This is a genomic window from Candidatus Poriferisocius sp., assembly GCF_965208475.1.
GTDB lineage: Bacteria > Actinomycetota > Acidimicrobiia > Acidimicrobiales > Bin134 > Poriferisocius.
This window is the reverse complement of record NZ_OZ242338.1, coordinates 3,486,851-3,884,384: the sequence shown is the minus strand read 5'-3', so window position 1 is coordinate 3,884,384 and position 397,534 is coordinate 3,486,851. Positions and strand designations below refer to the sequence as shown.

The 397,534-nt window shown below is 65.3% G+C and carries 391 protein-coding genes, 4 tRNA genes, 8 pseudogenes, 1 CRISPR repeat array and 2 other annotated features (1 of these 406 only partly in view); of the genes and pseudogenes, 152 read left to right on the top strand and 251 right to left on the bottom strand.

Features of this window, described 5'->3' with window-relative positions; all coding sequences use genetic code 11:
* Positions 1–17: 17 nt before the first annotated feature.
* The 3 genes and pseudogenes from ACOGXA_RS18260 to ACOGXA_RS18250 form a co-directional block, all read right to left on the bottom strand.
* A pseudogene (locus ACOGXA_RS18260) lies at positions 18–302 on the bottom strand (SDR family NAD(P)-dependent oxidoreductase); the annotation flags it as partial.
* 43 nt (positions 303–345) lie between these two features.
* Positions 346–750, bottom strand: a complete 405-nt coding sequence (locus ACOGXA_RS18255) for a cupin domain-containing protein (protein WP_419925258.1) — start codon at positions 748–750, stop codon at positions 346–348.
* A gap of 30 nt (positions 751–780) precedes the next feature.
* Entirely contained in the window at positions 781–1,758 is a 978-nt protein-coding gene (locus ACOGXA_RS18250) for a carbon-nitrogen hydrolase family protein (RefSeq protein ID WP_419925257.1), read from the bottom strand.
* Positions 1,759–1,846: 88 nt separating this feature from the next.
* On the opposite strand from ACOGXA_RS18250, the gene ACOGXA_RS18245 reads away from it, so the two are divergent.
* Positions 1,847–2,911 (top strand): alpha/beta fold hydrolase, encoded by a 1,065-nt coding sequence (locus ACOGXA_RS18245; RefSeq protein ID WP_419925256.1) that lies wholly within the window; start codon positions 1,847–1,849, stop codon positions 2,909–2,911.
* A 146-nt stretch (positions 2,912–3,057) separates the two neighbouring features.
* Here ACOGXA_RS18245 and ACOGXA_RS18240 read toward each other — a convergent pair whose 3' ends face one another.
* From ACOGXA_RS18240 to ACOGXA_RS18225, 4 genes are read right to left on the bottom strand one after another with little or no spacing between them, the layout of a single operon-like run.
* Complete coding sequence (locus tag ACOGXA_RS18240; protein WP_419927014.1) at positions 3,058–5,181, bottom strand: heavy metal translocating P-type ATPase; 2,124 nt, start codon at positions 5,179–5,181, stop codon at positions 3,058–3,060.
* A gap of 35 nt (positions 5,182–5,216) precedes the next feature.
* Entirely contained in the window at positions 5,217–5,618 is a 402-nt protein-coding gene (mce, locus tag ACOGXA_RS18235; RefSeq protein WP_419925255.1) for a methylmalonyl-CoA epimerase, read from the bottom strand.
* A gap of 54 nt (positions 5,619–5,672) precedes the next feature.
* A complete protein-coding gene (locus tag ACOGXA_RS18230; protein WP_419925254.1) occupies positions 5,673–6,071 on the bottom strand; it encodes a hypothetical protein in 399 nt (132 codons plus the stop codon).
* Positions 6,072–6,102: 31 nt separating this feature from the next.
* Positions 6,103–7,335, bottom strand: coding sequence for an MFS transporter (locus ACOGXA_RS18225; protein ID WP_419925253.1), 1,233 nt, complete (start codon positions 7,333–7,335; stop codon positions 6,103–6,105).
* A 37-nt stretch (positions 7,336–7,372) separates the two neighbouring features.
* Between ACOGXA_RS18225 and ACOGXA_RS18220 the strand changes: the two genes are divergently transcribed.
* Complete coding sequence (locus ACOGXA_RS18220) at positions 7,373–8,131, top strand: enoyl-CoA hydratase-related protein (protein ID WP_419925252.1); 759 nt, start codon at positions 7,373–7,375, stop codon at positions 8,129–8,131.
* Here ACOGXA_RS18220 and ACOGXA_RS18215 read toward each other — a convergent pair whose 3' ends face one another.
* The 12 genes from ACOGXA_RS18215 to ACOGXA_RS18160 form a co-directional block, all read right to left on the bottom strand.
* The gene (locus ACOGXA_RS18215) at positions 8,132–8,758 is read right to left on the bottom strand and encodes a GNAT family N-acetyltransferase (RefSeq protein ID WP_419925251.1); all 627 of its coding nucleotides are present in this window, start codon (positions 8,756–8,758) and stop codon (positions 8,132–8,134) included.
* A 53-nt stretch (positions 8,759–8,811) separates the two neighbouring features.
* Positions 8,812–9,726, bottom strand: a complete 915-nt coding sequence (locus ACOGXA_RS18210) for an exopolyphosphatase (protein ID WP_419925250.1) — start codon at positions 9,724–9,726, stop codon at positions 8,812–8,814.
* On the bottom strand, positions 9,723–10,169 hold the full coding sequence (locus tag ACOGXA_RS18205) for a DUF501 domain-containing protein (protein WP_419925249.1): 447 nt from the start codon (positions 10,167–10,169) through the stop codon (positions 9,723–9,725). Before ACOGXA_RS18205 ends, ACOGXA_RS18210 begins: the two co-directional genes overlap by 4 nt.
* A gap of 7 nt (positions 10,170–10,176) precedes the next feature.
* Positions 10,177–10,836: an SRPBCC family protein gene (locus ACOGXA_RS18200; protein WP_419925248.1), complete on the bottom strand. Its 660-nt coding sequence runs from the start codon at positions 10,834–10,836 to the stop codon at positions 10,177–10,179.
* Positions 10,837–10,883: 47 nt separating this feature from the next.
* On the bottom strand, positions 10,884–11,441 hold the full coding sequence (locus ACOGXA_RS18195) for a nucleotidyltransferase family protein (protein ID WP_419925247.1): 558 nt from the start codon (positions 11,439–11,441) through the stop codon (positions 10,884–10,886).
* Positions 11,438–12,757, bottom strand: coding sequence for a DUF3179 domain-containing protein (locus ACOGXA_RS18190; RefSeq protein ID WP_419925246.1), 1,320 nt, complete (start codon positions 12,755–12,757; stop codon positions 11,438–11,440). The genes ACOGXA_RS18195 and ACOGXA_RS18190 overlap by 4 nt, the downstream gene beginning before the upstream one ends.
* Entirely contained in the window at positions 12,754–13,554 is an 801-nt protein-coding gene (locus ACOGXA_RS18185) for an XdhC family protein (RefSeq protein WP_419925245.1), read from the bottom strand. The genes ACOGXA_RS18190 and ACOGXA_RS18185 overlap by 4 nt, the downstream gene beginning before the upstream one ends.
* Positions 13,555–13,615: 61 nt before the next feature.
* Positions 13,616–13,930 carry an XdhC family protein gene (locus ACOGXA_RS18180; protein ID WP_419925244.1) on the bottom strand — a complete coding sequence of 105 codons (315 nt, stop codon included), beginning with the start codon at positions 13,928–13,930 and terminating at the stop codon, positions 13,616–13,618.
* Positions 13,927–15,081, bottom strand: a complete 1,155-nt coding sequence (locus ACOGXA_RS18175; RefSeq protein WP_419925243.1) for a vWA domain-containing protein — start codon at positions 15,079–15,081, stop codon at positions 13,927–13,929. Before ACOGXA_RS18175 ends, ACOGXA_RS18180 begins: the two co-directional genes overlap by 4 nt.
* 54 nt (positions 15,082–15,135) lie before the next feature.
* Positions 15,136–16,050, bottom strand: coding sequence for an AAA family ATPase (locus ACOGXA_RS18170; protein WP_419925242.1), 915 nt, complete (start codon positions 16,048–16,050; stop codon positions 15,136–15,138).
* A gap of 84 nt (positions 16,051–16,134) precedes the next feature.
* Positions 16,135–16,959, bottom strand: a complete 825-nt coding sequence (locus tag ACOGXA_RS18165) for an FAD binding domain-containing protein (RefSeq protein WP_419925241.1) — start codon at positions 16,957–16,959, stop codon at positions 16,135–16,137.
* Entirely contained in the window at positions 16,956–17,417 is a 462-nt protein-coding gene (locus ACOGXA_RS18160; protein ID WP_419925240.1) for a (2Fe-2S)-binding protein, read from the bottom strand. The genes ACOGXA_RS18165 and ACOGXA_RS18160 overlap by 4 nt, the downstream gene beginning before the upstream one ends.
* A gap of 145 nt (positions 17,418–17,562) precedes the next feature.
* On the opposite strand from ACOGXA_RS18160, the gene ACOGXA_RS18155 reads away from it, so the two are divergent.
* The 4 genes from ACOGXA_RS18155 (at position 17,563) to ACOGXA_RS18140 (ending at position 19,977) form a co-directional block, all read left to right on the top strand.
* The gene (locus tag ACOGXA_RS18155; RefSeq protein ID WP_419925239.1) at positions 17,563–17,865 is read left to right on the top strand and encodes a hypothetical protein; all 303 of its coding nucleotides are present in this window, start codon (positions 17,563–17,565) and stop codon (positions 17,863–17,865) included.
* Positions 17,866–17,976: 111 nt separating this feature from the next.
* On the top strand, positions 17,977–18,255 hold the full coding sequence (locus ACOGXA_RS18150) for a helix-turn-helix transcriptional regulator (protein ID WP_419925238.1): 279 nt from the start codon (positions 17,977–17,979) through the stop codon (positions 18,253–18,255).
* Positions 18,252–19,661 (top strand): HipA domain-containing protein, encoded by a 1,410-nt coding sequence (locus tag ACOGXA_RS18145; protein WP_419925237.1) that lies wholly within the window; start codon positions 18,252–18,254, stop codon positions 19,659–19,661. The genes ACOGXA_RS18150 and ACOGXA_RS18145 overlap by 4 nt, the downstream gene beginning before the upstream one ends.
* Positions 19,662–19,722: 61 nt before the next feature.
* Positions 19,723–19,977: a hypothetical protein gene (locus ACOGXA_RS18140; RefSeq protein ID WP_419925236.1), complete on the top strand. Its 255-nt coding sequence runs from the start codon at positions 19,723–19,725 to the stop codon at positions 19,975–19,977.
* 20 nt (positions 19,978–19,997) lie between these two features.
* Here the strand turns inward: ACOGXA_RS18140 and ACOGXA_RS18135 are convergent, their stop codons facing one another.
* A complete protein-coding gene (locus ACOGXA_RS18135; RefSeq protein ID WP_419925235.1) occupies positions 19,998–21,518 on the bottom strand; it encodes an AAA family ATPase in 1,521 nt (506 codons plus the stop codon).
* A 72-nt stretch (positions 21,519–21,590) separates the two neighbouring features.
* Entirely contained in the window at positions 21,591–22,022 is a 432-nt protein-coding gene (locus ACOGXA_RS18130) for a Zn-ribbon domain-containing OB-fold protein (protein ID WP_419925234.1), read from the bottom strand.
* A 115-nt stretch (positions 22,023–22,137) separates the two neighbouring features.
* Here ACOGXA_RS18130 and ACOGXA_RS18125 point away from each other — a divergent pair, with 115 nt between their 5' ends.
* On the top strand, positions 22,138–23,403 hold the full coding sequence (locus tag ACOGXA_RS18125; protein ID WP_419925233.1) for an MFS transporter: 1,266 nt from the start codon (positions 22,138–22,140) through the stop codon (positions 23,401–23,403).
* Here ACOGXA_RS18125 and ACOGXA_RS18120 read toward each other — a convergent pair.
* Complete coding sequence (locus tag ACOGXA_RS18120) at positions 23,381–24,550, bottom strand: thiolase C-terminal domain-containing protein (RefSeq protein WP_419925232.1); 1,170 nt, start codon at positions 24,548–24,550, stop codon at positions 23,381–23,383. The two genes, ACOGXA_RS18125 and ACOGXA_RS18120, sit on opposite strands and share 23 nt — an antisense overlap.
* Positions 24,551–24,588: 38 nt before the next feature.
* Here ACOGXA_RS18120 and ACOGXA_RS18115 point away from each other — a divergent pair, with 38 nt between their 5' ends.
* Positions 24,589–25,383 (top strand): hypothetical protein, encoded by a 795-nt coding sequence (locus ACOGXA_RS18115; RefSeq protein WP_419925231.1) that lies wholly within the window; start codon positions 24,589–24,591, stop codon positions 25,381–25,383.
* 17 nt (positions 25,384–25,400) lie between these two features.
* Here ACOGXA_RS18115 and ACOGXA_RS18110 read toward each other — a convergent pair whose 3' ends face one another.
* From ACOGXA_RS18110 to rpmB, 4 genes are all read right to left on the bottom strand, one after another.
* The gene (locus ACOGXA_RS18110; protein ID WP_419925230.1) at positions 25,401–27,023 is read right to left on the bottom strand and encodes a hypothetical protein; all 1,623 of its coding nucleotides are present in this window, start codon (positions 27,021–27,023) and stop codon (positions 25,401–25,403) included.
* A 68-nt stretch (positions 27,024–27,091) separates the two neighbouring features.
* Positions 27,092–27,826, bottom strand: coding sequence for an HDIG domain-containing metalloprotein (locus tag ACOGXA_RS18105; RefSeq protein ID WP_419925229.1), 735 nt, complete (start codon positions 27,824–27,826; stop codon positions 27,092–27,094).
* A gap of 41 nt (positions 27,827–27,867) precedes the next feature.
* The gene (rpmG, locus tag ACOGXA_RS18100; protein ID WP_419847506.1) at positions 27,868–28,029 is read right to left on the bottom strand and encodes a 50S ribosomal protein L33; all 162 of its coding nucleotides are present in this window, start codon (positions 28,027–28,029) and stop codon (positions 27,868–27,870) included.
* A 64-nt stretch (positions 28,030–28,093) separates the two neighbouring features.
* Positions 28,094–28,330, bottom strand: coding sequence for a 50S ribosomal protein L28 (gene rpmB, locus ACOGXA_RS18095; protein WP_419925228.1), 237 nt, complete (start codon positions 28,328–28,330; stop codon positions 28,094–28,096).
* 125 nt (positions 28,331–28,455) lie between these two features.
* Here rpmB and ACOGXA_RS18090 point away from each other — a divergent pair, with 125 nt between their 5' ends.
* The 7 genes and pseudogenes from ACOGXA_RS18090 (at position 28,456) to ACOGXA_RS18060 (ending at position 34,304) form a co-directional block, all read left to right on the top strand.
* Positions 28,456–29,478 carry an LLM class F420-dependent oxidoreductase gene (locus ACOGXA_RS18090; RefSeq protein ID WP_419925227.1) on the top strand — a complete coding sequence of 341 codons (1,023 nt, stop codon included), beginning with the start codon at positions 28,456–28,458 and terminating at the stop codon, positions 29,476–29,478.
* Between the two features lie 64 nt (positions 29,479–29,542).
* A pseudogene (locus tag ACOGXA_RS18085) lies at positions 29,543–30,133 on the top strand (hypothetical protein); the annotation flags it as partial.
* Positions 30,134–30,209: 76 nt separating this feature from the next.
* Positions 30,210–30,611 carry a hypothetical protein gene (locus ACOGXA_RS18080; protein WP_419925226.1) on the top strand — a complete coding sequence of 134 codons (402 nt, stop codon included), beginning with the start codon at positions 30,210–30,212 and terminating at the stop codon, positions 30,609–30,611.
* On the top strand, positions 30,608–31,687 hold the full coding sequence (locus ACOGXA_RS18075; protein WP_419925225.1) for an HTTM domain-containing protein: 1,080 nt from the start codon (positions 30,608–30,610) through the stop codon (positions 31,685–31,687). Before ACOGXA_RS18080 ends, ACOGXA_RS18075 begins: the two co-directional genes overlap by 4 nt.
* Positions 31,684–32,868 (top strand): hypothetical protein, encoded by a 1,185-nt coding sequence (locus ACOGXA_RS18070; RefSeq protein WP_419925224.1) that lies wholly within the window; start codon positions 31,684–31,686, stop codon positions 32,866–32,868. Before ACOGXA_RS18075 ends, ACOGXA_RS18070 begins: the two co-directional genes overlap by 4 nt.
* A gap of 13 nt (positions 32,869–32,881) precedes the next feature.
* The gene (locus ACOGXA_RS18065) at positions 32,882–33,433 is read left to right on the top strand and encodes a hypothetical protein (RefSeq protein WP_419925223.1); all 552 of its coding nucleotides are present in this window, start codon (positions 32,882–32,884) and stop codon (positions 33,431–33,433) included.
* A gap of 64 nt (positions 33,434–33,497) precedes the next feature.
* A complete protein-coding gene (locus tag ACOGXA_RS18060; protein WP_419925222.1) occupies positions 33,498–34,304 on the top strand; it encodes a hypothetical protein in 807 nt (268 codons plus the stop codon).
* A 59-nt stretch (positions 34,305–34,363) separates the two neighbouring features.
* Here ACOGXA_RS18060 and ACOGXA_RS18055 read toward each other — a convergent pair whose 3' ends face one another.
* The 5 genes from ACOGXA_RS18055 to ACOGXA_RS18035 all read right to left on the bottom strand — a co-directional run bounded on the left by ACOGXA_RS18055 (position 34,364) and on the right by ACOGXA_RS18035 (position 38,948).
* Entirely contained in the window at positions 34,364–35,911 is a 1,548-nt protein-coding gene (locus ACOGXA_RS18055; protein WP_419927013.1) for an RNA-binding domain-containing protein, read from the bottom strand.
* 224 nt (positions 35,912–36,135) lie between these two features.
* A complete protein-coding gene (locus ACOGXA_RS18050; protein WP_419925221.1) occupies positions 36,136–37,842 on the bottom strand; it encodes a DEAD/DEAH box helicase family protein in 1,707 nt (568 codons plus the stop codon).
* Between the two features lie 75 nt (positions 37,843–37,917).
* Positions 37,918–38,220, bottom strand: a complete 303-nt coding sequence (locus ACOGXA_RS18045) for a hypothetical protein (RefSeq protein WP_419925220.1) — start codon at positions 38,218–38,220, stop codon at positions 37,918–37,920.
* Between the two features lie 15 nt (positions 38,221–38,235).
* Complete coding sequence (locus tag ACOGXA_RS18040) at positions 38,236–38,388, bottom strand: hypothetical protein (RefSeq protein WP_419925219.1); 153 nt, start codon at positions 38,386–38,388, stop codon at positions 38,236–38,238.
* Between the two features lie 419 nt (positions 38,389–38,807).
* A complete protein-coding gene (locus ACOGXA_RS18035; protein ID WP_419925218.1) occupies positions 38,808–38,948 on the bottom strand; it encodes a hypothetical protein in 141 nt (46 codons plus the stop codon).
* Positions 38,949–39,234: 286 nt separating this feature from the next.
* Here ACOGXA_RS18035 and ACOGXA_RS18030 point away from each other — a divergent pair, with 286 nt between their 5' ends.
* Positions 39,235–40,005: a hypothetical protein gene (locus ACOGXA_RS18030; protein ID WP_419925217.1), complete on the top strand. Its 771-nt coding sequence runs from the start codon at positions 39,235–39,237 to the stop codon at positions 40,003–40,005.
* Here the strand turns inward: ACOGXA_RS18030 and ACOGXA_RS18025 are convergent.
* The 4 genes and pseudogenes from ACOGXA_RS18025 to ACOGXA_RS18010 all read right to left on the bottom strand — a co-directional run.
* Positions 39,978–41,000: a hypothetical protein gene (locus ACOGXA_RS18025; RefSeq protein ID WP_419925216.1), complete on the bottom strand. Its 1,023-nt coding sequence runs from the start codon at positions 40,998–41,000 to the stop codon at positions 39,978–39,980. The genes ACOGXA_RS18030 and ACOGXA_RS18025 overlap by 28 nt on opposite strands.
* A complete protein-coding gene (locus tag ACOGXA_RS18020) occupies positions 40,997–42,088 on the bottom strand; it encodes a HigA family addiction module antitoxin (protein WP_419925215.1) in 1,092 nt (363 codons plus the stop codon). The genes ACOGXA_RS18025 and ACOGXA_RS18020 overlap by 4 nt, the downstream gene beginning before the upstream one ends.
* Before the next feature lie 17 nt (positions 42,089–42,105).
* Positions 42,106–42,405 (bottom strand): type II toxin-antitoxin system RelE/ParE family toxin, encoded by a 300-nt coding sequence (locus ACOGXA_RS18015; protein ID WP_419925214.1) that lies wholly within the window; start codon positions 42,403–42,405, stop codon positions 42,106–42,108.
* Between the two features lie 483 nt (positions 42,406–42,888).
* A pseudogene (locus ACOGXA_RS18010) lies at positions 42,889–43,098 on the bottom strand (IS30 family transposase); the annotation flags it as partial.
* A 163-nt stretch (positions 43,099–43,261) separates the two neighbouring features.
* Between ACOGXA_RS18010 and ACOGXA_RS18005 the strand changes: the two are divergent.
* The 3 genes from ACOGXA_RS18005 to ACOGXA_RS17995 all read left to right on the top strand — a co-directional run bounded on the left by ACOGXA_RS18005 (position 43,262) and on the right by ACOGXA_RS17995 (position 47,983).
* Positions 43,262–45,223 (top strand): AAA family ATPase, encoded by a 1,962-nt coding sequence (locus ACOGXA_RS18005; protein WP_419925213.1) that lies wholly within the window; start codon positions 43,262–43,264, stop codon positions 45,221–45,223.
* A 183-nt stretch (positions 45,224–45,406) separates the two neighbouring features.
* Positions 45,407–46,516, top strand: coding sequence for an IS630 family transposase (locus ACOGXA_RS18000; RefSeq protein ID WP_419924512.1), 1,110 nt, complete (start codon positions 45,407–45,409; stop codon positions 46,514–46,516).
* A gap of 120 nt (positions 46,517–46,636) precedes the next feature.
* Positions 46,637–47,983, top strand: coding sequence for an IS1380 family transposase (locus tag ACOGXA_RS17995; protein ID WP_419925212.1), 1,347 nt, complete (start codon positions 46,637–46,639; stop codon positions 47,981–47,983).
* A 1-nt stretch (position 47,984) separates the two neighbouring features.
* Here ACOGXA_RS17995 and ACOGXA_RS17990 read toward each other — a convergent pair.
* Together ACOGXA_RS17990 and ACOGXA_RS17985 are read right to left on the bottom strand one after the other, a co-directional pair.
* Positions 47,985–49,258, bottom strand: a protein-coding gene (locus ACOGXA_RS17990) for an IS3 family transposase (RefSeq protein WP_419924226.1) whose coding sequence is annotated in 2 segments (ribosomal slippage) — positions 47,985–48,979 and positions 48,979–49,258 — 1,275 coding nt in all. Because the reading frame shifts where the segments join, the coding sequence is not laid out codon by codon here.
* Positions 48,852–48,980: a sequence feature (AL1L pseudoknot), on the bottom strand. It overlaps the preceding gene by 129 nt.
* A gap of 50 nt (positions 49,259–49,308) precedes the next feature.
* Positions 49,309–50,469: pseudogene (locus tag ACOGXA_RS17985) on the bottom strand (type I restriction-modification system subunit M); the annotation flags it as partial.
* Between the two features lie 153 nt (positions 50,470–50,622).
* On the opposite strand from ACOGXA_RS17985, the pseudogene ACOGXA_RS17980 reads away from it, so the two are divergent.
* Positions 50,623–51,732: pseudogene (locus tag ACOGXA_RS17980) on the top strand (IS256 family transposase); the annotation flags it as partial.
* On the opposite strand, the gene ACOGXA_RS17975 reads toward ACOGXA_RS17980, so the two are convergent.
* The gene (locus ACOGXA_RS17975; RefSeq protein WP_419926946.1) at positions 51,686–52,879 is read right to left on the bottom strand and encodes an IS110 family transposase; all 1,194 of its coding nucleotides are present in this window, start codon (positions 52,877–52,879) and stop codon (positions 51,686–51,688) included. The pseudogene ACOGXA_RS17980 and the gene ACOGXA_RS17975 sit on opposite strands and share 47 nt — an antisense overlap.
* 254 nt (positions 52,880–53,133) lie before the next feature.
* Here ACOGXA_RS17975 and ACOGXA_RS17970 point away from each other — a divergent pair.
* Positions 53,134–53,352 (top strand): annotated as a pseudogene (locus ACOGXA_RS17970) (transposase); the annotation flags it as partial.
* A 114-nt stretch (positions 53,353–53,466) separates the two neighbouring features.
* Here the strand turns inward: ACOGXA_RS17970 and ACOGXA_RS17965 are convergent.
* Positions 53,467–53,958: a pyridoxamine 5'-phosphate oxidase family protein gene (locus tag ACOGXA_RS17965; protein WP_419925211.1), complete on the bottom strand. Its 492-nt coding sequence runs from the start codon at positions 53,956–53,958 to the stop codon at positions 53,467–53,469.
* Positions 53,959–54,079: 121 nt separating this feature from the next.
* Here ACOGXA_RS17965 and ACOGXA_RS17960 point away from each other — a divergent pair, with 121 nt between their 5' ends.
* Positions 54,080–54,592: a hypothetical protein gene (locus tag ACOGXA_RS17960; protein WP_419925210.1), complete on the top strand. Its 513-nt coding sequence runs from the start codon at positions 54,080–54,082 to the stop codon at positions 54,590–54,592.
* Between the two features lie 38 nt (positions 54,593–54,630).
* Here the strand turns inward: ACOGXA_RS17960 and ACOGXA_RS17955 are convergent, their stop codons facing one another.
* The 3 genes from ACOGXA_RS17955 to ACOGXA_RS17945 all read right to left on the bottom strand — a co-directional run bounded on the left by ACOGXA_RS17955 (position 54,631) and on the right by ACOGXA_RS17945 (position 55,533).
* A complete protein-coding gene (locus ACOGXA_RS17955; RefSeq protein ID WP_419925209.1) occupies positions 54,631–54,792 on the bottom strand; it encodes a hypothetical protein in 162 nt (53 codons plus the stop codon).
* Between the two features lie 181 nt (positions 54,793–54,973).
* Complete coding sequence (locus ACOGXA_RS17950) at positions 54,974–55,315, bottom strand: DUF5615 family PIN-like protein (RefSeq protein ID WP_419925208.1); 342 nt, start codon at positions 55,313–55,315, stop codon at positions 54,974–54,976.
* A complete protein-coding gene (locus ACOGXA_RS17945) occupies positions 55,312–55,533 on the bottom strand; it encodes a DUF433 domain-containing protein (protein ID WP_419925207.1) in 222 nt (73 codons plus the stop codon). The genes ACOGXA_RS17950 and ACOGXA_RS17945 overlap by 4 nt, the downstream gene beginning before the upstream one ends.
* A 178-nt stretch (positions 55,534–55,711) precedes the next feature.
* On the opposite strand from ACOGXA_RS17945, the gene ACOGXA_RS17940 reads away from it, so the two are divergent.
* The 4 genes from ACOGXA_RS17940 to ACOGXA_RS17925 all read left to right on the top strand — a co-directional run bounded on the left by ACOGXA_RS17940 (position 55,712) and on the right by ACOGXA_RS17925 (position 61,554).
* Complete coding sequence (locus tag ACOGXA_RS17940; RefSeq protein WP_419925206.1) at positions 55,712–57,148, top strand: DNA polymerase Y family protein; 1,437 nt, start codon at positions 55,712–55,714, stop codon at positions 57,146–57,148.
* A 52-nt stretch (positions 57,149–57,200) separates the two neighbouring features.
* Positions 57,201–60,344, top strand: a complete 3,144-nt coding sequence (locus ACOGXA_RS17935; RefSeq protein ID WP_419925205.1) for a DNA polymerase III subunit alpha — start codon at positions 57,201–57,203, stop codon at positions 60,342–60,344.
* 189 nt (positions 60,345–60,533) lie between these two features.
* Positions 60,534–61,391: a PAC2 family protein gene (locus tag ACOGXA_RS17930; protein ID WP_419925204.1), complete on the top strand. Its 858-nt coding sequence runs from the start codon at positions 60,534–60,536 to the stop codon at positions 61,389–61,391.
* A gap of 95 nt (positions 61,392–61,486) precedes the next feature.
* Positions 61,487–61,554, top strand: a tRNA-OTHER gene (locus tag ACOGXA_RS17925).
* Positions 61,555–61,577: 23 nt separating this feature from the next.
* On the opposite strand, the gene ACOGXA_RS17920 is transcribed toward ACOGXA_RS17925, so the two are convergent.
* Both ACOGXA_RS17920 and ACOGXA_RS17915 read right to left on the bottom strand, forming a co-directional pair.
* Complete coding sequence (locus ACOGXA_RS17920; RefSeq protein ID WP_419925203.1) at positions 61,578–62,111, bottom strand: UGSC family (seleno)protein; 534 nt, start codon at positions 62,109–62,111, stop codon at positions 61,578–61,580.
* Between the two features lie 13 nt (positions 62,112–62,124).
* On the bottom strand, positions 62,125–63,186 hold the full coding sequence (locus tag ACOGXA_RS17915; RefSeq protein ID WP_419925202.1) for a hypothetical protein: 1,062 nt from the start codon (positions 63,184–63,186) through the stop codon (positions 62,125–62,127).
* A gap of 27 nt (positions 63,187–63,213) precedes the next feature.
* Here ACOGXA_RS17915 and ACOGXA_RS17910 point away from each other — a divergent pair, with 27 nt between their 5' ends.
* On the top strand, positions 63,214–64,008 hold the full coding sequence (locus tag ACOGXA_RS17910) for an SDR family NAD(P)-dependent oxidoreductase (protein WP_419925201.1): 795 nt from the start codon (positions 63,214–63,216) through the stop codon (positions 64,006–64,008).
* Positions 64,009–64,020: 12 nt separating this feature from the next.
* On the opposite strand, the gene ACOGXA_RS17905 is transcribed toward ACOGXA_RS17910, so the two are convergent.
* Entirely contained in the window at positions 64,021–64,584 is a 564-nt protein-coding gene (locus ACOGXA_RS17905) for a nuclear transport factor 2 family protein (protein WP_419925200.1), read from the bottom strand.
* A gap of 131 nt (positions 64,585–64,715) precedes the next feature.
* Here ACOGXA_RS17905 and ACOGXA_RS17900 point away from each other — a divergent pair, with 131 nt between their 5' ends.
* The 6 genes from ACOGXA_RS17900 (at position 64,716) to ACOGXA_RS17875 (ending at position 71,450) form a co-directional block, all read left to right on the top strand.
* Complete coding sequence (locus ACOGXA_RS17900; RefSeq protein ID WP_419925199.1) at positions 64,716–65,624, top strand: branched-chain amino acid ABC transporter permease; 909 nt, start codon at positions 64,716–64,718, stop codon at positions 65,622–65,624.
* A 37-nt stretch (positions 65,625–65,661) separates the two neighbouring features.
* Positions 65,662–67,002 carry a branched-chain amino acid ABC transporter permease gene (locus ACOGXA_RS17895; RefSeq protein WP_419925198.1) on the top strand — a complete coding sequence of 447 codons (1,341 nt, stop codon included), beginning with the start codon at positions 65,662–65,664 and terminating at the stop codon, positions 67,000–67,002.
* On the top strand, positions 66,999–67,832 hold the full coding sequence (locus tag ACOGXA_RS17890; RefSeq protein WP_419925197.1) for an ABC transporter ATP-binding protein: 834 nt from the start codon (positions 66,999–67,001) through the stop codon (positions 67,830–67,832). Before ACOGXA_RS17895 ends, ACOGXA_RS17890 begins: the two co-directional genes overlap by 4 nt.
* A gap of 37 nt (positions 67,833–67,869) precedes the next feature.
* Positions 67,870–68,664 (top strand): ABC transporter ATP-binding protein, encoded by a 795-nt coding sequence (locus ACOGXA_RS17885; protein WP_419925196.1) that lies wholly within the window; start codon positions 67,870–67,872, stop codon positions 68,662–68,664.
* 185 nt (positions 68,665–68,849) lie between these two features.
* A complete protein-coding gene (locus ACOGXA_RS17880) occupies positions 68,850–70,187 on the top strand; it encodes an ABC transporter substrate-binding protein (protein WP_419925195.1) in 1,338 nt (445 codons plus the stop codon).
* A 30-nt stretch (positions 70,188–70,217) separates the two neighbouring features.
* Complete coding sequence (locus tag ACOGXA_RS17875; RefSeq protein ID WP_419925194.1) at positions 70,218–71,450, top strand: cytochrome P450; 1,233 nt, start codon at positions 70,218–70,220, stop codon at positions 71,448–71,450.
* 18 nt (positions 71,451–71,468) lie between these two features.
* Here ACOGXA_RS17875 and ACOGXA_RS17870 read toward each other — a convergent pair whose 3' ends face one another.
* The 7 genes from ACOGXA_RS17870 to ACOGXA_RS17840 form a co-directional block, all read right to left on the bottom strand.
* Positions 71,469–72,467, bottom strand: a complete 999-nt coding sequence (locus tag ACOGXA_RS17870; protein ID WP_419925193.1) for an XdhC family protein — start codon at positions 72,465–72,467, stop codon at positions 71,469–71,471.
* Positions 72,468–72,481: 14 nt separating this feature from the next.
* A complete protein-coding gene (locus ACOGXA_RS17865; protein ID WP_419925192.1) occupies positions 72,482–74,833 on the bottom strand; it encodes an aerobic carbon-monoxide dehydrogenase large subunit in 2,352 nt (783 codons plus the stop codon).
* A gap of 9 nt (positions 74,834–74,842) precedes the next feature.
* Positions 74,843–75,322, bottom strand: a complete 480-nt coding sequence (locus tag ACOGXA_RS17860; protein ID WP_419925191.1) for a (2Fe-2S)-binding protein — start codon at positions 75,320–75,322, stop codon at positions 74,843–74,845.
* Positions 75,323–75,324: 2 nt separating this feature from the next.
* Positions 75,325–76,188 carry an FAD binding domain-containing protein gene (locus ACOGXA_RS17855; protein ID WP_419925190.1) on the bottom strand — a complete coding sequence of 288 codons (864 nt, stop codon included), beginning with the start codon at positions 76,186–76,188 and terminating at the stop codon, positions 75,325–75,327.
* A gap of 171 nt (positions 76,189–76,359) precedes the next feature.
* Positions 76,360–76,755: a type II toxin-antitoxin system VapC family toxin gene (locus ACOGXA_RS17850; RefSeq protein ID WP_419925189.1), complete on the bottom strand. Its 396-nt coding sequence runs from the start codon at positions 76,753–76,755 to the stop codon at positions 76,360–76,362.
* Between the two features lie 289 nt (positions 76,756–77,044).
* Positions 77,045–77,419, bottom strand: coding sequence for an NYN domain-containing protein (locus tag ACOGXA_RS17845; protein ID WP_419925188.1), 375 nt, complete (start codon positions 77,417–77,419; stop codon positions 77,045–77,047).
* A gap of 15 nt (positions 77,420–77,434) precedes the next feature.
* Complete coding sequence (locus ACOGXA_RS17840; RefSeq protein ID WP_419925187.1) at positions 77,435–78,355, bottom strand: Dyp-type peroxidase; 921 nt, start codon at positions 78,353–78,355, stop codon at positions 77,435–77,437.
* Positions 78,356–78,468: 113 nt separating this feature from the next.
* On the opposite strand from ACOGXA_RS17840, the gene ACOGXA_RS17835 reads away from it, so the two are divergent.
* The 4 genes from ACOGXA_RS17835 (at position 78,469) to ACOGXA_RS17820 (ending at position 83,211) form a co-directional block, all read left to right on the top strand.
* The gene (locus ACOGXA_RS17835; protein ID WP_419925186.1) at positions 78,469–79,263 is read left to right on the top strand and encodes an enoyl-CoA hydratase/isomerase family protein; all 795 of its coding nucleotides are present in this window, start codon (positions 78,469–78,471) and stop codon (positions 79,261–79,263) included.
* Positions 79,264–79,271: 8 nt separating this feature from the next.
* The gene (locus tag ACOGXA_RS17830) at positions 79,272–80,438 is read left to right on the top strand and encodes an acyl-CoA dehydrogenase family protein (protein ID WP_419925185.1); all 1,167 of its coding nucleotides are present in this window, start codon (positions 79,272–79,274) and stop codon (positions 80,436–80,438) included.
* A gap of 91 nt (positions 80,439–80,529) precedes the next feature.
* Complete coding sequence (locus ACOGXA_RS17825) at positions 80,530–81,798, top strand: ATP-binding protein (protein ID WP_419925184.1); 1,269 nt, start codon at positions 80,530–80,532, stop codon at positions 81,796–81,798.
* A gap of 48 nt (positions 81,799–81,846) precedes the next feature.
* Positions 81,847–83,211: a phosphotransferase family protein gene (locus tag ACOGXA_RS17820; protein WP_419925183.1), complete on the top strand. Its 1,365-nt coding sequence runs from the start codon at positions 81,847–81,849 to the stop codon at positions 83,209–83,211.
* A gap of 26 nt (positions 83,212–83,237) precedes the next feature.
* Here ACOGXA_RS17820 and ACOGXA_RS17815 read toward each other — a convergent pair whose 3' ends face one another.
* Genes ACOGXA_RS17815 through ACOGXA_RS17800 form a run of 4 tightly spaced genes read right to left on the bottom strand, consistent with a single transcriptional unit; the run spans position 83,238 to position 85,533 of the window.
* Positions 83,238–83,672 (bottom strand): PIN domain-containing protein, encoded by a 435-nt coding sequence (locus ACOGXA_RS17815; RefSeq protein WP_419925182.1) that lies wholly within the window; start codon positions 83,670–83,672, stop codon positions 83,238–83,240.
* Positions 83,673–83,682: 10 nt separating this feature from the next.
* Positions 83,683–83,913 (bottom strand): CopG family transcriptional regulator, encoded by a 231-nt coding sequence (locus ACOGXA_RS17810; protein ID WP_419925181.1) that lies wholly within the window; start codon positions 83,911–83,913, stop codon positions 83,683–83,685.
* Between the two features lie 55 nt (positions 83,914–83,968).
* Positions 83,969–84,844, bottom strand: coding sequence for an ROK family protein (locus ACOGXA_RS17805; RefSeq protein ID WP_419925180.1), 876 nt, complete (start codon positions 84,842–84,844; stop codon positions 83,969–83,971).
* Positions 84,835–85,533, bottom strand: coding sequence for an aquaporin (locus ACOGXA_RS17800; protein ID WP_419925179.1), 699 nt, complete (start codon positions 85,531–85,533; stop codon positions 84,835–84,837). Before ACOGXA_RS17800 ends, ACOGXA_RS17805 begins: the two co-directional genes overlap by 10 nt.
* 27 nt (positions 85,534–85,560) lie before the next feature.
* Here ACOGXA_RS17800 and ACOGXA_RS17795 point away from each other — a divergent pair, with 27 nt between their 5' ends.
* From ACOGXA_RS17795 to ACOGXA_RS17780, 4 genes are all read left to right on the top strand, one after another.
* Positions 85,561–87,915 (top strand): xanthine dehydrogenase family protein molybdopterin-binding subunit, encoded by a 2,355-nt coding sequence (locus ACOGXA_RS17795; RefSeq protein WP_419925178.1) that lies wholly within the window; start codon positions 85,561–85,563, stop codon positions 87,913–87,915.
* A gap of 10 nt (positions 87,916–87,925) precedes the next feature.
* Positions 87,926–88,399, top strand: coding sequence for a cupin domain-containing protein (locus ACOGXA_RS17790; protein WP_419925177.1), 474 nt, complete (start codon positions 87,926–87,928; stop codon positions 88,397–88,399).
* Positions 88,396–89,253, top strand: a complete 858-nt coding sequence (locus ACOGXA_RS17785; protein ID WP_419925176.1) for a TauD/TfdA dioxygenase family protein — start codon at positions 88,396–88,398, stop codon at positions 89,251–89,253. The genes ACOGXA_RS17790 and ACOGXA_RS17785 overlap by 4 nt, the downstream gene beginning before the upstream one ends.
* A 117-nt stretch (positions 89,254–89,370) precedes the next feature.
* Positions 89,371–91,296 carry an ABC-F family ATP-binding cassette domain-containing protein gene (locus tag ACOGXA_RS17780; protein WP_419925175.1) on the top strand — a complete coding sequence of 642 codons (1,926 nt, stop codon included), beginning with the start codon at positions 89,371–89,373 and terminating at the stop codon, positions 91,294–91,296.
* 489 nt (positions 91,297–91,785) lie between these two features.
* Here ACOGXA_RS17780 and ACOGXA_RS17775 read toward each other — a convergent pair whose 3' ends face one another.
* Positions 91,786–92,385 (bottom strand): hypothetical protein, encoded by a 600-nt coding sequence (locus ACOGXA_RS17775; RefSeq protein WP_419925174.1) that lies wholly within the window; start codon positions 92,383–92,385, stop codon positions 91,786–91,788.
* Here ACOGXA_RS17775 and ACOGXA_RS17770 point away from each other — a divergent pair.
* The gene (locus ACOGXA_RS17770; protein ID WP_419925173.1) at positions 92,384–93,343 is read left to right on the top strand and encodes a transglycosylase family protein; all 960 of its coding nucleotides are present in this window, start codon (positions 92,384–92,386) and stop codon (positions 93,341–93,343) included. The genes ACOGXA_RS17775 and ACOGXA_RS17770 overlap by 2 nt on opposite strands.
* 758 nt (positions 93,344–94,101) lie before the next feature.
* Here the strand turns inward: ACOGXA_RS17770 and ACOGXA_RS17765 are convergent.
* From ACOGXA_RS17765 to ACOGXA_RS17730, 8 genes are all read right to left on the bottom strand, one after another.
* The gene (locus tag ACOGXA_RS17765; protein WP_419925172.1) at positions 94,102–94,368 is read right to left on the bottom strand and encodes a hypothetical protein; all 267 of its coding nucleotides are present in this window, start codon (positions 94,366–94,368) and stop codon (positions 94,102–94,104) included.
* A 105-nt stretch (positions 94,369–94,473) separates the two neighbouring features.
* A complete protein-coding gene (locus ACOGXA_RS17760) occupies positions 94,474–94,788 on the bottom strand; it encodes a hypothetical protein (RefSeq protein WP_419925171.1) in 315 nt (104 codons plus the stop codon).
* A gap of 20 nt (positions 94,789–94,808) precedes the next feature.
* A complete protein-coding gene (locus ACOGXA_RS17755; RefSeq protein ID WP_419925170.1) occupies positions 94,809–96,038 on the bottom strand; it encodes an amidohydrolase family protein in 1,230 nt (409 codons plus the stop codon).
* Positions 96,038–97,273 (bottom strand): cytochrome P450, encoded by a 1,236-nt coding sequence (locus tag ACOGXA_RS17750; protein WP_419925169.1) that lies wholly within the window; start codon positions 97,271–97,273, stop codon positions 96,038–96,040. The genes ACOGXA_RS17755 and ACOGXA_RS17750 overlap by 1 nt, the downstream gene beginning before the upstream one ends.
* 39 nt (positions 97,274–97,312) lie before the next feature.
* Complete coding sequence (locus ACOGXA_RS17745; protein WP_419925168.1) at positions 97,313–97,897, bottom strand: superoxide dismutase; 585 nt, start codon at positions 97,895–97,897, stop codon at positions 97,313–97,315.
* Complete coding sequence (locus tag ACOGXA_RS17740; protein WP_419925167.1) at positions 97,887–99,296, bottom strand: amidohydrolase family protein; 1,410 nt, start codon at positions 99,294–99,296, stop codon at positions 97,887–97,889. The genes ACOGXA_RS17745 and ACOGXA_RS17740 overlap by 11 nt, the downstream gene beginning before the upstream one ends.
* 47 nt (positions 99,297–99,343) lie before the next feature.
* Complete coding sequence (locus ACOGXA_RS17735; RefSeq protein WP_419925166.1) at positions 99,344–100,564, bottom strand: amidohydrolase family protein; 1,221 nt, start codon at positions 100,562–100,564, stop codon at positions 99,344–99,346.
* Positions 100,565–100,643: 79 nt separating this feature from the next.
* Positions 100,644–101,030, bottom strand: a complete 387-nt coding sequence (locus ACOGXA_RS17730; protein ID WP_419925165.1) for a hypothetical protein — start codon at positions 101,028–101,030, stop codon at positions 100,644–100,646.
* Between the two features lie 86 nt (positions 101,031–101,116).
* Between ACOGXA_RS17730 and ACOGXA_RS17725 the strand changes: the two genes are divergently transcribed.
* A complete protein-coding gene (locus ACOGXA_RS17725; RefSeq protein WP_419925164.1) occupies positions 101,117–102,121 on the top strand; it encodes a hypothetical protein in 1,005 nt (334 codons plus the stop codon).
* Between the two features lie 11 nt (positions 102,122–102,132).
* Positions 102,133–103,065: an aldo/keto reductase gene (locus ACOGXA_RS17720; RefSeq protein WP_419925163.1), complete on the top strand. Its 933-nt coding sequence runs from the start codon at positions 102,133–102,135 to the stop codon at positions 103,063–103,065.
* Here the strand turns inward: ACOGXA_RS17720 and ACOGXA_RS17715 are convergent.
* The 5 genes from ACOGXA_RS17715 to ACOGXA_RS17695 are packed head-to-tail and all read right to left on the bottom strand — an operon-like array spanning position 103,060 to position 108,510.
* On the bottom strand, positions 103,060–104,703 hold the full coding sequence (locus tag ACOGXA_RS17715; protein WP_419925162.1) for a phospho-sugar mutase: 1,644 nt from the start codon (positions 104,701–104,703) through the stop codon (positions 103,060–103,062). The two genes, ACOGXA_RS17720 and ACOGXA_RS17715, sit on opposite strands and share 6 nt — an antisense overlap.
* Positions 104,700–105,509 (bottom strand): purine-nucleoside phosphorylase, encoded by an 810-nt coding sequence (locus ACOGXA_RS17710; RefSeq protein WP_419925161.1) that lies wholly within the window; start codon positions 105,507–105,509, stop codon positions 104,700–104,702. The genes ACOGXA_RS17715 and ACOGXA_RS17710 overlap by 4 nt, the downstream gene beginning before the upstream one ends.
* 40 nt (positions 105,510–105,549) lie before the next feature.
* Positions 105,550–106,527 carry an adenosine kinase gene (locus ACOGXA_RS17705; protein WP_419925160.1) on the bottom strand — a complete coding sequence of 326 codons (978 nt, stop codon included), beginning with the start codon at positions 106,525–106,527 and terminating at the stop codon, positions 105,550–105,552.
* A gap of 16 nt (positions 106,528–106,543) precedes the next feature.
* On the bottom strand, positions 106,544–107,512 hold the full coding sequence (locus tag ACOGXA_RS17700) for an aldo/keto reductase (RefSeq protein ID WP_419925159.1): 969 nt from the start codon (positions 107,510–107,512) through the stop codon (positions 106,544–106,546).
* Entirely contained in the window at positions 107,512–108,510 is a 999-nt protein-coding gene (locus ACOGXA_RS17695) for a Gfo/Idh/MocA family protein (protein WP_419925158.1), read from the bottom strand. Before ACOGXA_RS17695 ends, ACOGXA_RS17700 begins: the two co-directional genes overlap by 1 nt.
* A 122-nt stretch (positions 108,511–108,632) precedes the next feature.
* Here ACOGXA_RS17695 and ACOGXA_RS17690 point away from each other — a divergent pair, with 122 nt between their 5' ends.
* A complete protein-coding gene (locus tag ACOGXA_RS17690) occupies positions 108,633–109,451 on the top strand; it encodes a phytanoyl-CoA dioxygenase family protein (RefSeq protein WP_419925157.1) in 819 nt (272 codons plus the stop codon).
* A gap of 34 nt (positions 109,452–109,485) precedes the next feature.
* On the opposite strand, the gene ACOGXA_RS17685 is transcribed toward ACOGXA_RS17690, so the two are convergent.
* Together ACOGXA_RS17685 and ACOGXA_RS17680 are read right to left on the bottom strand one after the other, a co-directional pair.
* Positions 109,486–111,957, bottom strand: a complete 2,472-nt coding sequence (locus ACOGXA_RS17685) for a glycoside hydrolase family 3 N-terminal domain-containing protein (protein ID WP_419925156.1) — start codon at positions 111,955–111,957, stop codon at positions 109,486–109,488.
* A 3-nt stretch (positions 111,958–111,960) separates the two neighbouring features.
* On the bottom strand, positions 111,961–113,409 hold the full coding sequence (locus ACOGXA_RS17680) for a hypothetical protein (RefSeq protein ID WP_419925155.1): 1,449 nt from the start codon (positions 113,407–113,409) through the stop codon (positions 111,961–111,963).
* Between the two features lie 56 nt (positions 113,410–113,465).
* Here ACOGXA_RS17680 and ACOGXA_RS17675 point away from each other — a divergent pair, with 56 nt between their 5' ends.
* The 3 genes from ACOGXA_RS17675 to ACOGXA_RS17665 are packed head-to-tail and all read left to right on the top strand — an operon-like array spanning position 113,466 to position 119,537.
* Positions 113,466–114,500, top strand: coding sequence for a hypothetical protein (locus ACOGXA_RS17675; protein ID WP_419925154.1), 1,035 nt, complete (start codon positions 113,466–113,468; stop codon positions 114,498–114,500).
* Between the two features lie 25 nt (positions 114,501–114,525).
* Entirely contained in the window at positions 114,526–116,703 is a 2,178-nt protein-coding gene (locus ACOGXA_RS17670) for an MFS transporter (protein WP_419925153.1), read from the top strand.
* Positions 116,703–119,537 carry an ABC transporter permease subunit gene (locus tag ACOGXA_RS17665; RefSeq protein ID WP_419925152.1) on the top strand — a complete coding sequence of 945 codons (2,835 nt, stop codon included), beginning with the start codon at positions 116,703–116,705 and terminating at the stop codon, positions 119,535–119,537. Before ACOGXA_RS17670 ends, ACOGXA_RS17665 begins: the two co-directional genes overlap by 1 nt.
* 28 nt (positions 119,538–119,565) lie before the next feature.
* Here ACOGXA_RS17665 and ACOGXA_RS17660 read toward each other — a convergent pair whose 3' ends face one another.
* Positions 119,566–119,949 carry a type II toxin-antitoxin system VapC family toxin gene (locus ACOGXA_RS17660; protein ID WP_419925151.1) on the bottom strand — a complete coding sequence of 128 codons (384 nt, stop codon included), beginning with the start codon at positions 119,947–119,949 and terminating at the stop codon, positions 119,566–119,568.
* Positions 119,946–120,167 (bottom strand): antitoxin, encoded by a 222-nt coding sequence (locus ACOGXA_RS17655; protein ID WP_419925150.1) that lies wholly within the window; start codon positions 120,165–120,167, stop codon positions 119,946–119,948. The genes ACOGXA_RS17660 and ACOGXA_RS17655 overlap by 4 nt, the downstream gene beginning before the upstream one ends.
* 139 nt (positions 120,168–120,306) lie before the next feature.
* Between ACOGXA_RS17655 and ACOGXA_RS17650 the strand changes: the two genes are divergently transcribed.
* Both ACOGXA_RS17650 and ACOGXA_RS17645 read left to right on the top strand, forming a co-directional pair.
* Positions 120,307–120,735, top strand: coding sequence for a hypothetical protein (locus ACOGXA_RS17650; protein WP_419925149.1), 429 nt, complete (start codon positions 120,307–120,309; stop codon positions 120,733–120,735).
* On the top strand, positions 120,704–121,105 hold the full coding sequence (locus ACOGXA_RS17645; RefSeq protein ID WP_419925148.1) for a hypothetical protein: 402 nt from the start codon (positions 120,704–120,706) through the stop codon (positions 121,103–121,105). The genes ACOGXA_RS17650 and ACOGXA_RS17645 overlap by 32 nt, the downstream gene beginning before the upstream one ends.
* A gap of 69 nt (positions 121,106–121,174) precedes the next feature.
* Here the strand turns inward: ACOGXA_RS17645 and ACOGXA_RS17640 are convergent, their stop codons facing one another.
* Positions 121,175–121,642, bottom strand: coding sequence for a hypothetical protein (locus ACOGXA_RS17640; protein ID WP_419925147.1), 468 nt, complete (start codon positions 121,640–121,642; stop codon positions 121,175–121,177).
* Entirely contained in the window at positions 121,602–121,859 is a 258-nt protein-coding gene (locus ACOGXA_RS17635) for a hypothetical protein (protein WP_419925146.1), read from the bottom strand. The genes ACOGXA_RS17640 and ACOGXA_RS17635 overlap by 41 nt, the downstream gene beginning before the upstream one ends.
* 260 nt (positions 121,860–122,119) lie before the next feature.
* Between ACOGXA_RS17635 and ACOGXA_RS17630 the strand changes: the two are divergent.
* The 4 genes and pseudogenes from ACOGXA_RS17630 to ACOGXA_RS17615 all read left to right on the top strand — a co-directional run.
* Positions 122,120–122,272: pseudogene (locus ACOGXA_RS17630) on the top strand (DUF1156 domain-containing protein); the annotation flags it as partial.
* A 6-nt stretch (positions 122,273–122,278) separates the two neighbouring features.
* On the top strand, positions 122,279–124,093 hold the full coding sequence (locus ACOGXA_RS17625) for a DUF499 domain-containing protein (protein ID WP_419927012.1): 1,815 nt from the start codon (positions 122,279–122,281) through the stop codon (positions 124,091–124,093).
* 100 nt (positions 124,094–124,193) lie between these two features.
* On the top strand, positions 124,194–124,379 hold the full coding sequence (locus ACOGXA_RS17620) for a hypothetical protein (RefSeq protein WP_419925145.1): 186 nt from the start codon (positions 124,194–124,196) through the stop codon (positions 124,377–124,379).
* A gap of 269 nt (positions 124,380–124,648) precedes the next feature.
* Positions 124,649–127,159: a M1 family metallopeptidase gene (locus ACOGXA_RS17615; RefSeq protein WP_419925144.1), complete on the top strand. Its 2,511-nt coding sequence runs from the start codon at positions 124,649–124,651 to the stop codon at positions 127,157–127,159.
* On the opposite strand, the gene hpnH is transcribed toward ACOGXA_RS17615, so the two are convergent.
* From hpnH to ACOGXA_RS17565, 10 genes are all read right to left on the bottom strand, one after another.
* Positions 127,156–128,163, bottom strand: a complete 1,008-nt coding sequence (gene hpnH, locus ACOGXA_RS17610) for an adenosyl-hopene transferase HpnH (RefSeq protein ID WP_419925143.1) — start codon at positions 128,161–128,163, stop codon at positions 127,156–127,158. The genes ACOGXA_RS17615 and hpnH overlap by 4 nt on opposite strands.
* Before the next feature lies 1 nt (position 128,164).
* Positions 128,165–128,722: a hypothetical protein gene (locus ACOGXA_RS17605; protein WP_419925142.1), complete on the bottom strand. Its 558-nt coding sequence runs from the start codon at positions 128,720–128,722 to the stop codon at positions 128,165–128,167.
* Entirely contained in the window at positions 128,719–130,605 is a 1,887-nt protein-coding gene (shc, locus tag ACOGXA_RS17600; RefSeq protein ID WP_419925141.1) for a squalene--hopene cyclase, read from the bottom strand. The genes ACOGXA_RS17605 and shc overlap by 4 nt, the downstream gene beginning before the upstream one ends.
* Positions 130,605–131,603, bottom strand: coding sequence for a polyprenyl synthetase family protein (locus tag ACOGXA_RS17595; protein WP_419925140.1), 999 nt, complete (start codon positions 131,601–131,603; stop codon positions 130,605–130,607). The genes shc and ACOGXA_RS17595 overlap by 1 nt, the downstream gene beginning before the upstream one ends.
* On the bottom strand, positions 131,600–133,090 hold the full coding sequence (gene hpnE / locus ACOGXA_RS17590; protein WP_419925139.1) for a hydroxysqualene dehydroxylase HpnE: 1,491 nt from the start codon (positions 133,088–133,090) through the stop codon (positions 131,600–131,602). Before hpnE ends, ACOGXA_RS17595 begins: the two co-directional genes overlap by 4 nt.
* A 58-nt stretch (positions 133,091–133,148) precedes the next feature.
* Positions 133,149–134,003 (bottom strand): phytoene/squalene synthase family protein, encoded by an 855-nt coding sequence (locus ACOGXA_RS17585; protein ID WP_419925138.1) that lies wholly within the window; start codon positions 134,001–134,003, stop codon positions 133,149–133,151.
* Positions 134,000–134,902, bottom strand: coding sequence for a squalene synthase HpnC (gene hpnC, locus ACOGXA_RS17580; protein WP_419925137.1), 903 nt, complete (start codon positions 134,900–134,902; stop codon positions 134,000–134,002). The genes ACOGXA_RS17585 and hpnC overlap by 4 nt, the downstream gene beginning before the upstream one ends.
* Positions 134,903–135,041: 139 nt before the next feature.
* Positions 135,042–135,836: a TetR family transcriptional regulator gene (locus ACOGXA_RS17575; RefSeq protein ID WP_419925136.1), complete on the bottom strand. Its 795-nt coding sequence runs from the start codon at positions 135,834–135,836 to the stop codon at positions 135,042–135,044.
* 67 nt (positions 135,837–135,903) lie between these two features.
* Positions 135,904–137,088, bottom strand: coding sequence for an NAD(P)/FAD-dependent oxidoreductase (locus tag ACOGXA_RS17570; RefSeq protein WP_419927011.1), 1,185 nt, complete (start codon positions 137,086–137,088; stop codon positions 135,904–135,906).
* 22 nt (positions 137,089–137,110) lie between these two features.
* Positions 137,111–137,311: a ferredoxin gene (locus ACOGXA_RS17565; RefSeq protein ID WP_419927010.1), complete on the bottom strand. Its 201-nt coding sequence runs from the start codon at positions 137,309–137,311 to the stop codon at positions 137,111–137,113.
* 415 nt (positions 137,312–137,726) lie between these two features.
* Between ACOGXA_RS17565 and ACOGXA_RS17560 the strand changes: the two genes are divergently transcribed.
* The 3 genes from ACOGXA_RS17560 to ACOGXA_RS17550 are packed head-to-tail and all read left to right on the top strand — an operon-like array spanning position 137,727 to position 138,532.
* Positions 137,727–138,020 (top strand): type II toxin-antitoxin system RelE/ParE family toxin, encoded by a 294-nt coding sequence (locus tag ACOGXA_RS17560; protein WP_419925135.1) that lies wholly within the window; start codon positions 137,727–137,729, stop codon positions 138,018–138,020.
* A 13-nt stretch (positions 138,021–138,033) separates the two neighbouring features.
* On the top strand, positions 138,034–138,342 hold the full coding sequence (locus ACOGXA_RS17555; RefSeq protein ID WP_419925134.1) for a HigA family addiction module antitoxin: 309 nt from the start codon (positions 138,034–138,036) through the stop codon (positions 138,340–138,342).
* Between the two features lie 52 nt (positions 138,343–138,394).
* On the top strand, positions 138,395–138,532 hold the full coding sequence (locus ACOGXA_RS17550; RefSeq protein WP_419925133.1) for a hypothetical protein: 138 nt from the start codon (positions 138,395–138,397) through the stop codon (positions 138,530–138,532).
* Between the two features lie 60 nt (positions 138,533–138,592).
* Here the strand turns inward: ACOGXA_RS17550 and ACOGXA_RS17545 are convergent, their stop codons facing one another.
* Complete coding sequence (locus ACOGXA_RS17545) at positions 138,593–139,186, bottom strand: CAP domain-containing protein (RefSeq protein WP_419925132.1); 594 nt, start codon at positions 139,184–139,186, stop codon at positions 138,593–138,595.
* Positions 139,187–139,280: 94 nt separating this feature from the next.
* On the opposite strand from ACOGXA_RS17545, the gene ACOGXA_RS17540 reads away from it, so the two are divergent.
* Positions 139,281–140,557, top strand: a protein-coding gene (locus tag ACOGXA_RS17540) for an IS3 family transposase (RefSeq protein ID WP_419925131.1) whose coding sequence is annotated in 2 segments (ribosomal slippage) — positions 139,281–139,560 and positions 139,560–140,557 — 1,278 coding nt in all. Because the reading frame shifts where the segments join, the coding sequence is not laid out codon by codon here.
* Positions 139,559–139,687, top strand: a sequence feature (AL1L pseudoknot). It overlaps the preceding gene by 129 nt.
* A 24-nt stretch (positions 140,558–140,581) precedes the next feature.
* Here the strand turns inward: ACOGXA_RS17540 and ACOGXA_RS17535 are convergent.
* The 12 genes from ACOGXA_RS17535 to ACOGXA_RS17480 form a co-directional block, all read right to left on the bottom strand.
* Entirely contained in the window at positions 140,582–140,893 is a 312-nt protein-coding gene (locus tag ACOGXA_RS17535; RefSeq protein ID WP_419925130.1) for a hypothetical protein, read from the bottom strand.
* Between the two features lie 38 nt (positions 140,894–140,931).
* Entirely contained in the window at positions 140,932–141,072 is a 141-nt protein-coding gene (locus ACOGXA_RS17530) for a hypothetical protein (protein WP_419925129.1), read from the bottom strand.
* Between the two features lie 26 nt (positions 141,073–141,098).
* Positions 141,099–141,380, bottom strand: a complete 282-nt coding sequence (locus ACOGXA_RS17525) for a type II toxin-antitoxin system Phd/YefM family antitoxin (RefSeq protein ID WP_419925128.1) — start codon at positions 141,378–141,380, stop codon at positions 141,099–141,101.
* 32 nt (positions 141,381–141,412) lie between these two features.
* Positions 141,413–141,895, bottom strand: a complete 483-nt coding sequence (locus ACOGXA_RS17520) for a hypothetical protein (protein WP_419925127.1) — start codon at positions 141,893–141,895, stop codon at positions 141,413–141,415.
* Positions 141,896–141,900: 5 nt separating this feature from the next.
* Positions 141,901–142,941, bottom strand: a complete 1,041-nt coding sequence (locus ACOGXA_RS17515) for a hypothetical protein (RefSeq protein ID WP_419925126.1) — start codon at positions 142,939–142,941, stop codon at positions 141,901–141,903.
* A 71-nt stretch (positions 142,942–143,012) separates the two neighbouring features.
* Entirely contained in the window at positions 143,013–143,357 is a 345-nt protein-coding gene (locus ACOGXA_RS17510) for a hypothetical protein (protein ID WP_419925125.1), read from the bottom strand.
* Between the two features lie 38 nt (positions 143,358–143,395).
* Positions 143,396–144,559: a thiolase domain-containing protein gene (locus tag ACOGXA_RS17505; RefSeq protein ID WP_419925124.1), complete on the bottom strand. Its 1,164-nt coding sequence runs from the start codon at positions 144,557–144,559 to the stop codon at positions 143,396–143,398.
* Positions 144,559–145,614, bottom strand: a complete 1,056-nt coding sequence (locus tag ACOGXA_RS17500) for a lipid-transfer protein (protein WP_419925123.1) — start codon at positions 145,612–145,614, stop codon at positions 144,559–144,561. The genes ACOGXA_RS17505 and ACOGXA_RS17500 overlap by 1 nt, the downstream gene beginning before the upstream one ends.
* A complete protein-coding gene (locus ACOGXA_RS17495) occupies positions 145,614–146,207 on the bottom strand; it encodes a Zn-ribbon domain-containing OB-fold protein (protein ID WP_419925122.1) in 594 nt (197 codons plus the stop codon). Before ACOGXA_RS17495 ends, ACOGXA_RS17500 begins: the two co-directional genes overlap by 1 nt.
* A complete protein-coding gene (locus ACOGXA_RS17490; protein ID WP_419925121.1) occupies positions 146,204–146,659 on the bottom strand; it encodes a Zn-ribbon domain-containing OB-fold protein in 456 nt (151 codons plus the stop codon). The genes ACOGXA_RS17495 and ACOGXA_RS17490 overlap by 4 nt, the downstream gene beginning before the upstream one ends.
* A gap of 4 nt (positions 146,660–146,663) precedes the next feature.
* Complete coding sequence (locus ACOGXA_RS17485; RefSeq protein ID WP_419925120.1) at positions 146,664–147,026, bottom strand: PEP-utilizing enzyme; 363 nt, start codon at positions 147,024–147,026, stop codon at positions 146,664–146,666.
* A 38-nt stretch (positions 147,027–147,064) separates the two neighbouring features.
* Positions 147,065–148,147 (bottom strand): Zn-dependent alcohol dehydrogenase, encoded by a 1,083-nt coding sequence (locus tag ACOGXA_RS17480; RefSeq protein WP_419925119.1) that lies wholly within the window; start codon positions 148,145–148,147, stop codon positions 147,065–147,067.
* A 72-nt stretch (positions 148,148–148,219) separates the two neighbouring features.
* Here ACOGXA_RS17480 and ACOGXA_RS17475 point away from each other — a divergent pair, with 72 nt between their 5' ends.
* The 3 genes from ACOGXA_RS17475 (at position 148,220) to ACOGXA_RS17465 (ending at position 151,138) form a co-directional block, all read left to right on the top strand.
* Positions 148,220–149,377 carry a hypothetical protein gene (locus ACOGXA_RS17475; RefSeq protein ID WP_419925118.1) on the top strand — a complete coding sequence of 386 codons (1,158 nt, stop codon included), beginning with the start codon at positions 148,220–148,222 and terminating at the stop codon, positions 149,375–149,377.
* Positions 149,378–149,420: 43 nt separating this feature from the next.
* Positions 149,421–150,431 carry a TIGR03617 family F420-dependent LLM class oxidoreductase gene (locus ACOGXA_RS17470; RefSeq protein ID WP_419925117.1) on the top strand — a complete coding sequence of 337 codons (1,011 nt, stop codon included), beginning with the start codon at positions 149,421–149,423 and terminating at the stop codon, positions 150,429–150,431.
* A gap of 65 nt (positions 150,432–150,496) precedes the next feature.
* On the top strand, positions 150,497–151,138 hold the full coding sequence (locus tag ACOGXA_RS17465) for a hypothetical protein (RefSeq protein ID WP_419925116.1): 642 nt from the start codon (positions 150,497–150,499) through the stop codon (positions 151,136–151,138).
* On the opposite strand, the gene ACOGXA_RS17460 is transcribed toward ACOGXA_RS17465, so the two are convergent.
* From ACOGXA_RS17460 to ACOGXA_RS17450, 3 genes are all read right to left on the bottom strand, one after another.
* Entirely contained in the window at positions 151,087–151,965 is an 879-nt protein-coding gene (locus ACOGXA_RS17460; RefSeq protein ID WP_419925115.1) for a DNA-methyltransferase, read from the bottom strand. The genes ACOGXA_RS17465 and ACOGXA_RS17460 overlap by 52 nt on opposite strands.
* 400 nt (positions 151,966–152,365) lie before the next feature.
* A complete protein-coding gene (locus ACOGXA_RS17455) occupies positions 152,366–152,665 on the bottom strand; it encodes a hypothetical protein (RefSeq protein ID WP_419925114.1) in 300 nt (99 codons plus the stop codon).
* A 4-nt stretch (positions 152,666–152,669) separates the two neighbouring features.
* Positions 152,670–154,061, bottom strand: coding sequence for an MFS transporter (locus ACOGXA_RS17450; protein ID WP_419925113.1), 1,392 nt, complete (start codon positions 154,059–154,061; stop codon positions 152,670–152,672).
* Between the two features lie 75 nt (positions 154,062–154,136).
* Between ACOGXA_RS17450 and ACOGXA_RS17445 the strand changes: the two genes are divergently transcribed.
* Positions 154,137–154,985, top strand: a complete 849-nt coding sequence (locus tag ACOGXA_RS17445) for an enoyl-CoA hydratase/isomerase family protein (RefSeq protein ID WP_419925112.1) — start codon at positions 154,137–154,139, stop codon at positions 154,983–154,985.
* Here the strand turns inward: ACOGXA_RS17445 and ACOGXA_RS17440 are convergent, their stop codons facing one another.
* From ACOGXA_RS17440 to ACOGXA_RS17430, 3 genes are all read right to left on the bottom strand, one after another.
* A complete protein-coding gene (locus tag ACOGXA_RS17440; RefSeq protein ID WP_419925111.1) occupies positions 154,986–156,122 on the bottom strand; it encodes an acyl-CoA dehydrogenase family protein in 1,137 nt (378 codons plus the stop codon).
* On the bottom strand, positions 156,119–157,306 hold the full coding sequence (locus ACOGXA_RS17435) for an acyl-CoA dehydrogenase family protein (protein ID WP_419925110.1): 1,188 nt from the start codon (positions 157,304–157,306) through the stop codon (positions 156,119–156,121). The genes ACOGXA_RS17440 and ACOGXA_RS17435 overlap by 4 nt, the downstream gene beginning before the upstream one ends.
* Before the next feature lie 67 nt (positions 157,307–157,373).
* Positions 157,374–157,712 carry a P-II family nitrogen regulator gene (locus tag ACOGXA_RS17430; protein ID WP_419925109.1) on the bottom strand — a complete coding sequence of 113 codons (339 nt, stop codon included), beginning with the start codon at positions 157,710–157,712 and terminating at the stop codon, positions 157,374–157,376.
* Between the two features lie 129 nt (positions 157,713–157,841).
* Between ACOGXA_RS17430 and ACOGXA_RS17425 the strand changes: the two genes are divergently transcribed.
* Positions 157,842–158,237: a GntR family transcriptional regulator gene (locus ACOGXA_RS17425; RefSeq protein WP_419925108.1), complete on the top strand. Its 396-nt coding sequence runs from the start codon at positions 157,842–157,844 to the stop codon at positions 158,235–158,237.
* Between the two features lie 16 nt (positions 158,238–158,253).
* Here the strand turns inward: ACOGXA_RS17425 and ACOGXA_RS17420 are convergent, their stop codons facing one another.
* Complete coding sequence (locus ACOGXA_RS17420; protein ID WP_419925107.1) at positions 158,254–159,036, bottom strand: class II aldolase/adducin family protein; 783 nt, start codon at positions 159,034–159,036, stop codon at positions 158,254–158,256.
* Positions 159,037–159,286: 250 nt separating this feature from the next.
* On the opposite strand from ACOGXA_RS17420, the gene ACOGXA_RS17415 reads away from it, so the two are divergent.
* From ACOGXA_RS17415 to ACOGXA_RS17395, 5 genes are all read left to right on the top strand, one after another.
* Positions 159,287–160,627, top strand: a complete 1,341-nt coding sequence (locus ACOGXA_RS17415) for a M1 family metallopeptidase (RefSeq protein ID WP_419925106.1) — start codon at positions 159,287–159,289, stop codon at positions 160,625–160,627.
* Positions 160,628–160,644: 17 nt separating this feature from the next.
* Entirely contained in the window at positions 160,645–161,301 is a 657-nt protein-coding gene (locus ACOGXA_RS17410; protein WP_419925105.1) for a nitroreductase family protein, read from the top strand.
* 22 nt (positions 161,302–161,323) lie between these two features.
* Positions 161,324–161,731, top strand: a complete 408-nt coding sequence (locus ACOGXA_RS17405; RefSeq protein ID WP_419925104.1) for a PPOX class F420-dependent oxidoreductase — start codon at positions 161,324–161,326, stop codon at positions 161,729–161,731.
* A gap of 44 nt (positions 161,732–161,775) precedes the next feature.
* Positions 161,776–162,471, top strand: a complete 696-nt coding sequence (locus ACOGXA_RS17400; RefSeq protein WP_419925103.1) for an NYN domain-containing protein — start codon at positions 161,776–161,778, stop codon at positions 162,469–162,471.
* A 220-nt stretch (positions 162,472–162,691) separates the two neighbouring features.
* Complete coding sequence (locus tag ACOGXA_RS17395; protein WP_419925102.1) at positions 162,692–163,399, top strand: SOS response-associated peptidase; 708 nt, start codon at positions 162,692–162,694, stop codon at positions 163,397–163,399.
* Positions 163,400–163,484: 85 nt separating this feature from the next.
* On the opposite strand, the gene ACOGXA_RS17390 is transcribed toward ACOGXA_RS17395, so the two are convergent.
* The 5 genes from ACOGXA_RS17390 to cas4 form a co-directional block, all read right to left on the bottom strand.
* Positions 163,485–163,874, bottom strand: a complete 390-nt coding sequence (locus ACOGXA_RS17390; RefSeq protein WP_419925101.1) for an HNH endonuclease — start codon at positions 163,872–163,874, stop codon at positions 163,485–163,487.
* Positions 163,855–164,523 (bottom strand): DUF222 domain-containing protein, encoded by a 669-nt coding sequence (locus tag ACOGXA_RS17385; RefSeq protein ID WP_419925100.1) that lies wholly within the window; start codon positions 164,521–164,523, stop codon positions 163,855–163,857. The genes ACOGXA_RS17390 and ACOGXA_RS17385 overlap by 20 nt, the downstream gene beginning before the upstream one ends.
* Positions 164,524–165,047: 524 nt before the next feature.
* Positions 165,048–168,874: direct repeats of the CRISPR family, unit length 37 nt; unit sequence CGTTCAATGAGGGCCGGGGGGTTAGCCCCGGCGACGC.
* A 180-nt stretch (positions 168,875–169,054) separates the two neighbouring features.
* Complete coding sequence (cas2, locus tag ACOGXA_RS17380; protein WP_419925099.1) at positions 169,055–169,348, bottom strand: CRISPR-associated endonuclease Cas2; 294 nt, start codon at positions 169,346–169,348, stop codon at positions 169,055–169,057.
* A 3-nt stretch (positions 169,349–169,351) separates the two neighbouring features.
* A complete protein-coding gene (cas1, locus tag ACOGXA_RS17375; protein WP_419925098.1) occupies positions 169,352–170,410 on the bottom strand; it encodes a CRISPR-associated endonuclease Cas1 in 1,059 nt (352 codons plus the stop codon).
* On the bottom strand, positions 170,407–171,027 hold the full coding sequence (cas4, locus tag ACOGXA_RS17370; protein WP_419925097.1) for a CRISPR-associated protein Cas4: 621 nt from the start codon (positions 171,025–171,027) through the stop codon (positions 170,407–170,409). The genes cas1 and cas4 overlap by 4 nt, the downstream gene beginning before the upstream one ends.
* Before the next feature lie 164 nt (positions 171,028–171,191).
* Here cas4 and ACOGXA_RS17365 point away from each other — a divergent pair, with 164 nt between their 5' ends.
* Entirely contained in the window at positions 171,192–171,563 is a 372-nt protein-coding gene (locus tag ACOGXA_RS17365; protein WP_419925096.1) for a hypothetical protein, read from the top strand.
* Positions 171,564–172,018: 455 nt separating this feature from the next.
* Here the strand turns inward: ACOGXA_RS17365 and cas3u are convergent, their stop codons facing one another.
* Positions 172,019–174,880 (bottom strand): type I-U CRISPR-associated helicase/endonuclease Cas3, encoded by a 2,862-nt coding sequence (cas3u, locus tag ACOGXA_RS17360; protein WP_419925095.1) that lies wholly within the window; start codon positions 174,878–174,880, stop codon positions 172,019–172,021.
* On the bottom strand, positions 174,877–175,461 hold the full coding sequence (csb2, locus tag ACOGXA_RS17355; RefSeq protein WP_419925094.1) for a type I-U CRISPR-associated protein Csb2: 585 nt from the start codon (positions 175,459–175,461) through the stop codon (positions 174,877–174,879). Before csb2 (ACOGXA_RS17355) ends, cas3u begins: the two co-directional genes overlap by 4 nt.
* Before the next feature lie 129 nt (positions 175,462–175,590).
* On the opposite strand from csb2 (ACOGXA_RS17355), the gene ACOGXA_RS17350 reads away from it, so the two are divergent.
* Positions 175,591–176,949 (top strand): IS1380 family transposase, encoded by a 1,359-nt coding sequence (locus tag ACOGXA_RS17350; RefSeq protein WP_419924091.1) that lies wholly within the window; start codon positions 175,591–175,593, stop codon positions 176,947–176,949.
* A gap of 192 nt (positions 176,950–177,141) precedes the next feature.
* Here ACOGXA_RS17350 and csb2 (ACOGXA_RS17345) read toward each other — a convergent pair whose 3' ends face one another.
* The 7 genes and pseudogenes from csb2 (ACOGXA_RS17345) to ACOGXA_RS17315 all read right to left on the bottom strand — a co-directional run.
* Positions 177,142–177,981 (bottom strand): type I-U CRISPR-associated protein Csb2, encoded by an 840-nt coding sequence (gene csb2, locus ACOGXA_RS17345; RefSeq protein ID WP_419925093.1) that lies wholly within the window; start codon positions 177,979–177,981, stop codon positions 177,142–177,144.
* Positions 177,982–177,983: 2 nt separating this feature from the next.
* On the bottom strand, positions 177,984–179,162 hold the full coding sequence (cas7u, locus tag ACOGXA_RS17340; RefSeq protein ID WP_419925092.1) for a type I-U CRISPR-associated RAMP protein Csb1/Cas7u: 1,179 nt from the start codon (positions 179,160–179,162) through the stop codon (positions 177,984–177,986).
* Positions 179,163–179,302: 140 nt separating this feature from the next.
* Positions 179,303–180,208: an IS3 family transposase gene (locus ACOGXA_RS17335; protein ID WP_419925089.1), complete on the bottom strand. Its 906-nt coding sequence runs from the start codon at positions 180,206–180,208 to the stop codon at positions 179,303–179,305.
* A 155-nt stretch (positions 180,209–180,363) separates the two neighbouring features.
* Positions 180,364–181,416, bottom strand: coding sequence for an integrase core domain-containing protein (locus ACOGXA_RS17330; protein WP_419923760.1), 1,053 nt, complete (start codon positions 181,414–181,416; stop codon positions 180,364–180,366).
* On the bottom strand, positions 181,413–181,742 hold the full coding sequence (locus tag ACOGXA_RS17325; protein ID WP_419923761.1) for a helix-turn-helix domain-containing protein: 330 nt from the start codon (positions 181,740–181,742) through the stop codon (positions 181,413–181,415). The genes ACOGXA_RS17330 and ACOGXA_RS17325 overlap by 4 nt, the downstream gene beginning before the upstream one ends.
* Before the next feature lie 18 nt (positions 181,743–181,760).
* Positions 181,761–182,051 (bottom strand): transposase, encoded by a 291-nt coding sequence (locus ACOGXA_RS17320; RefSeq protein WP_419925091.1) that lies wholly within the window; start codon positions 182,049–182,051, stop codon positions 181,761–181,763.
* A gap of 49 nt (positions 182,052–182,100) precedes the next feature.
* Positions 182,101–182,718: pseudogene (locus ACOGXA_RS17315) on the bottom strand (helix-turn-helix domain-containing protein); the annotation flags it as partial.
* Positions 182,719–182,939: 221 nt separating this feature from the next.
* On the opposite strand from ACOGXA_RS17315, the gene ACOGXA_RS17310 reads away from it, so the two are divergent.
* The 6 genes from ACOGXA_RS17310 to ACOGXA_RS17285 all read left to right on the top strand — a co-directional run bounded on the left by ACOGXA_RS17310 (position 182,940) and on the right by ACOGXA_RS17285 (position 187,681).
* Entirely contained in the window at positions 182,940–184,298 is a 1,359-nt protein-coding gene (locus ACOGXA_RS17310; RefSeq protein WP_419924091.1) for an IS1380 family transposase, read from the top strand.
* Positions 184,299–184,597: 299 nt separating this feature from the next.
* On the top strand, positions 184,598–184,927 hold the full coding sequence (locus tag ACOGXA_RS17305; RefSeq protein ID WP_419923761.1) for a helix-turn-helix domain-containing protein: 330 nt from the start codon (positions 184,598–184,600) through the stop codon (positions 184,925–184,927).
* Entirely contained in the window at positions 184,924–185,976 is a 1,053-nt protein-coding gene (locus tag ACOGXA_RS17300) for an integrase core domain-containing protein (protein WP_419923760.1), read from the top strand. Before ACOGXA_RS17305 ends, ACOGXA_RS17300 begins: the two co-directional genes overlap by 4 nt.
* Before the next feature lie 164 nt (positions 185,977–186,140).
* Positions 186,141–186,416: a transposase gene (locus ACOGXA_RS17295; RefSeq protein WP_419925090.1), complete on the top strand. Its 276-nt coding sequence runs from the start codon at positions 186,141–186,143 to the stop codon at positions 186,414–186,416.
* Entirely contained in the window at positions 186,413–187,318 is a 906-nt protein-coding gene (locus ACOGXA_RS17290) for an IS3 family transposase (protein WP_419925089.1), read from the top strand. Before ACOGXA_RS17295 ends, ACOGXA_RS17290 begins: the two co-directional genes overlap by 4 nt.
* Before the next feature lie 51 nt (positions 187,319–187,369).
* Positions 187,370–187,681, top strand: a complete 312-nt coding sequence (locus ACOGXA_RS17285) for an integrase core domain-containing protein (RefSeq protein WP_419925088.1) — start codon at positions 187,370–187,372, stop codon at positions 187,679–187,681.
* A 367-nt stretch (positions 187,682–188,048) separates the two neighbouring features.
* On the opposite strand, the gene ACOGXA_RS17280 is transcribed toward ACOGXA_RS17285, so the two are convergent.
* Both ACOGXA_RS17280 and ACOGXA_RS17275 read right to left on the bottom strand, forming a co-directional pair.
* Entirely contained in the window at positions 188,049–188,381 is a 333-nt protein-coding gene (locus ACOGXA_RS17280) for a DUF86 domain-containing protein (RefSeq protein WP_419925087.1), read from the bottom strand.
* Positions 188,378–188,671, bottom strand: coding sequence for a nucleotidyltransferase family protein (locus ACOGXA_RS17275; protein ID WP_419925086.1), 294 nt, complete (start codon positions 188,669–188,671; stop codon positions 188,378–188,380). The genes ACOGXA_RS17280 and ACOGXA_RS17275 overlap by 4 nt, the downstream gene beginning before the upstream one ends.
* Before the next feature lie 288 nt (positions 188,672–188,959).
* Here ACOGXA_RS17275 and ACOGXA_RS17270 point away from each other — a divergent pair, with 288 nt between their 5' ends.
* Complete coding sequence (locus tag ACOGXA_RS17270) at positions 188,960–189,235, top strand: helix-turn-helix domain-containing protein (protein ID WP_419927009.1); 276 nt, start codon at positions 188,960–188,962, stop codon at positions 189,233–189,235.
* Positions 189,236–189,356: 121 nt separating this feature from the next.
* On the opposite strand, the gene ACOGXA_RS17265 is transcribed toward ACOGXA_RS17270, so the two are convergent.
* The 3 genes from ACOGXA_RS17265 to ACOGXA_RS17255 form a co-directional block, all read right to left on the bottom strand.
* A complete protein-coding gene (locus ACOGXA_RS17265) occupies positions 189,357–189,776 on the bottom strand; it encodes a PIN domain nuclease (protein ID WP_419925085.1) in 420 nt (139 codons plus the stop codon).
* Positions 189,776–189,982, bottom strand: a complete 207-nt coding sequence (locus ACOGXA_RS17260; protein WP_419925084.1) for a type II toxin-antitoxin system VapB family antitoxin — start codon at positions 189,980–189,982, stop codon at positions 189,776–189,778. Before ACOGXA_RS17260 ends, ACOGXA_RS17265 begins: the two co-directional genes overlap by 1 nt.
* 94 nt (positions 189,983–190,076) lie before the next feature.
* A complete protein-coding gene (locus tag ACOGXA_RS17255; RefSeq protein ID WP_419925083.1) occupies positions 190,077–190,304 on the bottom strand; it encodes a hypothetical protein in 228 nt (75 codons plus the stop codon).
* A 113-nt stretch (positions 190,305–190,417) separates the two neighbouring features.
* Here ACOGXA_RS17255 and ACOGXA_RS17250 point away from each other — a divergent pair, with 113 nt between their 5' ends.
* Entirely contained in the window at positions 190,418–190,897 is a 480-nt protein-coding gene (locus tag ACOGXA_RS17250) for a Panacea domain-containing protein (RefSeq protein WP_419925082.1), read from the top strand.
* Positions 190,898–190,903: 6 nt separating this feature from the next.
* Positions 190,904–191,194 (top strand): hypothetical protein, encoded by a 291-nt coding sequence (locus ACOGXA_RS17245; RefSeq protein ID WP_419925081.1) that lies wholly within the window; start codon positions 190,904–190,906, stop codon positions 191,192–191,194.
* Positions 191,195–191,205: 11 nt separating this feature from the next.
* On the opposite strand, the gene ACOGXA_RS17240 is transcribed toward ACOGXA_RS17245, so the two are convergent.
* The gene (locus ACOGXA_RS17240; protein ID WP_419927008.1) at positions 191,206–192,342 is read right to left on the bottom strand and encodes an LLM class flavin-dependent oxidoreductase; all 1,137 of its coding nucleotides are present in this window, start codon (positions 192,340–192,342) and stop codon (positions 191,206–191,208) included.
* Positions 192,343–192,456: 114 nt separating this feature from the next.
* On the opposite strand from ACOGXA_RS17240, the gene ACOGXA_RS17235 reads away from it, so the two are divergent.
* Positions 192,457–193,680 (top strand): acyl-CoA dehydrogenase family protein, encoded by a 1,224-nt coding sequence (locus ACOGXA_RS17235; protein WP_419925080.1) that lies wholly within the window; start codon positions 192,457–192,459, stop codon positions 193,678–193,680.
* Positions 193,681–193,683: 3 nt separating this feature from the next.
* Here the strand turns inward: ACOGXA_RS17235 and ACOGXA_RS17230 are convergent, their stop codons facing one another.
* From ACOGXA_RS17230 to ACOGXA_RS17215, 4 genes are read right to left on the bottom strand one after another with little or no spacing between them, the layout of a single operon-like run.
* On the bottom strand, positions 193,684–194,583 hold the full coding sequence (locus ACOGXA_RS17230; RefSeq protein ID WP_419925079.1) for an SDR family oxidoreductase: 900 nt from the start codon (positions 194,581–194,583) through the stop codon (positions 193,684–193,686).
* 2 nt (positions 194,584–194,585) lie between these two features.
* Positions 194,586–195,743 carry a thiolase domain-containing protein gene (locus ACOGXA_RS17225; RefSeq protein WP_419925078.1) on the bottom strand — a complete coding sequence of 386 codons (1,158 nt, stop codon included), beginning with the start codon at positions 195,741–195,743 and terminating at the stop codon, positions 194,586–194,588.
* A gap of 46 nt (positions 195,744–195,789) precedes the next feature.
* Positions 195,790–196,854: a lipid-transfer protein gene (locus ACOGXA_RS17220; RefSeq protein WP_419925077.1), complete on the bottom strand. Its 1,065-nt coding sequence runs from the start codon at positions 196,852–196,854 to the stop codon at positions 195,790–195,792.
* A 55-nt stretch (positions 196,855–196,909) separates the two neighbouring features.
* Positions 196,910–197,905, bottom strand: a complete 996-nt coding sequence (locus tag ACOGXA_RS17215) for a Zn-ribbon domain-containing OB-fold protein (RefSeq protein ID WP_419925076.1) — start codon at positions 197,903–197,905, stop codon at positions 196,910–196,912.
* Between the two features lie 127 nt (positions 197,906–198,032).
* Between ACOGXA_RS17215 and ACOGXA_RS17210 the strand changes: the two genes are divergently transcribed.
* Positions 198,033–198,299, top strand: coding sequence for a type II toxin-antitoxin system Phd/YefM family antitoxin (locus ACOGXA_RS17210; RefSeq protein ID WP_419925075.1), 267 nt, complete (start codon positions 198,033–198,035; stop codon positions 198,297–198,299).
* Positions 198,296–198,676, top strand: a complete 381-nt coding sequence (locus ACOGXA_RS17205; RefSeq protein ID WP_419925074.1) for a type II toxin-antitoxin system VapC family toxin — start codon at positions 198,296–198,298, stop codon at positions 198,674–198,676. The genes ACOGXA_RS17210 and ACOGXA_RS17205 overlap by 4 nt, the downstream gene beginning before the upstream one ends.
* Positions 198,677–198,691: 15 nt before the next feature.
* Here ACOGXA_RS17205 and ACOGXA_RS17200 read toward each other — a convergent pair whose 3' ends face one another.
* The 18 genes from ACOGXA_RS17200 to ACOGXA_RS17115 form a co-directional block, all read right to left on the bottom strand.
* Positions 198,692–199,819 (bottom strand): epoxide hydrolase family protein, encoded by a 1,128-nt coding sequence (locus tag ACOGXA_RS17200; RefSeq protein WP_419925073.1) that lies wholly within the window; start codon positions 199,817–199,819, stop codon positions 198,692–198,694.
* 6 nt (positions 199,820–199,825) lie between these two features.
* A complete protein-coding gene (locus ACOGXA_RS17195; protein ID WP_419925072.1) occupies positions 199,826–200,680 on the bottom strand; it encodes an SDR family NAD(P)-dependent oxidoreductase in 855 nt (284 codons plus the stop codon).
* The gene (locus ACOGXA_RS17190; RefSeq protein ID WP_419925071.1) at positions 200,677–201,717 is read right to left on the bottom strand and encodes a cyclase family protein; all 1,041 of its coding nucleotides are present in this window, start codon (positions 201,715–201,717) and stop codon (positions 200,677–200,679) included. Before ACOGXA_RS17190 ends, ACOGXA_RS17195 begins: the two co-directional genes overlap by 4 nt.
* A gap of 43 nt (positions 201,718–201,760) precedes the next feature.
* Entirely contained in the window at positions 201,761–202,582 is an 822-nt protein-coding gene (locus ACOGXA_RS17185) for a TauD/TfdA dioxygenase family protein (protein WP_419925070.1), read from the bottom strand.
* A gap of 10 nt (positions 202,583–202,592) precedes the next feature.
* A complete protein-coding gene (locus ACOGXA_RS17180; RefSeq protein ID WP_419925069.1) occupies positions 202,593–203,249 on the bottom strand; it encodes a GOLPH3/VPS74 family protein in 657 nt (218 codons plus the stop codon).
* Positions 203,250–203,315: 66 nt separating this feature from the next.
* Positions 203,316–204,230, bottom strand: a complete 915-nt coding sequence (locus ACOGXA_RS17175) for an LLM class F420-dependent oxidoreductase (RefSeq protein WP_419925068.1) — start codon at positions 204,228–204,230, stop codon at positions 203,316–203,318.
* Between the two features lie 113 nt (positions 204,231–204,343).
* Positions 204,344–205,345 carry a TIGR03842 family LLM class F420-dependent oxidoreductase gene (locus tag ACOGXA_RS17170; RefSeq protein ID WP_419925067.1) on the bottom strand — a complete coding sequence of 334 codons (1,002 nt, stop codon included), beginning with the start codon at positions 205,343–205,345 and terminating at the stop codon, positions 204,344–204,346.
* 45 nt (positions 205,346–205,390) lie between these two features.
* Positions 205,391–206,878, bottom strand: a complete 1,488-nt coding sequence (locus ACOGXA_RS17165) for a CoA-acylating methylmalonate-semialdehyde dehydrogenase (RefSeq protein WP_419925066.1) — start codon at positions 206,876–206,878, stop codon at positions 205,391–205,393.
* Positions 206,879–206,900: 22 nt separating this feature from the next.
* Complete coding sequence (hydA, locus tag ACOGXA_RS17160) at positions 206,901–208,310, bottom strand: dihydropyrimidinase (protein WP_419925065.1); 1,410 nt, start codon at positions 208,308–208,310, stop codon at positions 206,901–206,903.
* Positions 208,311–208,355: 45 nt separating this feature from the next.
* Positions 208,356–209,654, bottom strand: coding sequence for an aspartate aminotransferase family protein (locus ACOGXA_RS17155; RefSeq protein ID WP_419925064.1), 1,299 nt, complete (start codon positions 209,652–209,654; stop codon positions 208,356–208,358).
* 12 nt (positions 209,655–209,666) lie between these two features.
* Positions 209,667–210,509 carry a nitrilase-related carbon-nitrogen hydrolase gene (locus tag ACOGXA_RS17150; protein WP_419925063.1) on the bottom strand — a complete coding sequence of 281 codons (843 nt, stop codon included), beginning with the start codon at positions 210,507–210,509 and terminating at the stop codon, positions 209,667–209,669.
* Between the two features lie 147 nt (positions 210,510–210,656).
* Positions 210,657–211,946: an aromatic ring-hydroxylating oxygenase subunit alpha gene (locus ACOGXA_RS17145; protein ID WP_419925062.1), complete on the bottom strand. Its 1,290-nt coding sequence runs from the start codon at positions 211,944–211,946 to the stop codon at positions 210,657–210,659.
* Between the two features lie 13 nt (positions 211,947–211,959).
* Positions 211,960–213,705: an N-acyl-D-amino-acid deacylase family protein gene (locus tag ACOGXA_RS17140; RefSeq protein WP_419925061.1), complete on the bottom strand. Its 1,746-nt coding sequence runs from the start codon at positions 213,703–213,705 to the stop codon at positions 211,960–211,962.
* A 43-nt stretch (positions 213,706–213,748) separates the two neighbouring features.
* Positions 213,749–215,476 (bottom strand): N-acyl-D-amino-acid deacylase family protein, encoded by a 1,728-nt coding sequence (locus ACOGXA_RS17135; RefSeq protein ID WP_419925060.1) that lies wholly within the window; start codon positions 215,474–215,476, stop codon positions 213,749–213,751.
* A gap of 167 nt (positions 215,477–215,643) precedes the next feature.
* Positions 215,644–216,954, bottom strand: a complete 1,311-nt coding sequence (locus ACOGXA_RS17130) for an ATP-binding protein (protein WP_419925059.1) — start codon at positions 216,952–216,954, stop codon at positions 215,644–215,646.
* 150 nt (positions 216,955–217,104) lie between these two features.
* The gene (locus ACOGXA_RS17125) at positions 217,105–217,410 is read right to left on the bottom strand and encodes a PIN domain-containing protein (RefSeq protein ID WP_419925058.1); all 306 of its coding nucleotides are present in this window, start codon (positions 217,408–217,410) and stop codon (positions 217,105–217,107) included.
* 46 nt (positions 217,411–217,456) lie between these two features.
* A complete protein-coding gene (locus ACOGXA_RS17120; RefSeq protein WP_419925057.1) occupies positions 217,457–217,744 on the bottom strand; it encodes a helix-turn-helix domain-containing protein in 288 nt (95 codons plus the stop codon).
* Between the two features lie 34 nt (positions 217,745–217,778).
* A complete protein-coding gene (locus ACOGXA_RS17115; protein ID WP_419925056.1) occupies positions 217,779–218,108 on the bottom strand; it encodes a type II toxin-antitoxin system RelE/ParE family toxin in 330 nt (109 codons plus the stop codon).
* Between the two features lie 256 nt (positions 218,109–218,364).
* Here ACOGXA_RS17115 and ACOGXA_RS17110 point away from each other — a divergent pair, with 256 nt between their 5' ends.
* The 4 genes from ACOGXA_RS17110 (at position 218,365) to ACOGXA_RS17095 (ending at position 221,634) form a co-directional block, all read left to right on the top strand.
* Entirely contained in the window at positions 218,365–218,622 is a 258-nt protein-coding gene (locus ACOGXA_RS17110; protein ID WP_419925055.1) for an ArsC/Spx/MgsR family protein, read from the top strand.
* A gap of 67 nt (positions 218,623–218,689) precedes the next feature.
* On the top strand, positions 218,690–219,454 hold the full coding sequence (locus tag ACOGXA_RS17105) for an RDD family protein (protein ID WP_419925054.1): 765 nt from the start codon (positions 218,690–218,692) through the stop codon (positions 219,452–219,454).
* 58 nt (positions 219,455–219,512) lie between these two features.
* Positions 219,513–220,583 (top strand): ABC transporter ATP-binding protein, encoded by a 1,071-nt coding sequence (locus ACOGXA_RS17100; RefSeq protein ID WP_419925053.1) that lies wholly within the window; start codon positions 219,513–219,515, stop codon positions 220,581–220,583.
* 34 nt (positions 220,584–220,617) lie between these two features.
* Positions 220,618–221,634, top strand: a complete 1,017-nt coding sequence (locus ACOGXA_RS17095; RefSeq protein WP_419925052.1) for an ABC transporter ATP-binding protein — start codon at positions 220,618–220,620, stop codon at positions 221,632–221,634.
* Positions 221,635–221,653: 19 nt separating this feature from the next.
* On the opposite strand, the gene ACOGXA_RS17090 is transcribed toward ACOGXA_RS17095, so the two are convergent.
* Positions 221,654–222,097 (bottom strand): GNAT family N-acetyltransferase, encoded by a 444-nt coding sequence (locus ACOGXA_RS17090; protein WP_419925051.1) that lies wholly within the window; start codon positions 222,095–222,097, stop codon positions 221,654–221,656.
* 129 nt (positions 222,098–222,226) lie between these two features.
* Here ACOGXA_RS17090 and ACOGXA_RS17085 point away from each other — a divergent pair, with 129 nt between their 5' ends.
* Positions 222,227–223,111, top strand: coding sequence for a PAC2 family protein (locus ACOGXA_RS17085; RefSeq protein WP_419927007.1), 885 nt, complete (start codon positions 222,227–222,229; stop codon positions 223,109–223,111).
* Positions 223,112–223,125: 14 nt separating this feature from the next.
* Positions 223,126–223,992 carry a BglII/BstYI family type II restriction endonuclease gene (locus ACOGXA_RS17080; protein WP_419925050.1) on the top strand — a complete coding sequence of 289 codons (867 nt, stop codon included), beginning with the start codon at positions 223,126–223,128 and terminating at the stop codon, positions 223,990–223,992.
* Between the two features lie 14 nt (positions 223,993–224,006).
* Here the strand turns inward: ACOGXA_RS17080 and ACOGXA_RS17075 are convergent, their stop codons facing one another.
* From ACOGXA_RS17075 to larE, 6 genes are all read right to left on the bottom strand, one after another.
* Positions 224,007–224,858, bottom strand: a complete 852-nt coding sequence (locus ACOGXA_RS17075; RefSeq protein WP_419925049.1) for an MT-A70 family methyltransferase — start codon at positions 224,856–224,858, stop codon at positions 224,007–224,009.
* A 123-nt stretch (positions 224,859–224,981) separates the two neighbouring features.
* A complete protein-coding gene (locus ACOGXA_RS17070; protein WP_419925048.1) occupies positions 224,982–225,668 on the bottom strand; it encodes an NUDIX hydrolase N-terminal domain-containing protein in 687 nt (228 codons plus the stop codon).
* A 25-nt stretch (positions 225,669–225,693) separates the two neighbouring features.
* Positions 225,694–228,036 carry a [protein-PII] uridylyltransferase gene (locus ACOGXA_RS17065; protein ID WP_419925047.1) on the bottom strand — a complete coding sequence of 781 codons (2,343 nt, stop codon included), beginning with the start codon at positions 228,034–228,036 and terminating at the stop codon, positions 225,694–225,696.
* Positions 228,037–228,073: 37 nt separating this feature from the next.
* Positions 228,074–229,270, bottom strand: a complete 1,197-nt coding sequence (locus ACOGXA_RS17060; protein ID WP_419925046.1) for an ammonium transporter — start codon at positions 229,268–229,270, stop codon at positions 228,074–228,076.
* A 157-nt stretch (positions 229,271–229,427) separates the two neighbouring features.
* Positions 229,428–229,889 carry a hypothetical protein gene (locus ACOGXA_RS17055; protein WP_419925045.1) on the bottom strand — a complete coding sequence of 154 codons (462 nt, stop codon included), beginning with the start codon at positions 229,887–229,889 and terminating at the stop codon, positions 229,428–229,430.
* Between the two features lie 11 nt (positions 229,890–229,900).
* Positions 229,901–230,704 carry an ATP-dependent sacrificial sulfur transferase LarE gene (gene larE / locus ACOGXA_RS17050; RefSeq protein ID WP_419927006.1) on the bottom strand — a complete coding sequence of 268 codons (804 nt, stop codon included), beginning with the start codon at positions 230,702–230,704 and terminating at the stop codon, positions 229,901–229,903.
* 76 nt (positions 230,705–230,780) lie between these two features.
* Between larE and ACOGXA_RS17045 the strand changes: the two genes are divergently transcribed.
* The 4 genes from ACOGXA_RS17045 (at position 230,781) to ACOGXA_RS17030 (ending at position 234,880) form a co-directional block, all read left to right on the top strand.
* Positions 230,781–232,127: an ABC transporter permease subunit gene (locus ACOGXA_RS17045; protein WP_419925044.1), complete on the top strand. Its 1,347-nt coding sequence runs from the start codon at positions 230,781–230,783 to the stop codon at positions 232,125–232,127.
* Between the two features lie 72 nt (positions 232,128–232,199).
* Positions 232,200–233,207, top strand: a complete 1,008-nt coding sequence (locus ACOGXA_RS17040) for a branched-chain amino acid ABC transporter permease (RefSeq protein WP_419925043.1) — start codon at positions 232,200–232,202, stop codon at positions 233,205–233,207.
* Entirely contained in the window at positions 233,197–234,105 is a 909-nt protein-coding gene (locus ACOGXA_RS17035; protein WP_419925042.1) for an ABC transporter ATP-binding protein, read from the top strand. Before ACOGXA_RS17040 ends, ACOGXA_RS17035 begins: the two co-directional genes overlap by 11 nt.
* A gap of 43 nt (positions 234,106–234,148) precedes the next feature.
* Positions 234,149–234,880: an ABC transporter ATP-binding protein gene (locus ACOGXA_RS17030; protein ID WP_419925041.1), complete on the top strand. Its 732-nt coding sequence runs from the start codon at positions 234,149–234,151 to the stop codon at positions 234,878–234,880.
* Positions 234,881–234,989: 109 nt separating this feature from the next.
* On the opposite strand, the gene ACOGXA_RS17025 is transcribed toward ACOGXA_RS17030, so the two are convergent.
* The 9 genes from ACOGXA_RS17025 to ACOGXA_RS16985 form a co-directional block, all read right to left on the bottom strand.
* The gene (locus tag ACOGXA_RS17025; RefSeq protein WP_419925040.1) at positions 234,990–237,434 is read right to left on the bottom strand and encodes an ABC transporter substrate-binding protein; all 2,445 of its coding nucleotides are present in this window, start codon (positions 237,432–237,434) and stop codon (positions 234,990–234,992) included.
* A 162-nt stretch (positions 237,435–237,596) separates the two neighbouring features.
* Complete coding sequence (locus ACOGXA_RS17020) at positions 237,597–238,289, bottom strand: chlorite dismutase family protein (protein ID WP_419925039.1); 693 nt, start codon at positions 238,287–238,289, stop codon at positions 237,597–237,599.
* Positions 238,290–238,304: 15 nt separating this feature from the next.
* Complete coding sequence (locus ACOGXA_RS17015) at positions 238,305–239,567, bottom strand: ABC transporter substrate-binding protein (protein ID WP_419925038.1); 1,263 nt, start codon at positions 239,565–239,567, stop codon at positions 238,305–238,307.
* 19 nt (positions 239,568–239,586) lie between these two features.
* Positions 239,587–239,886, bottom strand: a complete 300-nt coding sequence (locus ACOGXA_RS17010) for a DUF1330 domain-containing protein (RefSeq protein ID WP_419925037.1) — start codon at positions 239,884–239,886, stop codon at positions 239,587–239,589.
* An 81-nt stretch (positions 239,887–239,967) separates the two neighbouring features.
* A complete protein-coding gene (locus ACOGXA_RS17005; RefSeq protein ID WP_419925036.1) occupies positions 239,968–241,605 on the bottom strand; it encodes a thiolase C-terminal domain-containing protein in 1,638 nt (545 codons plus the stop codon).
* 20 nt (positions 241,606–241,625) lie between these two features.
* Positions 241,626–242,411: a formate dehydrogenase accessory sulfurtransferase FdhD gene (locus ACOGXA_RS17000; RefSeq protein ID WP_419925035.1), complete on the bottom strand. Its 786-nt coding sequence runs from the start codon at positions 242,409–242,411 to the stop codon at positions 241,626–241,628.
* A complete protein-coding gene (locus tag ACOGXA_RS16995) occupies positions 242,408–242,878 on the bottom strand; it encodes an FABP family protein (protein WP_419925034.1) in 471 nt (156 codons plus the stop codon). Before ACOGXA_RS16995 ends, ACOGXA_RS17000 begins: the two co-directional genes overlap by 4 nt.
* Positions 242,879–242,921: 43 nt before the next feature.
* Positions 242,922–244,547 carry a chaperonin GroEL gene (gene groL, locus ACOGXA_RS16990; RefSeq protein WP_419925033.1) on the bottom strand — a complete coding sequence of 542 codons (1,626 nt, stop codon included), beginning with the start codon at positions 244,545–244,547 and terminating at the stop codon, positions 242,922–242,924.
* An 89-nt stretch (positions 244,548–244,636) separates the two neighbouring features.
* Positions 244,637–244,912, bottom strand: coding sequence for a MoaD/ThiS family protein (locus ACOGXA_RS16985; RefSeq protein ID WP_419925032.1), 276 nt, complete (start codon positions 244,910–244,912; stop codon positions 244,637–244,639).
* A 57-nt stretch (positions 244,913–244,969) separates the two neighbouring features.
* Here ACOGXA_RS16985 and ACOGXA_RS16980 point away from each other — a divergent pair, with 57 nt between their 5' ends.
* A complete protein-coding gene (locus tag ACOGXA_RS16980; RefSeq protein WP_419925031.1) occupies positions 244,970–245,866 on the top strand; it encodes a glucosyl-3-phosphoglycerate synthase in 897 nt (298 codons plus the stop codon).
* Positions 245,867–245,951: 85 nt separating this feature from the next.
* Here the strand turns inward: ACOGXA_RS16980 and ACOGXA_RS16975 are convergent, their stop codons facing one another.
* The 3 genes from ACOGXA_RS16975 to ACOGXA_RS16965 all read right to left on the bottom strand — a co-directional run bounded on the left by ACOGXA_RS16975 (position 245,952) and on the right by ACOGXA_RS16965 (position 247,932).
* On the bottom strand, positions 245,952–246,938 hold the full coding sequence (locus ACOGXA_RS16975; protein ID WP_419925030.1) for a glycerate kinase: 987 nt from the start codon (positions 246,936–246,938) through the stop codon (positions 245,952–245,954).
* A 70-nt stretch (positions 246,939–247,008) separates the two neighbouring features.
* Positions 247,009–247,650 carry a LytR C-terminal domain-containing protein gene (locus ACOGXA_RS16970; protein WP_419925029.1) on the bottom strand — a complete coding sequence of 214 codons (642 nt, stop codon included), beginning with the start codon at positions 247,648–247,650 and terminating at the stop codon, positions 247,009–247,011.
* A gap of 21 nt (positions 247,651–247,671) precedes the next feature.
* Positions 247,672–247,932 (bottom strand): DUF3263 domain-containing protein, encoded by a 261-nt coding sequence (locus ACOGXA_RS16965; protein ID WP_419925028.1) that lies wholly within the window; start codon positions 247,930–247,932, stop codon positions 247,672–247,674.
* A 101-nt stretch (positions 247,933–248,033) separates the two neighbouring features.
* Here ACOGXA_RS16965 and ACOGXA_RS16960 point away from each other — a divergent pair.
* Positions 248,034–248,106, top strand: a tRNA-Thr gene (locus ACOGXA_RS16960).
* A gap of 43 nt (positions 248,107–248,149) precedes the next feature.
* Positions 248,150–249,289, top strand: a complete 1,140-nt coding sequence (locus ACOGXA_RS16955) for a carboxylate-amine ligase (RefSeq protein WP_419925027.1) — start codon at positions 248,150–248,152, stop codon at positions 249,287–249,289.
* A 189-nt stretch (positions 249,290–249,478) separates the two neighbouring features.
* Here ACOGXA_RS16955 and ACOGXA_RS16950 read toward each other — a convergent pair whose 3' ends face one another.
* From ACOGXA_RS16950 to ACOGXA_RS16930, 5 genes are all read right to left on the bottom strand, one after another.
* Positions 249,479–249,745 carry a hypothetical protein gene (locus ACOGXA_RS16950; RefSeq protein ID WP_419927005.1) on the bottom strand — a complete coding sequence of 89 codons (267 nt, stop codon included), beginning with the start codon at positions 249,743–249,745 and terminating at the stop codon, positions 249,479–249,481.
* 155 nt (positions 249,746–249,900) lie between these two features.
* On the bottom strand, positions 249,901–250,806 hold the full coding sequence (gene rlmB, locus ACOGXA_RS16945; protein ID WP_419925026.1) for a 23S rRNA (guanosine(2251)-2'-O)-methyltransferase RlmB: 906 nt from the start codon (positions 250,804–250,806) through the stop codon (positions 249,901–249,903).
* Positions 250,803–251,285 (bottom strand): 2-C-methyl-D-erythritol 2,4-cyclodiphosphate synthase, encoded by a 483-nt coding sequence (gene ispF, locus ACOGXA_RS16940; protein WP_419925025.1) that lies wholly within the window; start codon positions 251,283–251,285, stop codon positions 250,803–250,805. The genes rlmB and ispF overlap by 4 nt, the downstream gene beginning before the upstream one ends.
* A complete protein-coding gene (ispD, locus tag ACOGXA_RS16935) occupies positions 251,282–251,920 on the bottom strand; it encodes a 2-C-methyl-D-erythritol 4-phosphate cytidylyltransferase (RefSeq protein ID WP_419925024.1) in 639 nt (212 codons plus the stop codon). The genes ispF and ispD overlap by 4 nt, the downstream gene beginning before the upstream one ends.
* Positions 251,921–251,995: 75 nt before the next feature.
* Positions 251,996–252,646 carry a dienelactone hydrolase family protein gene (locus tag ACOGXA_RS16930; RefSeq protein ID WP_419925023.1) on the bottom strand — a complete coding sequence of 217 codons (651 nt, stop codon included), beginning with the start codon at positions 252,644–252,646 and terminating at the stop codon, positions 251,996–251,998.
* A gap of 58 nt (positions 252,647–252,704) precedes the next feature.
* Between ACOGXA_RS16930 and hemB the strand changes: the two genes are divergently transcribed.
* Positions 252,705–253,691: a porphobilinogen synthase gene (gene hemB / locus ACOGXA_RS16925; protein ID WP_419925022.1), complete on the top strand. Its 987-nt coding sequence runs from the start codon at positions 252,705–252,707 to the stop codon at positions 253,689–253,691.
* Between the two features lie 21 nt (positions 253,692–253,712).
* Here hemB and ACOGXA_RS16920 read toward each other — a convergent pair whose 3' ends face one another.
* Together ACOGXA_RS16920 and ACOGXA_RS16915 are read right to left on the bottom strand one after the other, a co-directional pair.
* Positions 253,713–255,104: an HAD family hydrolase gene (locus ACOGXA_RS16920; RefSeq protein ID WP_419925021.1), complete on the bottom strand. Its 1,392-nt coding sequence runs from the start codon at positions 255,102–255,104 to the stop codon at positions 253,713–253,715.
* Positions 255,105–255,189: 85 nt separating this feature from the next.
* Positions 255,190–257,706, bottom strand: a complete 2,517-nt coding sequence (locus ACOGXA_RS16915) for an ATP-dependent Clp protease ATP-binding subunit (RefSeq protein WP_419925020.1) — start codon at positions 257,704–257,706, stop codon at positions 255,190–255,192.
* A 156-nt stretch (positions 257,707–257,862) separates the two neighbouring features.
* Here ACOGXA_RS16915 and ACOGXA_RS16910 point away from each other — a divergent pair, with 156 nt between their 5' ends.
* Entirely contained in the window at positions 257,863–258,858 is a 996-nt protein-coding gene (locus ACOGXA_RS16910) for a polyprenyl synthetase family protein (protein ID WP_419925019.1), read from the top strand.
* A 6-nt stretch (positions 258,859–258,864) separates the two neighbouring features.
* Here the strand turns inward: ACOGXA_RS16910 and lysS are convergent, their stop codons facing one another.
* From lysS to folE, 12 genes are all read right to left on the bottom strand, one after another.
* Positions 258,865–260,274: a lysine--tRNA ligase gene (gene lysS, locus ACOGXA_RS16905; protein ID WP_419925018.1), complete on the bottom strand. Its 1,410-nt coding sequence runs from the start codon at positions 260,272–260,274 to the stop codon at positions 258,865–258,867.
* Between the two features lie 9 nt (positions 260,275–260,283).
* The gene (locus tag ACOGXA_RS16900) at positions 260,284–261,078 is read right to left on the bottom strand and encodes a type III pantothenate kinase (protein WP_419925017.1); all 795 of its coding nucleotides are present in this window, start codon (positions 261,076–261,078) and stop codon (positions 260,284–260,286) included.
* 173 nt (positions 261,079–261,251) lie between these two features.
* Positions 261,252–262,478, bottom strand: coding sequence for a DUF222 domain-containing protein (locus tag ACOGXA_RS16895; RefSeq protein WP_419925016.1), 1,227 nt, complete (start codon positions 262,476–262,478; stop codon positions 261,252–261,254).
* Between the two features lie 170 nt (positions 262,479–262,648).
* Positions 262,649–262,963, bottom strand: coding sequence for a hypothetical protein (locus tag ACOGXA_RS16890; protein WP_419925015.1), 315 nt, complete (start codon positions 262,961–262,963; stop codon positions 262,649–262,651).
* A 306-nt stretch (positions 262,964–263,269) separates the two neighbouring features.
* On the bottom strand, positions 263,270–266,062 hold the full coding sequence (locus ACOGXA_RS16885; RefSeq protein ID WP_419925014.1) for a DUF1156 domain-containing protein: 2,793 nt from the start codon (positions 266,060–266,062) through the stop codon (positions 263,270–263,272).
* Between the two features lie 40 nt (positions 266,063–266,102).
* Complete coding sequence (nadC, locus tag ACOGXA_RS16880) at positions 266,103–266,951, bottom strand: carboxylating nicotinate-nucleotide diphosphorylase (RefSeq protein WP_419925013.1); 849 nt, start codon at positions 266,949–266,951, stop codon at positions 266,103–266,105.
* Entirely contained in the window at positions 266,938–267,810 is an 873-nt protein-coding gene (panC, locus tag ACOGXA_RS16875; protein ID WP_419925012.1) for a pantoate--beta-alanine ligase, read from the bottom strand. Before panC ends, nadC begins: the two co-directional genes overlap by 14 nt.
* Positions 267,810–268,280 (bottom strand): 2-amino-4-hydroxy-6-hydroxymethyldihydropteridine diphosphokinase, encoded by a 471-nt coding sequence (gene folK / locus ACOGXA_RS16870; protein WP_419925011.1) that lies wholly within the window; start codon positions 268,278–268,280, stop codon positions 267,810–267,812. Before folK ends, panC begins: the two co-directional genes overlap by 1 nt.
* The gene (gene folB, locus ACOGXA_RS16865) at positions 268,277–268,645 is read right to left on the bottom strand and encodes a dihydroneopterin aldolase (RefSeq protein ID WP_419925010.1); all 369 of its coding nucleotides are present in this window, start codon (positions 268,643–268,645) and stop codon (positions 268,277–268,279) included. The genes folK and folB overlap by 4 nt, the downstream gene beginning before the upstream one ends.
* Complete coding sequence (locus ACOGXA_RS16860) at positions 268,638–269,195, bottom strand: hypothetical protein (protein ID WP_419925009.1); 558 nt, start codon at positions 269,193–269,195, stop codon at positions 268,638–268,640. Before ACOGXA_RS16860 ends, folB begins: the two co-directional genes overlap by 8 nt.
* Positions 269,192–270,034: a dihydropteroate synthase gene (gene folP / locus ACOGXA_RS16855; protein WP_419925008.1), complete on the bottom strand. Its 843-nt coding sequence runs from the start codon at positions 270,032–270,034 to the stop codon at positions 269,192–269,194. The genes ACOGXA_RS16860 and folP overlap by 4 nt, the downstream gene beginning before the upstream one ends.
* A gap of 59 nt (positions 270,035–270,093) precedes the next feature.
* Complete coding sequence (folE, locus tag ACOGXA_RS16850) at positions 270,094–270,678, bottom strand: GTP cyclohydrolase I FolE (protein ID WP_419925007.1); 585 nt, start codon at positions 270,676–270,678, stop codon at positions 270,094–270,096.
* A 43-nt stretch (positions 270,679–270,721) separates the two neighbouring features.
* Between folE and ACOGXA_RS16845 the strand changes: the two genes are divergently transcribed.
* The 4 genes from ACOGXA_RS16845 to ACOGXA_RS16830 all read left to right on the top strand — a co-directional run bounded on the left by ACOGXA_RS16845 (position 270,722) and on the right by ACOGXA_RS16830 (position 277,517).
* Entirely contained in the window at positions 270,722–273,157 is a 2,436-nt protein-coding gene (locus ACOGXA_RS16845) for a CaiB/BaiF CoA transferase family protein (protein WP_419925006.1), read from the top strand.
* Between the two features lie 65 nt (positions 273,158–273,222).
* Positions 273,223–276,741: an indolepyruvate ferredoxin oxidoreductase family protein gene (locus ACOGXA_RS16840; RefSeq protein WP_419925005.1), complete on the top strand. Its 3,519-nt coding sequence runs from the start codon at positions 273,223–273,225 to the stop codon at positions 276,739–276,741.
* A 51-nt stretch (positions 276,742–276,792) separates the two neighbouring features.
* Complete coding sequence (locus ACOGXA_RS16835) at positions 276,793–277,089, top strand: transcriptional regulator (protein ID WP_419925004.1); 297 nt, start codon at positions 276,793–276,795, stop codon at positions 277,087–277,089.
* Positions 277,086–277,517, top strand: a complete 432-nt coding sequence (locus ACOGXA_RS16830; protein WP_419925003.1) for a type II toxin-antitoxin system VapC family toxin — start codon at positions 277,086–277,088, stop codon at positions 277,515–277,517. Before ACOGXA_RS16835 ends, ACOGXA_RS16830 begins: the two co-directional genes overlap by 4 nt.
* A 7-nt stretch (positions 277,518–277,524) precedes the next feature.
* Here the strand turns inward: ACOGXA_RS16830 and ACOGXA_RS16825 are convergent, their stop codons facing one another.
* The 8 genes from ACOGXA_RS16825 to ACOGXA_RS16790 all read right to left on the bottom strand — a co-directional run bounded on the left by ACOGXA_RS16825 (position 277,525) and on the right by ACOGXA_RS16790 (position 287,262).
* Positions 277,525–278,592, bottom strand: coding sequence for an ABC transporter permease (locus ACOGXA_RS16825; RefSeq protein ID WP_419925002.1), 1,068 nt, complete (start codon positions 278,590–278,592; stop codon positions 277,525–277,527).
* Positions 278,585–279,712 (bottom strand): ABC transporter permease, encoded by a 1,128-nt coding sequence (locus ACOGXA_RS16820; RefSeq protein WP_419925001.1) that lies wholly within the window; start codon positions 279,710–279,712, stop codon positions 278,585–278,587. Before ACOGXA_RS16820 ends, ACOGXA_RS16825 begins: the two co-directional genes overlap by 8 nt.
* A gap of 53 nt (positions 279,713–279,765) precedes the next feature.
* Positions 279,766–281,625: an ABC transporter substrate-binding protein gene (locus ACOGXA_RS16815; RefSeq protein WP_419925000.1), complete on the bottom strand. Its 1,860-nt coding sequence runs from the start codon at positions 281,623–281,625 to the stop codon at positions 279,766–279,768.
* 229 nt (positions 281,626–281,854) lie between these two features.
* On the bottom strand, positions 281,855–282,565 hold the full coding sequence (locus ACOGXA_RS16810; RefSeq protein ID WP_419924999.1) for a 4'-phosphopantetheinyl transferase family protein: 711 nt from the start codon (positions 282,563–282,565) through the stop codon (positions 281,855–281,857).
* An 89-nt stretch (positions 282,566–282,654) separates the two neighbouring features.
* On the bottom strand, positions 282,655–283,722 hold the full coding sequence (locus tag ACOGXA_RS16805) for an ABC transporter permease (RefSeq protein WP_419924998.1): 1,068 nt from the start codon (positions 283,720–283,722) through the stop codon (positions 282,655–282,657).
* Positions 283,715–284,668, bottom strand: a complete 954-nt coding sequence (locus ACOGXA_RS16800) for an ABC transporter permease (protein WP_419924997.1) — start codon at positions 284,666–284,668, stop codon at positions 283,715–283,717. The genes ACOGXA_RS16805 and ACOGXA_RS16800 overlap by 8 nt, the downstream gene beginning before the upstream one ends.
* A gap of 113 nt (positions 284,669–284,781) precedes the next feature.
* Positions 284,782–286,638 carry an ABC transporter substrate-binding protein gene (locus ACOGXA_RS16795; RefSeq protein WP_419924996.1) on the bottom strand — a complete coding sequence of 619 codons (1,857 nt, stop codon included), beginning with the start codon at positions 286,636–286,638 and terminating at the stop codon, positions 284,782–284,784.
* A 99-nt stretch (positions 286,639–286,737) separates the two neighbouring features.
* Positions 286,738–287,262: a hypothetical protein gene (locus ACOGXA_RS16790; RefSeq protein ID WP_419927004.1), complete on the bottom strand. Its 525-nt coding sequence runs from the start codon at positions 287,260–287,262 to the stop codon at positions 286,738–286,740.
* A 144-nt stretch (positions 287,263–287,406) separates the two neighbouring features.
* Between ACOGXA_RS16790 and ACOGXA_RS16785 the strand changes: the two genes are divergently transcribed.
* The 6 genes from ACOGXA_RS16785 to ACOGXA_RS16760 all read left to right on the top strand — a co-directional run bounded on the left by ACOGXA_RS16785 (position 287,407) and on the right by ACOGXA_RS16760 (position 294,081).
* Entirely contained in the window at positions 287,407–287,751 is a 345-nt protein-coding gene (locus ACOGXA_RS16785) for a hypothetical protein (RefSeq protein ID WP_419924995.1), read from the top strand.
* An 82-nt stretch (positions 287,752–287,833) separates the two neighbouring features.
* The gene (locus ACOGXA_RS16780; RefSeq protein ID WP_419924994.1) at positions 287,834–289,036 is read left to right on the top strand and encodes a CaiB/BaiF CoA transferase family protein; all 1,203 of its coding nucleotides are present in this window, start codon (positions 287,834–287,836) and stop codon (positions 289,034–289,036) included.
* Between the two features lie 33 nt (positions 289,037–289,069).
* On the top strand, positions 289,070–290,215 hold the full coding sequence (locus tag ACOGXA_RS16775) for a hypothetical protein (RefSeq protein WP_419924993.1): 1,146 nt from the start codon (positions 289,070–289,072) through the stop codon (positions 290,213–290,215).
* A complete protein-coding gene (locus tag ACOGXA_RS16770; protein ID WP_419924992.1) occupies positions 290,212–291,048 on the top strand; it encodes an SDR family NAD(P)-dependent oxidoreductase in 837 nt (278 codons plus the stop codon). Before ACOGXA_RS16775 ends, ACOGXA_RS16770 begins: the two co-directional genes overlap by 4 nt.
* 14 nt (positions 291,049–291,062) lie before the next feature.
* Complete coding sequence (locus ACOGXA_RS16765) at positions 291,063–293,054, top strand: molybdopterin-containing oxidoreductase family protein (protein ID WP_419924991.1); 1,992 nt, start codon at positions 291,063–291,065, stop codon at positions 293,052–293,054.
* A gap of 7 nt (positions 293,055–293,061) precedes the next feature.
* Positions 293,062–294,081, top strand: a complete 1,020-nt coding sequence (locus tag ACOGXA_RS16760; RefSeq protein ID WP_419924990.1) for an acyl-CoA dehydrogenase family protein — start codon at positions 293,062–293,064, stop codon at positions 294,079–294,081.
* On the opposite strand, the gene ACOGXA_RS16755 is transcribed toward ACOGXA_RS16760, so the two are convergent.
* The 5 genes from ACOGXA_RS16755 to ACOGXA_RS16735 are packed head-to-tail and all read right to left on the bottom strand — an operon-like array spanning position 294,078 to position 300,114.
* The gene (locus ACOGXA_RS16755) at positions 294,078–295,277 is read right to left on the bottom strand and encodes an MFS transporter (RefSeq protein WP_419924989.1); all 1,200 of its coding nucleotides are present in this window, start codon (positions 295,275–295,277) and stop codon (positions 294,078–294,080) included. The two genes, ACOGXA_RS16760 and ACOGXA_RS16755, sit on opposite strands and share 4 nt — an antisense overlap.
* Before the next feature lie 34 nt (positions 295,278–295,311).
* Positions 295,312–296,268 (bottom strand): ABC transporter permease, encoded by a 957-nt coding sequence (locus ACOGXA_RS16750; RefSeq protein WP_419924988.1) that lies wholly within the window; start codon positions 296,266–296,268, stop codon positions 295,312–295,314.
* Positions 296,268–297,380, bottom strand: a complete 1,113-nt coding sequence (locus ACOGXA_RS16745) for an ABC transporter permease (RefSeq protein WP_419924987.1) — start codon at positions 297,378–297,380, stop codon at positions 296,268–296,270. The genes ACOGXA_RS16750 and ACOGXA_RS16745 overlap by 1 nt, the downstream gene beginning before the upstream one ends.
* Positions 297,377–298,894, bottom strand: a complete 1,518-nt coding sequence (locus tag ACOGXA_RS16740) for an ABC transporter ATP-binding protein (RefSeq protein ID WP_419924986.1) — start codon at positions 298,892–298,894, stop codon at positions 297,377–297,379. Before ACOGXA_RS16740 ends, ACOGXA_RS16745 begins: the two co-directional genes overlap by 4 nt.
* A 29-nt stretch (positions 298,895–298,923) precedes the next feature.
* Positions 298,924–300,114 (bottom strand): BMP family ABC transporter substrate-binding protein, encoded by a 1,191-nt coding sequence (locus ACOGXA_RS16735; RefSeq protein ID WP_419924985.1) that lies wholly within the window; start codon positions 300,112–300,114, stop codon positions 298,924–298,926.
* Between the two features lie 117 nt (positions 300,115–300,231).
* Here ACOGXA_RS16735 and ACOGXA_RS16730 point away from each other — a divergent pair, with 117 nt between their 5' ends.
* Genes ACOGXA_RS16730 through ACOGXA_RS16720 form a run of 3 tightly spaced genes read left to right on the top strand, consistent with a single transcriptional unit; the run spans position 300,232 to position 304,222 of the window.
* Positions 300,232–301,725, top strand: a complete 1,494-nt coding sequence (locus ACOGXA_RS16730) for a pyridoxal-phosphate dependent enzyme (RefSeq protein WP_419924984.1) — start codon at positions 300,232–300,234, stop codon at positions 301,723–301,725.
* Positions 301,722–302,927 carry a PLP-dependent lyase/thiolase gene (locus tag ACOGXA_RS16725; RefSeq protein ID WP_419924983.1) on the top strand — a complete coding sequence of 402 codons (1,206 nt, stop codon included), beginning with the start codon at positions 301,722–301,724 and terminating at the stop codon, positions 302,925–302,927. The genes ACOGXA_RS16730 and ACOGXA_RS16725 overlap by 4 nt, the downstream gene beginning before the upstream one ends.
* Positions 302,924–304,222 (top strand): 8-oxoguanine deaminase, encoded by a 1,299-nt coding sequence (locus ACOGXA_RS16720; protein WP_419924982.1) that lies wholly within the window; start codon positions 302,924–302,926, stop codon positions 304,220–304,222. The genes ACOGXA_RS16725 and ACOGXA_RS16720 overlap by 4 nt, the downstream gene beginning before the upstream one ends.
* Positions 304,223–304,261: 39 nt before the next feature.
* On the opposite strand, the gene ACOGXA_RS16715 is transcribed toward ACOGXA_RS16720, so the two are convergent.
* The 15 genes from ACOGXA_RS16715 to ACOGXA_RS16645 all read right to left on the bottom strand — a co-directional run bounded on the left by ACOGXA_RS16715 (position 304,262) and on the right by ACOGXA_RS16645 (position 320,652).
* Positions 304,262–304,807 carry a DoxX family protein gene (locus ACOGXA_RS16715; RefSeq protein WP_419924981.1) on the bottom strand — a complete coding sequence of 182 codons (546 nt, stop codon included), beginning with the start codon at positions 304,805–304,807 and terminating at the stop codon, positions 304,262–304,264.
* A gap of 119 nt (positions 304,808–304,926) precedes the next feature.
* Complete coding sequence (locus tag ACOGXA_RS16710; protein ID WP_419924980.1) at positions 304,927–305,826, bottom strand: alpha/beta fold hydrolase; 900 nt, start codon at positions 305,824–305,826, stop codon at positions 304,927–304,929.
* A 146-nt stretch (positions 305,827–305,972) separates the two neighbouring features.
* Positions 305,973–306,719 carry an SDR family NAD(P)-dependent oxidoreductase gene (locus tag ACOGXA_RS16705; RefSeq protein WP_419924979.1) on the bottom strand — a complete coding sequence of 249 codons (747 nt, stop codon included), beginning with the start codon at positions 306,717–306,719 and terminating at the stop codon, positions 305,973–305,975.
* Between the two features lie 33 nt (positions 306,720–306,752).
* Positions 306,753–307,427 carry a hypothetical protein gene (locus ACOGXA_RS16700; RefSeq protein ID WP_419924978.1) on the bottom strand — a complete coding sequence of 225 codons (675 nt, stop codon included), beginning with the start codon at positions 307,425–307,427 and terminating at the stop codon, positions 306,753–306,755.
* Positions 307,424–308,632, bottom strand: a complete 1,209-nt coding sequence (locus ACOGXA_RS16695) for a beta-ketoacyl-[acyl-carrier-protein] synthase family protein (RefSeq protein ID WP_419924977.1) — start codon at positions 308,630–308,632, stop codon at positions 307,424–307,426. Before ACOGXA_RS16695 ends, ACOGXA_RS16700 begins: the two co-directional genes overlap by 4 nt.
* Positions 308,625–309,011, bottom strand: a complete 387-nt coding sequence (locus ACOGXA_RS16690) for a phosphopantetheine-binding protein (RefSeq protein WP_419924976.1) — start codon at positions 309,009–309,011, stop codon at positions 308,625–308,627. Before ACOGXA_RS16690 ends, ACOGXA_RS16695 begins: the two co-directional genes overlap by 8 nt.
* A 19-nt stretch (positions 309,012–309,030) precedes the next feature.
* Positions 309,031–310,938, bottom strand: coding sequence for a DUF6851 domain-containing protein (locus tag ACOGXA_RS16685; protein ID WP_419924975.1), 1,908 nt, complete (start codon positions 310,936–310,938; stop codon positions 309,031–309,033).
* Between the two features lie 192 nt (positions 310,939–311,130).
* The gene (locus ACOGXA_RS16680) at positions 311,131–312,045 is read right to left on the bottom strand and encodes a TIGR03564 family F420-dependent LLM class oxidoreductase (protein ID WP_419924974.1); all 915 of its coding nucleotides are present in this window, start codon (positions 312,043–312,045) and stop codon (positions 311,131–311,133) included.
* A gap of 103 nt (positions 312,046–312,148) precedes the next feature.
* A complete protein-coding gene (locus tag ACOGXA_RS16675) occupies positions 312,149–313,609 on the bottom strand; it encodes an acyl-CoA carboxylase subunit beta (RefSeq protein ID WP_419924973.1) in 1,461 nt (486 codons plus the stop codon).
* Between the two features lie 60 nt (positions 313,610–313,669).
* Positions 313,670–314,668 (bottom strand): LLM class flavin-dependent oxidoreductase, encoded by a 999-nt coding sequence (locus ACOGXA_RS16670; RefSeq protein WP_419924972.1) that lies wholly within the window; start codon positions 314,666–314,668, stop codon positions 313,670–313,672.
* Complete coding sequence (locus tag ACOGXA_RS16665) at positions 314,665–315,717, bottom strand: amidohydrolase family protein (RefSeq protein WP_419924971.1); 1,053 nt, start codon at positions 315,715–315,717, stop codon at positions 314,665–314,667. The genes ACOGXA_RS16670 and ACOGXA_RS16665 overlap by 4 nt, the downstream gene beginning before the upstream one ends.
* Before the next feature lie 42 nt (positions 315,718–315,759).
* Positions 315,760–318,315: a molybdopterin cofactor-binding domain-containing protein gene (locus ACOGXA_RS16660; protein ID WP_419924970.1), complete on the bottom strand. Its 2,556-nt coding sequence runs from the start codon at positions 318,313–318,315 to the stop codon at positions 315,760–315,762.
* A complete protein-coding gene (locus ACOGXA_RS16655) occupies positions 318,312–319,379 on the bottom strand; it encodes an N-carbamoyl-D-amino-acid hydrolase (protein ID WP_419924969.1) in 1,068 nt (355 codons plus the stop codon). Before ACOGXA_RS16655 ends, ACOGXA_RS16660 begins: the two co-directional genes overlap by 4 nt.
* A complete protein-coding gene (locus tag ACOGXA_RS16650) occupies positions 319,376–319,852 on the bottom strand; it encodes a M20/M25/M40 family metallo-hydrolase (RefSeq protein ID WP_419924968.1) in 477 nt (158 codons plus the stop codon). Before ACOGXA_RS16650 ends, ACOGXA_RS16655 begins: the two co-directional genes overlap by 4 nt.
* Entirely contained in the window at positions 319,828–320,652 is an 825-nt protein-coding gene (locus ACOGXA_RS16645; RefSeq protein ID WP_419924967.1) for a hydantoinase/carbamoylase family amidase, read from the bottom strand. Before ACOGXA_RS16645 ends, ACOGXA_RS16650 begins: the two co-directional genes overlap by 25 nt.
* Before the next feature lie 167 nt (positions 320,653–320,819).
* On the opposite strand from ACOGXA_RS16645, the gene ACOGXA_RS16640 reads away from it, so the two are divergent.
* The 5 genes from ACOGXA_RS16640 (at position 320,820) to ACOGXA_RS16620 (ending at position 325,693) form a co-directional block, all read left to right on the top strand.
* A complete protein-coding gene (locus tag ACOGXA_RS16640; protein ID WP_419924966.1) occupies positions 320,820–321,686 on the top strand; it encodes an FAD binding domain-containing protein in 867 nt (288 codons plus the stop codon).
* Positions 321,679–322,161 carry a (2Fe-2S)-binding protein gene (locus ACOGXA_RS16635; protein ID WP_419924965.1) on the top strand — a complete coding sequence of 161 codons (483 nt, stop codon included), beginning with the start codon at positions 321,679–321,681 and terminating at the stop codon, positions 322,159–322,161. The genes ACOGXA_RS16640 and ACOGXA_RS16635 overlap by 8 nt, the downstream gene beginning before the upstream one ends.
* The gene (gene pucD, locus ACOGXA_RS16630; protein ID WP_419924964.1) at positions 322,158–324,476 is read left to right on the top strand and encodes a xanthine dehydrogenase subunit D; all 2,319 of its coding nucleotides are present in this window, start codon (positions 322,158–322,160) and stop codon (positions 324,474–324,476) included. Before ACOGXA_RS16635 ends, pucD begins: the two co-directional genes overlap by 4 nt.
* A gap of 61 nt (positions 324,477–324,537) precedes the next feature.
* Entirely contained in the window at positions 324,538–325,287 is a 750-nt protein-coding gene (locus tag ACOGXA_RS16625) for a hypothetical protein (protein ID WP_419924963.1), read from the top strand.
* The gene (locus tag ACOGXA_RS16620; RefSeq protein ID WP_419924962.1) at positions 325,256–325,693 is read left to right on the top strand and encodes a hypothetical protein; all 438 of its coding nucleotides are present in this window, start codon (positions 325,256–325,258) and stop codon (positions 325,691–325,693) included. Before ACOGXA_RS16625 ends, ACOGXA_RS16620 begins: the two co-directional genes overlap by 32 nt.
* 366 nt (positions 325,694–326,059) lie before the next feature.
* Here ACOGXA_RS16620 and ACOGXA_RS16615 read toward each other — a convergent pair whose 3' ends face one another.
* Positions 326,060–326,608, bottom strand: a complete 549-nt coding sequence (locus ACOGXA_RS16615; protein WP_419924961.1) for a 3'-5' exonuclease — start codon at positions 326,606–326,608, stop codon at positions 326,060–326,062.
* 122 nt (positions 326,609–326,730) lie between these two features.
* Between ACOGXA_RS16615 and ACOGXA_RS16610 the strand changes: the two genes are divergently transcribed.
* Positions 326,731–328,056: an ISL3 family transposase gene (locus tag ACOGXA_RS16610; protein WP_419924960.1), complete on the top strand. Its 1,326-nt coding sequence runs from the start codon at positions 326,731–326,733 to the stop codon at positions 328,054–328,056.
* Positions 328,057–328,411: 355 nt separating this feature from the next.
* On the opposite strand, the gene ACOGXA_RS16605 is transcribed toward ACOGXA_RS16610, so the two are convergent.
* A complete protein-coding gene (locus ACOGXA_RS16605; RefSeq protein WP_419924959.1) occupies positions 328,412–330,691 on the bottom strand; it encodes a Rab family GTPase in 2,280 nt (759 codons plus the stop codon).
* Between the two features lie 580 nt (positions 330,692–331,271).
* Here ACOGXA_RS16605 and ACOGXA_RS16600 point away from each other — a divergent pair.
* Positions 331,272–331,508, top strand: coding sequence for a type II toxin-antitoxin system Phd/YefM family antitoxin (locus tag ACOGXA_RS16600; RefSeq protein ID WP_419924958.1), 237 nt, complete (start codon positions 331,272–331,274; stop codon positions 331,506–331,508).
* Positions 331,509–331,515: 7 nt separating this feature from the next.
* The gene (locus ACOGXA_RS16595) at positions 331,516–331,758 is read left to right on the top strand and encodes a type II toxin-antitoxin system RelE family toxin (RefSeq protein WP_419924957.1); all 243 of its coding nucleotides are present in this window, start codon (positions 331,516–331,518) and stop codon (positions 331,756–331,758) included.
* Between the two features lie 50 nt (positions 331,759–331,808).
* Here the strand turns inward: ACOGXA_RS16595 and ACOGXA_RS16590 are convergent, their stop codons facing one another.
* The 4 genes from ACOGXA_RS16590 to ACOGXA_RS16575 all read right to left on the bottom strand — a co-directional run bounded on the left by ACOGXA_RS16590 (position 331,809) and on the right by ACOGXA_RS16575 (position 334,940).
* Entirely contained in the window at positions 331,809–332,249 is a 441-nt protein-coding gene (locus ACOGXA_RS16590; RefSeq protein ID WP_419924956.1) for a type II toxin-antitoxin system VapC family toxin, read from the bottom strand.
* Positions 332,246–332,560, bottom strand: a complete 315-nt coding sequence (locus ACOGXA_RS16585; protein ID WP_419924955.1) for a type II toxin-antitoxin system prevent-host-death family antitoxin — start codon at positions 332,558–332,560, stop codon at positions 332,246–332,248. The genes ACOGXA_RS16590 and ACOGXA_RS16585 overlap by 4 nt, the downstream gene beginning before the upstream one ends.
* Before the next feature lie 61 nt (positions 332,561–332,621).
* Positions 332,622–333,941, bottom strand: coding sequence for an MFS transporter (locus tag ACOGXA_RS16580; RefSeq protein ID WP_419924954.1), 1,320 nt, complete (start codon positions 333,939–333,941; stop codon positions 332,622–332,624).
* 63 nt (positions 333,942–334,004) lie between these two features.
* A complete protein-coding gene (locus ACOGXA_RS16575) occupies positions 334,005–334,940 on the bottom strand; it encodes an alpha/beta hydrolase (protein ID WP_419924953.1) in 936 nt (311 codons plus the stop codon).
* A 94-nt stretch (positions 334,941–335,034) separates the two neighbouring features.
* On the opposite strand from ACOGXA_RS16575, the gene ACOGXA_RS16570 reads away from it, so the two are divergent.
* Both ACOGXA_RS16570 and ACOGXA_RS16565 read left to right on the top strand, forming a co-directional pair.
* Entirely contained in the window at positions 335,035–336,144 is a 1,110-nt protein-coding gene (locus tag ACOGXA_RS16570) for an LLM class flavin-dependent oxidoreductase (RefSeq protein ID WP_419924952.1), read from the top strand.
* Between the two features lie 61 nt (positions 336,145–336,205).
* Positions 336,206–337,180 (top strand): LLM class flavin-dependent oxidoreductase, encoded by a 975-nt coding sequence (locus tag ACOGXA_RS16565; protein WP_419924951.1) that lies wholly within the window; start codon positions 336,206–336,208, stop codon positions 337,178–337,180.
* A gap of 320 nt (positions 337,181–337,500) precedes the next feature.
* Here the strand turns inward: ACOGXA_RS16565 and ACOGXA_RS16560 are convergent, their stop codons facing one another.
* The 3 genes from ACOGXA_RS16560 to ACOGXA_RS16550 form a co-directional block, all read right to left on the bottom strand.
* Complete coding sequence (locus ACOGXA_RS16560) at positions 337,501–337,725, bottom strand: type II toxin-antitoxin system HicA family toxin (protein WP_419924950.1); 225 nt, start codon at positions 337,723–337,725, stop codon at positions 337,501–337,503.
* Positions 337,722–338,003, bottom strand: coding sequence for a type II toxin-antitoxin system HicB family antitoxin (locus ACOGXA_RS16555; RefSeq protein ID WP_419924949.1), 282 nt, complete (start codon positions 338,001–338,003; stop codon positions 337,722–337,724). The genes ACOGXA_RS16560 and ACOGXA_RS16555 overlap by 4 nt, the downstream gene beginning before the upstream one ends.
* Positions 338,004–338,081: 78 nt before the next feature.
* Positions 338,082–339,350 (bottom strand): sulfotransferase family protein, encoded by a 1,269-nt coding sequence (locus ACOGXA_RS16550; protein WP_419924948.1) that lies wholly within the window; start codon positions 339,348–339,350, stop codon positions 338,082–338,084.
* A 143-nt stretch (positions 339,351–339,493) separates the two neighbouring features.
* Between ACOGXA_RS16550 and ACOGXA_RS16545 the strand changes: the two genes are divergently transcribed.
* A complete protein-coding gene (locus tag ACOGXA_RS16545; protein ID WP_419924947.1) occupies positions 339,494–339,916 on the top strand; it encodes a hypothetical protein in 423 nt (140 codons plus the stop codon).
* Positions 339,913–340,260 (top strand): DUF5615 family PIN-like protein, encoded by a 348-nt coding sequence (locus ACOGXA_RS16540; protein WP_419924946.1) that lies wholly within the window; start codon positions 339,913–339,915, stop codon positions 340,258–340,260. The genes ACOGXA_RS16545 and ACOGXA_RS16540 overlap by 4 nt, the downstream gene beginning before the upstream one ends.
* A gap of 124 nt (positions 340,261–340,384) precedes the next feature.
* On the opposite strand, the gene ACOGXA_RS16535 is transcribed toward ACOGXA_RS16540, so the two are convergent.
* Positions 340,385–341,470: an acyl-CoA dehydrogenase family protein gene (locus ACOGXA_RS16535; protein ID WP_419924945.1), complete on the bottom strand. Its 1,086-nt coding sequence runs from the start codon at positions 341,468–341,470 to the stop codon at positions 340,385–340,387.
* 47 nt (positions 341,471–341,517) lie between these two features.
* Between ACOGXA_RS16535 and ACOGXA_RS16530 the strand changes: the two genes are divergently transcribed.
* Entirely contained in the window at positions 341,518–342,699 is a 1,182-nt protein-coding gene (locus ACOGXA_RS16530; RefSeq protein WP_419924944.1) for a glutaminyl-peptide cyclotransferase, read from the top strand.
* Positions 342,692–343,405 carry a DUF429 domain-containing protein gene (locus ACOGXA_RS16525; RefSeq protein ID WP_419924943.1) on the top strand — a complete coding sequence of 238 codons (714 nt, stop codon included), beginning with the start codon at positions 342,692–342,694 and terminating at the stop codon, positions 343,403–343,405. The genes ACOGXA_RS16530 and ACOGXA_RS16525 overlap by 8 nt, the downstream gene beginning before the upstream one ends.
* 31 nt (positions 343,406–343,436) lie before the next feature.
* On the opposite strand, the gene ACOGXA_RS16520 is transcribed toward ACOGXA_RS16525, so the two are convergent.
* Both ACOGXA_RS16520 and ACOGXA_RS16515 read right to left on the bottom strand, forming a co-directional pair.
* On the bottom strand, positions 343,437–349,553 hold the full coding sequence (locus ACOGXA_RS16520; protein ID WP_419924942.1) for an alpha-2-macroglobulin family protein: 6,117 nt from the start codon (positions 349,551–349,553) through the stop codon (positions 343,437–343,439).
* Positions 349,554–349,578: 25 nt separating this feature from the next.
* Complete coding sequence (locus tag ACOGXA_RS16515) at positions 349,579–350,601, bottom strand: hypothetical protein (RefSeq protein WP_419924941.1); 1,023 nt, start codon at positions 350,599–350,601, stop codon at positions 349,579–349,581.
* A gap of 147 nt (positions 350,602–350,748) precedes the next feature.
* Between ACOGXA_RS16515 and ACOGXA_RS16510 the strand changes: the two genes are divergently transcribed.
* The 7 genes from ACOGXA_RS16510 to ACOGXA_RS16480 all read left to right on the top strand — a co-directional run bounded on the left by ACOGXA_RS16510 (position 350,749) and on the right by ACOGXA_RS16480 (position 358,251).
* Positions 350,749–351,228: a CarD family transcriptional regulator gene (locus tag ACOGXA_RS16510; RefSeq protein ID WP_419924940.1), complete on the top strand. Its 480-nt coding sequence runs from the start codon at positions 350,749–350,751 to the stop codon at positions 351,226–351,228.
* Positions 351,229–351,304: 76 nt separating this feature from the next.
* Positions 351,305–351,379: transfer RNA gene (locus ACOGXA_RS16505), tRNA-Pro, on the top strand.
* A gap of 51 nt (positions 351,380–351,430) precedes the next feature.
* A complete protein-coding gene (locus tag ACOGXA_RS16500; RefSeq protein ID WP_419924939.1) occupies positions 351,431–351,718 on the top strand; it encodes a type II toxin-antitoxin system Phd/YefM family antitoxin in 288 nt (95 codons plus the stop codon).
* 180 nt (positions 351,719–351,898) lie between these two features.
* Entirely contained in the window at positions 351,899–353,464 is a 1,566-nt protein-coding gene (locus ACOGXA_RS16495) for a DEAD/DEAH box helicase family protein (RefSeq protein WP_419924938.1), read from the top strand.
* 1,443 nt (positions 353,465–354,907) lie between these two features.
* The gene (locus ACOGXA_RS16490) at positions 354,908–357,586 is read left to right on the top strand and encodes a site-specific DNA-methyltransferase (RefSeq protein WP_419924937.1); all 2,679 of its coding nucleotides are present in this window, start codon (positions 354,908–354,910) and stop codon (positions 357,584–357,586) included.
* Positions 357,587–357,631: 45 nt separating this feature from the next.
* Positions 357,632–357,880, top strand: coding sequence for an AbrB/MazE/SpoVT family DNA-binding domain-containing protein (locus tag ACOGXA_RS16485; protein WP_419924936.1), 249 nt, complete (start codon positions 357,632–357,634; stop codon positions 357,878–357,880).
* A complete protein-coding gene (locus ACOGXA_RS16480) occupies positions 357,877–358,251 on the top strand; it encodes a PIN domain-containing protein (RefSeq protein ID WP_419924935.1) in 375 nt (124 codons plus the stop codon). The genes ACOGXA_RS16485 and ACOGXA_RS16480 overlap by 4 nt, the downstream gene beginning before the upstream one ends.
* Before the next feature lie 44 nt (positions 358,252–358,295).
* Here ACOGXA_RS16480 and ACOGXA_RS16475 read toward each other — a convergent pair whose 3' ends face one another.
* On the bottom strand, positions 358,296–358,448 hold the full coding sequence (locus ACOGXA_RS16475) for a hypothetical protein (protein WP_419924934.1): 153 nt from the start codon (positions 358,446–358,448) through the stop codon (positions 358,296–358,298).
* 63 nt (positions 358,449–358,511) lie between these two features.
* Between ACOGXA_RS16475 and ACOGXA_RS16470 the strand changes: the two genes are divergently transcribed.
* Genes ACOGXA_RS16470 through ACOGXA_RS16460 form a run of 3 tightly spaced genes read left to right on the top strand, consistent with a single transcriptional unit; the run spans position 358,512 to position 361,988 of the window.
* Positions 358,512–359,966: a circularly permuted type 2 ATP-grasp protein gene (locus tag ACOGXA_RS16470; RefSeq protein WP_419924933.1), complete on the top strand. Its 1,455-nt coding sequence runs from the start codon at positions 358,512–358,514 to the stop codon at positions 359,964–359,966.
* On the top strand, positions 359,966–360,985 hold the full coding sequence (locus ACOGXA_RS16465) for an alpha-E domain-containing protein (RefSeq protein WP_419924932.1): 1,020 nt from the start codon (positions 359,966–359,968) through the stop codon (positions 360,983–360,985). The genes ACOGXA_RS16470 and ACOGXA_RS16465 overlap by 1 nt, the downstream gene beginning before the upstream one ends.
* 55 nt (positions 360,986–361,040) lie before the next feature.
* Positions 361,041–361,988 carry a transglutaminase family protein gene (locus ACOGXA_RS16460; protein WP_419924931.1) on the top strand — a complete coding sequence of 316 codons (948 nt, stop codon included), beginning with the start codon at positions 361,041–361,043 and terminating at the stop codon, positions 361,986–361,988.
* 70 nt (positions 361,989–362,058) lie between these two features.
* On the opposite strand, the gene ACOGXA_RS16455 is transcribed toward ACOGXA_RS16460, so the two are convergent.
* From ACOGXA_RS16455 to ACOGXA_RS16440, 4 genes are all read right to left on the bottom strand, one after another.
* A complete protein-coding gene (locus tag ACOGXA_RS16455) occupies positions 362,059–362,925 on the bottom strand; it encodes an ABC transporter permease (RefSeq protein ID WP_419924930.1) in 867 nt (288 codons plus the stop codon).
* A gap of 5 nt (positions 362,926–362,930) precedes the next feature.
* Complete coding sequence (locus ACOGXA_RS16450) at positions 362,931–363,875, bottom strand: ABC transporter permease (RefSeq protein ID WP_419924929.1); 945 nt, start codon at positions 363,873–363,875, stop codon at positions 362,931–362,933.
* 52 nt (positions 363,876–363,927) lie between these two features.
* The gene (locus ACOGXA_RS16445; RefSeq protein WP_419924928.1) at positions 363,928–365,739 is read right to left on the bottom strand and encodes an ABC transporter substrate-binding protein; all 1,812 of its coding nucleotides are present in this window, start codon (positions 365,737–365,739) and stop codon (positions 363,928–363,930) included.
* Positions 365,740–365,830: 91 nt separating this feature from the next.
* Positions 365,831–366,823 carry a hypothetical protein gene (locus tag ACOGXA_RS16440; protein ID WP_419924927.1) on the bottom strand — a complete coding sequence of 331 codons (993 nt, stop codon included), beginning with the start codon at positions 366,821–366,823 and terminating at the stop codon, positions 365,831–365,833.
* Between the two features lie 34 nt (positions 366,824–366,857).
* Between ACOGXA_RS16440 and ACOGXA_RS16435 the strand changes: the two genes are divergently transcribed.
* Positions 366,858–367,406, top strand: a complete 549-nt coding sequence (locus tag ACOGXA_RS16435) for a UGSC family (seleno)protein (protein WP_419924926.1) — start codon at positions 366,858–366,860, stop codon at positions 367,404–367,406.
* A gap of 19 nt (positions 367,407–367,425) precedes the next feature.
* Positions 367,426–368,502 carry a hypothetical protein gene (locus tag ACOGXA_RS16430; RefSeq protein ID WP_419924925.1) on the top strand — a complete coding sequence of 359 codons (1,077 nt, stop codon included), beginning with the start codon at positions 367,426–367,428 and terminating at the stop codon, positions 368,500–368,502.
* Positions 368,503–368,525: 23 nt separating this feature from the next.
* Here the strand turns inward: ACOGXA_RS16430 and ACOGXA_RS16425 are convergent, their stop codons facing one another.
* The 3 genes from ACOGXA_RS16425 to ACOGXA_RS16415 form a co-directional block, all read right to left on the bottom strand.
* Positions 368,526–368,798: a hypothetical protein gene (locus ACOGXA_RS16425; protein ID WP_419924924.1), complete on the bottom strand. Its 273-nt coding sequence runs from the start codon at positions 368,796–368,798 to the stop codon at positions 368,526–368,528.
* A gap of 94 nt (positions 368,799–368,892) precedes the next feature.
* The gene (locus ACOGXA_RS16420; RefSeq protein WP_419924923.1) at positions 368,893–369,708 is read right to left on the bottom strand and encodes a TIGR03619 family F420-dependent LLM class oxidoreductase; all 816 of its coding nucleotides are present in this window, start codon (positions 369,706–369,708) and stop codon (positions 368,893–368,895) included.
* Between the two features lie 10 nt (positions 369,709–369,718).
* Positions 369,719–370,489, bottom strand: coding sequence for an SDR family NAD(P)-dependent oxidoreductase (locus tag ACOGXA_RS16415; protein ID WP_419924922.1), 771 nt, complete (start codon positions 370,487–370,489; stop codon positions 369,719–369,721).
* A gap of 75 nt (positions 370,490–370,564) precedes the next feature.
* Here ACOGXA_RS16415 and ACOGXA_RS16410 point away from each other — a divergent pair, with 75 nt between their 5' ends.
* The 3 genes from ACOGXA_RS16410 to ACOGXA_RS16400 are packed head-to-tail and all read left to right on the top strand — an operon-like array spanning position 370,565 to position 372,909.
* Complete coding sequence (locus ACOGXA_RS16410) at positions 370,565–371,773, top strand: MFS transporter (protein WP_419924921.1); 1,209 nt, start codon at positions 370,565–370,567, stop codon at positions 371,771–371,773.
* A gap of 18 nt (positions 371,774–371,791) precedes the next feature.
* Positions 371,792–372,478, top strand: coding sequence for a hypothetical protein (locus ACOGXA_RS16405; RefSeq protein ID WP_419924920.1), 687 nt, complete (start codon positions 371,792–371,794; stop codon positions 372,476–372,478).
* Complete coding sequence (locus tag ACOGXA_RS16400) at positions 372,430–372,909, top strand: hypothetical protein (RefSeq protein WP_419924919.1); 480 nt, start codon at positions 372,430–372,432, stop codon at positions 372,907–372,909. The genes ACOGXA_RS16405 and ACOGXA_RS16400 overlap by 49 nt, the downstream gene beginning before the upstream one ends.
* A 15-nt stretch (positions 372,910–372,924) precedes the next feature.
* Here the strand turns inward: ACOGXA_RS16400 and ACOGXA_RS16395 are convergent, their stop codons facing one another.
* Positions 372,925–373,248, bottom strand: coding sequence for a type II toxin-antitoxin system PemK/MazF family toxin (locus tag ACOGXA_RS16395; protein WP_419924918.1), 324 nt, complete (start codon positions 373,246–373,248; stop codon positions 372,925–372,927).
* Positions 373,226–373,447, bottom strand: a complete 222-nt coding sequence (locus ACOGXA_RS16390; RefSeq protein ID WP_419924917.1) for a hypothetical protein — start codon at positions 373,445–373,447, stop codon at positions 373,226–373,228. Before ACOGXA_RS16390 ends, ACOGXA_RS16395 begins: the two co-directional genes overlap by 23 nt.
* Before the next feature lie 280 nt (positions 373,448–373,727).
* Here ACOGXA_RS16390 and ACOGXA_RS16385 point away from each other — a divergent pair, with 280 nt between their 5' ends.
* Complete coding sequence (locus tag ACOGXA_RS16385) at positions 373,728–373,886, top strand: hypothetical protein (protein ID WP_419924916.1); 159 nt, start codon at positions 373,728–373,730, stop codon at positions 373,884–373,886.
* A gap of 142 nt (positions 373,887–374,028) precedes the next feature.
* Here the strand turns inward: ACOGXA_RS16385 and ACOGXA_RS16380 are convergent, their stop codons facing one another.
* Together ACOGXA_RS16380 and ACOGXA_RS16375 are read right to left on the bottom strand one after the other, a co-directional pair.
* Positions 374,029–374,277: a site-specific integrase gene (locus ACOGXA_RS16380; protein ID WP_419924915.1), complete on the bottom strand. Its 249-nt coding sequence runs from the start codon at positions 374,275–374,277 to the stop codon at positions 374,029–374,031.
* A 665-nt stretch (positions 374,278–374,942) separates the two neighbouring features.
* Entirely contained in the window at positions 374,943–375,071 is a 129-nt protein-coding gene (locus ACOGXA_RS16375; RefSeq protein ID WP_419924914.1) for a hypothetical protein, read from the bottom strand.
* Between the two features lie 31 nt (positions 375,072–375,102).
* On the opposite strand from ACOGXA_RS16375, the gene ACOGXA_RS16370 reads away from it, so the two are divergent.
* The 5 genes from ACOGXA_RS16370 (at position 375,103) to ACOGXA_RS16350 (ending at position 378,904) form a co-directional block, all read left to right on the top strand.
* Positions 375,103–376,134: an AAA family ATPase gene (locus ACOGXA_RS16370; protein WP_419924913.1), complete on the top strand. Its 1,032-nt coding sequence runs from the start codon at positions 375,103–375,105 to the stop codon at positions 376,132–376,134.
* A complete protein-coding gene (locus tag ACOGXA_RS16365) occupies positions 376,131–376,490 on the top strand; it encodes a hypothetical protein (RefSeq protein WP_419924912.1) in 360 nt (119 codons plus the stop codon). The genes ACOGXA_RS16370 and ACOGXA_RS16365 overlap by 4 nt, the downstream gene beginning before the upstream one ends.
* Positions 376,491–376,824: 334 nt before the next feature.
* Positions 376,825–377,043: a hypothetical protein gene (locus ACOGXA_RS16360; protein ID WP_419924911.1), complete on the top strand. Its 219-nt coding sequence runs from the start codon at positions 376,825–376,827 to the stop codon at positions 377,041–377,043.
* Positions 377,044–377,154: 111 nt separating this feature from the next.
* The gene (locus tag ACOGXA_RS16355) at positions 377,155–377,532 is read left to right on the top strand and encodes a hypothetical protein (protein WP_419924910.1); all 378 of its coding nucleotides are present in this window, start codon (positions 377,155–377,157) and stop codon (positions 377,530–377,532) included.
* A 718-nt stretch (positions 377,533–378,250) separates the two neighbouring features.
* On the top strand, positions 378,251–378,904 hold the full coding sequence (locus ACOGXA_RS16350; protein WP_419924909.1) for an NYN domain-containing protein: 654 nt from the start codon (positions 378,251–378,253) through the stop codon (positions 378,902–378,904).
* Positions 378,905–379,491: 587 nt separating this feature from the next.
* Here the strand turns inward: ACOGXA_RS16350 and ACOGXA_RS16345 are convergent.
* The 7 genes from ACOGXA_RS16345 to ACOGXA_RS16315 form a co-directional block, all read right to left on the bottom strand.
* A tRNA-Glu gene (locus ACOGXA_RS16345) sits at positions 379,492–379,564 on the bottom strand.
* Between the two features lie 73 nt (positions 379,565–379,637).
* Entirely contained in the window at positions 379,638–380,021 is a 384-nt protein-coding gene (locus ACOGXA_RS16340; protein ID WP_419924908.1) for a PIN domain-containing protein, read from the bottom strand.
* Positions 380,018–380,248, bottom strand: coding sequence for an AbrB/MazE/SpoVT family DNA-binding domain-containing protein (locus ACOGXA_RS16335; RefSeq protein WP_419924907.1), 231 nt, complete (start codon positions 380,246–380,248; stop codon positions 380,018–380,020). Before ACOGXA_RS16335 ends, ACOGXA_RS16340 begins: the two co-directional genes overlap by 4 nt.
* A gap of 50 nt (positions 380,249–380,298) precedes the next feature.
* Positions 380,299–381,360, bottom strand: a complete 1,062-nt coding sequence (locus ACOGXA_RS16330; RefSeq protein WP_419927003.1) for a methyltransferase domain-containing protein — start codon at positions 381,358–381,360, stop codon at positions 380,299–380,301.
* A 53-nt stretch (positions 381,361–381,413) separates the two neighbouring features.
* The gene (locus ACOGXA_RS16325; RefSeq protein WP_419924906.1) at positions 381,414–382,283 is read right to left on the bottom strand and encodes an SDR family NAD(P)-dependent oxidoreductase; all 870 of its coding nucleotides are present in this window, start codon (positions 382,281–382,283) and stop codon (positions 381,414–381,416) included.
* Positions 382,280–383,005, bottom strand: a complete 726-nt coding sequence (locus tag ACOGXA_RS16320; protein ID WP_419924905.1) for a VIT1/CCC1 transporter family protein — start codon at positions 383,003–383,005, stop codon at positions 382,280–382,282. The genes ACOGXA_RS16325 and ACOGXA_RS16320 overlap by 4 nt, the downstream gene beginning before the upstream one ends.
* Before the next feature lie 47 nt (positions 383,006–383,052).
* On the bottom strand, positions 383,053–384,237 hold the full coding sequence (locus ACOGXA_RS16315) for a CoA transferase (protein ID WP_419924904.1): 1,185 nt from the start codon (positions 384,235–384,237) through the stop codon (positions 383,053–383,055).
* A 65-nt stretch (positions 384,238–384,302) separates the two neighbouring features.
* On the opposite strand from ACOGXA_RS16315, the gene ACOGXA_RS16310 reads away from it, so the two are divergent.
* Genes ACOGXA_RS16310 through ACOGXA_RS16300 form a run of 3 tightly spaced genes read left to right on the top strand, consistent with a single transcriptional unit; the run spans position 384,303 to position 387,245 of the window.
* On the top strand, positions 384,303–384,608 hold the full coding sequence (locus ACOGXA_RS16310; RefSeq protein WP_419924903.1) for a hypothetical protein: 306 nt from the start codon (positions 384,303–384,305) through the stop codon (positions 384,606–384,608).
* 45 nt (positions 384,609–384,653) lie between these two features.
* Positions 384,654–386,153, top strand: a complete 1,500-nt coding sequence (locus ACOGXA_RS16305; protein WP_419924902.1) for a class I adenylate-forming enzyme family protein — start codon at positions 384,654–384,656, stop codon at positions 386,151–386,153.
* A 33-nt stretch (positions 386,154–386,186) separates the two neighbouring features.
* Positions 386,187–387,245, top strand: coding sequence for an enoyl-CoA hydratase/isomerase family protein (locus ACOGXA_RS16300; RefSeq protein ID WP_419924901.1), 1,059 nt, complete (start codon positions 386,187–386,189; stop codon positions 387,243–387,245).
* On the opposite strand, the gene ACOGXA_RS16295 is transcribed toward ACOGXA_RS16300, so the two are convergent.
* The 3 genes from ACOGXA_RS16295 to ACOGXA_RS16285 form a co-directional block, all read right to left on the bottom strand.
* Positions 387,242–387,979 carry an SDR family NAD(P)-dependent oxidoreductase gene (locus ACOGXA_RS16295; RefSeq protein WP_419924900.1) on the bottom strand — a complete coding sequence of 246 codons (738 nt, stop codon included), beginning with the start codon at positions 387,977–387,979 and terminating at the stop codon, positions 387,242–387,244. The genes ACOGXA_RS16300 and ACOGXA_RS16295 overlap by 4 nt on opposite strands.
* Positions 387,980–387,986: 7 nt before the next feature.
* Positions 387,987–389,144: an acetyl-CoA C-acetyltransferase gene (locus ACOGXA_RS16290; protein WP_419924899.1), complete on the bottom strand. Its 1,158-nt coding sequence runs from the start codon at positions 389,142–389,144 to the stop codon at positions 387,987–387,989.
* Positions 389,145–389,214: 70 nt separating this feature from the next.
* Positions 389,215–390,405, bottom strand: a complete 1,191-nt coding sequence (locus ACOGXA_RS16285; protein WP_419924898.1) for an acyl-CoA dehydrogenase family protein — start codon at positions 390,403–390,405, stop codon at positions 389,215–389,217.
* Positions 390,406–390,500: 95 nt separating this feature from the next.
* Between ACOGXA_RS16285 and ACOGXA_RS16280 the strand changes: the two genes are divergently transcribed.
* Together ACOGXA_RS16280 and ACOGXA_RS16275 are read left to right on the top strand one after the other, a co-directional pair.
* Positions 390,501–391,604: a nuclease-related domain-containing protein gene (locus ACOGXA_RS16280; RefSeq protein WP_419924897.1), complete on the top strand. Its 1,104-nt coding sequence runs from the start codon at positions 390,501–390,503 to the stop codon at positions 391,602–391,604.
* A gap of 184 nt (positions 391,605–391,788) precedes the next feature.
* Entirely contained in the window at positions 391,789–391,944 is a 156-nt protein-coding gene (locus ACOGXA_RS16275; RefSeq protein ID WP_419924896.1) for a type II toxin-antitoxin system HicB family antitoxin, read from the top strand.
* Positions 391,945–391,982: 38 nt separating this feature from the next.
* Here the strand turns inward: ACOGXA_RS16275 and ACOGXA_RS16270 are convergent, their stop codons facing one another.
* On the bottom strand, positions 391,983–393,752 hold the full coding sequence (locus ACOGXA_RS16270; protein WP_419924895.1) for a molybdopterin-dependent oxidoreductase: 1,770 nt from the start codon (positions 393,750–393,752) through the stop codon (positions 391,983–391,985).
* Positions 393,753–394,038: 286 nt separating this feature from the next.
* Here ACOGXA_RS16270 and rsgA point away from each other — a divergent pair, with 286 nt between their 5' ends.
* Complete coding sequence (gene rsgA / locus ACOGXA_RS16265) at positions 394,039–395,007, top strand: ribosome small subunit-dependent GTPase A (RefSeq protein ID WP_419924894.1); 969 nt, start codon at positions 394,039–394,041, stop codon at positions 395,005–395,007.
* A gap of 11 nt (positions 395,008–395,018) precedes the next feature.
* Here rsgA and ACOGXA_RS16260 read toward each other — a convergent pair whose 3' ends face one another.
* Positions 395,019–395,861 carry a TauD/TfdA dioxygenase family protein gene (locus ACOGXA_RS16260; RefSeq protein ID WP_419924893.1) on the bottom strand — a complete coding sequence of 281 codons (843 nt, stop codon included), beginning with the start codon at positions 395,859–395,861 and terminating at the stop codon, positions 395,019–395,021.
* A 111-nt stretch (positions 395,862–395,972) separates the two neighbouring features.
* Between ACOGXA_RS16260 and ACOGXA_RS16255 the strand changes: the two genes are divergently transcribed.
* Positions 395,973–396,803, top strand: coding sequence for an SDR family NAD(P)-dependent oxidoreductase (locus ACOGXA_RS16255; RefSeq protein WP_419924892.1), 831 nt, complete (start codon positions 395,973–395,975; stop codon positions 396,801–396,803).
* A 66-nt stretch (positions 396,804–396,869) separates the two neighbouring features.
* On the opposite strand, the gene ACOGXA_RS16250 is transcribed toward ACOGXA_RS16255, so the two are convergent.
* Positions 396,870–397,534, bottom strand: partial view of a hypothetical protein gene (locus tag ACOGXA_RS16250; RefSeq protein WP_419924891.1) — the 3' portion only. Its footprint extends 445 nt past the window's final position; the window shows 665 of its 1,110 coding nt (coding positions 446–1,110); its start codon lies beyond the right edge, outside the window; the stop codon is at positions 396,870–396,872.

Below are 397,534 nucleotides of genomic sequence, written 5' to 3'. Positions count from 1 at the left end.
GCGGTGGCGTTGTTGACCAGGATGTCGAGGCGCCCGAAGGAGTCCACTGCCTGCTGCGCGATCTCGGCGGCGCCGTCCCAGGTGGCCGAGGTGCTGCTGGCTACCGCCTCGCCCCCGGCGGCGGAGATCTCGCTGGCCACCCGCTCGGCGTTGGCCGCCACCCCTTCTGGTGTCTTGCGGATGCCGAGGTCGTTTACCAGCACTTTGGCGCCCTCGGAGGCTAGCAGACGGGCGTGCTCTCGCCCGATGCCACCCCCCGCGCCGGTCACTATTGCCACTTTGCCTTCCAGTCGGTTTCCCATGGCGGCACCCTAGCGGCCGACCATGAGCGGGCTCCTCTGGAGGTTAGGACTGGTTGAACGAGGCGGCGGCGTCGCCGGGACGCAGTACGAAGAACTCCATGCCGTCGGGACCGCAGGTGAACGAGTATTTGTGGTTGGCCGCCAGGATCACCGAGTCCTTCGGACCAAGCTGTGCCGAGAGGCCATCGGCGCCGTCGGGCCACACCTCACAGCCACCCGACACCACGATCAACAACTCGTTCTGGTCGTGGCTGTGGGGCGGGACGTGATAGCCGGCAGGCATGGTGGTGTACTGGCACCAAAAGCCCCCCTCTCCCCGAGCCACGTGCTTGCGCCCGGCACCCATCTCCTTGGCCTTGGCAATCAGCTCCGCGGGGGCATCGGGGTTCTTGGACTCGTCCACCCAGTCGATGTCCTCGAAGGGCAGGATTCTTGGTTCGGTGCTCATGTGGCTTCCTCCATTATTGAGCCGGTGGCATTATTGGCCCGGTGGACCGTGGACAAGTTTCGCGAACTCGGTGGCGAACAACTCAGAGGTGCCCGACTGGTGGGTGGCCCGCCATTGCCGCCACGGGCACACATCGTCCCAGCGATGCAGCACCTCGAAGTCCAAGTCGGCGATCACCAGGCCCTCGGTGTCGGAGCCCTCGGCATAGATGTGGCTGAAATCGGGGAAGTGGGGACCGCAGATGAGGCTGTGCCCGGCATAGTTGGCGGGCAGTGCCCCGTCGAAGCTGTCCTCCAGGCTGTCGCCGGCATCGATGCCGCTCACCTGGTTGGCCGAGATGGTGAACACGAAGTTCTCCTGTCCCCGGCTGGCGGCCACTCGGCGCATGGACTCCACCTTGTCGGGCCCCCCGGCAAACGCTGCGGTGGGGTTGACGATGATCCGGGCGCCCTGGAGGGCCAGCAGGCGGCTGCCCTCGGGGTTGAGCCAGAAGTCGTAGCAGATCTGCACGCCGATGGGGCCGTAGCGGGTTTCGAACACGTCCAGGCTGGTGCCGGGCCGAAACGACACCCCCTCGGTCACGAACGGAAGCGAGCCCAAGTGCAGCTTGCGGTAGGTGCCGATGATGCCTTCGGGCCCGATCACCGCCGCCGCGTTATAGAGGGCGTCAAGGTCGTCGGGATCCTGCTCGATCATGCCCACCACCAAGTACACGTCGTGCTCCGCGGCCAGGCCCGCTAGCGCCTCGGTCGATGACCCGGGCACGGTCTCGGCCAATGACCTGTGCAGCCCGCACGGCCCGCCCAGGTGCTCGCAGTCGTCACAGTGGATCGCCCCGGTAAGCGCCTCCTCGGGGAACACCAGCAATCCCACTCCCACCTCGGCAGCCTCGGCTATCCAGCGGGTCATCTTGTTCAGATTGGCCGCCACATCCCCCGGCACCGGTGTGAAATCCACCGCCCCCGCCCGTAGCCGAGTCTGGTAGCCGGAGTATCGCTCAGGAATCACGGTCGTATTATCGCTTGTCTGCGCCAAGTCAGCCTCCGTCAGGTGAGGTTAGTGTCGCGACCGCCTCGAACCGATCTCAGGAGCCCTCATGACCGAGTCCCATTACATCGACACCGCCGGCCTTCGCTTCCACTATCTGGCTGCCGGCGACGAGAATGCGCCCCCGGTGGTGCTGCTGCACGGCTTCCCTCAGACCTCCCACATGTGGCGCCATCAGATCCCGGTTCTGGCCGAGCACTACCGGGTATACGCCCCCGACACCCGGGGATACGGCGGCACCGACAAGCCCCGAGTGCGGGTCACCCGCGACCTTTTGGCCCGCGACATCGTGGACTTCATCGATGCCCTGGGCATCGAGCAGTGCCCGCTAGTGGGCCACGACTGGGGCGGGATCGTGGCCTTCAAGGCGGCCCTGGAGTATCCCGACCGGTTCACCCGGCTGGGGTTGGCGGACACCCTGTGCTCAGTGTGGATCCCGTGGGGCATCCACGGATACTGGTTCAAGTGCGAGCCGGAGGCCGAGCAGTTCTGGGAGCAATACTCCGGCGAGTTCATCAACTCGATCTTCGGAGGAATCGAGGGCAGCTACGGTCCGCCGCCCCACTCGCCGTGGAAGGCCCCGGTCACCGACAACGAGGTCCAAGACCCGGGCCGGGCAATGGCCGACTGGGACCCATCCAAGCACTGGAACGCCGACGATGTGGAGCACTATCGGGCCGCGTTCGAACAGCCCGGATCGCACTTCCACGCCGTCTCGTACTATCGGGACGCCCTGCCGTTCCATCTCCCCGATGCCGACGGCAACCTGGTGTACCGAACCTCGGCGCAAGTGGCCGAGATGTGGAACCACCCCGGCTTGCTCTTCAGCCATCCCGACTTCGGGGTGTTCCCGGTGTTCGGCCCTGAGGACCTCGGCCGCACTTACCCCCATCCCGCGCTGTACCTATACTCGGCGTTCCTCATGCCCCAAGCGTTCGAGGACGGGTTCCCGGCCGACGACCACATCCCCCACGGCAACCCCTATGCCGACTCCTTCGCGAACCACTTCCCAGACTACCGGGCCCGTCCCGCCGGCTGTGGCCACTTCATTCCCGAAGAAGCCCCCGAGCGGACCAACGAGGTGCTTCTAGCCTTTCTGGCCGGCGAGATCTGACGAAGGCCAGCCCAAGGATCATTTCCCCCTAGCCGCGTTGGAAACGGCGAAGGTATTGCCGGTGTGGCGGTTTTGTGCCAGTAGCCCCTAGCCGCGTTGGAAACGGCGAAGGCGTTGCGGGTATGGCGGTTTCGTGCCAGTAGCCCCTAGCCGCGTTGGAAACGGCGAAGGCGCAGGCTGTTGGTGACAACGAACAGCGATGACGCCACCATGGCGACGGCCGCGAATATCGGCTCCAGAATCCCAGCAGCGGCCAGGGGGATGGCGGCCGTGTTGTAGAAGAACGCCCAGAATAAGTTGCCGCGGATGGTGTTCATGGTTCGCCGGCTCAAGGCGATGGCGCTGGCCACCGATCTCAGGTCGGACGACATGATGGTGAGGTCGGCTGCCTCGGCGGCCACGTCGGTGCCGGTGCCCATCGCGATGCCAATGTCGGCTTGGCTGAGGGCCGGGGCATCGTTGACGCCATCGCCCACCATGGCCACCCGGCGGCCCTCGGCTTGCAGGCGGGCGATCTCGGCGGCCTTGCCGTCGGGTCCGACACCGGGCACCACCCGGTCGATGCCCAGCACATCGCCGACGGCCCGGGCCCGGCGGGGATGGTCTCCGGTCAACAGCACGGTGTCGAGCCCCAAAGACTTGAGCTCGGCCACCGCGGCGGGGGCGGAGTCACGCAACCGGTCATCCACGGTGACCACAGCTTCGGCCACCGACCCCCGGCCGACCAGCACCGCTACCCGGCCCATGGCCTCTACCTGGGCCGCAGCCAGTTCCACTGCCTCGGGCACATCGTCGAATAGATCCCGCTTGCCCACCTGGACCTGAATGCCGTTCACCGTGCCGACTGCCCCTATGCCCGGTCGATTCTCGAAGCCGGTCACCGATTGCCAGCCGTCGCCCGCCTCAGAGATAGCCCGGCCAATGGGGTGCTCGGACCGAGCCTCAACCGAAGCGGCCAAGGCTAGCAACTCATCGGGATCGCCCCCCGGAGTGACAACCTCGACCACCTCCATGCGGGCCTCGGTCACGGTGCCGGTCTTGTCGAACACCACGGTGTCGAGCTGTCGGGTGTCCTCCAGCATCTCCCCACCCTTGACAATGATCCCGAGCTGCGATCCCCGCCCAGTGCCGACCATCACCGCCAATGGGGTGGCCAAGCCCAACGCACACGGGCAGGCCACGATCAGCACCGCCACCGTGGCGGTGAACGCTTCGGACGCGGGCTGTCCGGCAGCCAGCCAGCCGATCAACGTGGCCACCGCGATCACCACCGCGGCGGGCACGAACACCGATGAGATCCGGTCAGCCAGTCGCTGGATGCGAGTCCGGTTGGTTTGGGCTTGCTCCACCAAATGCATGATCCGAGCCAGCACGGTGTCGGCTCCTACCCCGGTGGCCTCCACCACCAGCGATCCGTTGGCGTTGACCGAAGCTCCCAGCACGGCATCGCCGGGACCGACCTCCACCGGAACCGGCTCCCCGGTGACCATGGATATGTCCACCGCGGATGCGCCTCCGACCACCACACCGTCGGTGGCGATCCTCTCACCCGGCCGCACTATGAACCTGCTGCCCACTTGCAGGCTGGCCACCGGCACGTCGGTTCCATCCTCCAGTCGGGCTTCCGGTGCGACCAGCACGGCCAGAGCCCGCAGGGCGTCACCCGACCGCCTGCGGGCCCGGCTTTCCAAATAGCGGCCCAGCAACACCAACACCACAATCACTGCACCGGTCTCGAAATAGAGGTGCCCGTTGCCGACCTGAGCAGCCAGCACCACCGCGGACCAAATCCACGATGACGCCGTGCCCACCGCAACCAAGGTGTCCATGGTGGCGGTCCGGTGGTTGAGCTGGGCCCAAGCCCGACGGTGGAACCCCCAGCCCGACCCGAACACCACCGCGGCAGCCAGCACCGCGGCCAGCCAGTCCGACGCCCGAAAGCCCCAGTCGAAGGCCAGCCCATCGACCATCGTCAACAGCACCACCAGCACGCCCATCGCCGCCGAAAAAATCAGTCGGCTCAGTTCGTCGGGCTGGACAGGGCGCTCATCCATCGGTCCACCGGAGAGGCGGACGGCGTATCCTGCGGCAACCACGGCGGCCTGCAATTCGGTATCATCGATACCTTCATTGCAAGCCACTGAAGCTCGGCCAGAGGCATAGTTGACTTGGGCCTCGGCCACGCCGGCCACGGCAGTCAGGCTCCGCTCGATCCGCGAGACGCAGGCCGAGCAGGTCATGCCCTCAACAATGAGCGTTGCCCGACGCATTGCCACCGCTCCAGCTTACGGTCTTGCGGGTAGAACTATTCTTGAACCAACTCGATGAGGGTGCCGCAGGCGCCTTTGGGGTGGATGAAGGCAACGGTGGTTCCCCGAGAACCAGGTCGAGGCTCGGCATCAATGGGGGTGGCCCCGGCCGCAACCATGGAGGAGATGGCCGCGGCGCAGTCATCCACCCGGTAGCCGACGTGGTGCAGTCCTTCGCCTCGCTTGGCCAGGAACTTGGCAACCGGCGAGTCCTCGCGAGTGGCCGCGGTGAGCTGAATATAAGATTCGGCCACCTTGATCAAGGCCTCTTCTACGCCGTCGTTTTCTACAACCTCGCGATGGACCACGGAGGCGCCGAAAGCTGTCTCGTAGAAGGAAATAGCCTGATCTAGGTCGTGGACGGCAATGGCGATGTGGTCAATCTCAGTGAGAAGCATGGCCTGGACATCATAGGCCAAACCTCAGCCGGAGATTTCGGTCTAACCCCATGCTCAGGCCGCTTCCCGCTGAGCTGATTCGGCTTCGAGCGCGGCCCAGAGTTCGTCACGCATTGCTTCGGCGTCGATGCCATCCAATTGATTGGCCACCACCACACCCTCGATCATGTCGGCCAGCACCGAGACCCAGAGACGGTTCTGCACCATCACCGCGACCGTTGCCGAGCCATCGCCATGACGAATCAGCGTGCGGCGGCGGCCTACTTGCCGAGGCGGGCTGCGGAAGCTGGGCATGTCCAGCCCCTGACTCCGCACGGCCGGGCCCAACTGCCTTGCGGCGTCGGCAAATGCCAGGCACCGCCCGGTGCTGTCCTCCTGGTCCCGGCGGTCGCCGCGCACAACCCTCATCTCCCGTGTCGTGGTGTTCTGGCTTTCCCCTTTGATTTCTTTCATAAACCCAGTATCCCGACAGGAGTGACAACTTCTAATTCAGGTCGAGCACTTTGGTCCGGCCGCTGATCACCCACCACAGGGCGGTGGCCGCCAAGAGCACCCCAGCGGTGCCCACCGCATAGCGGGGGCCGATCAGATCGGCCAGTGCCCCCTGAAGCTGGGCGCCTAGGGGCAGTCCAGCCAACATGGTCATCAAATACAGGGCCAGCACCTTGCCCCTGAGCGCTTCTTCCACCTGAAGCTGGACAACGGTGTTGAGGGAAGACGAAGTGGCGATGTGCGCCGCACCTAGAACCGCCAAAGCGGCCACGGCCAGCCAGTAGTAGGGAGACAAGGCGAACCCCAGCAGAGCCAAGCCGTACACCGGCCAGCTCAAGCCCACTAGGCGGCTGCGGGGGATTTGGCCGCCCTTTATGGCGACAAACGGGGTATTCAGAACTGCCCCGATCCCGCTGGCTGCGGCCAGAATGCCGTACTTGAACTCACCCACATGGAAGACGTCGTCGGCGAAGATCACCACCAGGTGGATGATGGGCTGCCCGAAAAAGGCCACCACCCCGATAATCAATATGGCCCGCCGGATTCCTGCATGGGTCCTCGCGTAGCGCACTGCGGCTGCACCGTCTTTGAAGATGTTCGGACGACCTTCCCCGGTAGGGGCCAGGCGGGGCACCCGGATCAGTGCTATGACCAGCACCGCGGGCACATACGACAACGAATTGACCAGAAACGACCATCCCGGTCCGCCAAACGCCAGCACTACCCCACCGATTGCAGGGCCGACCGCCCGTGAGGCGTTGAACTGGGCCGAATTCAAGGTGACCGCGTTCAACAAGGCCCTGCGAGGCACAAGCTCGCTGACAAACGCCTGCCAGGCCGGAAGCTGGATGCCGTTGACGCACCCGTTCACCACTCCTAGGGCGATGTAGGCCAGGGGCCGGTCCACTCCGCTGGCCCACATGGCCGCGAACCCCAGTGCGATCAGCGATTGGGCGGAGTTGGTGAACATCAGCATGACGCGTCGGGGGAACCTGTCGGCCAGCGCCCCTCCCACCATGCCCAATCCCACCGCGGGCAACGTCTGCATCATGGCGCCGAGACCAACCCACGTGCCGCTATCGGTCAGTTCCTTGATCACGAAAGCAAGCGCGATCATCTGAACCCATACCCCGGAGTTGGACACGATGGCACCGGAGAGGAACAGCCGGTAATTGCGGTAGGACAGGGCTCGGCCGGCGCGTCGAGGATGCCGAGATTCGGTCACTGGGCCAACCTAACCGCTTTACCCCTATTCTCAGGACATGGCTCTTGTGCTCATCGACATAGACGACGGCGTCGCCACCGTGACCCTCAACCACCCGGAGGTGCGCAACGCGGTCAGCCTGGACATGAACCGTGAGCTCGACTCCGCCTTCGACGCCTTGGAAGCCGACACATCGGTGGGGGCGGTGGTCCTCACCGGCACCCCCCCGGCGTTCTCCGCGGGGGCCAACCTGAATGAGCTGCTGTCCGCCGCCGACCCCGAGGGCCTGAACTCCATTTACGCCGGATTCCTGCGAGTGGCCCACACCCCGCTGCCCACCGTGGCCGCGGTGAACGGCGCGGCGGTGGGGGCGGGGATGAATTTTGCCCTGGCCTGCGACGTGATTGTGGCGGGGCGCAAGGCGATGTTCGAGAGCCGGTTCCTCCAGATCGCCATCCATCCCGGCGGGGGCCACACCTGGCGGCTGCGCAACATCTGCGACCGCCAGACGGCCATGGCCATGGTGCTGTTCGGCGAGCGGCTCGATGGGCCGCGAGCCGCCGAGATCGGGCTGGCCTGGAAGTGCGTGGACGACGACGCTCTGTTGGAGGAGGCCCGCCGCATGGCCGGCCGCCCGGCCCGAGCCCCGCGGGAACTCACCATGGCCATGAAGCAGACCATTTTCGACATGGGGTCGGTGGCCGACAGCGAGGCTGCGGTCGCCCGGGAGGTCGAGCCGCAGGCCTGGTCGATGACCCAGCCAGAGTTCAAGCAGAAGGTGGCCGCCCTCAAGGAGGCCATCAGCAAATCGAGCTAGCTAGCTCATCCAGCCGGCTACCAGCTCAGGCCCCCGCTCCTGCCATTCCTCGGAGGTGATGGCGTAGCGGACGTGGTCTTCCCGGCGACCGTTGATTTCCAGATAGCGAAGGGCGATCCCCTCGTCGCGGATGCCCAGCTTCTCCACCACCCGGCGGCTGGCCTGGTTGCGGGGGATGATGCTGATCTGCACCCGGTGCAGCCCCAGAGTCTCGAAGGCGTAGTCCAGCACCACTACCAAGGCCTCGGGGGTGTACTCCTGACCGGCATACCGGTAGTCGATCCAATACCCCACATGGCCACTCTGGAACGGGCCCCGCTGCACGCCCGACAGGTTCATCTCCCCCACTAGCCGGCCCTCGGCAAACACCCCGAACCCGTATCCAGCATCCATTTGGCGCTCCCGGTCACGGGCACCGCACCGGGCGGCAAAGGCCACTCGGTCTTCTACCACATCGGGCTGGGAGCTGGACGGGCTCGGCTCCCATGGGGTCAGCCAGTCGCGGTTGGCCCGGCGCACCGCCTGCCACTCGGCGAAGTCGCCTTCCACCAGGGGACGCAGTTCCACCCGGGAGCCGCGAAGCACCTGTCCGTCCCGAGTACCCCGAAATCGAGACCACGTCCGCACCACCCGCAAACCTACTCCCTCCCCTCCTACTAAATCAGAAGAGCGTGCGGCAGTCAGTCCAGCAAGCTCAGCACCATCCCGTCGAGGATGTCCGACTCCGAGACCAGACAAGACTCGAACCCGAAGTGCCGCATGATCTTCACCAGTATCGCCATCCCGCCCACGATCACATCAACCCGCCCTGGCTCCAGCCCCGGATTGAAGGCCCGGTCGGCCCGAGATTCGGTGGCCAGGGTGCGGAATACATCCTCGGCCGCGGCTTTGGCCAGCTCGAAGTGGTGGATCTTGTCCCGGTCGTAGGCGGGCAGCCCCTGTTCAACCGCCGCCGCAGTAGAAATCGTGCCGGCCAGCCCCACAAGGGTCTGGGCCTGGCGGGCGGCGGGCATCTCCCGGTCTACATCGTCGAGATGGGCGCCGGTCACCGAAATGCAGGCGTGCAGTTCCTCGGGCTTCGGCGGGTTGCTGTGCAGGTATTTCTCGGTGAGGCGAACGCAACCCACATCCAGCGACATGGCTGCCTCGCAAGCGGTGGTGCCCACGCACAACTCGGTGGAGCCCCCTCCCAAGTCGACCACCAGAAACGGTCCCAGATCTGGATTGAGGTCGGTGGTGGCCCCTCTGAACGAAAGCTGCCCCTCGTCTTGGCCGCTCAAGAGCTCGGGCCTCGTTCCGACCACCGCCTTGGCGATGTCGAACAGCTCATCGCGGTTGGCCGCGTCCCGGGCCGCGGAGGTGGCGGTGATCCGCACGGCCTCCACCCCGTGGCGGTCCATCACCTCCCGATAGCGCCGCAGGCAGTCCAGCGTGCGCTCGATGGCCCCTGAAGCCAGTCGGCCGGTCTGATCCACCCCCTCCCCCAGTCGGGTAATGGTCATCAGCCGGTCAAGCGTTTCAGTACCGCCCCTGCTGACCAACAAGCGGGTGGAATTGGTGCCGCAGTCGATGGCCGCCACCACCGGAGGGCTCATGGCACCGCCTCGGGATCCAACTGCTCGGCCACCCAGCGGCCCACCGGATCGTCGCCCCCGGCCAGGAACCAGGCGTAATGGGCGTGCAGGCACTTGACCCCCCGGCGGGTGCCGCCCACGCCGGCCGAAGGACGGTGGCCTCCATAGCCTTCGGGAATGGCGGCGTCCCGCTCGGCGGCGTAACGGCGGTGGGCGTCGGCCAGTTCTTCTGGATCGACGGCAGCTTCGGCCCGGCGCACCCCCCCGGCAGCCTCCAGTCGGCTCACCCGCAACACGTCGTCGGGGCCGACCAGCCAGTATCGGGTGGGCATGGGGGTGCCGTCGTCCAGAAATGGAGCGTTCCGCAATACCCGAGGAGTGCCGACGTCGGCTCTGAGCACCACCTCGTAGGCACCCTGGGGCACTCGGCCTAACAGGGCCTCGACTTGCTCGTCGTCACCCAAGCTCGGGTCAGCCCTTCTTTCTCTTCTTCCTCTTGAAGATCCTGCGGACGATCCACAGCGCAGCGACTAGCCCGGCGATGGGACCGAACTTCTTGGCCGCCGGGGGGGCGGCCACATCCAGCAGATCGACCGCCTCGGCCTCGGGACCGGACACGGCTCGGACCCCGGATTGCTCTTCACCGCTTTCGCCCGAATCCTCTTCGGCAGCAGCTTCTCCGTCGGGTGCGGGGGCCGACAGCAAGGTCTCGAGGTTCTCGGCGAATTGCCCCATGATCTTGGCGCTCACATCGGGGATGAGATTGCGGCCGATCTGGGCCACCTTTCCGGTGATCTTCAACTCGGTGGTGACCCCCACTTTGGTCCGGTCGTCGCCCAGCGCCTCCAGCGTGGCGGTGATATTTGCGCTGGCGTTGCCCTGTCCCCGGGTTTCGCGGCCCTCGGCCAGGATTACCACCTTGAGGGCATCCTGATCGCGCTCCACGAACGTGGCCTTGCCCTTGTACTGGGCGTTGACCGGCCCGACCTTGACCTTGACCACTCCCCGGTACTCTTCTCCCTCGATCTCGGTGAGCTGTGCTCCTGGCAGACAGGGGGCGATGCGCTCCACATCATTGAAGGCGTCCCAAACATCGCTGGCCGACGCGTTCACCTCGATCTCGTTATTCATTTCCATGGTTGCAGATCCTCCAAATCGGCATCTCGACTACGCACTTCTCACGACCATGCTTCCAAGTCCTGAACAGTGTCGAAATCGACCGGCTCTCCGGTACAGGATACTTCGGTAACCTGCCCGGGCCTCATTTGCATGAGTAATCTGGCCCCCGCATCCCCGCTCGTGGGCAACAGCGGCCAGAGGGCGCTCCCCAGCTTCACCGGAGGGCTGCGGCGCCCCCGATACACCGCGGTCACCAGGTCGCCCTCGGCATCGGCCACCGCCCGCCACGACTCCGGTCCCACCAGGGGCTGATCACCCAACCCCACCACCACCGCGTCGTGGCCGTCGTTCTCGGCCGTGAACACTCCCGCCCGCAATGAGGTGGCCTGGCCCAGTTCCCAGGAATGGTTCTCCACCAGCACCACCCCGTCGGGGATCTGGTCGCGCAATTCCACCGCTCCAGTCACGATGTATACCTCGTCGAGGCCGGCCTCCAGCGCGGCGCCGAGGGCGTGCTGCACCACGGTCGACCCCCGGAACGGCGCCCGCAGCTTGTGGGTTTCGCCCCCGAACCGGGTGCCGGCCCCGGCAGCCAAAACGACGGCGGCAACCGTCATGGGGCGAAAACCTCGCCATCGGGGTGGAATGCGGCCCAAGCGAACCAGAACTCGTTGGTGTGGACCACAGGCTCAAGCCGGGTGCCGGCCAACTGGCCCTCGAGGGCTTGGCCGAGCACATTCCAGACCGAGCCGGTTAGGTCGTCGGTGAACCGGCCCCCGTCCGCAGGGGTGAACTCCAAGGTATCGCCGCCTACCCGGCGGTCGAAGGCGAGAGCAGCCCCCACGTCCATCCCCGCCGCGGTTACGGAGGAATCCAGCGCATCAGCGGTGCCCGGCGACCACAGCACCACCACCGGAACCCCGGCCACGGCATCGTTCAACGCTCCATTGGCCTGCACCACGCTGAACGGGTAGGCCTTGTTGCGACCCTCTACCGTCACCCCGACGGTGCGCTCCAGCGCGGGGTAGCGGTCGTCCAAAATGGCGGAGTCGAAGAAGTTGGGGATCGGCGCCGACCGGGAGGTGTACTGCACGTAGGGATTGCGGCCATAGCTGCTCGCCGGGCGGCCGGGCGGGGCCAGCACCACGCCGTCGGGATAGCCCTCCTTGAAATCGCCCCACGACACGATGGCCGACGGGATCGCGTCCAAGCGGCGGCCAGCATACGCCCCCACCAGGCCCTCGCCGCCGATCTGCTGCCATAGCGACTCGGTGGCGTCGTCCCACATCACCAGGTCGCTGTTGCGGAGCAGGCCCGAGGTGCCGAACCGCAGACTCTGGCCCTCTACCACCGGGTCGAACACCAAGGCGCTGTTGCACAGCGGGCAGTAGGTGACCAGCACTGGGCGGCCCTCGATCTCGTCGTTGACGATCTCATGGACGATGAGCATGGCCAGCGGGTAGAAGCGGGCCGACTCCCCCACAACCAGCAAGAGGCCGGGTTCTGGATCCGACCAACCAGCCTCTGATGCCGGGGCGAACTCGGGATTGTCGATGGGCGTGATGCGGTCGCGAATGGGAATCACCCCGATTCCGATCCGCAGCTCGTCGAGATCGATGGTTCGGGTGGAGAAGTCGGTGGCCCAACCGGTGGAGACTCGGGCCAGGCTTCCGGTGGGGCCTGCGCCGCCGGTGATTACCTGGGGCGTGGGCAGTGCAGGGGCGGTGGAGGTGGCACTGGTAGTGGAGGTGGCACTGGCAGTAGCAGCGGCATCCACGGTGGACGAGGCAGCGGAGTCCGGCACCCCGGTTTCTTCTGCTGCGGCAGTGGCCACCGGTGTCGCCGGAGCAGCGGTTGAGTCGACAGCCGGATCGGAGCTGCCGCAGGCTGAGAGTGCCAGCGCCGCCGCAACCAGCGCGGCGAGGCGCTTCATCCGTCGGCCGGTGGGCGGTGAATGGGGCCTTCGCTGTCGCGCAGTGACGGAGCGTTGTGGCCGGTGCGGTTGGCGATGATCTCAGCGCACACCGAGATGGCGGCCTCCTCCGGGGTGCGGGAGCCGATGTCCAGCCCGATGGGGGCCATGAGCCGGTCGATCCCCTTCTCATCCACGCCCACTTCGCGCAGCCGCTCCAGCCGGGTGGCGTGGGTGCGACGGCTGCCCATGACTCCGATGTAGCCCACGTCGGTGGCCACTGCCCGCTGCACCGCGGGCACGTCGAACTTGGGGTCGTGGGTGAGGATGCACACCGCGTCGTGGGGACCGAGGCGGTCGCCGTAGTTTTCGAACACCTCGTCGGGCCAGGCCACCATCACGCGGTCGGCCATGGGGAACCGCTTGACGGTGGCGAACACCGAGCGGGCGTCGGCCACGATCACGTTGAACCCCAGCAGCTTGCCGGCACGGGCCAGCGCGGCGGTGAAGTCCACCGCCCCGAAGACGAGCATGATCGGCGGCGGCGAGAACGACTCGATGAACACCGACACGTCGGTTTCCCTAGCCTGCCCCTCGGCGCCGTAGTGGCGCACTCCTGTGCGGCCAGCGGCCAACTCCCCCACCGCGTCCCGGCTTGCGATCCGGTCGAGCTCGGGATGGCCCAAGGTGCCGGAGATGTCGCCGTCGGGCTCCACCACCAGCTTGGCGCCGACATTGCGGCCCTCGATTACGGTGGCCAGCGCCACCGGGCGCTCATCGACGATGGCATCGCGCAGCCGTTTGTAGAGATCGGCCACCGCTACCAGCCTCCGCGTTCGCAGCAGGCGGCGATGTCGATCGAATGGAGGCAGGCCACCGCTACCAGTCCATCGGCTCGATAAACAGGTGGATGGTGCCTCCGCAGGTGAGCCCCACCGCGAAGGCCTCGTCGTCGCTGTAGCCGAAGCTGACCACGCACCGCTGCCCGCTCTCGAGGATGTCGAGGGCTTCTACTACCACCGCGCCTTCCACGCAGCCTCCCGACACCGATCCGACGACATCGCCGTTGTCGCTGACTGCCATGGCCGCGCCGGGGTCTCGGGGCCCCGAGCCCTCCACGTTGACCACTCGGGCCAGCGCCACCCGCCGACCCTCGGCTCGCCAGGCGTCGAGGTCGTCCAAGATCTCTTTCATACCGTTACCCCTGCGTTCATCGGGATGGGCCCGGCTGGGGATCGGTCGTCGGCCAGCACATCGGCCAAGCGCTCCAGGGAGTGCAGCGAGTGGCCCTCGATGAAGTCGTCGACGTGGGGCAGGGCGGCGGCCATGCCCTGGGCCAGGGGCTGGTAGCCGGGGGTGGCCTTCAGAGGATTCACCCACACGAGTCTATGGGTCACCCGGCGCAACCGGGCCATCTGCTCGGCCATCACCTCGGGGCTGCCCCGGTCCCATCCGTCGCTCAAAATGACCACCGTGGCCCCCCGGGCCATGCCCCGGATGCCCCACATCTCGTTGAACTCGGCCAGGGTGTCGCCCAGCCGCGTGCCGCCCGACCAGTCGCTCACCGCGTCGGCTGCCGCGCCCAGCGCCCGGTCGGGGTCGTGCGACGACAGCTCCCGGGTGATCCGGGTCAGCCGGGTGCCGATGGTGAACACCTCCACCCGGCGGCGGCCCACCACCGCGGCGTGGACGAAGCGGATGAGGGCCCGGGCGTAGGACTCCATTGAACCGGAGATGTCCAAGAGCAATACCACCCGGCGGATCCGCTGTCCCGGCTCGGTGTACCAGCGGCGCACCGGCTCCCCGCCTGTGCGAATGGCGGCCCGCACCGTGCGGCGCAGTTCGGGGTGCCCGGCGGTGCGATGGGTGCGGCGTCGGCGGCGGGACCGGCGGGTGCCGCCGATCCGGGCCATGGCGGCCATGAGGCGGTGGGCCTCGTCGAGCTCGTCGTCGCTGTAGTGGGCGAAGTCTTTGTCGCGCAGCACCTCTTGGCGGCTCCACCGCAACATGAGCGATGGGTCGCCGGGCTCATCGTCGCCCCCGTCGTCTTCGGCGTCGTCGTCGCCGTCGTCTACCACCAGGGTGATGGGCTGGATCACCTCCACCACCGGGGTGGCCACCAGATGCTGTCCGCCGTAGTAGGCGTCGAATATCTTGTCGTAGACCTCGATGTCTTCGGGCTCGGTTACCAGGGTGGCCCGGCCGGCCCAGTACACCGAACTGCGCTGCGCCATGCCCACCGCGCCGAGCGCCTGGTAGTAGCTCACCGACGACCCCACGGCCACATCGATGCCTGCGCCCCGCAACGCGTTGACGAATCCGACGGCCAGTTGGTCAGCCTGCACGGGCGAAGGAAGGGTCTGGGGAGATCAGCAGCATGGCCCGCTGGGGGTCAGGGCTCATCCCGCACGGGCGATGGCCTGGGAGATCAGGCCGCCGATTCCCTGGTCGGCCACCCGCTGCTGGTCTTCCCGGTATTTGAGCACCGACCCCAGGCTGGCTTGGGTGATCTCAGGAGTCAGCTCGGCCGCACCCAGGCGGCCCAAGGCCAGGCTCCAGTCGATGCTCTCGGCCACGCCGGGCGGTTTGTACAGGCCCAATTCCCGAAAAGCGCCCACCGCGGCGGCCACCTGCCGGGCCAGCGGCTCGCTCACCCCGGGCGCTCGCCGGCCGATTATGGCCACCTCCCGCTCGAATTCGGGGTGTTCCACCCAGTGGTACAGACAGCGACGCTTGAGTGCGTCGTGAACATCGCGGGTGCGGTTGGAGGTGATTATCACCCGGGGCGGGGCTGTCGCCTCGAATCGGCCGATCTCGGGAACGGTAACCGCGAAGTCGGACAGTATCTCCAGCAGGAACGCCTCGAACTCGTCGTCGGCCCGGTCGACCTCGTCGATCAGCAGCACCGGGGGCGGGCCCTCGACCGCGGCAATGGCCCGCAGCAGGGGGCGCCTGATGAGGAATCGCTCGGAGTACAGCTCGTCTTCCAGGGCATCAGCGGCCTCCCGGGTGGCGCCGCCTGTGGCCTCTGCTGTGCGCAAGTGCAGTAGCTGGCGGGAGTAGTCCCACTCGTACACCGCTTGGGCCACGTCGATTCCCTCGTAGCACTGGAGGCGGATCAGCTCGGCGTCGGTCCAGGCGGCCAGGGCCTTGGCCGTCTCGGTCTTGCCCACGCCAGGCTCGCCTTCAAGCAGAAGGGGGCGGTTCAGGGTCATGGCCAAGAACACGGCCGTGGCCAACCCCTCGTCGGCCAGGTAGTCACAGCCCTTTAGCCCTTCGGCCACCTCGGCAGCCGAAGCGGGCTCAAACCCCATCGTCAACCCCGACAGCCGTTGTTGGCTCAAGCCGCATAGTCAGCCTCGACAGCCGAAGCGGGCTGGGCGCCCAGGTTCTGGGCTCTAGCGTCCAGCGGCTTCGAGCGCCCGGCGGGTGAGCACCCGGGCGAGGTGCTCGCGGTACTCGGGTCCGGCGTTCAGGTCGGAAGGCGGGTTGGTCCCCTCGGCGGCGGCCTCAGCGGCATCGGAGGCAGAAGCGCCCCCGGCCAGGGCGGCCTCCACACCGGCGGCCCGCACGGGGATGCTGTCCATGTTCACCAGGCCCACGCCGGAGGTGCCGTTGGCCACGACGGCCGACACGCCCACAATGGCCCAGTCTTGGGCCCGGCGGTTGAACTTCTGAAAGCCCCACGTGGCGTCGGGCATCTTCGGCACCCGGATCTCGGTGAGCAGCTCGTCGTCGCCCAGTGCGGTCTCCAGGAACCCGGTGAAGAAGTCGTCCACCGCTATCTCCCGCTCGCCGGCTGGTCCCCGGGCCACCAATGTGGCCCGCATGGCCAGCATCACCGACGGCAGGTCGGATGCCGGATCGCCGTGGGCGATGGAGCCGCCAATGGTGCCCCGGTGGCGCACCTGGGGATCGCCCACATGGCTGGTGGCCTCGGCCAAGAGCCCGGCCTGCGACTGCACCAGCTCGCTGGTCTCCACGTCGCGGTGGCGGGTGAGGGCGCCGATGGCCAAGTGGTCGCCGGCGTCGCTGATGTAGCTGAGGTCGTCGAGGCGACCGATGTCCACCAGTACCGCGGGGGTGGCCAGCCGCAGCTTCATCAGCGGCAGAAGCGAGTGGCCCCCGGCCAGCAGCTTGGCCTCGTCGCCGTGCTCGGCCAGCGCGGCCAGCGCTTCTTCAGCCGATCCGGCCCGGACGTAGTCGAATGCCGCAGGGATCATGACGAGGCCTCCGCGCAGTGCAATACAGCTTTGACGATGTTGTGGTAGCCGGTGCAGCGGCACAGGTTGCCTTCGAGGCCGATGCGCACTTCCCGCTCGGTGGGATCGGGATTCTCATCCAGCAGCGAGACGGCGGCCATCACCATGCCCGGAGTGCAATAGCCGCACTGAAGGGCGTGGCACTGGCGGAACGACTCCTGCATGGGGTGCAGCACGTCGCCGTCGGCCAGACCCTCGATGGTGAGGAGGTCTTGACCGTCGGCCTGCACAGCCAGCATGGTGCAAGACTTCACCGACTCGCCGTTCACATGGATGGTGCAGGCACCGCACGAGGAGGTGTCGCACCCGATGTTGGTGCCGGTGAGGCCGACCACGTCGCGGATGTAGTGAACCAGCAGCGTGCGCGGCTCCACGTCGTGCGAGTGGCTGTCCCCGTTGATGGTGACCGAAACTTCCACGGCATCTCCCTAGTCGTTTTCCGGGTCAGCGAGAAATCTAGTACACCCACCCCCTCTCAGGTCACGCCGTAGACCACAACCATCCCCCAAACCCCGTCAGCGGCGTGGTCATCCACGCCATGCCCGCAAGGCGTAATCTCATGAAATGAAGGAGAAAAAGTTGGACAAAGAACGTGAAGAGTATCTGGCCGAAAAGCTGGCCGCTTTCGAGAAGTGGGCAGATGAGGTTGACCCAGCAGACCTCAAGCCAGCCCCATTGGAGTCGTTTGCGGTGACCGCACAATGGATCAACCAATTCGAAGAGGTCAATGAGGCCCTGGCCCAAGCAGTTGCCGATGCCCGCTCGCGAGGCCTCACCTGGTCGCAGATCGGTGACATTCTGGGAGTCTCCAAGCAGGAAGCGCGCCAGAAGTACGGCACCAGAGTCGCGGCTCAGGCAGCCTCGTAGAAGCAGGCAAGGCCCGTCAGATCCGCAAGTGAAAAACTCTTGCTGTTTCGACGAAGCTGACACTACATCTCGTAAGTACAATATTTTGGGCAGCAGAGTTATACTGCCAGTGTGGACCACGAAGGGCGCATAAAAGAGATCACCTCGGAGGATGACCTCGGCAGGGCGATCAGGGAGCTGCGCCGTGCTCGGCGCATGACGCAGCAAGAACTGGCAGAGCGCGCGGGTGTGTCCCGGGGGTGCATCAGCGGATTGGAGCGGGCGGCCTATGGGACCTCCACTACAGGCTTGCTGGCGGTGCTTGGCGCGCTCGGCTACGAACTCGACCTGCATCCTCGGGTTGTGCAGTCCGACCTCGACGAGTACGTGGCGTCGTTTGCAAGGCCATGAACGGCGAACTGGCCGTTCTGCTAGCCGGCGAACTGGCCGGATTCGTCCGCGCCGGCAGGGAGCAGGCCTGTTGGTTTTCCTACAGCGCCGACTACACCGGCGGGCGGGAACGTGTCCCGCTTTCTTTGACCGTGCCGGTGGCCGCCGGCCGGTATGACATCTTCGACTGGATGGATGGGCTGCTGCCCGCCCTGCTGGAGGTCCGCGGACAGTGGGCTGAGCGTTATGGGGCCGCCTCCCTCAACCCGATGGACATGCTCTCAACCCCTATCGGATGGGACTGTGCAGGGGCTGTGCAGTTCTGTGGGCCAGACCGGCTCAGCGAGCTGAGGTCCAGGCCGCAGGACAGACTCGAGATGAGCGAGGCTGAACTGGCCCGGCACCTTGAATCCGTCCGCCTCGGCGCGTCCGGCGCTGTTCCAGCCCAGTGGTGGGTCCCCTTCAGCCTGGCCGGTGCGCAGGCGAAGACCGTCTTGTGCCGGACTGCCGACAAGTGGGCGAGGCCGGCCGGCGGGGAGCCCTCGACGCACATCCTCAAGGTGGCATTGTCCCGATTCCCCGACAGCGACCTTGTTGAGCATGTCTGCATGAGCGCCCTGCGCCGGGCGGGCATCGCAGCAGCACGCACCGAGATCGTCTACGCCGGCGACGAGAGGGCGATCGCCATTGAGCGCTTCGACAGGAGAGAGGCCGGCGGGAAGCTGGTGCGGGTCCACCAAGAGGATGTCTGCCAGGCCCTCGGCTTCCCCCCGCATCTCAAGTACCAGCGCAACAACGGGCCGAGTCCCGCTGATGTGGCTCTGGTTCTCGGAGAACCCCAGACCGACTCTTCCAGTGCTTCTCGATTCTTCGACGCCCTGGTCTGCAACTGGCTGCTGGCCGCCCCCGATGCCCACGCCAAGAACTACAGCCTGCTGTTCGACGGGCCCGACACCGTGCTTGCCCCTCTCTACGATGTGTGCTCGATGGCCCCCTATCTGAGCAGAGGGCAAGAGATCGGCGACATTGCACTCGCCATGAAGATCGGGCCGGCGTGGACAATCGGAGAAGCCGCCAGCCCGCAGGCCTGGCTGGAATGCGCCGAAGAAGTCGGGCTGGACCCCCGCCAAGCAATAGATAGGGCAGAGGAGTTGGCAGAAACAATCCCCGCGGCGCTGTCTGACACGCTCAACGAGATGCCCGAACAGGTCACAACCAGCCCGAGCGTGGCCATCCTGGGCGATCTCGCATCGCCTCCGGCCCGCATCTGGCGCCGATTCGAGCCAGGCGATTCAGTTGGCCTGCCGGGTCTGTCTGCGGCAACCCCGGCAAGGAAGAAAAAGACAAGATGCCCGCACTTCGGGCGGCGCACGGGCAGGAGGTGCATCCGCCCATATCGGCATACGGGCCAGCATCGATACCGGTAAGTCGAGGCTTCCCCCCTGCGGCGGGGTCACTCCCAACCAGGACGGGGAAGCCAAGGAATGGGTGGAGGCTCAGCGCAGCAAGAGCAAGGGCTTTACCGGTACCAGCACCCCGCTCCAGCTCACCGAGTGCCCGTGGTGCGGCTACGCGCTCAGCGGTGGCCAAGACTGCCGCTACGACGAGCCCCACCAGCGCTTTCTGGTGTTCTGTGGTGATCCGGAGTGCTCATTCACCGCCAAGCAAGCACCAGGCGAAGGCATCCCGGTAGTGACCGTGGACACCCAGGTATACCGACTGCTACCGGCATTCGTGCGCTAGGCGCTCGCGGGATTAGGTCTTCAAGCACCCTCATATAGACGTTGAAGGTCGACGAGTTCCACGTCAGGGCGGATGGCAGCAGCGGCGGTAAGTTCGGGAGTGAAGCCTTCGGCGGAGAACAGCAGCCGCTTTGCGGTGGGAGACAGGGTTACCCCGGAGCGGCCGGCTAGCAGATCCGCAAGTTGGTCCAGGCGGGTCAGGGCACCGACGTCAAGCCGGTAGGCCTTCGCCTCGCCGACCACTTGGATTACCTTGGTCTTCCCCACTTGCTCGCCCTGGCTGAGCGCGACCACGTCCAACTCGAATGCCTGGCGTCGACGGCGGTCATTCACCTGCACCGAAGCCGAAGTGTCGGCGGGGCCGCCTAAGGTCTCCTCTGCTGCATAGCGGTCTACCCACAGGCGGCAGATCGACTCAAAGTGGGGGCCGACGATCTGAGAGCGGTAGGTGGCGTCTGCGTCGGACCACACTTCGAGCGCATGGCGGTCTTCCAGCCGGGCCCGGTGCCGTCGGTTGATCAAGTGATGGAAGCGCGCAATCGGATCGGCTATCCGGTAAACCGGTCGCCGTTCGGCCAACAGATCCTCGTGGCGGACCACGAAACCAGCGGTGGTCAACACCCCTAGGTGGTGGCTGATGTCATTGGACGCCCTGCCCAGCGCTTCGGCAATCTTGGCCGGTGATGTCCGCCCGTCGGCCACTGCCTGAAGCAAGGAATAGTAGGTGGCCTCGTCGGTGACCCGGGGGTCTTCACGCAGCAGATAGTCGTCCTCTCGGAACAAGACATGCGACGGATTCAATACCGTGGCAGCCAGCCATTCAGGCAGGCCCTCACGACGAGTCGGAATCCCGGCACCGGCAGTCAGATCTTTGTAGCCGGCAGCCCCGCCAACCACGGTGTCCACCGAGAACGCGGCGGCAAAGTCGTCGATCTCCCAATAGCCGCGAGCCTGCCGATAGTCGAACGAAGCCAGTGGAATGTCCAGCGTCGCTCGGCCGCGCAGGGGCGATGTCCCGCTCAATACTTGGGTCATCACCGACATTGCCGACCCGCACAAGACAATGCTCACCGGCGCTGTCCACCCCTCAGCCAGGCCCCCGGCCGCGGTCTCGTCCATCACGGCCTGGAGCGCTGAATCCAGCTCGGGGCTGTTCTGCTGGAGGTAGGGGTACTCGTCAATCACCAACACCTGCGGCTGCGTCCCGCGGGCACCCATCACACTTGCTGCCTGCTCCATGGCGTCGCTCCAGTCCCGAAACGGCTGAAGCGGCGCCCACTGAAGCTGCCGGCTGAGGCTGTTGGCGAACCGGTCCAGAGCGGGCCTGCGCTCCTCGCGAAGGGCCAAGTAGTACACCCCGCCCACTGCCTCCACCAGGCGGCGCAGCAGATAGCTCTTGCCATAGCGGCGTCGTCCATACACGATCCCCAGCCGAAGGCCCGGCCGCGGCGACAAGACGAAACGCGACAGGTCTTCCCACTCAGCCTCGCGGTCGTAGAGACTCCTGGGTCTCGCCGGCGTGTCCACACGCTGTCCTTCCATATATATAAGTTCACTTAATATAACTGTACTTATTATAAATGCAGTTAACTAAATTGGCAACAGTTGGCCGGCTCAGGCGGGACGCCAAGCGAGGAGGGTGAAGGGGCCTTCGTCGTCGGTGTGGGTCTCGAAGACGATCTGGATGGGTTGGCCGGGGACGGGGACGGCGTCGCTTTGCCAGGTGGCGGGCAGGCAGAGGTCGTCTTGTTCGTCGAGGCGGCCTAGCACCACGGTGTAGGGGGAGGCGAACCCGGGCAGGAAGGCGTGGTGGTTCACCACCCAGCTCTCCACGGTGGCTTGGCCCGACAGCGGCGTCCAGGCGAATTCGAAGGAGGCGCAGCGTCCGCACATGGCCCGGGGCGGCCACCGCCACGCCCCGCAGCCGTCGCAGCGCTGCAACTCGAAGCGGTGCTGGTTGATGCGCTCCCACCACGGCGCCGAGTCCCGTTCCGGATAGGGCCGGGGCTTGGGGGCTTGATCGGACGGCCAGTCAACTGCGGTCATCGACTCCTCCTCACTACCTAAAAAGACTGTCACAACCCTGACCTAGAGTGGGTCAGGAAGATGAGCTGTCTCTGTAGAGGAACAATCCAGTAGAGCCCACCAGTAGAGATCAAACATGCTGATAGAGCGGGCGGCAGCCCATCAGCGGACGACGCGGACACTGATGGCCTCGGTGATCCCCACCTCAGCGGCAATGGCCGCGGGATTCGCGGCAGCCGCTGTCTTGGCCAAGGAAATGACCGACAGCGAACTGCTAGCCGGGCTAGCCGCGGCCATGATGCAGGTCGGAAGCGTGGTAACAACAGTTCCCCTGGCCCGCCGAATGGCTCGCCTCGGCCGCCGCCGGGGCCTGGTGGCGGGGTGGTCGATCGGCATGGTCGGCGCCGGGCTGGCCTTTGTGGCCGCGGTGGCCGACTTCTATCCGCTGCTGGTGGTGGGAATTGTGGGCATAGGAGCAGGCAACGCCACCAACCTGGCCGCCCGATTCGCCTCTGCCGACTTGGCCCCCGACCACCGCCGGGCCCGGGCCATCGGGATGCTGGTGTGGGCCACCACCTTCGGGGCGGCCCTGGGGCCCACCGTCGCGCTGGGCCCGGCTTCGGCGGTGGCCCGGTTCATGGGGCTTCCCGAGTTGTCTGGCCCCTACCTGTTAGGCACGATCCTGTTCGTCATCGGCCTAGTGACCACCTACCTGTGGCTGCGCCCCGACCCGCTGGAAGTGCTGGGCACGGTGGGCAAAGAAATCGCTCGACCGGCATCGCCCCTCGTGGTGGGCCGACTCATTGCCACCGTGCCCGCGGCCCGCTTAGCGGTGATCGCCATGCTCATGGGCCAGGCGGTCATGGTGGGGGTTATGACCATGACCCCGCTGCACATGGAGAACGGAGATCACCAACTCCGGGTGATCGGCTGGGTTATCTCGGTACACGTTCTGGGGATGTACGCCTTCTCACCCATCGTGGGCTGGCTCGTAGACCGGATCGGGCCCCACCTGATGATCGGGGCCGGCGGGGTGATCCTGTGCATCGGCGCGGAAACCGCAGCGCACAACAGCGCCGAAGACAGCGCCGGCATGTTCGCTGGCCTCCTGCTCATCGGCTTGGGCTGGAGTTTCGGTTTGATCGCCGGGAGCGTGTTGCTCACCGGCGCCTTCCCGGTGGCTCAGAGAGTCGAGGTGCAAGGAGGCGCCGACTTCTTCATGACGACGGGAGGAGCGGTGGCCGGATTGTCGGCCGGGGCGGCCATGGAGGCCGTGGGATATCACTCGTTCAGCCACTGGGCCGGCCTGGCCGCCCTATTGCTGGTGGCCGCCGCGTTGGCCGCCTGGTACACCGCCCGCCAAGAACAAGCCAGAGGGGTCAGCTATCGCGGCGCAGGATGAGCGCTGAGGAGTTGCCGGCCACATAGCCGGGCTGGCCGGTGGACAGAGCCACCTCCGCATCGGGCACTTGGAAGCGCCCGGCGGTGCCTCGGATCTGGCGAACGGCCTCGTGCAGGTTATTGAGGCCGTGGACGTAGCCCTCCGACAAGAACCCGCCGTGGGTGTTCACCGGCACTCGGCCACCGGGGGCGGTACCGCCGTCGGCGATGAACGCGGCGGCCTCTCCTTTGGGGGCAAATCCGTAGTCCTCCGCCTGGACCAGCACCAGGTGGGTGAAGGCGTCGTATAAGGAGGCGTACTGGATGTCTTCGGGGCCGACCCCAGCCATCTCATATAACCGGCGGGCCATCTTGGCGGCAATCGAGGTGGTCCAGTCGGCCTGCACCCGATTGCTGTGCATCATGTGGCCTCCGCCCCAGGCCATGCCCGAGATCAGCACCGGGGGCTGGTGCAGGTCGCGGGCCCGCTCGGCGGTGGTGATCACCACCGCGGCGGCCGCGTCGGTTTCCAGGCAGCAGTCGAACAGCCGGAACGGCTCCACGATCCACCGGGAGGCCAGGTAGTCGTCCAGGGTCATGGGGGCCCGCATCATGGCCCGCTCGTTGTGCACCGCATTGGCCCGCTGCTGCACGGCGATACGGCCGAGATCCTCTGATGTGGTCCCCCAGCGGCTCATGTGGGAGCGGGCGAACATGGCGTACCACTGGGGCGGGGTCACCCAGCCGATGGGGTGCTGGTACTGGGTTTCCACGATGGCCGGGGGCGGTCGGCCGGTGCCGCCCATGCGGTGCTCAGACCGGGCGTTTATCGCCCGCCACACCACGATGTGGCGGGCGTGGCCGAGGGCGGCCGCACTGGCCGCATGGCCCACCACCGAGTGCGAGGTCGAGCCGCCGCCGAACTGGTCGCAGTACCACGACAGGTCGTCCACCCCCAGGCACTGGGCCACGATGGACGCGGTGACCGAATCTTGCACCTGATGGCAGGCCACCCCGTCGATGTCCTCCCGGCGCAGGCCGGCATCCTCCACTGCGGCCATAATCGCCCGCAACGCCAGCGTGAGCGTGCTCACCTCCGAATTCTTGGACAGCTCGGTGATGCCGATTCCGGCAATGGCTGCCTTGTCGCGAAATGGGTGCCCGCTCACCTTCGCGACACTAGGGCGCTACCGCTAAGTTCAGCGGCGTGAACGACTATCCCATCCACGTTGGCAGCATGCTCTTCACCCTGGTGGACCCGAATCCGGGCCACGAGAAGGAGTACAACCGCTGGTACGAGCGAGACCACTTCTATGCCGGGTGCATGATCGGCCCCTGGATGTTCGCCGGCTCCCGCTGGGTGGCCCCCCGGGCGCTCAAGAACATGCGAATCACCGACGGCAGCGGAGAGGTGTCGCAGGCCGGTGACGGCTCATTCCTCGCCGTGTACTGGGTGCTCGACGGCCACGACGAGGAGCACTGGCAATGGGCCAGCGATCAGGTTCACTGGCTGTACACCAATGAACGGGGGTTCGCCGAGCGCACCCACCGCCACACCATCTTGGCCGACGTCGCCTGGGCCGCCTATCGAGACGACGACCCGGTGCCGCTGGAGTTGGCCCTCGACCACGGCTACGCCGGCATCGGCGTGGTGGCCATGGATCGGGCCGATGGGGTGAGCGAAGATGAATTGCACGCCTTCTTGCGGGACAAGGCCATGCCCGAGATGATGGCCGGCTCGCCGGTGGCCATCGGCTCGACTTGGAAGCCCCGCCAGCGAGATGAGATCACCTCCAACTCCCCCATGAACCTGGGCTCGGACACCGGCAGCGAAGCCCGAACCCTTCAGATCTTCTTCAGCGACGAGAAGCCCGACGGCTGCTGGGACTCGTTCCAGTCGTATGTGGACGCCGTCAACGGCTCAGGTCTGGCCAACGTCTGCTGGGCCGGCCCCTTCTACAAAACCGTGGTGGGCACCGACACCTACATCGACCAGCTCTAGGGCTTGTCGCAAAGGCCTTACTGGAACGACACGAACAGCGGCACAGGAGTTACCTTCAGCACTTGCTCTGGGGTGGCGGTGGGGATGTCCTCGTCGTAGAAGTTCTTCCAACCCCAATAGAACTGATCGGCGTCCCGCCGGCTGGTCAAGAGATTCCAAGTGTCGTACTTGGCTTGCAGGGGGCCTTGGCCGTCCATGTGGATCAATACCGCCAGCTCCGGAGGAGTCTCGACCAGATGGCGATTTGTGATCATCTGCAATTGGAACTGGTGGAGGATCAGCAGTTTCTGGGGGAGGGCCTCCTCACGGACAATGCCGGCCAGCCACCTGACAACATGGTTGATCTCCGCCGCGTCCACCGTGCCGATCTGGCGCATGTGGACTTCGCCGGGCTTGAGCCTCCACTCGGGATCCAGCGCCAGACCCACATGGGGGAGGCGAAGGAACTCCTCGTAGATCCTGGCCTGTGAGAGGTAGTCGGATCGCCCCGGCTGTAGATCCAGTACCACGTACATATCGTTGGCGGCTGCTAGCTCGACCCACGGCCTGATCACATCCCGGGCGGTCTCAGCCGAATAGTCCCCGTCTTCGCCGGCACCGGCCGAGGCAACAGTGGCGATGATCTCAAGGGTGGGCAGCACCACCGAGCCGTCGGCGTCGTAGCCCTCGGCGATGGATCGGAGGCGCTCGACGCCCTCCTCGGGGCCCTGTTCTCCCAGCACCCCGAGGCCGGGTCCCGACGGATGGCCGTACATGGCCACCAAGCGGCGATCGAAGCCGGCATCAAACATGAGCAAACCGCCCCCGGGTATCTGATCGCCCCGGCGGACTACCTCTAGCTGCCAGGCGGCGGCGTCGCTGAGTCCAAAGAGCAATTCCACTTCAGAGGCGTTGGAGATCGCATTCCGAGTCTCCGGGGACAGGGCCCGGAGGTCACCGGACAGGACGAACACCCCAACACCGATTTGATGGCCGAGGGCGGCCAAAGGCACGCCTAGTTCGGCATTGTCGGCCAGCCACACCCGGCTGCCCGATAGCCCATCAGGCGAAAATGCTGCCTGCTGATTGACGGCGATCGGCTCGAAGGCGAAATCGGCCAGGGCATATCGAAGGACCTGCGCGTCGAAACCGGCCGTCACGATGCGCTCCGGAGCAAGCCTCCCCAACTCGCCCATCATTGGGATGTCGAACCATGGACCGACCAGCAGCAGCGGACCCTGAATCCCGCGCGACATCAGCGTGGAGATCGCCGCGGGATCGTCAGCGAATGCCAGGCCGACCTCGTGGGCGCAGTCGTATATGGCCTGCGATATCTCGATGCTGGTTACCGCAAGAGAAGCGTGGGATACCTGAAGATCGTCGGGGATCGAAGGAGAGCAATCGCGCTCAGGCTCGGGCGCCGCAGTGGGCGTGGCCTCGGGCACCGCGGTGGCCGCGGGCACCGCAGTGGGCGTGGCCTCGGACGTCGCAGTGGGCTCGGGAACCAGCGTGGCGGTCGCGGCGGGGGTTGGGCTCGATTCGAGGGGTGCCGGCGTCTCAACCGCGCCGGTCGGCTGGGAATCCGGCGGATCCGCCGAGCTTTCCGCACACGACGACACCAGCAGCAAGACCGCCAAGAGAACAACGAATCGACCGGGCAATTGACAACTCCCAGTCGGAGGCTAGCCGGATCGACAGCCGAATTTGGGTCACTCTCTGACCTGGGGATTTACCCCCTTTCGGCCCACCAGACATCGAGTCGGGCCTCGGTTGCGGCCCGGTCCAGGTCGGGCTCGGACCGCTTCAGTTCCAAGAGGAACCTCAGCGCTGCGCCCACCTCGGGGCCAGGGCCGATGCCGTAGCGCTCCATCACCTCGTTGCCGTCGATCAGCGGTCGCTCAGCGGCCTGGCGCTCCTCTTCGGCCAGTCGGGCGATCCGGGCCTCCAGGTCGTCCACATGGTGTTGGAGATCGGCGGCCTTCTGGCGGTTGCGGGTGGTGCAGTCGGCCCTGACCAGCTCGTTGAGGTAGCCCAGAAGCGGCCCTGCCTCTCGGGCATAGCGGCGCACGGCGGCGTCGCTCCAGCCGTCGGCGTACCCCTTGAACCGGCCCGACAGCCGCACCAGCTCGCTCACGTCGTCCACCACCTGCTCGGGGTAGCCCAGCGCGGTGAGCCGCTTGCGGGTCATGCGGGCCCCTACCGCCTCGTGGTGGTAGAAGGTGACGGCGCCCCGCTCATAGGAGCGGGTGCGGGGCTTGCCCACGTCGTGGAACAGCGTGGCCAGCCTCAAGATCAAATCAGCGCGGGTCTTGGCCACCACCGCAATGGTGTGGGCCAACACATCCTTGTGGCGATGGATGGGGTCTTGCTCCAAGCGGAGCGCGGGCAGCTCGGGAACGATCTCGTCGGCGAGGCCGGAGTCAACCAGATGCCATAGCGGCGGAGCGGGGTCGTCGGCCAGCAATGCAGCCGACAGCAGCCCCCTCCGCTCGTCGACGTCCGTGGCTACCGCTCCTCCTTGAACACCACATGCTTGCGGGCCACCGGGTCGTACTTCTTCAGCTCGATCCGCTCCCGGTCGTTGATCCGGTTCTTGGTGGTCACATAGGTGTAGCCGGTACCCGCGGTGGACTTCAGCTTGATGATGGGACGCTTGTCGCTGGCCATTGGGATTACGCCTTCTTCGACTTGGATTTGAGGCTCATGCCGTTCCTGTTGCCAGCCATCGCGATCAGACCTTCTCCCCGCGCCGGCGCATCTGGGCAACCACCTTTTCGATGCCGTGCTTGTTGATGGTTTTGAGGCCCTTGGCCGAAACGGTGAGGGTGACCCACCGCTTCTCCGCCGGCAGCCAGAAGCGATGCTTGTGGACGTTCGGGTTCCACCGGCGCCGCGTCTTGCGGTGCGAGTGAGACACATTGTTGCCGAACGATGGGCGACGACCGGTCACCTGGCAGACCTTGGACATAGAGAACCATGCTACCGGCCCCGTCACTGTCGCCGACAAACGGGATAGGCCGGCAAAAGAGAAATCGACAGACACGCCCAACTTCAACCGCAACGGCCATCGGTGAGCGGGATAGGGTCGCCGCCATGAAACTCGGACTGGTCTGGGGATATTGGAGCCGCGGAATGCCCGAGGGATTCGTTCCGCTCACCCAGGAGGCAGAGCGGCTGGGCTACGACTCGGTGTGGACCGCCGAGTCTTGGGGCTCAGATGCGTTCTCGCCGCTGGTGTGGCTGGCGGCCCACACCGAGAAAATCCGCCTGGGCACCGGCATCGTGCAACTGGCCGCCCGCACCCCCACCGCCACCGCCATGCACGCCGTGACCGCCGACCACCTCTCCAACCAGCGCCTTGTCTTGGGCCTGGGGGTCTCGGGCCCCCAGGTGGTGGAGGGATGGTACGGCCAGCCCGGCAACCGACCGCTGGCCCGCACTCGGGAGTATGTGGAGATCTTGCGGCGAGTGTTCGCCCGCGACGGCTACATGACTTTTGAGGGCGACTACTACAACCACCCCTACAAGGGGGAGGGCGACACCGGCTTGGGCAAGCCGCTCAAGATCATGACCCATCCGCTCCGGGCCGACATACCCATCTTCATCGGCGCGGAGGGCCCCAAGAACATCGCCCAGACGGTGGAGATCGCCGACGGCTGGCTGCCGTTGTACTACTCCCCGTTCCGCCCCGAGGTGTACGCCGAATCGATCGCCGGGCGCTCGGAGGAGTTCGAGATCACCGTCCACACCACCATCAAGGTGACCGGCGACTCTCCTGAGGAGCGGGCCGAGGCGCTGCTGCCCACCAAAGCCTCGCTGGGCTTCTACATCGGCGGGATGGGGGCCAAGGGCCAGAACTACCACACCAAGCTCATGGCCCGGATGGGGTTCGAGCAGGAGGCCCTACACATCCAAGACCTGTTCTTTGAGGGACGGCGGGAGGAGGCCATTGCCGCGGTGCCCGACCAATTCGCCGACGAGATCTCGCTGGTTGGCTCGCCCGAGCGGATCCGCGACCGGCTGGCGGGTTGGGAGGAGAGCCCGGTAACCGGCATCAACGTGGGGGCTCGCAGCGCAGAGGAACTGCGCGAAATCGCCGAGGTAATCCTCGGTTAGGGATAATGACCCCATGAGCGAGCCCATCACCTTCTATTTCGATCCACTTTGACCATGGTGCTGGCAGACGGCCCGTTGGGTTCGTCAGATTGAAGGCGCCGGTGAGGTGAGCGTCACCTGGGGTCTGTTCTCGTTGGCCATCGTCAACTGGGACAAGCCCATGGAGCAGTTCGATCCCGACCGGGGCGTGGGCGTGCGCTCTCTGCGCACCGCGGTCAAAGCCCGCGAGGTGGGCGGCAACGGCGGCATCGGCGCCTATTACCAGGCCATCGGCCGCCGGGCGTTCGATTTGGTGGAGTCGGTGGACGAGCTCGACACCATCCGGGCCGCCGCGGTGGACGCCGGGTTCGACGCCGGCATGGTGGATGATGCCTTGGCCGACGACAGCACATGGGAGACGCTGAAGGCTGAGCACACCGTCCTTTGCGACGAGACCCGCAGCTTCGGCGTGCCCACCATCCGCCTGGACGGCGGGCGGGGCCCGGCTCTGTTCGGCCCGGTGATCAGCAACCCCGCCGAGTCGACCGAAGAGGCGGTGGAGCTGTGGCGCCACGTGCGCTGGCTCACGGCCTACGACAACTTCGCCGAGCTGAAGCGCGACCGCCTGCCTCCCGATCTGGAGGCCTATAGGCGGAGGTACGCCGACGACGGCTGACGCGGCGTCGGCAGCGGCTGCGCCACCCCGCCCGCTTTGGCGTCGGCGGGGAGCGCGGTGGTTCGCCGCCGCCATTGTGGTCGTCCAACTCGGGCTGGTGGCCAACGGCTACCGGGATCCCCACAACTACTTCGCCTTCCAGCCATTCAACGAGTCGAGCACCTATGCGGTGGAACTGGCGCGGGTGCTGCCCGACGGCGAGCGGGTGGGGGTGCCCAATGGGCGGTGGGAGGGCTATGACTGGGATGAGCTGATCGGCTGGCGGGCCTTGCAGGGGCCCTGGCGCCAGCGCCACGCCTTCTCCGGGGTGGATGCGGTGGTGGACTTCTTGGACCACGCCCTGGACTGGATGGCCGACAACACCCCCAACGACACTGAGACCCTCTACTTGGAGGCCACCGTCACCTACTACCGCAACGCCCGGGGACCCCATGTCACGGTGATTCGCAGCCACAACCGGGAACTGGCCGAACCATGACGGCCCCAACCTCTCCCCCGACGACCGCCGATTGGGGGGCCCGGTGCCAGCGGTGGCTCGCCGAGGTGTTCGACGAGCCAGCCAGTATGCGGGCCGTGGCAGTGGTGCGCATCGTGCTGGGCCCGTCAGTCATCTGGCATTTGCGCCCGTTTCTAGCCGCTGCTCTCGACGGCGTCACCTACATCGACGTGTTCCAGCAGCAGTGGTGGCCCTGGGTGCCCAACGCTCCGGCGGGGCTGTATGTGGCGCTGCTGTGGATCGGCGTGGCCGCCGCGGTGCTGATGACCGTGGGCCTGTGGTCGCGAGCCGCCACCTGGGTGACCTTGGCAGTGGTGGCCTACAACTTCTTCTTGTCGGAGACCCACTTCCGCCACAACCGGGCCTTCTTGATCATCCTTCTGGCCGGAGTGGCCCTGTGCGACAACGGCCGAGCGCTGTCGCTTGATGCCCGCCGCCGCCAACCTCCTGATGACCGGGCCCTGGTGTGGCCGGTGTGGCTGCTTCGCTTCGAGGCCGCCGCCATCTACTTCGCCTCGGGGTTCTCCAAGTTGATCGATCCCGACTGGGTGGGAGGCCGGGTGATGCACGACCGCACTCTGCGCTACCAAGACGATGCCCGCGACGTGCTGGGCAATACTCTGGGCGATCCTATATTGGAGGTGTTGACGGCCCGGGCCTTCCAGTGGGTGCTGTCGCCGGTGGCGGTGGCCACCGAGCTGTTCATCGCCTTCGGGATTTGGTTCCGCCGAACCCGATTGGCCGCGGTGTGGGTGGCGGTGGCCTTCCATGTGGGCATCGAGGTGAGCGCCCAGGTGGAGGTGTTCAGCGTGATCGCCATCGGCGCCCTGGCCATTTGGGCCATTCCGTCTACCCGCGATCGCACCCTGGTTACCCCCAGACGTTGGGTGAAGTGGTTCGACTGGATGGCCCGGTTCGACATCACCGTGGTGCCGGGGGCATCGTGGCGCATGGTCGATCGCGACGGCACCGTGCTTGAGGGCCAACAAGCCCGCCAGTTCGTGAGGACCCGCCTACCGGCCACGTTCCTTGTCTCCCGGTTCTGGCGGCACCCATGAGCGCCCTGTCGTCGCTGCGGCCGCTGCCATCCAGTAGAGCCACCCGCCGGCTCATCGCCTGGGTGGTGGTGTGGGTGGTCACTGCCGGCCTGCTGCGGGTGACGCTGGCCGCGCCCGAGGTGTGCCCGCAATACTCCCCCGGCGATGGCCAAGCAGCCATCGACTCCGGAGCCGACTGGATCGTTCGCACCCAGGAGCCCTCCGGGCGCTACCTGTACGAATACGACCGGCGCACCGAGTCGGCCGTGCCGGGCTACAACTTGGTCCGCCATGCCGGGGGCACCATGTCGCTCTACCAACTCGCCATCGCGCAGCAGGGCAGCAATCACCAAGTGGTTGAGGCCGCTGATCGAGGCATGAACTACCTGCTGGAGCGGGCAGTGGTCACCAGCGACGGGGGCATGGGACCCGCGCTGTCGCCCCGGGGCCCGGTGAAGACGGGAACCGCTTCGCTGACTCTGGTGTCGCTGGCCCATCGGCGCATCCTCACCGGCGACCCTGGCTTCGACAACGAGATGCGGGCGCTGGGCCGGTTCTTGGTGGGCCAGCAGCTCCCCGACGGGGGGATGCTCAACTTCTGGGATCCCAAGTCTGGCGCGCCGGTGCCCGGGCAGCGGTCCCGATTCGCCACCGGGGAGGCCGCCTGGGGCTTGGCGCTGATGCACGAGGCCTTCCCCGGCGAGGGGTGGGACACCCCGGTATGGGCCATCATGGACTACCTGGCCACCGAGCGAGATGAGCTGGAGGAGCTGTGGCCCCCGCCATGGCCCGACCAGTGGGCGGCCTACACACTGGGAGAGATGGCCGAGTGGGGCCTGGAAGACCACCATCTCGATTACGCCCGGCGCCTGGCCGGTCGGTTCAGCCAGATGATCCGCTGGGACGCCCAGCGCGAGGGCGTGGCCGAGATCTCACATCTGCCCATGCCCCGAGGCGGCGGCTACGGGACCATCCTTGAGGGGCTGGGGGCCCTGGAGTGGCTGTGGCTCAACGAGCCCCGCCTCGCCGACGCTCCGCTGCGGTACCGGCTGGAGTGCGGGGCGGCCCGCTTGGCCGAGGCCCAGGACGCCGACGGCGCTTGGTACTACGACGACCTAACCAGGGTGGACGACCAGCAGCACGCCGTCTCCGGCCTGCTGATGGCCGATGCCAGTTTCAACCTCGGAGGAAACAAGCCATGAAAGCAACAAGACCATGAGCGGACTCGGACCGGTGATATTGATGGTGTTGGCCGCCGCCAACCCCGCCGCAGGGGCGCTGAGCATGGCCTGGCGCCCCTCCAACCGGGACCAGTGGCGCCCCCGTGTGGCACTTGCCGTGGCCGCGGCGGTGGGCGCACTGTGGGTGATCGCCGCCCTGGCCGAACCAATCCTCGACGCCTTGTCGGTGACAACAGGCACCTGGCGCCTGGCCACCTCCGTGCCCTTCGCAATAGCCGGAGTGCGGTGGATGGTGTTCCCCGCCCGACCGGTAACCGATGAGCCCCGAGCCGGTACCCAGGTGGCCCTCATCGCCCTCACCGTCCTGTTCACCCCCCAGCTCGTCGCCCTCGTCCTAGCCACCGCCGCCCACGACGGCACCGTCCGAACCATGGCCGGCGTGATCCTCGCCGCCGCGCTCACCGCCGCCCTCCTCTGGCTCCGCGCCACCCCCACCCCCCTGCTGTCAGTAACCGCCCGCCTCCTCGGCGGCATCGCCATCATCCTCGCCATAGCCCTAGGAGTCGACGGCACCCAAACCATCTGAGGACCGAAACTGACAAAGCCAGATGCCATCCAAGAGACAGCACACCAGAGTGAGGAACCCAAGAATGCACAGACCGCCACTCTCCAAGCGCAACAACTCCGACCAAGTTGAGGAGTATTTCACGCTCCAGGAAGAACTCTCTGAACCCCTGAAATACTCTCTGCTCGGTTTTGTCGACAAAGGCTTCCGTGACAAGCAGACCGTAAATCAATTCGAGAGACGCCACGACCAGGTGTTGCCTCACGTTCGGACAGAGATGCTGCAAGCCCTTTTGAAAGGCGACAGTTTCCTGCTAGACGCAGTGGACTACCTACTAGGAGAGTGGCATGACTGGAGAGAAGTCAAAAGCTATCTCGACGACTCTCGCAGCATCTACGACGTGGGCCGCGACGACCAGGGTAGATATCAGCTTCAGCGCCGCCAACCCCCAGAACTTTCAAACCTAGTTGATGATGCTCTCAGCTCGCGGGGCCGAGTATACGACCACATACGTCGGGCAGTAGCTTATGCATTTGGTCGTAATCCCCAACCCAATGATGCCTGCTTTGAGTCAACTAAGGCTCTGGAAGTCATTGCCAAGCCCATTTTCATACCAAATGACCAAAAGGCGACACTTGGAAAGATCATTGGAGCTGCTGAAGCGAAACCCTCCAAATGGATTACCGATTTTGACGCAGAGGGTGACGATGACATTAGTGCTGTTGTAGACATGTTGAAACTGGTATGGGAGACCCAACTCCGCCATGGTGATGCTGACGATCTACTAGAAGTTCCGCCAAAGAGAGCGGAGATGATCGTTCATCTCGCAGTACTTCTTGTTCATTGGTTCTCATCAGGCCGAATCCGCGTTTCAACATCACGATCTGCCTGACGGCAGTGTAACCATAGATGCCACTATCTGGAACTGACTTCCGAAATTGGTTCCTGCAATCAACCATCAATCGAACTCTGTTTACTTTCTGAATTTGCCCAACGGCGGGCGACAACTCGGTCCCTTTCTTGGGGATCGCTTACTGAAACTGTGGAAGTCGGGGTTCTGAGCCAGAAGATCTCTTCTTCGCCTATGCGCTCAAGGACTGGGAAACCTGATGCGTCGATGCTGATACGGGCGAGATGATCGCCGTTGATGGTATGAAATTGCCAGGCGATAAGGTCGATGACAGCATCCCCCAGCCGACTGCGGATGAGGTTCTGTAGGTGCTGGCCCCATAGGTCTTGGTCGCCTTGCTCCCCGCGTTTGGAGAAGGTGGCGTAGTCGTCTTCCAGTCCGTGGACCGAGCCGTCGTCGGCCACGCCGACGAGTAGGGTGCCGCCGTACTCGGAGTTGGCGAAGCCAGCGATGGTCTTGATCACGGCGTCCTCGGGGATGCCTCTCTTTCGCTGCTCTCGGATGTCCCAGCGGAGAGTGGACTTGTACTCCAAGAACAGCGACTCTCGATCTGGCCCGAGCAGATCGCCGATGGGGCAGGTCCGCTGCCTGGCCACCGCGGCGCGCCTCTGGACATTTACAGCGAAAATGTCCATTACCTCGGCCTGGAGCTCGTTGCTGTCGAGATAGGCGTATATGAGGTCGCTGTTTCGGTCGATCCGCGACAACAGGGCCTTCTCGTAGCGGGCGGGGAATACGTAGGTACGGAAGGTGGCCTCGTCGTTGTTTACAGCTTGGTTCTGGATTTCGACGTCTGAGATGAGATCGCCGGCGGCGGCCTCGAACACCAAGCGGTCTTCTTCGGTCCAATCGGTTCCGAAGCGCTCGTTGAGGCGGGCGATGATCTGGGACAGGCGTTCTTCCTCAGGGTCGCTGAGCGGACCGGTCCCGGAGTAGATGGTGGCAACTTCCCCCTCGCCATCGGGCAGCGAGATTGAGCCCTCAAACCCAATTTCATGCCGTAGGTGGGTGAGTTCCACCTCTGTGCCCAAGTTGATGCTCTCACCGGGGTCCCGATCCCGGATGAGCATGGCCAATGCACGGCAGAACAAATAGTCGCGCTCCAACTCGGGGTTGCGGAACGGCACGACCAGCGACAAGAACCCGTACACCCGCACAAATCTGGCCAGCGAATCACGGAATGATTCCTGGTCGTCGTCGTACAACGCCCTGAACCGGTCCACAGCGTGCTGGAGGGGGGCGTCGATCTGTGCGTGGTTTCCCTCCCCCATTAAAAGCACCGCCGCTCGCTGTATCTCGCCAGTGTCGAGAATGCCGAAGGCATCGAGCTCGCGCCGGGTGTCGAACAACAGGTTCGGATCGGTCGGCGGGGCCACGGTCTTGCCGTGGTACACCGCGAACTCCTCGCCGATCTGATGATCATCATTTACGAAGTCGATCACGAAGGTGCCCGACTTGTCGGGGTGGATGCGGTTGAGCCTCGACAGGGTCTGAACCGCAGCCAAACCGGTGAGGGTCTTGTCTACGTACATGGCTGTGAGCTTCGGCTGGTCGAAGCCGGTCTGAAACTTCTCGGCCACCACCATTATCTGCCACTCATCGGTGTCGAACCGCTCCGCGGTCTGGGATTATGGGAATCCGTTGGCCTTTGACTCGGTGAGTCCCTCAACCTCGCCCTAGAAAGCCACCAGCACACCGAGGTCATAGCCCAGGTTGATGGCGTAGCCCCGAAGCGCCTCCCACATCCGCACCGCATGGGCCGCGATGACCACACCACCATCGCTTTAGCCTCGCCGCCAACCTGCCTCGCGATCTAGGTGCGGTAGTGCTCGACGATGATCTCCGCCTTCTGCGCCAGATTGTCGGGATACAGGGTCACGAACCTGGCCAGCGCAGTTCGGGCCTTGCCGGTGTCGTACTCGGGGTCGTCGAGGATTGCCTTCTCCAAGTGGAAGTACTGGTTGTAGGTCAGGTAGCCGCCCAGCACGTCCTCGATGAAGCCCTCTTCGATGGCTTGGCGCATCGGATACAAGTGGAAGGGCTCGTACCGTCCGTTTTCGCCCACCTCGCCGAACAGCTCCAACGTCCGGCCCTTGGGCGTGGCGGTGAAGGCGAAGAACCACAGGTTGGGCTGGCGGCCGCGAGCGGCCACCGCTGCGGAAAGCAGCGCCTCTACTTCGCCCGCTTCCATATCCGTGTCGATCTCGGGGTGTGCCGAGCCCAGTGCCCGACGCAACTCATTAGCTGCTTCGCCAGTCTGCGATGAGTGGGCCTCGTCGACGATCACCGCGTAGTTCCGCTCGGGCAACGACTCGATCTTGTCGAAGATGAGCGGGAACTTCTGCAATGTCGTGACGATTATGCGGGCCTGCTCGCCAGCTAGCGCCGCGGCGAGCTGCGCCGAATTCTCGTCGATGCGCTCCACGACACCGAGGGCGTGTTCGAACTGGCTGATCGTGTCCTGAAGCTGGCGGTCGAGGACAATGCGGTCGGTGATCACCACCACCTTGTTGAACACCTGGGCGCTGTCGTCAGTGTGCAACGACGACAGCCGGTGCGCCAGCCAGGCGATCGAGTTCGACTTGCCCGACCCCGCCGAGTGCTGCACAAGGTAGTTGTGGCCCGCACCGCGCTCTTTGGCATCGGCTTCTAATCGTCGCACCGCATCCCACTGGTGGAACCTCGGGAAGATCACCTCTGGACGAGCCCTTGAGCCACGGGAGGGCTTCTCCACATGGATGAAGCGGCCCAGAATGTCCATCCAGGCATCGCGCGACCACACCCGCTCCCACAGGTACGCGGTGCGGTGCCCGTCAGGATTGGGCGGGTTGCCAGCACCCAGATTGTGACCCCGATTGAACGGCAGAAACCGGGTGCGGGTGCCAGCCAGCCGAGTGGTCATCGCCGCCGATGCGGGGTCGACCGCAAAATGAACCATGCCCAGCCGGCCCATAGTTCTGTTGTTGTGGGGCCGGTCGGTTCGGTACTGGGCAATGGCGTTCTCGACGGTCTGGCCGGTGAGCGGATTCTTCAGCTCAGCCGTGGCCACCGGAATCCCATTGACGAACAGTCCCAAGTCAACGGTCCGGGACGTATCCGGCTCGAACGGAAGCTGCCGGACAACCGACAACACATTGGCCTCATACCGCTGGGCCAGCTCCGGTGTCAGCCCTTGGGCCGGCTTGAAGTACGCCAGCCGGATCTTGATGTTCCGGTCCACCACCCCGTGGCGCAAAACGTCCACCGTTCCCCGCTTGTCCAGTTCCGACGCCAACCGCTGCACGAACCCCGACTGCGCCTGGTTCGGATCGCCCCCGTAAGCCGAATCCACCAGACGCTCCCAATCAGCCGCCTGCGTCGCCCCGAGGAACTCGAACAGATCAGCCGTGTCCACCCCCGCCTGAACGTCAAATTCAGGCGGTTCACCTCCGGCACTTCCGACTTTGACCCGTCGATAGCCCCCATGCTCCACCAGCCACGATGCGATGTGCTCCTCAAAAGCTGCCTCAACAGCAAGCATCAGCCGTCACCCCTCATGCGGTCGAGACATCCCCGACACCTTATGCCGCGCCAGGGCCCGCTTCCCCGTACTCCGCTAGGGCAGGATGCTGTGATCCCCGACACGATGCCAGACAATGTGGCGCTTGCCCTGGACCACTGGCCTGCCCATCGAGAAGATCGCCCGCCCGTCTGAAGCCCATGTCATCTCGAACAACCCTGATGCTCCCTGCACCTTCTTGACTCGGAGAGCCGCTCGAAACCTCTTGCGCGGATCCCTCTCCATCACCAGCAGATCCTCAATGAACTCTTGGCGCTTGTCATCGAATCTGTCTCGCTGCTGCTGCGTCAAGCCCTCGTAGTCGCGTATGAACGCGCTGGTCTCATCATGAGTAGGCACTGCCTCAAAAGGTGGCTAGTCGGCGGAGCTGCCGTTGCGGCGCAACCGGATGGCTGACAGAAGCGCCTCATCGCTGTAGTACCGCACAGCGACCTCATCCTCAGGCACCTCTGGGCCGCTACCGACGCTGTCATCAAGCTCCGCAAGCGCCACAGGCCGCTCAGTCATTGCTGAGTCGGTACTGGATTCAGACAAGGTGGGCATGGGATGGGTCCCTCTAGGTGGTGCGTGTACACACCTAGGCTAACCCCAGAGGGGGTGATCTTGCACGCGCGCAGCAGGCGACTCCTCGTTGAGCACAGTCCCGACTCGGAACTCAGAACGGGTGGACACCTCCCCCACCCTTCCGAAGTACCCCCTGGTCAGCCACCATCTCAAGGCTGTCGCCTGTCCCCTTCAGCGGCAGCCGCTAGAGGCACCTCATGGGATCAGGGTCAAAGACGCAGACGCCATGTCCTTGCCCCAGGGAGGCAGTATGCCCACTTTGCAAAACTTGCAAAAGAGGGTCAGGTTGCGGTGCGACAGCGGGCTGGGCGTTCATCGGATCAGTCCCTCGGGATAGTACGGAATACCACCTAGCAGCAAGGTCAGGAGCGGGGAACCGGATTCGGCTCCAGTCCCAGACTCACGAGCAGGTTGCCCAAGGCGGCGGCGGTGTCGTCGAAGTAGTTGGAGTGGGTGACCTTGATGGCGTCTACGGATTCCGCACCAAGCAGAACGACCTCCACACGAGGATTGTCCCGATATTGCTCCTCGCGCTCGCTGTATGCCTTGAGGGCTTGAGCGGTATTGCGAAACTCATCGAGGCTGATCTGCTTCCTCGCGTCATGGTCGAAGGTGATCCAGAAAGTCAGTGGTCTTGCGCTTCCCCATCAGTCCTCCCCATCTCCTTCATGAAGGCCAGGCTGAGCCCGGCACCGCCCACTAAGGGAGGTAGCCAGCGGTGCAATCGCTGTGGCACAGCCGGCTCGTCGCCAGGAGTGCCTTGTCGCTACTGCTCGATGACCGGCCACCATGACCGATCTCACCCAACCATCCACGCAGTTCGCAAGCCACCCTGAAGCCAAGTCCCGGAATTGCTATGCGAAGAAGTGGATTGGCACCGACACCAAGTGCCAGACAACACTTCAGGGACTCGATAGGACGCGGAAGGGGGGTGTGATGCTTACAGCGGCACCTGACCATGCGGTCGAAGCGATTGAACTGACAACCGGCTCCCCAGTCGTGTCCATCTCCATCGAGGGGTCCAAGATGTTGGCAGCATTTGAACTCGACCCCAGTGAGCACAAGAGAAGGCAAGGGATCGGGGTCGGTGCCATCACTTCGAAGGCTCTCCTGCACGGCCTCTGGTCGCTACCCTCTGGAGGCTTCGTGCCCAGCAATGCACTGCCTGATGTGAAGGTTCAGCGACTTCGTATGGCCCCTCACTCTGCTATAGAAACCGGCTGCGGCTTCTGGCGAGTCTATGCCCCACCTGGAACTCTACGATCAGTTGCGTTTGACGGCCCTAGCGTTGACCGGTCTGTTCACCGAGCGATTAAGTTCACACCGATTGTCCAGCGGTTCGTCCTGACCCATGAATCGAACGGGACAGTTCCTTGGCCAATTGAGTGCCTAGCCCGCGAATGGGGCGTCGGTATCATAGATGTAGAGGAGAAAGCTGGCCCACGGGTCATCGTTCCAGCGAGTCCCGCTGAGGTCGGAGTGCCGAGCGTCTACCGGTGGTGGATGGCGGAATTGGCCTACAAGCACTACCTCTATGAAAGAGCCCAGCTCGTAAGTTGAGACTTGGGGCTCTCAGGCCCTTGAAAGCCGGCAAGACCATACTGGGAAGCGGCACCCCGACAAGCCTCAACAAACACAGTAGGTTGATCAGAAGGTGCCGCATTGAGTACATAGCTTGCAAAGTCAGCCAGAGCATTCATGTTGTGCCATCTGGCATCAAGATCGGGATCAAGAAATCGGCTCAGCGAGTTTCCACCACAGCATGGTAGAGAGCAGTCCACGTTGCCTCCGGCTGCTGTCCATCCCGCTGCATCACTGGCTAGAAACCAGTCAAGCAACGGACGAACAAAGAGCCGCGCAGATGACCCGGGGCGACGGCGAGGGCGCATTGCTGCAGTTGCGTAGTGACGAGTTGAGGTCATGAGACCGATGGAAGCGTGCTCCGCTCCAAACGCAGCAGAACCGATCGCTCCATGGTCACCTCGAAGTTGAAATAGACCGTCTATTTTTGAGGCAACACGTCGTAGACCAGGAACCGCACCAGCTACTGAAAGCGGATCAGCTCTATGCGCAAGGACTAGAGCAACATTTTGACTTGTCGAACGCAGAGCATCTACTACCAATTGTGTCCGCTTGGCGACCCATCGAATATCGGTTGCAATTAGCATCATCGCATCCAGATCCGCAGCAATGTGGCCTTGTTCTCTGACTATGTCAGTCAAGACAGCGTCAGAGTCCCTATCCCAGGGAATAAATTCTCCAGGCAGCAAAATATGAGCTGCCCCAGCTTCCACCTGCTGTCGTGCCCAGACCTCTGGCCGGAGCTCTACCTCTTCTTTGTACCCCATCCCATCAAATAGAATTGGGGCTTCAAGGCCAGCATCGCGTAGCCGCTTAGCAACTTCAGGCCCTTTGGCATCCGCAATCGTGATCGCGTCAGCCATCTCTGCCGCAAGAATGGCTGCCGCAGGGTTCTTCTTGCAGGCATGAGCGGTGAGATAAAACGAGAAGGTCGCAGGACGATCTCCAAGTCTCCACTCAGCGGTCGTAGTCATGAGAGGAGTCCTGCATCTTGGAGGTCGAGACGGACCTTTGGGATTCGGTCGCGGTAAAGGCTCCACTTCTGGGATTCGTGTTGGATACGCCCAATGACAACGCTTGGATGCACGTTGTACCGCGATGCTGCTTGCACGACTGCCGGCACCGAGATCGATGTGATGTCAAAACCGTCGGGGAAGAGCCACGCAATGGCCTGCTCGTTGGCCGCCACTTCATCGGGATCGCTCTGGGGGCCCATGAGGTCGTCGTCGAGGATCGCACCAGACTGCGGGGTGATGTGACCCAGCACCAGATGAGCGCACTCATGCAGCAGAGCGAAGAGCAAACTATCGAATCTGTTGTTTCGCGTTGTCAGCCCAATCACGGGACGACCATCTGGGAGGAAGGTCACAGCGCCATCGAGCTTGCCCCCCCGAAGCCCTTCTGCAAAGACCAAGCAGACACCGCACTCCCCGAACAGTGTCGGAAGCCTCACCAGTTCCCCGGGACCGTCTTTGACGGTCCCGGGGAGGCGCCCCGCAAGTTGCCTCAGCCCTTCGATATCGAATGCAGCAACATCCTGGCCTTCAGCCATTCGCCGCACATACCCAAGCCAAGCAGCCTGCTCAATGCTGATTGGATCAGCAGAATTGGAGCGCTTTGCTGCCAAGGCAAACTGCGGGCGCTCATCCAGATTCCCGATTTCCAGTAGGTCGCACACAGCCGACTCGGTCGCGTCGAGGTCAGCTGCCTCAGGGATCCATCCCCGAGACCTCACCTGGGCTAGGGGGATTGCCCGCCGGAGCCGAGCTCGTCGAGCAACCGGGGTGAGATCGTTTTGGCTCGCGGTTGATCGCCGCATGTGCAGGCGGTACGCGGTCTGGAGGTTCAGCCAAAGCTCAGGAGTGGTGCCGAGTGCCTCAGAAAAGACAATCGCTGTCTCGGTGGTGATCTCCTTCTTCCCGTTCAGAATCTCCGATATAGCCTGAATCGGGCGACCGAGTATCTCCGCGAACTCAGTGACCGTCCACTCACGCTCACTCAGCTCGTCGCGGAGATACTCGCCAGCGGGGAAAACCTCAGCCGGAATATAGGTTCTAGCCATCTTGATGAATCTCCTCCCTAGTGATAGTCAACAATCTCGACGATGACCAGCAAGCGGCCTTCGGCATCGGTCTCAATCCGCAGGATGAGCCTCCATTGGCGATTGAGCCGGATCGAATGCTGGCCAGCACGCCCCCCTCGGAGCTTCTCGAGGCGCAGCGCTTTGTAGTTCCGAAGATCAGACTCAGACTCAGCCGCCGCAAGAAACCCCACCTTCTTCCGGAAGGCCTTCACAACATCCGAGCCGAACCTGGACAGCACGAAGTCCGGCTCCTCGTACAGCCGCCGCAGGTCGTCGTTCTCGAAAATCAATCTCATACTTCACATCTTCACCCTATAGGTGAACATTCTATCATTCAAGCATCTTTTTCAAAGCTTCTCCGCGACGAAGCCCAACCCTCATGGGAATGAACCTATTCCCTGCACTCACCAACTTGTTGAGGAGGACATTTCCCACGGTCATCGACCCCGACCCCTGAGTACAGCCCCACGCCGTAAGAGTTTTCTACACGCTCTCGTGCGACAGCCTCCTTCGTCACCCACACCGCATGCCAGCGCGCAAGTCGCGGCCAAGCAGTCGGTGGCGTCTTTGGTTCGGCGTCGGCTGGAGCGCGGCATGGACACAGGGCACCGCTGTCCCCAAGCAGGTCGCCGAGGACCTCCACCGGGTCGGCCCGGTGGCAGGCTTCGCAGCTTGTGGTCTCCACCTACCACTGTTGAGTACTGTCAGCGGAGGCCGTAAAATTACAACTGTGACATTCCCCTTCAAGCAGTCGATGCCAGCGGAGCGACCGGTGGACATTCCGGCAGTGCTGGTGACCGGACCCCGTGGCGGAACCAACGGAACGCAACCAGCGACGACACCCCAGCCACCGCCGCCGCCTCGGTCTTCGCCTCGCCGGCTATCGCCTCCCAAAACCGGACCCGGTCCTCACGCCACGCCACCGTCGGCCGGCCCGGCGACGGCACCTGGCCCCGATACAACCGAACCTCCCGCTGCCGCTTCGGCAAAGAGACCGATCCACCAGCGCAGTGTCGTCCTTTTCGTGACAGCCGTGCGCCGGGTGCAAATATCGGTAGCTGGGCAACTTCGTAAGGCTGGTCTTTGGGAAGCGGCCAGGTTTCTAGAAGGCACAAGTAACATGGAACAGTTAGCCCGCCAGGTGGAGGAGACATGAAGCTGGTCGAAGTACAGGTTCAGAACTTTCAAAGCGTCCGAGACTCTGAAGCATTCAACATCGGCGACGTGACATGCCTCGTGGGCAAGAACGAAGCGGGAAAGACCGCGCTGCTCAAGGCCCTCTATCGGCTGAACCCGATTAATCCCGCTGACGCTGAGTACAGCGTGATGGACGACTATCCAAGACGCGATGTGTCCACCTACGAGGCCGAGGTCACCACAGGCAGACGCCAGCACGTCCAGGTTGTACGGGCGACTTTCCTACTTGATGACGAGGACGTGGCGGGGGTCGAATATACGTTCGGGAAGTCGTGGCTGGTGGATGATTCCCCGACACTGGTCCTGAGCAAGGGGTTCGACAACAAACTCGTTGTGGAGTCCCTTGCCATTGACACAGAAAAAGCCATCGAACACCTCGTGGGGTCGGCTGACCTGCCGTCCACGCTCGCCGAAGCTCTGAGCAAGTCCAAGAACTTGGATGAGATGCTCACTCACTTCGAGGAAGGAACGTCGAGGGATCCGGAGACGGCTCTGCGGGCAGCCTTGCAAGGAATCCAAGAACAGGGCCTGGCCCGCTACGTGTATGACCGGTTCCTGGAAGAGCGGCTGCCGAAGTTCCTCTACTTCGACGAGTACTACCAGATGACGGGCCAGGACAACCTCGAAGCAATCCGAGGCCGGAGAGACGAAGGCTCCCTCTTGGATTCCGACTACCCACTTCTCGGTCTGATAGAGCTGGCCAGGCTGGACCTCAACCAGATGCTTGACCCCGGGAACACCCAGACGCTCGTAGCACGGCTGGAGGGGGCAGGAAACAATCTGACTCGACAAGTCATGGACCATTGGTCTCAGAACCGCCATCTGCGGATGAAATTCGACGTTCGGGCGGCCCAGCCCAACGACCCGCCCGGAATGATTTCTGGCACGAATATCTGGGGCAGGGTGGAAGACATCCGGCACATGGTGACCACGTCAGTGGGGTCCCGGTCGCGTGGCTTCGTGTGGTTCTTCTCCTTCCTCGCCTGGTATTCGCAACTGCGCAGCAAGGGCGAGAATCTCATACTCCTCCTAGACGAACCAGGCCTGTCCCTCCACGCGAAAGCCCAAGAGGACTTGCTTAGGTACTTCGACGAGGAGCTGGTTCCCCATCATCAGGTGGTGTACACGACCCACTCTCCGTTCATGGTGGACCCTTCCCGGTTCGACCGAGTCCGCATCGTCCAAGACCTCAGCATTGAAGATGGATCAGAACGACTCAGCACCGAGCAAGAAGGCACAAAGGTGCTGACAGAGGTGCTCAACGCCACACCCGATAGCCTGTTCCCATTGCAGGGGGCCCTTGGGTATGAAATTCACCAGACCCTTTTCATCGGACCAAATTCGCTCGTCGTAGAGGGAGTGTCCGACCTGCTGTACATCCAGACGGTCTCCGGAGCCTTACACGCTGCCGGAAGAGAAGGCCTCAGCCCAGAATGGACCATCACTCCGGTCGGGGGGTCTGGCAAGATACCGACGTTCGTGACCCTCATCGGAGCGCAGTCCGGTATGAACACGGCAGTGCTCATTGATTTCCAGGAAAAAGATAGACAGATAATCGAGAACCTGTACAAGGAGAAGCTGCTTAAAAAGAACCAGGTATTTACCTTCGCAGACTTCACGGAAGCAGATGAGGCAGACATCGAGGACCTGTTCGAGTTCGACTTCTATCTTAATTTGGTCAACGCTGAGTTCAGAACGAACATCAGAGACGACGATCTGCCTAAGATCGGCCAGCGGATCATTTCACGCCTAGAAAAGCATTTTGAGAACACTCCTCTTCCCAATAGCTCAAAGTTCAATCACTACCGGCCTGCCCGCTATTTCTCGGAGAACACGAGAACACTCCAAGTATCTAACCGCACGCTCGACCGGTTTGAAATGATCTTTCAGGCACTCAACAGGCTCTTGCCAATGTAACTGTCAATACATTCTTTGAGGCAACATATTCCTTTACCTCTCTCAGTCATAGGACTCAACCATTCATCATGGGCACTGGCATCTCACCAGTTATCAACTCCGTGATTAGAGCTTGTCGTCGCTCCGCGAGCGCATCTAGTGGTGTGTCGTTGGTTGTGTTGCGGGGTGGTGTAGTGTGGGGGGATGGTTTCGGCTGCGGTTGCGTTGGGGGTCTCGGATGCGGATCGGGAGGTGTTGGAGCGCTGGGCGCGCTCGGGGTGTGTGTCGCATCGGGTGGCCCGCCAGGCGCGGGTGTTGCTGGCGGCTTGCGATGGTTTGGCCAATGAGGAGATCGCGCGGCGTTGCGGGGTGGCTCCGAACACGGTGCGGGCGTGGCGGCGCGGGTTCGAGGCCGGGGGGCTGGGGTGGCTGGGCACTGTTGCGGGCGGCCGGGGGCCTGCCCGGTCGCTGGGCGCGGCCCGGGAGTCGGAGATCGTGTCCGACACGCTGTTCGAGGAGCCCCCGGACGGGTCGGCGTGCTGGTCGACGCGCTCTATGGGCGAGCGCCACGGCGTCGGCAAGGACATCGTGGCGCGCGTGTGGCGCGAGAACGGTCTGCGCCCGTGGCGCTCAGACGTGTTCAAGCTGTCGCGAGACCCCTGCTTCGAGGCCAAGCTCGTCGACGTCGTCGGCCTGTATCTGGACCCGCCCGAGGCCGCCGCGGTGTTCGCGTTCGACGAGAAGACCCAGGTCCAGGCCATAGACCGCACCCAGCCGTCTTTGCCGATGGTACCCGGCCGGGCCCGCACCCTCACCCACGACTACAAAAGACGCGGCACCCTCGACCTGTTCGCCGCCCTCAACGTCTCAACCGGCGAGGTGCTCCACCAGACCCGAAAGCGCCACACCGGCAAAGACGTGCTCGCGTTCTTCAAATGGATCGACCTGCACACACCGCGCCACCTCGACATCCACATCGTGTTGGACAACCTCTCAGCCCACAAGTCCAAACCCGTCAAAGACTGGCTCGCCCACCCCAAACGAGCCCGCTGGCACCTGCACTTCACCCCCACATCCGCGTCATGGCTCAACCTCGTCGAAACATGGTTCTCCATACTCACCCGCAAAGCCCTCAAACACCGGACCCACACCTCGGTCAAAGACCTCGAGGACACCATCGACACCTGGACATCACACTGGAACCAGAACCCCAAACCCCTGCGCTGGACCAAAACCGCCGAACCCATCATCGCCAAAACCCGCCGAGCACAAACAGCCCTCAACCGCGCAAACAAACCCGCGACACACCACTAGCCCTGATTGTTCATGGGGTGTGGTGTTTGGGGGGTGCGCGTCCGCGGAAAAGCCCCTCTGGTGTGGGACGATGTGTGTTGATGGGCACGTATCGGCTCCACAGGGAGGGGCATCTCCGAGATGCAGGCTAGCAGCACTTGCGATGTGAGGGTGGAAGGCGGCGGCGGTCAGGTGGCGGCGCATTCTGGTTTGTTCGCTTTGGGGCGTTTCGCCGACGGTTTGGGGCTGGGGGAGGCGTTGTCGGCGGCGGTGCCGCCGGGCGGCGAGCGGGCGCCGTCGCACGACCGGGGCAAGGTGCTGGCGCATTTGCTGTTGATGTTGGCCGGTGGCGGGGAGGCGTGCAGCGACATCGAGCATCTGAGGGCGCAGCCGGTGCTGTTCGGCGAGGTGGCGTCTGACTCGACCCTGTACCGCACGCTGCGCGGTTTGGGCCCTGATGTGGTGGAGGGCCTGTTGGGGGCGGTGGCCGGTGTGCGGGCCGGGGTGTGGGAGCGCCGCGGCGAGGGGTCCGGTCCGGTGGTTTTGGACATCGACTCGACTTTGGTGGAGGTGCACTCTGAGAACAAGCAGGGCGCGGCTGCGCACTTCAAGGGCGGGTTCGGGTTCCACCCGATGCTGTGCGCCACCTCAGAGGGCGAGCCGTTGTCGATCAAGCTGCGGGCGGGAAACGCCGCGGCCAACGACATCTGCGACCACATAGAGGTCCTGGACGCCGCCATCGCGCAGCTCCCCGCCGCCGTCGCCGGGGGCCACCGCGAAGGCGACGGGCAGGCGCCCTTGCGCGAGGTGCACCTGCGGGTCGACGCGGCGGGCTGCTCTGTCGGCATCGCCGAGGCCTGCCGGGCCCGCAACATCGGGTTCTTCATGACAGCCCGCTCGAACCACCAGGTCGAAGCGGCCATAGACCATAACCGCTTCGACGCCGGCGCATGGCAGCCGGCGCTCGGCGCCGGAGGCGAGCCCTCGAGGCGGGCCCAGGTGGCCGACCTCACCGACAGCGTCGACCTCTCCGGCTGGCCCGCCGGCACCCGCTTCATCGCCCGCCGCGAGCCGCTGCACCCCGGCGCGCAGCGCACCCTGTTCGACTCCGGCAACCGGCGCTACCGCGGGTTCTACACCGACGCCGAAGGCGGCCCCGCCGAACTCGACGCCCACATGAGAGCCCACGCCCGCATCGAGAACACCATCGCAGACCTCAAAGACTCCGGCCTAAAACGCATGCCCTTCACCGACTACGAAGCCAACGCCGCATGGGCGCAGCTCGTCGCGCTCAGCCTGGCGCTCGTTAGATGGTTCCAACAACTCCGCCTCACCGGACCCCTCGCCCAAGCCGCCCCCAAACGCCTCAGATGGCAGCTATGGCACGCACCCGCCCGCCTCGTCCGCTCCTCCCGCAAACAGACCCTGCGCCTCCTCGACTGGTGGCCCACAACCCCGCAACTCCTCCACGCCTGCCAGCCCCACTGAATCACGCCGGGTTTGGTAGAGACTGTTTTTGTTGGGTCACGGCCGGGGTGGCTGTGGTGTTGTTGTGGTAGGCGGTTTCGTGGTCGGCGGGGGTGGTGTAGGTGTATCGGCCTTTGAGGAGTTGGCTGTGGCTGCGTCGGTTGTTGTACCAGTCGATGTATTCGAGGGTGGCGAACTCGACGTCGCTTTGTCCCTGCCAGGGGCCGTGCGGGTAGATGAGTTCCCATTTGAACAGGCCGTTGAAGCTCTCGATCATGGCGTTGTCGTAGCTGTCGCCTTTGCTGCCGACCGAGGCGACGATGTCGTTGTCGTCGAGGCGCTGGCTGTAGCGGATCGACACATATTGCGATCCGCGGTCGCTGTGGTGGACGGCTTTGTCGATGCTGTGGCCGCAGCGCCGGCGGGCGGCGATGGCCATGTCCAAAGCGTCGAGCGCCAACTCGGTGCGCAAAGAGCGCGACGCCTGCCAGCCCAGGACCCGGCGGGAGTAGGCGTCGACGACGAACGCCATGTAGACCCAGCCGGAGCGGGTCCGCACCCAGGTGAGGTCAGCGAGCCACAGCCGATCCGGGGCGTCGGCGCCGAAGTCCCTGTTCACGATGTCCTCGGGCATCTCGCCGGCGGCGGGCGTGGTGGTGCGGGGCTTTTTGCCCCGGCGGGCGCCCGCCAGGCCCATCTGGCCCATCAGCCGCTCGACGGTGCAGCGGGCCACCCGCACGCCCTCGACGCGGTTTAGGTGGTCCCACACCTTGGCCGCGCCGTAGGCGCCGTAGTTCGCCTTGTGCGCCCTAGCGATCACCGGGCGCAGCCGGGCGTCGCGCAAAGCACGCTCCGACGGGGCCCGCTTTTTGGCCGCCCAGTAGGTGGACGGGGCGATCCCGACGCCGTGCTCTGTGAGCACCGCGCAGATCGGCTCGACCCCGAACCGGTGCCGGTAGGCGTCGATGAACGCCACTACAGCCTGGACTGGCGGTCGAGCTCCGCCCCGAAGAAAGCCGACGCCGCTTTCAATATCTCGTTAGCCCGGCGCAGCTCGCGGTTCTCGCGCTCGAGCTTTTGGAGCCGCCCGCGCTCCGCGGTCGTCACCCCCGGGCGCATCCCGCCGTCGACCTCCGCTCGGCGCACCTGATTGCGCACCGTCTCCGCCGACGGGCCCAGCTTGTCAGCGACCGAGCAGACCGCCTCCCACTGCGACCCGTGATGCCGCTCGTTGTCCAGCACCATCCGCACCGCCCGCTCACGCAACTCGGCGGGATATCTCCCATGATTTGGCATTGCTCCATCCTCTCAAGGAACAGAGCCTCCACAAAACACGGGGTGATTCATAGCTGGTCGGGGAGCGCGACGACCGCCTCGAGCATGTCGCTTTCGATAATCCAGCGGCGGATCTCCGACTCTCCCGAACCGGCGCCACCGGTGAACAGTGGCGAACCGTTGAACACGATGGCGAGCCGGGCACCGCCCTCTTCGACACGCTTCATCTTCGAGATCATGTGCTGCAAGAACAGGAAGCTGCCATCGTTGATGCGAGGCAGCCCGGCGCCGAAGCGGCCGGCGAAGCCCTGGGTGGCGTGCTCATCCTTCACCTTGTCGGCCACCATCTTCCACTCGACTCCGAACGGGGGGTTGGCCAGCAGGTAGTCGAACCGCTCGTTTTGGTGCTGGTCGTCGTCGAAGCTGTTGCCGAACTTGATGTTGGAGGCCTCCTGGCCCTTGATCAACATGTCGGCGCGGCAGGTGGCGTAGGTCTCGGCGTTCACCTCCTGGCCGAACACCATCAGTCGAGCCTGCGGGTTGAGGTTGCGCAGGTGATCCTCGGCCACCGACAACATTCCGCCGGTGCCGCAGGCGGGGTCAAGCAGCGTCTTCACCACCCCCGGCTTGGTGAGCAGCTCGTCGTCTTCTCGGAACAAGAGGTTCACCATCAGACGGATCACCTCTCGGGGGGTGAAGTGTTCGCCAGCGGTCTCGTTGGAGAGCTCGGAGAACTTCCTGATCAGCTCCTCGTAGAGGTAGCCCATGTCGAGTTCGGACACTGACTCGGGACTCAGGTCGAGATCGGCGAACTTCGACACCACCAGGTACAACAGGTTGCGGTCGTCGAGTCGGTCGATCTGCACGTCGAAATTGAATTTGTCAACGATGTCGCGGGCCGACTCGGAGAACCCCGCTATGTAGTTGCGCAGGTTGGCGGCCACGTTGTCGGGATCGCCGAGCAGCGTCGCGAAGGAGTGCTTGGAGGTGTTGAAGAACGGATAGCCCGCGAACTTGGCCAAGAGCGGATCGCGGTTTTGGAGCGTGTCGGGCAGGCGCCCCACCGCGGCCAGCACTTCCTCTTTGGTGGGCTCCAGCACGCAGTCCAACCGACGCAGCACCGTCAGCGGAAGGATGACCCGGCTGTACTCCGACGGCTTGTACACGCCGCGCAGCAAGTCGGCCACCGACCAGATGAACGCTGCGTGGTTGTTGATTGTCTCGCTTTGCATCTGACTCCAGCTAGCCCTGATTGTTCATGAGAATTCCTGATTTGCTTTGGGCGGGTGGGGGACTGTCAGGAATTTTGTGTATCGGGCGTGATCTGAGGGTCCGCGGTTTGGTGCTGCGGGCCGGGAAGGATCATGTCTGTGACTGATCAGGATATGCCGGCTGTGCCGGCGAACGAGGCCGCCGGTGAGGCGGCGATGCAGGACTGGGCCGAGCTGTTGGTCGAGCGTGCCCGCGCCGAGGGCGTGGAGCTGACCGGCGACGGCGGGCTGTTGACGGGGCTGGTACGCCAGGTCCTCCAGACCGGGTTGGAGGTCGAGATGGCCGGCCATTTGGGCTATGAGCGCCACGCTCCGGAGGGCCGCGGGTCGGGGAACTCGCGCAACGGCTCTTCGCCCAAGCGGGTCACCACCGAGATCGGCGAGATCGACCTTCGGGTGCCCCGTGACCGGGCGGGGACTTTCGAGCCCGTCGCGGTGCCCAAGCACAAGCGCCGCTTGGACGGCCTGTCGGGCAACGTGATCAGCCTCTACGCGAAGGGGCTCACCACCGGCGAGATCCAGGCGCACCTCGAAGAGATCTACGACACGTCGGTGAGCCGGGAGACGATCTCCAAGATCACCGACGAGATCGTCTCCGACATGGCCGTTTGGCAGAACCGGCCCCTCGACGCGGTGTACCCGGTTCTGCTGATCGACGCGATAGTGGTCAAGGTCCGCGACTCGCAGGTCGCGAACCGGCCCGTCTATGTCGCCATCGGCGTGGATCTGGCTGGCGAGCGAGACGTTTTGGGCCTGTGGCTGGGCCCATCGGGAGGCGAGGGCGCCAAACAGTGGGCGGCGATGCTGGGCGAGCTCCGCAACCGGGGCCTGGCCGACGCGTTGATCGTGTGCTGCGACGGGCTGAGGGGCCTGCCGGAGTCGATCCGCATGACCTGGCCCGAGGCGACGGTGCAGACCTGCGTGGTGCACATGGTCCGCAACAGCCTGCGCTACGCGGCCAAGACGCACTGGGGGCCGATCACCCGATCAATGCGGGAGATCTACACCGCCCCCACCGTCGGGGCCGCCGAGGCCCGCTTCGAGGCGTTCGCCCAAGACTGGGAGGACACCTACCCGGCCATGATCCGAGCCTGGCGCAACAGCTGGGACGAGTTCACACCGTTCCTGGAGTTCCCCGCCGAGCTGCGCCGGGTGGTCTACACCACGGATGCAATTGTCAAGCAGGGGGTGCGGGTTTTTGGGGCTGCCAGTGGGAGACGAGGACCTCGTAGGCCCGCTCTTGTTGCTCGACGAGGGCTTTCTCGGCGTCTCGCAGCTCTTTGATGTGGTAGTCCCGCGACGGCCCGGCGGTCGGCCCGCGGCGGGATTCGGATCCGGCGGCGAGCTCGAGGCCGCGGCGCTTGTGCGCGACCAGGCTGGGGCGGGCGAACGCGTAGTCCTCGCCTTTGGTGACCAGGTGCCAGCACAGCACCGCCATTTTTCGGGCGGTGGCGACGGTGGCGATTTGGAAGCCGCGGCGCTGATGGATGCGCCGGTGGAACGCCCGCAGCGGCCCGGGGGCTCGCGCCGCGGAGAACGCTGCCTCGACCAGCATGCCTCGGGCCTGGCCGCGTCCGGCTTTGGTGATCCGCCCGTGGGCGGCCGGGCTGTTTCCCGACTGGGACACCCTCGGGTTCAACCCGAGGTAGGACACCAGGCGGTCCGGCGACTCGAACCGTGAGAAGTCGCCGACCGCGGCAACAATCGACATCGCCGCGGTCACGTTGATCCCCGGCACCGTCATCAGCCGGGCGATCACCGGATCATCCAGGGCGTCGGCGGCGATGTCCTGCTCAACCTCGGTGAGCTCTGCGCCATGGAAGTCGATCTGGCGCAAGAGCGCCTCGACGCTGCGCCGCTCGTCGCCCGGCAGGTCCTGGCCGGCGAGCCAGCGGCGGCCGGCGCTTCCGAACAGATCAGAGTGCGGGCACGTCGCCACCAGGTTCCGCGACAGGATCGCATGCACCCTGTTCTTCAGCCTGGTCCGCTGCTTCACCAGATTTGTCCGCTGGGCGACCAGACGCCGGCGGCGGCGGGTCCGGTCGTCGGCCACCCACGTCTCCGGCAAGAAATCCGCCGCCAACAGCTGCGCAAGGATGCGGGCATCCACCTTGTCGGTCTTGACTTTCGCCTCCGCTATCGCCCGAGTCTTGCGCGGGTTCGACACCACCACCCGGGCCACGACCCCGCGCAGCATCACCGCGATCGCGTCCGAGTTCGTCGTCGCCTCCAAAGCCACCTCGTCGCCAGGCTCCAAGAACTCCTCCGCCCAAGCCCGCAGGTCCTCCGGACGCACACCGATCCTCCCCTCGTCGCGGCACACCCCCGCTTCGACGACGGCGATCTGCGCAAACGAACGATGCACGTCCATCCCAATCCACCGCATATGACAGCTCCTCTCAGACATCAATGAGGAACCGCCGGGCGGACACGACAAAAACGGATTCGCGCTCACAGCGCAGCCGGGCCAGTCGCAGGGGCGGCCAAGTACTAACACGAGCTCGCAGCTCACTGTGTAAGGACGGCCTGCCCTAGCTGTTCCTCCTCAGCACCCCGAACCCGGCAACCCAGACCCTACCGGCCAAAGCAGCAAGCGCCCGAGACGCCGCAGATTTCATACCCGATACCAACGCCGTAGAGAGCCTCAACGCCAGGTTCCGACGAGCGGTACGCCACCGAGGGCACTTCCCCAACGAGCAGGCCGCCATGAAAATCCTCTACCTTGTCGCCACCACCAAACGAAAGAACCGCAGCAACCTCACCGGCAAGACCAACGGCTGGAAAGCCATACTGAACACACTGACCATCCACTACGGCGACCGGATCGCCGACCACATCAAATGAAAACCATCACGACCTGTTACACAAAAAAACTGACAGACCCAACAATCAGGGCTAGACCCTCAAAGGGGCCGGGAAGCTCAACCGGTTTTGACAGCGAGTGGAGTGTAGGCCATCTCAGCTCTGACGAATCCCTCGGAGGCCGTCTGACGGGGTCCAGGTCTCGATCAGTAGTTCTTGGCCCTCAACGCGGATCAGCGTGGCGCGGGAAATGTGGGCGGTGAACAGGGCCATCGTGTCGTGAGGATTGTCGATGGGCATTCGGTGGCTGGCTACGAACAGGTCAACTTCCTCAGGGGTGGCGACCACCGCTCGGCCGTCGATGCGGGCGTCGCCAAGGGGCAATTCCTCGGTGTCCAGTGAACTGTGGAGCGAGAACCTCGGGTCGTGTAGCAAATCCGTCGCCTTGCGCGAACCCGATATCATCCCCAGCCACAGATGCCCATCGCGAATCGGTGCCTCCATCCCCGACAGCCGAGGCGACCCATCTCGATGCAGCGTGCCCAGCACAGCATGGATATGGCTCTCGAACCGCAACCGAATCCCCCCGGCTAGCTCAGGAACCTGCACCTCAAGCTGCCCCCAGTGCACCCCAGTCGAATCACTCACCGGCACCACGTTAGATCGTGTTGTCCGCTTTCTTGCCCCCCCTGCCAAGCAACTGGAACATGCCCACTGACGATCTTCGCTTTCCTCAGCCAGAGAGCCCGAAGCGTTGTAAGCTCTGAGCATGAAACAAGAACATCAAAAATACAAACAGCTTCATAATAATCAAAATAGAATAAAATATAGCCAGATACCCAGATCACTTCTCTTGACCGACATCGAGAATCTGGCGCTTGGAACAACAGACGGAAGTCTTGCAACAAGGCAGTTCGACCGGTTCTTGGAAGCTGCCAAATTCAAGCCGGGGGACTTGGGTTACATCGCCTCGAACAAGGCTTTGTGGAAGTGTCTGGCGTGGCATGTGCGCCGCAAGTCGTATTGCCAGTATGTCGTCTCAGGACGGGAACAGGATGGTGCTGATCGGGCATTGCTCGACCGAGCTAGAAGCCTCGACCTGTCGACTCTTGACAGGTTGGTCATTGGCTCGGGCGATGGCATATTCGCGGAGATTGCATATGACGCGGGTCAAGCGGGGCTGAGCACCATTGTTGTTGCCAACAGCGGCAGCGTCGCTGGCCACTTGCGCTATTTCGCCGACGAAGTAGTGGAGCTAGTGCCACCACTTTCCCGCTCCTAGTAAACAAGTCCAGTCTTGTCGCTTGAGGCGGCGCTGGATCAAGGATTGAGAGCTATCAGACCGACGACGGCGATGCCGTCGTCGGTCTGATAGCCGTGTCCGAATGCGGTGAGTACGATGAGACGGGCTGGTTCTCCGCGTCGGGTGGTGTCGATCTGTGAACCGACGGCGCGCAGCGATTCCATGGCCTTGCCGGTCATAGGCGTGTCGCACAAACTCCACTTTGCAGCGATTCCACACTCCGTTTTGCAGGGCCCCAGCGCTGCGCAACTACCTAGTCCCTCTCTTCGGGGTAGTTCACAGAGACGGTAGAGGTCGGGGTACTGAGCCAAAAGTTCTCGTCTTCGCCTTTGCCCTCAACGTCCCCCGTCAGGTTTGGAACTATTGCACAGAAGGTAGGACTAGCAGGGCTTCCTGGTCGTTCGCGCCAAATTCGGTGATCACATCCCGATGCTGCTGGAGGACCTCAAGGACTTCGAGCGTCGTAGCGTTGCCGACCCTCAACCAGATGGCTTTGGGAGGCGGCCCAAGTAGGAATGCGAGCTGGCGGAAGTCGGAGTCTTTCGAAACGATGACAAAGTCGTGATCATGCGCGTACTCCCAGATGGTGTTGTCGGTTGCGGCATCGAGTCCGATCTCGGCAACGTGACAACTCCCGGGATACTCAGCCTCCAGCATTTCCACAAGGCGGCGTGACAGGTTCTGGTCGAGAAGCAGCCTCACGCGGGAGTTGCAAGACGCCGCTCGCGCAGCGCGGCAAACTCGATGGCGGCTAGGACATGCTGCTCGCTCAACTCAGGGAAGTCGCCAGCTATCTCTGACGGCGTCATTCCCGCAGCCAGGTAGTCCAGCACATCGTAAACCGCTATCCGCGTGCCAATGAAGCAAGGCTTGCCGCTGCGAACACCGGCCCGCGTCTCAATCACCGTGGTGAGCTCCACAAGAAGAAGCATATCCAGCAAGCCGGATGCAACGAAACGACATCCTCTGAGATCGGGCAGGCTGATGGCGCGAGATGAAGGGCGCGCCGTCTCGGGTCGAATGTGTCACTGGCGTCAATAAGGTTGTCCTGTGTAGTTGCCGCGAGCTTTGCACGGGTGCCCTGTGAGGGTTGCTTGTGTGCTGGCCACGCATTTGAGGGCGAGGGTGGAGATGGGCCGGCATCGCCATCTGGCCGACCGCCCCGTGTTGATCGTCGACGGTGATCCGTCGGCGGCGAGGAGTTTGGTTGTCGATCGCTTCCCTGCCGCGGTTGGGGTGAGGGAGGGCATGACCTTGGAGGAGGCGATGTCGCACCACGCCGGGGCCGTGGTGCTGGACGCCGACGAGCCCTGCTATCGCCAAGTTTTCAGCCGCATGGTCGCGGCGTTGCAACAAGTGAGCGGCCGGGTGGAGGCGGCTGACCTCGGCACGGCCTATGTCCGGTTGGACGGGCTGGAAGGGCTGTACGGCAGCGAAGCGGGCGCGGTCTCGGCGTTGATGAGCGCGGTTCCCGCCGGGCTGAGCCCTCGGGCGGGGACAGCAGACGCCAAGTTCCCCGCCTTCGTCGCGGCCCGCACCCGCCGGGGCCCGGGCGCCTGCGGGGTGGGCGACGATGTGGGCGCTTTCCTCGCCCCCCACAGCATCGACCTGCTTCCCGTCTCGGCCGCCATGAGGGGCGACCTGCACCGGTTCGGCCTGCACACCATGGGCGCGGTTGCCTCGGTGAGCGGGCATTTGCTCTCCGACCGGTTCGGCCGCGAGGGCTTGAGGGCGTGGTCGCTGTGCAACGGCATCGACGACACCCCCGTGGTGCCGGCAACGCGTGAGGAGCCGGTAGTGGAGCGCATCTCGCTGCCCCTGCACTCCATATCCCTGGAGGCTCTGTTGATGGCGGTCGAGACCCTGTTGCTGCGGGCATTCGCCCGGCCGGAAGTAAACGGACGCCGCGCCGGGTCGGCGCACTTGTTGTGCGAGGCGCCGGGCTGGCCGGTGTGGGAGCACAGTGCCCGGTTCAAACAGCCCGTCGGCGGGTGGGAGCGGGCCTCCGAATTGGTCCGGCACCGGTTGGAGGCCGACCCGCCCCGCCGTCCCGTCGAAGATGTGACGCTCACCTTGTCGGACTTCACCGGCCACTCGGTCGCCCAGCTGACGCTGCTGAAGGACGCGCGCCGCGACCGGCTGGGGCGGCTGGTGGAGGCCGACCGCCGGCTGCGACCGCTGATGGGCGGCGGCCACGCCCTGTACCGGATCGCAGGGGTGGCGCCGTGGCATCCGGTGCCGGAGATGCGGTTCCTCCAAATGCCCATCGACCCGTCGGCCCAGGACATCATCAGGCCGTTGCTGACGCCGAGGCCGGTGGACGTGCGCGAGAGCGCCGACGGCGAGCCGCTGTCGTTGCGGGCGGGCCGGCGCTGGAGGGAAGTGGCCCGCATCGACGACCGGTGGGCATTCGACCTGTGGTGGCTCCCCAAGCCGGTGGCCCGCTCCTACTACCGGGTCGACCCCGGCGACGGGCAGCTGATCACCCTGTTCCGAGACTGCGTCGAGAGCCGCTGGTATCGACAAAGCGTCTGATTGCGAGTTGCTGGATTGAGGACTGGGCGGCAGATTGGATGAGCGATTTCTGATGGCGAACTGGGTGGAGCTTCGGGCCAAGAGCTTCTTCTCCTTCGGGGAGGGGGCGTCGCATGCCCACGAGCTGCTGGCGCAGGCCAAGCAGTTCGGCTATCCGGCCCTGGCTCTGACCGACACCAACCTGTGCGGGGCGCTGGAGTTCGCCCGCCTGGCCAAGAGCCTGTGCACCCAGCCCATCACCGGTGGGGAGCTGACGCTGACCGACGGCTCGAAGCTCGCCCTTTTGGCCGAGACCCGGGCCGGGTACTCCAACATCTCGCGCCTGTTCACCTTGGCCAACGCCGCCGACCGCCGGGACCCGAAGCTCGACCCCGCATACCTGCCCGACCACTGCGAGGGCGTGGTTCTTTTGACCGGCGGGCGCGACGGCCCGCTGTCCCGGCTGGCGGAAAACGACCGCTGCGGTGAGGCCCACAGCCTTTTGCGGCAATACCTCGACTGGTACGGGCCGAATTCGGTGTACGTCGAACTCCAGCAGAACTTTTTGGCCGGCGACACCGACCGCAACCGCAAGCTGGTCAGACTCGCCGCCGAGGCCGGCGCCCAAGTCGTGGCCACCAACGACGTCTGCTACCACGCCCCAGACCGGGCCCGGCTGCAACACGCGCTGGTCGCCGCCAAGCTCAACACCACCATCGATCAGGCCCTGCGATACCTGCGGCCCAACCATCATCTGCACCTGAAGCCCCCGGCCGAGATGGAGCGGCTCTTCGCCGAGTGCCCGCACGCGGTGGCCAACACCCTTCGCGTCGCCGAGCAGTGCTGCTTCGACCTCAGCACCGACCTGGGCTACGCCCTGCCCGACGCCGCAGTGCCCCCCGGCGACACGCCTCTGAGCTATCTGGAGCAGCTCTGCCGAGAGGGGGCCGTCCGGCGGTACGGCAGCGTCACCTGGGAGGTGGAGCACCGCCTGGCCGAGGAGTTCGGTTTGATCGAGCGGCTCAACCTGGCCGGGTTTCTGCTGCTCTACCGCCAGATCGCCCTTTTGGCCCAACAGATCCTGGTGGAGCGGGGCGAAGTCGGCCCCGAGGTGCCGATCGAGGAGAGGCCGCCGGGACGGGGGCGGGGCTCGTCGGTGGCTCTGCTCGTCGGATACCTAATCGGCATCAGCCATGTCGACCCCCTGAAGTGGGACCTAACCCTGGAGCGCTTCATCTCCGAGGACATGACCACGCTGCCCGACATCGACCTCGACTTCCCCCGAGGGCTGCGCGACGAGCTGATCGAGCGGGTCCACGCCCATTTCGGACCCGAGCACGCCGTGTTGGCCGGCGCCGTCGCCACCTACAAGGTCAAGGGCATCATCCAAGACCTGGGCAAGGCCCTGGGACTGCCTCCAGAGCGCCTGTCGCTGCTGTCGAAGCGGCTGGGTTCCCACCACGCCGCCGACCTGCGCCACGAGATGACCGAACTGGCCGAGTTCAAAGACAAAGTGGGCGCCCCCGGATGGCGGGACCTGCTCGATCTCGCCCCCCAGCTGATGGGCGCGCCCCGGGGGCTGAGCCAGCACGTGGGCGGCATGGTGCTGAGCAGCTCGCCCATCCCGGAGATGGTCCCCATCCGGGCCGGGGCTACCGACGGCCGCTACATCATGGACTGGGACAAAGACAGCGTGGCCGACGCCAACTTCGCCAAGATCGACATCTTGTCGCTGCCGGTGCTCGACCAGATCGACGAAGCCCTCGACCTCATCGAGGACCGGGAGGGCCGCCGGCCCGACCTGGGCCGGATCAGCCCGGAGGACCCCCGCGTCTACGACATGATCAACGCCGGCCTGTGCAAGGGGGTCTTCTTGCTCCAGTCCCCAGCGCAGCTGAAGATGGCCCAGCGGCTGAAGTCGCGCAACCTCCTCGACCTGGCCTATCAAGTGGCCCTCATCCGCCCCGGCGTGGGCACCGAGCGCAGCGCGGTGTCCCAGTTCGTAGAGCGCTACCGCCACGGGGCGGAGTGGGGCTACGACCACCCGCTGGAAAAGCGCGCCCTGGAGCGGGGGTACGGCATCATCGTCTGGCAGGAGCAGGTGGTGCAGCTCATCGAGGACGTGGCCGGGATGACCGCGGCAGAGGCCGACGAGGTGCGCCGCGCCTTCGCCCGGCCCAACAACGAGCGCCTTATCGACATGCACTGGGAGCGCTTCGCCGAGGGCGCCCGCCAAAACGGCGTCCCCGAAGCCGCCGCCGAAAGGATCTTCTCCAAGATCAACGGCCACTACATGTTCCCGGAGTCCCACTCCCACGCCTTCGCCGTGACCGCCTACCAGGCAGCCTGGCTCAAGCTCTACCACCCGGTGGAGTTCTTCACCGCGCTGATGAACAACCAGCCGATGGGCTTCTACCCGATGGAGACGCTGAAGCAAGACGCCCGGCACTTCGGCGTGGCGTTTATGAACCCGTGCGTCAACCGGAGCCGAGCGGTGTGCTCGCCCGAGGGCGGCTCGATACGGCTGGGGCTTCAGTTCATCAAAGACGTGGGGGCGGAGTCGGCCCGGCTCATCGCGGAGGAGCAACAACGCCAGGGCCCATACACCAGCGCCGGCGACCTGGTGCGCCGGACGGGGCTGAAGCCCCAAGCCGTGCTCTCGCTGGTGGAGGCCGGGGCCTTCGACGCCATCGCGGCAAACCGAAGGGAGGCGCTGTGGGAGTCGGGGCTGCAAAACCGACCCTCGGGAAACGGCCAAACCGCCCTTTCGCTATCCACCGAACACCGAGTGCCCCAACTCGACGACTTCACCGAGCGAGAGAAGATGATGGGCGAGTACCGCTCCATGGGCATCTACCCCCGAGGCCACCTCATGGAGTTCCTCCGACCGACCCTCAGCCCCGACGTGCTCCCCGCCGCCGCCGTGGAGAAGTGCCGCGAGGACGACCTGGTCACCGTCGCCGGCTGGCCAGTGGCCAGACAGCACCCCCGTGGGCGCGACGGCACGGTCTTCGTGACCATCGAGGACGAGACCGGCGACACCCAGGCGATCGTCTATTCCGACCTGTTCGCCCGCCGCCGCCGAGAGCTCAGCAGCCAAGTCGTCGCGATCACCGGAAGGGTTTCAATGTGGGACGGGACCGTGAACCTGGTGGCCACCGACCTGCGAGCTGTTCCCTCCGACGTCATCATGCCGCCGTCGCACGACTGGCGGTAGCGCCAGGTTTGGGGGTTGGTTGACGGTGGCCGAGAAGCCCTCCTTTCGAAACTCGCTGAGGCAGGGGCGAACTGCCCCCAGGGGACCGGCGTCGAATCGCTCACCGGGGCCAGGCTAGTGGTGTGCCGCCAAATTGGTCAGGGGGAAATACGGCTTGCCCTGTCCCCGTCCAGGTGTGAGTCTTGGGCCATGGCGGTGGAACTGGAATGGCTGGTGGACCAGCCCACACAACGCAACCCGGTAATGGTGGTGGCGCTGGAAGGGCTGTTCGACGCGGCCGACGCGGCCACTACCGCGGTGCGGCTGATGAAGGAAAGCGCCAACGGCGTCGAACCGCTGGCTCGCATCGACCCCGAGGGGTTCTTCAACTTCCAGGATCGACGCCCCGAAGTCCGCTTGGACGACGACGGCAAACGGGTCATCGACTGGCCGAGAACCGTGGTGGACGGGGTGGAGCGCTACGGTGCCAAGCACCCCCTGGTCGTGGTGGACGGGGTGGAACCCCACCTGCGGTGGCGGACCTTTGCCGACCACCTGGTGGAGGTGGCCACCGAGAGCCGGGCTGGGCTGGTGGTCACGCTCGGGGCCATGGTCGGCCTCGCCCCCCACACCCGACCTCTGGGGGTGGTGGGCAGCTCCACCAACGCGGAGTTGGCCCGCATGTTCGGCCTGGGCCGCCCAACCTATGAGGGCCCCACCGGCCTTGTGGGGGCCCTCCATGACGCCTTGGACCAGGCCGGCATACCAGTCATCTCCCTGCGGGTGTCGGTGCCCCACTACGTGCCTGGTCCGCCCAATCCCGAAGCCACCCGGTCGCTGCTCAAGCGGTTCGAGCTGATCACCGGCATCATCACCGACCACGCTGAACTCGACGAGGCCGCGGCCGCCTGGCGCGAGCGGGTTGACACTGCCGTAGCGGGCGATGACGACCTGAAAAACTACGTCGCCCAACTCGAGCGCCAGATCGACGAAGCCGACGACCTCCTCCCCACCGGCGACGATCTAGCCACCCAGTTCGAAGCCTTCCTCCGCGACCCCTGGAAGTAGATACCTTCCGTACATTTCAGTGCTTTACAAGTAGAACAGCGCCGAATCATGTGATCCGACGCTGTTCCAGAGAGATCGATAGGATCTCCATAGGTGGGGCTGGCATGGTGCACGGACGGCCTCCAAAGCTAGCTCCGTGGGGGTTCGAGTCCCCCCAGCTCCACCGCCCACTATAGCGCGGCGACGCTATCCAGCGGTCAAGCGGCTAAGGGCTTCGTCGATGATGATGGTGGCTAGTTTTTGGAGGGACTCGTCGTCGAGGGTGGAGACGGGGTGGGGGACGGTTACTGCGGGGTAGGAGGCCATGCCCACGGTGGGGGCGAACGACTCGACCACCGGCTCAAACGGCTCGGTGATCAGAAGCATCGAGGGGATGCCTCGGGACTCCATGTGAACGGCATCGTGCAGACTGCACGCGGTGCAGGCCCCTCAATCGCCCAGGCCGGAGATGATGAGGTGGGAGCGGGCGGCCAGCATCTCGGCAGCGTCGGCGTCGATGGGCTTGCCGGCGGCCGATTTGGAGTGGACCACGATGTCGGCCACCGGGAGGCGATCCCGCAGGCCCTCGGCCACATAGGTGAGCAGCTCTTTGGCGTTGTTCTTGGCGTTTTCGATTACACCGATCACTACCGGTTCACTGGGGGTGCGCCGGGGGGCCATCGCCACCTCACCCACCTGGGCTTCCTCGTACACCGGTGACAGAACGGTTGCAGACGACATGCGATCTCCTCCCTTACGCTAAGGGTAGTCCATCACCCGGAGCGGCCACCTTTCGGGTGGTGGCCTCAGAGTGCACTGTCGGGGCCCAGTTCGGGATGTAGGCCGACCAACCCGCCCCCGCGCTGCCCGCGGTGACCAGGAAGATGTCGTGGGGCCCCCGCACAGTGTTGAGCTTGCCGTCGGCGTCGGGGGTCATGTCGTTTTGGGCGGTGTACTCCAGCAATACCCCGCTATCCATCAAGTGCTCGGGGGTCACCCTGCTGTGCTCGGCCAAGAACTCTCGCACCATCGGCTTGGTCCAACCAGCCTCGGCCAGGATCTGGCGGTGCTCGTGGCCGATCACCAGCAGCACCTGGTGCTTTTTGGCCACTGCGTAGGTGGACGGATTGGTCATGGCCGCGGCGAGCGTCAGCAGGATCCCCTCGGGGTCGCCGTTGAGATGGTTGGCCACCTGGTGCGGCCCCTCCGACGGGAACATCGTCACGGTGGTGTCGTCCTCGCCATAACCCAACTCCACCCGCAGCGGCGGCCACCCCTCGGGTGGGGGCTCCTCGGCCACCAGCATGGTGAACTTGCCGGGATGGCCCAGCGACGAGCCGTCGAGGCTGTCGGACCGGGCCCCCAGCACGTTCATGGCCACCAGACGCAGGGTTCGGCCCACCGTGGCGTTGGCCCGGCAGCCCGGCCCCAGCGCGTTGCGGAAGGAGTTGAAGCCCAGTTCGGCCACCAGCGGCCCGCTCACCACCGCACACAGCGCAGCGCCGCCGGTGGAGGTCACCACAGTATGGCACCCGAACCTAGGATCGAACATGGCCGCGAGCCCGGCTAGCACCACCGGGAAGTACTCGGGGCGACATCCGGCCATCACCGCGTTGACCGCCGCCTTCTCGGCGGTCACCTCCCGGGACCGCTCCGGCACGTTGCCCACAATGTCGCCCGCCCCCACGCCGGCGTAGTCGAGCATGGCTTGGACCCGCTCCGGGGTGGGCGGCACCACCGGGAGGCCGTCGGTCCACCCTCGCTCGAAGAACTCCTCTTGGACGTCTGCCTCTGTGAGCACCAACTCCTGAGCCATGCCGAGACGCTAGTAGGGTCACCGGCCGTGAACGGAAGACTGGCAGGTAAAAGAACCATCGTGACCGGGGCGGGCTCTGGTATCGGCAAGGCCGCGGCCCAGCTGTACGCCGCCGAGGGCGCACAGGTGATGTGCGCCGACATCAACGGCGACGCCGCCGGAGCCACCGCAGCCCAGATCGGCGATCAAGCCATAAGCCTGCGGGTGGACGTGACCCAGCCCGGCGACTGCCAGGCCATGACCGAGCAGGCCGTGTCCGTCTTCGGAGGCCTCGACGCGGTCTACGCCAACGCCGGAGTGGACGGGCCGGGCCGGGCAGGCGACCTCAGCCTCGAAGAATGGAACCGGGTCATCGGCGTGAACCTCACCGGAAAGTGGCTGGCGGTCAAGTTCGCCATACCCCACCTCATCGAAGCCGGCGGCGGATCGCTGGTACTCCAGGCCAGCGTCGGCGGGGTGATCGGGGTGCCGGGCATAGCCGCTTACGCCGCGGCCAAGGCCGGGGTGATCGGCCTCGCCCGGCAGATGGCAGTGGACTACGGCCCCGACAACATCCGGGTCAACGCCATCTGCCCCGGCACAGTGCCCACCCCTCTGGTGCGGGCCACCTACGAAAAGCGGGGCGGGTTCTCGGCCACGGCCAACGTCGCCGCCGATGCCACCGTCGACGAGATGATCGAAGCCGCCGTGATCCGCCATCCCATCGGCCGACTAGGCACCACCACCGACATCGCGCAGTTGGCCCTGCACCTGGCCTCCGACGAGTCGTCGTGGACCACCGGCACCGCCATCGTCATCGACGGCGGTATGTCGGTCGCCTAGAAAGCCAACCGCTCAGCCGACTTCGGCGAAGAACTTCTTCCAGGTATCCAGGCTCTCGGGAAGCTCCGACGGGCCGACCGTGCCGAAATAGCGCTTGCGGTCATCGTCGCAAAGCCCGCCCTCGGCCAGATCGGCCATGTCCATGTAATAGATCATGGCCACCTTCCGCTCCACGAAGCGCCACCGGCCGTCCTCCACCCGGTACTCATCGAAGTAGCGCAGCGCGGTCACCAGCGTCCGCCCGTCTAGGGCCAACTCGGCGTGGGCGTTTACCGTTCCGGTGGCGTGGCCCGGACGGTCGGAATCCAGTTCGATGACGTGACTGTGGGGGTAGTGGTAGGTGGCGCCGAAGGCGGCCATGCGCTCGGTGTAGAAGTCGATGACCGCCTGTCGACCCTGGTTGGCCACCATGCCATCAGCCAGGCCGAACTTGGCATCGGAGGTGAACATGTCGGCCAAGCCCTCGATATCCCGGTCGTCCACCACCATCCCATAGCGGGCCACCAGATCACGGATCTCCTCTAGGGCCTCCAACCGAGCGATCCGCTCAGACAGGCCTTCAATTGCACCAGACATACCATTTGCCTCCCAGTCATCGAGCCTCCGATGCCCCATACCAGGCACCTTCGGGATTTGTCGGCTCCAGCCAGCGAAAACTACCGTCGCCATCTGTTGACCGGCAACGCCCGGTCAACCTTAGGGGGGCCATGCTTCTAGCTTTCGGCAACTTCACTGCTGATCCAAGCGTCAACTTGCAACTGTTAATCGGCGGATTGGCCCTTGGGGCCATTTATGCCGTTGTCGCCCTCGGCTTCGTTCTGGTCTACAAGAGCACCGACGTCTTGAACCTGGCCCACGGGGAGTTCCTGATGCTCGGGGCCTACTTCGCGCTGACGTTCTTGATCTCCGAGAACCTCAACTTCTTCTTGGGCGTCTTCGTGTTGCTGCTGGTGATGCTGGTGTTCGGGTTATTGGTCCATTACGGGATCATGCGGCGGATGGTGGGGCAGGGGTTCTTCGCCATTGTGCTCATCACCCTGGGCATCGCCACGATCATCCGCGCCCTTTTGCTGATCTTCTACGGTCCGACCGAGCGAGCCCGCCTCGACTTGCTGCCCCAAGGCAGCTTCGAAGTCGGCGGCGCCACGGTGAGGCACGTAGACATCATCATCTTCGGCGTGGTGGCACTTTGCGTGCTGTTGTTCTTCTTGTTCTTCAAGTACACCCGGCTGGGACTGCACATGCGGGCGGTGGCCGACGACATCGAGGCTGCGGCGGCAATGGGCATCGACCCCGACAAGGTCTACGCCATGACCTGGGCCGCGGCCATGGTCATGGCCGGAGTCGGCGGGCTGTTGTTCGGCCACGTAACCGGCGCCATCGATCGCAGCATCGAGGCCATCGGGCTGCGGGCCTTCCCCGCCGCGGTGGTCGGCGGACTCACCTCGCTGGGCGGCTCCATCGTCGGCGGCCTCGTAGTGGGGGTCATCGAGCAGTTCGCCAACGGCCATTTGGGAACCAAGTGGCGTGAGCCGGTGGCCTTCTCGGTGATGTTCGTGGTGCTACTGGTGCGACCGACCGGCCTGTGGGGCCGAAAGGACCTGGAGCGGGTATGAGCTGGGAAGCAAAACTCTCATTCTTGGGAACCGACCGATGACCGCCACGGAAAACCCCGCCGCCCAGCAAGCATCGAACACCTACCGCCCCTCGACCCTCCAGCGATTCCTGCCCTTCGTGGTCGCCGCGGTAGTCCCATTCATACTGGGGGCAACCACCGATGATCTGAACTTCTGGTGGAAAGCGGCGATCACAATTGTCATCTTGGCGGTGGTGGCCCGACTGGCCTGGAAATGGACGCCGCGGGGTGAACTCACCCACCGCGAGGACATGCGGCTGTGGCGCACCCCCAGCGACCGGTCGTGGGCCGCGGTGACCACCTTCGGGCTACTGGTGCTGCCCTTCATCCTGGCCTCCGACTTCACCCCCCCCATGGACTTCCCCTGGGCCACATGGTTCGCGGTGGTCAACCTGGTGCTCATCTTCGCCATGGGGGCGGCGGCCTTCAACCTGCTGGTGGGCTACTCCGGCCAGATCAGCCTGGCCCACGTGGCGTTCTTGGCCTTGGGCAGCATCATGGGCGGGATCGTGGGAGTGCAGTGGAGCGGCGGAAACATGTGGCTGGCCCTGCCCGCTGCGGCCCTCGCCGGTGCGGTGGTGGGGGCGATCTCCGGCCTGCCCGCCCTGCGGCTCAAGCACCTCTACCTGCTGTTGGCCACTTTCGGCTTCCACTTCGTGATGATGCTGGTGTGGCGGGAGTACCTCCAGGAGTACTTCGGCTTCGTCGGAATCCGCTTCAAGGGCGAGAACTCGCCACGGATCGCATCCTGGCTGCACTGGCTGCCCGGCATCGACCCCGACGACAACGGCGAGTTCATCATCACCGGGCAATTCCGGTGGTACTGGGTGCTCATGCCCATCACGGTGCTGTCGATCCTGTTCATGGTGAACGTGGTTCGAACCCGGGAGGGGAGGGCCTTCGCCGCGGTACGCGACCGGGACGTTTCCGCCTCGCTCTTGGGCATCAACGTGGCCCGTTCCAAGCTCTTGGCCTTCGCGTTGTCCTCCGCGGTGGTGTCCATGTCGGGGGTGTTGGCCTCGTTCTACATCGGCTCTCGGGGCGAGGACAGCTTCAACGTCCAAACGGTGTTGAACTACGCCATCATCATCGTTGTCGGCGGGTTCTCCAGCATCCAGGGGGCCATTTTCGGATCGGCCTTTTTCTGGTTCTTGCCCGAGTGGTTCAAGTGGGCCCGAGAAGAACTGTGGATCGTGCGGGACATCGACTTCCTCAGCGACTACCCCAGTGAGATCGACTTGGCCATCAAGGGCTTCTTGGTGGTGATCATCTTGATGTTCAAGCCCGATGGCCTGGCTGGCCTCTGGAGAGACTTCAAGAATTGGCTGGGCCGCGCGCTGACGAGGAGCAACCCATGAGCAGCGGCGGACTCGACTTGAGGATTCAAGGCCTCACTGTGGTCTACGGGGGCGTCACCGCGCTGGACAACGTGAACATCGCGGTGCCCTCCGGCGGGTTTGTCTCGGTGCTGGGCGCCAACGGCGCGGGCAAGACCACCCTCGTCCGGTCGATCACCAGCCTGCTTTACCTTCACAAAGGCCGAGTGCGCCGGGGCAGCATCGAGTTGGGCGGCGAGTCGATTCTGGGCAAGAAAAGCCCTGACATCGTTGCCGCGGGCGTGGCCCAGGTACCCGAAGGCCGCAAGCTCTTTCCCAACCTGACGGTGAAGGAGAACTTGTTATGCGGTGCGGCCAGCCGAAGCGACGTCTCCGGCATAGACGAGTCGCTGGAACAGAACCTGGAACTGTTCTCCCAGCTTCGTCCCCTTCTCAACCAGACCGCCGGTCTGCTGTCGGGAGGCGAACAGCAGATGGTTGCGGTGGGCCGAGCCCTTATGTCACAGCCATCCCTGCTTATCTGCGATGAGCTGTCGTTGGGGTTGGCCCCCAAGATCGTCCACCGATTGTTCGAATTGCTCACCGAGATAAACGAGACCCGGGGCACCTCGATACTGGTCATCGAGCAGAACGCCAGCCTGGCGTTGCAGCACGCCAACGACGCTTACGTACTTGAACTGGGCAGGGTGCTGATGGAGGGCAGCGCGTCCGAGCTTCGAGGCAATCCGATGGTGCAGGAGCTCTATTTGGGCGGCGGGGGTGAGGCCCACACGTCTTACGCTGCCATCGAGCGGCCTGGTCGCAGCAGGCCCACCGAACACGGGCAAAGGCCACCGGTGGCGGAATCATGATTTTCTATGCCACGGGAATCACACTGGAAACAGTGTCATGAGCGATCCGATCCTCAGCTTCGATGACCTGACCGTGCAGTTCGGCGGGGTTCGGGCGTGCGACTCGATCAGCGGGCGCGTGGAGCGGGGTTCGCTGTTCGCGCTCATCGGCCCCAACGGCGCCGGCAAGACCACCTTGGTCAACGCGGTATCCGGCGTCTACAAGCCGCTGCCCGGCGCCCAAGTGCGATTCCACCCCGAAGGCAAGCCCAGCGAGGAGCTGCTTTCCTACCGCCCCTATCAGATAGCCCGCCTCGGCGTGGCCCGGACGTTTCAAAACCTGGGGCTGTTCATGGGCGAGAACGTGCTCACCAATCTGCTGCTGGGCCGCTACATCCATGAGCACACCCGCCTCATTGAGGGCGGGCTGTTCACCCGGCGGGCAGTCAAGCGGGAGTTGGCTGCCCGAGCGGCCATCGAGCGGGTGGTGGACCTGCTGGATTTGGGCGCTTTTCGCCGGGAGCCGGTGGGCGACCTCCCCTACGGCGTGCAAAAGCGGGTGGAGTTCGGCCGGGTGCTGGCCATGGAGCCTGAACTGCTGATGCTGGATGAGCCCATGGCCGGCATGAGCGTGGACGAGAAGCAGGACATGATCCGCTACATCTATTCGGCCCAGGATGAGCTCGACATGACGGTGTTCCTCATCGAGCACGACATGGGCGTGGTGATGTCGATTGCCGATCACGTGATGGTGCTCGACTTCGGCCAGAAGATTGCCGAGGGGACCCCCGCGGCGATGCAGCAGGACGAGCGGGTGATCGCCGCCTATCTGGGCACCGAAGTCGAGGTTTGAGCCCCCATCGGCTCCCAGACTTCGAGATGCTTTTTGTCTAGCCTCCTACATTTGGAATTGCACGTATCCGCACCGCGGTAGCTAGGGTGACGGCTGGTTCGTGTCTTTCCTAGAGCGCGAACTGTTAAACAACAAATGATGGAGGGGGACCCCACATGTTGAATCGCTGGCTCAAACTAGCAGTCGTGCTCTTTGCGTTCGCGTTGATCGCAGCGGCTTGCGGTAACGATGACGACGATGCTGCCCCAGCAGCACCAGATCCGACTGCTGCTCCGACTGAGGCACCGGCACCTGAGGCCACCGAGGCCCCAGCTCCTGCTGAGGAAGAGGCGCCTTCTGAGATGACGGTGCCCGACAACCCGGACAACGGGGTTACCTCCGATTCCATCAAGGTGGGCTGGATGGGCGACCTGACCGGCCCGACCGCCTCATCGCAGTCATTCAACAGCCACGGCAGCGAGGCCTACTTCGAGTGCGCCAACCGGGACGGCGGCACATTGGGGCGGATGTTCGAGTATCTCCCCGAGGACGACCAGTTCAACGCCGACAACGCGGCCATCAACTTCACCAAGCTCACCGAGGACGACAAGGTCCTCGCCCTAGTCGGCTTGGGCGGGTCGCATATCAGCACCCAGCTCCAGCCTGACATCGAGACCCTGAACCTGCCGGTGATCGGCCCACCCCAAACCATCGACATCCAGCTCGAAGGCGACCAGTACTTCAACAACCTGGCCCACTACGGCGACCAGGCCGACCTGGCCGCCGGGCACATTGGCGCCACCGTCGGCGGCATCGAGAACGCCGTGGTCATGGGCATCAGCCTCGAGGTGCCCTCCGGCACCGAGTTCGCGGCCTACGTGGAGCAGTCGGTAGAGCGCCAGGGCGGCACTTATGTCAACACCCTCTACGTTGCGCCAGGCGCCACCGAGGTCACCGCCCAGATGGTGGAGTTGCAATCAGCGATCGACGATCAGGGTGTGAACTATGTGACCCTCCACGGCTCGCCGGGCGCTGGCCTGGTGGTCATGCAGGGCATGGCCGACGTGGGCATCACCGACGTTCCCATCATCGGCATCCACGGCATCGCGGCCAACTCGATCTGGACCGAGGGTCCGCCCGAGGTGAGCGACGAGACCTTCGGCATCCACTCATTCCTGACCGCGAACAACAACATCGCAGCTTCGGCCCTGATGGAAGAGTGCGCATCGCTGGCTGGCTACGGCGGCGAGCACCTCAACTTGAACTTCGCTCACGGCTTCCTCAACGGCTACGTGTTCCACCAGGCCGTGGAGCGGGCCGCCGAAACCGGTGAGCTGAGCCGCGAGGGCCTGACCGAGGCCCTCAAGGGCAGCTTCGACACCATGGGCATCACCTGCCCGATCGACTGGTCGGCCTTCCCGCACCACAGCCAGTGCGGCGCCGCCTTCTCGCTCGACGCCACCAGCGGCGGCATGGTTGCGGCCAACCCGTTCGCGTTCTACGCCGACAACTTCGACGGCGAGTATGGGATCGAGATCGGCTAGCAGAGTCGCCTAACCGAAAGGGCCCCCACGTTGTCGGACTCCAGTACGGTCGCTGAAGAATTCGCGGCCTATCTGGCCGACAACGTGGGGGCCGACCCCTTTCCGATCTTCCGCCGGATGCGGGAAGAGGCCCCTGCTTTGTGGGTCGAGCCGCTCCAGGCGTGGGTGCTCACCCGGTGGGATGACATCACCTCGATGCTGGAGGACGGCGACAAATACGGCCCGCTGATGAACCAGCCGGGCACGTCCAGCATCTTCGGCCGGGCCATCTTGCAGATGTCGGGCGACGAGCACCGCCGCAAAGACGCCATCATCGCCAAGCGCCTGCGTGGCCCCCGTTACCTTGGTTCCACCATCGAGGACATCGTCTCCGGGCTGGTCCACGAGTACGGCGAACAGTTGCCGGTGGCCCCAGAAACCGCCGACCTGCGCACCGGGCTCACCGAGCCGGTGCCGCTGGGGGCCATCGCCGAGCTGATGGACATGGGCGAGGCCAGCAACTTCCGGAACTGGTACAACGACATCGTCGCCGCCGGGACCTCAAACGTGACTCGCGACCCCGTGGTCCACGCTCAGGGAGAGGCCGCTCGCGACGAGCTTTACGACTTCGTCACCCCGAGCATCGAAGAGCGCCGCACCTGTCCCGGCGACGAGCTGCTGTCGGATCTGTGCTCGATGGAGTACGAGGGCGAACGGCTGTCCGACGACGAGGTCCGCAGCTTCACCGCGTTCTTGCTGTCGGCCGGGATCGAGACCACCGATCGGGCGCTGGCCAATCTGGTCAAGCACCTCATTTTGCAGCCCGAGCAGTGGCAGCGCCTCAAGGATGACACCGAACTGGTCAGCTCCGCGGTCACCGAGATCCTCAGGTACCGACCTCCGGTCCACGTCACCATCCGAATGGCCAAGCACGATTTGGACGTGGACGGCACCACCATCCCCGAGGGAAGCAAGGTGATGTCGTTCGTATCCAGCGCCAACCACGACACTGCCCGATTCGACGACCCGGATGTTTTCGATGTGGGCCGCTTCCAGGGCGAGGAGCGCCCCAACTACACGCTTATTGGGCCGGTGCGGGCGTTTGGCGGCGGCCCCCACACCTGCACTGGCTCGCTTTTAGCCAAATTGGAGATGGAGCGCACCCTGGAGTACCTGCTCGACCGGTTCGACCGCTTCGAGTTCGCCGGCGATGTTCCTCCCGACACCGGCATCGTGCTCCGCTCCCCCACCAGCCTCGACGTAGTCCTCCACTCCGCGGCCTGACCGCCCAGCCCGGGCGGTCTAGGAGGCGAACACCTCCGGTTCAGATTCAAAGCGCTGCTGGCATCCGGGAGCGCAGAAGTAGTAGCCGATGCCGTCGTGGACGGTGTGATAGCGGGCGTCGGCCACCAGCACGGTCATGCCGCATACGGGGTCGATGGCATCTTCAAGACGGTCTTCGCGGCCAGAAGCCGTCTCCGCAGCGAGCTGCCCCTCAGCGCGGCGGGCCACCATGTCGGCCATTACCGCGGCAGCGATCTCCCGGTTGGGGATGCGGCCCAGGTCCATTCCGGCCGGGGCGTGGATGCGGGCCAGGTCGTTGTCGGCAAACCCCTGGCTGCGCAAGTAGTCGCGCATCGCCTCGGCCCGCTTGGCCGACGCCACCAGGCCGATGTAGCCGGCATCGGTGCCCAGGGCAGCCGCCAGCGCCACATCGTCGTAGTGCCCTTGCGTGGCCACCACCACCGCAGTGGCCTGGTCGACCGTCAGCTTGGCGAGGTCTAGATCGGTTCGCACCAGCTCAGGGCACTCGTGATCGTCGGTCTGGCCACCGTCGTCGATGACCACCGCGTCCCAGCCGATGGCAGCGGCCACCGAGGCGATGGCGTCCACCGCCGGGGTGCGGCCGATCACCACCACTTGAGGGGCGGGCAGGCTCGGCTCCAGGTAGATCTCCATTGCTCCCTCCGAATCGCACGCCATGGCAATCGACCGCAGCCCGTCGTTTTGATTACCGGCTTGACCCTGACCAGGGTCCCGGTGGTGGTCCCGGCCTTCCGAAGGCCCCAAACACAGCAGCCGGGGTTCGCCGTGCTCGAGGCAGGCCAGCGCCTCCACGATCACCGTGGGCTCCGCGCAGGCCCCGCCCAGCCAGCCTCGCACCGCCCCATCGGGCAGGATCACCGCCTGCGATCCCTGCTGGCCCGACGACGGGGCCCGACGCCAGATCACCGAGGCCAGCACGAAAGGCTGGCGCTGCTGGCGCAGCTCAACCGCCCGGGCCATGACATCGACGTTCACGGCAAGGGCGCCGGCTAACTGGCTTCTTCGATGGCGGCCCACACCCGGTCGGGCAGTACCGGCATGTCGATGTTGCGGACCCCGAGATGGGCCAGCGCGTCGATCACCGCGTTCACGAAGGCGGCGGGCGACCCCACGGTGGCCGACTCCCCCACACCCTTGGCCCCGATGGGATGGTGGGGCGAGGGCACCTCGGTGGCCAGCAGCTCGAACCGGGGCGTCTCCCAGGCGGTGGGCACCAGATAGTCCATGAAATTGGACCCGATGCAGTTGCCGTCGTCGTCGAAGGTGATCCACTGCATAGACGACATGGCAAAACCCTCGGTGAGGCCGCCGCACACCTGCCCCTCCACGATCATCGGGTTGATCCGCACGCCGCAGTCGTCCAGCGCCACCATGCGCTGCACCTGCCACACCCCGGTGTCGGGATCCACCTCCACCACCACGATGTAGCTGCCGTAGGGGTAGGTGAGGTTGGGCGGGTCGTAGTAGGTCACGTCCTCCAGGCCGTACTCCATGCCCTCGGGCAGGTTGGTGTAGGCAGCCAGGGCCACGTCTTGGATTGTGACCGACCGGTCGGGGCTACCGGCCACCGAGAACACCCCCGAGGCCAGCTCGATGTCCTCGTCGGCCGCTTCCAGCAGGTGGGCAGCGATCTTGCGGGACTTGTCGGCCAGTTTTCGGGCCACCACCGCGGTAGCCGCCCCGCCTACCGGGGTGGAGCGGGACGCGTAGGTGCCCAGCCCGTAGGGAGTGTGGTCGGTGTCGCCGTGCTCCACCTTGATGTCATTGGCCGGGATGCCCAGCACCTCGGCCACGATCTGAGCGAAGGTGGTCTCGTGGCCCTGGCCCTGGGTCTTCACGCCCAGCTTCAAGATGGCCTTGCCGGTGGGATGCACCCTCAGCTCGGCCGAGTCGATCATTTTCAACCCGGCGATGTCGTAGGTGTGCGAGGGCCCCGCCCCCACCGCCTCAGTGAAGTGAGCGATGCCGATGCCCATGAGCCGTCCTTCGGCTCGGGCCTCGGCCTGCTCTCGGCGCAGGTCTTCGTAGCCCACCTCGTCCATGGCGGTGCGCAGGGCGGTGGGATAGTCGCCGGAGTCATAGACGAAGCCGGTGGCCGTCTCATAGGGGAACTGCTCGGGTTGGATGAAGTTGCGCAGCCGCATCTCGGCCGGGTCGATGCCCACCTCATAGGCCGCGTTCTGCACCAGGCGCTCGATCAGGTACGAAGCCTCGGTGATGCGGAACGAGCACCGATAGGCCACCCCACCGGGGGCCTTGTTGGTGAACGCGCCCTTGCAGTCGATGTGGGCGGCACCGAAGTCGTAGCTGCCGGTGACCACGTGGAACAGCCCGGCCCGGAACTGGCTGGGCTGGGCGTCGGAGTAGAACGCCCCCTGGTCCGACAGCATGTTCACCCGCAGGCCCAGGATGCGGCCCTCGTCGGTGACGGCCAGCTCGCCCTTCATGTAGTAGTCGCGGGCGAAGCCGGTGGAGATGAGGTTCTCGGTGCGGCTCTCCACCCACTTCACCGGCTGGCCGATGAGCAGCGACGCCGCGGTGGCCACCACATAGCCGGGGTAGATGGGCACCTTGTTGCCGAAGCCGCCGCCGATGTCGGGGCTGACGATGCGGATGTTCTGCTCGGGCAGCCCGGCCACCATGGCGAACAGCGTCCGGTGGGCGTGGGGGGCCTGAGAGGTCATGTAGATGGTGGCCTGCCCGGTCACCGAGTTGACGTCGGCCAAGATGCCGCAGGTCTCCAGTGGGGCGGGATGCGACCGGGGGTAGTGGGTCTCCAAGGTGACCACCCGGTCGGCCTTGGCGAACGCCTCTTCAGTGGCCCCCTGGTCGCCGGTCTCCCAGGTGTAGGCCAGATTATCGGTCTGGCCCTCCTTCTCGTCGCGGATCAGCGCCGCCCCATCCTCGAGCGACTGCTGAGGGGTGGTGATGGGGGGCAGTTCCTCGTAGTCCACCTCGATCAACTCGAGGGCGTCGGTGGCGATGTAGGGATCGGTGGCGATCACCGCGGCCACCTCTTGGCCCTGATAGCGCACCTTGTCGGTGGCCAGCACAGCCTGGGTGTCGCCCGACAGGGTGGGCATCCACGCCAGCCCGTGCTGGTCCATCAGATCGCCGGTGACCACGGCCACCACCCCGTCGAGGGCGGTGGCCGCCGAGGAGTCGATGCCGTTGATGCGGGCGTGGGCCAGCGGGGAGCGCAGGATGGCCATGTGCAAGGTGTTGGGCAGATCGATGTCGTCGAGAAAGTTCCCCTGGCCCTCGATCAGCCGGGCGTCCTCTTTGCGCTGGACGCTGTGGCCGATGCCGCCGATCTCAGCCGGTGTTGTTGGTGCAACCATGATTGCTCCTCAGCTTCCGTTGGACGACTCGGCCACCCGGGCGGCCGCCGTCTGGATGGCTTTGACGATGTTGATGTAGCCGGTACACCGGCACAGATTTCCCGAGATAGCCCAGCGCACCTCGTCATCGGATGGGTCGGTGTTCTCGGCGATGAGCGAAGCGCCCACCAGCATCATTCCCGGGGTGCAGAACCCGCACTGGAGGCCGTGGTCATCGGTGAACGCCGATTGGATGGGGTGCAGCCCCTCGGCGGTTTTGAGTCCCTCCACGGTGGTGACCTCGGAGCCGTCGGCCTGCGCGGCCAACACGGTGCAGGCCTTGACCGGCTTGCCGTCCATCAGCACGGTGCAAGCGCCGCAGCTGGTGGTGTCGCATCCCACATGGGTGCCGGTCAAACCGACCGTGCGGCGGATGTGGTCCACCAGCAGGGTGCGGGGCGCCACATCGCTGGCGTGGTCAGATCCGTTGATGGTGACGGTGATCTCCATTGTCAGCTCCCTTCGGCCTGTTGGGCGGCGGCAGCCAGCCCCCGCTTGGTGTAGGTGCGGACCACCTGGCGCTTCCAGGCGGCGGTGCCCCGAACGTCGTCTCGGGGCTCAGCGGCCGCCGCGGCCAACTCGGCGGCCTCGGCGAACAGCTCGGCTGAGGGCTGTTGGCCCACCATCAGTGCCTCGGCATCGGTTGCCTTGGTGTTGATCGGGTTGACCGAGGTGAGGGCCAGACCGGCTGCGGCAATGGCCCCGGCGTCATCCAACTCCAAGTGCGAGGCCACCGCCACGGTGGCGTAGTCGCCGATCTTGCGCTCCAGCTTCAGGTAGGCCCCGCCCGAGCGGCCCGATGGAACGGGAATGCGGAGCCCGACCACCAGTTCGTCTTCGCCCAGCGTGGAGGTGAACGCCCCGTCGATGAAGTCGGCAATGGAAATAGACCGCTCGCCGCTGGGCCCCTGGGCCACCACGTCGGCCCCGGTGGCCAACAGCACCGAGTTCCAATCGCCCTCCGGATCGCAGTGGGCCACCGACCCGCACATGGTCCCCCGGTTGCGCACCAGAGGATCGGCCACCCATGGGGCAGCGGCGGAAATGGCCCCGAACGTGGCGTCAGAGGCCACCACATCGGCGTGGCGTACCAGCGCCCCCACCCGGAGATGCCCGTTGGCCCGCTCAATGGCGTCCAGCCCAGCGATGCGGTTGATGTCAATCAGCGTGTCGGGAAACGCCACCCGCATCTTCATCATGGGGATCAGGCTCTGGCCCCCGGCCAAGAACCGGCCCCCCTCCCCCGCATTGGCCTTGGCCTCCACTGCCTCGCCGACAGACTGGGCCACGACAAGGTCAAACCGTGACGGATACACCAGCCCTCCTCCCCTGGACTTCAGATGTTCCCGCCACCCTACCCCTCAGCCGAAACCCCCCGCACGGGATGTCAATGAGTTGGTTCACCCCAAACGGCGATCCAACCGGGCACCGACGAATGCGGCGACGTTGCGGCGGGCTTGGTGGGTCAGGTCGTATTCGTTGCGGGATTAGGCGATTTGGGAGCCGAGGACTTCGAAGCCGCGGTCGACTGTTCGGGCGGCTAGGCGCTCGTCGAATGTGGCTATTGCCCTTGCCCGATGGCGAAGAGCGGTGTCGAGCACTATGGCGTCAGGCAGCCTTAGACCGGTCTCTGCCCGCAACAAGGCCCAGCGGATCGGCGCGTCGAGGTCGACATCAACCACGTCAAACGCGGCGCGAAGCCTTGAGGCTGCCTCGTCGAGCACGCCGAGTTTGGCCGAGGCAACCAGGCTTTCGGCCAAGGTGATTGGGTGGAGGAGCGCCACCTCTCCAGCGATTTCACCGTTAATGGCCACTGCTTCGCGGTGATGGTCGTCTTTGGGATCACGTAGGGCAACAATCCAGCTGGCATCAGCCACAATCACGCGGGCCAATCCTCGTCACGGTCATAGTGGTCTGAGGAAGCGGGCAAAGAGCCGACGAGACCCTCACGAGCACGAGCGCGTGCCGATGGTGATTGTCCTCCCTGCGCCCAGTCCATCATGACCAGGCGAATGAGCATTGACCGGGGAACGTCACTCCACCTTCGCGATGCTTCATCGAGGATCTCGGCAATCTCATCGGTTTCCGTTACCGGATGACGGGGACGGGTTGTCGGCACCGGCCAAAGTGTAACACTTGGTGCGACACTTTGGCCAGATAACGGTGAAATACCTACCCCAGCCGGCGATCCAGGCGGTCGCGAAAGGCTCGGGCGCCCACTACCACTGCGCCGTGGCGGCGGACCCGGCGGGCCAGGTCGCGGTCGGAGGTGACCACGGTGGCCGACGATGGGTCGGCCATGTCCGCCACTTCTTGGGCGATGCGGTCGTCGGCGGCGTTGGGGCCCCGGCGGGAGGCATAGGCCAGTTCGACCGGACCGTGGTGCCCGGCGGGCAGGCTGGGTACCGGACGACCGTCAGCGACAACCAGAGCCGGCACCCCAGCATCGCCGATGTCTTCGACCAGCCGGATCAGCGCACCGTCCCGGTCAGCCCACCAGCCGTCGGGACGACACCCAATCACGTTCATGGCATCAACCACAATCATTGTGGTTGACCCCTGCTAGGCCAGGCTGGCGTCGAGGCACTCCACGGAGGGAGCGAAGTAGTAGCTGCCCGAGGCCGGGTTCGAGAAGTCGGTGAGCATGTCGCGCACCTGGCCGTTGCGGCCATACATCGCATCCATGCGCTCCCGGAACGGGGCCTGGGTCTTGCAGAAGGCCATGAAGTACAGGCCCACGGTGCCATCGTGGAAGGCGTACGGGGTGGACCGGCGGGCGATCTCATCTCGCTTGGGCTTCGACGCATCGGCGGTCTCGCCCTCGCGCAACTCCACGTGGGAGAGGTGCGAGTGGGGCGCCTGCTCGTCCAGGCGGGTGGAATCGGCCTTGGTCCGACCGAAGTTCACCTCTTGGGTGGGCACATCCTGCTTCTCCCAGGCCACCAGGTCGTGCACCCAGCGCTGGGCGATGATGAAGCTGCCGCCCGCTCCGGCCTCGCCGTCGGGCCTGATGGCCACGGCGGGCTGATCCTCGTCTTCGGGGTTGCCGGTGCCGTCGATGAAACCGGTCATGTCCAGGCTCTCGCCGTAGATGAAAGTGGGGGTCTCCCGGGCCACGCTCATACCCCCGGCGATCAGGGCCATGCGGGCGTCCCATTGGGCCTTCCACACCAGGTCTTTCTCGTCGTGGGTCATCCACAACAGCAGTTCTTCCTGGGTGCCCTTGGCCTCGCGGCCGCTGCCGTCGATGGACTCCACCGTGTGGTACGGCTGGAAGTCGTCGGGAACGTCATCGGTCAGGTCGGCCAACAGGGTGGGGCCGAGCCCGATTACCAGGTTGATCCCCAGAGCATCGCAGTTGCTGCGGCAATCGGAGATCGCCGACTTGATAGCACCCAAGTCAGCGCCGTCGCCACGGCTGAGGTGGACGTACCACTGGTACTTGCCCATATCGTTGAAAATTGCCGGCTGGCAGGTCGCCATTCGCCTCTCCTCCTTGAAAACGTCGACTTCTAGCGAAGTCTGGCACTATTGCTGCGCTGATGCATCTTGGAGCGGAAAAATTCGGGATCACCAATGGCCACTGGAGGTAACCCATGAACCCCGACGACTACGGCGCACTGGAAGTATCCACCGTCGATCGCATAACCACGGTGGCGCTCAACCGGCCCGAGGCCCGAAACGCCATCAATTCGGTCCTCCACGACGACCTCACCAGGGTATTCACCGACCTGGACCAAGACCCCGACACCGACGTTGCCATCCTCACCGGCGCGGGCGGGTCGTTCTGCGCCGGCGGCGACATTCCCTGGCTGCGCAGCATGGCCGGAAATGTGGCCGAGGTTGAGCGGGTCATCCGGGCCGACCGGCGCATCACCGAAACGGCGCTCACCCTGGAAAAGCCCATCTTGGCCAAAGTGGACGGCCCGGCGGTGGGACTGGGCTGCTCGCTGGCGCTGTACTGCGACTTCGTGTACGCCTCGGAGCGGTCCGTTTTCGGCGACCCGCATGTGTCAGTGGGACTTGTGGCTGGCGACGGGGGTGCTCTGCTGTGGCCACAGTTGGTGGGCTATGCCCGGGCCCGGCGCTACTTGCTGACCGGCGATCTGATCAAGGCCCCAAAGGCGGCTGAGATCGGCCTCATCACCGAGTGCGTTCCCGGCGACGACATCGACGACACCGTGCAGGCCATGGCCGAGCGGATGCGCGACGGCGCCCGCATGGCCATCAAGTTCACCAAGGCGTCCATCAACGCCGGGCTGCGCCAAGTGGCCAATGCAGTGGTAGACCGGGCTGCGTCCACCGAGGGCCTCACCATGATGACCGAAGACTTCGTGATCGCCTTAGAAGCCTTTATGGCCAAAGAACCCCCCGAATTCATCGGCCGCTAAGGACAGCCGTGGACTACCCCACCGAGGCCGAGCACCACGCCCTGTTGCGGAAGACCATTCGGCGCTTCGTCGAGGCCGAGATGCCCCGGGAGCTGGTCCGCCAATGGGACCGCGAGAACGAGTTCGACCGGGGTGTGCTGTACAAGCTGGCCGATCTTGGGCTGTTCGGCATCACCATCCCCGAGCAGTACGGCGGGTCGGGACGGGACATCACCGCCACCATGATCGTGATCGAGGAACTGTGCCGCCGCAGCACCGCGGTGGGCAGCGGCTACATCTACGGCGCCTGCTACGCGGGGATGAACCTGGTGGAGACGGCCAGCGAGGCACAACGCCAAGAGTGGCTGCCTCAGGTGGCCCGGGGCGAGATGCTGTTCTCCTACGGGCTGACCGAGCCCGATGTGGGCTCCGATCTGGCCAGCGTCACCACCACCGCGGTCCGCGACGGCGATGTGGTGCGGATCAACGGGGCCAAGCGGTTCTGCTCCGGCACCACCTACACCGACTACATCTACGCCCTAGTCAACAGCAACCCCGGCGGGGAGCGCTACCACAACCTGTCGTTTGTGCTGATTCCGCCCTCATCGCCGGGAGTGACCATCGAGCCCCAGCACGCCATGGGCCTCAAAGGATCGATGACCACCGATGTCACCTTCAGCGATGTGGAGGTGCCCGCCGACAACATCGTGGGCGGCGACGAGGGATGGAACCAGGGATGGGCCAAGCTGGCCGGCCCCGGCCTAGACGTGGAGAAGATCGAGGTGGCCGCCATGGCTCTGGGCATCGCCACCGGGGCAGTCGAAGACGCCTGGAACTACGCCCAAGAGCGGGTCCAGTTCAACAAGCCGATCAGCAGCCACCAGTCGATACGCCACATGCTCTCCGAGGCCCGCACTCGCCTGCTGGCCGCCCGTCTGATGACCTACCACTCCGCCAGCCTGCTGGACGAAGGAACGGCGGCGTCGGTAGAAACCTCGATGGCCAAGCTGTTCGTGTGCGACACCGCCAAAGACATCGTTTTGTCGATGCAGCAGGTGATGGGGGCCTACGGCTACGTGGAAGACTTCGACATGGAGCGCTACGTGCGCGACGTGCTGGTCATGCCCATCATCGGCGGCTCTTCCGCTATCCAGCGAAATAACATCTCCAACCGACTCAAGTTGGCAAGGGAATAGCCGTTCTCTGCTGCGAGTTTGTCGATTAGTAAGCTGCGAATTTGCTAAATAGAGACCTGCGGAATTGATGATTTGAGCTAGGATTCGGGGCATGGAACTCATCGCCCGGCATGTTCGACCTGAGATCGAAGCGGCGTTGGAGTGGTCGCGGGTGGTGATGATCCACGGGGCACGGCAGACCGGCAAGACAACGCTGGCTCGGGAAATTGCCGAGACCCGCGGCGGCACATATGTGTCGCTCGACGACGATGAGCAGCGCGAGGGCGTGCTGCTCGACCCGGTGGCCTTCTTGTCCAGCCAGAGCTATCCGCTGGCCATAGACGAGGTCCAACTCGGCGGAAATCGGGTCATCGTCGCAGTGAAACGGCTAGTGGACGAGGACCGGACTCCAGGCCGGTTCATCCTCACCGGGTCCACCAACTTCCTCACCGTGCCCGGCATCAGCGAGTCGCTCGCGGGACGAGTCCGGATATTCAGGCTATGGCCGCTATCCCAAGCCGAACTGGCCGGGATTGCCCCCACCGAGATCGACAACTGGTTCGAGGGCGACCCCAGGCCGGCCCCGGCATCCGACCTCAGCCGGGAGGACTACTTCGCCCGCGCCTGTCGAGGGGGTTACCCCGAGGTTGTGGGCTTGGACCCGAATCAAAGGCAGGGCTGGTTTGACGACTACGTCGAAACGGTCGTCCAACGCGACATCATCGCACTCGCCGATGTCCGCAGAGCCGCCTCGCTGCCCCGCTTGTTGCGCTGGGCAGCTGCCTTCACCAGCAGCGAGATCAACCAGACCGGCGCCGCCAAAGAACTGGGAGTAGACCGATCAGTGATCGCCTCATACCTCGAATGGCTCCAAACCGTCTTCTTGCTTCACGAACTGCCGGCTTGGTCCCGAAATCTCTCGTCTCGCACGACCTCGCGACCCAAGGTCCACCTTACCGACGCCGGGCTGGCTGCCAGCCTGCTAGAAGTCGATGCCGGGGCGCTGGCTTCGCCCACCGCCCCGGCATCGGGGGCACTGTTGGAGACGTTCGCCGTCAACGAGATCGCCCGCCAGCTTGCGGCCTCGTCCCGCAAGCGCGTCCTATACCACTGGCGCAACCACCAAGACCGCAACTACCGGGGCCGCGAGATAGACCTGGTCATCGAAGCCCGCAACGGCGATGTGGTTGCCGTGGAGATCAAGGCCACCTCCTCCCCATCCCGCCAGCACACCGACCACCTCCGCTGGTTGCGGGACAAGCTAGACGCAACCACTCCTGGGGCTTTCCGAGCGGGCATCCTTTTGCACACCGGCCCCTACACCCTCTCAGCAGGCGACCGCCTCCATCTCCGCCCCATCAACTGCCTGTGGGCGGGCTGACCGCTGGGTCAGAGTTCTATAAGGTCACTGACGACACAAAGGCAGGCCATGACCGAGATTGAGACAGCAACCATCCAAGACAGTGCCACCGAGAAGGTGGTGGCCTGGCTTGAGGACAATCTGGGGGGCACGGTCACCGACATCGCCCGACAGGCCCGCTGGCGGCCGGTGTGGTTCGCCGATGTGGAGCGCGGCGGGGAACGGCTCGAGCTGTGCGTCCGGGGCGACCGCACCGACATGCCCCTGGTTTTCCCGCTCGACCATGAGATGCGGCTGCAAAGGGTGCTCGGCGAACACGGTATTCCCGTGGCTCAGGTACACGGCTGGATCGACGACCCCACCGCGTACGTCATGGACCGGGTGCCGGGCGAGAACCACTTCGAGAACTGCACCGATGCCGAGCGGGACGCGGTGGTGGACGACTACCTGCACATCCTGGCCCGGATGCACGCCCTGGACATCGGACCGTTCGTCGAAGCGGGAATCATGCGAGCAGAACGACCCGAGGAGTCGGGTCTGCTGGGTCTACGGCGGTACAAGGCCTTGTACCGCAGTGTGAAGACGCTGCCCGACCCGTTCCTGGAGTTCTGCTTGGGCTGGCTGCGGCGCAATCCCCCGTTCTCCCGAGGCCGGGAGTCGGCCATCGTGTGGGACACCGGGCAGTTCCACCACCAAGACGGCCGGGTGGTGGCCGTCTTGGACGTGGAGATCGGCCACATCGGCGACCCGATGATGGACCTGGCCGCGTGGCGCCAGCGCGACACGGTGCTGGGATTCGGCAACTTCGCCAAGCTGTACGACCGCTACGGCGAGCTGGTCGGCGAGCCGGTGGATTTGGACGCCATCCAGCGCCATCACTTCATGTTCACCCTCTCCAACCAGCTCCCCTTCAGCGCGGCGCTGCGGGAACCGGCCCCCGACTCCGACCTGATGACCAACCTCCAGTGGTGCTGCGAGACCAACCTGTTCGCCACCGAGGCCCTAGCCGAGATCCTCGATGTGGAGCTGCCCACCGTGGAGATACCCGAACCCCGGGAGTCCCGAGCCGAGGTGGTGCTCAACCACCTGGTGCGCAACCTGCGCACATTGCAGATCGAAGACGAGTACCTGCGCTACAAGCTGCGCACCATGTTCCGCATGGCCCGCCATGCCTCCCGTATCGACGAGATTGGCGACGCCGTATCCAACACCGACTTGGACGACCTCCACGAGCTGCTGGGCCATCGCCCGGCGTCATGGCTGGAAGGCGAGGCCGAACTCGAGCGGTTCGTGCTGGCCAATGACGACACCTCCCGCTACGACGAGGACTTGGTGGAGATATTCCACAAGCGGAATCTGCGGGCTCAGATGCTCCTCGGCCCCGCAGGCTCAGCCATGGCCCGCCACCTCCGCATCCAGACCTTCAGCGACTAGCCGATCGGGCTTGACAGGGGGCGACTTCAGATCAGGTCGCCGAAGTGGTGCTCAAACGGGTTCACCACTGTCACGCCGTCGAGTCGCAAACCATCCTGGAGGTCTTCGGTGAGCAGATGCCGGCAGCCTTCAACCTGGGCAGCCGCAACTATCAGCGAATCCCAATAGGACAATCCGTATCGGTCCTCAATCGCCCATGCCCTACCCAGCAATGCATCGGTGAGGACAACCGGGTCCCATTCCCCAAGATCCAAGACATCCGCCCGCGCCTCGGCGACGGGCATGGCCGGACTCAGCTTGCGGGTCACCGTCACATAGAACTCGTTGAGGACCTGCACGCTCGTGCGGCCAGTCCTCGCTTCCCAAAGCTCGGCCATCCATGCCTGGGCTCTCTGCTGCTTGTCGGGTTCAGAAGCGTCACGGGCGTAGACCAGCACGTTGGTGTCGACGAAAACCGACATCAGGGCACCATCACCTCTGATGCACCTCATCACGGGTGGGATACTGCTGGCCGGGCACCCTCAATGTCACAGGACCACGGCTGAGATACGACTGCTGGGCCCGCTCGTAAGCCTCAGGCTCGGTCATCTGCTCGCGCAAGAGGTCGCCCACGTACCGCGACAGGCTTGTGTCACGTCGAGCTGCTTCGATGCGCGCCCACCGGGCGGTCTCATCATCAAGGCTGACTGTCACATTTCTCACGAATTCACGATATCACGGATTTAGTGATATCTAGACTTGATTCGTTGCAGCTGCCTCAGCTCAGACCGCGGGCCGCAACCGCGGCCGCGCCGATGAGGCCCCCGTCGGCGCCCAAGGGGCTGGGGATGATGCGGGCTCCCTGGGAGTGGACCAGGCGGCAAATGCGGTCGATCTCGGCTTGGGCCGCATCGAAGAAGTCGTCGCCGTAGCCCAGTGCCACCGATCCGCCAACCACGGCCAAGCGCAGGTCGAGCAGGTTGGCCACCGAGCCCACTCCTCGGCCCACCAAGGTGCCGACCCGGCGGCGCATCTCATCCGGCGCACCTGCTGGGGCCCCGCCGTCCAACAGATCAGCGATGGCGGTGCCCGAGGCCTGGCCCTCAAGCAGGCCCACTGCCCCGGCGGCATCGGCCCGTCCGCCTTCAGCCACGAAGATATGGCCGATGTGCCCGGCATTGCCGTCGGCCCCGTCCAACAGCCGTCCGTTCAGCACGATGCCGCCCCCGATCCCGGTGGACACCACCATGGCCAGGTAGTTGTCCTCCCCGACAGCCCCTCCTACCCACCCTTCGGCCAGGGCCAGGGCTTTGGCGTCGTTGTCCACCGCAACCGGCATCCCGAGCGCCTCTGCCAACCGGTCTCGCAGGGGGAAATCCCGCCACACGGCAATATTGAGGGGAGAAAGCAGCCGATGGTTGCCTCGCGACGGCCCTCCGCTGCCCACGCCGCAGACGCTCACCGGCTGGCCGTGTTCTTCGAGAACCTCCCGGGCCAACTCCACGATCAGGGAGAACAGCGCTTCTTCATCCTGGGCCTGAGACGGTCCTCGCCGCTCGTGGAGCACTCGCCCTCCAGGGGCGACCACACCGACGGCTACCTTGGTACCACCGATGTCCACGGCCAGCACCGGGTCGCCTAGCACTATCTCCACGAGCTGAGATTAGGAGACGGGCTGTCCTGCTGGTTTGTTCGGGGGTACACGAAGCGGATCAATACCACCGCAACCACCAGACCGACGATCTGCATCACGATGAACATGGGCGCCGACGACGGCTCGATGCCCGCGAACGTGTCGGAGAACATGCGCCCGGCGGTCACCGCCGGGTTGGCGAAGCTGGTGGACGAGGTGAAGTAGTAGGCCCCACCGATGTAGGCGGCCACCGCGCCAGCCACAAACCGGATGCGGTCGGTGCGCACCAGTGCGAAGATCAAAGCAACCAGTCCGGCGGTGGCAATCACCTCGCCCAGCCATAGGTGACCAGCCGAGCGGTCCTTAGTCGACCAGTCCACTGCATCCAGGTCGAACATCAGGTTGGCCAGCACCGTACCGGCCACCGCGCCGGCAACCTGGGCGGCGATGTAGGGCGCGATGTGGCGGCGGGGAAAGCCCCCCAGCGCCCAGTCGGCCAGCGTCACCGCCGGATTGAAATGGGCCCCTGACACCGGGCCGAACATCAAGATGATGGCGAACAGGACCGCGGCAGTGGCCGCCGCGTTCTGGAACAGCTGCAATCCCTCATCGGTGGGCGACAGCATCTCGGCCATAATCCCCGACCCCACCACGCCAACCAGCAGCAGCGACGTGCCGACGGCTTCAGCGACGAGCTTGCGACTCAGCACGAGGGAAAGCTAATACGCTCAGCGACCATGAGGTTCACCGGCGCCAGCGTTCCCCGGCGGGAGGATCCGCGCCTTTTGGCCGGTGCGGGGCGATTTGTGGACGACATCGATAGGCCCGGCCCACTGGAGGCTGCGTTCGTGCGCAGCCCGGTGGCCCACGGGCGGCTGATAGAGGTCGAGGCCGGCAATGCCAGGGCTACCGATGGCGTAGTGGCGGTGCTGACCGCCGAGGAGCTCGCCCAATGCTGCTCTCCCATGGGCTGGGGGGCGGTTGGTCCGCTGATCGTGCCCGCCCATCTCCCCCTGGCCGACGACCGGGTTCGCTTCGCCGGCGATCCGATTGCCGTGGTGATTGCCACCAACCGGGCCGCCGCCGAGGACGGCGCCGATGCGGTGGAGGTCGACATCGAGCCGCTGCCCCCGGTGACTAGTGCCGCCGCGATGGGCGATGACGCCGCCGCCGTGTGGGATGAGGCCCCCGACAACGTGCTGTGGTCGGGAGAGGAGGTGTGGGGCAACCCCGACGAGGCCTTCGCTTCCGCCGCCCATGTCATCTCCGAGACGCTGACCCAGCACCGACACACCTGTGCTCCTTTGGAGACCCGGGGCGGGGTGGCCGAATACGACACGTCCACCGGCAGCCTTCACTACGAGGTGTCCCACCAGAACCCCCACGCGCTGCGGGTGCATTTGGCCGCCATTCTGGGACTGCCCGCCGCCCGAATTCGGGTGACCTGCGACAGCATCGGGGGGTCGTTCGGGCTGAAGTCCAACCCCACACGGGAGGACGTGGCGGTGTGCGCCGCGGCCCGGCTGCTGGGCCGGCCGGTGCGCTGGGTGGAGGACCGGGCCGAGAACCTGGTGGCCGGGGGCCACGCCCGCGAGGAGCAAGTGAGCGTGAAGGCCGCGCTCGACGAGAACGGGGTGGTTATCGGTCTGCGGGCCGATCTGGTGATGGACCACGGGGCCTACCCGTTCTTGAATCTCCCGCTGTCGCTGTTCGCCAACATCATCAAGGTTCTTCTGCCCGGCACGCTGCGGGTGCGCCACTACCAGTTCCGGGGATCGGTGGTGGCCACCACCAAGGCCTCCTTCGTGGCCTATCGGGGGCCGTGGGAGATCGAGTGCTGGGTGCGGGAGCGGCTCATGGACCTGATCGCCCGCCGACTCGGCCTCGACCCGCTGGACGTGCGCCGCCGCAACTACATGGGCAACGACCATTTCCCCGGCGCCATGCTCACCGGCCCCACCCTGGATTTCATGACCATCAACCAGACCCTCGACCGGGCGGTGGAACTGGCCGATTACCAGGGCTTTCGAACCGCCCAGGCTGAGGCCCGAGCCGAGGGGCGGCATCTGGGCATCGGCCTTTGCACCTACTTGGAGCCTGGCCCCGGCCCCACCGACTACGGGCAGGCTCTGGGATTCACCTACGAACAGCGCTCGATGCAAAGGGCGCGGGTGAAGCTGGAGCCCGACGGCTCGGTAACGGTGTTCACCAGCCAGCAGCCCCACGGCCAGAGCCACGAGACCACATTGGCCCAAGTGGTGGCCGACGAGTTGGGGGTGGGCTTCGACGATGTGCGGGTGGTTTCCGGCGACACCGACCAGGTGCCGTTCAACATGGTGGGCACCGGCGGGAGCCGGGCGGCCACGCTGGGAGCCGGTGCGGCCCAAGGGGCGGCCCGCATCGTGCGCCACAAGCTTCTGGCGGTAGTGGCCACCTTGTTGGAGGCCAATCCCGACGATTTGGACATCATCGACGGGGTGGTAGCCGTGCGGGGTTCGCCCGACCAGTGCAAGACGGTGGCCGAAGTGGCCCGGCTGTCCTACATGGCCCCGTTCACCCTCGATCAGGCCCTGGGGGACGGTTTCGACGCCTCGTTCGACTTCGAGACCCCAGCAGGCGGGTGGACCCAGTCGACCCATGTGTGCTGGGTGGAACTCGACCCCGGCACAGGGCTGGTGACCGTGCCCCGCTATCTGGTGGTGGAGGACTGCGGAGAGATGATCAACCCCGCGGTGGTGGAGGGCCAGATCCGGGGCGGGGTGGCCCAGGGGATCGGCAGCGTGCTGTTGGAGAAGATCGTCTACGACGACAGCGGGCAGTGCACCACGTCCACGTTCATGGACTACCTGCTGCCCACTGCGGCCGAGATACCCCGCATCGACATTGAGCACCTCGAGGGGCCCTCTCAAGGGGACGTTCCTTGGCGGGGCGTGGGCGAGGGCGGCGCCATCGGTTCCCCCGCCGCGGTGTGCAACGCCATCGAAGACGCCCTCGCCCCTTGGGGCGCCAAAATCACCGAGCAGTACCTCCCTCCCAGCCGGGTCCTCCAGTTCATTTCCTCCGCCACAGAGCCGAATGAAGCCGAACACTAACGTTGGGTATGTGAGCGACAATCCCATCGGCGAGCGGCGGCCGATCCGCATTGCCGACCTCGAATGGGAAGATTTCACCGACCCCGACGAGCCCGACCGGGCGCCGGGACCGTTCGTACGCTGGCTGGTTGATCCGGCCTCGGGCAATCGGGTCATGCACGTGAAGTCGTGGGCGGGCCGTAACGCCACAGCCCACTGGCACCTATCCGACACGGTGTACCTGGTGACCAAGGGCGAGTTCATCGTGGAGGGCGAGGAACCGTACCAGGAGGGCGACCTGCGCTGGGTACGGGGCGGATTCGCCTACGGGCCAGAGCGATCAGGACCCGACGGTTGCGAGTACCTGTTCTTCAGCCTCGGCCCCTACGACAAGCTCGACCCCGATGAGCACCCGCCCCCGCTGGGCCGCTGGGACGACCCGTCCACCTGGGTGGAGGGCTACCCTCAAGTTGAGCGGACCAAACTGATAGACAGTCCCCGATGAGCCTTCAGATCACCCCGCTGGGTGCCCCGCTGGGCGCCGAAGTGGGCGGATTCGATTTCACTGCTCCCCCCAACCCGGAGACCACTGCCCAACTGCGGGCCGCGGTGGACGAGTACCTGCTGCTGGTGTTCCGCAACTCCGAACCACCCACCCCCGCCCAGGTCACCAACTTCTGCGAGTCGTTCGGCCCGCTGCGCCCCACGCTGGCCGACAAGTCCCGCCTGCCCGGCTTCCCCGGCATCAACCGAGTGTCCAACGTGGATGTCGACGGGGTGGTCGGGACCGGGGGCACCGATGTGGTCACCTACCACTCCGACCTCAGCTTCAACCCGCCGCTCATAGAGTTCCTGTACTTGGACGCGGTAGCCCTGCCGTCGTCAGGCGGGGCCACCAAGTGGCTGAACCTGGTAGCCGCCTACCAAGACCTCGGCGACGACATCAAAGCCCGCATCGACGATGTGGGTGTGGTCTACCGGCTGCGCGATGGGCTGGACTTCGGCGCGTACTTCAAGGCAACCGACGGCGAAGCGCTGCTGGCCGACCGGACCTGCATATCGCTGGTGCAGACCAATCCCCGCTCCGGCCGCCGCAGCGTATGGCCCAACACCGGCCCCGACTTCGCCGCCGACGTGGAGGGTCACAGCCCCGATGAGGGCGCTGAGCTATTGGCCGAGCTGTTCGCCCACTGCACCCAAGACCGCTACATCTACGAGCATCACTGGAAAGTCGGCGAGTCCGTTTTCTGGCTCAACACCCAGACCATGCACCAGCGCGAAGCCTTCCCTCCCGACCAGGTGCGCGAACTCCGCCACGTCAACATCTTGGGCCACACCGACCCCCGCCAAGCTGCCTAGTGGTCCGTCTGCACCCCCTAGACAGATTCACCCTCCCCCCATGCCTGCACACCCGACACCCGGACACGACCCGATGCGCCCGGCCTTGGCGGTTCTGAGCCGCCTAGGAAGCCTGAATTGACCGCACTCACCGCATCGGGTCTGGCCAAGTCCTACGGCCAGCGGCGGTTGTTCGCCGATGCCTCCGTGCAGCTCTCCCCCGGGCTCCGGGTGGCGCTGGTGGGCGGCAACGGAACGGGCAAGACCACCCTGCTGGAGTTGCTGATCGGCATGGACGACCCCGATCAGGGCGTGGTCGTGCGGCCGAAGGGCGCGGAGATCGGCTATCTGCCCCAAGAGCTGGGCGACTCGCCCGACGGCACCGTCATCGAGCAGGTCATATCCGGGGCCGGGGCTCTGGCCCGATTGGGCGAGCAACTGGCCGACCTTGAGAAGCGGCTGGGCGGCCTCGACGAAGACCACGATGCCGTGCTGGCCGAGTTCGGGGAGACGCAAGCCAACTTCGAGCAGCTCGGCGGCTACGCCTTGGAGGCTGAGGCCGCCAAGGTGCTGGCCGGTCTGGGCTTCTCGCCAGCCGACTCCCACCGGCCCGTGCGAGAGATGTCGGGGGGCTGGAGGATGCGGGTGGCTCTGGCTCGACTGATGGTGTCCCAACCCGATGTGCTGATCCTCGACGAGCCCACCAACCACCTCGATGTGGACTCGACCGCCTGGCTGGAGCAGCGGCTGGCCACCTGGCCTGGCGCGCTGCTGTTCGTGAGCCACGACCGGGACTTCATCGACGCGGTGGCCAATCGGGTGGTGGAGCTGGCCGAGGGAACCACCCTCACCTATGCGGGCGGGTTCGCCGAGTTCGTGGTGGCTCGCGAGGAGCGCCTGGCCCGCATCGAGGCCGCCGCGGCCCGCCAAGCTCGGGAGGTGGCCCGGGTGGAGCGGTTCGTCGAGCGGTTCCGCTACAAGGCCACCAAGGCCCGGCAGGTGCAGAGCAGGGTGAAGACCCTGGAAAAGCTGAACCGCATCGCCGCTCCCAGCCGGGCCGACCTGGCCGCCCGCTTCGCCTTCCCAGAGCCACCCCGGTCGAGCCGGGTGGTGGCCGAGTTGACCGACGCGACCGTCGGCTACAGCCTTGACGCCCAACCGGTGGTCTCGGGGGCGACCTTGGCGGTGGAGCGGGGCCAGACCGTCGCCCTGGTCGGGCCGAACGGCGCGGGCAAGACCACGCTGTTACGGCTGATACTCGGCGATCTGGAACCCGACCAAGGTCTGTCCCGGCTCGGCGCCAACGTCAAAGTGGCCGCGTTCCACCAGCATCAGGCCGACGAACTGGACGGGTCGAAGCGGGCCATCGAGGTGTTCGCAGCCGGGATCGACCCCGGACGGCGGAACCTGCGGACCGTGCTCGGGGCATTTGGCTTCCCGGGCGACGCCGCCGACCGGCGGGTATCGGAACTATCGGGGGGTGAGCGCACTCGCCTGGCACTGGCCCGCACCATGATCGAGCCGGTCAACCTCATCGTGCTCGACGAGCCCACCAACCACCTCGACTTGCCAAGCTGCGACGTGCTCGAAGACGCCCTGTCCGCCTATCCCGGAACCGTGCTGCTGGTAACCCACGACCGCCACCTCATCCGGTCGGTGGCCGACGCCCTGATCGAGGTCCGCAATGGCCGGGCGGTTTGGCACCACGGCGTGGACGAGGCGGTGCTCACCCCGTCACCGCCGGAGCTGCCTGCACTCGCCGCGGCGAGCCCCGCCGACAATGGCCCTGAGCCCCGGCCCGGCAACGCTCGCAGCCAGCGCCGCCGGGCCAACGCCCAGCAACGGCAGTCCACCAGCAAGCAGCAAAAACAATTGGCCCGGCTGGAACGGGACTACGAGGCCGCCCGAGCCGAGGCGGACGACCTGCTACGCCGGCTAAGCGACCCCGAGATCTACGACCGCCCCGAGGAAGTCCACGCCCTGGCCACCGCCCACGAAGCCGCCGCCCAACGCGCCGCTGCCCTCCTCACCCGCTGGGAAACCGCCGTCGATGCCCTCGAATAAACAAAAGGGCAAGCCGCCTGACTCGTGATCAGCGCCAACGGCAAATCGAATGGCATGCACTGCCTGTTGGTTGGGAGCAGCTCGACTATTCCGATTTCTTGGAGAAACGCCGGGCACTGATGGCCAGAGTGGCTCGAAATGGCTTCGAGCGGCTTTGGAATGACGACAGCATCGATCACTCAACCTCCACACTGGGTGACTTACTGGAGGCAGGCGAATCTCAGACTGTCGAGTTCAAATCCACAGCCCGCTGGAACCTTCACTCTGGTCAGCAGGACAAAAGAATGGAGCATGTGCGAAGCCGGTCTTCGCCAAGGCTGTCGAGGGAGGAGGACAACCTTCCGAGTTTTGGGTTCGCATCGGCAACGCTACGAAACAACTTCACGGCGACGACATGATGGGGTATCAGGACGACCACTGGGGCTAGCGCCAGTCTGTGCCAGTCACACGAGGGGTCGCCTTGGTCCGGCTGGGGAGGCGCTGGCGGGGTTAGGGGCAGGAGATGGTGATGGTCATGTCGGGTGGGGCGGCTTCCACGTACAGGGTGCCGTCGGCTTGGCTCTCCACATAGGTCATCGGGGCCTCGATGTCTTCGGACAGCTCATCGGCTATCAAGATCCGGGACGCGGTTCCGTCCAAGACGAACAGGAACTCGGCGCCGGTTTCACCAGTGGCCTCCACCCGGCCGTAGTCGTCGTCGCCGAACTCGCAGGTCACGTCTTGGTGGAACACCATCTCCGCGGTGCCAACCGTGGCCACAACCGCCACATCGGGCCGGCTAGGAGGCTCTGGCGGTTCGGTTGAGACCTCAGCGGGCAACGGCGTCGCGGGCGGCATCGTCGGCGAAGCGGCCGGACTTGGCACCTCAGCCGCAACCGTGGGCAAAGCGGCCGGCACCGGTGTGGAGACTTCCAGAGTCGACTGGCTTCCCCCGCCGCAGGAAACCAGTCCTGCCCACAGCAGAGCCGCCGCCGCGGGCACACTGAGACGACGCCATGCGCCCGCTCGGCATTGTCGGAAGCTAACGTCATCTTGGCCAGCAACGGGCATCAACAGATACTTGCACGACCACAGGAGGACCAGGATCATGACCAGAAATGGACGCTGGCACCGACCCGCTCTGCTAGCCGCCGCGGCCTTGCTTGCCCTTGGCGCGGTTGGCTCTTCGGCAGGTGGTCAAAATCCCGACGCGCGCGATGCGCTGATCGCCCGCCAGCATGCCCTCATCGCCGAACAACAGACCCTGATAACAGCCCAGGAAGCTCTGCTGAACGACTATCGGTGCCGGTTCGAGATCGACACCCAACTGGTTCCCAACGGCTGCCCCAAACCAGCAGGACCCACCCCAAGCCCGACTGCCACGCCCGCCCCCACCCCAACGCCTGCACCAACGCCCACCCCGACACCAACGCCCACCCCCACTCCTACTCCAACTCCCGACAAACAAGCCGATAAGGCAGCAATCCCCGCGGGCACCACCGAGCAGCAGTGGGAGCAACTCCGGCAGTGCAATGCGAACGGCAACTACCAATACTCCAACCCCAACGGAGTCAATTTAGGTGTCTACGAATTCAGGCAAACCAGCTGGGACGACCTGGCCCGCCGCCACTATCCCCATCTGGAGGGGGTGAACCCCAGCGACGCCGCCCCCGCCGACCAAGACCGCATGGCCTACGCCCTCCACGGAGAGCGGGGGTGGGCACCGTGGCCATCCTGCGACCCGTCGCTGCCGCCTGACGACGACACATCTGGGGATTCAACCGACTTACCCGCGATCCCCGCGGGCACCACCCAGGCCCAGTGGGACCAGCTTCGCCAGTGCGAGTCAAACGGCAACTACCGCGCCTACAACTCTGCCGGGCCGTATTTGGGCGCATTCCAGTTCCACCAAGACACCTGGAACGGGGTAGCCCAGCGCAACTATCCACGCCTCAACGGGGTGGACCCCCGTGATGCCACACCCGCCGACCAGCACCGCATGGCCTACGCCCTCTACGAAGAATCGGGATGGCGGCCATGGCCCGCCTGCACCGCGGCTTTCCGGTAGCAGCCTCAGGCTCAGGGCCAATCGGGCGCACCCAACTCGACCAAAGACAAATTCTGATACTCGCGAGATGCATATGAGTTTCCTCGTTAACAGCACTTAAGCGTCTTCGCAAAGCACATACAAGCTGTCAGACTCAGCGGTGAGAGCGAGCGCACGGGCCGGTGCTGCTTTGCGGCTCGCCGGTGCCCGGATGCCCCACCACTGGGTGCCCCTGGCCCGCCTACTTCTGCGCAACGAGGGGGGTGGCCTCCTCCGGCATCGAGGGGCCGGTGGACATGGCGCATCATGTTCCACGCTTGGACGACACCTAGCTTCGTGGCAGGTACAAGTCGAATCGATGTGTCGTGCCATCAAGTGTGAATCTGCCCTGACGCAAGACATCTAGGCCGATCAGGACATCAGCTCCAACGATATCGGCTGTGTATGCAGTGACCGGAATTGGGTCTGGTGGCCTATCCTGTCGCCAGCCGACTGTCAACGTGAGCGGATACACCGAGCTAAGGCGTTCTCCCGAAGCGGTTTGCAGCATCGCCTCTCGCACTGGCTCAAGCAACAGCCGTTCAGCAGTGCTCAGCCTGAGACACGTCGTGACGGAGCCTGTGTCGATGATTCCCTTGGTTCTCTCGGGTGGGAGCACCATCCGCCCATCAAATCGGCGCCGCTCTATCTCGCCCGGAAGCAGCCCAATCTCTACGTCGACAACTGGGCCTCTTGATCCAATGATTCCTGATATACGGGCAAAGCCGGTCTCGTCACCGCTAATCAGCCGGGACCGCCCAGGGAATGCAGACCACAGGATCTTCCTGTGAAATTAATTTGACCAAGAAATGCCGTCCCACCCGACTCTTGTAGCCAAATGCGCAGGCTTCGTGCTCGGTCTCAAAACAGCCCACAAGCTCTGGGCGACGTCGGCCGTCCTCCGGCTGAACCAGGAGCGCCCAACGACCAGCATCGGTCACGAGCATGGCATCGCGCCTCTTCTCGAATTCCACTTCCAAGCGGCGCAAGACACCGATAACTGCCACAGCCGAATTGTGGCACACCGAGTTGTACAACCGACGACAGCTTGTTGCGAACGCGATAAACAATCCCAGCAGGGGGCTGGGAGAGCTGAGCGGGCAGGACTCCGCTCAGGTCGCCGCCAGCAGGCCGATATAGGGCTCGGGGTTGCCGATCCAGCGCAGGGCCCGCAGGTCATCAGCGGTGCGGCTCCCCCGCAAAACGACGTGCAGTTCGTCGAATGGCGCTTCGAGCGTGGCCGCCGGGGGCATCCGGTCGGCCACCCCGACTATTCGGGTCTCGTCGCCGAATCGCAACACCAGCCCCCGCAGCCCTGCGTCGATGATGCGCCGGCCCAGATCGGCGGCCAGCTCCTCGAACTTCGGGCTCACCGCGGGCGGCAAATCGCCACCTTGTTCGCTGAACTCCGGGCTCACAGCGGCCACCGGTGTGACGCCAACCTCGCTCAGCCCCGCAGCTCAGCGGCGGTGGGGAGATCTAGGCCCAGCATCCGGATGGCGTTGTCCCGGCAGATGGCATCCACCTCGGGCTGGGTCAGATGAGCCATCTGCGAGGCCAGCAGCTCTTTGGAGTGCGGCCAGGTGGAGTCGGAATGGGGGTAGTCGGTCTCGGTGGTGATGGTCTCCAGGCCGATGGCGTCGATGTTGGCCAGCCCCACCTTGTCGTCGAAGAAGCACACGAACACGTGGTCCCGGAAGTAGGTGGACGGCGGCTCGGGCACCGTGTCGGCCACCCCGCCCCAGGCGGCGTTCTCCTTCCACACCACGTCCACCCGGTCCAAGATGTAGGGCAGCCAGCCCATCTGCCCCTCCGAGTAGGCCACCTTGAGGCCGCCGAAACGCACGAACACCCCCGACATCAGAAAGTCCACCAGCGAGTAGGTGGCGTTGGAGTGGACCAGCGCGGAGCCCACCGCGCCGGGGGCGTCGGCCGAGGTGGACACCATCTTGGAGGACGACCCGATGTGCATGCACACCACAGTGCCCGTCTCCTCGCATGCGGCGAAGAATGGATCCCAGTAGCCGGAGTGGATCGACGGCAGGCCCAGATTGGGCGGGATCTCCGAGAAGCAAACCGCCCGCACGCCCCGCTCGGCGTTGCGTCGGACCTCGGCCGCGGCCAGATGCACATCCCACAGCGGGATGAGGCATAGCGGGATCAGCCGCCCCCCGGAGGTACCGCACCACTCCTCCACCATCCAGTCGTTGTAGGCCTGAACGCACAGAAGGGCCAGGTCCATATCGGAGGCCTCGGCGAAAGCCTGCCCGCAGAACCGGGGAAACGACGGGAAGCACAGCGATGCATCCACGTGGCCGATGTCCATGTCGGATATCCGGGGCTCCACCTGCCAGGCGCCGGGCTGCATCTCCTCGAAGGTGATGCCCACCATCTGGAGCTCGTCGCGGGGGAAGGCCACCGCAGAGTGGGTGCGGACCATCGGATAGTGGAGATCCTCGTAGTACCAAAACGAGGTGGGCCGACCTTCGCCCTCGGTCCACGCGAACACGCCCCCGGTGTATGAGATCTCGCACGGGGCGGTCACCACACGGGGGCCGATGTCGGTGAAGCGGGATGGCAGCCGCGACTGCCACACGTGGGGCGGCTCGATGACGTGGTCGTCCACCGAGATGATGGGCGGGATCTCGATGGCCGACACCGACGCCGACGCAGCCATCACTGCACCGTGATCGGGAACATGCCCAATGCGCCGTCGCCCTCGGGCTCGCTAGCGGTGAACTCCACATTCAGGCCCTCAAGACCTCGGGTGAAAGCGCCGGGGCGGAAGCTGGGCTCGTAGAAGGGCTCCAGCCTCATGTCGGGCAGCCGCCGTGTGATCTCTTCGAACATGACCTTCAGCTCCAGTCGGGCCAAAGACGCTCCCAGGCAGAAGTGGGTGCCGAAGCCGAAAGACACGTGGTGGCGGGCGTCGCGGCGCACATTCAGTGCGTCGGGATTCTCAAAGGCGTCGGGGTCGCGATTGGCCGAGGCGTACATCAACAGCACCTGATCGCCCTCGTTGAGGGTCTTGCCCTTCAGCTCGTGGGTGGTTGTCACCGTGCGGCGCATGTTCAAGATGGGAGACACATAGCGGATGAACTCCTCCACCGCCGTCTCGCCGACCACCTCGGGCTCGTCGATGAGGATCTGGCGCTGGTCGGGATTCTCCATGAGCGCCAGACTCGTGGTGCCGATCACCGTGCGGGTGGTCTCAGCCCCGCCGTCGAGCACCAAGAGCACTTCGTGCATGATGTCCTCGTCGCTCAGCGGCTTGCCGTCCAGCTCCTTGTGGGCCCACATGGAGATGAGGTCGTCTTGGGGGTCGGCCTTGCGCTTCTGGATCAGCTCGTAGGTGATCATCCCCCACTCCTCAATGGCCCGTTCTCCCTGAACGGTGTGGTAGGCCGGTCCGCCGCCTCCCTGCATGGTGGCCTCCGACCAGTGCATCACCCTGGACCACAGCTCTGAGGGGTAGCCCAGCCGCTCGCCGATCATGTACGCCGGCAGCGGCGCAGCCAGGTCGTACACCACATCGCACCAGCCGCGGGTCGCAACTCGATCAATGAGCTCGGTCACCACGGCCCGAATCTTGTCCTCCTGCCTGCGCACCGCCCGGGGGGTGAACTCCCGGGCCACCAGCATCCGCTGGCGCTGGTGGTCTGGGTCGTCCATGTTGATCATGGAGTCCGACATCTCGATCTTGGGGCGGCTGCCGGAGGCCGAGCTGTAGAGGTCGGTGTTCTTCTCCACCTCCAATAGGTCGGCGTGGCGGGATATCCCCCAGATTTCGTTCTTGGCGTCCCAATAAACCGGGTCGTTCTCCCGCAGCCAGGCATAGGCCGGATAAGGATCGTGGGCGTACATGTACCCGTCCAATAAGTCAACGGGTTGGGTCACCTCAGCAGTCGCCATAAGCGGCGATGCTAGTGGGACGTGCTCGGCTTAGTCCCCTCAACCAGCAGCGAGGTTCTCAGCCGCGAACTCCCAGTTGATCAGGTGGTCCAAGAACGCCTCCACGTAGGCGGCCCGGGCATTCTGATAGTCGAGGTAGTAGGCGTGCTCCCACACATCCACCACCAGCAGTGCATTGCGTTCGTGAAGCAGGGGCAGATCGGCGTTGGCCGTCTGCATGATGTCGAGCCCGCGGTCATCGGCCACCAACCAAGTCCAGCCCGAGCCGAACAGCCCCACGGCCGCGTCGGCGAACTGGCGTCGGAACTCGTCGAACGATCCGAATGACTGGTCTATGGCTGCGCGCACGGGGCCCGATGGGGTGCCGCCCCCATCGGGACTCATCGACTGCCAGTAGAAGGTGTGGTTCCAGATCTGGGCTGCATTGTTGAAGATCGAACCCTCGGCGCCCAGGATCACCTTTTCCAGCTCGGCACCCTCCCATTGGGCACCCGAGGTCAGGCGGTTCAGGTTGGCCACATACCCGGCGTGGTGGCGCCCATAGTGGTAGCTCATGGTCTCGGCGCTCACGTAGGGTTCGAGCGCGCTCTGGCTGTATGGAAGGGGAGGAAGCTCAAACGCCATAACTGGCTATCACGGTACCGGCAAAGAATTCGGGATTGATAGCCGTATACATCCGAAACGGATTTTCGAACACAAAGGCCCGGAAGTCATCCGCAGTGATCAGGCCCTCTTCCACCAGGCCGTGGGCTTCGTCCATGATCGATCCGATTTCGGTCACGTCCCAGTGCCCGATATCGGAGGAGAACACGGCATTTAGCCTCACCCCGCAGGGGTTGGCCGGACCGAAGGCCACATTCACGCCTCGGTCGTCGGCCTCACAGCCGAAGTACAGCGACGACGCGAACGACTCGGCGACCTCCTCGTCTGATTCCACTTCCAGCCTTGTCCACTCGTCGGGCTCTTCTGGCGTGCCCCCGTGGATGGGCATTCCGTGGGCGTAGGAGGCCAGATCGTCGCCCAAAATGGCCCGGAAGTCCTCGCCGTAGCGCTCGAAATACTCGCCCAGCTCGTCTAGATCAAGCAATGCGGGGTCGAAGTTGCGCTGGATGGCGTCCCAGCTTCGCTTCTCCCAATGCTCGATGATGTCGCACAGCAACTGCGTGCCCCACGACACGCCGCACTCCAAGAACACGAACGGCAGCCCGGGGTTTCGCCGGGTGACCCCGCCCAAGAACAGGGCCTTGCACAGCTCGTACATGAGGGCCTGGAACTGGCCGATGTGGTTGGCGGTGTAGCTCGACACGTAATTGTGGATGCCGGGGCGAAAGGCCAGCCCGCCGTGGAACGTTGCCGCGAAGCCGAGCTCCGTGCAGCGGCGCCACACCGGGTCGTAGTCATAGGCCGAGTCCAAGCCGTAGCAGTCGAACCAGTGGCGCTGGTCGGGCCACAGCCAGCCCGACCGGGTCTCGTGGTCGGGGTCGTCGATGGGGCGCATGACCCCTTCGGCGAACACCACCACCTTCAAGCCCAGGGCAGCACAGTGCTCGAGTTCGGCGATGGCCTCATCGGGGGTGTGGGCGGGAATGATCCCGGCCATGGCCATTCGGTCGGCATAGGGGTTGTAGACATCGGCCGAGAATTCGTTGAACGCCCGGCACAGGCCGGTTCGATAGTCGGCGTCGTCCACCGCGCAGCTAGTGAGGGTGTTGGTGGGGTACAGCACCGTGTAGTCGATGCCCACTTCGGGCAACCGCTCATAGAGCAGGGCGGGGAGCATGGCGGTAGCCCGGTCCAACACGTTGGCGGTGTGGGTCCCCCACCAAGCCCCCTGCGGCGAGCGGGTCCGGCGGCGCTCGTCGAGGCTTCTGGCCTTCTGCGCGTTGCGCATGGGCAGGCCCTCCGACAGATACCGCCCATAGAGGTCGGCGCCCAGCACCCGCTCCAGGTGGGGCTGTTGGGCCGCGGTGATCTCCAGAACATGGCCATCGGCATCGATGACCGGGTGCCCGAAACGGCTCACCTCAGTTCCCCCGTCGCGTCGAGCAGCGAGCCGCTGGCGAGTCTGGGTTAGGGGAGTCGGACGTCGGGCAGCGGGTGGCGAAAGAGGCGAGCCGCGTTCTCGTGGGTGAGCTTGCGGATCACGTCGTCGCTCAGGTGGCCCAGCTTCGACTCCAGGGTGTCCTGGCAGCCGGGCCAGGTGGAGTCGGCGTGGGGATAGTCGGTCTCCACCATGGTGTGGTCCAAGTTGAGCGAGATCACCGCGTCGATGGACGACGGGTCGTTGATGGTGCAGTAGTAGAAGTTCCGCATCAGCACCTCGTGGGGGCCGATGTCGGTGCCGCCCGGCCACAGTGACCGCCCGTGGCCGGAGATCTCGATCTGGTGCTTGAGCCGGTCGTACATGATGGGCACCCAGCCGCAGCCCCCCTCCGACATGGCCACCTTGATGTCGGGATAGCGCACTGGAATGCCCGACCACACCCAGTCGGCCGCCGCGGCGTAGGCATGCATCTGGAACATGGTGGCCCCCACGCCTATGGGCGGCCCGCCGGGGTCGGTGGGCATGACGTGGCCCGACGATGCCACATGCAAACAGATCACGGTGTCGGTCTCCTCGCACGCCCGCCACACCGGGTCCCACCATTCGCTGTGGATGGACGGCAGGCCGATGTTGTGGGGTATCTCGGGCAAGGTGACGGCCACGAAACCCCGTTCGGCGTTGCGGCGGATCTCCGCGGCGGCCAGGTCGGCGTCCTTGAGCCAGGTGATGCCCATGGGGATGATCCGCTCGGGGTATGAGCCCCACCACTCCTCATGAATCCAGTCGTTGAACGCTCGGGTGACGGCCAAGCCCAAGTCGGGATCGGAGCAGTCGGAATAAACCCGGCCGCAGAACCCGGTTATCTGGCTGGGAAAGCAGATCGACGCCCAGATGCCCCCCAAGTCCATGTCACCGATGCGGGCCTTGATGTCCCAGGAACCCCGGCGCATGTCGGAAAAGCGGGCCGGCTCCATGGTGAAGTCATTGCGGTCGGCCCGCCCGACCAGGGCGTTCAGGCCGAGTTGGGCGTACACCTCTCCATCAAACTCCCAATGCTGGCCGCCATCGCCGCGCTCGACCACCTTGGGTGCCCGATCGGCAAAGCGGGCCGGCACCCGCCCCTCGAACAGCCACGGGGGTTCCACCAGGTGGTCGTCAACCGAAATCAGCGTGTAGCGGATGCGCTGGGGATCTGGGTCGGGAAGCAGCAGATCACTGGGCTTCTCGTGGATATCGACAATGGTCATGGCCAAAGCCTAGTGACCGGTGCAATTTCCCGGCCTCTTCAGTCTCCGTTTTCTGCGCTCGTGGCGTCGACAGGCTGAATCAGTCCAGCCCGGCCGCCCGAAATGCCCGGCTGAGCAGCGGGGGGATCTCGCCCACCGCAGCCTCGTCCATGTCGTCCTCATCGGCCTCTTCCATTTCGGGAAGCCGGTGAGCACCGGTTTGTCCCGGCGGTTCGGAGGGGTCTTCGTCGATCAGAATCAGTTCGGGCTCGAAATCGGCCTCCTCAACCGGGGACCGTGAATCCGTCTGAGTCCATCCCACGGGCACGATGACCGCATCGGAATGGCCCCGGCACAAGGGCACGCCGACAACACCGGTCTCCTCCCCGAGGTCCACCAGATGGGCCGCCAACTCTCGGGCGTTGATCAACAGAAGCGCCGAAGCAGGTTCGCCGCACGAAACGCGCGCACAGAACTTTGCCGACATGGAAGAGAAATTACTTCCACCAACGACAGAATTAACGGATACCCCGGTTGCACCGCTGTGCTCGCCCACTGTAGATAGGTGCAGGAATGAATTCAGAAGCAATAGATCGACGGGCAGTAGAAGTGCTGGCCCGCCAACTGGAGTTGTGCCGGGCCACCCCGGGGCGCCCTGCGACGGTGTTGGCCGACGATGCCACCGACCACGCTCTCGTGAACACATCGGTCCATGCGCTCGAGCAGATCGGCGCCATTCCGAGGACAATCTCTATCGACGATCTGCATCGGAGCGGAGCGGACCCCGATCTGACAACGCCTGAAATCGTCGTCAACCTCCTCAACGGCTACTCGGGCACGGCGGAGTCCCTTGTCTTCTCCAATGCCCGGATGCTGTCGGTGGTCGCCCCCACCACCGGCGACTTGCGGGGCGTGGTACCTCATGTGGGCCTGAGCCGGCGGGTGAAACGGGGCTTGGACCTGCTGGCAGCCGGACAGGAACTGCATGTGAGCGACAGCCGAGGCACCGATCTGCGAATCGGCCTGAAGGGCGCTCGCCGGTGGAAGCACGACGGGCTGGCCTCCGCCCCCGGCATGGTGGCCGAGTGGCCCCGGGGAATGATCGGAACGGCCCCGGCGGCTGGAACCGCCAACGGCACGATGGTGATGTCCCCTGGCGACATCTGGCTGCCGATGGGCTGGTACGCCCGCTCGCCGGTGACTTTTACCATCGAGGGCGGACGCCTGGCGGGAATCGAAGGGCCGAGGAGCGAGACCGACGCCATCCGAGCCCATCTGGCCTCTGTCGGCTCTCCATCGGCCTATCGCCTCGACGCGGTGGAGATAGGGCTGTTATGGATCGATCGTCCCCGGCCTCCGGCCTTGTTCGAGCCGAGCTTCGCCGATTCATTTGGGATCGCCGACCGTTATGGCCATGTGGTGATCGCCACCGGCGACTATCCCACAGTCGGAATCGCCTGCTGTTTGAGGAGCGCCACCGTGGCCGTGGACGAGGTGGCCGCGGTCCGCTCCGGACGCCCCCAGGGCGAACTCGCCCCCGACGTGTACGAGCAGGCCGCTCATCGCCATCCCTTGTAGTGTCCAAGCGCATGGAGATGCGCAGCATTGGAAACTTGTCGGTTTCGGCTATCGGACTGGGGTGCAACAACTTCGGCATGACCATCGACGCCGACGCCACCCAGACGGTGGTGGACGCCGCCATCGACGCCGGGATCAACTACTTCGACACCGCCGACCTGTATGGCCGTGGGAAATCCGAGGAATTCCTCGGCGCGGCGCTCGGCGGACGGCGAGACAAAGTGGTCATCGGCACCAAGTTCGGCCACCCCGGCGCGTTGCCCGAAGGACAGCGGGGCGGCGACCCCGCCTGGATTCGCCAAGCCGCAGAGGCCAGCCTGTCCCGGCTGAACACCGACCGCATCGACCATTACCAACTACACATGCCCGACCCAGCCACGCCTCAGGCTGAGACCTTGGGCGCGCTTCAGGAGTTGGTGGACGAGGGCAAGGTGTTGGAGATCGGCTGCTCCAACTTCAGCGCGGAGCAGATCGACGAAGCGGCTGACGCCGCCTCGGAAACCGGGGCGGGCAACTACTCCAGCGTGCAAAACCACTATTCGGTGCTGACCCGGAGCGTGGAAGACGAGGGCGTGATCGACGCCTGTTCGCGCACCGATATGACGGTTGTTCCCTACTTCCCCCTGGAGTCCGGACTGCTCACCGGCAAGTACTCCGGGCTGACGCCTCCCGAAGGGACGCGCCTTTCCATGTGGAAGGGCGAGATGCGGGACATGTTCTTGAGCGAGGACAACCTGGCCGCGGTAGACCGCCTCACCGACTACGCCAGCAGCCAGGGCCGCAACATCTTGGAACTGGCCATCGGTTGGCTGGTGTCCAACCCGGCGGTGGCCACCGTTATATGCGGTGCCACCAAGCCATCTCAGGTGGCCTCCAACGTGGCAGCGGCCTCTTGGTCTATGACCTCCGACCAGCGGTCCGAGGTCGCCGCGTTGGCTTCATAAGTTCAGTATCAGCTCTCGGGTCGCTTCGCTCAACGCAAGGAGCGGGTCGGGGAATGCGATGTCGCCGACAACCTCGATGTAGCCCTTGATAAGGGGCTCCGTGCCGCTGGGGCGCAGGGAAACTCGGCTGCCGCCGGCCAGGTCGAAACGGAGCACATCGGCCGGGTGCAGCCCGCCGACCCCGTCTCGATAGTCGGTTGTCTCCATGATTTCGACGCTGCCAAACCGGTGGGGCAGCCTCTCCCGGATCGCGCTCATCACCTCTGAGCCGGTGCGACCGTCTAGTTTCATGCTGACCTGATCGGTGCGATGGAGGCCGAACTCGTCCATCAACTCGGCTAACCGCTCGATTGGAGTGCGTCCGTACTCGTAGGCCAGCCATCTGCACATCATCGTGAAATGGACCGCTGCGCTGATGCCGTCTTTGTCCCTCACCCTGTTGTTGCAGGCGAAGCCCAACGCCTCTTCGTAACCGAACACGAACCTCCAGGGCAGGTGACCGGGCCGGGGCTGGAGGCTGTCGGCTGCCCGGGCGATCCATTTGAAGCCGGTCAGTGTCTCCACATGGGTAGCGCCCCGGGCCTCGGCGATGCGGCCGACCAGCCGGCCCGAGACGATGCTGCTGGCCACCACCCGCTCGTCGCCGCCTGACTCGACCCTCAACCCCAGAATCCAGTCGCAAAGCAGCGCTCCGATCTCGTCGCCGGTCAATACGCGCCACTCGTTCTCGTAGGCCCACACCGCGGCAGCCAGCCGGTCGGCGTCGGGGTCGTTGGCCAGCGCCAGCGGGGTGTCGATCTGTTCTGCCCGCCGGATGACCTTGGCCAGGGTGTCGTGGTCCTCGGGGTTTGGCGAGACAACGTTGCGGAAGAAGGGATCGGGCTCGGCCTCGTCTTCCACTACGAACGGCTCGCCATTTTCGAGCTCTGCAAGCGCGAAGTTCACATATCGCAGCCCCACGCCTTGGAGAGGGGTGTATGCCAGCGGGTGGAAGGAGTTGAGCCGGGGCACATTGGCCAAGATGGCTGCCATGTATTCCACTTCAACGGAGACCTTCTGCGGCCACTCTGGGTCGGGTCCCCGATCGGGCAGGTCGCAGGGGGGCAGCGGCTGGGCGGCCATGGCTGCTTCGATGGCCTGATCGTGGGGTGGGATCACTTGGGCGCCATCAGCTAGGTACAGCTTGAGACCGTTGTCACCAACAGGATTGTGACTGGCGGTGACCATTACACCCGCCGCGCACGTGAGCTGGGCGACCGCGAAGGCCAGGACGGGGGTGGGTGAGTTGGGGTGCAGCGTCACGGGCCAGCAGCCAGCCCCGGCCAGAACCTCGGCGATGTCGGCGGCGAAAATGTCGGAGTTCTGGCGGGCGTCGTGGGCGATCACTACCCCGCCGCGAAAATTGAGCCATTCGGCCAGCGCAGCGGCGAACTGGCGGACTACAACCCGGTTCATGCGGTTGGGGCCCGCCCCCATGGGGCCCCGGATGCCCGCGGTGCCGAACCGCAGGCGGTCGCCGAAGCGCTCGTCTATACCCTCTTGGTCGCCCGAGTTGATGAGCGACTCCAGCTCAGCCCGGGTGACTGGGTCGGGGTCGGCAGCCAGCCACTCCTGCGGCGAGGGTGCCTGGATGCTCACAGCACTTGGATGACGGTGCTCAGCACATCGGCCACCCGGCCCTGGGCGGCTTGGCCGGCGTCCAGCACCTCTTGATGGTCGAGCGCGCCGCCCATGCCGGCGGCCGCGTTGGTTACCAGCGACACCCCGGCCACCTCGGCCCCCAGATGGCGGAGGGCAATGGCCTCCAACACGGTGGACATGCCCACCAAGTCGGCGCCCATGCGGGCCAGCATGGTGATCTCCGCCGGGGTCTCAAAGTGCGGCCCCACCAGCCCGGCGTACACCCCTTCGCCCACCGATGGGTCGATTCGGCGCACCGCCTCTCGGATGCGTGACGAATACAGATCGGTCAGGTCGGTGAACCGTATGGCGTAGCCCTCGGGCGGGGCCGGGCCGAACAGAGGGGATTGCCCGGTGAGGTTGATGTGGTCGCTGATCAGCACCGGCTGGCCCACTCCAAAAGCGGGGTTCATGCAGCCGGCTGCGTTGGTGAGCACCACAGTGGTGCAACCCGCGGCCACCGCGGCCCGCACGCCGTGGACCACGTCGGCCGGAGGATGGCCCTCATAGAGGTGGACCCGGCCAGCCATCACCAGCACCCGCCGTCCCGCCACCGTGACAGCCCGGAGCGTCCCGCCATGGCCGGGAACCGAAGGCGGATGGAATCCGGTGATGGTCTCGGCAGCCACCTCGCCGGTTACCGAGCCCAGCCCTTCGGCCACCTCAGCCCAGCCCGAGCCCAGCACCACCGCGGCGTCGAAGCGACCGCCCAATTGCTCGACAAGCTCGACTCCGGCCTTCTCGGCCCGTTCGAATGGATTCATGTCCCGATGGTAGGTGGCCTTGGCGACACTTCCTACCCTGCTAGTTCGTCAGACGGGCCAGCGACCCCGAGGGGCGGGCGCCAAACTGGCTGATGGTCTCGGTGGCGGCCAATGAACCCAGCCGTCCGCACTGGGCCAAATCCATCCCCCTGGTCCAGCCGTTGAGGAACCCCGAGGCGTACAAGTCCCCCGCCCCGGTGGTATCCATCACCTCGGCCGTGGGCGCAGCCGGAACCTCGATGATCTCGGTGGGGGTGACCACAACCGATCCGGCCTCCCCCCGGGTCAGGGCGGCCACCTTGCACCGGCCCTGCACGGCGGCCACTGCGGCTTCGAAGTCGTCGCCGGTCTCGTAGAGGGTGCATATCTCATGCTCGTTGCCGAAGAGCAGGTCGATGGGGCCGTCCACCAGATCGAGCCACTCCTGGTGGTGGCGCTCCACGCAGAAGCTGTCCGACAGGGTGAACGAGATCGTCCCCCCGGCGGTCGAGCAGATCGAGATGGCCTTGCGGATGGCCTCTTTGGTGATGCCCACATCCCAGATGTAGCCCTCGCAGTAGAGCACTCGAGCCGCGCCCACCAGATCAGGGTCGATGTCGTCGGGGTGCAGCTCGGTGCTGGCCCCCAAGAACGTGTTCATGGTGCGAGCCGCATCGGGGGTCACGACGATGAGGCACCGGGCGGTGGGCGGCCCGTCGGTGGCCGGGGCCACCTCGAAGCGAACCCCCAAGGCTCGAATATCGTGGGCGAACACCTCTCCGAGCTGGTCGTCGCGCACCTTGCCGATGTACCCCACCTGCCCGCCGAACGAAGCCACCCCGGCCACCGTGTTGGCCGCCGAGCCCCCCGACGTCTCTATGGCCGGCGCCATGGCGGCGTACAGCTCCTCGGCTCGATCGGCGTCGATCAGCGTCATGGCCCCTTTGGCCAGGCTGTGGGCCTCAATGAAGTCGTGCTCTTCGGTGCTGATCACATCGACGATGGCGTTGCCGATGCCCACCACGTCCAACTCGCCCACGCAACCTCCTCAACCGCTAGCCGGAGAAAATGTAATCGCGATCAGCGTCAGACAAAGCTGCGCGCTCAGCGGCAACGTTCTCGGCCACTTCGTCGTTGGTGGCGTTGGCCACGATGACCGAGGGGCTGAAGTCGGCGTGCAGCGCCCAGGCCAGCGCCACCTGGCTGAGGCTCAGGCCGAGTCGCCGGCCCACCTCGGCGGCCCGCTCCCGCCGAGCCCAGTTGGCCTCGTTGAGGTAGCACCGGGCGGTGTCGGCCAAATGGCCCTCGGTGGCGGCCTCAAGCTCCTGCCGGGTAGTCCGCTCGCTCAGAAAACCCCCGGCCAGCGGCGACCACGCCACTACCGCCACCTCTTGCTCTCGATGCCACGCCCGGTCGTAGGCCCGGTTGGGGCCGGTGAGGGTGACCACATCGTCCCACGGCTCATCAAGCTGGTCGACGAGGCTCCAGTGGGCGCTGTTGGCCACCGGTCTCCTCAAGTCGTGGGCGTCGGCGTACTCCACAGCCGCCTCAACGCGGCTAGTCGACCAGTTGGACACCCCCCACGCCCCGATGTGGCCCCGGTCGATGGCGGCGTTGACCGCCTCAGCGAGACTGCCGATCTCAGCAGAGGGGTCGTCGCGGTGGAACAGCCACAGGTCGAGATGATCGACGCCGATCTGCTGTCGCGACCTGCCGATGTCCTCGACGATGGCGTCGGGATTCACCCGAGGTACCCAATCGGGGAGTTCTGGATGGCAGCCCTTGGCCGAGATGACGATGCCCTCCCGCCCGCCCCGATGACGGATCCACCGGCCCAGAATGGCGTCCACGCTGTCGTCGGGGGTGGCGTAGTTGACCGCGGTGTCGAACGCATTGATCCCCGCGCCCAACGCGGCATCGAGCAGAGCAAAGCGGGACGGGTCGTCAAGGGCGAACAGGCTGATCGCCCCCTGCACTACCCGGCTCATGGGAGTTTGCACCCCAGGAAGTTCGACGTACTGCATCAGTCGCTGCCCTCTTCAAAGGGATACGCCACACCGAGACGTGCCCGGATCTCATCGCAAAGCCCAGCCATCTCCAGCGACAGGCTAAGCGGCATACTCTCGCTCTCGGTGCGCCCTGCGCGCACGCAGCCCACCACCTCTTCTATCTCATATTCGAACCCGTTGGCCCGATGCGGCATCGTCTCGATCTCCTCATGCTCGCCTGCTCGCAGGATGGCCCGATCCGCGGCCCAAAACACGGGGACCTCGATCGACCCCTCAGTACCGGCAATCACTGCGCTGGATTCGAGGGTGGCCACCGTGGCGCAGCCCAACTGGGCCAGCCCGCCGCCCGGATATGCAGCAGCAATGGACACGATCTCGTCCACGCTGGTCTCCCCCACTAGGGCAAAAGCCCCGTATTCGACGGGATGGGAACCGTAGAGCCAATGGGCGATGGTCAACGGGTACACCCCCACGTCGAGCAGGCTTCCCCCCGCTTGTTCGGGGTCGAACAACCGGTGCTCCGGCATCACCGGAGCGGCAAAACCGAACGATGCCGTCACCAGCCTCACATCGCCGACGCGGCCCTCGTCAACCCAGCGGCGCACCACCCCATAAATGGGTAGAAACCGGGTCCACATCGCCTCCATGGCAAAAACCCCGGCATACCTCGCCGCCTCCACAATTCGGGTCGCCCCCGCCAGATTGGGGGCGATGGGCTTTTCCACCAGCACCGCCACTCCGGCATCGATGCAGGCCGCGGCCGCCTCCTCATGAGACGGGTGTGGGGTGCAGACATACACCGCGTCGAGCTGTTCGGCTTGGAGCATCTCGCCCACCGACCCATATCCCGTAGCAATGCCCTGTGCTTGGGCGAACGCCTTGGCCCGCTCGGCGTTCCTCCCCGCCACCGCACCCACATGGGCACCCTCCACAACCTCCATGGCGGCCAAGAACTGCCCGGAGATGTGGCCGTGTCCAACCATGCCGAATCGAATTTCGTCTGCGTCTCCCACACTCGCATCCTGCGACTTGGCGCGGCCCGAGGCTACTTGGCCCTTCCCATTGTGGGCATTACGGAGCCAGGCCGCCTTCCACTACTGTGCCCATGTCGAATCCGCATCAAGGAACCAGTCCTATGAGCAATCGAATCGACGGTGACGAGTACCGGGTATCCCCGGAGGAGAAGGCTCACTTCGCGGAGTGCGGCTACGTGCATCTGCAAGGGCTGCTGGCTGCCGAGGAAATCAGTGAGCTAGAAGGCACCTACAACCGGTTCCTGCGCCGAGAGATCGAGGTGCCAGGCAAGGACTACTGCGACATGGCCGGCGACTACGGCCGAGCCCCCGACGACTTCTCGATCATCAACATCATGCTCCCCCGGCGCTACTTCCCAGCCTGGCAGGGCAACATCTTCGAGCGGCGGGCGGCTTCGGCGGCCCGGCAACTGTGCGGCGACGGGATGGCCATCGACTACGACCAACTTCTAGCCAAGCAGCCGTACAAGGAAGACGCCGTGTTCGCCTGGCACCAGGACATGGCCTACTGGCCCGACACACCCGACACCCGCACGGCCACGTTCTGGATGGCCATCGACAACTCCACCATCGCCAACGGATGCATGCGCTTCGTGCCCGCCACCAACCGGGAGCCGGAGCTGCGGCCCCACACCCCCCAGTACGGCGACCGGGGCGACTCCCACGCCTTGGGCACCGACCTCCTCGAAGGCGACGAGCCGGTCCCCGTGCCGATTGCCCGAGGCGACGTGACCGTACACAACGAGCGGGTCATGCACGGCTCGGGCGGCAACTCCACCGCCGGTTTCCGCCGGGCCTATGTCATCGCCTTCCGCTCAGAGGACACCGTGGCCATCGAGCGCCAACTCGGCTTCACCCACAGCCACAACGACAGCGGCACAGTCCTCGATCAAGTAGGGGTCGAAGGCCAAACCCGCTGATCGGGGCCGACCTGCCCCTAGCTGGCTATTTTCGCTAGACCGCCCGTGATGGGGTGGTGAACGAAGTCCGGTGGTCGAGCCGGAGGCTGCCGGTCAGCTTGAGGCCGGCCCTCAAGGGGAGATCTTCGGAGGACCGCCCCACCATCACCTCGACGTCGCCCTCCTCGACCACCAATTCGAAGCTGCGGTCGAGAAAAGCGAGCTGGCTGGTGTCGAAGTCGAACTCCACTCGACTGCTCTCTCCGGGTTCTAGCGACACCCGGTGGAAGCCGGCCAACTGGCGGACGGGACGTGTAACCGACCCCACCACATCTCTCACGTAGAGCTGCACCACCTCGTCTCCGGCACGGTCGCCGGTGTTCTTCACGCCACAGCCGACCACAACCACCTCTCCGGCGGGGACGCTCGGCTGAGACAGGGTGAGATCGCTGATCTCGAAGGTGGTGTAGGAACGGCCGTGGCCGAATGCCCAGACCGGAGTGCTTGGCCCGTCCACGTAGGCCCGGTCGGATGAGGAGCCGCTGCCGTGCTTGTGACCGTGATACGTCGGCGATGCGCCCACACCAGCGGGAAAAGAAACGGGAAGCTTGCCCCCGGGGTTCCGCTCGCCGAACAGGGCGGCGCCAATTGCCTCGGGCCCCTCAGAGCCGGGGTGCCAAACCTGGAGGATGGCCTTGGCACCGGCGAGGTCTCCAGCGATGTCGAGGGGCCGGCCGCTTACCACCACCGCAACTGTGGGCACCCCGGTATCGATCACCCGTCGCACCAGTTGGGGCTGCGCACCGGGAAGCTCAAGCGTCTTGCGATCGCGGCCCTCTCCTCCAGTGGCGTCGCCCACCCAGCCGGTCTTCTCCCCCACAGCCAGCACCACAACGTCGGCGGCTCGGGCTGCTGCTACCGCCTCGTCGATTCCGTCCTCATCGAGACTGGTCCAGCCACAGCCCTTCACGCTCGTGACCGGGGCGTATTGGGCAATGGCGTCGGCAATGGTTCCCATCTCGGGGTACATACCCCCGATCGCCCGATCCAGCTCGACCGAATCGATGATGGAGCCGGTGCTGTGGAAGACCTTGGCGACCGCGTCCAGAGTTGGATCGGGAGACGACTCGTCCGCGGGGTCTTCGGCATCATCGCCACCCCCGAAGACACCGGCCATCGACCCCCCGAGGCCTTGAGAAAGAGCCAGGCCGAGCTCGGCGCCTGCGGACGGGGTGTACGCGGCGAACAGGCCCCGCAGGGTGTCGGCCATCGGCCCGATCACTGCCACCGATCCGACATCGGAACCCAGTGGAAGGGTGCCGTCATTCTCTAGCAGGACAATCGACGCGTCGGTGATGCCTCGGGCCAACTCCAGCGCCTCCGGCTGGGTGAACGCCGCCGAAGCCCGGTCGGGATCCACGGTCGGGGAGTCCATGAGTCCAACCTGGAAGCGCTGGGTGAGGGCTCGCTCAACCGCCAGGTCTAGGACTGATTCGTCGAGTTCGCCGTTTCGGATCGAATCGGGCAGCGAGGAGTAGCAGATTCCCGTGGGCAGCTCGATGTCGAGCCCGGCAGACAGGGCCAATACTCCGGCTTCAGCAACAGTGCCAGCCACGGCGTGGGGCTGGCAGAGCCGGGCCACTGCCGAGTAGTCGGCCACCACGCTGCCTTGGAACCCGAGCTTTTCGCGAAGCAGGTCGGTGAGGATCTCCGGAGATGCGGCCACCGGCACCCCGTCGATCTCGGAGTACGAGTTCATCACCGACGCCAGCCCGGCTTCGCGGATGGCCCCCTCGAAGGGCAGGGCGTACACCTCGTACACCGCACGCGGCCCGATAGGGCTGGCTGTCTGGTTGAGAGCCCCCTCGGTGTAGGAATAACCGAGGAAGTGCTTGCCGGTGGCGATGGTTCCCGAGCCAAGATCGTCGGTCTGCATGCCGCGGACGAAGGCGATGCCCATTGCGGTACACAAGAAGGGGTCTTCGCCGTAGGTCTCGTGTACTCGACCCCAGCGGGCGTCCCGGTTAACGTCCAGCACCGGCGAAAGCACGTGATTGATGCCAACCGATCGAGCCTCTCGGCCGGCCACCACGGCCATCTGCTCGATGAGCTGCGGCTGAAAGGTGGCCGCCAGGCCGATAGCGGTGGGGAAGGCGGTGGCGGATTCTTGGGCCAGGCCGCACAGGGCCTCGTTGTGGACCATGGCCGGAATCCCGAGCCGGGTATTGTCCCGCAACCACTCTTGGATCGCATTTAGGGCCACGGCCAGGTCATGGGGCTGTCGGGCGAGACCCCCGCCCATGCAGATGTGGCCCACCCCATGGGGAATCATCTGGCTCAACTTGTCGAGGTCGGGCCCATTTGGCCCCATGAACACTGCGGGAAACACGCCTACCACTTGAGCGGCCTTCTCCTCAAGCGTCATCCGCGCCATCAGATCGGCCACCCGCTCGGCAATGGGCAGGCCAGCGTCGCGGTGGTGGGCGCTAGGGTCGTGGCCGTCCATGCCGTGCCGCGGGTCGGGCATTGATCAGCCCATGGAGACGAAGTCGTCGGCTGCGGGATCGAAGGCAAGAAGAATCGGGGACCCGTCGCTGATATCGAACTTGCCGGCTGAAATAGACGCCGAAGAATTGGCCGTCACTTTGAGGCTGAGACCTCCCTCGGCGGCCGCCCGGAACGAGTCATTGGTGAGATCAGGTCCGGCTGCGATGGCGATCTGGGAGAAGATCTCGACCCCCTGGCACGCCCAGATTGTGGTGTTCAGATTGACGGGCTCGTCACCTTCGGGGCTGATGTTGACGATCTCTCCTGACGCCGCCTCGAAGCGCTCGATGCAAGCCACAACGCTCGGCTCACCAGCCTGGGCGAGATCCTCGAATCCCAGGGAGCCAATGGCCACTGCGCCTTCAAGGGCGTCGGTCGTGTAACCCAGATCGCGATAGAGCTGAGGATCGAGATCGCTCGAATTAGTGAGCACGACTGCGGGGCGGAAGGGGCTCCGGTCAAGGCCGGCAATCACATTGAGGCCTGATCCAATTCCCACCGCGAGGATGATCTCAGCCCCATCTGCCCGCCAGCGCTGGGCGAACGCCTGCATCTCCGCCTCCGAGGCGGCGACGTCTCCTCCTCCAACGGTCGAGGCAGTCTCGGAGACCACATCGACTCCGGCGGCCATCAGCGCGTCGACATAGTGGTCGCGCTCGCTACCTGTGTCGGCGGCGGCGTGTACGCCAACCGGGCCGTCAAGGGCCCCGGCGGCAATAAGCGCCTCGACGCTGATGGCGGCGCTTCGAGCGGGAAGTGCCCCCGGTCCGACGGCAACAGCCTTCGATCGGTCGAACTCCTCCTGGCTGACTCCGAAGGTGTTGATGAAGATCGTGTCGTTCACGTCGGTGAAGCACGTCAAGTTGGTCAGCAGAGGCCCCGTGGCGGCAAATACCTGCTCGTCTTGGGTCAGCTCCACGCAAGCGGCCTCGGTCTCGGCGTCACCGAGGGGCGAGTACCGCACGATTACCGGGTCGAGGCGACGGCCGAGGACGCCTCCGTTGGCATTGACATCGTCGATAACTGCCTGCCACTTGGCCTCCACATCCCCGTTGTCACGGCCGAATATTTCTACGTCGATGATCACAACCCCGATCTTGATCGCCTCGGCGGTGACCCCCCGAAATGAGTCGGTCAGCACGATGGGCTCAGGCTCTTCGGGGTCCTCCGTGGGCTCTGGGGCCTCCTGGGGTTCTTCTGCGGGTTCAGGGACCTCAGTCGCCGACGGAGCATCTTCAGTGGCCGGCTCTTCCGACTCATCCGCGGGCTCAGGAGCTTCTGTTGGTGGGGGCGCGGTCTCAGGCGCAGCCTCTTCCGGCTGAGTCTCAGGTTCCTGAGCACCGCCGTCTGAGGCAGGTTCAGAGTCTCCGCCGCTGCACGCCGCGGCCAACAAGAGCAGGACGGTGAGGATCCCCATGAATCGCAAGCGCATTGTTCTGATCCTTCGTGAAGGTCTGGCCCTTCACGCTTTCACATTAGGTTGGGGCAATGCGACGGGACTCCGGCACGATGCAGATAACCGTCCAACCCCCAGACCGCTCCGGCGAGCCGGTTTACTTCGGCGCTCCCTATGAGCCGCCCGCCGGTCGAGTGCTTCATTGTTGGGGACAGCTCGGTGTCGAGGATCGGCCCCACCTCGTCGAAGACGGCGAACTTGCCGAATACGAGGCCACCATCGAAGCGAAACCGGGGGTGGTGAGCACCTATGCCCACGTCCATGACACCAGCGACGGCATTCTCGACGCCTTCTGCCAGGGGATCGGTAACCTCATGGGGAAACGCCCAGGATTTGGGTTGATCGTCGGCCTCCATGTCCGCCCGGTCGAGCATGTGGTGGCCAAGGGGGCCTGCGATGAGTCGCTTCGCCGCATGGCTCGGTGCCTGCGCAAGCTAGGGGTGCCGGTGTGGTTGCGGATCGGCTATGAGTTCAACCTCAGCTTCGATCCCCACGACACCGATGCCTACAAAGACCTATTCCCCCATATAGTCGAGCTGTTCAAACAAGAGGAAGCTCACAACGTCGCCTCCACGTGGTGCTCTGCGGCCGGCTCGTTCCAGTTCCGAGATCCGTTCGACTGGTGGCCCGGCAACGAATTCGTAGATTGGGCCGCGGTGGATGTATTCGCGCCGATCGGATTTGAGCGCCAAGAGACAGCCGCCTTCCTCGACCGTTGCCGGGAAGAGGAAAAGCCGGTGATGATCCCCGAGTCATGCCCGTTCTTCTTCGATTGGAACCTGGTTGACCCCGACCGGCCCGAGTCGTTTCGCGACGGGCTGCTCGAGATCGGCGGCATCGACGAGCAATGGGCTTGGTACGAGGCCATGTTCGAACTGGTCCGGCGTCGGCCTGAGATCAAAGCCCTGACAGTGATCGCCACCGATTGGCGGGACGGCATGTTCCCGTTCTACGGAGACACCAGAATCGGATCTTGGGATGGACTCCCCCACCGCTATGCCGCGGCCCTGTCCGACCCACGCTTCATGCACCGACAAGAGGCCCTAGAGCTCTTCCGAGACCGTTAATCAGACCGCCGGAAAGGGGGGGCAGATGACCGACGCCGCCAGCGATGACGCCGGTGCCCTGTCCCGCCGTGTGCTCAATAGCCAAGCAGACCAGACCGGTGCCGAAGATGAGGTTCTGTTCCCCGATGACGTGCTTCCCGGCGTGGGCACCGACGAGATGTCGCTGCGAGAGGGGCTGGCCAAAGGCGGAGTGGCGATATTCCTGGTCCTTTTGATCCTCAACAGCCTCGACGAGCTCGAATCGGCCGCACTGTCGGTTCTCGCTCCCGAGATCCGCGACAGCTTCGGCGTCGGCGACGGGGTCATCGTCTTTCTGGGCGCGGCCTCGGTGTCGTTCGTGTTCCTCGGCGCACTGCCCATGGGCTGGATGGCCGACCGGTTTCGCCGGGGGCCGGTCATCGGGGCGGCCAGCCTCGCCTTCGGCTTGTTCTCGCTGCTGTCCGGCCTTGCCCGCCACGTGGCGGTGTTCTTCCTCGCTCGGCTTGGAACCGGGATCTCCAAGTCCAACACCCTGCCGGTCCACAGCTCCCTGATCGCCGACCAATACCCCATCGGGGTTCGGGGCCGCATCGCCTCGCTCACCATCATGGTGGGACGGTCGGTGGGCATCATCAGCCCGGTGCTGGTCGGGGCCATCGCCGCCTTCGTGAGCTGGCGCTGGACGTACTACACCCTGTGGATCCCGGTGGCCGTGGTGGCTGTGGCTGCTTTCCGACTTCCCGAGCCGGTGCGAGGCCAGTGGGAGAAGACCGATGTCTTGGGCCAGGCCGGCGACGCCAGCGATTCTGCCCCTGTCTCGCTTGAAGCCGCTTTCGCCCGGCTCAACAAGGTCGCCACCCTGCGCACGGTGCTCCTCGGGTTCGCCGCCCTGGGCTTCGGGCTGTTCAGCCGACCAGTGCTCACATCCTTGTTCCTAGAAGACGAGTACGGACTGGGCCCCTTGGGCCGCGGCACCCTCACCACCGCATCGGGTGTCGGGGTCATCGCCATCATGCCGTTCGTCGGGCGGCAATTCGACCGCCTATACCGCCAAAACCCCACCCGGGCCATGGGACTGATCGGCGCGCTCATCTTGCCCTCCGCGCTGTTGCTGCCCCTCCAGTTCAACATGCCCAACGCATGGCTCTTTGCCGTACTCGACGTTCCCGGCTCGCTGATGATGTTCGCCGCGTTCGCCATGGTCGGGCCCCTCATGCAGGCCGTCGTCCCCTATCGGCTTCGGGGCATCGGCTCGGCGCTGTCCACCCTGTACATCTTCTTCATCGGCGCGGCCGGCGGAGGCCTGCTGTCGGCCATGGTGGTCGATGCCAGCGGCCCGAAAACCACGATCCTGGTGCTGGGCCTGCCCTCCACCATCGTTGGCGGGGCCTTCATGTTGAACGGCGCCCGCCACATAAGGCGCGACCTGTCGCGCAACGTGGCCGAGATACTCGAGGAGCAGGCTGAACACGAACGCCAAAGAGAAGACCCCGAGCACATCCCCGCCCTGCAATTGGCCGACGTCGACTTCAGCTACGGCAACGTCCAGGTTCTCTTCGACATTGGCTTCGAAGTCCGCAAGGGCGAGACCTTGGCCCTGCTGGGCACCAACGGCGCCGGAAAGTCGACGATTCTGCGGGTCATCGCTGGCCTCGGCACCCCGGAACGGGGAGTGGTGCGCCTGAACGGCCAAACGATCACCTTCTCCACCCCCGAGCAGCGAACAGAGATGGGAATCCAGACCTTGCTGGGGGGAAGCGGCGTGTGGGCGCCGCTCAGCGTGCGCCACAACCTGGAAATGGGGGCCTATCAGCTCCGAGGCGACAAGGCCGAGCGGCAGCGCCGAATCGAGCACGCCCTTGAGCTGTTCCCCGAACTCCGCTCCCGCCTCGACGACCGAGCCGACGCCCTGTCGGGCGGCCAACAACAGATGCTCGCCTTGGCCCGGACGCTGTTGTGCCGGCCCGAAGTCCTCCTGATCGACGAGCTCTCCCTCGGGTTGGCGCCCACCGCGGTGGCCGAGCTCATGGGCCACATCGAGCGCCTCCAATCGACCGGGCAGACCATCGTCATCGTGGAGCAGTCGCTCAACATCGCCCTGGAGTTGGCCGATCGGGCCGTGTTCATCGAGAAGGGCCGCATCCGGTTCGAGGGGCCGGCCTCCGAACTGGCTGAGCGCGACGACCTGGTCCGGGCCGTGTTCTTGGGGGATGAGGGGGGCTGATGGCGCTGGGTTTTCTCGAAGCCAACCGCCAGCTCATCTTCGACGGGGCGGTGAACGGCCTGGTGTACGGGATGCTGGCCATGGGCATCGTCCTGGTGTTCCGCTCGTCCCGGGTCATCAATTTCGCTGCCGGGAACATGGGCCTGCCCGGCGCCGGTCTGCTGGCCTTGCTGGCCCTGCGCTGGGACGTTCCCTTCTGGGTGGCGGCACTCGCTGCCATCACGGTGGGCGCTCTCTTTGCCGCCGTGGTGGAAATCGGGGTGGTGCGCCGGCTGTTCACCGCGCCGAGGGTGATCCTGTTGGTGGCCACCATCGGGATCGCCCAGCTTGCTCAGGGCATCCTGTTGGCCTACCCCGACGTCGGCGGCGGCATCGGCACCCGCTATCCCGTCATCGTCGACACAACCTTGACCGATGTGGCCGGGCTCTTTGTCACCGGCCCGCAGCTCAGCGCGCTGATCGTCGCCCCACTGGTGGCGATCGGGCTCGGCCTGCTGCTAGACCGCACCCCCTACGGCCGAACGGTGCAGGCCACCGCGGCCAACCCCGATTTGTCGCGAGTCTCGGGCATCAAGCCGAAACGGGTTTCGCTCACCATCTGGGTGATCGCCGGAGTGGTGTCCACCATCGCGGTGATCCTGCTCTCTGCCGACCGCAGCGTGAGCGGGCTTGAGACGGTGGGGCTCACCACCATGGCCAACTCCCTGGCCGCCGCGGCGATCGCCCGGATGCGATCGTTCCCGCTCGCCCTGGCCGGAGGAGTGGTGGTCGGCGTGACGTTCTCACTGGTCAAGTTCAACTATCCGGTAGAGGGCGGCCTATTTGAGTTCGTCCGGCTGATCGGCGTGCTGGTGGCGGTGGCGGTCCAGGGCCGCCGGGACGACGACGCTCCAGGGCGGTACTCGTTCGCTCCCAAGGTCCGCCCCATTCCCCAGCACCTGATGTCAATCTGGTGGGTTCGGCACCTGGGCAAGTTGGCCCTGGGTATGGCTGGTGTGGCCGCGGTGATGCTGCCCATTGTCGTTTCCACCCCGTCGCGGCAGATCACCTACGCCACCATCCTCGCTTTCGGGATCTGCGCGGTGTCGGTGGCCATCATCACCGGATGGGCGGGACAGCTATCGCTGGGCCAGATGGCCTTTGCTGGAATCGGCGCTGTGGCCGCGGCTTCGTTCCAGCGGGGCATCCAAATGGACATCGGCTGGGGCGACAACCGGCTGATCGATTTCAAGGCCGGTGGCATCCCCTTCGCGGCCGCGGTTGCCCTAGGAGCGGTTATTGCTACCGGGTTTGCCGGGCTGGTGGGCGTGGGCGCACTGCGGGTGCGCGGCCTGCTGCTGGCCGTGGCCACGTTTGTTCTCGCCCTGGCCACCGAGGAGTACCTCTTCCGCCGGCCCATCTTCAGCGATGGAAACACAAACTCAGTCTCCTTTCGCCGGGGCCAGGTTTTCGGTCTCGACCTCGACAGCCAGCGCACCTACTACTGGCTGCTGCTCGGGGTCTTGGTGGTGGTGCTAGTGGCGGTGGCCCGCATTCACCGCAACCGCTTTGGCCGGGCCATCCGAGCTCTGCGGGACAATGCCGACGCCGCCGCGGCCTATGGGGTTCGCCCGGCCCGGACCAAGCTGGGTGCCTTCACCCTGGCCGGCGCGGTTGCCGGGCTTGGCGGCGGCCTTTTGGCTGGAGTGATCCATGAGGTTCCCCTGACCGGTCGCTTCTTCGGAACCGGGGAGTCGCTGCGACTCATCTCCATGGCCATCATCGGCGGCATCGGCGCCACCATCGGACCGGTGCTCGGCGCACTGTGGGTGATCGGCCTTCCCGCCTTCGCTCCCACCAACCGCCTGATCCCCCTGTTCACATCGGGGGTCGGCCTGCTGATCCTCCTCCTGTACTTCCCCAGCGGCCTCGCTCAGATCGCCTACTCCGCCCGCGACCGAATCGTGGCCCGGCTGGAGGCTCGCCGACCACCACCCCCGGCCAAACAAACCCACTCCGTACCGGCCGCGCTCGCAGTTCTGGCCGCGGTGCCCTACACCTCCGAACCGGCGCTGCGGGCAACCGGGATTGCCGTGCGCTTCGGCGGCCGGTTGGCGGTTGACAACGCCCATATCGAAGTGGCCCCCGGTGAGGTTGTGGGACTCATCGGCACCAACGGCGCTGGCAAGTCGACCCTGATCAACGCCATCGGCGGCTTCGTCCCCTCCAAGGGCCGCGTGGAGCTCTACGGTCGGCCGATCCACCGCCTCAAACCCGCCGAACGATCCCGACATGGACTGGGCCGGACATTCCAGGCCGCAACCCTGTTTCCCGAGCTCACCGTGCGAGAGACCGTCCTGGTGGCAGCCTCCTCTGCGCCGACTCATGGCTCCAAGCAGTTGGTGACCGCCAACCAGACAAGGCGAGGCAGGCGCTCCGCTCAGACCCAGGCCGACGATCTGATCGACTTTCTCGGCCTGGGCCGCTACGCCGACCGCCAAATCGCCGACCTTTCCACCGGCACCCGGAGAATCGTCGAACTCGCCGGACTCCTAGCCCTCAACGCCCAGATGCTGTGCCTCGATGAGCCCGCTGCGGGAGTGGCGCAGCGCGAGGCCGAGGCCTTCGGCCCGCTCATCGTTGAAATCCGCCGCCATCTCAACGCCGCCATGCTCATCGTCGAGCACGACATGCCCCTCATCATGTCGATCAGCGACCGCGTCTACTGCCTCGAAGCCGGATCGGTCATCGCCCAAGGAACACCCGGCGAAGTCCGAACCAACCCCGCCGTCATCACCAGCTACCTAGGCCTAGACCCCCGCGCCATCCACCGCAGCGACGCAACCCTCAACTGAGACGGCTTCAGCAGTTTTGGGTTCTACGTCAGCTCGGCACAACGGTGACAGGACAGATGGGGCCGGGGGCGGCGGCTAGTCGGGCATCGGCAGTCAGCAGGGGGCAGTCAAGGGCTTCAGCAAGAGCAACATAGGCCGCGTCATAGGCCGACACATTGTCCCGCAGGGCCCAAATCCTGGCCACCAGCCCCACCAGCGGGAAGCGCTCAACCCCCAGCCTGCTCCACCGCTGCACCGCTCGCTCTGCTTCTCGGGTAGTCAATGACCCGCGAATCAGCAGCTTGCGGAGGGTCTGAACCACCTCGGCATCCACCAAGTGCGGTGCGGCCAAGCGGCTTTCACTCAGCATCCGCCGAGCATCGCCATCCCTCAGCAGCGCCGAGGCGGCGGCCGACGCATCAACCACGATCACCGGTCGGCGCGGCCCTCGTCGAGCGCCTCCAAGATCTCAGCAGTGGAGATGCCCAGACTGGGCAAGTCGCCAAGCAGCAGCGGATTGTCAGCCCGACGGGTAGAACCAGCCAACTCCCGCACCGCCATCGCCGACACCGACAACCCCTCACGACCCGCCAGAGTCTCGAGGCGATGCACCACCTCATCAGGCACGTTGCGTAAATAAAGAGTTCTCATGTTGCAGTATGCTAGCGACTAGCTATCGAAATGACAACAGCCTGACATCGACCCCTGCACCTGCGAGCACGCAGTAGGCCGTCAATCTAGCCAAGGTCGCTAGCTGTTCGAGGAAACACGGGGCTACGCTCGCCGGGCGATGGGCCGACTGGAAGAACTCACCAAGGGCGCCCGGGTCAGAGGCGTTGCCCCCATAGGGGTGGTCACGGTGATCGACGCCGAATGGATCGGCTCGGATGCCGTCAACCTCACCTACGAGGACGACAGCGGGAACGTTGAGCAAGAGATCGTCTACCGCTCCAAGGAGTCGGAGCTTTCCCTCGACGGCGAAGGCCGGCCGTGGTCATTCGACGCCGACCCGGAGCTGTTCACCCTGGTAGCCGAGGCCAAGCGGATCAGCCTGGCCCAGTTGTTCGACCCCTACCTGGCCACCTATACCAGCGACGTCGATCCGCTCCCCCACCAGATCGAGGCGGTCTACAAGGAGATGCTTCCTCGGCGCGTTGGACGCCACCGTGGGAGACAGGACGAGGGAGTTGATCCAAGAGCAGTCGCTCCTCTCCGATGAGCTGAGCGATGCGGTGATCGCCGACGTTCGAGAACGGATGGAACGGGCCCAGGCCATGCGCCTGCAACCCAGCTTCATCCGCCGGTTCTTCTTCGGGGCATTCGACTTGACGAGTTGGCCGGCAAGCCCAACGCCCGCATCAATTCAGCCAGGGCAAGACAACGAGCCGAAAAAGCTCTGCCGCCACATCCTCGCCCTCGTCGAAGTCGCCGACGACGACTCCACGAAAGTCCGCTACCTCTACGACCCCTTCACCAACCGAGAACCCGAACCCAGCACCGCCGAGCACAAACGCACCCTCGACTGGCAGACCTACTGGGAGCTAGCTGAACCACCGATGTGGCCTGGGATCGACGAGTCAGCTGGGTAGGACGGTGCTGAGACAGTCGGGGCCGGGGGCTAGTCAGGCATCGATCGGGGATGCCCTCTGACCCAGGTGCTAGTTCCTCTCCCGTCTGCGCCACCACCGGAAGAACACCGTCATCAGCGTCGCCACCACCGGCGTCAAACCAGTCACCGCTGCTGTCACGTCGTAACCCAAATGCGCGAGATAACCGGCGAGCGCGAAAGCAGCTAACAGTATTACGAAAAAGCCGGTCACCACTCTGCCCGCAAGTCGGTCGCGGCGTACCCCTTGCTGAACGTGGTGGCTGGACCCCTCCTCGGCCAGTCTCATTATCCGCTCCGGCGAACTCTCCAACACTTCCTTGTATGCAGCGAAGTCGCTGGGCGGCGGAAGCGGACCGCTCCACTGATACTCGTAGAAGAATCCCTGCAAGGCCCGCTGCACTGCAACGACTATTTCCTCAGGGGGCTGGGGCTTGGTCGAGTCGACTTCGCCGGGATTGTCCTCGGAACCCCCGTTTTCAGACGGGCAGTCGGAGCTGTTCGTCGGATTTTCCAACATGGTCCTGGTGTTCCCGGCTGGCCCAGCCGAAAACGGCCAGGAAATGCTCCAATGAGGCTCGTTGGTGCAGGCTGACTGCCCTGTGGTGGTCCTGGACGGCCCTTCTAGGGGAATCGAATCGGGGAGCAGAGAAATGCCCAACGAACCCGCTAAGGGCGTCATCGAGCACAGAGAACGACTCTTCGATGGAGTCGAGGCTCTCTCCGAATCTCGTCATGGGGTCGCTCCTTGCCCGTAGTCGCATTACGAAAACTACCGGTGGGATGGGCCATTGACAAGCACTAGGACCTCAAAGCTCCCCTAACCGCCCCTGAGAATCCACAGGAAGCAACCATCGACTGAGAGGCAAGCATGCTGAAGCAGAGTTGAGCCCCCACGCTGCGTGGGCAAGGATGCGGGGCTGTGGAGTACCGGCGGAAGCTGATTGAGGTGGCGCTGCCGCTGGACGCCATCAATGCGGCATAGGCTCGGGAGAAGTCGATTCGCCATGGGCACCCGTCGACACTCCATCTGTGGTGGGCCCGGCGACCGCTGACAGCATGCCGGGCGGTGTTGTTTGCGTCGCTGGTTGATGACCCTTCGGCTCGGCCATACCTGTTCCTTACGGAAGAGGCTCAGAATACTGAGCGTCAGCGGCTGTTCGACCGGCTGTTCGAAGAATGGTCCGACCTCGAGCGATTCCAGCGCACCCGCGGCGTGTTGCGGTTGATGGCCGAGGTTGTCCACAGCCTCTGGATCAATGACGACCCCAACTTGTTGATCCTGCCGTCCACCATCCCCATTGACGACAGCAAGGTCTCTGAGGAGTTGCTTCGCCATTTGGAAAGCGAATGGCGAACGGTGGTGGAAGCTGACGTGGACGGAGACAATGCCCTGCCTCTGAAGCTCGACAAGGAGAACCCCAATCTGGGTCGCTTCCTGGCCGCCCGCAAGGTGGCCCGCACGGTCTACTTCGGATCGGCCCCGTCACAGCACGCCGCCAACAAGGGGCTCGACGACCGGTCGATCAAGCTCGGCTGCATCCAACCGGGCGAGGAACGGCCCGCCATATTCGGAGACGCCCTCCGCAAGCTGTCCGACCAGGCCTCCTACCTCTATCGAGATGGTGCCCGCTATTGGTATGCCCTCCAGGCCAACGTCAACCGCATCGCCCGAGACCGGGCAGAGGGCCACTTCAACGATGCCGACGTGGACGATGAAATCCGTAGGCGGCTCGACGTAGCCCTCCAAGGCAGCCCAGGCCAGTTCGCCAGAGTGCATCCATGCCCCCGTTCCGTTGCCGACGTGCCTGATACCGATGAGACCCGCCTCGTCGTCTTGGACCCGACCTCGCCCCACGACAGCAAGACTGAACAGAGCGAAGCCCTCAAGGTGGCCCAGCAAACTCTGGTCGAGCGCGCCGGAGGGGCGAGACAACATCGCAACATGCTGGTGTTCCTGGCCGCCGACGTATCTCGCTTGGATGACCTGCGCCAGGCGGTTCGCAGCCACTTGGCCTGGCAGTCCATTCGAGACGACGCCGAGTCTTTGAGTCTCGATCCGCCCAACGCCCGCCAAGCTGAGTCGAAAGCCGCAGATGCCGACGAGACGGTGGCGTCGCGGATTCCCGAGACCTACATCTGGGTGCTGAACCCGTCGCTTCCCCCCGACAACCCGACTGGAGAAGTCCAATGGGAGAAGGCCCGGGTAACCGCGTCGGGGCCGTTGGCTGAGCGGGTGTCCCACAAGCTGGTCCACGACGAGTCGCTTATCCCGGCTTACGGCGGCACACGGCTGCGGTGGGAGCTCGACCGGATCCCCCTCTGGAGGGATAACCCAGGTCAGACCGGCGACAAGAAAGTGGCCATATCGGTCAACCAGCTCTGGAGCGACATCACCCAGTATCTCTACCTGCCCCGTCTTGTTCGACGCACGGTATTGGAAGACGCCATCCGCGACGGGGTGCAGTCCACCGTTTGGGCCACCGATGGGATCGCCTACGCCGAAGGACACGATGGGGAGCGCTATGTCGGTCTTCGAGCCGGCGAAATGCTGGCCGCCATCGCCCCCAGCGGCCTGGTTGTCCATCCCGATGCTGCCAACTCCCAAATCGAGGCAGAAAAGGCCGCACGGGCGAGAGCATTGGATGACGACGCTGGCGACACCGTTACTGCCCCCGTCGGAACCGAATCAGAAGAGGACGGGGATGGGGAGCCTTCCACGCCCGCCGGGCCGGGGATGCCCACCCGCTACTACGGCCGGGTCACCGTCGGCTCTGACCGCTGGACTCGAACCGCAGCCGATATCGCCGAGGCCATCGTGAACCAACTCGCCCAAGCCGAAGACGCCAAGATCTCCGTCACCATCGAGGTAGAGGCCACCGCCGAAGAAGGGTTCGACGACGACGTCCAGCGCACCATCACCGAAAACGCCGCCACCCTGAAGTTCAACGACAGCGACTTCGAAATCTAAGGCTCCAAGCCCGTAACGATCCCTGAGGCAACCGCAGGGCACGCACAACGGTGGGAATTGCGTCTGTGATGTGGTCAGGACCCTGTGTAGGCTGCAACTGATGCCCGACATCGCCCAATCACCCACCAGCAAGAGGAACAGCTCGCCCATAAGTGCGAAGGACCGCGAGATCGCCAGGAAGATCCTCACGAGTGGAGCTCTAGATGAGGCGCTGAGAGAGGTCGATGAAATGGAACTGGAAGCCCAGCTCCATGAAGCCCAAGCTCGACAGCGGAAACAGGAGTGATTGTCTGCGACAATGACGTCGCCAAGATCTCTGTGGAATACGGACTCTCTTGGATGGCTGCGGAAATGGCATCAGCTGCCATCCATCATCGTGCGCTTTTGTGCTACGGAAGACCCGACAATGTCCCGCCCAGAATGCGCTCCCTGCTAAACAAAGAATCGCTTGTCGGAATCTGGATCACGGATGTATGGGCCATGATCTGAATGAGCGACGTTGCCTTGAAGATTCTCCGCGACGAAACACGCCATCAGGTCATCTAATCTCAGCCGATGGCCGACGCCTCTTCGAACCCGTACCGGCTGCCTCGGACGGCGGTGCCGCTGCGGTATGGGCTGCGGTTGGAGCCGGATCTGGAGGCGTTTGCGTTTGTGGGGACGGTTTCGGTGGATCTCGACGTGTTGGAGCCGGTGGGTGAGATCGTGCTCAATGCGGCTGAGTTGGAGATAGCCGGCGGCGATGTCAACGGGGCGGCGCTGGCCGGAATCGACTATGACGACGAGCACGAGCGGGCGGTGCTGCGGCTGGGCGAGCCTGTGTCGCCGGGGCCGGCCCGGCTGAACCTGACGTTTACCGGCACGCTCAACGACCAGCTTCGGGGGTTCTACCGCTCCACGTTCACCGACGAAGAGGGCGATGAGCGGGTGATCGCCACCACGCAGTTTGAGTCCACCAACGCTCGGCGGGCGTTCCCGTGCTGGGACGAGCCCGACCTGAAGGCGACCTTCGAGGTGACCCTGGTGGTGCCCGACGACCTGATGGCGGTGTCCTCGGGGGCCGAGGTCGACTCCCAGCCCATTGGCGACGGTCGCCGGGAGGTGTCGTTCGCTCCCACCATGGAGATGTCTACCTATCTGCTGGCCTTCATCGTCGGCCCCCTCGAGGCCACCGACCCCGTGGACGTGAACGGCACACCGCTGCGTGTTGTACACCCCATCGGCAAGGGTCATCTCACTGAGTTCGCCCTGGACGCTGGGGCGTTTTGCCTCGGCTTCTTCGAGGACTACTTCGCCATCGACTACCCCGGCGACAAGCTCGATCTGGTGGCCATCCCCGACTTTGCCTTCGGGGCCATGGAGAACATGGGATGCGTCACCTTCCGGGAGATCCTGCTGCTCATCGACCCCGACAGCTCCACCCAACAAGAGCGGCAGACCGCAGTGGACGTGATCGCCCACGAACTGGCCCACATGTGGTTCGGGAACCTGGTGACCATGAAGTGGTGGAACGGCATCTGGCTCAAGGAGGCCTTCGCCACGTTCTGCGAGATGCTGGCAGTGGACGCCTACCGCCCCGACTGGAAGCGGTGGCTGGCGTTCGGACTTTCGCGGGCGGCAGCCTTCGACGTGGACGCCCTGGCCGCCACCCGGCCCGTCGAATACCCGGTGGTATCCCCCGCCGACGCCGAGGGCATGTACGACCTGCTCACCTACGAGAAGGGCGCGGCGGCAGTGCGGATGCTGGAGCAATATCTGGGCGCGGAGGAGTTCCGCGACGGGGTGCGCCACTATCTCCAGCGCCATTCCTACGCCAACACCGAGACCCACGACTTGTGGGATGCCCTGGCCGAATCCACCGGCGAACCCGCCCGCGACGTGATGGACTCGTGGATCTTCCAAGGCGGCCACCCGGTGGTGTCTGCCGCATACGACGACAGCGGCACGATCAGGCTCAGCCAAAGCAGGTTCCGCTACGACGGGGAGAGCGATGACACCCGCTGGCAGGTCCCGGTGGTGGCCGCCGTGGGCACCGACACGGGAGAACACACCGAGCGGTTGGTTCTGGAAGACCCGGTGGCCCTAGATGCCGACAACCCTGCTTGGGTGATGGTCAACCCAACCGCGGATGGCTTCTACCGAGTGGCCTACGAGGGAGGACTGCTCAACCGACTGCTGGACGGCGGCCCCAATCTCAACCCGCTCCAGCGATACGTGCTGGTGGACGACCAGTGGGCCCTGACGGTGGCCGACCGGCTGAGCGTGGCCGACTACCTGGCGTTCGCCGAGCGCATAGCGACCACCGAAGACGACTTGGCCGTGTGGCGCCGACTGGCTGGCACACTCGGCACTCTCGACCACATGGTTCTCGACAACGAGCGGTCAGGACTTCAGGCCCGAGTTAGAGCCATGGCCGGTCCGGCTTGGGCCCGCGTGGGCTGGGAGCCGGTCGCCGGCGAGGACGACCGCATCGGCGAACTGCGAGGCGTGCTCGCCCGCACCCGAGCAGTGGTGGGCAACGACGCTGAGGCCATCACCCGGTGCCGGGAGCTTATGGCCGCCGAGGGCGTCAACCCCGCGTTAGCCGCCGCTGCCATCGCAGTGGTGGCTGCCGCCGGCGACGGGGCCGACTACGAAGAGATACGCCAGCGCTACGAGAAGGCCCCCACCCCGCAACTCGAATTGCGCTATCTGATGGCGCTCACCAGCTTCGACTCCCCCGGGCTCATGGACCGCACCCTGACCGCCACCCTGGACGGCACGGTACGCAGCCAGGATGCCGGATTCGTGCTCCGAGGCTGCCTGGAAAACCGCGACCTCGGCCCCCAGGCCTGGGCGTTCATCGCCGAGCACTGGAACGACATCAACCAACGCCTCCCCTCCGCCATCGTCCCCCGAATGCTGGGCGGCATCAGCGCCCTGTCCACCCCCGAACTAGCCGCCGAAGTGGAGGCTTTCCTCGAAGCCCACCCCGTCGCCCAAGGCCCCCTCATCGTCGCCCAACACCTCGAACGACAACAGATAAACGTACGACTGCGAAGACGAGTCCTGGAAGATCTGGGCTAGTTGGTCCCCACCGCGGCCCGTATGGACTCGCGCAGCGACTTCATCGTGGCGAACACCGCGGTGGGCTCGTAGCCGCAGTGGGCCATGCAGTTCTCGCAGCGGGGATCCCTGCCCCGGCCGTAGCTGTCCCAGTCGGTGGTGTCGATCAGCTCCTGGTAGGTCTCGGTATAGCCGTCGGACATCAAATAGCAGGGCCGCTGCCAGCCGAACACCGAATAGCTGGGAATCCCCCAAGCGGTACACTCGTAGTCCACCTTGCCCTCCAGGAAGTCCAGGAACAGCGGCGTGTGATTCAGCCGCCATTTCTTGCGCTTGCCCTCAGAGAAGGCGTCCCGGAACAGATTCTTGGTCTGCTCCACCGGCAGGAAGTGCTCCTGGTCGGGGGCCTTCTCATAGGCGTACCCCGGCGAGATCATCATGGAGTCGACTTCCAGGTCGTCGTTCAAGAAGTCGAGCACGCTGCGCACGTCTTCGGGGCTGTCGGTGCTGAAGAACGTGCTGTTGGTGGTGACCCTGAACCCCTTGTCCTTGGCCTCGCCCACAGCCTCCACCACCTCGTCGAACACCCCGTCTCGGGCCACGGCCAGGTCGTGGCGCTCCTGGAGCCCGTCCACATGGACCACGAACGAGAAGTAGGGCGACGGCTTGAACTTGTCGATCTTGCGCCGCAGCAGCACTGCGTTGGTACACAGGTACACGAACTTCTTGCGTTTGATGAGCTCGTCCACCATCTCGTCGATCTGGGGGTGCAGAAGCGGCTCGCCCCCGGCGATGGACACCATCGGGGCGCCGCACTCCTCCATGGCGCCCACGGCCTCATCAACGCTGACCCGCTTGCGCAGCACCTCGGTGGGGTACTGAATCTTGCCGCAACCGGGACACTCCAGATTGCAGGCAAACAGCGGCTCCAGCTCCACGATGAGCGGGAACTTCTCCCGTCGGCGCAGCTTGTTCTTGAACACGTAGGTGCCAACCCTTACGGCTTGGCGAACTGGGATGGGCATATCAGCAAACCTCCTTGGCCAGCACCGGCGTCAGCCGTCGAATGGTGCGCAGCGCTCTATAGATCCTTGACGGGGCAGCGACGGTTCGCAGCTCGTGGGAGGGGGTGTCGGTCACCACCCGCACCACCGCCGCCGAACCGCGATGGTGCTCCAACAACCAGGCCGACTCCATGTCCACCGCCACCGCGCCGCGGTCGGCCAGCTCCTGTCGGCGCGGGCCGATGGCTAGTTCAGACACACTGGCCACCGGGCCGGCGTACACGGTGAAACCGGCCGCTTCCAGGCTCTTGGCCACCGCGTGGGCCCGGGGCAGGCCGATCGGCGCCACATCGGCGGCCGACACTTCGGTGGCCACCACCACATCACCCGGCTTGATCCCGTCGACTACCGCCCCGCCCATGCCGACCACCGCCACGGGCCCGTCGTGCGGCTCGACCCGGCGGCTCGGCTTGGGACCCATGCCGGTACACACCACCGTCGCCCCAGCGCCTTGCCGGCGGGTGCCTCTTCGTGCGGCTCGGGCCTCCATAGCCAACGGGCAGAGCACCACCAGGGTCACTTCCCGCCGCTCGTCGCCCGCACCCAGCGGCCCAGGGCCATCACCGGGAAAATCAGGCGGTACAGGTGGTATCGGATGTAGAAGTCCCCAGAGAAGCCGGTCCCGGTGTACCAGGGCTCGTCCCAGTCGCCGTCAACCCGCTGGTTGCCCACCAACCAGGCCACCCCGCGCCGGGCTGCGTCCCCTCCGGCTCGGTCTGCGGCTATCAACGCCAGCAGCGCCCATGCGGTCTGCGACGGAGTGGACTCTCCGCGACCCCGCCACTCGTGATCTACATACGAGCGCATGTCCTCGCCCCAGCCGCCGTCGGGGTTCTGCACCGCCTCCAGCCACCGGCAGGCCCGCACCACCCGGTCGTCGTCGGTCGGCACCCCAGAGCTGATGAGCGCCGGAACCGCCGCGCCGGTTCCGTAGATGTGGTTGGCCCCCCATCGCCCGTACCACGATCCGTCGGCCTCCTGTTCCGCGCTCAGCCACTCAACCCCGCGGTCCACTGCCCGACGGTCCACCGGCAGGCCCTGCTTGTCGGCATCCAACTCGCACAGCATCTCCACCACGTGAGCGGTCACATCCGACGATGGGGGATCGATGACCTCCCCGAAGTCGCAGAAGGGCAGCTCGGCCACCAGCGGGGAGCAGTTGTCGGCGTCGAAGGCCGCCCAGCCGCCGTTCGAGCACTGCATTCCCTGGGTCCAGACCACCGCCCGGTCCAGAGCCTTCTGCACCTGCTTGGCGTCGGGATGGCGGATGCGGCGCAACGCCAGCGCCACCTCGGCGGTGTCGTCAAGATCAGGGTAAAAGCTGTTCTCGAACTCGAACGCCCACCCGCCGGGGGCCAGGTGGGGGCGCTGTTCGGCCCAGTCGCCGACAACGCGGACTTCTTGGTCCAAAAGCCAACGGGCCCCGGCCTCCATGTGCGAGTCGTCTGGCGCCATGCCGGCGTCGGCCAGCGCGACCAGAGCCAGGCAACTGTCCCACACCGGCGACTGGCAGCACTCCAGCCGGCGCATATCGTCCTCGACGATGGTCCAGGCGTCGAACCCCTCCAGCCCTTGGGCCAAGATGGGATGTTTCAGGGAATAGCCCCGCAGGTACAGGGCCAAAAGCGAGTACACCCACGGCGGCTGGATGCCGCCCCAACAGCCGTCGGCCTCTTGTCGGGCGATGATCCACTGCTCGGCCCGGCTGAGCGCCCACTCCCGCAGCCGTCGATTCGGGCGGTTCTCGTACCGGTGCAGCACCTTGTCGAGCCGCTGGAACCGCCGAGCCGCACTGCCGGGAGGAGCGAGCTCTCTCTCCGGAGGGATGGCCCCGGTGCGAATCTCATCCAAGCTGATCCCCATCGACCGCACCGGGCGGTGGGCCCCCACCACGGTCAGCGCCACCACAGTCTGGCGGGCCCAGCAGGCGAAGTCGTATATGTTCAACGGCACCCTCTTGGGCAACAGGGTCACCTCAGGCGGCAGTGCGGGCAGGTCCTCCCATGACCACAGGCCGAACAGCGCCATCCAGATTCGGGTGAACACCCGGCTCCGCTCCAAGCCGCCTTCGCTGCGGATGTAGGCGGCCGCTTTGACCATGTGGTCGGCTATGGCAGGATCGCCGGCATAGCGCAGCGCCCAGTAGGCCTCCACGGTGACCGACAGATCGGCCGGACCCTGGTAGTAGGTCGACCACGTTCCGTCGGACCGCTGGCTGTGGCGGATCCAGTTGGCGGTCTGCCGGGTGACCTCCGGGTCGGCAATGCCCAAGAACTCCCGCAGAAAGAGATCCTCGGCCTCGATGGAAACGTTGGTCTCCAGTTCATCCTTCCACCACCCCTCGGCATCTTGGAGGCTCAGGAGCCGATCACGCCCTCGGGCCAGGGATTGCTCTACCCTCACTAGAAGTCCCTCCCTGCGATGAACTGGGCTAGACAACGCATTTCCTCCACCGCCCCAGTCGCAACCGACTGGTGTTGTGAGACTGAGTCGAGGGCCGACATCGCCAAACCGAGGTGGGTCCGGGCCAGCGCCTGGGTGCCTTCCCGACCACCCCCCACATCAACCAGGGCCCGGGCCGTGTCCACATCTTCTTCGCCCAAGTGGGGGCGGGCATAGAGTTCGGCCAGATCATCGGCTATCGACGTGCCGCTGTTGAGCGCGATCACCACCGGCACCGACTTCTTCCGCTCCCTCAGATCAGCACCTGCGGGCTTCCCGGTGCGCTCGGGATCACCCCAAATGCCCAGCAGATCGTCCACCGCCTGAAACGCGATCCCCATATGCATGCCATAGTCGGCCAACCCCTCGACGACCTCTTCATCGGCCCCGGCCAAGATGGCTCCCGCTGAAGAGGCGAAAGACAAGAGCGCTCCGGTCTTTCCCTTCTCCATGGCCAGGCATTGCTCCAGAGTGATATTGGGCATCTCTTCAAAGGCCATGTCCATGCTCTGGCCCGCGATCATGGCCGAAACCGCCTCAGCGAGATGCTTGGCTGCTCTGACTCTGGGCGGGGTGGGGTCGGACATCAAGGTTTCGAAGGCCAAGGCGTGGAGGGCGTCTCCCACCACCACACCGACACCGATGCCGAACTTGGCCCACACCGTGGCCCGGTGTCGGCGCTCGGCATCGTTGTCGATGATGTCATCGTGGATGAGCGAGAAGTCGTGAGCCAACTCGATGGCCACTGCTGCGGGCACCCCGGTCTCTGAGGGAGCACCGGCGGTCTCGGCCGACAAGATGGCCAGTGCTGGGCGGGTTCCTTTGCCCCGACCCTGGAAATGGTATTCGGCGGGCACCCTCAGCTCGTCGCCCAGACCGCCCAAGGCGGCGGCGATGGCCGGGTCGACCAGCTTTCTGGCCCGGTCAAGAATGGCCGGTCCCGAAGATGCACCGCTCATGCAATCGTCCTTTCCCATTGGTCTTGGCGCCCGGGGGCGAACCCGTCGGCACCGCGGCAGTGATCCAGCGCGAGACGAGCCGCCCGGTTGCCGGAGCGGACTGCTCCCTCCATGGTGGCCGGCCAGCCGGTATCGGTCCACGCCCCGGCCAGGAACAGGCCATCGATGGCTGTGGCCGGACCGGGACGAAGCCGCCGGGTGCCGGGATGGCCGGCGAAGGTGGCCCGATGCTCCCGGGTCACCACCGCATCCAATACTTCGGCTTCGGCTGAGAGGGGTAAGAGGTCGGCGAGCGCCGAGCGATAGCGCTCGATCATTTCAGCGGGCCGATCGCCGATCTCATCGAATGCCGCTGACTGCGACACGGCCACAACCTGCTCACCGTGGGACACCGCCGCCTGCCCTTTTGGACCAGGCACAACCTGGTTGCCGCCGCCGTTGGCGCCAGCGGGAACCCCGGGGTCAACCGCAGCCCAATGGGCGGCCTCGGTGCGGTCGAACACGAACTGCACCGGAGAGTCAAGAGCCGCGGTGAACGGCACGTCCATGACTCGGCGGTCAAACACGAAATGCACGTTGACTATGGGAGAAATCCCCAGGGCGGCCAACTCGGCCTGGCTGTCCACGGTGTCGGGTGGCAACAAATCGCACACAGCATCGTGGGGCACGGCGAGGATCACCGCGTCGGCATCGATCCGCTGCCCGGCCGCGGTCACCGAAGGGCCGTCTTCCACGGATTCCACTGGCGCTTGGAGCTGGATGCTCCCGCCTCGAGCGGTTATCTCCCGGACGGCGGCATCGCCGTGGAGGGCCGACAACGGCACCCGAGTCCAGCCGAGGTCGGCGGAGTCGGCGTCGTCCAGGAGCCCGGTGCGAAACACCTTGACCGCCAGGCTCAGCGCGGCGTCGTCGGCCCTCAGGTTCACGGTGGGCAGGCAGATCAGGTCCCACAGGCCGGCGATGGACCGGTCGGACTCCCCCCGAAACCGCAGCCATCCCCCGAAGCTCATCTCGTCGGTTCCCGGGTCGTCGGGATCAAGGCGGCGCAGGGCCAGTGCGGTGCGAACCGCCCGGAGCCGGTCGGCCACAGAAAGCGGGCCGTAGCACAGGAGCGACCGGGCCAAATGCAGGGGGGCCGGGGCGCCGGTGCGCGAGATGCGCGCCGGGCGGCGGCCGGGGCGGGCCACGGGAACCGACAGCCGTGACTGCTCAGTCACCTGGGCGGCCACTCCCAAGCGGTCCAGAAAAGCCCGGTACTCGGTGCAGCACCGCATGAACACGTGCTGGCCGTTGTCGAACCACCGGCCGTTGCGCTGGAACGACCAGGTGGCCCCGCCCAAGCGGGGCGCCCGCTCATACAGCGTTACGCGGGCCCCGCCGTCGGCGGCGGCTACTGCCGCGGCCAGGCCGGCCAGTCCTCCTCCGACCACCGTGATCTTTGGCGCCGCACCCCTATCGGCCGTCGGTTTGACAGCGGCAGCGCTCATGGGGCGACTCCCCGCAGGGGCGACATGACGGCCGACGCCTTCTCGGAGGGCCCCAGCCTCATGGGGTGACTCCGGCCAGGCTGCGGAGGGCCACCCAGGCCTTTTCCCTGGTGGGCAGCGACAACCGTCCCTCCAGCACGGCCGCGGGGGCAGCCGCAATTCGGGCCAGCAGCCGGTGGTAGATCCCAGCCATGGCCCCGGTACAGGCCCGACTGCGGTGGTCCAGCATCTTGAGCAGCTTCAGCCCCTCGGCAAACCTCCGCTCCGCCCGCTCCGCCTCGAACGACACCAGAGCCCCCACCGCTTCGGTGGGCCCGGTCAGGTCGGGGGCGCAGCCGAATCGCTCGATATCGGCGGCGGGCAGGTAGACCCGGCCCATGCCCCGGTCCTCCACGATGTCGCGCAGAATGTTGGTGAGCTGAAGGGCTATTCCCAGCACATCGGCCAGCTCCGCGGCCTCATCGGGGTCGCCGCTGGCGCCGAACACCCCCAGCGACAGGCGGCCCACCGATCCCGCCACCAGCCGGCAATACTGCTCTGTGTCCTCGATGGTGGTGTACGCCTTCCCCACGGCGTCCTGCTCGCACCCGTCGACGATCTCGTTCAGGGCGGCCACCGGGATGGGGAATTGGCCGATGGCGTGGTGCAGTCCAACCAGCACCGGATCTTCAGCGTCGCTCAGTTTGCCGCTGGCCAGGGTGTCGATGTCGGCCCGCAGCCCAGCCAGTCGGGCGAGCTTTTCGTCTTGGGGAAGCGGGCCGTCGCCCACATCATCGATGCGCCGGGCCATGGCGTACAACGCCGACATGGCCAGGCGCTTCGGCTTGGGCAGCAGCCGGATGCCATAGGAGAAATTGCGGGCCTCGGTCCGAGTGATCTCCTCGCACCGCTGATAGGCGTCGGCTGTCCTCACCTTCGCCTCCAGCGGGCCGCGGCGCCGCGCGCCGCTCGGATCGGTTTGGCGTCGGTCACCTTGCGGGGAACAACCAGCCGAGCCATGTGGGCCGCGGTGCGGACCTTGGTCGGGGTCCGCAGCTTTCCCAGCACGTCGTGGTCGGCGCCGGCGATGGCATCCAACGCGGCAAACCCGCCGGCCACATAGCCGGCCACCGTGACCTTGGCCCACCCGCTTAGGGAGGCCACCAACGGAACGCCCCGACTGAGCAGCCCGCGTGCGGTGTCGCACTGGTGGGCCACCAGGCGGCGAAGCTGGTCGGTTGCCCGGTCCGCCCCAAGATCGTCTTCATCGACGCCGAAGCGGGCCATCTCGTCGGCCGGGAAGTAGACTCGGCCCTTCTCGGTGTAGTCCTCGCCGATGTCCTGGAGGTGTTCCACCAACTGGAGTCCGGTACACACCGCATCGCTGAGGGCGATGCGGTCGGCGGTGGCCGCGCCGAACACCGCCAGAACCAGCCGCCCCACCGGATTGGCCGACAGCGTGCAGTACTCGGCCAGCTCGGCCTGGGTCTGATAGCGGTGCTTGCGCTGATCGAGCCGATTCGCCTCGATGAGCGCCAAGAACGGTTCATCGCCGATGTCCAGTTCGGCGAGGAGGGGGGTGATCTGGGCCATCACCGGGTGGGTGGCGCCGCCGGTGCGGGCTAAGTGGAGCTCAGCTTCAATCCAGTCCAGTGCGGCTAGGCGGTCGCCGTCGTGCTCATCGCCGATGTCGTCCACCAGCCGGGCGAACCCGTAAACGGCCAGCAGATGGGCCCGGGGGCGCACCGGGACAGCTCTCAGCACAACCGGGAAGTTCTCGCTTCGGCTCTGGGCCATGATCGAGTTCAAATCGAACCCGACTTCTGTCTGCACAACGCCCCTCGCTTTGGTCAAGTGCCCGGTTCAACCCGCTGGTCAGCGGACTGGGCCAGGCCGTCTATGACAGATTTCTGACAATCGTTACCCAATTGCAAACAAAAAAGTGACCATTAGGTCACCTTTTTGTACGCGCTCAATCGGGGGCTGTCAAGGCAATGGCGGATTCAGACTGGTCGAAGGCCGGGCGATCGGCAAAACGGCCCATCAGACCTTCGGCGAAAATGTGGGCGATGGCGTCCATTATGAGGGCGCCGGCGAGCCGGTGGCCCCGGGGATCATCCGACAGAGCCTCCCCGAGCCTCTCGGCCAGTCGCCAGAAAACCCGCTGGGCGGCCGCGGCGTGCTCCACCTGGCCCTGCACCGAGCGCTTGGCCACCTCCAGCATGATGGGCAGACCCGGCAAGAGGGTCTCAGCCAGTCGGCGGGTGAGCTCTTCTCGGCTCAGGCCGATCTGCCCGTCTACCGCGGCGGCGAACTCCTCAGCGGTGTTGTCCACCACTGCTTCCACCGCTCGGAAGAACAGATCCTGCTTGGAGCGGTAATAGCGGTAGAAGGTTCCCTTGGCCACCCCGGCCTGAGCGCAGATCTCGGCCACGCTCACCTCGGTGTAGCCCCTCAAGGCGAACTCCTGTATGGCCACGCCGCGCAGCTGCTCGCCGCTGTCGGCCAAGTTGGGCACATCGGCGTGATCGGTGTTCTCGGCATCCATGATCTGGGCGATGTGGCGCAGCGGGAGGCGGTGTCGCTCTCGCAGATCCCTGATCCGCTCCACTGCCTCCGCGTGGCGCTGGTTGTACAGAAAGCGGTTGGCCGCGGCGCGACGGGGCGCGGGCAACAGGCCCAGCCGCCGATAGTGGTGTATCGAAGCAGCAGGAACCCCGGTGCGGGCTACCAGCTCGCTGATGGGGAACTCCCCGAGAGCGCCCATGCCCCCACTCTTATTCGCCAGGCAGTCCCACCGCCAGCGCGTCTTGGCGACTTGGGGCCGCGAAGGTCTATTCCTGCTCGGCGATTTTGACCGCCTCATCGAAGCTTGTGCCCTGCTCGATGAGGTTGCGGTACTTCATCACATGGCGGGGCCGGTTGAATCCAAGCACGCCAACCAGGCGGCCAGCTCGTCCGTAGAGAGCGGCAAATCGCCGTTCCTCGGTAGACCCGGTGATGACGCGCACCTCGTCGTCGGGCCGGGCCCGGCCGGCCAGCTGGATCTTGCGGTCGTACTGGTCGCTCCAGAACCACGGCACCGGGGTGTAGGGCTTGGCCTCGCTGTCGGTAGCCAATAGGCGGCGGGCTGCGTGCTGGCCCTGTTCGATGGCGTTGTCCCAGTGCTCGACCCGCATTGTCTCGCCGAACAGGCGGTTGGGCCACCGGGCCACGTCCCCGGCGGCGGCGATGCCGGGCGCGGCCAGGCAGGTCTCGTCGCACACCACGCCGTTGTCCAACTCCAGCCCCGAGCCTTCCAGCCACTCGGTGTTGGGAACAACCCCGATGCCCACCACCACCACATCGGCGTCCACCGTCGTTCCGTCGCTCAACCTCACCCGCTCCACCCGGCCGTGGCCGTCGAAACCGTCCACGCCCACTCCGAGCCGCAGGTCCACTCCGTTGTCCCGGTGGACTTCAGCGCACACGTTGCCGATCTCGGTTCCCAGGATGCGGCCCAGGGGTACCGGCAGGGCCTCGATGACCGTCACATCGAGGCCCCAGCCCCGGGCGGTGGCCGCCACCTCGGCGCCGATGAACCCGGCCCCCACCACCGCCACCCGCTGGGGGGAAGCCTCCAGCTCGGAGCGTATGGCCAGGCAGTCGTCCAGGCCCCGCAGGGTGTGGATGCCGTCGAGCCCGCCGGAGGGAAGCTCCCGGCAACGGGCCCCGGTGGCGATGAGGATGCCGTCGGCCGCGACTGCTGAGCCGTCGTCGAGGGCCACGGTTCGGCTGTCCACGTCGAGGCTCACGGCCCGACAGCCCAGCCGCCAGTCGGCGTCCAAGTCTTGGAGCGCATCGTCGTCGGATAGCGCAATGCGGTCGGCTTCCCACTCCCCGGCGAGGAGCTGTTTGGACAGGGGAGGCCGGTCGTAGGGCTGGTGGGGCTCATCGCCGATGATGGTGATGTCCCCGTCATATCCGTCTCGCCGAAGCGTCTCGGCCGCCCGGGTTCCGGCCAGCGAGGCGCCGACGATGGCTAGAGAGCGCAGCGGGCGATTACTCCTCGGCGACGGCGATGGCCTGTTTGGGGCAGCGCTGGACTGCCTCGTTCACCCGCTCGCGGGCGTCGTCGCCCGGGGTCTCGTCCAGCAGGTACAAGAAGTCGTCGTCGCGCACCTCGAAAACATCAGGAGCGACCTGCATGCAAATGGCGTTGCTCTCGCACAGGTCGTAGTCCACGACCACCCGGTATCCCATCGTTTCCTCCCGTCCAATTATCTGCTCCCCCGACCCTACCCAACCAACCCCCGCCCTGTCGCCATCGGGGAGGCTCATCGGTGGAGTTCACCGTGGCCAACCAACAGGGCACACATCAGAGTGGACCAAACACCAGGGGTCGCGCCGCCACCGCCCGAACCAGCCAACGGCCCGAAAAACCCGCTTAGCCGCATCGTCGCGTCGCGACTCGTCTGAGAATTGACGGTTGCTCAATAGAAGAACACGACTTTGTCTCACTGGGCGATCTGCGCCGGCGATCATCGTTGCCGACGCTGGTGGAGTGGGTGGCGGCCAGCACCGGCAGATCCAAGGTTCTACTTTAGAATCCGCCGGTCAAGCAGGGCGGCAAAGGTCTGTTTATGGAATAGCATGATTACCGTGCTATCATGTATTTGTGATTGTCTCGTTCCGGGGAGACGGCACAGAAGACCTGTTCAACGGGCGCAACACGCCCCATGCCCGTCGGGCCTGCCCGCGCCAGCTATGGGGAGTTGCCCGCAGAAAGCTGGACTTGCTTGACTCTGCCGCAACCTTGGGCGACCTCGCGGTGCCGCCGGGCAACAGATTGGAGCGGCTGGGCGGCGACCGCAGCGGACAATTCAGCATTCGAGTAAACGACCAGTTTCGCATCTGCTTCATCTGGACCGCAGCAGGCCCAGACCAAGTCGAGGTGACTGACTACCACTAGAAAGGCAGCCAAAATGGTACGCATTCCGAGCAATCGCGAGCCGACCCACCCGGGCGCAATGCTCCTGCACGAGTTCTTGCAACCGCTGGAGATCACCCAGCGCGAACTAGCCGTCGCAATACACGTGCCTTTTCAGCGCGTGAACGAAGTGGTGCGAGGCCGACGAGGCATAAGCCCCAGCACCGCACTGCGGTTCTCCCGGTTCTTCGGCACAACCGCAGACTTCTGGATGAACCTGCAACAGCGCTGGGACCTCTACGGCGCCCAAAACGAAGAGGCCGAGCAACTCGACAGAATCACGCCGCTAACGGCATCCCCCTAGACAGGCAGCCAAGAGGCAAGGAGCGCCATTTCTATGCATCCCCGACGACGGCATGCCCGAAGACTGCGCCGCCAGCTTCGACAACCTCAGAGCGGTGCCCAAAGCCCTGCTCGTCGAGCGCATCTGCACCCTCGGGCCAGACCGCCTCGCCCAAGCCTGCACCGCCCTGCGGACCGCCCTGGCCTGCTAGCCCGGTCTATCCCGCCGCTCACGGGTGCTGCCACAGCGGGTCCCATAGTTGGGAGATGGCTCACGGGTAGGTGGCGAAGTTCTGGGTGATGTAGACCTGTCTGCCGTCCAGGGCGATGCCCACGCCGATGTGCGTGATGTTGGGGTTAGCCATGTTGGCGTAGTGGCCCGGACTGTCCGACAAGCCCTCGAAGGCGTCGACCACCGTGGCGCTCAGAGACTCCCAGCGGTTCTCGCCGCCTTGCAGATAGTACGAGGCGATGTTCTCGGCTGCTGTCCACCAGCCCGGCGGGTACTGGTCGGAAAAGCTCGGGTTGTGGCGGAAATCACCGGTGGCGGCCATCTCCTGCGACCACTCCCGGGCCACCCGGACCAGCCTCAGGTCATAGGTCAGATCCCCTAGGCCCTGCCCTACCCGCAGCAGGTTCACCAGAACCGACATCGCCACCTCGGCGGCCACGATCTCCTCGTCAACCTGATCGCCCTCTGGTCCGAGGCCGCCACGGGCGATAACCTCCTCAACCCACCCGGTGATGTCCAACCCGTCAAGAGACCGCTCACCGGGACCCGGCGCCGGGTCGCTGCCAGCCCCATCACCAGGCCCAGGGTCATCACCAGATGCCGGGGCCCCGCAGCCTCCGGGCACCAGCTCCATGTCGATGTCGAACTCGCAGCGGTAGACATTGAGCAGCGCCTCCTTGAATCACCCCGTGTTTTGTGGAGGCTCTGTTCCTTGAGAGGATGGAGCAATGCCAAATCATGGGAGATATCCCGCCGAGTTGCGTGAGCGGGCGGTGCGGATGGTGCTGGACAACGAGCGGCATCACGGGTCGCAGTGGGAGGCGGTCTGCTCGGTCGCTGACAAGCTGGGCCCGTCGGCGGAGACGGTGCGCAATCAGGTGCGCCGAGCGGAGGTCGACGGCGGGATGCGCCCGGGGGTGACGACCGCGGAGCGCGGGCGGCTCCAAAAGCTCGAGCGCGAGAACCGCGAGCTGCGCCGGGCTAACGAGATATTGAAAGCGGCGTCGGCTTTCTTCGGGGCGGAGCTCGACCGCCAGTCCAGGCTGTAGTGGCGTTCATCGACGCCTACCGGCACCGGTTCGGGGTCGAGCCGATCTGCGCGGTGCTCACAGAGCACGGCGTCGGGATCGCCCCGTCCACCTACTGGGCGGCCAAAAAGCGGGCCCCGTCGGAGCGTGCTTTGCGCGACGCCCGGCTGCGCCCGGTGATCGCTAGGGCGCACAAGGCGAACTACGGCGCCTACGGCGCGGCCAAGGTGTGGGACCACCTAAACCGCGTCGAGGGCGTGCGGGTGGCCCGCTGCACCGTCGAGCGGCTGATGGGCCAGATGGGCCTGGCGGGCGCCCGCCGGGGCAAAAAGCCCCGCACCACCACGCCCGCCGCCGGCGGCGAGATGCCCGAGGACATCGTGAACAGGGACTTCGGCGCCGACGCCCCGGATCGGCTGTGGCTCGCTGACCTCACCTGGGTGCGGACCCGCTCCGGCTGGGTCTACATGGCGTTCGTCGTCGACGCCTACTCCCGCCGGGTCCTGGGCTGGCAGGCGTCGCGCTCTTTGCGCACCGAGTTGGCGCTCGACGCTTTGGACATGGCCATCGCCGCCCGCCGGCGCTGCGGCCACAGCATCGACAAAGCCGTCCACCACAGCGACCGCGGATCGCAATATGTGTCGATCCGCTACAGCCAGCGCCTCGACGACAACGACATCGTCGCCTCGGTCGGCAGCAAAGGCGACAGCTACGACAACGCCATGATCGAGAGCTTCAACGGCCTGTTCAAATGGGAACTCATCTACCCGCACGGCCCCTGGCAGGGACAAAGCGACGTCGAGTTCGCCACCCTCGAATACATCGACTGGTACAACAACCGACGCAGCCACAGCCAACTCCTCAAAGGCCGATACACCTACACCACCCCCGCCGACCACGAAACCGCCTACCATAACAACACCACAGCCACCCCGGCCGTGACCCAACAAAAACAGTCTCTACCAAACCCGGCGTGATTCACCTGGGCCGCGATCAACTCATCACGCACCACGAGGTCTTGGGCCGACGGCACACCGGCAAACACCCCCGGCCCCGCAAGCAGGCGCAGCCGGCGCGCCGCCAGCACACCCCCCGCCCACCTCCCCCACGTCCACCGCGAACCGGCAGCGGTACACATCCAACAGCGCCTCCTGCTCGGTGATCAGCCGATCCCGAACCCCAACGTCGGCCAACGTCTGCGCCCCAACCGGCCCCACCGCCACCAGCGCCGAAGCCAAAACCGCCACCGCCACAGCGACAACGGCGTACTTCCCAAACCGCAGCGCCGGCCGCATCGGCTCAGACCTCGTCATCTCAACGGCGCCAGACGGGGACTGCCCTGCGCCTCGGCTCAAGCCCTGATCAACCTGTCCTGCGTCGCCAACACGCAGTCCTCGGCAATGGCGGTGGCGGTGATGAACTGGTCCATCGGATCCTTGTGGAAGCCATCATCAAGCAGGCGGACGGCTTGCACGGCCAACTCGGGAGACAACGAAATGGTCCTGACCCCCTCCGACCTCAACATCCAAAAGGAGCTTCGGTTGCCCCCACAAACTCGTCCCACTGCTCGTCTGAGAAATACGGTTTCGTAGGGTCGGGATAACCAATGGCGCCCTCAGAACAAAGCTCGTAAATGCTCTCGGAGTTCTCAGCGGGAACCGGAGAGACCACCGCCAGCGACCTGCCGCGCCGGGTGACGATGACCTCACCACCGGTCTCGGCCACCTCCGGCAACAGCGACAAGCACTTCTGGCGGAACTCGCTGATCGCGATGCTCCTGGCATTCGGTGGCAACTCCATTTACCAAGTATACAATTACTGACTACTGTTAATCAAGGTACTTCGTACACAGGACTTGTACCGGTTTCACAAGCATCAAGATACGCCAACAGTCTGTCTCGCGCCCCTGCGATGATCATATGCTTCTGTAGTTTATCTCCTACTACATCGGGAATAACCCACGTCATTACCTCATCTTCGTATGCAATCATAGATTCCAACACATCTGATATTTGTTTCCCACTATCCAACGCAATGTTCACGCTGTAATGATCTGGTTTTTCACTGTCACCATACCATAAGACAATCAATGCCATTATGCCTAGAATCAAAGTGGCCAAACCAAACTGGATTGTAAAACCAGAGACAGTGCCTGCTCTACCTGCTCCAAACCATGGTAAAGGAGCACATATGATAGTCAACAAGCATGCCAACCCGCATGCCCATTGCAGCGCTGTTGGTTTTTCTACTTGAAGTGTTAGAGGTGAATCTCCAACTCCGACCATTTTTTTCTCATCATTTTGCTCGGATGACACTTTTCCTAATTCCTTCGCTCGAACGTGAACGTATCACTTGGGTCATCAGTGAGTGGCGTAGTGAAACCATCAGCGGTCCATTCCGCAATGTCATCAGCAAACACATGATATCCGGCGACTACACCTAAGCCTTTGATGCGATTGTACTCGAAATTCCTACAGTTGTAAGCCAGGTCTCTAGCTGCTTGGTTTGTAATCCCGGGGGACAATCCTTCAAACAGTGCCCAACCGCCGTACCAGCCTGCTCCTAATGCGGCGGCGGCTAGTGCCAATTTACTACCCAGCGACAAAGCTGCCGCCCCCTTTGTAGCTAAAGTACTTGCTGCTTCCGCCAGACCAACCCCGTCAAGAGCCAATACCAGGAGGTCTGGTTTACTTAGCCCATAGAAATTACCGACCCGCACTCTACACATTACAATCGCGGCATTCTTGTGTTCTGGTAACAAATCGACATGGTTCAACCTTACCTTTTGAACCGCGATACGTTTCCCGCTGTCTCGACCTGTTGCCCGTATTCTGACTTCCCCGTCCAACTCGATGCGCGTGTTGTTGTAAGTCCACCAGCCAGACCTCTCGCTTTGAGAGATTGGACGAAAGGTTTCCACCAACCGGAAATCGTTGTCACCAGATCGCTTCTCATAGATTCTCCACAACACTCTTCCGTCTGGAAAATAGCGAGGATCGTCATGCACATTTTCGAGGAGCTTGCGCGAGAAGGTGAACACGCCTTGCACGTCGCCCATGTACCAGTACACTGATCTTCCAGAGCTGGTCGTCGTGGCGGCAAGTTCGGACCAGCGTGTGCAACCGAAAAATGATGAACACTCGCCTCCCACCTCTGTCCAGTAGTCAGACGAATATGAAGACCAGCGGTAATTCGGGAACTCGACTTCTACGGTTTCTGTTCTAAGAGGCGTCGTGTGGCCATCGGCGTTTGCTGTTGGCACGGCAACGGCAAGCCCCGCTGCCAACACGCAAATGGCCACAAGTACGACAGCGAACGGCAATCTACCCTTCACACCATTGTCTATTGCGAATGGATTCATAGGCCAGGAAGGTACCCCCCCCCCCCCCCCCCGTCAAGTACAAAGGCCGATGCAGCGATGACCAGAACCGCTTACAGGCAGTGGTGCTGGGTGTAGGTGCGGATTTGCTGGCGGGCGGTGGCGACGGCCTCTTCGAGGTCGAAGGCTCGGCGGAACAGCTCGTGGAGGTCTTCGATCTCGTCGATCTCCCGTGAGGCGTTGGCCACGGTGGTTACCGCCTCGCGGATGTCGGGAGGGGCGGCTGCCTCGAGGGCGTCTAGCTGGGCCAAGTCCTCCTCGCCTTCTGCCGGTTGCATCCCCACCCCGTTTTCAGCCAGCTCGCAGAACGCCACAATGTCGCCTTTGTCCTCGCTGCCACACGCCCCAAACACAACCGATAGCGATACCAGCACCAACAACAGCGACAAGCCCCGCATACACCATTGACAGTAACCACCTAGGGCGGCGGGTGGGTTCATTCAGGCTTGTCGGAACCCACGATCCACATGGCGTAATACTGGGCGCCGCCGCCGTAAGCGTGGCCGAGGGCTTTGCGGGCGCCGTCCACCTGGTGGTCGCCGGCCATGCCCCTAACCTGGAGAGCGGCCTCGGCGAAGCGGATCATCCCCGACGCCCCGATCGGGTTGGACGACAGCACCCCGCCCGAGCAGTTCACCGGCAGGTCGCCGCCGTCGAGACGGGTGGCGCCGGACTCCACCAGCTTCCAGCCGTCGCCGATCTCACAGAATCCCAGGCTCTCCAGCCACATGGGCTCATACCACGAGAACGGCACGTAGATCTCCACCGCGTCGATCTCGGCCCGCCGGTCGGTGATGCCCGCCTGGGCGAACACGTCGTCGGCGCAGTCCCGGCTGGCCTGGGGGTTGACCTCGTCGCGCCCGGGGAAGTTGTTGGCCTCGCTACGCAGTGCCGTGCCGTGGATCCAGGCCACCGGCTTGGCCGAGTCGTCCCCGGCGGCCTCGTCGCCCAGCACCAGCGCACAGGCCCCGTCGGACGACGGGCAGGTCTCGGAAAACCGGATCGGCGCCCAAAGCATGGGCGACTCCACCACCTGGTCGAAGGTCAGCTCCTTCTGTTGCAGGTGGGCATAGGGGTTACGCAACGCGTGTTGGCGGTCTTTGAACGCCACCATGCAGCCGATCAGCTCGGGGGCGTCGGTGCGGGCCATGTACTGGCGGATGATGGGCGAGAAGTAGCCGCCGGCACCGGCGTTGATCGACACCGAGAACGGCTGGGGCAAAGACAGCGCCCAGGTGGCGTTGGACTCCGACTGCTTCTCGAACCCCAAGGTGAGTACCCGGCGGTGGATGCCGGCCTGCACTAGCGAGGCGGCCACCACCGCGGTAGACCCGCCTACCGATCCCGCGGTGTGAACCCGCAACAGCGGCTTGCCCACCGCCCCCAGCGCCTCGGCCAGGAACAGCTCGGGCTGCATGACCCCCTCAAAGAAGTCGGGGGCCTTGCCCACCACCACCGCGTCGATGTCGTCCCAGCCCGCCTCGGCGTCCTCCAGCGCCCGGTAGGCGGCCTCCCGCACCAGTCCGGGCAGCGACACGTCGCCTCGGGTGGTCTGGTACTTGGTCTGACCGACCCCCAGTACCGCGGTGCGCTCGGCCATCACTCCCCCTCCATGACGCACACCAGGTTCTGCTGGAGGTAAAGGCCGGACGCGGCGTGGCCCAGCACCCGGTCGGCTCGACCCCCGTGGATCTGAGCCGCGGCATCGGCGATGCGCATCAGGCCAGCAGCCATCATGGTGTGGCCGGCCAATGCCCCGCCGCCGGCGTTGACGGCGGTGTCGGCGCTCAGCCCCAGCTCTACCTCCAAGATGTGCTCTTGGGTGGTGAAGGGAGTGGCCAGCTCCGCGGCATCCAACCGGTCGGAACCCGCTCCGGCTTTGGCCGCGGCTTTGTGCGCACTGGGCGACCGGGTCAGGTCGCGCACCCCCGGCTGGTGGGGGTCGATCCGGTGGTCGATGCCTTTGATCCACGCGGGCCGATCGCACAGCTCACGGGCTCGGTCGCCGGTGGCCAGCACCACGGCCACGCCTCCGTCGGCGGAGGCGGCGCAGTCGCTGGGCCGCAGCGGATCGGCGATGGGCGCCTCGGCCAAAACGCTGTCGATGGTGGCCTCGGCGGAAGACCGCACCGCACACGGGTTATCGGCCGCGCCGTTGAGGCTGCGGACCGCGATCTCGGCCAGGCGCTGCTCGCTGACCACCCCCGACTCCAGCATGATCCGGGCCTGGAGGCCAGCCAGAGCAAAGGCGTCGGGCCACAGCGGCCCCAGGTAGTAGGGGTCGAGTTGGGTGGACAGCACGTCGCGCAGAGAGCCGGGCGATGACTTGCCGTAGCTGTACACCAGCGCGGTGTCCACCTCGCCGATCTGGAGCTTCACCCACGCCTCGTACAGAGCCCAGGCCCCGTCCATCTCCACGTGGCTCTCGCTGATGGGGGGCACCGCGCCCACCGCGTCGAGGGTGTGTACGAACGAGAACGCCTGCCCGGCCAGAAAGTCGCTGCTTCCCGAGCAGGTGAAGCCGATGCCGTCTTGGGTGAGACCCACCCCGCCGCGGGCCTCGTTGATGAGCGGCACCATCAGCTCCACCTCGGTGGTGTGGGTGAGCGCCTTCTGTTGGTGCTGGGCCACCGACACTACGGCGATGTCGCGCATCAGCCCTGCTCCCCTGCGGCCTGCTTGGCGTGCCAGGCGTTGGTGCCTGCCGCGGTCACCGGGATGTCGGGTTCGCCGGTGGGTTCCCAGTGCAAGATGTTCTCCGCGGTGCGGCCCAGTTCGTCGTCGGGCTTCCACACCGCCCGCACCCGCATTCCCATCCGCACCTCAGAGGTGTCGATCCCGGCCACCAGGCCCAAAAAGCCGATGTCGGCGCCGTCGAGGTGGATCCAGGCGCTCACGTAGGGGATCTCGAGGTCATCTCGGCCCGGAATGGGCAACCGGGTCACACAGAAGCCCCCCACATGGCCGGTGTCGGGCAACTCCACATAGTCGGGGGTGGCCGCGCCGTGGCGGGGGTCCACCCCCCGAGGGGGCACGAACACCGCCCCGTCGACCGGGGAGCGCTGGCCGAGGATCTTGCGGTCGGCGAAGGCGTTCAGGTACCCCGATGAGGCATCGCCGGGAATGAAATCGTATTCGAGGCGGATGGGCGTGCGCACCGACCGCACCGGCTCCACGTCGGCCAGCTTCTCGGGCAGGCGAACCTGGCCCGACAATGCCGCGGGGGGAATGCTCGGATCGGTGCTCACCGGCCTTCCCCTGGAGACTCCTCGGGCACGAACCCCACCAGATCGGCGATGTGGCCCTCGCGCTCAGGCCGCCACCGGGCGACGACCCGCATCCCGCTGGCCAGCTCGCTGGGGTGTTCCACCAACAGCCCGTGGACCATGGGAGTGTCGGCGCCGTCCAGCCGGATCAGGCCCAAGCCGTGGGGCTTCTCCCACGGGGACTGGGAGCGGGGCGGGTCCACCCATGTCCAGCTCACCAGAACGCCGCCCGGGCCCACCTCCACCATCTCGGTAAGCGGCTCAGAGCTCTCCGGGTCGTACTCGGTGGGCGGGCACAGCACCGTCCCATCGGGGCGGCGGATGCCGAGGATTGCCCCCTCCCGGAGTCCGGTCAAGAACGCCCCGATCACCGGTCCTGTGGTCCGGGTGAACGGGTACTCCAGCACCAGGTCGGCCCGCAGACGCTCCGGCATCGGCTTATCCTGCGCTGTCGACGGCGATCGTCCCGGCATCGGTGTCGATGACCACCGTGGTCCCGTCGGCTGGCTCGTCGCCGTCGAACTCCACCCCCATGAGGCACGGGATCTGGAAGTCCCGGCTGATGATGGCCAGATGGCTCTCGATGTCGCCCGACCGGCACAGAATCCCGGCCAGGTCGGCCTCGATGGGGGCCAGAAACGTGGCCCCGGCGTCTTTCACCAGCGCCACCGTCTCGGAGGCCACGTCGTCGCCGGCGTCGAGCACCGCTATCACGTCGTCGGGGGTGTCGAAGCGCCTCAACCGGCCCTGCCCGGAGGTGCCGGAGAACACCGGGCTGCCCCGGCCTACCGTTGCTCCCATCAGATATCGATCACTTGGCGATCAGCCGACATCATTCGTCAGAACTCGATGACCTGCCGCACGACCTCGCCGTTTCGCACCGCCTCGAGCGCCGGGTTGATCTCGTCAATGGTGATGCGCCGGGTGATCATCCGCTCCAAATCGAGCTTGCCGTGCTTCCAAAGCCGCAGCAGCCGGTGGAAGTCGGTGCGCACATCGGTGCCGCCGTAGTAGGAGCCCACCAGGGTCTTCTCGTTGTAGAACAGCTCGAAGGCGTTCAGCGAAAGCGACTCTTCCATCCGGCCCACGCCCACGATGCAGCAGGTGCCGCCTCGACGGGTCATGTCGTAGGCGGTGCGCATGAGACCGGGAACGCCGACGCACTCCAGCGCGTAGTCGAACCCGTCGCCTGCGGTGATCTCGTTCTTGGCCCCCTCCAGGTCTTCGGGAAGCACCGCATGGGTAGCCCCAAAGGAGACGGCCTCGTCCAGCTTGGCCGGGTTCTTGTCCACCGCCACGATCTCTGCTGCGCCGGCAATCCTGGCCCCCTGGATGGCGGCCACCCCTACGCCTCCGGCGCCGATTACCAGCACCGACGAGCCCGGGCTGACCTGGGCGGTGTTCATGGCCGCCCCGGCCCCGGTCATCACGCCACAGCCGATGAGGGAGGCCACGTCCAAGGGGATGTCGGGGTCGATCTTCACCACGCCCTGACGAGGCATGAGCATCTTCTCCGCGAAGGTTCCCGCTCCGGCCATTCCCATGAGCTCTTGGCCGCCCTGGCTGAACTTGGTGCGGGCCATAGAGCCGAAGGTGATGTTGGAGCACAGGTTGGGCTGGTGGCGGCCTGTGCAATAGGCGCAAGTCCCGCACGGCGGAGACCACACCACGATCACATGGTCGCCGGGCGCCAGGTCGTCCACGTTGGCGCCCACCTCATCGATGATCCCCGCGCCCTCGTGGCCGAGCACCGCCGGCGGGGCCTGGGGGATGGTCCCGTTCATGGCCGACACATCGGAGTGGCACACCCCGGTGTGGGTGATCTTTATGGATACGTCATCTGGGCCCAGGTCCAACATCTCGACGTCGTCGCACACGTCCAGGTTGGCCTCGCCCACTTCTCGCATAATCGCCGCAAGCATTGGAAGATCGTAGGCCGCGCCAGTGCTCCACGACACACCTAGCGGCCATACCGATGGCTAGCCTCGTCAGCCATGCCGCAGACCATTCCGCTGGACGCCGAGGAGCTGAACCGCCAAGTCGAGTTCTGGGACATCCTGGTCTCGGAGAACTCCAAGAAGCGCACCGGCCTCACCTCGGGACTGATTCCGGTGCGGGAGTACACCGGCTACTCGGGCATGGAGGCCTGGCTGCGCTGGCCCGACATCTTGGCCCGCTGCGACGAGGTGGCCGAGGCGTCCGAACTGGGGGCCAAGATGCGGGGGCCAGGCACGCAGACCACCAACGCCCACCCCTTCGCCCTGGTGTGCATCCCGTTCGGCGGCTGGAGAGCGCTGGAGGAGCTGTCGGCCATGGGGCTCACCACCCAGGTAAACGACGTGGAAGATCGGGTGCGCTTCCTCATGGACTACTGGATCCGATGGGTGGAGCCGTGGCGGGGCGACGGCTTCCGCTCGTGCTGGGATGCGGCCGACACGCTGCGGACCTGCGACCCCGAGATCATCGACACTCTTTATGAGGCGGCCTGGCCGGTGGAAAGCGACGGCGATAACCGCACGGCCCGCCGATTTGTGGCCGGGCTCCAGCAGTATCTGTTCTTGCTGTACCTGGACACCCGGCTGGGCACCGGCGACACCGGCCCGTACCCGCTGCCCAACGGCCGCCACATGATCGTGCGGGAGTTCTCGTCGCTGGCCCAGAGCTGGATCCCATGGAGCCATGTGGCCGCCGATATGCCCTATCAAAATCTGGTGGTGGGGCTGGTGTTCCGGCCCGGGGTCCACAACCGGGTGAGCGACCTGTCCACCACGTTCTCGGTTCCGGCCGACAACCTGGCCTGGCTGGAGGCCATGTCGGTGTTCAACCCCCAGCCCGGCGGCAAGCTCGTGCCGGTGGACCGGGAGGAGCTCCCCGACATCCTGGCCGCGGTCAAAAAAGCCCAGGCCGATGCCTACCGGCTGATGAACACCTGGACCTTCGAGGAGAAGGTCCGCAACGGCACCTATGTGTACTTCCGGGGCTTGATGTGGCCGTTCACCACCATGTGCGGCATAGACGACGAATTCGACTGGTCGATCCCCCACCCCCACACCGCCGAGACGGTGTGGCCCATCTTCGCCGGCGGCCTGCCCGAGCAGGAAGGCGCCGAGGAAGTGGCCTTCCCGATGTTCCCCCGATTGAAAGGCTCCTGACCGTGAAGTTCGACCTGGCATTGATTCAACGGAGGAGCACCCCGTGAAGTTCGACATGCCGCTATCGGCCGATCTTGCCGGGGTTAGGGACCAGGCCCGGGCCTACCAGGACATGGGGGTCGACGGGGTGTTCACCTTCGAGGGGCAGCGAGACGTGTTCTTCCCCCTGCTGGCCGCGGCCCAAGACACCGGCCTCGACCTCTACACCAACGTGGCCATCGCCCTGCCTCGCAGCCCGATGCATCTGGCCTACCAGTCGTTCGACCTGCACCGGCTGTCGGACGGGAAGTTCGCTTTGGGCCTGGGGTCGCAGATCAAGCCCCACATAACCAAGCGCTACAGCGCGGTGTGGGACCGCCCGGTGGCCCAGATGCGGGAGCTGATGGCGGCCACCAAGGCCATTTTCGCCCGGTGGCAGGACGGCGATCCCCTCGACTTCCGGGGCGACTACTACACCTTCACGCTCTCCACCCCGATCTTCGAGCCCGAACCACTGGAGTGGGGGACGCCGCCCATTTGGGCCGGGGCACTGGGGCCGAAGATGACCCAGATGGTGGCCGAGACCGCCGACGGCATCCTGATCCACCCGTTCTGCTCCGAGCGCTTCCTGCGAACCAGAACGCTCCCCGCGGTGGAGACAGGCCTGGCTGCCGCCGGGCGCAGCCGGGACGATTTCACCTTCGGAGTGGGGGTGATCGTTGGGCTGTACGAAGACGGCGCCGACGAGTCAAAGGCCTGGGAAGTGGAGCAGCTCTGCCGTTCCAACCTGGGCTTCTACGGCTCAACCCCGGCTTACCGGGTGGTGCTCGACGCCCACGGCTGGGGCGGGCTCCAAGACGAGCTCAACCGCCTCACCAAACAGGGCCGCTGGGGTGATATCGGCGACGTGTGGGACGACGAGATGGTTCACACCCTCAGCATCCAGGGCACCCCTGCCGAGGCCGCCGCCGAGATCCACAACCGCTTCGGCGGCCTGGCCGACCGCATCCACCTCTCCCTCCACGGCGCCCCCCAACCCCTGGTGGCCGAACTGTTCGCCAACCTGAAGGGCTGAGGGTCCCAACCGACTCTCTTTCTCATGTGTGGGGCAGCGAAAGGCCGCTGCTACGGTCATCCTTCGTGCCAGTCACAAGACAGCATGTGGATGAGCAGTGCTTCAACCCCGACACCGCTCTGCCCTATGAACTGCGGCTTCATGACTTCACATCCGCAATGCAAGACGTATACGACTTCTTCTACGACGTGAACGCACACCTCACGAACAAAGGCCTTGACCGGCTTGAAGACATGCTACGAAAGGCCAACTTGTCCGGGACTCTTTCGGACATGATCACGGCAAGCTTGGCCAAACGCTCCAGGGTCCTCACTCAGAATCGCTACCACAATGGGCATCCCGATCTGATTGTCAAGGGAAAGTTCGCCAACGACTCAGTGAAAGCAGGAGACGAAGGCGTTGAGATCAAGACAACGGTTAGGAAAGGTGGGGCGGTTGACACCCATGGCGCGCGTGAGCAGTGGCTTTGTGTTTTCGTCTACCAAGTTGATAACGAGACAGAGCCAGTCATTGATCGTCGGGCGTTGAAGTTCACTGAGGTGTACCTATCGCGTGTGGGAGTGGATGATTTCAGAAAGAACGATCGAGGCGAACTCGGCACTCGTACAGCAACCCCCCACAAAGAAGGGCTTCAGAAACTGCGGAGTAACTGGGTCTACCTCGATGTCGAATCAGAAGACAAGGGCGGCTCACAAGAGGGTTTGTAGTCCGCGAGCAGGGGGATAGCCGACTGAGCCAACTGAAAATACTCAGGATCGGACTCCACGCCGATGCTCTCATAGCCAATGTGCTCGGCAGCTGCGATGGTCGAACCTGATCCTGCAAACGGGTCAAGCACGATCCCCTCTCCCAGCGGCAGGATCGCCCTGACTGCTTGGCGCAGAAATGCCTGCGGTTTGAGGCTTGGGTGCGGAGCGAGACGACGTTCGTCGGGCCGTGTGGGTGAAGAGGCAATCACATCGGCAAACGGGCGCTCTGAAGAGACACGCCTCAACCCCCCTGTCCCCCACTTCCGAAGGTTGTCCTGTACCCGTCCGTCTAGAGGTTTGCGAAACAAGAGCCACGGCTCCCATTTGGACCTTGGCATGACCGTGACGTCCGAAAACTCCTCATGAGCGTTTTTTGGCCGGTCGCCACCTCGCATTGTCATCACCAGCCTGACGACCTCTCCCCGCCGCTCGAGGCCTGAACGACACACCGAAAGAGCCACACGGTGTGAGAGCAGGGGATTTGAGGCAACCAGCACGTGCGCTCCAGGTATCAACACGGGAAAGAGAGCATCAGCCCACGCCGCAAAGAAGCGGTCCAAAGCATCAAGATCCGCTTCCGTGAGCGTGGTGAATCTCGGCACCGGAGATCGTCGATGTCCGTCGTATGCCGGTGGAATGCGCCACACGCCACCCCGTCCTTGACGGAGTTTTCGCTGTTGATCCGGCCGATACTCCAACAGACCGTAGGGAGGGTCGGTGACAACGCCGTGAATCGAATTGGCGGGCTGATCAGCCAGCCAGTCCAAGCAGTCGCCATAGAACACAGACGCCCGCCCCACCTGGAAGGCAGGGGCCCATACCGGGCTGAAGGCAGCTTCAGCCGAGTTGGTAGACGCCACGTTGGACTCTCCTGAACTGCTTGGCTGGCCCAGTATTGAGGTTGAGGTAGCTGCGAACGGATGACTCTGCGACCGTCGTTCCAAGTCGAGCTTCAACTGCGGCATGGATTTCCTTCACGCTCATGGGACCGCTAGCGCCGGCCAAGGCATCACTCACGGCGTCACGCACTTGTCCAGGCCTAAGACGGTTCCGGCTTGAGGGGGAAGCAACGACCACAGACCAACCGTAGACGTCTAGACGTCAAAAGTGGTGGACCTCCGGGCCTGACAACAGCCTACGGATAGGAGCGACACTTCAAACTGAGACTCAAGTAGAAGGAAAAGATCAACCCGGGGGTTGGATGTGGGCTTCTACTCGGTTGGCGGGCTCGTCGATCCAGCCTTTGGAGTTGGCGTAGGCCAGCATTCCTTCGAATTGGGCCTGCCACTCGGCGTCGGCGGCGTCGCCGGCCAGATCCCGCACGAAGGCGATGTCGATCCACAGGTGGTTGGCTCGTTCTGAGGCTGCGGACCGGTCTCGGAAAGCGGCCACCGCGGCGGCTACGTCGCCGTCGATTGCCACGTGGAACTCCCGGAAATTATTGGCATCTTCGAGGGTGATCGTGTCGGCAACGGCGATGAACATGGGCTCAGCTTTGCGCCTGTCGAGGGCGGGTGTCGATCCGCAGGGAGAAGGGCAGAGACAGGGCGGCCGTTATGACCACCATGCCCATAAGCAGGTCGATGGCCTCCGATGCCGAGGCGGCGGTGGTGGCGAAGGTGAGCCCGAGGGCCACACCGATGGTGGTCGCCACCCGCTGAGCGGTGAAGTTGATGCCAGTGGCCAAAGAATGCTTGTCGGCAGGCACATCGGTGACCGATGCGGCCATCAAGGACGGGAAGACCATGCCGGTGGCCACCCCGATAATGGTCATGCCGGTCACGAACACCGCGGCGTTGGGTTCATCGCCCAACACCACCCACAGCATGATGGTGCCGCCGACATAGATGGCGGTACCAGGGAGGATGAACATGCGATGGCCGGTGCGGTGGGCGATCCGGCCGATGAGCACTCCGACCACCCCGGCGAACAGAGCCAGCGGCGCCACCGCGAACCCGCCCTCTATGGGAGTCCACCCCCAAGACCGGATGATGATCACGGTGAATCCGAAGAACATGGCGAACCACGACGACGCGAAGATCAGCATGGACAGGTTGCTCCGGCGCACATTGGGAAAGCGAAACAGCCGCAGCTCCACCAGCGGGTTCGGATGATGCCACGACCGCTGCACGAACAGCCCGAAAACAGCCAGACCCCCTGCGATGCTGCCCCCCACCTTCAAGTCAGCCCAGCCCCACGGATCGCTCTGCACGATCCCCAAGGTGACCAGCGCGGTAGCCGCGGCCACCATCAGCCCGCCAAGGGGGTCGGGCAGCGCCCGAATGTCGGCGCTGCGGGACTCCCTGTAAACCAACGGAACCACGACTAGGACGATGAGGCAGAACGGGACGTTCAGCCAGAACATCCACTCCCACCCCAGCCACTCGATAGCCAATCCGCCCACCGGCGGGCCGATGGCCGACGACGTCCCGCCGGCCACCGCCCAGATCCCGATGGCCAGCGGCAGCCGATTGGCGGGCATCGTGGCCAGCAACAGGGCCACTGCGGCCGTGTTCACAGCGGAGGCGCCCAGTGCCAGCACCGCCCGGGCTCCTATCAGCACACCCACCGAGGGGGCCAGCCCGCCCATCACCGAGCCGGCCAAGAAAAGTAGCGTGCCGACGATCAGCATCCGCCGCCGCCCCAGCTTGTCGGCCAGCACACCGGCGGGTACCAGGGTGGCCGCCCCGACAATCGTAAATATGTTGGTGACCCACGACAGGGTCGGGTCGGAGACGCCGGGGAATGCCTCCCCGAGTGCCGGGTAGCCCACCGTCATGATCGACAGGCCGATGCCGGTTAGCGATGCCGCGATGACCAGTACTGTCAACCCGATGGCCGGATGTCCGGTGACTGGTTGGGGGGCGTCCGCTGCGGTCACCTAGCGTTTGCCCACAGGAAGTAAGGCGATGATTTCCTGGGCATGATCGGCCACGCTAGACGAGGTATCAGCAACATGAGCAGCGAGAGCACAGAAGGCACCGTCACCGAGGTCCTCGGCGGCGACATCCTGGTGGCCCAAGACGGCGGGGTGCTCACCCTCACCTTGAACCGGCCCGAAGCCCACAACGCCATCACCCCCGATCAGCGGAACTTCTTGGCCGACGAGTTCGCCCGGGCCAGCGATGACCTCGCCGTTCGAGCGGTGATCTTCACTGCGGTGGGCAAGGGATTCTGCACCGGCGCCGATTTGCGCATGTCCAGGCCCGACCCGGTGCGGCCTGAGGGGGCCCCAGCCCGAGCCATCTTGGATAGCGCTCGGGGCATCAAGACCGGGGCTCAGAAGCTGGTCGCAGCCATCTTGGACTGCGAGAAGCCGGTGATCGCCGCGGTCAACGGCACCGCCGCGGGCATGGGAGTACACATGGCGGTGGCCTGCGATCTGGTGATCGCCGCCGAAGGAGTGCGGTTCATCGAGGTGTTCGTGCGCCGGGGCCTGGTGCCCGACGCCGGCGGCGTGTACCTGCTGCCCCGGCTGATCGGCCCCCAAAAGGCCAAGGAGCTGATGTTCTTCGGCGACGACGTGAGCGCGTCCGATGCCGCCGCCATGGGATTGGTGAACCGGGTGGTGCCTTCCGACGAGCTGATCCCCACTGCCCGAGCTTGGGCCGAACGGCTGGCCGCCCAGCCCACCAAGAGCCTGACCATGAGCAAGCTGCTGGTCAACCGCAGCTTCGAGACCAGCCGCCAGACCATGTTCGAGATGGAGTCGTGGGCCCAGGAGATCCTGATGGCCGGCGAAGATGCTATGGAGGGGGTCGACGCCTTCAAAGAGCGGCGCGACCCCAACTGGAAGGGCTGGTAACTACCGGGCCTCGGCCAGCGTGCGGCCGATGGCGGCCAACTGTCGGCTACCGCCGCCGAAGGTGTTCTCCAACTGCTTGACCCACAGGAAGTAGCGGTGCACGGGGTAGTCGATGTCGGCCCCCATCCCCCCGTGCAGGTGTTGGGTGGCGTGTACCACCCGCTGCCCGGCATCCGCCGACCACCATTTGGCCACCGCAGCGGCGTCGGCTATCTCGGCCCGGGAGCGCCCCTGGTCGATGAGCCAGGCGGCCTGGAGCAAGGTGGCCCTCATGCATTCGGTGTCGATGTAGCAATCGGCCGCTCGCATGGCCACCCCCTGGTTGGTGGACAAGGGGCGCCCGAACTGCTCGCGCTCCGACGTGTAGGACGCAGCCATGGCCGTGGCCTCCTCACAGCAGCCCAGCGCCACCGCGGCCACTGCCACCTGGGCCCGAACCAGGGTCCACTCAACGATCGACCGCCCGTCGGCGCCGTCCAACCTCGCGTCGTCGCCGACCACAACCGACTGAAGCGCGAGCTCGCCGTGGAGCTCCTGGTTGGTGGTCTCGCTCAGCACCACCTCCACCCCGTCGGAATCGAGGTCCACCACGAACACCGCCAGGCTGCCACCATCGCCGGCAACTCGGGCGGGCACAACTGCGGCGTCGGCCACCCCCGCAGCGGGAACTGAGGGCTTGGACCCGTCCAACAGCCAAGTTCCGTCATCGCAGCGGAGTGCGGTTACCGATGGGGAGAATGGGTCATCGGCCCCCCACTCGGAGAACGCCCCGGTCAGCACGGCCTGCCCGGAGGCAACCGGGCCGAGCCATCGGTCTCGCAGCGTCGGAGAGCCGAACTCGGCGATGGGCATGGCCCCCAGCACCAAAGTGGGCCACAGCGGCACCGGCGCTACCCAGCGTCCCTGCTCCCGCAGCACCAAAGCGGTCTCGATCATGCCGAGGCCAAGCCCGCCATGGTCGGCGCCGATGTTGACTCCCAGAAGATCGGTGCCGGCCAGCGCGGCCCACAGCTCTTGGTCGAATCGATCGGCGGTGCGCTCCACCTCGGCCACCCGATCACCCCCCGATGAACCGGAGAACACCTGCGCGGCCAGTGCGGCCACCGCCTCCTGCGACTCGCTGAAATCGAAGTTCATCGCCGCCCGCCCCTGGTCATTTGGAGCCCGGTCCAGGCCACGATCTCCCGCTGAACCTCGTTGACGCCGCCCCCGAACGTGTTGATCTGGGCAGTGCGGGCCGCGGCCTCCACCCGTCCCGCCAACAGCGCACTCGGGCTCCCCTCCCGGAAGTGGGCCCCTGCCCCCAGCACCCCCAGCAGGAGGTGATAGATGTCGCTCACCGCCTCGGTGCCGTACACCTTCACCGCCGACGCCCGGGCCGGTGCCAGCGAGTCGGCGGCCACTGCTGCGGCCATCTGCCAGTTCAGCAGCTTCATGGCCTCCAGCTTGGCGTGGCACCGGGCCAAGTCCATCTGCACCCACGCCTGGCCAAGCACTGCGGCCTCGCCTCCGCAGGCCGCCGGAGTCTCGGCCGCCCAGGCCATCACCTCCTCGTAGAGCTGGAACGACAGCGCCCCCACCGCAGCCAGCCCCACCCGCTCGTGGTTGAGCTGGCTGGTGATGAGCTTCCACCCCTCGTTCTCCGCTCCCACCAAGTTGGCAGCCGGCACCCGAACCTCGTCGTAGTAGGTGGCGGTGGTGGTGGCGTTGCCCACCGTCACGATGGGGGTGAAGGAGAAGCCGGCGGTGTCGGTGGGCACGATGATGATGGAGATGCCCTTGTGGTTGGGGGCATCGGGATTCGTGCGGCAGGCCAGCCAGATGAAGTCGGCCTCATTGGCGCCGGAGGTCCACATCTTCTGGCCGTTGATCACCCATTCATCGCCGTCGCGCACCGCCCGGGTGGCAAGCGAGGCCAGATCAGTGCCCGCGCCCGCCTCGCTGTAGCCGATGGCGAACAGGATGTCTCCGGTCAAAATGCCGGGCAGGTATGCGGCCTTGTGCTCTTCAGAGCCGTGGGCCATCAGCGTTGGCCCCACGGTGTTGAGGGTGACGAACGGCATGGGGCAGCCCGATCGCTGGGCCTCGTCGAAGAAGATGAACTGGTCGATGGCTGATCGTCCTTGGCCGCCATAGGCCTTGGGCCAGCCGATGCCCAGCATGCCGTCGCGCCCCAGTTGGCGGAAGATCTCCCGGCGAACCGGGCTGGTCTCATGGGCGCCTTGAAGTGCTTCGCGTGCCTCGTCGGTCATCAGGCGGGCGAAGTACGCCCTCAGCTCAGTGCTGAGCACCCGCTGTTCGTCTGTGTAGTCGAGATACACCGAGCCGCGACGCTAGCAACGCAGGCGGTGCCGTGCCGCCGTGCGCAGCGTGGAATCTGGGTGGAGGCTAAAGGGCGTCGGCGCCCTGCTCGCCGGTTCGGATGCGGGTAAGTCCCTCCACCGAGGACGTCCAGATCTTGCCGTCGCCGATCTTGCCCGTGCGGGCGGCGCCGGCGATGGCCTCGGTGGCCGCGGCCATCGAGGAATCATCCACCACGACCTCGATGCGGGACTTGGGCGTGAACGACACCTTGTACTCGGTACCCCGGTAGGTCTCGGTGTGGCCGCCCTGGCGACCGAAGCCCTGAGCCTCGCTCACGGTCATGCCTTGCACACCAACCTCGGCCAACGCCTCTTTGATGTCTTCAACCTGATGGGGCTTTACCACCGCAGTGATGAGTTTCATGGGAGCCGTCCTTTCTGGTCGCCGGTGGGGACGTTATCAGGTCAATACAAAAGAGGCAACGACTCGCTTTCGGCCCGGTTTCTCCCCGATTCTGTGCCTTATGCATCAGCACATTAGTACAATATCAGCGTGCGTATCTGGATAGACGGCAGTGCCAGGGTCCCGCCTTATGAGCAACTTCGGGCCCAGCTCCAGCTGATGGTGTCATCGGGCCGGCTCGAACCCCGGGAGCGGCTGCCGCCCATCCGTGCGCTGGCCTCAGAGTTGGGGCTGGCGCCGGGAACGGTGGCTCGGGCCTATCGGGAGCTGGAATGGGCCGGCATCGTGGAAGGCCGAGGGCGGGCGGGCACATTCGTGGTGGACGAGCCCCCGGTGGCGTTCTCGGTAGTGGAGCGCCAGTTGGCCGACGCGGCCGAGGCATTCGCCGACCAGGCCAAGCGACTCGGGGTCGACCAGCCGTCGGCGATGCTGGCCCTGGAAACCGCCTTCGCCTCCCGCTCCGACCCCGATCCAGACACCGGCTGACCCTTGCCGGGATGTTTCACCCCAGCACCACCGAGGGGTCGGGTACCAGGTCGCGGGCCAGCCACTGGAACATCCGCCAGCCATTATCGGACGAGAACAGCGAGGCCTCGACTTCTTTGGCGGCCTCCTCGCTGATCGGCTTGGCATCGGGGGCTTTCACATGCACCTCGGCCACCCGCTCGGCGGCCACGAACCAGCCCACCGCCTCTCCGGGCGAGCGCCCTCCGGTGAGCAGGCCGTGGTTGCGCAGGATGCACACCCGGCTGCTGCCCATGGCCTGGGCGATGGCCTCGCCGCCGGCCACGTCGTTCACTTCGAGGTTCTCACCGTCGTACAGAGATTGGTCGAACACGAAAGCGCACGATTCCTGGCTGATGGCCTGAAACGGCGCCACATTGGCCGACCACGATGTGCCGTAGGGGGTATGGGTGTGGGCAGCCGACGCCAGATCGGGACGGGCGTTCAGGATCGGCCAGTGGATGTGGTAGGCCGCAAAGTTCACCCCATTCTCCAGGGGGCCGGCTGAGCCCTGGCCGTCGGGGCCCACCAGGGCGAGGTTGTCGATGGTGGCGTCGCCGAACCGGATGCCGTAGCCCAACACCCAGAAGTGGTCAGTGAGGATCGGGTCGCGGGCGGTGATGTGGCCGTCGCCGATCTGCCCCCAACCCATGGCGGCGAAGATCCGGTAGCCGATGGCCGCCTCCCATTTGCGGAGCAGGCGCAGCTCTTCAAGGTCGGAGATCTCAGCGGGAACGGCGTCGTAGGCGACGCCGGGATAGCGGTCTAGCTGCAATCCCATTCGCCGATGATACCCGTAGGCTTACCTAGTGATCGCCGGAAGGCTGTTTGCCTGTCTCGCTTTGCTGGCGGCGCCGGCGGCCGGATGCAGCGATAGTCCCGCGCCGCTCTTCAGTCCGACACCCGCAGCCTCCCCTGCTGCTCCAACGCCCTCAAGCTCCCCCACTCCTGCCCCCGCCCCCAGGCCTGATGCCACCCCCGCACCTCCGCCGACACCGGCAATTCCTGTTCCCATCCCCACTGCCTCCCCGGTGCCGACGGCCCCACCCGAACCGGTTGAACCCTCGGCCGGGGTGGGCGACAGCTTCTATCCCCTGATGGGCAACGGCGGCTACGACGTCCTCCACTACGACATCGATCTCGACATAACTCCTTCGGCCAACGCCTTGGACGCAGTAACCACCTTGACCGCGGTGGCCACCGGCGATCTGGACACGTTCAACCTTGATTTCCACGGGCTGGAAGTGGAGACGGTGGCCGTCGACGGGGTTGAGGCTGAGTTCTCCCGCGATGGAAGCGAGATGACTGTCCATCTGGCCGCGGCGATCTCATCGGGCGCGCAGTTCACCGTCGCCGTCGCCTACTCGGGAATCCCCCAGCCCGTTGCTGATCCCGGTGTGCCGTTCTTCCCGGTGGGGTGGCACAGAACCGACGGGATGGTCTACACCGTCAGCCAGCCCTCTGGCGCTATGACGTGGTATCCCAACAACAACCACCCCACCGACAAGGCCACCTTCACGTTCCAGATCACCGTCCCCGACAGCGTGACGGCCGCCGCCACCGGCCTGCTCGCTGATGAGACTTCGGCCGATGGCCAAACCACGACCACTTGGCATATGGACGACCCGATGGCCACGTATCTGGCCGCGGTTTACGTCGGCGACTTCGAACGCCACGAGCAGCAGACCGACAGCGGCCTGTTGATCCGCGACTACATTCCCCGCGACTCCGATCCCTCGATTCTCCGCGATCTGGCAGTCGCCCCCAACGCCATAGCATTCTTCGAGGAGATCCTGGGGCCGTATCCGTTCGACGTCTACGGCACCATCGTGACGCCGTTCCCCCTTGGGTTCGCCTTGGAAAACCAGACGCTGTCCATACACGACCGATACGGCATCGACCCGTACATCATCGCCCACGAAGCGGCTCATCAATGGATGGGCAACTCGGCAACCGTCGACGATTGGAGCCAGATCTGGCTGCACGAGGGCTTCGCCCACTATCTGGGGCTTCTGTTTGTGGCCGACTTCCACGGCCAGAACATCGAGTCGGTCATGTCCGGGGAGTACCGCGATCTCGTGGTGACAGGGGCCTCACCGCCGGGCGGCATAACGGTCCAACAGCTCTTCGACCCCAACGCCGTGTACCGCCGGGGCGCGCTGACCTTGCACGCTCTGCGCACCCACACCGGCGACGATGTGTTCTTCGACATCCTGCGCACCCACTACGACCAGGCCGCCGGAGGCACCACCAACACTGAGTTGTTCCTCGGGATTGTCTACGACCTCGCCGACGCTGAAGCCGTGTCGCTCGTCGAGTCGTGGCTGTACGACCCAGAGATGCCCGGCATTGTGAGTGGTCCAACCTTGTGACCCACTAGAACAGGGGCATGACCCATCTGAACTTGAGCGCCGATGAGGTGCTGACCACCACCCGAGCGGTGCGTCGGCGGCTGGATACCTCCCGACCGGTGGCACCGGAGTTGATCGCCGAATGCCTGGAGATCGCCGTGCAGGCCCCCACTGGGTCGAACCGGCAGAACTGGCGGTTCATGGTGGTCACCGAACCCGACCTCATTGCCGCCTTGGCCGACCTGTACCGCCGGGCCGGCGAGGTGGCCGCCGACTACCTGGGCGAGCTCCCCCGGCTTCAGCCGCCCGACCCCGCCCAGCTAGAGGCCACCAACGAGAAGATGCACGCCTCAGCCGGCCACCTGTTCGAGCACATCCACGAAGTGCCGGGCATGCTGATCCCGTGTTTGGTGGGACGGGTTTGGGACCATCCCCCGGTGACGGTGGCCTCCCATGTGGGTTCGGTGATCCAAGCGGCGTGGTCGTTCATGCTGGCCGCCCGGGAGCGGGGTATCGGCACGGTGTGGACCACCATCCACCTGTGTTACGAGCAGGAGGCAGCCGATCTGCTGGGAATCCCCTACGACGAGGTGATGCAGCTAGCCCTCATCCCCTTCGCCCACACCATCGGCACCGACTTCCGCCCCGCCCGCCGGGAGCCCCTCGAGCTGGTCACCCGCTGGAACCGCTGGTAGAGCGGCCCCGTAGGATGCCCCCATGGATCCTATGAAGGCTTTGGACTACGTCCGGGAGAACGCCAACGCGGTGCTGGCCACCATGCGTAAGGATGGCACCCCCCAGATGTCGCCCGTCACCCTGGCGGTGGTGGGCGACACCGTGGCGATGAGCACCCGCGAGACCGCCTACAAGACCAAGAACTTGCGGCGCGAACCCCGCAGCTGGCTGTGCGTGTTCCCCCGGAATTTCTTCGGCGAATGGGTGCAGATCGAGTGCCAGGCTGAGATCATCTCCGGCCCGGCCGCGCTGGAGCCGCTTGTTGAGTACTACCGCACCCTGCGAGGCGAGCACCCCGACTGGGACGAGTACCGCCAGGCAATGGTCGCCGACCAGCGCTGCCTGGTGAAGTTCCACATCCTCCGCGCCGGCCCCGACCGCTCGGGGTAGCGCCAGACCCTCCGCCGATAATGGGCCCTTCCCCAACCTGGACCGTGTACCTCGACGGACTCAACTTCTATGCGGCGGTTCGAGGCAATCCTGCTACCAAGTGGGTTGACTTTGCTGCGCTCGCCACACGTTTGGTTCCCCGCCTCGAAGCAGTGGATAAGGTCAAGTACTTCACATCTCAAATCTCGGAGAAAGCCGCGGAGAATGCCGACTCGCCACGGCGCCAACGAGTCTTCATCCGTGCGATTCGTGCCTCTGGAGTCGAGGTGTTCGAAGGCAAATTCAAAGTGCCCGACGACTGGAGGGCTGTTTCGTCGCGCGGCAAGTGGGAGGATCGACTCCGCCCGAGACCGCCCAAAGAGATGTTGCGGGATTTTCACGAACACTTTGCAGGGCACCAGACCCGGCCATGGAAAGCAATGGTCGAACTGCCACATGAGAAGTTCACCGATGTTGCAATCGCGTCCCATCTCTTGCGCGATTTCTACCGCGGCGACTGCAAACAGGCAATCGTTGTCACAAACGACTCGGACCTGAGGCCAGCGATTGAACTCGTAGTCGGCGACGGTCATCACGTGGGCGTCTTCAGCCCCATGAAAACCATTTCCCGAGATCTGGAGCGAGTGGCCTCTTGGGCCAAGTCGATTCGGCCTGAGCTTGTCGCCCAATGCCAGATGCCTGATGAAGTCCAAGAGCCTGGATCCAGCCGCATCTTCAACAGGCCGGCAGCGTGGAAATAACAGAGGCCCCTCACACGGAGGGGCCTCGGGTCCTGACCGACGAAGCGATCAGGGGGTTATGTGCCCAGTATAGGCAAAAACCGGCCAGAAGCCAGCGGAGTTCGGGCTATCCCTCGCCATCCAGCGCGGCCTCGTCCGTTTCCACATTCAGCGCGCCGGCCCCGACCGCTCGGGGTAGCCGACACACCTGTGCATCCATCGGGTTCATAATGTGGATGAGATGTGCGGAAGATACAGCCTGACTGCTAGCCCGGCAGAGCTGGCCACAAGGTTCGAGTTCGAGGGCTACGGAGAAGCCGCCCAGCAGAGATTCAACATCGCCCCCACCCAGCAGGTTCTGACCGTCGTGGGCGGCGAAATCCGCCAAACAGGTTTGATGCGCTGGGGCCTGATCCCACCATGGGCCAAGGACACGTCCATCGGCAGCGCCATGATCAACGCACGAGCGGAGACGGTGGCCGAGAAGCCATCGTTCCGCGATGCTCTGAAGCATCGCCGCTGCCTGGTCCCCGCCGACGGCTTCTACGAGTGGCAGAAGACGGGCGGCGCCAAGCGCCCCATGCGGGTCGTCTTGCGAACCGGCGAACCCTTTGCCTTTGCCGGAATCTGGTCGGCATGGCGAGACCCCGCAGGCAGCCGTATTGAATCGTGCGCCATAATCACCACCGAGGCCAACAACCTGCTCAAACCGATCCACCACCGGATGCCGGTCATCCTGCCCGAAGAGTTGGAAGCCCTATGGCTGGACGCTCCCTACGATGATTGCTTCCCTCTAGCCGAACTCCTTGCTCCTTACCCCTCCGACGCCATGAAAGCCTACGAAGTCTCGACCTCCGTCAACTCCGCATCCAACGACATTCCCGAGGTTGCTGAGCCAGTGGGCAATGAGGCCGACAGCGTGTCAGAACCGCGATTGCCGTTGGGGTGAAACGCAAGCTGAGCAAACGCCAAGTTTGCGTCTTGGCCTGGCCTTCTGGATTCCGAGGGTCAGGGCAAAGCCTGAGATGCGCAGGTCAGTTTCTGAGGACGGGACTGTGCTGGACGAGTCGGTAGGTGGTTGTCCCATGTTCGGGGAAGGGGTCGGGGGGCGCCTTGATCCGATGCAGGCTCAATGGTTCGCGGCAAACCTGCCAATTGCAGTCGTGGACAAGGTGATGACAGCCCGGACAAAGCAGGGCAAGGTTGTCGACATCGGTGGGGCCGCCATCAGTCCAATGCTGGATGTGGTGAGCCTCGCACCGCTCTGGCGGGGAGTTGCAGCCGATACATCCGCCATCTCGGGCCGCAAGCATGATGCGTTGGGCCAAAGATGCCGACCGCTTGGACCGGCCCAGCCACAGCGGCTGGCCGTCGGCATCAGCAAAAGCGGTGTAGACATCGGCATCAGCGACTAATCGGGCCAACTCCTCGGGGGGGCACAGGCTGCCCGTCGTCAAGATGGGGCTGGCCGAGTTGGCCAGAGGCCGCGTCGTACTCGGAGATGATCAACAGCGATGCCGGCGCAGTCCGCTGCGGACCGTCCCGAGTGATCAACTGCACCAACGCGTCGGCATTCCGCTGCAAGTACGTGATGTCGCTGCCGGGCTTCTCCTCACGGCGGAACGCCTCAGCCATCCTGGCCCAGGCCATGCTGACCCGCTTGCCCGCCATGTAGTCGAGGTGGGCGAACAGCTTCCACGACCCGTCAGGCTCCTGGGTGATGGATCCTCTGCGATCCAGGCGCTGCTGCTGGTACTTGGTGTGGTCACGCACATCGGCCCTCTCTCGACGCAACGCGTAGCGGGAAAGCAGATCGGCTGGCACCGCCTTGGCATCCCTCAAGATGACCTCTTCGGTGCGGTAGTCGGGCTTCCCTGCCAGGCGGTCGATCACCCGAGCATGACCAGAGTTGATCTCCCCATCAGCCAGCGCCTCCAACGTCGCCGGAAAGTTCTCCGAAAGCGAGACCGCCAACTTCACATCCCCGCTGGCCCGCCCCGCCGATTCCAACACCCGCTCCCGCAACACCCCCGCCGTTTCCCGGCAAGTGGTGCGACGGGCCCTCTCAGCCAACGCCTTGGCTAACTCCCCTTCAAGCTGAGAACGAGCCCGGCCAAGCCCTTCAATTCGATCATCCAACCCTTCGATCGACAGCTCACCAACTTTTTCCCGCACTACACACAACACAACCTCTGGCTCCACACCAGAGTTATCGCATACGACTGCGGTTTCAACCCCCGCTGAACCTGCAAACTCCATGCCCAAAACAATACCACCCACCTGCGACAGTTACTCCAACACCGGGCTAGAATGCAACAAATTACTTGAGGCTACTTCCTACTACTCAAAACGACTTACGCTGACGACATAGAAATTATGTGCCCGCCGAAGTAGAGCCAATTGTTCAAATCAAGTGGGCATTCATGAGCGAGAATTTACGCGCTGCGCTCCTCTTATAAAGTTTGCTGGCATCTCAACGTTGAGACAAGAAACTCCAAATAAACTACCTGATGATGTGCAACACGCAACGCGAGGGCCGGACAATTGAATCCGGCAACTTTGCTCGGTGGATTTATGAATACGCCATTCATAGAAGCCGTTCAATGAGGGCCGGGGGGTTAGCCCCGGCGACGCTGGTCACCTATTGCAGCAAAGGCTTTCGCTGAAGACGTTCAATGAGGGCCGGGGGGTTAGCCCCGGCGACGCATGATCTCCAGGATTTGTACCCCTAGGCTACATGAGCGTTCAATGAGGGCCGGGGGGTTAGCCCCGGCGACGCACGACGTAGCCGCCGTGCGCTTTGACGTCGACGCCGTCCGTTCAATGAGGGCCGGGGGGTTAGCCCCGGCGACGCTTGTCGTGAGTCAGTCTGACTCTGTAATTCGTCATAATCGTTCAATGAGGGCCGGGGGGTTAGCCCCGGCGACGCCTCGCCCACCCCCATCTCCGGCGACGTGTCCACATCCCGTTCAATGAGGGCCGGGGGGTTAGCCCCGGCGACGCGCGGGTTGTGCGATCTCGTCTGCGGTCATGCGCTCGTCCGTTCAATGAGGGCCGGGGGGTTAGCCCCGGCGACGCGGGCCTCCCACGAATCGGGAACCGGGAACATCAGAACCGTTCAATGAGGGCCGGGGGGTTAGCCCCGGCGACGCGCGGGTTGTGCGATCTCGTCTGCGGTCATGCGCTCGTCCGTTCAATGAGGGCCGGGGGGTTAGCCCCGGCGACGCGCGGGTTGTGCGATCTCGTCTGCGGTCATGCGCTCGTCCGTTCAATGAGGGCCGGGGGGTTAGCCCCGGCGACGCAGCTCGGCCCCCGCTGGCCTGACGCCCGCCACGTCCGTTCAATGAGGGCCGGGGGGTTAGCCCCGGCGACGCATTACAAGCTGCCGGTCATGTCCGCGATCCAGGACATCGTTCAATGAGGGCCGGGGGGTTAGCCCCGGCGACGCCGCGCCCGCGTCAGAGCCCTATACACAGACAGTTCCGTTCAATGAGGGCCGGGGGGTTAGCCCCGGCGACGCCCCCGTCCGCATCGGCCAGAGCGCCGACGCCGACGACCGTTCAATGAGGGCCGGGGGGTTAGCCCCGGCGACGCCTCACCATCGGCGAGTCGGCCACAGACAGCAGCCACGTTCAATGAGGGCCGGGGGGTTAGCCCCGGCGACGCTTCTTCGCCCAGACGAAACTGGCGAACCACCCGGTCACCGTTCAATGAGGGCCGGGGGGTTAGCCCCGGCGACGCCGTCGCGCGCATACTCCCTCTCGTTCCCGTCAAGCTGCGTTCAATGAGGGCCGGGGGGTTAGCCCCGGCGACGCGGCCGCCGGTCCGCGGGCCGACGTTGGGCTCGGTGTCCGTTCAATGAGGGCCGGGGGGTTAGCCCCGGCGACGCAGCTTGCCCAAATCGGCCCGGACGCCAGGGTGGAACAACGTTCAATGAGGGCCGGGGGGTTAGCCCCGGCGACGCCAGCTCGCCCCTTTTTTTTCCGGCTCCTGGGTGTCCGTTCAATGAGGGCCGGGGGGTTAGCCCCGGCGACGCGTCTGAGCCGACGATCGGGGAGGTCAGCTTCAGCAGCGTTCAATGAGGGCCGGGGGGTTAGCCCCGGCGACGCGACTGGCCGTCGTCGTTGTATCCGCGGGCGTCGGCGTTCGTTCAATGAGGGCCGGGGGGTTAGCCCCGGCGACGCCCGGCGACGCGCCCGCAGACCGCCGCTCTCAGGAGGTGCGTTCAATGAGGGCCGGGGGGTTAGCCCCGGCGACGCGCCGGGCGACGGCGGGGAAGCCTTCGTGGCGGCGGTGAACGTTCAATGAGGGCCGGGGGGTTAGCCCCGGCGACGCAGCCACGACTTGCCTTCCGACGCCCCCGCGATCATCGTTCAATGAGGGCCGGGGGGTTAGCCCCGGCGACGCGCGGAGCGTTGCTGATCCACAGGATCTTCATACCGGGCAACGTTCAATGAGGGCCGGGGGGTTAGCCCCGGCGACGCGGGCTTCACGCCCTACTGGAGCCCCGCGAAAGAACACGTTCAATGAGGGCCGGGGGGTTAGCCCCGGCGACGCCGTGGGGCGAGCCGCAGGCGAACGGCGACGCCATCGACTCCGTTCAATGAGGGCCGGGGGGTTAGCCCCGGCGACGCTTCTGGTTGGTTTGTGTTTTTCATCATGTAGATAGTCGTTCAATGAGGGCCGGGGGGTTAGCCCCGGCGACGCCACGCCGCGCATCTTGACCGAGGACGGCTCCCCCCCCGTTCAATGAGGGCCGGGGGGTTAGCCCCGGCGACGCCGTTCCGCTCCCGCCGGACGGTGCCTCCGCGCACGCCCGTTCAATGAGGGCCGGGGGGTTAGCCCCGGCGACGCGTCTGGACGATTGTCTGGAGGATGGACATGCGGCCATCCGTTCAATGAGGGCCGGGGGGTTAGCCCCGGCGACGCCCCGGGACGTGTTCGCGCACATCTTCCGGTACAACGCCCGTTCAATGAGGGCCGGGGGGTTAGCCCCGGCGACGCCCGGGCCGTCGAAGTCGAGGTACTTTGCCGACCCCCCGTTCAATGAGGGCCGGGGGGTTAGCCCCGGCGACGCATTTGGGCGGGGGTGAACCACGGGGTGCCGTCGGGCTGCGTTCAATGAGGGCCGGGGGGTTAGCCCCGGCGACGCCACAGGTCGAACCGGCGACCCGATCCCAGGGTGAACCACGTTCAATGAGGGCCGGGGGGTTAGCCCCGGCGACGCCTCGGTGAAACCGCCGCGGTCTGGGCCGCCGAAGACGTCCGTTCAATGAGGGCCGGGGGGTTAGCCCCGGCGACGCTGTGGGCTGTGGGTCGCAGCGGGTTGGCGACGGTGGGCGTTCAATGAGGGCCGGGGGGTTAGCCCCGGCGACGCTTCAATTTGTGCGTTCATGATGACAATCTACCATGCCGTTCAATGAGGGCCGGGGGGTTAGCCCCGGCGACGCCGCCCACGCTCAGACTCGCGGTCCGACCGCTCTGACACGTTCAATGAGGGCCGGGGGGTTAGCCCCGGCGACGCCTGGAATTTGGCGTCGACGGCGTGGTCAGAGTTCTCGATCGTTCAATGAGGGCCGGGGGGTTAGCCCCGGCGACGCCCCGGGCGACGGCGGGGAAGCCTTCGTGGCAGCGGTCAACGTTCAATGAGGGCCGGGGGGTTAGCCCCGGCGACGCCGAGCGAGTTCATTCATAATGGTTTCCTTTCAGGAATGGCGTTCAATGAGGGCCGGGGGGTTAGCCCCGGCGACGCCACGACTCGGTCGCGGACTCCGACTGGGCGTCGTCGGACGTTCAATGAGGGCCGGGGGGTTAGCCCCGGCGACGCCTGGGTGTGCTGTCGGAGTCCGACGACGCCAGCTGCCACTCCGTTCAATGAGGGCCGGGGGGTTAGCCCCGGCGACGCCCCGACACGGGGTCCGCCCTGTTGGACAGGGGCGGCGACCGTTCAATGAGGGCCGGGGGGTTAGCCCCGGCGACGCCCGGTCCACGGGTTGGAGCCGGTGCGGATCTGCGCCTCCGTTCAATGAGGGCCGGGGGGTTAGCCCCGGCGACGCCCGGACACCCCGCAATACCGCATCGTGCTCGCCGACGTCGTTCAATGAGGGCCGGGGGGTTAGCCCCGGCGACGCCTCGTGACTATGTTTAGGAGGCGTTATGCGCAGGCCGTTCAATGAGGGCCGGGGGGTTAGCCCCGGCGACGCCGACGGGGTTTTTTTGGACGCCGGACAATGAGCCGGCGTTCAATGAGGGCCGGGGGGTTAGCCCCGGCGACGCCGGCATCGGACCACTGGGACGTACCCCGACGGTGCTAGCGTTCAATGAGGGCCGGGGGGTTAGCCCCGGCGACGCCGAACCCGGCGAAAGCGGTCACCGCCGGCTCCAGCGCGTTCAATGAGGGCCGGGGGGTTAGCCCCGGCGACGCCCCCCCAATCTTGATTTCCGGTGCTTGTGACTGGACTTCGTGATGGAGGGAATGGTGTGACATGGGCCTTAATGCTGTTTTGCTCTATTCGGTTGTCAAGAATCACTGGAGGTTCTCACTTGCCAGCGAAGGACCACCAAAGAGAATACCGCCAACAGATGACAAGTTGCGTCCCCTCAGTCACATGATCCAGGTGTCACCGAGTTGATGAGGCCTGTCGATTCCGATGACTGTGCGACTGTCGCGCAGATTGCCATTCACCCGGTAGATGATGACGCTATCGAGATTCAGGTCAATGACATCGTACAGTTCACCAACCATCCGAGCGTGTGATTCTGGAGTCAAGCGGCATTCAAAAACTGACTGCTGAGCCCGCTCTCCGTAGGAGGAGCAGACATCAGCAACCTTTCGCAGCCGAGCGGCTCCAGCTGAGGTATCAGTGTTGGCGATGTCATAGGCAACGACCACGTCCACTGTTCAGTCCTCAAGCAAGAAAGGCGGATAACCCGGCAAGTCGCCTCGGAGCCATCTGGCCATGAGAGTTGTTTGAGCAGTTGGAATCGCCCACCGCTGAACGGGGCGCCCAAGAACGCCGTGATTCAGCGCAATGTTCTTGTGATCTTCCCACAGGCCAAGTAGGCATCGACGTCCTTCGTCGGTCAGGTAGAACGCGCCACCAGGCGTCTCAGTGAAGTGCTCAGGGGTGATCTGGCCGCGCCGAATTGAAGAGACCACGAAGCGGTCGGTCAATGCTCTGAGCTCTTCCGTCAGATCGAGAGCAAGCGACGGACGCCCAGCACGCAGGGCTTGGTGCAGGAAACCGACTTGAGGGTCCAATCCAACGGCATCGCATGCCCCAGCAGTCTCTGAAGTAACCAGGCCGTAGCAAAAGGACATCGCCGCATTGGCCGGGTCTCGGGGTGGCCGCCGGGACCTTCCACTGAACCCCATGCCGTTGAATCCGGCGAGAGCCTCAGCGAGACCGTTGAAATAGATGCGGGCAGTGTCACCTTCGATACCACGGAGCACGTCGCGATCATCTGCTGAGGCGACCCTGTCTACACGCCGCAGAACCTGGTCGCTGCGGTCTCGAAGCTGAGCCGAAGTTCCGGAGTCAGGATGGTCATATGCCCATCGACGAAGAACTGTGGCGCTGTTGCGGACCTTCGCAGCAACAATGAGTCGGGCTGCACCGATGGCAGCGATTTCGTCGCTGGCGGCCGCGTGATGCGCTGCCCGCAAATGGACATTCCCAGCAATAGGCCCGCCAACGATAAACCTGATCTTCCCACCTCTGGTCAAGACCGACACTCGGACCTTCCTGCGGACACACTCAGCAATGGCATCTGTGGTGATGTGCCCAGCGAACATCACCACGGCATCGACTGCCTCAAGGGGTATCCGACGATCTTGCTCAAGCGTAGATACAACTAGTGAGCCCTTCTTGTACTTGATCCTCGTCTGATACTCGGTTGAGTAGACCGTGTTTCGCGTCCTGCCCCCGTCTGTGCCGGCTACGTCCAAGGGTTCCGTCATACGGAAAGCACTTGCTGGAGGTATACAGCAACTTCAGCGGCATTGGCAGACGTCTCAGGCAGACAGTGGTGCCGGAGCTGGCATTGAGGGCATCGACTGTCGTTCGGCGCATGGGGCAGGACACCCTTGACTAGGTGCTGTCGGATTTCCTTGATGGCATGGAAGGTTCTTCTACGGAGGTCCGGTGTTAGGTCTACTCGGAATCTGCGCCGCGGCCCGCCATACCAGATGGCAGCCTCAGAAATGGAGGTGTCGAGCATCTCCTCCAGACAGATCGCCTGGGCACACACTTGGAGGTCCGCGGTGATGCCATGCCGAACACCAGACTTGTGCTCAACCGGCCGAACAGTGCCGTCTTCACTGACCTCAATGACATCGGCTCTACCTGATAATCCATACCGCTCCGACCAAAGTGGCACCGCTCGCAACATCCGCTTGCCGCGTTCTTTGCGGGACTTTGTGGGATCGTCCGTACGGCGATGTGCCCTGGAGCCTCGCACGGTGTGTGGATTATCGGCCCAGATGCCGTCAACATGGATGAGGGCGCACTGACGCGGGCAGTATTCGAAGTGCTCAATTGCGGAAATGGGAACTACTGCAATCTCCGAATTACCCATACCTAGTTCGGTGATCTCCTGAATTGGCGGCGCGTACGCGAACGGCCTGGCTGAATGAGTTCGCTGCTGAATCCTTGGGTTCTGTCGGCTCTCGCAGTGGGTATGTAGGGCTTGGTCACCCAGCCTGCATGAATCCCTAGCTTGTCCCAGTCGGAGTTACGCGTGTGCCATTCCAGGCCATCATCCGCATTTTGGGGTCGCCATGTCTGGTGCCAAGAATCGAGCAGCGCGTCAATCCCCCATCGATCGAGGGGTTGACTCCATGCGGGCCATACGAACGTATTCTCTCGACGACCTCCGATGCCATGCCCTCTCTGCCTGACACGCCCTTGGCGTTGTCGAAGGCCATCACCCCGGACAGGAAACAGCGCCAAGCCGAAGAAAGCAAGAACTTCGACAACCGGCTCTACCATGATGCGAACACCCTCTCGTGCCCGGTCAGGAAGTCGAGATATGTCAAATCCAAGACCGTTGTCGCTGACCGGAACCGAGACACCGTCAACGGCGTTCTGGATGGCTTCGGTGAGTTCATCTGAGTCGTCTTGGGCAATGTGGTCGTAGATCTTCAAGAGTCGATGATGAAGCCATTTGATGGTCCCTGGACCACCAGGATCGAATGGAGCATGAGCCGCTTTACCGGAGTCGATGGCTAGATCGGTAAGCGATGAGGTCAAGGTCCAAGCATCTGGATGGCCTCGGCTGAGCATTACACGTTCGACGAAAATGTCAACTGGAACCTGTCGCTCCAATGGGGCACATCCTTTGAACTCCCTGGCCAAAGGCATCTCTTCGAGGCGCTGCCTATCCGGCCATGCATCGCAGACAGCAACTCCTGGGTCCTTGGAAGGGTGATGAAGCACTGCAATGGGGGAAGGGCCTGAAGTCCAGCTGAGCCCGATCTCTGGATCAAGGACAGTCGTCCCAACAGCAGCGAGCCAGGCATTGACCCAATCGGCTGGTAGTCCAGGGCATTCACGAACGAATGGATCATTCATCGGATCTCCAATGCTGCCTGGGACGCTCCCGATACCAGGTGGTCGGCTTGTCGAACGATGGCTTCGAGCAAAGCGAGTCCCCAACAGCCATAGTGTTTGTTCAACGTGGCGAACCTGTTGGGCTGCTCCCAGTCCACATCTGAGAGGTCGGCATCGGCAGTTACATAGTGCCCGTCAATCTGATGGGTTACCTTGGTCCCAGTCAGGTCTTCGACTGGCCTGACCAGCGGCCGACCATGACCGTGGTGGGCTACAACCAAATGCAGCAGGAGGCTCTGCTCGGCCTCGCTGAAATTGTGACTGCCCTGGGCCAGCCAGGCAGAGGCAAGCCGACGTGACAGCTCCTCATGGCGACCTCCGCTAGGCCATCCAGACGCTACGCGGCTGTGCTCCCATCGCGATTTCGGGATCTCCGACTTCGCCAAAGCGCTGGAGTGGTCTTGGTCGGGGTCGAGCCAACTTTGAAACCGAGTATCAGCCTTGCCGATGTCGTGGGTCCGAGCTGCCATCTCAATTAGCTCGGCAGTGCTGGGGGTGACACCAATTGCATCGGCGATACGTCTCGCCGTCCTCGCGACATCGTTGCCATGAGCTTCCAGGCCCACGGGATCGGCGATCGAGAGTTCGTCAAACTCATCGAAGCTCACTTCCTGCTTACCGTCCAGTTGTTCTTCGACGCGTAGAGCCGGTAATCGCGGAACTTCGCGAGCGGGTTCAACAACTGCATTTCGAATCCCCCTATGGGCAATGCCGTTCCTGAGCCCCTGGAGGAACTCCTCCCACTCCTCACCAGAAATTGACGGAGGTGCACCGCCTTCTTCCAGCTCGTCGCAAAGACTGTCTGCCGCAAAGGAGATTTCCTCTGGCTCTGGTTCTTCATTTCTTTGGTCGACTAAACCTACTAGCTTTGCCATCGCTGCCTTTAGCCCGTCGGACACGGTCTCATACAGACCCGCCAGGGTTTTTTCCGACACCACAAGCCCATTGGGAAGAACGGAAGCGTCTACTGCAAGCCCTCTCCATGCAGGGTTCCAGTGGCCGCTGTGGTCAAGCTTGCCAGCTTCGCAGCCCACAACGACTGCGTCTCCGGGACGTAGGACCAGGTCACCGTCATCCCCTAGAGCAATATCCTCAGCGGTGGCTTGATCTGAGCCAACCCGGACGCAGTTCGCGCCTGCAAGCTCCTTCCTGGCTTCTCCAACGGGGACTGCGACAACCTCATCGGGGGAGATACGGGGCCAGATCTTGTGTCCCGACTTGGGAACATGGACTCGCCAGACGACGCCGACGTCCCGGTCGCTGTCGAGCACCCCAGAGAAATATGGCTCTACAGGTGCTTCGCCAGGAGGTGGGGTGCTCGTCTTGACCCACTCCCATAACAGTGCCTCAGCAAGAACCGGGGCATCCAAAGCCTCTGAAGGCAGGTCTCCAAGAGCTACACCAACATTCCCCGGAGACATATCGACTTCCTCGTTGAAGCCACGTGCTGCGTCAAGCAATTCAAGTACCCTGACAGGTTCTTCACCATAAACGGGCCACTGCCCGTCTTTAGACTCGACATGCACATAGACCCCTCGGGCGTGGGGGCGGCTGCCGAGGCGGTTCAAGCGCCCGAGGCGCTGGGTCAGCGCGCGGATCCCACATGCCTCTGTGACCATGTAGTCGGCGTCGAGATCAGCCCCAACCTCGAGGGTCTGCGTAGCGACGACAACTAGATGCCCACCGCCTGAGCGACCAAGCTTCTTTGGCGTTAGTCCAGCCGACATTCGGGAAGTGATCGCTTCAACCGCTTCCTTGGCCTCAAAACCGCGGGTCCTCCCGGTGGCAACTACCACTTCGCAGTCGCATCGTGATCTCAATGCCTTCGCCACCGACAATGCTGTCTTTGGCGTGTTGACGAAAACCAGAATCCCATGTGAACTGCCGGCGTCAAGAGTGTCCAGCAGTCCCTTAACCTCAGATGCAACGGCCTTAGCCGGGTCGCTTTGGGCAATCTTTGCAACGCTCAGGGGCTTTGACGCCCCAAGGCGCGTCGCAATTTCAGCGTTAACCCTGTCGGCTTCATCAAGGTCGAACCGATCCACCGTTGCGTCTCCGGTAGCGGTAAGTGCAGCAACTACAGGGGTCATCCTCTGGATCGGCAAAGCCTGTTCCGCACCTGCTCCCAACCCGTTGCTGCCACCAATGGCATCAAGGAGCACCCGGAGCGGCTGAGCCAGATGGGCCTCGTCGAGCAGAACGAGGGTGTCGGTGCCTGCGAGAGCTGCGTCAATCGGGCGCATCGACTTCGATGATCCATAGCCCCGGAACAGCACCCGTGAGCCATACATGGGGATGGTGGAACAAATGATCGCCAGCTGCCCAGGATGGCCAGGCCGATTGTGCGAGTCGCCACCACGAAGACGTAGTGCTTGCAATGGCAGGCCGATGCCTGAAATCTCTCGGAGACGTGCAGCCATCGCCTTTACCGTCGATGCCGCTTCACCGGCAAGGCCAGTGATGGGTACGCTCCTCCCGTCGATCTCAATGTTTCCAGGGTTCTCTGGATCAGCAAGCAACCTTTCGAGTTTCAACGAATGCCGATAGGTGTCATCGACCAGGATGCGGCGGTTCACAACCCACCAGATCCTGGTGGGAACTGTGCGGTCCCATGGATCCCTGTCTGCTTGGCTGGCCAGCGCCCAAACAGCAATGTCAAGGCAAGCTGTTTTGCCTAAACCTGTTGGGATGCCGATCAGCTCCGGCCACTCACCAGTCTCGGCAACCTGCTTGGCCAACCGCGCTTGCCATGGGAATGGCTCGCGCTCATGGATTGACCGGTACCAATCGCTGAACTCGGGACAATCTGGAATGCTCACTCCTGGTCCTCCCTAGGATCACAGGGAGCACAAAGACCAAGGCCGTAACTGCGGGCAGAACCAATGACAACAGGACCGGTCACCGGCGATTCAAAAACAAGACCCACATGGGCATACGGACGAGTCTGAGTATGCCCGGGCCGCCGAGTCTCAGCGGGATGCAGATCTACGCTTCCGGGCAGCAGAGGTTTTCGGCTGATCCGAAATTGAACAGGCTTGGGAAGTCCTGCTTGCTCGCACCAACGGATAACCGCTGCTGAGTCAATTCGTTGGTGGCGATCGCTGACGGCGGGGAGGGCGGTCACCCACCGACGGGCGGGACCTTGCCATCGCCGAGGGTCTGTAGTCCAGTTTCCTCGGGAACGGTCAACTGTGATCCTGCTGCCACCGGCCAACGACAACGACCCAATCGAAGACAGCGTGCTGGCCAAGTTGCGCACTTCACTCTCATCTACCCCTCTCGGAACCCAGACTGTGGCACCATGGATCTTTCCGTCGGAATAGCGGTGTCCGACATTCGGCAGCGCGAGAAACCGGGCAAGCTGATAATCGGACTCACCATCATTGACATGACCGTGCAACCAGCTAGCCCTGATTGTTCATGGGGGGTGTGGTGTTGGGGGGTGCGCGTCCGCGGAAAAGCCCCTCTGGTGTGGGACGATGTGTGTTGATGTTCACGTATCGGTTCCACAGAGAGGGGCATCTCCGAGATGCAGGCTAGCAGCACTTGCGATGTGAGGGTGGCGGGCGGCGGCGGTCAGGTGGCGGCGCATTCGGGTTTGTTCGCTTTGGGCCGTTTCGCCGATGGTTTGGGGCTGGGGGAGGCGTTGTCGGCGGCGGTGCCGCCGGGCGGCGAGCGGGCGCCTGTTCATGATCGGGGCAAGGTGCTGGCGCATTTGTTGTTGGTGTTGGCCGGGGGCGGGGAGGCGTGTGCCGATATCGAGCATTTGCGGGCGCAGCCGGTGCTGTTCGGCGAGGTGGCGTCTGACTCGACCCTGTACCGCACGCTGCGCGGTTTGGGCCCCGATGTGGTGGAGGGCCTGTGGGAGGCTGTGGCCGGTGTGCGGGCCGGGGTGTGGGAGCGCCGCGGCGGCGCGTCGGGTTCTGCTCCGGTGGTTTTGGACATCGACTCGACATTGGTGGAGGTCCACTCCGAGAACAAGCAGGGCGCGGCGGCGCATTTCAAGGGCGGGTTCGGGTTCCACCCGATGCTGTGCGCCACAGACGAGGGGGAGCCGTTGTCGATAAAGCTGCGGGCCGGCAACGCCGCGGCCAACCACATCTTTGACCACATAGAGGTCCTCGACGCCGCCATCGCGCAGCTGCCCGCCGCCGTAGCGATGGGCCACCGCGAAGGCGACGACGCGCCGCCGGGCCGGGAGGTGCAGCTGCGGGTCGACGCCGCGGGCTGCTCTGCGCAAATCGCCGAGGCATGCCGGGCCCGCAACGTCGGGTTCTTCATGACCGCGCGCTCAAACCAGCAGGTCACAGCGGCCATAGACCGCAGCCGCTTTCGCGCCGAGAAGTGGCAGCCGGCGCTCGGCGCCGACGGCGAGCCCTCCAAGCGCGCCCAAATCGCCGACCTCACCGAAAGCGCCGGCCTCGCCGGCTGGCCCGAGCGCACCCGCTTCATCGCCCGCCGAGAGCCGCTTCACCCCGGCGCGCAGCGCACCCTGTTCGACTCCGGCAACTGGCGCTACCGCGGGTTCTACACCGACGCAACAGGCGACCCCGCCGAATTGGACGCCCACATGAGAGCCCATGCCCGCATCGAGAACACCATCGCCGACCTCAAAGACTCCGGACTCAAACGCATGCCCTTCACCGACTACGAAGCCAACGCCGCCTGGGCCGCCCTCGTCGCGCTCAGCCTCGCGCTGGTCAAATGGTTCCAACAACTCCGCCTCACCGGGGCCTTAGCCCACGCCGCCCCCAAACGCCTCAGATGGCAGCTATGGCACGCACCCGCCCGCCTCGTGCGCTCCTCCCGCAAATGGACCCTGCGCCTGCTCGACTGGTGGCCCGCCACCCCACAACTCCTCCACGCCTGCCAGCCCCACGCCCCATAAACCCGCCCCGCCCGGCCCACTCACCAACCCGTCCCAAAACCCCGACCCGACACGCCCCACCACGCCCCAAAACCCCCGACCACACCCCAAAACACCCGCCCCGAACACCCGACCACCCCCAACACCGAACCCCAACACCCGAACCACACGAAAACACCCAAACCCCACCCGCCCAAAGCAAATCAGGAATTCTCATGAACAATCAGGGCTAGGTGGACCACCGTAACTTTGCTCATATCGAGCGAGTGTTGTCTGCTTGAGCCCGTGAGCTACAACCGCTGCTCGCCGACCTGCGACTGGACTCTGAAATCGAAGCCAAACTGGAACCAGTCCTAGCCGAGTCTCCGTGGGAGGATCCAAGGGATGCCGATAATGGGCTCGGGGTTGATACCGCCGGGTCTGGCTTCTAGTTGCACCATGCTTTGACCAGGCCTCAAAGGCGGCTGCCCACCTGGCAACGTCACCAGACGCATGCACGTTGACGACTTCCTGGCCATCTGGGTCTGGCACCCACAGCATGTCTTCGCTGCCTTCGACCGATTGGCCAGCAAGACGTGCAACGGTGATATTGACTGGCGAGTCAGCACAACCCAGATACCCAACACGGGCAGCCCGGTACTCCAGGGCAACCAAATCCTCTTCACCGACCTCAACGTCGTACACGAACCTGACGGACGGATTACGGGGAGCAACCCTGACCCCTGGTCGCACCAAAACGCCCGTCCGCGCCACGTACTCCTGCTGCTGCCTTCTGACACGATCTTGTCCAGCGACATACCGCTCCTCGAGTGACTGGTGATGTGGGTCCGGATCAGCATGAATCGTTGGTGGATCTGCTGCTGCCAGCAGCTCAAGCTCAGCGCCAGTTGTGCGTCGGGTTTGGCCGCCGGTGCCGTCGGCGGCAATCAGCGCTGCAAGGAGCCGCGATGGTGCAGGAGGCCACTCTCCATGGGTCTGCCTACCAGTTGGAGCAGAACCATCAGGATCTGCCCGGTAGGTACCTTGCAACAACTCGACATCGAAGACGAGCACTCCTACTCCTCCGCTCTACCGAGGTCGGGCCAGGTCGCGCGAATCGCCGCAGTCAGGCCCTTGTTCGGGGTCAGTTGAATTGGCTCTGTCCCCCATCCCTCGGTGGGGACACCTACGGCTCGGGCTACTTCGAGTGCCTCCTTCACCAGACTTGCGGTGTCGTTGATAGTCACTTCAGTCGAATCGAGCCGCGATTCACTGCCTATCACTACCAGGTCAGTGCCTGAACGGAGCGCAATCGCCCGCCCAAACGCCGAATGGTGTGCGTGGAGGCCAAGGGCACCAATCAGTGTTCGAGCCGCAGCATCTTGCTCTTCCGAATAGCCGTCGCCGAGTCGGACCCGACGAAGCTGCGGAAATGACAAAGTCGCCCTCTGGGTGATCCGCCGGAACGAAACCGGAGCAAGGGTCTCATCTTGTGGCCTCGTAATGACCTGTCCATGTCCGATGGCAGACATCTTCTTTTCTTCGGTCGGAGACTTGCCCTCTTGCAGTTCCCAGCCTGCGATCAAATCGTCCTTATTGTGTTCCGCCAATCCCACTTCCTTGATGATGTTGTATGGGTCGCCTTTCATGGCTGCCGTTGTAACCAGTTCGTCAGACCCAGGCCCCCAGCCGACAATCTCTGATACCCATGCACGGGCGTGTTTGGCCTGCGTCCGCTTACTGCCGAGGTGGGACTGCCAGAACCCGTACAACAATGCTTGGGGGAACCAGGCTACCAAAGCCCCGGACGAATCGGCTGTGGCATCAATGATCGAACGCCCAACGGAAGACTTGACAAACGCCTCACCGTCTAGGAGAGCATCCCGCAAGTAGGCATCCGCATTCCGATGCGGCCACCGCAAGCTCGACAAGCTACGTGGCAAATGCGGGGGGAGATGGGCAAAATCTTCTCCAGTGAGGTCTAGAACCAAACGGGGAGCACCAATCTTGTCAGCAGTGGCCTCTAGCGCGGCTTCAAGCCGATTGGCCTGCGAGGGCACGTTGTCGATGACAACTACAGAGGTCGGCTCGGAAGCGTCTGCGCTCTCCCACCGTTTGTCGTGCTGGTATCGGCCACCGGCGTAGATGGCCGGATTGACCGGCGTGCCGTGACCTCCAAGCGGTTCCAGCACCGCATCTAGGACGATCGCTCCATCGGTGGCATCTTCGTCACACGCTGCTCGCAGCATGCTCATCGTTAGTGGGTTCATAGAGCCCTCTCCTTTGGTTGGGTTCAACATTGGGTAAGAATCTACAGAGGCGCAGTGACAATTGGCCGCTGTACCCGACCGTGAGCCAGCAAACCCCCCTGCTAGAACACCTATGAGCTTCCCCCCTAATCGTGGAGAGTTTGTTTTTGAGGGTTGGGGGTGGTGGCTTGTTCGTATTCTATGGGCGGGACCATGCCGATTGCGGAGTGCAGCCGGTGCTGGTTGTACCAGCTGTGGACCCACAGGGTGATTTCCTGTCGGGCTTGGGCCCGGGTGGTCCAGGCCCGCCGGTCGATGAGCTCGTGGGTGAGGGTGGAGAAGAACGACTCGGCGGGGGCGTTGTCCAAAGCGTTGCCGGTTCTTCCAGTGGACCGGGCGATGCCGAGCCGCCGGCAGGCGGCGGCGAAGGCCTCTGATGTGTATTGCGATCCCTTGTCGGAGTGGAAGATCACGCCGGCGATGCCGCCGCCTCGGGTGGCGACTGCGGTGTTGATCGCGGCTTTGGCCAGCTCCGCGGTCGGGTAGTCGTTGGAGGTGGCGAAGCCGACCATGCGCCGCGACCACAGATCCTCGACAGTGGCCAAGAACACCGGTCCCTCTGCGGTTTTGACCTCTTTGAAGTCGCCGCACCACTTCTGGTTGATCTCGGTGGCGCTGAAATCGCGCCCCAGCAGGTCCGATGGGGCCGCAGCGCCGGGGTTCTGGCTGGTCAGGCCCTTCTTCTTTTTGGGGCGGGCACAGAGGCCCTGGCGGGCCATGGAGGCCTCCACCGTGGTTTTCGACACGGCTATCCCGTCTCGGCGCAGCTGGGCGCGCACTCTGGGCGACCCGTAGGTGCCCTGGGACTTGTCGAAGGCCCGCTTCACCTCGGCGTCTGTCGCCTGTCGGCGGAGCTGCTGGGCGGTAACGGGCCGGTTGAGGTGCTTGTAGAACGTCGAGGGCGCAACGCCCAGCGCCCTGCACGCGACTGCGTGAGCCACACCGTGGTCGGTCCTTTGGGCGTCGATGAAACCAGCCATATCCGCTGTCATCGAGTGGCCTCGTTGACCCAAAGGACCACGGATCGTTTGAGGACATCGCGCTCCATCTTGAGGTGTTTCTGATTCTTCGCGACTGTTGGGCGTGTTTTTCAAGTCGCTTTGGCGGGTGGTTGGCGGGTGGTTGTTGGTTAGTGTAGCGGTCGGGGTCATTTGTGGCTCCGGTGCCATGTTCGGCGTTTTTGGTCGGCGTCTCGCATTCCTTGTCGGCGGGCGGCTCGGATGGTTTCGCCTCGGCCCTGGTGTTCGTCGTTGGGGGTGACGTAGCCGATGGCTTCGTGGAGGCGGACTTCGTTGTAGTGGGCTCGGATCCGCTCGAGTTCGGCTCTGAGCACTTCGGGTTCGTCTATGTCGTTGAGGTGGGGGTGCTCGTGTTTGGCGTGGCCCCACAGCGACTCGATCCAGGCTTGGTCGGTCGGCGTCGAGGGGCGTCCGAACTGCTGGGCGATGGAGCACAGGGCCATGAACTTGCGGGTGTCGTTGGCGTGCATCTCTGTCCCGTTGTCCGAGATCGCCAGCAGCAGCGGGACCTGGTCGTCGTCGGGGAGCGCTGCTTGGGGGTCGCCGAGGCGGGCCGCCAGCTCCTCGGTGAGGAGCCCCTCGTTTTGCAGCGCTCGGGTGAACAGGATCCGGGCGGCGACGGAGTCGGGGGCGGCGGTGAGGTGCACAGCGATCCATTTGCGGCTGACTACATCGACGATCGCGTAGGCGTGCTTGGCGGCGGTGCAGCGCTGGAACTGGGAGGCGTCCCAGCACCAAAGCTGGTTCGGGCGCCATTGGCACCACTGGGGCCAGGGCGCTTTGGGCCTGGGAGCGGGACGGGGCTCTCCTTTGAGGGCGAGGCCGCGGCGTGCCAGAACGCGGTCCACAGTCGACGGCGACACCCACACCCGCTGTTGGTAGGAGCCCCGGTGGGCGAGCTTGCGGTGCGAGCGGTCTGTGTCGCCCCACTCGTCGAACAGCGCCACGATCTCGTCTTGCTCCCAGTCCAAGATCCCGTGCACCGGACTGCCCCCGGGAGCGCGGTCGTCGAGGCGGCCGCCGGCCCGGCGCCGGTTCCAGCGCCACACCCGGGACCGGTCGATCTCCAGCACGCCGCAGACCCGGCCCAGCGTCCACCCCGCCGACACCGCGTCGTCGACCAGGCCCAACAGGGCCGCTTTAGCGGCCCCGTCGACGCGGGCGGGGATCGGGCCGCTCATCCCCAACGCGATTTTCCCCGCAGCGCCGCCAGCTCGACCGCCTGCTCGACGACCGTGGCCTGCAGCCGCTCCACCTCGGCGCGCAGCGCGGCGGCCTCCGACGCCTCCGCGGGCGTTTTGCGAGCCCGCCCGGGCTTCGACGACTGCAACGCGGCAACAGCCCCGTCGCGGGCCACCGCCCGCAACCGGGCGATCACCGACCGGTCCACCCCCGCCTCCGCCGCCGCGTCGGACTGGGTGAGCTGCCCCGACAGCATCCTCACCCACAAGTCGTACTTCTGCTCCGCAGACAAAACCCGCTTCGGTTTCCTCGGAACTGCACTCATCGCTGATAGCCTCCAAAATCAAGGCCAACAACCCTGCCACATGCGGCCTGAAAAAACCGGGAAACCGTCGCGCGAAATCAGACGCAACACAATCTCCAGCTCGGCGACCCGGCGGCGGAGCCGGGCCAGCTCGGCCCGCTCGTCCGCGGTCAAACCCCCGGCCCGCTCAGCGGCGTCCTGGCGCACCCAGTTGCCCAAAGTGCCCTCGTTCACACCGAGCTCCCGGGCCACATGGGCCACCGGACGGCCGGTCTCCTCGACGATCCGAACAGCCCCCGCACGGAACTCCGGATCGAACTTTCTTCGCATTCGTGGCATGACTCTCCTTATAGAGCATGTCTCCACGAAAAAGGGGGAACCTCAAGAACCCGACGAGGGTTTGGGCGGTCTCGTTGTCGTGGGCCTCGACATAGGCCAGGCGGCTGTGGTCGTCTATGGCGACGTGGAGGTAGCTGTAGCCGACGCGGGGGCGGCGCTTGGACCCCCGCGCCCGGGTGTTCGCCCGCCCGTGGGCCCTCCAACCGCCCCCTGGCGGGACTTTGCCTACCTTTTTGACGTCGAGGTGGACCAGGTCGCCGGGATGCGGGCGCTCGTAGCGGCGTATCGGCCGCCCGGTGGGCCGGTCGATGTGCGACAGCCGGTTCAGACCGTTGCGCACCAGGACCTTGTGCACCGTCGACGCCGGCAACCCCAGCCGGGCTGCGATGCGGGCCGGCCCCCACCGCTTTTGGCGGCGCAGCCGGCACACCTTGGCCTCGGTCTTCGCGCCGGTTCGCCGCGGCGACCGATGGGGCCGAGAGGGCCGGTCCACGAGACCGGCCTCGCCCTCTTCGACCCAGCGGTGCCACCACTTGGCCACCGTGGCCCGCGACAAACCCATCTGGGCGGCCACGTGGGCCTGGGGCATACCGCCCTGGATCCGTTGGACGATCAACAGCCGCCCCATAGGGGTCAGGCGTGCATTAGCGTGCGACATCGAGCCTCCCTTGCTCAGTGCAGTAGTTCTCAACCACCACACTGGCATCGGAGGCTCACCCAATAGCGGAGCTAACAACCTCCGTGGGCACTACAGTTAGCCCTGATTGTTCATGGGGGGTGTGGTGTTGGGGGGTGCGCGTCCGCGGAAAAGCCCCTCTGGTGTGGGACGATGTGTGTTGATGTTCACGTATCGGTTCCACAGAGAGGGGCATCTCCGAGATGCAGGCTAGCAGCACTTGCGATGTGAGGGTGGCGGGCGGCGGCGGTCAGGTGGCGGCGCATTCGGGTTTGTTCGCTTTGGGCCGTTTCGCCGATGGTTTGGGGCTGGGGGAGGCGTTGTCGGCGGCGGTGCCGCCGGGCGGCGAGCGGGCGCCTGTTCATGATCGGGGCAAGGTGCTGGCGCATTTGTTGTTGGTGTTGGCCGGGGGCGGGGAGGCGTGTGCCGATATCGAGCATTTGCGGGCGCAGCCGGTGCTGTTCGGCGAGGTGGCGTCTGACTCGACCCTGTACCGCACGCTGCGCGGTTTGGGCCCCGATGTGGTGGAGGGCCTGTGGGAGGCTGTGGCCGGTGTGCGGGCCGGGGTGTGGGAGCGCCGCGGCGGCGCGTCGGGTTCTGCTCCGGTGGTTTTGGACATCGACTCGACATTGGTGGAGGTCCACTCCGAGAACAAGCAGGGCGCGGCGGCGCATTTCAAGGGCGGGTTCGGGTTCCACCCGATGCTGTGCGCCACAGACGAGGGGGAGCCGTTGTCGATAAAGCTGCGGGCCGGCAACGCCGCGGCCAACCACATCTTTGACCACATAGAGGTCCTCGACGCCGCCATCGCGCAGCTGCCCGCCGCCGTAGCGATGGGCCACCGCGAAGGCGACGACGCGCCGCCGGGCCGGGAGGTGCAGCTGCGGGTCGACGCCGCGGGCTGCTCTGCGCAAATCGCCGAGGCATGCCGGGCCCGCAACGTCGGGTTCTTCATGACCGCGCGCTCAAACCAGCAGGTCACAGCGGCCATAGACCGCAGCCGCTTTCGCGCCGAGAAGTGGCAGCCGGCGCTCGGCGCCGACGGCGAGCCCTCCAAGCGCGCCCAAATCGCCGACCTCACCGAAAGCGCCGGCCTCGCCGGCTGGCCCGAGCGCACCCGCTTCATCGCCCGCCGAGAGCCGCTTCACCCCGGCGCGCAGCGCACCCTGTTCGACTCCGGCAACTGGCGCTACCGCGGGTTCTACACCGACGCAACAGGCGACCCCGCCGAATTGGACGCCCACATGAGAGCCCATGCCCGCATCGAGAACACCATCGCCGACCTCAAAGACTCCGGACTCAAACGCATGCCCTTCACCGACTACGAAGCCAACGCCGCCTGGGCCGCCCTCGTCGCGCTCAGCCTCGCGCTGGTCAAATGGTTCCAACAACTCCGCCTCACCGGGGCCTTAGCCCACGCCGCCCCCAAACGCCTCAGATGGCAGCTATGGCACGCACCCGCCCGCCTCGTGCGCTCCTCCCGCAAATGGACCCTGCGCCTGCTCGACTGGTGGCCCGCCACCCCACAACTCCTCCACGCCTGCCAGCCCCACGCCCCATAAACCCGCCCCGCCCGGCCCACTCACCAACCCGTCCCAAAACCCCGACCCGACACGCCCCACCACGCCCCAAAACCCCCGACCACACCCCAAAACACCCGCCCCGAACACCCGACCACCCCCAACACCGAACCCCAACACCCGAACCACACGAAAACACCCAAACCCCACCCGCCCAAAGCAAATCAGGAATTCTCATGAACAATCAGGGTGTGTTGCGTCTGATTTCGCGCGACGGTTTCCCGGTTTTTTCAGGCCGCATGTGGCAGGGTTGTTGGCCTTGATTTTGGAGGCTATCAGCGATGAGTGCAGTTCCGAGGAAACCGAAGCGGGTTTTGTCTGCGGAGCAGAAGTACGACTTGTGGGTGAGGATGCTGTCGGGGCAGCTCACCCAGTCCGACGCGGCGGCGGAGGCGGGGGTGGACCGGTCGGTGATCGCCCGGTTGCGGGCGGTGGCCCGCGACGGGGCTGTTGCCGCGTTGCAGTCGTCGAAGCCCGGGCGGGCTCGCAAAACGCCCGCGGAGGCGTCGGAGGCCGCCGCGCTGCGCGCCGAGGTGGAGCGGCTGCAGGCCACGGTCGTCGAGCAGGCGGTCGAGCTGGCGGCGCTGCGGGGAAAATCGCGTTGGGGATGAGCGGCCCGATCCCCGCCCGCGTCGACGGGGCCGCTAAAGCGGCCCTGTTGGGCCTGGTCGACGACGCGGTGTCGGCGGGGTGGACGCTGGGCCGGGTCTGCGGCGTGCTGGAGATCGACCGGTCCCGGGTGTGGCGCTGGAACCGGCGCCGGGCCGGCGGCCGCCTCGACGACCGCGCTCCCGGGGGCAGTCCGGTGCACGGGATCTTGGACTGGGAGCAAGACGAGATCGTGGCGCTGTTCGACGAGTGGGGCGACACAGACCGCTCGCACCGCAAGCTCGCCCACCGGGGCTCCTACCAACAGCGGGTGTGGGTGTCGCCGTCGACTGTGGACCGCGTTCTGGCACGCCGCGGCCTCGCCCTCAAAGGAGAGCCCCGTCCCGCTCCCAGGCCCAAAGCGCCCTGGCCCCAGTGGTGCCAATGGCGCCCGAACCAGCTTTGGTGCTGGGACGCCTCCCAGTTCCAGCGCTGCACCGCCGCCAAGCACGCCTACGCGATCGTCGATGTAGTCAGCCGCAAATGGATCGCTGTGCACCTCACCGCCGCCCCCGACTCCGTCGCCGCCCGGATCCTGTTCACCCGAGCGCTGCAAAACGAGGGGCTCCTCACCGAGGAGCTGGCGGCCCGCCTCGGCGACCCCCAAGCAGCGCTCCCCGACGACGACCAGGTCCCGCTGCTGCTGGCGATCTCGGACAACGGGACAGAGATGCACGCCAACGACACCCGCAAGTTCATGGCCCTGTGCTCCATCGCCCAGCAGTTCGGACGCCCCTCGACGCCGACCGACCAAGCCTGGATCGAGTCGCTGTGGGGCCACGCCAAACACGAGCACCCCCACCTCAACGACATAGACGAACCCGAAGTGCTCAGAGCCGAACTCGAGCGGATCCGAGCCCACTACAACGAAGTCCGCCTCCACGAAGCCATCGGCTACGTCACCCCCAACGACGAACACCAGGGCCGAGGCGAAACCATCCGAGCCGCCCGCCGACAAGGAATGCGAGACGCCGACCAAAAACGCCGAACATGGCACCGGAGCCACAAATGACCCCGACCGCTACACTAACCAACAACCACCCGCCAACCACCCGCCAAAGCGACTTGAAAAACACGCCCAACAGTCGCGAAGAATCAGAAACACCTCAATCAGGGTTAGGTTGAGGTTCCCCCTTTTTCGTGGAGACATGCTCTATAAGGAGAGTCATGCCACGAATGCGAAGAAAGTTCGATCCGGAGTTCCGTGCGGGGGCTGTTCGGATCGTCGAGGAGACCGGCCGTCCGGTGGCCCATGTGGCCCGGGAGCTCGGTGTGAACGAGGGCACTTTGGGCAACTGGGTGCGCCAGGACGCCGCTGAGCGGGCCGGGGGTTTGACCGCGGACGAGCGGGCCGAGCTGGCCCGGCTCCGCCGCCGGGTCGCCGAGCTGGAGATGGAGCGCGATGTCCTCAAACGATCCGTGGTCCTTTGGGTCAACGAGGCCACTCGATGACAGCGGATATGGCTGGTTTCATCGACGCCCAAAGGACCGACCACGGTGTGGCTCACGCAGTCGCGTGCAGGGCGCTGGGCGTTGCGCCCTCGACGTTCTACAAGCACCTCAACCGGCCCGTTACCGCCCAGCAGCTCCGCCGACAGGCGACAGACGCCGAGGTGAAGCGGGCCTTCGACAAGTCCCAGGGCACCTACGGGTCGCCCAGAGTGCGCGCCCAGCTGCGCCGAGACGGGATAGCCGTGTCGAAAACCACGGTGGAGGCCTCCATGGCCCGCCAGGGCCTCTGTGCCCGCCCCAAAAAGAAGAAGGGCCTGACCAGCCAGAACCCCGGCGCTGCGGCCCCATCGGACCTGCTGGGGCGCGATTTCAGCGCCACCGAGATCAACCAGAAGTGGTGCGGCGACTTCAAAGAGGTCAAAACCGCAGAGGGACCGGTGTTCTTGGCCACTGTCGAGGATCTGTGGTCGCGGCGCATGGTCGGCTTCGCCACCTCCAACGACTACCCGACCGCGGAGCTGGCCAAAGCCGCGATCAACACCGCAGTCGCCACCCGAGGCGGCGGCATCGCCGGCGTGATCTTCCACTCCGACAAGGGATCGCAATACACATCAGAGGCCTTCGCCGCCGCCTGCCGGCGGCTCGGCATCGCCCGGTCCACTGGAAGAACCGGCAACGCTTTGGACAACGCCCCCGCCGAGTCGTTCTTCTCCACCCTCACCCACGAGCTCATCGACCGGCGGGCCTGGACCACCCGGGCCCAAGCCCGACAGGAAATCACCCTGTGGGTCCACAGCTGGTACAACCAGCACCGGCTGCACTCCGCAATCGGCATGGTCCCGCCCATAGAATACGAACAAGCCACCACCCCCAACCCTCAAAAACAAACTCTCCACGATTAGGGGGGAAGCTCATTCTTCGACAGGGCGCGGCTGTGGTTCCGCTCCATCGGCGTGGCCGTCGACGAGGTCATCACCGACAACGGGCCGAACTTCCGGTCCACCAAGTTCGCCGACCAGCTCGCCGCCCGCGCCATCGCCCACACCTTCACCAAGCCCTACCGGCCCCAAACCAACGGCAAAGCCGAGCGGTTCAACCGCACCCTCGCAGACGAGTTCCTCTACAACTACAAGTTCAAATCAGAACCCGACCGCAGACGCCGACTCCAAACCTGGGTACACCATTACAATCTCCACCGCCACCACACCGCCATCGGCGGCACACCCTCATCACGAGTACACAACCTCTATGGGCACTACACCTAACCGATGGCCTTCTATCTATCTGCCACCCAGCTGTTTGCGGGAACCAGTGACAGGACCCCGTTTCTTGGTCCACTTGGTTTGTCCAACCTCAAGGGGTCACGCCAGCTCTACCAAACCCGGCGCGGTTCACCGTCGGGCCGCTCAGCACCAAGAGGTCGTGCCACAGGGTCACGCCAGCTCTACCAAACCCGGCGCGGTTCACCCCACCGGTGGATTCAGGGTTAGAGACTGCGCGGATAGGCGACACGGATCTCGGTGGATTCCGTTCGGACCGCGATGGGCCCCAGCAAAACCGCAGGTCAAGGAACTGAAGCCGTAGTCCGGAGTTCAGGTGTTTCCGCAGGTCAGCGCCTATCCGCGCGGCCCCTTAGTCTGAGATTGCTGCCTTTATCTGCACCGCGAGTTTGGGAATATCAGTGACAATGGTGTCCCAGATAATCGGGTAGACGACATCATCGTATTGATGCTCAATGAAATTGCGGGTGTCCTTTGCCTGGCGAATCGGCATCTCGAGATGGCGAGCGCAGAAGTCCTCCGACAGCTGACCCGCAGCCTCGCCGATGATTTCCAGTAGGCGCTCGGCCGCCCTCTGTGAAATGCGATTGCCGTCGAAGTCGCTCTTCCCAAGTCGGACTATGTCCTCGAGTTCCCGGGCAGCATCGAGGATGCTCTCCAGGTACTCAAGATCTGAGGCAGTCACAGGGAGATGGCATCTTTGAGGATGCGGTGGTGCTTCCGGGGTTTCAGGCCTTCAGAGGGGATGATGTCGACGTCGCAGCCAAGTAGCTCTTGCAACTCTGCGGCCAGGTTCGACAAATCGAAATAGGTAGTCCCAGGAGTGAAGTCGGCGAGGAAATCGCAGTCACTGGTCTCAGTATCGTCGCCGCGAGCTGTGGAGCCAACCAAGGCAATGGAAACGGCTTTATGGCGCTGCGCAGCGTCGAGGATGGCGCCTCGGTGGGTTCGCAGGATCGCCTCGCGGCGTGTCATATCAGGAATTGTACTTTTCGGGGGCGGCGGGCAGAGCCCCGGTTTGCAGGTAGTCGGGTGTGGCGTGGTGGCTGAGGTAGTCGATGGGCTCCGCGCAGCGGTTGAGGGTGGCGGCGTCGTCGGTAGGGATGGGTCTGCTTGGCGACCGATCCGAAGACCACGACGCGCACTATGTGCGGATCATGCTCAGCTATCGCCTCAGCGGCGCGGGCGGCATCTTCAAGAGCCGGCGCATTGTCGACAATCAGGGTCGCCATGGGATAGGGATACCAACAAGACCCGCGAACCATAGAATCAATTCAATTCTTTTCCATTTATTTCCTGCAATACGATCTGAGTATATTAGTCCAAGGAGTCCTCAACCTGTCGCAGACTGATCTGGCCGAGGCCATGGGAATCACGCAATCAGCCGTTTCCCAGTTTGAGCGCGGGGACGACATCATGATCTCCACCCTCGACAACTACGTGCAGGGACTCGGCGCCACACTGCGGATTGCCGCGGTTTTTGAATGCGAAGAGGGAGAAACCGTCATCCCAATCCAGATCGGTTCCAAGACGCGCTAAGCAGGAGCCACCACCTTCTCCTTGGAATAGAACTGGGGAATGAAGCGGTGGGCGCAGAGACCAGGCATGGCTGGGGCCGACTCGACCAGAATCAAATCAGGAGCATCGACGCGCTCCCGGCCTAGTCGGCGATGCCTCGCTCTGCCACCCATTGGTGGGGTTGGCCGGTTATCTCGGCGACGAGTTCGAAGTCTGCGTCGTAGTGCAAGATGACAAGGCCGTGGGCCTCGGCTGCGGCGGCGACTAGGGCGTCTACCAACGAGAGCGCACGGTGCCAACCGCGTTTGGCGAGTTGGCCCTGGATGCTGATGGCCCGAGCGTGGTCGGCGGCTGTGACCGGCACCTCCTCGAATGCGCCCAGCCGGCTCATGATCGCTTGGTGGTCACTTGCGTTCCGGGCGCTGAACCCGAGCTCGAAAACCACCGGGGCGCAAAGAGCGATTCTGGCCGCGGCGACAAGCGGACTGACCGCAGCGCCAACCAAGGGCTTCGACAGGCGGGAGAAAACACTGGTGTCGGCCAAATAGTCGGCTTGAACCACTACTCGTCGCCGCCCCAGGCCCGCTCGGCCGCATCGAAGTCGAACCTGCCCTCTTCGGCGAATAGCTCCAACACCTCGAGGCGGCGCCTGGCGTTGATGGTCTCCAGCAGAGAGGCATTGACAGTCTCTCGAAGGGTGGTCGTACCCAGAATCTCCGCGGCCTGGTTTGCGATATCTCTATTGATATCGATAGATGTCTTAGACATGATTAATAGGATATCATCGAACTGTCAACTCAGACATACGCGGCGCCAACGCGACGAAACTGGCAACTGCGGCATTGTTCACTCCATGATCGCATCAGGAATCGAACGAGATTTCGCTCGGACAGCGGCGTTCTTCGAGGTTCACATGAGGGGTTTCCTGAGGGGTGGTGGGCGCAGAGGCCAGGTATGCCTGCTCGCGCTCGATCGGGCCAGTTCGATCTCGCGGGCCGGGCCAGGGCCGGGCCAAGCGGACATCGCCGGTGAGCAGAGGGCAGTCCGGCGCCGAGACGTCAACGACGAGCCGAAAGCTGTCACTGTGCATCGTTACACTGGATGCAATCGGGGGATGAGAGGAGCACGATGTCGAACGCTCAGGTTGCATCAGCTCGTGATGTGGCTTTGGAAATAGAGCGACGCCTGCCGGGTGTCGGAGAAGTGAAGCTGCACAAACTTCTCTACTACGTGCAGGGGTACCACCTCGCATGGGAGCAGGAGCCTGCCTTTTCCGAGGACATCGAGGCATGGGAACTGGGTCCAGTGATCGCTCGGCTCTGGCGCAACCGCAAAAACCGATTCTTGGACAAGTTTGGGCGCTCATCTCGCTCTAGTGGAGCGTTGCCTGAAAGCGTCCGCGACATCACCGCCAACGTCATCAGCCGATTCGGCAAGATGAGCGGGACAGACCTCATCAAAGCCACCCACACTGAAGACCCTTGGTGCCAAGTCACAGACGAGGGTCAGAACATCGCCAACCAGGTGATCTCTCACCAATCGCTTGTCGACTACTTCAGTACCGAGCCCGACTGGGTGCGCCAGATGAGAGAGCATGTCGCAGTCGTCCGCGACGACACAGAATTCGTGCCTGATCCGCCGGGCACCCTCGACGCAGTCATCGCCAAACACTTCCCCGGATAGCCCCCAATGGCCTCCCGACCTTGGCAGACAAACGCGAGCGCGCACGTTGACGAGTTCATCAGGCGCAAAGCACTGAGCAGAATCGACGCGGACGCCATCTACAGCGCTGTTCGTAGGCTCGAAGTCGACCCCTTCGACGTCCCAGCAATCAAAGATCACGTCGGTGAGTGGCACTATCGCATTGGCCCCTCGGCGACTGAGCCCGACAGCATTCTGGCCGTGACCTACCGAATCGACCGGGATTTCCGCCATGTAGAAATCATCTCGTTCGAGCTCTACCCCGGCAGAGGGCTCTGAGCAGGAATCAATTATGCCGGTGGTGCGTCCGCCTTCTTGGCGCGGAAGTGGGGGATGACGTGGTGGCCGAATTGGCGGATGGTCTCGAGCATGACCTCTTGGGGGATGGTGCCCATCTGGATCATGCACATGATCTCGTCGCAGCCGATGGCCTCGAGCTCGCTCACATAGCGGATGGCGTCGGTGTAGTCGCCGTAGGCGTGCTCGACGTTGAACGTGCTGGTGGCGTTGGGGCTGAGCGGGATGTTCATCTCGCTGATCTTGGCGTGGACGTTGCCCACCGCCTCGTCGATGGCCGCCGCGGTGTCCTCGTCGGCTGAGCCGGCCCTCGGCGGAGGGGTGCCCAGGTTCCAGTGCATGATGGCCTCGGCGAAGAACCGCTGGCCCCGGGCCCCCACGCGGAAGGCCTCGTCACGGTCGTCGAGGATCGTGGTGGGGCACAGCGCCGAGAACCAGTCGTTGGGGTGGTCGCTCACGAACCGCTCGCCGGTGCGGGTGGCGATGGCCTCGTCGTAGGTCTCCTTCATCAACCGGATCTCGTCGGCCCCGGCGAACCCCAGCACCAGGGCCCCGATGCCCAGCTCGGCGGCCAGCCGCACGGTGTCCACCTTGGTGCAGGCCAGATACAGCGGCGGGTGGGGATCTTGCACCGGTCGGGGCAATATCGGGTGCGGCGAGATGTCGAGCAAGCCCTCCCACTCGAATTCGTCGTCCCGCCAGCAGTGGGAGATGATCCGCAGCGACTCCTCCACCTGGGCGTAGGTGTCCTCGGGCTTGACACCGAAGGCCGACATCTCTTGGAGGGTGGCTCCCCGGCCCGCCCCCACGTCGAGCCGCCCGCCCGACAGCACGTCGAGCATGGCGATTCGCTCGGCGGCCCGCAGCGGATGGTTGTAGCCGAACGGCATGCACACCACGCCGTGGCCGATGCGGATGCGCGACGTCCGAGCCGCCACCCAGGTCAAGAAGATCTCCGGGGCGCTCATGTGGGCGTACCACTTCAGGCAGTGGTGCTCCACCGCCCAGATCCGGTCGAAGCCCACCTCCTCGGCCAGCACCGCCTGCTCCACGCAGTCGCGGATGACCTGCTGCTCAGTCTCACGAGACGGGTCGGCCATCTGGGCTTCGAAGATCATGGAGAATTTCACGGCCATCATTGAACCATCCCCGGCCTTGTGGGCCCGAATGGAGGAAACCCCATGCGTTATGCCCTGCTTTCCGGTGGGGCCTTCCCAGAGCCCTCTGGCTACCATCAACGCGGCATGGATTTCGACGAGACCCCCCAGGAAGCGGCCTTTCGGGCCGAATGCGTGGAGTGGCTAGACGCCAACATGCCCCCCGACGGCGGCGGTCCCCGCGACCAGACGGCCATGAACATAACCGACCCGGAGGTTGAGAACGCCTACGTGGCCCGGTGCAAGGCGTGGCAGCGCACCAAGTACGACGGCGGCTGGGGATCCATCACCTGGCCGGTCGAGTACGGCGGCAAGGGTCTGAGCGGCATCCAAGAGGGCATCTTCAAAGAGGAGGAGGCCAAGCGGGTGTCGGCCACCGGAGTGTTCGCGGTAGGCATCGGCATGGCCGGCCCCACCATCATCGCCCACGGAACCGACGCCCAAAAAGATCGGTATCTGCACCCCATGTTGAGGGGCGAAGAGGTGTGGTGCCAGCTTTTCTCCGAGCCGGTAGCCGGCTCAGACCTCGGCGGGCTGAGAACCACTGCGGTGCGAGACGGCGACGAGTGGGTGGTGAACGGCCAAAAGGTGTGGACCTCGGGGGCCCAGTACAGCGACTGGGGCATCCTGTTGACCCGAACCGACCCCGACCAGCCCAAGCACCGGGGCATCACCTACTTCCTGGTGGACATGAACACCCCCGGCATCGAGGTGCGCCCCTTGGTGCAGATCACCGGCGCGGCCCACTTCAACGAGGTGTTCTTGTCGGATGTGCGCATCCCCCACGAGAACATCCTCGGCGGAGTCAACACCGGCTGGGGGCCGATCATGACCACCCTGGCCAACGAGAGGGCATTGATCGGCGGCGGAGGCGGACGGTTGGGCTTCAACAGCCTGATCAAGCTGGCCCGAGACACCGGCGCCGACCGCGACCCGGTCCTGCGCCAGGAGCTGGCCCGAGCCTTCAGCCGCATGGAGATCCTCAAGTATCAGGGGTACCGGGTCCGAACCGCGGCCAGCCGGGGGGAAATGCCCGGGCCGGAGAGCTCGACCATGAAGCTGGCCGTCTCGCTGCACTACGGGCAAACCGGCGACCTGGTGATGGCCATGAACGGCGCGGGCGCAATGCTCAGCGGCCAAAGCGCCCGGGACGATGGGCACTGGCAGTACGAGTTCTTGGGCCAGTGGGCGTCGAGGATCGGCGGCGGCACCGACAACATTCAGCGCAACACCATCGGCGAAAAGGTGCTGGGCCTGCCCCCCGACATCCGCGTCGACAAAGGCGTCCCCTTCAGGGACATTCCCAGCTAAAGCTCAGCTCGCGCCGTAAACCGGCGCCGGATCGGGCGAACCGGCAATAGAGGCGTGTACCGCGTCGCCCACCTCGGCAGCGGCAAACTTGCGGCCCACGTCCACAACGTGGCCGTGCTGCCAGCCGTCGCACACGTTGAGCGCCCCGCCGGCGATCTCGAACACCCGCCCGGTCACGTCGCAGGCGTCCGACCCCAGCCACACCACCAGCGGTGAGGCGTTGGCCGGATCTTTCTCGTCCCAACCCTCGGGCGCCTCTTCTTCGTACATGATCCCGGTTGTCATACGGGTGCGGGCATCGGGGGCGATGGCGTTCACCACCACCCCGTAGCGGCCCCACTCCGCCGCCTGCTGGATGGTCAGCGCAGCCACCCCGGCCTTGGCCGCGGCGTAGTTGCCCTGGCCGATCGACCCCAACAGCCCCGCCCCGGAGCTGGTGTTGATCAGCCGCCCCTGCACACTCTCGCCGGCCTTGGACCGGTCGCGCCAGTGGGCCACTGCATGGCGGGCCGGGGCGAAATGGCCCTTGAGGTGGACTCGCATGACGGCGTCCCACTCCGCCTCGCTCATGTTGGCCAGCATCCGGTCGCGCAGAAAGCCGGCGTTGCACACCAGCGTGTCGAGCCGGCCCCACTTCTGCACCGCCTGGGCAATCATGGCCTCGGCCTGGTCCCAATCGGCCGCATCGGCGGCGTTGGCCTCGGCCTCACCGCCCATGGCCCGAATCTCGGCCACCACCTCCTGGGCCGGCGCCGAGGCGCCACCCGAGCCGTCGCGCTCCACCCCCAAGTCGTTCACCAGCACCCTGGCCCCCTCCGCGGCGAACTCCAGGGCGTGGGCCCGGCCCAGTCCCCGGGCCGCACCGGTGATCACCACCACTCGGCCCTCCGCGATGGCGCCCACGATCAGAGCTCCGGGTTGAGCTCGGACGAAACCATCCACATGGCGTAGTACTGGGCGGCGCCGCCGTAGGCATGGCCGATGGAGATCTTGGCCCCCGGCACCTGGTACTCCCCGGCGGTGCCCCGAACCTGGTTGGCCGCCTCCAAACAGCGGATCATGCCCGACGCCCCGATGGGGTTGGACGACAAAACGCCGCCCGACATGTTCACCGGGAACGAGCCGCCCAACTCGGTGTCGCCCGCGTCGGTCATCTTCCACCCCTCGCCCTCTTCGGCGATGAGGTGCCCCTCCAACCACATGGGCTCGTACCACGAGAACGGCACGTAAAGCTCGGCGCAGTCGATCTGCTCCCGGGGGTTGGTGATGCCCGCCTTGCGATACAGGGCCTCAGAGCACTCCACCCCGGCTTGGGGGCGCACGGTGTCGCGTCCGGGAAACTGGCCGAACTCGGTGCGCTTGGCGTGGGAGATGACCCATGCCGGGGGTCGGCCCGACTTCTTGGCCACGTCGTCGTTGCCCAGCACCATGGCCGCCGCCCCATCCGATGAGGGGCACGACTCCAGGAAGTGGAGCGGATCCCACAGCATGGGCGATTCCCGCACCTTCTCGATGGAGATGTCGGGCAGGTGCAGGTGGGCGTACTCGTTTTTGAGGGCGTTCAGGCGGTCCTTCACCGCCACCATCCAGCCGATGTGCTCGGGGGCCTTAGACCGGGCGATGTAGTTGCGGATCCACGGGGCGAACGTGCCGCCCGCACCCTGGCCCCCGCTCTTGCCGCCCGACAGCGCCCAGGTGGCGTTGCCCTCCGACTGCTTCTCGTAGGCCACGGTCAAAACAGTGTCGTACATGCCCGACTCCACCAGGTTGACCGCGGAGATGGCAGTGGACGCCCCCACCGACCCGGCGGTGTGAACCCGGTGGATGGGCTTGCCCACCGCGCCCAGCGCGTCGGCCAGGCTCAAGAGCGGCATCATGACCCCCTCGAGGGCGTCGGGGGCCTTGCCGAGCACAATGGCGTCGATGTCGTCGAAGGTGGCGCCGGCGTCCTCCAAGGCCCGCAGCACGGCCTCGCGCACCAGACCGTCCAAGGTCAGGTCGTCGCGCCGGCGCTTGTACTTGGTCTGGCCGATGCCCAGCACTGCACATGGTCGGGGTGCCATCAGATCGTCCTCTCCGTGCTCTGACCCTGCGTTTTCCTCGAAAGCATCAGCTGTCTCCTTCCAGCACGCAAAGCAGGTTCTGTTGCAGGGCCGGGCCGCTGGATGCGTGGGCCGCGCCCCGGCGGCCGTCGCCGTTGCGGATGGCCCGGGCCAGCTCGATCACCCGGGTGAGGCCCACCGCCATGAACGGGCTGCCGGTGAGCGGCCCGCCCGACGGGTTGACCTTGGTCTCGCCGTTCAGCCCTAGGGCGTCTCGCAGGATGACCTCCTCGGGGCTATAGGTAACGGTGAGCTCGGCGATGTCCACCGGCCCGTCGTGGAGACCCACCCGCTCGGCGGCAACACGCACCGATGGAGAGTCGGTGAGATCCCGCAGCGTGGGGTGGTGGGATTCGATGCGGTGGTCGATGCCCCGGATCCATACCGGGTTGTCGCACAACTCTCGGGCCTTGTCGGCCCGGGCGATGATCATGGCCGCGGCCCCATCGCTGGTCGGCGGGCAGTCGTGGCGGCGCAGCGGTTGCTGCACGTACGGCTCGGCCAACAGCTCGTCCACCGACAGGTCGCCGCCGAGCTGGGCGTAGGGGTTGTTCTTGGCGTTGGCGTGGCTGCGAGCCACCACCTCGGCGAAGTCGCGCTCGGTGGCCTTGCCCGCGGCGATGAGGGCTTGGGCCTGGAATCCGGCCTGGGTCCGGGGGTCCAGCCCGAGGGGGGCGTGGACGTAGGGGTCGGTCTGGAGCGAGAACGCCTCCCGGTAGCTGCCCGGCGAGCACTTGCCCGAGCCCGACACCAGCACCGTGTCGATATCGCCCGACTGGAGCCGCACGAACCCCTCGAACAGGGCCCAGGCGCCGTCCATCTCCACGTGGCTCTCATAAACCGGCGGCCACGCCCCCACCGCGTCGATGTTCATGACGAAGGCGAACGGCATCCCCGACAGGTAGTCGCAGCTCCCGGCGATGGTGAAGTCGATGTCGTGGCGATCCATGCCCACCTGCTCGATCACCGAGTTCACGCACGGCATGATCATGGCCGGCTCGCTGTCGTTGAAGTGGGCGTGGGAAGGGGTCTGCTCGAAGGCGACGATGGCCACGTCTTCGGCGAGTTGCATCAGGGGCGCTCCTCTGTGTTGTCGGCGGCGTGGAAACGGGTTGGCTCGGCCCGGCTTACCATGAGTGCTCCTTGAGCTCGTCGGCGGGCACATCGGGCTCGCCGGTGGGCTCGAACCGGGCGTAAACCGTCTCGGGGATGTTGCCGTAGCGGTTGTCGATGTCTTCCACCGACCGGTCGTCGGGGTCGCGCCAAATGCAGCGCATCCTCATGCCCACCCGCATCTCGTCCACCGTCATGTCGCGGATGTCGATGCCGATCACCGGCTGGTCGGTTCCGTCGAACAGGATGGAGCACCGCACGTAGGGCTCGGTCTCGGTCTGACCGTAGTACTGCACCGGGTTCAGTTCGGTGAACGCCACCACAGTGCCCACATCGGACACCTCCACCTCGTCGGCCTCGCTCATCAGCACCCGGGACATGTTGTCGTAGCCCCGGCCGGGCACATACACCTTGCCGGTGACCGGGCTGCGCTGGCCGATGATCTTGCCGTCCAGCAGACCCTGGGCGAACCGGGCCCGGTGGGGGTAAAGCGGCTCGTTGATGCGCAGGCCGATGAGGTGCTCGGTGATGGTCACCGGCTCGTCGCCCGACTCGACTGCCTGCTCGTCGGCGGCGGCCTCGGGCACGAAGTACACGTCGGCGATGGCGCCGTGGCGCTCGGGGCGGAACTGGGCCCGCACCCTCATGCCGGTGCTCATGGCCCAGGTGTCGCCCCCGGTGTCCACGGCGTGTACGAGGGCGGTGTCGGCCCCATCGAGCTTGATGAACGCAAAGCCGAAGGGCCGGTCGAAGGGGTGCTTGGCCGAGGGCTCGGCCACCCACGTCCAGTTCACCACCTCCCCGCCCGGACCAACCTCCACGAGGTCGGGGGCCAGGGTGGCGAAGGTGTCCGGGTCGAACTCCATGGGCGGGCACAGCACCCGGTCGCCGCACCGCTGCCCGAGAATGCGCCCGTCGCGCAAGCCGGTCAGAAACGGGCCGATGACCGGCCCGGTGGTGCGGGTGTAGGGGTACTCGAGGGTGTAATCGACATCATGCAACTGGGGCACGGCGGCAAGTTCATCACACCCCCGATGTCTCTCCCAAAGCAAACCGGCTGTCCGTTCCCCCCTGCCGCCGAAGCAGGCGCTTCCAAAGCGGTGGAACGAATGAACTAAGGCGGACTAAGGTAATGCTATGGCTACCTTGCAAGTGAACATCCATGCCGCGAAGAGCCGCCTGTCAGAACTGCTCCGGGAGGTTGAGGCCGGTACCGACGTGATCGTCGCCCGGGCGGGCGAACCGGTGGCCAAGCTGATTCCGTGGCCCCCGCAGCCGCCTGAGCGGAAAATCGGGTTTATGGACGGCCAAATACACATCTACGAGGACGACATCGTCGGCTCCGATCCCGAGATCGTCGCCATGTTCGAGGAGTCTGCGGAGAGGGACCTCTACGAGCCATGAGGCTGCTGCTCGACAGCCACACCGTGCTCTGGGCAGCCGGTATTTCTTCTCGGCTTGGTGAGAGGTGCCAGGAGATCATCCAAGCCGCGGCCGGCGTGTACTACTCGGCGGCGACACTGTGGGAGTTGGGCATCAAACGCTCGAAAGGCAGACTTCACTACCCGGACCACATGGTCTCGGACCTCATCGCCAACGGATTCATCGAACTGCCGATCACCGCAGCCCACGCCGGGCGGGCTGCGGCACTGCCCCTGCATCACCAAGACCCGTTCGACCGGATGCTCGTGGCCCAAGCACAGGCCGAGTTGCTCATCCTGGTCACCACCGACCGCCAGCTCTCTGCCTACGATGTGGAGATCCTAGACCCCCGGCGGTAACGGCCGGCCAGAGCGCTATTCCAATCCGGTGAAGTAGTCCACCACGTCGGCGATGTACAGGTCGGGAGCCTCCAGGGAGGCGAAATGGCCGCCGCGGGGCATCTCGGTCCAGCGGACGATGTTGTACCAGTACTCCACCCAGGGTCGGGCCGGGCGGATGCCGTCGCCGGGGAACCGGGCATAGGCGGTGGGCACCTCCACCCGCCGGTCGGGCGCAGAAGAACCCCGGCCCCCGACGCGGGTCTCGTAGTAGAGCCGGTTGGCCGAGGCGATGGTGCCGGTCGCCCAGTAGACCATCACGTTGGTGAGCAGCTCGTCTTTGGTGAAGCTGGCCTCGATGTCGTTGTCGGGGCCGATGTCGCTCCACTCCAGGAACTTCTCGATGATCCAGGCGGCCAGCCCGGCCGGGGAGTCGTTCAGCCCCACCGACAGCGATTGCGGACGAGTGGCCTGCTGCTCGCGATAGCCCCGCTCCACCCGGTTGCGGGCCCCTCCCTCGGCCCTATCGGCCTTCTCCTCATCGGTGAGGTCGCGCACCGCTCCCGGCGGGGGCTCAGGAGCGATGGCCAAGTTCAGGTGGATGCCCGCCAGCCGGTCGGGAGCTTGCAGAGCCATCTGGGCGGTCACCATCGACCCCCAGTCCCCACCCTGGGCGCCGAATCTGTGGTAGCCCAAGCGGCTCATCAGCTCGAGGGAGGCCGCAGCCATGCGCCGGGGCGTCCAGCCCGATTCTGACGTGGGGCCGGAGAAGCCGTAGCCGGGCAGCGACGGGCACACCACGTGGAAGTGCTCCCGAAGCGGCTCGATCACCTTGGCGAATTCGGTGATCGACCCCGGCCAGCCGTGGTGGATGGCCAAGGCCATGGCATCGGGGTTGCGGCTGCGGGCATGGATGAAATGCAACCTCTGGTTGTCGATGGTGGTGGTGTACTGGGGGAACAGGTTGAGCTGGGCCTCAACGGCCCGCCAGTCGTAGTCGTGGCGCCAGTAGCGGCACAGCTCTTTGAGGTAGTCCAGGTCGGTGCCCTCGTCCCACCCGGCACCGGGCAGCGGGTCGAACCATCGGGTGGCGTCCAGGCGACGGTGCAGGTCGTCGAGCACCTCATCGGGTACCTCGATGGCAAACGCTTCAACGGCGGTCATCGCCGGCTAGCCGGTGCGGTCGTGGAGGGGGCCGGCGGGCAGACGGCCGTCGATGTCGGTGAAGCCGTAGGAATCGGCCATGTCGCGGGCCGAGACCGCTTGGCCGGTGTGGCGAGACCGGTCAGCGTCGATGGCCAGGGCAGTCACCGCCCGGCCGGTGAACCGGGGCGACTCGGCTGCCGACAGGTCCAGGCTCGGCGGCAGTTCAACCCCAGAGTCGATGGCCACGTCGATGCGCTCGGTGCGCACGAACCCGGGCCACACCGAAACCATCGACACCCCGGTGTCCCGGAGCTCGCGGGCGCAGTCCGCGGTCATGCGGTCGAGCGCGCACTTGCCCACCCCATAGGCCACATGCCAGGCGTATTCGACCGCCCCCGAGGAGCTGATGTTGGCGATCAGCCCGTCGCCTTGGCCGATCATCACCGGGGCGGCCAGCACCGAGGCCACATAGGCCGAGCGGGTGCCCACATCCATCATGTCGTCCCAGTTGGAGATGGGCACCTCCCAGAAGGGCAGCATGGCGGTCAGCTCGTCGGGAATGGCAAAGGCGTTGTTCACCAACACATCGAGGCGACCCTTATCTTCGGCGATCCGGTTGAATACCGTCCGAACCGCGTAATCGTCGCGGTGGTCGCAGGCCACCGCGGTGGCGGTGCCTCCCGCCGCGGCGATCGCTGAGGCGGTGGCCCCCACCGTGCCGGGCAGCGGGTGCTCGCCGGCACCGGTGGTGCGCCCGGTGACGTACACCGCGGCCCCCGCGGCGGCCAGCTCCAAGGCGCAGCCCTTGCCGATCCCCCGACTGGCCCCGGTGACCAGGGCCACCTTGCCGGCCAACGGTGATCCGTCGAAGATGCTCATTCTGTTTCCTCCGGTGGGTTGGCGTTTGGTGGGTTGGCTATGGCCATGGGGGGCGACGAGCACGATGTTGACCCCTCAGCCCGAAACGGCGAGTGGCAGAACACGAACCGGTCCACTCCGGCGGCGGCGAGCTCCTCGCAGCTCATCGACTCGGCCATGCGGATGCCCTCCTTCACCAGCATGATCTGGTGGCCGGCCGACACCCAGCCACCGGTGGCCTCGAAGTCGAGCACCCCCCACATCCAGCTGTCGGTGGACACCAGCGCCGGACGGTGGGAGGCCAGCCACTTGTTCTCCGCGATCCACGGGCCGGGCGAGGAGGCCTTGAATCGCTCCGGGTCTTCCCGGGTGAGGCTGATCCACCCCGTGCGCAGGCATAGGGCGTCGCCCGGCTCGGGTTGAGGCAGGCCCTGGCGCTCGATTGCCCCCTCGATCTGCGCCACGGTGATGCGATGGAGTCCGGTGAGCCGAGGCAATCCTGAACGGTTGGTCTCCACCTCGCCTGAGGTGTCGGCCACGTAGGCGGCCACGTCGATCATCAAGCCCCGGGTGAGCAGCGGTGGTCCCCACGAAGGCACGTCCATGGCGGTTACCCCATCGGTGCGGGCCAAATCGGTGCCCTTATGTCCGTTGTAGAAGGTGCCATCCACCGCCGCGTGGGTGAAACCGTTGATCTTGGAACTCATGTTGAAGGTGTACGCCACCCGCTCCTCGGAATAGCCCAGTTTGGACTGGCCCAAGCCGCTGGTGCCGCTCACGATCTTCCCCTCGAAGCCCTCGCCAGGGTCATAGCCGGCCACCACCAGCGTCTGGGCGAACTGCCGATCGCCAAAGGCCGGATATCCCGGCCAGATACCGTCGCCCATCGAATAGGTGCGGATGGGCTGGGTCAGGTCCAGCATCCCCAGAGCATCGGCCCGCTTCTGATCGGTGACCTCGTTGTAGGTGCCGAGCACATCATCGGGCCCATACCGACTGGGTGCCCATGCGCCGGCGGCCACCGCGGCGACGTCGAACTTCTCGTCGTCGAACTTCACCGGCGCAGCCTAGCCAGCCACCACGAAACGACTGGGCTGCGGATCAGGCAGAGGCCGAGACGGTGAGACGGGCCATCTCGCGGCGCTGGGGGTAGTGATCGGCCACCGCGAAGTGCTGGGTGCAGCGTTCGTCCCACAAGACCACATCACCCTCAGCCCACTCGTAGCGGATGGTGTAGTTGGGCTGGGTGGCGTGGTCATAGAGGAAGCCGAGCACGGCGTCGCTTTCGGCTCGGTCGAAGCCCACCAGATGGCTGGTGAAGTTCTTGTTCACATTGAGATAGCGGCGGCCGGTGTCGGGATGGACAGCGATCACCGGCCGCTCGGTTCCCGGGAACTGCTCCTTCGTGCGATCGTACAGGTCGACGCCGGCCTTGGACTTGAACGCCTGGCCCGGCCCCATGTCGTGCCAGGCCCTGACCCCCTCCAGCCGATCCCTCAAGGTCTCCGACAGACCGTCGTAGGCGGCATACATGCTGGCAAAAAGCGTGTCGCCGCCCCGTGCGGGCATCTCGATGGCCCGCAGTGTGCCCAGAATCGGGGGGTCGGGGTCCCAAGTGACGTCGGTGTGCCATTTGTCCTGGTAGGGCGGGCGCTCCTCATCGTCGACGATGCGCTCCACCTTGGCCTCGACCGATCCCGCCACCCGGCCGATGGGGTGGATGTAGGGCCGGCCCCAAGGGGCCAGGAAGTCCATCTGGTGGGTGTCTTCGATGGATTGACCGGGGAAAACCAGCACCAGATGCTCCAACAGGTGCTTGTACAGCTCGTCGCGCTCGTCGTCGCCCAGCGGCGCCCGCAGGTCGATGTCGGCCACCCGGGCGCCGAGCACCCCGCCAATCGGTTCAACTCTCCAAGCAGTCATGGGCTGTTCCTTAGAAAAAACCGCGTCCCTGGACGGCGGCGTTGGCCAGCCACACCTCGAAGTCCTGGATCGACTGGGACATGGCCTGGCCGATGAGATCCAGCTTGCGCACCTGCTCAATGCGGGGGCTGGCCTGTTCTAGCTCCCGCTTTGAGAGCAATTCGGTGAAGATCCCACAGGAATGGGCCAAGCAAATGACCACCACGTCGCGGGGGCTGGGGATCTCGTTGCTGAACAGCACCCCCATGATCCGCAGCTTGACCTCCCGCTCGGCCTCACCGTCGACCACCGGATAGCGGCGCGACCGGAACACCCACAAGAAGCGGTCGTCCTCGCGCTCGAGGATGCCCCTCTCCACCAGCCGGCTCAACGCCTCCTCGCGGATCTCCGGCGCTCGGCGGGCGATCTGGTCCACCCAGTGGCGGGAGTCGCTCTCCTCGCCCTCGGCGATCATGGCCAGCGTCGGATCCACCAGGGTGTCGCCCACCGGGGTGGCATCCACCAAGATCAAATGCTCCAGATCGGTGTCGATCCGGTTCTCCATGGCCAGCTCCATCAGCACGGCGCCGGCGATGGCCCGGTCCATGGACGACTGGGGTACGTTGATGAACTTCCCGTCGTTGTCGCGCAACAACAGCAGGAGGATCTCTTCAACAAATCTCAACATAGAAATACCCTTTCGGCCTCCGGGCGACGGTCGCACGGAGTTGCTTCAACAAATCTCAATATGAGCCTAACGATAGGCGATGATCTCCTCGCCGTATTGTTGTAGGGCTTCGACAACCTGCGATCGGTTGTCGCCGGCGATGGGGGCGGATATCGCCGTGACACCGATGGCCGCCTGGGCGGCGAGGTTCTCCCGATGGCGGTCGGCGTTCCAGCCTGGCGTGCCCACTGCCCCAACCTCGAGGTCCATGTACTTGATGTCGATGGGCTCGGTGCGGCCCGCCGATGCGGCGTGGTCGTGCAGGTAGCCGATCATCTCGGCCAGCTCTTCGAGGGTCTCCAGATGGGCCGAGCGGCGGCGGGCGGCCAATGCGGCCGGGTTGGGCATGGGCATCCACCCCTGGGCCCTCTCGGCCACCCGGCGGCGGGAGAGCTTGGAATTGCCCCCGATCCACACCGGCACCGGCGACTGGACCGGGGTGGGGAGGCCGGTGCTGTTGGCGATGGTGAAGTTGAGCCCCTGGTAATTGACTGATTCGCCCGACCAGATGAGCCGCATGACCTCCAGGCTCTCGTCGAACAGGGCATTGCGCTGCTCGAAGTCCACCCCCACCGCATCGAACTCCGAGTTGAGATATCCCACCCCGGCGCCGAGGATGACTCGGCCACCGCTGAGTCGGTCCAATGTGGCCACCGTCTTGGCCAGAATGGCTGGGTTGCGGTAGGGCAGCGGGGTCAGGTTGGTGAGCAGCCGCAGCCGTGTGGTGGCCCCGGCAGCTACCGCCAGGGCGACGAATGGATCCAGCGCGTCGTGACCTCCGCTGGCCAGCCAGGGATCGCTGGGCAGGGGATGCTCGGTCAGCGAGCAGGAATCGAAACCGGCCGCCTCGGCCGCCCGAGCGAACTCGGAGACGGCCGAGGCGGTAAGGAATTCGGGGTTCTGCGGATGGGCCATCAGGGGAAAACCGAAACTGAATTTCATCTCTGTGCCTTTTGCCGTCTCGGCGTCACTAATTTCACTCCCCCAGTCTTCTCGATGGCCCGGTCAGTTAATCAATTTCGGCCATGGTGTCGATCGCCGGCATTGCGCTCTCTCTAACCGCTCATCGCCGGGATGATCTGCTGCCCGTAGGCGCTGAGGGTCTCCTCTTTCTGGTCGTGCATGAGGTAAATGGCGAACTGATCGACGCCGAGCGACTCCAGCTCGCGCAGCCGAGCCAGGTGGGCATCCTCGCCTCCGAGGAGGCAGAAGCGGTCGATGATCTCATCGGGGACGAAATCGGTGTGGTCGTGGCCCGCTTTGCCGTGCCCGCGGTAGTCGTATCCCTCTCGGCCCGCGATGTAGTCGGTGAGCGCCTGGGGCACCCCCGCGCCCCGGTCGCCGTACCGGCCCACCAGATCGGCCACATGGTTGCCCACCATCCCGCCGAACCAGCGGCACTGCTCTCGCTGATGGTCGATGTTGCCTCCCACATAGGCGGGCGCGGCCACGCAGATGTACAGGCTGTCGGGATCGCGGCCTGACTCCTCGGCGGCCTGGCGAACGGCGGCAATGGTCCATTCGGCGATGGCCGGATCGGCCAACTGGAGGATGAACCCGTCCGTTTCGCTTCCACACAAGTGCAGGGCCTTGGGACCGTAGGCCGCCATCAGCACCTTGAGCTCCGACTCCCCGGCCCACGGGAAGTGCTGCCGGGTGTCGTTGTAGGTGGTCTCCCGGCCCTCGGCGAGATCCTTTATCACCCGCATCGACTCGCTCAATGTGGCCAGGCTGCGGGGCTTGCGACCGAGCACCCGCATAGCGGAGTCGCCCCGGCCGATGCCGCACACGGTGCGGTTTCCGAACATCTCGTTCAAGGTGGCGAACATCGACGCGGTGACCGTCCAGTCCCTCGTCCCGGGGTTGGTGACCATGGGTCCGACAGTCATGCGGTCGGTGGCAGAGAGCATTTGACTGTAGATCACAAAGGGCTCTTGCCACAGCACATGGCTGTCGAAAGTCCAGCCGTAGGCGAAGCCGAGCGTCTCGGCCCGCTTGGCCAGCTCGACCACCCTCCATGCCGGAGGATCGGTTTGGAGAACGACGCCGAATTCCATATCTACCCTCTCATCCGAACGAGCGCCTGCTGTCGCAGCACGGCCTCACTCATTGGTCGGAAAGCCCAGGTCGACTGAGCTGGTCGCGGGATCGGGCCACCGAGCGGTCATCACCTTGGGCTTGGTGTAGAAGCGGATTCCCTCGGGGCCGTACATCGTGGTGTCGCCGAACAGGGAATCCTTCCATCCCCCGAACGAGTGGTAGCCGACCGGCACGGGTATGGGGACGTTGATGCCCACCATGCCCGCGTCGGCGTCGGTTTGGAACTGGCGGGCCGCCCCGCCGTCGCGGGTGAATATGGCGGCCCCGTTGCCCCACGGATTGTCGGCGATGAGCTGCACCGCTTCGGCGTAGGAGTCGCACCGCACCACGCTGAGCACCGGGCCGAAGATCTCGTCCTTGTAGGCGTCCATGTCGGTGGTCACGTTGTCGAGCAGCGACACGCCGAGGAAGAAGCCGTCGCCGTCGAACCGGGTCTCTCGGCCGTCGACCACCACGGTTGCCCCTTGCTCGGCAGCGGAGCCGACGTAGCCGGCCACCCGATCGCGGTGCTCTTTGGTGATCAGCGGCCCCATGTCCGATGCCGGATCGGTGCCGTCGCCGATCACCAGCTTCTCCATGCGGAGCTTGACCGCCTCCACCAGGGCGTCGGCCACCTCGCCCACCGCGGCCAACACCGAGATCGCCATGCAGCGCTCTCCCGCCGAGCCGTAGGCCGCCGACACCGCCGAGTCGGCCGCCAGCTCCACGTCGGCATCGGGCAGCACCACCATGTGGTTCTTCGCCCCGCCCAGCGCCTGCACCCGCTTTCCGTGGGCGGTGCCGGTGGTGTAGACGTAGCGGGCAATGGGCGTGGACCCCACAAAACTGGCCGCCATCACATCGGGGTGCTCCAGCAGCCGGTCGACTGCCACCTTGTCGCCGTGAACCAGGTTCAGCACGCCGGGTGGGAAGCCCGCTTCTTGGAACAGCTCGGCGATGAGCATCGGGGCCGACGGATCGCGTTCTGAGGGTTTGAGCACAAACGTGTTCCCACAGGCGATGGCGTTCGGCGCCATCCACATCGGAACCATGGCCGGGAAGTTGAAGGGGGTGATCCCGGCCACCACCCCGAGCGGGCGGCGCACGGTGTAGACGTCGATTCCGGTGGACGCCGCCTCGTTGTGGCTTCCCTTGAGCTGCTCGGCCAGGCCGCAGGCGAACTCGATGTTGTCGATGGCCCGGGCCACCTCGCCCCGAGCATCGCCGTACACTTTTCCGTGCTCCGCGGTAAGACGCTTGGCGATCTTGGTGGCGTTGTCCACCACCAAGTTTCGGAAAGCGAACATAAGAGTGGTGCGCCGAGCGACGGAAATGTGGCGCCACTCCTCGAATGCGGCCTTAGCCGAGGCCACCGCGGCATCGACCTCTTCAGCCGACGCCAGCGAGAGCCGGCCGGTCTGCTCGCCGGTGGCCGGGTTGAAGACGGGTGATGTCCGGCCCGAGGTGCCGGCAACGGACTGGCCGTCGATCAGATGATGGATTTCACGCATTCGCCCTCCGGCGGTCCAGGTTCTAGATCAGATAGGAGCTGAGGCCGCGGCGCAGGTATTGCCCGTCGCCCATCGAGCCCAGGTATTGGTTGTGGTCGATGATGACCCGCCCCCTCGACAGCACGGTGTCCACACGGCCGCCGACCTCGATCCCCTCGTAGGCCGAGTGGTCGATGTTCATGTGGTGGTTTTCGACGCTGATGGTCCAGGTAGCCCGGGGGTCATATATCACCACGTCGGCATCGGCGCCGGGCTGGATGACGCCTTTGCGGGGGTAGAGGCCCATCATGCGGGCCGGGGTGGTGGAGCACAGCTCCACCCACCGGGGAAGGGTGATCTCCCCGGTCGCGACCCCCTGATAAATCAGGTCCATCCGGTGCTCGACCGTTCCGAGGCCGTTGGGAATGGCCCGGAAATCCTCGACGCCCAGTTCCTTCTGCTCCTTCATGCAGAACGGGCAGTGGTCGGTGGACACCACCGCCAGGTCGTTGGTACGCAGCCCCTTCCACAGCTCGTCTTGATGGTGATCGTGGCGCGGGCGGATCGGAGTCGAGCACACATAGGCGGCGCCGTCCCAACCCTGATCGAGGTGCTCCTCGAGGCTGAAGTACAAGTACTGGGGACAGGTCTCGGCGAACACGTTGGCGCCGTCGTTGCGGGCGATGGCCACCTGCTCCAACGCCTGCTTGGCGGAGAGATGCACGATATAGAGCGGGGCAGCACCGACTTTGGCCAGCTGGATGGCCCGATGGGTGGCCTCCGACTCGAACTCGGCCCGCCGCACGTACCCGTGGTTCACCGGGTCTGTATCGCCCCGCTCGAATGCCTGTTCGGCCAGCACATCGATGGCGATCCCGTTCTCAGCGTGCATCATCATGAGCCCGCCGTTGCCGGCGCACTGCTGCATGGCCCGCAGGATCTTGCCGTCGTCGCTGTAGAACACGCCGGGGTAGGCCATGAAGAGCTTGAAGCTGGTGACCCCCTCGTCGACCAGCAGGTCCATCTCCTTGAGGGCGGCGTCGGTAACGTCGCCGATGATCATGTGGAAGCCGTAGTCGATGGCGCACCGGCCCTCGGCCTGCTCCATGCGGGCGTCGAAGCACTCGCGGACGTCGAGCCCGTGGCTCTGGGTGGCGAAGTCCACGATGGTGGTGGTGCCTCCCCAGGCGGCGGCGCGCGTGCCCGTCTCGAAGTCGTCGGATGCCACGGTGCCGCCGAACGGCAGTTCCATGTGGGTGTGCACATCGACCCCGCCGGGCACAACAAGCTTGCCGCGGGCGTCGATCACCCGCTCAGCCCCGTTCTCGGCCGAGGCGGCGAAGTCGGTTCCCGGTTGGAGCACCGCGACGATGGTCTCGCCGTCGATCAGAACCTCAGCCGGATCAGCCCCCGTCGAGCTCACCACTGTTCCGTTCTTGATGAGCGTTGTCATGCCATGACTCCTTCCCAGCCGTTGTTGATGAGCGTTGTCACAGCGCTAAGCCTCCCTGTCGATTTCTTCGATGGTCTCGAGAATGGCGGCGATCCCTTCGTCGATCTCAGCCTCGGTCACATCGAGCATCGGGGTGATCCGAAGGGCGTTGCCGTATAAGCCCCCCTTGCCCACCAAAAGCCCCCGCCGCTTGCATCCCTCGAGCAGTTCGCCGGCTCGGGCGGCGTCGGGTTGAATGGTGCCCGGCTCCACGATCTCAATCGCCTGCATCAGACCCTTGCCCCGCAACTCGACGATCCACGGCGTGCGATCGACCACCGGCTGCAACGCGTCGGCCAGCCGTTGGCCCATGCGCATGGCATTGCCCTGGAGATCGTTGTTTTGCACGTATCTCAGCGTGGCCAGCCCCGCGGCGGTCGACAGCGGGTTCCCGCCGAACGTCGAGAAGCTCAGGGCGGTGATGGTGTCCATGATCTCGGCTCGGGCCACGATGCCCGCCAGCGTGATCCCGTTTCCCACCCCTTTGGCGAAGGTGAGCATGTCTGGCACGATGTCGTGGGCCTGATAGCCCCAGAAGTGCTCGCCGGTGCGCCCCCAGCCGGTTTGCACCTCGTCGGTCACGAACAGGATTCCCCGGTTGGCCAGCACCTTGTGCATCGACCCGAAGAAACCGTCCGGGGGCGTGGCGAACCCGCCGACTCCCTGAATGGGCTCGGCTATGAGGCAGGCCGCCTCTCCGGTGGTCATCATGTCGATCACCTGTCGGAGGTCGTCGGTGCAGGCCTCGGTGAACTCGTCGTCGTCCAAATGCCGGAATGGACTGCGCAGTCGATACGCCCCGTGGACGAAGCTCACCGAAAGACCCGACAGCGCGGTGGACGACCACGACGAGTGCGAGGTGATGGCCTGCGCCGTGAAGGAGCGGCCGTGGTAGCTGTTGCGCATGGCCAGCACCTCGTTCGACTTGCGGTAGCTGGTGGCCAACAAGATGGCGGTGTCGTTGGCCTCAGAACCCGAGGTGGTGAAGAACACTCGGGCGTCGGGGATGCCGCTGATGGCCGCGATCTCCTCGGCCAGCTCGATCATCGGTTCGCAGAGATAGAGCGTGGAAGTGTGAAGCACCCTGGCGGCCTGCTCCTGGATGGCTGCGGTGACCGCGGGGTTGTTGTGCCCCACCATGGTGGTGAGCACACCGCCGAAGAAGTCGAGATACCGGTTGCCCTCGACGTCCCACACATAGCTCCCCTGGCCGCGCTCGATGCTGATGGGCTCGGCGTAGAGCGGTTTTACGTAAGAGGGAAGAACCGCCTGGTAGCGCTGGTGCAAATCGGCGTTGGTGGTCACGATGGGGTCGGCTTATGCCTCGGTGAGTGGCCCGTACATGTCGGGACGGCGATCGCGGTAGAAGGCCCACTGGGCCCGGACCTCATCGACCAGGGTCAAATCGAGGTCGCGGATCACCAGCTCTTCTTCTTGGTCCGAAGCCGGATCCTCGACGAACTGGCCTCGCGGGTTGGCGAAGTACGACGTGCCGTAGAAGTCGTTGTCGCCCAGCGGCTCCACGCCAACCCGGTTGATGGCACCGACGAAATACATGTTGGCGGCCGCCGAGGCCGTCTGCTCCAGCTTCCACAGATACCCCGACAGGCCCCGGCTGGTGGCCGAGGGGTTGAACACCACTTGGGCGCCGTTCAGGCCGAGGGCCCGCCAACCCTCGGGGAAGTGGCGGTCGTAGCAGATGTAAACCCCGACCCGGCCCACAGCGGTGTCGAACACCGGATAGCCGAGGTTGCCGGGGCGGAAGTAGAACTTCTCCCAAAAGCCCCTCACCTGGGGGATGTGGGTCTTGCGGTACTTGCCCAGATAGGTTCCGTCGGCGTCGATGACCGCCGCAGTGTTGTAGAGGATTCCCGGCTGCTCCTCCTCGTACATCGGCAGCACCAACACCATCCCGTGCTGGGCGGCGATCTCCTGGAACCGCTTGGTGGTGGGGCCGTCGGGGATGGCCTCGGCGTAGCTGTAGTACTCGGGCTCTTGCACCTGGCAGAAATAGGGGCCGTTGAAGAGCTCTTGAAAGCACATCACCTGGGTTCCGGCCGCGGCGGCCTCCGCCACGTATTTCTCGTGCTGTTCAACCATGGACTCCTGGTCTCCGGTCCACGCGGCTTGCACGATTGCGGCCCTGACGACATCGGACATGGGGCGTCTCCCAAGCTCATTCGTGCGGCGCAATCGAGGGTCAAATACTCGATTGCGCTGACTTTAGGAATAAACCTCCGAGTATTGCCGATCCAAACCCCCCTCCGCCAGAGGCTCTTTCTCAACCTGGGAGTACAGGTGGGGTTCCTAGTGGCGCGAACCCTTGTCGGCCGCCGCCAGAACCCGGTCGAGCTCGGCATGCATGTTGACGAGTCGGCAGTCGAAGTCGCCCAGCACCAGCTCTTCGATGCCGTTGGAGGCCATACCGGCCTGCACCCTCCCGATGCCGTCGAGGTCTTGGTTGACCACCTCGGCGATAACCGTCCCCTCGGGGAAGTGGATCATCTCGGGAGGCGGGCCTGAGCCCGCTCGGTCGCCTAGCCGGTGGAACAGCCAGAAGTCGAAGTGCGAGTGCCCGGCGTGGTCGCCGGGGCGGGCCCGGAAGATGGTGAACATGTCGCTGTGTACGTTCAGCACCACGTTGGGGAACACCAGATAGTGGTAGTCGTCGAGGATCTGCTCGTCGGTGTAGTGGCTGAAGTCCACGCCTTCGGCCACAGCCCTGTCCCTCACCAGTCCCACTGCCCAGTTGCGGGCGCTCCCGCCGGCCAAGTCGACCTCGTCGCCGGGCTGGAGTCCCAGCATGGTGCTGTAGTTCTCCACAAATGCTCGGGCCACCTGGTGTTGGTCGGCCTCCGGGAACCGGGGGGAGCCGATGCCCAGGGGGATCTTCATCATTGAATGCCCCCGGTCCCACAGCTCGTAGGTGGTGTTGAGCGCATCCATGAACCCTCGCAGGCCGGGGTGCAGACCTTCCAAGTGGTAGGCCTCGTTGAAGGCATCCACCGTGGTCTTCCAGTTGCCGGCCAGCGGAATGGTCCAGCACGCCGTCAGCGTTCGCTCCCCCAGCTTGAACGGGGCCAGCGTGTCGGTCATCGGTTGCAGGAACTCTTCCAAGTCGGGACCGTCAAACGATGGGTTGATGAACACCATCTGATTCCAGGTGCCCAGCCGCACTGGGGCTAGCGACAGGTTCTCGTTGGCCACTGTGCCGAAGTGCTTGCGATACACGATCTCCTTCAGCGAGCCGTCCAAGCCGTAGCACCAGTCGTGGAAACCGCAGCGCAGTTCTTCGGCATTGCCCTTGCCCTCGCACAACTGGAACCCCCGATGGCGACAGGCGTTGTGGAATGCCCGAAGCTCGCCGTCGTGGCCCCGCACCACCAGATAGCTCTGGTCGCCCATGCGGTACTCGAACCAGTCGCCCGGCTCGGCCACGTCGCTGGTCAAACAGGCCAGCTGCCAGGTGGCCGGCCACAGTTGCTGGCGCTCCAGCTCGGCATACTCTTCGCTCAAATAGCGGCCCTTGGGCAACCGGGCCGGGGTTCCGTCACCGTTCCCCGGGCGAAGCCGATAGTGGTCGAGGTCGAAGGCCATGGCCGGGCTGCGCCTACCGGGTGCCGCGCACCAACCGACCGGGCCGCGCCCCGGTGTCGGTCCCGTTGCTACGGGTCACCTCGCCGGCCACGACAGTGGCCACATAGCCGTCAGCCTGCTGGTCGAGGCGGCGGCCTCCGGCGGGCAGATCGTGGACCACTCGGGGAGAGCGCAGGGTGAGCGCTTGGTGATCGATCACGTTCATGTCGGCCCGCTTGCCCACCTCCAGGGTGCCCCGGTCGCCCAGGCCATACAAAGAGGCAGTGTCATAGGTCTGCTTCTTCACCACCCACTCCAGGGGGAGCTGCTCGCCTCGGCTGCGGTCCCTGGTCCAGTGGGTGATCATGAACGTGGGGATGGATGCGTCGCAGATCATGCCGCAGTGGGCCCCGCCGTCCGACAACCCCGATACCCCGGCGGGATGCAGCAACTGCTCCCGGATGACGTCGTGGTTCTCGTCTGCGTAGTTGAACATGGGCAGCATCATCAGCGAGTGGCCGTCTTCTTCCAGGCTGAGGTCGTAGAGCATCTCAAACGGGTCCACTCCCCGGGCCTCGGCCATGGCCGTCACCGTGCGGTCACCGGTGGGCTCGTAGTCGGGGGGATCGCCGATCACGTACAGCTTGTGGATCATCGACGCCACCATGGCCGGCATCTGGTCGAACAGCACTGTCGGGTCGGGGGGAAGGTTGTCCTCGCCCAGGATGGCAGCCCGGACCGCGGGCTTGCGGAGCTCGGCCACCAGCTCATCGAAGGGCAGGTGGGCCAGCGACGCGAAGGTGGGCCGCTTGGCGAACGCATGGTTGGTCTGCAAACCGATGAGCATCCCGAACGGGCGACCGGCGATCTGGGGGTACACCCGGGCGCCGTCGTCAACCGCCCGAAGCGACTCGTCCATCATCTCCCGCCACAGATCGGGAGCGGCCTCGATTTGCAACAGAGCAAACGACACCGGCACGTCGAAGTGGGCCGACAGCCGGCGCATCCAGTCCATCTCCTTGGGCGGGGCCACCAGATCCAGGCCAGCCGCTCCCGCGGGGGCCAGCTCGAACACCCCGGAACCGGCATCGGCCAGCGCCCGGCCCAAACCGAACAGCTCGTCCTCGGCGGCAAAAGTGCCCGGTACCGGCTCGCCGTCAATGGCCCGGTGGCCCAGCGTGCGGGAGGTGGACACCCCCAGGGCACCGGCCTCGATGGCCTCGCGCACGATGGCGTACATCGCTTCAATGTCTTGGGAAATGGCCGGCTCGTTGCGGGCCCCGCGGTCGCCCATGACGTAGCCCCGCACCGCGCCGTGGGCCACCTGGGCGGCGACGTCGATCGACAGTTCGCGCTGCCCCACCACATCGAGGTACTCGGGGAAGCTCTCCCACCCCCACGAGATGCCCTCAGACAGGGCCGCTCCGGGGATGTCCTCCACGCCTTCCATGAGCTGGATGAGCCAGTCCTCCTGGCCGGGCTGTACCGGGGCGAACCCCACCCCGCAGTTGCCCATCACCACAGTGGTCACCCCGTGGTTGGACGAGGGCTGGAGCTTGTCGTCCCAAGTGACCTGCCCGTCGTAGTGGGTGTGGCAGTCCACGAACCCGGGAGTTACCAGCAGCCCGGTGGCGTCGATGGTCTTGGCCGCCTCGGGGGTGGGGCCGCCGCTGCGGTCCACCACCGCCACCTTGTCGTCTTTGATGCCGATGTGGCCGATGAACCGGTCGGCGCCGGTGCCGTCCACGATGGTGCCATTGGCGATGACCAGATCCAACATGGCCTTACCTCTCTGTTTCTCTGATTGCGGTTTCCGTTGTTTCCTAGGCCCCGGCTCGGAGCAGCTTGCCGGGGCGGGCCCCGGTGTCGGTGCCGTTGCGGCGGGTCACCACCCCACTGACCAGCGTGGCCACATACCCGGTGGCCTTCTGGTCGAATCGCCGGCCGCCGGCGGGGAGGTCGGCCACCAGCTTAGGGGGGTGCAGCGTGAGCCGCTCATGGTCGATGATGTTGATGTCGGCCTTCATGCCCGCCTCCAGCGTGCCCCGGTCGGTGAGGCCGTACAGACGGGCGGTGTCGCGGGCCTGCTTTCGCACCACATACTCCAGGGGGAGCTTCTCGCCCCTCTGGCGGTCGCGGGCCCAGAACGTGAGCAGCCAGGTGGGCATGGAGGCGTCGCAGATGGCGCCGCAGTGGGCCCCGCCGTCCGACAGTCCCGACACACCCGAGGGGTGCAGGAACATCTCCCGCACCGCGTCGGCGTTTCCGTCGCTGTAGTTGAGGAACGGGAACAGCAGCAGCGCCCGGCCGTCGTCCTCCAACAGCAAGTCGTACAGCAGGTCTTCGGTGTCGCGCCCCTGGGCTTGGGCGATGGCGGCCACCGACCGCTCGGGGCCGGGCTCGTAGTCGGGCGGGTCGCCCAGCACGTAGATCCGGTGGAGCTGGGTGCCCATGTACTCGGCGAACTGGTTGGTGAACGAGCTCTCCTCCGACAGGATCGCCGCCTTGCGCTCAGGCCGGCGCAGCTCTGCCACCAGCTCTTCTAGGGGCAGCTCGGCGATCTCGGCGAAGCTGGGCCGGCTGCTGAAGGCGTGGTTGGTCTGAAGCCCGATCAAGATGCCGTTGCACCGGGGCGCCACCTGGGGGTGGAGCTGGGCGCCCTCGGCCACGGCGTCGGCCGACAGGTCCATGATCTCCCGCCACATCTCGGGGGCAGCGTCGATCTGCACCAAGGCGAAGGTGACCGGACGACCGGTGGCAGCCGACAGGCGGCGCATCCAGTCGACCTCCTTGGCCGGAGCGGCCAAGTCCTCGCCGATCACGCCGGTGGGGGCCAGCTCGTAGAGTCCGTGGCCCACCTCAACCAGGGCCTCGCCGATGCCGAACAGCTCGTCCTCCGCGGCGAAAGTGCCGGGCACGGGCTCTCCGTCGATGGCCATGTGGGCAATGGTGCGCGAAGTGGAGAAACCGAAGGCACCAGCCCGCAGGGCATCGGCCACGATGTCGCGCATCTGGGTGATGTCTTCGGGAGTGGCCGGCTCGTTCTTGGCCCCTCGCTCCCCCATCACGTAGGCCCGCACCGCACCGTGGGGCACCTGGCAGCCGATATCAAGCGACAGGGGCTTGCGCTCCAGGGCGTCGAGGTACTCGGGGAAGGTCTCCCACTCCCAGGTGATCCCCTCCGACAGGGCGGCGCCGGGAATGTCCTCCACTCCCTCCATGAGCTGGATGAGCCATTCCTCTTTGCCCGGGCGCACCGGGGCGAATCCCACCCCGCAGTTGCCCATCATGACCGTGGTCACCCCGTGGTGGGCCGACGGCTCCAGGATCGGATCCCAAGTGACCTGCCCGTCGTAGTGGGTGTGGCAATCCACAAAACCGGGAGTCACCACCAGCCCAGCGGCGTCGATCACCTCTTCGCCCTCCAAGTCGGAGTTGCCGCCGGGATACACCCCGGCGATCCGGCCTCCGTCGATGGCCACATCCCCCGTAAACGGCTCACCCCCCGTGCCGTCCACAATCAAACCGCCCTTGATCACCAGATCGTGCATGACGCCATGGTAGATGGTGGGGTACTCCCACCGCCGAGCCGCCCCGACAGCAATGGCCCGCTCGAATGGGTGGAGTGCCGAACTTCAATCGAAGAGTTCCCCAAATTTTTTTGGCCAGGTGAGTATCACACCATGCCTATGAGGACGAACCTCCTTGTGGCCTGAGGCTACGTTCTCGACCTGTGGCCGCCATTATGGCCGCGGGATAGGACGCACTTTGCTTTGGCTCGGGGCATGGGGGCGTTGCAGCGATCGGGCATGGCGCGGGTGGATGGGCGGGGGGTGGGGTCGGCGCCGGATATGTCGTACTCGGACTCGGTGGCTGCGATGGTCTGGATGGCCTCTGCGGTGAGGGGGCCGGTTAGTTTGACAGTCCCCTGCTCGGTGCGGACCAGATGGCCTGCGGCGGCGAGCCTCCGCTCGGAGCGCGCCAAGGTCCTGCTCGGTGTCTCGAGCAGTCGTTGGGCAACTTCTCGTGGGGACGCCTCGCCGCCGTACTCTGACAGGGCTTTCAGATATGACAGGTCGGTCTCCCCCAGGTCGTGCCACATCGGAATGACGACCTTCTCGGTCATGTCCTCATCCGCTAGATCCACTGCCATCGCCGCCGCCCGACGGTCGACGGGCCGATCTGGGGACCCCGACAGCTCCCAGGCATGGTGGCCGATGCTCTGGAGCTTGTAGGGCAGTCCATCGGCGGCTGCCGACGCCATCAGCCTCAAAGCATCCTCGTGGACAACCCCGCCGGACTCCTCAACCGTCAGCCGGAGACAACGCCAGGCATCGTCATAGGCGATGGCCGGCATCCGGTCTCTGAAGCACCGGTGGAAGAAGGTCATCTTCTTATCCTCCAATACCGTGTGGGCCATCTCTGGAAGGCCAGCACCCACAAAAGCCAACGGGAGGCCCTTGACCTTGGCGATGCTCTGGACATCGGAGGCCAACCGCCGCAATTCGTCCCTATCGCCGGCGTGCATCTCGTCAACAGTGAGCAGCACTGCCGACCCCTGGCTAGCAGCCCACGAGCTCAGAGTTTCCAGGTGGTACCCGAGACTCCACCGGGGGAGCGGCTCTGGCATCTCCTCCCACTTGACTCCGACGGGTCCTAGCGTCACCCCGGACAGCCATCGGTGCCGCCGCGTTGGACCTGCCGTCGAGAGAACAGTCGTCTCGTGCCGCTCCCGGGCATCGGCAATGCACGACGAGATGCGCTCCAACATCCCATGGGTAGCGGCGTCCACATCGAGTACCAGCATCCCGCTGTAAGCGGCTGCCTCCCTGATCTCAGCCAGGGTGGTCGTCTTGCCCGACCCGCGCTGGCCCAGCAAAAGCCTCGTGAACCCCTGGTCTTCCGGTCCTAGCGACAACGAATTGCCTATGTCCTCCAACAGCGGCTGCCTGCCAACCAAAAGGGCCGGTCTGCGTCCGAAATCAGGGGTGAATGGGTTTGGGAGAGGGCTGGTGTCGGATTCGTCCACATATCCATCGTAAGTGTTCCTGCCTTGTTTCCGCATTAAGTGTCCGCATTACACACTAAGTGTCCACATTAGGCATTTGATGTCCGCATTACAGATGGGCGATTGTCTCTTTTGGGCGCTCCACCCGGGCTCAGGGTTGCAGCGCTGGCTCTATTCGAGTTCGGGGGCAGCCACTGCGAGGGGGTGGCTGACGAGTTGCTTGTCCGCGGTAAGCAGCTTGAGGCCTTCCTCCTGGGCTTGGACAAGCAGCAACTCGTCGAATGGGTCCTCGTGGTTGAGCGGCCTCTCCAGCACTCGTGCGGCATGGAGCATCGTCATGGGCAGAAACGTCACCTCCTGATCCTCAAGCGCGGCGATCACATCTTCGGGGAAGAAACGGCTCTTGCGCGTACCCGAAGGATGGCGGGCGTTGTGCTTGAGCCGCATCTCCCAGATCGACACTGCGCTCACATGCAACTGTGTAATGTTCGCGTCAAGGCCGCCAGGAAGTCATCTCAGATGGCTAGCTCGACGGACCCAGCAGGTTAAGTGGATCCAGCAGGCGACTTGGGCCGAACGTCACGTCCCAGTCCAGCTTCTGGCCCACTGCGGCACCCAGGTTCGCGACAAGCTCCGGTGTCGGCTGGGTGCCGCCATCTTCCATCTCTTCTACTGCTGACTTGGCAATGCCCATCTTCGTGGCCAGCTGGCGCTGGCTCAGCCCTGCTTCCGTTCGCACCCGATACACCAGCCCCCGGAACGTGGCCACTAGGGCCTCGTCCTCGTATGCCTGCCGAGCAACCTCTGACATCGGTTCACTGTTCTCATCTGCCCAAAGAGCATTCTCACTCATCTCTTGCCTCCCGTTCTCGTTGCTCCGCCATACTCTGCTGCATCGCCCGCCGGGCCCGCTCAACCTGCCTCCGCTCCCGCTGCTGAGTCTTCGCAAACGCTGTGAGTAAGACAATCCGGCGTTCGGGAGCAATCCAGTAGGTGAGCCGAGTCGGCCGCCCATGCAGCCTGAACCGCAGTTCCCGCAGCTTACCGTCAAGCTGTCGGGTATAGGGCTCGCCCAGCAACGGACCGTCTTGCTTCAACAGCTCAATGTAGAAGTCCACCTTGCTACGCGAGCCTTCGTCCAGGGTGAGGTACCAGACTCGCACCTCTGGCTGCATTTCCACTTCCCCCCAGGGAGCAGCGGGCACGATGGTTCTCCAGTTCGTACCTCGAAAGGGGGGAAGACCACCATCTTAACTGGATTTCCGATTGTTTCCCGGCACCAAATGTGAGGTTCCCTTCGAGCCTCCGCGGCAATCACCGCTGGGGTAACGTCGGGGGATGGCTGAGATTTTGGTTTATCACAACCCTGGTTGAGGCAAGTCTCGGGGCGCGCTCGAGATTCTCGAGTCGCGGGGCGTCGAGTTCGACGTTGTGCAATACCTCAAGAATCCGCTGGGGCGGGACGACTTGGAGCGGTTCTTGGAGTTGCTGCCGGGCGAGCCGGCCGAGCTGGTTCGGGTAGACGGCCACTTCAAGGAGCTCGGGCTCGATATCGGCGACTACCAGAGTGCCGACGCGGTGATCGACCTGCTGATGGAGCATCCCAGGCTGATGCAGCGCCCCGTTGTGGTCCGCGGTGATCGGGCCGTGATTGCCCGCCCCTCCGAGCTGGTTGAAGAGCTGCTATGAGGTCGACGCCGTGAGAGGGTCGCCCTTAGCAGACGGCCTCTATGCCAAAGCCAAAGCAACCGACGAAATGGCGCGGAGGCATTCAAGGAGACGCTCAAAACCGCGAAAGACCCCGCTGGGCCCCGAGGAGTTTCCCGAGGGCGCGACCATTGTGGCCGGACCCGACGGCAAGCAGTTTCCCGTGGCCGCGGTGTGGCGGCGGGTGCTGGCCCGGATCATTGACGCGGTGACCGTTTTCTTCATCCAGTGGATGCTCACCATCATCCAGCTGCTGTGGTTCATGGACGACGTGTCCACCCGGTGGCAACCCGACCCCTGGGGGCGGGCCACGGCTGCGGTGTTGGCCTACATCTTCTTCCACTTGGTGTACACGATGGTGTTCCTGCGCTGGAACGAGGGCCAGACGCCGGCCATGGACCTGCTAGACCTCCGAGCGGTGCGCACCAAAGACGGCAGCCACCTCAGTCTCGGCCGGTGCGCGGCCCGCTGGCTGGCGGGTGGGGCGTCGTGGATTTTGCCACCAGTGGCGCTGGGCGGGCTGATCGCCAACGCGGCAACCTATTTGACCGTCCCCGCCGACCGGCGGCGCCGCACGGTGTCTGACTGGCTGGCCGGAACCACGGTCATCGCCTACGACCGCGACAAGGAAGACCCCGACGGGGAGCTCGAGGAAGTGCTGGACGAATTCGGGGCGCCGATGTCGGTACGGGCCCAGATCAGGCGCAAGTACGGGATAACCGGGCTCTTCGGCGGCATGGGAGACTTGGGTGGGCGGCGCGGCAATCGGCGCCCTCAGAGCCGTGAACCGTCGCAGGCTTCCCAGACGGATTGAGATTCGCGTACCATGTCGGCCACATTGAGAACAGTCCATAGACGACGGGGGGAAGGCCGTGGCAGCTGAGCGTCCGCTCTTGGAGGTGGAGAACCTCCGAACCTATTTCGATACGCCGAGAGGGATCTTGAAGGCGGTCGACGGGGTGAGCTTCACACTTGACAAGGGCGAGACCGTCGGGATCGTGGGCGAGTCGGGTTCGGGCAAGTCGGTGCTGGTGCGCTCGATCATGAACATCTTGACCAGCAACGCCATCATCCCCGACGGCTCCGAGGTGTTCTTCGACGGCAAGGACACCCGTAACCTGAACCGGAGCGAGGCCAAGCACTTCTGGGGCACCCAGATGGCCATGATCTTCCAAGACCCGATGACCTCGTTGAACCCGGTCAAGAAGGTGGGTGTCCAGATCACCGAGTCGATCCGCTACCACCTCGGGGCATCCAAGCAGGAGGCCATGGACCGAGCCCTAGAGCTAATGGTGCAGGTGGGCATCCCCGAGCCCCGCAAGAGGCTCAAGGAGTACCCCCACCAGCTTTCGGGCGGTATGCGCCAGCGGGTCACCATCGCCATCGCGCTGGCCTGCAACCCCAAGCTGCTGATCGCCGATGAACCCACCACCGCGCTGGACGTGACCGTGCAAAAGCAGATCCTCGACCTTTTGGCATCGCTCCAAGAGGAGTTGGGCATGGCCATGATCCTCATCACCCACGACCTCGGCGTGGTGGCCGGCCGAGCCCGGCGCATCGGGGTGATGTACGCCGGCAAGATGGTGGAGACCGCCGACACCACCACGCTTTTCCACCACATGAACCACCCCTACACCGAGGCGCTGTTCAAGTCGATCCCCCGAGTGGAGCATCAGAGCCACACCCGGCTGGACGCCATCAGCGGCCGGCCGCCCGACATGGTGCTCGATCTGGTGGGATGCCGGTTCGCCCCCCGGTGCCGCTACGCCCAACAGCAGTGCCTGACCGATGAGCCCGACCTGTTCGACACCGGTCAGGCCGGGCACCGCCAAGCTTGCTTCTACCCGGTGGGATCGACGGAGAACGCCGAGGCACTGGCCGCCAACCAGGCAACCGGGATCACCGCCGCCGGACTCGACCTGACCGCCGCTGCGGTCTCCTAGTCCGGCAACCGCAAATCCGAGGAGGACTCACCTAATGGCAGGTACAGGCAAGGCCCACATGAGGGGCGAAGAGGCCCTGATTTCCGTCGATGACTTGGTGATGGAGTTTCCCGCCGGGCGGCGAGCAGTGGTACACGCCGTTTCGGGAATCAGCTTCGACATCCTCGAAGGGGAGACCCTGGGCTTGGTGGGCGAGTCGGGCTGTGGCAAGTCCACCACCGGCCGGGCCATGATGCAGTTGCCCTCGCCCACGGCGGGATCGGTGCGCTTCGACGGCGTGGAGATGACCGAGCTGTCCAAGGAGGATCTGCGCCGCACCCGCACCCGGATGCAGATGATCTTCCAAGACCCCATCTCGTCGCTGAACCCTCGGCGCAAGGTGAAGGACATCGTGGCCGAAGGCCTGTCTATCTGGCACAACGACACCGGGGAACAGTCGGCCCAGAAAGTGAACGAGGTGCTCGACGCGGTGGGGCTCGACCCCGAGGTGGTGTCCGACCGCCGGCCCCATCAGTTCTCCGGGGGACAGTGCCAGCGCATCTGCATCGCTCGGGCCCTGGTGCTCGACCCCAAGGTCATCATCTGCGACGAGCCGGTATCGGCGCTGGACGTGTCGGTGCAGGCCCAGATCCTGAATCTGCTGGAGGAGATGAAAGAGCGCTACGGGCTCACCCTGGTGTTCATCGCCCACGACCTGGCCGTGGTCAAGAATGTCTCCGACCGGGTGGTGGTGATGTATCTGGGCAAGGTTTGCGAGGTGGCCGGACCCGATGCCCTCTACGCCCATCCCGCCCACCCCTACACCGACGTGCTCTTGGCCTCCATTCCAGAGCCCGACCCCGACCATCCGGTGTCCGACCGCCAGATCACCGGCGAGCTGCCATCGCCCATCAACCCCCCGTCGGGCTGCCGGTTCCGCACCCGGTGCGAGAAGGTTCAGGATCTCTGCTCAGAAGAGGAGCCCGTGCTCCGGGAGATCGCCCCCGACCACTACGTGGCCTGCCACTTCCCCAACGAGGTCCCCGTCAGCGTCAACGGCAACGGCGCCTAGCCCGTTGTCGCCTAGCCCGCTACTCGCCGCCTCGCAGCGAGTAGCGGTAGACGTTGGTGTCGCGGACCATGAAGCCGAGGCGTAGGTAGAGGCGGTTGGCTGCCTCCCTTGACGGGCGGGAGGTCAAGTCCACAGTTGCCGCACCAGCGTCGCGGGCCAATCCCAGCGCAGCCTCGTTGAGGGCCCGGCCAACACCTTGGCCTCGAACCTGCTCGTCCACCACCACGTCCTCGATGACGGCCCGCAGCCCGGTGGGGATGCGCACCAGCACCAGGGTGAGGCTGCCGACGATGGCACCGTCGGCTCGGGCGATCAGCAGCCGGGTGGCACCAGAGGTGGCGATGGCTTCCAGGGCATCGGCCGAGGGCGGCGGGTTGGAAGATGAGAGCTGGGGGGTGAGGCGCTCAAATGCATCCACCAGCTCCGCGGTGGCCGCAGTGGCCTCGGTGATCTCTACCGCCATGGAGCGAGACTACCGGCGCGAGATGAGGTTCCCCCGCACGGGGCGATAGGTTGGGCGGGTGACCTCGTACTCAGCGGCTGCTTGCCTCTTGGACTTGCCCAGATCATTCGAGGGGCCACCCAGGTGACGATGATCACCTGGGTGGACGAGTCCCCCCGCGAGCGCCCGGCCTTGGTGACCGCCTTCACCGGGTGGAACGACGCCGGCGATGCCGCCTCTGGGGCGCTGGCCTGGCTGGCCAGCCGCTGGGAGACCACTGAGGTGGCCACGCTGGATCCCGAGCCGTTCTACGACTTCGCCGACACCCGCCCCCGGCTTCGCCTGGAGGACGACGGCGCCCGATCACTGATCTGGCCCAGCAACGACCTGATCGCGGCCACCGTCACCGCCGCCGAGACGCCCGACGGCACCGAGGCCGAATTGGCCCTGTTGGTGGGCACCGAGCCCCAGCTCAAGTGGCGGACCTTCACCCAACAGATCGTGAACATGGCCCAGCGGCTCGACAGCCCGCTGGTGGTCACATTGGGGGCGCTGTTGGCCGATGTGCCCCACACCCGGCCCACCCCGATCTATGGCAGCAGCGACGACTCGGAGATGGCCGCCCAACTGGGGCTAACCCCCTCCAGCTACGAGGGTCCCACCGGCATCGTGGGAGTGCTCCACAACGCCTGCGCCATTGCCGGGCTGCAAACTGCCTCGTTGTGGGCCGCGGTACCGGGTTACGCCTCGGAAATCCCGTCACCCAAGGCCTCCCTCGCCCTGGTGAGGAGGCTGGGAACCCTGCTGGACATCTCCCCCGACACCTCAGAGCTCGAGGAAATGGCCGAAGGCTACGAACGCCACGTGTCCGAACTCGCCGAACAGGCCGATGAGACCTCGGAGTACATCACACAACTGGAGAGCGCCTACGACCAGGAAGCCGCCGAGAACGGCGAGATAGAGGAGATGCGCTCCACCGACCCCGGCGAGTTCGTCGACCAAATCGAGCAGTTCCTCCGCAACCAGCGCAGCTGACTACCATCTCCGCCGTGGAACAAACCGATAATGCAGTTCCCGAAGCAGAAGACATCGTAGATCTCGCCGGTCAAGTCCGGGACATCACTCTCAGCGGCCTCCCCAACGGGTACGACTACAAAGCAACCCGATACGCCGACGTCATCCTCAAAGAAGCGTTCCCAAACCGGTTTCATGACTTGACCAACGCACTGGAGCAATTCGAACCGACTCTTGACGAACTTCGGTCAGGAGGCGGCGGCAGAACCGTATTCGTCGCACGGTTCGACCAGTCCTTGGCAGATCAGCAAGAAGGAGGGCAGGCCGTCTGGGGGAAGCAGAACATAACCATTGAGAAGGGCCTCGGGTTTGAGGGGAATGTGACCCCCGTTTCCAAAGTCAGGGGCCACGAGATCGACATGTTCGGCCTCGGTTCCTTAGACCAACCGCTACCCGGAATAGCTGTTGAGATGGAATGGAACAACAAAGACCCATTCTTCGACCGAGACCTCATCAACTTCCAAGCGCTGCACCACGAGGGAGCGATCGCTGTAGGAGTGATCGTCACTCGAAGCGCCGATCTTCAGAACCTCATCTCCGGAGTGATACGAAGTAAGGACCACGGATTCAAGTACGGATCGTCCACCACTCACTGGGACAAGCTGGTACCGAGAGTCAACCTGGGCGGCGGAGGTGAATGTCCGCTCCTGCTCATTGGGATCCGCCCCGAGAGGGTCGAAGGCATCGAACTGGCCTACAAAGTTCGAGACATGCTTGACGAAGCAGAAGAGCTCAAGGCAAATTGGCGCGATTCATACGAGAAATGGAGTGACGCAAAGCCCCTCTACGACAAGTTCCGGAATGACGCCTACGCACAAATGCCGCCACTCGCTGACCGATAACCAAAAGCGTTCGTTCAGCTGTACGCAGGGTAGAGGTGGCCTCGCGGAGTGACCTCCTCATCGGCCTCAAGACCCCAAGACACCCAGTCTGACCTCGAATACCGGGCAAACAGCTCAAGATACGGCCCTGGAGAGCAGTCTTCGATTATGTCGTACTGCTCATCCGGCTTGCGGGAGTGCTCGCGCTTGCGTGTTTCGATCATGTTCACCTGCCGTCGGCCAGGGGGCAATGTCCTCATGCTTCCTCGCACCCCGAACAAAATCAGCTCAGTCACGTTGCGGAAATAAAAGCCCACACCTCGTCCGTCCGGCCCGCCGTCCTTGCGCCTCTTCGCCCAGACGATGTTCGACTTGTAGGTAAACCCCCACGACTCCAAGACCTGGAGGCCGTCGGAGATCAGCGCATTGGGCACCCACAGATAGAGGTGGGCGTTGTCAGTCACGACCTCTGAGATTGGCAGCGCCCGAATGTCCGCCGTCGTCATCGTGTCGTATCGGGATAGCCGGCGATGCTCGGGGGCCACCTTCCCAGTGCGATTCATGAACCGCCACGGCGGGTCGGCCAGTATCGTCGAAAAGGGCCCTCCCTCCACTCTTCGTAGCTCATCCGCGGCCGACACAGTTCCCGTTGCCCGCCCGGCAGCAGCCGCCAACTCCTCCCTCGACTTCGGCACGACGCGAATCTCATGCCCGAGAACTTCAGCCAGGGCAGCCACAGTAGACATCTGAGGATTGTGGCCGTTCCCCGAGAACAACCGCCGCACTGCCGCCGGCTGCGTCCCTGCCAGCCGAGCCAACTCCGTTTTGGACAGTCCAGCCCTCCGACGAACCTCGTCCAATTCCTTCAACAACAACTTCGACTCCATCCGAATCCAACCGTAACACCTGTGTTACGCCTCCATGGGTATTTGCGGGTCGCCTCCTCGCGCCGACGAGAAGCAGCACCCTATCCAGGACCTGTGACAATTCGGCTGGAGCAGCGAAGGGCTTTAGCAGTTGCGCCAGGGTGGGGTGCGGGGAGGGTCGAAGAGGAACTCTATGGGGTCGCCGCGGATGGCGGCGAAGGAGTGGGACAGCCACCAGTCGCTGCCGTGGATGCCGTCGGGCAGGTTGTCGGGGCCGAAGAAGCCCGCGTCGCGGCACTCCAGGGGATGAGGGGCCAGAACGCCGCCCATGGCCCGGCACAGGAACACCATCGAGTACATGGGCACGGTGGTGAAGCCCCGGCGCAGGCCGTCGTGGATTGCGATGGGCCGCTCGACCTCGCATTCGATGCCGGTCTCCTCCAAGACTTCCTTGACCACCACCTCTGAGGGGGAATACCCCACATCGGCCCAGCCGGTGGGGTACAGCCAAACCCCGGAGTCGGCCCGCTGCACCAGGAGGATCTCGCCGTCGTCGTTGCCCACCACCGCGCCCACCGCCACTTTTGGGGTGACGTAGCCGGGGACGCCGTCACCCACCGACTTCATCCACTCGGCCACGAAATTGTCGGGCGTCCACCCGGCGCTCAGCGTGGCGGCCATGTCGGCGGCCACATGCAGCACCTCCTCGAACCGTTCCTGCTCGTACTGGTTGTCGGTGAAGGCCAACCCAGTGCGGGCGATTCCGGCCAGGGCCTCCGACCAACGCCGCAGGTCGCCTTCCCCTATTACGGCCCGGCCTTCGTCAGTCATAACCGCTTGGTGGCCCCAATCACCCTTATACCCGGGTGGAGCAAGAATCGATGGCGTGCTGGAGGGCCAGATTGATCTCGTGGATGTGGTCTTGATCGGTCACCTTGTGGCCCTCGCCGTCGCGCACGTAATAGGCATGGACCACATCGCCGCCGAGGTCTTGCACCTTGGCGCTGAGAATGTCCAGCCCAAGCTGCGACATCGCACTGGTGACCCGGCTCAGCAGGCCGATGCGGGCCTGAGCGGCCAACTCGATGATGGTGGCAGTGGAAGAGGATTCGTTGTCAACCGTCACCTTGGGAGCGATCACCGGCCGGGGGGTGAAGTCGGGCTCGACCTCGTAAGCGCTGATCCGCTCGGCCAAGCGGGCCTCGATGGCCAGCCTTCCGGCCAGGGCCTGCTCCACGTGGGCCGTGACCTGGGGCCAGTCGATCTCCAGGCCCAAGGTGCTCTCCACATGGAACCGCTCCAGCGCCATCCCATACTCGGAGTGGGCCGCGGCCAGAAGCACCCGGAGCCCGCTCAGCGCCAGCGCTCCGGCCACTCGGGAGAACATGCCGTGCTGGTCGGGGGCGATAACCACCAGGGTGTCGCCTTCGCCCAGCACCAGGCGCTCGCCGGCCTCCATCATGCCCCGCTGCTCGGGGGTGGGAAACCTCGACGTGATCTCGTCGATGTCGCCGCCCTCCATAACGTGAGCACAGCGGGCGATCAGCTCTCGCACCAGGCTGGCCTTCCACTTGCTCCACGCCGAGGGGCCGGTGGCCACCGAATCGGCCTCGGTCAGCGCACCCAGCAGACGCAGGGTTTCAACCGTGCGAGCAAGGCGGGATACCTCGGCAATGGTGTCGGGGTCTTCCAGGTCGCGCCGGGTGGCCACATCGGGCAACAGCAGGTGGTGCTCCACCATGGCCACCAGCACGTCCACGTCGGTGGGCGGATAACCCATGCGGTGGGCGATGTCGGCCACCAGCACCATTCCCACCTCGGTGTGGTCGCCGGGATAGCCCTTGCCTATGTCGTGGAGCAGGGCCCCCAGCACCAGCAGGTCGGGGCGGTCCACCCTATCGACCAGATCAGCCGCCAAGGCCGCGGCCTCGCACAGGTGCCGGTCCACGGTGAATTGGTGGTAGGCGTTGCGCTGAGGGCGGCTGCGATTGGGTTCCCACTCGGGCAGGATGCGAACAAACAGGTCCATTTGGTCCAACGCCTCGATCACCGGCGGCGCGGCGGCACCGGTCATCAACAAGCCCACAAACATCTTGCGGGCCTCGTCGGGCCACACCTCGGGCATGGGGGCCATCTGCTCCCGAAGATGCTCCAGGCTGTCGCGGTCCATGCGCAATCCGCGGGACGCGGCCGCCCGAGCCAGGCGCAACGCGGTACAGGGGTCGGCGGAGTCGGCGCCGTCGGCCAGCACCGCCCGGCCCTCGTGGGCCAGCACGCCAGCGTCCAGGGCGGTGTCGTGGCGGCTGGTCCGGCGGCGCAGCCTCCGCCGCCGCTCGCCGGGGAACTCGGAATCCCTCAGCCGGGCCCACGTCTCGTCGCTGCGCCAGGCGATCGACCGGGCCGAGGTGGCGATGGCGGCCATCATCTCGTCGGCATCGCCGTAGCCCAGGGCGGCGGCCACGCCATCCTGTTCCTGGAGCAGAAGCTGATCACCAGGGCGGCCGGTGGTGCGGTGCAACTCCACCCGGGCGGCCAAGACCACCTCGTAGTCGGCGCGCAGCCGGTGGCTGTCGGTCTCATCGGCGGTGATGGCCGCGGCTTCCGCCCAGCCCAGCGCATGGATGTCCCGCAGCCCTCCCCGGCCCTGCTTGAGGTCGGGCTCCAATTTGAACGCCACCTCGCCGCTGCGCCGGTGGCGACCGGCCACTCGCTCGGCCAGCATGGGAAGCCATCGGCGGGTGTTGCGCCGCCACTGATTGACGTTGTCGGCGGTGAGGTCGCCGGTCAGGTCGGCGTCGCCGGCAATGTGGCGGGCGTCGAGGAGCGATGTGGCGGTGTCCAGGTCGGTCTTGGCCAAGTCCCGGGTCTCCCGGGGTGTCCGCACTGAGTGGCCCAGCTTGAGACCCTCGTCCCAGATCGGATACCACAACCGAGGGGCGATGTCGCCGATGTCGGGACGGTCGCGGTGCAAAAGCACCAGGTCGATATCGCTATAGGGGCAAAGCTCGGCTCGGCCGTATCCGCCCACTGCCACCAGAGCGATGCCGTCAGCATCGGCGACCTCGGAGGAGAAGACTCCGTGAAGCCACTCATCGACACGCCGAGCCAGGGCCCGGCACAGAACTGTTCCCGCCATAGCGCGATCAGCCAGCAGCTCTTCTCGGCCCAATGTGCTCGTTTTCGCCTCGCCTATCGCCACTGCCCGCTGAGGCTAGTAGGTGGGGCGACCAGCCGGATCAGTTGTTGTAAGCAGTTTCGGCGTGGAGCGATTGGTCGAGGCCGACGTTCTCGTCTTCGACCGAGGCCCGGATCCCCATGGTGCGGTTGAGCACCCAGGCGATGGCCAGCGTGGCCGCGAAGCTGTAAGCCATTACAGCCAAGATGGAGACGATCTGGTTCAACAGCAACTCGCCGCCGCCGAAGATGACGCCGTTGATGAAGTCTGCGCCTTCGATCGCCCCGGAGTCGGCGAAGAACCCGATCAGCACCCCGCCGACGATGCCGCCAACCATGTGGATGCCCACCACGTCGAGGCTGTCGTCGTACTTGTAGCGCAGCTTGAGCCCAATGGCCAAAAAGCACACCACGCCGGCAAGCGCGCCGATCAGGATGGATGTCATCGCCCCCACGAAACCGGCGGCGGGGGTGATGGCCACCAGAGCAGCCACGATTCCCGAGGCCATGCCCAATGCGGTGGGTTTGCCGTCTTTGATGGTCTCAGAGAGTATCCACGAGCACAAGCCGGCCGCCGCGGCCAAGAAGGTGGTCAAAAAGGCGTGGGCGGCCGTGATGTCGGAGGCCAGCGCAGAGCCGGCGTTGAAGCCGAACCAGCCGAACCACAAGATGCCGGCGCCCAGCAGCACCAGCGGAAGGCTGTGGGGGAAGTCGACATCGCGGGGCCAGCCCTTGCGGGGGCCGAGGATCATGACCAAGGCCAAGGCCGCGGCCCCGGCATTGATGTGGATGGCGGTGCCCCCGGCGAAGTCATGGGCCGGCAGTTGGGCAATCCAGCCTTCGCCGCCGTAGATCCAGTAAACCACCGGCGAATACACCAAGAACGACCACACAGGCACGAAGACGGCCCACGCGGAGAACTTCATCCGGCCGGCCACCGCTCCTGAGATGAGCGCAGGGGTGATGGCCGCAAAGGTCATGCCGAAGACGAATTCCCGCTTGGCCTCCATGTCGTCAACACCGTTGAGCCAGGCGGCGTCGAAGTCTCCGAACAGCGGGAAACTCCAATCCCCAGAGGCGAAGCCGAAACCGGCCACCGCCCACAGCAGCGGGACGATTCCCAGGCAGTACAGGTTCATGTTCATCATGTTGAGCACGTTCTTCGTGCCGACCATGCCCCCGTAGAACAGGGCCAGGCCCGGAACCATGAACATGACCAGCGCAGCAGATACGAGTACCCATGCGGTATTGGCGTCCATCACTACTCCCGTTGACTTGACGACTATTCCGCCTGTTGGCACCGCCAGTATGCCAGGTTGAGCCGCTCCGGCTCCGAACCGCGCTTATCCGGTGGGTCGATCCACACCAGCCCCGCCAGCAGTTGAGCCGCTCCGGCTTCGAACCGCGCTTATCCGGTCACAGATGCCGGCGACGGTACACGAAAGCCTTGGCTGCTCCCCAGGTGAGGCCGGGGGTTTGCAGATCGGGGTGGATGTCGGCAAACGAGGCCGGGGTCAGGTCGTAGACGTCGTTGGGGAATCGCTCTATGGCGTAATCGTCCCTCTCCACCGGGGCCGCGCCGGCTGCAAACAGCACCTCGGTGGGGTAGCGCACCGCCCTGCGCAAGACGGCTAGGGGATTCTCCGGCAGCTCATCGATATCGGCGGCCAGCAGCCGGGCCACCTCAGCGCCGACTTCGGCCGCAGCAGCCTCTCCGGCGGCCACAGCGGCCTGCCGGACCTCGGAATCCAACTCCGGCAGCCGGCTCTCCACCGCCGAAACCACCCATTGGGGCAGAGCCTTCCCAATGCCCTGAGCCAGCACCTGGGCGCATTCGACAAGCTGCTGTTCGGCGGCGCGCAGCTTGTCGTCGGCCATCTCGGCGGCAGTCAAGAGCTCGGCGCTGGCGGGCCGAGACCCAGGGCGGTGTTCAGATTGCCGGAGCGGAGGCCCTCCAAATCGAGCGTGGCGTAGCGATAGCCGGCTTGGCGCACTGCTTCGACCACCGCGGCCCGCTGGACCACCACTTCGGCTAGCTGCGCCTCGGGAACCTCGATACGAGCCAGGTCGCCGTAGTGGCGCACCCTCAATTCGTCGAAGCCCAAGCGCCGGAGGGCGGCTTCGGCGTCGCCCACCGAGGCCAGCGCCCCCAGGGTTACCGGCGTGCCGTAGGGGATCCGGGAGGCCAGGCAGGGGGCGGCCGGCTTGTCCCAGGTGCGCAGCCCCAAACGCTGGGACCACTCCCGAATGTCGGATTTGGCAAATCCGGCGTCGAGGAGGGGGAACACCGCTCCCCGCTCGGCGGCAGCCCGCTGGCCGGGCCGATGGTCGCCCAGATCATCGGTGTTCACGCCCAGGGCAACCACCGCGGAGCGCGAGGCGGCCAGCGGCGCCAAGGCGTCCATCAGGGCATCCTTGCACCAATAGCACCGGTCGCCGTCGTTGGCCCGGTAGGCGGCCAGGCCCATCTCCTCGGTGAACACCTCCATCCAGCGCAGACCCCACTCGGCGGCCAGCACGGCGCAGTCCCGGTGCTCAGCGTCGGCCAGCGACGGTGACACCGCGGTGGCCGCGACAGCATGGTCGCCCAACACGTCATTGGCCACCCAGGCCAGCAGCGACGAGTCGGCCCCTCCGCTGAAGGCCACCACCACCCGGCCCTTGTCGGCCAGATCACCCCGCAGTCGCCCCATGTCGCCCACACCCCCATTGTGGCCCCTCAGCCGATACGCCCCCAACGCCGATAAAGGAGAACTACGCTCACGGGGGATGCGGAGGAGTACAGCGCTTGCGGGCTTCGCGCTCTTCGACCACTCCCGAAAGGGCCGCCGTGTGTTCCCGGTGCGGAGGGGTATAGCCCTCACGGTGCTCGCACTCGGCGCGGTGCTGCTGCTCGCCGCGCCCGGGCTGGCCCAAGACGGCGCCGAGCCCGATCGAACCGAGCTCAACGGCACCATCCGGTTCGGGTTCGACCAGTTCTTCGAGGGTGTCGTCATCAAGGTGGCCGACTCCTCGGGCGTCGCTGTCGGACAGGCGGTCACCGGCGCCGACGGCCGGTGGAGCGTGGTTGTGCCCGGCCCCGGGGCCTATCAGGTGAGCATGGACACCGGCTCGCTGCCTGAGGGAATCGGTCTGCGAGAGGGCCAGGAGGCCACCGTGGAGGCGGTGGTGGATGCGGGCAAGGCTCGGGCGGTGGTGTTCGCGGTGGGCGAGGCCCCCAAGGGGACGCCGTTCAGCGAGAGGGTGGCCCAAACGGTGTTCAACGGCTTCAAGTTCGGGCTCATCATCGCCATGAGCGCCATCGGGCTGTCTCTCATCTACGGCACCACCGGGCTGGTCAACTTCGCCCATGGCGAGCTGGTCACGTTCGGCGCGGTGATCGCCTGGTACTTCAACAGCTCTTGGGGAGGGCTGAACCTGGCCGCCGCCGCAGTTTTGACCGTGTTCGTGTGCGGGATGCTGGGCGCAGGGCTGGAGTCGGGCCTGTTCCGACCGCTTCGGGCCCGGCGGCTGGGCATCTTCCAATTGGTGGTGATCACCATCGGACTCTCGCTCTTGGGCCGGCAGCTCATCCAGCTCTTCTTCGGGGCCGAGCCCCTCCCCTACCGCGATTTCCAGGTGCAGGAGCGGTGGGAGTTCGGCCCCTGGGCGGTCACCCCCCGCGAACTGACCACCATCGCGGTCATCATCGCCGCGCTCATGGCGGTGGGGCTGATGCTCCAGCGGACCCGGTTCGGCAAGGCCACCCGGGCGGTGGCCGACAACGCCGACTTGGCCGCGGTTTCGGGCATCAACGTGAACCGGGTAGTGCTCGTCGTGTGGGTGCTGGGCGCGGCCCTGGCCGGGCTGGGGGGCGTGTTCCAGGGCCTCGACGCCGATATCGACCCGTTCCTGGGCTTCCAACTCCTGCTGTTGATCTTCGCCGGGGTGGAGTTGGGCGGATTGGGCACAGCCTACGGCGCGCTGGCCGGGTCGCTCATCATCGGCATGTCCACTGAAGTCAGCACTCTGTGGATCTCACCGGAGCTGAAATTCGTGGTCCCGCTGGCCGCGCTCATCCTGGTGTTGCTGCTGCGCCCCCAGGGACTGTTCGGACTCCGAGAGCGGGTGGGATAGATGGGCGCGGCCCCCACTCGCGCCACGAGCGGGTCAATAGTGTCGGCATCTTCGATGAGACGGACGCGCTAAGTGGACTTCGACATCATCTTCGGCAATGCGGCCCGAGCGGCCTTCGGACCCGAGGCGGTTATCCTGGCCTTGGCCGCCATCGGCCTGAACGTCCACTTCGGCTTCACCGGGCTGTTGAACTTCGGCCAAGTCGGGTTCATCATGCTGGGGGCATACGGCACCAGCGTGACGGTGGCCACCTTCGGGGGATCTCTGTGGCTGGGCATCCCCGTCGGCCTCTTTCTGGCGCTGGCGCTGGCGGTAGCCCTGGGCTTCCCCACCCTGCGTCTCCAAGCAGTGATGTTCGCCATTGTCACCATCGCGGCCGCAGAGATCATCCGCATCCTCATCGGCTCCACCGACGCCATCGGGCTCACCGGCGGGCCGCTCAGCGTGAGCTTCGACGCCGGGGCGTTCTTCGATTTGAACCCGTACGCCGACGGCCCCCAAGACCGCTACGGAGTGGGCACGTTCGCCTTCACCGGCCAGCAGATGTGGGTCATCACCGTGGGCTGGACGCTGGTGGCGCTGGCCAGTTTGGCCGTGTTCCTGATCGTCCGCAGCCCGTGGGGCCGCGTGCTGAAGTCCATCCGGGAAGACGAGGACGCGGCCCGCAGCCTGGGCAAGAACGTGTTCTGGTACAAAATGCAGGCCCTGATGATCGGCGGGGTCATCGGCGGGATGGCCGGGGTCATCGACGCCGTCAAGACCTCGGGGGCCGACCCCAACGGCTTCCGCCCCCAGGTGACCTTCTACACCTACACCGCACTGCTGCTGGGCGGGGCGGCCACCTACCTGGGGCCGGTGCTGGGGGCCATCTTGTTCTGGTTCCTGCGGGAGTGGATCGAGTCGTTCCTGCGGCAGCTAACCTCCGAGGCCTGGCTGCCCGATACCATCGCCGACTTCCTGGAGGGCTCCGAGGGCATCATCAGCGTGTCGATGGTGGGCCTGGCCCTGGTGCTGCTCATGCTGTTCCGGCCTCAGGGGATCACCGGCAATCGCACGGAGATGCAACTCGATGCCCGCTGACCGCCCACCGACCGACGGCCCGGCCGCGCCCGAAGACCGCTCGCTGCTCTTGGATTCCGCCCGCCGCATGACCGAGGTCGAGCCCATCTTGACCGTCAACCCGGCGCCGGGCGTGGCCAAGCCCAACCCCATCTTGACGGTGGACGGGCTGCGGCGGAGCTTCGGCGGGCTCACCGCGGTGGATGTGGACCACCTGGAGGTCGAGCGGGGAATCGTCACCGCCCTAATCGGCCCCAACGGCGCGGGCAAGACCACCCTGTTCAACCTGCTCACCGGCTTCGACCGGGCCGACCGCGGCCGCTGGGAGTTCAACGGCCAGGCGGTGACATCGCCGTCGCCCGACCGGCTGGCCCGCCAGGGCATGATCCGCACCTTCCAGCTCACCAAATCGCTGGCCAAGCTGTCGGTGCTCCAGAACATGCTGCTGGGGGCGCCGGGCCAGATCGGCGAGCGGCTCTGGTCGGCGCCGTTCCGATGGCTGTGGGGAGATCAGGAGCGGGCCAACACCGAGCGGGCCGAAGAGCTCTTGGACCGGTTCAACCTGGCCCACATGCGCGACGAGCTGGCCGGCACCCTGTCGGGAGGCCAGCGCAAGCTGCTGGAGATGGCCCGGGCGCTCATGGCCGACCCGGTGCTGGTGATGCTGGACGAGCCCATGGCCGGGGTCAACCCGGCGTTGGCCCAGTCGCTGATCGGCCACATAACCGCCTTGGCCCTCGACGGGGTGAGCGTGGTGTTCATCGAGCATGACATGGACGTGGTGTCGGGCATAAGCGACTGGGTGGTGGTGCTGGCCCAGGGCCGGGTCATCGCCGAGGGCGGGCCTTGGAAGGTGATCCATGACGAGTTGGTAATCGACGCCTATCTGGGCCGACGGCGGGCGGAGGCGAGACCATGACCGCGGCCATTCCCCGGCAAACGGACGAAACCCAGGCGAGACCATGACCGCGCCCGCCCCTTTGCTGACCGCTGAAGACGTGGTGGCCGGCTACCTGCCGGGAATCGACATCTTGACCGGGTGCTCCCTAGAGCTCCACCCCGGCGAGATCGTGGGGGTTATCGGGCCCAACGGGGCGGGCAAGTCCACCCTGCTGAAGGCCATCTTCGGCCTGGTCGACGTGAGAGCCGGGGCCATCCGCCTGGGCGGCGACAACATCGTTGGCCTTAGCCCTCACCAGATGGTGGCCCGGGGGGTCGGCTATGTGCCCCAGACCGAGAACGTGTTCCCCCGGCTGTCGATCCGCGAGAACCTGGAAATGGGAGTGTTCCAAGACCCCAAGCGATTCGCCGCCCGCTTCGAGGCAGTGGCCGAGATGTTCCCGCTGCTGGCCGAGCGCAGCGGCCAGCGGGCCGACGGGCTGTCGGGGGGCGAGCGCCAGATGGTGGCCATCGGCCGGGCACTGATGATGGACCCCCAAGTGGTGCTGCTGGACGAGCCCTCTGCCGGTCTGTCCCCCGCCTACCAGGACGAGGTGTTCGAGCGGATCACCGCCATCACCGACCACGGCGTGTCGCTCATCATGGTGGAGCAGAACGCCCGCCGCTGCCTCCAGATCTGCGACCGCGGCTATGTCCTCGACCAGGGTGCCAACGCCCATACCGGCACCGGCCGGCAGCTCCTCGAAGACCCCAAAGTCATCAGCCTCTACCTCGGCACCCTGGCCCGAGCCTGAAGCAATACAACCCCTATCAGGCTCGGGCGGCTCGGCTGGCCCGGGCCCCATAACTGCGGGCTCGACAGGCAACCCGCATCAGGCTCGAGTGGTTCGACCAGAGCGCGGATCAGCCCAAGGTGGAGACATCCACGTCTTGGCTGTCGGTGGCGACAAGCTCGCCGCCCTGATACTGGGCCACGGCGTAACGGCCCCAGGTGGGATCGCCCACGTCGTCGATATCGAGCGGGCCGGAGACGCCGTCGTAGTCGATGTCGGTTCCGTTGGCCAAAAGGCCGGCGCACTCGGCGTAATCCGAGCACTTGGTGCCGCCGCCGGTGACATTCTGCACCTGGGCGATGATGTCCGGGCCGGCGGTGGAACCGGCAGCCAGCGCGGCCAGCGCCATCACCATCACGCAGTCGTAGGCCTGGCCCCCGTAGATGAGGTTGCCGCCGGTGAATTCGCTGAGCCGGGTGCTGAAATCGGCCCCTCCGGCGGCGCCGATGACCTTCATCCCGTCGATGACACCGGCCGAGGACGGATCCACCTGGCCGGGCAGACCCGGGTCGAATATGCCGTCAGACCCGTACATGGCCCCGGCTGGCACCCCGGCCTCCAGCAGGCCCCGGATGATTCCCGCGCCCTCGCCGAAGGCGATCAGCACCACCGCGTCGGCCCCAACGCTCTGCACCTCGGCCACCGTGTCGTCGAAGCTGGGGGCGTCCGGGGAGTAGGAGATCACCTCGGAGGACACCCCCAAGTCGTCCAAACTGGCCCCGACCAGATCAGCCAGCGCGTTGCCGTAGTCGTCGGCCCGAGCCACGATGGCCACGTTGGTGGCCCCATCGGCGGCCACCACATTGGCGATGATCGGCGACACTGCCTGATCGGGCGGCACGGTTCGGAAGTAGAAGGCAGCGTTGTCTTGTGTGGAGAACGACGGCGACGTGTTCGACGGCGAGCACTGGGGAATCTGGGCGTCGTACAGCGTCTGGATGAACGACTGCGAGATGCCCGACGCGGCCGCCCCCACGATCACATCGGCGCCCTCGCCCAACAGCCGGTTGACCGCCTCGGAAGCCACATCGGGATCGGTGCCGGTATCGCCGGTCAAAAGCCGGACATCGCCCCCCGCGGCCTGGATGTCCTCCACGGCCAGCCGGGCGCCCTCCACCATCGGCGGGGCCAGAAAGGCCAGCGTGCCGGTTTCGGGCATGACCCGCCCGATCACCAACTCGGGCTGGCTCGGCGCGCTCGCGGTGTCGGGCGCGGCGCCGGAGGGATCAGCCAGATTCACGTCTTGGGTGCCGATCTCGACCAACTCGCCGTCTCGGAACTGGCCGATCTGGTAGCGGGCAAAGCTCGGGTCGCCCACATCGTCGAGCTCCAGCGGGCCGGACACGCCGTCGTAGTCGATGTCAACGCCATCGGAGAGAAGACCGGCGCACTCGCCGTAGGAGAAGCACTTCTGGCCTCCGGAGGTGACGGCGGAAACCTGGGCGATGATGTCCGGGCCGCTGGTGGCCCTGGCCGCAGCCGCGGCCAGAGCCAGGATGATGACGCAGTCGTAGGAGTTGCTGGCAAACGCCACCCCGTCATCGGGTCCCATCAGAACGATCAAGCGGGCCTCGAAGTCCTCGCCCGCCTGGCCCGCGGTGTTGCCCACGGTGATGGCAGTGAACCCGTCGGCCACATTCGGATTGGACGGATCCACCAACTCGGGGAGTCCGGGGTCGTACATGCCGTCGGGTCCGTACATGGCGCTCGCCGGCACTCCCGCCTCCAGGAGATCGCGCATGATCTGCCCGCCCTCGGCAAAGGAGACGAGCGCCACCGCGTCAGCGCCCATGCCGGTGGCCATGTCCACGGTGGCATCGAAGGCCGACGCCTCCTCGTCATAGGAGATGACCTCGGAGGCCACCCCGAGATCGTCCAGGCTGTCGGCCAAAAGTCCCGACAGGGCGATGCCCCAGTCGTCGGTCCGGGCGATTATGGCCACGTTGGTGGCCCCGTCGGCGGCGATCAGGTTGGCCAGCACCGGGGCGGCTGCCTGGTCGGGCGGGGCGGTGCGGAAGTAGTACGCCGCATTGGCCTGGGTGCTGAACCGCGGCGATGTGTTCGACGGCGAGCACTGGGGAATCTGGGCGTCGTACAGCGTCTGGATGAACGACTGCGAGATGCCAGACGCGGCCGCCCCCACGATCACATCGGCGCCCTCGCCCAACAGCCGATTAATCGCCTCAGAGGCCACATCGGGATCGGTGCCGGTATCGCCGGTCAAGAGCCGGACATTGCCCCCCGCGGCCTGGATGTCCTCCACCGCCAGGGCGATGCTGCGGATCATCGGCTCCGACAAGAAGGCCAGCGAGCCGGTTTCGGGCATCATCGAGCCGATGACCAATTCGTCGGCATCGGCACCGCCATCGGGACCCGGAGCGGCCGGGCCCGCGGCGGTGGGCACCGGCGTGCCGACGCCATCAACCCCGTCGTCGTCGTTGCCGCACGCCGCAGCCACCAGCGCGACCACAGCCACCGCGGCAATCAGGCGAAGACTGAATTTCTCGACCATCATTTTGCAACTCCTCAGAAGCGAGAGCCGGTCCGGCGACAGGCCCATCGGCACGTCCCAATGACTATTGCAACGATAGACCCCAAGATCAACAGCCGAGCGACAATAAGCACCAATTTGGGAGCGTCTTTAGCCGCGATGGAACCGCCTGATCCATCGCTACCGCTACCGCTCCAAGATGGCGTCGATCGGCGCCACCATGCCGGTGTAGAAGGGGCCGAATTCGGCGTAGCGGGCCGACGCCTCGTCGTAGCGCATGGTGTAGACCACCTCTTTGAGGTCGTCGGGATGGGTGCAGAACAAGGTCACGCCCCACTCGTAGTCGTCGATCCCGGTGGAGCCGGTGATGAGCTGGACCACCCGACCGGCGAACTTGCGGCCCGAGGCCCCGTGCTCGTACATGAGCTCGCGGCGGCGCTCAAAGGGGAGCTCGTACCAGTTCTGGTCGGGATTGCGGCGCTTGGACATGGGGTAGAAGCACCAGGCCGGCTTGCCCTCAGGGGGGAGCTGGGGATACAGCCGGGCCTGCTTGGTCTCTTCGGGAAGGCCGGCGGCGTACTCCGACATCTCGGTGAGCGACACGTAGGAGTCCACGATGTCGAGCCCGCCCCGGCGCAGCCCGGTCTGGAGATCCCGCAGCCGCCAAAGGTCGGAGTGCAGCGCCATAAAGGCGATGTCGGCCTTGTGGCCCAACACGGCCACCGCCACCACCTGCACGCCTGCGGCCTCGGCTTGTCTGACCGCGGTGGTTATGGACTCGGGCTCTGAGGTCGGGCCTGCCCGGCAGAACAGGTGGACGACGCCGATCCCGATGGACGGCTCGACCGGGGGGACGCTATCGGTTGCACGGTCGCTCATTTGGCGCTGAACCTCCTATGGCACATCGATGTCTTCGACTCTGAGCACTTGAAGGGCGCCGTCGCTCACCTGGGCGATGCCGAAGCGGCCCACCGAGATATCGCCCACCTCGTCGAGATCCAGCGGACCCGACACCCCGTCGTAGTCGATGTCTGCTCCCTCAGCCAGCAGCCCAGCGCACTCGCCGTAGTCGAAGCACTTCGTGCCGTAACGGGTGACGTTCTGCACCTCGGCGAGAATGTCCGGGCCTTCAGTCGAGCCGGCGGCCAGCGAGGCCAGAGCCAGCACGACTACGCAGTCATACGCCTGGCCACCGAAGACGACGTTCCCGCCGACAGCCTCCGACAGCCTCTCGTTGAACTCTACGCTGCCCGAAGCGGCATAGACGGTGAACCCGTCGAGCACCTCCGGGTTGCCAGGACTCACAATCGACGGGAGCTCCACATCGAACATGCCCGCACCACCGTGCATCGCGCTGGGCGGCACACCCGCCTCCAGCAAGCTCCTCAAGATCTGCGCCCCCTCCGCAAACGCGAGAACGACGACGGTGTCGGCCCCCATTGAGAGCACCGACTCCGCGACGTCTTGGAAGTTGACCGCGTCCTGGGAGAAAACCACCACTTCAGAGGCGACGCTCAACTCTTCCAGGCTCTTGGCCAGCAGTTCCGACAGCGACTTCCCCCAGTCATCACCCCGGGCCAAGATGGCCACGTTTGTCCCGCCGCCACTGGCGATGTTGTCGGCGATAACCGGCGCGTCGGCCCGGGTGGTCGTGACGGTGCGAAAGAAGAACTCGGCGTTCTCCTGGGTGCTGAAGGCCGCCGACGTGTTCGACGCCGCACACTGGGCGATCTGAGCCTCGTACAGAGTCTGGATTATCCCCTGCGACACTCCCGAGGCCGCCGCCCCGATAATGGCATGGGCCCCCTCGCCCAGCAGCCGGTTGACGGTCTCTACTGCGACATCCGGATCGGTGCCCGAGTCGCCGGTCAGAATCTCTACTCGACCGCCGCCGGCCCGCACGTCCTCCACCCCGAGACGCACGCCAGCGCTCTCGGGCGGATACAAGAAGCTGAGCGATCCGGTTTCCGGCAACACGACGCCGATCACCAGCTCAGGAGCGTCGGTCGAGAAGTCCGCCGCCCCCTCGGGCTGCGACACCTCTGTTGGCCCGGCGGTGACTCTCTCGCCGCCGGAGCTGTCAGATCCTCCGCAACCAGATCCCAGCAAAGCTATGACCAGGGCAATGGCAACAGGCCCGACGATCCGGCGTCTCATCACCCTGATCCATGCACGGTCAGTCGCCGAACCCGTTGACCAGCACGGCGAAGTGGCGGCTGGTGGCGTCGTGGCGCTTGCCCACCACGGCGGCGTAGGCGTCGGATTCCCACACCTCGCGGGCCTTCTCCTTGGAGTCGAACTTGATCACCACGGTCTGGTGGCCGGCGGTGTCGCCCTCGATCACCTCAGACTCGGTGTCGAATGCGACCAGCTCGGCACCGTCGCCGATTCCCAGAGCGCCCGCGGCGCCCTGCATGTACTCCCCGTACAGCTCGGGGTTGTCCACCTGGTAGTTGACGATGATGTAAGCAGCCATAGCCCACTTCTAGCAGACCGGATCAACCCCCGACGAAGAGGAAGGCGGAGCATTCAGATGCGATGGGCGCCCCCGAATGGCTCAGCCCCGGGTGAACAAGAACGTGCCGCCGGGATGGCCGCCGCCGGTACTGGCCACGGCCACGTCGGCACCGTCCACCTGCCGCCCTCCGCCGTGGCCCCTGAGCTGGGTCACCGCCTCGTGCAGGAATCCATAGCCGTGGAGGCGCCCGGCCGAGAGCTGCCCCCCGTGGGGGTTGAGCGGGATTTCGCCGTCGCGGGCGATGCGAGTGCCCCCCTCCACGAACGCCGCACCCTCTCCTTTGCCGCAGAATCCCAGTCCTTCCAGCCATGACAGGGCATTGAAACTGAAACCGTCGTAGAGCAGAGCCACGTCCACATCGGCCGGCTTGAGGCTTGTGCGGCTCCAGAGGTGGGCGGCGGGGCCGTCCACCATGGGCTCGTGCAGCAGCGTGCCCTGGTCCCACGACATCCGCTCGGCCATCTGGGTGCCCACCGCCTCCACCAGCACCGGACGATGGGGGCGGTCGTGGGCGGTCTCCAATGCTGATACCACCAGGGCCGTTGAGCCGTCGCAGGGCACATCGCAGTCGAACAGGCCGAACGGGGTGGTCACCATGCGGGCGCCCAGATAGTCGTCGATGGTCATGGGCGCCTGGTAGATGGCCACCGGGTTGTGGGCCGCACCGGCCCGGGCGGTCACCGGGATCCATCCAAGCTGCTCCCGGGTGGCGCCGTAGCGGTGGAAGTAGTGGCTGGCTTGAAGCGCGATCCAGTTGCCCGCCGACATGGCCCCATACGGCAGTCGCCATTCCATCTCCCCTGAGATCCGGGCCCCACCGCCCACGCCGGTGTTCTGGCGATTCCCCCAGGCAATCGACGTGGTCTCCCACACCGTGCGGAAGCACAGCACATGGCGGCACAGCCCGGCGGCCACCGCCAGCATGGCGTTGACCACCGCGCCGCTCTGTCCGGGGGTTTCCCCGGTGCCGCAGAACCATGTGGGGGCAATGCCCAAGGCGTCGGCCACCGGGTAGATCCCGCCCTCGGAGTGGCCGCCTTCTTTGGCGCCGCCGCCGGGATAGGTGGACAGTCCGTCGATGTCAGCCATGGTCAGCCCGGCGTCGGCCACCGCAACCCGGCAGGCATCGACGGCCAGGCTCATCGGATCGCGACCCAGGCGGCGTCCCACTTCAGACAGGCCGATCCCGGTGATGGCCACCCGGGATTCGAACTTCTCCGATGTGGGCATGGGCCGCACCGGAGCAGGGCGGGGCTCAGGGTACTCAACCGCCTCCGAAGCGGGCTCGCCAGTGGGGGCGAACACCGGCAGCCACACGTCGTCGTGCTGCTCGAAGCGCACCGACACCGGCATTCCAATGACCACATCGCCGGGTTCGGCATCCACGATCAAAGTGGTGAGCCGCACCAGGGGGTCGTCGGCGATGGCCACCAGCCCGATCACGTAGGGAACCTCCATATCGGGCAGCCACGGCTGGTAGTTGACGGTGACCCCCACCACCGTTCCCCTGCCCGATACCTCCTTCACGACGGGAGCAGCCCCGCACCGGGAGCAGACAACGCCGGGCGGGTGGAGGAAGCGGTTGCAGCCCTCGCAGTGCTGGAATCGCAGCACCCCCTCGGCGCCAGACGTCCAGAAGAACTCGTTCTCCGGGGAGAGCTTGGGAAGCGGACGCATGCCTGGATTCCTTACGCAGACTAGGAGTAGAAGTTGAGCTGGCCGTCGCGGGCAAAGCCGGCCAGGCACAAACCGGCGGCCTGGGCGGTCTCCACCGCCAGCGCCGACGGGGCGCTAACCGCCACCAATGCGGCGAACCCCGCGGCCCAGGCCTTCTGCACCATCTCGAAAGACGCCCGGCCGCTCACGAACAGGCCCAGGCCGTGGGCGGGCAGACGACCGTCCAACAGCATGCGGCCCACCACTTTGTCCACCGCGTTGTGGCGGCCGATGTCTTCTCGAACCAGCGTGGGCTCGCCCGCCGCGGTGAAAGCGGCCGCGGCGTGAACGCCCCCGGTGGTGCCGAACAAGTCTTGGGACACCCGAACCCGCTCGGGCACCGCGGCCAGAACTCCGGGGGACACGGGAGCTGCCCCATTGGGCAGCGGACGCAGCCGCTCTCGCAGTGCCTCAATGCTCTCGGCCCCGCACAGCCCGCAGGACGAGGTGGTGAGACCCAGGCGGGGGGTGGCCACCGGCGCGCCGTCGGTCTCCACCGTCACCAGGTTGTATTCGGTATCGGCAGCCGGCTCGGTGGCGCAGTAGCGAATGGAGGTGATCGAGGCATCTTCCAACAGACCCTCGGTGAAGCAGAACCCGGCGGCCAGCTCGAAGTCGTGCCCCGGGGTGCGCATGGTGGTGGTGACGGTCACGTCGTCGAGTCGGATGGTGAGGGGCTCCTCCACTATCAAGTCATCGGGGCGGCGATGCTCTTCGCGCCCGTCCCAGTGCCGCACCAGCACCCGCTGGGATCGTCCCCTGGTCATGGCAGCCGATGCATCTCGGAGACCACGTGGTGCTGAAGCTCCATTCCCATGGCCGCCATGGCCACCGAGGAGCACAATGCCTCGCCGTCAGCCCAGAAGCGCCGCTCGGTGGCGGTCACCGGCTTGGCCGATGCGGTGCCCAGCACCGCAGTCGACGCCAGCTTCAGGTTGCAGCCCTCCACCGCGCCTTCCAGCAGCTCGGCGATTCCCGACGGCTGCACCAGCACCATCTCGACCCGCCCATCGCCTTGGGGGCGCAGATACCCGGCCTCAGCGTGCAGGGGCAGGCCGGTGCCAGCGTCTTTGGTCTTCTGCACGTAGGCCACGAAGGGCTTGCCCACATGGGTGAAGGACACCTCTTCGGTGTACCAGAAATCCTCGATGGAGGGGTACACCCCTGCGCCGGCCCCCCGCCACGTTCCCAGCAGGAACGCCAGAGGGGCACAAACCGGATGAAGCTCGGCCACGGCGCGACATTACCGCCGCGGGCTACAAGACCGACTAGAACGACTAGAAGTCCATGTCGGGCATGCCGCCGGGCATGCCGCCGTTCTCCTCGGGCTTGTCGGCTACCACGGCCTCGGTGGTCAAGAACAGCCCGGCGATGGAGCCGGCGTTCTGGAGCGCCGAGCGGGTGACCTTGGCCGCATCGATGATGCCCGCGGTCAGCAGATCCTCGTACTCGCCGGTGGCCGCGTTCAGCCCGGCATTGCCCTCCAGGTTGCGGACCCTCTCCACGATCACGCCGCCCTCGAGGCCGGCGTTGACCGCTATCTGGGTCAGCGGGCCCTCCAGCGCCTTGGACACGATGCGGGCGCCGGTGGCCTCGTCGTCTGCGGCCAGCCCCGACGCGGCGGCGTCCACCGCCGCTTGGGCCCTGAGCAGGGTCACGCCCCCGCCCGCGACCACGCCCTCCTCGATGGCCGCCTTGGTAGTGCTGACCGCATCCTCGATGCGGTGCTTCTTCTCTTTCAGCTCCACCTCGGTGGCGGCGCCCACCTTGAGCACGGCCACGCCGCCCGACAGCTTGGCCAGACGCTCCTGGAGCTTCTCCCGGTCATAATCGGAGTCGGTGTTGTCAATCTCGCCCTTGATCTGGGAGATGCGGCCTTCCACATCGCTGCGGTCGCCAGCGCCCTCCACGATCGTGGTCTCGTCTTTGGTGATGACCACCTTGCGGGCCCGGCCCAGCAAGTCGAGCGTGGTGTTCTCCAGCTTCAGGCCCACCTCTTCGCTGATGACCTGGCCTGCGGTCAAGATGGCCATGTCCTGGAGCATGGCCTTGCGCCGATCGCCGAAACCCGGGGCCTTGACCGAGGTGGAGTTGAACGTGCCCCGGATCTTGTTGACCACCAGGGTGGCCAGCGCCTCGCCCTCCACATCCTCAGCGATGATCAAAAGCGGCTTGCCCGCCTGCATCACCTTCTCGAGCACCGGCACGATGTCGCGCACCGCGGTGATCTTGGAGCCCACGAACAGGATGTAGGGATCGTCCAGCACTGCTTCCATCCGCTCGGCATCGGTCACGAAGTAGGGGGAGATGTAGCCCTTGTCGAAGCGCATGCCCTCGGTGAAGTCCAGTTCCAGGCCGAAGGTCTGCGATTCCTCCACGGTGACCACGCCATCCTTGCCCACCTTGTCGATGGCCTCGGAGATCAGCTCGCCGATCTCGGCGTCGGCCGCTGAGATGGCGGCCACGTTGGCGATCTGGGACTTGTCGGAGGACACGTCCACCGACTGGGTTTGAATTGCCTCCACCGCGGCTTCCACCCCGGCTTCAATGCCCTTCTTGATGGACATGGGGTTGGCCCCGGCGGCCACGTTCCGCAGCCCCTCTCGCACCATCGACCAGGCCAGCACGGTGGCGGTGGTAGTGCCGTCGCCGGCCACGTCGTCGGTTTTCTTGGCCACCTCTTTGACCAGCTCGGCGCCGATCTTCTCGTAGGGGTCCTCCAGCTCGATCTCCTTGGCGATCGACACGCCGTCGTTGGTGATCGTGGGAGCGCCCCACTTCTTCTCCAGCACGACGTTGCGGCCCTTGGGGCCAAGCGTGACCCGCACGGCGTCGGCCAGCTGGTTCATTCCCGACTCCAGCGCGCGCCGGGCCTTCTCATCGAATGAGATGATCTTGGGCATCCTCGAACTCTCCCTTTTAGCACTCTCGGTATGAGACTGCTAAAGGTTACCGAGGAGTCTGCTAAACGCCAAACCCAAGTGACACGAAATCAGCCTCCGGCCACTGCGGGCACGATGGCCACCGTCTGGCCGTCGGGAACCGGGGTGGCCAACCCGTCGGCGAAGCGCACGTCGTCGTCGTCCACGAACACGTTGACGTACCGGTGCAGGCCCCCCGACTCGTCTATGAGGCGGTCCATGAAACCGGGGTGGACGGCATCCAGCGAGGTGATCACGTCTCGGACGTTGTCGCCCGCTACGGCAACCTCGCTGGCTCCTCCGGCCAGGGGACGAAGGGTGGTCGGTATCCGAACGATGACGCTCATGGGCCATGATGCTATTCGCATGGAGCGCGGGAGACGACTCATAGTCTGGGAGACGCGGTGACTGGTAAGCGGAGGTTCGCAGCCGGGGAGTTCACGGCCGCCGATCTCGTCGAGCGCAAGGGGTCGACGAGGGTTTCGGTGTGCCTGCCCGCCCGCAACGAGGAGGCCACCGTGGGGGCCATTGCCAAGGTGGTCCGATCCGAGCTCATGGACGAGCTGGGCCTGGTGGACGAGCTGATCGTGATGGACGACCACTCCACCGATCGCACCGCCGAGGCCGCCGAGGCCGCCGGGGCCACGGTGGTGGCTTGCTCTGATGTTCTGGCCCACCTGGGCAACCAGCCCGGCAAGGGGGAAGCGCTGTGGAAGTCGTTGTTCGCCTCCACCGGGGATCTCGTTGTGTGGTGCGACAGCGATATCGCCAACTTCGGCCCCCACTTCATTTTCGGCTTGCTGGGCCCGCTGCTGGTCGACGACTCCATCGGCTACTGCAAGGGCTACTACCACCGACCGGTGGGCGCCGATCAGCGGGGCGGAGGGCGCACAACCGAGCTGGTGGCCCGCCCGCTCATCGCCCTGTTGTTCCCCGAGCTGGGCGAGATCGTCCAGCCCCTGGCCGGGGAATACGCCGGACGGCGGGAGGTTCTGGAGCGGGTGCCTTTCGTCCAGGGATACGGGGTGGAGATGGGACTGCTCATAGATGTGTGCCGTCTGGCGGGCTACAGCACCATCGCCCAGGTGGACTTGGGCACCCGAGTCCACCGCCACCGCCCACTACACGAGCTGTCATCACAGGCGACCGAGGTCATGCAGGTGGCCCTGCACCGAGCCGACCGCACCCTGGTGAACACTGCCATCATGCTGCACCGCCCCGGTTTCGGCGATACCGAGATAACCATGCAGGAGCGCCCACCCCTGATCGAGGTGCCCGGATACTTCCGGCAGGCCTGCTGACTGTGCGCTCTTCATCGAAGTCGCGACCCTGGATGAAGACTTCAGCCCGGATACTTCCGGCAGGCCTGCTGGCTGTGCGGCCCGGCTACGAGCCCAAATAGTCCAGCACCGCTTGGCCGACCAACCGGGCGGTTTCGGCCATGGCCGGCCCGGCGCCGTAGCGGTCGCTCAGGCTGATCAGCTTCCCGCCGGCAGGAGCGGCGGCGCCGTCCACCCGCCCCACCACGGTCAGCACCGGCACCCCGGCGGCCGCCGCCATCTCGCCCACGCCCCCCACCACCTTCCCCTGGAGCGAGGTGGCGTCGAGGGCCCCCTCCCCCGTGACCACCAAATCGGCCCCCTCTATACGGCCGTAAAGGTCCGCTTCCTCGGCCAGCAGCTCGAAACCGTTGCACAGCTCAGCACCCGCGCACGCCAGACCGCCGGCCAGGCCGCCGGCCGCACCGGAGCCCTCGATGTCGTCGACCATCACGCCATACGTATCGGCGTACACCTGGCTGAGCCGCTCCAGGCGCCGGCGCAGCAACTCCACCTGAGTCGGACCGGCCCCCTTCTGGGGCCCGAACACCGCAGCGGCGTCGATGAACCTGGTCTTCACGTCGCAGGCCACGGCCAGCTCCACCCCTTTGAGGCGGTGCGTGGGGTACAGCGCCCGCAGAGCGCCCAGCCCTCCGTCGGTGGTGGCCGAGCCCCCCACCCCCACCAGCACCCGCCGGGCGCCGCGCTCGACAGCAGCCTCGATCAGCTCACCGGTTCCGTAGGTGGTGGCCCCTAGAGGGTCGTTGGCCTCAGCCCCGCCCGCCAGTGCCAGACCCGAGGCCCGGGCCATCTCAACCACCGCTGTTTGGCGGTGTAGCCGCCACTGGGCTTCTACCGGGTCGCCCAAGGGACCGGTCACGATGGTGGCCCGGTTGGCCCCTCCCACCACCTCCAGCGTGCCCTCTCCCCCGTCGGCCATGGGAACCGCATCGGCGGTGGCCCCGGCTTTTCCGGCGGCCAGAACTATCGCATCGGCGATCTGGACAGCCGTGGCTGTGCCCCGGAACTTGTCGGGGGCGGCAACGACGTGCATGAGAGCTCAGCCATTTGGCGGTTGGCCGTAGAGAACCGCGGTTCGCAAATCGGCCACGGCCACCAGGCTGTCAACCGGGGCGCTGGGCGAGGCTGTCGGGTCCGATCAGAATCAGGACGTAGGCGTTGCCCAGCGTCTCCAGGGTGACGCCGCCGGGGGGAGGGTCGGACATCGGGAAGAACGGCCCGGCACCCACTCCCAACTGGCTGGCCACGCACTGGGCATCAACTTCGTACCCGGCCCGGAAGTAGAAGGCCGAACTCGTCTGGGCGCCGGCATTCACCGGCGGCAGCGTTACGTAGTTCGCGGCGTTCAGCTCAGCCGCGAGCCGACCAGCCGCTCCGGTCACATCGGTACCGTTGGCCACCAGCACGCCGATGGTGGACGGATCACGGCACTCGGGCGGCTCCCCTGGGTCGGAGGCAGGCGGCTGGGTCTCATCCGCTGCCGGGTCGGAGGCAGGCGGCTGGGTCTCATCCGTTGCCGGGGCCGGGGTGGCCGTTGCGGTATCGCCGCCTGACGGGGTTTCGGCCGAATCAGAGGTCGGCTCAGCCTCGGCCGTCGGCTCGGCGGTGGCCTCGGCGGCAACCGGAGCGGGACCGTCGTCGTCGAGGCCGCGGGCCAGCACAAAAGCTGCGGCCGCAATCAGGGCGAGGACCAGCACCACCCCCCTGAGGGCCATCTGGTTGTTTGGTGTTTGGTTCGACTCCATAGTGCCTCTGGCTCCGGACTGCTATCGAGACGGCTGTCGGCCGACCGAGGTCTGGCCGAATTTGGATCGTCTGCGGCGATCGCGAACCCGCCGCAGGCGCCGTACAACCATTGGGTCGTACTCCATGGCATCCGTCTCTTCCAATAGTTCGTTCAACAGCTGATAATACCGGGTGGTGGAAAGCTCGAAGCGCGCGCGGATGGCGGCCTCCTTCGACCCGGTCTCCTGCCACCAGGTGCGCTCAAAATCCAAGATCGCCCGATCTCGCTTCGTGAGGGCCATTCCAACAAGCGTTGCCCACCACTAGGCGGTATTCAAGCACCCTCCCCAAACAGCAGCCCTTATGCTCTTGAGCAGGGGTGTGAGCAGCCCCTCAATCCAACGCCCGAGTAGCTCAGTCGGTAGAGCAGCTGTCTTGTAAACAGCCGGTCGCAGGTTCGATTCCTGTCTCGGGCTCTGATTTCGCATTTACTCTGCCACCACACGGAAAGGAGTCGCTGTGACCGACGAGCCAGCCTGGTCAATGGGGATTGAGGAGGAGTACCTCCTTGTGGAGCGCGAGAGCGGAGCCCTCATCACCGAACAGCCGCCCGGGATTCTGGAGACGGTGGCCGGCCTGCACCATGGTCTTGTGGCCCGAGAGCTGTTCACCTCGCAACTCGAGATCGGCACTGGGATCTGCACCGACTTCAAGCATCTGCGGGCCGACATCGGGCTGCTGCGCCTCGCGGTCACCGAGGCCTCCGCAGAATATGGTCTTGCGCCGATAGCGGCCTCCTCTCACCCATTCGCCCGCCCGCACCAGCTGAAAGTGACTGAAGGGGAGCGCTACCAGGCCCTGGCTGAGGACCTCCAAGGCGTGTCCCGGGGGCTGGTCATCTCCGGCCTGCACGTCCACGTCGGCATTGAGGATCCAGATCTCCGGATCGACCTGATGAACCAAGTCGCCTACTTCCTGCCCCATTTGCTGGCCCTTTCCACCTCATCGCCGTTCTGGGAGGGACGCGACACCGGCCTCAAGAGCTATCGCATGGCGATGTTCCGGTCGCTGCCCCGCACCGGGCTGCCGGAGAGGTTCGACTCGTGGTCGGATTACCGGCGCCATGTGGACGTGCTGGTGCGGGCCGGGGTCATCGAGGACTCCACCAAAGTGTGGTGGGACATCCGCCCGTCGGAGCGCTATCCCACCCTGGAGATGCGGGTCACCGACCTGCCCACCAGAATGGAGGACACCGTTGCCGTCGCCGCCCTGTACGTCTGTTTGCTGCGGATGCTGTGGAGGCTCAAGATGGAGAATCGCCGGTGGCGCAGCTATGCCAACTTCTTGGTGTCGGAGAACCTGTGGCGGGCCGAGCGATACGGGATCAACGACCGCCTCATCGACTTCGGCAAGGGCGAGATGGTGCCGCTGCCCGACCTGGTGGACGAGATCATCGAGACGGTCCGACCCGACGCCGAAGCCCTCGACTGCGTGTCAGAGGTTGAGCATGCCCGCACCATCTGCCAACGGGGAACCTCCGCCGACCGCCAACTGGCGGTGTACCACGGGGCGCTCAAAGAAGGCGCCACCGACGAAGAGGCCCTCCATGCCGTAGTGCAAACCCTGATCGCCGACACCCTCGCCCCACCCCCGGCTTAATCGTGATGGCCAGGGGGCTATCTCGGGCGTACGCAGCCAATCCCTGAGCACCACGGCTACATGGCATGAGAAGAAAACGCCATCAAGAATATCGGCTTGCCGCTGGCCAGCGGCTTTGAAGCAACCAATGGTGGCGCCGATGAGCGAACCCAAACGTCTGATCTCCAGGAAGGTGGTAACCAATGGAGTTTAAGGGCTCTTCGCGTTGAAGCGGGGACTGGGGTGTTTGTGGGGGTCCGCCACTGGGTAGGGGGCCTCATGAATTAGGAAATCCAACGCCCCCTCATCCGAATCGGCTTGGATCTGCTTATCCCACTTCTCCCAGTCCAATTCGCTGACCCACTCCCTCAACTGCGCAAACTCGACTTCGGGAAGAACAAGTATCGCCCGCTGAATCTCAATGATTGCCGACATTGCATCATCGCTTCGGGATTCCGTGCGCCTGGTCTTGCTCATCGTCACCTTGATGCTCCTTTGCCTTTCAAGACCAACAGGTCATGATCTGGGAAGGGAGCCCTTTGAAGCCAACTCCGACTGCAGTCCAACCCTAACGGTAGCCGTATCCAGTCACAACCAAGGACGGGATGCCAGGTCCTGCTGAATATCAGCTCTCAGCCTTCGGCACGCTGGCGGTGGCGGGCGATTTCGAAGCAGCCGATAGCGGTGGCGGCGGCGGCGTTGAGCGAGCTGAGACTGCCTGACAGGGGGATGGTGGCCACCACGTCGCAGCGCTGGCGGGCCAGGCGGGAGAGGCCGCGGCCCTCGCTGCCCACCACCAGGGCCACTGCGTCGGCGGCCACGCTCATGTCATACACCGATGTCGGCGCGGCCACGTCGAGCCCTACCGACCACACCCCCAACTCGGCCAGGCGGGCCAGGGCGTTGGGGATGCCCGGCACCAAGGCCATGGGCACGTGCTCCACCGCTCCGGCGGCGGCTTTGGCCGCGGCGGGGGTGATGTGGGCGGCGCGGTGCTTTCCCAGCACTGCGCCGGTGACCCCGGCGCATTCTGCGGTTCGCAAGGCCGCCCCGACGTTGCCCGGATCGGTGATCCCGTCGAGTACCAAAAGGAATGGGGACCGGCCATCGGAGGGGCGGGCCAGCTCTTCCAAATCGTGCTCCCTCAGAGGCGCGGCCCGAGCCATCACGCCCTGAGGGGCCTCGGTGACGGCCATCGACTCGAACTTGGCTTTAGCCACCTCTTTCAACGGCACCCGAAGCTCGGCGGCCAGCTCCACGATCTGGGCCAACATCCCGGCTTGGTTCTGACCGGCGGCGACCACCACCTCATGGGTGGGGCGAACTCCGGCCAAGAGCAGCTCCCGCACCGCTTGGCGGCCCTCCACCCGGTCGCCACCGAGGCCAGCAGGACGACGGCGGCGCTCTTGGCGGTCGCCGGGTTGACGACCCTTGCCTTTGGTTCCACCCTGGCCTCGGTTCCCGGCCCCTCCCCGCCTCTGGTTACCGCCCCTGCCCCGATCCTCCCCTCGCCCCCGGTTCGGGCCCCGCGAGCTCATGGGCGCCCGATCAGCGCCACCGACCAGCAGGCTAGGCCCTCGCTGCGGCCCAGCGCCCCCATGGCCTCAGCCCGCTTGCCCTTTATCGTGACTGGGGCGCCGACAACGTCGCTGAGGCGCGCCTCCATCTCTTCACGACGGGGGGCGATGCGGGGCGCCTCAGCCACCACCGTGCAGTCGGCATTCACCGCCCGCCAGCCCTCCGTAGCCAACCGGGACACCGCGTCGGCCAGCAACTGGAGGCTGTCGGCACCGGCCCAGGCGTCGTCGGTGTCGGGAAAAAGCACCCCGATGTCGCCCAAGCCCGCCGCGCTCAACAAGGCGTCGGTCACTGCATGGGCCACCGCATCGCCGTCGCTGTGGCCGACAAGACCAGGTACGCCGTCAAACCGGGCCCCGCCCAGGATCAAGGGCCGCTCGGGGTCGTCGCTGAACCGGTGGGTGTCGAATCCGTGTCCTACTCGAAACTCGCCGTTCATGTCGCCAACCATGCCTCGGCGGCGGCCAGGTCGTCGGGGCGGGTGATCTTGATGTTGCGAGAGTGGCCCTCCACCGCAACGACGGCATGGCCAGCCGCCTCCACCAAGCCGGCATCGTCGGTGGCGTCGCCGGCGCGGGCGTGGGCCTCCCGCAGCAGTTCTCCTCGGAATGCCTGCGGGGTCTGCACAGCTAGCAGCGTGCTGCGATCCACCACTCCCCCGTCCACTCTGCGGATGGTATCGGTCACCGGCACCACCGGCACGGCCCCTGCGGCACCTGACTGCACCTCGTTGATGACCCTCCCATAGACGTCGGCGCCGGCCAGGGGGCGGGCGGCGTCGTGGACGCAGATTATGGCCGCGTCCAAGGGCACCGCGGCCAGCCCGTTGCGGACCGAGGCGGCCCGGCTCGGCCCTCCGGCCACCACCGCGGCTGCGCTCAGCTTCGCCGCCTCGGAACTCACATCGGGGGCAGGAACCACCACCACCACCCCATCGCTCACCTGGGCGGCCACCGCCACGCTGCGGTCCACCACCCGGCAGCCGGCCAGTTCCAGATACTGCTTGGCGCCCCCGAAGCGGGTGCCTGAGCCCGCGGCCACGACCACCGTCCACACCGAGGGTCGCTCCGCCATAGCCGCCCGGTCTCTAGGCGCTCAGGAACTCGGCAGAGTTCTTCCAACCAGCCGAAGGGAGAATCATCTCGGTCTCTAGGCGCTCAGGAACTCGATGACCCGAGCCCAGGCGTCGGCTGCATCGTCGGGGCGATGGGCGGGGCGGGCGGGATCGTGGACAAAACCGTGGTCGGCCCCCTCATACGACACGATCTGCGCCCCGGCCGCCTCCAGGGCGGCCACATCATCGGGCGGGGTAAACGGGTCTTCGGCCCCGATGATGGCCAGGAGCGGGCTCGGGTCGCCTTGGGCCAACAGATCCAGCGGCTCGCCCTGGCCGGGTCCCCGCCAGTGTTCGGGCAGGCGAATCATCCCGTAAAACGCAGCCGCCCGATGGAACCGCCCGGTGGCCGATGCCTTGATGGTGTACATGCCACCCATGCAGAAGCCGGTGATCACAACCGTTTCGCACTCGGTGGCATCGGCGGCGGCCAAGACGTCGGCCAACACCTGCCCGTCGGCCAACTCGCAAACCGCGGCCATCCGCTCTTCGGCGGCCAAGTGCTCTCGACCGGCAAAAACCTGGGGAGCGCACACCGTCCAGCCCTGCTCAGCGGCAAGGCGGGCTGCGTGGTCGTCGAACAGGGGCCGCAACCCCATGAGATCGGGGATCAGCACCAGCCCCCGGCCGGCACCGGCGACTCGGACCAGCTCAGCCGGCGTACCCGTCGACAACTCGATTCTCATGGCTCTTGTCTAGCCCATCGGCAGTGCGCGACGGGAGCAGAGATGGGAGCATAGACCCATGGCCCATCCGCACTTGGAGCTGACTGCCCGGCCGAGGCGAAATCGCCGCACCCCGGCCATCCGGGACATGGTGCGCGAGACCGAGTTGAGCCCCTCCCATCTCGTGCTGCCCATGTTCGTACACGAGGGCGCCGACGAGCCCATCGACTCGATGCCCGACACAACCCGGTGGAGCATCGACGGCCTGGTCGGCGAGGTGGGGCGGGCTGCCGATCTCGGAGTTCAAGCCGTGGTGCTGTTCGAAGCCGCCCCCGATGAGCTCAAGACCCCCACCGGCGACGAGGCCTGGAACCCCGACGGGCTCATCCCCCAGACCATCGGGGCCATCAAGGACGCCCATCCCAACACGGTGGTGATGACCGATGTGGCCCTCGACCCCTACAACAGCGACGGCCACGACGGCATCGTGGCCCCCGACGGCACCATCGTGAACGATGAGACCGTGGAGGTTCTTTGCCGTCAGGCCCTGACCCACGCCGACGCCGGGGCCGACATCGTGGCCCCCAGCGACATGATGGACGGCCGGGTGGGGGCCATACGGGAGATGCTCGACCACCACGGGCATGCCGAGGTGGGCATCTGCGCCTACACCGCCAAGTACGCGTCGGCATTCTTCGGGCCGTTCCGGGGAGCACTCGACTCGGCCCCCCGCTCCGGCGACAAGAAGACCTACCAGATGGACCCGGCCAACAGCCGCGAGGCCCTCAGGGAGTTGGAGCTAGACATCGCCGAGGGCGCCGACATGGTCATGGTCAAGCCGGCTGGTCCCTACCTGGACGTGGTGAGGCGGTTCGCCGACGCCTCGGTGGTGCCGGTGGCCGCGTACCAGGTGAGCGGCGAGTACCTGATGATCAAGGCGGCTGCGGCATCGGGCTGGCTGGACGAGCGAGCCATCGTGGCCGAGACGCTCACCGGCATCCGTCGAGCCGGCGCCGACATCATCTTGACCTACTTCGCCGTGCCCGCCGCCCGACTACTCGCCTAGCGAAGCCGCCCGGAACCGGATTCAGGCGCGGGGACGGCGCCGGAAGAAGTCTGAGAAGCTGGTCACCACCGCGTGGCTGGGGGCCTCTTCTTCCTGGGGCCGGGAATCGGCCAGCAACGCGGTGGACATCCCCAGGGCATGGGCGGCGTCGAGATGCCCGGACCTCACATCCACCAGCAGCGCATTCTCGTAGGAAACCGCCGTCGTCCGGCGCAGGGCTTCGTAGATGCCGGGAGCGGGCATGCACACCCCCACCTCGCTGCTCACAATCCAGGTGTCCACACCGGTGATCTGGAGCCGATCTCGCAATGCAGACGACCACGAGGCGATGTCGTTGGTGATACAGGCCACCGGCAGCTCTCGGCGGGCCATCTCGGCTACGAAGTCCCGGGCCCCGGACCGCACGGTGTACTGGTCCAAATACTGCTCGGAGAGCTCGGTGGGGTCGTCGTTCAATCCGAGCCCGACCCAAAGCTCAGCGGGGGTGACACGACCGAGCACTGCCTGGTTATAGAGCTGCTCCACGCTCTCGTCATCCACTTCCGAGCCGCGTTCGGCGGCAAAAGAGGCCAGCAGGCGGGAGGGTTCGTCGGGCGGCTCGAACAGCACCCCGAGCGGGTTCAAGACCACCAGTCGCAGCCGGCGAGCCGGGGGCTGGGCCGCGGCTGAGCTGGTGGATCGAACCACGGGCTCCTGCGCCACGGTCGGATCTGTGCTGCGGCGCCGGTTCCGGCGCTCCAGCAGATAGCCGGCTACGGCAATCAGCACCGACAGGCCCAGCAGGGCGAATGCGGCCCAGGCCACCCATCGAAGGGTCAGCGCGGTGCCGCTCTCCTCTTGGGCGGTCATCTCAATGCCCACCGCCCCCTGCCCCAGTTCCAAGGTCTCCTCTTGTTCGGCGCCCACGGGCAGATCCAAGACCAAACGCACAGCTACCCCCGCCTGCGCGGCGGCCAGATCGGGGATCGGCTGGCCAAGGGGCTCACCGCCGAGCCGCTCGGTGAGCTGCGGATCGGTGAACAGATCCATACCCTTTGACAAATCGACCACCCCGGTCACCCGATAGTCGGTTTGCGCAAAGGAGGTGGCGCGCTCGAACGTGAAATCCCTGAACACATCGTCGGCGCCGAAAATCTCGGCCAGCACCGACTCGAGCTGCTCGGGCGATCCGAACGGCTTGGATGCCGAGAAGCTGGTGCGGCCCTCCTCGTCGATTCGGGGGTCGTTGTACGACCAGCCCGAGGCGGGATCCTCAATGTCGTCGATCAACAGCAAGGAGGTGATGTCGGGGGCCAGCGCAACTGCCTCCTCGTCGAGCGCCACATCCACCGTGACCAGCCCGGAGCCGTCTTCGTTGAAGCCGATGCCGACCTCGATATCGACCTGGCAGGCGGCCAGCCCCAATACCAGCACGAAAAGGAGCGCGCCCCCTCGGGCTGCTGAGCACACGCTAGCCCGTCGCCTCGCGGCCCCCCTGCGAACCACTGCGGGCATTCGACTAGGCGCCGGCCAACTCTTCCACCGGGGGCGGTTCGAAGCCCTCGACCGCCCGAAAGCCGATCCGCTCAGAGCCGGGCTCGTCGGGATCGTCCTCGGCATCCACCAGAATGGTCTCGCCCGCCCGGAACTCCTTCCACAAAAGCCGCTCCGACAGTGGATCCTCCACCAGGCGCTGGATGGCCCGGCGCAGCGGGCGAGCCCCCAGCGTCGGGTCGTAGCCCCGCAAGGCCAGCAGCACTTTGGCCTCCTGGGTGAGCTCCAAGCCGATGCCCTGGGCCTCGAGCTGGTTCTGGAGCCGCTTGATCATCAAGTCCACGATCTGGGTCACCTCTGCGCGGGTCAGCTCGTGGAACACGATGACCTCGTCGATGCGGTTCAGGAATTCGGGCCGGAAATGGTCCTTGAGCGCCTCGGTGACCTTCTCCTTCATACGCTCATAGGTGATGGCCTCACCGGTCTTGGCGAATCCCAGGTTGGCTTTGCGCAGATTCTGGGTGCCCAGGTTGGAGGTCATGATCAGCACGGTGTTGCGGAAGTCCACCGACCGGCCCTGGCTGTCGGTCAGGCGACCTTCCTCCAGAATTTGCAGGAGGGTGTTGAACACATCGGGGTGGGCCTTCTCGATCTCGTCGAACAAGACCACTGAGAACGGCTTGCGGCGAACCGCCTCGGTGAGCTGCCCGCCTTCCTCGTAGCCAACGTAGCCGGGCGGTGAGCCCACCAGCCGGCTGACTGTGTGCTTCTCCATGTACTCCGACATGTCCAGGGCAATGAGGGCCTGCTCGTCGCCGAACAGGAACTCGGCCAGTGTCTTGGCCAGCTCGGTCTTGCCCACGCCTGAGGGGCCCAGGAAGATGAACGACCCGCTGGGCCGCTTGGGATCTTTGAGGCCGGCCCGGGTGCGGCGAATGGCCTGCGACACCGCCTTGATGGAGTCCTCCTGGCCGACGACCCGCTTGTGCAGCTCGTCCTCCATCCGCAGGAGCTTGGCCGTCTCCTCCTCAGTGAGCTTGTAGACGGGGATTCCAGTCCAGATGGACAGCACCTCGGCCACCGCCTCCTCGTCCACCTCGTCGAACAGGTCGACGCCCTTGGCCCGGATCTCCTCCTCCATCTTCTCTTTGCCGGCTAGCAGCTCCTTCTCCTGGTCCCGCAGCCGTCCGGCCTCTTCGAAGTCCTGTTGCTCCACCGCGCCCTTCTTCTGGGCCACCACCTGGGAGAGCTGGCTCTCGAAGTCCTTGTAGTCATTCGGGGTGTCCATGCGCTTGATGCGCAGGCGGGAACCCGCCTCGTCGATGAGGTCGATGGCCTTGTCGGGCAGGTGGCGGTCGGAGATGTAGCGATCGGCCAGGTTGGCCGAAGCCACCAGAGCCTGGTCGGTGATGGTGACCCGGTGGTGGGCCTCGTAGCGGTCTCTCAGCCCTTTCAAGATCTCGATGGTGTGGGCAATGGTGGGCTCATCCACCTTGACCGGCTGGAATCGGCGCTCCAAGGCGGAGTCCTTCTCCAGGTGTTTGCGGTACTCGTCGAGGGTGGTGGCGCCGATTGTCTGGAGCTCCCCCCGGGCCAGCATGGGCTTGAGGATGGAAGCGGCGTCGATAGCGCCCTCGGCCGCGCCCGCGCCCACCAGGGTGTGCAGCTCGTCGATGAACAAGATGATGTCGCCCCGGGTCTTGATCTCCTTGAGCACTTTTTTCAGGCGCTCCTCAAAATCGCCCCGGTAGCGGGACCCGGCCACCAGCGCCCCCAGATCCAGGGTGTAGAGCTGTTTGTTGCGAATGGTCTCGGGAACGTCGTCGGCGGCGATCTTCTGGGCCAGGCCCTCCACGATGGCGGTCTTGCCCACTCCGGGCTCGCCCACCAGAACCGGGTTGTTCTTGGTGCGCCGGGAGAGCACCTGCATTACCCGCTCGGTCTCCCGCTGCCGGCCGATCACCGGGTCGAGCCCGCTGTCTCGGGCCAGTTTGGTGAGGTTGCGGCCGAACTGGTCGAGCACCAGCGAGCCCGAGGCCCCGCCGTCACCGCTGCCGCCGGGAGAGGTGGTGGCCTTCTCCGAGGCGCCCGACCCCTGAGGGCCGCCATAGCCCGACAGGAGCTGGATGACCTGCTGGCGCACCCTCGACAGATCGGCGCCCAGCTTCACCAGCACCTGGGCGGCCACCCCCTCGCCCTCTCGGATCAGGCCGAGCAGGATGTGCTCGGTGCCGATGTAGTTGTGCCCGAGTTGGAGCGCCTCCCGAAGCGACAGCTCCAGCACCTTCTTGGCCCGGGGGGTGAACGGAATGTGGCCCGACGGAGACGACCCGCCCTGGCCGATGATCTCCTCCACCTGGTTGCGCACCGCCTCCAGGGAGATGCCCAGCGATTCCAAAGACTTGGCGGCCACCCCCTCGCCCTCGTGTATCAGGCCGAGCAGGATGTGCTCGGTGCCGATGTAGTTGTGGTGGAGCAGGCGCGCCTCCTCCTGGGCCAATACAACGACCCGGCGGGCCCGATCTGTAAATCTCTCGAACACGGCAGTCTCCCAATAGGGGCTTGTTCCGAAGTGTAACCCCCCTACCCCCCAATTTCGTCCCCGAAGCCCCAACCGATCCCCAACCCATCGCCGCCCAAGAGGCCGCGAATCGGGTTGAATGGGAGAAAATAGGGACCAGACCACTACGCTGGATGCGTGGTTCGCAGCCCCCTCGATCCGATTCCCACCATGGGGCGCGACCTGGAACGGCTGGAGCTGCGGCTGGAAGATTCGATCCACACCGAGCACCCGTTCCTCACCGAAGTAGCCGGTCATCTCATCCGGGCCGGGGGGAAGCGGGTGCGGCCGGGGTTCGTGATCGCATCGGCGTCCATAGCCCAGACTCGGCCAGCGCCGGTCGAAGACGATGTGCTCACCGGCGGTGTGGCCGTGGAGCTCGTTCATCTGGGCTCGCTGTACCACGACGATGTGATGGACGAGGCCCAAGTGCGGCGCAACGTGGCCAGCGTGAACGCCAAGTGGGGCAACCTGCGGGCCATTTTGGCCGGGGATTTCCTGCTGGCCCGGGCCTCGGAGCTGGCTGCCTCGCTGGGCACGGAGGTGGCCGGTCTTTTGGCCGCCACCATCGGGAGGCTGTGCGAGGGCCAGGTGCGAGAGTTGCAGGACACTGGCAACCCCGACCGCACCGAGACCTCCTACACCGCCTCCATCGAGGGCAAGACCGCCTCCTTGCTGGCCACCTCCTGTCGCATCGGCGGCCTGGTGGCCGGGCTGGACCGGCCCGTGGTGGACACCCTCACCGAGTTCGGCCGCTACTACGGACTGGCCTTCCAGGTGGTGGACGACATCTTGGACATCGTGGCCACCGACGAGCACTTGGGAAAGCCCTCGGGCAATGACCTGCACGAGGGGATCTACACGCTGCCGGTGATCCGGGCGCTGGGCACTGCCTACGGCCCCCAGCTCAGGGATCTGCTGGGCGGGACGGTGTCGGACGCAACCGTCCGCTCGGCCCTGCAACTGGTGCTGGCCAGCGGCGGGGTGCAGGAGGCTCTGGACGTGGCCCGCCGCTACTCCAAGCAGGCCTCGGCCAGCCTGGAGGCGCTGCCCCCCACCACGGCAGCCGCGGCCCTCGGTGTGGCCACCGCCCATCTGATCGACCGGGCCCGCATCCCCCTAGGGGACAGCTAGCAGGCTTTAGCGCTCCGGGGGCTCGGGGCGCAGGGTGGGGAACAGGATCACGTCGCGGATGCTGGACGCGTCGGACAGAAGCATGGCCAGGCGGTCCATTCCCACCCCCAAGCCGCCGGTGGGGGGCAAGCCGAACTCCAGCGCTCGCAGATAGTCGCGGTCCACGGCCATGGCCTCGGCGTCGCCCGCGTCCCGGTCGGCCGCCTGGCCCTCGAAGCGGGCCCGCTGCTCGTCGGGATCAGTGAGCTCGCTGAAGGCGTTGGCCAGCTCCCGGCCGGCCACTATGGCTTCGAAGCGCTCCACCCAGCCGGGCTGGTCGCGGTGCTCTCGGGCCAGCGGCGACACCTCTTTGGGGTAGTCGCACACGAACACCGGTCCCCACAGCTCCGCCTCGGTGGTCTTCTCGTACAACTCCAACAGCAGCTTGCCCGGCCCCCAGCGATCTTCCACCGGGATATCCCGGTCGGCGCAGTGCGACCGCAACTCGGCCAGCGGGGTGTCGAGGCCCACCTCCAGACCGCTGTGGGTGGCCAGCAGGTCGACAAACCGGGCCCTGGGCCACGGCGGGGTCAAGTCCAGATCGCGCCCGCCGTAGCTGATACGGGTGGTGCCTCTCAGTTCCAGGGCCAGTTGGGCGACTAGTTGCTCGACCAGCTCCATGATGTCGCCATAGTCGGCGTAGGCCCAGTACAGCTCCAGCATGGTGAACTCGGGATTGTGACGGGTGGAGATGCCCTCGTTGCGGAACACCCGGGCTATCTCGAACACCTTTTCCAACCCGCCCACCACGAGCCGCTTCAGATACAGCTCGGGGGCGATTCTCAAGAACAGGTCCATTTCCAGCGCGTTGTGGTGGGTGCTGAACGGTCGGGCCAACGCCCCGCCGGGCACCGGGTGGAACACCGGAGTCTCCACCTCGATGAACCCCCGGTCTTCCAGCCACCGGCGGGTGAGCGACATCATCTCGGATCGCAGCAGGAAGGTCTGGCGGGCCTCTTCGGTCACCCACAAGTCGACATAGCGCTGGCGGAATCGGATGTCGGGGTCAGACAGTCCGTGCCACTTGTCGGGAAAGCTCCGCCGGGCCTCGGCCAGCAGCTCCCACCGCTCCACCTTCACCGACAGCTCCCCGGTTCGGGTTTTCATCACCTCGCCGCTCACCCCCACCCAGTCGCCCAACGACAGCGAGCAGAATCCGTCGTAGTCGGGGGTGACCTTGGCGGGAGCGAAAAGCTGGATGCGGCCGGTGGCGTCTTGGAGAGTGGCAAACGCCAGTCGTCCCTGCACCCGCCGGAGCATGATGCGGCCCGCCACCGTCACCTGTTGCCCGGTCTCGGCGCCCGGCTCTATTTCACCGTGATGTTCGTGGCACTGGGCGGCAGTGGCTGTGGTGTCGAACCTATAAGGGGGCGTCACCGGCTGCCCCTACCGGTTGCGCCTGTGGACCAGCCACAGTCCGTGCAGGGTCAGATAGGGCTCGACGTGCTGGATGCTCTCCGACAGCGGGGCGATCAGGTGAGCCAGGCCGCCGGTGGCGATCACCACCATCTCGCTGTCCAGCGCGGCGGAGAATCGGGCCACCATGCCGTCGATCTGGGCCACGAATCCGTATATGACCCCCGACTGGATGGACTCCATCGTGGTCTTGCCGATCACGGTGCGGGGCTCGGTGAGCGCCACCGGGCCCAATGCGGCCGCCCGGCCCACCATGGCATCCAGGCTGACCTCTATGCCCGGTGCGATGGCCCCGCCCAGGAACTCTCCGGCTTTGGACACCACGTCGAAGTTGTTGGTGGTGCCGAAGTCCACAATCACCGCAGGTCCGCCGTAGAGCTGGTGGGCGGCCACCGCGTTGGCGATCCGGTCGGCCCCCACCTCGCGAGGGTTGTCGTACAAGATGGGTATGCCGCTGCGGGTGCCGGGTTCGATCACCACCGGCTCGAAGTCCAGGTAGCGCTGCACCATCATCCGCGCGCTCTCCCGGATGCGGGGCACTCCCGAGCAAACCGCCACCCCGGTCAGCTCACCCTCCATATCCACGCCGATGCTGTCCAGCAGGCTGCGCAGCAAAACGGCCACTTCGTCGGGGGTGCGCTCGTGAACGGTGGACAGCCGCCAGTGCTCGATCAGCCCGTCGTCGGCCTGGCAGTCCTCGGCGCGCTCGGCCTCATACAGGCCGACCACGGTCTGGGTGTTGCCAATGTCGAGCGCCAGCAGCATGCGGGCTCCTGATTCGTGCTTGTCCTGGCACCCGCCCGATTCTCGGATGCGCGCTTCCTATTTTCTACTCTCCCCAACCCAAGGGCGAAGCATCGGCAGCAGCATCGGCAGCGGAGGCCGCCGATGCCACCAGGCGACCACCGCAGCCGCCGGGCTGAGGTGCAAGCGAGCCCTCAGTTGCGGAGCACGGGATTCAGCTGCTTGGGCTGCCAGGTGGTAGTTCCAGAGTCGGGAAACGCGTCGGGCGGCGGCACCACGCTGCGCCTGCCGGTTCGCCGGTCGTGCTCCACTTGATGGTGTCGTTCGTGAATATCGTGGTGGCAGTCGTTGCACACCGTGACCAGGTTGGGATAGTCGGTTGCGCCGCCGTTCTTCCAGTGCTTGATGTGGTGGGCGAAACTGCGGTTCGCGTCCGCCCCGCAGCCCACACACGCCTTGTCGCGCACCATGAGCGCGATTCTCTGGGCGTCGCTGGCGCAACGGCGGCGCCGTCCCAACCACAAGTCCTGCGTCCTGGCGTTGAACACCGCCGGGAAGATGTCGGCCTCATGGGCCAGCTTGACCAGTTCTTTGGCTGGAAGCGGCGTTCCGTCGGAGAGGCGGGCGTTCACCAGTTCCTTGAGGGCCGTGTCGTAGTCGGCCACCAGCACCAAGGCGATTCCTGCCGCCTTGCCCTTCTCCGGGTGCAAGATCAGCTCAGCCAACGCGTCAGCGGCACGCTGCTGAGGTGAACGCCTAGCTCTGGAGTCCTCTGCGCGCCACAGCTCTCGCTCTTTGTCGGCGAGCACCCCTGCGATGTGGTTGCCGGCAATCGGGTCGAACTCCGCGTTGAGCACATACAAGCCCGTATCCCCGTTTTGGAACAGGCGGGCTGAGCGCTTCTGCTTGCGCCTGTCGTGAATCGACTGTCCGCCGTCGCCCGACAACTCGTGTTGCTGGCGCTTGACCGTCTTGGTCAACTCGTCATAGGTCTGTGTCTTGGCGGCCTCCACGAGCTCCCGCTCGTCAATCGGCCCCTCAGACGACGCCCGGGCGATCAGCCGCGCATGATCTGCCGGGACCTCGCCCGACGCCAGAGCCTCTGAAGTCGCAGCCAGTCCGGCCAGCCGCTCAGCGGCCTTCACATCGTGGTGGGCCTGGGAGGGAGATGACCGCAACACCTCACGGGCCACCTTCTTGGCCCCGACTGTCTCGTGACGGCGAGCCAACTCGGCCATTGTCTGCGCTTTCAACGCCTCCAACTGCGACTCGGCCCCGCCCAACACCCCCAACCGCCCACGCAACCCCGCATCCGACAACCCGGCCACATCCACCCGCGACACGCACACCGCCGCCCCGCAGCCGCCGTCAACCGCAGTCTCAGCACCGGCTTGCCCGGCGAGAACAGAGGAAAACTCCATGCCTGTAGTCTACCAAGCCTGGTGACAACATCACTCTGAATAACAAAACAATAGTCAATATTAATTTACAAATATGTCAATAACATGACATATAATCACAAGAGCCACAGCGGCAACCAGGTCATTGACTGGACATGACAGGCTGTCTGTGAGCTCCCCGGCAGAGCGGTTTATCTGAGAATTACGTCGTAGACGATGTAGGCCATGCCGATGAAGGGGGCCAGCCATATCAGCCACCTGCGAAGCCGGACTGCTCCTTCGACGATAAGGGTGATAAGACGCTGGCAAAGGTGGCCCCATGTGGGCGGTCGCCCAATGTTGGCGTAGTTGGCGGCTTCGTGGCCGATTTTCTGTTGGAACTGGAGATACCAGGGCTGCTTCGAGTCACCTGGGAATCCGGAGGGACCCGAAGACCCCAATAGCCCCTCATAGTGCTCATCCGAAGTCAATGGGCGCTGCGAGTCATCCCCTTCATACGGGGTCACACCGCCAAAGGGCACCATTCCTCCAACCCAGTACCGCAGCCGCTCCCCCTTTTTCCAGCCCGCGCGCAGTGCAGGGCAGCCGACTTCATGCCCACCTTCGGGCACGGCCAGCGGCCCCTCCTGAGGGCAATTGCATTTGGGGTTTCGTTCCAACCTTGACTACTCCTCTTGCTGTGCCTCGGCCCGCAGGGTGGACACCCAACGCCCTTATCTGCCAATTGTCCACCTACCAGTGACAGGTTGCCGCGCTGGCACTTCGAGTCATCACAATTCCAAGCTGTGGCCGAAGCTCTGCCTGCTGGATACCTACGGGGTGAGGCCGAGTTCGGCCTGGCCTTCGGGGGGTTTGTGGGCGAGGCGGGTGAGTTCGGGCCAGGCTTGGATGAGGCTGTTGTAGGCGAGGGCGTCGGCAGCCCAGTTGTTGCGCTCTGAGGTGTGGTGGAGGCTATAGGCGAGTTGGCGGGCGGGTTCGGCGAGGCCGCCGAGTTGGCGCAGGAGAGCGGCGGCGGGTTGCTCGCCGCCGGTTTCGAGTTGGCGGGCCAAGTGGTTGACCGCCTCCCACACGGTGAGGCGGTCGTCGGCTACGGGATCCCAGTTCTCGTCGAGCTCTCGGCGGTCGACAAGGCGGACTCTGCCGGCGTGGGAGGAGGCTATGCCTGCGGCGACGAGACCTTCGACGGAGGTGTTGCGGGATTTGGAGAGCTGCTCGGCCTGCCCGTAGTCGCCGGGATCGAAGCCGTGCTGGGCAAACCAGGTGAGCGCCCAGCGGGTGTCGGCATCCAAGTCGGCCTCCGCGCTCTCGAGCGTTTCGTCGAGAACGGAGTTGATGGCGACCAGCGCGGCCCGCACTCCCATCCGGGTGCCGTCGGCCTCGACCACTCTCGAGTACCGGGAGTACACGGCCATGCCCGGGCCGATGGCGGCCTGGGCCAGATCCACCGGCGCGATATTGGCCTCCCGCAGGCGGGCCAAAGCGTCGGGCAGCTCGGCGGCGAGCCGGTCCAAGAACTCCCGGCGCGATGCAAGGGGCGCATCATCGGGCCGAGGCCGGCACACCAGCACGATCGACGACGCCAGCGCGTTGCTGGCTTGAGAGCGCATCCGGTTGGCCAGCTCGGTGCGCATGGGCCAAGTGCCGGTGATCTGCAACCCCTCGCCGACCAGCCCCTCCAAGAAGGTCTCCCACCCGGTGGAGACCACAGCCCCTTCGCCGGTCGTCTCGGCCTGTTTGAACGCGTAGAACACCGACATCGGAAACCGGGGATCCTGGACCTCGCGGAAACGGGCGAACACCTGCCCCAAACCGTCCTCGAAGAATCCCTCCGCCTGCTTCTTGTCGCCGCTGTGGCGGTACGGCGCGGCGATCAGCTCTTGCGCCTTCGGTGCCAGCAGCGTCGAGCACACATCGGGGAAAACCCCGCCCAGACTCTGGCGCAGCCACACGTAGAAGAAATCCGACAAATCCGCATAGCCGATATTGTCGTAATACGGCGGATCGCACGACACCACCACCGGCGAAGGCCCCGGCGCGGCGGCATCGCGCTGTCGGACTATTCCTGAACCAGTAGCAGGCGTCTCCCGCAAGGCCTTGAGAACAAAGTCGACCATCGCCGACCAATTCCCCGTTGAGTCAGAGAAAGGGTTCGCCTCAGCAAAGTCCCAATTCATAGGAATCGCCTGCCGCGCGAACGTAGTTCGAACCTTCGTATACGAATTGTCCCAAGTACACATGGCTGAACCGCGGTCAGCCAGTTTGGACACGCCGAACGCCAGATAAACCGATACGGCTTCGGCGTAGGCGGTCGCGCCGGCACCGCCGTCGCGCAGCGGGGTCGGGTCGTCGCGCAGACCGGCAGCCAGCGCATCGGCCAGTGCTTGATCGCGGGCTTCGGCAACTAGGTCGCTGAACGCGGTCAGGGCGTTGAGTTGGCGGTTGGTGAATAGGTCGGCCCACTCCGACATGCCCCAGTTCGTCACCGTGATGGCTCGGGGGTCATTTGCAATTGCACCGCTAGGTGGGTCAGGGGGTGGCGGGATGTGGAGTGCTGGGTGTTCGTGCTCGGGAGCAGGCGCCAGGTAGTGGCGTTGGCGGTCGCCCTGGGCGACGATGGCCATCAGCCGGGCGCCGAGCCCGGTGGTTCGGGCTTCGGTCTTGACATGGCCGGTGGGGATAGCCGCGGCGCAGAACACGCAGCGGAACTGGGCCCGGCCCTGCTTGGGCGCCTCCGGCGGCCCGCCCGGGCCTGTGCCGATCTCGTAGTGGATTGCCCGGGCCGCCTCGTCGACCATCGGGTTCACCCACGCCTCACGTCCCTTCTTCTTCGACAGCCACCACGACGACGCCAACGGCGCCTCCCCACCACACACCGGGTTGGGACAGCGGGCGGTTCGGGTCCAGATCCAGGCGACAACAGGCGCCGGCCCTCCTCCGTGCTCGGCAGGCAGGTCGATCTCGGGGTAGAGGCGGCCGATGCGGGCCTCGGCCCGGCCGCGCATCCATTGTCCGTAGTGGCGCACATCGGCGGCCAGGCCCTGCGCGCCCGACCACGACCCCAACCCGGCCGCCGCCTGAGCCCCGGGATTGACCGGCGCGTACCCGGCGAACCGGGGCGGTATCTCGATCAGCGCCTTGTTGATCAGCACAGCCACCGGATTCAAATCCGATGCGTGGGCCTCCAACCCCAGCCGCTGCGCCTCCAACGGGATGCTGCCCCCGCCGGCGAACGGATCCAACACCGCAGGCAGGGATACCCCCCCCCCCCCGCAGCACGCGGCGATCTCCGCCCGAGCCTTGGCCAGCACCTCCGGGTCGTTGCTGTTCTCCCACAGCACCAACTCCTCGATCAGCCCGAACAGCCGCTCCCGCTCCGCATCCTGAGCCCCCGAGGTGGGAAACCGATCAGGCCGCGACGACGGATCGTCCACCAGAGAAGCGAACAGCACCGCCCGACACGCCGCCAACGGTCGTCGGGCCCACCACAGATGCAAAGTCGAGGGATGCCCATGGCGAATCGACTTCTCCCGAGCCGACGCCGCATTGATGGCATCCAACGGCAACGCCACCTCGATCAACTTCTGCGCGAATACCTGCTCAGCCACCAAGAGCGGACACTACCCCTAGCGCACAATCGCGCGAGGCTCAGGCTGCGTCTAGGGCGATGTCCAGGGCTGGCGCCGAATTGGTGAGGCGGCCTACCGAGATGAAATCCACACCGGTGGCCGCATATTCAGCCACCGTCTCCAAGGTGATGCCGCCGCTCACCTCTAGCAGGCAGTCGTGACCGGCAGCTCGGTTCACACAGGCCCGAACCGCTTCGGGGGCCATGTTGTCCAACAGCAGGGCATCGGCGCCCGCAGCCAAGGCCTCGTCGACTTGTTCGATCTGATCGCATTCCACATATACGGCCCGGTCGGGCCATCGCTGGCGGGCAGCCGCCACCCCGTCGGCGATGGTGATTCCAGCCAGATGGTTGTCTTTGAACATGACCCAGTCGGACAGGCCAAACCGGTGGTTGTCGCCGCCGCCGGCGCGCACTGCGGCCTTTTCCAGCACCCGCAAGCCAGGGGTGGTCTTGCGGGTATCCCGGATGCGGGCTCGGCCGGCGCCGGCCGACTCCGCGGCTGCAACATACCGGGACACCTCGGTGGCAATCCCCGACAAGTGGCTCAAGAAGTTCAGCGCGGTGCGCTCGGCGGTCAGCACGGAGTGGCGAGGCCCGACAACTTGGGCCAACGTCTGGCCGGGCCTCACCCGGTCGCCATCGGCAGCCTTCCACCGATGGGCGATTGACGGGTCAACCTGGCGAAACACCTCGACTGCGCAAGCCCGTCCGGCCAAGCAACCTGGCGAACGGGCCACGATCGCCGCGGTCATGATGGACGGGGGAAGAAGCGAAGAAGTGACATCGCCAAGTGGCCCCACATCCTCGGCCAAGGCCATCTCTACCGCGGCCTGCACCTCTTCAGGAGGAGGATCAAAGCCGGTCACAGTCCACTCCCAGATTGTCGATCAGGCGGGCCTGGCCCACTCTGGCGGCCACCAGCAGGCGCACCTCGCCGGCTAGCTCATCGGGGCGAGCCAGCGTGGCCGCGTCTACCGCCGCGGCGTAGTCGGGGGATGCCTTGGGCTCGGCGGCCAGCACCGCGGCCATGAGCGCCTCCACCTCGTCGGGGTCCCGGCTGCCCTCGGCCACCGCATCCCGCCCGGCCTGCAATGACCGCCAAAGCACAGTGGCGGCCGGCCGCTCGTCGGCAGACAAATACACGTTCCGGCTAGACATGGCCAGGCCATCGGGCACCCGGAAGGTGGGGCACCCCACCACCTCCACCGGCAAAGACAGGTCGGCGGCCATCCGCCGGATCACCACCAGCTGCTGGTAGTCCTTCTCCCCGAAATAGGCCCGGCCCGGCCCCAGCATCGAGAACAGCTTGGCCACCACGGTGGCGACCCCGTCGAAGTGGGTGGGGCGAGCGAGTCCTTCCAGCACCGCGTTGAGCCCCTTGACCGCAACCGAGGTGATCGGGGCTTGCGGGTACATCTCCTCGGTCAAGGGGGCGAACACCAGCCCCGCCCCCGCCGCCGCGCACATCTCCATGTCCCGGTCCAAGTTGCGGGGGTAGGTTCCGTAGTCCTCGTCCTCGGCGAACTGAAGCGGGTTCACGAAGATGCTCACCACGGTCAGGTCGTTGTCGGCCGCCGAGCGGGCCACCAGCGACTGGTGCCCCTCGTGGAGATAGCCCATGGTGGGCACCAAGCCCACAGAGCCGCCTTGTCGTCGTACTGCGTCCACTGCGACCCGCAGATCGGCTACCCGCTCGACCACTGCGACACCGGCGACGGTGCTCATCAACAAGCCCCACCGGTGAGCTCGTCCCAATCGCCCCAGCGGCGGCACCCGCCGGTTTCGGGGTCGGCCCAGCCCTCAGCCAGGTCGGGGGCCAGCTCCCCGAGGGGCATCATCACAAACGCCCGCTCCAACATGCGGGGATGGGGCACTACCAGATCGGGCTCGTCCACTTGCTCGCCGTCCACCCATAGAACATCGACATCCAGCGTCCGAGGGCCCCAGCGCACCTCCCGCACCCGCTCGGCCAGCGCTTCCAGCATGCGGCACAGCTCCAAGAGACCTCGGGCCGACCGGCCAGTGTCCAACTCGACCACCGCATTCAGGTACAGGCCCTGGTCGGGACCGCCCACCGGATCGGTCTCATACACCCCCGATACGGCTACGCACTCAGGAATGGCCGCCACCGCATCTTTGAGATAACCCAGCCGGTCGCCCATGTTCGACCCCAATCCCAAGAAGGCCCGGGTCATGGGCGATGCCGCAAAATACGCACCCCGCTGGCCGACAAGTGATGGGGCACCGGGGGCCGAAGTTTTCGGACCTCGACGGCAACCCACTGCGCCCGCTGGTCGGCGTTCAGGCACACCTCGGCCACCGTTTGGGCCATGGCTTCCATGAGGGTGAACTGCCCGCCTTCCGCCGCCGCGCACACCGCCGCGCACACCTCTCCGTAATCGATGGTGTCGTCCAAGTCGTCGGTTCGACCTGATGGCCCCAGATCAGCGCCTATGTCCACGTCCAACTCGAACGGCTGGGCCCGGACCCTCTCCTCGGCCAGCGCACCGCACAGAGCCATCACCCTCAAGCCCCTCAAACGCAGGCAATCCTCAGTCATCCCCGGCTGATTCCTGCTCTTGCTCGATTACAGCCAAGAGACGGTCCTCCGGGCCGGGGAGGGCGGCTGCTGAGTTGACGATGCGGCGGCCCACGGCGCCGACCGGGCGCTCGGTCATCTTCTCTACCACCACCACAGCCTGCGACTCGCTGGGAACCATCCCGTTCCACAGCAGGTATCCGGCCACGAACCCGCACACCACGTCGTCCAGAGCACGGCGGTGAACCAGCAGCTTCTCCCCGCTGACCAGCAATGACTGCAACTCTGCGAAGAGCGGTCCGAGCCGGGCCCGGTAGTCCTCGTTGTCGGCGATGGGCCAGTGGCTCCACGCGATGTTCTGCTCGCTGTAGTTGTGGAGGTTGTGAGTAGACGGCATCAACGACACAACCCGGGAGAAACCCTGCTGGCGAATCCAGTTGATCTCCTCGGTGCGCCGAACTCGGCGGTGGCTCTCCCCCCGACCGCCCGGGCGCTCGCAGATCGCGAGGCGGTCCTTCATGATCCAGCAGAAGTTCCGGGGACGAATGCCCGCCGCCCACTTGCCCTTCACGCCACCGCCACCTTCATTGCCCCGACGGTGGCGGCCACGTCGTGGACCCGAACCACCGACGCTCCCTGGGCGAAAGCCCAGACCGCGGCGGCCAGCGATCCCTCGATCCGATCATCCACCGGCGCTTCATCCTGGGTTCGGCCATCGTCGCGGGCGGGAACACCTCCTCCGCCTGGGCGAACCCCCGCGTCGCTGCGGGCATGGATCTCGCCGATGAAGCGCTTGCGGCTGGCCCCCACCACTACTGGTGCTCCTTTCGCGGTGAGCTGGCGCAAGTTGGCCAGCAGCTCCAGGTTGTGGCCTGTGGTCTTGCCGAAGCCGATGCCCGGATCAACCCACACCTCGGGTACTCCAGCAGCCAGTCCTCGCTCCACGGCCGCGGCCAAATGGCCGCCCACCTCGGCGACGACATCGGAGTAGCGGGGGTCGACCTGCATGGTGGCCGGGGTGCCCTGGCGGTGGACGGCGATCCATGTCACATTCAGCTCAGCGGCAAGCTCGTGCAACGACGCCGAGACATCGTTGAGGATGCCGGCCCCGGCCGCCACCGCGGCCCGGGCCACCTCGGGCTTGGTGGTGTCGATGGAGACCCGTCCGTGTTGGGCCAAGCCGGCCACTACGTCTACCACCCGGGCCAGCTCTTCTCCTGCCGGCACCGGCTCGGCGCCAGGACGGGTGGACTCCCCGCCCACATCCACCACCGCGGCCCCCTCGTCGAACAACTGGCGCCCTCGGGCCACCGCGGCTTCAGGCGTCGAGAACTGGGCCCCGTCGGAAAAGGAGTCGGGAGTCACGTTGACAATCCCCATGACCATCGGCCCTGCTGCCTGAGACTCCACCACCTCAGAGTACCCCTGTGCCCCGAAACCCTCCTATGCCTACACCCCGTTGGGGGGTTTTATCGGTCGATAAACCTCATCGCCTCGGCTCGGGTGGCGATATCAGTCCGGAACAGGCCCCGTACCGCGGAGGTGACGGTGTTGGCCCCCGGCTTGCGGATGCCCCTCATCGACATGCACAGGTGCTCGGCCTCCACCACCACCAAAACGCCTCGCGGGTTGAGGGCGGTCTCGATGGCGTCGGCAATCTGGGTGGTGAGCCGCTCCTGTACTTGGGGCATCCGGGCATAGCCCTCCACCACCCGGGCCAGCTTGGACAGCCCGGTGATACAGCCGTCCTTGTTGGGGATGTAGCCCACATGGGCTTTGCCCAGAAACGGGATCAGGTGGTGCTCGCACAGCGAGTACAGCGGGATGTCCCGCACCAGGATCATCTCGTCGTGATCGGCCTCGAACTGGCGGGTCAGATGGGAGGCGGGGTCTTCGTGCAGCCCCTCGCAGATCTTGGCGTACATCCGAGCCACCCGCCCCGGCGTGTCCAACAGGCCGTCGCGGTCGGGATCCTCGCCGATGGCGACCAGGATCTCCCGCACCGCGGCCTCGATCCGAGACTGGTCGACTGTGCCTTTGCTCTTGCCACCCATCGGCCCCGACGGTAGTTCGCAAGTCGGGTAGCCTCACAAACTCATGGTGGGGCGGCCGGCATTGGACGGGGTCCGAGTAGTCGATCTGGGCTGGGGCATCGCCGGGGGCTACGCCACCAAACTGCTGGCCGACGCCGGGGCCGACGTGGTGAAGGTGGAGTTGCCCGACGGCGACCCGCTGCGAGGCTATTCGGCCTCATTCGCCCCCATCGACGACCACGGCCCGCTGTTCGGGTTCTTGAACACCACCAAACGCGGAGCAGTGCTGGACTACCGGACAGCCACAGGGCGCGCCCGGCTGTTGGATCTTTACGCCACCGCCGAGCTGGTGATGGAGCGGTCTGAGCCCGGCGAGATGGAGAGCCTGGGCGTGGGCTGGGAGGCGCTGGCCGACCGGCGGCCCGACGCCACCATGGTGTCGGTGTCCAACTTCGGCCGGGGAGGGCCCTGGAGTCGCCGCCCGGCCAACGAGTTCACCCTCATGGCCATAGCCGGATCAACCGCCACGCGGGGGCAGCCGGGGCGGATCCCGTTCAACGCGGGCGGGCGCATCGGGGAGTGGATGGGCGGGTTGACCGCCGCGGTGGCGGCCACCTCCGCACTGCGCCGGGCCCGGCGCACCGGGAAGGGCGACCACGTGGATCTCTCGCTGTTGGAAACCATCACCCCCACCTGCACCAACGTGCAAACCCTGTGGGGATCGTTCACCGGCGACTACGACACCCGGGCACTGCTGGAGGTGCCCTCAGTGGAACCCACCCGGGACGGCTACGTGGGGTTCTGCGTGTTCACCGGCCAGCAGTGGCAGGACTTCACCGTGCTGGTCGGCCACCCGGAGTGGGCCGGCGACCCCGAGTTGGCCACCATGGGCGGGCGCATCGCCGCCGGGGAGTCCATCGCCGGGGCCATCCGGGAGTGGACCTCGGCCCGCACCACCGAAGAGGTGGTACACCAGGCCACCCTCTTGCGCATTCCGGTTGCACCCATCGGCAACGGCGCCAACGTGGCGGAGTTCGACCAATTCGCACAGCGGGGGGTGTATGAGCCCCATCCCGGCGGCGGGTTCGTGCAGCCCCGGGTGCCCTACCGCAACAACTCCCACCCATCGGTGGCCTTCCGTCCTGCCCCTCGGCTGGGACAGCACACCGACGACGTGCTGGGCCGGCTGAGGGCCGGCGGCGACTCCGGTGCCTCCGCTCGGCAGTCGGGTACCGACCCGGCGGCATCGCCCGATGCCCTTCCTCTCGAAGGGGTCCGGGTAGTGGACATGACCGCGTTCTGGGCCGGGCCTTACGCCACGATGATGCTGGCCTGCCTGGGGGCCGACGTCATCCACATTGAGTCGGTGCAGCGGCCCGACGGCATGAGATTCGGATCATCCCGCACCCCGGCCGACGACCAGTGGTGGGAGTTTGGCCCAACATTTCAGCACGCTAACGCGGGCAAGCGATCGGTAACGCTGGATCTGACCCGGCCCGAGGGCATGGAGCTTCTGCACCGGCTCATCGAGGTCTCCGATGCCATGGTGGAGAACTTCTCCCCCCGGGTCATCGACCAGTTCAAACTGGACTGGGACACGGTAATCAACCTGAACCCCCGGCTGGTGATGGTGCGGATGCCGGCCTTCGGGCTCGACGGGCCGTGGCGAGACCGGGTGGGATTCGCCCAGACCATGGAGCAGGTCAGCGGCATGTGCTGGCTCAGCGGCTACCCCGACGCCGCCCCCCAACTGGCCCGGGGGCCGTCTGATCCGCTGGCCGGGTTGCACGCGGCCTACGCGGTGATCTGCGGCCTGCACGCCCGGGAGCGCACCGGCAAGGGCAGCTTCGTGGAGGCCACCATGGTTGAGACGGCGCTGAACGCGGCAGCCGAGCAGGTGGTGGAGTATTCGGCTACCGGCCATCTCATGGCCCGAGAAGCCAACCACCACCCCTATGCCTGCCCCCAAGGGGTGTACGCCTGCTCAGACGGTGCCCTGATCGCACTCTCGGTGGAATCAGATGAGCATTGGGCGCAACTGCTGGCGGCTGTGCCCGAACTGGAGCTTGACCAGGTGGCCGATTCAGCGGCACTGGCCGACCGCTTCGCTGCCCGCCACGCCTTCGACGAGCGGCTGAGCCGGTGGTGTGGCGGCCTCGCAGCCTCCGACGTGGTCGAACGGCTCATCTCGTTCGGCGTTCCCGCGGCGGAGGTGGAGATCAGCCGGGGGGGCGATCGCAATCCCCAGGTGAACGCCCGCGGCTTCTACGAGGCAGTGGAGCATCGCCTGGCCGGCACCCACCGCTTCCCGGCCTTCCCGGCGCGATTCGGCCGTCAACCCGACCGCTGGTTCACCCGCCCCGCCCCCACCCTCGGAGAGCACAATGCCGAGGTGTTGGGCGGCCTGCTCGGGGTGGACGACGGCGATCTGGCCCGCCTCGAAGCAGCCCATATCATCGGCACCCGCCCGGCATTCGCGCCGTCCAGCCCTGCTGTGTGATCTTCGAGTTGGTGGACGACTTGCACAACACCGCCTCCCACCGGTGCTCCTAGACTGACCCCCACATGACGACCACCGAGTCGAATCACAGCTACCGGCTCTCCGATCGCTTCACCAACGATTACGGAACGGTCTTCCTCACCGGCATTCAGGCCATGGCCCGCCTCCCGCTGGACCAGCTCCGAGCCGACCGGGCTGCGGGCCTGAGAACCGCCGCGTTCGCCGCCGGCTATCCCGGCTCGCCGTTGGGCGGACTCGACTCCGCGCTGGCCCAAGCTGTTAGAGAATCCGGCGAGAGCGACGTAGTACTGCGGCCGTCGGTCAACGAGGAGCACGCCGCCACCGCGGTAATGGGAAGCCAGCTCGCCGGATCGAGGCCCGATGCCCGCTACGACGGCGTTGTCGGCATCTGGTACGGCAAAGCCCCTGGTGTGGATCGGGCCTCCGACGCCATCCGCCACGCGGTGTTCGCCGGCGCCGATCCCAAGGGCGGCGTGATCCTGCTGGCCGGCGACGATCCCAGCGCCAAGTCCTCCACGCTGCCGTCCACCTCGGCCGGAGTGCTGGACGACCTGCACATCCCCGTCCTCTATCCCGGCGATCCCGGCGACGTGCTGGAGCTGGGGCGCCACGCCATCGCCATGAGCCGAGCCACCGGCCTGTGGGTGGGCATGAAGATCGTGGCCAACGTGGCCGACGGATCGGCCAGCGTGAGCCTCGACCCCAACCTGGTCGACCCGGTCATACCCCTCCACGAAGGCGCTCCCTACCAGCACCGCCCCGACCCCCGCCTGCTCACCCCCTACACCCTCGACATCGAGCGCGAGATCGTGGAGGTCCGCACCAATCTGGCCCTCGCCTACGCCGAGCTGAACCATCTCAACCGGGTGGTGGTGAACTCCCCCGACGCGTGGATCGGGATCATCTCCTCGGGCATCACCTACTGGGAGGTGCGCGAGGCGCTGGCGGCGATCGGGCTGGGCACCGACGCCGAAATCGCCGACGCCGGCATCCGCCTGCTCCGCATGGGCTTGCCCATACCGTTCAACGCCTCCACCATCCGGCAGTTCGCCGTCGGCTTGGAGGAGATCTTCGTGGTCGAGGAGAAGACCCCAAATGTGGAGTCGAGGGTCAAAGACGCCCTCTACAACGCCGCCCACCGTCCTCGCATCGTGGGCGAGTTCGACGAGCGAGACCGCCGCCTGGTCAAGAGCTACGGCACCCTCCACGCCGACGATCTGGTCGGGCCGCTGCGCAGCCGCCTGGCCCGCCTGGCCGACCGCTTGGCGCCAGAGCCCCCGAAGCGGGAGCGCATTCCCCTGTCGGTGAACCGCACCCCCTACTTCTGCTCAGGGTGCCCGCACAACCGCAGCACGGTGACCGACCCCGACACGGTGGTGGGCGCGGGCATCGGCTGCCACACCATGATCCTGCTGGGGGGCGAGCAGCGATACGGAGACATCGCCGGGCTCACCTGCATGGGCAGCGAGGGCACCCAATGGATAGGCATGGCCCCGTTCGTGGAAACCCCCCATTTGATCCAGAACATGGGCGACGGAACATTCTTCCACTCCGGGCAACTGGCCATGACCGCGGCCATAGCCGCCGGGGTGAACATCACCTACAAGCTGCTGTGGAACGGCGCGGTGGCCATGACCGGGGGGCAGGATCCCACCGGCGGCATCCCCCTCGACCAAGTGTGCCGGTCGCTGCTGGCCCAGGGAGTGGCCTGCATCATCATCACCTCCGACGATCCGGTTCGCACCCGCCGACTCGGCCTCCCCTCCGAGGTGGTGGTCGAAGACCGCACCGAGCTGACCGAGGTCCAAAAGAAGTTGGCCGCCGTTGCCGGGGTGACGGTGCTCATCCACGACCAGCGGTGCGCCGCCGAGTTGCGCCGAGACCGCAAGCGGGGCCGGATCAGCCAACCCCAGACCCGGGTGGCCATCAACCACCGGGTATGCGAGGGGTGCGGTCATTGCGCCGAGGTGTCCAACTGCCTGTCGGTGCAGCCATTCGACACCCCGTTCGGCCGCAAGACCACCATCGACCAAGATAGCTGCAACGTGGACTTGTCCTGTTTGGAGGGAGACTGCCCGGCGTTCATCACCATTACCCGGCCCAAGCGACCCCGTCGGGGCAGGTCCTCAGCATCTGAAGCCGCCGGCCTGCCGGTGCCGCCGACCCCCATCCCCGCCCCGCCGAAGTCTTCGCAGGACGAAGTGAACATCCATATCACCGGTATCGGCGGCACCGGGGTGGTGACCACCGGACAGCTCATCGGCACCGCGGCCATGCTCGACGGATCCGGGGCTCACGGACTCGACCAGATCGGACTGTCGCAAAAGGCCGGACCGGTGGTGAGCGATCTTCGCATCACCCAAAACGGCCGCTCGGGCAGCAACCGCCTCGGCGATCGCCAGGCCGATCTGCTGCTGGCCTTCGATCTGCTGGTGGCGGCGTCGCCCACCGGCCTGGATGCGGCCGACTCGTCTCGCACCTCGGTAGTGGGATCGCTCGACCTCGTGCCCCCGGGGTCCAAGACCGCTCATCCTGAGATCGACATGCCCACCGCCGCTGAGCTGCTGAAGCGGGTGCAGGCCGAGACTCGACCCGACGCCCAGTTCTGGGCCAGCGCATCCGACCTGGCCCAAGCACTGGTGGGCGACACCGTGGGCGCCAACGTGTTCGTTGTGGGCATGGCCGTGCAGTCTGGGCTGCTGCCGGTGTCGCCCGAGGCCTTGGAAACCGCCATCGGGCTCAATGGGGTGGCCGTGGATCTGAACATCGCCGCGTTCCGCTGGGGCCGCTGGTGGGTGGCCGACCAGGCGATGGTGGAAACCACCGCTGCTGGGCGCTCCGCGCCGATGCCTGGCGACGCCCGGACGCTGAAGCACGACCACGCCGGCGTGCTGGGCCGAGGGCTGAGCGGCCGCATCGAGGAACTGGCCGACGGCGATACCGTTTTGGCCGCGGCCCTGGAGTTGCTCGCCGCCGAGTTGGCGCGCTTCCAGAACCGGTCCCTTGCGGCCCGCTATCTGGACGGGGTAGCCGAATTCGCCGCCGTAGAGCGCAGGGTGAACCCGGGCTCGGCCGCGCTGACCGCGGCGGTGGCGGCCGGTCTGTTCAAGCTCACCGCCTACAAGGACGAGTACGAGGTGGCCCGCCTGATGCTCGACCCCGACGGCCACGCCCCGGCAATCGCGGTCGCTGAGCCCGGCGACCGGCTGGCCTGGCGGCTGCATCCGCCCACTCTGCGGGCCATGGGCCGCAAGAGCAAGATCGCCCTTTCGGTGCGCCGCTGGCGACCGCTGGTCGGCCTGCTAGCCAAGGGTAAGCGCCTCCGGGGCACCCCCTTCGACCCCTTCGGCCGGGCCAACGTCCGCCGCCAAGAGCGCCGCCTGCCCGCTGAGTACCTCACCGCCCTGCGCCAAGCGGTCGACGGTGCCACCACCCCTGAAGACTTGAAAGCCGCCCAGGCCATCGCCGAGGCCGCCGATCTGGTCCGCGGCTACGAGAACATCAAGCTGGCCAACATCGCCAAATTCCGCGCCCGGCTGGCCGTCCTCGCCAAAACCCCCTAATCCTGGATTATTCCCAACGGTGTTTGACTGCATGCCTGCTATCGTGCAGTCATGCAGCAGGTCACCTGGAGGGCAGACAAAGAGCTCGTCGCCCGAGTCAAGCTAACCGCCCAACATCTGGACATGTCGATGAACGAGTACTTGACTCAAATCGCCAGGGCAGCCACCGATCCCTCACTGTCGTCCAGCTCAGCAGAAGCAGTCCGAGCCAAGCTGCGTCTGGCCGGGCTACTGGTGGAAGCTGTTCCCAATCCTGGTCCTCCACCAGAAGAGGCTGTTGTGGCTGCGGCCATGAAGCGGGCTGGTCAAGGTACCCCGTTATCGGAATTGGTCCGCGCCAATCGGTGACGGTATTTCTCGATACCTCTGCTCTGGTCAAGCGGTACGCCCATGAGTTCGACAGCGATCTCGTTAGAGATCTGGATGCCACTGTTGTTATCTGCGAGTTAGCCAAGGTCGAGGTTCCCGCAGCGCTTTGGCGCAAACACCGTATGGGCGGCTTCTCGGCCCAAGATGCTCGTGACCTATGCCGACAATTCTCAGTTGACTTCGCGTCCTGGGTTACGCCTCAAGACACCCAGGTCATCAAGGCAAGCACAGACATCTTGCACACTGCGGCAGACTTGGTGGCCCGTCACCCGCTTCGCGCCTATGACGCAGTGCAGCTTGCGTCGGCCTTGGAAGTTCTCCACATCGTCGGAGACTGCTCGTTCGGCTGCTTCGACCGCCAACTCTCAACCGCCGCCGCCATTGAAGGCCTTCCCCTGCTGTGGTGAGACTGCTTCAGATCTGGGCTTCGCGGGGGTCCCAGCGCTCGCGGGCTTTGTCTCCCACCCGGTTTAGGGCGAACACGGTCATGAACATCACGATGCCGGGAACGAACACCAGGTGGGGATGGTCTTTATAGTTCTCCTGGCCCGCTTCGATCATGTTGCCCCATGTGGGCTCAGGGGGTTGGATGCCCACGCCCAGGAAGCTAAGCGAGGCCTCGGCCACGATCAGCACCGCGGTCACCAAGAAGGCGTACGACACCATCGGCAGCGCCACGTTGGGCATCAGCTCCCGGAAGATGACGCGCCTATCGCCCGAGCCCATGGCCTTGGCGGCCAAGACGAACTCTCGCTGGGCAAACGTCAGCGTGTTGGCCCGGGCTAATCGGATGTAGGTGGGGATGCCCAAAAGGGACAGTTCCAGCGCCATGGTCCACTGGTTCTGGGTGAACACCGTGGCCATGGCCACCAGCAGGATGAGCGGGGGGAAGGCCAGCAAGGAGTCGGCCAGAATCCCCACCCCGCTGTCCAGCACCCCTCGGAAGTAGCCCGCGGCAATGCCGATTATCCCCCCGATCAACAAGCCGATGGCCACCGCCCCCAGGCTGATGATCAGCGACGTGCGAGCCCCCCACATCACCCCGCCCAAGATGTCGAGTGCTTGGGAATTGGTTCCCAGCGGATGCTCGGAGAACAGATCGGGTCGGAGCCGGACGGTTCCGCCAATCGTATTCTTCACCAGCTTGGACTCATTCAGCGGCAGCCACGCCACTGTGATGGCCGATAGCCCGATCAGCAACAGCCAGAATCCCGACAGCCACGCAGAGGTGTCGAAGCTCGCCCCCCACCGCCTCTGGCACAGAGCGTCCAAGCCGAAATATCCGCCCACGATGCCGGCTAGCACCAAGAGGACCCTGATCTCCGCGGTTACGTCGTTGAGCACCATGGTGCCTGTGAATATCGATGCGATGCCGATGGGCAGCAGCGGCGATAGCCAGAACGGCCGAGGCTCGGCGCTGCGAGCTCGGATCTCCGGCTCGGCCTCGACCTGAGGATCAGAAGGCACACCCACCTCAGACACGGCCCCGCCTGATTCTCGGATCGAGGTACTGATAGGAGATGTCGATGATGGCGTTCAACAGCACATAGCCCACCGCCAGCACCAGCACCCCGCCTTGCACAATGGTGAAGTTCTTGGGAATCACACCGGTACCCACGATCAGCTTGCCCAGCCCTTCCAAGCCGAAGATCGTCTCGATGATGACCGTGCCGCCGATGAGTCGGCCCAAGGTGATGCCGGCCACGGTGATGAGCGAGAACGACGACGGCCTAAGAGCGTCGCGGAACAAGATCCGCCATGTGGGCATGCCCTTGGCCCGGGCCGACAGCACGAACTGCTCCTGAAGGGTCGACAGCATGTCGGCCCGCAGCAGCCGGGTGAATACCGCGATCTCGCTCAAGGCCAGGGCGAGCGCAGGCAAGAACAGAGACCGAAGCTGCTCTCGCCAGTTGTCGTCGTACAGGTACGAGGCCGTTCGGGGGAAATCAGGCCACTGGACGAACACCCAGAGCAACAGCCCGGTAACCACCACTGCGGCTATCGCATACCCCGCCCATCCCGACACATCGGTGCGGTCTTCCCGCAATCGGGAAATGGCCAAGTAGGCCAACCGCAAAACGATCAACCCAACGGCAACCACCCACAAATAGCGGGGGATGGACTCGCGGAACACGAAGAAAAATATGAACAGCAGCCCGGCCAAGAACGTTGGGACGGAGATGAAGCCGAACATGGCGCCGCTCACCAACCGGTCTACCCGAGTTCCGGCTGCCTGGGCCGACCAAACCCCCAAGAAGATGGCGATGGTGAACGACATGCCCAACGCCATGGCCGACAAGCGCAGGGTGGGCCCAACGCTGCGCTGGAGCAAGTCGGTAACCGGCTCATTTGGGGACCTCAATGACAGGCCCAAGTCGCCGCTCAGCGCGCCGCTCAGCCAGTCCACGTACCGCTCGGTGATGGGCTTGTCCAAGCCCAGCGATTTTCTGATCGCCTCCAAATCCTCAAGCGTGGCATCGGTGCCCAATACCGCGGCAGCCGGGTCGCCGGGAATCAGGTCGACCAGAAAAAAGGTGGCCAGGGATACGAGGAAGAGCACCGGCACGAGCCTGACCAGCTTCAAGCCGATCACTCGCAGCACGGTGCTCTTCCTCCCCTAATGCGTTATTGGTTTACAGATTGCCGCTATTGAGCTCAGTTCTCAATGTAGGCGTTGCCGAACAGGAAAATGGTGGCACCAGCACGCTGGACGCCCTTGAGGTTGTCGGCCATGGCCAACCCCTCCTCGGTGACCGAGTAGATCATGGCCGGCAGCTCGTCCTTCCAGACGCACTGCACGGCAGCCAACGCGGCTCGCTGGTCTTCTACTGTCTCTGCTCCGTACATAGCTCCCAGGGCGTCGTCCATGTCGGCGGAGGCGAAGGCCATCCGGTTGGACCCGCTCGTAGACAGGAGGTTGTCGTTGAGGGAGGCAACCCAAGTTGCCCCGTCAGCGTTGAAACCCCACCCGGCCATCTCATAGTCGGCCTGGATTATGACTCTGGGAATAAGCACCGTGGTGACTGGGCCAAGGGCGACCTCCACGTCGAAGCCCACTGCCTCCAGCATTCCCTCAACCGCCTGGGCGATCTCGGGGCCGGGGTCGGTATCGGCATGCACCAGGAACAATGAGCCATCCCAGCCGGTTTCGGCTTTCACCTCTTCGACCAGTGCCGACGCGGCATCGGGATCATAGGCCGGTTCCTGATCGGCGCATTCCTGCAACTCGGGCGACCACAGCAATGTGCCCTCGGCGGCCACGCCATTGGTGGTGTTGAGCTTGCCCTCAAACGCCCGCTCGTTGATGATGTCCCGGTTGATGGCGTGGTGAGCAGCTTGGCGGACCCGCAAATCGGCGCCCATGCTGTCGGCGCCCCGAACTCCGTGATTGAACAGGAACAGGCCTCCCAGGTTCTGGAACTCGGAACTCAGCACTGTGCCGGCCTCTCGGGCTTCGGCGAACACCCGGGGATCACGCAGGAATGCGGCGTTGAAGTCGCCGGCTTGGAATGCCTCCCAGTTGGCCACCGAGCTGCCCGGGAAGGTGAACTCGATCTCCTCGATGCACACCGGGCCGCCCCAGTAGCTGTCTCGGGCTTGCAGCACCGTCCGCACGTTGGGCTCCACCTCGGCTACCACATAGGGACCGAAGCTGGCCGCGTTGACAAGGTCCGGGCTGACCGCCATACGGTTGCGGACCAGCTTTGCCGCGCTGGTTTCCTCGGTGGCGTTGCCCGCCTCTTCGTCCAGCAGTTGGGCGATGATCCGCGGATTCACCACCATGCCGGGCTCGTCGCCCAACAGCGACGGGAAGGTGCTCCATGCTCGGGAAAGCCGGAAGATCACGGTGCTGTCGTCGGGAACTTCAGTGTTGTCGAAGTCGATGAGGCCAACAGAGCCAGCCGCTCTATTGGTCATGCCATCGCCCCGGCTGTCGAAGTATCGAAGCATCGAGTCGACCACGTCCTGGGCGACAAAGGCATCGCCATTGCCGTAGGTGATGCCCGAGCGGATCTTCAGCGTCCACTCGGTGAAGTCGTCATTGGGGGTGAGCGACTCCGCCGCTTGACCGCTGTACAAGCCAGACTCCGGGTCGAAGGTCATCAACACGTCCCACACATTCACCAACTGGGTTCCGCCCACCAAAGCGCCGCTGCTGGCCGTCGGGTCCATGTTGGCGTTGGGCGAGAACACCGCGTAGTTCACCTTGGTGCCGGACACGGTGGCCGCGCAGGCGCCCATCATCTCGTCTTCTGCCCCATCGTCCCCGTCGTCTGAGGGTGCCGGAGCCGCCCCATCGTCCCCGTCGTCTGAGGGTGCCGGAGCCGCCCCATCGTCCCCATCGTCTGAGGGTGCCGGTGCAGGCTCATCACCCCCCCCCTCGCTGGCCGGCTCGGCGGACGCTGGCTCGTCTGGGCCAGTGGCCACCCCGTCGTCATCATCATTGCCGCAGGCCGCGGCCACCAGGCCGAAAACCATCAACAACGCCAACAGCTTCAACAACCATGAACGCATGGGCATTCTCCCCCTCGTGGAATGTGGTGCCGACACTCTAGGAAACGTGGCCTGATTGGGCAACCGAAGCCTCCATCGACGCCCGTGGGACCCACGGAGCGGCCTAGCCCAGAGCCGCCTCTATGACCTCGCGCGCCGACCCGGCACCCGCCTCTGGCTGCACCAACTGAAGGACGGGGGGCATCGGGCAGGACGTCGCAGGCGACGCTGGTGGTAGTTGCTTGAACAGTCACGATGCTGGCCCTGCCTCATAAACGATTGCTGCGGCGAAATCGTCAGAGCCGATATCCTCCAAATGCCATGTCGTGTTGGAGAGTTGAGTGAACTGACCTTTACTTCTGATTGCTCCATGGCGCATGTCTTCTGGAATCTCCAATCTTGCGACATCTAGGGAGACTCCTTTTCCATGAGCCTTCACAAGTGCTTCTTTGATCGTCCAGAAGCGAAAAAACAGACATTGCCTTTGCCGATCATCTCGTGCTCTCAGTTCTGCTATCTCCTGAGGACTGAGCACTCCCTCAATGAGAACCTCAAGATTTCGGTGTTGAGATCGCTCTTCAACATCCACCCCCAGTTCACCTCTTGGAGCAACCGCAATCAATCCGTGCTTGCCGCTGTGGCTGACATTGAAGCTCATGGCAACCGGTTTGCCTCCTACTCTGGCATAGGGCTTGCCAAAGTTGGATGCTATAAACTCCAACGACTCGTTTGTGCAACCGCTTTTGCGGCAAAGCACTGAACGAAGCGCGGCGCGACATAAGACAAACCGCCGTCGAGCAGCCAACGATTGAAAACGCTCCCACCGTGAGCGTTCTTCTCCATCGAGCCAGGCAAGAGCCTCAGCCTCGTAGCCCACATGGGGTGTCAAATCAACGTGGAATACGTCTATATCACCGATACTCTTGAACGGTTGCCACCACTGGTCTTTGTCGTTAATCAACCAACAATAGACTCTAGATGACTGGGCGCATCGGCCCAAAACCGCTGGCGCTGGAAGGGGACGCGGCCTAACCGCGAAGTGGGCCCTCTCTAGAGCTTGGCCTCGCGGGGGTCCCAGAGACCTCGGAGGGATTCCCCGATGCGGTTCAGCGACAGCACGGTGAGGAACATGAGCACGCCGGGCACGAACACGATGTGGGGGGCGTCTTGCAACACAGTTTGCTGCCGGCCCTCGCTGATCATGTTGCCCCAAGTGGGGGTGCTGATTGGGTCGATCCCCACTCCCAGAAAGCTCAGCGAGGCTTCGGCCACAATCACCACCGCCACAATGATGACCGCGTATGAAGCGAGGGGCAGCGCCACGTTGGGCAAGATCTCTCGGAACAGAATTCGAGTGTTGGACGCACCCATCGCCCTAGCTGCGGTGACGAACTCCCGAGCGGAAAACGTGAGGGTATTGGCCCGGGCCAGCCGACCCATGGTGGGAATGCTGAGCAGGGACAGCGCCAGCGTGACGACAAGCACGCTGCCCCCGAATATGGCCACGATTGTGAACAGCAGAATCAAAGCGGGAAACGCCAGGATCGAGTCGGTGAAGACGTTGAAGACCCCCTCTGTTGGGCCTCGGAAGAAACCGGCAACCAGGCCCACGATCGTTCCCACAGCCAGCCCGATCCCCACTGAGCCAAGGCCCACGATCAGCGACACCCGGGCACCCTGTATGGCTTGGTTCATTACGCTTTTTCCGACTCGGTCCGTGCCCAAGGGCTCATGGGTGCTGAACTGCGGGGGCTGCTCTCGATTGCCGAAGTCAGCCGTGAGCTCGTCGAACAAACCACCGAGTTGCAAGAACACGAATACCAGGACTGCCGCCATCCACACAACCGAAAGCCAAGTAGCTGGGTCGACATGGGAGCCGAACACGCCTCTGACCAGCATTCCCAAACCGGTCACTATGCCGTAGAAGGCCACCAGAGTAACGATCACCTGCAACCACGCGGAGCTGTCGTACAGCAGGTTGAGCTGCACAACCAGCAAGGGTGCGCCCACGACTACACGGGCAATCCCCTCCCAGAGGTTTCGAGTCCTACGACGTTGTTCGGGATCAGCAACGAGGGCCATCGCCGGATCGCTCGCCGCCATTGAGATATCAGCCACGTCTGATCCTCGGATCGAGCAATGCGTAGGTGATCTCCACCAGCAAGTTGAGCAGCACGTAGGCCACCACCACCACAATCACCATCCCCTGCAACATGACCAAGTCGTTGCCGCTGATGGAATCCACCATCTTTCTCCCTACACCCGGGATGGTGAACAGCACCTCAATGATGACCGTCCCACCGATAAGGCGACCCGTGCTCACCCCAGCCAAGGTGATCAGCGAGAACGACGACGGCCTCAGGGCATGGCGAAAGAGAATATGGGTGGGTGACATGCCCTTGGCCTTGGCGGTCAGGACAAAGTCGTTTTGGAGCGTGGCCATCATGTCAGCCCGCAACAACCTCTGGAACACCGCGATCTCGGTAAGAGAAAGGGCAACGACGGGCATGATCATACGCTGTATGTGATCCCACCAGTCCCACTCGGTGAGCCGCGTCCATCCTTGAGGGGGCAGCAAATCAAGCTGAGTGAACAAAATGACCACGAGCAGGATCCCCACTAGGAACTGTGGCACCGAAATGGCAGCAAACGAGGCCGAGTTCAACGTTCGATCGATTCTGCCTCCCGCCCTATAGGCGGCATACACCCCCAAGGGAATTGAAACGATCAGAGCAAAGACCTGGGCGACGATGGCGATCTCCAGTGTGACTGGCAGCCGATTTCGCAGTTCGGAAACAACCGTCAATCCCGGAGTCTTCACCGACTCCCCGAGGTCACCGGTGACCACATCGCCCAACCACTTGCCGTAGCGGACCACCACGTTTTCGTCGAGACGCAGCTCTCGGTTTACAAACTCTCGGGCACCTGGCTCTTGGGCCCGCTCCTGGCCGAGCAGGCGCACGGTGGGATCTCCGCTGAGCAGCTCAACGTAGGACGAGGTGAAGAAGCTCACTATGAGCAGCACGGGAATCAGCCTGATGATGCTGCGCCCGACAGTCTTCAATGTCTTTCACCTCCCCCAATGCCGCACTTTGGCGACCCCGTACATGATGCCCCACAGATCAGGGGGGCGGGCACGATGAGTGCCCACCCCCTGATCTCAGGAGGAGTTGCCGATTAGCCCTTCGCGACGAAGGCGAGGAGGAGGAGGCCAGTTTCCGATTGGAAAATGCCCGACACCTCGTCGGTGTAGTAGTACCCCGTCTCGGGCTTGTCCAGAATAATGATCGGCACCTGCTCAGCGAACTTGCGCTGGAAGCGGCTGTAGCCCGCGTAGCGCTCTTCGAAGGTAAGGCCTTGACGGCCCTCGGCCAGCGAAGCGTCGTACTCCGGGGAGCACGCCTTGGCCCAGTTCCGGGACGATACGTTTGGACCGCACACCCCGTCTTCGGGAGAATCCCCGAAGTAGAGGTCGTACATGTAGTCGGGATCGGCAGCAGGAGCAGCCCATGGGTTGGCTATTGCCTCCCCGGAGAACACCGCGCTCACCATCTCGCCTACTTCGGTGCAGTTGGCGGTGGCGGAGATTCCCACCTCAGCCCACATGGCGATGAACGTCTCGGTGAGGAGTTGGTTTACCGGATCTGTGGTGCAGAAGGTTTCGAACTCCAACGGACCACCTAGCTCAGCCTCGCACTCTACGAGTGCCGCAGCAGCGGCGTCGGGGTCGTAGCCCGGCAGGACCGCTTCGGGATCGTGCCATGGAGACCCTTCCCGCATGAGTTGACGGGGAATGGACCTGAGCCCGTCCCAAGCGATGTCGTTCGCAGTGTCGTAGTCGATGGCGTGGGCCGCAGCTACACGACAAGCCCGGACATTGAACGGCTCCTTTTGGTTGTTCAGCATCCAGTAGCCGCCGTGATTGTCGGTCCGGGTAACAGTGTTGACACCCCTGTCCCTGGCATCGTTCATGTGAATCGGGTCACGGTCGAACGCTATATCGAGATCACCCGCCTGGAAGGCGTTATAGCGCGCCGGTGCTTCAACGATGGGCTTGAAAATCACCTTGTCCAAGTAGGGGCAACCCTCCCGGAAATAGTCCGGATTGCGGACCAGTACCGCCTCGTCGTCCTGGACCCAAGATTCGAAGATGAAAGGCCCGGCGCCGACACCGACCGGATTCACATTTATGCCTGTATTCAGCCCGGTCTCTGGATCCTGGCCATCCTGATAGGCAGTGGGCGACATCATCCACGCCATGCGGTTGGTGAAAATCTGCGGGAATGTGGCGTTGACGCTGGTAGCGGTGAGCTCGAGGGTGAGGTCGTCGATCTTCTCAATGTTCGCGATGAGTCTCGCCTGCGAGGCGGATTGCGAACCCACCACTCCCCTTTGGTGGTGCTCGACATTCCAAATGAAGGCATCAGCATCTAGGGGTGTGCCGTCGGTGAAGTTGATCCCCTCCCGCAGCTTCAGGGTGAATAACTGGCTGTCCTCGGTGGTAATGCTCTCAGCCAGACCAGGCACGATCTTCCCAGAGGTGAGATCAAGATAGAAGAGCGAGTCGTAGATGGCGGTCATCTGAGTGCCGCCTAGCGAGGCCCCGCCTTGGATATTGGTGGGATCCCAGCCGGTGATCTCGCCGAACATACCCATGGTGAGAGTGCCGCCGCTAGAGCGCCCATCGTTGCACTCTGTCAAGAGGATGGCACCGCTGGTGTGGCCGGTGTTGCCCGTGGGGACGATGCCTTGCGAAGCCTCTTCTTCAGACCCCTCAATAGTGACCTGAATCTCCTCTTCAGGCTCTTCTTCGGCCGGGCCTTCCTCAGCAGGGGCCTCCTCGGCCGGGCCTTCCTCCGCGGGAGCCTCCTCAGCGGGGCCTTCGTCCCCAGATTCCTCCGCGGCAGGAGCGGGTGCTGCGGTCCCAGCGGTAACTCCGGCATCTTCGTCGTCATCATTGCCGCAGGCGACAGCGAACACTGCCAGGGCCAACAAGACGGCAAAGAGCCTCAACCAGCGCGATTTCATGAGCATGACCCCCTAGGGTTTGGCTATGGACAGCCGAGCCTCGACCGACTGCAAGTTGCTAGACCTTAGGTAGTTGTTGACGGTGGTCGCAAGGCAAGGGGGCGCTCACGCCTGCATATGGACGGCGGCCGGGGCGAGTTCCCGCTCCAAACGGTCGGCGACCTCCCTGAAATAAGGCAGAGCTTCTCCGATGGGGTCGGGGATTTCGTCAGCGGCCCGGCCTATGAATCGGCTGGTGGTCTGAGATTCACGCCGCGCCGACAAACGGGAAACCCACTCGGCGGCGGCGCCATTGCGGTCGCCTGCCTCGACCGCCAGCCGGGAAAGCTCTGCGGGCAGGAACGTGGCCGCTGCTTTGGCCTGGCTGCGGGCGGCCACCGCCCAGCCGTGGTTGCGGGTCATGACCACGATGAGGTCGGATTCGTCCACCAGGTACTCAGAGAGGCGGCGGCTGCGGTGGGCCGACAGGTCGAGGCCTCGCTCAGCCATGGCCGCAATGGCGTGCTCGTGGGCGGGCTGCCCGCTCCAGTCCATGGTCCCGGCCGAGCTGACCTCAGCCCCAGGGGCCATGTGGGCGAAAAGCGCCTCAGCCATAGGGGAACGGCAGATGTTCCCCGTGCAGACAAACAGAACCTTGATGGCCGCAGTCTATGGCTTGGCCGAAACAACTCTTGTCGAATGGCCTGTCGGCCGCTATGGTCGGTGTGCGCCGTCGGAACCGGCATCGTCCCCGGACACAGGGTTCCCCAAACAGCCAAAGCGAAGGACAATTCGATGCCGGTCACCGAAATCAAGCGCACCGAACTGATCAACCGCCTCGTTGAGGTCCTCGGAGAGGAGCGCACCGAAACCCTCATGCAGTGCATCCTTCCCGAAGGCCGCGACCAACTCGCCACCAAAAGCGACCTCGGGGCTCTCAAAAGCGACCTCAAAACCCTCGAAACCACTCTGCGGGGCGAGTTGGCGGAGCACAAGGCGGATACCCGAGCCGGGTTCGCCGAGCTACGGGCTTACATCGACTCGGCTCTGGCCAAGCACCACCGCCAGCACACCTTCATGCTGGTCGGCTTCGTGGTCACCAATTGGGCCACCATGATCCCCCTCGCCCTCGCTACCTGATTTCAAGGCGAGCAACGCTCTTCCTGGACACATGGGGCAAGCGGTACGTCCTGGAACCCGTCCGCTTTCTATGCTCTGTTGCATGGCAGGTCCGATGGATGGTGTGAAGGTTGTCGAGCTGGGGGTGTGGGTGGCCGGCCCCGCGGCAGGCGGGATCTTGAGCGACTGGGGGGCCGATGTGGTCAAGATCGAGCCCCCCTCCGGCGATCCGTCCCGCACGTTCCAGCGGATGCTGGGCGGGGATATGCCCACCAACCCGGTGTTCGAGCTGGACAACCGGTCGAAGCGCTCCGTGGTGGTTGATCTGGCCCGCCCCGAGGGGCAGGCCATCGCCGCCGACATCATCGACGGCGCCGACGTGTTCCTCACCAACTTGCGACTGAGCGCGCTCAACCGGCTGGGACTGGACTACGAGTCGCTGGCTGCCCGCAATCCGGGGCTGGTGTACTGCGCCATCACCGGCTACGGGCTCGAGGGGCCCGACGCCGACCGTCCGGCCTATGACATCGCCGCCTTCTGGGCCCGCTCGGGCATCGCCGCCCAGCTCACCCCGCCCGGCGGCGCTCTGCCGTTCCAACGGGGCGGGATGGGCGACCACAACGTGGGCCTGGCCGGAGCGGCGGCCATCAGCGCGGCCCTGTTCCACCGAGAGCGCACCGGCGAGGGCCAGATGGTGTCCACATCGCTGTTCCGGGAGGGCATGTACACCATCGGCTTCGACCTCAACATCCTGTTGATGTGGGGCCTGAACATGGCGGTGGGCACCCGGGAGGCGATGGGCAACCCGGCCATCAACAACTACACCGCGGGCGACGGCCGCCGCTTCTGGGTTGTGGGCCTAGAGGGCGACCGCCATTGGCCGCCGCTGGCCCGGGCGGTGGGCCACCCCGAATGGATCGACGACGAGCGGTTCGCCACCGCCCGAGACCGGGCCGTAAACGCCGTGGAGCTGATCGCCGCGCTCGACGAGGCGTTCGCCGCCCGGCCCCTGGAGGAGTGGGCCGAGATATTCGCCACCGAGCCCGACATGTTCTGGGCCCCGGTCAACACCCTCGACGACCTGCTGGCCGACCCCCAGACCGGCCCGTCGGGCGCGCTGGTGGATGTACCCGATGGGGCCTCCGGCACCACCATGCTGGCCACCCCGGTGGATTTCCACGGCACCCCGTGGTCACCCCGTACCCTGGCCCCCAGCTTGGGCGAGCACACCGACGAAGTGCTGGCCGAGTTGGGGCGCACCACCGGCCAGATCGCCGAGTTGCGGGCCAGCGGCACCGTGGCCTGAGCTTCCCGGCTAGACCAGCCATAGGATGTCGCCGTGCCTTTGACCAGACTCGACGAGACGCTGCGCCATCAGATCCCCACCACGTTCGACCACGTGGGAACCAGCGACCCCCGGTTCTTCGACCGCTACTGGTTCTCGTGTTACGACCCGGCCGGGTCGCTGACCATGATCATCGGGGTGGGGCTGTACATGAACATGAACGCGTTCGACGGCTTTGTGGCCTGCCAGGTGCCCCGCGACGGCGGAGGGACCAGCCAGCGGAACTTCCGCTTCAGCCGGGCGCTGCGCCCCGACATCGATCGAGTAGGCGTAGGGCCGCTCGACATCGAGATCATCGAGCCGTTCGAGAAGGTCCGCCTCACCGCGAGTGGCGACGATCACCCCATCGACATGGACCTGACGTGGACCAGCTTCCTGCCCCCCAAAGAGGAGGATCACCACTTCAGCCGGGTCCGGGGCCGGGTCGCCCAGGACTACCGCCGCTACACCCAGGTGGGCCGGATGGACGGCTCGGTCACTTTGGACGGCACCTCATACACCGTGGCCGGCTGGTGGGGCGGGCGGGACCACTCTTGGGGAGTGCGACCCCAGACCGCGGGGCCCGAGCCGGTGACCGGGGAGGACGGCATCGACGTGCGGGCCCAGCATGGCTCGGTGTTCTACTGGCTGCCGTTCTCGTGCGCCGACTACGGCGGCCATGTGCAGGTCCATTGCACCGGCGACGGCCGCCAGCACTACATGGACGGGGTGATCGGACGGCCCGACGGCACCGAGACCGAGGTGGTAGCCGCCGAGTTCGACGTGGACTTCTGGGACGACACCCGCCGCTGGCGTCAAGTTCGGTCGCAATTCACCGACTCTGCCGGGGAGGTCTACGAGATCGAGACCAACCAGATCCACCGGGACTGGGCCATGATCGGCACCGGCTACGACTGGGGCTGGGACGACGGTGGCGGCCTCGGCGTGTACCGGGGGCAGTTCTACTCTGAGACCGACACCTACGATCTGTCCCATCCCGAGAACGTGGTGCTCCCATCTGGCGAGGTTCGAGTCCCCGGCCACCGGGAGGCACCGGCGGTCGGCACCGTGAATGGACAGCCACTGGCCGGCCACCAGATCGTGATCTGCTCGGGACGCGTGCCCTTCTTGGGCCTGGACGATGATGTGAGGCCGTGGTGAGCCAAGAACAACCCTTCGCCGACCAAGTGGTAATCGTCACCGGAGCCAGTCGGGGGGTGGGCCGGGCTCTGGCCATCCGGCTGGGCGAGTTGGGGGCCTCAGTGGCCTGCGTGGCCCGAGCCACCAACGAGGCCCGGTTCAAACTGCCCGGCACCGTGGATGAGACCGCCGCGTCCGTCGACGAGGCTGGCGGCCATGGATTGGCCGTACCTTGCGACCTCTCCCGACCCGACCAGATCGAGGCCATGGTGGAAACCGTGGTGAGTCACTTCGGCCGAATCGACGCTCTGGTGAACAACGCCGCGGTGTCTTTTGACGGCGATATGGACATCGAGCTCAAGCGCTACGAGCTGACCTTCGCCATCAATACCACTGCCCCACTGCTGACTACTCGGCTCTGCCGCCCCTACTTGGCGGAAGCCAAGGGGCGCATTATCAACGTCTCGTCGGCGGCTGGGCTGGCCTTCTTTTCCCCGATGATGGCCTACGGCATGTCCAAGGCCGCCCTGGAGCACCTGACCGTAAGCAGCGCGGCCATCCTTGCTGAGGACGGAATTGCGGTGAACTGCTTCCGCATCGACACCGCGGTGGCCAGCGAGGGGTTCGTGATGAACGCCCCCGGTGCCGACCACTCCACCTGGGCCGACACCTCGGTGGCCGCCGAGGGCATGGTGTGGATGCTCCAACAACCCCACTCCTGCACCGGAAGGCTGGAGAGCATGGTGGGCATGGCCCAGCGGGAGGGCATCATGGCCGAAATAGCCGACAGGGACAGCTCCAACGCTCCTCTTGCCAACCGATGGAGCATCGATCATGGCCGGGGCCTTGCCTAATCGGAGCAAAGAACGTGGCTAAGGAGGTCCACTCCTTTTGCCGCATCTGCACCGCCATGTGCGGCATCGCCGTCACCGTGGACGGCGACCAAGTGCTCAAGGTAAGGGGGGACGACGCCCACCCCCTGTCCCAGGGCTACACCTGCCCAAAGGGCCGAGCTCTTCCCGACTGGCACCACCATCCCCGCCGGCTCGACCAACCCCATATTTATGGTGGGGCCGTCGGCTGGGACCAATGCCTCGATGACCTGGGCAACCGTCTGGCCGCCATCATCGGCGAGTGTGGGCCCGACGCAGTGGCCATGTACCTGGCCAGCGGCTCGGCCTACGACGCCAACGGGCGCCGCGCCGCCGAGCGGTTCCTCGGTGCCATCGGCTCCCGCCAGAAGTACACCGCCACCACCATCGACACCCCTATGCGCCCGCTGGTGGCCGAGCTCATGGGGGGCTGGTCGGGGCTCACTCCCATGTGGGACCAGGAGGCCGCCCGGCTGCTGATTCTGGTGGGCACCAATCCGGTGGTATCCCACGGCCACGGCAACGGCCTAGCCGACCCCATTCGGCGACTGCGGGCCCAGCAAGAACGCGGCCCGGTATGGGTGATCGACCCCCGCCGCACCGAGACCGCCCGACTGGCCGACCGCCATCTGGCCCCCCGGCCCAGCACCGACTACCTGATCTTGGGCTGGCTGGTGCGAGAGCTGTTGGCCGACGGGGCCGATTGGGACTACTTGGACGAGCATGCGACTGGGATAAACGAGCTGACCGCCGCGGTGGCCCCTTTCACCCTGGACCGGACGGCCGCTGGCACTGGTCTGGACCCCGCCGAACTGCTCGACCTCTTGGCGGCAGTCCGAACCGCGGGTCGGCTGTCGATCCTGTCGGGCACCGGAGTGTCGATGGGCCGCCACGCCAACGTGACCGAGTGGCTGCTGTGGGCCCTCGCGGTGATCACCGGCTCCTATGACCAACCCGGTGGGATGTGGTTCAACCCCGGCTACCTGATGCAGCTCGACACCCGGAGCTGGCAGCCCTCCGACGGCCACCCCGAGCCGGGGCCGGCCAGCCGCCCCGAGCTGCCCCGCCGGTTTGGGGAATATCCGTGCGCCGCGCTGGTGGACGAGATCGAGGCCGGCAACGTGCGGGCACTGGTGGTGGTGGGCGGCAACCCGCTCATCGCCTTCCCCGACCGGGACCGCACTCAAGCCGCGCTGGCCTCCCTCGATGTGCTGGCCGTGGCCGATGTGGTGGAGACCGACACCACCGAGTTGGCCACCCACCTGCTCCCGGTGGCCGGCCAACTCGAGCGGGCCGATGTTCCGTGGATGCTCGACGCCTACCAGCCAGCCATAGCCACCCAGTACACCCCAGCGGTGGTCCCGCCCGGTGCCGACCGCCGGCTTATGTGGCAGGCGTTCGCCGATCTAGGCCGTCGGCTGGGAGTGAGCGTGCTGCCCCGAGGTATCGACCCCGACACCGCCACCGACGAAGACCTGTTGGCGCTGATCGCCGAGCGGGGCCGCAGCGACGCCGCCGCCGTACTGGCCGCCCGCCGAGGTCTGGTGGGCGAAGCCTCCCCGGTTCACGGCTGGGTACTCAACCGGGTGTTGCCCGACCATCGCTGGCGGCTGGCCCCCGAGCCTTTGGTTGAGCAGTTGGCCGACCTTGACCACCCCGAGCCGCTGGTATTGCTGCCCCGCCGCCAGATGCGGACCATGAACGGCCAGCTACGCGACCTGGGCGACGTAGGCCCCGAGGTGCTGATCCACCCCGACCACGGCATCGCCGACGGCCAGCGGGTACAGGTGACTAGCGCCCACGGAGAGTTGGTGGGCACGGCCCGCACCAGCGACGAGATCGCCCCTGGAGCGGTGTCGATCCCCCACGGCTGGGCCGACCCCAACGTGTGCGCCCTCACCACCGCCGAGGCCGATGTCGATCCCCTTACGGGCATGGTCTGGCAGTCTGGGCTGCCGGTTCAGATAAGCCCGGCAGGATCGGCTTGAGAGCAGCATGAACACCGAGAGCCCGAGCCTGCTGAAACTGAAGCTGCCCAAAGAGCTGGGCGGAATCGAGGCCGACCTGCGAAGCCAGTTCCTAGCCACCGAAGCCGCCAGTCGAAAAAACGGCTCGGCCGGCTGGAATGAGACATTCACCACTACCTCCGCGGCTATCGCGGCCGCTCGCCTGCCCACCGAGGGCATGGCCGAGGTAGCGGCCAGCGCCACCGGCGGGGCCGATTGGCCGCCGTTCACCGGCACGTTTCCCATGTCGGGGCGTGCAGTGCCTGCCCCTGATGGCGTGGTGGTCACCGGGCGATGGGGATTCGCTTCCGGCATATCCAATGCCTCGTGGGTGGTGGCCGGATGCGCCACCGACTCGGGGCCGCGGTGGGCGGTGATCCCGGTGGAGCAGGTGACCGTTCACGACACCTGGCGAGTCAGCGGCCTAGAAGACACCCAGAGCCACGACTACAGCGTCGATGAGGTGTTCGTGCCCCACAGTCGGTTGTTCGACTTGTCGACGCCTGCGCCCAGGGGCGGGATCCTCCACGGACTGCCCATGTATGCGCTGATCACCCCCGACCACTGCGGGGTGAGCCTGGGTATCGCCCGACGGGCTTTGGATGAGATCGCCATCGCCGCTGCGGGCAAGAACCGCCTGCACAGCACGGCCCCCCTCGATGAGCGGCCTGCCTTCCAGCGCGACCTGGGGCAGGCCGACACCAAGCTGCGGGCTGCCCGAGCACTGGTACTGGAAGTGTTGGACGAGTTCTGGAGCACTGCCACCGAAGGCCGGGCCATTGAAGACGAACTGGTGCAACGGGCTCGTGCCGCTGCCACCCACGCCGCCGATATCGCCGTGGAGGTGGCGTCGATGGCCTATCGCCGGGGCGGCGGCTCGGTGCTCTACCGAGGCCACCCCCTCAACCAGTGCTTCCGAGACGCCCACGCCGCCGCCCAGCACGTCCACGTTACCGACGAGATGTTCGAGGTGGTGGGCGCCGCTCTGTTGGGAGACGCGCCAGATTAGGAACTAGCGGGAGCTGGCTCGCTGGTGGAGCGCCCCGCCGGACCCCTGAGCTCTCCCCCCAGCGCCACCGCTCCGGCCAGCGCCACCACCATGACTAACGACGAGCCAGTGAATAACGCCTCAGGACCCCAGGTGTCATACACCCACCCGGTGGCCAGTGCGGCAAGCCCAGCAATGACCAAGCCCAACGCCCCGTACATTCCTTGTGCCGAAGCCGCCTGCTGCGTTGGTGCTGAAAGAGCAATTGCGAGTTGTCCGGCAGGCATGGTGAATGCGTCGAACATTGCGTGAGCGGCCGACACCGCAATGAGCACCCAAACAAATTCCACATAGCCATACACGAACATGCAGGCCACCGCGCCCAGGATCGAGAAGGGCATCACCCGCATAGGTCCCCGCCTCTGGGCCAGCTTGCCCCCGAATGGGGCCAGTGGAATCATCGGGACTGCGAACAGGCTGATGGAAATAGCGATGACCAGGGTGCTGGCCCCGAGGTCGTCGAGCAGCACCGCCCATGAGGTTTCGAAGACGCCGATCGTGGTGAAAAATGCGGCTCCGGCGAGCATCCCAGATTGCAAGGGTCGGATGCGGAACAGGCTCCAAATCCGAACCTTGGCAGTAGCCGCCTCTCCCGCGGATAGGTCCAGCCGGAAGATCCAGAGGTAGACCACCGTGTAGAGACCAGCCATAAACAAAAATGGGGCTCGCAGGTTGATGAACTCGGCCAACACCCCGGCCACCACCGGTCCTAGCACGAAGCCGCTTATGTCAAAGGCCCCCATAGTGCCCAGGTTTTGGCCCATGTTGGCGGGATCTCGGGTGATGAGAATGCGGCGAATGGCGGGACCCGTGGCCCCCGTACCGGCCCCGAGGAAGAACCGAGCGGCAGTGAACTGCCAAATCTCGTCGGCCGCAGCCATGCTGAGCATTGACACAATGGCCACGATCACGCCGCCATGCACGAGAAGCCAGACATAGCCCTGATCAGCGAATCGAGCCAGGCCAACCTGGGCCATGACCCCGGCAAAGAAGCCAACGGCAGTTATGAAGCCCAGTTCGGTCTCGCTGAACCCAAACTTTTCCCGAAATTCAGCCAGCAGAGTGAACAATGAGCCATAGCCCATCGACAAGGCCCCGGTGACCATGAAGTAAGGCCAGAACGAGCGCGCCGAAAACGGCTTGGTGTTCACGGCCATCGGGGAACCCTACTCCCCGCGGGCGGCAACTGACTCAGCGCTCTTCTCGGCGGTAGGCGATGCCCAAGGCGGCGGGCGCCACCGACGGGCGGTGCCGGTAGCGCCAGCTGATGATCACCAGTACCGTCACGGTGAGCACGAAGGGCAAGATGCCCAAGAGCGCCGGCGAGATGCTGCTGACATCCACTCCCAAGATCTCGAGATCGAAGGTCTGCAATCGGGGTTGAAGGGCCAGAGTGAAGCCGAACAGCAGGGCACCCAGGGCAAGCCGCCCTGGTCGCCACGCCCCGAATATCACCAGGGCCACCGCTATCCACCCCCGTCCGGCCACCATTCCCTCGGTCCACCCGGGTGCCATGTACAGCGACAGGAACGCTCCGGCCGCTCCGGCGAATGCCCCGCCGGCCATGACCGCGGCCGACCGCAGCGCCACCACCGAATGGCCGGCGGTATCAGTGGTGGGCGCTGATTCGCCCACTGCCCGCAGGGCCAAACCCAACCGGGTGCGCGACAGCACGAACCAAACAGCCAGCCCCAATAGCACCGTCAGGTAGACCACCGGCGGCTGGTTGAAAAAGATGTCGCCGAACCAGCGAATGTCGGCCAGCCCGGCTATCCCCAGATCGGTGAACTGGGTCTCGGGACGCTCACCCACCACGTTGCGGCCCACATAGGCGGCCAGCCCCAGCCCGCCAATGGTGAGGGCCAATCCCGAAACCACTTGATCAGCCCCCAACACCACGCTCACCAGGGCGTGGAATCCGCCCACCAGCCCGCCGACTGCGGCCGCGGCGAAGAATGCGGCCCATGGACTCCCGGTTTCCAACCCGACCATGAACCCGCTCACCGCACCCATGGTCATCATCCCCTCGACCCCGAGGTTGAGCACACCAGCCCGCTCGGCGATCAGCTCTCCCAGCGCGGCCAAGAACACCAGCGTGCCGAACTGCACGGTGGCCACGAACAGGCCGACTATTGCCGCTTCAGACATCAGGCAACTTCCTCAGCGAGATCGGGCTCTTCGTGGTGGTCGTCCGCTGAATCGCCGGAAAAACCGACCCAGCGAATCCGGTAGTTGAAGAACACCACCGCCACCAGAGCCCCGAACAGGATCATGGCCTGCAAGATGTCGGAGATGGCCGAGCTGACTCCCAAGGTCTGGATGCTCTGGCCCCCCACTTGCACCGCCCCGAACACAAAGGCCACCACCGCCACCCCCGAGGGGCGCATGAGGGCCAGCGCGGCCACGATGATCCCGGCGAATCCGTAGCCATTGGACAAGCCTGATTCGAGGCGAGTGGCCGATCCTGTGAGCTGCACTGCCCCGGCCAGGCCGGCTATTCCCCCCGACAGCAGCAGCGCCGTCAGCACTTTGCGCCGCATGGAGATTCCGGCGTAGCGGGCGGTGTCGGGCGACGACCCGGCTAGGCGCAGCTCATAGCCCCACGCCGTGCGGGACACGGCCAGCGAGAAGACGATGAGAAGTCCCAGAGCGATCAGCACCCCGATGTTGGCCCGGCCGAATAAACCAGGCAACGAAGCCTGCTCGGGTACCGGCTCTATGACCGCGAAGCCGAATGACTCGGGATCCTTCCACGGGCCGGTCTCCAGCCACTCCACCACCCGGATAGCCACATACACCAGCATCAGGGTGGTAATGATCTCGCTCACCCGAAGATGGGATCGGGCCAGGGCCGGGCCGATCATCAGCACCATCCCCCCGGCAATGCCCGACGCCATCATCACCGCTATGAGAAGCGGACCCGAGAGCCCGTCGGCCAACATGGCCACTCCGGTGGCGACGGTAGCGCCGGCCATCATCTGACCCTCAGCCCCGATGTTCCACAGCCCCATCGATCCCGCTACCGCCACCGACAAGCCGGCTAGGGCCAGCGGCGTGGCCCGCTCCAAAGTGCGGGACAGCGAATCGGTTCCCCTGAGCGCGGAGTCGAACATCCGCTCGTACACCTCGGCCGGGCTGTGGTCGGACACCAATAGCAAGATCGCACCCAAGATCAGCGCCACCACGATGCCGACAAAAAAGCCCACCGCCTGAGTGGCGGGCACCACCCGGTCGCGTCGGACAAGAACTGGGCGGATCACGCGGGAGGCCTCCCGGCCATGGCCGCGCCCAGGATCGTTCTCGGGGTCACGTCGGGGCCGTACTCCCCCACTATCCGGCCTTCAAACATCACAAGCAGTCGGTCGGACAGGGCCAGCAGCTCGTCGAGATCCTCAGAGATCAAAAGCACCCCCACGCCGTCGGCCTGCTGTTCCACCAGATGGCCCTGGATGGCGGCCACCCCCTGCACGTCCAAGCCCCGAGAAGGCTGGGCTGCCACCAACACCGAGGGCTGCTCGGCCAACTCCCGGCCCAGCAGCAGCCGCTGAAGATTCCCTCCCGACAGGCCGGCTATAGGATCGTTCAGCCGGCCCACCCGCACCGCAAACCTCTCGACCAAGCCCTGGCAGAACTCGATGCACTTCGACATCGACAAGAACATGCCCCTTCGCTGATATCTATACGAGCGCACCACCGAGTTGTCCACCACCGACATCTTGGGGGCCAACCCCACTCCGAGGCGGTCTTCGGGCACATAGGCCAGACCCAAGCGATAGCGATCAGCGGGCGACGCTGCGGTGACGTCCCGAGACTTGACCGTGACCCGACCCTCAGTGGGCGTGCGCAGTCCGGTGATGACCTCGGCCAGCTCCTTCTGGCCGTTGCCCGACACTCCGACAATGCCCACGATCTCACCGGAGTGAACGGTCAATTCAATGTCGGTCAGCGCGGGCAGTCCTCGATCGTTCTGAGCGCTGATTCCTTGCAGGCGCAACACCTCGGGACCGGTCTCGGCGGTGAGAGGGCGATCCACAAATCCGCTTTCTGACGACCCCACCATCAGCTCGGCCAATTGCGCCAAGTCCACGTCGTCCAAATCTTCCACTGTGGCCACGGTTTTGCCTCGGCGCAACACGGTGGCCTCATCGCAGAAGGCCACCACCTGGTCCAGCTTGTGGCTGATGTAGATGACCGAGCGGCCCTCTTCGGCCATGGCCCGCAGCGTGGCCCCCAACTCGGCGGCCTCACCGGGGGTCAGCACCGCGGTGGGCTCATCCATGACCAGGACCGAGGCATTGCGCCACAGGGCTTTGAGGATCTCCACCCGCTGGCGCTCGCCCATAGAGAGCTGCCACACCGGGCGGGTGGGGTCGGCGGCCAAACCGTAGGTCGCCGACAGCTCTGCCACCCGCTCCTCGGTCTCGGATTCCCTCAGCAGCCGGGGCGCGGCACCCAGCACGATGTTCTCGGCCACGGTCAGGGTGGGAACCAGTCGGAACTCTTGGTAGACCATGCCCACGCCGGCGGCGATGGCGTCGGCGGGAGATCGGAAGGCTTGGCGCTTGCCGCTAACCCACACCTCACCGCCTTCTGGCCGGTACACACCGGCCAGCACGTTGGCCATAGTGGTCTTGCCGGCACCGTTTTCGCCCAGGAGCGCGTGAATAGTGCCGGGGCGGACCTTCAGGTCGGCCCCGGCACAGGCGATCACTCCGGGGAACTGCTTCTCAATTCCCCGGAGCCAGACCGCATGATCGGCATCGGCAGATGCCACTTCCAATTACGGGAAGTCCCCGGCTCAGATCAAGACGGGTCGGCGTCGCCGACGACACCTTCGACGAAGAAGGACATGCCCAGCATGGCGCCGTCGTCCATGGTCTCGCCTTCGGCCACCACAACGTTGCCGTCCTGATCGCGGATCTCACCAGTGAACACGTCCCATGTGCCTGCGACGATCTCGTCCCACACCTCGAGAACTTCGGCTATCACCTCGTCGGGCACATCGTCGGCCGCGGGCGCCAGGGTGACAATCTCGTCGTCCATGCCGCCCCAGTAGGCCCCCGGGACATAGCTGCCGTCGCGCACGGCTTCAATGATGCGGGCGTAGTACGGACCCCAGTTCCACACCGGTGCAGTGATGAAGGCATCGGGTGCGAAGGCGCTCATATCGGAGTTGTACGACACCCAGCGGGCCCCTGCCTCCTGAGCGGCCAGACCAGGCGCGGTGGAGTCCTGGTGCATGGCAATCACGTCGGCACCGGCCTCCAATAGCGCGGTGGCGGCATCGCCCTCGATAGCCGGGTCGAACCAGGTGAAGGTCCAGTTGACGTGAACTTCCACATCGGGGTTAGTGCGCTGCGCACCCAGGGTGAAGGCGTTGATGCCTCGCAGCACCTCGGGAATCGGGAACGCGGCCACATAGCCGATCTGGTCGGCCTCGGTCATGGCGCCGGCAGCCATCCCCGACAGATAGCGGGGCTGGTACATGCGGCCGAAGAAGTTGCCGAAGTTGGTGTCGTTCATCTTGAACCCGCTGGCGTGCTCGAACACCACGTCGGGGTACTCGCCGGCCAACTCCTCCATCGGGTCCATGTAGCCGAACGAGGTGGCGAATACGACGTCGGCCCCCTCGTTCTCGATGAAGTCGACTACCACCGCCCTGAAGTCTTCAGCGACCTCGGGGATGTTCTCCACGAACAGGGTGGTGGCCCCGGTCTGCTGCTCGGCAAGACGACGGCCCTGGTCATGGGCCCATGTCCAGCCCGCATCGCCCACGGGTCCGACATACACGAACGCGGCGACAACCTCGTCATCCATGGGGGCCTCGGTGGGCTCAGGCTCAGGCGCCTCTGTGGGTTCTGGGGCTGGTGCCTCGGTGGGCGCCTGAGTGGGTGCTGGCTCTGGAGCAGCGTCGTCGTCGTTGCCGCAACCCACTGCGACCAACGTCAACGCCGTCACAGCCACCAGCAGCTTCAGCAAGAACTTCCTAGCCATGTTTCCCTCCTTGGAACGGCTCTATAAGCCAACCCATAGAGAGTAGCCTGTAACTCTGACGCAAGTGCCAGGTTCTTGGCATCGTTCCCATACAACTCCGATTCGACAGGTTTTGCCGTGACTGCTTTTTCCAGCATCCCCGAGGGCTTCGGCCTCGAAACCGAGGTGGTCAACGCCACTGTTCGCGACCGGGCGGTCGAACGGTGCCGCCAGGTGGGGATCCGACTGCCCACCTTCGCTGAGCTAGCCGACCCCCCCGCGGCTGATGGCGGGTTTGCCGGGGTCGGTCCCGACGCGGCCGACGCCGCCAACCTGTGGCGGGTCAACTGGTTCAACGATGCATCGCGGGCTGGGCGGGCCTCGGTGCCCGAGCATGTGGTGATCCCCCCGGCGCTGTCGGGGGTGGAGTCGCCCATAATTATGCTACTGGGCAACCGGTTCCCGATGATCGGCGCCCACAAGGTGCTGGCCGCCTACTCCTGTTTGGCCCCCCGGCTGGTCACGGGGCAGTTCGACCCCACCGAGAACCGGGCGGTGTGGCCGTCTACCGGCAACTACGCCCGGGGCGGCATCGCCATCTCCACAATCATGGGCTGCCGGGGGGTAGCCGTGCTGCCCGAGGGGATGTCGGCCGAGCGCTTCGAATGGCTTGACCGGTGGACGTCGGACCCCTCCGACGTGATCCGCACCCCCGGCTCGGAGAGCAACGTGAAGGAGATCTACGACGCCTGCGCCGCGTTGGCTGCCGACGAGGCCAACGTAATCCTCAACCAGTTCTGCGAGTACGGCAACCACCTGGGCCATGTGACCGCCACCGCGGCCGCAGTGGAGCGGGTGCTCGAGCACTACACCGCAGGACACCCGGCGGCCCGGCTGGCCGGATTCACCGCCGCCTCGGGCTCGGCCGGGACGCTGGGGGCAGGCGACCCCCTCAAGGAGCGCCACGGGTCGGCCATCGCGGTGGTGGAGGCGCTGGAATGCCCCACGCTGCTGTACAACGGCTACGGCGAGCACAACATCCAGGGCATCGGCGACAAGCACGTCCCGCTGATCCACAACGTGACCAACACCGATGTGGTGGTGGCGGTGTCGGATCAGGCCACCGATGAGCTGGGGGTGCTGTTCTCAACACCGGAGGGGCGGGCGCTTCTGTCTCAACGGGGGGTGGGCGACGACGTGATCGACCACCTCGACGACTTGGGACTGTCGTCCATCTGCAACCTGCTGGCCTCGGCCAAGCTGGCCCGGGCGCTGGGCTGCGGCCCCGACGACGTGATGGTGACGGTGGCCACCGACGGGGCCGCTCTGTACGGCTCGGAGCGGGCCAAGACCATCGCCTCCGTGTTCGGCGGCGATTTCGGCGCCGCCGAGGCCACTGCGGTAGCCGACCGCTGGCTCAACGGCGTGGACACCGACCACCTGCTGAAGCTCAGCGACCGCGACCGAGATCGGGTGTTCAACCTGGGGTACTTCACCTGGGTGGAGCAACAGGGGGTGGATCTGGCCCACTTCGACGCCCGGCGGGATCAGTCGTTCTGGCTGGCCCTTCGCGATCTGGTGCCGGTGTGGGACGAGCTGATCGCCGACTTCAACGCCCGCGTCGCCCAGTGACGAACCAGGGCTTGGCCTGCACATGTGGGGCCGCAGCGGCCTACGACGGCTGGTCTTGTTCCCAGCGAGGCGAAGACGCCTCCGACCACGTTCTGAGCCTGCCTATGCCGGAGTGGTCGGTGGACGAGAGCAGCCAGCAGCCGTTTGTGCGCTATCGGCGGATGCTGCGGTCGCGGGTTGAGGCCGTGGATGATGGCTGGTTTGTGGATCGGGTGGGCAAGCTTGATGCCGCGGTGGCTGGAGTAGACGGCCACGGGTTTGAGATAACTCCCTATTCGGAGGCTCTGATCGGCGGGCGGAGCATCACCATCAAGGACGAGACAAACAACGTGTCGGGGTCGCACAAGGCTCGGCATACGTTTGGGCTGATGCTGCATTTGCTGGTGCGGGAGCGTCGGGCTGGTGCTGATGCTGACCGGCCTCCGCTGGCTATTGCCTCGTGTGGCAACGCCGCGGTGGCGGCGGCGGTGGTGGCTGCCGCTGAGCGTTGGCCACTCACCGTTTATGTGCCCGAGGTTGCTGAAGCCGCGGTGGTGGCCCGGCTGCGGGAGCTGGACGCGACGGTGGAGTTCTGCCCTCGTGTCGACGGGGAGGAGGGCGACCCTTCCTATCTCCGCTTTAGGGAGGCGGTCCGCGCTGGCGCGGTTCCCTTCGGCTGTCAGGGGCCGGACAACGGTTACACCATCGACGGGGGCCGAACGCTGGGGTATGAGCTGGCGGAACAGGCTCCAGACATTGACCGGGTGTACATCCAAGTGGGCGGGGGGGCGCTGGCCGCGTCGGTAGCCCAGGGGTTGTCTATTGCCGGATCTTCCGCATCTCTTATTGCCGTGCAGACCGAGGGTTGCGCTCCGCTGGCCCGGGCGTGGGACAGAACCGCCGAACTGGGTGGGCTGGACGAGGCCCGGCGGCAGCGGGCATCCGTCATGTGGCCGTGGACGCCGACTCCATTCTCTGCGGCCACCGGGATCCTCGATGACGAGACCTACGACTGGGCCGCGGTCACCGAGGCCATGGCAGCCACCGGCGGCCACCCGGTGGTGGTGCCCGAACCGGCGGTGGCCGAAGCCTGCGAGGTGGGCCGATCGGCTACCGGAATCAACGTCAGCCCCACTGGGTCGGCCGGGCTGGCCGGTCTGCTGTGCGACGATCCGCCCGCCGAGGCCAAGCCGGCGGTGTTGTTCACCGGAGCCCAGCGATGACCGCACGCACGGTGCTGCGGGGGGCTCGCTGGCCCGGCGACATCGCCATCGCCGACGGTCTGATCGCCGAAGTCGGAGCCATCGAGCCCCTGCCCGGCGATATCACTGCCAACGTGGACGGCGACATCGTCACCGCCGGTCTGTTCAACACCCATCATCACCTGTACCAGTGGATGACCCGAGGTCGGGCGGTGGGGTGCGACCTGTTTGGCTGGCTGGTGGAGCTGTATCCGGTGTGGGGACGGCTGACGGTGGACGACGTGGCCGCCGCTGCTCTGGTCGGTCTGGGTGAGCTGGCCGTCACCGGCTGCACCTCCGCGTCCGACCACCACTATCTGGTGCCCCACGGCGACGATGCAGTGTTCGACGCCATCGTCGAGGTCGCCGCCACGGTGGGCATCCGCCTGCACCTCAGCCGGGGCTCGATGGACCTGGGGGAATCCCAGGGCGGCCTGCCCCCCGACCACGTTGTGGAAGACCTGGACTCCATCATGGCCTCCACCGAGCGGGTGATCGCCCAACACCACGACGGGAATATGGTGCATGTGGTGGTGGCGCCGTGCAGCCCGTTCTCAGTCAGCTCTGAGCTGATGGAGGCTTCGGCCGCACTGGCCCGACAACACGGCCTGCGGCTCCACACTCACCTGTGCGAGACCATCGACGAGCAGGAGCACTGCCTGGAGCGCTTCGGCCGCCGGCCGGTGGAGCAGCTCGACGACTGGGGCTGGGTGGGCGACGACGTGTGGCTGGCCCACGGAATTTGGATCAACGACGAAGAGGTCGCCCGGCTGGGCTCAGCCAGGGTGGGAGTGGCCCATTGCCCCTCGTCCAACGCCCGTTTGGCCGCCGGCACCTGCCGGGTTACCGACCTGGAAGCCGCCGGAGTGCCGGTGGGGCTGGGTGTCGACGGCGTGGCCTCCAATGAGGTGGGCGGCCTGTTCCCCGAGCTGCGCCAATCGCTGTATGCCGCCCGCCTGCGGGCCAAGGACCCCAGCGCCTTCATGCCCGCCGACGCCATCCGCCTGGGCACCTCGGGCGGGGCGACCTGCCTGGGAGTGTCCGACCGGCTGGGCCGGATCGAGCCCGGCATGGTTGCCGACCTGGCCGTTTGGCCCGGCGACGACATCGCCGACGTGGTCGACCCACTGGCCGGACTCGTATTAGGCCCCGATCGCCGGGTCCGCCACCTCTACGTCGGCGGCAACCCCGTCGTCCAAGACGGCCACCTCCTGGGCTGCGACCTCACCGCCGCCCACGCCGACCTCGCCCACCGAGCCCGCCGCCTCTGGGACTAGCGGCTGGCATTCAACCGCCGAGCTGACGGGACGCGCGATTCACAGGAGCTCCTTGCCCGTTATACGACGCTCTAGCCCCCGCTTGCCGCTTCCGAGAATCCCAATGACCCACGCCCCCAAGAAGTGCATTATCACCACCTCTCCACCGTGGTGGAGAGTGTCGAAGCCATGATCCGGGTTCCAGTAATGGGGCCAAAGCCCCCGCTCCAGGTGAATTACGAAAAAGGCCGACGCGGTCACGCACATCATGGCCCCGGCCGCTAGCCGGGTAAGTACGCCTACGCCGATCATGACTGCGGCGATCAACTCGACATAGCCGGCAATGTCCACCAAGGGGTCCAAATCCTGCTCCGAGGGAAAGTTCCAAAGCAGAAAGGTCTTCTGGATGCCGTGCATCGCGGTCATGACCGCGAAGCCCACGCGGAAGATCAGATACAACTCGGCAAAATGGGCACCGAAGAACTGGCCCAAGTACCCGTCTTGTGGGGAGCCTTTGCCAAATCGGAAAACGCTCCTAGCAACGCGCGGGCCACCGCCAGGGTGGCTCTTTGAAGTACCGCTTGCGGGCTTGGACTCTCTAGTCATAACAAGTCAGTCAGAATCGCCTCGACCCGAAAACACTTTTGCACCCTGAATGCCAATCATGTTCTTCTATAGTAGTCACTCATTCTGCTTTCCGGTGAATTCGCCCATGGTGGTGCTCCTCAGGCCAGTCCGCGGCGCTCGAGGAACTCAACCGTCAGGTCGGCGCACTCCTCGGGGGCCTCAAGCTGGAGAAAATGTGTTTTCTCGGGTATGAAGTCGTAGTCGAATCTGGCCAATACGCCCAGGTCCAAGCCAGGCAGGAATGAGTATTGAACCGTCGGGTCGGCACCTATGGCCTTTAGGGGGATGTCGAAGCTGTCCAAAAGGTAGGTCACCTGCATGGCAAAGCCGAAATACCACTCGTAGAGCTGGGCCTCGTGCTCGGGGGGGCAGCGAAGCTCGTATCCGCCGCCTTCCGCGGGCCGGAGCGTGGCTTCCGACAGCAGCGACAGCGTATTCGGCGAAATGCGAGAGTAGGCCGGCGCCTGACCCAGCATCTCGGCAAGTTCGTGGCGCGACTCGAAATGGTTCTTTCGGCGCCGAGCCCGCCTCGCCTGGCGCTGGCACACCTCGTCCAAGTGCTTGCTGCCGTCTCCGGGCAGCTCGAAGGCCGGGTCGAACAGCACCAAGCTGGTGAAGTCCGGCTTCCGGTACTGGTGCGTCAGCGCGATGACGGTGGACACAGAGTGGAACACCCCAATGCACGGCCTCGGCCCCCAGTGGCATGAAATGGCCTCGATGACGGCCTGGCTATCGTCGACCAGGGTCGGGACGTTATAGCTGCCGATAGGGCTAGCGGGGTTCCAACCGTGGCTCCGCAAGTCGAAAATACAGACATCGAAACGGTCGGTCAGTCGCGACCAGTACGGATAGTAGAGGTCGGCGGCCAGCCCGCATCCGTGGCTCAGCACCAGCCGCGGCCCGTCGGGGTTGCCGTGCCTGCGCACGGTGATTGCGGTTCCGTCAGCCATGACCGCATCCACGATCCCACCCGGCTCCGGCACCCTCCACTTGTCCACCGCCGCACTATATCCCCTTGTCATTTATTGCAGTGGATGCCATTAACCCATCTAGAGCGAGAATCTGTCCGTGGCAATAATCGGCCTGACCGCTTAACCCCCCGCCGCGAGCAACACCGGAGTGCAGCTCGCGGCGAATTGGCTCGTTATACAGCCGGCTCTTTGAGCACCGCCGCCGACTCTCCGCAGTCCACGTTGACAATTGTGCCGGTCACATAGGAGCTGTCCGGCCCTGCCAGCCAGCTTATGACTGCGGCCACCTCCTCGGGGTCCGCCATGCGGCCGAGGGGATTGCGCTCTTTGAGTGATTCCTGCCAGCTCTGGGCCAGCACTTCGGTCATCGGAGACTTGACCACACCGGGCGCCACGATATTGGCCCGGACATTGCGCCGCCCCACCTCGCGCGCCAAGGAGTACACGGCTGAGTTCATCGCTCCCTTGGTCGCCGCGTAGGCAACCTGCCCTGGATCACCGAGTTCTCCCCGCACCGAGCTCACCCACACGATCGACCCCCGCCGCCGGGCCAACATCCCGGGCAACAACGCCCGCGTCACGGCCAATGGCCCGAGGAAGTTCACGGAGAGCATCCGCTCAACCGACTCCATCTGGTACTCGATCAACAGCGCCACCTCATGGATGCCCGAGGTGGCCACCAGCGCGTCGCAGCCCAAACCGGCGTCGTCCAGCCAGGCCACCACCTCATCACCGGCATCAGGCGTGGTGATATCCACCCGCAGTTCTGCCACTCCGATGTCGAGCAGTTCTTTCGACAAGCCGCGTCGGCTGACGCCGACCAAATTCCAGTCCGGCGCCATCGCTTGGCATACCGCCACCCCTATGGCCCCTGTCGCCCCGAGAATTACCCCCGTCGGCCTCGGCGCTTCGGTCGTCACAGCACTGACCTATCCGCTCAAGGCCGTACCATGTTAAGAAGCGCCGTCGGGAAGTTCAACGACCAAATCAGCCCCTCCCGCTGCGGAGTGAAGTCGCTCCAACTCCAGCAGCAGCCCAGACTGCGGGCGTCCCAACAGCTCCACTGGATCGGCCCCTGTTTCTCCGGGCACCACGCGAACCCCGACCGCGCCCACCGACTCCGACGGCAGCTCGAACCCGCCCGAGGCTTGGGCAAAGACGGCAAAGCCCACTTCAACCGCGCCTGTGCACACGTCTCGCACCGCGGCGGCCACCGCACTGTGATCGGCGTAGTCGTGGTTGGTGTACTGGCAATGCCGCCAGCAGTCGATTCCTTCCTTGGCCGCCAGATACAACCCGATGTTGTAGAGCTTGTGCAGCGGCAGCAGCGGGTTCAGACCTTCCGCCATGGCGGTCAGCGCGGCAATCCGATCGCTCTTCTCGGCCAGTTCTTCGGCAAAATCAATGTCAAGCTGCAAGGTGTCCTTGGCCCCGGCGAAGTACAAACCGCAGCCGCGCCCAGACACCTCTTCGCCATCGCCCAGCAACTCCTTGAAGCAAGCCAACGTGAGCAGTTCAAAATCTGCCACGCAACGCCGGTCGTGGCGGAAAGGAACCAACTCCCGCTGGTTCAGCTCGAAAGGCGTACCGAAGCCGATCTTGGCCGAGGTCGAAACCAGGGCTCTCATGGCTGCCTCAAGAACAGCGAGGCGTTCGAGCCCGCCAGCCCGAACGAGTTGGAGAGCACACCCCGGCAAGTGACGTGCCTGGCCCCGTCGGCGATGTAGTCGTCGAGGCTGCACCGGGGATCAACCTCGTTGAGGTTTGCGGTGGGGGGAAGCGTCGAGGTGTGGATGGCCATCGCGCCGAACACCGCCTCAAGTGCGCCGGCACCTCCGAGGAGATGCCCGGTAACCCCCTTTGTGGAGCTCACGGGAGGCGCCACGTCGCCGAACACCCTCCGCACGCCCTCGCTCTCCGACAGATCATTGTCCTCGGTGGAAGTTCCGTGCATGTTTATGTAATCCACCTCATCAACCGCAGCGCCCGCTCTGTCTAACGCTCTCTGCATGGCTAGGGCCTGTATCTCGCCGCCCTCGGAGCCCGCCGTGAGATGACCGGTCGACACCGCCGTGCCCCACCCGGCCAGCTCGGCAATGGGCTTGGCGCCGCGGGCTTCTGCGCTGCGCTCCGACTCCACCACCATCACCCCAGCACCCTCGGCTATCACGAAACCGGCGTGGGTGACGTCGAAAGGCCTCGAGGCGGTCTCCGGGGTGGAGTTGTGCCTGGTCAACACGCCCATCCGCGAATGGATGGCCACGATGACCTCGTTTATGTTGGCGTCGACGCCGCCGGTTATCACGATGTCGGCCAAACCGGAACGCACCATCTCGCCCGCTTCCAGCACCGACACGCCGCCTGCCGAGCAGGCGGTGGTGACGCCCGAATATCGGTCGCCGAAGTCAGCGCCAATGCCCTCGTGGGCGGCCTCCTGGGGGCGTCGCACATAGCCCGAGAGGTCGGTTCCGCTCACCGTCTCACCCCGGCATGCGGCCGTGAACTCGTCGATCTTCCAGGCGAAACCATGGCTGGCCACCGCCGCCCTGGCCCGCGGGTCAGCCACAACTCGGTCCCGCTCCAGTCCAGCCTGCTCGAGGGCCTCCGCTTCGGCGAAGCGGTAGAAATCCAACAGCCGCAGAGGCGACGACTCATAACCGGCGCCGTCGCGGGCGGGAACCTGCCCCGCCACCTTGCAGTCGTTTTCTCCCACTTCGACGATCTCCAGCCGGGCGGTGCCCGATCGGCCCGCCACAACGGCTGGCCAGCACTCCTCTATTCCCCAGCCCACCGGGCACACCGCGCCCAGGCCGGTGATCAGTGCCCTAGCCATTCTCGTCCAGCGCTCGCTGGAGCAGGGCTACGAGATCGCCCACCTTGAGCACCACGAAGACGTTCTCCACCCGATCACCGGCCGATATGCGGCCGTCGTCCAACTCGGGCATGAAATCGTTCAGCACCGCAAGGCCCTCCTCGGTGACCCCGCCGTTCTCGTCGAGCCACCGGATGCCGGCTTCCTCGAAGTGTCGCTGGATGTGGGCAACGGCCATCTCGACTCCGAACGCCTTGCGAACCTGGTAGTTCATGTCGAGGATGTCGAGCGAGTCGGCATCGAGATCGTCGTACAGAAGCGAGTCGTCGCTCACCTCGTCCACCTCGATGTCGAGCGACTCGGCCACGATGTTGTGGACTTTTGCGGTCAGGTCGTCCATGAATTGCTCCTTTGGGCTTCTATCGACCGGTCCAGTGGGGCTCTTCGAGCATGGGGTCGGCCGGAAGCGGCATCGCCGGCTCACGCAGAGGCGCCGTGCCGTCCATGAGCGTGGCCCAGTAATCGTAGGCCAAGTCGCCGATCTCGTTGCCCAGTGGCGTCGCTACCTCTACCGATGGCCAGAAGTGAACTCCACCCCAGACTCGGCTGTTCTCACAGGCCTCCTCGTATTCGCTCCAGGTCTCGAAGTTGATCTCGACGTCTTCGGCCGGGGTGATGCCCCGCTCGATGGGGTTCGACCCGGCGGCCCGGATACCCCGGTATCCGCCAGTGGCGTCTTCGACGTCGGCGTACCTTCGCAATGCCTGTGCGTAGGCACCGCAGAATGAGGTGGTGGCCGACGGGTACTCGGGATGGTCGGCGGTGCCGGCAAAGCTTCGCCAAGAGCTGCCGGGCATGCTTACGGTGCCCTTGCCTGGACCGCCCCACGCATCGACGTTCTCGTCACCGAACAGGAGGTGGATTGCGGTGACAGGCCGCACTGCGTCGAAGCGCTGCTTCTCCTGCCAGACCACCACGCCCACATCGTGGGAGGCCATCTCGACCAAGAAGGAGACCTGAATGAAGTCCACGATGTCCACTATGTGCTTCACGTCGGGAAGGATCTGCGACCCTCGCAGCTTGTTGTCGAAGAACATGACGATTTCCTTCTTGTAATCGTCAAGGCCCGCCGACTCGTCCAACACCTCTTGGGCCTGCGCCCGATACGCCTCAGCGTCGGTGTGATCGCTCTCTGTGGGCGGCGCAACCCGGTAGTCCCTGGGGTTGAAGCCGGAGAAAGGCTCCACGTTGGCCCACTGGGGAGTCACGAACACCTGCGATCTGAATACGCCATCGGTGTGGGGCACGATTAGGGGCTGCCAGCGCGACGCATCGCTCAGCTCCTGGGGAGAGTTGACCGGCGCATAACCGGTGGTGTCTCGCCATGCCATGCCGTTGATGTCGCCAAACTGGTTGAACCCATCGCCGCGGCGGGCGTCTAGGGTGCAGCGGGCCGCCAAGTTGCCGATCGCCGCCGCAGTGGCATCAGCGCGATCGCTGCTGTCGCAGGGCCAGTCCATTCCAGAATCGTCGTCAGGGTCTAGCCCGTGATCGGAGAGCATGGCGCGCCATTCCTCCGCCCGATGGGGGGCGAAATCCAGCATCAGGCGGTACATGGAGTGCATTACCGCGGTGTTGGGCAGCAGATTGTCGTCTGACTCAGAAGCGGGTCGTCGCGCTATTCGGGAGTAGATGCCCACGGCGGTCTCGTCGTAAGGCGCAACCGCATCGAATGCCGCGCTGTACATCTGTACCGTGTAGCGGAACACCACCGAGGCGTCGTTGAACGCGGGGGACACCTCTGAGCTGGCCCAAGGACCGAGGCGGGGAATCAATATCCCATGCATGGCGTTGCCATTCACCAGGTCGAACTCGCCGTTGGGGCCCTCGCGGGTCAGCATTGCGGGCTCTGCCGAGGACATCGACGTCGAATCGGCCATTTCTGGGGAATCGCCGGTCTCAGAATCGGCCGATTCCATCATGCGATAGGCGTTCAACAAGCTGGCCTGCTCGGCTAGCAGTGCGTCGCGCTCAGCGATGTCGGCGGCGGTCGGCGAGTCGGGAGCAGGGCCGGGTTGGCTGGGCTCGAAGTCGGGACAGCCGCCGGGCACGACGCCGGTGTCCACGCCGAGCTGGCAGCGCAAGGTGTTCAACTGGTTTTCCTGCTCGGCTATTTCCTGGTCACGATCAGAGACATCGTTTGAGGTTTGGGCCGTTAAGGCAGCCCCGCCCAAACCAAGCCCGGAGGCCAGTACCGATAGGGCGAAAAACGCAGCGAGCCATGGCTTGCCCCGCACGCCCGATGGCAAACGTCGAGAAACTTTCATTTCCTACCTCTTCTCAAATCTTCAAATGGAAAACCTCATACAGACGAGGAGTGCTGCATGAGATCTTGCCCTATGGGCACCAAGCTAACAACCAAGTGCGGCTTCGCGCTACATGGGGCGATGCAACCCTCTGAGGCCAGATGCTGGAATTCCTACTCTTTGCCACTGGGCCAAACCAATTGCCCGACACGCCTATCTGACGAGCGCGGCCAATGCCTCCCAGGTGCGCTCGATTTCGTCGCCGGTGCCAATGGGAGCAGCCAAGATACTCGTGGCCCCGGCTGTGAAGAACGCCGCCAGCTTTTCCGATACCTCATCCTCGCCGCCGATGACGCAGATTTCCCCGGCGCCGGAGAGGCCCTCGCGGTCCAGCATGTTCTTGTACGATGAAGCCTGCTCCTCTTTGCTGAGCAACGCGGTGGCCCGCCCCCTGGCCCCTTCAATGTCGTCGGTCACGCACACCGGCAGTCCTACAACCACATCTGGAGCGCTGCGGCCAGCGGACTCCGCCGCATCTTTGATTGTCGGCACGACGAAATCCCGGATCGTCTTCAACCCGGCCATCCAAGTGACAGTTCCCGCCGCCGCCCTCCCCGCCAACTCCAGCATGCGCGGGCCGAGAGCAGCGATCATCACCGGGCAGGCTGGACCCTCGATATCGAGATCGCCCCTCATGACAACTCTCTTGCCCCTCATGTAGGCCTGTCGCTCCTCCAGCAAGAGCAGCAAGATTTCCAGGTATTCGGCCATGTAGCTCACGGGGCGGTCGAAGCTCTGGCCCCATACCCGCTCCACGAAAACCCGGTGGGAGGCACCCACGCCGAGGGTCAGATTCCCGTTTAGGGCCTTGTTGACCGTCAAAGCCTGCTGAGCCAGGGCTACCGGATGGCGGGTGTACACCGGCACTACGGCCACGCCCATGGGCATATCAACCCCTGACCCGACCGCAGCCAGAACAGTCAACGCGTCCAAGCCTGCGGCCTGAGGAAGCCAATAGCCGCTGAATCCCTGGTGACCGGCACGCTCGATTTGCGCTCGGATGGTGTCCAAAGAGGTTGCGGACGCTGCGTTCCGACTCAAGTCAACACCGAAAATTGAGATCTCCATAGATCAGCTCCTCACTGGCGGTCCAGCCTCGCCTTAGGCTGCTCCAAGGTAGCGGGTGAGGATCTCAGTCGCTCAGGGCGTGCGCCATGTCTAACCACGCTGTTCAGCGATTTTCGGCCAGCGTAAGGGCGCCGAGGATGGCGTTGCGCATGTCTCGGGGGTCGATCACGTCGTCGCTGCCGAGGCGGTTGGCCAGGCGGTAGGGGCCGGAGCGCTGGTCGCGCTCCACTTGGGCCTGGGTCTCGGCGTCGAGCTTGGCTGAGCGGCCTCCGGGCTCAGCGGGCATGGCCGCCATGTTCACGCTGGGCAGGGCGAACGACTGGGTCTGGTTGTCGAACGGGTTCTGGGCCATCACCACCGATCCGAAGCCGAACGCCTTGCGCATGGTGATCTCGATCTTGGGGTTGGCGAGGCGGCGCTCGGCCTTGTACATCTTGCCGCCCCACTTCAAGATGCCCTCCCGCTCGGCCTTGGTGCCGGCCATCACACCGGGGTTGTCGGCCAAAAACACCACCGGGTGGTCGTAGTTGCCGATCACCTCCAAGAAGTCGGTGGCCTTGATGGCGGCGGCCGAGTCCACCGAACCGGCCAGGTAGGAGGGGTTGTTGGCCACGATCATGCTGGGCCGTCCGCCGAAGCGGGCCAGCCCGATGATGATGGCCGGGCCGTAGGCGGGCTGGATCTCGAAGAAGCTGTCGTCGTCGGTGATCAGGTCGATCACGTCGTGCATGTCGTAGGGGCGGCGGTCGTTGGGGGGGATCACGTCGAGCAGCTCTTCCACCGGGCGCGGTTCGGTGTCGGGGCCGGTGCTGCGGGGTGAGGGCTCCCCTGCCCTCTGGGGGAAATATGAGAGGTAGAGCCGGGCCATGTCGATGGCCGACTCGTCGTCGGGGGCCTCGTTGTGGGCCGAGCCCGCGATGCGGGTGCAGACGTGGGCGCCCCCCAGCTCCTCTTTGGTCACGTCCTCGCCGGTGGCCGCCTTCACCAGCGGCGGTCCCCCGGTGAACATGGAGGCATAGGAGGTCATGATCACGAAATCGCTGAGCGGAGCAGCCAGCGCCCCGTGTCCCGCGGAGGCGCCCATCACCAAGCACACCATGGGGACCTGCCCGTTCAAATCGGCGTAGGCCTGGAGGTCGCCGGGCGCGCGGCTGCCCCCGGTGTCGGTGAGCCGGTGGCCGGCCCCTTCCAGCATGGTCACCAGCGGGACGCCCTCTTGGGCGGCCAACTCGGCGATGCGGTAGCGCTTGGCGGTGTTGCCCGCCCCGATCGACCCGCCCAGCACGGTGAAGTCCTCGGCGCCGGCCAGCACGGTGCGGCCGTCGATGCGGCCGTAGCCGCACACGAAGCCGTCGGAGGGGATGTCTTCCATGGTGCCCACCAGCGGGCCGATCTCCCGGAAGGTGCCCGGGTCGAACAGCCGGTCGATGCGCTGGCGCACATCAAGCTTGCCCCGCGAGTGCATGTACTTCTCGACCCGCTCGGGGCCGCCCATGGCCGCGCCTTCAGCCCGCCGACGGTCGAGCTCCTCCAGCCACGGCTTCCACTCCTCGCGGTTGCTCATGGTCCTAACTCTTCCAGCTATGGCCGTCGATGTTGTGATCGCTCTAGTTGTGGAGTCTCGTCAGGGCGAGAAGGCGTCGATCATGGCCGCCACGTCGGGGCCCAGGGGGTAGAGGATGGGACAGGTGGCCCCGTTGGCCACGTACTCGTCCACCTTGGCCCGGCACTCCTCGGCGGTGCCGGCGGCGCAAAGCATCTGCACGATGTCGTCGGGGACCAGCTTGGCGGCCGCCTCCACCTGCTCCATGGTGGCGGGCCAGGTGAGCACGGCGTTGACCTTCTCCAGCAGCGAGTCGGGCACGCCCGAGGCGGCCATGATGTGGGGCTGCTGGCCCAGGTACTGGGTGACCAGCAGGCGGGCGGCGTCCAGCGCCTCGGCCCGGTCCTCGGCCAGCGAGCACACCACGAGTTGGGGACGGTCGAGGTCGTCCACCGTTCGACCGGCCCGGGCCGCGCCCTCGGCCAGGGCGTCCATGGCCCGGCAGTTGTAGTCGGGCGACACCAGGTAGTTGAGCACCACGCCATCGGCGATCTCGCCGGTGAGCTCCATCATCTTCATACCGGTGGCCCCGATGTAGATGGGCACGTCCTTGGGGCGGCGGGGCTGATGCACATAGTCGAGCTCCACGTCTTCGAGATGCACATAGCTTCCGTCGAAAGTCACGTTCTCGTCGGCCAACAGCGCCCGCACCACGGTGACCACCTCTCGCATGGCCCCCAGCGGGCGGCGGCGGTCTACGCCCACCTTGCTGGCCAGCGGATCCCACCACGCGCCCAGCCCGCACAGGATGCGGCCCGGGGCCAGGTCGTCGAGGGTGGAGAACGTGGCCGCCAGCCGGGCCGGGTTGCGGGTCCACATGTCGAGCACGCCGCTGCCCACCTTTATGGTGTCGGTGGAGGCGGCGAAGGCGGCCATGGGCACGGTGGCCTCCCGAACCAGCCGGGAGTCGGCCTGCCACACGGCCTCGAACCCCCGCTGTTCGGCGTAGCGGACGCATTCGATGGCATCGGCCATGGAATGGGCGTCTTGCAGGTATAGGGCCACCGGATATGAGCTCATGGGTCGATCTCCTCCAATTTCGCGAACATTCGGCCAGCGGCCTCGGCGGCCTTGGCCCGGATCTCGTCGGGGTCAACCCGGGTGGCCACCCCTTGGGCCAGCAGCGTCTCCCCGGCGACCGTCACGTCCACCGCCCGCACTCCGGGGGTAAACGCCAGCCGCCACGGGTCGATGGGGTCATACGACCAGGCGACGATATCGGAACGGGCCTCGGGAAACAGTTCCCAGCCCTGGGCCAGCCACTCCCACGCCGAGTCGGGGGTGGCGGTCACGTCGTGTTCCCGGTGGCGGACATAGGCCACCCGGAACTCCTCGAGCATGTCGGCGCCGATGCCGTCGGTGCCCAACGCCACCGGATTGGCAAACCGGGTGGGGCGGGCGTAGCCCACCGCGTTGTTCATGTTGGACCGGGGGTTGTGTACCAGGGTGCCGGCCAGTTGGTGGTCATCAGGCAGATGCACCCCGTGGATCAGCAGCCACTCGTCGGTGCTCCACCGTTCCAGCCGCTCGGCCGCCGGGGCGTCAACCGGCCCCTCGGCCACGTGGATGTGGACCCCGGTGCCCAAGTCGGCGGCCAGTCCGGCGGCGGCTTCCAGCGTGTCGTCGGTGCAGGTGAAGGCGGCGTGGACCCCGACCATGCCCCGGCCCCCGGCCCGCAGATACCGCTCGTTCTCGGCCAGGCCCCGGCGGGCGCCGTCGGCCCCGTGGCGGTCGGTCACCCCGTAGGCGCAGCTCACTCGCACCCCCACCTCGGCGCAGGCCTCAGCGATGGTCTCCAGCGAGCCCTCGATGGCGTTGGGCGACTCGTGATGGTCGACGATGGCGGTGCAGCCCGCCTCCAGCGCCTCCAGCGCCCCCAGCTTGGCCGACCACTCGATGGTGTCGAGGTCGAGCGCCCGGTCGAGGCGCCACCAGACCAGCTTGAGGATGTCGGTGAACCCGGTGGGAATCCCGGGCGGGGCGGGCATACCCCGGGCCAGCGCCGAATACAGGTGATGGTGGGCGCAAACCAGCCCCGGCGTGGTGTTGGAACGGTCGCTTGCGTCCATATCAGAGAAGAACAATATGCCGCTCGGCCCGGGCGGGGTCGCTCACTCCCCCATGGGAAGGCTGGTGTGCCACGTTCCGCTGTGGGCCCGCAGCGCAGCGGCCACCGCTCCGGCGGTGGGCACCAGGCCGATCTCCCCCACCCCTTTGATGCCGTAGGGGGCGCCGGGCTGGGGCGACTCCACCAGGATCACATCCACCGGGGGCATGTCCTTGGGCCGCAGGATGCCCAGCGACTTGAGGGTCATGTTGGTGGGCCAGCCGTTCTCGTCGGCGGGGAAGTCCTCGGTGAGGGCGTAGCCCAGCCCCATGTGGACCGCCCCCTCGATCTGGCCCTCGCACAGCAGCGGGTTGACCGCCTTGCCCACATCGTGGGCGGCCACCACCCGCTCAACAGCGCCCTCGTCGTCGAGCACCACCATCTGGGCGGCGTAGCCGAAGGTGGAGTGGATGATGGGGTTCTCCACCCCGTCGGAGAGCTTGTTGGTCCAGTCCACCCGGTATTCGCCGTAGTAGTCGACGCCGGGTTGGCAGCCGTCGGCCAGAGCAGCCTGGCAGGCATCGGCCACCGATCCGGCCCCCATCAGGGTGCCCCGGCTGCCGGTGGTCTGGCCGGCGCCCAGCTCGTGGGTGGTGTCCACCACCACCCGCACCCGCTCGGCGCTCACTCCCAGCTCGGTCACCGCCACCTGCTGGGCCACGGTGTGGACCCCTTGGCCCATCTCCGTCCAGCAGTGGCGCACCTCCACACCGCCGCCTTGGTGGTAGTCGTCGTCGAAGCGCACCACCGCCTTGGCGATCTCCTTGAACCCGTTGCCCAGCCCCGAGTTCTTCAGGCCGAGCCCCATGCCCACTGTTTTCCCGGCCGCCCGGGCCTCGTCCCAGGCCGGCTTGACCGCCTCCAAACAGGCCCGCGCCCCCAGCGATCCGTCGTCCATGATCTGTCCCGGTCCCCAGATGGCGCCGGGGGCCACCGCGTTGCGGGATCGCATCTCCCAGCCGTCGATGCCTACCGCCTCGGCCAGGCGGTCCATGACCCCCTCCATGGCGAACTGGGCCTGGTTGGCCCCGAAGCCCCGGAATGCGCCGCACACCGGGTTGTTGGTGCGAGCGGCGATGGCCTCCACGTCGATGTTGGGCACCGAATAGGGGCCGCTGGCGTGGCCCGCAGCCCGCTCCAGCACCTTCATGCCCACCGAGGCATAGGGGCCCGAGTCACCCACCATCCGGGCTCTCAGCGCGGTGAGCTTGCCGTCGGCGTCGCAGCCGGCCCACACCTCGATGCGGATGGGATGGCGCTTGGGATGCATCCGCAGCGACTCCTCCCGCGACACCGTACACAGCACCGGGCGGCCCAGCAGCCAGGCGGCCAGCGCGGTCTGGGCCTGGTTGGCCATGTCCTCTTTGCCGCCGAAGGCCCCGCCGTTGCTCACCAGCTCCACGGTGATCTTCTGGGGTTCGATCCCCAGCACCGAGGCCATCTGGTCGCGGTCGTCCCACACCCCCTGGCCGCCGGAGTACACATGCAGGCCGCCGTCTTCGGTGGGCACCGCCAGGGTGGACTCCGGCTCCAAGAAGGCATGCTCGATGCGCTGGGTCTGGAACACCTCGTGGATGGTGTGGTCACTGGCCTCCAGGGCGGCGTCCACGTCGCCCCGGGCGTACACCGAGCGGGACAACACGTTGCCGTCGAGCTCCCACACCGCGTCTTCGGTGCCGTTGGTCACCGCGGCCACCGCGTCGGTGATCGGGGTGTGTACCTCGTAGGTCACCTGCACGGCTTCGGCCGCCCGCCGGGCGGTGGCCCGGTCTTCGGCCACCACGATGGCCAGCACGTCGCCCACATAGGAGGTGCGGCCCCCCTCGGGGATGAACACCGGCCAGTCGGTGTGGATGATCCCCACCCGCAGCTCGCCGGGAACGTCCGCGCCGGTGAACACCGCCACCACGCCGTCGATGGCCTCAGCCGCTGAGGTGTCGATGGACACCACGTCGGCCCGGGCGTGCTCCGAGAGGTGCAGCGCGGCGTGCAGCAGGCCCTCGGGGCGCAGGTCGTCGATGTAGCTGCGGTCGCCCAGGGCCAGCTCTCGGGCCTCGTATTTGATGCCCCGGCTGCCCACGCCGCCGGGCACCTCGGCTTCGGGGGTCTCGCCTGCGGCCAGCGCCTCCACCGCATCGAGGATCTTGGTGTAGCCGGTGCAGCGGCACAGGTGGCCGCCCAGATGCCGGGAGGCCTCCTCACGGGTCAGATCAGATCCCTTGCGATCCACCAGCGACTTGGTGCGGATCAAGATGCCGGGGGTGCAAAAGCCGCACTGGAGGGCGCCGCAGGCCGCGAACACGTCGGCCATGCGGGCCCGCTCCTCGGCCGACACCCCTTCGAGGGTCACAATCTCGGTGCCGGCCGAGCGCTCCAGCGAGGTTTGGCAGGCCACTCGGGCGCGGCCGTCCACCAGCACCGCGCAGCAGCCGCACTGGCCGCTGGGCGAGCACCCGTCTTTGGGCGACATGATCCCCAGCTCGTCGCGCAGGGCGGCCAGCAAGTGCTCGTGATCGCCCTGAATGGTGGTTGATTGACCGTTGATGGTCAGCGTTGTCATGGCAATTCCCCCTCGGTCGAGGGCGCCTCGCCGATGGTCGGCGCCCCCTCTACGTATGGTTTCTCCAAGATGAGCGGCATCTCCTCGGCGATGGACTTGTACATCTCCGGGCGGCGGTAGCGGCTGAAGTCGTACAGCGTGTTCTTGTAGGCCGCGCACCAGTTGAGGTTGCAGGTGGCCACCACCAACTCGTCGCCATCGGTGGACGCCTGGGCCAGCACCTCGCCCGAGGGGCCGATTATGCAGCTCTCGGCCAGGCTCTCCACCCCCTCCTCTTCGCCCCCTTTGGCCACACCCACCACGAACGTGCCGTTCTGGTAGGCCCCGGCCTGCATGACCAGGCGGCTGTGGAATCCGGCCAGGAAGTCCTGGGACGGATCGGGGTAGTAGTGGATAGGAGTGTTATAGCCGATCAGGATCATCTCCACGTCGGCCAGTCCCATCACCCGATAGGTCTCGGGCCAGCGCCGGTCGTTGCACAGGGCCAGGCCGATCTCGCCTTTGAACGCGGTCCAGGTGCGGAACGTCACGGAGCTGGGCTCGAAGTAGGCCCGCTCCAAGTGCTGGAACGGGCGCTGGGGCTCGTGCTCCTCGTGGCCGGGGATGTGGACCTTGCGGAACTTGGCCACCTCTTTGCCCTCTTGGTCCACCAATAAGTAGGTGTTGTAGCGGTGGCCGTCGAGGGTCAGCTCGGCGTAGCCCAAACAGAAGCCGATCCCGAGGCGGGCGGCCTCGTCGAACAGCGGCTTGACCTCCGGCGAGGGCATCTCAGTCTCATAGAAGCTGTTCAACTCGTGTACGTCGTCGATCCACCACCGGGGGAAGAACGTGGTCAGGGCCATCTCGGGATACACCACCAGGTCGCAGCCCCGCTTGTGGCCCTCATGCAGCAGCGCCAGCAGCCGCTCCACCACTTCGGCCCGGGACTCTTCGCGGGCGATGGGGCCGAGCTGGGCGGCGCCGACAGTGACCTCTCGAACGTTGCTGGTCAGGTGCGACACCCGATCGTCGGAGACTGCGCTGTCCAAATGGGACTTCAGCGTCTTGTCCTGGTTGTCGCTCATGCCGTCACCCCGGCCTCGTTCTCCAGCTCTGATGCCTCGGCCACCTCGGCCAGCTCCAGCATGACCCGCAGCAGAACGTTGGCCCCCGCTTCGAGGTGCTCGGGCTCGGTGTGCTCGAACGGATTGTGGCTGATTCCCTCCCAGGAGGGGACGAAGATCATGGAAGTAGAACACACCGGGGCGAACATCTGGGCATCGTGGCCAGCGCCCGAGCACAGCCGGCGATGGCTGTGACCCAACTCGGCGGCCACCCGCTCCACTCGGTCGATCATCTGCGGGTCGAACTCCACGGGGGCGAACCGGGCGAGGCGCCGGAAGGTGATCCCGGTGCCGGTCTCGGCGGCCAGCTCGTCCAAGAAGACGGCCAGCCGATCCTCGGCCTCGGTGAGCATGCCGTCGTCGGTGTTGCGCATGTCTACCGTCAGCACCGCGTCGGAGGCCACCACGTTCACCAGATTGGGGTGAAGCTCCACCCGGCCCACGGTGCAGACCTGCGGGGGCCGAACTCGGTGGCCAGCTCGTGGACAAACACCGCGATGCGGGTGGCGGCCCAACCGGCGTCGTGGCGCATGGCCATCGGGGTGGTGCCGGCATGGTTTGACTGCCCAGCCACGGTGATCTCGGTCCAGCTGATGCCCTGCACCCCGGTCACCACGCCGATCACCACGTCTTCTGTGTCGAGGATGGGGCCCTGCTCGATGTGGAGCTCCACAAAGGCATGGGGCGGGGGCGACGGGCAGGGGGCCGGGCCCCGATAGCCGATCCGGTCGAGCTCCTCGCCCACCACCGCGCCGTCGGCCCCAACTATGTCGAGCGCCTCCTCCAGAGGGAGCTCACCGGTGTAGACCAGGCTGCCCAGCATGTCGGGCGGGAACCGAGAGCCCTCCTCGTCGGTGAAAAAGCCCACCGCGAGGGGCCGCCGGGTGGTGATGCCCGCCCGCTGCACCGCCTCCACCACCTGCAATCCGGCCAGCACCCCCAGGTTGCCGTCGTAGCGCCCGCCGGTGCGCACGGTGTCGATGTGGCTGCCGCACATGACCGGCGGCCCGGGCTCGGCCCCGGCCATCGTCCCCACCACGTTGCCGATGCCGTCGATGCTGATCTCCATGCCCAGATCCCGCATCCATGTCACCACCAGATCGCGGCCGGCCCGGTCGTCATCGGTGAGGGCCAAACGGCAGGCACCGTCGGTGCCCTCGATTTCGCCGATCAATGCCAGAGCAGCCAGACGGTCGCTTAGGCCCTGACCATCAACGCTGATCTCAGTAGCCACAGAAGACATAGTTTGCCAAAGTTTTCGCCTCTTGGTTCCGCAGATTTGCCAACTCGTCCAACGAGCCCGGCTTGCAGCGCCTAGATTTTACCTGCTGTGAGTTTCATTGGAATGCGAATGCCGCATTGGTTCTGCGCCGCTTCGGCGGCACCGACAGAGGCACCGCGATGAGCAATGTGGTGGTGGCCCGGAGCCTGGACGAGGCGCGGGACGCATTGGCCGACCATCCCGACGCCACCGTTCTGGCCGGGGGAACCGATCTTATGGTGGAGATCAACCGGGGTTTGCGCCGTCCCAGCCATGTTGTGGGAGTGGCCCAAGTGCCCGAATTGCGCCAGTGGAGCGTCGCTGATGATCGGGTGGTCGTGGGCGGCGGGGTCACATACACCGAGATGATGGCTGCCCCGCTGGCCGATGCCGCCCCCGCCCTGGCCCAAGCCGCCCGCACGGTGGGCTCCCCGCCCATTCGCAACGCCGGCACCCTGGGGGGCAATCTGGGCACGGCGTCGCCCGCGGGGGACACGCTGCCGGTGCTGGCCGCGCTCAACGCCAAGATAGTGGTGGTGGGCCCCGACGGGGAGCGACGGATGGGTTTGGACGATTTCGTGGTGGGGGTGAAGCGCACCTCGCTGGGGCCGGGTGAGCTGATAGTGCGGGTCGAGATGGACCGGCCGACGGGCCGCCAGGAGTTCTTGAAGATCGGTCCCCGCAACGCCATGGTGATCTCCATGGCCGGGCTGGCCCTGGTGGCCGACCACGATGCCCGCGCCGTGCGCTGCGCGCTGGGAGCAGTGGCCGCCGGCATCCCCCGGGCCTCCGAAGCCGAGGCCTGGGTGGCCGAGCACATCGACTGGGACAACGGCGCAGGGGTCGATGATGCCGTGGCCGATGAGTTCGGCCAGCGGGTGGCGGCGGCCTCCTCCCCCATCGACGACCACCGCTCCACCGCGGCCTACCGTCGCCACGCGATAGCCGTGCTGGCCACCCGAGCCCTGAAGCGGGCCTTTGCTCCAGGAGGAGTTGACGATGCCTGATCCCTATTCGCTGCGGGTGAACGGGGTGGACTGCGAGGTGGCCGACTCCGACATAGCCGAGAGCCTGCTGTTCGTGCTGCGGGAGCGTCTCGGGCTCACCGGCACCAAGAACGCCTGCACCGAGGGCGAGTGCAGCTCGTGCGCGGTGCTGATCGACGGGGTGCTCACCTGCTCGTGTTTGGTGCTGGCTGCCACCGCGGCGGTCCAAGACATCACCACCGTGGAGGGGCTGGGCGACAGCCACGACGGATTGTCGGTGGTGCAGGAGGCGTTCGTGGATGAGGGCGCGGTGCAGTGCGGGTTCTGCACGCCGGGGCTGATCGTGGCCGTTCACGACCTGCTCGAGGCCAACGCCGACCCCAGCGACGGCGACGTGCGAGAAGCCCTGTCGGGCAACCTGTGCCGCTGCACCGGCTACGGGCGCATCTTGGCCGCGGTCAACACTGCGGCCGAGGCCAAGCGGGGCCAGCCATGACCTCTGAAGCGGTCAACACCTCGGCAGGTGGCAGCACCACGACCGGAACCGGTGCAGACACCATCGTCGACGCCGGCACCCGGGGAGTGGGCGCCGATGTGGGCCGCCCCGACGGGGTGCCCAAGGTGCAGGGCCGGTTCGCCTTCTCCTCCGACCTGTGGGCCGACGACTTCTTATGGGGCCACACCCTGCGCTCGCCCCACGCCTCGGCTCTGATCCGCGGCATCGACATCGGCCCCGCGGTGGCCATGGCCGGGGTACACGCGGTGCTGTTGGCCGATGACGTGCCCGGTCGACTCACCTACGGGTTGGAGCACAGCGACCAGCCGGCGCTGGCCGATGACCAGGTTCGGTACATGGGCGAGCCGGTGGCGCTGGTGGCCGCCGACCATCCCGACATCGCCCGGGCCGCCGCGGAAGCCATCGTGGTGGACTACGAGGAGAACGAGCCCCTGACCGACCCTGAGGCCGCGCCGGATGCCGACCCCATCCACCCCGACGGCAACATCATCCGAGAGCTCGCCATTCGCCACGGCGACCTGGATTGCTCCGGCGAGGTGGTGGTGGAGGGTGTCTATGAGGTGGGCATGCAGGACCAGGCCTTCATGGGGCCCGAGTCGGGCATGGCGCTGCCGGATGAGGACGGCGGAGTAGAGCTGTTCGTGTCCACCCAATGGCTGCATGTGGACCGCGAGCAGATCGCCGCCTGCCTGGGAATCGACGAGGAGAAGGTCCGCATCACCCTGGCCGGGGTAGGCGGGGCCTTCGGCGCCCGCGAGGATCTTTCGTTGCAGGTCCACCTGTGCCTTTTGGCCCTCCACACCGGCAAGCCGGTGAAGATGGTCTACAGCCGGGACGAGTCGTTCCTCGGCCACGTGCATCGCCATCCGGCCAAGATGTGGTATCGACACCACGCCGACCGCAGCGGGCGTTTGGTGAAGGTGGAGGCTCGGATCGTGCTCGACGGCGGGGCGTATGCCTCCTCGTCGGGTGCGGTCATCGCCAACGCCTCCTGCTTCGCCGCCGGCCCCTACAAAGTGCCTGCCGCGCATGTGGTGGGGCTGGCGGTGCGGACCAACAACCCGCCTTGCGGCGCCATGCGGGGCTTCGGCGCGGTGCAAACCTGCTTCGGCCATGAGTCGCAAATGGACAAGCTGGCCGCCGCCCTGGACATCGACCCGGTGGAGCTGCGGCTACTCAACGCGCTGGCGCCGGGAGACCGGCTGATCACCGGGCAGGCCATCACCGGCACGTTCCCGGTGGCCGAGGTGATCCGCCAGTGCGCCCACGCCCCTGCGCCGGAGATTCCTCTCACCGACGACCGGCGGGCGCTGCCGGGGGGGTCGGGCCGCACCACCGACGCCGCCGACACCGTGCGGGGGACAGGCTTCGCGGTGGGGTTCAAGAACCTCATGTTCTCTGAGGGGTTCGACGACTACTCATCGGCGGCCTGCCGGGTGTCCGACGGGGTGGCCACCATCACCTGCGCGTGTGCCGAGGTAGGCCAGGGGTTCGTGACGTTGGCCCAGCAGATCGCCCGCACCGAGTTGGGGGTGGACGAGGTGATCTTGGCCCCGGCCCAGACCGCCACCGTCGGCTCTGCTGGGTCGACCTCGGCCAGCCGCCAGACCTGGATGTCGGGTGGGGCGGTGCAGGCCGCCTGCCGGGAGGTGCGAGCACAGATCCTGGCCGACGTCGCCGCCGACTGGGGGGTGTCTCCCGACGGGCTGGTGCTGCGCGACGGCCTGGTGGTGTCGTTGGACGGTCAGCAGGAGGCATTGCTGGCCCAGGTGACCGCCGGGGCCGGCTACGAGGCCGACGTGGAGTACCACCACGCCCCCACCGAGGCGCTGGACGAAAACGGCCAGGGCAACGCCCACGTGTCGTTCGCCTGCGCCGCCCACCGGGCCACCGTGGATGTGGACCCCGACCTGGGCCTGGTGCGGGTGAGAGACATCACCACCGCCCAAGACGTGGGCCGCATCCTCAACCCCACCCAGGCCGTGGGCCAGATCGAGGGCGGCATCGCCCAAGGGCTGGGGCTGGCCCTGATGGAGGAGATCGTGCTGGACGACGGCCTGGTGCGCAACGCCTCCTTCACCGACTACGTGATCCCCACCACCCTCGACATGCCCGACGTGACCATCGCCGCCTTCGTAGAAGAACCCGAACCCGGCGCCCCCTACGGCGCCAAAGGCATAGGCGAACCCCCCACCATCTCCTCCTCCGCCGCCATAGCCGCCGCCGTAAGAGCCGCCACCGGCCAACCCCTCCACAGAATCCCCATCCGCCCCGCGGACATCGCCTTGGGTTGAGCCCAAGTGCGGTCTTATTGCCGCTCCATAGGCACTGTCGGCCGATGATGCCCCCGCTACCATGGTTGTTGACGAGACGGTTGGCCACTTGAGACGGAGAGGTGCCATCGAGGACGAACGATTTACCCGGCGGCTCTACACCGTGGCTGGAGCGGCGCGCCTAGTGGGCATGAGCCCGTCCACTCTGCGCACATGGTCTCACGGCTATGAGAGGACACTCCTGAGCAATACGCAGGTGAAGCAGGGGCCAGTCATCACCGCTTTCGACAACCACTTCGGTGATCGACGGTCGATTCCCTTTATTGGGCTGGTCGAAGCAGTCGTAATCCAGGCATTTCGCAATACGGGCCTTCCCCTCCAGCGCATCCGCAAGGCGCTCGAAATTCTCGCCAACGAGGGTGAACTCGGGCATGCGCTGGCCTCGCGGCAGTTGTTCAGCGACGGGGCAAGCGTCTTGTACGACTACGCAACCCGCAGCCACGACAAACAACTCAGGCTGCTCACCGTGGTACACACCGGTCAGCGCGTGTTCCATGAAGTGATAGGTGACTATTTGGAGCGCATCACTTTCGGCGACAACTGGGCCACCGAGCTCATCCTCCCGGTGACCGAACGGCCCCTGCTTCGCGTCATCCCAGAGGTGGCGGGAGGAGATGCAGTTTTCGTAGAGGGGGGCGCAACTCTCGCGGCCGTCTCGTCACGTGCCAGTGCCGGCGAGCCGTTGGAGTCCATCGCAGCCGACTTTGGGACTCCCGCAGACCAAATAGAGGAAGCCCTCTGTGCCATCTGGCCGACGCAGGCAGCAGCCTGACCACCCGCAACCTGTCTTCTTCTTGGATCGAGGCCTCGGCCGCCGTCTGATTGCAGACGCGATTCGTGCAAGAGGCCACGAAGCACTGCCGATGGCAGATGTATACCCCGGAGGCGCCGACCAGCGGATCGCCGATCCCGACTGGATGCTTCGGGCAGACCAAGAAGGCTGGGTCGCGTTGACCAAGGACCACTCCGTCGTTCGCGACCATCGTGATGTGCTGGCTGAGACCACGCTGCGAGTTTTCGCCTACAACAATGCCAATCTCACAGGACCCGAGATGGTGGACCGCCTAGAGACCAACTTCAACCGAATCCTGCAACGAGCAGCCAAGCCAGGGCCTTACGTATACGTGATCGGCCGCGACAGCTTGGAACTCCGCTGGGGTCCAACTCCAGATCTCTAGATTGCTGTCGGCTGATGCCCACTGTTTGGGCCGACTCTTGTAGCTGCGGTGGGGCGAGCGCGGAATGTGTACACCTCGGCCCGTGCCTCTCCGATTCTTGGCGGGCGGCGGCGCGTCTGCTTGATCCTGGCGAGCTCATCAGATTTGAACTTGCATTCTTCAAAGTCCACGGCCATGGCCTCTACTGCATTGCCAGATACGGCCCTGCTGGACTTGGTCTCGTTGCTCATGGTCGCTGCCCGGTGACGTGGTTGCCCAAAGCCGGGCGTAGTGGCATCGCGTGAATGACCAATTCTTGTTCGGCGGCCTGGGAGTGCAGGAGCTCAAACAAGTTGCCCGCACGATCGGGACCAAGTAGCCACGACCTCATGGAGTCACACCGAGGCGTTCAGCCACTTCTTGGACAAAGGGTGACGCTCCTGGAACCGTGTACCCCCACCGATTCTTGAATTGAGAGGAGTAGACCAAAACCACTTGGAACCGCGCACGAGTAAGGCCGACGTAGAAGAGTCGACGATCCTCAATCATCTGTTTGGATGCAGACCTGTAGGAACCATTTTTCCACCAAGCAAACGGGAACAGGGAAACTTGGAGCCCAGGGAGAATCACGACATCGAATTGACGACCCTTGGAAGCGTGGCACGTAGTCAGAACCACCTGACCGCGCACTTGGACGCCCCGAGCGAAGTCAAGAAGCGACACCGCTGGAGATTGCGACTCACGCAATGAGTTGACCGCTTGCAGAACATCAGGGCGGGTGCCATCGGACTCAAGCAATTTCCTTAAGTCAAGCAAGTCATCGAATCCTGTTGCCCATTCCGACAATGTGGTCTGGGGATCCGCAGCCATGGCGGCCTTGAAAAACTTTCTGCGTGCATGCAGGTCTTCATCGAAGACCCCCGCAGAAGCCTGCAACTCCCGATAATGGGGTCTTCGCGTTGAAGCTGGGACCGGGGTGATTGTGGGGGTCCGCCACTGAGTGGGGGCCTCGCCGGTTCTTGTGACTGTCAAGTAGTCCAAGATTCAGGAGGCCCCTGGTGGTTCAAGATAGTTCAGCGGCGTGGTTCGGCGCGGCCGGGTTCGAGGTGACCGGCGTGGGCGAGGAGGGCGGGGAGGTGGTGGTGAGCGTGCAGACTCCCGATGGGCAGCGGGTGTTATGCGATGGTTGCGGGCACCGGGCGCGCTCTGAGGGGCGCCGCGAGGTGTGTTTGCGCGATGCTCCGGCGGGGTGCGGGCGGCCGCTGCGGGTGTTGTGGAACAAAAGGGTGTGGGCCTGCGCGAATCCGGGGTGCGGGGTGAGGACCTGGACCGAGCGGGCCGAGCTCGCCGGGCCGCGGCGGGTGCTCACCGCCGGGGCGGTCCGGTGGGCCGCGGACACGCTGGCGGCGGTGGAGGGGTCGGTTGCGTCTTTGGCCCGGCGGCTCGGCGTGGGGTGGCGCACGGTGTGGTCCGCGGTCGAGGCGGTGGCTTGTGAGCGGGCCGGCGATCCCGCCCGGGTGGGCCCGACCGCGCGGGTCGGGTTCGACGAGACCGTGATGGCATCGGCGACAAGGCGGCGCCGGCGCCGGTTCGTCACCGCCGCGGTCGATGCCGCCACCGGCCAGGTCATCGACGTCTTCGACGGGCGCGATGCCGCTGACCTGCGGCGATGGCTCCAAGCCCAACCCCGGTGGTGGGCCGAGACCGTCGAGGTGGTCTGCACAGACCCCCACGAGGGCTACCGCAGCGCCGTCAGATCGCTCAAGCGCGACGGCGGCCTTCGGCCCGCTGTGGCTGTCGCGGCGGATCCGTTCCACATCGTGCGCCTGGCGAACCAGGCGATCACCGGGTGCCGCCAGCGCACCCAGAACGAGACCACCGGCCACCGCGGCCGCACCGGCGACCCCCTATACGGGATCCGCAAGCTGTTGTTAACAGGACAAGAGCGCCTCGACGCCCAAGGCCTCCAGCGCCTGCAATCAGCGCTGGACCAAGGAGACCCCTACGACGAGGTAGCCGACTGCTGGACGGCGAAGGAGAAAGTCCGGTCCGTGTTCAAAACCCGAGACCCCCAACAGGCCACCGCCCGCCTCGACGACGCCATCGAATGGTGCGCCGCCCCCGAGTCCGGCCCCGAGCTGCACCGCCTCGCCACCACCCTTCACCGCTGGCGCGACGAGATCGAAACCAGCGTCCGCACCCGCACCCACAACGGCCGCACCGAAGCAGCCAACGCCAAAATCAAAGACGTCAAACGCTCAGCGCGAGGCTTCCGCAACCTCGCCAACTACCGGCCCAGAATCCTGCCGGCAGCCGGACGAAAACCACGCGAAACTCAACCAGTCATAAAAATCAGAACCCGACGTCCCAGTTCAGACGCGTAGAGCCAGCAAACCCGGATCCCAGTTCCCGCCGCAGCTCATCCCACACCTCCGGTCACGCCCGTTCCTTAGTACTGCACACAGTTCCAGACTATGTGGCAGTGCGCTTCTCCCCTAGTCGTGTAGAGGTTGGACTCGGAGAATCGCGCTGCTGTACGAAAAAGGCGGCAACACCACGAACGCGTGGATCTCCACCCCCTAGCCTGAGCGAAACTGCTCCGGTGTCGGAGGGTAAGTCCTAGCCCACCGGCCAAATCGAAGACACGTTGGATGCGCTCGGCGATCTGATGGCTGACTCTTAGGGCCTCAGATTCCTTCTCGGCTGTGTCTGGCCACAAGTCATAGAAGACCTCCAACCCTACTCAAGCACAACATTGGTCTCATGAGCCGCCTGCTCAACCTCTGCGACAATCTCATGAAGGAACTGATTGCGATCAGGAGATGGCGTGGCGTCTGGAACAGGCGCCGCGGGTTCGTAAATCTCGTTGCCGATGATTCGAGCGCGTACAACAGTTGAGCCGGTTCCTCGCTTGTAGTACGCGTCCTCCCACTGCACCGCTCGCTCCTTCCACACGCGCCGGGTGCAGACTTCGAGCAGCCGTCGATTCAAGTTGTGCGCGAAGGCGTCGAAGCAATCCTGCTTCTGGTCGTCTGTAGGTTCGTACTCCTCCCACCGCAGTGGGTTCTGAACGAACAAATAGGAGCGCTCTTGCAGTTCATTGCGCAGATCGGCGACCGGCTTAAGGGTGTCGTATTCGTCGTCCATTCCCGTGCCGAGTCGACGGCTTAGGGCCTTGACGCGCGTCCAGTGTTCCCTTGTGAGGGCAGGGTTTGACTCAAGGCCGAGGAGCGGTCTCCACCTCCTGTGGAAGGCGTCGGCCGCACTACGGATTGCGAGTACAAGATTCATTCGGTCGTAGACAGGTTTCGCCTCCGCCGACTCCGGCGTCTCTATCACCCCGTAGATGCATTCGAGGAGATTGCGGAGTTGCGACACGGTGCGCCTGCCTGAAGCGTCGGTTTCGTTCAGCGGTTCGTGTATGTCCCCCAAGAAGAAACGAGCTTGCTCCACACGCAGTCGTAGCGCGCGTTCAGCGTACGGACCCAGTTCCTCTCCGAAGGCCGCGAGCACATTGTTGGCTGAGGCCAAGACGTGTTGCGCTCTTGCCGATGCATTCGGCAGGTTGTCGCCCTTTACCTCGTCAAAGTGCGTGAAGGCGATTATGAGTTTGCGCGCATTGCCGGACGCTACGACCTCGCGCATGGCGGCAAGAGTTGCCGCCTGCATCGGCTGGGTGGCGTTGTCTACAAGGAGCACCGCATCTGCCACCTCAATGCGGCGACTCACTGCCGTCGACACCGCCGATGACGAATTGGGAGTGTGGCCGAGCCCTTCACCATCAAAGAGAACGAGTTTCGGCGCCTCGCTTCCGTTCCACGCCGGAGTGAACGGACCGGAGACGCGTATGCCGTTCACTAGCGGCGTCAGCAGCCGCCCGAATAAAGGCGCGTAGTTGCTGGTAAAGCAGGAGATCGCGGAGAGGAATTCAGCACGGTTCTCGAAAGGCCACTCGCCACTCCAAGTGAGTGGCCAGCCCTGTCTTGTCTTCTTGATTTCCCCGGGTGGCAGCAGTTCGAATCGCTTCTCGATCTCTTCCATCAGTGCGTCGGATACCTGGTGGAAGTCCTCGTCGTCGCGCAGCAACTTGTCTAGCTCTTCTTCGTAGATCTCCTCGGCCGCACGCTTGTCATCGTCTCCGGCGACTTCGAGTTCGTCGTATAGCCCTTCTCGATGGCGGTTAGCGAGATTGCGCAATGTTCCAATCGTCTCCGCAAGGAGTTCCGTTGTCTTTTTCACGTCGATCGTGCCGCGCTCCACTTCGGAAAGGAGATCCTCCTCTTCCTTTGACTCCAAGTCTTCATCGTCGAAGTCTGAACTGCTAGAGGCGACTGCCGGGCCGTTTCCGAGCACATAGTTGAAGCGGAAACGCTGATTTGCGTGGTTCAGTAGTCGCCTGAGCACCTCGGCGTCGTCTGCTTCCCTTGCTCCGGCGAGGACGGCGTCGGAAACGCACTCGTTCAGGTATTCGCGCACCTCGTCGCGTGAGGCGAAGGTCACCACCGCACGCCAGTCGCCCTCAGCGATGACTATCTCAGTGTCATGGATTGTCGTCTTTGCAGTCGATGTCGACGGGAAGCGCTCCTCAATTGGATCTGTCCCGATCAACTGGCGAACGAGCGTCGTCTTGCCGGCGCCGGTCGTCCCGAGGAACAGGACACGCCGGTATCCGTCCGGTGCCGACTCAGGAAGCTCAATCGCAGCATCACGCAACGCCGTGAAATCAGTCTGCTCAGGCACCATCTTGTCATAGAAGATGTTGACGACGCGCGAATCAAATCGCCGCTCGGCCTCGGATCGAGCAGCAAGATCGTGGTACTTGGGGTTACCCAACAAGACGTTGAGCTCGTCCCGCAGACGTGCAGCCTCTCTCTCGTCCCGTGTGCCGAGGCCGGAGCGCACCCGTAGGCCTGGCCTTCCGGTCGAATCCGACCGCCTCACCGGATGCCGGAAGATGATCGAATAGCCTGTTCGACCCTGGGTCTGGCTCAGACTTGCAGTGTATTTCTGACGGTCCATTTCTACCTCCGTTGTTCCCATGTTGTACCGACACCTTGATGATACCCCCTTTTCGGGCCGGTGGCAACCTGTTGAGAACAACTTAGGAACAACAGCATCAGGGATGGCGGTGGTCGCGGCCTCCGCCAAGACAGTTCGAATTCATGGGCTCAAACTGGCCGTTTGCCATTGACGCATAGTTCAGCCATGGCTTCAGGAACATCAGGTGCAGCGGCCGACAGAATCCGCCCTCACAGAAAAGGCGGCGGTTCTCACAGAGGTGCTGAGGCTGCCCTCTCTTGGACTCGCCCGGCTCACAACCCAACCCAACATCACGCCTCCACCAAACCCGGCGTGATTCACATCCGGTGTTGTAGGTCTAGCGGGTGTTGCCCGCCGGGTTGACGAGCGGTTCCAAGAACGGCTTGCCGCGTCGATGGCGCGCTATCAGCGGATCCTCAAACGCTTGGCCGAATAGGGCACGGCAGAGGGGTCGCACCGGGCGCCTGGTCCCGTCGGAGTGAACAATTGGAAGTTGCGTTCTGTATAGAATTCTGTACAGTTCTTATATAGTCAGATCCGACGACTGCTGGAGACTTCCATGACCCCGCTTACCGAGGCCCGCAGCCGCCTCAGCGAAATTGTTGACGAGGTCGAATCCACCGGCTCGACGATCGAGATCTCCCGGCACGGGCGGCCCGTTGCCGTCGTCATGGGCTACGAGGAGTACGAATCGCTGCTTGAAACGATGAACATCCTCGCCGACGAGGCGACTATGGACGCCATCGCGGAAGCCGAGCGAGACATCGCTGCGGGCGACTTGGTCGAACTCGACTGAGGCCCTCGTGGCAAAGTTGGCGCGCCGCGCCGAGAAGGATCTCAATCGCCTGCCCGAGGCACTGGCGACCAAGGCCAGGGAGATCATCCGGCGTCTCGATCAAGAGCCGCACCTAGGCAGAAAACTGGCCGGTCCCCTCCAAGGAAAGCGTGCCGCCCGCCTGGGTCGATCCCATCGGATCATCTACACAGCAAGCGAGGGCCAGGTCATCGTGCTGACAATTTCACACAGAAGGGATGCCTACCGCTGATGCCTTATCCAAAGAGTGATCGACCTGCTGTTCACCCTGGGCGGAGGGTGTCACTGCCTAGGGGCAGAGTGACGAAGGTCGAACAATTCCAAATGTCCGGTGTGGTTGGCCCAGTCGATGATTTGGGCATCGGCGGTCGCCAGGCGCAACCCGCCTTGGAGCGCGGTGGCTACGATGATGCGGTCCATCGGGTCCTTGTGGAAGCCCTCGTCTCCCAACTGAACGGCGCGCACCATGAGGTCTCCTGTGGGAGCAATCTCCCGGAGGCCGTCAGACAGCAGGCGCAACCGCAGATTGGCCGTGGGCGGCAATCGCAGCGAGCTGTTGTCGGGCTTGCGCCGGAGCAGTTCCAACTCCCAGAAGGTCACCGCCGACACAGCAGCCTGGCCTTCGATGATCGCGGCGTCGATCTGATCCATGCGTGCGCCGCTCATCTTGGTTGTGTCGCCGGTGGCGCACCAGACGAGGGCGTGCGTGTCCAGCAGTATCACGAAGAGGATTCATCGGGCGGGGCCGACTCAAACCACCACTGCTGGTTGGAATCCCACTCAGCCATGATCTCGTCCCACTCCTCTTCGGAATAGGCCCCTTCGCAAGGATCGTCAATTGCGGGCATCATCCCCCGATACCGTCCTTGAATCCCTCGGGGCTCAAATCCAGCAGGTACCAGGCGGGAGACAGGGCGGCCGTGCTTGGTGATCACGATTTGCTCCCCGGACTCATTGACCTCATCCATAAGCTTCAAACACTTGGCCTTGAACTCCCCAGCGGAGATGGTGCGATAAGGCGCATCCAGTGACATCCCTAAACAATATCAGCCTCCGACAACTATGACCATATAAATAGTCACACTTACTGCCCGGTTAGTAGCGGGAGCGGGGGGAGATGGCTAGGGACAAGGCGGCGGCGACTGCGGCGGCGGCGGCGCCGAGGAGGTAGGAGTTGGCTAGGGAGTTGCCGGTGACCTCGGTGCCGATCATGATGACCATGGTTTGTATGCCGGTGGTGACGCCTACTTGGGCCAGGGTGCCCCTCATGCCGGAGGCCACGCCGTAGTCCTCGGGTTCCACGGCGTCGGAGGCGGTGGTGGTGAGCGATGGGAGTTGGATGCCGTGGCCGATGGCCACCACAAAGAGACCGACCACCGTCCACCCCAGCGATGCCTGCCAGGCCGACAGGGCGAAGAACACCATGCCCACGGCTAACAGGGATGACCCGATAACCGGGGTCATTCGGGCACCCAGGCGGGGGTGGATGTAGCCCCCGGTGAACGAGCACAGGCTGAAGGTGATGGGCCGCACGGCCAGCAGCAGGGTGGCGGCCCCGAGGCCCCAGCCCAGACGCTCGGTAAACAGGAACGGCGTCACCACCAACCCGCCCATGAACGAGAAATTGGCCAGGGTAACCACCCAGATGGGCACGCTGAAGTTGCGCTTGCGCAGGTAGTCCATGCGGATGATCGGCTCGGACACCCTCCGCTCGATGTAGGCGAACACGGCCAAAAGCACGACCCCGCCGCCCATCAGCCCGGCGCTCATCGCCACCGACACCCCGTCGTTGCCCAAAAGCGTCAGCCCCACCAGCATCAGGGCCACGGCGGCCGACAGGGTGAGACCGCCCCAGTAGTCGATGGCCACGTCGAGGCCGCGGCCCATGGGCCGCACCACCACCGAACTGGTCACCAATCCGACCACGGCGATCACCCCGAAGAAGGCGAACACCCACCGCCAGCCGAACTGCTCGACGATCTGCCCGCCGATGATCAACCCCAGCGCGGGCGCACCAGACAGGGCCGACTGGTACCACCCGATGGCCCGCGAGCGGGTCGCCAGTGGGAATGCCAGCAGCACCATTGCTGTGCCCGCGGCCGTGGCCGCCCCGTTGGCCACGCCAGCCGCCACCCGAAAGGCGATAAGGCTCTCGACATTCCAGGCCAGCCCGCTCAAGGGCGTGACCAGCACCAGCATGATCGCCGAGGCTATGAACACCCGACGGTGGCCGTAGACGTCGCCCAGCTTGCCGCCCAGGGCAGTGGACACCCCCGCAGCCAAGATGGCCCCGGTTACCGCCCAGCTTGCCGCGTCGGTTCCGGTTTCCAGGTCGCGGGCGATGTCGCCGATGGCCACCGCGATGACGGTCAAGCTCATCCCCACCCCGAACTGGACGGGGACGATGGCCGCCATCAGGCGGAACCGGTAGCGGTCGTCGAAACCGACCGCAGCGGTGCTCAGGGGTTCACGTCGGGACTATCCCGACAGTGCGGCCTTCACCACGGCCGCGGCAGTCTCCTGGGCGGCCACGGCGCCGGGGATGGCCATGGTCATGCCGAAGAAGCCGTGGAACATGCCGTCGTAGCGGTGAACCTCGCAGGACACCCCGGCCTCCTGGAGACGGGCGCCGTAGGCCTCCCCCTCGTCGCGCAGCGGATCGTACTCGGCGGTGATCACACACGCCGGCGGCAGGCCGCTGAGGTCGTCGGCCTTGATCGGCGAGGCATAGGGCTTGTCGCGGTCAGCCACGTCGGCGTACTGGTCGTAGAACCAGTCCATCGACTCCTTGGTCAAGAAGTAGTCGAAACCGTTCTCGGTCTGCGATGGCCAGGCGTTGGAGTCCATATCGCAGCAGGGGTAGATGAGGAGCTGATGGGCGATGGCCGGACCGCCTCGGTCCCGAGCCATCTGGGCCACCACCGCGGCCAGGTTGCCCCCCGCGCTGTCGCCGGCCACCCCTAGCCGGGTTGCATCGGCGCCGATTGAGGCGGCGTTGGCGGCCACCCACTGGGTGGCGGCGTAGCAGTCCTCGGCCGCGGCCGGGAACCGGGCCTCGGGGGCCAGCCGGTAGTCCACCGACACGTAAACCATGGCGGTGCGGTTCACCATCTCGCGCACCTGGCCGTCGTGGCTGTCGATGCCGCCGATCACCCATCCCCCGCCGTGGAAGAACACCACCACCGGCAACGGCTGGTCAGAGGTGCTGGGCCAGTAGATGCGGATGGGCAGTTCTGTGCCATCTGCGCCGGGGATCACGCGGTCTTCTGTGCGGGCCACGTCCTCCACCGGCAATTCGCCCGTCTGCATCATGCTGCGCAGCTCCACAGCGGTCATCGAGGCGATGCCCTTGAAGCTCACCCCGTTGTCTTCCATCATGTCCATGACGGCTTTGGCGGTCGGATCTAGTGCCATGGCCGCACCCTAGTTGTCCGTATACGCAGGCTGCGGGTCGCGCCGTTTACCATCTGCCCCGACACTTCACCGCCGCACACACAAGGGGAATGGCATGGAGTTTGCGATGTTCTACGAGATTCCGGTGGCCCGGCCCTGGAATCGCGACAGCGAGTACAACGCCTACCAGAACACCATCGAACAGGCCGTTTTGGGCGACAAGATGGGCTTCCACTCTTTTTGGACGGTGGAGCACCACTTCTTGGAGGAGTACTCCCACTGCTCCAACCCCGAGGTGCTGTACGGCCACATTGCGGCCCTCACCGAGAACATGCGGCTGGGCTACGGAGTGCGGCTGCTGCCCAAGCCCTACAACCACCCGGTGCGCACCGCCGAGTCGGTGGCGGTGCTGGATCTGATCAGCAACGGGCGGGTGGAGTTCGGCACCGGGCGCTCCTCCACCCGGGCCGAGTTGGAGGGCTTCGGCATCCACCCCAACGAGACCCGGGCCCAGTGGGACGAGGCCCTGCGCCACATCGTGGGGTGCTGGACCAACGACGAGTACGAGTTCGAGGGCGAATACTGGTCGATGCCCAAGCGCCGGGTGCTGCCCAAGCCCCGCCAAGACCCGCACCCGCCCATCTGGGGGGCCACCAGCTCGGTGCCGGGCCACTATGAGATCGGCAAGCGGGGCATCGGGCTGTGCTCGTTCACCGTGGGCTCGCCGCCTGAGGACTTGGCCGAGCGCATCGAGACCTACCGCAAGGGCCAGGCCGACTGCGACCAGCCGGTGGGCAAGTTCCGCAACGAGCGGGCCGCCACATTCACCATGGTGCATTGCAACGAGACCAACGAGAAGGCCCGGGCCGCCTCCGAGGAGTCGTTCGTGTGGTATCCGGGCTACGGGGGCGGGCTCATCGCCTCGGTGGCCGACTACCTGGCCGACCTGGTGGTGGCCGAGCTTGGCACCTACTCCTACACCGGCGATGCCGCACAGAGCCGCGACGAGGGCCTTTTGGGCCAGATCACCATGGACTACATCTGGGAATCGGGCGCCGCGGTGGTGGGCGACCCCGACCGGTGCATCGAGGTGGCCAAGCGCTACGAAGCGGTGGGCTGCGACCTTTTGTTCTGCCTGCTCAACCCGTACAAGATGTCGCATGAGGACGTGATGACGTCCATCGAGCTCATGGGCAAGTACGTGATCCCCGAGTTCAAGAACTGACCTGGGCGAATGATGTCGACAACCGAGTTCAATAAGAGCTAGTCGACGACAGGAGACGGCCATGGCCCTGCACAACATCCGCTACGACTTCCGGTGCCCGGACATCTGCCCGGTGCCGGTGGAGGAGCTGTACCACGCCGCCATCGAGCAGGCGGTGTGGGCCGAGAAGCTGGGCTTCGTTTCGGTGACGCTGTCGGAGCACCACGGCTCCGACGACGGCTACCTGCCCTCGCTGGTGGCGCTGGCCTCGGCCATTGCCGCTCGCACCGAGAACATCCACATCATGCTGGCGGCGCTTATTGCCCCCATGCACGACCCGCTGCGGATTGCCGAAGACCTGGCCGTGTTGGACCGCATCAGCAAGGGCCGCATCAGCGTGACGGTGGCCGGGGGCTACGTGCCGTCGGAGTTCGAGATGTTCGGCCACACCTCAAGCGACCGGGTGCGCCTCACCGTGGAGATGGTGGAGACCCTAAAGGCGGCGTGGACCGGCGAGCCCTTCGAGTTCCGGGGCCGCACCGTGCGGGTCACCCCCACCCCGTATCAGGATCCCCGGCCGGCAATCTGGCTGGGAGGAAGCGGCGAGAAGGCGGCCCGGCGGGCGGCCCGCATCGCCGATGGATTCCTGCCCACCATGCCCGAGTTCTGGGACTTCTACCGCGACGAGGTGGTCAAGCTCGGCGGTGACGATCCCGGTCCGGCCACCTCCGGCGGGGTCGGCTATCTGCACATCACCCACGACCCCGACGCCACCTGGGCCAAAGTCGCCCCCCACGCCCTGCACGAGATGAACGCCTACGGCCAGTGGGCCGCAGAGTCGGGCGCGGCCACCGGCTTCGAACCGGTGAGCGACGCCGACGCGCTGCGGGCCATGGGCATGCACCAACTCCTCACCCCGCCCGAGGCCATCGATACGATCAAGGCCATGGGCGACTTCGACGCCCTAATGTTCCACCCCCTAATGGGCGGCCTCGACCCTGCCCTTGCCTGGGAAAACCTCCACCTCTTTGAATCCGAGGTGCTGCCCCACCTCTGAGCTGAAGGGCACTGCCTCCGTGCCCATATTTCTTGCCCAGTACCCACTATGGCGTGAATATACGCAAGAACATTGGCGTCAATATATGCATGAACTCATATGTGAATTTGTACATAAAAGCAGTTCGCCGGCGGCGTGGTATTCCACACCGGGCCACGACGCTACTCACTGGGCGACCGCATCGAAGCAATTCCCATTGCTGGCCTTTGGGGCTAGCTAGGCCCAACGAAGCGGCCCGGTAGTGCACCGGGTCGAAGAACCGCCGACGTTTAGGTGGCCTGCGTCATAGGGCTCGATCTCCGGGAAGAGGCCCCAATTGCTCATTCGGTTTTCATCCACTCATCGCGGGAGATACCCGCCTGGTTCAAGAGCCGCCTTAACAGGCCGACGCCGATGTCTCCGATGTGCTCATTCGGAAGGATGAGGACTTGATCACCCTTGAACAATCGTTCGTGCTTGGCCCCAGGCCGAGGCCCTTCCCATCCGAGGCCGCGCATCTTCTTGATGAAGTCAGTTCGGCTGATCGGCGTGAGCCGACTGCTCACAGGTCAAAGGCGAGCGAGATACCGCCCATCTTGGGGATGTCGTCAGCACCGAGCTCTAGCTTGAGTAGCACCCAGTCCACCAGCGCCGACTCCAGTCCTTCCTCGGCCTCTTCAGGAGTTGACCCGATGGCCCAAGCCCCTTTCGTGCCTGGCACAGAGGCGTAAAACTCGCCGGAGTCTTCAAGTCGCTCGACGCGTGCTTGCTGTCTCGCAGCCTTGGCCCAGATCTCAACCTGTTGACGCAGATCGCGGCTGCGATCAGTCAAGGGGGTGCTCACAGCTCAGATGCTACCAAGAGTTGACCAAAACAGGCCGCCGCAATACGACAGGGACCCGCCGCTTTGTCGGACGCGTGCTTACTCGCCCTCAGACGGCACCTGATACCGCTCCACGTAGCTGGCGAACTGCTCGCGGAGTTCGTCGGCGTCTAGGCCGAACTGATCCAGGGTGTAGCGGTGGCGGCCGAAGCGGTCTTGGGGGTTTTCTTCCATCCACGCCTGCATCTTGCGTCGGCCCAAGTCATCCAGCTCCATGCCGAAGTGGCGGTAGATGCGCTCTACCGAGCCCACGGGATCGTCCATGAGCTCGGCGTACTGGAGGTCGAAAACGGTGTCGTCGGATCCCCGCCGGTCGCGGAACTCGGTGCCTGCCTTGATGCCGTGGAGGCACTTGTCCCGCCAGGTTCGGCCTACCCGGGCAAAGTCCACCTTGTCGGTGTTGGTGGCGTGGAGGGTGCAGTTGAGGCTGGCCACCGAGCCGACCACCTTCAGCGGATCACGGTGGGTCCACACCACTCGGGCATCGGGATACACGGCATATACGGCACCTAGATGCCAGATGTGGCCCGGAGTCTTCAGCGACCACCGGTGGGTCGGAATGGTGGATTGCAGCACCTGCAAGCACAACCGGTGGAACTCATAGGCCGGGACCATGTCGCAGGTCTCAAACCAGGCGCCGTAGGAGTCGAACGTTCCCTGGGTCTCGAAGTGGATCGACTTGAACTCCCCGCCCAACAGCGTCACGCACTCGGTGGGCAGCGTGGCCGCCATGGGGTGCATGGCCTGCACGCTGGGGGCCAGCTTGGACAACTGTCCCGAGCCCTTCACTGATTCTGCGATGCGAGGGTCTTCTCGGTGGCTCGACAGCGTGGGAGGGGGCGCCACCTCCCCGGACTCCCAGCCCAGCAGCGACCGGTTCTGCGGATCGAGGTCCAGCAGGTTGCTGAGCAGGGTGGTGCCGGTGCGGGGCAAACCGCTCACCACGATCGGCGCGGTGACCTGCTCCCGGGTCACCTCGGGGTGCTGGTTGGCCCAATCCACCACCCGCAGCCGCATCTGAAGGGTGGAGTCAAGCAGACCCCCCATGATCATCCGCCCCAGCTGGCTCAGGTTTCCCTCTTCGTTGATCGACTCCACCAGGATCTCGAATCCCTCTTGCCAGCCGTCGGGGCCGAAGTCGTCGAGCTTGGCCGACTCCTGGGCCTTGCTCACCAGCGCGTCGGCGTTGAGCTGCCCATGTCCCGGTCGAATCCGACGAATGGTGCGGCCATAGCTGTTGAGCGCCCGCACCACCCTCGGAAGAGAGGCTCTGTCGGTGGCCCGGACATCTCGCTTGGCATCGCTCATGGTGGCTTAGGTTATTCCCCAATGCTGAGCGATTCTCCCTCTGCCGCCGGAATGCAGGCTGGTTGTATTTATTTGTAGTTAGTTGTAGCGTGATCTTGATGATTCTGAACCCATCAGCTCTGAGCCCATTAGTGAGGTGAGTTATGCCCCGTCCTACATCATTCCGCCTCGATGATGATCTGTTGGAACGCCTTGAGACCGAGAGCCGAGCGGCATCCATGTCAACCACTTCGCTGGTGAGCTCGCTGCTCGACGAAGGCCTCAAAACCCGCCAGTTCCCCGGCGTTGTCTATCGGCCAGGGCCGACCGGTCGACGAGCTGCGCTGCTGGGCGGACCAGACGTATGGGAAGTAATCCGCGACCTGCGACACTGGCCGGGCAAGGGCATGGAGCGCGTCGAACGCCTCGCCGATGAACTCGGCCTATCGGCGAGTCGGGTGGGTCTGGCCGCGGATTTCTACAGTGTCTTCCCCGAAGAGATCGACGCCCGAATCGAGGAAAATGAGCGTGCCGCTGAGGAGATTCGCCGCCGGGCCCAACAGCGCGAGACCCTGCTGTCCTCTTGAGGTGGCTGATAGACGAAATGCTCCCGCCGGCAACCGCGGAGGCGCTGAATGCACTAGACCATGATGCCGTCAGCGTTGCTGCCTCCGCACTCGCCGGAGCAGATGACGAGTCCGTCTACGCCAAAGCGCTCGAGCAAGACAGGGTCGTAGTCACCGAGAACTTCGCAGACTTTGCCGCTATCTCCGCCCAACGCCTTGCCAGTGACGACCCGTGCGTCCCCGTCGTGCTGGTTCGCAAAGCCGACCATCCCCACGGCGGCGGACTGGCTCACCACTTGGCTCAACACCTCCACCAATGGGCCGCTCAAAACCCCGCCCCCTACCCCGGCACCCACTGGCCCTGAGGCCACACTTCTGGAGGGCTGGTGGCCTCCATCAGGATGTGTACTGCCAAGCTCCTGTCGGGAATGGGGAGGAGTCCCACCACTGGCCGTTCCTTCGATTTGCCCACGCCCAGAGCGACTGGCCTCAGGCGGTGCCGGCGGCGAGGGCGTCGCCGATGCGCAGGAGTTGGGCGGTGGAACCGCCCAAAGAGAGCTCGAGGTGCTTGGCCCACACGTAGTAGCGCCACAGGGGGTAGTCGCGGTCAACGCCCATGCCTCCGTGCAGGTGCTGGGCGGCGTTGGCCACCCGCTGGCCTCCGTCGGCGGCCCAATACTTGGCCACCGCAACCTCGGTGGATGCCTCCAGCCCCTGATCCAGTCGCCAGCACGCTTGCAATGCCGTGAGGCGGATGGCCTCGGTGTCGATGTAGGCGTCGCCCACCCGCTGGCCCACGGCCTGGAAGGTGGCGATGGGGCGGCCGAATTGCTCCCGCTCGCTGGCGTAGGCCGCGGTCAGCCGCAACGCCTCGCTCACCACCCCCACGGCCACCGCACTCAGCGCGGCGGTACACCGCTGCACCAGCCATTCCGCTGGCTCAGCGCCGGTGCCCAGCCGCTCGGCTGGCGCTTCGGTCAGTGCCACTTTCCCCTCGACGAGTCCCGATGTGGTTTCCTGGAGCGCGACCTCGACTTGCGAGGCCGCCTTGTCCACCAAGAACAACCCAACCCCGCTGCTGGTCGATGCGGGAACCAAGAGACAATCAGCCTGACCGACAAACGGGACCATCTCCTTGGTTCCGTTCAGCGTCCAGCCGTCGACCGTCGCAGTCGCGGCCACAGAAGGGTCGGCGGGGTCGCGTCCCGACTCCACCAAGGCGGGCGACACCAGCACCGATCCACTGGCCATTCCTTCCAAGCATGGGTGGTTGGGGCTGAACTCAGCCACCGCCATTGCCGCCACTGGGGCCAGAAACGGCACCCGGGCCGTCGTCCGGCCGATCTCCTCCAACATCAGACAGGTGGCCAGGAATCCCAGGCCACCCCCGCCGCAGTCCTCCGGCAGGGAGACGCCCACCAGCCCGGCTTCGCTCAGCGCCTGCCACGCCTGTTCGTCGTGGGCTGCGCCATCGGCCTCTAGTTGCTTGTGCCGCTCGGGGGTCGACAGGTCACCCAGGATCTGGTTGCTCAGATCGGCTACCGCCTGCTCCTGTTCCGACAGGGAGAAATCCACCGGCCAAGTGTGGCACTCCTCTGTGTTGGGGGCGTATTTGAGCCAAAATGACGGCTCTGAACCGCACCTGCACGTTCTGGGCCGCAGTCTGCTTGCTGGCCACGGCCGCCCTTGCCGGGGCTTGCGGCACCGACGCGCCCCCACCAACGACCGCACCCGAGGCGACGGTTACTGCGCAAAGCGCGGCATCGCCGAAGCCGTCGGCATCGGCTGAGCCTCCCGTCCTGGCAACCGCGGCACCCACCCACCAGCCGACCGCCGAGCCTGATTTCTTCGCTTCGGCAACTGCGACACCCACCAGTTCCGCCCCCCTACCCACTGCGCCCCCAACCACTGCACAACCCACCGCCCGGCCAACGGCACCCCCAAACGCCCAGCCGACAACCGCACCGCCGCCAACCGCTCAACCCACCGCCCAGATCACTGTCGAACCCACTGCCGGGCCAACCGCCCAATCTCCGACCCCGACCCCAGAACCCACCCCCAAGACAACCCCAGAACCCACCGCTGCGGCTACACCTTCGCCCTCGTGGTCGGGAGCGCTCAGCTACCAGGTGCTGGCCACCTACCCCCACGACACCTCAGCGTTCACCCAAGGGCTGCTGTGGTTCGACGGGCTGGTGTATGAGAGCACCGGGCTGCGGGGACAGTCAGTGCTGCGGATAGTGGATTTGCCCACCGGCCGCGTGCTTCAGGAAACACCCGGCGACCCCCAGCACTTCGGAGAGGGCCTGGCCCTGGTCGACGACCAACTCATCTGGCTCACTTGGCAAGCCGGCACGGCCACCGTCCACCACCAGGACACATTGGAGCAAACCGGCAGCTTCACCTATTCCGGAGAGGGCTGGGGGCTGTGCCACGACGGCGCCCGTCTGGTGATGAGCGACGGGTCGAGCACCCTAACCTTCCGCCACCCGGAGACGTTCGAGGTGCTGGGATCAGTGCCGGTGACCCGGGCCGACGGCAGCCCGGTCAACCGGCTCAACGAGCTGGAGTGCATCGGCGACGACGTGTGGGCCAACGTCTGGCTCACCGACCGCATCGTGGTGATCGACCCCGACACCGGCACAGTCATCGCCGAGGCCGACATGGCCGGGATCATCAACCCCCACCCGGAGCTGGCCGACAGCAACAACGTTCTCAACGGCATCGCCTACCGGCCCGACACCGGCACGTTCCTCATCACCGGCAAGCGCTGGCCCACCGTGTTCGAGGTCCGCTTTGAATGACGCCGCGCTGGTCGCCGGGGTGGACGCGGCCAAGGGCGGATGGGTCATGGCCACCACCGCCACCGCACCCGGCTTGCCAGTGGCGTTCTCCTTGTGGCCGTCGTTCGCCGACGTGTGGGCTGAGGCCCGGTCGCAAGGGCTGCTGGCCGTCGGCGTGGACATGCCCATCGGACTCCCGGGCCAGGATCTGCGCCGATCTGACATCGAAGCCCGGAAGTTGCTCGGCCCCCGCCGGTCTTCGCTGTTCTGGACTCCTCCGCTGTGCGTGCTCGACGCCGCCGACCATGCCGAGGCCAATCGTCGGTCCAAGCAAACCACCGGTCGGGGCCTGTCCATCCAAGCGTTCCATCTGCTGCCCAAGGTTCGAGAGGTGCGCGTCGAGCTGACCCCAGAAGACCTCGCCCCCCACGCCACGCCCCAAGCAGCCGAAGTCCACCCCGAGACCAGTTTCGCCGTTCTGGCCGGTAGGGCCATGGAATCATCCAAGCGCCAACCATCAGGGCAAGCCGAGCGCTTGGCTGTGCTGGCGCCGGAATTCACCAACCTGGCCGAGTTGCCCACCGCCGTGCCGGGCACGACCATCGACGACCTGCTCGACGCGGCTGCCGCGGCCTGGACCGCCCGGCGCATGGCCGCCGGAACCGCCCAGACTCTAGGGGAAGGCCAGATCGACGCCACCGGATTCCCCATGTCCATCCTGGCCTGAACAACTCCTGTCAACATGGCCTCCAAAGCGCTCAACGGGGATCTTGCACAACAACGGTGTCGGTGCGGGAGCGGCCGAAGACCTCGGGGGCGTATATCTCCTCGGCTTTGGCCGGAGGCACCACGAACGTTCCCGGGGTGGTGGCCCTGGCAACGTAGCTGTACTCGTGTACACCGGCCCACAGATACGACGAGAACGCCTCAGCCCGGTCATCGCGGAGGTTCTGATGCTCATACCATGTCCATCTCCACCATGAATCCTCCGCCCCGCCGCGACGCACGCCGATCTCCCCTGTCGGCGCCAATGCTGGATTGAGCGACTCGAAACCCGCGGGCATGGGGTCGACCAGTGCCATGTTGGTGCGTCGGCTGTCGTTGACCATGGTCAGGTAAACCCGTACCTTGGCCCCGGCCAGCACATGCCACACGCCGTCGTCGTCGAGCCACACGTCACCGGGGTCGTCGATCGCCTCATAGCTGCGCTGTACCACAAAGCCCCGGTCAAGAGCATCCAGGTTGAGATCGTCGGGTGCGTAGCGGAGCCCTAGGCGGTAGTAGAGGCGGCCCTCGCCGTCTTTTTCGACGATGAGGTTGGAGTCTCCGGCTTCCAGGAGCTCGCCCATCGGCACCAATGTAAGGGCGCGATCGGTGCTGCGGCCGGCGAATTCGTGTTGCGCCGCATAGAGGTCGCCGAGCCATACTCGGGCCACAAAGTCGGGGTCGGACGCCTCAAAAGCGGCAAAATACCTGTTCAGGGCCAACAGGATGAACGAGTTCTCCTGGACATTGTTCCAACGCCCCTTGACCTGATTGCCCAACAGGCCCGCCACCACCTTGGGAATGAGGTCCGACTCGGGGGCCATCGCTATCAGGGCATCGAGCACGATGCCGTCGGTGCGGCGGTCGGAGTGAAGGATCAGATGGGCGTCTTCGCCATAGTCGGTGGCAAACGTGGCCGCCCTGGCTGTCTCGGTCGCCCGGTTGTTGATGACGCGTCCGATTTCAGCTTCGATGTCGTCATCGTCAACCAGCGGCCAGATCAAGGCCATCGCGTCCAAGCCCAAGTCGGCGCCCCTGCGATTCCAGAGGGTTCTGGCCGCTGGAGAGGTGCTTCGGTCGGCGGCCAGCCCGCGCACGTGGAGCGCATAGGCCGCCAGCATGTCCTTGGCTCGCTGGCCGTAATCATCGGATATCCGAGCGTTTATGTTGCGGAGATACCCAAGCCCGGATTCGATCACATCGCCCGAGACGGCAAAGCCGTTTTCTCTCGCCGTCAACAGTGCGTGCATCGCCTGAATCGACGGATACGGGTAGGCGCCCTCGCGGCGCGACCACCATCCGAAGCCGCCATCGTAGATTTGAAGGCTCTCTAGTTGGGCGATGTCGCGGCGAACCACCGCGTCGAGTTCTCCGGGGCTGCCCAGACCCTCGGCCTCGAAAGCGCCGAGCACGTCGCGCAGCGCAGATATGGCCAAGATGCGGCTGGCATAGGCATCGGAGCTTGTGTACCGGTATTGGGTGAGGTACAGCACGGCATCGGTCAGCGCTTGAAGCGCGGTAGACGAGGTGTTGATTTCCAGCCCGCCGAACTGGGGAATCACGTCGGTTGGGGCGGCAATCGGCTGGAAGACGGCGCCTTGGTCCACCACGCCATAGGTGGCAAAAGCCTCGCTGGTGGCCGGGGTGTACACGGGAAGGGCCACCACCTGGGCGTCGGCGTGGTCGCCCGACACCGCCGCGGCCCGCAGGCGGGCCACACCCGGTGAGATCGTGCGAGCCGGGAATCGGACTTCAACCCGGTCGTTGGCGGGGACCTCGATCCGGCGTCCGGGCGATCCTGTGAGTTGGAGGTTGGACACCTGCACCACCACATCCACCTCCATGGCGGCGTCAGTCTGGTTCTGCACCACGATGGGCAACTCAAACTCGTCGCCAAAGTTCAAGAACCGCGGCGCCGAGGGACGGACCTGGAGCGGCAGCCGCGCCGTGATGGCCGACTCGGCTGATCCGAAGCGCTCCGCGTCGGCGACCGCCACCGCCATCACCCGGTAGCGGGTGAGGCTGTCGGGCAGGTCGAACTCCACGCCAACCCGGCCCCGATCATCGGTGACAGCCTTCGGGTCGAACAGCGCCAAGGCGTCGAGGTTCTGGCGGACGTCGATCTGGGTTCCCGTAGGATCGGCCCGGCCGAAGTCGCCGTCGGCCATTGCTTCGTCGGCGCTCGCTGATTCGGCGGCTGTGGGCTCACCGGCTTCGGCGACCGGCATCAACCTGGTCTGCTCCTCTCCATCCGCCGACTGAGCGATCACATTCTCGAGCAGGATCTCACTCCGGCTCCGGAACGTGTTCAGGTACACACCCCATGGGCTGTAGAAGACGTCGATCGGGTCGATCAGCTCATAGCCGGACACGGCCAGCACCGCCTCGTCCACCACGACCAACAGCACGTCGGCGCCCTCTACCGGGGCGCCGTTGGCGTCGCGCACCTCCACCTCGATGCTCATGGTCGAACCGGGCTCGGCCACATCTGACGCGGGAGTCGCCGCAACATCCAGGGTCCTCTTCGCGGGCGGAACCCGCAAGGTGACCTGGCCGGCGGCAATGGCAGGGCGGGCTGGGGCACCGTCGATCACGGTGCCATCGGCGGCGGTGCGCTCGGTTACGGAAACCAGTTCGACCTGCACGGTCAGCTCGGGAACATGGTCGTCGGTGATCGGAACGGTGAGCACCGCTGAGTGTTCGGCCACCTCGAAAGTCCGGGTCTCAATGATCCGGCTGTGGGCTATGGTCAACAAGCCGGTCGCCGACTTGAAGGGCGAGACGACCAGGATCTCGGCGTCATCACCCGATTCGTAGGCTTCGGAGTCGGGTATGAGATCGGCAACTTCAAGCTCGATGTTGCGCCTCGGCGCGCCATCTCGCCCTCCCGATACCCATCGGGTCAGCTCGCTGCGGCTGATCTGCCCGGAATCGTCGGCCACCCGGGCATCGATGCGGTAGCGGCCCCCGGTTGAGGCCGCGAATTCGCAGGACACCGGCGCTCGGGCGGAAGTGGCCTGGCAGGCCTCCTCGTCCACTGCGACTTCCACCCACTCCCCGTCGGTGAACTGGTCGACGATGCGACCGACGGTTATGCCGACCGGGCGACCGGGCACCGCATTGCCGTCGAGGTCGGTCACCACCGCCTCGATCTCGAGCCCATCACCCGCCTTGACGAAGGCTCTGTCGGAGCGAAGGCCCACATAGAGGCGGGCCGAATGGACCAACAGGTCGGTCGACGATGACCACTGCTGGCGATTCACGTCGAGCACTTCGGCTTGCGCGGTCACCATCGAGGGCAGCTGATCGCCATCGCCTTCAAAGTCGATGCGAACGATGTGGCTGCCGTCGGCACCGGTGGTTCCGGCCAGGGTCTTGCGCTCTGGCGCCGACCAGTGATCGCCTGGCCTGAAGCCACCCCCATACCACCAGGGCAGCCACACCCCGAAGGTGAAATCGCTCCATCTGGGCGGCGAGTAGGTGGCCTGGTGGGTGGTGACGGTCCAAGTCACCTCGGCGTTGGGCAGCGGCCCCCCGGAGAAGTACTTGGCCTCAACCGCCACTTCCGCAGGCTCGTCGACGAAGTACGGCCCGGAGGCGACGGTGCGGGTGGCCACTTCGAACTCAGGTCGGCGGAACTCCTGGATCTGGAAGCGATGGTCATGCCAGCCTTCATCGCCGGCGGCGCGCCGGTGGAACTGGATCCAGGCCTGGCCCAGGTTTGCCTGCTCGCTCAACTCGACGGTGAGGTTGAAGCCGCCGAGCTTGTCCAAGCGGGCAACGCCGCTGTCAAGTTCGTTGCCAAAGGGGTCATAGACCTCATAGGCGATCAGCTCGCCCTCGGAGAAAAGCTCAAGCCCGCCGTCACCGCTCAAATCCAGATTGCGAACCCAGCCCTTCAAGTTCAGTGTCTCCCCGGGCCGGTATATGCCCCGATCATCAGCGGTGTACCAGATTGTCTGGTCGCGCTGCGTTTCTGGGCGCAAGTACACGGGCAGCAAGGCTGCATCTTCGCCCCGCCTGGCAGCCACCAAATCGATATGGGCTGAACCGGCGGTGGTGCGGGCGAGCCCGCCTTCGTCGGTGGCGAACTTCCCGGCAAGTCCGCTGAACGAGATTTCTGCTCCCGGCAGGGGATCGCCGGAACTCAAGTCAGTGGCCCAAACCACCAAGTCGTCTTGGTGGCTGATGAGGTCGACCCCGATGTCGGTGTCTTGCACCCACATCACCACTGGCCGGCTCTCCCAGGACAGGTTCGCGGTCTCCAACTGCTCACCGGCCCCCTCGACCATCGCCACCACATGGCCGTGCCGGCCGCGCAGCACCCGGGACAAGTCGATGGGAACCTCGACCAGATCGCCGTGGTCGATTCCGGTGTCGATGATCTCGTCGACCGCCAGCGGCCACGGCGCTTTCGGCAAACTCGGATGCGAGGGATCAGACGCATACAGGTTCAGATTCGAGTTGCGGTTCCAGTGGGTCAAGAACCTCTGGAATGGCCCATATTCATTCGGCTCGACGCGATAGAGCCGAACCCGAAGCTGCTCCCAACGGCGCACGAGAATTGGGAGCGTCTGGCGCGTTCCCAGCGGATCGATCGTGGCGAACTCGCCCCCCTGCGACCGAATGAGGGGCCGGGCCTCTTCGATGGTGAACTCGATAGTTTGGGGCTCTTTGAGCGTCTGGCCGAACTCGTCGCCCAGAGTGCCAGGCACAACCACCTCATAAACGGTGTTGTCTGCGGTGGTCCCCCTGATTTGGAGCCTTCGCCCGCTCACCGAGATCGTGGCGTCGGGAAGCCGGGGGGTAATGGAGAAATCGGCTGCATGGAGCGTGTCTGGGTTGAGCGTGTTGTTGAACTGGATACTCAGCCCGTGCCCCGGATAGCACTGATAGGTGGTCGGCTGGCAGCTTGCCACGTCGATCCGCAGCGGCCCGTAGGTGCGAGCCGACACAATCGACGGTTCGCTGCTGGTATTCGAGCCCTCTGCCGATGGCACATGGGGGCCGACCTCGATCTCGACCTCAGAGTCGGCATCGAGCGGGGCCGCTGGCCGGAAGGCAAGCCAAGTGCCCTCCACCGCTGAGTCGATTCGGCGCGTGACGGCCTCGTCGGCTTCGATCTCAACGGCGGTGGCGAGGCGTATTCCACGCTCTTGTCCGCTCGCGGTGAGCGTGATTGCCTCAAGCGCGGCGGCAGGCTTGATCCTCTGGTCGAACGTCGCCAAGAACACCGGCTGGAGGCCGAGCGAATCGTGCCGGGGGCTGAGCTCCAACAGCGTGGGCGGGGGCGTCTCGAATGTGAAACGCGCATCGTCGACGAGTTCCCCGCCGGCTTGCGACTTCGTACCCGCGGGGATTTCAACCGCATAGGAGGTCGCCATCGGCAGGCGGTCCAAGATCTCGGGGTCGTGCTCGAAGCGGAGCGTGCGAGTGCCGATCCACTGCCAGCGGCCCGGAAGCGTCGGCGTGATGGCGACGGGAACGTCGAGGGCGTCGAGTTGGCCGAGGGTGGCGAGAGGCACCATCGGCTGGTTGAAGGTGATGCTGACAAAGGGGGCGATCCCCACCATTCCTGTGGGCTGCACCCTCAAGACTTCCAGGGGCCCTTGATCAACCGGCGACGCCTGCGAATCCAGGCCGGCCGGGAACGGGTGCTCAATGGTTGCGCCGGTGCGGGGCGGCGGCAGGGATTCGGGCGGCCGGTTGAACTCCACCCCGCCGTCGCCGCCCTCGCCATCGTCCCATGGCGACAACCGGTCGGTCACCCCTCGGATCTCCGCCTCGTCGAGCGGCTCGCCGTCCACCCGGGCCATCTCTGGGAAGCCTTCGCCGGGCGTGGTCCCGCCCTGGCTCAGGCGAACCCTGAGGGAGGGCGCCTGGTCGGGATCTTCCCCGCCGACCACCCGGATTGCCGCGCCGCTCGCGGTCCCGCTGCCTTCCCCCTCCGCAGGCTCGCCTTCACACGAGCAGACGGCTGCCAGTAGCACAAAAGCCAGTCCAACTACGGCCAAACGCCTCAGGTAGTTCATCATCATCTCCCACGCTTCCAGATCAGGGGGCAGGTCGCCATGGGAACTAGGACGACAGAGCATGCGGGAAAGTTCCACAAACCCTTCACGTCGTCGGAAATGCTCACGAAAGCTCGGTATAGCCCGGGGTGTCCAAGTGGGGGGTGCGGAGGTACACCTTGGCCTCGGGCGAGCCCTGGAACCGTCCATGGCTCCAGCGCACCTCCACATGGCCGTCCACATGCACTGGGGTGTCGGTGGCCTTGACGATCAGGTCGCCCCGCCAGCGCACCACCGGCTGCACCCTGGCCTCCGGCCACACGTCGAACGACTTGAACGCGTACCGCTGGCGGAAGTCCCACGGGGTGTCCACCCGGTAGCGCACCGGTCGTCGGCGGTGGTCGGTGCCCAACACGAAATAGGGCCCGGGCTGGAGCCGCAGCATGCGCCACAGCGCTTCCTCTCGCCGGCCGGCCCGGCTACCCAGGGCCCTCAGCCACCGCTCGGCGGAGGCTTGCGACACCGCCACCGAGAACCATCGGGCCGGCTCGGCCAGCGGATCGGGCCACCGGCGGGAGAACGGGCGCTTCAACCGCTTCTGCTGGCCGGCGTCCAAGTCGGTCACCGCCGCAGGCAGATCGTCGAAGCCTTCCTCGTGGCCGGCCAAGTACTCCCGAGCGGCCTGATACAAGGCCTGATACTCCTCTCGGGCCACCTCGGCATACCAGTCCCGCGCCGCCCCCTGCCTCACCGCCAACAGGCGCTCGAACAGATGGCCCGGCGACACGTTGTGCAGCAGCCTCGACCCGTATTTGCAGCTCACCAGGTACACATGGTCGATCCGCAGATCAGCGGGCGTCTGCTCGTCGGAGGGTGCCTGGTGGGGCCCCTTCCACTCCACCCGCTTCGGCTGCCTTCCCCGCAATCCATCATCGGCCGCGGCGAAGGCCATGCCGTTGGCCCAGGCCTCCTCGAACTGCAACCCGTATTTTCCGTCGGCCCGGGCGCCCGCCAGCTTGTCGTAGTGACGGCCCTCCACTCCCACCATCTCGGCGGGCCGGGCCGCCAGCGCCTCGTCCACCGACGCCAGCCCGAGCATCCCCAGCCCGGTGACGATCTCGGTTGTCTCGGTACGAAGCGAAGCCATCTCCGCCCATCTTGGCCGCTGAGCCGCCGTGGTGCATGAAGTTCAGCCCAAAAGCGAGGGCAGGCCAGCAAGAGGCCAGCCAAGATGCGAAACGGCCCCCGATGATGGCATCCTTATGGGGTTCCCCTGAGCCCACTTCGGAGTGAGATGACGTTCAAAAGAGGTGACAAGGTCGTCTACCCCCACCACGGGGCGGCAACCGTCGTCAAAAAGGAGATGAAGGAGGCCTTCGGGGAGAAGACCGAGTACCTCGTGCTGCGCATGGCCCACGGCGAGATGGTGCTGTCGGTGCCCGTGGACAAAGCAGAAGAGGTGGGAATGCGCTGGCCCATCTCGATGGAGGACGTGGAAGACCTGTTCGAGGTGCTCCGCAAGCGCGACGTGCGCGAGCCGGCCAACTGGAGCCGCCGATTCAAGAACCACCAGGAGAAGCTCAAGTCGGGCGATGTCTACCAGGTGGCCGAGGTGGTGCGGAACCTGGCGCTGCGAGACCAGAACAAGGGGCTGTCCGCCGGTGAGAAGAGCCTGTTCAACAAAGCCCGCAACGTGCTGGTGTCGGAGCTGAGCTTCTCGTTGAACGTGTCCGAGGACGAAGCCCTCGACCAGGTGGAGCAAGCCCTGTCCTAGCTGGGCCGGCCGAACGGCGCCGCAGAAAACAGGCTTCTCTCCCCTACCCTGCCGCCTAGTACCCTTGGCCCCAGCACGGGCTGTGGCGCAGTTTGGTCAGCGCACCTGCTTTGGGAGCAGGGGGTCGCCGGTTCAAATCCGGCCAGCCCGACCCTGTCGACATAGTACAATCGACTTGTACAGAAACGCAGGGAGGCGTCCCATGTCAACCATCGCCCGTCCCGCAGTGCTCCCCGATTCGATCCCATTCTCGGAGTTTCGGGCGAACTGCTCTCGCATTTTGGACCAGGTGGAAAAAGACGGCGATGCCGTCACTGTCACAAAGAACGGCCGTCCGGTGGCCGTGGTAACGCCCTGCCCTAAGCAGCCCACGAGCTTTTGGGACCGCTACAGCAAGCTGATCAAAATAGAACCCGGCGCAGATATCGACAACATGGGCGAAGAAGAATGGGGTGTCGATTGGTGCCCCACCCATGAGGTGACTGGCTGATCGTCGCCACGGCAATTCTCGCCGGATGTGATCTGATCACGATGGCCCAGGAGATGATCGCCTGGAATGGCCCACTGCGGGTCATCGACGCCCGCGCCTAGTGCTCGAGGCCGGTGCAAGTCCGGCTAGCCCGACTTGATAGCCTCCCGGCTGAATGACGGGTAGGGGGAGTTGGCGTCGGTGAATGAGGCCGTTTGCGATCCTGCGATTGATCCGGTGCTGTGCTCGCCGTATGACCCGCCCGACCGGCATTGGGCGCTGGACGACTCCGGTCGAGCGGAGCAGGGCAAGCCGCCGATACCGGGGCGCCGCCCGCCGGTGAGCATCAGCGTCCCCGAAGATCGCAAAGCCGGTCGCCAGCAGGCGCTCCATTTGAGCGACCGCAAGGTGAACCAGACGGTGGAGAGGGTTCGAGCCGAGGTGTCGCAGTGGCGGGCCGACGGCCATCCCGGCGTCACCGCCACCACCCGCCGCCTCCTTCAGCATTGGACCGACCCCCAGGCCATGAGGCACCGCCTGTTCTTCGCCCAAGTGGAGGCGGTGGAAACGCTCATATGGCTGCGGGAAGTGTCCACCCGCCAGAACCCTCTGCGACGGGAGTTAGAAGGCGAAGCCCGCAAGCACAACGACGAGATGGTGCGAATCTGCGCCAAGATGGCCACCGGCACGGGCAAGACCGCGGTGATGGGAATGGTGATCGCCTGGCAAACGCTGAATGCGGCCCGCTCCACCCGCACCCGCAACATCATGCACACCAACCGGTTTGTGGTGTTTGCTCCCGGCCACACCGTTCGTGAGCGCCTCGGCGTGCTAGCCCCCTCCGCACCCAACAACGTGTACGACGACATGGGCATCGTGCCCCAAGACATGCGCCAACAGCTCAATTTGGCCAGGGTCCAAATCGTGAACTTTCAGGCGTTCACCCAAAAGGACTTGATCGGCGACAGCCAGGCCCGCAAGCTGCTCGGCAAGAGCCGGGGCGACGACACTGAGTCTTGGGAGGCGGCGGTCCGCCGGGTACTGGGCGACCTTGTCGACGGGGCCGGGCCCGCCGGGGTGTGCGTGATCAACGATGAGGCCCACCACTGCTACCTGCCCCCGCAAGCAAAGCGGGCCAGAGCCGACCGCGACGAAGACCGGCGGGCGTCGGTGTGGTTCAACGCCATCCGGGCGCTTCGCGATGTGGGGGTGCTGGGCCGCACCGATGCCGAGGGCGGGCAGGCCAATCCGGTGCTCGACTTCTCGGCCACGCCGCTTTGGATCGACACCGCCAGCAAGTCTGAGCCTGAGCAGTTCCAGTGGGTGGCGTCGGATTTCGGGCTGATGGATGCCATCGAGTCGGGGTTGGTGAAAGTACCCCGAGTGCCCATCGACGACGACAGCTCCCGCGACGAGACGGTGTGGCGCCGCCTTCACCAGAACACGCAGCCCAAGAAGCTGGCGGAATGGTTCCGCAACTCCGACAACACCGGGAGGCTTCCAGAGGCATTGGGCGGCGCGGTGGCCGCGGTGGTCGAAGATTGGAAGCGCACACTGGGAGTCTGGCAAGGCGACGCTCGGAGAGAGAGAGAGAGAGAGAGAGAGAGAGCAGCCCACACCTCCGGTCGTCATCTTCGTGGTGGACAACATCAAGAACGCCACTGCGCTTTACGAGCACCTGGCCGGAAAGATCGATGCCGACGGCACCGCCCAGCCGGGGGCCTACCCAGAGCTTTCCAACATCGACGAGCACGGCAACTGGCATAGCTCGCCCCACACCCTCGTCGTCCACAGCAAGGTAGCCGAGGGCGACGCCATCCCCGACCCGCTCAAGGCCCTGCTGGTGCGAACCGCGGGGCTCGACAGCAAGAAGGACGCCGAGGCCGCAGTGCGGGAGATGCTCAACACCGTGGGCAAGCCCGGCCTTCCCGGCGCCGACGTTCGCTGCGTGGTGTCGGTGGCCATGCTCTCCGAGGGGTGGGATGCCCGCACCGTGACCCACATCGTGGGATTCCGGGCCTTCAGCACCCAGCTTCTGTGCGAGCAGGTAACCGGCCGGGCGCTTCGCCGCACGGCCTACGACGCGCTGCGAGAACCCGACGCGGAAGGGCGCGTGTTGCTCGAGGCTGAGTACGCCGAGGTGGTGGGCATCCCCTTCGAGTTCATGCCCGGCGCTAGCCAGCCCATTGCCCCCAAGCCGCCCAAGCCCCGCACCCGGGTCTACACCGTGGAGGGCCGCCGCCAACTGCGGGTGGTGTGGCCCCAGGTGATCGAGTACGTGCGGGTCGCCCCGCAAGGCCAATTCGCCCTAGAGCTGAATCAGGTGCAGCCGTGGAATCCCAAGCCTCAGAAAACAGCCACCACCACCGCTTTGCAGGGCTCGGTGGGCGAAGAAGCGATCATCAGCTCATTGGCCGATGGGGACCGAGAGCGAACTGCCCAAATTTGGTTGGCCTCTGAGATCGCCAGCCATCTGACCATCGGCGACCCCAACCACGACCCCGCCGACAACCAGGCCGAGACGCGCCAACAAGGTAGAGCCTCGTTGTTCCGCTCGGCGCTGGCCGCGGTGGGCCAGTGGGCGACCCATCCCAACGTGGCTGGCGATCCCACCAAAGAGGTTTACGACCTGCGAACGGTGGTGGCCGACCCCTCCAACCGACTCGAAGCCGCCGAGGCCATCCTGGACGCCTGCGACTTCGGTGCCGAGTCGGCATCGCCCCGCCGGGCCCGGCTGGCCCAGCCCCCCATCTTCGACACTGCCCGGGTGGATTTCGAGACCACGCTGGCCCACATTCACGAGGCGGCTCGCTCTGAGTTGTCGCACGCCGCCTGCCACTCGAACCTGGAGTTGCTGTGTGCCGAGGCGCTCGACGCCGACCGCCGGGTGGTGGCCTGGGCCCGCAACTTCCAGTTGGGCTGGAGCATCCCCTATTGGGACGAAAACGTATGGCGGCGCTACGAACCCGACTTCGTGGCCAAACTCGACGGCGACGTGAACTTGATCGTGGAGTGCAAAGGTGCCTGGGATGACAAGGCCATCGCTGCTCGGGCATGGGCCGAGAACCACTGGATTCCGTGCGTGGCCGGCACCGACGAACTCCCCGATGAGCTGCGCCGCTGGCACTACGGGGTGATCGACGACGCCCTATCGGTGCGCTACCAACTCGATTTGGCCATCAAGGCGGCCCTCGAGAAAGGAGCGGCGTAGTGGCTCGACGATCCCCTGGCCCGCCTCGCCCTCCGGGTTCGTACCGCCACGAGCGGGCGTCGCGGGTGTATCAGCCGACAGCAGAGACTGCCCCGCTGATGGACGACGATCAACGCCAACCCAAGGAGTTCACCGTGACCCGAACCGACACTGGTCTTCCCGTCGAGCAAGCAACCAGCGACCGCGCCGCCGAGCCGATGCCCCGGCTGGCTTGGGACCGCCAAGGCCGCACCTCCGCCGAAGACGGCCCCCACAACTTTGCGGGAACGCCTCTTTACACCAGGGAGAAGATCAACCCGCTCACCATGATCGACCAACTCCGCCGCCCCGACGCCGGGGTGCCCCTCAACCTGCTCGACGACTTCAACGGCCTGCCCGCCGACGCCCAGAAATGGGAGTTCTACCAGCATTCCGGCCACTGGCAGAACCGCCTCATCCACGGCGACTCGGCCGAGGTGATGCAATCGCTCATCGCCCGAGACGGCCTGGCCGGACAAGTGCAGATGATCTACTTCGATCCGCCCTACGGCATCAAATACAACTCCAACTTCATGACCGCCACCGACAATCTAGAAACCAAGAACGATCCCACCGGCATCCCGATGGGCGACACCATGCCAATCAAGGCATTTCGGGATACCTACAAAAACGGCATCCACTCCTACCTCGACGAAATCCACGAGAGACTGGTGCTGTTCCGCGAGCTCTTGACCGACTCAGGCTCGCTGTTCTTGCAAATTGGCGACGACAACGTACATCGCTTAGCCGTGCTATGCGACGAAGTGTTCGGAGATGAGAATAGAGTGGCGACGATTACGTGGAGAACAGCTGGAACTACTTCATCAAACACCTTGCCGGAAACATCTTCGTATATTTTATGGTATTCAAAGAGCATCGAATCGGCAAAATATCGATCAGTATATGAGGAACTTGACAGAAAGGAAATCATCGAACATTTCGTTTCTTATGCAATGGTTGAATTGGATAATGGTGAGGTTCGGAAATTGACTAAACAAGAAAAACAAGACCCTCAAATGCTACCCAAAGGATCACGTATATTCCGAGCTCAGCCTCTGACATCTGCTGGAGCGTCAAACACCGGCAGAACTTGCTCTTATGACTACAATGGTCATACTTACCACTCAGGGCACACGCGCCAGTGGCGTGTCTCTACTCCTGAGGAGCAGAGACACGCCACTGGTACTAAGGCACGCGCCACTGGAGTGATTTCGCCGCCTGACGGCGGCGAAGAATGGCAGTGCGGTCTGGATCGCTTAGCGGAACTAAACCGATTGCACGGAACCGGGGAAAATGGGTCGCTGGGCTGGAAACAATATGAAGATGAAGTACCAGGTCGAAAACTGAATGACATCTGGCACAAGACTGCGCAGCTCGGAAAGAGCAAGCGCTACGTAGTTCAGACAGCCACCAGTCTCATTGAGCGCTGCATCCTCATGTCCACTGATCCGGGCGATCTTGTCCTTGATCCCACCTGTGGTTCCGGGGTCACGCCGCACATTGCCGAGCAATGGGGGCGGCGGTGGATCGGGATCGACGTCGGGCGGGTGTCCATTGCGGTGGCCCGTCGCCATCTGCTCACCGCGGTCCACCCCTGGTACCGCACCCGCGACGGGGGCAGCGATCCGGCCGCGGGGCTCGAGGTGGAGACCATGCAACGGGTATCGGCAGCCACATTGGCCTACGACAAGGTGAACGATCCCGAGAACACCATCTATCTGGTCGACCGGCCCAAGAAAGACACCAAGCGCTCCCGGCTGACCGGGCCGTTCACGGTGGAGTCGGCCTCGCCCTACGCCTATCTGCCGTTCAGCGAAAACCCGTCTGCGCCCGCCGCCGACATCGGAGCGGCCGAAGGCCAGAGTGCCGAGCGGCTGCTAGAGGCGCTGGTCGCCCATCCCATTTGCGATGCCTCGGGCCAAGAGGTGTTGAGCGTGGTCGAGACCACCCCCTGGCCCCATAGCCAGTTGGTGTCGCACGAGGCCGACTGCACCGCGCCCGGTCGGGAAACCCGGTTGGCCGCGGCCATCGTGCTGGCCGCTTCCGATGTAACGGTGAATGCCGACATGATCGCCATAGCGGCCGGCGAGGCCCGGCGGGCCCGCCGCGACATCTCCGATCTCATCATCGTGGCCAGCGCCTTCGAGGACGCGGCCAGCACCGACGCCGGTGCGGTAAGGGTCCACAAGGTGGCTGCGTCGCGCGACCTGCAAATCCCCGGCCTGGGCATCGAGCCCGACGCCGGCGCGCTCACCCTGTTGGGCGAGCCCGATGTGTGGTGCGAGCGCGACGGCCAAGGCAATCTGGTGGTGGAGTTGGCCGGCTACGACACCTACGACCCTTCCACTGGCCGGGTAAAGCAGTCGAGCGGTGCCGATGTGGACTGCTGGATGGTCGACACCGACCACGACGGCACCGGCTTCTTCCCCCGTCTGGTGTATATGCCCGGCTACAAGCGCGGCGACACCCAGATCAAACAGCTCGTCAAGTCACTCGGCAAAGAACTCGACAAGACAGCCGAGGAAGCCCTGTGCGGCACCGTGTCTCAACCCTTTGCCCCACCCCGACCCGGCAACAACGTGGCCGTCAAGATCATCACCCTCACCGGCGCCGAGATGACCGCGGTTGTCTACCCGCCTTCTGAGAGTCATACCACTTAAGCTATTTGGTGCCCACATAGAACTATAAAGTGGTACATTTGAGTAATGAGTGGGACATATGCGCTTTCAGTGGGAGACCGAGGGCGTGTGGTTATCCCTGCGGAGGTGCGGGAGCGGGCTGATCTACGCGAGGGCACGCCACTAATCCTCTTGGAAACCCCTGATGGCCTGGTGCTGCTAACCCGCGAGCAGCTCCGCGCCCGGGTGCGCCGCGAGCTTCTTGGACTCGACCTGGTGGCCGAATTGCTCGCTGATCGCCGCCAAGCCGCCGCTCTAGAGGATGGCGCAGTGTGAGCATCGTTCTCGATGCGTCGGCAATCTTGGCCTTCGTGAAGGACGAAGACGGCACCCAGGCGGTCGAGGAAGCACTGGCCAGCGGTGCCTTGTGCGGGGCGGCCAACTGGTCAGAGGTCGCTCAGAAGGTGATGGCCGCGGGCCGCGACTGGGACCTTGTCCGAGCACTGCTTCTCAGCTATGGGATCAAAATCGAACCGGTGACCGGCGAAGACGCGGAGTGGGCAGCACAGCGCTGGCAGCCGGGCGAAGGGCTCTCGCTGGCAGACCGCTTCTGCATGGCCCTGGCAACCCGACTCGACACCGACGTGCTCACCGCCGACACGGCATGGGGATCGGCGGGCCGGATAACGCAAGTCCGGTCCCCTTGACCGATGAGCGGCGAGGGCGGCCGGCTTTTTGTTGTGAGGCTTGATTACCGGAACAGCTTGCCCATGCCCCGCCCGGTGGCCTTGCCCAGTGCGCGGCGGGCTATGCGCTTGCCAACCCTGCCTCTTTTCACCGCGTTCACGTCGCCCAAGAACTTGGACAACTTGTAGAGGAAGCTGCGAGTGCGGTTAATGCTCATGGCCAAGAGAGTAACAAGGGGGAGTGACAGCCAACCTTGGCCAATGGGTCTACGCTGAGGCCGATGTCGAGAACAGGCTTCTTCGATGAGCACACCGACGAACAAGGGCTCATCCGCGATCACTACCGGCCGGTGCAGGAGTGGTTCGACCGGCTGACGCTGGAGCAGGTGAAGGGGCTCGAAGCCCAGCGCAACGAGTCTTTCCGCCGCCAGGGGATCACCTTCACGGTGTACGGCGAAGACGAGGGCACCGAGCGCACTTGGCCCATGGACCTGTTCCCCCGGATCATCGACGCCGACGAGTGGGCCATGCTGGAGCGGGGCTTGATCCAGCGGGTCACCGCCCTCAACCGCTTCCTCGACGACATCTACGCCGGCGAGCAGGCCGTGATCCACGACGGCATCGTGCCCCGCCGGCTGATCACCTCGTGTACTGGCTTCGAGCGGGAGGCCATGAACGTGGCGGTGTCGCTGGGGGCTCGCTGCCTGGTGGCCGGCATCGACTTGGTGCGCGACGCCGACGGTGGCTACCGGGTGCTGGAAGACAACCTGCGCAACCCCAGCGGCATCTCCTATGTGATCGAGAACCGGGCCGCCATGACCAAGCTCCTGCCCGCGGCATTCGCCGACCTGTCCGTCCGCTCGGTGGACCACTACGGGCGTTCGCTTTTGCGGGCCCTGCGCTCCATCGCCCCGCCGGCCTGCGGCGACGACCCCACCGTGGTTGTGCTGACTCCGGGCATCTTCAACTCGGCCTACTTCGAGCACGCCTTTTTGGCCCGAAGCATGGGCGTGGAGCTGGTGGAGGGCCGCGACCTGGTGGTGGACGACCATGTGGTGGCCATGCGCACCACTCGGGGCTTGGAGCGGGTGGACGTGATCTACCGGCGCATCGACGACCACTTCTTGGACCCGGTGGTGTTCAACCCCCACTCCACCCTGGGGGTGCCCGGGCTGATGGCCGCGGCCCGGGCGGGCACGGTTTCGCTCGCCAACTCGGTGGGCAACGGGGTGGGCGACGACAAGGCGGTGTACGCCTATGTGCCCGACATGATCCGCTACTACCTGGGCGAGGCGCCGATCATCCCCAACGCCGACACCTATCTGCTGTGGGAGCAGGACCAGCGGGACGAGGTGCTGGAGCGGCTCGACCAACTGGTGGTGAAGCCGGTGGCCGAGTCGGGGGGCTACGGCATCGTGATCGGCCCCAAGGCCACCGATGCCGAACTGGCCGATGCCCGCACCAAGATCTTGGACGATCCCCGCAACTGGATCGCCCAGGAAGTGGTCAACCTGTCCCGGCTCCCGGCGTGGGCCGGCGACCAATTCGCCCCCCGCCACATCGACCTGCGCCCCTTCGTGCTGTGCGGGGAACAGGTGGAGGTGATCCCCGGCGGGCTCACCCGAGTGGCCCTGCGGGAGGGATCGCTCATCGTCAACAGCTCGCAGGGCGGCGGTTCCAAGGACACCTGGGTCCTGGGCAGCCCTGAGCAGCCGGCAGCGGGGGTTCGAGGCTGATGCTGGGCCGACACGCCGAGGACATGTTCTGGGCCGGCCGCTACCTCGAGCGGGCCGAGGACACCGCCCGGATGGTGCGGGCCACGCTGCTCAGCACCGTGGGCGAGAGCCCGGCGCAGGCCATCGACCGCATGCAGAACTTGATCCGCACCCTGCGCCTGGAAGTGCCCACCCCCTCCGAAGACGTGCAAACCATGGCCGAGCACATGACCCCAACGCCTCCCATGCTGCGGAGCGAGGCCGGGTTGGGCATCGACGTCCAGGCGGCGGCCTCCGCGTTGGCGACCTCCCCCTCGCTGGCCGGGTCGGTGACCTTCTGCATCGGCCGCGCTCGGGAGAACTTCCGATCCCTGCGCGACCAGATTCCATCCGAGCTGTGGGAGCAGACCAACCAATTCCACTTGCAGCTTCGCCAAGGCGACTTCCCGGTCAAAATGGAGCACGATCCGTTCCAAACTCTCGACTTCATCCGGGTGAGCTGCCAATCGCTCACCGGGGTGATCATCACCTCCATGTCCCAGGGGGAGGGCTACCGGTTCTTGGTGCTGGGGCAGACGCTGGAGCGGGCCCTGATGACCTGCCGCCTGATCAGCGTCCGCTTCCCGGAACTCGACGGCTCGTCTTATGACGAGATGGCGCTCACGCTGCGGTCGGTCTCGGCGCTGGAGGCCTATCAGCGGGCCAGCCAGTCTTCGCCCCTGGGCTCCGATGTGGCCCGTTTCCTGCTGGTAGACGACTCATTCCCCCGGTCGGTGCTCCATTGCCTGCGAGCCAGCGAGGCCCATGTCGAAGCCCTAGACCCCCAGGGCAAGGCGCCGCCGCTCCGCCGCTTGGGGCAGTTGCGCTCCGAGCTGGAGTACGCCGACTTCGACACCATGGTGGCCGACCTGCCCCGCCACCTCTCCGCGCTGGAAGGGGGGGTGCGAGACGTGGCCAACCTCGTCAGCAATCACTTCTTCCTCAACGCCGAGGCGTTCGACCTCCACAGCCAGGCCATCGCACCGGGGGTGTCGTCGTGAGCGCAGTGTGGGCCAGTTCCCCGGTTCGCCGATTGCCCAATCCTGGTATGCCGTCGTGAGGCTGGACATCCGCTATCGCACGGTGTTCCGGTTCGACGCTCCGGTGCGCGAGTCCCAAAACGAGATGCGGGCCTGTCCCGTCACCAACGACCGCCAGCAGCTCTTGAGCTACCGGATCACGGTGGAGCCGTCGGCGAGGACGCTGTCGTTCGCCGACTACTGGGGCACCCGCGTCGACCAGTTCGGCGTCACCGACAGCCACACCGCCCTCGAAGTCATCGCCGAGGCCTCGGTAGAGACACAAGACCCGCTTCCGGTGTCATCAGCACCGCGGTTGGAAGTGCTGGGCGATCCTGAATTCCGCGGTGGCCACAATGAGTTCCTCATCCGCACCCGCCACACCGATTGGGACGATGCCATGGCCCAGGAGGCCCGAAGCCTGGTCCAGGCCGAGCCCGATGTGGTGGGGGCGGTGACCAAACTGCACGAGTTCGTGGGCGGCCGGCTGGCCTATGAGCCCGGCACCACCGAGATCGGAGTGTCCATTACCGAGGTCTTGGCCAAAGGGGCGGGGGTCTGCCAGGACTACGCCCATCTGGCGGTGGCCCTGTGTCGCAGCATCGGCATCCCGGCCCGCTATGTGTCGGGCTACCTGTTCTCCAGCAGCGACCGCACCGGCCGCATCGACGGCGATCTGGTGAGGGTGCAGACCCACGCCTGGTTCGAAGCGGCCATACCCGGCGTGGGCTGGCTGCCGCTCGACCCCACCAACCAACTCGCGGTGGGCCGCCAGCACGTCAAGATCGGCCACGGCCGGGACTACGACGATGTGCCTCCACTGCGGGGCGTCTATTCCGGGGCAGGCATTCCCGAGGTGGAAGCCTCAGTTGAGATCCGCCGCATGGACCCGGCCCGCCAGCCGTCCACCCTGATGCAGCCCTCTCTTTTGGCCGCGGTCAAGGCCCCCCGCACCCGCCAGCAGCAACAACAGCAGCAACAGTAGGGGCCGGGGTCACAATTCGCGGTAAACCCGACCAGCAGCAACCCGCCAGCAGCAACAGCAGGGGCCGGGGCTAAATCCGGGCCTCACGGACATCGAGGCGCTTCAGCAGCTCATCGCCGACGAAGTTCAGCGCCATAAGAGTGGCGAACATCACCCCGCCGGTTATCAAGGCGATGTGGGGGGACTCTTCGAGTCGCCCTCGCCCCGCGGCCAAGATGTTTCCCCAGGTGATGCTGGGCGAGCCCACGCTCACCCCGATGAACGACAGGCTCCCCTCGGCGATTATCACGATTCCCATGGCCAAAAAGGCAATGGAGGCCATGGCCGGCACCACGTTGGGAACCACTTCCCGGAACAGCAGCCGAGGCCATTTGGAACCCATCATCCGGCTTACGGTCACAAACTCCCGGGCGGCGAACCGCAGCGCCTGGGCCCGGGCGATGCGGGCAATGGCCGGGATCGTCAAAATGGTCACCGCAATGGTGACGTTGGTGTAGCTCTGGCCCAGCACGGTCACGATGAACAGGGCGAACACCAGCGCCGGCAGAGCCAGCGCCACGTTGATCACGCTGCTCACCGCCAGATCGATCCACTTGCCGAAGAAACCGGACAACACCCCCAAAAAGCCGCCGACAACGATCCCAATGCCCACCGCGGGCCCGGCGATGGAAAGCGACAGCCGGCCGCCCCACACCGAGCGGGCGAACATGTCCCGGCCTAGCTGGTCGGTTCCGAACCAATGCGACCACGACGGCCCCTCTTCGGGCTGGCCCGACAACGGCCTGTGGGGGTCGTCTATGAATCCCAGCCAGGGCGCCAGCACGACGGCGGCAATCACCAAGCCCAGCCACCCCACCGACAGCCACAGGGCCACGTTGCGGCGGTGCCTGGGGGAGGCGACCTCAGACACCGACCCCCGCAGGACGGTGGTGGTCACATCGGTCATCTTCGCCGGACCCGGGGATCAACCACGGAGTAGAGCAGGTCTACCACCGTGGTCACGGCGACGAATACCGCGGCTATGAGTGCGACAAGGGTCTGGACCAGCAGGAACTCGCGGGCAGCCACCCATTGGACCAGCAGCGACCCGACCCCGTCGAGGTCGAACATGAACTCCACCACGATGGCGCCGTTCACCGCTTGGGCCGCCTGGATGCCGAAGATGGTGAGCAGCGTGAAGCTGGACGGGCGCAGCACATGGCGGAACAGCACGTAGCGAATCGGCAGGCCCTTGGCCCGGGCGGTGCCCACGAAGTCTTCTTGCAGGGTGCCGATCACGTCGGTGCGCAGCAGTCTCAGATAGATGGGCAAAAGTCCCGAGGCCAGCGTCACCGCGGGAAGGAACATAACCTTGAAGTGGGCCACCAGCCCCTCGGAGATCGGCTGATAGCCGCTCAGGTCGAACCAGTCCAGCTTCACGGCAAACACCAGGATCAGGATCAGCCCAACCACGAACACCGGAGACGACAGCAGAGCGAACGCACCGCCGCTCACGATCTTGTCGCCAGAGCTGCCCTGGCGGTATCCCGACCACAACCCCAGGGGAATCGCCGCGCCCAGCGCCAGGAACTGGGAATAGGCCAATAGCAAAAGAGTGCGGGGCAGGGCATTGGAGATGGCCTCGCTGAAGGTGCGCCCGGTGAGGTACGACTTGCCGAAGTCGCCGGTGAGCACATCGCCGCCCCACTTGGCCCACTGCACTATCACCGGGTCGCCGAGGTTGCGGTCTTGTTCGCACTCGGCGATCTGCGCCTCGGTGGCTGCGCCGCCGAAAGCGGCCACGCACGGGTTGCCGGGCAGCAGGTTCAGCATCCAGTAGAAGAGCAGCGTCACCACCAGCACGACCACCGCCAGTTGGGCCAAGCGCGTCCCTAGGAACCGGAGCAACGTCTCGTCTGCCCCTCTGCTCTTCGGCGCCCCTCCCCGCCGCAGCCCGCTGCTACTGCTCTATCCAGGCTTCAGTCAAGAAGAATCTCCCGCTGAACAGCTTCTCGTGCTCCTGTCCATCGCTCAGGGTCAGGTTGTCCACGCCGTGTACGTGGTCGTGGGTGGCGGCCAGCCAATTCGAATGGTAAGTCCAGAGGTAGTGGACTTGCTCGCCGAACGCCCGGTTGATGCTCTCTGCCAGTTCCCGCAATCGCTCGGGGTCGTTGGTGGTCAAGACCTCGTCGAGAGCGGCGTCGATCGCCGGGTTGTTGATCCGGCCGAAGTTCAGGGCGACTCCCGAGCTGAACTTGCTGTGCCACCAGACCCGTTCGGCGCCCAAGCTGTAGCTCTCGTGCTGGCGCCACAAAAAGGCAGTGAACAGGCCGAACACGGCGTTGGTGATCAACTCTGCCTGGTCGACCTGGGTGATGGACACATCAAGCCCGCAGTCGCCCCACAGGGCGGCGATCAGCTCGGTGTTGAGGAGGTTGGCCGGGTCGTTGGTGGTGCCGAGCTCAACGCTGGTGATACCCAGCCGGGCGATGGCCGCGCTTCCCGCATCGGGGTCGTAGGCCGGGAACCCGGCGTCCTCCAGATAGCCGGGAGTGCCCGGCGAGAACGGGCCGGTGGCCGGTGCTTGTCCATCCCAGCGAACGGTGTTGAAGGTTTGGACGTCGGTACACTGGGCCAGGGCCCGGCGGAACTCCACGTTGTCGAACGGAGGTCGGGAGTTGTTGAGCAGCAGATAGGTGGTCTCGTTGTACTTCTCATCCTGCCAGAACGTTTTGAACTGCTCGTTGTACTCGTCGACCCTGATGCCGGTGTTCACGCTGGTGGCGTCGAGGTCGCCCGACCTGAGGGCGGCGAACCGGCCGTCGGTGTCGGGTATGGGCCGGAATTCGAGGGCGTCCAGGTAGGGAAGGCTGCGGCCCTGCGAATCAGTGCGCCAATAGTTCGGGTTTCGCACCATGCGGGTGATCTCGTTGGGGATCCACTCCTCCAGCATGAACGGCCCGGTGCCGATGGGGTTGCGGGCCGCCCCCTCAGCGCCCATATCGTGCATCGCCGGCGCGCCGAAGTAGCCGAGATGGCTGCTCAAGAAATAAGGCAGCGGAGCGAAGGGCCCTCCCAGCACCAGCTTCACCGTAAGATCGTCCACGATCTGGATCTCCTGGAGATCCCAGTCGCCGATGGCGATGCCCGTGAGCGTGCCCTTGGCGTTCTCCTCGAAATGGCGCTTCAGCGCCGCCGAGTCGGCCGGCGTCCCGTCGTGGAAGGCGATCCCCGGCGGCAGGGTGAGCGTCCACTCGCTGAAGTCGTCGTTGGAGCTGAAGCTCTCCAGCAGATTCGGCACGATCTGGCCGTCGTCGCCTTCGAGGGTCAAGGTGTCGTACAACGCCCGGAACAGGATGTGGCCCGAGGTCGCGGCCTGGGCGTTCACCGGATTCAAACCGTTGGTGGTCTCCGCCTCCAATCCCACCACCAGCGTTCCCCCGTACTGGGGTTCCAGCTCGGCGGGCGGGGCTTCGGTGGCAGCGGGCTGGGGATCCGAAGAACCCTCCGACCCATCTCCCCCATCTTGGCCGCCGTCATCGCCATCTGTGCTTGGCTGGTCGTCGCTCCCACTGTCTCCGCTGGGAGCAGGTGCGTCATCGTCGCCTGAGGAAGTCGAAGGGGCCGCAGTGGCCTCGGCGGCGACACCACCCCCCCCCCCCCCCCCCCCGTCGTCATCGTCGTTCCCCCCACCGCAAGCTGAGGCCAACAGCGCCATCGCACAGGCCACCGCCAGCCATCGCCAGCGGGCCAACTTCGTAACTCGTCTCATCTCAGACACGAAACGAACCCCCCATATAGAAGCTTGAACTTTCCACGCTATCCCATCAAATGCCAGTGCGCGTCAAGACTGACTGAGGCGATCAGAACCGCAGTTCAGCAGACAGATAGGCATCCCTTATCCGCTCTCCACATTCTGGACGCCCCAGCGCATCGGGCCCATCGGGCAGATCCACACCCCGCTGAGCGCAGTCCTCGGCCAGCGTGGCAATCAACGTCGCCTCATCGAGGTCGTCGAGGTGACGGTCGTACACCTCGGCCTCTTGCGCATCGGCGAACACGAAGGCCTTCCAGGACAGCGACACCCGCACCTCGTCGAAACCAAGGCGAACCGGCTCATTGGCCGGCTCCTCGATCACCCACTGGCGGTCGGGGGTCAGTGCGATGGTTGCCTCGAGGCCGTAGTTGGCGTAATCGGCCTCTGAGCCGATCGGCTCCACCCGATGGGGCATGTAGTCGTTGTCGCCCATCACGCCGTAGTTGGCGGGCGGGTCAACCGTCACCATGTCGCCGTCCCAGCCCTCGGGCCAGTAGCTGAACTCCCCTCCAGCCCCCTCGTAATACCAGCACACCGCGGTGGCAATCCGAACCCGCCAGCGATCAAAGCACCCCGAGTGCATCATGCAGTTGAGCAGCCAGGTGGGGTAGGTGTCGCGGCCCACCCCCCTGAAGGCGGGAATGTCGGTGTGGCGGGCGTACTGGCCGCTGGGAGCGTTGATGTTCACATAGGTGAAGTAGGGCCGCACCACTTCGGCGCCGTAGAGCTGCCGGGCGGCTTCGATGAACCGGGGGTTGTTCACGATGGTCTCCGCTCCCTCCACCGCCTGCTCCTCAGCTCCCCAGGTGGTGCGGAATACCGGCGGGACCAGGGGCTGGCCGTTCACCACCTGCACAAACGGGGGTACATCGCCGGTTTTGGCCCCGGCTCGAAGCGCGGCACGGCTTTCTGCAAACTCCGCGCCGGCCAGGGTGAGCGGATGGGGCGACTGGCGCTCCAAGATGCCGAGCAGCACGTCGGGATCTTCCAGCGCCTCTTGCATGATGACCGGCGGTCGGGGCAGCGTCGTGGTGCGCATCGCTCCACATTAGGGCACGGGGTAGGGTGAATTGATGGGAGGAGTCGAGACAACCACGATCTTGCTGCCCACCGGCGAGGTAACTGACCCAGCACAGCCGCTGGCCATCAGGAAGGACTCGCTGGCCGGGGCGGTGGTGGGAATCATCGACAATGACATGTGGCGTTCCATGGCCATCATGGCCGATGAGCTGTCTCGCCGGTTGGTGGATCGGGCCGGGGCAGCAGGGGTGGTGGTTCGGGCCAGCGGCCCCATGCACGGCGCCGATCCCGAGCAGTATCAGCAGGAGATGGAGGCCTTCCACGCCGAAGTCGACGCGGTGATCAGCGGATTGGGCAATTGAGGCTCGTGTACGGCGTGGTGTATCCATGCCAGCAGCACCCTGGAAGCAATGGGAACGCCGGCGGTGGGCTTGGTAACCGAGCAGTTCCGGGGCTTGGCCGAGGCCACGGCCCGAGGCCTTCGGGTGGACAACCAGCCCTTGGTCGTGCTGCCGTCGGGCTACGACGAGTGGTCGGAGGCCGACATCAGGGCCGACATCGCATCCCGGCTCGACGAGATCGTGGACGCCTTGGTGGCATGACGCTGAGAGCCGCCGCTGAATGCAGCACGACGAAGGCGATATGTCACAGCAGGTGACCATCGAGGGTGGTCCTGAGGATATCGAGGCCTATCTGCGGGAACGGGGGATGACCGATGGCCTGCCGATCATTCCCCCCACCCCCGGGCGGGTGGCCGAAGCGGTGGCCGCGGCCGGCCTTCCCGCCGGCCATGTGGTGGGCGACGTCCCGCCGCTGAACGCGCCGGCCACCGTGGAGAAGATCGCCGTCAACGCGGTGATGGCCGGATGCTCGCCCGAGGTCATGCCGGTGCTCATCGCCGCGCTCGACGCTTTCTGCGATCCGCAGATGAACGCTCACGGCGTGCAGACCACCACCAACCCGGTGGGTCCTATGATCGTGGTCAACGGCCCGGTCCGCAACCAACTGGGTTTCAACTACGGCGCGGGATGCTTCGGGCCGGGGTCGCACACCAATGCCACCGTGGGACGGGCGTTGCGACTGGCCCTGGTGAACATAGGCGGGGCCACACCCGGAGAGGTGGACAAGGCGCCGCTGGGCTGGCCCGGCAAGGCCACCTCTCTCTGCATAGCCGAGAACGAGGAGGCTTCTCCCTGGCCGCCCTACCACACCGAGATGGGGTTCGACGCCGACGACAATGCGGTGACGGTGCTGGCCGTCAACGGCATGTGGCCCATCACCGACATGCACCACGAGCCCGACCAGGTGCTGCACCACCTCACCCATGGGCTGGCCGTCAGCGGGCCGTGCGGCGGCCACGATGCCCCCAATCCCTTCCCGACCGTGCTGGTGATGAGCCCGGTGATCGCCGAGATGGTGGCCAGCTTGTTTCCTACCAAACAGGCGCTGCGGGAGCACCTGTTTGCCCAAGCTCGGGTGCCGCTGGACTTCTATCCTCCGTACCGGCGCCAACCCACCCGAGACGGGCTGCAAAAGCTGGGCGTGGCTATAGAGAACGACCGGGTGCCTATCGTCCTGTCCCCCGACCACTTCGTGATCCTGGTGGCAGGCGGCGCGGGCGGACTTCAGTCGGCGGGGCTGTCGTGCATGTTGGGCCTGCCCACCAGCCGCCCGATCCCATATGGCCAGGCGGCCTGAACAAGCCCTGAACAAGCAGCGGGTCAGTGGACCTCGAGGCCGAGTTGCTCGAAGATCTCGGTTCGGCGCTTCTCGTAGGTTTCCTCGTCCACTCCCCCGGACTGGTATTTCTCGCTCAGAAGTCGGAAATCCTCATACAGCTCAGTTTCTGACTTTCCGTTTGGAGAAGGCGCTTCTACGTCCTCCTCAAAAGGGTCGTCAAGCTTGCCATGGCGGCGGGCCTGCTTGGCCGCAGCCCGCTCGCGCTTGTTCTTTTCTCGCTGTCGCTTTTGAAAACTCTCTGATCCTCGACCCATGGCAATCCCTAGTCAGACGTATGTTGCGCAGAAGTGCCAGTGTACGCCCTTTGCTGGGCTTTTTGACACATCCCCACCCGGCCTCGGTGCAGTCTCAAGAGATGAAGCGCTCCGCAAAACGCCAGACGGCGTCCACAGCACCGCTGGTGCTGTCCCACGGGGTAACCACCAGCCGGTGGGCACCGGCATCTTCCCATCGGCGCAGATCGTCGACAGTCTCGCAGCGGCCCTGGGCGGTGATCTCGGCGGTGGGCGAACCCAGGTCGGCCAGCCGGTCGGCGGCGGCGCGCACCGACTCGAAGGTGTCGGACATGCCCATCCACCCCTGGAAGCGGGCGGCTCGGCGCAACGCGGCATCCGACAGCCCGCCCACCAGCACCGGCGGATGGGGCTGTTGCACCGGCTTGGGCTCGAAGGCCACCGGCTCGAAGTCGTAGAACTCGCCGTGGTGCTCCACCACCGGCTCGGTCCACAGCCGCACGCACACATCGAGGGCCTCGTCTAGGCGGCGTCCCCGGGTGCGGGGGTCCATGCCGGCTGCTGTCCACTCGTTGCGCAGCCATCCTGCCCCCACGCCCGCCAGCGCCCTCCCGTTGCTCACATGGTCGAGCGTGGAAAAGCTCCGCGCGGTGGCGAATGGGTGGCGCAACCCGGCCAGATACACGTAAACCCCGAGGTTGATGCGGCTGGTCAGACCGGCCAGATACGACAGATAGGCAGGGCCGTCGAACACTGGCACTGTCGGCGGGATATTGGGATGGTCGACGTCGCCCAACGAGCCCTCCATCTCAACCGGGAACACCAGGTGGTCGGCGATCCAGCACGACTCGAACCCGGCCTCGTCGGCGGCTTGGGCCACCTCTGCCCATGCCCCCGGATGCAGTGAGATAAATGGGAACCCGAACTTCACCTCCGGCAACCTAGTGGTGGGCCGCGGGCGTGCCCGCACCCAATCCGCCGTCGGCGGAGTAGTCGCCACCGGTGCAGTAGGAGGCCTGGTCGGAGGCCAGCCACAACACCAGATCGGCCACCTCTGCTAGTTCGGCCATGCGCCCAAGCGGCACGGTGGCGCCGTAGTGGCGCTCGTAGTCGTCGTCTTCCCATCCCGGCCGACGGGTCATGGCTGTCCGCAGCGCTCCCGGCACCACTGAGTTGACCCGAATGCCGGAGTCGGCCAGTTCCAGGGCCGCGGTTCGGGTGAGCCCTCGTATTCCCCACTTGGAGGTGGAGTAGGCCGGCATCCCCACCGTGCCCTCGAACCCGCTGGGCGAGCCGAGATTGACGATGGCGCCACCCCCTCCTGCGGCCATGGTGGGCGCGGCGGCCTGTATGCCCAAGAAGGTGCCCACCAGATTGGTCTCGATCACCTTGCGGAACTCAGCGGGGTCACAGTCGAGGATCGGCGCCACCCGCATGATCCCCGCGTTGTTGACCAAGATGTCGAGGCGGCCTCCGGGTGCGGCGGCGAAATCCACCGCGGCTGTCCACTGCTCGGCGTCAGTCACGTCGAGCTCGACGAAATGCGCCCCAGCCTCGGTGGCAGCCTCGACCCCTTGGTCCACCCGCTTGTCCGCAGCCGTCACCTGGGCTCCGGCTACCGCCATGCGCCGCACAATCTCGGCGCCCAGTCCACGGGCCGCCCCGGTGACCAGCGCCACCTTGCCCTCCAACTCCTTTGACATCTTCGCCATAGGAGGGACAGGCTACGCCGTTATGAGAAGTCGGCTGGTGTGACCACTAACGCATCCACACACACTGGCCGCAAATTGGGCGAACGGGAGTTCATCCTCTTCATCGCCATGGTCAGCGCCGTATCGGCTTTGGCCATCGACACCCTGCTCCCGGCGTTCTCCGCCATGCGGGAGGCGTTCAACCTCCCAGAGGACTCCACCGGCCTGTCGTTGACCATCACGCTGTTCTTCGTCGGGTCGGGCATCGGCAATCTTGTCTATGGCCCGATGGCCGACTCCCTCGGCCGCAAGAGAGTGCTGGTTGGAAGCCTGGTGCTCTACGCCCTGGCTTCGCTGATGGCCACTTTCTCGGTGACACTGGGCATGCTCTACGTAAGCAGATTCATCTGGGGGTTCGCCGCCGCCGGCCCCCGAACCGCCTCCCAGGCCATCGTGCGCGACTACTACTCCGGCGATGCCATGGCCCGGGTGATGACCCTGGTCATGACGGTGTTCTTCTGGGCTCCGGTGGCCGGGCCGCCTCTGGGAAAGGGCCTGGTAGCGCTGGGGTCGTGGCGCTATGTGATGGCCTTCAGCGTCTTCACCGCACTGGCCATTGTCTTGTGGTCGCTGCGACTGGAGGAGACGCTGAAACCCGAGCATCGGCGGGCTTTGACCTTCCGGACCACGCTGGACGGATTCCGCTCAGTAACCTCCCACCCGGTGACCTTGGGCTACACCCTGGCCACCACTTTCTCGGCCGGGGCCTTCTTCTCGTTTCTGGGCAGCTCAGAGCTGATTTTCGACGATGTGTTCGACCAAGAGCAATGGTTCGTCCCCTACTTCTCGATCATGGCCGCCGGGATGGGCCTGGTGGCGCTGCTCAACCATCGGGCACTGCACTGGTTCCGGGCCCGCAATTTGGCGCTGGGAGCGGGACTGCTTCAGATGGCAGGGGCCAGCACCATGCTGAGTCTTGCCATGGTCAACGGGGGAACGCCGCCGTTCGTTCTGTGGATCACCATTTTCAGCCTGACCAATGCCTGCCTGGTGGCGTTCTTTCCATTGGGTCAGAGCTTGGCATTGGAGCCCATGGGGGAGATGGCCGGCACCGCCTCCGCCGTCCTCGGCTTCGCCATGGCCCTGTTCGGTGCCGGCCTAGCCGCACTCATCGACCAAGCAGTCAGTGGCACCGTCACCCCAGTAGGAGTCGGCTACCTCGCCTACGGCACCGCCGCAATAGCCTGCCAGTTGTTCGCGGTGCGCCATCAGCGAAGGAAGATGATGGCCACGAGTCAGCTATGAGAAAGGCATAATGGCGATGTGGGAGCAACTTTCCTAGACCGCAAGACCTACTCGGTGGCCGACGCCGCCAGGATTCTGCGCATCCCTCCGAGCACGCTGCGCTGGTGGCTCGAGGGAGGATCGAAAGGGGGCAAGACATACCCGCCAGTCATCCGCTCATCGCCCTCCGGGGACTTCACACTGACCTGGGCAGAGTTCGTAGAAAGCGGTTTGCTATGTCAGTACCGGCGTGAACTGCACGTCAGACTCCACGAGATCCGTACGTTCATCGACCGGCTACGAGAAGAGGAAGGCCATGAACACCCATTGGCCCGTCACAAGCCCTGGGTCGGAGAAGGGTCCCGCCTCCTGCTGGAAATGCAGAAGGAGTCTGACCTTCCCGGAGAGTTGTGGCTTATCGCCCCGGCTAGCAATCAACTCGTGCTGACCGACCCTGCTGCGTCATTTCTCAAGAGAGTCGAGTGGGAAGACGGCTGGCCGATTGCCTGGCGACCGCATCAGGACGAGGCATCCCCAGTCCGGTGCCTGCCTGTCCGACGGTTCGGACGACCTTCCATCGAGGGGATCAGCACCGAGGCCATCGTCGAACACCTCGACGGAGGAGAGGATGAGATCGAAGTCGCTGAGCAGTTCGGACTTGGACTCGCAGACGTGCAGTGGGCCCAAGCCTACGAACTGTCCCGCAGAACGCCCCTGGCCGCATAAAACCGGCCCAAGTCCGCTTCTATTTCGACTCAGAAATCCTCGGCCTCGGTAAATTTGTCAGCTGCCTGCGCTCAGACTGCACATTCCCAGGCGATCCAGGAGCAATCATCCACAAGCGGCAAAGGCCGCCTTGTTCGATAGCAAGCACAGCAGTTGATGACACTGATTGGATCCCCGCAGTAACCGCCCAGGATCTTGTCATTGTGACCCGCGACTCCAAGATCCAACGCCGCCATGCCGAGCTTCATACAGTGAGCACGCACAACGCGCGTATGGTCGCCCTTGTCAGCGAGGACGCGAAGACAGTTTGGAATCAGTTAGAAGTGTTCATGATCCAATGGCGGCGCATCGAAACCCTTACTGAAGAAATAGGCCCTTTCATCTATCGAGCAAGCCGGAGCCGGTTGTCGCCTGTATCCCTGGATGATTGAGCACCAAGGTGAAATTCAGAGCCCAAGAAGATCGGCGATGAGCTCTCGGATCTGTTGAAGCGCGACGGATCCGACATTCGTGCCCGTCGTCTCGATAACGCGGTCGACACTTATGGTCGTCGGCAGGTGCGCCTGGGCGACACCGAACCCAGAGACGTCGACCTCGCTCAACCATCCCCGCTTCGTGGTCGTACAGGGCACGACAACAACCGCATGTTGCCGGAACTCCAGCACGTCATCAGATGTGATGACGATCGCCGGTCGGACGAACCCAGGCTCGCCCCTCGCCGGCGTCCCAAAGTCGCAGTGGACGACGTCACCCGCTCGCATCAGCGACATCGCTCGCAGACGCATCGAGCACGGCCTCGTCATCAACATCGAGTGGGGCACTGGCGAGCTGTGCCCCGATGATGCGACGACGTTCCTGTCGGATCATCTTCTCGAGTTGCGCGCCAAGAGTGAGTCCCTCACGATCGGCAAGCTGACGCAGCGCATCCCGGGTCCAGACTGAAACTTTGATGGTAGTCGGATCAGACATACCAGGCAGTATACCTACCCGGTCTAATCTGTAATACTGACACTCCGTACGGGATTCGAAGACTCTGCGGGGACACCGCGTTGAAGCTGTCACGTCCTTCGCTGCACGAGTTCAGGATCGGCGCGATTGCCGGGGGCTGGCAGCAAGATCCATAGGCCCTCGTGTGGACCGCACACAGCCACGCGTGCGCCGACCATCCCGCTCTCGGTTGCCGGTCGAGGGGAAGGCGCGATGAGTCCAGCGCTCACTTGCCGATTTCGTCCCCACTGACGAGCCTCAAATGTCGAAGGTAACAGTCGCCCCTGAAAGCGAGACAGGGATGCTCTTCTACGTGCTGGGCTACAAGCCGGACGAGCCATTCGAAATCGCCATCGAGTCCCCAGACCACGACGACCTCCTACAAGCCGAGCGACTGGCCGAAACCTCCCTGGCAGTCTGAGGAAACTCACCCAAACCCCCCGCGAACAGTACGCACCCATTGGGTCTGAGATCGCAAAGGACCAACTCGCCCGCCTGATGCTCGCTGCAGGCATCCCCGGTGTGACTCGCCAACGAAAGGTGCGCACCACCAGAGCCGACCCCTAATCCCAAGGCAACTCAGTAGGACTGGAGCGTCGGCGGATTGTTGCGGCAGTCAATCCGAGACCACGCTGAGCTGCTATGAACTCAACCAGCCCTTCAGAGCTGATGCTCCCAGCGGGGACGGCTGGGGCGAGATGCCTCCTCAGTGCAGCGAGATCACCGCAGTAGGCCCGCAGCGTGTGCTCCGAAATCGTCCTCGTGTCCTCGATCCAATCGAGGTAGCCGCCTCTCGCCTGCTCCAAGTTCATGCCACTCCTCCTCAGCTGATGGGACCGCCCATCGGCCTCACCCGCACAGAGTGACGGCAAGATCCGCCCCCGGCGAATCTGTCGCCCCACAGACCGACTGGACGCCAGAGCGCCGGTTCGTACTGGTCTCAGGTCTCCGTACCACGGACCAGTACGAACCAGACCGACTCAACGCACTAGCCCGGGCGTTGGCCGACTCAACGACTCGACGTAGCCATTCGGACGGGGAGTGTTTCACTACGTCTCCATCGGCCTGGGTCCCACCTGCCGTCGCTGCTTGGGGTCGAAGCCCGCAATGACCTGACCTTCGGCGCCGGGAAGGAAGAAGGTGGTCGGGTAGGCCCAGGGACTCTCGATACCGGCCATTGCGTTGGCGGTTCGTCCGTAGTGGCGACGCGGGTTGACGCCCCAGACCCAAGCTTGATCTTCGGGCCGTTCGGCGCTCACACGGTTGCCACGTCCTTTCAGAGACGGTTAGGCGACCAACGCCGTGTAAACGGCAACCACGGGCTTGTCGGCAGCATCGAACTGCTCAACAAGAAAGGGCGTACGCATGGACGGGGCCGGAGGACACCGCCGCCATCGGCGATGTCCCCCGTTCATACCTCTCCGCGGAGTCCGGCCGCCGCCTTTGGTGGCCGTTCTGATGGTGCAGAACCCCTGCCTCAGGTGGACTCAACGTCGAGGCTGAGAAGACACGACAATCCCATGGCGGACTCCTCGAATGAAGCGGTGACCGACAGGAAGGTGAGGCCGGGAAGAAAACCCTTGTCGTTGGTGTGTACAACGTTCACACCGTGTACGCTGCCCACATGGAGTTAGGTCGTGGCTGATCCTGAGTTGGTCGGGATTCACGAAGTTGCCTCCATGGCTGGAGTGTCCCGACAGGCGGTCGTCAACTGGCGCAATCGCCTGTTGGACTTTCCGTTGCCGGTGGCCGAGCTTCGTGCCGGTCCAGTATTCAGCCGCGAGCAAGTAAAAGCATGGCTTTGGAAGAGAGGTATCCCCATGCCAGTAGTGATTTCAACGATTAACCTGAAGGGTGGCGTCGGCAAGACGACAACGACTGTGGCAGTCGCCGAGATGCTCTCGGGTGAGTTCGGCAAGCGGGTGCTCTTGGTGGACCTCGATCCGCAAACGAACGCCACGTCGATGCTCATAGGAGACCAGCGCTGGGGCGAACTCAACAGCGACGGCCGAACGCTGGCGAGGCTCTTCAGTGACGCACTGCTTCAGCCGGAGGAGCGGTCCTTCGATCTCCAGGCCACGCTCGTTCGCAAGGCCTCGCGCGTGGCCGAAGCGCCTTCGCTGTCGCTCCTCCCGTCAAGCTTGGACATGATCGACACTCAGGACCAGCTCGGGTCGATGCCCAGCGGACGCTTCTTCGCTGAGAGCCCTGCCGACATTCTGCGGAGAGCGGTCACGCCGATCCTCGGAGAGTTCGACATCGTGTTGATCGACTGTCCGCCCAACCTCGGCATCATCACCCTCAACGGCTTGCGCATGTCCCAGGCCTACATCATCCCCACGATCCCCGACATCCTTTCGACGTACGGGATCCCCCAAATCGTTGGGCGAGTTCGCAAATTCTCAGAGACGATCGCCCAGCCCATCGAGCCTCTCGGGATTCTCGTTGCCAAGTACCGCACGCAGTCGACGGTACATCGCACTCAGTTGCGCATCCTGCGTGAGCAAGGAGACGCGCCCCTCTTCGAGACCCGGATTCCCGAGGGAAACGCACTCGCCGATGCCGCTAGTCCGCAACATGTTTCGACCTTGCGCCAAAAGTGGGGTACAGAAGGGTTCAGGGCCTACCGCGCTTTGACGGCCGAGGTGCTTGAAAGGATTCACGCATGACGGGTGTTGCGAGACTCGAAGCTGTGTTCCGAGAGGTTGTGGCGGAGGCGCGACGCAATGCCGACTTCGCCGCACGCCTCGACCGGGCACTCGCGACGGAACCTCCGAGAAGAATCTCGGGACGCCGCGCCCGTGGCCGACTTGACCCATTCGACGTTCTCGCGAGCGGCGAGGACACACTACGACTTCGCCTGGCAGAACTCAGCGTCGAGGAACTGAAGGACGTAGTTGCCGAGCACGGCATGGATCATGCGGGACTGGCTATGAGATGGCGCCGCCCGGAACGGCTGATCGACCTTATCGTCAGCGAGACTAAGGCTCGTCTCGCGAAGGGGGACGCCTTCAGGCCCGACTAGCGTGCCCGGCGGTGCACTTCCCGACGTGATCGCCTCAGCCCGTCGGCGCACACCTGTTCTATTTCAATGGTGGGAGCTCATCGAGCCGGTAGGAAAGGCAAAATGCTCCTGCAGATCCCAAGTCCATCCGTGACCTTGGAAGACGCACAGATGTCAGACCGACCAGCGGGGAGGCTGCGTCAGAAGCACCTCCGAGAAACCAGCTTGCTCGGTCTGGACTCCGAGATTCGCCTTTCCATTCCATCTCCAGCTGCTTCTGTTGACGCGTCTGGAGAGGCCGCCGTAAGGTAATAGCTCCGTTGGACAGCACTCTGCGAGAGGTAGGGTAAACGTCATGGAAGATGCTTCGCTCGTAGCAGAGCCCTTGCCTGGAGACAGCAACGACCTGTCTCCGGCTGCCAAGGGCCGCGCCGGGACGCGACAGCAGCAAACCGGTGGCGATCCGCATCTTTCCGCTGAAGGGCGCGCCGCGATTCTCGCCCTTACCGCCGATGACGCTTTCGGGAAGTACCTAGACGAGGCGTGCAGCGACGACCTGCTGTCCCCGCTGTAGCATCCCGTCGTCCACGTGTTTGCCGGCGATGAATACGCCCTTCTTCGCGCGATAGCCGGCGACCTCCCTCTCAGCCTCACCTCCCAGAGAATCGCAGTACCCCCCGCGGTCATGACTCGGCTGCGAAACAGCCTCGCACGGGCCAACGAAACCCTCTTGTCCGGTCGAGATCACCTAGCAGTACCTAATCACGGCGCCATCTCCCGGCGGATCGCCGAGATACCCACACCAGACCAGCAGCTGATCCTCAGTCCCAACCCCTCCATCGCGTCGCTGCTCCAGACCACCGACATCGAATCGCACTACAACCAGGCAATCGCCGAGGCCTCCGCAGCCGGTCACACCATCTCCCGCTACATCGCAGAACTCATCGCAGCCGCCCGACACTGCGAAAGCGACACCGTATGGGTGGGAAACAAGCAGAACATCCCCAAGACAGCACAACACGGAGGTCGGCTACTCGGCATCCAATGGAAAGCGATTCCTTGAATGAGCTTCGCCAGCATGTCAAAACCCTTGGATTGGCAGAGGCGGGGCTAGTAGAATGTTTGACGAGGCAAACCGCCTTTGCGCATGTAGCAGAGTCTCGGTTTGCCAGACATTCCCCAAACCCCGCAGCCGAGAGCTGCATGATGGACGCGATGACCCCGCCTCAGGAGTCGGAGAACCTCAATTCAGACGAGGCAAACTCCGATTGCTGTGGCGGGGTCATCCGTTCTGAGACGAGGACCCAATTCAAGCCCCTCTGCCCAACAGCACACACCCAAATCAGTAGTCCACGGGATTTGTGTCGGGCTGATGTTGGACTCTGCTGTCCTGGACCTGGGGAGATTCCATAACACCGATGGCTGTCCGGCGGATTTACCTAACGTTTGGCCGGAACAGTCGAGGCGAAGTTGCCTGTCGGGGGCGTCCCGTGGAGTGGTGGGGTTTGGGGTAGCCGTGGGGGTCCGCCGCTAGGGGGGCCAGGCCGGTGCTGCCACCCAAACGATGACATGCATGTACCGGGCTGGTTGACCAAGTGAGACGACCAAATTGCGTGCTGCCCCATCTCAGCTCTAGTTAGGCTTGCCATCCGTTCGCTTTTCCCGCTCAGGCCTTCCCACGTCACGCTCCTCGCAGTGGCCGCGGCCCGTCCTGACCGACCTCATCTCCTTGACGGGTGTCCTGTGCTTCGCAGTTAGCAGTTTGCCTAGAGTTGCGGGCTGTGTCTCAGAGACCTCAACCCCAGACCATCGTGAACGTGGATGGATTCAACTTCTATTACGGGGCGCTCAAGGGCAACCCGGATTTGAAATGGCTTGACTACCGTGAACTGGCTGTCCGTCTGCTGCGGGGACACCACGTTGAAGCTGTCAAGTACTTCACTGCACGAGTTCAGGACCGGCGCGATGACCGAGGGCTAGCCCAGCGGCTGGGCGTCTACATCCGCGCCCTCGAGGAGCATTCCGGGGTCGAAGTCCACCTGGGCCAGTTCAAGCACAGGGAGAAGAACCTGCCCCTTGTCCGCGGGTACCGGTCCGGCAAGATCAAGATGGCCCGTGTGGTGCACACCGAGGAGAAGGGCTCAGATGTGTCCCTTGGTGCGCACCTTGTACGCGGTGCCTGCCATAAGAACATGGACGTGGCGTTGGTGTTCTCCAACGACAGCGACCTCCAAACCCCGGCCACTATGGCCGAGGGGGAGGGCATAGCGGTGGTCACGGTCAACCCCCACAAGCAGTCCGAGCAGCCACGGCGCTTGTTGAGTGGCGACAAGCGGACGCTTAAGCGGAAACTGCTTGAGCAGTGCCAGCTCCCCGACCCGGTGATAGGCGTGAAGGGCAGCAAGATCCACAGGCCCAAAGAGTGGAGGGCCTGACGCGCGGAAACCCGCCTAAGCGGGTTCCTGCTGGGCCTAGCCCCTCGACGGAGAACTAGGTGGTTCTCCCTCAGTCTAAATCGCCGGACGCATTTTTTAAGTCAACTTCTGCGGAACCGCACACAGCCACGCGTGCGCCGACCAACCTGGTCGGCGAGTTATCCCCCTCAGGCAACGATGCAGATTTCTTCTAGTCTAGGTTGTCCGCCAAGGGGGGGGGGTGGGAACTCACCCAAACTCCCTGCAAGCAGTACGCACCCATTGGATCTGAGATCGCAAAGGACCAGCTCACCCGCCTGATACTTGCCGCTGGCATCTCCGGTGTGATTCGCCAACGCAAGGCGGGCACCATCAGAGCCACCCCCAAATCCCAAAGCAACTCAGTAGGAGCGGACCCCAGCAGTTTGGCCGTCCCCTACCGCCGCACTCAGCCAGGCCAGATCAAGTCGCTGTGCAAGGCCCGGGGTCCGGTCAACACGGCTATGAGTGGGAACAGTATAACCTTCCACTCTGACAAATACCGCTGTTGCGCTGGGGTTTTGGAGAACAACTGGGACCGTCTTAGAAAGGCAGATAACTGTGAGAAGCACCCCGTACGGGATTCGAACCCGTGTTACCAGATTGAGAATCTGGCGTCCTAGGCCTCTAGACGAACGGGGCGGGAACGCCGAAGTGTACCGGCTGCACTGAGGTTGGGGCGACCTAAATGGTGGGCATTCCCCGGAGAATCCATCTATCGGAGATCGCGCCACGCCCAGTCGGCAGACGGTAGGAGCAATTCAGGATCACCGGTCCAGAGAGTTGCTCCGCGACTGACAGCGGTCGCAGCGGCAAAGGCATCGGCATAGGCCATGGGATGGTCAGCCTTTATGCGGGCTGCCTCTATGATCCGGTCCGAGCTGGGCACCTCAGCGACAACAACTTCTTGAAGATCGCGGACAGCAGCAAAAGCGTCATGTTCTCCGGTACGCCTGCGGAGGATGTAGAACACCTCGCCCAGATTGATCCAGCTGACAATCGGTTTCTGTTCTTCGAGCAGCCCGGCCACCGCAGACGCGGCTGGCTCTCGGTCCTCGAGGTATCTCAGAATCGCCCAGGAATCCAGTATTGCTCTCAATATCGGGCCTCGCGCTGTCGCTCAGCACTGCGCTCTGCTTCAAGGTCTTCGCTCAGTCCAAGACCACGGAATCGCCCCTTGAGCGTTTCCGGGTCGCGGGCGACGCGCATCCCAACATGGTCCTCGCAATCCCAAAAACTCACCTCGTCACCAGGCTTGATGCCGAACCGGTCGCGCATTTCCTTGGGGATGACGACCTGTCCTTTTGCTCCAACGGTGTGAGTCATACCACTAAGTATAACTTGTTGAGGCGTATCCAAGCCCAGCGATTTCCCCGTCAGGGGCGGGCTTGGTAGATGATGTTGGCGTTGGTCTCGGTTACCCGTTCGAAGCTGGAGTAGCCGGCCTGAGCGAACACCTCTCGCATGGCGGCTTCTCCCGACTGGGCGCCCATTCCCAGGCCGACGGGTTGGGCCAGAGAACACGGGGTGCAGAACACTGCTGAGGCGCCGTAGGCGGTGGCCGCCATGGGATTCTCGGTCAGATTATGGACGTGGCCGTCGAGGGCGAAGGGCTCCACCATGAGCACCGAGCCGCCCTCGGCCAACTGGCTGCGAGCGTGGGCCGCGATGCCCACGGGGTCGCCCATGTCGTGCAGGCAGTCCAAGAAGAAGATCACGTCGTAGGCGCCCTGGTAGCCCTTCGAGTCGGCGACCTCGAAGGAGGCATTTTCCAGCCCGGCCTCAGCGGCTACCTCGATGGCCTGATCGATGGACGGGCCGTGGAAGTCGATCCCGGTGAAGTGCGACTCGGGATAGGCCGAGGCCAGGATCTGCACCGAGTCGCCGCAGCCGCAGCCCACATCGGCGGCGGTGGCCCCGGCTCGGAGCAGGTCGTCGATCCCATCGGCGGCCGGGATCCACTCGTTGGCCAGGTACATCTCGTACTGGGGCCGGAAGAACCGGGCGGTGGAGGTGAACAGGCAGGGATGGTGATCGCCCCACGCCAGCCCGCCGTGGCCCCGGAAGGCTTCAAGTATGTCGTCCATATCGGCGAACATCGCCCGGAACATGCCGATGCCGCCAGCCAAGAACGCGGGGCTCACCTCCCAGGCCAGCACTGCGGCGGCCTCGTCGGTCAACTTGAACGTGACGTCGTCGTCGCCCTCGCCGTCGAGCTCGACGAGGCCGACAGCGGCCTGCTGGCGCAGCCACTCGGTGACCAGGCGGGGATTGCAGTCGACAGCACCGGCCAGCGCGTCCGCAGTCATCGGCCCCGCCCCAGCCATGGCCTGATACAGGCCCAGCTCGTCGCCGATGTGGACCATGGCCATGGTGGTGGCCCCGGCCATGTGGGTGGCCACCTCCCCGGCCAGTTCGGTTACCCGATCAACATCGATGTCCATGGATGTGCCTCCGCAGTTGCGTGCCGGCTCGAACCCTAGCGGGGTGTCTACGTGGTGAACCGGCCCGAAGTGCGACGCTTCCATCCGGCAGCGGCGATGTTGCCGCCGTCAACGTGGATGGTGGTGCCGGTCACGAAGCGGGACATGTCACCGGCCAGATACACCGCGGCGGCGGCGCAGTCGTGAACCGTGCCGCCCTCCAACCACGGCTGGGGGGCCAGCCCCGATTCATCGTCGGTGCTCTCACCGCCAAGCAGGCTCTCGCCCTCGGTGGGAATCACATCGGGGGCGATGCAGTTGACCCGTATTCTCGACGAGGACAGCTCCAGCGACAGGCTCATGGTGAGATTGGCCTGGGCCGCTTTCATGGCCGAGTAGATGGAGAAGCCGGGACCGGCCCGATGGGCCTCGATGGAGGTGACGTTGATGATCGAACCGCCTTCTCCCATCAGCGGAAGACACCCTCGAATGAATCCGGTGACCTGGGTGAAGTTCTCGGCAATCAGCGCGGCCTCGCCCTTGGGGCTGATGCCGGCAAACGGGGAATTGAACGTGCCTCCGGCGTTGTTCACCAGCACGTCCACCCGCCCATAAGTCTCGCCCACCTCGGCCAGCCACGCATCACGGGGCTCGGGGTGGCGGACGTCGAACAATCCGGTCACACAACGCCGTCCCAATGCCTCCACCGCAGCGGCGGTGCGGGCCATGTCGTCGGCTTCCCGGTCGCAGATGGCCAGATCGGCACCGAAGCGGGCCAGGGCCACGGCGGTGGCCGCCCCGATTCCCCGAGCGCCGCCGGTAACGATGGCCACCTTGTCGGTGAGCAGCACGCTGGATGGATCGAGGATGTTGCTGTCGTTCCAGATGGGGACCACCGGGCTCTCGAGGCCTCCCAGAGTCCACTCCCAATCACTCATATTCCTACCCCCACCGCGGAGCCAATTCCGAACGTGACTGCTGCGGCCGCCGCAGCGATAGCCACCTGGCGGAAAGAGCCCCGCAGGATCGACCGGCTGGTGGCCAGAGCCAACGCGCTGCCAACCATGACCGCACCTACCACCCCGAGGATGATCGAACCAACGATAGCGCCGTTGCCCCCCCCGAAGAACCAGGGCAAAAGCGGCAGCACCGCGCCGAGGGCGAAGGAGAAGAACGAGGTTGTGGCCGCGAACATCGGGTTGCCCAATTCGTTGGGGTCGATGCCCATCTCCTCGCGGGCGTGGACCTCCAGGGCCTTCTCCGGGTCGGCCATGATGTTGGAGGCCATTTCCCGAGCCATTTCCTGGTCCACTCCTCGGGATTCGTAAATCTCGGCCAACTCCTCTACCTCGTGCTCTGGGTTGTGAGCGTGCTCCCGCCGCTCCATATCGAGTTCCCGCTCCAACAATTCTCGCTGGGCCTGCATGGAGATGTACTCCCCCGCGGCCATCGACACCGCGCCGGCAATGAGCCCGGCGATCCCGGCCACCCGCACTAGCTCCTGCCCAGAACTAGCCCCGGCCACGCCCAAAATTAGCGCCACATTGGACACCAGGCCATCGCTCACCCCGAATACTGCGGCCCGGTATCCTCCTCGGGCCACATTGCGGTGGTGCCCCTCGCCGAGATGCCCCGAGCCGCTGCTCTTTCGTGCGAACACGGTCTCAACCTACCGCCCCTCCGCCGTCCTACGGCGGAAGAACTAGGTCACATTCGCCCAAGGGGAGCCATCACCACCTGTTCGCCTTCGCTGGCCCTTACCACCCAATTGTCGCCTTGCCAGATAACTTCGGCGCCGGGTGCGCTCAGGTCGTCGCCGGCTCGGACCCAACTCACCGCCTTGCTCATGGCCACCTCCACCAACCCAGCCCGTCCCGCGGCCAAGGCTTCCGCGGCAGCGCGACACGCCACCAACCCAGCCACCGGATCGGCGGCAGCGTCACCAACGAACCACGGCAGTCCTCCGTCCGGGTCTTGCAGCCAAAGGCCCCCGCTCACCGCGGCATCGTCGCCGAAGGCGGCCCGGTCATCGCCGTGGCCGGTGATCGACACCCATACCAGCCCGCAGGTTTCGGCCACATCCAACCGGTCGACACCCCAGTTGGCCCACACCCGGGGTCGCAACCCGTCGACCACCACGGCCGCCTGTCGGCACAGATCCAGGAATCGGCGGCGACCAGCCTCGGATTCCAGGTCGATGACCGTGTGTTTCTTGCCCTGGTTCAACCGCTCGTAGAACGCAGGCGATCCATACCGGGCGCCGTCGGGGCGGCCTGGTGCCTCCACCTTCACCACCTCGAATCCAAACCCGCCCAGCAGCGACGCGCACAGCGGACCGGCCCACAGCGAACTCACATCCAGCACCAGATTCCGACCAAATCCTGCCGGTCCGGCATCGGTGAGCGAGCAGGGTGCCGTCGGCAGCGACGGGCGGACTGCCTCCCCCACTGCCAAGCCCAGCCAACCGGCCCGCTCTGTCAATTCGGCTACCGGCTGATCCCGAATCCCCGCGGCCACTGCGGACCACACATCGCTCTCGGCCAGATCACCGATCTCCAACCAGGCGGGAACCGCTTCTACGTCGCTCGTCCGGGCCAGCGACACCGCCAGCACCCCGTCGGCCGCCGCCGCCATGCGACACGCGCCCCCCACCGACACCGATCCCCGCCGAGTTCGCCCCCCCAGCGCAGCCCGCTCCCCCAGGAAACCGGCGGCATCAGTCCTCAGAGGCTCGCCCCTCAGCTCAGCAATGTGGTTCACCACATAGTCGAGCCGCTCAACCCAGCTACCAGAGGCCAGCGCCGGAGGCCCGTGCTCGGGTCCGCTCAACCCCATGAGCCCGGATGCCGCCCAGATCAGCGCCGGATGGCAACCGGTGGCTGACGACTCCATCACCGCAGTTTGTACCCAACGAGCCTGACAGGAAAAGATTAAGGGACATCTTGTAGGAGGTAGGAATGGACCTGAAACCGGGTAGCCGCCTCAAGAGCTCGGTATGCGATACCGAGCTCATCGTGGTCAAAGCACCGAGCGGCAACGTGGACATCTCATGTGGCGGCGCGCCTATGGCCGACCCGGCCAATGTCGAGCGCAACGGCGAGGTTTCCGCCGAGGCCGCCGAAGGCACCGCTTTGGGCAAGCGCTACGTGAACGAGGACGAGTCCCTCGAGGTTCTGTGCACCAAGCCCGGCGACGGTTCCTTGACGCTGGACGGCACACCCCTTGGCCTGAAAGAGGCCAAGCCTCTCCCGGCCTCCGACTAGCCAGGCACTGAGCCGCCGGGAGCAGCGCCCACCCTTGATGAGCCCATGAACTTGATGATGCTGCTGGAGATGGCATCCAGCGGTTTCGGCGACCGCACCGCGGTTGGATCTCGCGACCAAGGACTCACCTATGAGCGGTTGTTCCAGCGGGCCGGTGCCGCTGCCGCCCGTTTCCGGGATGCGGGCATCGACCGGGTCAGCATGGTGGACACCAGCAGCGAGGCCCTGCCGATCGCCCTGTTCGGCTCGGCCTGGGCCGGGGTGCCGTTCGTTCCCCTCAATTACCGTCTCACCGTGCCGGAGTTGCAGCGTCTGGCCGCCGAGGTCGCCCCCTCGGTCACGGTGTGCAACGACGACGCTGTGGCCGCCATCGGCGACCTCGACGGCGTGCGGGCCGTTGTCCGGCCCGATTTCTTGGCCCAGTGGGCCGAGGGAGGCGCTCCCGACAGCGACTGGAACGTCGACCCCGACGAAATCGCCATCCTGCTCTACACCAGCGGCACCACCGGAGCTCCCAAGGCGGCGGTGCTGCGCCACAAGCACTTGGTGTCCTACATAATCGGATCGGTGGAGTTCATGGGTGCGGCCGAGGACGAGGCCACCCTGGTGTCGGTGCCCCCCTACCACGTGGCCGGGATGGCCGCGATCTTGAGTTCGGTGTACGCCGGGCGCCGCATCGTGCAGCTTCCCAACTTCGACGCCGCCGACTGGGTGAATCTGGTCCGGGCCGAGGGAGTGACCCACGCCATGGTGGTGCCCACCATGCTGGCCCGCATCGTGGACCACCTGGAGGACGCCGGGGGCGGGCTCCCTTCGCTGCGGGCTCTGTCGTATGGCGGCGGCAAGATGCCCGCCCCGGTCATCGCCCGGGCACTGGATGTGCTGCCCCACACCAACTTCGTGAACGCCTACGGACTCACCGAAACCAGCTCTACGGTCGCGGTGCTTGGACCCGACGAGCACCGAGATGCCCACCGCTCCGACGATCCGGCTGTACGGGCCCGGCTGGGCTCGGCCGGGCGGCCGCTGCCCGCCATCGAGGTCGACATTCGCGACGACGAGGGTGCGCCGGTGCCGGCGGGCAGCTCCGGTGAGATCTGGGTTCGGGGAGAGCAAGTTTCGGGCGAGTACCTGGGTCGGAACTCCCGGATCACGCCGGACGGCTGGTTCCCCACCAACGACGGCGGTTCGCTGGACGCCGACGGCTACCTGTTTGTGGAGGGCCGCCTAGACGACATCATCGTGCGGGGAGGCGAGAACATCTCCCCCGGCGAGATCGAGGATGTGCTGCTGAGCCACCAATCCATTGCCGATGCGGCCGCTATCGGCGTGCCCGACGAGCAATGGGGCGAGGCGGTAGCCGCCGTGGTGGTGCCGGCCAAGGGTCAGACGCTGGATGTGGCCGAGCTCCAGAAGTTCGTGAAAGCCCAAATGCGGTCGTCTCGCACCCCCGACCGCATCGAAGTGCGCGACGACCTGCCCTACAACGAGACAGGCAAGCTCCTGCGCCGGGTGTTGCGCGATGAGCTCGCCGAAAGCCGCTGATTCCCGCCTGGGCTAACCTGCGATCACTCAGTGATGGCTGCGCCAATCCAAACCACGGGCCTGGCTGAGGCCCACGCGCTCTTGTCCCACCCCTATGCCGGTGAGGACTTGGGGCTGGCCGATTGCCCGGTGATCCTCGTCGAGCTGACCGCCGCCGACCTGTCGGCGCGGCCTTCTGGTGAAATGGCTGAACTGGTCAAGAGCACCCCCGCAGTGGTGGCAGTGGCCGTGTCCGGCGGCATCGACGCTGCCGATGCCGCCAAGTTGCCCGAGCTCTGTGAGCCCTTCGACATCGTGCTGGCTCCCGACGATGTTCCGGCCCCTCTGGCCGTACCGCCCGGTGAGCTGGACCAGATCGCGGCGGCCGCGGCCGCGTCACCGGCCGCCGCGGTGGCCTTGGTGCAGCTCCTCCGACTGAGCGAGAGCTGCTCCACTGTCGACGGACTGGTGGCCGAGTCGCTGGCCTATTCCACCCTCCAGTCCGGGCCCCAATTCCAGGCCTGGCTGGCTGCCCAGCCGACCCGCTTGGTGCCGGTCAATCCCGAGCCCGCGGTGCGAGCCGAGCGCGCCGGATCCACCCTGCGGCTCACCCTCAACCGCCCCGAGCGCCACAACGCCTTCAGTGCCGAGATGCGCGACGCGCTGGTGGAGCAGCTCCGGGCCGCGTCGGTCGACTCCAGCCTCGACGGCATCGTGCTCGACGGCGCCGGCCCCACCTTCTGCTCCGGCGGCGACCTGGCCGAGTTCGGCACCACCCCCGACCCCGGCACCGCCCACCGCGTCCGCTCGGTGCGCAGCGCCGCCTTCTGGATCGACCGCCTAGCGGCCAAGATCCGGGTCATGGTCCATGGCACCTGCGTGGGGGCTGGCGTGGAACTGCCCGCCTACGCCCACGACGTGGCCGCCCACCCTGACGCCACCTTCCGCCTGCCCGAGATGGCCATGGGCTTGGTGCCCGGAGCGGGCGGCACCGTCAGCATCGCCCGGCGCATCGGCCGCCAGCGCCTCTGCTACTTCGCCCTCACCAACACCGAGATCGACGCCGCCGGTGCCCTGTCCTGGGGCCTCATCGACCGCATCAACCCCCGCTAGAACAGGCTGGGCACTCCGAGTTCGGTGCCGCCGGTGACGGGGAGGGTTGCGCCGGTGATGTAGGCCGCCTTGGGTGAGGCCAAGAAGACGATGGCGTGGGCCACGTCGTCGGGTTCGCCCATGCGGCCCAGTGGATAGCGGCGGCCGAAGTCGGCCTTCTCCTCGGGGGTCATGGAGGCGGTGATGTGCATGGTGTCGATCGGGCCGGGGGCCACTGCATTCACTCTCACATCTGGGGCGTACTCGGCGGCCAAGTCCCTGGTCATGGCGATCACCCCGGCCTTGGCCGAGGCGTAGGCCACATGGGGAGTGGTGAACCGCAAAGCGGCGATGGAGGCCACGTTCACCACGTTGCCTCCGGTCTCAGCCAGCGCGGGATAGGCCCGGCGGGTGAGAAGGAAGAACGACCGCAGGTTGGTGGAGAGCTGGTCGTCCCACTCCTCTGGGGTGATCTCAGCGGTGGGCTTGAGCAGCCATGCACCGGCGTTGTTCACCAGCACGTCGAGACGGCCGAAGGCGGCCACTGTGTTGTCGATGATCTGATGGGCCTCGTCGGTGTCACCCACGTCGCCGCCCAAGCGAAGCGACAGCTCCTTCACGGCCTCCAGAGCCTCGACATCTAGGTCGGCCCCGACCACCGTTGCCCCGGCGTCAGCGAACTGAGCCGCGGTGGCACAGCCGATACCCCGGGCTGCGCCGGTGACCAGCACCACCCGGTCGGCAAACTCGGCCATGGACTTGCTACAAGCGCTCGATGATGGTGACGTTGGCCTGCCCGCCGCCCTCGCACATGGTTTGCAGGCCGTAGCGGCCACCGGTGCGCTCCAGCTCATTGAGCAGCGTTGTCATGAGCCGGGCCCCGGTGGCGCCCAGCGGATGGCCCAGGGCGATGGCTCCGCCGTTGACGTTGACCTTCTCGTGGGGCACGTCGTGCTCCCCCATCCAGGCCAGAACAACTGAGGCGAAGGCCTCGTTGCACTCGAACAGGTCGATGTCGTCGATGGTCATTCCGGTGCGGGCCAGTGCGTACTCGGTGGCGGGAATGGGGCCGGTGAGCATGTAGATGGGATCGGTGCCCCGCACCGACATATGGTGGAAGCGGGCCCGGGGCTTGAGCCCGTGGTCGGCTACCGCCTGCTCGCCGCAGATCAACATGGCGCAGGCCGCATCAGAGATCTGGCTGGACACCGCCGCGGTCAGTCGTCCGCCCTCCACCAACACAGACAATCCGGCCATCTTCTCCATGGTGGTCCCCCGGCGGATGCCCTCGTCAACCTCCAAGCCGCCCAGGGGCAAAATCTCGTTCTCAAACCGTCCCTCGTCGGTGGCGGCGGCGGCCCGCTCGTGGCTGGCCAGGGCGAACTCCTCCATCTGCTCCCGGCTGATGTCCCAGTGCTCGGCGATCATTTCCGCACCCCTGAACTGCGACACCTCCTGGGTTCCGTAGCGGTCGACCCAGCCGTCGGAGCCGGTGAAGGGATCGGGATCGGTCACCCCCACATGTTCGGCCACGGTCATGGCCGCGCCGATGGGGATCATGCTCATGTTCTGCACGCCGCCAGCCACCACCATGTCGTTCACGCCGGCCATCACCGCCTGGGCCGCGAAGTGGATGGCCTGCTGGGCCGATCCGCACTGGCGGTCGATGGTGGTGCCGGGAACGTGCTCGGGCAGCCCGGCGGCCAACCAGGCGGTTCGGGCGATATCGCCCGCCTGGGGACCTAAGGCGTCCACGCAGCCGTACATCACGTCGTCGACCGCGGCCGGATCGACGCCGGTGCGATCCAGCAGGCCACCGATGGGATGGGCCCCCAAGTCGGCCGGGTGGATCTGCGACAGGCTGCCGCCCCGTCGACCCACCGGGGTGCGGACCGCGTCGATGATGTATGCCTCAGCCATGACTGCTCCTCTTTCTGGTCTTAGAGATCATCGCGGCTCCCGGGGCAGGCCGAACAATTCGGTTTCCCGATTACCGCGGCTCCCGGGGCAGGCCCAAAACCCGCTCGCCGATGATGTTTCGCTGAATCTCGTTCGATCCGGCATAGATGGTGTGGGCTCGGCTGTACAGAAAGGTGCGCTGCCAGGAGTCCAGCGTGTACTCCTCGTCGTCTTCGGCCGCCACCGCCATGCCATCAGCCCCCCGCACCTGAACCATCAACTCCCCCAGCGAGCGGTGCCAGTTGGACCACACCAGCTTGCCTATGGACATCTCCGGCCCCGGCACTCCGCCGGCGTCCACCACCGTGAGCATCCGCAGGTTGTTGTACCGCATGACCTCCAATGTGGCGTAAGCCTGGGCCAGCTCCTGGCGCACAACTGGATCATCGGCACAGCCGTTGTCTCGAGCCTCAGCCAACAGCGCATCCAACTCCTGGCGGAAATAGGTCTGCTGGCCCAGCGTGGACGCCCCCCGCTCGAAGGCCAGCGTGCCCATGGCCACCTCCCAGCCCCGGCCGGGCTGGCCCACCACCAGATCGGCGTCGGTCACCGCGTCGCCGAAGAACACCTCGTTGAACTCGGTTCCCCCGGTGACCTGCACGATGGGGCGGATCTCGATACCGGGCTGGGCCATGGGCACCAGCAGATAGGAGAGCCCGGCGTGGCGGGCAGAGTCGGGATCGGTGCGGCACACCACGAAGCACCAGTCGGAGTACTGGGCCAGCGATGTCCAGATTTTCTGACCGTTGACCACCCAGCGGTCGCCGTCTAGCACGGCCTTGGCGCCCACGTTGGCCAGATCAGAACCGGCATTGGGCTCCGAATAGCCCTGGCACCAGAACTCATCGCCCGACAAGATCGGGGGCACGAACCGCTCCTGCTGCTCGGGCGTGCCGTAGGCCACCAAGGTCGGGCCCAGCAATGTGACTCCCAAGTTGGGCAGCCGCCCGGGCGCCCGGGCCTCCACGTAGGTCTGGTGGAACAGCACCTGCTCCGACAGGCTGCACTCCCGGCCGCCCAAGTGGGATGGAAAGTCGATGCCCAGCCAGCTACCAGTAGCCAGCTCGCGCTCCCAGGCGATCTGCTGTTCGGCCGGAATGTCCTCCTGGCCCATACCGCCTCGGCCCCGCAACCCGGCGAACTCCCCCACCAAGTGCTCCTCCAGCCATGTCCGCACCTCGTCGCGGAAGTCTCGCTCAGCAGCGGTGAGGTCGAAATCCATCGGCCAGAAATCTACCGGCGCCCCGGCGCTTTGGTGATCATCCCCCATATGGGAGGCGATTTTAGGCTTGCGCCGCCGCCCCTACCGCTCACGCGATGACCGCTCTGAAGAAAACCAGCAGCAGCGCTCTCGTTCTTCGAGTAGGGCCAAGACTCAAGGGCGCCCCTGTGATCTTGACTATTCTCGGCTCCCGAATGATCGTCAAGCCATACGAACAGGCGACGGAACCTCGAGACGCTCGTCAGCGAGCTGGTGCCGATGCCGAGAGGCAAATGGCTCACTATCTGCACCGAAGTTTCCACGAAGATCAAGAGGTCTTCGTGCTACATGGCCTGAGGCTGGAGGATCGTACCAAGCCAGAACAGGATGGCTCCCCCAGTGTGTGCCAGATCGATCATCTTGTCGTACACCGCTTCGGATTCTTCATCATCGAGAGCAAATCGGTAACAGAAGAAGTTCGAGTGCGGCCCGACGGCTCGGATGGAGATGAGTGGACCCGCATGCACCGCCGTAGAGAAACTGGGATGCCCTCGCCAATTCAGCAAGCAAGGCGACAAGCCGACTTTCTGCGTTCCTACCTACAACACCATCGGCAAGAGCTGGTTGGAAGACAGTCCTTCGGGCTACGCACCATCGCCAAAGTCATCCACGGAACTGATCAACGCGGTTTCAAATCTGCGCCAATCCAGCTGGTGGTTGCTGTTTCCGACCAAGGGAAGATCAGGCGACTTGACGGGTGGCAGGAACCCCGCGACCCGTTTCAGACCTATGTGACCAAAGCTGATCTCGTCCCAGACAAGATCAGCAAGGAGCTTGAGCGGCATCGCAAAGGCGCGAAGGCAGGTAACAGCAAGAGATATGGGGAATACGGAATATGGAGCATGGAGGAACCGGAGGTCGAGGATGTGGCCAGGTTTCTCGCTCAACAGCACGTTGGCCGCTTTGGCGTTTCGGCGACACGGCCAACGCTTGCACAATGCAGGCATTGTGGTTCAAAGGACCTCGCGGCGAGAAAACGCTACAGCCATTACTGGAAGTGCTGTGTGTGCGAAAAAAACACGCCGATGCCTGCGGAGTGCTCCGCTTGTGGAGCCAGCGGAAAACAGGACAAGAAGGCACAGATCCGCAAGGACAATGGGCACTACTTCCTCGACTGCCAAGAATGCGGCACTTCCGAACTGATTTGGACTGACGCCTGAACAGCAATCGACCCTCTTAGATGCTGGAGTCTTCCAATCCATTGGGTCACGGGGTGAGGGTTCGCTACGGTGCGTGGGCAAGGAGAACCGTGCGGTCTGATCCCCGTGTGGGAGCATCGTCCAACGAGCAGCAGGGAGAAGAGGGCGTGGCGACGACGAAGATGGTCTACTGGCAAGAAGGCGAGTGGAGGCTCGGATACCCCTGGAGGAGTTCCCCGACCATTGGACGCAGGGCGAGACGCTGGACGACCTCAAGAACCATCTACGCGACCTGTACGCCGATCTGACGAGCGGCGAACTACCAGGAGTGCGCCGAGTCGCCGATCTAACGCTGGCCTGATCTCTCCGCCCAATTTTGCCTAGAGGGGACTCGGAGGATTAGGCCTCGTCGGCCTTTACTTGGATGGTGTGCCAGCCGGTGGCGCCGTCGGGGGCCGGGGCGCTGGTTTCCGAGGTCTGGGTGGTACCGGTGCCGTCGGTGGCCCGCACCCTCACCTGGTGTTCGCCGGGAGTGGCGTTCCAGGTGACCATCCACTGCCGCCACGAGTTGATGGTGGTCTCGCGGCTGAGCTCGGCCTCCACCCACGGCTCGTCGTCCACCTGCACCTCCACCTGCTCGATGGCCCGGCTGGGGGCCCAGGCCACTCCGGCAATCGCCGTGGGGCCGGGATCGATAGTGGAGTCGCGGCGGGGCACGTCAATGCGGGATTGGGTCTTGATCGGTCCTTCCTTCGACCAGCCGCGGGGGATCCAGTAGCCGTTGAAGGCCTCCCAGGTGGTGAGCTCGATGTCTGAGAGCCACTTGGTGGCCGACACGTAGCCGTAAAGCCCGGCCACCACCAAGCGGGCCGGGAAGCCGTGAGAGATGGGCAGCGGCTCGCCGTTCATCTGCACCGCCACCATGGCGACTCTCCCATCGAGCGCGACCTCGGTGGGGAAACCCGCGGTCCAGCGGTCCACCGAGCGGCCCACAATCTGGGTGGCCCTGGGCTGCACCCCAGCCTGATCCAATACGGTGGCCAGCGGAACCCCAACCCAGTCGGCGTTGCCCACTAAGCGCCCGCCCACCCGGTTGGACACGCACGACAGGGTCACTTGCTCTTGAACCAGGCCCAGGTCGAGCAACTCCTCGAATCCGATCTCCACCTCCCGGTCCACCATGCCGTGAATCCGCAGCGACCAGTCTTCGGGATCGACTTGGGGGTACGACAGGGCGGTGTCGATCAGGTAGAAGTCCTCATTGGGGGTGACCAGCGGCGCGATTCCGGCGATGTAGTCGAAGTTGGGCGCCCGCACCGGCTCGGCCGTAACGGTGGGAGTGGCCTCGGCGGTGGCCTCCGCCGTGGCCTCGGGAGTGCCATCGGCAGCGGGGGTCGAGGCCGCTTCAGCCGTCGCGGTCGGCGTGCTCCCGGCCGCCGCGGTGGCGGTGGGGGTGGCTCGGGCCGTCGGGGTGGCGATGGTGCGTCCTTGGAGGGCATCGGCAACCCCCTCGCGAGCCCCTTCCACGGTGTCCCGCCGCCGCAACCACCGCCCGAGCAGGCCGCCGGCCAGCGACGCACCGGCCATGATGCCCACCGCTCCCACAAAGCGGCGCCGGTCGTCGAACCGGCCCCGGCCCACCATCGGCACCGGTTGGGATTCAGCGTCCGAAGGCTCTTCACCGCCGGCAAACCGGGAGAAAAGGGCCACCGCATACAGGCCCATGAACACCGCTATGCCGAACGCTCCCGACAACAGCCCCGACATCCATCCCAGCCCATCGCTGGACAGGGGATTGCGGGCCGCAGCCCACCCGCCGACCACGGCGAACACCACCAGGCCCGCGGGCATCACCCACCAGCGCTTCCGAGAGGGCCAGCCCAGCACCGCGCCCAGAAGGATTGAAACCACCACGATGCCCCACACCAGTGCCGGCTTCTGGTTGCTGCCCAGGGTGTCGATAGACCAGCGGGCGATGAATCCGGGCGTGTTGTCCACGAATATGTCGGCCACCGAGACCACTAGCGATGGGATCTTGCGGCTTATCCCCGACAGGATCTCGCTCAGGCCAAGAGCACCGCCCGCAGCCACGATTCCCGCGGAGATCGCTTGAAACGGTGAGATCACCGCATGTCGCTCGGCAGATGCGGACGATTCTGGTTCGCTCATTTCTGCAATCCGATCAGCTAGGCCGGGTTATCCTCGTCCGGCAACGTGGCGCCAAGGCTATTGTAATTTCCACATGGGGGTGGTGTCCGCCGTCTCCGGTACGGTCCTCGTCCGGCAATGTGGAATCAAGACTATTGTAATTTCCACCGCTTGGGTTACCAGACCCATTGCTTGGAGCTGGATTATGGATTTCACACCGATCAGCCCCCGCTTGTGCGCCTGCTTGAAGCCCCACCGAGCCCCTCTACGACAGCTATGGGCACCTTGATCCGATGACCGTGCTCGGATGACCCCGCTGGAGGCCTTGGGCGCCAACCAGCGGTGGCGAGAGTTGGCCCAACACCAAGCGGGCGCTCTGGGCCGGGTGGTGCAGGTGGACCGGGGTGAGTGCGAGGTGATGACCGACGACGGCCAGATCCGAGTCACCTCCGATTCCCAGCGAGCCCAAGACGATGTGGCCCCGGTGACCGGCGACTGGATCACCGTGGCCCCCGACCCCGACGACAGCCCCGCGGTGGAGCAGGTGCTGGAGCGCCGCACCTTGGTGGTGAGGAGAGACCCGGCCGAGCACGCCCGGGCCCAGACGCTGGTGGCCAACGCCGATGTGGTGGGCGTGGTGTGCGGCCTCGACCGGCGGATCAACCCCGCGCAACTGGAGCGCTTCTGCGTGGTGGCATGGCAGTCGGGGGCGGCGGTGGCGGTGATATTGGCCAAGGCCGACCTCCGCCGCCATCCTGAGCGGGACGCCGACAAGGCCGCGGCACTAGCACCAGGGGCGACGGTGGTGGTCACCGCGGCGCTGCGGGGAGAAGGCCTCGACGAGGTGGCTGCCCTGCTGGAGGAGAACCGCACCCTGGCATTGCTGGGACCGTCGGGGGTGGGCAAGTCAACGCTGATCAACGCACTGGTGGGCACCGAGGTCCAAGCCACCCAGGAGGTGCGGGGGGGCGACGCCAAGGGCCGCCACACCACCATCGCCCGGCGGCTTGTCCCAGTGCCCCACGGCGGTTCGATAGTGGACACCCCCGGCATCCGGGCCGTGGGGCCGTGGGATGCGTGGGATGGGCTGGCCGCGGCTTACGCCGAAATCGACGCCCTCGACCACGAGTGCCGCTTTGCCGAAAACTGCTGGCACCAGGGTGAGCCCGACTGCGCGGTGGCGGGCAACGTGGACCCGGGCCGCCTGCGGCGCTACCTGGAGTTGGCTGAAGAGCTGGCCGACCAAGACCTAGACCGGGCTCGGCGGAGGAGCTAGTCCTATCCCCCTCAGTAGCCCCGCGGCGTTTGTTCGAATGTGGGGACCAGTTCAGGAACCGTGTGGTGGGCCAGGGACACTCGGCGCAAGGTCCGGGGGGTGGGGCCGTGGTTGGGGCGGGCGTGCTGAAGGGCGATGTTGTCCCACACGATGACATCGCCCGGCTGCCAGTGGTGCTCGTAGATGTTGTCTGGCTGGTACAGCACCTCGAACAGCTCTCCCAACAGGGCGTCGCTGTCGCTGCGGTCCAGGCCCGTGATCTGACAGGTCTGCATGTCGTTCACATAGAGCACATCGTGGCCGTTGTGGGGATTGGGGAACACGATTGGATGCTGGTGGCGGGGTTCGGCGGGATCGAGTTCCTCCTCGGTCAGCCGCCGGTCGCCCACCTGATTGGTGAGGTCGAACAGATGTAGGGCCTGCGCACCCTCGATTCGCGATCGCAGCGGGAGCGACAACTGGCTGAGGGCCCGTTGGGCGTTGGCAAAGCGGGTGACCGTGCCACCGTCGGGGTCGACGTCTACCGCAGCAAGCGAGATGGCCAGCACCGGCGAGGAGGTGAAGGCCAGATCGCTGTGGAACAGCAGCGCTCCGTCGCGGATGATCCCCTCGGGGCGGGCGTTGGACACGTATGCGTGATCGACACCCGGCTGGTCGCAGATCACCGGGCCGAAAAGGCCGGCAAACCGCACCTGATCGGCTGCCTCGATGTGCCGCTGGCCCCGCACCAGCACCAGGTGGCGCTGGGCGAAGGCCCTCTGGAGCTCGTCCACCTCGTCGGGCCCCAGAGGGCGGGCCAGGTTTACGCCGGTGACCTCCACGCCCAAGGCGGGGTGGACGGCGGTCAACTCCATCCGGCCATGGTATGCCTGCTTGAGCTCTTGGTGAGGTGGGCAGGCTCCCGGCGGCCCAGCCTGGTGCTGCCCAATCGGGCGGTGCGAAACAGAATGCGCTAGAAAGCCCGGATGCCGAGCGCAACGCCATTAGCCAACAAGATCGCGGCCGTCACCGGTGGGGGCGGGGGAATCGGGGGCGGGATATCCCGGCTGTTCGCCGAGTCCGGTGCCGCGGTGGTGGTCAACGACATCGATCCCGACCTGGCCGCGGCCGCGGTGGGCGACATCACCGACGCCGGGGGGCGAGCCATCTCAGTAGTGGGCGACATCACCGACGCCGATGTGGTAGCCCAGTTCCACCAGGCAGCGGTGGAGTTGGGCGGGGGCCGGGTGGACGTGCTGGTCAACAACGTGGGCGACTACCGACCGGGCGCGGGCAAGTTCATCCGAACCACCGAGGCCGACTGGGACGCCCAGATCGACATCACCTTCCGCCATGTGCTGCGCTGCACCCACGCGTTTATGCCCACCATGGTGGAGGGAGGTGGCGGCACCATCGTGAATGTGTCCACTGTGGAGGCCCTGCGGGCGATGCCCCGAATCGCGGTGTACTCAGCGGCCAACGCGGCCATCATCGCCTTCACCCGATCCGTGGCCCTGGAGATGGCCGACCAGAACATCCGGGTCAACTGCATCGCCCCCGACATGGCCGTCACCCTGCAAACCCCCCTCGACCAGATGCTGCGGGGCCGCCCCCTCGAGCAGGTGACCCGTTCGATTCCCCTGTGCCGATTCGGCAACCCCGACGACTTCGCCGAGGTGGCCCTGTTCTTGGCCTCCGATCAGTCCCGTTTCATGACTGGCCAGACCATCCCGGTGGACGGCGGCACCATGACCGCCCAGGGCTGGTACCGCCGGTCCGACGGTCGAGGCTTCACAAACCTCCCCGACGCCCCCTAACCGCTCAATCCAGGCCGTGTTGGGGGAGACGTCCGTTGGCGCCCCCAGCCGCCACAACAACGCGACTCAATCCAGCCCGTGTTGGGGGAGGCGGCCGTTGGCGATCATGGTGAGGCTGCCGGTGCCGGTCTCGTCGGGGTCGTCGGTGGAGACGGTGACCGGGGCTATGCGGTGCATGGGGGTAAACACCTCTCCCGAGGCGGGCACCACATCGGCGGGGTGGCTCACGTCCCAGATCTCATGCTCGAGGTACGACTCCCCCCTATATGCACCGAGGCCGAGTTCGTCGTTCCAGCCGCCGCTGTAACCCAGCCCGGCCATGGCCACTGCCGAACCCATCGGCGCCGATTGCAGCCGCAGCGATCCGCCGTCGTCCAGGCGCACCGCCATGTCGGCCGATGAGAACCGCCGGGTACCGGCGAAGAACTCCAGCGACAAATCGGCCTGGGTGACATGGCGGTCGACGTCGGGAGCGTCCCGGTCTCGGATGAGCCCGGTGAGATACACCCGCTCGGTTCCCCGCTCCATAATCTGCACATGGCCGGCCCGCCGGTTGGTGGAGAAGAACAGGAAGTAGAACAGCGTGCCGGCCTCGCTGGGCTGCCGGGGCGGGCCGGTCGCCGGCTCGGGGATTCCCATCGCGGGGCGCACCCCCCACGAGTGGTCCCGGCCACCCCACCAGCCGTCCGCTGTCAAACCCTCGTCGCCGATTGTGATCCAGCCGTCCACCA

Bases quoted from the DNA above. Each gene is read 5' to 3' on its own strand.
- ACOGXA_RS18255 (WP_419925258.1), bottom strand. From the start codon at position 750: ATGAGCACCGAACCAAGAATCCTGCCCTTCGAGGACATCGACTGGGTG.
- ACOGXA_RS18245 (WP_419925256.1), top strand. From the start codon at position 1,847: ATGACCGAGTCCCATTACATCGACACCGCCGGCCTTCGCTTCCACTAT.
- ACOGXA_RS18240 (WP_419927014.1), bottom strand. From the start codon at position 5,181: ATGCGTCGGGCAACGCTCATTGTTGAGGGCATGACCTGCTCGGCCTGC.
- mce (WP_419925255.1), bottom strand. From the start codon at position 5,618: ATGCTTCTCACTGAGATTGACCACATCGCCATTGCCGTCCACGACCTA.
- ACOGXA_RS18230 (WP_419925254.1), bottom strand. From the start codon at position 6,071: ATGAAAGAAATCAAAGGGGAAAGCCAGAACACCACGACACGGGAGATG.
- ACOGXA_RS18220 (WP_419925252.1), top strand. From the start codon at position 7,373: ATGGCTCTTGTGCTCATCGACATAGACGACGGCGTCGCCACCGTGACC.
- ACOGXA_RS18210 (WP_419925250.1), bottom strand. From the start codon at position 9,726: ATGAGCCCTCCGGTGGTGGCGGCCATCGACTGCGGCACCAATTCCACC.
- ACOGXA_RS18200 (WP_419925248.1), bottom strand. From the start codon at position 10,836: ATGAATAACGAGATCGAGGTGAACGCGTCGGCCAGCGATGTTTGGGAC.
- ACOGXA_RS18195 (WP_419925247.1), bottom strand. From the start codon at position 11,441: ATGACGGTTGCCGCCGTCGTTTTGGCTGCCGGGGCCGGCACCCGGTTC.
- ACOGXA_RS18190 (WP_419925246.1), bottom strand. From the start codon at position 12,757: ATGAAGCGCCTCGCCGCGCTGGTTGCGGCGGCGCTGGCACTCTCAGCC.
- ACOGXA_RS18180 (WP_419925244.1), bottom strand. From the start codon at position 13,930: ATGAAAGAGATCTTGGACGACCTCGACGCCTGGCGAGCCGAGGGTCGG.
- ACOGXA_RS18170 (WP_419925242.1), bottom strand. From the start codon at position 16,050: ATGGGGTTTGAGCCCGCTTCGGCTGCCGAGGTGGCCGAAGGGCTAAAG.
- ACOGXA_RS18165 (WP_419925241.1), bottom strand. From the start codon at position 16,959: ATGATCCCTGCGGCATTCGACTACGTCCGGGCCGGATCGGCTGAAGAA.
- ACOGXA_RS18155 (WP_419925239.1), top strand. From the start codon at position 17,563: ATGAAGGAGAAAAAGTTGGACAAAGAACGTGAAGAGTATCTGGCCGAA.
- ACOGXA_RS18145 (WP_419925237.1), top strand. From the start codon at position 18,252: ATGAACGGCGAACTGGCCGTTCTGCTAGCCGGCGAACTGGCCGGATTC.
- ACOGXA_RS18135 (WP_419925235.1), bottom strand. From the start codon at position 21,518: ATGGAAGGACAGCGTGTGGACACGCCGGCGAGACCCAGGAGTCTCTAC.
- ACOGXA_RS18130 (WP_419925234.1), bottom strand. From the start codon at position 22,022: ATGACCGCAGTTGACTGGCCGTCCGATCAAGCCCCCAAGCCCCGGCCC.
- ACOGXA_RS18125 (WP_419925233.1), top strand. From the start codon at position 22,138: ATGCTGATAGAGCGGGCGGCAGCCCATCAGCGGACGACGCGGACACTG.
- rpmG (WP_419847506.1), bottom strand. From the start codon at position 28,029: ATGGCCAGCGACAAGCGTCCCATCATCAAGCTGAAGTCCACCGCGGGT.
- rpmB (WP_419925228.1), bottom strand. From the start codon at position 28,330: ATGTCCAAGGTCTGCCAGGTGACCGGTCGTCGCCCATCGTTCGGCAAC.
- ACOGXA_RS18090 (WP_419925227.1), top strand. From the start codon at position 28,456: ATGAAACTCGGACTGGTCTGGGGATATTGGAGCCGCGGAATGCCCGAG.
- ACOGXA_RS18075 (WP_419925225.1), top strand. From the start codon at position 30,608: ATGACGGCCCCAACCTCTCCCCCGACGACCGCCGATTGGGGGGCCCGG.
- ACOGXA_RS18070 (WP_419925224.1), top strand. From the start codon at position 31,684: ATGAGCGCCCTGTCGTCGCTGCGGCCGCTGCCATCCAGTAGAGCCACC.
- ACOGXA_RS18065 (WP_419925223.1), top strand. From the start codon at position 32,882: ATGAGCGGACTCGGACCGGTGATATTGATGGTGTTGGCCGCCGCCAAC.
- ACOGXA_RS18060 (WP_419925222.1), top strand. From the start codon at position 33,498: ATGCACAGACCGCCACTCTCCAAGCGCAACAACTCCGACCAAGTTGAG.
- ACOGXA_RS18050 (WP_419925221.1), bottom strand. From the start codon at position 37,842: ATGCTTGCTGTTGAGGCAGCTTTTGAGGAGCACATCGCATCGTGGCTG.
- ACOGXA_RS18040 (WP_419925219.1), bottom strand. From the start codon at position 38,388: ATGACTGAGCGGCCTGTGGCGCTTGCGGAGCTTGATGACAGCGTCGGT.
- ACOGXA_RS18030 (WP_419925217.1), top strand. From the start codon at position 39,235: ATGACCGATCTCACCCAACCATCCACGCAGTTCGCAAGCCACCCTGAA.
- ACOGXA_RS18025 (WP_419925216.1), bottom strand. From the start codon at position 41,000: ATGACTACGACCGCTGAGTGGAGACTTGGAGATCGTCCTGCGACCTTC.
- ACOGXA_RS18020 (WP_419925215.1), bottom strand. From the start codon at position 42,088: ATGGCTAGAACCTATATTCCGGCTGAGGTTTTCCCCGCTGGCGAGTAT.
- ACOGXA_RS18015 (WP_419925214.1), bottom strand. From the start codon at position 42,405: ATGAGATTGATTTTCGAGAACGACGACCTGCGGCGGCTGTACGAGGAG.
- ACOGXA_RS18005 (WP_419925213.1), top strand. From the start codon at position 43,262: ATGAAGCTGGTCGAAGTACAGGTTCAGAACTTTCAAAGCGTCCGAGAC.
- ACOGXA_RS18000 (WP_419924512.1), top strand. From the start codon at position 45,407: ATGGTTTCGGCTGCGGTTGCGTTGGGGGTCTCGGATGCGGATCGGGAG.
- ACOGXA_RS17995 (WP_419925212.1), top strand. From the start codon at position 46,637: ATGCAGGCTAGCAGCACTTGCGATGTGAGGGTGGAAGGCGGCGGCGGT.
- ACOGXA_RS17975 (WP_419926946.1), bottom strand. From the start codon at position 52,879: ATGGACGTGCATCGTTCGTTTGCGCAGATCGCCGTCGTCGAAGCGGGG.
- ACOGXA_RS17960 (WP_419925210.1), top strand. From the start codon at position 54,080: ATGAAACAAGAACATCAAAAATACAAACAGCTTCATAATAATCAAAAT.
- ACOGXA_RS17955 (WP_419925209.1), bottom strand. From the start codon at position 54,792: ATGACCGGCAAGGCCATGGAATCGCTGCGCGCCGTCGGTTCACAGATC.
- ACOGXA_RS17935 (WP_419925205.1), top strand. From the start codon at position 57,201: ATGGCGAACTGGGTGGAGCTTCGGGCCAAGAGCTTCTTCTCCTTCGGG.
- ACOGXA_RS17930 (WP_419925204.1), top strand. From the start codon at position 60,534: ATGGCGGTGGAACTGGAATGGCTGGTGGACCAGCCCACACAACGCAAC.
- ACOGXA_RS17915 (WP_419925202.1), bottom strand. From the start codon at position 63,186: ATGGCTCAGGAGTTGGTGCTCACAGAGGCAGACGTCCAAGAGGAGTTC.
- ACOGXA_RS17905 (WP_419925200.1), bottom strand. From the start codon at position 64,584: ATGTCTGGTGCAATTGAAGGCCTGTCTGAGCGGATCGCTCGGTTGGAG.
- ACOGXA_RS17900 (WP_419925199.1), top strand. From the start codon at position 64,716: ATGCTTCTAGCTTTCGGCAACTTCACTGCTGATCCAAGCGTCAACTTG.
- ACOGXA_RS17895 (WP_419925198.1), top strand. From the start codon at position 65,662: ATGACCGCCACGGAAAACCCCGCCGCCCAGCAAGCATCGAACACCTAC.
- ACOGXA_RS17890 (WP_419925197.1), top strand. From the start codon at position 66,999: ATGAGCAGCGGCGGACTCGACTTGAGGATTCAAGGCCTCACTGTGGTC.
- ACOGXA_RS17885 (WP_419925196.1), top strand. From the start codon at position 67,870: ATGAGCGATCCGATCCTCAGCTTCGATGACCTGACCGTGCAGTTCGGC.
- ACOGXA_RS17865 (WP_419925192.1), bottom strand. From the start codon at position 74,833: ATGGTTGCACCAACAACACCGGCTGAGATCGGCGGCATCGGCCACAGC.
- ACOGXA_RS17860 (WP_419925191.1), bottom strand. From the start codon at position 75,322: ATGGAGATCACCGTCACCATCAACGGATCTGACCACGCCAGCGATGTG.
- ACOGXA_RS17845 (WP_419925188.1), bottom strand. From the start codon at position 77,419: ATGATTGTGGTTGATGCCATGAACGTGATTGGGTGTCGTCCCGACGGC.
- ACOGXA_RS17840 (WP_419925187.1), bottom strand. From the start codon at position 78,355: ATGGCGACCTGCCAGCCGGCAATTTTCAACGATATGGGCAAGTACCAG.
- ACOGXA_RS17835 (WP_419925186.1), top strand. From the start codon at position 78,469: ATGAACCCCGACGACTACGGCGCACTGGAAGTATCCACCGTCGATCGC.
- ACOGXA_RS17825 (WP_419925184.1), top strand. From the start codon at position 80,530: ATGGAACTCATCGCCCGGCATGTTCGACCTGAGATCGAAGCGGCGTTG.
- ACOGXA_RS17820 (WP_419925183.1), top strand. From the start codon at position 81,847: ATGACCGAGATTGAGACAGCAACCATCCAAGACAGTGCCACCGAGAAG.
- ACOGXA_RS17815 (WP_419925182.1), bottom strand. From the start codon at position 83,672: ATGTCGGTTTTCGTCGACACCAACGTGCTGGTCTACGCCCGTGACGCT.
- ACOGXA_RS17795 (WP_419925178.1), top strand. From the start codon at position 85,561: ATGAGGTTCACCGGCGCCAGCGTTCCCCGGCGGGAGGATCCGCGCCTT.
- ACOGXA_RS17785 (WP_419925176.1), top strand. From the start codon at position 88,396: ATGAGCCTTCAGATCACCCCGCTGGGTGCCCCGCTGGGCGCCGAAGTG.
- ACOGXA_RS17770 (WP_419925173.1), top strand. From the start codon at position 92,384: ATGACCAGAAATGGACGCTGGCACCGACCCGCTCTGCTAGCCGCCGCG.
- ACOGXA_RS17775 (WP_419925174.1), bottom strand. From the start codon at position 92,385: ATGATCCTGGTCCTCCTGTGGTCGTGCAAGTATCTGTTGATGCCCGTT.
- ACOGXA_RS17755 (WP_419925170.1), bottom strand. From the start codon at position 96,038: ATGGCTGCGTCGGCGTCGGTGTCGGCCATCGAGATCCCGCCCATCATC.
- ACOGXA_RS17750 (WP_419925169.1), bottom strand. From the start codon at position 97,273: ATGGCGACTGCTGAGGTGACCCAACCCGTTGACTTATTGGACGGGTAC.
- ACOGXA_RS17745 (WP_419925168.1), bottom strand. From the start codon at position 97,897: ATGGCGTTTGAGCTTCCTCCCCTTCCATACAGCCAGAGCGCGCTCGAA.
- ACOGXA_RS17735 (WP_419925166.1), bottom strand. From the start codon at position 100,564: ATGACCATTGTCGATATCCACGAGAAGCCCAGTGATCTGCTGCTTCCC.
- ACOGXA_RS17730 (WP_419925165.1), bottom strand. From the start codon at position 101,030: ATGTCGGCAAAGTTCTGTGCGCGCGTTTCGTGCGGCGAACCTGCTTCG.
- ACOGXA_RS17725 (WP_419925164.1), top strand. From the start codon at position 101,117: ATGAATTCAGAAGCAATAGATCGACGGGCAGTAGAAGTGCTGGCCCGC.
- ACOGXA_RS17720 (WP_419925163.1), top strand. From the start codon at position 102,133: ATGGAGATGCGCAGCATTGGAAACTTGTCGGTTTCGGCTATCGGACTG.
- ACOGXA_RS17710 (WP_419925161.1), bottom strand. From the start codon at position 105,509: ATGAATCCATTCGAACGGGCCGAGAAGGCCGGAGTCGAGCTTGTCGAG.
- ACOGXA_RS17700 (WP_419925159.1), bottom strand. From the start codon at position 107,512: ATGCAGTACGTCGAACTTCCTGGGGTGCAAACTCCCATGAGCCGGGTA.
- ACOGXA_RS17690 (WP_419925157.1), top strand. From the start codon at position 108,633: ATGAGCAATCGAATCGACGGTGACGAGTACCGGGTATCCCCGGAGGAG.
- ACOGXA_RS17685 (WP_419925156.1), bottom strand. From the start codon at position 111,957: ATGCCCGACCCGCGGCACGGCATGGACGGCCACGACCCTAGCGCCCAC.
- ACOGXA_RS17680 (WP_419925155.1), bottom strand. From the start codon at position 113,409: ATGCGCTTGCGATTCATGGGGATCCTCACCGTCCTGCTCTTGTTGGCC.
- ACOGXA_RS17675 (WP_419925154.1), top strand. From the start codon at position 113,466: ATGCGACGGGACTCCGGCACGATGCAGATAACCGTCCAACCCCCAGAC.
- ACOGXA_RS17670 (WP_419925153.1), top strand. From the start codon at position 114,526: ATGACCGACGCCGCCAGCGATGACGCCGGTGCCCTGTCCCGCCGTGTG.
- ACOGXA_RS17665 (WP_419925152.1), top strand. From the start codon at position 116,703: ATGGCGCTGGGTTTTCTCGAAGCCAACCGCCAGCTCATCTTCGACGGG.
- ACOGXA_RS17655 (WP_419925150.1), bottom strand. From the start codon at position 120,167: ATGAGAACTCTTTATTTACGCAACGTGCCTGATGAGGTGGTGCATCGC.
- ACOGXA_RS17650 (WP_419925149.1), top strand. From the start codon at position 120,307: ATGGGCCGACTGGAAGAACTCACCAAGGGCGCCCGGGTCAGAGGCGTT.
- ACOGXA_RS17640 (WP_419925147.1), bottom strand. From the start codon at position 121,642: ATGTTGGAAAATCCGACGAACAGCTCCGACTGCCCGTCTGAAAACGGG.
- ACOGXA_RS17635 (WP_419925146.1), bottom strand. From the start codon at position 121,859: ATGACGAGATTCGGAGAGAGCCTCGACTCCATCGAAGAGTCGTTCTCT.
- ACOGXA_RS17620 (WP_419925145.1), top strand. From the start codon at position 124,194: ATGCCCGACATCGCCCAATCACCCACCAGCAAGAGGAACAGCTCGCCC.
- ACOGXA_RS17615 (WP_419925144.1), top strand. From the start codon at position 124,649: ATGGCCGACGCCTCTTCGAACCCGTACCGGCTGCCTCGGACGGCGGTG.
- hpnH (WP_419925143.1), bottom strand. From the start codon at position 128,163: ATGCCCATCCCAGTTCGCCAAGCCGTAAGGGTTGGCACCTACGTGTTC.
- ACOGXA_RS17595 (WP_419925140.1), bottom strand. From the start codon at position 131,603: ATGAGCGGTGCATCTTCGGGACCGGCCATTCTTGACCGGGCCAGAAAG.
- hpnE (WP_419925139.1), bottom strand. From the start codon at position 133,090: ATGAGCGCTGCCGCTGTCAAACCGACGGCCGATAGGGGTGCGGCGCCA.
- ACOGXA_RS17575 (WP_419925136.1), bottom strand. From the start codon at position 135,836: ATGGGCGCTCTCGGGGAGTTCCCCATCAGCGAGCTGGTAGCCCGCACC.
- ACOGXA_RS17565 (WP_419927010.1), bottom strand. From the start codon at position 137,311: ATGGGATACCGGGTGGTCGTGGACTACGACCTGTGCGAGAGCAACGCC.
- ACOGXA_RS17555 (WP_419925134.1), top strand. From the start codon at position 138,034: ATGGTACGCATTCCGAGCAATCGCGAGCCGACCCACCCGGGCGCAATG.
- ACOGXA_RS17550 (WP_419925133.1), top strand. From the start codon at position 138,395: ATGCCCGAAGACTGCGCCGCCAGCTTCGACAACCTCAGAGCGGTGCCC.
- ACOGXA_RS17545 (WP_419925132.1), bottom strand. From the start codon at position 139,186: ATGGAGCTGGTGCCCGGAGGCTGCGGGGCCCCGGCATCTGGTGATGAC.
- ACOGXA_RS17535 (WP_419925130.1), bottom strand. From the start codon at position 140,893: ATGACGAGGTCTGAGCCGATGCGGCCGGCGCTGCGGTTTGGGAAGTAC.
- ACOGXA_RS17525 (WP_419925128.1), bottom strand. From the start codon at position 141,380: ATGGAGTTGCCACCGAATGCCAGGAGCATCGCGATCAGCGAGTTCCGC.
- ACOGXA_RS17515 (WP_419925126.1), bottom strand. From the start codon at position 142,941: ATGAATCCATTCGCAATAGACAATGGTGTGAAGGGTAGATTGCCGTTC.
- ACOGXA_RS17510 (WP_419925125.1), bottom strand. From the start codon at position 143,357: ATGCGGGGCTTGTCGCTGTTGTTGGTGCTGGTATCGCTATCGGTTGTG.
- ACOGXA_RS17505 (WP_419925124.1), bottom strand. From the start codon at position 144,559: ATGGCCGAGCGCACCGCGGTACTGGGGGTCGGTCAGACCAAGTACCAG.
- ACOGXA_RS17500 (WP_419925123.1), bottom strand. From the start codon at position 145,614: ATGCGCGACATCGCCGTAGTGTCGGTGGCCCAGCACCAACAGAAGGCG.
- ACOGXA_RS17490 (WP_419925121.1), bottom strand. From the start codon at position 146,659: ATGCCGGAGCGTCTGCGGGCCGACCTGGTGCTGGAGTACCCGTTCACC.
- ACOGXA_RS17485 (WP_419925120.1), bottom strand. From the start codon at position 147,026: ATGGGAGCAACGGTAGGCCGGGGCAGCCCGGTGTTCTCCGGCACCTCC.
- ACOGXA_RS17480 (WP_419925119.1), bottom strand. From the start codon at position 148,147: ATGCTTGCGGCGATTATGCGAGAAGTGGGCGAGGCCAACCTGGACGTG.
- ACOGXA_RS17475 (WP_419925118.1), top strand. From the start codon at position 148,220: ATGCCGCAGACCATTCCGCTGGACGCCGAGGAGCTGAACCGCCAAGTC.
- ACOGXA_RS17455 (WP_419925114.1), bottom strand. From the start codon at position 152,665: ATGTTCATCGCCGTTGCCGACACGATCACCCTCGAAGATGCCAATAAT.
- ACOGXA_RS17445 (WP_419925112.1), top strand. From the start codon at position 154,137: ATGAGCAGCGAGAGCACAGAAGGCACCGTCACCGAGGTCCTCGGCGGC.
- ACOGXA_RS17440 (WP_419925111.1), bottom strand. From the start codon at position 156,122: ATGAACTTCGATTTCAGCGAGTCGCAGGAGGCGGTGGCCGCACTGGCC.
- ACOGXA_RS17430 (WP_419925109.1), bottom strand. From the start codon at position 157,712: ATGAAACTCATCACTGCGGTGGTAAAGCCCCATCAGGTTGAAGACATC.
- ACOGXA_RS17420 (WP_419925107.1), bottom strand. From the start codon at position 159,036: ATGGGATTGCAGCTAGACCGCTATCCCGGCGTCGCCTACGACGCCGTT.
- ACOGXA_RS17410 (WP_419925105.1), top strand. From the start codon at position 160,645: ATGACCCATCTGAACTTGAGCGCCGATGAGGTGCTGACCACCACCCGA.
- ACOGXA_RS17405 (WP_419925104.1), top strand. From the start codon at position 161,324: ATGGATCCTATGAAGGCTTTGGACTACGTCCGGGAGAACGCCAACGCG.
- ACOGXA_RS17395 (WP_419925102.1), top strand. From the start codon at position 162,692: ATGTGCGGAAGATACAGCCTGACTGCTAGCCCGGCAGAGCTGGCCACA.
- cas1 (WP_419925098.1), bottom strand. From the start codon at position 170,410: ATGACGGAACCCTTGGACGTAGCCGGCACAGACGGGGGCAGGACGCGA.
- cas4 (WP_419925097.1), bottom strand. From the start codon at position 171,027: ATGGGTAATTCGGAGATTGCAGTAGTTCCCATTTCCGCAATTGAGCAC.
- ACOGXA_RS17350 (WP_419924091.1), top strand. From the start codon at position 175,591: ATGCAGGCTAGCAGCACTTGCGATGTGAGGGTGGCGGGCGGCGGCGGT.
- cas7u (WP_419925092.1), bottom strand. From the start codon at position 179,162: ATGAGCATGCTGCGAGCAGCGTGTGACGAAGATGCCACCGATGGAGCG.
- ACOGXA_RS17335 (WP_419925089.1), bottom strand. From the start codon at position 180,208: ATGACAGCGGATATGGCTGGTTTCATCGACGCCCAAAGGACCGACCAC.
- ACOGXA_RS17330 (WP_419923760.1), bottom strand. From the start codon at position 181,416: ATGAGCGGCCCGATCCCCGCCCGCGTCGACGGGGCCGCTAAAGCGGCC.
- ACOGXA_RS17325 (WP_419923761.1), bottom strand. From the start codon at position 181,742: ATGAGTGCAGTTCCGAGGAAACCGAAGCGGGTTTTGTCTGCGGAGCAG.
- ACOGXA_RS17320 (WP_419925091.1), bottom strand. From the start codon at position 182,051: ATGCGAAGAAAGTTCGATCCGGAGTTCCGTGCGGGGGCTGTTCGGATC.
- ACOGXA_RS17310 (WP_419924091.1), top strand. From the start codon at position 182,940: ATGCAGGCTAGCAGCACTTGCGATGTGAGGGTGGCGGGCGGCGGCGGT.
- ACOGXA_RS17305 (WP_419923761.1), top strand. From the start codon at position 184,598: ATGAGTGCAGTTCCGAGGAAACCGAAGCGGGTTTTGTCTGCGGAGCAG.
- ACOGXA_RS17300 (WP_419923760.1), top strand. From the start codon at position 184,924: ATGAGCGGCCCGATCCCCGCCCGCGTCGACGGGGCCGCTAAAGCGGCC.
- ACOGXA_RS17295 (WP_419925090.1), top strand. From the start codon at position 186,141: ATGCGAAGAAAGTTCGATCCGGAGTTCCGTGCGGGGGCTGTTCGGATC.
- ACOGXA_RS17290 (WP_419925089.1), top strand. From the start codon at position 186,413: ATGACAGCGGATATGGCTGGTTTCATCGACGCCCAAAGGACCGACCAC.
- ACOGXA_RS17275 (WP_419925086.1), bottom strand. From the start codon at position 188,671: ATGACACGCCGCGAGGCGATCCTGCGAACCCACCGAGGCGCCATCCTC.
- ACOGXA_RS17260 (WP_419925084.1), bottom strand. From the start codon at position 189,982: ATGTCTAAGACATCTATCGATATCAATAGAGATATCGCAAACCAGGCC.
- ACOGXA_RS17255 (WP_419925083.1), bottom strand. From the start codon at position 190,304: ATGCACAGTGACAGCTTTCGGCTCGTCGTTGACGTCTCGGCGCCGGAC.
- ACOGXA_RS17245 (WP_419925081.1), top strand. From the start codon at position 190,904: ATGGCCTCCCGACCTTGGCAGACAAACGCGAGCGCGCACGTTGACGAG.
- ACOGXA_RS17235 (WP_419925080.1), top strand. From the start codon at position 192,457: ATGGATTTCGACGAGACCCCCCAGGAAGCGGCCTTTCGGGCCGAATGC.
- ACOGXA_RS17225 (WP_419925078.1), bottom strand. From the start codon at position 195,743: ATGGCACCCCGACCATGTGCAGTGCTGGGCATCGGCCAGACCAAGTAC.
- ACOGXA_RS17220 (WP_419925077.1), bottom strand. From the start codon at position 196,854: ATGCAACTCGCCGAAGACGTGGCCATCGTCGCCTTCGAGCAGACCCCT.
- ACOGXA_RS17210 (WP_419925075.1), top strand. From the start codon at position 198,033: ATGGCTACCTTGCAAGTGAACATCCATGCCGCGAAGAGCCGCCTGTCA.
- ACOGXA_RS17205 (WP_419925074.1), top strand. From the start codon at position 198,296: ATGAGGCTGCTGCTCGACAGCCACACCGTGCTCTGGGCAGCCGGTATT.
- ACOGXA_RS17200 (WP_419925073.1), bottom strand. From the start codon at position 199,819: ATGACCGCCGTTGAAGCGTTTGCCATCGAGGTACCCGATGAGGTGCTC.
- ACOGXA_RS17195 (WP_419925072.1), bottom strand. From the start codon at position 200,680: ATGAGCATCTTCGACGGATCACCGTTGGCCGGCAAGGTGGCCCTGGTC.
- ACOGXA_RS17185 (WP_419925070.1), bottom strand. From the start codon at position 202,582: ATGACTGCTTGGAGAGTTGAACCGATTGGCGGGGTGCTCGGCGCCCGG.
- ACOGXA_RS17180 (WP_419925069.1), bottom strand. From the start codon at position 203,249: ATGTTGAGATTTGTTGAAGAGATCCTCCTGCTGTTGTTGCGCGACAAC.
- ACOGXA_RS17175 (WP_419925068.1), bottom strand. From the start codon at position 204,230: ATGAAATTCAGTTTCGGTTTTCCCCTGATGGCCCATCCGCAGAACCCC.
- ACOGXA_RS17170 (WP_419925067.1), bottom strand. From the start codon at position 205,345: ATGGAATTCGGCGTCGTTCTCCAAACCGATCCTCCGGCATGGAGGGTG.
- ACOGXA_RS17165 (WP_419925066.1), bottom strand. From the start codon at position 206,878: ATGCGTGAAATCCATCATCTGATCGACGGCCAGTCCGTTGCCGGCACC.
- hydA (WP_419925065.1), bottom strand. From the start codon at position 208,310: ATGACAACGCTCATCAAGAACGGAACAGTGGTGAGCTCGACGGGGGCT.
- ACOGXA_RS17150 (WP_419925063.1), bottom strand. From the start codon at position 210,509: ATGTCCGATGTCGTCAGGGCCGCAATCGTGCAAGCCGCGTGGACCGGA.
- ACOGXA_RS17145 (WP_419925062.1), bottom strand. From the start codon at position 211,946: ATGGCCTTCGACCTCGACCACTATCGGCTTCGCCCGGGGAACGGTGAC.
- ACOGXA_RS17140 (WP_419925061.1), bottom strand. From the start codon at position 213,705: ATGTTGGATCTGGTCATCGCCAATGGCACCATCGTGGACGGCACCGGC.
- ACOGXA_RS17135 (WP_419925060.1), bottom strand. From the start codon at position 215,476: ATGCACGATCTGGTGATCAAGGGCGGTTTGATTGTGGACGGCACGGGG.
- ACOGXA_RS17120 (WP_419925057.1), bottom strand. From the start codon at position 217,744: ATGTCAGAGGTTGCTCGGCAGGCATACGAGGACGAGGCCCTAGTGGCC.
- ACOGXA_RS17115 (WP_419925056.1), bottom strand. From the start codon at position 218,108: ATGCAGCCAGAGGTGCGAGTCTGGTACCTCACCCTGGACGAAGGCTCG.
- ACOGXA_RS17105 (WP_419925054.1), top strand. From the start codon at position 218,690: ATGGCGCGGAGGCATTCAAGGAGACGCTCAAAACCGCGAAAGACCCCG.
- ACOGXA_RS17095 (WP_419925052.1), top strand. From the start codon at position 220,618: ATGGCAGGTACAGGCAAGGCCCACATGAGGGGCGAAGAGGCCCTGATT.
- ACOGXA_RS17090 (WP_419925051.1), bottom strand. From the start codon at position 222,097: ATGGCGGTAGAGATCACCGAGGCCACTGCGGCCACCGCGGAGCTGGTG.
- ACOGXA_RS17085 (WP_419927007.1), top strand. From the start codon at position 222,227: ATGATCACCTGGGTGGACGAGTCCCCCCGCGAGCGCCCGGCCTTGGTG.
- ACOGXA_RS17075 (WP_419925049.1), bottom strand. From the start codon at position 224,858: ATGGAGTCGAAGTTGTTGTTGAAGGAATTGGACGAGGTTCGTCGGAGG.
- ACOGXA_RS17070 (WP_419925048.1), bottom strand. From the start codon at position 225,668: ATGACTGACGAAGGCCGGGCCGTAATAGGGGAAGGCGACCTGCGGCGT.
- ACOGXA_RS17060 (WP_419925046.1), bottom strand. From the start codon at position 229,270: ATGGACGCCAATACCGCATGGGTACTCGTATCTGCTGCGCTGGTCATG.
- ACOGXA_RS17055 (WP_419925045.1), bottom strand. From the start codon at position 229,889: ATGGCCGACGACAAGCTGCGCGCCGCCGAACAGCAGCTTGTCGAATGC.
- larE (WP_419927006.1), bottom strand. From the start codon at position 230,704: ATGGGGCGACTGCGGGGTGATCTGGCCGACAAGGGCCGGGTGGTGGTG.
- ACOGXA_RS17045 (WP_419925044.1), top strand. From the start codon at position 230,781: ATGCGGAGGAGTACAGCGCTTGCGGGCTTCGCGCTCTTCGACCACTCC.
- ACOGXA_RS17035 (WP_419925042.1), top strand. From the start codon at position 233,197: ATGCCCGCTGACCGCCCACCGACCGACGGCCCGGCCGCGCCCGAAGAC.
- ACOGXA_RS17030 (WP_419925041.1), top strand. From the start codon at position 234,149: ATGACCGCGCCCGCCCCTTTGCTGACCGCTGAAGACGTGGTGGCCGGC.
- ACOGXA_RS17025 (WP_419925040.1), bottom strand. From the start codon at position 237,434: ATGATGGTCGAGAAATTCAGTCTTCGCCTGATTGCCGCGGTGGCTGTG.
- ACOGXA_RS17020 (WP_419925039.1), bottom strand. From the start codon at position 238,289: ATGAGCGACCGTGCAACCGATAGCGTCCCCCCGGTCGAGCCGTCCATC.
- ACOGXA_RS17015 (WP_419925038.1), bottom strand. From the start codon at position 239,567: ATGAGACGCCGGATCGTCGGGCCTGTTGCCATTGCCCTGGTCATAGCT.
- ACOGXA_RS17010 (WP_419925037.1), bottom strand. From the start codon at position 239,886: ATGGCTGCTTACATCATCGTCAACTACCAGGTGGACAACCCCGAGCTG.
- ACOGXA_RS17005 (WP_419925036.1), bottom strand. From the start codon at position 241,605: ATGCGTCCGCTTCCCAAGCTCTCCCCGGAGAACGAGTTCTTCTGGACG.
- ACOGXA_RS17000 (WP_419925035.1), bottom strand. From the start codon at position 242,411: ATGACCAGGGGACGATCCCAGCGGGTGCTGGTGCGGCACTGGGACGGG.
- groL (WP_419925033.1), bottom strand. From the start codon at position 244,547: ATGCCCAAGATCATCTCATTCGATGAGAAGGCCCGGCGCGCGCTGGAG.
- ACOGXA_RS16985 (WP_419925032.1), bottom strand. From the start codon at position 244,912: ATGAGCGTCATCGTTCGGATACCGACCACCCTTCGTCCCCTGGCCGGA.
- ACOGXA_RS16975 (WP_419925030.1), bottom strand. From the start codon at position 246,938: ATGCACGTCGTTGCCGCCCCCGACAAGTTCCGGGGCACAGCCACGGCT.
- ACOGXA_RS16970 (WP_419925029.1), bottom strand. From the start codon at position 247,650: ATGGAGTCGAACCAAACACCAAACAACCAGATGGCCCTCAGGGGGGTG.
- ACOGXA_RS16965 (WP_419925028.1), bottom strand. From the start codon at position 247,932: ATGGCCCTCACGAAGCGAGATCGGGCGATCTTGGATTTTGAGCGCACC.
- ACOGXA_RS16950 (WP_419927005.1), bottom strand. From the start codon at position 249,745: ATGAGCAAGACCAGGCGCACGGAATCCCGAAGCGATGATGCAATGTCG.
- rlmB (WP_419925026.1), bottom strand. From the start codon at position 250,806: ATGAGCTCGCGGGGCCCGAACCGGGGGCGAGGGGAGGATCGGGGCAGG.
- ispF (WP_419925025.1), bottom strand. From the start codon at position 251,285: ATGAACGGCGAGTTTCGAGTAGGACACGGATTCGACACCCACCGGTTC.
- ispD (WP_419925024.1), bottom strand. From the start codon at position 251,920: ATGGCGGAGCGACCCTCGGTGTGGACGGTGGTCGTGGCCGCGGGCTCA.
- ACOGXA_RS16930 (WP_419925023.1), bottom strand. From the start codon at position 252,646: ATGAGAATCGAGTTGTCGACGGGTACGCCGGCTGAGCTGGTCCGAGTC.
- hemB (WP_419925022.1), top strand. From the start codon at position 252,705: ATGGCCCATCCGCACTTGGAGCTGACTGCCCGGCCGAGGCGAAATCGC.
- ACOGXA_RS16900 (WP_419925017.1), bottom strand. From the start codon at position 261,078: ATGCTGCTGGCGCTCGACATTGGCAACACCCAGACCGTGGTCGGCCTG.
- ACOGXA_RS16895 (WP_419925016.1), bottom strand. From the start codon at position 262,478: ATGGAGTTTTCCTCTGTTCTCGCCGGGCAAGCCGGTGCTGAGACTGCG.
- panC (WP_419925012.1), bottom strand. From the start codon at position 267,810: ATGAGCACCGTCGCCGGTGTCGCAGTGGTCGAGCGGGTAGCCGATCTG.
- folK (WP_419925011.1), bottom strand. From the start codon at position 268,280: ATGACCCGGGCCTTCTTGGGATTGGGGTCGAACATGGGCGACCGGCTG.
- folB (WP_419925010.1), bottom strand. From the start codon at position 268,645: ATGACTGAGGATTGCCTGCGTTTGAGGGGCTTGAGGGTGATGGCTCTG.
- folE (WP_419925007.1), bottom strand. From the start codon at position 270,678: ATGGGTGGCAAGAGCAAAGGCACAGTCGACCAGTCTCGGATCGAGGCC.
- ACOGXA_RS16845 (WP_419925006.1), top strand. From the start codon at position 270,722: ATGGTGGGGCGGCCGGCATTGGACGGGGTCCGAGTAGTCGATCTGGGC.
- ACOGXA_RS16840 (WP_419925005.1), top strand. From the start codon at position 273,223: ATGACGACCACCGAGTCGAATCACAGCTACCGGCTCTCCGATCGCTTC.
- ACOGXA_RS16835 (WP_419925004.1), top strand. From the start codon at position 276,793: ATGCAGCAGGTCACCTGGAGGGCAGACAAAGAGCTCGTCGCCCGAGTC.
- ACOGXA_RS16815 (WP_419925000.1), bottom strand. From the start codon at position 281,625: ATGCGTTCATGGTTGTTGAAGCTGTTGGCGTTGTTGATGGTTTTCGGC.
- ACOGXA_RS16795 (WP_419924996.1), bottom strand. From the start codon at position 286,638: ATGCTCATGAAATCGCGCTGGTTGAGGCTCTTTGCCGTCTTGTTGGCC.
- ACOGXA_RS16785 (WP_419924995.1), top strand. From the start codon at position 287,407: ATGCCGGTCACCGAAATCAAGCGCACCGAACTGATCAACCGCCTCGTT.
- ACOGXA_RS16780 (WP_419924994.1), top strand. From the start codon at position 287,834: ATGGCAGGTCCGATGGATGGTGTGAAGGTTGTCGAGCTGGGGGTGTGG.
- ACOGXA_RS16760 (WP_419924990.1), top strand. From the start codon at position 293,062: ATGAACACCGAGAGCCCGAGCCTGCTGAAACTGAAGCTGCCCAAAGAG.
- ACOGXA_RS16755 (WP_419924989.1), bottom strand. From the start codon at position 295,277: ATGGCCGTGAACACCAAGCCGTTTTCGGCGCGCTCGTTCTGGCCTTAC.
- ACOGXA_RS16750 (WP_419924988.1), bottom strand. From the start codon at position 296,268: ATGTCTGAAGCGGCAATAGTCGGCCTGTTCGTGGCCACCGTGCAGTTC.
- ACOGXA_RS16735 (WP_419924985.1), bottom strand. From the start codon at position 300,114: ATGGCTAGGAAGTTCTTGCTGAAGCTGCTGGTGGCTGTGACGGCGTTG.
- ACOGXA_RS16720 (WP_419924982.1), top strand. From the start codon at position 302,924: ATGACCGCACGCACGGTGCTGCGGGGGGCTCGCTGGCCCGGCGACATC.
- ACOGXA_RS16715 (WP_419924981.1), bottom strand. From the start codon at position 304,807: ATGACTAGAGAGTCCAAGCCCGCAAGCGGTACTTCAAAGAGCCACCCT.
- ACOGXA_RS16700 (WP_419924978.1), bottom strand. From the start codon at position 307,427: ATGAGAGCCCTGGTTTCGACCTCGGCCAAGATCGGCTTCGGTACGCCT.
- ACOGXA_RS16695 (WP_419924977.1), bottom strand. From the start codon at position 308,632: ATGGCTAGGGCACTGATCACCGGCCTGGGCGCGGTGTGCCCGGTGGGC.
- ACOGXA_RS16690 (WP_419924976.1), bottom strand. From the start codon at position 309,011: ATGGACGACCTGACCGCAAAAGTCCACAACATCGTGGCCGAGTCGCTC.
- ACOGXA_RS16685 (WP_419924975.1), bottom strand. From the start codon at position 310,938: ATGAAAGTTTCTCGACGTTTGCCATCGGGCGTGCGGGGCAAGCCATGG.
- ACOGXA_RS16680 (WP_419924974.1), bottom strand. From the start codon at position 312,045: ATGGAGATCTCAATTTTCGGTGTTGACTTGAGTCGGAACGCAGCGTCC.
- ACOGXA_RS16675 (WP_419924973.1), bottom strand. From the start codon at position 313,609: ATGAGCAACCGCGAGGAGTGGAAGCCGTGGCTGGAGGAGCTCGACCGT.
- ACOGXA_RS16670 (WP_419924972.1), bottom strand. From the start codon at position 314,668: ATGAGCTCATATCCGGTGGCCCTATACCTGCAAGACGCCCATTCCATG.
- ACOGXA_RS16665 (WP_419924971.1), bottom strand. From the start codon at position 315,717: ATGGACGCAAGCGACCGTTCCAACACCACGCCGGGGCTGGTTTGCGCC.
- ACOGXA_RS16660 (WP_419924970.1), bottom strand. From the start codon at position 318,315: ATGACAACGCTGACCATCAACGGTCAATCAACCACCATTCAGGGCGAT.
- ACOGXA_RS16655 (WP_419924969.1), bottom strand. From the start codon at position 319,379: ATGAGCGACAACCAGGACAAGACGCTGAAGTCCCATTTGGACAGCGCA.
- ACOGXA_RS16640 (WP_419924966.1), top strand. From the start codon at position 320,820: ATGAGCAATGTGGTGGTGGCCCGGAGCCTGGACGAGGCGCGGGACGCA.
- ACOGXA_RS16635 (WP_419924965.1), top strand. From the start codon at position 321,679: ATGCCTGATCCCTATTCGCTGCGGGTGAACGGGGTGGACTGCGAGGTG.
- pucD (WP_419924964.1), top strand. From the start codon at position 322,158: ATGACCTCTGAAGCGGTCAACACCTCGGCAGGTGGCAGCACCACGACC.
- ACOGXA_RS16625 (WP_419924963.1), top strand. From the start codon at position 324,538: ATGGTTGTTGACGAGACGGTTGGCCACTTGAGACGGAGAGGTGCCATC.
- ACOGXA_RS16605 (WP_419924959.1), bottom strand. From the start codon at position 330,691: ATGGACCGTCAGAAATACACTGCAAGTCTGAGCCAGACCCAGGGTCGA.
- ACOGXA_RS16600 (WP_419924958.1), top strand. From the start codon at position 331,272: ATGACCCCGCTTACCGAGGCCCGCAGCCGCCTCAGCGAAATTGTTGAC.
- ACOGXA_RS16585 (WP_419924955.1), bottom strand. From the start codon at position 332,560: ATGTCACTGGATGCGCCTTATCGCACCATCTCCGCTGGGGAGTTCAAG.
- ACOGXA_RS16580 (WP_419924954.1), bottom strand. From the start codon at position 333,941: ATGGCGGCCATCGTCCCCGTCCAGTTCGGGGTGGGGATGAGCTTGACC.
- ACOGXA_RS16575 (WP_419924953.1), bottom strand. From the start codon at position 334,940: ATGGCACTAGATCCGACCGCCAAAGCCGTCATGGACATGATGGAAGAC.
- ACOGXA_RS16570 (WP_419924952.1), top strand. From the start codon at position 335,035: ATGGAGTTTGCGATGTTCTACGAGATTCCGGTGGCCCGGCCCTGGAAT.
- ACOGXA_RS16565 (WP_419924951.1), top strand. From the start codon at position 336,206: ATGGCCCTGCACAACATCCGCTACGACTTCCGGTGCCCGGACATCTGC.
- ACOGXA_RS16550 (WP_419924948.1), bottom strand. From the start codon at position 339,350: ATGAGCGATGCCAAGCGAGATGTCCGGGCCACCGACAGAGCCTCTCTT.
- ACOGXA_RS16545 (WP_419924947.1), top strand. From the start codon at position 339,494: ATGCCCCGTCCTACATCATTCCGCCTCGATGATGATCTGTTGGAACGC.
- ACOGXA_RS16530 (WP_419924944.1), top strand. From the start codon at position 341,518: ATGACGGCTCTGAACCGCACCTGCACGTTCTGGGCCGCAGTCTGCTTG.
- ACOGXA_RS16515 (WP_419924941.1), bottom strand. From the start codon at position 350,601: ATGGCTTCGCTTCGTACCGAGACAACCGAGATCGTCACCGGGCTGGGG.
- ACOGXA_RS16510 (WP_419924940.1), top strand. From the start codon at position 350,749: ATGACGTTCAAAAGAGGTGACAAGGTCGTCTACCCCCACCACGGGGCG.
- ACOGXA_RS16500 (WP_419924939.1), top strand. From the start codon at position 351,431: ATGTCAACCATCGCCCGTCCCGCAGTGCTCCCCGATTCGATCCCATTC.
- ACOGXA_RS16485 (WP_419924936.1), top strand. From the start codon at position 357,632: ATGAGTGGGACATATGCGCTTTCAGTGGGAGACCGAGGGCGTGTGGTT.
- ACOGXA_RS16475 (WP_419924934.1), bottom strand. From the start codon at position 358,448: ATGAGCATTAACCGCACTCGCAGCTTCCTCTACAAGTTGTCCAAGTTC.
- ACOGXA_RS16470 (WP_419924933.1), top strand. From the start codon at position 358,512: ATGTCGAGAACAGGCTTCTTCGATGAGCACACCGACGAACAAGGGCTC.
- ACOGXA_RS16465 (WP_419924932.1), top strand. From the start codon at position 359,966: ATGCTGGGCCGACACGCCGAGGACATGTTCTGGGCCGGCCGCTACCTC.
- ACOGXA_RS16445 (WP_419924928.1), bottom strand. From the start codon at position 365,739: ATGAGACGAGTTACGAAGTTGGCCCGCTGGCGATGGCTGGCGGTGGCC.
- ACOGXA_RS16440 (WP_419924927.1), bottom strand. From the start codon at position 366,823: ATGCGCACCACGACGCTGCCCCGACCGCCGGTCATCATGCAAGAGGCG.
- ACOGXA_RS16430 (WP_419924925.1), top strand. From the start codon at position 367,426: ATGCAGCACGACGAAGGCGATATGTCACAGCAGGTGACCATCGAGGGT.
- ACOGXA_RS16425 (WP_419924924.1), bottom strand. From the start codon at position 368,798: ATGGGTCGAGGATCAGAGAGTTTTCAAAAGCGACAGCGAGAAAAGAAC.
- ACOGXA_RS16415 (WP_419924922.1), bottom strand. From the start codon at position 370,489: ATGGCGAAGATGTCAAAGGAGTTGGAGGGCAAGGTGGCGCTGGTCACC.
- ACOGXA_RS16395 (WP_419924918.1), bottom strand. From the start codon at position 373,248: ATGTCGCTGATGCGAGCGGGTGACGTCGTCCACTGCGACTTTGGGACG.
- ACOGXA_RS16390 (WP_419924917.1), bottom strand. From the start codon at position 373,447: ATGTCTGATCCGACTACCATCAAAGTTTCAGTCTGGACCCGGGATGCG.
- ACOGXA_RS16385 (WP_419924916.1), top strand. From the start codon at position 373,728: ATGTCGAAGGTAACAGTCGCCCCTGAAAGCGAGACAGGGATGCTCTTC.
- ACOGXA_RS16380 (WP_419924915.1), bottom strand. From the start codon at position 374,277: ATGAACTTGGAGCAGGCGAGAGGCGGCTACCTCGATTGGATCGAGGAC.
- ACOGXA_RS16365 (WP_419924912.1), top strand. From the start codon at position 376,131: ATGACGGGTGTTGCGAGACTCGAAGCTGTGTTCCGAGAGGTTGTGGCG.
- ACOGXA_RS16360 (WP_419924911.1), top strand. From the start codon at position 376,825: ATGGAAGATGCTTCGCTCGTAGCAGAGCCCTTGCCTGGAGACAGCAAC.
- ACOGXA_RS16355 (WP_419924910.1), top strand. From the start codon at position 377,155: ATGACTCGGCTGCGAAACAGCCTCGCACGGGCCAACGAAACCCTCTTG.
- ACOGXA_RS16335 (WP_419924907.1), bottom strand. From the start codon at position 380,248: ATGACTCACACCGTTGGAGCAAAAGGACAGGTCGTCATCCCCAAGGAA.
- ACOGXA_RS16325 (WP_419924906.1), bottom strand. From the start codon at position 382,283: ATGAGTGATTGGGAGTGGACTCTGGGAGGCCTCGAGAGCCCGGTGGTC.
- ACOGXA_RS16315 (WP_419924904.1), bottom strand. From the start codon at position 384,237: ATGGAGTCGTCAGCCACCGGTTGCCATCCGGCGCTGATCTGGGCGGCA.
- ACOGXA_RS16310 (WP_419924903.1), top strand. From the start codon at position 384,303: ATGGACCTGAAACCGGGTAGCCGCCTCAAGAGCTCGGTATGCGATACC.
- ACOGXA_RS16305 (WP_419924902.1), top strand. From the start codon at position 384,654: ATGAACTTGATGATGCTGCTGGAGATGGCATCCAGCGGTTTCGGCGAC.
- ACOGXA_RS16300 (WP_419924901.1), top strand. From the start codon at position 386,187: ATGGCTGCGCCAATCCAAACCACGGGCCTGGCTGAGGCCCACGCGCTC.
- ACOGXA_RS16295 (WP_419924900.1), bottom strand. From the start codon at position 387,979: ATGGCCGAGTTTGCCGACCGGGTGGTGCTGGTCACCGGCGCAGCCCGG.
- ACOGXA_RS16290 (WP_419924899.1), bottom strand. From the start codon at position 389,144: ATGGCTGAGGCATACATCATCGACGCGGTCCGCACCCCGGTGGGTCGA.
- ACOGXA_RS16285 (WP_419924898.1), bottom strand. From the start codon at position 390,405: ATGGATTTCGACCTCACCGCTGCTGAGCGAGACTTCCGCGACGAGGTG.
- ACOGXA_RS16280 (WP_419924897.1), top strand. From the start codon at position 390,501: ATGACCGCTCTGAAGAAAACCAGCAGCAGCGCTCTCGTTCTTCGAGTA.
- ACOGXA_RS16270 (WP_419924895.1), bottom strand. From the start codon at position 393,752: ATGAGCGAACCAGAATCGTCCGCATCTGCCGAGCGACATGCGGTGATC.
- rsgA (WP_419924894.1), top strand. From the start codon at position 394,039: ATGACCCCGCTGGAGGCCTTGGGCGCCAACCAGCGGTGGCGAGAGTTG.
- ACOGXA_RS16260 (WP_419924893.1), bottom strand. From the start codon at position 395,861: ATGGAGTTGACCGCCGTCCACCCCGCCTTGGGCGTGGAGGTCACCGGC.
- ACOGXA_RS16255 (WP_419924892.1), top strand. From the start codon at position 395,973: ATGCCGAGCGCAACGCCATTAGCCAACAAGATCGCGGCCGTCACCGGT.